The sequence below is a fragment of the Naasia sp. SYSU D00057 genome (assembly GCF_017916505.1).
Taxonomy (GTDB): Bacteria; Actinomycetota; Actinomycetes; order Actinomycetales; family Microbacteriaceae; genus Naasia.
Map to the genome: position 1 here is coordinate 1 of NZ_JAFMSZ010000001.1, position 451,109 is coordinate 451,109.

422 protein-coding genes, 2 tRNA genes, 1 rRNA gene and 3 pseudogenes (1 of these 428 running past the window's edge) are annotated in these 451,109 nt (G+C 71.6%); 237 read left to right on the plus strand and 191 right to left on the minus strand.

Annotation, left to right across the window (positions count from 1 at the left end; genetic code table 11):
* Positions 1-198: 198 nt before the first annotated feature.
* The 3 genes from rrf to J3P36_RS00015 all read left to right on the plus strand — a co-directional run bounded on the left by rrf (position 199) and on the right by J3P36_RS00015 (position 3,041).
* A 5S ribosomal RNA gene (rrf, locus tag J3P36_RS00005) occupies positions 199-315 on the plus strand.
* A 928-nt stretch (positions 316-1,243) separates the two neighbouring features.
* Positions 1,244-2,038: a hypothetical protein gene (locus tag J3P36_RS00010; protein ID WP_210505150.1), complete on the plus strand. Its 795-nt coding sequence runs from the start codon at positions 1,244-1,246 to the stop codon at positions 2,036-2,038.
* The gene (locus J3P36_RS00015) at positions 2,019-3,041 is read left to right on the plus strand and encodes an HAD-IIA family hydrolase (protein ID WP_210505152.1); all 1,023 of its coding nucleotides are present in this window, start codon (positions 2,019-2,021) and stop codon (positions 3,039-3,041) included. Before J3P36_RS00010 ends, J3P36_RS00015 begins: the two co-directional genes overlap by 20 nt.
* Here the strand turns inward: J3P36_RS00015 and J3P36_RS00020 are convergent.
* Genes J3P36_RS00020 through J3P36_RS00035 form a run of 4 tightly spaced genes read right to left on the minus strand, consistent with a single transcriptional unit; the run spans position 3,026 to position 6,940 of the window.
* Positions 3,026-3,841, minus strand: a complete 816-nt coding sequence (locus tag J3P36_RS00020; RefSeq protein ID WP_210505155.1) for an ABC transporter ATP-binding protein — start codon at positions 3,839-3,841, stop codon at positions 3,026-3,028. The two genes, J3P36_RS00015 and J3P36_RS00020, sit on opposite strands and share 16 nt — an antisense overlap.
* The gene (locus tag J3P36_RS00025) at positions 3,838-4,854 is read right to left on the minus strand and encodes an iron chelate uptake ABC transporter family permease subunit (protein ID WP_307806885.1); all 1,017 of its coding nucleotides are present in this window, start codon (positions 4,852-4,854) and stop codon (positions 3,838-3,840) included. Before J3P36_RS00025 ends, J3P36_RS00020 begins: the two co-directional genes overlap by 4 nt.
* The gene (locus J3P36_RS00030) at positions 4,851-5,903 is read right to left on the minus strand and encodes an iron ABC transporter permease (RefSeq protein ID WP_210506516.1); all 1,053 of its coding nucleotides are present in this window, start codon (positions 5,901-5,903) and stop codon (positions 4,851-4,853) included. Before J3P36_RS00030 ends, J3P36_RS00025 begins: the two co-directional genes overlap by 4 nt.
* Positions 5,903-6,940 (minus strand): iron-siderophore ABC transporter substrate-binding protein, encoded by a 1,038-nt coding sequence (locus J3P36_RS00035; RefSeq protein WP_307806887.1) that lies wholly within the window; start codon positions 6,938-6,940, stop codon positions 5,903-5,905. The genes J3P36_RS00030 and J3P36_RS00035 overlap by 1 nt, the downstream gene beginning before the upstream one ends.
* Before the next feature lie 105 nt (positions 6,941-7,045).
* Here J3P36_RS00035 and J3P36_RS16490 point away from each other — a divergent pair, with 105 nt between their 5' ends.
* Together J3P36_RS16490 and J3P36_RS00040 are read left to right on the plus strand one after the other, a co-directional pair.
* The gene (locus J3P36_RS16490) at positions 7,046-7,180 is read left to right on the plus strand and encodes a hypothetical protein (RefSeq protein ID WP_282595076.1); all 135 of its coding nucleotides are present in this window, start codon (positions 7,046-7,048) and stop codon (positions 7,178-7,180) included.
* Positions 7,177-7,983 (plus strand): TlyA family RNA methyltransferase, encoded by an 807-nt coding sequence (locus J3P36_RS00040; RefSeq protein ID WP_210505157.1) that lies wholly within the window; start codon positions 7,177-7,179, stop codon positions 7,981-7,983. The genes J3P36_RS16490 and J3P36_RS00040 overlap by 4 nt, the downstream gene beginning before the upstream one ends.
* A 110-nt stretch (positions 7,984-8,093) precedes the next feature.
* Here the strand turns inward: J3P36_RS00040 and J3P36_RS00045 are convergent, their stop codons facing one another.
* The gene (locus J3P36_RS00045) at positions 8,094-8,405 is read right to left on the minus strand and encodes a hypothetical protein (protein ID WP_210505159.1); all 312 of its coding nucleotides are present in this window, start codon (positions 8,403-8,405) and stop codon (positions 8,094-8,096) included.
* Between the two features lie 145 nt (positions 8,406-8,550).
* Here J3P36_RS00045 and J3P36_RS00050 point away from each other — a divergent pair, with 145 nt between their 5' ends.
* From J3P36_RS00050 to der, 12 genes are all read left to right on the plus strand, one after another.
* The gene (locus J3P36_RS00050) at positions 8,551-9,462 is read left to right on the plus strand and encodes an NAD kinase (protein ID WP_307806888.1); all 912 of its coding nucleotides are present in this window, start codon (positions 8,551-8,553) and stop codon (positions 9,460-9,462) included.
* The gene (gene recN / locus J3P36_RS00055; protein ID WP_210505161.1) at positions 9,459-11,168 is read left to right on the plus strand and encodes a DNA repair protein RecN; all 1,710 of its coding nucleotides are present in this window, start codon (positions 9,459-9,461) and stop codon (positions 11,166-11,168) included. Before J3P36_RS00050 ends, recN begins: the two co-directional genes overlap by 4 nt.
* A 67-nt stretch (positions 11,169-11,235) precedes the next feature.
* A complete protein-coding gene (locus J3P36_RS00060; protein WP_307806889.1) occupies positions 11,236-12,957 on the plus strand; it encodes a CTP synthase in 1,722 nt (573 codons plus the stop codon).
* Positions 12,954-13,592: an NUDIX hydrolase gene (locus J3P36_RS00065; RefSeq protein ID WP_210505162.1), complete on the plus strand. Its 639-nt coding sequence runs from the start codon at positions 12,954-12,956 to the stop codon at positions 13,590-13,592. Before J3P36_RS00060 ends, J3P36_RS00065 begins: the two co-directional genes overlap by 4 nt.
* A gap of 10 nt (positions 13,593-13,602) precedes the next feature.
* Entirely contained in the window at positions 13,603-14,511 is a 909-nt protein-coding gene (gene xerD / locus J3P36_RS00070; protein WP_210505164.1) for a site-specific tyrosine recombinase XerD, read from the plus strand.
* A gap of 195 nt (positions 14,512-14,706) precedes the next feature.
* Positions 14,707-15,588: a ParA family protein gene (locus J3P36_RS00075; RefSeq protein WP_210505167.1), complete on the plus strand. Its 882-nt coding sequence runs from the start codon at positions 14,707-14,709 to the stop codon at positions 15,586-15,588.
* A complete protein-coding gene (locus J3P36_RS00080) occupies positions 15,575-16,423 on the plus strand; it encodes a ScpA family protein (RefSeq protein ID WP_210505168.1) in 849 nt (282 codons plus the stop codon). The genes J3P36_RS00075 and J3P36_RS00080 overlap by 14 nt, the downstream gene beginning before the upstream one ends.
* Before the next feature lie 157 nt (positions 16,424-16,580).
* On the plus strand, positions 16,581-17,093 hold the full coding sequence (scpB, locus tag J3P36_RS00085) for an SMC-Scp complex subunit ScpB (protein WP_246854169.1): 513 nt from the start codon (positions 16,581-16,583) through the stop codon (positions 17,091-17,093).
* A 4-nt stretch (positions 17,094-17,097) separates the two neighbouring features.
* Positions 17,098-17,868, plus strand: coding sequence for a pseudouridine synthase (locus J3P36_RS00090; RefSeq protein WP_246854099.1), 771 nt, complete (start codon positions 17,098-17,100; stop codon positions 17,866-17,868).
* A 2-nt stretch (positions 17,869-17,870) separates the two neighbouring features.
* Entirely contained in the window at positions 17,871-18,950 is a 1,080-nt protein-coding gene (locus tag J3P36_RS00095; protein ID WP_307806890.1) for a prephenate dehydrogenase, read from the plus strand.
* Complete coding sequence (gene cmk, locus J3P36_RS00100; protein ID WP_210505171.1) at positions 18,947-19,627, plus strand: (d)CMP kinase; 681 nt, start codon at positions 18,947-18,949, stop codon at positions 19,625-19,627. The genes J3P36_RS00095 and cmk overlap by 4 nt, the downstream gene beginning before the upstream one ends.
* A gap of 105 nt (positions 19,628-19,732) precedes the next feature.
* Positions 19,733-21,241, plus strand: a complete 1,509-nt coding sequence (gene der / locus J3P36_RS00105; protein ID WP_210505172.1) for a ribosome biogenesis GTPase Der — start codon at positions 19,733-19,735, stop codon at positions 21,239-21,241.
* Positions 21,242-21,783: 542 nt separating this feature from the next.
* Here the strand turns inward: der and J3P36_RS00110 are convergent.
* Both J3P36_RS00110 and J3P36_RS00115 read right to left on the minus strand, forming a co-directional pair.
* Positions 21,784-22,563: an endonuclease domain-containing protein gene (locus J3P36_RS00110; RefSeq protein WP_210505173.1), complete on the minus strand. Its 780-nt coding sequence runs from the start codon at positions 22,561-22,563 to the stop codon at positions 21,784-21,786.
* Positions 22,564-23,345: 782 nt separating this feature from the next.
* The gene (locus tag J3P36_RS00115; RefSeq protein ID WP_210505175.1) at positions 23,346-23,726 is read right to left on the minus strand and encodes a VOC family protein; all 381 of its coding nucleotides are present in this window, start codon (positions 23,724-23,726) and stop codon (positions 23,346-23,348) included.
* 275 nt (positions 23,727-24,001) lie between these two features.
* Here J3P36_RS00115 and trxA point away from each other — a divergent pair, with 275 nt between their 5' ends.
* From trxA to J3P36_RS00135, 4 genes are all read left to right on the plus strand, one after another.
* Complete coding sequence (gene trxA, locus J3P36_RS00120; protein ID WP_210505177.1) at positions 24,002-24,394, plus strand: thioredoxin; 393 nt, start codon at positions 24,002-24,004, stop codon at positions 24,392-24,394.
* A 49-nt stretch (positions 24,395-24,443) separates the two neighbouring features.
* The gene (locus J3P36_RS00125; RefSeq protein ID WP_210505179.1) at positions 24,444-25,685 is read left to right on the plus strand and encodes a sensor histidine kinase; all 1,242 of its coding nucleotides are present in this window, start codon (positions 24,444-24,446) and stop codon (positions 25,683-25,685) included.
* A complete protein-coding gene (locus J3P36_RS00130) occupies positions 25,682-26,341 on the plus strand; it encodes a response regulator transcription factor (protein WP_210505181.1) in 660 nt (219 codons plus the stop codon). Before J3P36_RS00125 ends, J3P36_RS00130 begins: the two co-directional genes overlap by 4 nt.
* 110 nt (positions 26,342-26,451) lie before the next feature.
* The gene (locus tag J3P36_RS00135) at positions 26,452-27,561 is read left to right on the plus strand and encodes an acyl-CoA desaturase (protein WP_210505183.1); all 1,110 of its coding nucleotides are present in this window, start codon (positions 26,452-26,454) and stop codon (positions 27,559-27,561) included.
* Here J3P36_RS00135 and J3P36_RS00140 read toward each other — a convergent pair.
* The 4 genes from J3P36_RS00140 to J3P36_RS00155 form a co-directional block, all read right to left on the minus strand.
* Positions 27,543-28,823, minus strand: a complete 1,281-nt coding sequence (locus J3P36_RS00140) for an FAD-dependent oxidoreductase (RefSeq protein ID WP_210505185.1) — start codon at positions 28,821-28,823, stop codon at positions 27,543-27,545. The two genes, J3P36_RS00135 and J3P36_RS00140, sit on opposite strands and share 19 nt — an antisense overlap.
* A 61-nt stretch (positions 28,824-28,884) precedes the next feature.
* Entirely contained in the window at positions 28,885-29,349 is a 465-nt protein-coding gene (locus J3P36_RS00145) for a glyoxalase superfamily protein (protein ID WP_210505187.1), read from the minus strand.
* A 12-nt stretch (positions 29,350-29,361) separates the two neighbouring features.
* Complete coding sequence (locus J3P36_RS00150) at positions 29,362-30,186, minus strand: hypothetical protein (RefSeq protein ID WP_210505189.1); 825 nt, start codon at positions 30,184-30,186, stop codon at positions 29,362-29,364.
* A 42-nt stretch (positions 30,187-30,228) separates the two neighbouring features.
* Complete coding sequence (locus tag J3P36_RS00155) at positions 30,229-30,744, minus strand: sigma-70 family RNA polymerase sigma factor (RefSeq protein WP_210505191.1); 516 nt, start codon at positions 30,742-30,744, stop codon at positions 30,229-30,231.
* A gap of 128 nt (positions 30,745-30,872) precedes the next feature.
* On the opposite strand from J3P36_RS00155, the gene J3P36_RS00160 reads away from it, so the two are divergent.
* The 3 genes from J3P36_RS00160 to J3P36_RS00170 are packed head-to-tail and all read left to right on the plus strand — an operon-like array spanning position 30,873 to position 34,712.
* Positions 30,873-32,468: a succinic semialdehyde dehydrogenase gene (locus tag J3P36_RS00160; RefSeq protein WP_307806891.1), complete on the plus strand. Its 1,596-nt coding sequence runs from the start codon at positions 30,873-30,875 to the stop codon at positions 32,466-32,468.
* A gap of 10 nt (positions 32,469-32,478) precedes the next feature.
* Positions 32,479-33,294: an SDR family oxidoreductase gene (locus J3P36_RS00165; RefSeq protein WP_307806892.1), complete on the plus strand. Its 816-nt coding sequence runs from the start codon at positions 32,479-32,481 to the stop codon at positions 33,292-33,294.
* Between the two features lie 32 nt (positions 33,295-33,326).
* Entirely contained in the window at positions 33,327-34,712 is a 1,386-nt protein-coding gene (locus J3P36_RS00170) for a sulfatase (RefSeq protein ID WP_210505193.1), read from the plus strand.
* 70 nt (positions 34,713-34,782) lie between these two features.
* On the opposite strand, the gene J3P36_RS00175 is transcribed toward J3P36_RS00170, so the two are convergent.
* Both J3P36_RS00175 and J3P36_RS00180 read right to left on the minus strand, forming a co-directional pair.
* A complete protein-coding gene (locus tag J3P36_RS00175) occupies positions 34,783-36,156 on the minus strand; it encodes an HNH endonuclease signature motif containing protein (protein WP_210505195.1) in 1,374 nt (457 codons plus the stop codon).
* 135 nt (positions 36,157-36,291) lie between these two features.
* Positions 36,292-37,057, minus strand: a pseudogene (locus tag J3P36_RS00180) (SDR family oxidoreductase).
* A 237-nt stretch (positions 37,058-37,294) separates the two neighbouring features.
* On the opposite strand from J3P36_RS00180, the gene J3P36_RS00185 reads away from it, so the two are divergent.
* The 5 genes from J3P36_RS00185 to J3P36_RS00205 all read left to right on the plus strand — a co-directional run bounded on the left by J3P36_RS00185 (position 37,295) and on the right by J3P36_RS00205 (position 40,993).
* Positions 37,295-37,609, plus strand: a complete 315-nt coding sequence (locus J3P36_RS00185) for a hypothetical protein (protein ID WP_210505197.1) — start codon at positions 37,295-37,297, stop codon at positions 37,607-37,609.
* Between the two features lie 13 nt (positions 37,610-37,622).
* Positions 37,623-37,696 (plus strand) — tRNA-Pro (locus tag J3P36_RS00190).
* Positions 37,697-38,108: 412 nt separating this feature from the next.
* Positions 38,109-38,390 carry a metal-sensitive transcriptional regulator gene (locus tag J3P36_RS00195; protein ID WP_210505199.1) on the plus strand — a complete coding sequence of 94 codons (282 nt, stop codon included), beginning with the start codon at positions 38,109-38,111 and terminating at the stop codon, positions 38,388-38,390.
* 42 nt (positions 38,391-38,432) lie between these two features.
* The gene (locus tag J3P36_RS00200) at positions 38,433-38,768 is read left to right on the plus strand and encodes a heavy-metal-associated domain-containing protein (RefSeq protein WP_210505201.1); all 336 of its coding nucleotides are present in this window, start codon (positions 38,433-38,435) and stop codon (positions 38,766-38,768) included.
* Entirely contained in the window at positions 38,765-40,993 is a 2,229-nt protein-coding gene (locus J3P36_RS00205; protein WP_210505203.1) for a cation-translocating P-type ATPase, read from the plus strand. Before J3P36_RS00200 ends, J3P36_RS00205 begins: the two co-directional genes overlap by 4 nt.
* Positions 40,994-41,210: 217 nt before the next feature.
* Here the strand turns inward: J3P36_RS00205 and J3P36_RS00210 are convergent, their stop codons facing one another.
* Together J3P36_RS00210 and J3P36_RS00215 are read right to left on the minus strand one after the other, a co-directional pair.
* Positions 41,211-42,776 (minus strand): M23 family metallopeptidase, encoded by a 1,566-nt coding sequence (locus tag J3P36_RS00210; protein ID WP_210505205.1) that lies wholly within the window; start codon positions 42,774-42,776, stop codon positions 41,211-41,213.
* A gap of 199 nt (positions 42,777-42,975) precedes the next feature.
* Entirely contained in the window at positions 42,976-45,651 is a 2,676-nt protein-coding gene (locus J3P36_RS00215; protein WP_210505207.1) for a DUF4062 domain-containing protein, read from the minus strand.
* A 178-nt stretch (positions 45,652-45,829) separates the two neighbouring features.
* Between J3P36_RS00215 and J3P36_RS00220 the strand changes: the two genes are divergently transcribed.
* The 10 genes from J3P36_RS00220 (at position 45,830) to pip (ending at position 55,947) form a co-directional block, all read left to right on the plus strand.
* A complete protein-coding gene (locus J3P36_RS00220; RefSeq protein ID WP_210505209.1) occupies positions 45,830-46,099 on the plus strand; it encodes a hypothetical protein in 270 nt (89 codons plus the stop codon).
* Between the two features lie 53 nt (positions 46,100-46,152).
* A complete protein-coding gene (locus J3P36_RS00225; RefSeq protein ID WP_210505211.1) occupies positions 46,153-46,818 on the plus strand; it encodes a hypothetical protein in 666 nt (221 codons plus the stop codon).
* Between the two features lie 104 nt (positions 46,819-46,922).
* Positions 46,923-48,263, plus strand: coding sequence for an extracellular solute-binding protein (locus tag J3P36_RS00230; protein WP_210505213.1), 1,341 nt, complete (start codon positions 46,923-46,925; stop codon positions 48,261-48,263).
* Positions 48,263-49,219 carry a carbohydrate ABC transporter permease gene (locus J3P36_RS00235; protein ID WP_210505214.1) on the plus strand — a complete coding sequence of 319 codons (957 nt, stop codon included), beginning with the start codon at positions 48,263-48,265 and terminating at the stop codon, positions 49,217-49,219. The genes J3P36_RS00230 and J3P36_RS00235 overlap by 1 nt, the downstream gene beginning before the upstream one ends.
* Entirely contained in the window at positions 49,216-50,136 is a 921-nt protein-coding gene (locus J3P36_RS00240) for a carbohydrate ABC transporter permease (protein ID WP_210505215.1), read from the plus strand. Before J3P36_RS00235 ends, J3P36_RS00240 begins: the two co-directional genes overlap by 4 nt.
* Before the next feature lie 39 nt (positions 50,137-50,175).
* On the plus strand, positions 50,176-51,708 hold the full coding sequence (locus J3P36_RS00245; protein ID WP_210505216.1) for an alpha-N-arabinofuranosidase: 1,533 nt from the start codon (positions 50,176-50,178) through the stop codon (positions 51,706-51,708).
* Between the two features lie 49 nt (positions 51,709-51,757).
* Positions 51,758-52,816, plus strand: a complete 1,059-nt coding sequence (locus tag J3P36_RS00250) for a S1C family serine protease (protein ID WP_210505217.1) — start codon at positions 51,758-51,760, stop codon at positions 52,814-52,816.
* Positions 52,817-52,911: 95 nt separating this feature from the next.
* Entirely contained in the window at positions 52,912-53,109 is a 198-nt protein-coding gene (locus tag J3P36_RS00255) for a DUF1918 domain-containing protein (protein ID WP_210505218.1), read from the plus strand.
* 79 nt (positions 53,110-53,188) lie between these two features.
* On the plus strand, positions 53,189-54,961 hold the full coding sequence (gene ctaD, locus J3P36_RS00260) for a cytochrome c oxidase subunit I (RefSeq protein WP_374100696.1): 1,773 nt from the start codon (positions 53,189-53,191) through the stop codon (positions 54,959-54,961).
* A 50-nt stretch (positions 54,962-55,011) separates the two neighbouring features.
* Positions 55,012-55,947, plus strand: coding sequence for a prolyl aminopeptidase (gene pip, locus J3P36_RS00265; protein WP_307806893.1), 936 nt, complete (start codon positions 55,012-55,014; stop codon positions 55,945-55,947).
* Between the two features lie 27 nt (positions 55,948-55,974).
* Here the strand turns inward: pip and J3P36_RS00270 are convergent, their stop codons facing one another.
* Positions 55,975-56,652, minus strand: a complete 678-nt coding sequence (locus J3P36_RS00270; protein WP_210505221.1) for a LysR family transcriptional regulator substrate-binding protein — start codon at positions 56,650-56,652, stop codon at positions 55,975-55,977.
* Positions 56,653-56,694: 42 nt separating this feature from the next.
* Here J3P36_RS00270 and J3P36_RS00275 point away from each other — a divergent pair, with 42 nt between their 5' ends.
* A complete protein-coding gene (locus J3P36_RS00275) occupies positions 56,695-57,063 on the plus strand; it encodes a DUF5997 family protein (RefSeq protein WP_210506525.1) in 369 nt (122 codons plus the stop codon).
* A 2-nt stretch (positions 57,064-57,065) separates the two neighbouring features.
* Positions 57,066-57,767: a hypothetical protein gene (locus J3P36_RS00280; protein WP_210505222.1), complete on the plus strand. Its 702-nt coding sequence runs from the start codon at positions 57,066-57,068 to the stop codon at positions 57,765-57,767.
* On the opposite strand, the gene J3P36_RS00285 is transcribed toward J3P36_RS00280, so the two are convergent.
* Positions 57,764-59,602 carry a helicase HerA-like domain-containing protein gene (locus J3P36_RS00285; protein WP_210505223.1) on the minus strand — a complete coding sequence of 613 codons (1,839 nt, stop codon included), beginning with the start codon at positions 59,600-59,602 and terminating at the stop codon, positions 57,764-57,766. The two genes, J3P36_RS00280 and J3P36_RS00285, sit on opposite strands and share 4 nt — an antisense overlap.
* A gap of 67 nt (positions 59,603-59,669) precedes the next feature.
* Positions 59,670-59,840 (minus strand): hypothetical protein, encoded by a 171-nt coding sequence (locus J3P36_RS00290; protein WP_210505224.1) that lies wholly within the window; start codon positions 59,838-59,840, stop codon positions 59,670-59,672.
* 225 nt (positions 59,841-60,065) lie between these two features.
* Between J3P36_RS00290 and J3P36_RS00295 the strand changes: the two genes are divergently transcribed.
* Both J3P36_RS00295 and J3P36_RS00300 read left to right on the plus strand, forming a co-directional pair.
* A complete protein-coding gene (locus J3P36_RS00295; RefSeq protein ID WP_210505225.1) occupies positions 60,066-60,437 on the plus strand; it encodes a VOC family protein in 372 nt (123 codons plus the stop codon).
* Between the two features lie 64 nt (positions 60,438-60,501).
* Positions 60,502-61,509, plus strand: a complete 1,008-nt coding sequence (locus tag J3P36_RS00300) for a putative zinc-binding metallopeptidase (RefSeq protein ID WP_210505226.1) — start codon at positions 60,502-60,504, stop codon at positions 61,507-61,509.
* A gap of 1 nt (position 61,510) precedes the next feature.
* Here the strand turns inward: J3P36_RS00300 and J3P36_RS00305 are convergent, their stop codons facing one another.
* A complete protein-coding gene (locus tag J3P36_RS00305; RefSeq protein WP_210505227.1) occupies positions 61,511-61,873 on the minus strand; it encodes an RNA-binding S4 domain-containing protein in 363 nt (120 codons plus the stop codon).
* 140 nt (positions 61,874-62,013) lie between these two features.
* Here J3P36_RS00305 and J3P36_RS00310 point away from each other — a divergent pair, with 140 nt between their 5' ends.
* The 3 genes from J3P36_RS00310 to J3P36_RS00320 are packed head-to-tail and all read left to right on the plus strand — an operon-like array spanning position 62,014 to position 66,667.
* Positions 62,014-63,036: a 3-oxoacyl-ACP synthase III gene (locus J3P36_RS00310; RefSeq protein WP_210505228.1), complete on the plus strand. Its 1,023-nt coding sequence runs from the start codon at positions 62,014-62,016 to the stop codon at positions 63,034-63,036.
* On the plus strand, positions 63,033-65,702 hold the full coding sequence (locus J3P36_RS00315; RefSeq protein ID WP_210505230.1) for an alpha/beta fold hydrolase: 2,670 nt from the start codon (positions 63,033-63,035) through the stop codon (positions 65,700-65,702). The genes J3P36_RS00310 and J3P36_RS00315 overlap by 4 nt, the downstream gene beginning before the upstream one ends.
* Positions 65,699-66,667, plus strand: coding sequence for an NAD(P)-dependent oxidoreductase (locus J3P36_RS00320; RefSeq protein WP_210505232.1), 969 nt, complete (start codon positions 65,699-65,701; stop codon positions 66,665-66,667). The genes J3P36_RS00315 and J3P36_RS00320 overlap by 4 nt, the downstream gene beginning before the upstream one ends.
* Before the next feature lie 66 nt (positions 66,668-66,733).
* Here the strand turns inward: J3P36_RS00320 and J3P36_RS00325 are convergent, their stop codons facing one another.
* Complete coding sequence (locus J3P36_RS00325) at positions 66,734-67,429, minus strand: alpha/beta hydrolase (protein ID WP_210505234.1); 696 nt, start codon at positions 67,427-67,429, stop codon at positions 66,734-66,736.
* 143 nt (positions 67,430-67,572) lie between these two features.
* Here J3P36_RS00325 and J3P36_RS00330 point away from each other — a divergent pair, with 143 nt between their 5' ends.
* Complete coding sequence (locus J3P36_RS00330; protein ID WP_210505236.1) at positions 67,573-67,848, plus strand: hypothetical protein; 276 nt, start codon at positions 67,573-67,575, stop codon at positions 67,846-67,848.
* Here the strand turns inward: J3P36_RS00330 and J3P36_RS00335 are convergent, their stop codons facing one another.
* Entirely contained in the window at positions 67,849-68,199 is a 351-nt protein-coding gene (locus J3P36_RS00335; RefSeq protein WP_210505238.1) for a hypothetical protein, read from the minus strand.
* A gap of 104 nt (positions 68,200-68,303) precedes the next feature.
* Between J3P36_RS00335 and J3P36_RS00340 the strand changes: the two genes are divergently transcribed.
* Both J3P36_RS00340 and J3P36_RS00345 read left to right on the plus strand, forming a co-directional pair.
* Positions 68,304-68,642, plus strand: a complete 339-nt coding sequence (locus J3P36_RS00340) for an ATP-dependent DNA ligase (RefSeq protein ID WP_210505240.1) — start codon at positions 68,304-68,306, stop codon at positions 68,640-68,642.
* Entirely contained in the window at positions 68,642-68,890 is a 249-nt protein-coding gene (locus J3P36_RS00345; protein ID WP_210505242.1) for a hypothetical protein, read from the plus strand. Before J3P36_RS00340 ends, J3P36_RS00345 begins: the two co-directional genes overlap by 1 nt.
* A gap of 33 nt (positions 68,891-68,923) precedes the next feature.
* Here the strand turns inward: J3P36_RS00345 and J3P36_RS00350 are convergent, their stop codons facing one another.
* The 4 genes from J3P36_RS00350 to J3P36_RS00365 all read right to left on the minus strand — a co-directional run bounded on the left by J3P36_RS00350 (position 68,924) and on the right by J3P36_RS00365 (position 72,249).
* Positions 68,924-69,175: a hypothetical protein gene (locus J3P36_RS00350; protein WP_210505244.1), complete on the minus strand. Its 252-nt coding sequence runs from the start codon at positions 69,173-69,175 to the stop codon at positions 68,924-68,926.
* Positions 69,176-69,273: 98 nt separating this feature from the next.
* Entirely contained in the window at positions 69,274-70,443 is a 1,170-nt protein-coding gene (locus J3P36_RS00355) for a zinc-dependent alcohol dehydrogenase (protein ID WP_210505246.1), read from the minus strand.
* Positions 70,440-70,913 carry a hypothetical protein gene (locus J3P36_RS00360; protein ID WP_210505248.1) on the minus strand — a complete coding sequence of 158 codons (474 nt, stop codon included), beginning with the start codon at positions 70,911-70,913 and terminating at the stop codon, positions 70,440-70,442. Before J3P36_RS00360 ends, J3P36_RS00355 begins: the two co-directional genes overlap by 4 nt.
* Positions 70,914-70,980: 67 nt before the next feature.
* Positions 70,981-72,249, minus strand: a complete 1,269-nt coding sequence (locus tag J3P36_RS00365) for an APC family permease (RefSeq protein WP_210505250.1) — start codon at positions 72,247-72,249, stop codon at positions 70,981-70,983.
* A gap of 115 nt (positions 72,250-72,364) precedes the next feature.
* On the opposite strand from J3P36_RS00365, the gene J3P36_RS00370 reads away from it, so the two are divergent.
* Entirely contained in the window at positions 72,365-73,753 is a 1,389-nt protein-coding gene (locus tag J3P36_RS00370) for a protein kinase (RefSeq protein ID WP_307806894.1), read from the plus strand.
* Positions 73,754-73,796: 43 nt separating this feature from the next.
* Here J3P36_RS00370 and J3P36_RS00375 read toward each other — a convergent pair whose 3' ends face one another.
* Together J3P36_RS00375 and J3P36_RS00380 are read right to left on the minus strand one after the other, a co-directional pair.
* Positions 73,797-74,237, minus strand: coding sequence for a nitroreductase family deazaflavin-dependent oxidoreductase (locus J3P36_RS00375; protein ID WP_210505251.1), 441 nt, complete (start codon positions 74,235-74,237; stop codon positions 73,797-73,799).
* Positions 74,238-74,265: 28 nt separating this feature from the next.
* A complete protein-coding gene (locus tag J3P36_RS00380; protein ID WP_210505253.1) occupies positions 74,266-75,009 on the minus strand; it encodes a glycosyltransferase family 2 protein in 744 nt (247 codons plus the stop codon).
* 127 nt (positions 75,010-75,136) lie between these two features.
* On the opposite strand from J3P36_RS00380, the gene J3P36_RS00385 reads away from it, so the two are divergent.
* Positions 75,137-76,018, plus strand: a complete 882-nt coding sequence (locus J3P36_RS00385; RefSeq protein ID WP_210505255.1) for a manganese catalase family protein — start codon at positions 75,137-75,139, stop codon at positions 76,016-76,018.
* A 60-nt stretch (positions 76,019-76,078) separates the two neighbouring features.
* Here the strand turns inward: J3P36_RS00385 and J3P36_RS00390 are convergent, their stop codons facing one another.
* The gene (locus J3P36_RS00390) at positions 76,079-76,285 is read right to left on the minus strand and encodes a cold-shock protein (protein ID WP_210505257.1); all 207 of its coding nucleotides are present in this window, start codon (positions 76,283-76,285) and stop codon (positions 76,079-76,081) included.
* A 408-nt stretch (positions 76,286-76,693) separates the two neighbouring features.
* On the opposite strand from J3P36_RS00390, the gene J3P36_RS00395 reads away from it, so the two are divergent.
* Complete coding sequence (locus J3P36_RS00395) at positions 76,694-77,584, plus strand: FHA domain-containing protein (protein ID WP_210505259.1); 891 nt, start codon at positions 76,694-76,696, stop codon at positions 77,582-77,584.
* Between the two features lie 83 nt (positions 77,585-77,667).
* On the opposite strand, the gene J3P36_RS16680 is transcribed toward J3P36_RS00395, so the two are convergent.
* Positions 77,668-78,645, minus strand: a complete 978-nt coding sequence (locus J3P36_RS16680) for an FKBP-type peptidyl-prolyl cis-trans isomerase (protein WP_210505261.1) — start codon at positions 78,643-78,645, stop codon at positions 77,668-77,670.
* 32 nt (positions 78,646-78,677) lie between these two features.
* Entirely contained in the window at positions 78,678-79,490 is an 813-nt protein-coding gene (locus J3P36_RS00405; RefSeq protein WP_246854102.1) for a putative protein N(5)-glutamine methyltransferase, read from the minus strand.
* A gap of 73 nt (positions 79,491-79,563) precedes the next feature.
* On the opposite strand from J3P36_RS00405, the gene J3P36_RS00410 reads away from it, so the two are divergent.
* Positions 79,564-80,973, plus strand: a complete 1,410-nt coding sequence (locus J3P36_RS00410) for an FAD-dependent oxidoreductase (RefSeq protein ID WP_210505263.1) — start codon at positions 79,564-79,566, stop codon at positions 80,971-80,973.
* Here J3P36_RS00410 and J3P36_RS00415 read toward each other — a convergent pair.
* Positions 80,924-81,664 carry a Pr6Pr family membrane protein gene (locus J3P36_RS00415; RefSeq protein WP_210505265.1) on the minus strand — a complete coding sequence of 247 codons (741 nt, stop codon included), beginning with the start codon at positions 81,662-81,664 and terminating at the stop codon, positions 80,924-80,926. The genes J3P36_RS00410 and J3P36_RS00415 overlap by 50 nt on opposite strands.
* Before the next feature lie 131 nt (positions 81,665-81,795).
* On the opposite strand from J3P36_RS00415, the gene J3P36_RS16105 reads away from it, so the two are divergent.
* Positions 81,796-82,059, plus strand: coding sequence for a hypothetical protein (locus J3P36_RS16105; protein WP_246854103.1), 264 nt, complete (start codon positions 81,796-81,798; stop codon positions 82,057-82,059).
* A gap of 35 nt (positions 82,060-82,094) precedes the next feature.
* The gene (locus J3P36_RS00420; protein ID WP_307806895.1) at positions 82,095-84,128 is read left to right on the plus strand and encodes a cytochrome c oxidase assembly protein; all 2,034 of its coding nucleotides are present in this window, start codon (positions 82,095-82,097) and stop codon (positions 84,126-84,128) included.
* Positions 84,129-84,208: 80 nt separating this feature from the next.
* Here J3P36_RS00420 and J3P36_RS00425 read toward each other — a convergent pair whose 3' ends face one another.
* From J3P36_RS00425 to J3P36_RS00435, 3 genes are read right to left on the minus strand one after another with little or no spacing between them, the layout of a single operon-like run.
* Complete coding sequence (locus tag J3P36_RS00425) at positions 84,209-85,333, minus strand: bifunctional 2-methylcitrate synthase/citrate synthase (protein WP_210505269.1); 1,125 nt, start codon at positions 85,331-85,333, stop codon at positions 84,209-84,211.
* Between the two features lie 20 nt (positions 85,334-85,353).
* Positions 85,354-86,265, minus strand: a complete 912-nt coding sequence (gene prpB, locus J3P36_RS00430; protein WP_210505271.1) for a methylisocitrate lyase — start codon at positions 86,263-86,265, stop codon at positions 85,354-85,356.
* Positions 86,265-87,788, minus strand: coding sequence for an MmgE/PrpD family protein (locus J3P36_RS00435; RefSeq protein WP_210505273.1), 1,524 nt, complete (start codon positions 87,786-87,788; stop codon positions 86,265-86,267). The genes prpB and J3P36_RS00435 overlap by 1 nt, the downstream gene beginning before the upstream one ends.
* 236 nt (positions 87,789-88,024) lie before the next feature.
* Between J3P36_RS00435 and J3P36_RS00440 the strand changes: the two genes are divergently transcribed.
* From J3P36_RS00440 to J3P36_RS00455, 4 genes are all read left to right on the plus strand, one after another.
* The gene (locus J3P36_RS00440; protein ID WP_210505275.1) at positions 88,025-88,417 is read left to right on the plus strand and encodes a hypothetical protein; all 393 of its coding nucleotides are present in this window, start codon (positions 88,025-88,027) and stop codon (positions 88,415-88,417) included.
* Between the two features lie 52 nt (positions 88,418-88,469).
* Positions 88,470-91,232: a BTAD domain-containing putative transcriptional regulator gene (locus J3P36_RS00445; RefSeq protein ID WP_210505277.1), complete on the plus strand. Its 2,763-nt coding sequence runs from the start codon at positions 88,470-88,472 to the stop codon at positions 91,230-91,232.
* A gap of 77 nt (positions 91,233-91,309) precedes the next feature.
* Entirely contained in the window at positions 91,310-94,054 is a 2,745-nt protein-coding gene (locus J3P36_RS00450; RefSeq protein WP_210505279.1) for a BTAD domain-containing putative transcriptional regulator, read from the plus strand.
* A gap of 90 nt (positions 94,055-94,144) precedes the next feature.
* Positions 94,145-95,056, plus strand: coding sequence for an NUDIX domain-containing protein (locus tag J3P36_RS00455; RefSeq protein ID WP_210505281.1), 912 nt, complete (start codon positions 94,145-94,147; stop codon positions 95,054-95,056).
* On the opposite strand, the gene J3P36_RS00460 is transcribed toward J3P36_RS00455, so the two are convergent.
* From J3P36_RS00460 to J3P36_RS00470, 3 genes are all read right to left on the minus strand, one after another.
* Positions 95,025-95,465, minus strand: a complete 441-nt coding sequence (locus J3P36_RS00460) for a hypothetical protein (RefSeq protein WP_210505283.1) — start codon at positions 95,463-95,465, stop codon at positions 95,025-95,027. The two genes, J3P36_RS00455 and J3P36_RS00460, sit on opposite strands and share 32 nt — an antisense overlap.
* Before the next feature lie 69 nt (positions 95,466-95,534).
* Entirely contained in the window at positions 95,535-95,777 is a 243-nt protein-coding gene (locus J3P36_RS00465; protein WP_210505285.1) for a protealysin inhibitor emfourin, read from the minus strand.
* Complete coding sequence (locus tag J3P36_RS00470; protein ID WP_210505287.1) at positions 95,774-96,814, minus strand: M4 family metallopeptidase; 1,041 nt, start codon at positions 96,812-96,814, stop codon at positions 95,774-95,776. The genes J3P36_RS00465 and J3P36_RS00470 overlap by 4 nt, the downstream gene beginning before the upstream one ends.
* Positions 96,815-96,949: 135 nt before the next feature.
* Between J3P36_RS00470 and J3P36_RS00475 the strand changes: the two genes are divergently transcribed.
* The 7 genes from J3P36_RS00475 to J3P36_RS00505 all read left to right on the plus strand — a co-directional run bounded on the left by J3P36_RS00475 (position 96,950) and on the right by J3P36_RS00505 (position 102,900).
* Complete coding sequence (locus tag J3P36_RS00475) at positions 96,950-98,599, plus strand: S1C family serine protease (protein ID WP_210505289.1); 1,650 nt, start codon at positions 96,950-96,952, stop codon at positions 98,597-98,599.
* Positions 98,600-98,751: 152 nt separating this feature from the next.
* On the plus strand, positions 98,752-99,348 hold the full coding sequence (locus J3P36_RS00480; protein ID WP_210505291.1) for a hypothetical protein: 597 nt from the start codon (positions 98,752-98,754) through the stop codon (positions 99,346-99,348).
* A 53-nt stretch (positions 99,349-99,401) separates the two neighbouring features.
* On the plus strand, positions 99,402-100,037 hold the full coding sequence (locus J3P36_RS00485) for a CDP-alcohol phosphatidyltransferase family protein (RefSeq protein ID WP_307806896.1): 636 nt from the start codon (positions 99,402-99,404) through the stop codon (positions 100,035-100,037).
* A gap of 15 nt (positions 100,038-100,052) precedes the next feature.
* A complete protein-coding gene (locus J3P36_RS00490) occupies positions 100,053-100,553 on the plus strand; it encodes an FHA domain-containing protein (protein WP_210505293.1) in 501 nt (166 codons plus the stop codon).
* Positions 100,554-100,555: 2 nt separating this feature from the next.
* Positions 100,556-101,257 (plus strand): MerR family transcriptional regulator, encoded by a 702-nt coding sequence (locus J3P36_RS00495; RefSeq protein ID WP_210505295.1) that lies wholly within the window; start codon positions 100,556-100,558, stop codon positions 101,255-101,257.
* Positions 101,258-101,354: 97 nt separating this feature from the next.
* Complete coding sequence (locus J3P36_RS00500) at positions 101,355-101,900, plus strand: MerR family transcriptional regulator (protein ID WP_210505297.1); 546 nt, start codon at positions 101,355-101,357, stop codon at positions 101,898-101,900.
* A gap of 91 nt (positions 101,901-101,991) precedes the next feature.
* Positions 101,992-102,900 (plus strand): cyclase family protein, encoded by a 909-nt coding sequence (locus J3P36_RS00505; protein WP_307806897.1) that lies wholly within the window; start codon positions 101,992-101,994, stop codon positions 102,898-102,900.
* A gap of 708 nt (positions 102,901-103,608) precedes the next feature.
* Here the strand turns inward: J3P36_RS00505 and J3P36_RS00510 are convergent.
* Positions 103,609-104,442 (minus strand): ParA family protein, encoded by an 834-nt coding sequence (locus tag J3P36_RS00510; protein WP_210505302.1) that lies wholly within the window; start codon positions 104,440-104,442, stop codon positions 103,609-103,611.
* An 81-nt stretch (positions 104,443-104,523) separates the two neighbouring features.
* On the opposite strand from J3P36_RS00510, the gene J3P36_RS00515 reads away from it, so the two are divergent.
* The 3 genes from J3P36_RS00515 (at position 104,524) to def (ending at position 110,077) form a co-directional block, all read left to right on the plus strand.
* The gene (locus J3P36_RS00515) at positions 104,524-107,922 is read left to right on the plus strand and encodes a pyruvate carboxylase (protein ID WP_210505304.1); all 3,399 of its coding nucleotides are present in this window, start codon (positions 104,524-104,526) and stop codon (positions 107,920-107,922) included.
* 102 nt (positions 107,923-108,024) lie between these two features.
* Complete coding sequence (locus tag J3P36_RS00520) at positions 108,025-109,593, plus strand: MinD/ParA family protein (protein ID WP_307806898.1); 1,569 nt, start codon at positions 108,025-108,027, stop codon at positions 109,591-109,593.
* A complete protein-coding gene (gene def / locus J3P36_RS00525) occupies positions 109,586-110,077 on the plus strand; it encodes a peptide deformylase (RefSeq protein ID WP_210505306.1) in 492 nt (163 codons plus the stop codon). The genes J3P36_RS00520 and def overlap by 8 nt, the downstream gene beginning before the upstream one ends.
* Positions 110,078-110,197: 120 nt before the next feature.
* Here def and J3P36_RS00530 read toward each other — a convergent pair whose 3' ends face one another.
* Positions 110,198-112,027, minus strand: a complete 1,830-nt coding sequence (locus J3P36_RS00530) for a long-chain fatty acid--CoA ligase (RefSeq protein WP_210505308.1) — start codon at positions 112,025-112,027, stop codon at positions 110,198-110,200.
* Between the two features lie 131 nt (positions 112,028-112,158).
* On the opposite strand from J3P36_RS00530, the gene J3P36_RS00535 reads away from it, so the two are divergent.
* The 3 genes from J3P36_RS00535 (at position 112,159) to J3P36_RS00545 (ending at position 115,277) form a co-directional block, all read left to right on the plus strand.
* Positions 112,159-113,157 (plus strand): ROK family glucokinase, encoded by a 999-nt coding sequence (locus J3P36_RS00535; protein WP_210505310.1) that lies wholly within the window; start codon positions 112,159-112,161, stop codon positions 113,155-113,157.
* 18 nt (positions 113,158-113,175) lie between these two features.
* A complete protein-coding gene (locus J3P36_RS00540; RefSeq protein WP_210505313.1) occupies positions 113,176-113,874 on the plus strand; it encodes a 1-acyl-sn-glycerol-3-phosphate acyltransferase in 699 nt (232 codons plus the stop codon).
* A 77-nt stretch (positions 113,875-113,951) separates the two neighbouring features.
* Positions 113,952-115,277: a class II 3-deoxy-7-phosphoheptulonate synthase gene (locus J3P36_RS00545; protein WP_210506530.1), complete on the plus strand. Its 1,326-nt coding sequence runs from the start codon at positions 113,952-113,954 to the stop codon at positions 115,275-115,277.
* 128 nt (positions 115,278-115,405) lie between these two features.
* Here J3P36_RS00545 and pknB read toward each other — a convergent pair whose 3' ends face one another.
* Both pknB and J3P36_RS00555 read right to left on the minus strand, forming a co-directional pair.
* The gene (pknB, locus tag J3P36_RS00550) at positions 115,406-117,358 is read right to left on the minus strand and encodes a Stk1 family PASTA domain-containing Ser/Thr kinase (RefSeq protein ID WP_307806899.1); all 1,953 of its coding nucleotides are present in this window, start codon (positions 117,356-117,358) and stop codon (positions 115,406-115,408) included.
* Positions 117,359-117,443: 85 nt separating this feature from the next.
* Positions 117,444-118,532, minus strand: a complete 1,089-nt coding sequence (locus J3P36_RS00555; RefSeq protein WP_210505315.1) for a LysM peptidoglycan-binding domain-containing protein — start codon at positions 118,530-118,532, stop codon at positions 117,444-117,446.
* Between the two features lie 235 nt (positions 118,533-118,767).
* Here J3P36_RS00555 and J3P36_RS00560 point away from each other — a divergent pair, with 235 nt between their 5' ends.
* Positions 118,768-119,109: an Rv2175c family DNA-binding protein gene (locus tag J3P36_RS00560; RefSeq protein WP_307806900.1), complete on the plus strand. Its 342-nt coding sequence runs from the start codon at positions 118,768-118,770 to the stop codon at positions 119,107-119,109.
* Positions 119,110-119,133: 24 nt separating this feature from the next.
* Here J3P36_RS00560 and J3P36_RS00565 read toward each other — a convergent pair whose 3' ends face one another.
* On the minus strand, positions 119,134-120,189 hold the full coding sequence (locus J3P36_RS00565) for a polyprenyl synthetase family protein (protein WP_246854105.1): 1,056 nt from the start codon (positions 120,187-120,189) through the stop codon (positions 119,134-119,136).
* Positions 120,190-120,314: 125 nt separating this feature from the next.
* On the opposite strand from J3P36_RS00565, the gene J3P36_RS00570 reads away from it, so the two are divergent.
* From J3P36_RS00570 to dnaE, 21 genes are all read left to right on the plus strand, one after another.
* Entirely contained in the window at positions 120,315-120,698 is a 384-nt protein-coding gene (locus tag J3P36_RS00570) for a DUF3040 domain-containing protein (protein ID WP_210505321.1), read from the plus strand.
* Between the two features lie 561 nt (positions 120,699-121,259).
* Complete coding sequence (gene mraZ, locus J3P36_RS00575) at positions 121,260-121,691, plus strand: division/cell wall cluster transcriptional repressor MraZ (RefSeq protein ID WP_210505323.1); 432 nt, start codon at positions 121,260-121,262, stop codon at positions 121,689-121,691.
* Between the two features lie 127 nt (positions 121,692-121,818).
* Positions 121,819-122,808 (plus strand): 16S rRNA (cytosine(1402)-N(4))-methyltransferase RsmH, encoded by a 990-nt coding sequence (gene rsmH, locus J3P36_RS00580; RefSeq protein WP_210506532.1) that lies wholly within the window; start codon positions 121,819-121,821, stop codon positions 122,806-122,808.
* The gene (locus tag J3P36_RS00585; RefSeq protein ID WP_210505325.1) at positions 122,805-123,392 is read left to right on the plus strand and encodes a hypothetical protein; all 588 of its coding nucleotides are present in this window, start codon (positions 122,805-122,807) and stop codon (positions 123,390-123,392) included. The genes rsmH and J3P36_RS00585 overlap by 4 nt, the downstream gene beginning before the upstream one ends.
* A 15-nt stretch (positions 123,393-123,407) precedes the next feature.
* A complete protein-coding gene (locus J3P36_RS00590; RefSeq protein ID WP_210505327.1) occupies positions 123,408-125,162 on the plus strand; it encodes a penicillin-binding protein 2 in 1,755 nt (584 codons plus the stop codon).
* Between the two features lie 50 nt (positions 125,163-125,212).
* On the plus strand, positions 125,213-126,721 hold the full coding sequence (locus J3P36_RS00595; RefSeq protein WP_210505329.1) for a Mur ligase family protein: 1,509 nt from the start codon (positions 125,213-125,215) through the stop codon (positions 126,719-126,721).
* Positions 126,718-128,124 (plus strand): UDP-N-acetylmuramoyl-tripeptide--D-alanyl-D-alanine ligase, encoded by a 1,407-nt coding sequence (gene murF / locus J3P36_RS00600; protein WP_210505330.1) that lies wholly within the window; start codon positions 126,718-126,720, stop codon positions 128,122-128,124. The genes J3P36_RS00595 and murF overlap by 4 nt, the downstream gene beginning before the upstream one ends.
* Positions 128,109-129,206, plus strand: coding sequence for a phospho-N-acetylmuramoyl-pentapeptide-transferase (gene mraY / locus J3P36_RS00605; protein ID WP_210505331.1), 1,098 nt, complete (start codon positions 128,109-128,111; stop codon positions 129,204-129,206). The genes murF and mraY overlap by 16 nt, the downstream gene beginning before the upstream one ends.
* Complete coding sequence (murD, locus tag J3P36_RS00610; RefSeq protein ID WP_210505332.1) at positions 129,203-130,702, plus strand: UDP-N-acetylmuramoyl-L-alanine--D-glutamate ligase; 1,500 nt, start codon at positions 129,203-129,205, stop codon at positions 130,700-130,702. The genes mraY and murD overlap by 4 nt, the downstream gene beginning before the upstream one ends.
* Positions 130,674-131,963, plus strand: a complete 1,290-nt coding sequence (ftsW, locus tag J3P36_RS00615; RefSeq protein WP_210505333.1) for a putative lipid II flippase FtsW — start codon at positions 130,674-130,676, stop codon at positions 131,961-131,963. Before murD ends, ftsW begins: the two co-directional genes overlap by 29 nt.
* Entirely contained in the window at positions 131,960-133,027 is a 1,068-nt protein-coding gene (locus J3P36_RS00620; RefSeq protein ID WP_210505334.1) for a glycosyltransferase, read from the plus strand. Before ftsW ends, J3P36_RS00620 begins: the two co-directional genes overlap by 4 nt.
* A 193-nt stretch (positions 133,028-133,220) precedes the next feature.
* Positions 133,221-134,627 (plus strand): UDP-N-acetylmuramate--L-alanine ligase, encoded by a 1,407-nt coding sequence (gene murC / locus J3P36_RS00625; RefSeq protein ID WP_210505335.1) that lies wholly within the window; start codon positions 133,221-133,223, stop codon positions 134,625-134,627.
* The gene (locus tag J3P36_RS00630; protein WP_210505336.1) at positions 134,624-135,505 is read left to right on the plus strand and encodes an FtsQ-type POTRA domain-containing protein; all 882 of its coding nucleotides are present in this window, start codon (positions 134,624-134,626) and stop codon (positions 135,503-135,505) included. Before murC ends, J3P36_RS00630 begins: the two co-directional genes overlap by 4 nt.
* Before the next feature lie 156 nt (positions 135,506-135,661).
* Positions 135,662-136,837 (plus strand): cell division protein FtsZ, encoded by a 1,176-nt coding sequence (gene ftsZ, locus J3P36_RS00635; RefSeq protein ID WP_210506533.1) that lies wholly within the window; start codon positions 135,662-135,664, stop codon positions 136,835-136,837.
* Positions 136,834-137,529 (plus strand): YggS family pyridoxal phosphate-dependent enzyme, encoded by a 696-nt coding sequence (locus J3P36_RS00640; RefSeq protein ID WP_210505337.1) that lies wholly within the window; start codon positions 136,834-136,836, stop codon positions 137,527-137,529. The genes ftsZ and J3P36_RS00640 overlap by 4 nt, the downstream gene beginning before the upstream one ends.
* 34 nt (positions 137,530-137,563) lie before the next feature.
* The gene (locus tag J3P36_RS00645) at positions 137,564-138,025 is read left to right on the plus strand and encodes a cell division protein SepF (RefSeq protein ID WP_210505338.1); all 462 of its coding nucleotides are present in this window, start codon (positions 137,564-137,566) and stop codon (positions 138,023-138,025) included.
* 186 nt (positions 138,026-138,211) lie between these two features.
* Complete coding sequence (locus J3P36_RS00650; RefSeq protein ID WP_307806901.1) at positions 138,212-138,523, plus strand: YggT family protein; 312 nt, start codon at positions 138,212-138,214, stop codon at positions 138,521-138,523.
* A gap of 125 nt (positions 138,524-138,648) precedes the next feature.
* Positions 138,649-139,338 carry a DivIVA domain-containing protein gene (locus J3P36_RS00655; protein WP_210505340.1) on the plus strand — a complete coding sequence of 230 codons (690 nt, stop codon included), beginning with the start codon at positions 138,649-138,651 and terminating at the stop codon, positions 139,336-139,338.
* Positions 139,325-139,939, plus strand: a complete 615-nt coding sequence (gene lspA / locus J3P36_RS00660; RefSeq protein WP_374100697.1) for a signal peptidase II — start codon at positions 139,325-139,327, stop codon at positions 139,937-139,939. Before J3P36_RS00655 ends, lspA begins: the two co-directional genes overlap by 14 nt.
* The gene (locus J3P36_RS00665; RefSeq protein WP_210505341.1) at positions 139,932-140,855 is read left to right on the plus strand and encodes an RluA family pseudouridine synthase; all 924 of its coding nucleotides are present in this window, start codon (positions 139,932-139,934) and stop codon (positions 140,853-140,855) included. The genes lspA and J3P36_RS00665 overlap by 8 nt, the downstream gene beginning before the upstream one ends.
* A 294-nt stretch (positions 140,856-141,149) precedes the next feature.
* Positions 141,150-144,608: a DNA polymerase III subunit alpha gene (gene dnaE / locus J3P36_RS00670; protein ID WP_246854199.1), complete on the plus strand. Its 3,459-nt coding sequence runs from the start codon at positions 141,150-141,152 to the stop codon at positions 144,606-144,608.
* A gap of 36 nt (positions 144,609-144,644) precedes the next feature.
* Here dnaE and J3P36_RS00675 read toward each other — a convergent pair whose 3' ends face one another.
* Positions 144,645-145,145, minus strand: a complete 501-nt coding sequence (locus tag J3P36_RS00675; RefSeq protein ID WP_210505343.1) for a flavin reductase family protein — start codon at positions 145,143-145,145, stop codon at positions 144,645-144,647.
* Between the two features lie 97 nt (positions 145,146-145,242).
* On the opposite strand from J3P36_RS00675, the gene hisD reads away from it, so the two are divergent.
* The 4 genes from hisD to J3P36_RS00695 all read left to right on the plus strand — a co-directional run bounded on the left by hisD (position 145,243) and on the right by J3P36_RS00695 (position 149,072).
* Positions 145,243-146,550: a histidinol dehydrogenase gene (gene hisD / locus J3P36_RS00680; RefSeq protein ID WP_210506535.1), complete on the plus strand. Its 1,308-nt coding sequence runs from the start codon at positions 145,243-145,245 to the stop codon at positions 146,548-146,550.
* 36 nt (positions 146,551-146,586) lie between these two features.
* Entirely contained in the window at positions 146,587-147,072 is a 486-nt protein-coding gene (nrdR, locus tag J3P36_RS00685) for a transcriptional regulator NrdR (RefSeq protein WP_210505344.1), read from the plus strand.
* Positions 147,073-147,158: 86 nt separating this feature from the next.
* Complete coding sequence (locus J3P36_RS00690; protein WP_210505345.1) at positions 147,159-147,998, plus strand: SDR family oxidoreductase; 840 nt, start codon at positions 147,159-147,161, stop codon at positions 147,996-147,998.
* Between the two features lie 57 nt (positions 147,999-148,055).
* Complete coding sequence (locus J3P36_RS00695; protein ID WP_210505346.1) at positions 148,056-149,072, plus strand: quinone-dependent dihydroorotate dehydrogenase; 1,017 nt, start codon at positions 148,056-148,058, stop codon at positions 149,070-149,072.
* Positions 149,073-149,151: 79 nt separating this feature from the next.
* Here J3P36_RS00695 and J3P36_RS00700 read toward each other — a convergent pair whose 3' ends face one another.
* On the minus strand, positions 149,152-149,724 hold the full coding sequence (locus J3P36_RS00700) for a DUF3043 domain-containing protein (RefSeq protein ID WP_210505347.1): 573 nt from the start codon (positions 149,722-149,724) through the stop codon (positions 149,152-149,154).
* A gap of 39 nt (positions 149,725-149,763) precedes the next feature.
* Here J3P36_RS00700 and J3P36_RS00705 point away from each other — a divergent pair, with 39 nt between their 5' ends.
* The 5 genes from J3P36_RS00705 to J3P36_RS00725 all read left to right on the plus strand — a co-directional run bounded on the left by J3P36_RS00705 (position 149,764) and on the right by J3P36_RS00725 (position 154,918).
* Entirely contained in the window at positions 149,764-151,179 is a 1,416-nt protein-coding gene (locus J3P36_RS00705) for a M20/M25/M40 family metallo-hydrolase (RefSeq protein ID WP_210505348.1), read from the plus strand.
* Positions 151,180-151,243: 64 nt separating this feature from the next.
* Complete coding sequence (locus tag J3P36_RS00710) at positions 151,244-151,609, plus strand: iron-sulfur cluster assembly accessory protein (RefSeq protein ID WP_210505349.1); 366 nt, start codon at positions 151,244-151,246, stop codon at positions 151,607-151,609.
* A 245-nt stretch (positions 151,610-151,854) separates the two neighbouring features.
* Positions 151,855-152,748, plus strand: coding sequence for a cytochrome c oxidase subunit II (gene coxB / locus J3P36_RS00715; RefSeq protein ID WP_210505350.1), 894 nt, complete (start codon positions 151,855-151,857; stop codon positions 152,746-152,748).
* Positions 152,749-152,752: 4 nt separating this feature from the next.
* Positions 152,753-154,498, plus strand: a complete 1,746-nt coding sequence (gene ctaD, locus J3P36_RS00720) for a cytochrome c oxidase subunit I (RefSeq protein ID WP_210505351.1) — start codon at positions 152,753-152,755, stop codon at positions 154,496-154,498.
* Positions 154,499-154,501: 3 nt separating this feature from the next.
* Positions 154,502-154,918 carry a cytochrome c oxidase subunit 4 gene (locus J3P36_RS00725; protein WP_210505352.1) on the plus strand — a complete coding sequence of 139 codons (417 nt, stop codon included), beginning with the start codon at positions 154,502-154,504 and terminating at the stop codon, positions 154,916-154,918.
* 81 nt (positions 154,919-154,999) lie between these two features.
* Here the strand turns inward: J3P36_RS00725 and J3P36_RS00730 are convergent, their stop codons facing one another.
* The 6 genes from J3P36_RS00730 to J3P36_RS00755 form a co-directional block, all read right to left on the minus strand.
* Positions 155,000-157,384: an excinuclease ABC subunit UvrA gene (locus J3P36_RS00730; RefSeq protein WP_210505353.1), complete on the minus strand. Its 2,385-nt coding sequence runs from the start codon at positions 157,382-157,384 to the stop codon at positions 155,000-155,002.
* Between the two features lie 111 nt (positions 157,385-157,495).
* Positions 157,496-157,972, minus strand: coding sequence for an NUDIX domain-containing protein (locus tag J3P36_RS00735; protein WP_210505354.1), 477 nt, complete (start codon positions 157,970-157,972; stop codon positions 157,496-157,498).
* Between the two features lie 111 nt (positions 157,973-158,083).
* Positions 158,084-159,724 carry a ubiquinol-cytochrome c reductase cytochrome b subunit gene (locus J3P36_RS00740; RefSeq protein WP_307806903.1) on the minus strand — a complete coding sequence of 547 codons (1,641 nt, stop codon included), beginning with the start codon at positions 159,722-159,724 and terminating at the stop codon, positions 158,084-158,086.
* Positions 159,725-159,758: 34 nt separating this feature from the next.
* Positions 159,759-160,835 carry a ubiquinol-cytochrome c reductase iron-sulfur subunit gene (locus J3P36_RS00745; protein WP_210505355.1) on the minus strand — a complete coding sequence of 359 codons (1,077 nt, stop codon included), beginning with the start codon at positions 160,833-160,835 and terminating at the stop codon, positions 159,759-159,761.
* A gap of 35 nt (positions 160,836-160,870) precedes the next feature.
* Positions 160,871-161,674 (minus strand): c-type cytochrome, encoded by an 804-nt coding sequence (locus J3P36_RS00750; RefSeq protein ID WP_210505356.1) that lies wholly within the window; start codon positions 161,672-161,674, stop codon positions 160,871-160,873.
* A gap of 34 nt (positions 161,675-161,708) precedes the next feature.
* Positions 161,709-162,338 carry a heme-copper oxidase subunit III gene (locus J3P36_RS00755; protein WP_374100698.1) on the minus strand — a complete coding sequence of 210 codons (630 nt, stop codon included), beginning with the start codon at positions 162,336-162,338 and terminating at the stop codon, positions 161,709-161,711.
* A gap of 149 nt (positions 162,339-162,487) precedes the next feature.
* Between J3P36_RS00755 and trpD the strand changes: the two genes are divergently transcribed.
* A complete protein-coding gene (gene trpD / locus J3P36_RS00760; RefSeq protein ID WP_210505358.1) occupies positions 162,488-163,543 on the plus strand; it encodes an anthranilate phosphoribosyltransferase in 1,056 nt (351 codons plus the stop codon).
* Positions 163,544-163,752: 209 nt separating this feature from the next.
* Here the strand turns inward: trpD and glpK are convergent, their stop codons facing one another.
* Together glpK and J3P36_RS00770 are read right to left on the minus strand one after the other, a co-directional pair.
* Positions 163,753-165,264 carry a glycerol kinase GlpK gene (gene glpK, locus J3P36_RS00765; RefSeq protein WP_210505359.1) on the minus strand — a complete coding sequence of 504 codons (1,512 nt, stop codon included), beginning with the start codon at positions 165,262-165,264 and terminating at the stop codon, positions 163,753-163,755.
* Between the two features lie 39 nt (positions 165,265-165,303).
* A complete protein-coding gene (locus J3P36_RS00770) occupies positions 165,304-166,020 on the minus strand; it encodes an MIP/aquaporin family protein (RefSeq protein WP_246854203.1) in 717 nt (238 codons plus the stop codon).
* Between the two features lie 286 nt (positions 166,021-166,306).
* Between J3P36_RS00770 and dhaK the strand changes: the two genes are divergently transcribed.
* The 4 genes from dhaK to J3P36_RS00790 are packed head-to-tail and all read left to right on the plus strand — an operon-like array spanning position 166,307 to position 169,115.
* On the plus strand, positions 166,307-167,308 hold the full coding sequence (gene dhaK / locus J3P36_RS00775) for a dihydroxyacetone kinase subunit DhaK (protein WP_210505361.1): 1,002 nt from the start codon (positions 166,307-166,309) through the stop codon (positions 167,306-167,308).
* Positions 167,309-167,313: 5 nt separating this feature from the next.
* Positions 167,314-167,943, plus strand: coding sequence for a dihydroxyacetone kinase subunit DhaL (dhaL, locus tag J3P36_RS00780; protein WP_210505362.1), 630 nt, complete (start codon positions 167,314-167,316; stop codon positions 167,941-167,943).
* Positions 167,940-168,644, plus strand: a complete 705-nt coding sequence (gene dhaM / locus J3P36_RS00785; RefSeq protein ID WP_210505363.1) for a dihydroxyacetone kinase phosphoryl donor subunit DhaM — start codon at positions 167,940-167,942, stop codon at positions 168,642-168,644. The genes dhaL and dhaM overlap by 4 nt, the downstream gene beginning before the upstream one ends.
* Positions 168,645-168,647: 3 nt before the next feature.
* A complete protein-coding gene (locus J3P36_RS00790; protein WP_210505364.1) occupies positions 168,648-169,115 on the plus strand; it encodes a YdeI/OmpD-associated family protein in 468 nt (155 codons plus the stop codon).
* An 89-nt stretch (positions 169,116-169,204) separates the two neighbouring features.
* On the opposite strand, the gene J3P36_RS00795 is transcribed toward J3P36_RS00790, so the two are convergent.
* Both J3P36_RS00795 and J3P36_RS00800 read right to left on the minus strand, forming a co-directional pair.
* Complete coding sequence (locus J3P36_RS00795) at positions 169,205-170,833, minus strand: catalase (protein WP_210505365.1); 1,629 nt, start codon at positions 170,831-170,833, stop codon at positions 169,205-169,207.
* Between the two features lie 84 nt (positions 170,834-170,917).
* A complete protein-coding gene (locus J3P36_RS00800; protein ID WP_210505366.1) occupies positions 170,918-171,331 on the minus strand; it encodes a Fur family transcriptional regulator in 414 nt (137 codons plus the stop codon).
* 105 nt (positions 171,332-171,436) lie between these two features.
* Between J3P36_RS00800 and J3P36_RS00805 the strand changes: the two genes are divergently transcribed.
* The 3 genes and pseudogenes from J3P36_RS00805 to J3P36_RS16110 all read left to right on the plus strand — a co-directional run.
* The gene (locus tag J3P36_RS00805) at positions 171,437-172,228 is read left to right on the plus strand and encodes an alpha/beta fold hydrolase (RefSeq protein ID WP_210505367.1); all 792 of its coding nucleotides are present in this window, start codon (positions 171,437-171,439) and stop codon (positions 172,226-172,228) included.
* Between the two features lie 106 nt (positions 172,229-172,334).
* Positions 172,335-172,862, plus strand: a complete 528-nt coding sequence (locus J3P36_RS00810; protein ID WP_210505368.1) for a hypothetical protein — start codon at positions 172,335-172,337, stop codon at positions 172,860-172,862.
* 47 nt (positions 172,863-172,909) lie between these two features.
* Positions 172,910-173,365 (plus strand): annotated as a pseudogene (locus J3P36_RS16110) (ribonuclease H); the annotation flags it as partial.
* Positions 173,366-173,741: 376 nt separating this feature from the next.
* On the opposite strand, the gene J3P36_RS00820 reads toward J3P36_RS16110, so the two are convergent.
* Positions 173,742-174,233 carry an FBP domain-containing protein gene (locus J3P36_RS00820; protein WP_210505370.1) on the minus strand — a complete coding sequence of 164 codons (492 nt, stop codon included), beginning with the start codon at positions 174,231-174,233 and terminating at the stop codon, positions 173,742-173,744.
* Positions 174,234-174,573: 340 nt separating this feature from the next.
* On the opposite strand from J3P36_RS00820, the gene J3P36_RS00825 reads away from it, so the two are divergent.
* On the plus strand, positions 174,574-175,959 hold the full coding sequence (locus J3P36_RS00825; RefSeq protein WP_210506537.1) for an FAD-binding oxidoreductase: 1,386 nt from the start codon (positions 174,574-174,576) through the stop codon (positions 175,957-175,959).
* 110 nt (positions 175,960-176,069) lie between these two features.
* Here J3P36_RS00825 and J3P36_RS00830 read toward each other — a convergent pair whose 3' ends face one another.
* Positions 176,070-176,876, minus strand: coding sequence for an alpha/beta fold hydrolase (locus tag J3P36_RS00830; protein WP_210505371.1), 807 nt, complete (start codon positions 176,874-176,876; stop codon positions 176,070-176,072).
* Positions 176,877-176,965: 89 nt separating this feature from the next.
* Here J3P36_RS00830 and J3P36_RS00835 point away from each other — a divergent pair, with 89 nt between their 5' ends.
* The gene (locus J3P36_RS00835; protein WP_210505372.1) at positions 176,966-177,517 is read left to right on the plus strand and encodes a dihydrofolate reductase family protein; all 552 of its coding nucleotides are present in this window, start codon (positions 176,966-176,968) and stop codon (positions 177,515-177,517) included.
* 74 nt (positions 177,518-177,591) lie between these two features.
* On the opposite strand, the gene J3P36_RS00840 is transcribed toward J3P36_RS00835, so the two are convergent.
* The 6 genes from J3P36_RS00840 to J3P36_RS00865 form a co-directional block, all read right to left on the minus strand.
* Positions 177,592-178,410: an MBL fold metallo-hydrolase gene (locus J3P36_RS00840; RefSeq protein WP_210505373.1), complete on the minus strand. Its 819-nt coding sequence runs from the start codon at positions 178,408-178,410 to the stop codon at positions 177,592-177,594.
* Positions 178,411-178,608: 198 nt separating this feature from the next.
* Positions 178,609-179,073, minus strand: coding sequence for a hypothetical protein (locus J3P36_RS00845; protein ID WP_210505374.1), 465 nt, complete (start codon positions 179,071-179,073; stop codon positions 178,609-178,611).
* A gap of 146 nt (positions 179,074-179,219) precedes the next feature.
* Positions 179,220-179,837 (minus strand): dihydrofolate reductase family protein, encoded by a 618-nt coding sequence (locus J3P36_RS00850; RefSeq protein WP_210505375.1) that lies wholly within the window; start codon positions 179,835-179,837, stop codon positions 179,220-179,222.
* A 37-nt stretch (positions 179,838-179,874) separates the two neighbouring features.
* Complete coding sequence (locus J3P36_RS00855; RefSeq protein ID WP_210505376.1) at positions 179,875-180,450, minus strand: dihydrofolate reductase family protein; 576 nt, start codon at positions 180,448-180,450, stop codon at positions 179,875-179,877.
* Positions 180,451-180,483: 33 nt separating this feature from the next.
* Positions 180,484-180,978: an SRPBCC domain-containing protein gene (locus tag J3P36_RS00860; RefSeq protein ID WP_210505377.1), complete on the minus strand. Its 495-nt coding sequence runs from the start codon at positions 180,976-180,978 to the stop codon at positions 180,484-180,486.
* Positions 180,975-181,361 (minus strand): helix-turn-helix transcriptional regulator, encoded by a 387-nt coding sequence (locus J3P36_RS00865; RefSeq protein ID WP_210505378.1) that lies wholly within the window; start codon positions 181,359-181,361, stop codon positions 180,975-180,977. Before J3P36_RS00865 ends, J3P36_RS00860 begins: the two co-directional genes overlap by 4 nt.
* Positions 181,362-181,433: 72 nt before the next feature.
* Between J3P36_RS00865 and J3P36_RS00870 the strand changes: the two genes are divergently transcribed.
* On the plus strand, positions 181,434-183,125 hold the full coding sequence (locus J3P36_RS00870) for a sodium:proton antiporter (RefSeq protein WP_307806905.1): 1,692 nt from the start codon (positions 181,434-181,436) through the stop codon (positions 183,123-183,125).
* On the opposite strand, the gene J3P36_RS00875 is transcribed toward J3P36_RS00870, so the two are convergent.
* The 3 genes from J3P36_RS00875 to J3P36_RS00885 form a co-directional block, all read right to left on the minus strand.
* On the minus strand, positions 183,122-183,826 hold the full coding sequence (locus J3P36_RS00875; protein ID WP_210505380.1) for a phosphatase PAP2 family protein: 705 nt from the start codon (positions 183,824-183,826) through the stop codon (positions 183,122-183,124). The two genes, J3P36_RS00870 and J3P36_RS00875, sit on opposite strands and share 4 nt — an antisense overlap.
* An 88-nt stretch (positions 183,827-183,914) precedes the next feature.
* Positions 183,915-184,367, minus strand: a complete 453-nt coding sequence (locus J3P36_RS00880; protein WP_210505381.1) for an NUDIX hydrolase — start codon at positions 184,365-184,367, stop codon at positions 183,915-183,917.
* Positions 184,364-185,143, minus strand: coding sequence for an SDR family oxidoreductase (locus J3P36_RS00885; RefSeq protein ID WP_210505382.1), 780 nt, complete (start codon positions 185,141-185,143; stop codon positions 184,364-184,366). The genes J3P36_RS00880 and J3P36_RS00885 overlap by 4 nt, the downstream gene beginning before the upstream one ends.
* Before the next feature lie 76 nt (positions 185,144-185,219).
* Between J3P36_RS00885 and J3P36_RS00890 the strand changes: the two genes are divergently transcribed.
* From J3P36_RS00890 to J3P36_RS00905, 4 genes are all read left to right on the plus strand, one after another.
* The gene (locus J3P36_RS00890) at positions 185,220-185,699 is read left to right on the plus strand and encodes an NfeD family protein (RefSeq protein ID WP_210505383.1); all 480 of its coding nucleotides are present in this window, start codon (positions 185,220-185,222) and stop codon (positions 185,697-185,699) included.
* Entirely contained in the window at positions 185,696-186,775 is a 1,080-nt protein-coding gene (locus tag J3P36_RS00895; protein WP_210505384.1) for an SPFH domain-containing protein, read from the plus strand. Before J3P36_RS00890 ends, J3P36_RS00895 begins: the two co-directional genes overlap by 4 nt.
* Positions 186,772-187,533, plus strand: coding sequence for a glycerophosphodiester phosphodiesterase family protein (locus tag J3P36_RS00900; RefSeq protein WP_210505385.1), 762 nt, complete (start codon positions 186,772-186,774; stop codon positions 187,531-187,533). Before J3P36_RS00895 ends, J3P36_RS00900 begins: the two co-directional genes overlap by 4 nt.
* Before the next feature lie 109 nt (positions 187,534-187,642).
* Positions 187,643-188,002 (plus strand): RNA polymerase-binding protein RbpA, encoded by a 360-nt coding sequence (locus J3P36_RS00905; RefSeq protein WP_210505386.1) that lies wholly within the window; start codon positions 187,643-187,645, stop codon positions 188,000-188,002.
* 104 nt (positions 188,003-188,106) lie between these two features.
* On the opposite strand, the gene lnt is transcribed toward J3P36_RS00905, so the two are convergent.
* The 10 genes from lnt to J3P36_RS00955 are packed head-to-tail and all read right to left on the minus strand — an operon-like array spanning position 188,107 to position 198,412.
* Positions 188,107-189,702, minus strand: a complete 1,596-nt coding sequence (gene lnt, locus J3P36_RS00910) for an apolipoprotein N-acyltransferase (RefSeq protein WP_307806906.1) — start codon at positions 189,700-189,702, stop codon at positions 188,107-188,109.
* Positions 189,692-192,133, minus strand: coding sequence for an RNA helicase (locus J3P36_RS00915; protein WP_210505388.1), 2,442 nt, complete (start codon positions 192,131-192,133; stop codon positions 189,692-189,694). The genes lnt and J3P36_RS00915 overlap by 11 nt, the downstream gene beginning before the upstream one ends.
* Before the next feature lie 58 nt (positions 192,134-192,191).
* The gene (gene tatC, locus J3P36_RS00920; RefSeq protein ID WP_210506538.1) at positions 192,192-192,935 is read right to left on the minus strand and encodes a twin-arginine translocase subunit TatC; all 744 of its coding nucleotides are present in this window, start codon (positions 192,933-192,935) and stop codon (positions 192,192-192,194) included.
* Between the two features lie 42 nt (positions 192,936-192,977).
* Positions 192,978-193,250 (minus strand): twin-arginine translocase TatA/TatE family subunit, encoded by a 273-nt coding sequence (gene tatA / locus J3P36_RS16495; RefSeq protein WP_210505389.1) that lies wholly within the window; start codon positions 193,248-193,250, stop codon positions 192,978-192,980.
* Positions 193,211-193,588, minus strand: coding sequence for a hypothetical protein (locus tag J3P36_RS00930; RefSeq protein WP_210505390.1), 378 nt, complete (start codon positions 193,586-193,588; stop codon positions 193,211-193,213). The genes tatA and J3P36_RS00930 overlap by 40 nt, the downstream gene beginning before the upstream one ends.
* Before the next feature lie 38 nt (positions 193,589-193,626).
* Positions 193,627-194,622, minus strand: a complete 996-nt coding sequence (locus J3P36_RS00935) for a WYL domain-containing protein (RefSeq protein WP_307806908.1) — start codon at positions 194,620-194,622, stop codon at positions 193,627-193,629.
* A complete protein-coding gene (locus J3P36_RS00940; RefSeq protein WP_210505391.1) occupies positions 194,619-195,611 on the minus strand; it encodes a YafY family protein in 993 nt (330 codons plus the stop codon). The genes J3P36_RS00935 and J3P36_RS00940 overlap by 4 nt, the downstream gene beginning before the upstream one ends.
* 7 nt (positions 195,612-195,618) lie before the next feature.
* Positions 195,619-196,581: an FKBP-type peptidyl-prolyl cis-trans isomerase gene (locus J3P36_RS00945; RefSeq protein WP_210505392.1), complete on the minus strand. Its 963-nt coding sequence runs from the start codon at positions 196,579-196,581 to the stop codon at positions 195,619-195,621.
* A gap of 50 nt (positions 196,582-196,631) precedes the next feature.
* A complete protein-coding gene (locus tag J3P36_RS00950; RefSeq protein WP_210505393.1) occupies positions 196,632-197,723 on the minus strand; it encodes a tRNA (adenine-N1)-methyltransferase in 1,092 nt (363 codons plus the stop codon).
* Entirely contained in the window at positions 197,720-198,412 is a 693-nt protein-coding gene (locus tag J3P36_RS00955) for an HAD family phosphatase (protein WP_307806909.1), read from the minus strand. Before J3P36_RS00955 ends, J3P36_RS00950 begins: the two co-directional genes overlap by 4 nt.
* 135 nt (positions 198,413-198,547) lie before the next feature.
* On the opposite strand from J3P36_RS00955, the gene J3P36_RS00960 reads away from it, so the two are divergent.
* Positions 198,548-199,477: a PAC2 family protein gene (locus J3P36_RS00960; protein ID WP_210505394.1), complete on the plus strand. Its 930-nt coding sequence runs from the start codon at positions 198,548-198,550 to the stop codon at positions 199,475-199,477.
* A 19-nt stretch (positions 199,478-199,496) separates the two neighbouring features.
* Here J3P36_RS00960 and J3P36_RS00965 read toward each other — a convergent pair whose 3' ends face one another.
* From J3P36_RS00965 to J3P36_RS00975, 3 genes are all read right to left on the minus strand, one after another.
* Complete coding sequence (locus J3P36_RS00965) at positions 199,497-199,820, minus strand: GNAT family N-acetyltransferase (protein WP_210505395.1); 324 nt, start codon at positions 199,818-199,820, stop codon at positions 199,497-199,499.
* On the minus strand, positions 199,817-200,827 hold the full coding sequence (locus J3P36_RS00970) for a pirin family protein (protein WP_210505396.1): 1,011 nt from the start codon (positions 200,825-200,827) through the stop codon (positions 199,817-199,819). The genes J3P36_RS00965 and J3P36_RS00970 overlap by 4 nt, the downstream gene beginning before the upstream one ends.
* 68 nt (positions 200,828-200,895) lie before the next feature.
* Positions 200,896-201,783 carry an undecaprenyl-diphosphate phosphatase gene (locus tag J3P36_RS00975; RefSeq protein WP_307806910.1) on the minus strand — a complete coding sequence of 296 codons (888 nt, stop codon included), beginning with the start codon at positions 201,781-201,783 and terminating at the stop codon, positions 200,896-200,898.
* 217 nt (positions 201,784-202,000) lie between these two features.
* On the opposite strand from J3P36_RS00975, the gene J3P36_RS00980 reads away from it, so the two are divergent.
* Together J3P36_RS00980 and J3P36_RS00985 are read left to right on the plus strand one after the other, a co-directional pair.
* Positions 202,001-202,414 (plus strand): CBS domain-containing protein, encoded by a 414-nt coding sequence (locus J3P36_RS00980; protein ID WP_210505398.1) that lies wholly within the window; start codon positions 202,001-202,003, stop codon positions 202,412-202,414.
* Between the two features lie 165 nt (positions 202,415-202,579).
* The gene (locus tag J3P36_RS00985) at positions 202,580-203,395 is read left to right on the plus strand and encodes a TetR/AcrR family transcriptional regulator (protein ID WP_210505399.1); all 816 of its coding nucleotides are present in this window, start codon (positions 202,580-202,582) and stop codon (positions 203,393-203,395) included.
* 19 nt (positions 203,396-203,414) lie between these two features.
* Here J3P36_RS00985 and J3P36_RS00990 read toward each other — a convergent pair whose 3' ends face one another.
* Positions 203,415-204,725 carry a M20/M25/M40 family metallo-hydrolase gene (locus J3P36_RS00990; protein ID WP_210505400.1) on the minus strand — a complete coding sequence of 437 codons (1,311 nt, stop codon included), beginning with the start codon at positions 204,723-204,725 and terminating at the stop codon, positions 203,415-203,417.
* Between the two features lie 120 nt (positions 204,726-204,845).
* On the opposite strand from J3P36_RS00990, the gene J3P36_RS00995 reads away from it, so the two are divergent.
* The 3 genes from J3P36_RS00995 to J3P36_RS01005 all read left to right on the plus strand — a co-directional run bounded on the left by J3P36_RS00995 (position 204,846) and on the right by J3P36_RS01005 (position 206,312).
* Positions 204,846-204,930: transfer RNA gene (locus tag J3P36_RS00995), tRNA-Leu, on the plus strand.
* A 141-nt stretch (positions 204,931-205,071) separates the two neighbouring features.
* Positions 205,072-205,740, plus strand: a complete 669-nt coding sequence (locus tag J3P36_RS01000) for a DUF6226 family protein (RefSeq protein ID WP_210505401.1) — start codon at positions 205,072-205,074, stop codon at positions 205,738-205,740.
* Between the two features lie 101 nt (positions 205,741-205,841).
* A complete protein-coding gene (locus tag J3P36_RS01005; protein WP_210505402.1) occupies positions 205,842-206,312 on the plus strand; it encodes a heme-binding protein in 471 nt (156 codons plus the stop codon).
* 27 nt (positions 206,313-206,339) lie between these two features.
* Here the strand turns inward: J3P36_RS01005 and J3P36_RS01010 are convergent, their stop codons facing one another.
* Positions 206,340-206,810 (minus strand): hypothetical protein, encoded by a 471-nt coding sequence (locus tag J3P36_RS01010; protein WP_210505403.1) that lies wholly within the window; start codon positions 206,808-206,810, stop codon positions 206,340-206,342.
* 73 nt (positions 206,811-206,883) lie between these two features.
* Here J3P36_RS01010 and J3P36_RS01015 point away from each other — a divergent pair, with 73 nt between their 5' ends.
* From J3P36_RS01015 to J3P36_RS01025, 3 genes are all read left to right on the plus strand, one after another.
* Positions 206,884-207,324 carry a helix-turn-helix transcriptional regulator gene (locus J3P36_RS01015; protein ID WP_210505404.1) on the plus strand — a complete coding sequence of 147 codons (441 nt, stop codon included), beginning with the start codon at positions 206,884-206,886 and terminating at the stop codon, positions 207,322-207,324.
* Positions 207,325-207,333: 9 nt separating this feature from the next.
* Positions 207,334-207,735 carry a VOC family protein gene (locus J3P36_RS01020; protein ID WP_210505405.1) on the plus strand — a complete coding sequence of 134 codons (402 nt, stop codon included), beginning with the start codon at positions 207,334-207,336 and terminating at the stop codon, positions 207,733-207,735.
* 121 nt (positions 207,736-207,856) lie between these two features.
* On the plus strand, positions 207,857-208,138 hold the full coding sequence (locus J3P36_RS01025; RefSeq protein ID WP_210505406.1) for a hypothetical protein: 282 nt from the start codon (positions 207,857-207,859) through the stop codon (positions 208,136-208,138).
* 72 nt (positions 208,139-208,210) lie between these two features.
* On the opposite strand, the gene J3P36_RS01030 is transcribed toward J3P36_RS01025, so the two are convergent.
* Positions 208,211-209,224, minus strand: coding sequence for an isopenicillin N synthase family dioxygenase (locus J3P36_RS01030; RefSeq protein ID WP_374100708.1), 1,014 nt, complete (start codon positions 209,222-209,224; stop codon positions 208,211-208,213).
* Between the two features lie 155 nt (positions 209,225-209,379).
* On the opposite strand from J3P36_RS01030, the gene J3P36_RS01035 reads away from it, so the two are divergent.
* Complete coding sequence (locus J3P36_RS01035) at positions 209,380-209,577, plus strand: hypothetical protein (protein ID WP_210505408.1); 198 nt, start codon at positions 209,380-209,382, stop codon at positions 209,575-209,577.
* Between the two features lie 76 nt (positions 209,578-209,653).
* On the opposite strand, the gene J3P36_RS01040 is transcribed toward J3P36_RS01035, so the two are convergent.
* On the minus strand, positions 209,654-209,923 hold the full coding sequence (locus J3P36_RS01040; RefSeq protein ID WP_210505409.1) for a GlsB/YeaQ/YmgE family stress response membrane protein: 270 nt from the start codon (positions 209,921-209,923) through the stop codon (positions 209,654-209,656).
* A 169-nt stretch (positions 209,924-210,092) separates the two neighbouring features.
* Here J3P36_RS01040 and J3P36_RS01045 point away from each other — a divergent pair, with 169 nt between their 5' ends.
* Entirely contained in the window at positions 210,093-210,314 is a 222-nt protein-coding gene (locus J3P36_RS01045; RefSeq protein ID WP_210505410.1) for a hypothetical protein, read from the plus strand.
* Between the two features lie 74 nt (positions 210,315-210,388).
* On the opposite strand, the gene J3P36_RS01050 is transcribed toward J3P36_RS01045, so the two are convergent.
* The 13 genes from J3P36_RS01050 to J3P36_RS01110 form a co-directional block, all read right to left on the minus strand.
* Complete coding sequence (locus tag J3P36_RS01050) at positions 210,389-211,789, minus strand: HNH endonuclease signature motif containing protein (protein ID WP_210505411.1); 1,401 nt, start codon at positions 211,787-211,789, stop codon at positions 210,389-210,391.
* A gap of 78 nt (positions 211,790-211,867) precedes the next feature.
* Positions 211,868-213,466: a bifunctional phosphatase PAP2/diacylglycerol kinase family protein gene (locus J3P36_RS01055; RefSeq protein WP_210505412.1), complete on the minus strand. Its 1,599-nt coding sequence runs from the start codon at positions 213,464-213,466 to the stop codon at positions 211,868-211,870.
* The gene (gene mgrA / locus J3P36_RS01060; protein ID WP_246854106.1) at positions 213,463-214,500 is read right to left on the minus strand and encodes an L-glyceraldehyde 3-phosphate reductase; all 1,038 of its coding nucleotides are present in this window, start codon (positions 214,498-214,500) and stop codon (positions 213,463-213,465) included. The genes J3P36_RS01055 and mgrA overlap by 4 nt, the downstream gene beginning before the upstream one ends.
* A gap of 46 nt (positions 214,501-214,546) precedes the next feature.
* A complete protein-coding gene (locus J3P36_RS01065; protein ID WP_210505414.1) occupies positions 214,547-215,023 on the minus strand; it encodes a VOC family protein in 477 nt (158 codons plus the stop codon).
* A gap of 66 nt (positions 215,024-215,089) precedes the next feature.
* Positions 215,090-216,952: a S9 family peptidase gene (locus J3P36_RS01070; RefSeq protein ID WP_210505415.1), complete on the minus strand. Its 1,863-nt coding sequence runs from the start codon at positions 216,950-216,952 to the stop codon at positions 215,090-215,092.
* Between the two features lie 66 nt (positions 216,953-217,018).
* Entirely contained in the window at positions 217,019-218,173 is a 1,155-nt protein-coding gene (locus J3P36_RS01075) for a glutamate--cysteine ligase (protein WP_210505416.1), read from the minus strand.
* A 140-nt stretch (positions 218,174-218,313) separates the two neighbouring features.
* Positions 218,314-220,227: a carbohydrate-binding domain-containing protein gene (locus J3P36_RS01080; RefSeq protein ID WP_210505417.1), complete on the minus strand. Its 1,914-nt coding sequence runs from the start codon at positions 220,225-220,227 to the stop codon at positions 218,314-218,316.
* Positions 220,228-220,244: 17 nt separating this feature from the next.
* Positions 220,245-221,012 carry a polyphosphate polymerase domain-containing protein gene (locus J3P36_RS01085; RefSeq protein WP_307806911.1) on the minus strand — a complete coding sequence of 256 codons (768 nt, stop codon included), beginning with the start codon at positions 221,010-221,012 and terminating at the stop codon, positions 220,245-220,247.
* On the minus strand, positions 221,009-221,620 hold the full coding sequence (locus tag J3P36_RS01090; protein ID WP_210505418.1) for a DUF4956 domain-containing protein: 612 nt from the start codon (positions 221,618-221,620) through the stop codon (positions 221,009-221,011). The genes J3P36_RS01085 and J3P36_RS01090 overlap by 4 nt, the downstream gene beginning before the upstream one ends.
* 175 nt (positions 221,621-221,795) lie before the next feature.
* Complete coding sequence (locus J3P36_RS01095; protein WP_210505419.1) at positions 221,796-222,572, minus strand: isocitrate lyase/phosphoenolpyruvate mutase family protein; 777 nt, start codon at positions 222,570-222,572, stop codon at positions 221,796-221,798.
* Positions 222,573-222,591: 19 nt separating this feature from the next.
* Positions 222,592-223,572: a cation diffusion facilitator family transporter gene (locus J3P36_RS01100; protein ID WP_210505420.1), complete on the minus strand. Its 981-nt coding sequence runs from the start codon at positions 223,570-223,572 to the stop codon at positions 222,592-222,594.
* 62 nt (positions 223,573-223,634) lie between these two features.
* Entirely contained in the window at positions 223,635-224,336 is a 702-nt protein-coding gene (locus tag J3P36_RS01105) for a nucleoside/nucleotide kinase family protein (RefSeq protein ID WP_210505421.1), read from the minus strand.
* A gap of 13 nt (positions 224,337-224,349) precedes the next feature.
* Positions 224,350-224,649: a hypothetical protein gene (locus tag J3P36_RS01110; protein ID WP_210505422.1), complete on the minus strand. Its 300-nt coding sequence runs from the start codon at positions 224,647-224,649 to the stop codon at positions 224,350-224,352.
* A 99-nt stretch (positions 224,650-224,748) separates the two neighbouring features.
* On the opposite strand from J3P36_RS01110, the gene J3P36_RS01115 reads away from it, so the two are divergent.
* The 4 genes from J3P36_RS01115 to J3P36_RS01130 all read left to right on the plus strand — a co-directional run bounded on the left by J3P36_RS01115 (position 224,749) and on the right by J3P36_RS01130 (position 229,061).
* Positions 224,749-225,870 carry a glutamate--cysteine ligase gene (locus J3P36_RS01115; protein WP_210505423.1) on the plus strand — a complete coding sequence of 374 codons (1,122 nt, stop codon included), beginning with the start codon at positions 224,749-224,751 and terminating at the stop codon, positions 225,868-225,870.
* An 81-nt stretch (positions 225,871-225,951) separates the two neighbouring features.
* Positions 225,952-227,409, plus strand: coding sequence for an aminotransferase class I/II-fold pyridoxal phosphate-dependent enzyme (locus J3P36_RS01120; RefSeq protein ID WP_210505424.1), 1,458 nt, complete (start codon positions 225,952-225,954; stop codon positions 227,407-227,409).
* 67 nt (positions 227,410-227,476) lie between these two features.
* Complete coding sequence (locus J3P36_RS01125) at positions 227,477-228,442, plus strand: epimerase (RefSeq protein ID WP_210505425.1); 966 nt, start codon at positions 227,477-227,479, stop codon at positions 228,440-228,442.
* 49 nt (positions 228,443-228,491) lie between these two features.
* Positions 228,492-229,061 (plus strand): YdeI family protein, encoded by a 570-nt coding sequence (locus J3P36_RS01130; RefSeq protein ID WP_210505426.1) that lies wholly within the window; start codon positions 228,492-228,494, stop codon positions 229,059-229,061.
* Between the two features lie 44 nt (positions 229,062-229,105).
* Here J3P36_RS01130 and J3P36_RS01135 read toward each other — a convergent pair whose 3' ends face one another.
* The 4 genes from J3P36_RS01135 to J3P36_RS01150 form a co-directional block, all read right to left on the minus strand.
* Entirely contained in the window at positions 229,106-231,532 is a 2,427-nt protein-coding gene (locus J3P36_RS01135; protein ID WP_210505427.1) for a hypothetical protein, read from the minus strand.
* Positions 231,533-231,535: 3 nt separating this feature from the next.
* Positions 231,536-232,285, minus strand: a complete 750-nt coding sequence (locus tag J3P36_RS01140; protein WP_210505428.1) for a peptidoglycan-binding protein — start codon at positions 232,283-232,285, stop codon at positions 231,536-231,538.
* Between the two features lie 169 nt (positions 232,286-232,454).
* On the minus strand, positions 232,455-233,147 hold the full coding sequence (locus J3P36_RS01145) for an NAD(P)H-hydrate epimerase (protein WP_210505429.1): 693 nt from the start codon (positions 233,145-233,147) through the stop codon (positions 232,455-232,457).
* A gap of 16 nt (positions 233,148-233,163) precedes the next feature.
* Entirely contained in the window at positions 233,164-233,421 is a 258-nt protein-coding gene (locus J3P36_RS01150) for a glutaredoxin domain-containing protein (protein ID WP_210505430.1), read from the minus strand.
* Between the two features lie 64 nt (positions 233,422-233,485).
* Between J3P36_RS01150 and J3P36_RS01155 the strand changes: the two genes are divergently transcribed.
* Positions 233,486-234,466, plus strand: a complete 981-nt coding sequence (locus J3P36_RS01155) for a DUF429 domain-containing protein (protein WP_246854107.1) — start codon at positions 233,486-233,488, stop codon at positions 234,464-234,466.
* A gap of 57 nt (positions 234,467-234,523) precedes the next feature.
* On the opposite strand, the gene J3P36_RS01160 is transcribed toward J3P36_RS01155, so the two are convergent.
* Complete coding sequence (locus J3P36_RS01160) at positions 234,524-235,285, minus strand: HNH endonuclease family protein (RefSeq protein ID WP_210505431.1); 762 nt, start codon at positions 235,283-235,285, stop codon at positions 234,524-234,526.
* 224 nt (positions 235,286-235,509) lie between these two features.
* Between J3P36_RS01160 and J3P36_RS01165 the strand changes: the two genes are divergently transcribed.
* From J3P36_RS01165 to J3P36_RS01175, 3 genes are all read left to right on the plus strand, one after another.
* Entirely contained in the window at positions 235,510-236,592 is a 1,083-nt protein-coding gene (locus J3P36_RS01165; RefSeq protein ID WP_210505432.1) for a hypothetical protein, read from the plus strand.
* A gap of 82 nt (positions 236,593-236,674) precedes the next feature.
* Entirely contained in the window at positions 236,675-237,154 is a 480-nt protein-coding gene (locus J3P36_RS01170; RefSeq protein WP_210505433.1) for an N-acetyltransferase, read from the plus strand.
* Positions 237,155-237,385: 231 nt separating this feature from the next.
* Positions 237,386-238,711 (plus strand): APC family permease, encoded by a 1,326-nt coding sequence (locus J3P36_RS01175; protein WP_210505434.1) that lies wholly within the window; start codon positions 237,386-237,388, stop codon positions 238,709-238,711.
* 36 nt (positions 238,712-238,747) lie between these two features.
* On the opposite strand, the gene J3P36_RS01180 is transcribed toward J3P36_RS01175, so the two are convergent.
* Positions 238,748-239,323, minus strand: coding sequence for an HhH-GPD-type base excision DNA repair protein (locus J3P36_RS01180; protein WP_210505435.1), 576 nt, complete (start codon positions 239,321-239,323; stop codon positions 238,748-238,750).
* 212 nt (positions 239,324-239,535) lie between these two features.
* Between J3P36_RS01180 and J3P36_RS01185 the strand changes: the two genes are divergently transcribed.
* Entirely contained in the window at positions 239,536-240,942 is a 1,407-nt protein-coding gene (locus tag J3P36_RS01185; RefSeq protein WP_210505436.1) for an FAD-binding oxidoreductase, read from the plus strand.
* Between the two features lie 32 nt (positions 240,943-240,974).
* On the opposite strand, the gene J3P36_RS01190 is transcribed toward J3P36_RS01185, so the two are convergent.
* On the minus strand, positions 240,975-242,153 hold the full coding sequence (locus tag J3P36_RS01190; protein ID WP_210505437.1) for an FAD-dependent oxidoreductase: 1,179 nt from the start codon (positions 242,151-242,153) through the stop codon (positions 240,975-240,977).
* Between the two features lie 83 nt (positions 242,154-242,236).
* Here J3P36_RS01190 and J3P36_RS01195 point away from each other — a divergent pair, with 83 nt between their 5' ends.
* On the plus strand, positions 242,237-242,815 hold the full coding sequence (locus tag J3P36_RS01195) for a thermonuclease family protein (protein ID WP_210505438.1): 579 nt from the start codon (positions 242,237-242,239) through the stop codon (positions 242,813-242,815).
* A gap of 101 nt (positions 242,816-242,916) precedes the next feature.
* Here the strand turns inward: J3P36_RS01195 and J3P36_RS01200 are convergent, their stop codons facing one another.
* Both J3P36_RS01200 and J3P36_RS01205 read right to left on the minus strand, forming a co-directional pair.
* Positions 242,917-243,246, minus strand: a complete 330-nt coding sequence (locus J3P36_RS01200) for a hypothetical protein (protein ID WP_210505439.1) — start codon at positions 243,244-243,246, stop codon at positions 242,917-242,919.
* A gap of 59 nt (positions 243,247-243,305) precedes the next feature.
* Positions 243,306-243,794: a pyridoxamine 5'-phosphate oxidase family protein gene (locus tag J3P36_RS01205; RefSeq protein ID WP_210505440.1), complete on the minus strand. Its 489-nt coding sequence runs from the start codon at positions 243,792-243,794 to the stop codon at positions 243,306-243,308.
* Between the two features lie 221 nt (positions 243,795-244,015).
* Between J3P36_RS01205 and J3P36_RS01210 the strand changes: the two genes are divergently transcribed.
* Complete coding sequence (locus tag J3P36_RS01210) at positions 244,016-244,585, plus strand: DUF488 family protein (RefSeq protein WP_210505441.1); 570 nt, start codon at positions 244,016-244,018, stop codon at positions 244,583-244,585.
* A gap of 15 nt (positions 244,586-244,600) precedes the next feature.
* On the opposite strand, the gene J3P36_RS01215 is transcribed toward J3P36_RS01210, so the two are convergent.
* From J3P36_RS01215 to J3P36_RS01255, 9 genes are all read right to left on the minus strand, one after another.
* Positions 244,601-245,755 carry an aminotransferase class V-fold PLP-dependent enzyme gene (locus J3P36_RS01215; protein WP_210505442.1) on the minus strand — a complete coding sequence of 385 codons (1,155 nt, stop codon included), beginning with the start codon at positions 245,753-245,755 and terminating at the stop codon, positions 244,601-244,603.
* A gap of 138 nt (positions 245,756-245,893) precedes the next feature.
* Positions 245,894-246,937 (minus strand): winged helix DNA-binding domain-containing protein, encoded by a 1,044-nt coding sequence (locus J3P36_RS01220; protein WP_210505443.1) that lies wholly within the window; start codon positions 246,935-246,937, stop codon positions 245,894-245,896.
* A 55-nt stretch (positions 246,938-246,992) separates the two neighbouring features.
* Complete coding sequence (locus J3P36_RS01225; protein WP_210505444.1) at positions 246,993-248,708, minus strand: alpha-amylase family glycosyl hydrolase; 1,716 nt, start codon at positions 248,706-248,708, stop codon at positions 246,993-246,995.
* Positions 248,705-250,021 carry a glycoside hydrolase family 36 protein gene (locus tag J3P36_RS01230; RefSeq protein ID WP_210505445.1) on the minus strand — a complete coding sequence of 439 codons (1,317 nt, stop codon included), beginning with the start codon at positions 250,019-250,021 and terminating at the stop codon, positions 248,705-248,707. The genes J3P36_RS01225 and J3P36_RS01230 overlap by 4 nt, the downstream gene beginning before the upstream one ends.
* Positions 250,018-251,139 (minus strand): Gfo/Idh/MocA family protein, encoded by a 1,122-nt coding sequence (locus tag J3P36_RS01235; RefSeq protein ID WP_210505446.1) that lies wholly within the window; start codon positions 251,137-251,139, stop codon positions 250,018-250,020. Before J3P36_RS01235 ends, J3P36_RS01230 begins: the two co-directional genes overlap by 4 nt.
* A complete protein-coding gene (locus tag J3P36_RS01240; RefSeq protein WP_210505447.1) occupies positions 251,136-252,194 on the minus strand; it encodes a zinc-binding alcohol dehydrogenase in 1,059 nt (352 codons plus the stop codon). The genes J3P36_RS01235 and J3P36_RS01240 overlap by 4 nt, the downstream gene beginning before the upstream one ends.
* 46 nt (positions 252,195-252,240) lie before the next feature.
* Positions 252,241-253,167 carry a carbohydrate ABC transporter permease gene (locus J3P36_RS01245; protein ID WP_210505448.1) on the minus strand — a complete coding sequence of 309 codons (927 nt, stop codon included), beginning with the start codon at positions 253,165-253,167 and terminating at the stop codon, positions 252,241-252,243.
* Complete coding sequence (locus tag J3P36_RS01250; protein WP_307806912.1) at positions 253,164-254,195, minus strand: sugar ABC transporter permease; 1,032 nt, start codon at positions 254,193-254,195, stop codon at positions 253,164-253,166. The genes J3P36_RS01245 and J3P36_RS01250 overlap by 4 nt, the downstream gene beginning before the upstream one ends.
* Positions 254,192-255,580, minus strand: coding sequence for an ABC transporter substrate-binding protein (locus J3P36_RS01255; RefSeq protein ID WP_246854108.1), 1,389 nt, complete (start codon positions 255,578-255,580; stop codon positions 254,192-254,194). Before J3P36_RS01255 ends, J3P36_RS01250 begins: the two co-directional genes overlap by 4 nt.
* Before the next feature lie 169 nt (positions 255,581-255,749).
* On the opposite strand from J3P36_RS01255, the gene J3P36_RS01260 reads away from it, so the two are divergent.
* The 8 genes from J3P36_RS01260 to J3P36_RS01295 all read left to right on the plus strand — a co-directional run bounded on the left by J3P36_RS01260 (position 255,750) and on the right by J3P36_RS01295 (position 262,721).
* On the plus strand, positions 255,750-256,901 hold the full coding sequence (locus J3P36_RS01260) for an ROK family protein (protein ID WP_210505450.1): 1,152 nt from the start codon (positions 255,750-255,752) through the stop codon (positions 256,899-256,901).
* 265 nt (positions 256,902-257,166) lie between these two features.
* Positions 257,167-258,303: an NAD(P)/FAD-dependent oxidoreductase gene (locus J3P36_RS01265; protein WP_210505451.1), complete on the plus strand. Its 1,137-nt coding sequence runs from the start codon at positions 257,167-257,169 to the stop codon at positions 258,301-258,303.
* Positions 258,300-258,887, plus strand: coding sequence for an amino acid synthesis family protein (locus tag J3P36_RS01270; RefSeq protein WP_210505452.1), 588 nt, complete (start codon positions 258,300-258,302; stop codon positions 258,885-258,887). The genes J3P36_RS01265 and J3P36_RS01270 overlap by 4 nt, the downstream gene beginning before the upstream one ends.
* Positions 258,888-258,909: 22 nt before the next feature.
* On the plus strand, positions 258,910-259,689 hold the full coding sequence (locus J3P36_RS01275) for a class II aldolase/adducin family protein (RefSeq protein WP_210505453.1): 780 nt from the start codon (positions 258,910-258,912) through the stop codon (positions 259,687-259,689).
* A 41-nt stretch (positions 259,690-259,730) separates the two neighbouring features.
* Positions 259,731-260,672, plus strand: a complete 942-nt coding sequence (locus J3P36_RS01280; protein WP_210505454.1) for a 3-hydroxyacyl-CoA dehydrogenase NAD-binding domain-containing protein — start codon at positions 259,731-259,733, stop codon at positions 260,670-260,672.
* On the plus strand, positions 260,672-261,511 hold the full coding sequence (locus tag J3P36_RS01285; RefSeq protein WP_210505455.1) for an alpha/beta fold hydrolase: 840 nt from the start codon (positions 260,672-260,674) through the stop codon (positions 261,509-261,511). Before J3P36_RS01280 ends, J3P36_RS01285 begins: the two co-directional genes overlap by 1 nt.
* A gap of 41 nt (positions 261,512-261,552) precedes the next feature.
* Positions 261,553-262,008, plus strand: coding sequence for a YbhB/YbcL family Raf kinase inhibitor-like protein (locus tag J3P36_RS01290; RefSeq protein WP_210505456.1), 456 nt, complete (start codon positions 261,553-261,555; stop codon positions 262,006-262,008).
* Entirely contained in the window at positions 262,008-262,721 is a 714-nt protein-coding gene (locus tag J3P36_RS01295) for an amidohydrolase family protein (protein WP_210505457.1), read from the plus strand. The genes J3P36_RS01290 and J3P36_RS01295 overlap by 1 nt, the downstream gene beginning before the upstream one ends.
* Before the next feature lie 95 nt (positions 262,722-262,816).
* Here the strand turns inward: J3P36_RS01295 and J3P36_RS01300 are convergent, their stop codons facing one another.
* From J3P36_RS01300 to J3P36_RS01325, 6 genes are all read right to left on the minus strand, one after another.
* Positions 262,817-264,217, minus strand: a complete 1,401-nt coding sequence (locus J3P36_RS01300; RefSeq protein ID WP_210505458.1) for an HNH endonuclease signature motif containing protein — start codon at positions 264,215-264,217, stop codon at positions 262,817-262,819.
* A gap of 163 nt (positions 264,218-264,380) precedes the next feature.
* Positions 264,381-265,505, minus strand: a complete 1,125-nt coding sequence (locus tag J3P36_RS01305) for a M20/M25/M40 family metallo-hydrolase (RefSeq protein WP_210505459.1) — start codon at positions 265,503-265,505, stop codon at positions 264,381-264,383.
* A gap of 80 nt (positions 265,506-265,585) precedes the next feature.
* Positions 265,586-267,124, minus strand: a complete 1,539-nt coding sequence (locus tag J3P36_RS01310) for a GMC family oxidoreductase (protein WP_210505460.1) — start codon at positions 267,122-267,124, stop codon at positions 265,586-265,588.
* Positions 267,125-267,163: 39 nt separating this feature from the next.
* Positions 267,164-267,889 (minus strand): SDR family NAD(P)-dependent oxidoreductase, encoded by a 726-nt coding sequence (locus J3P36_RS01315; protein WP_210505461.1) that lies wholly within the window; start codon positions 267,887-267,889, stop codon positions 267,164-267,166.
* 51 nt (positions 267,890-267,940) lie between these two features.
* Positions 267,941-268,699 (minus strand): N-acyl homoserine lactonase family protein, encoded by a 759-nt coding sequence (locus tag J3P36_RS01320; RefSeq protein WP_210505462.1) that lies wholly within the window; start codon positions 268,697-268,699, stop codon positions 267,941-267,943.
* A gap of 94 nt (positions 268,700-268,793) precedes the next feature.
* Entirely contained in the window at positions 268,794-269,279 is a 486-nt protein-coding gene (locus tag J3P36_RS01325) for a hypothetical protein (protein ID WP_210505463.1), read from the minus strand.
* A gap of 193 nt (positions 269,280-269,472) precedes the next feature.
* Between J3P36_RS01325 and J3P36_RS01330 the strand changes: the two genes are divergently transcribed.
* The 6 genes from J3P36_RS01330 to J3P36_RS01355 all read left to right on the plus strand — a co-directional run bounded on the left by J3P36_RS01330 (position 269,473) and on the right by J3P36_RS01355 (position 276,466).
* Entirely contained in the window at positions 269,473-270,582 is a 1,110-nt protein-coding gene (locus J3P36_RS01330) for a BMP family protein (RefSeq protein WP_210505464.1), read from the plus strand.
* A 96-nt stretch (positions 270,583-270,678) separates the two neighbouring features.
* Positions 270,679-272,277: an ABC transporter ATP-binding protein gene (locus J3P36_RS01335; protein ID WP_210505465.1), complete on the plus strand. Its 1,599-nt coding sequence runs from the start codon at positions 270,679-270,681 to the stop codon at positions 272,275-272,277.
* The gene (locus J3P36_RS01340) at positions 272,274-273,488 is read left to right on the plus strand and encodes an ABC transporter permease (protein WP_210505466.1); all 1,215 of its coding nucleotides are present in this window, start codon (positions 272,274-272,276) and stop codon (positions 273,486-273,488) included. The genes J3P36_RS01335 and J3P36_RS01340 overlap by 4 nt, the downstream gene beginning before the upstream one ends.
* Positions 273,485-274,417 (plus strand): ABC transporter permease, encoded by a 933-nt coding sequence (locus J3P36_RS01345; protein ID WP_210505467.1) that lies wholly within the window; start codon positions 273,485-273,487, stop codon positions 274,415-274,417. Before J3P36_RS01340 ends, J3P36_RS01345 begins: the two co-directional genes overlap by 4 nt.
* A 35-nt stretch (positions 274,418-274,452) precedes the next feature.
* Positions 274,453-275,661, plus strand: a complete 1,209-nt coding sequence (locus J3P36_RS01350; protein WP_210505468.1) for an alanine--glyoxylate aminotransferase family protein — start codon at positions 274,453-274,455, stop codon at positions 275,659-275,661.
* Between the two features lie 13 nt (positions 275,662-275,674).
* Positions 275,675-276,466, plus strand: a complete 792-nt coding sequence (locus J3P36_RS01355; RefSeq protein ID WP_210505469.1) for an IclR family transcriptional regulator — start codon at positions 275,675-275,677, stop codon at positions 276,464-276,466.
* Between the two features lie 28 nt (positions 276,467-276,494).
* Here J3P36_RS01355 and J3P36_RS01360 read toward each other — a convergent pair whose 3' ends face one another.
* Positions 276,495-277,277: a G5 domain-containing protein gene (locus J3P36_RS01360; RefSeq protein ID WP_210505470.1), complete on the minus strand. Its 783-nt coding sequence runs from the start codon at positions 277,275-277,277 to the stop codon at positions 276,495-276,497.
* Between the two features lie 527 nt (positions 277,278-277,804).
* Between J3P36_RS01360 and J3P36_RS01365 the strand changes: the two genes are divergently transcribed.
* The 4 genes from J3P36_RS01365 to J3P36_RS01380 are packed head-to-tail and all read left to right on the plus strand — an operon-like array spanning position 277,805 to position 280,736.
* Positions 277,805-278,299 (plus strand): hypothetical protein, encoded by a 495-nt coding sequence (locus J3P36_RS01365; RefSeq protein ID WP_210505471.1) that lies wholly within the window; start codon positions 277,805-277,807, stop codon positions 278,297-278,299.
* Complete coding sequence (locus J3P36_RS01370; RefSeq protein WP_210505472.1) at positions 278,286-278,714, plus strand: hypothetical protein; 429 nt, start codon at positions 278,286-278,288, stop codon at positions 278,712-278,714. The genes J3P36_RS01365 and J3P36_RS01370 overlap by 14 nt, the downstream gene beginning before the upstream one ends.
* On the plus strand, positions 278,707-279,567 hold the full coding sequence (locus J3P36_RS01375; RefSeq protein ID WP_210505473.1) for a hypothetical protein: 861 nt from the start codon (positions 278,707-278,709) through the stop codon (positions 279,565-279,567). The genes J3P36_RS01370 and J3P36_RS01375 overlap by 8 nt, the downstream gene beginning before the upstream one ends.
* A gap of 20 nt (positions 279,568-279,587) precedes the next feature.
* Positions 279,588-280,736 carry an OmpA family protein gene (locus J3P36_RS01380; protein WP_210505474.1) on the plus strand — a complete coding sequence of 383 codons (1,149 nt, stop codon included), beginning with the start codon at positions 279,588-279,590 and terminating at the stop codon, positions 280,734-280,736.
* A gap of 138 nt (positions 280,737-280,874) precedes the next feature.
* On the opposite strand, the gene J3P36_RS16120 is transcribed toward J3P36_RS01380, so the two are convergent.
* The 14 genes from J3P36_RS16120 to J3P36_RS01450 form a co-directional block, all read right to left on the minus strand.
* Complete coding sequence (locus tag J3P36_RS16120) at positions 280,875-281,513, minus strand: SHOCT domain-containing protein (protein WP_246854109.1); 639 nt, start codon at positions 281,511-281,513, stop codon at positions 280,875-280,877.
* A gap of 121 nt (positions 281,514-281,634) precedes the next feature.
* Positions 281,635-282,216 (minus strand): GIY-YIG nuclease family protein, encoded by a 582-nt coding sequence (locus J3P36_RS01390; RefSeq protein ID WP_210505475.1) that lies wholly within the window; start codon positions 282,214-282,216, stop codon positions 281,635-281,637.
* A 22-nt stretch (positions 282,217-282,238) separates the two neighbouring features.
* Positions 282,239-285,181 carry an AAA family ATPase gene (locus J3P36_RS16685; protein ID WP_210505476.1) on the minus strand — a complete coding sequence of 981 codons (2,943 nt, stop codon included), beginning with the start codon at positions 285,179-285,181 and terminating at the stop codon, positions 282,239-282,241.
* Positions 285,178-286,332, minus strand: coding sequence for an exonuclease SbcCD subunit D (locus J3P36_RS01400; RefSeq protein ID WP_210505477.1), 1,155 nt, complete (start codon positions 286,330-286,332; stop codon positions 285,178-285,180). The genes J3P36_RS16685 and J3P36_RS01400 overlap by 4 nt, the downstream gene beginning before the upstream one ends.
* A gap of 154 nt (positions 286,333-286,486) precedes the next feature.
* The gene (locus J3P36_RS01405) at positions 286,487-286,879 is read right to left on the minus strand and encodes a hypothetical protein (RefSeq protein ID WP_210505478.1); all 393 of its coding nucleotides are present in this window, start codon (positions 286,877-286,879) and stop codon (positions 286,487-286,489) included.
* 74 nt (positions 286,880-286,953) lie between these two features.
* Positions 286,954-287,364 (minus strand): hypothetical protein, encoded by a 411-nt coding sequence (locus tag J3P36_RS01410; protein ID WP_210505479.1) that lies wholly within the window; start codon positions 287,362-287,364, stop codon positions 286,954-286,956.
* Positions 287,365-287,558: 194 nt separating this feature from the next.
* A complete protein-coding gene (locus J3P36_RS01415; protein ID WP_210505480.1) occupies positions 287,559-289,031 on the minus strand; it encodes an FGGY-family carbohydrate kinase in 1,473 nt (490 codons plus the stop codon).
* Between the two features lie 50 nt (positions 289,032-289,081).
* Entirely contained in the window at positions 289,082-289,891 is an 810-nt protein-coding gene (locus J3P36_RS01420) for a BtpA/SgcQ family protein (RefSeq protein WP_210505481.1), read from the minus strand.
* Complete coding sequence (locus tag J3P36_RS01425) at positions 289,888-290,691, minus strand: DeoR/GlpR family DNA-binding transcription regulator (RefSeq protein WP_210505482.1); 804 nt, start codon at positions 290,689-290,691, stop codon at positions 289,888-289,890. Before J3P36_RS01425 ends, J3P36_RS01420 begins: the two co-directional genes overlap by 4 nt.
* On the minus strand, positions 290,691-292,025 hold the full coding sequence (locus tag J3P36_RS01430; RefSeq protein WP_210505483.1) for an amidohydrolase family protein: 1,335 nt from the start codon (positions 292,023-292,025) through the stop codon (positions 290,691-290,693). The genes J3P36_RS01425 and J3P36_RS01430 overlap by 1 nt, the downstream gene beginning before the upstream one ends.
* The gene (locus J3P36_RS01435; RefSeq protein ID WP_210505484.1) at positions 292,022-293,602 is read right to left on the minus strand and encodes an ABC transporter ATP-binding protein; all 1,581 of its coding nucleotides are present in this window, start codon (positions 293,600-293,602) and stop codon (positions 292,022-292,024) included. The genes J3P36_RS01430 and J3P36_RS01435 overlap by 4 nt, the downstream gene beginning before the upstream one ends.
* A 38-nt stretch (positions 293,603-293,640) precedes the next feature.
* Positions 293,641-294,729 carry a BMP family ABC transporter substrate-binding protein gene (locus J3P36_RS01440; protein ID WP_210505485.1) on the minus strand — a complete coding sequence of 363 codons (1,089 nt, stop codon included), beginning with the start codon at positions 294,727-294,729 and terminating at the stop codon, positions 293,641-293,643.
* Positions 294,730-294,824: 95 nt separating this feature from the next.
* Positions 294,825-295,853 (minus strand): ABC transporter permease, encoded by a 1,029-nt coding sequence (locus tag J3P36_RS01445; RefSeq protein ID WP_210505486.1) that lies wholly within the window; start codon positions 295,851-295,853, stop codon positions 294,825-294,827.
* Positions 295,850-296,974: an ABC transporter permease gene (locus J3P36_RS01450; RefSeq protein WP_210505487.1), complete on the minus strand. Its 1,125-nt coding sequence runs from the start codon at positions 296,972-296,974 to the stop codon at positions 295,850-295,852. Before J3P36_RS01450 ends, J3P36_RS01445 begins: the two co-directional genes overlap by 4 nt.
* A gap of 202 nt (positions 296,975-297,176) precedes the next feature.
* Between J3P36_RS01450 and J3P36_RS01455 the strand changes: the two genes are divergently transcribed.
* The 3 genes from J3P36_RS01455 to J3P36_RS01465 all read left to right on the plus strand — a co-directional run bounded on the left by J3P36_RS01455 (position 297,177) and on the right by J3P36_RS01465 (position 300,824).
* Complete coding sequence (locus tag J3P36_RS01455) at positions 297,177-298,550, plus strand: APC family permease (RefSeq protein WP_210505488.1); 1,374 nt, start codon at positions 297,177-297,179, stop codon at positions 298,548-298,550.
* A 497-nt stretch (positions 298,551-299,047) separates the two neighbouring features.
* Entirely contained in the window at positions 299,048-299,941 is an 894-nt protein-coding gene (locus tag J3P36_RS16690; protein WP_210505489.1) for an HNH endonuclease, read from the plus strand.
* 310 nt (positions 299,942-300,251) lie between these two features.
* Positions 300,252-300,824, plus strand: coding sequence for an APC family permease (locus tag J3P36_RS01465; RefSeq protein WP_307806913.1), 573 nt, complete (start codon positions 300,252-300,254; stop codon positions 300,822-300,824).
* Here J3P36_RS01465 and J3P36_RS01470 read toward each other — a convergent pair.
* The 7 genes from J3P36_RS01470 to J3P36_RS01500 all read right to left on the minus strand — a co-directional run bounded on the left by J3P36_RS01470 (position 300,775) and on the right by J3P36_RS01500 (position 310,152).
* The gene (locus J3P36_RS01470; protein WP_210505491.1) at positions 300,775-301,011 is read right to left on the minus strand and encodes a metallophosphoesterase; all 237 of its coding nucleotides are present in this window, start codon (positions 301,009-301,011) and stop codon (positions 300,775-300,777) included. The two genes, J3P36_RS01465 and J3P36_RS01470, sit on opposite strands and share 50 nt — an antisense overlap.
* A 472-nt stretch (positions 301,012-301,483) precedes the next feature.
* Entirely contained in the window at positions 301,484-303,286 is a 1,803-nt protein-coding gene (locus J3P36_RS01475; RefSeq protein WP_210505492.1) for a DNA/RNA helicase domain-containing protein, read from the minus strand.
* Positions 303,273-303,590 carry a nucleotide pyrophosphohydrolase gene (locus tag J3P36_RS01480; RefSeq protein WP_210505493.1) on the minus strand — a complete coding sequence of 106 codons (318 nt, stop codon included), beginning with the start codon at positions 303,588-303,590 and terminating at the stop codon, positions 303,273-303,275. Before J3P36_RS01480 ends, J3P36_RS01475 begins: the two co-directional genes overlap by 14 nt.
* A gap of 1,832 nt (positions 303,591-305,422) precedes the next feature.
* Complete coding sequence (locus J3P36_RS16695) at positions 305,423-307,039, minus strand: restriction endonuclease (protein WP_210505494.1); 1,617 nt, start codon at positions 307,037-307,039, stop codon at positions 305,423-305,425.
* Positions 307,036-308,118 carry a DNA cytosine methyltransferase gene (locus J3P36_RS01490; RefSeq protein ID WP_210505495.1) on the minus strand — a complete coding sequence of 361 codons (1,083 nt, stop codon included), beginning with the start codon at positions 308,116-308,118 and terminating at the stop codon, positions 307,036-307,038. Before J3P36_RS01490 ends, J3P36_RS16695 begins: the two co-directional genes overlap by 4 nt.
* Positions 308,115-309,239, minus strand: coding sequence for a DNA cytosine methyltransferase (locus tag J3P36_RS01495; RefSeq protein ID WP_210505496.1), 1,125 nt, complete (start codon positions 309,237-309,239; stop codon positions 308,115-308,117). The genes J3P36_RS01490 and J3P36_RS01495 overlap by 4 nt, the downstream gene beginning before the upstream one ends.
* A gap of 487 nt (positions 309,240-309,726) precedes the next feature.
* Complete coding sequence (locus tag J3P36_RS01500; protein ID WP_282595077.1) at positions 309,727-310,152, minus strand: very short patch repair endonuclease; 426 nt, start codon at positions 310,150-310,152, stop codon at positions 309,727-309,729.
* A 77-nt stretch (positions 310,153-310,229) separates the two neighbouring features.
* Between J3P36_RS01500 and J3P36_RS01505 the strand changes: the two genes are divergently transcribed.
* The 7 genes from J3P36_RS01505 to J3P36_RS01535 all read left to right on the plus strand — a co-directional run bounded on the left by J3P36_RS01505 (position 310,230) and on the right by J3P36_RS01535 (position 326,759).
* Entirely contained in the window at positions 310,230-314,963 is a 4,734-nt protein-coding gene (locus J3P36_RS01505) for a sacsin N-terminal ATP-binding-like domain-containing protein (protein WP_210505497.1), read from the plus strand.
* Complete coding sequence (locus J3P36_RS01510; protein ID WP_210505498.1) at positions 314,960-316,468, plus strand: nuclease-related domain-containing DEAD/DEAH box helicase; 1,509 nt, start codon at positions 314,960-314,962, stop codon at positions 316,466-316,468. The genes J3P36_RS01505 and J3P36_RS01510 overlap by 4 nt, the downstream gene beginning before the upstream one ends.
* A 7-nt stretch (positions 316,469-316,475) precedes the next feature.
* Entirely contained in the window at positions 316,476-319,652 is a 3,177-nt protein-coding gene (locus J3P36_RS01515) for a helicase-related protein (protein WP_210505499.1), read from the plus strand.
* Entirely contained in the window at positions 319,633-321,444 is a 1,812-nt protein-coding gene (gene drmB, locus J3P36_RS01520; protein ID WP_210505500.1) for a DUF1998 domain-containing protein, read from the plus strand. The genes J3P36_RS01515 and drmB overlap by 20 nt, the downstream gene beginning before the upstream one ends.
* A 56-nt stretch (positions 321,445-321,500) precedes the next feature.
* A complete protein-coding gene (locus J3P36_RS01525; protein WP_307806914.1) occupies positions 321,501-322,598 on the plus strand; it encodes a DNA cytosine methyltransferase in 1,098 nt (365 codons plus the stop codon).
* A gap of 193 nt (positions 322,599-322,791) precedes the next feature.
* Positions 322,792-326,127 carry a DEAD/DEAH box helicase gene (locus J3P36_RS01530; protein ID WP_210505501.1) on the plus strand — a complete coding sequence of 1,112 codons (3,336 nt, stop codon included), beginning with the start codon at positions 322,792-322,794 and terminating at the stop codon, positions 326,125-326,127.
* A gap of 146 nt (positions 326,128-326,273) precedes the next feature.
* Entirely contained in the window at positions 326,274-326,759 is a 486-nt protein-coding gene (locus J3P36_RS01535; protein WP_210505502.1) for a hypothetical protein, read from the plus strand.
* 71 nt (positions 326,760-326,830) lie between these two features.
* Here J3P36_RS01535 and J3P36_RS01540 read toward each other — a convergent pair whose 3' ends face one another.
* The gene (locus J3P36_RS01540; protein WP_210505503.1) at positions 326,831-327,322 is read right to left on the minus strand and encodes a hypothetical protein; all 492 of its coding nucleotides are present in this window, start codon (positions 327,320-327,322) and stop codon (positions 326,831-326,833) included.
* A 162-nt stretch (positions 327,323-327,484) separates the two neighbouring features.
* Here J3P36_RS01540 and J3P36_RS01545 point away from each other — a divergent pair, with 162 nt between their 5' ends.
* Genes J3P36_RS01545 through J3P36_RS01595 form a run of 11 tightly spaced genes read left to right on the plus strand, consistent with a single transcriptional unit; the run spans position 327,485 to position 338,418 of the window.
* Complete coding sequence (locus J3P36_RS01545) at positions 327,485-328,348, plus strand: IclR family transcriptional regulator (protein ID WP_210505504.1); 864 nt, start codon at positions 327,485-327,487, stop codon at positions 328,346-328,348.
* Complete coding sequence (locus J3P36_RS01550) at positions 328,345-328,824, plus strand: pyridoxamine 5'-phosphate oxidase family protein (protein ID WP_210505505.1); 480 nt, start codon at positions 328,345-328,347, stop codon at positions 328,822-328,824. Before J3P36_RS01545 ends, J3P36_RS01550 begins: the two co-directional genes overlap by 4 nt.
* A gap of 36 nt (positions 328,825-328,860) precedes the next feature.
* Positions 328,861-330,069 (plus strand): M20 family metallopeptidase, encoded by a 1,209-nt coding sequence (locus J3P36_RS01555; protein ID WP_210505506.1) that lies wholly within the window; start codon positions 328,861-328,863, stop codon positions 330,067-330,069.
* Positions 330,066-331,088 (plus strand): ABC transporter permease, encoded by a 1,023-nt coding sequence (locus J3P36_RS01560; RefSeq protein ID WP_210505507.1) that lies wholly within the window; start codon positions 330,066-330,068, stop codon positions 331,086-331,088. Before J3P36_RS01555 ends, J3P36_RS01560 begins: the two co-directional genes overlap by 4 nt.
* On the plus strand, positions 331,085-332,299 hold the full coding sequence (locus tag J3P36_RS01565; protein ID WP_210505508.1) for a substrate-binding domain-containing protein: 1,215 nt from the start codon (positions 331,085-331,087) through the stop codon (positions 332,297-332,299). Before J3P36_RS01560 ends, J3P36_RS01565 begins: the two co-directional genes overlap by 4 nt.
* Before the next feature lie 32 nt (positions 332,300-332,331).
* Positions 332,332-333,828 carry a sugar ABC transporter ATP-binding protein gene (locus J3P36_RS01570; protein WP_210505509.1) on the plus strand — a complete coding sequence of 499 codons (1,497 nt, stop codon included), beginning with the start codon at positions 332,332-332,334 and terminating at the stop codon, positions 333,826-333,828.
* The gene (locus J3P36_RS01575) at positions 333,825-334,808 is read left to right on the plus strand and encodes an ABC transporter permease (RefSeq protein WP_210505510.1); all 984 of its coding nucleotides are present in this window, start codon (positions 333,825-333,827) and stop codon (positions 334,806-334,808) included. Before J3P36_RS01570 ends, J3P36_RS01575 begins: the two co-directional genes overlap by 4 nt.
* A 2-nt stretch (positions 334,809-334,810) precedes the next feature.
* A complete protein-coding gene (locus J3P36_RS01580) occupies positions 334,811-335,683 on the plus strand; it encodes an amidohydrolase (protein ID WP_210505511.1) in 873 nt (290 codons plus the stop codon).
* Between the two features lie 23 nt (positions 335,684-335,706).
* Positions 335,707-336,852 (plus strand): pyridoxal phosphate-dependent aminotransferase, encoded by a 1,146-nt coding sequence (locus J3P36_RS01585; protein WP_210505512.1) that lies wholly within the window; start codon positions 335,707-335,709, stop codon positions 336,850-336,852.
* Positions 336,849-337,484 carry a bifunctional 4-hydroxy-2-oxoglutarate aldolase/2-dehydro-3-deoxy-phosphogluconate aldolase gene (locus tag J3P36_RS01590; RefSeq protein WP_210505513.1) on the plus strand — a complete coding sequence of 212 codons (636 nt, stop codon included), beginning with the start codon at positions 336,849-336,851 and terminating at the stop codon, positions 337,482-337,484. Before J3P36_RS01585 ends, J3P36_RS01590 begins: the two co-directional genes overlap by 4 nt.
* Positions 337,477-338,418 (plus strand): sugar kinase, encoded by a 942-nt coding sequence (locus J3P36_RS01595; RefSeq protein WP_210505514.1) that lies wholly within the window; start codon positions 337,477-337,479, stop codon positions 338,416-338,418. The genes J3P36_RS01590 and J3P36_RS01595 overlap by 8 nt, the downstream gene beginning before the upstream one ends.
* 43 nt (positions 338,419-338,461) lie before the next feature.
* Here J3P36_RS01595 and J3P36_RS01600 read toward each other — a convergent pair whose 3' ends face one another.
* From J3P36_RS01600 to J3P36_RS01620, 5 genes are read right to left on the minus strand one after another with little or no spacing between them, the layout of a single operon-like run.
* Positions 338,462-338,875 (minus strand): hypothetical protein, encoded by a 414-nt coding sequence (locus tag J3P36_RS01600; protein WP_210505515.1) that lies wholly within the window; start codon positions 338,873-338,875, stop codon positions 338,462-338,464.
* Positions 338,872-340,194 carry an allophanate hydrolase gene (gene atzF / locus J3P36_RS01605; RefSeq protein WP_210505516.1) on the minus strand — a complete coding sequence of 441 codons (1,323 nt, stop codon included), beginning with the start codon at positions 340,192-340,194 and terminating at the stop codon, positions 338,872-338,874. Before atzF ends, J3P36_RS01600 begins: the two co-directional genes overlap by 4 nt.
* Positions 340,191-343,784, minus strand: coding sequence for an urea carboxylase (uca, locus tag J3P36_RS01610; protein WP_210505517.1), 3,594 nt, complete (start codon positions 343,782-343,784; stop codon positions 340,191-340,193). Before uca ends, atzF begins: the two co-directional genes overlap by 4 nt.
* Positions 343,781-344,476 carry an urea amidolyase associated protein UAAP2 gene (locus tag J3P36_RS01615; protein WP_210505518.1) on the minus strand — a complete coding sequence of 232 codons (696 nt, stop codon included), beginning with the start codon at positions 344,474-344,476 and terminating at the stop codon, positions 343,781-343,783. Before J3P36_RS01615 ends, uca begins: the two co-directional genes overlap by 4 nt.
* Positions 344,473-345,333, minus strand: coding sequence for an urea amidolyase associated protein UAAP1 (locus J3P36_RS01620; RefSeq protein WP_210505519.1), 861 nt, complete (start codon positions 345,331-345,333; stop codon positions 344,473-344,475). Before J3P36_RS01620 ends, J3P36_RS01615 begins: the two co-directional genes overlap by 4 nt.
* A 279-nt stretch (positions 345,334-345,612) precedes the next feature.
* On the opposite strand from J3P36_RS01620, the gene J3P36_RS01625 reads away from it, so the two are divergent.
* The 5 genes from J3P36_RS01625 to J3P36_RS01645 all read left to right on the plus strand — a co-directional run bounded on the left by J3P36_RS01625 (position 345,613) and on the right by J3P36_RS01645 (position 349,360).
* Positions 345,613-346,299, plus strand: a complete 687-nt coding sequence (locus J3P36_RS01625) for a TetR/AcrR family transcriptional regulator (protein WP_210505520.1) — start codon at positions 345,613-345,615, stop codon at positions 346,297-346,299.
* Positions 346,300-346,443: 144 nt separating this feature from the next.
* The gene (locus J3P36_RS01630) at positions 346,444-347,943 is read left to right on the plus strand and encodes a sodium:solute symporter family protein (protein ID WP_210505521.1); all 1,500 of its coding nucleotides are present in this window, start codon (positions 346,444-346,446) and stop codon (positions 347,941-347,943) included.
* A 184-nt stretch (positions 347,944-348,127) separates the two neighbouring features.
* Positions 348,128-348,313 carry a hypothetical protein gene (locus J3P36_RS01635; protein WP_210505522.1) on the plus strand — a complete coding sequence of 62 codons (186 nt, stop codon included), beginning with the start codon at positions 348,128-348,130 and terminating at the stop codon, positions 348,311-348,313.
* Between the two features lie 82 nt (positions 348,314-348,395).
* Positions 348,396-348,545: a hypothetical protein gene (locus tag J3P36_RS01640; RefSeq protein WP_210505523.1), complete on the plus strand. Its 150-nt coding sequence runs from the start codon at positions 348,396-348,398 to the stop codon at positions 348,543-348,545.
* Between the two features lie 167 nt (positions 348,546-348,712).
* A complete protein-coding gene (locus J3P36_RS01645; protein WP_210505524.1) occupies positions 348,713-349,360 on the plus strand; it encodes a Crp/Fnr family transcriptional regulator in 648 nt (215 codons plus the stop codon).
* A gap of 303 nt (positions 349,361-349,663) precedes the next feature.
* Here the strand turns inward: J3P36_RS01645 and J3P36_RS01650 are convergent, their stop codons facing one another.
* Together J3P36_RS01650 and J3P36_RS01655 are read right to left on the minus strand one after the other, a co-directional pair.
* Complete coding sequence (locus J3P36_RS01650) at positions 349,664-349,972, minus strand: hypothetical protein (RefSeq protein ID WP_210505525.1); 309 nt, start codon at positions 349,970-349,972, stop codon at positions 349,664-349,666.
* Positions 349,973-350,350: 378 nt separating this feature from the next.
* Entirely contained in the window at positions 350,351-351,685 is a 1,335-nt protein-coding gene (locus J3P36_RS01655) for a serine protease (protein WP_210505526.1), read from the minus strand.
* 447 nt (positions 351,686-352,132) lie between these two features.
* Here J3P36_RS01655 and J3P36_RS01660 point away from each other — a divergent pair, with 447 nt between their 5' ends.
* Complete coding sequence (locus tag J3P36_RS01660) at positions 352,133-357,073, plus strand: AAA family ATPase (protein WP_210505527.1); 4,941 nt, start codon at positions 352,133-352,135, stop codon at positions 357,071-357,073.
* Between the two features lie 277 nt (positions 357,074-357,350).
* Positions 357,351-357,800 (plus strand): hypothetical protein, encoded by a 450-nt coding sequence (locus tag J3P36_RS01665; RefSeq protein ID WP_210505528.1) that lies wholly within the window; start codon positions 357,351-357,353, stop codon positions 357,798-357,800.
* 77 nt (positions 357,801-357,877) lie between these two features.
* Here the strand turns inward: J3P36_RS01665 and J3P36_RS01670 are convergent, their stop codons facing one another.
* Complete coding sequence (locus tag J3P36_RS01670) at positions 357,878-358,171, minus strand: GlsB/YeaQ/YmgE family stress response membrane protein (RefSeq protein WP_210505529.1); 294 nt, start codon at positions 358,169-358,171, stop codon at positions 357,878-357,880.
* A 124-nt stretch (positions 358,172-358,295) separates the two neighbouring features.
* Between J3P36_RS01670 and J3P36_RS01675 the strand changes: the two genes are divergently transcribed.
* The 9 genes from J3P36_RS01675 to J3P36_RS01715 all read left to right on the plus strand — a co-directional run bounded on the left by J3P36_RS01675 (position 358,296) and on the right by J3P36_RS01715 (position 365,983).
* The gene (locus tag J3P36_RS01675) at positions 358,296-358,964 is read left to right on the plus strand and encodes a response regulator transcription factor (RefSeq protein WP_210505530.1); all 669 of its coding nucleotides are present in this window, start codon (positions 358,296-358,298) and stop codon (positions 358,962-358,964) included.
* Positions 358,965-359,046: 82 nt separating this feature from the next.
* The gene (locus tag J3P36_RS01680) at positions 359,047-359,610 is read left to right on the plus strand and encodes a TetR/AcrR family transcriptional regulator (protein WP_210505531.1); all 564 of its coding nucleotides are present in this window, start codon (positions 359,047-359,049) and stop codon (positions 359,608-359,610) included.
* Positions 359,607-360,824 carry an FAD-dependent oxidoreductase gene (locus J3P36_RS01685; RefSeq protein WP_210505532.1) on the plus strand — a complete coding sequence of 406 codons (1,218 nt, stop codon included), beginning with the start codon at positions 359,607-359,609 and terminating at the stop codon, positions 360,822-360,824. The genes J3P36_RS01680 and J3P36_RS01685 overlap by 4 nt, the downstream gene beginning before the upstream one ends.
* Before the next feature lie 142 nt (positions 360,825-360,966).
* Complete coding sequence (locus tag J3P36_RS01690) at positions 360,967-361,341, plus strand: PH domain-containing protein (protein WP_210505533.1); 375 nt, start codon at positions 360,967-360,969, stop codon at positions 361,339-361,341.
* Positions 361,342-361,721: 380 nt separating this feature from the next.
* Positions 361,722-362,645, plus strand: coding sequence for an ABC transporter ATP-binding protein (locus J3P36_RS01695; protein ID WP_210505534.1), 924 nt, complete (start codon positions 361,722-361,724; stop codon positions 362,643-362,645).
* Positions 362,646-362,707: 62 nt separating this feature from the next.
* On the plus strand, positions 362,708-363,553 hold the full coding sequence (locus J3P36_RS01700; RefSeq protein ID WP_210505535.1) for an ABC transporter permease: 846 nt from the start codon (positions 362,708-362,710) through the stop codon (positions 363,551-363,553).
* The gene (locus J3P36_RS16700) at positions 363,553-364,809 is read left to right on the plus strand and encodes a sensor histidine kinase (protein WP_210505536.1); all 1,257 of its coding nucleotides are present in this window, start codon (positions 363,553-363,555) and stop codon (positions 364,807-364,809) included. The genes J3P36_RS01700 and J3P36_RS16700 overlap by 1 nt, the downstream gene beginning before the upstream one ends.
* Complete coding sequence (locus tag J3P36_RS01710; RefSeq protein ID WP_210505537.1) at positions 364,802-365,539, plus strand: response regulator transcription factor; 738 nt, start codon at positions 364,802-364,804, stop codon at positions 365,537-365,539. The genes J3P36_RS16700 and J3P36_RS01710 overlap by 8 nt, the downstream gene beginning before the upstream one ends.
* Positions 365,540-365,611: 72 nt before the next feature.
* Positions 365,612-365,983 (plus strand): nuclear transport factor 2 family protein, encoded by a 372-nt coding sequence (locus tag J3P36_RS01715; protein ID WP_210505538.1) that lies wholly within the window; start codon positions 365,612-365,614, stop codon positions 365,981-365,983.
* A gap of 133 nt (positions 365,984-366,116) precedes the next feature.
* Here J3P36_RS01715 and J3P36_RS01720 read toward each other — a convergent pair whose 3' ends face one another.
* From J3P36_RS01720 to J3P36_RS01775, 12 genes are all read right to left on the minus strand, one after another.
* Entirely contained in the window at positions 366,117-366,944 is an 828-nt protein-coding gene (locus tag J3P36_RS01720) for a polyphosphate polymerase domain-containing protein (RefSeq protein ID WP_210505539.1), read from the minus strand.
* The gene (locus tag J3P36_RS01725; protein ID WP_210505540.1) at positions 366,944-367,555 is read right to left on the minus strand and encodes a DUF4956 domain-containing protein; all 612 of its coding nucleotides are present in this window, start codon (positions 367,553-367,555) and stop codon (positions 366,944-366,946) included. Before J3P36_RS01725 ends, J3P36_RS01720 begins: the two co-directional genes overlap by 1 nt.
* A gap of 241 nt (positions 367,556-367,796) precedes the next feature.
* Positions 367,797-368,168, minus strand: coding sequence for a DUF3054 domain-containing protein (locus tag J3P36_RS01730; RefSeq protein ID WP_210505541.1), 372 nt, complete (start codon positions 368,166-368,168; stop codon positions 367,797-367,799).
* A 113-nt stretch (positions 368,169-368,281) separates the two neighbouring features.
* Positions 368,282-368,656 carry a VOC family protein gene (locus tag J3P36_RS01735; RefSeq protein ID WP_210505542.1) on the minus strand — a complete coding sequence of 125 codons (375 nt, stop codon included), beginning with the start codon at positions 368,654-368,656 and terminating at the stop codon, positions 368,282-368,284.
* Positions 368,657-368,721: 65 nt separating this feature from the next.
* Positions 368,722-369,222 (minus strand): hypothetical protein, encoded by a 501-nt coding sequence (locus J3P36_RS01740; RefSeq protein ID WP_210505543.1) that lies wholly within the window; start codon positions 369,220-369,222, stop codon positions 368,722-368,724.
* Positions 369,223-369,429: 207 nt separating this feature from the next.
* Entirely contained in the window at positions 369,430-370,686 is a 1,257-nt protein-coding gene (locus J3P36_RS01745; protein WP_210505544.1) for a Gfo/Idh/MocA family protein, read from the minus strand.
* A 20-nt stretch (positions 370,687-370,706) separates the two neighbouring features.
* Positions 370,707-371,696, minus strand: a complete 990-nt coding sequence (locus J3P36_RS01750) for an ABC transporter permease (RefSeq protein WP_210505545.1) — start codon at positions 371,694-371,696, stop codon at positions 370,707-370,709.
* Positions 371,693-372,679: an ABC transporter permease gene (locus J3P36_RS01755; protein ID WP_210505546.1), complete on the minus strand. Its 987-nt coding sequence runs from the start codon at positions 372,677-372,679 to the stop codon at positions 371,693-371,695. The genes J3P36_RS01750 and J3P36_RS01755 overlap by 4 nt, the downstream gene beginning before the upstream one ends.
* Entirely contained in the window at positions 372,676-374,229 is a 1,554-nt protein-coding gene (locus tag J3P36_RS01760) for a sugar ABC transporter ATP-binding protein (protein WP_210505547.1), read from the minus strand. The genes J3P36_RS01755 and J3P36_RS01760 overlap by 4 nt, the downstream gene beginning before the upstream one ends.
* A gap of 116 nt (positions 374,230-374,345) precedes the next feature.
* Complete coding sequence (locus J3P36_RS01765; RefSeq protein ID WP_210505548.1) at positions 374,346-375,428, minus strand: substrate-binding domain-containing protein; 1,083 nt, start codon at positions 375,426-375,428, stop codon at positions 374,346-374,348.
* 48 nt (positions 375,429-375,476) lie between these two features.
* Positions 375,477-376,697, minus strand: a complete 1,221-nt coding sequence (locus J3P36_RS01770) for an ROK family transcriptional regulator (RefSeq protein WP_210505549.1) — start codon at positions 376,695-376,697, stop codon at positions 375,477-375,479.
* Between the two features lie 96 nt (positions 376,698-376,793).
* Positions 376,794-379,277 (minus strand): RNA helicase, encoded by a 2,484-nt coding sequence (locus J3P36_RS01775; RefSeq protein ID WP_210505550.1) that lies wholly within the window; start codon positions 379,275-379,277, stop codon positions 376,794-376,796.
* A 276-nt stretch (positions 379,278-379,553) separates the two neighbouring features.
* Here J3P36_RS01775 and J3P36_RS01780 point away from each other — a divergent pair, with 276 nt between their 5' ends.
* The 4 genes from J3P36_RS01780 (at position 379,554) to J3P36_RS01795 (ending at position 382,579) form a co-directional block, all read left to right on the plus strand.
* Positions 379,554-380,351, plus strand: coding sequence for a nuclease-related domain-containing protein (locus J3P36_RS01780; RefSeq protein WP_210505551.1), 798 nt, complete (start codon positions 379,554-379,556; stop codon positions 380,349-380,351).
* A gap of 165 nt (positions 380,352-380,516) precedes the next feature.
* Positions 380,517-381,452 carry an NADP-dependent oxidoreductase gene (locus J3P36_RS01785; RefSeq protein WP_210505552.1) on the plus strand — a complete coding sequence of 312 codons (936 nt, stop codon included), beginning with the start codon at positions 380,517-380,519 and terminating at the stop codon, positions 381,450-381,452.
* Between the two features lie 14 nt (positions 381,453-381,466).
* A complete protein-coding gene (locus tag J3P36_RS01790; RefSeq protein WP_210505553.1) occupies positions 381,467-382,252 on the plus strand; it encodes a dienelactone hydrolase family protein in 786 nt (261 codons plus the stop codon).
* A 78-nt stretch (positions 382,253-382,330) separates the two neighbouring features.
* Positions 382,331-382,579: an SCO4226 family nickel-binding protein gene (locus tag J3P36_RS01795; RefSeq protein ID WP_210505554.1), complete on the plus strand. Its 249-nt coding sequence runs from the start codon at positions 382,331-382,333 to the stop codon at positions 382,577-382,579.
* A gap of 72 nt (positions 382,580-382,651) precedes the next feature.
* On the opposite strand, the gene J3P36_RS01800 is transcribed toward J3P36_RS01795, so the two are convergent.
* A complete protein-coding gene (locus J3P36_RS01800) occupies positions 382,652-385,276 on the minus strand; it encodes a glycoside hydrolase family 65 protein (protein WP_210505555.1) in 2,625 nt (874 codons plus the stop codon).
* Positions 385,273-386,013, minus strand: a complete 741-nt coding sequence (locus J3P36_RS01805; RefSeq protein WP_210506546.1) for an HAD family phosphatase — start codon at positions 386,011-386,013, stop codon at positions 385,273-385,275. The genes J3P36_RS01800 and J3P36_RS01805 overlap by 4 nt, the downstream gene beginning before the upstream one ends.
* Positions 386,014-386,526: 513 nt before the next feature.
* On the opposite strand from J3P36_RS01805, the gene J3P36_RS01810 reads away from it, so the two are divergent.
* Entirely contained in the window at positions 386,527-387,240 is a 714-nt protein-coding gene (locus tag J3P36_RS01810) for a hypothetical protein (RefSeq protein ID WP_210505556.1), read from the plus strand.
* Between the two features lie 67 nt (positions 387,241-387,307).
* On the opposite strand, the gene J3P36_RS01815 is transcribed toward J3P36_RS01810, so the two are convergent.
* On the minus strand, positions 387,308-388,165 hold the full coding sequence (locus tag J3P36_RS01815; RefSeq protein WP_210505557.1) for an SDR family oxidoreductase: 858 nt from the start codon (positions 388,163-388,165) through the stop codon (positions 387,308-387,310).
* A gap of 233 nt (positions 388,166-388,398) precedes the next feature.
* On the opposite strand from J3P36_RS01815, the gene J3P36_RS01820 reads away from it, so the two are divergent.
* Positions 388,399-389,778, plus strand: a complete 1,380-nt coding sequence (locus tag J3P36_RS01820; RefSeq protein WP_210505558.1) for an FAD-binding oxidoreductase — start codon at positions 388,399-388,401, stop codon at positions 389,776-389,778.
* A 108-nt stretch (positions 389,779-389,886) separates the two neighbouring features.
* Here the strand turns inward: J3P36_RS01820 and J3P36_RS01825 are convergent, their stop codons facing one another.
* The 3 genes from J3P36_RS01825 to J3P36_RS01835 form a co-directional block, all read right to left on the minus strand.
* A complete protein-coding gene (locus tag J3P36_RS01825) occupies positions 389,887-390,189 on the minus strand; it encodes an antibiotic biosynthesis monooxygenase (RefSeq protein WP_210505559.1) in 303 nt (100 codons plus the stop codon).
* Positions 390,190-390,311: 122 nt separating this feature from the next.
* Positions 390,312-390,713 (minus strand): ChaB family protein, encoded by a 402-nt coding sequence (locus J3P36_RS01830; RefSeq protein ID WP_210505560.1) that lies wholly within the window; start codon positions 390,711-390,713, stop codon positions 390,312-390,314.
* A 14-nt stretch (positions 390,714-390,727) separates the two neighbouring features.
* Positions 390,728-390,931, minus strand: coding sequence for a DUF2188 domain-containing protein (locus J3P36_RS01835; protein ID WP_210505561.1), 204 nt, complete (start codon positions 390,929-390,931; stop codon positions 390,728-390,730).
* Positions 390,932-391,178: 247 nt separating this feature from the next.
* Between J3P36_RS01835 and J3P36_RS01840 the strand changes: the two genes are divergently transcribed.
* From J3P36_RS01840 to J3P36_RS01870, 8 genes are all read left to right on the plus strand, one after another.
* Entirely contained in the window at positions 391,179-391,517 is a 339-nt protein-coding gene (locus J3P36_RS01840; protein WP_210505562.1) for a DUF4190 domain-containing protein, read from the plus strand.
* 111 nt (positions 391,518-391,628) lie between these two features.
* Positions 391,629-392,891: a D-arabinono-1,4-lactone oxidase gene (locus J3P36_RS01845; RefSeq protein ID WP_210505563.1), complete on the plus strand. Its 1,263-nt coding sequence runs from the start codon at positions 391,629-391,631 to the stop codon at positions 392,889-392,891.
* A gap of 224 nt (positions 392,892-393,115) precedes the next feature.
* Positions 393,116-393,856 carry a hypothetical protein gene (locus J3P36_RS01850; RefSeq protein WP_210505564.1) on the plus strand — a complete coding sequence of 247 codons (741 nt, stop codon included), beginning with the start codon at positions 393,116-393,118 and terminating at the stop codon, positions 393,854-393,856.
* A 173-nt stretch (positions 393,857-394,029) separates the two neighbouring features.
* Positions 394,030-394,158: a hypothetical protein gene (locus J3P36_RS16500; RefSeq protein ID WP_282595078.1), complete on the plus strand. Its 129-nt coding sequence runs from the start codon at positions 394,030-394,032 to the stop codon at positions 394,156-394,158.
* A gap of 170 nt (positions 394,159-394,328) precedes the next feature.
* The gene (sigK, locus tag J3P36_RS01855; protein ID WP_210505565.1) at positions 394,329-394,922 is read left to right on the plus strand and encodes an ECF RNA polymerase sigma factor SigK; all 594 of its coding nucleotides are present in this window, start codon (positions 394,329-394,331) and stop codon (positions 394,920-394,922) included.
* Positions 394,922-395,677: an anti-sigma factor domain-containing protein gene (locus tag J3P36_RS01860; protein WP_210505566.1), complete on the plus strand. Its 756-nt coding sequence runs from the start codon at positions 394,922-394,924 to the stop codon at positions 395,675-395,677. Before sigK ends, J3P36_RS01860 begins: the two co-directional genes overlap by 1 nt.
* Before the next feature lie 185 nt (positions 395,678-395,862).
* Positions 395,863-396,864: a hypothetical protein gene (locus tag J3P36_RS01865; protein WP_210505567.1), complete on the plus strand. Its 1,002-nt coding sequence runs from the start codon at positions 395,863-395,865 to the stop codon at positions 396,862-396,864.
* Positions 396,865-396,882: 18 nt separating this feature from the next.
* Positions 396,883-397,329, plus strand: coding sequence for a hypothetical protein (locus tag J3P36_RS01870; RefSeq protein ID WP_210505568.1), 447 nt, complete (start codon positions 396,883-396,885; stop codon positions 397,327-397,329).
* A gap of 28 nt (positions 397,330-397,357) precedes the next feature.
* Here J3P36_RS01870 and J3P36_RS01875 read toward each other — a convergent pair whose 3' ends face one another.
* Positions 397,358-398,335 (minus strand): aldo/keto reductase, encoded by a 978-nt coding sequence (locus J3P36_RS01875; RefSeq protein ID WP_210505569.1) that lies wholly within the window; start codon positions 398,333-398,335, stop codon positions 397,358-397,360.
* A 103-nt stretch (positions 398,336-398,438) separates the two neighbouring features.
* On the opposite strand from J3P36_RS01875, the gene J3P36_RS01880 reads away from it, so the two are divergent.
* Positions 398,439-400,019: an SIR2 family protein gene (locus tag J3P36_RS01880; RefSeq protein WP_210505570.1), complete on the plus strand. Its 1,581-nt coding sequence runs from the start codon at positions 398,439-398,441 to the stop codon at positions 400,017-400,019.
* A 9-nt stretch (positions 400,020-400,028) separates the two neighbouring features.
* On the opposite strand, the gene J3P36_RS01885 is transcribed toward J3P36_RS01880, so the two are convergent.
* Together J3P36_RS01885 and J3P36_RS01890 are read right to left on the minus strand one after the other, a co-directional pair.
* On the minus strand, positions 400,029-400,907 hold the full coding sequence (locus J3P36_RS01885) for a CPBP family intramembrane glutamic endopeptidase (protein WP_210505571.1): 879 nt from the start codon (positions 400,905-400,907) through the stop codon (positions 400,029-400,031).
* A 4-nt stretch (positions 400,908-400,911) separates the two neighbouring features.
* The gene (locus J3P36_RS01890) at positions 400,912-401,385 is read right to left on the minus strand and encodes a MarR family winged helix-turn-helix transcriptional regulator (protein ID WP_210505572.1); all 474 of its coding nucleotides are present in this window, start codon (positions 401,383-401,385) and stop codon (positions 400,912-400,914) included.
* Positions 401,386-401,416: 31 nt separating this feature from the next.
* Here J3P36_RS01890 and J3P36_RS01895 point away from each other — a divergent pair, with 31 nt between their 5' ends.
* Positions 401,417-401,656 carry a hypothetical protein gene (locus J3P36_RS01895; protein WP_210505573.1) on the plus strand — a complete coding sequence of 80 codons (240 nt, stop codon included), beginning with the start codon at positions 401,417-401,419 and terminating at the stop codon, positions 401,654-401,656.
* Positions 401,657-401,744: 88 nt separating this feature from the next.
* Here the strand turns inward: J3P36_RS01895 and J3P36_RS01900 are convergent, their stop codons facing one another.
* Complete coding sequence (locus J3P36_RS01900) at positions 401,745-402,770, minus strand: LLM class flavin-dependent oxidoreductase (RefSeq protein WP_210505574.1); 1,026 nt, start codon at positions 402,768-402,770, stop codon at positions 401,745-401,747.
* Positions 402,771-403,046: 276 nt separating this feature from the next.
* Positions 403,047-403,700, minus strand: coding sequence for a Rho termination factor N-terminal domain-containing protein (locus J3P36_RS01905; protein ID WP_210505575.1), 654 nt, complete (start codon positions 403,698-403,700; stop codon positions 403,047-403,049).
* Between the two features lie 265 nt (positions 403,701-403,965).
* On the opposite strand from J3P36_RS01905, the gene J3P36_RS01910 reads away from it, so the two are divergent.
* The gene (locus tag J3P36_RS01910; protein ID WP_210505576.1) at positions 403,966-407,517 is read left to right on the plus strand and encodes a bifunctional RecB family nuclease/DEAD/DEAH box helicase; all 3,552 of its coding nucleotides are present in this window, start codon (positions 403,966-403,968) and stop codon (positions 407,515-407,517) included.
* Positions 407,518-407,559: 42 nt separating this feature from the next.
* Here J3P36_RS01910 and J3P36_RS01915 read toward each other — a convergent pair whose 3' ends face one another.
* The gene (locus tag J3P36_RS01915; protein ID WP_210505577.1) at positions 407,560-408,612 is read right to left on the minus strand and encodes a metallophosphoesterase; all 1,053 of its coding nucleotides are present in this window, start codon (positions 408,610-408,612) and stop codon (positions 407,560-407,562) included.
* Between the two features lie 191 nt (positions 408,613-408,803).
* Here J3P36_RS01915 and J3P36_RS01920 point away from each other — a divergent pair, with 191 nt between their 5' ends.
* Positions 408,804-409,079, plus strand: a complete 276-nt coding sequence (locus tag J3P36_RS01920) for a hypothetical protein (protein WP_210505578.1) — start codon at positions 408,804-408,806, stop codon at positions 409,077-409,079.
* Between the two features lie 49 nt (positions 409,080-409,128).
* On the opposite strand, the gene J3P36_RS01925 is transcribed toward J3P36_RS01920, so the two are convergent.
* A complete protein-coding gene (locus J3P36_RS01925; RefSeq protein ID WP_210505579.1) occupies positions 409,129-409,905 on the minus strand; it encodes an MBL fold metallo-hydrolase in 777 nt (258 codons plus the stop codon).
* A 167-nt stretch (positions 409,906-410,072) separates the two neighbouring features.
* Between J3P36_RS01925 and J3P36_RS01930 the strand changes: the two genes are divergently transcribed.
* The 8 genes from J3P36_RS01930 to J3P36_RS01965 all read left to right on the plus strand — a co-directional run bounded on the left by J3P36_RS01930 (position 410,073) and on the right by J3P36_RS01965 (position 416,001).
* On the plus strand, positions 410,073-410,243 hold the full coding sequence (locus tag J3P36_RS01930) for a CsbD family protein (protein WP_210505580.1): 171 nt from the start codon (positions 410,073-410,075) through the stop codon (positions 410,241-410,243).
* Positions 410,244-410,357: 114 nt separating this feature from the next.
* Positions 410,358-410,600 (plus strand): hypothetical protein, encoded by a 243-nt coding sequence (locus tag J3P36_RS01935; protein ID WP_210505581.1) that lies wholly within the window; start codon positions 410,358-410,360, stop codon positions 410,598-410,600.
* A gap of 55 nt (positions 410,601-410,655) precedes the next feature.
* The gene (locus J3P36_RS01940) at positions 410,656-411,801 is read left to right on the plus strand and encodes a Vms1/Ankzf1 family peptidyl-tRNA hydrolase (protein WP_210505582.1); all 1,146 of its coding nucleotides are present in this window, start codon (positions 410,656-410,658) and stop codon (positions 411,799-411,801) included.
* Between the two features lie 112 nt (positions 411,802-411,913).
* Entirely contained in the window at positions 411,914-412,951 is a 1,038-nt protein-coding gene (locus J3P36_RS01945) for an iron-containing redox enzyme family protein (RefSeq protein WP_210505583.1), read from the plus strand.
* On the plus strand, positions 412,948-413,934 hold the full coding sequence (locus J3P36_RS01950) for a glycosyltransferase family 2 protein (RefSeq protein WP_210505584.1): 987 nt from the start codon (positions 412,948-412,950) through the stop codon (positions 413,932-413,934). Before J3P36_RS01945 ends, J3P36_RS01950 begins: the two co-directional genes overlap by 4 nt.
* A gap of 10 nt (positions 413,935-413,944) precedes the next feature.
* The gene (locus tag J3P36_RS16705; RefSeq protein ID WP_210505585.1) at positions 413,945-414,160 is read left to right on the plus strand and encodes a CDGSH iron-sulfur domain-containing protein; all 216 of its coding nucleotides are present in this window, start codon (positions 413,945-413,947) and stop codon (positions 414,158-414,160) included.
* A gap of 336 nt (positions 414,161-414,496) precedes the next feature.
* The gene (locus J3P36_RS01960; protein WP_210505586.1) at positions 414,497-415,627 is read left to right on the plus strand and encodes an L-dopachrome tautomerase-related protein; all 1,131 of its coding nucleotides are present in this window, start codon (positions 414,497-414,499) and stop codon (positions 415,625-415,627) included.
* Positions 415,628-415,776: 149 nt separating this feature from the next.
* On the plus strand, positions 415,777-416,001 hold the full coding sequence (locus J3P36_RS01965; protein ID WP_210505587.1) for a hypothetical protein: 225 nt from the start codon (positions 415,777-415,779) through the stop codon (positions 415,999-416,001).
* Positions 416,002-416,053: 52 nt separating this feature from the next.
* On the opposite strand, the gene J3P36_RS01970 is transcribed toward J3P36_RS01965, so the two are convergent.
* The 6 genes from J3P36_RS01970 to J3P36_RS16160 all read right to left on the minus strand — a co-directional run bounded on the left by J3P36_RS01970 (position 416,054) and on the right by J3P36_RS16160 (position 421,595).
* Entirely contained in the window at positions 416,054-416,698 is a 645-nt protein-coding gene (locus J3P36_RS01970; RefSeq protein ID WP_210505588.1) for an FAD-binding oxidoreductase, read from the minus strand.
* Positions 416,699-416,821: 123 nt separating this feature from the next.
* A complete protein-coding gene (locus tag J3P36_RS01975) occupies positions 416,822-417,865 on the minus strand; it encodes a DUF418 domain-containing protein (protein WP_210505589.1) in 1,044 nt (347 codons plus the stop codon).
* A 10-nt stretch (positions 417,866-417,875) separates the two neighbouring features.
* The gene (locus J3P36_RS01980) at positions 417,876-419,255 is read right to left on the minus strand and encodes a CoA transferase (protein ID WP_210505590.1); all 1,380 of its coding nucleotides are present in this window, start codon (positions 419,253-419,255) and stop codon (positions 417,876-417,878) included.
* 14 nt (positions 419,256-419,269) lie between these two features.
* Positions 419,270-419,752 (minus strand): 8-oxo-dGTP diphosphatase, encoded by a 483-nt coding sequence (locus tag J3P36_RS01985; RefSeq protein WP_210505591.1) that lies wholly within the window; start codon positions 419,750-419,752, stop codon positions 419,270-419,272.
* A 5-nt stretch (positions 419,753-419,757) separates the two neighbouring features.
* The gene (locus J3P36_RS16155) at positions 419,758-420,855 is read right to left on the minus strand and encodes a Gfo/Idh/MocA family oxidoreductase (protein ID WP_307806915.1); all 1,098 of its coding nucleotides are present in this window, start codon (positions 420,853-420,855) and stop codon (positions 419,758-419,760) included.
* A complete protein-coding gene (locus J3P36_RS16160) occupies positions 420,852-421,595 on the minus strand; it encodes a sugar phosphate isomerase/epimerase (protein WP_246854111.1) in 744 nt (247 codons plus the stop codon). Before J3P36_RS16160 ends, J3P36_RS16155 begins: the two co-directional genes overlap by 4 nt.
* 127 nt (positions 421,596-421,722) lie before the next feature.
* Here J3P36_RS16160 and J3P36_RS01995 point away from each other — a divergent pair, with 127 nt between their 5' ends.
* The 6 genes from J3P36_RS01995 to J3P36_RS02020 all read left to right on the plus strand — a co-directional run bounded on the left by J3P36_RS01995 (position 421,723) and on the right by J3P36_RS02020 (position 427,094).
* Positions 421,723-422,058, plus strand: a complete 336-nt coding sequence (locus J3P36_RS01995) for a hypothetical protein (RefSeq protein WP_210505592.1) — start codon at positions 421,723-421,725, stop codon at positions 422,056-422,058.
* Positions 422,059-422,142: 84 nt separating this feature from the next.
* The gene (locus J3P36_RS02000; RefSeq protein WP_210505593.1) at positions 422,143-423,789 is read left to right on the plus strand and encodes a RecQ family ATP-dependent DNA helicase; all 1,647 of its coding nucleotides are present in this window, start codon (positions 422,143-422,145) and stop codon (positions 423,787-423,789) included.
* Between the two features lie 125 nt (positions 423,790-423,914).
* Positions 423,915-424,175 carry a hypothetical protein gene (locus J3P36_RS02005; RefSeq protein WP_210505594.1) on the plus strand — a complete coding sequence of 87 codons (261 nt, stop codon included), beginning with the start codon at positions 423,915-423,917 and terminating at the stop codon, positions 424,173-424,175.
* Positions 424,168-424,515, plus strand: coding sequence for a hypothetical protein (locus tag J3P36_RS02010; RefSeq protein ID WP_210505595.1), 348 nt, complete (start codon positions 424,168-424,170; stop codon positions 424,513-424,515). Before J3P36_RS02005 ends, J3P36_RS02010 begins: the two co-directional genes overlap by 8 nt.
* A 240-nt stretch (positions 424,516-424,755) precedes the next feature.
* On the plus strand, positions 424,756-425,547 hold the full coding sequence (locus J3P36_RS02015) for a hypothetical protein (RefSeq protein WP_210505596.1): 792 nt from the start codon (positions 424,756-424,758) through the stop codon (positions 425,545-425,547).
* The gene (locus J3P36_RS02020; RefSeq protein ID WP_210505597.1) at positions 425,544-427,094 is read left to right on the plus strand and encodes a DNA polymerase Y family protein; all 1,551 of its coding nucleotides are present in this window, start codon (positions 425,544-425,546) and stop codon (positions 427,092-427,094) included. Before J3P36_RS02015 ends, J3P36_RS02020 begins: the two co-directional genes overlap by 4 nt.
* A gap of 128 nt (positions 427,095-427,222) precedes the next feature.
* On the opposite strand, the gene J3P36_RS02025 is transcribed toward J3P36_RS02020, so the two are convergent.
* Together J3P36_RS02025 and J3P36_RS02030 are read right to left on the minus strand one after the other, a co-directional pair.
* The gene (locus J3P36_RS02025) at positions 427,223-427,864 is read right to left on the minus strand and encodes a UdgX family uracil-DNA binding protein (protein WP_210505598.1); all 642 of its coding nucleotides are present in this window, start codon (positions 427,862-427,864) and stop codon (positions 427,223-427,225) included.
* A 63-nt stretch (positions 427,865-427,927) separates the two neighbouring features.
* Complete coding sequence (locus J3P36_RS02030) at positions 427,928-428,878, minus strand: glycosyltransferase (RefSeq protein ID WP_210505599.1); 951 nt, start codon at positions 428,876-428,878, stop codon at positions 427,928-427,930.
* Between the two features lie 225 nt (positions 428,879-429,103).
* On the opposite strand from J3P36_RS02030, the gene J3P36_RS02035 reads away from it, so the two are divergent.
* Complete coding sequence (locus tag J3P36_RS02035) at positions 429,104-432,625, plus strand: error-prone DNA polymerase (protein WP_210505600.1); 3,522 nt, start codon at positions 429,104-429,106, stop codon at positions 432,623-432,625.
* A gap of 155 nt (positions 432,626-432,780) precedes the next feature.
* On the opposite strand, the gene J3P36_RS02040 is transcribed toward J3P36_RS02035, so the two are convergent.
* Positions 432,781-433,053 carry an acylphosphatase gene (locus J3P36_RS02040; protein WP_210505601.1) on the minus strand — a complete coding sequence of 91 codons (273 nt, stop codon included), beginning with the start codon at positions 433,051-433,053 and terminating at the stop codon, positions 432,781-432,783.
* Positions 433,053-434,123, minus strand: a complete 1,071-nt coding sequence (locus J3P36_RS02045; protein ID WP_210506548.1) for a VIT1/CCC1 family protein — start codon at positions 434,121-434,123, stop codon at positions 433,053-433,055. The genes J3P36_RS02040 and J3P36_RS02045 overlap by 1 nt, the downstream gene beginning before the upstream one ends.
* Positions 434,124-434,241: 118 nt before the next feature.
* On the opposite strand from J3P36_RS02045, the gene J3P36_RS02050 reads away from it, so the two are divergent.
* Positions 434,242-434,976 carry a histidine phosphatase family protein gene (locus J3P36_RS02050; protein ID WP_210505602.1) on the plus strand — a complete coding sequence of 245 codons (735 nt, stop codon included), beginning with the start codon at positions 434,242-434,244 and terminating at the stop codon, positions 434,974-434,976.
* Entirely contained in the window at positions 434,966-435,823 is an 858-nt protein-coding gene (locus tag J3P36_RS02055; protein ID WP_210505603.1) for an NAD(P)H-hydrate dehydratase, read from the plus strand. The genes J3P36_RS02050 and J3P36_RS02055 overlap by 11 nt, the downstream gene beginning before the upstream one ends.
* Here the strand turns inward: J3P36_RS02055 and J3P36_RS02060 are convergent.
* Together J3P36_RS02060 and J3P36_RS02065 are read right to left on the minus strand one after the other, a co-directional pair.
* The gene (locus J3P36_RS02060) at positions 435,807-436,643 is read right to left on the minus strand and encodes an MSMEG_6728 family protein (protein ID WP_210505604.1); all 837 of its coding nucleotides are present in this window, start codon (positions 436,641-436,643) and stop codon (positions 435,807-435,809) included. The two genes, J3P36_RS02055 and J3P36_RS02060, sit on opposite strands and share 17 nt — an antisense overlap.
* 77 nt (positions 436,644-436,720) lie before the next feature.
* A complete protein-coding gene (locus J3P36_RS02065) occupies positions 436,721-438,511 on the minus strand; it encodes a DEAD/DEAH box helicase (RefSeq protein ID WP_210505605.1) in 1,791 nt (596 codons plus the stop codon).
* Positions 438,512-438,627: 116 nt separating this feature from the next.
* On the opposite strand from J3P36_RS02065, the gene J3P36_RS02070 reads away from it, so the two are divergent.
* Positions 438,628-439,425, plus strand: a complete 798-nt coding sequence (locus J3P36_RS02070) for an SGNH/GDSL hydrolase family protein (protein WP_210505606.1) — start codon at positions 438,628-438,630, stop codon at positions 439,423-439,425.
* A 40-nt stretch (positions 439,426-439,465) separates the two neighbouring features.
* Here J3P36_RS02070 and J3P36_RS02075 read toward each other — a convergent pair whose 3' ends face one another.
* Positions 439,466-440,701 carry a D-alanyl-D-alanine carboxypeptidase family protein gene (locus J3P36_RS02075; RefSeq protein WP_210505607.1) on the minus strand — a complete coding sequence of 412 codons (1,236 nt, stop codon included), beginning with the start codon at positions 440,699-440,701 and terminating at the stop codon, positions 439,466-439,468.
* Between the two features lie 146 nt (positions 440,702-440,847).
* On the opposite strand from J3P36_RS02075, the gene J3P36_RS02080 reads away from it, so the two are divergent.
* Positions 440,848-443,382 (plus strand): transglycosylase domain-containing protein, encoded by a 2,535-nt coding sequence (locus J3P36_RS02080; protein ID WP_307806916.1) that lies wholly within the window; start codon positions 440,848-440,850, stop codon positions 443,380-443,382.
* A 69-nt stretch (positions 443,383-443,451) separates the two neighbouring features.
* Here J3P36_RS02080 and J3P36_RS02085 read toward each other — a convergent pair whose 3' ends face one another.
* A complete protein-coding gene (locus J3P36_RS02085) occupies positions 443,452-444,267 on the minus strand; it encodes an RNA methyltransferase (RefSeq protein WP_210505608.1) in 816 nt (271 codons plus the stop codon).
* Between the two features lie 50 nt (positions 444,268-444,317).
* Between J3P36_RS02085 and J3P36_RS02090 the strand changes: the two genes are divergently transcribed.
* Genes J3P36_RS02090 through J3P36_RS02100 form a run of 3 tightly spaced genes read left to right on the plus strand, consistent with a single transcriptional unit; the run spans position 444,318 to position 446,267 of the window.
* A complete protein-coding gene (locus J3P36_RS02090) occupies positions 444,318-445,163 on the plus strand; it encodes a Sir2 family NAD-dependent protein deacetylase (protein WP_210505609.1) in 846 nt (281 codons plus the stop codon).
* A gap of 38 nt (positions 445,164-445,201) precedes the next feature.
* Entirely contained in the window at positions 445,202-445,807 is a 606-nt protein-coding gene (locus J3P36_RS02095; protein WP_210505610.1) for a histidine phosphatase family protein, read from the plus strand.
* Complete coding sequence (locus tag J3P36_RS02100) at positions 445,791-446,267, plus strand: YbaK/EbsC family protein (protein ID WP_210505611.1); 477 nt, start codon at positions 445,791-445,793, stop codon at positions 446,265-446,267. The genes J3P36_RS02095 and J3P36_RS02100 overlap by 17 nt, the downstream gene beginning before the upstream one ends.
* Here the strand turns inward: J3P36_RS02100 and J3P36_RS02105 are convergent.
* Both J3P36_RS02105 and J3P36_RS02110 read right to left on the minus strand, forming a co-directional pair.
* Positions 446,236-447,324 (minus strand): glycosyltransferase family 1 protein, encoded by a 1,089-nt coding sequence (locus tag J3P36_RS02105; RefSeq protein WP_307806982.1) that lies wholly within the window; start codon positions 447,322-447,324, stop codon positions 446,236-446,238. The genes J3P36_RS02100 and J3P36_RS02105 overlap by 32 nt on opposite strands.
* 81 nt (positions 447,325-447,405) lie before the next feature.
* Positions 447,406-448,296 (minus strand): annotated as a pseudogene (locus J3P36_RS02110) (alpha/beta fold hydrolase); the annotation flags it as partial.
* A 103-nt stretch (positions 448,297-448,399) separates the two neighbouring features.
* Here J3P36_RS02110 and treS point away from each other — a divergent pair.
* Together treS and J3P36_RS02120 are read left to right on the plus strand one after the other, a co-directional pair.
* Entirely contained in the window at positions 448,400-450,109 is a 1,710-nt protein-coding gene (treS, locus tag J3P36_RS02115) for a maltose alpha-D-glucosyltransferase (protein WP_210505612.1), read from the plus strand.
* Between the two features lie 181 nt (positions 450,110-450,290).
* Positions 450,291-451,109, plus strand: partial view of an exonuclease domain-containing protein gene (locus J3P36_RS02120; RefSeq protein WP_374100699.1) — the 5' portion only. It continues 132 nt past the right edge of the window; 819 of the gene's 951 nt are visible here — the first part of the coding sequence; its start codon is at positions 450,291-450,293; the stop codon falls past the right edge of the window.

Consider the following 451,109-nt stretch of genomic DNA (forward strand, 5'->3'; position numbering starts at 1 on the left):
CGACTGGGTTGATAGGCCGGATGTGGAAGCAGGGACTAAAGACCTGTGCAGCTGACCGGTACTAATAAGCCGATAACTTGACAACACACCCCTTGTGGGTAATGCGGTATGAATCGCACGACTGTTGCTCGCGTCCACTTTGTGGTTCCCGATGTACGGGAACAGATCAAGCATGATCACCTGAAACATCAATAGTGTTTCGGCGGCCATAGCGAGAGGGAAACGCCCGGTCACATTCCGAACCCGGAAGCTAAGACTCTCAGCGCCGATGGTACTGCGGGGGCGACCCCGTGGGAGAGTAGGACACCGCCGGACTTCTTCGCAGGAAGGGCCACCCATCGCCGGGTGGCCCTTTCTCGTTTAAGCCCCCGGCGCCGCGGGCCCGTAGACTTTCCACCAGCAGGAAGCGAGAAATACCGTGGCCGACATGTCGAACTCCGACGGCCCCCGTCGCCCGCACCGCGGGGACCGGCGCCCCTCGGAGGGCCCCCGGGGGAACCGTCCCGAGAACGGCTCGCGCCGTTCGAGCGACGGGCAGCGCCGGGCCTCCGACGGTGGCCGCGCGTCCGGGGATGCGCCCCGCCGCTCCGAGGACGGTCCTCGCCGCTCCGGCGACGCGCCCCGCGGCGCCGGTGACGGCCCCCGCCGTACCGGTGACGCCCCGCGTCGCTCCGGTGACGGACCCCGCCGCTTCGAGAGCCCTCGAGGTCAGGACGGTCCTCGCCGATCCGACGGTCCGCGTCGTGACGACGACCGTCGGCGCTCGGACGGCCCGAACCGTCAGGATGGCCCGCGTCGCTTCGAGGGCCAGCGTCGCGACGACGCCGCGCGCCGCTCGGACGGCCCGCGTCGTGACGACGCCCCGCGCCGCTCCGAAGGCCCCCGTCGTGACGACGGCTTCCGCCGCTCGGACAGCCCGCGCCGGGAGGACGGACCTCGCCGCTTCGAGAGCCCGCGCCGGGGTGAGGATGCCGGCCGGTCGTCCGACTCGCCCCGCCGCTCGTACGACTCCCCGCGCCGCTCAGCCGACGGCGCCCGCCGCGCCGACGGAACCGGAGAGCGCCGCGGTCGCCGCGAGGCCGGGGAACGGCCGGCCTGGACGCCGCGGGACTCCGCCCACAAGCACGCGGGGCGCCCCGGCGCATCGCGAGGCGGCGACCAGCGCCGTGGGGACCGGGAGCCGCGCCCCGAGCACGAGGGCCCCGACCTTCGGCCCTTCCGGCCTCGCCACGACGACCCCGAGGTGCCGGAGGACGTGCTGCCGGCGCAGCTCGAGAAGGGCGCCCGCGTCGAGCTGAAGACGCTGAGCAAGGAGAACGCCGACTGGGTGGCCGGCCACCTCGTCATGGCGAGCCGCCTGCTCGACACCGACCCGCAGCTGGCCCACCAGCACGCGCTCTCGGCCGCCCGGCGCGGCGGCCGCATCGCCATCGTGCGCGAGACCCTCGCGATCACCGCCTACACGACGGGCGACTTCGCGCTCGCCCTGCGGGAGCTGCGCACGTTCCGCCGCATCTCCGGCTCCAACGATCAGCTGCCGCTCATGGTGGACAGCGAGCGCGGCGTGGGCCGCCCCGACCGCGCGCTCGAGCTCGGCCGCTCGGTGCCCCGGGACACGCTTTCGGCCGCCGTGCAGGTCGGCCTCGCGATCGCGATGTCGGGCGCCCGGTTGGACCTCGGTCAGCCGGACCTCGCCCTCGCCGAGCTCGAGATCCCGCAGCTCGACCCGACTCGGGCCTTCTCCTACAGCCCGCCGCTGTTCCGCGCGTACGCCGAGGTGCTCGACGAGCTGGGCCGGGCGGACGAGGCCGAGCAGTGGCGCGCCCGTGCCGACGTCGCCGAGGACGCCCTCGAGCCCGAGGACGAGGACCTGATCGAGGTCGTCGACCTGGACGAGTCGGCCGACGACGAGCCCGCCGAGGAACCGGCGGACGGAACGTCGGCACAGAGCGGAACCGACGCGGAGCCGTCCGGCGACACGCCGGAGGGCGACGAGCCGGAGGGCGACGAGGCCGGGGATGCTCCGGAAGCGCGCTGAGGCTCCGACGCCGCTCGACGGCGTCGACGTGCTGCTCGCCGACCTCGACGGCGTCGTCTACGCGGGACCGGACGCCATCCCGCACGCGGTCGACGCGCTCGAGGGTGCGGCGGCCCGCGGCGTTCGTGTCGGCTACATCACCAACAACGCCTCGCGCAGCGACGCGGTCGTCGCCGAGCATCTCGCCGGCTTCGGCCTCACAGTGCGCCCGGAGGACGTCGTCACGTCTCCCCAGGCCGCCATGCGGCTGCTGCGGGCCCAGCTCCCCGAGGGCGCGCTCGTGCTCGTCGTCGGCGGCGAGGGACTCGTCACCGAGGTGGAGCGGGCCGGCTTCCGCATCACCCGCGTCGCGGCCGACCGCCCGGACGCGGTGGTGCAGGGCTTCTTCCCGGACGTCTCCTGGCGGGAACTGGCGGAGGCGTCCTTCGCGCTCGCCCGCGACGCGAACGGGGACGGCATCCCCTGGATCGCGACGAACACCGACTGGACGATCCCGGTCGCCGGCGGCATCGCGCCGGGAAACGGCACGCTGGTGTCCGCCGTGCACACGGCCGTCGGCATCCTGCCCCAGGTGGCGGGCAAGCCGGAGACTCCCATCTTCGAGGAGGCGGTCCGCCGCTTCTCGGCGAGCAAGCCCCTGTTCCTCGGCGACCGGCTCGACACCGACGTGCTCGGCGCCCGGCGCGCCGGCATCCCCTCGGCACACGTGCTCACCGGGATCGACCGGGCGAAGCAGCTGCTCTCCGCCGTGCCGGACCAGCGGCCGGACTTCCTGCTCGAGGACCTGCGGCAGCTGTCCGAGCCCTATCCGGCGACCGTGGTGAAGCGGGACGAGACGATCGTCGGCTCGGCGCGCGTCGGCATCCGGGACGGGCGAGTCGAGGTGCGCGCCGAGGGCGAGCGCCGGATCGACCTGCTGCGCGCCGCCTGCGCCGCCATCTGGGGGTCGGGCCTGCCGATCTACGCGCTCGACGTGCCCGAGCGGCTCTACACCGCCCGCTGAGCCCCCGAGTGGTGCCGCCCGATCGGCAGCACCAGCGGCGTCCCGGAGACGGCGTCGGGCACGACCCGCGACTCCATGCCGAAGACCTCGCGCACCGTCGCCTCGGTGACGACGTCCGCCGGAGCGCCGTGGGAGTGCAGGCGGCCGTCCTTCACTGCGAACAGCTCGTCCGCGTACCGGGCGGCGAGGTTGAGGTCGTGCAGCACCATGACGATCGTCGTGCCGCTCTGCCGGTTGAGGTCGGTCAGGAGGTCGAGCACCTCCACCTGGTGGGTGACGTCGAGGAACGTCGTCGGCTCGTCGAGGAGGAGCACGTCGGTGCCCTGGGCGAGCGCCATCGCGATCCAGACCCGCTGCCGCTGGCCGCCGGACAGCTCGTCGACGGGCCGATCGGCGAGCTCGAGCACGTCCGTCATCCGCAGGGCGGAGGTGACGGCCTGCTCGTCGTCGGTCGTCCAGGGCCGCAGGAACGAGCGGTGCGGGTAGCGTCCGCGCGCCACGAGGTCGGCGACCGCGATGCCGTCCGGTGCGACAGGCGTCTGCGGCAGGAGCCCCAGCACCTTCGCCACCTCCCGGGTCGGCTGCTCGGCGATGGACCGGCCGTCGAGCAGCACCCTGCCCGACCTCGGCGGCAGCAGGCGGGCCATCGACCGCAGCAGGGTCGACTTGCCGCACGCGTTGGCGCCGACGATGACGCTGATCCGGCCGGCCGGGATGGTGAGGCTGAGGTCCTCGAGGACGAGTCGGTCGTCGTAGCCGACGCTCAGCGCGTCGGTGGCGAGGGAGCGGTTGACCGTCACAGTCGACCTCCGGTGCGGTTGGACCTGGCGACGAGCCAGAGCAGGTAGGGGGCCCCGACAGCGCCGGTGACGACGCCGACCGGGATGGTCGTGAAGAGCAGGTTGCTGCCGATGAGGTCCGCCGCGAGCACGAGGGCCGCTCCGACCAGCGCGGCAGGGGCGAGCAGCGACGCCCCCGGCAGCAGGCGGGCGGCGATCGGCCCGGCGAGGAACGCGACGAACGCGACCGGTCCGGCCGCGGCCGTGGCGACCGAGATGAGCCCGACCGCGACGACCACGATCAGGAGCCGCGTGGGGTCCGGCTTGACCCCGAGCGCGGCGGCCGCGTCATCGCCGAGCTGCAGCACGGAGAGGCGACGGGACAGCGCGAACGCGGCGGGGGTGAGGATCAGCATGGCGAGGGCGAGGGGCGGCACGTCGCCCCAGAACGCGCTGCTGAGGCTGCCGGACAGCCAGCGCAGCGCCTCCGCGGCCTTGTAGACCTCGGTCCGGGTGAGCACCCACTGGATGACGGCGAGGAGCACGGTGCCGAGGGCGATCCCGATGAGCACGAGCCGGGCGCCCTGGACGCCGCCCCGCCAGGACAGTGCGTAGAGGAGGAGCGCGACGGCGAGGCCCGCGACCACCGCCACAACGGATACGACCGCGCCCTGGGCGCCGAAGAAGCCGATCGCGACGACCGCCGCGGCGCTCGAGCCGTAGCCGACGCCCAGGATGTCGGGGCTCGCGAGGGGGTTGCGGAGCATCGTCTGGAACAGCGTGCCGGCCATGCCGAACGCCGCGCCGACGAGCAGGGCGACGATCGCGCGGGGCATCCGCAGCCGGCCGACCGTGAAGGACGCCCCGGGGACATCCTGCCCGAGCACGACCCCCAGCACGTCGGGCAGTCCGTAGATCCGGTCGCCCACCACCAGGGTGACGAGGAAGAGGGCGACGACGAGCACCGCGAGGACCGCGGTCACCACGATGCGGCGCCGGACCCGAGCGGTCCGGCCTGCGGCGAGCTCGCTCACAGCTCGCGGACCTTCGCGCGCCGGATCAGCCAGATGAAGAAGGGGGCGCCGACCACGGCGGTCATGATGCCGACGGGGATGTCGGTGGGGCGGCTGATCACCCGGCCGAGCACGTCGGCGCCGAGGAGGAGGACGGCACCGAGCAGGGCCGAGTAGGGGAGCAGCCAGCGGTGTCCGGGCCCGGTGAAGACGCGGGCGGCGTGCGGCACGACGAGTCCGACGAAACCGATGGGACCCGCGACCGCGACGGCCCCTGCGCTGAGCAGGACGGCGGCGAGCCCCGCGAGGACCCGGGCGCCGCCCACCCGGCCGCCGAGGCCCCGCGCCACGTCGTCGCCGAGCGCGAGCACGTCGAGCCCTGGGGCGGACAGCAGCGCGAGGAGGACGCCGAGGGCGAGGAACGGGAGGACGGGCGCCATCTCGCCGAAGTCGGCGCCGCCCACCCCTCCCACCTGCCAGAAGCGGAACACGTTGAAGACGTCGGTGCGCACGAGGAGCACCGCGGAGACGAGGGAGACCAGAGCGGCCGAGGTGGCGGCTCCGGCGACCGCGAGCTTCAGCGGCGTCGCTCCCGCTCGGCCGAGCGATCCGACGGCGTAGACGAGGAGTGCCGCACCTGCGGCGCCCACGAGGGCGAACCAGATGTACTGGCTCGTCGAGCTGATCGCGAAGAAGGCGATGCCGATCACCACGGCCAGGGCGCTGCCGGCGTTCACGCCGAGGAGGCCGGGGTCGGCGAGCGGGTTGCGGGTGATGCCCTGCATGACGGCGCCTGAGACGCCGAGGGCGGCGCCGACGAGGAGCGCGAGCGCGGTCCGCGGCACGCGCGTCGCGACGGCCTGCTGCCCGAAGTCGCCCGCGGCGGGGTCGAGGATGCCGCCGACCACCTCCGTCCAGGAGACGACCCGCGAGCCGAAGACGAGGGACAGGAGGGCGAGGACGAGCAGCGCCGCCAGGCCGAGGACGAGGCCGGTGAGGAGCCGCCGACGGTGAAGCGCCGGCCGGGCCCCGCGGGACCCGGCCGGCGTCGACGTCGTCTGCTCCGCGATCACTGCACCTTCGCTGCCGCGTCGGCGAGCAGCTGCGTGTACTCCTCAATGCCCCACGGGATGGACAGGACGGTCGGGGTGGTGGTGGCCGCGGCCAGCGGGTTCAGCTGGTCGATGATCGCCACCGCGCCGTTCTGCACCGCGGGGAGGGAGCCGAGCAGCGGATTCGCCTGCAGCGCCGCGAGGGAGCCGGCGTCGCCGTAGTTGACGATGATGTCCGAATCGGCGATGAGGTCGATGTTCTCGGCGGAGACCGTCGCGAAGAACTGGCCGGCGTTCTCCTCGCCCAGCTGCGTGACTCCCTCAGAGTCCTCCATCCCGAGGTCGTGCAGGAAGGAGACCCGGGCGTCCTCGGGCAGGTAGACGTAGACGGAGCTGTCGTCGCTCGGGTCGACCCAGACGTAGGCGAAGGTCGTGCCCTCGAGCTCCGGGTGCGCGGCCGCGGCATCGGCGATCACGCCCTCGGTCTCGGCGACGAGGGTCTCCGCCTCGTCCGCGAGCCCGAGCGCCTGGCCGTTCAGGGTCACGCTCTCCCGCCAGTTCACGAGCCACGGGTCATCCGGGAAGGCCACGGTCGGCGCGATCTCGGAGAGCGTTCCGTAGTCCTCCTCCGTCATCCCGGAGTTCGCTCCGAGGATGACGTCCGGCGCCGCGTCGGCGACCTGCTCGAAGTTGTAGCCGTCGGCCTCGTCGAACAGCTCGGGGGTCTCGCCGCCGAGCTCGTCGATCGCGTCCTGAACCCAGGGGAGGATGCCGTCGCCGTTGTCGTCGGCGAAGGTGACGAACGGCATGCCGACGGGCACGACGCCGAGCGCGAGCGCGACATCCTGGTTGCCCCAGGCGACGGCGGCCACCCGCTCGGGGGCGGCGTCGATCTCGGTGCTGCCGTAGGCGTGCTCGACCGTGACCGGGAAGCCGCTCCCGCCGCCGCTCGCGCCGCCGGACGCCTCGGGCGTCGCCGATCCGGAACAGGCGGTGAGGAGCAGAGCCCCGGAGAGGGTCAGTGCGGTCAGAAGGGGCTTGCGGGCGATGCGCACGGGGCGACGTCCTTTCGCTTCGGTCAGGTAAGGCTAACCTAACCAGCGGGGCGACGGCAGGGTCAAATCGGCCCGGGAAGCCGCCGTCCGGGTACCGTTGACGGGATGTCCGACTCCCAGGTGCCCGACGCGATCGCCGAGATCGAGGAGCTGCCCCTCGCCGACCGGGCGGACCGGTACCTGGTGCTCCTCGACGAGCTGCGGCGCCGGCTCGAGGACGCGGACGCGGCGGGCCGATGACGGACGCCCGCCTCGACGCGGCGCTCGTCGAGCGGGGCCTCGCGCGCTCCCGCACCCACGCGGCGCGTCTCATCGCCGACGGGCTCGTCACGGTCGAGGGCAGGCCCGCCGTCAAGCCCGCGCTGCGCGTGCCGGACGGCGCACGGATCGACGTCGCGCCCACCGACGCCTACGTCAGCCGCGCCGCCCACAAGCTCCTCGCTGCTCTCGACACCTTCGCCGTCCCCGTCGAGGGCCGCCTCGCGCTGGACGCCGGCGCCTCCACCGGCGGGTTCACGCAGGTGCTCCTCGAGCGCGGCGCCGAACGGGTGATCGCGGTCGACGTCGGCCACGGTCAGCTCGTGCCCGAGCTCGCCCGGGACCCGCGGGTCGACGCCCACGAGGGCGTGAACGTCCGCGACCTCGATCCCGCCGCGCTCGCCCGCCTCACCGGCTCCGACCGGCGCCCGGACCTGGTCGTCGCCGACCTCTCCTTCATCTCGCTCACCCACGTGCTTCCGGCGCTCGTCTCGGTCACGATGCCGGACGCCGACTTCGTGGTCCTGATCAAGCCGCAGTTCGAGGTCGGGCGCGGCGGCGTGAAGGAGGGCATCGTCCGCGGCGCCGGTCTCCGCGCCGACGCGATCCGGGACGTGCTCTGGGCCGCCTGGGATCTCGGCCTCGGCTCTGCGGGACTCACCGCCTCCCCGATCGCGGGCACGAACGGGAACCGGGAGTACCTCGCGCACCTCACCACCCGGGCGGGGGATCCGTCCGGGCTGCTGGAGCCGCAGCGACTCACCCGGCTCACCTCGGAGGGCTAGCCGGCGACGTCCAGGCGATTCGGCTTGCGGGCGGCTTCGCGGCCGGCGCGCACTCTCCGCTTCCGTGGCGGATTGCACGACCGCGCGGACGCAACTGCTCGTGCCCGACGTCAGCGCGGGGTCGGCGGCGCCGTGCTCTCGGGCGTGACCACCAGGCCGCCGGAGGAGTTCGACGCGTCGAGGAGGGCGACCAGCCAGTCGCGGTTGATGGCCGGCGGGCGGCCGCCGGAGAAGTGGAAGTGCATCGGGATGCCGTTGTCGATCCAGAGCGCATCGCGGCCCTCGCCCGAGTCCCGGGAGCCCGACCAGCTGAGCAGGAAGTGCTCGCCGCGGCGCAGCTTCGTGCTGATGACGATCTGCAGGTGGGCGAGCAGCCGGTCCTCGAACTCGAACGTCGAGTCGCCGTAGCGCAGTCTGCCCACCGATACCCCTTCTGGCTCTGCACGTCACAGTAGCGAGGCCGGGGGCGCGAGGGTGAGCCCCGCCGCGCCCCACCGGCCGGATGGGCGGTCCGTCGGCGGAGTCCGACAGAATGGAGGGACAGCAGCGAGGGCGGGAGCGCAAACGGTGACGGATTCGCGGTACATGCTCGTCGTGTCCCACACCGGGCGGCGCGAGTCCCGCGACGCGGCGGCGATGGTCGTCACCCGGCTCGTCGCCGCGGGCGTCACGCCCGTGCTCCTCGAGGTCGAGCGCGACGACCTGCTCGCGGCGTGCGGCGACTTCGGCGGCGGCGTGCAGATGCTCGACGGCATGGATCCCGCTCTGCTCGAGCTCGTGATCGTCCTCGGCGGCGACGGCACCATCCTCCGCGCGGCCGAGATCGTCCGCGGCTCCTCGGTGCCGATCCTCGGCGTCAACCTCGGGCACGTCGGCTTCCTCGCGGAGGCCGAGCGCGACGACCTCGACGAGACGCTGCGCCGCGTGCTGCTCCGCGACTACGAGGTCGAGGAGCGCATGACGATCGACGTCAACGTGCTCGTCGACAGCACCGTCGTCTACACGAGCTGGGCGCTCAACGAGGCGACCATCGAGAAGGCGAGCCGCGAGCGCATGCTCGAGGTCGTCGTCGAGATCAACGACCGCCCGCTGTCGTCGTTCGGCTGCGACGGCGTCGTGCTGTCCACGCCGACGGGGTCCACCGCCTACGCCTTCTCCGGCGGCGGACCGGTGGTCTGGCCCAACATCGACGCGATCCTGCTCGTGCCGCTCGCCGCGCACGCCCTCTTCGCACGGCCGCTCGTCGTCGCGCCCACCTCCTCGGTCGCCGTCGAGCTGCTGCGCCGCACCGACGGCAGCGGCATCCTCTTCTGCGACGGCCGCCGGACGCACAACCTGCCGCCGGGCGCTCGCGTCGAGGTCACCGGGTCGGACACCCCGGTCCGCCTCGCACGCCTGCAGCGCGGCGTGTTCACGGACCGGCTGGTCCGCAAGTTCGACCTGCCCGTGACCGGGTGGAGGGGGCGCGCGGGCGCGTGATCGAGGAGATTGGAATCCGCGACCTCGGGGTGATCGGGGAGGCGACGCTGCCCCTCGGCCCCGGCTTCACCGCGCTCACGGGCGAGACCGGCGCCGGCAAGACGATGGTGGTGACCGCGCTCGGGCTGCTCCTCGGGGCGCGCGCCGACGCGAGCGCCATCCGCAAGGGCAGCGACCGGGCCGTGGTCGACGGCCGCTGGCTCGTCCCCGAGGAGGGAGCCGTCGCGGAGCGTGTCCGCGAGGCCGGTGGCGACCTCGACCCGGCCGGCGACGGACGGGCGGAGCTGCTCGTGTCGCGCACCCTCGCCGGCGAGGGGCGCAGCCGCGCCGCGGTCGGCGGACGTTCCGCGCCTGTCGGGCTGCTCGCCGAGCTCGCCGACCAGCTCGTCGTCGTGCACGGCCAATCCGACCAGATCCGGCTCCGGACCGCGGCCGCGCAGCGCGAGGCGCTCGACCGGTACGCGGGGGAGCGCCTGGCCGGACCGCTCGCCGACTACCAGACGGCGTACCGCCGGTGGACCGCGAACCGGGACGAACTCGACCAGCTCATCGCGGAGCGGGAGCAGCGGGCGGCGGAGGCCGCGGAGCTGCGCGCCGCCGTGGCCGAGATCGAGGTCGTCGCACCGCAGCCGGGGGAGCAGGAGGAGCTCGAGGCGCGCGCCCTGCGGCTCGGCAACGCGGAGGAGCTCCGGGTCGCGGCCGCCCAGGCGCACGAGCTGCTCTCCTCGGAGTCGCCCGACGAGACCCGGGACGTGCTCTCGCTGCTCGACGGCGCGCGGCGACTGCTCGACCGGGTCGCCGAGCTCGACCCCGAGCTGTCCGCCCTCGCGGACACGGTCGGGAACCTGTCGTTCCTCGCGGCGGATGCCGCCACCGAGCTCGCGAGCTATGCGGCCGGGTTCGACGCCGATTCCGCCCGCGAGCTGGAGGTGGTGCAGCACCGGATCGCGGAGCTCGCCGTCCTCGTCCGCAAGTACGGCCCGACGCTCGAGGACGCGATCGACTTCCTCGACACCGGCAGCCGCCGCCTGCTCGAGCTCGACACCGACGAGGACCGCATCGCCGCGCTGCAGTCGGACGTCGACGCCGACGCCGTCGTGGTGGCCGAGCTCGCCGAGACGCTGAGCGTCGTCCGCAGCGAGGCCGGCGCCGACCTCGCCGCCGCGGTGAGCGCCGAGCTGTCCGCGCTCGCGATGCCGGATGCGCAGCTCATGGTCGACGTGCGCGGCCGGGAGGAGTTCACCCTCGCCGGGCGCGACTCGGTGCAGCTGCTGCTCCAGCCGCACCCCGGCGCCGAGCCGCGGCCGCTCGGCCGAGGGGCCTCGGGCGGCGAGCTGTCGCGCATCATGCTCGCGATCGAGGTGGTCCTCGCCGCGAGCGACCCGGTGCCCACCTTCGTGTTCGACGAGGTCGACGCCGGCGTCGGCGGCGCGGCCGCCATCGAGATCGGGCGACGTCTCGGCCGCCTCGCCGAGAGCGCGCAGGTGATCGTCGTGACCCACCTGGCGCAGGTCGCTGCGTTCGCGACCAATCACCTGCGCGTGGAGAAGGACCGGAGCGGCGCGGTGACCGAGTCGAGCGTCCGCCGCCTCGACGGCGACGAGCGGGTCGCGGAGATGGCCCGGCTCCTGTCCGGCCTGCCGGACTCCGAGACCGGTCTCGCGCATGCCCGGGAGCTGCTCGAGCTCTCCGGGACCCGCGCGTAGCGGCCGCGTGCGACACCGAGCTGAAAACGGGCCGACCGGCACGTTTCGTCACATAGAATGGAAACCCGTGGCAGACGCGTTCGAATCGCAGCAGAGTCCCGGTATCACCAAGCACATCTTCGTCACCGGGGGTGTGGTCTCCTCCCTCGGCAAGGGCCTCACCGCCGCGAGTCTCGGTCATCTCCTGACCGCGCGGGGCCTCCGGGTCGTGATGCAGAAGCTGGACCCGTATCTCAACGTCGACCCGGGGACGATGAACCCGTTCCAGCACGGCGAGGTCTTCGTGACCGACGACGGCGCGGAGACGGACCTCGACATCGGCCATTACGAGCGCTTCCTCGACATCAACCTCGACGCGGCCGCCAACGTGACGACGGGGCAGATCTACTCCAAGGTGATCGCGAAGGAGCGCCGCGGCGAGTACCTCGGCGACACGGTTCAGGTCATCCCGCACATCACGGACGAGATCAAGTTCCGGATGCGCCAGCAGGCCAACGTCGAGGCGGGCGAGCAGGCTCCCGACGTCATCATCACCGAGGTCGGCGGCACAGTGGGCGACATCGAGTCGCAGCCGTTCCTCGAGGCCGCCCGCCAGGTCCGCCACGAGCTCGGCCGCAAGAACGTGTTCTTCGTGCACGTCTCCCTCGTGCCCTACATCGGCCCCTCCGGCGAGCAGAAGACGAAGCCCACCCAGCACTCCGTCGCCGCGCTGCGCTCGATCGGCATCCAGCCGGACGCGCTCGTGCTCCGCTCCGACCGGCCCGTCTCCGACAGCGTCAAGCGCAAGATCGCGCTGATGTGCGACGTGGAGGAGCCGGCGGTCGTCAACAACGTCGACGTGCCGAGCATCTACGACCTGCCCCGCGCCCTCAACAACGAGGGGCTCGACTCCTACCTCATCGAGGCGCTCGGCCTTCAGGCCGGCGAGGTGGACTGGAGCGGCTGGAACGAGCTGCTCACCGCCGTGCACGACCCGGCCTTCGAGGTGACCATCGCGCTCGTCGGCAAGTACGTCGACCTGCCCGACGCCTACCTCTCCGTCACCGAGGCCATCAAGGCGGGCGGCTTCGCGCACCGCACGAAGGTCAACATCCGCTGGGTGCCGAGCGACGAGTGCCAGACGCCCGAGGGCGCCGCGCGGCAGCTCGCCGACGTGGACGGCATCTGCATCCCGGGCGGCTTCGGCATCCGCGGCATCGAGGGCAAGCTGGGCGCGCTCCGCTTCGCTCGCGAGAACGCGATCCCGACCCTCGGCCTGTGCCTCGGCCTGCAGTGCATGGTCATCGAGTACTCGCGGAACGTCACCGGGCTCGCCGGCGCGTCGTCCTCCGAGTTCGACCCGGACACGGCCTACCCGGTGATCGCGACGATGGCCGAGCAGGTCGACATCCTGGCCGGCGGCGACCTGGGCGGCACCATGCGCCTCGGGCTCTACCGCGCGGCGCTCGGCGACGGCACCCTCGCCGCAGACCTGTACGGCGGCCCCGAGGCCGTCGAGCGGCACCGCCACCGCTACGAGGTCAACAACCGCTACCGCGACCAGATCGCCGAGAGCGGCCTAGTCTTCTCCGGCACCTCGCCGGGCGGTGAGCTCGTCGAGTTCGTCGAGCTGCCGCGGTCGGTGCACCCGTTCTACATCGGCACGCAGGCGCACCCGGAGCTGCGCTCCCGCCCGAACGCCGCGCATCCGCTGTTCCGCGGCCTCGTCGACGCGGCGCTCGACCGGCAGGGCGCGAGCCGGCTGTTCGAGGTCGAGTCGGACGAGCTGCCCGAGCAGGTGGACGCGTGACCGCCGTCGAGCCGCTCCGCGACGAGCACTACGCCGCGGAGGTCACCGAGCGCTCCACCGTGTTCGAGGGCAAGATCTGGGACGTCGTCCGCGAGACGTTCGACTACAACGGCGAGCCGATCACGCGCGAGTACGTCGACCACACGGGAGCCGTCGCGATCCTCGCGATCGACGACCAGGAGCGGGTGCTGCTCATCCGCCAGTACCGGCACCCGATCCGCTCCCGCGACTGGGAGATCCCGGCCGGCCTGCTCGACGACGAGGGCGAGGAGCCGCTCGACGCCGCGAAGCGCGAGCTCGCGGAGGAGGCCGACATCGCGGCCGAGAAGTGGAACGTGCTCGCCGACTACGTGAACTCCCCGGGCGGCAGCAACGAGGCCGTGCGCGTCTACCTCGCACGCGGCATCACCGACGTGGACGCCTTCGAGCGCACCGCGGAGGAGGCCGACATCGAGGTCCGCTGGGTGAGCCTCGACGAGGCGCTCCAGGGGGTCCTGTCGCGCGACCTGCAGAACCCGTCGACGGTCATCGGCGTGCTCGCCGCGGCCGCGGCCCGCTCCCGGGGCTGGGACACGCTCGACCCGGGCGACGCCCCCTGGCCGCGGCACCCGAAGCTCGGCGACGGATCCTGGTGACGGCAGGGCGATGACGCCCGAGGCGGCGGTCGCGGGCTATCTGCAGCACGTCGGCATCGAGCGCGGCCTCGCCGCCAACACGGTCGCGGCCTACCGCCGCGACCTCGCCGCGTACACCGCGTTCCTCGCCGAGCGCGGCATCGACGACGTCGGCGCGGTCACCTCGCCCGACATCGCCGCCTTCTCGCAGCACCTGCGCGGAGCGGACGGCACGGCGATGCGGGCGTCGTCGGTCGGCCGGATGCTCTCCTCGGTGCGGGGGCTGCACCGGTTCCTCGTCGAGGACCGCGTGCTCGAGGCGGACCCCGCCGGCGACGTGAAGCCGCCGAAGCTGGGGCTGCGCCTGCCGAAGGCCATCTCGGTGGACGACATGTCCGCGCTCCTCGCGGCGGTGTCCGCCGACGAGCCGGTGGCGCTCCGCGACCGCGCGCTGCTCGAGCTGCTCTACGCGACCGGCGCCCGCATCGGCGAGGCGGTCGCCCTCGACGTCGACGACCTCGCCGCCGAGGACGGCGTCGTGAAGCTCGCCGGCAAGGGCGGCAAGGAGCGCATCGTGCCGATCGGCAGCTTCGCGCGCGACGCGGTCGGCGCGTACCTCTCGCGGGTGCGGCCCGACTGGGCGTCCCGCGGCGCCTCGACGCCGGCCCTCTTCCTCGGCCCGCGCGGCGGTCGGGTGTCCCGCCAGACGGCGTGGCTCGTCATCCGAGCCGCGGCGGAGAAGGCGGGCCTCGAGAAGGCGGTGTCGCCGCACACGTTCCGCCACTCGTTCGCGACGCACCTGCTCGCAGGCGGTGCCGACGTGCGCGTCGTGCAGGAGTTGCTCGGCCATTCGTCGGTCGCGACGACGCAGATCTACACCCTCGTGACGGCCGACACGCTGCGCGACATGTACCTCACGTCCCACCCCCGCGCCCGCTGACCGCGCGCGCCGGTCGTGCGGATGTCCGCCACCCCGCGGACGGTTGCGAGTTGTCCCCACCCCCGGCGAGAGGCGGGCAGATGCCTGGGAGTCGGCTGAGTCCGGCGACACGCGGCGTGGCCCCCGGCCGCTCGGGAGGCCCTCCGTACACTGGCTCGAGGGGACAGGAAGACCCACGAGCAGAGGAACGTCGGGATGACGCAGATCACGGACACAGTCACTGAGACCCCAACGACCCAGGCGATCACCATCGCGGGTCGCGAGTTCCGGGAGTTCCCGGAACCCGCGCCGCTGAAGGGCCACGGGCCCGCCCGCATCATCTCGCTCTGCAACCAGAAGGGCGGGGTGGGCAAGACCACCACGAGCATCAACCTCGGCGCCGCCCTCGCCGAGTACGGCCGCCGCGTGCTCGCCATCGACTTCGACCCGCAGGGCGCGCTCTCGGCGGGCCTCGGCGTGCAGATGCACGACGTCGTCACCATCTACGACCTCCTGCTCGGCACGGTTCGCGACCCCAACCTGGCGATCCAGCGGACGTCGATCCCCGGGCTCGACGTGATCCCGGCGAACATCGACCTGTCGGCTGCCGAGGTGCACCTCGTCAACGAGGTCGCCCGCGAGCAGGCGCTCGCCCGCGTTCTGCGGCGCGTGTCGGAGGACTACGACGTGATCCTCATCGACTGCCAGCCCTCGCTCGGCCTGCTGACCGTCAACGCGCTCACCGCCAGCCACGGCGTGCTCATCCCGCTCGAGTGCGAGTACTTCGCCCTCCGCGGCGTGGCGCTGCTCATCGAGACGATCGAGAAGGTGAAGGACCGCCTCAACCCGGCCCTCGAGCTGGACGGCATCCTGCCGACCATGTACGACTCGCGCACCCTGCACGCCCGCGAGGTGCTCGAGCGGGTCGTGGAGGCGTTCGACGCGAGCGTGCTCGACACGGTGATCGGCCGCACCATCAAGTTCCCGGACGCCTCGGTGGCCGGGGTCCCGGTGCTGTCCTTCGCTCCCGAGCACAACGCGGCGAAGGCCTACCGCCGGCTCGCCCGCGAGCTCGTGTCCCGCGGTGCCGTCGCCTAGGTCGCTCACGACTGCGCCGGAGCTCGACACCGACGCGCCGACCGGCGCGGAGGCAGCCGGCTTCTCGGTGCGAGTCGGGGGATTCGACGGACCCTTCGACCTGCTGCTCTCCCTGATCGGCAAGCACCAGCTCGACATCACCGAGATCGCCCTCTCGGCGATCACCGACGAGTTCCTCGCCTACCTCCGCGGCCTCGACACCGAGCAGGAGCTGGACGAGGCGAGCGAGTTCCTCGTCGTCGCCGCGACCCTCCTCGACCTCAAGATCGCGGGGCTCCTGCCGCAGGGCGAGCTCGTCGACGCCGAGGATGTCGCCCTGCTCGAGGCGCGCGACCTGCTGTTCGCCCGGCTGCTGCAGTACCGGGCGTTCAAGGAGGCCTCCGCCTGGTTCGCGAGCCGCTTCGAGGCGGAGACCGCACGGCACTACCGCGCCGTCCGGCTCGAGGAGAAGTACCGCCGCGCGCCCACCGAGCTCGCCTGGACCGCGTCGCCCGCCGACTTCGCCGGCCTCGCCGCCCTCGCCTTGGCGCCCCGCGCCCTGCCCACGATCGCGACGGAGCACCTGCACGTGCCGCGCGTCAGCATCCGGGAGCAGGCCGCGATCCTCGTCGCGATCCTGCGGCGCGGGGAGCCGCGCACCTTCCGGTCGCTAGTCGCCGGCGTCGACGGACCGGGCGTGATCGTGGCGCGCTTCCTCGCCGTGCTCGAGCTGTACCGTAATGGAGCCATCGCCTTCGAGCAGCTGGAGCCGCTCGGCGAGCTGACCCTGCGCTGGACCGCCGACGTCTGGAACGACGACCGTCTCGCCGATCTCGGAGCCGACTATGACGAATGAGGACCTCGACCTGGAGCGGGAGCCCGTCGCGGTGCTCCTCGGGCTCGGCCGGGCACCCGCGCCGACCACCCTGGCACCCGCGCCCGCCGCGTCGTCCGCTCCGCTCGCCCCGAAGACGGCGCGCGACGCACTCGACGCCGCCCTGGAGGCCGTGCTGATGGTGTCCGACGAGCCGCAGCCGCTCGTCGCCCTCGCGAGCGCCGTGCAGCGTCCCGTCGCCGAGGTGCGGCGTGCCGTGCAGCGCCTCGTCGCCGACTACGACGGGGAGGACGGCGGCGTGCGCCGCGGCTTCGAGCTGCGGGAGGTGGGCGGCGGCTGGCGGATCTACGTCCGCCCCGAGCACGACGAGCTGGTCCGCGACTTCGTTCTGACGCAGAGCCCCACCCGGCTGTCGCAGGCAGCGCTCGAGACCCTCGCCGTGATCGCCTACAAGCAGCCGATCAGCCGCGGCCAGGTGGCGGCCATCCGCGCCGTGAACGTCGACAGCGTCGTGCGCACGCTCGTCGGACGCGGCCTCATCGAGGAGGTCGCCACGGACCCGGAGACGGGCGCGGTCCTGTACGGCACGACCGCCCTCATGCTGACCCACCTCGGCATCAACTCGCTCGACGAGCTGCCGCCGATCTCGCCGCTGCTCGCGGGTGTCGACGAGGTGGCCGATGTCCTCTGAGTCGATGCCCGGGTCCACCTCCGGCGCGCCCGAGGGCGTCCGGCTGCAGAAGGTGCTCGCGAACGCGGGTGTCGCGTCACGCCGGGTCTGCGAGGAGATGATCGCCGCCGGTCGCGTCACCGTGAACGGCACGGTCGTCACCGAGCTCGGCCGCCGCATCGATCCCGAGGCGGACAAGGTCTCGGTCGACGGCGTGGCCGTGCAGCTCGACACGACGAAGCGCTACCTCATGCTCAACAAGCCGGTCGGCGTCGTGAGCTCCCTGCGCGACGAGCGGGGAAGGCCCGACCTGCGCCGGTGGACGGACCGCTTCGAGGAGCGCGTCTTCAACGTGGGCCGCCTCGACGCCGACACGTCCGGGCTGCTGATCCTCACCAACGACGGCGAACTCGCGCACGTGCTCGCTCATCCGTCGTTCGGCGTCACGAAGACCTACATCGCCCTCGTCCGCGGGCAGGTGCAGCCGCGCACGCTGAGCCGGCTGACGGCCGGCATCGAGCTCGAGGACGGGTTCATCCAGGCCGACCGCGCGAGGCTCATGCCCGAGCGCGGCGCGAACAGCCTCGTCGAGATCACACTGCACTCCGGCCGGAACCGCATCGTGCGGCGCATGCTCGACGCGGTCGGGCACCCCGTGATCGACCTCGTGCGCCGCCAGTTCGGGCCCCTGCACCTCGGCTCGCTGCCGTCGGGGGAGATCCGCGACCTCAGTAAGGTGGAACTCGGCCAACTGCTCACCCTGTCCAGGGACGGCCGCCGATCCCCGCAGGAGTAAGTGTGAACGCCCGTACCGCCGGACCCGTCCTGGTCGTCGGCACCGGGCTCCTCGGCGCGAGTGTCGGCCTCGGCCTCCGCTACGAGGGAGTCGACGTGCTGCTCGCGGACGCGTCGCCCGCCGCGCTCGACTTGGCCGTCGACTACGGCGCCGGGCGCCGCCCCCGCCACGGGGACGACCCCGCTCTCGTGGTCGTGGCGGTGCCGCCCGACCAGATCGCCGACACCGTCGCCAAGGCGCTCGCGCACCACCCCCGAGCTCTCGTCACCGACGTCGGCAGCGTCAAGCAGCGGCCGCTCGAGGGTCTCCGGGCGCTCGGCGCGGACCTCTCCCGCTACCTCGGCTCGCATCCGCTGGCGGGCCGCGAGCGGGGCGGGCCGATCTCCGCCCGGGCCGACCTCTTCTTCGGGCGGCCCTGGGTCATCACGCCGCACGAGCTCACGACCCCCGACCAGATCCGGGTGCTCGAGGACCTGATCCTCGACCTCGAGGGCACGCCGGTGCGGCTGACGCCCGAGGAGCACGACGAGAGCGTCGCGGTCATCTCGCACGTGCCGCAGCTCGTCGCGTCCCTCATGGCCGCGCGTCTCGCCGACGCCCCGGCGGCCGCGGTGGGCATCGCCGGCCAGGGCGTCCGCGACCTCACGCGCATCGCGTCGAGCAGCCCCGAGCTCTGGGTGCAGATCCTCGGCGCCAACGCCGGCGCCGTCGTGCCCGTCCTCGACGCCCTCGCCGCCGACCTCGACGGACTCCGGGACGCCCTGCGCGAGCAGGACCGGCCCGGGGCGCGGCGGACGGTCGCCGAGGTCCTCGCCGCGGGCAACACCGGCGTCGCCCGTCTCCCGGGCAAGCACGGCCAGGACTGGCGGTTCGCCTCGCTGATCGTGCTCATCGACGACCGGCCCGGCCAGCTCGCCGCGCTGCTCACCGAGATCGGGGAGATCGGCATCAACCTGGAGGACCTGCGCCTCGAGCATTCGCCCCGCGCTCCCATCGGGATCGTCGAGGTCGTGGTCGTGCCCGAGGTGCGGGACCGGCTGGAGCGGGAGCTGACGGAGCGAGGGTGGAGGATCGCGGGATGACGCGCTGGTCGCGGACAGTGGTGGCAGTCGACGGGCCGGCAGGCAGCGGCAAGTCGAGCGTGAGCCGGGCCGCCGCGCGCGCTCTCGGCTTCGAGTTCCTCGACACGGGGGCGGCCTACCGGGCGATCGCCTGGCTCGGCCTCGAGCGGGGCGTCGACTTCGACGACTCATCCGCGGTGGCGGCGCTCGTCGACGAGCTCGACGAGCGGGTGACCACGGACCCCGACGACGTGCGCGTCACGGTCGGTGGCGTGGACGTGACGGATGCGATCCGGGAGCCGCGGGTGACATCCGTCGTCTCCGCCGTCGCGCGCGTGCCGCAGGTGCGCGAGCGCCTCAACGAGCACTTCCGCGAGCGCCTCGACGCGCCCGGCCTGCCCGGCATCGTCGCGGAGGGCCGCGACATCACGACCGTCGTCGCGCCCGACGCGTCCGTGCGCGTGCTGCTGACTGCGGACGAGAGCGTGCGGGTGCAGCGCCGCCGGGCGGAGCTGTCCGGCGCGTCCACCGCCGACGTCACGCGTCTCGTCGTGGAGCGCGACCGCAAGGACGCCCAGGTCGTCGACTTCATGACCGCGGCGGAGGGCGTGACGACGCTCGACTCGACGTCCCTCTCCTTCGAGGAGACCGTCGACGCGATGGTCGCCCTGGTCCGCGAGGCCGCTGCCGGCGCCTAGCGTCGTCCGATCTGCGGCGGCCACGGCGGCCGGCGGCGGTCGTCCGCACCGCCCGGGGGCGCTCGGGAGGGTGCCCTCCCGCCGGTGCGGCAGGATGGAAGCACCATGAGTGACACCGACCGCGAGTACGACGCCGGCGACGACGACCTCGAGCAGCGCCTCGCGACCCTCGACGAGGACCTCGCCCAGCGCCGCGCCTCGTCGCTGCGCGCCGGCCTGAACGACTACGAGCTGGAGGACGAGGACCTCGACATCCTCGACCTCTCCGTCGAGGACCCGGACGAGGTCCGCTACCTCCCGGCGCTGCCGGTGCTCGCGATCGTCGGCCGGCCGAACGTCGGCAAGTCCGCGCTCGTCAACCGCATCCTCGGCCGCCGCGAGGCGGTCGTCGAGGACGTCCCCGGCGTCACCCGCGACCGCGTCTCGTACCGGGCGGAGTGGAACGGCCGCTTCTTCACCCTCGTCGACACGGGCGGCTGGGAGCCGGACGCGCGCGGCATCGACGCGTCCGTCGCCGCTCAGGCCGAGGTCGCCGTCGACCTCGCCGACGCCGTGCTCTTCGTCGTGGACGCTGTCGTCGGCGCGACCAGCACCGACGAGCGCGTCGTCCGGATGCTCCGGCAGAGCGGCAAGCCGGTCCTCCTCGTCGCCAACAAGGTCGACGACGCCGTGCAGGAGCCGTACATCGCCGAGCTGTGGTCCCTCGGTCTCGGCGAGCCGCATCCCGTCTCGGCCCTGCACGGCCGCGGCGTCGCGGACCTGCTCGACGCCTCCCTCGACGTGCTGCCCGAGGTGTCCGCCGTCGCCAAGGAGGAGGTCGGCGGACCCCGCCGCGTCGCCATCGTCGGCCGGCCGAACGTCGGCAAGTCGAGCCTGCTCAACAAGGCCGCGGGGGAGGAGCGGGTCGTGGTCAACGAGCTCGCCGGCACCACGCGCGACCCGGTGGACGAGCAGATCGAGCTCGGCGGGAAGGTGTGGCGCTTCGTCGACACGGCGGGCATCCGCCGCCGCGTGCACATGCAGCAGGGCGCCGACTTCTACGCGTCGCTGCGCACCACCGCAGCACTGGAGCGCGCTGAGGTCGCCGTCGTCGTGATCGACGTCACGGAGCCGATCAGCGAGCAGGACGTCCGCATCATCGACCTCGTCCTGCAGTCGGGCCGCGCGCTCGTGCTCGCGTTCAACAAGTGGGACCTGCTCGACGACGAGCGCCGGCGGCTGCTCGAGCGGGAGATCGAGCAGGACCTCGCGCACGTCGCGTGGGCGCCGCGCGTGAACCTGTCTGCCCGCACCGGCCGGCACCTCGAGAAGCTGGTCCCCGCGATCGAGCTCGCGCTCGACAGCTGGGACACGCGCATCGGCACCGGTAAGTTCAACGCCTTCCTCGCCGAGCTCGTCGCCGCCCACCCGCACCCGGTGCGGGGCGGTCGGCAGCCGCGCATCCTGTTCGGCACGCAGGCGTCCACGCGCCCGCCGACGTTCGTGCTGTTCACGACCGGATTCCTCGACCCCGGCTACCGGCGCTTCATCCAGCGCCGCCTCCGCGAGATCTACGGCTTCGAGGGGACCCCGATCGTGCTCAACATGAGGGTCCGCGAGCGCCGCAAGAAGTAGCGCCGCCGCTCCGGCGGGTCGGACCGGGTGTCGCCTGGTGGGCCGGGCGGGGGCCGTACGTCGGGTCTGCGCGGGCATGCCGTCCGCTTCAGCAGGCATGGATGTGGTTCAGCAGGCATGGGTGTGTTTCAGCAGGCATGGGTGGCCATGATCTGCCTGCTGGTGCCGTTCCGTGCCTGCTGGACCGAATACCGAAGCCGCTAGGTGCCTGCTGAGCAGGGCGGTGCCCGCCCGCATGTCGCTCAGCAGGCGATGCCGGGCCGCTCATCAGGCACGCGTGCTGTTCAGCAGGCATGGGCGGCCTTGTTCTGCCTGCTGATGCCGTTCCGTGCCTGCTGAATCGAGTACGGAAGCCGCTGCAGCCCTGCGGCACAGGGCGGGCCCGCAAGTCGTTCAGCAGGCGATGCCGGAACGCTCGGCAGGCACGCATGCTGTTCAGCAGGCATGGGCGGCCTTGTTCTGCCTGCTGATGCCGTTCCGTGCCTGCTGAACCGGGTACGGAGGCCGCTAGGTGCCTGCTGAACCGCGCTCAGCGGCGACGCTCAGTGGCGGGCGAGGACGGCCATCACCGTCTCGAGGACGAGCGGCCACTCGTAGATGACGTGCGCGTAGCTGAAGTGCAGGACGGTGAGGCCTCGCTGGTTGAGGAGCGCGGTCCGTCGCCGGTCACGGGAGAAGGACCCCTCCTGAGCATGGGTGGACCGGCCGTCGAGCTCGATGACGAGCCAGCCGTCGATGAGCAGGTCGACCCGGCCCACTCCGGGCACGACGACCTGCGGTTCCGCTCGGATGCCCGACAGCTGGAGCCGATATCGGGCGATCGACTCGATCCCCTCCTCGCTCCGCCCGTCGACGTGCTGAGCGACCCGCGCAAGGTGCGGCGGCAGTCCGGCCAGCAGTGCGAGGACCGCCCCCTCGGAGGCGATCCGGCGGAACAGGAGCGAGTCCAGGATGGCGACCGCATAGTCGGCGGGCTGGCACTCGACAGCATGCGCGATGGCGCGGGGGAGTGAGCTGACGCCCTCCGACCACTCCTGCCGATCGACCTTGGAGTGCCAGTGGACGGTGACGCCGTCGCGAGTCGCCGGGTCCGCGTTCCTCAGGCGCCGTCCGGCCGCTGAGAACGGCATCGCGAGATGCAGCCCGGTGTCCGGCGGGCACCAGGCGCCGTAGAGCCGCAGCGCCGACACGCATCCGGGGCGGCCGCCGAGCTGCATCGCCCTGATCAGGTCGGGGTCCGTCCCCGGCTCGGCGTACCAGCCGCGGACGACCCGCTGCAGCCGGCCGTCCTGCAGGGACCGCTGCACGCCGCCGAGTGTCATCCCTCGATCCCGCAGCGTCGCGCTTCGCAGAAGGGGTGGGGTCCGGAGAGCAGGCATGCCGGCAGTGTGCGGCGCAGGGCCGGGCGGACGCGGCCCCGGGAGGAAGTCGCAACAAAGGCCGTCTTCCGATCGTGCTGGGGAGGACGGAGGCTTGGTAGGGCGTCAGCAGGCACCGAGTGGGTTCAGCAGGCGCGGCAGGCCCGATTTCGCCTGCTGAGTCGCGGATGTGCCTGCTGAAGACGATCGCCGTCCCGATCAGTGGTGAAGGCGCCAGTTGAGAACGCAGGTTTCAGCCGACCGACGGTGGCGGCTGCGGAGTGGGAGGCGATTCCTGCTGGACCGCTTCAGCAGGCGCCGACGGGGTTCAGCAGGCGCGGCAGGGCCGATTTCGCCTGCTGAGCAGCGGATGTGCCTGCTGAAGCAGATGTCCTGTGCAGCGGGGGAAGCGCGGTGCCCGGCTGGGTCGGAAGTGTTCCTGCTGAGCCGGAGGTGCCCGTGGGCGGCTTCGGCAGGCGTGGAGGGGATTCAGCAGGAATGGCAGGGCCGATTGTGCCTGCTGAACCGTGCGCATGCCTGCTGAAGCCGATGCCGGTTTCTGCCGAGCGGCCCAGGTGCCTGCTGAGCGGGAGGCTTGCCTGCTGAACAGGGCCCCCGCCCGGCCCCTGCCCGCCCCGCCCTGCCCCCCGCCTCGGCCCGCCGCCCTGCCCGCAAGCCCATCCCGAGGGAGACCGAGCCCGGGACCGGCGGCGCGCGGCCCAGGCAGTGCCGCGCGCCGGGCAGGGTCAGCTCATCCGCTGCGAGATGCAGATGAAGTTGCCCTCGCTGTCGCGGAACCAGGCGGTGCGGGCCTCCTCGTCCTCGACCACGCCGTTCTCGGTCTTCATCACACCGGGAATCTCGAAGTCCTCGAACACGACCCCGCGCTCGCGCATGACCCGCATCTCCTCGGCGAGGTCGTCCGTGCCGAAGCACAGCTGCGTGTTCTTCGCGGTGCCCGCGTTCTCGGTCTCGTAGAGGTCGAAGGCAGAGCCGTCGACGCGGTAGGTGAGGAGGCGGCCCTCCTCGTGCTCCTCGGCGGGATCCAAGCCGAGCATGTCGTGGTAGAACCGGCGAGCCCGGGCCAAGTCGGCGGCGGGCAGCACGGCGTGCATTTCCTTGAGCATGGTCGCTCCTCCAGGAACGGGAGTGGCCCGGGAGTCGACGGGCCGGGGAAGGGCGAAAGCGTCACGCAGGCGCTTCCCGTCCGGCGGCGGTGCCGTCGGGAAGAGGGTCAGCCGAATGCTACGCCGCACCCATCCGGCGCGGCAGGGGGCGGAACGGGGGCGCCGACGCCCGTGGAGACGGCACCGAGCGCCGCCCGTCCACTGGGGCGACAGGGGCGCGCAGCGGGCGGAAGATGCCCGGGAATGCGGACGCCGCCACGCCGGTTGCACCCGACATGGCTACGACGACTCTGACCAAGGAGACGCACGACGAGACCGTCGCCGACGGCATCGTCCTCATCGACTTCTGGGCCGCCTGGTGCGGTCCGTGCCGACAGTTCGCCCCCATCTTCGAGAAGGCGAGCGAGGCGCACCCGGATGTGACCTTCGCCAAGGTGGACACCGACGCCGAGCAGCAGCTCTCCGCCGAGTACGGCATCCGCTCCATCCCGACGCTGGTCGTCTACCGCGACGGCATCCCCGTCTTCGGGCAGCCCGGCGCGATTCCCGGCGCAGCCCTCGAGGACCTCATCGGCCAGGTGAAGGCGCTCGACATGGACGACGTCAGGAAGCGCTACGAGGAGGCCCGCGCGGCCGCTCAGGCGCAGGCTGTCGCGCCCCAGGCCTGACGCCCCCGGTGCGGCGCCGCGACAGGGCGGCGCCGCCATACTGGGAGGCATGACCAGCGGCGCGGCCGGGGGCCTGCGGCGCGGCGCCGCGGCCCTCTTCAGCGTCCTCGTGCGGGTGCGGCTGCCCGCCGTCCTGGTTCTCGCCGCCACCGCCGCGGCGATCACCCTGCTGTCGATCGAGACCCCGATCGCGTCGAGCGCCTACGGGATCCCGCTCGCGGTCGCGTTCGGACTGGTCCTCGCGCACGTCGGCGCCCTGCCGCTGGCCGTGGTGAGCCCGGTGACCGCCTCCGTGCTCGCGCTGGCCGCCAGTCTCGCGCTGCAGCTGCTCTCCGCCGACGTCGTCTCCCGGCCCTGGCCCTGGTGGCCGGTCATGATCGTCACGCACACCCTGCTCGTGCTGATCGTCGGCGTCCGCGCCCCGTGGACGCGCGCCCTCGGCGCGTGGCTCGTCACCGCCGTGGCCTCCTTCGTGACCGTGCTCAATGTCCGGCACGCGGACACCGAGGCGGCGTCCCAGAACCTCGTCACCTTCGTGTCCATCACGGGCGGCGTGCTGGTGGCCGCCATCGTGCTCATGCAGTGGCACAGCATCCGTCGGCAGCTGATCAGCGAGCGGCAGTCGAGCGCCGAGGAGTACTCCCGCCGCGTGCTCGCGGAGGACCGCGCCCGCATCGCCCGCGAGCTGCACGACGTGGTCGCGCACAGCATGTCCATCATCAACATCCAGGCCAGCACCGCCCGCTACCGGGACCCGTCGCTCAGCGCCAGCGCCATCGAGGAGTTCGAGGAGATCGCCACCTCCTCGCGCCAGGCGCTCGGCGAGATGCGCGGCCTGCTCGGCGTGCTCCGGCCCGACGACGTGGCCGGGGAGCTGTCCCCGCAGCCGGGGGTCCGCGACATCGCCGAGCTGGTCGCACAGGCCCGTCGGAACGGCATGCGGATCACACTCGAGGGCCTCGACTCGCTGGATGCCGACGACCTCTCGGAGGTCGTCGGGCTGACCGCCTACCGGATCGTCCAGGAGGCGCTCACGAACGCGTTCCGCCACGCTCCCGGCGCTCCGGTGTGGGTGAACATCGAGCGCTCCGGCCTCGCCCTCGTCGTCTCGGTCCGCAACGGCTCCTCCGTGTCGCTGCGCTCGACGAGCGGTTCGCGGCTCGGACTCATCGGGATGCGGGAGCGCGTCACGAGCGTGAGCGGCTCCCTCCAGACCGAGAAGACCGCGGACGACGGCTTCCTCGTCCGCGCTGTCCTGCCCATCCGCAGCGAGGGAACGGGAGCGGCATGACCATCCGAGTCGCCATCGCGGACGACCAGGCCATGGTGCGGGCCGGCTTCGCCGCCCTCCTCGGCGCCCAGCCCGACATCGAGGTCGTCGGCGAGGCGCACAACGGCGAGGAGGCCATCGCCCTCGTCGCCGCGGCGCAGCCCGACGTCGTGCTGATGGACGTCCGGATGCCGGTCCTCGACGGCATCGAGGCCACCGGATCGATCGTCCAGTCGGATCCGCACGTCCGAGTCATCATGCTGACCACGTTCGACATCGACGAGTACGTGTACGACGCCATCCGCGCGGGAGCCAGCGGCTTCCTGCTCAAGGACGCCCTGCCGGCCGACCTCGTCAACGCGGTGCGCGTCGTGGCCGCCGGGGACGCCCTCCTCGCGCCCAAGGTGACCCGGCGGATGATCGAGCGCTTCGCGGCGGGCCCCGCCCCGCGCCGGCCCGTCGAGCTCGAGGGGCTCACCGAGCGCGAGCGGGAGGTGCTCGTCCAGGTCGCGCGGGGACGCAGCAACCAGGAGATCTCGCGCGACCTGTTCATCGCGGAGCAGACCGTGAAGTCGCACGTCAGCCGCGTGCTCGCGAAGCTCGGGGTCCGGGACCGCGCCCAGGCCGTCGTCGCCGCCTACGAGAGCGGCCTCGTCGTGCCGGGCCCGGCCCGGTAGCTCGACTTCGCGCTAGGCCTTTCGGCCCTACCGGTCAACCCTACGGAGGTAGGGGGTGAACGGCTCCCCGGAGGGACGACCGGGCCTTCCGCGCTCCGTAGCGTGGCCACATGACCACGATCACCCCGAGCACGTTCCGGCCCACACAGCCGCGGACCGTGCGTGCCGGACGAGCGCAGGATGCGCACACCAGCGACTACACGGCCCTGGCCAAGGAGATCAAGGCCGCGGGCCTGCTCGAGCGCCGGCCCCGTTGGTACGCGGTCCGCACCGTCGTGCTCGCCGCCGCCGTCGCCCTCGGCTTCGTGCTGCTCTTCACCCTCGGTCAGACCTGGTGGCAGCTCCTCGTCGCCGTCTACTTCTCGGTCGTCTTCACCCAGATCGCGTTCCTCGCCCACGACAGCGCCCACCGGCAGATGTTCGAGTCGGGCAAGCGCAACGAGTGGTTCTCACGGGTCATCGGCAACCTCTTCGTCGGCCTCAGCTACGGCTGGTGGATGACGAAGCACTCCAAGCACCACGCCAACCCGAACACCATGGGCAAGGACGGCGACATCCGCCCCGGCGCGATCATCTTCACCCAGGAGGACGCGGCTCCGGTCAGCGGCCTGCACGCCAAGATCATGGCCAAGCAGGGCTGGTTCTTCCTGCCGATCCTGCTGCTCTCCGGCGCCGACCTGCACGTCAGCGCCGTCAAGGCCGTGCTCGGCGCCGAGCCGGTGAAGCACCGCGTGTCCGAGGGGATCCTGCTCGCGATCCGCCTCATCGGGTTCCCCGTGCTCGTCCTCCTCGCGCTCGGCCCGGTGCTCGGCGCCGCGTTCCTCGTGGTCCAGGTCGCCGCGTTCGGCCTCTACATGGGCGGCAGCTTCGCCCCCAACCACAAGGGCATGCCCCTCATCGGCGAGAACGAGAAGGTCGACTTCCTCCGCCGCCAGGTGCTCACCTCGCGCAACATCAGCGGCCGCTGGGTCGTCCCCACCGCGATGGGCGGCCTCAACTACCAGGTCGAGCACCACCTCTTCCCGAACATGCCGAGCGTGAACCTCCGCAAGGCCCGCCCGATCGTGCAGCGCTACTGCGCGGACCTCGGCGTGCCCTACACGGAGACGACGTTCCTCCAGTCGTACGGCATCATCATCCGCTACCTGCACAAGGTCGGCGTCAAGTCGGCGGACCCGTTCGACTGCCCGCTGGCCGCCACCTACCGCGCGGCGGCCTGAGGCGTCACCGGCAGCGCCTCCGCGGTCCGCACGTGCTCGGGGAGCACCCCGAACGCGAACACGGACGGGATGACGCGGGTGATCGGGCTGTTCCGCAGCGCCGTCCGCACCGCTGCGGGCACCTGATCCGGGTCGAAGCCCCGGGTGAGGATGCGGGCGATCACGCCCTTCTGCACGAGCAGCTGGATCCGCTGCGTGACGACGGTGGGCAGCCAGCGCCGGCGCTGCACCCGTGCCAGCAGCGCCGGGTTGAGGGTCCGCTCGAACCGCAGGGCGTCCGCCTGCGCCCGCCGGAGCGGCCCGGCGAGCAGGTTCGCGGCGGCGACCGCGTCCTGCACGGCGAGGTTGATGCCGACTCCGCCGACGGGTGACATCGTGTGCGCGGCGTCGCCGATCGCGAGGATGCCGGGCGCCCACCAGCGGCGCAGCCGGGTGATCGACACCTGCAGCGTGCGCACCTGATCCCAGTCGGTGATGGCGTCGACACGGTCGGCCGTCCACGGCAGCACCGCGGCGACCCGCCGGCGGAAGGCGGGGATGCCCTCGGCACGGACCTCCGCGTCCGCACCCGCCCGCACGAGATAGGCGACCTGCCAGTAGTCGTCCCGGTTCACCGCGACGCCCATCGCCCGGTCGCCGACCATGCCCGAGAGCCCCTCCTCGTCGCCCTCATGGCGCGGCAGCCGGAACCAGAGCACGTCGAGGGGCGCGTCGAAGTCGTGCAGCCGGGCGCCGATCGCCGCCCGCATCGTGGACCGGCGGCCGTCCGCCGCGACGGTGAGCACGGCGCGCAGCTCGTGCTCGCCCGCCGCGTCCCGGTATCGGACGCCTGAGACCGCGCCGCCGCTGCCGCGCAGGGGCCCGAGGACCTCCGCGGCGCGCAGCAGCCGGAAGGAGGGATAGCGCTCCGCGTGCCGAACGAGCAGCTCCAGCAGATCCCACTGCGGCGCCATCGCGATCTCGTGGAACGGCGCCCGCGGCCGCACGCGACCGAGGTCCGCCTCGAGCAGCGGGCCCCTCGGCGTGCTGAGCCGCAGGGACGGCATCCGGCCCCGCACGATCCCCTGGAACTCGTCGAGCAGGCCGAGCTCGTCGAGGATCTCCTGGGTGCTCGGATGCACGGTGTCGCCCCGGAAATCCCGGAGGAAGTCGGCGTGCTTCTCGAGCACCGTGACCTCGATGCCGGACCGGGCGAGCAGCAGCCCGAGCACTACCCCGGCGGGCCCGCCGCCCGCGATCGCGACCGTCGTCGGCTCGCTCATGCGCCGATCATGGCCTCGCACCCGCCCGCGCGCCAGAGGCGCCCGCCATGGCGGGCGCCGGTCAGCTCCAGTCGGGCAGCGCCGCCCGCTCGGCGGGGTCGAGCGGCTCGGTGAGTCGGAGGGTGTTGCCGAACGGATCGGTGAGCGCGAGCAGCCGAGCGTTCCACGGGACCTCCTCGGGCCCCTGCACCCACACGGCCGGCCCGAGCACCGGCACGTGCCGACGACGGTCGTCGAGGCCTGCGCGGTACGCGTCGAGCCCGGTGAGCCAGAGGTCGACGGTCGACCCGGGGGAGGGCTCGTAGGGGCGCTCGCTGAGGTGCAGGGAGGTGGCGCCGCGGCTGACCTGCCCGAACCAGAGGGAGTCGCCGCCCTCGACGGGGTCGCCGAAGTCGACGGTGAACCCGAGGAAGTCGCGGTACCAGGCGAGCGCCGTATCGACGTCGAAGATGCGGAACACCGGGATGGTGACCGACCGCGCGCCCCAGGGGAGAGGTGACGGCGGAACGTCCGCTGTGCTGCTCATGCTCGCCCGTGCCTACTGAAGGGTGATGGTGGTGAGGGGCCCGCCCGCGTACTGGGGAGCGCCGCCGTCCTCCGGGGTGAAGGGGACGATCGCGGAGACGCCGTAGGTGCCGGGGGCGAGCGGCGGGAGGTCCTCGCGGAACGACTCCGACTCCTCGTCAACCGTGTCGCAGCGCACCGTCGACAGAGTCGCCGGGAGGTCCATCGACTCGCCGGGGTCGAGGTCGACCTCCATCGCGATCTGGATGACCGGGCCGTTCGAATGCCAGACGGTGATCCCGTTCTCGGACACCGTGACGGCGGGCCGTGCGCCGGTCCAGCCGACCGCACGCTCCGTTCCCGTGTTGGTAAGGGTCACCGTGCCGGCGACCTCCGCGCCGTCGGCGGGCGCGGTCTCCGGGAAGCGCGGGGTCGCGACGAGACCGGACTCGACGGGCGCCAGCTCCGCGAGGGGACCGGCGCACCCGTTCACCTTCTCCGGAGGAGCGAGGCTGATCGCGCCGCCCGCCGCGTCTCCGCCCGCCGCGGGGCCGCCGGCGGCAGGGCCGGTGCCGGGTTCGGGCTCGCCCGGGGCGACCGGGTCGGCGGGGGTCGTCATCACCTGTCCGTCGCGGGGTGGCACGGTCGCGGCCACGAAGACGGTCGCGCCGGCGGCGACCACCACGGTGGCGCCCACGCCGGCGGTGATCAGCTTGCGGGTGCGGCGGTGCCCGCGTGACCGGGACAGCACCCGCGACACGTCGAGGGCCGAGGCGGAGGGCGCGCCGCCCGCCGCGGAGCGCAGCAGGTCCCGCATCGCCGCCTCGTCGCGGGCGCCGGGCTCGATCTGGTCGTTCATGAGGATCTCCTCGGGGTGGGTCTGGGGTCGGGTCCGCGCCGGTCAGGGCCGGCGGTCGAGGGTGCTGGGGGAGGGACCGAGCGCGTGCGCGAGCTTCACGTGGGCGTCGCTGAGGTAGCGCTTCACGGTGCCCGGGCTGATGCCGAGCCGCTCGGCGATGCCGTCGACGGGCAGGTCCTCCCAGTAGCGGAGGACGACGCAGGCACGCTCCCGCGGGCTGAGGCGCCGCAGCTGATGCTGGACGTCGAGGCGCTCGTCCCCGGGGCCGGCGGTCTCGTCGCCGGTGGCGGCGAGATGACGGATGGAGCGCCAGCGGCTCGCGCGCCGGGTGCCGTCGAGGAACCCGTTGAGGATTGCCCGGCGCACATACGCCTCCGCCGCCGCGGCGCTGAGGTCCCCGCGAGCCCGGCCGAAGGTGCGGACGAGGGCGTCCTGCACGAGGTCGGCGGCATCCTCGCGGCTGCCGCAGAGCAGGTAGGCGTAGCGCAGCAGCGCGTCGCCGCGCTCGGCGACCAGGGTCGCCGCCACCTCCTGCCAGCCGGGGACGGTCGTGCTCATGGGACTCCTTCGGGAGAGGGACGGCGATGTCCGCGTCCATTCTCCTGATCCCTAGAACGAACGAGCGGGTCGAAAGGTTGGGGTCGGTGCTCGGGAACCCGGGGATCGGGTCCCGGTAGCGTGAGCCTGTGACCGACACCGCCGTCGCGCCCTCGGTGCGCACCCCGCTCGATCCGCGCTCCTCGCTCGGCCCCGCCGTCGCCGGACGCCTCGCCGCGCTCGTCGGCGCGGCGCCCGGGCGCCCGCGTCGCACCTCCTTCGCGCCCTTCGACGGGTCCCCCCTCGGCGAGGTGCCGCTGTCGGACTCGGCGGACGTCTCTCGCGCCGTCGAGGGCGCGCGGGCCGCCCAGCCGGCGTGGGCGGCCCTGCCGCTGCGCGAGCGCGCGGCCGTGCTGCTGCGCTTCCACGACCTGCTGCTCGACCGGCAGGAGGGCGTGCTCGACATCATGCAGCTCGAGACCGGCAAGGCCCGGGTCGACGCGTTCGAGGAGCTGGAGGACGCCGCCATCACGGCCCGCTACTACGCGCACAGCGCCTCCCGGCACCTCCGCCCCCGCCGCCGCCAGGGCGCGCTGCCGCTCCTCACCGCCACCACGGAGCACCTCCGGCCGAAGGGCGTCGTCGGCGTCATCAGCCCCTGGAACTATCCGCTGACCCTCGCCGTCTCCGACGCCGTCGCCGCGCTGATGGCCGGCAACGGCGTCGTGCTGAAGCCCGACTCCCAGACGCCGTTCACCGCGCTCGCCGCGGTCGAGCTGCTCTACGAGGCGGGTCTGCCTCGCAACCTGTTCCCCGTCGTCTGCGGACCGGGCGCGGAGATCGGGCCCGCCCTCATCGGCGCGGTCGACTACGTCATGTTCACGGGGTCGACGGCGACGGGCCGGACGATCGCCCGGCAGTGCGCCGAGCGGCTCATCGGCTTCTCCGCCGAGCTCGGCGGCAAGAACCCGCTGCTCGTGCTCGCGGACGCCGACCTGCACCGTGCCGTCGAGGGTGCGGTGCGCGCCTGCTTCGCGAACTCGGGCCAGCTGTGCGTCAGCATCGAGCGGCTCTACGTGGTCGACGAGGTGTACGACCGCTTCGTGCCCGCCTTCGTCGAGGCGGTGCGGAGCATGCGGATCGCGACCGGCCTCGGATGGGAGGCGCGGATGGGGTCGCTCGTCAGCGCGCAGCAGCTCGAGACGGTCACCCGGCACGTGGACGACGCGACCGCGAGGGGCGCCCGTGTGCTGACCGGCGGACGACCGCGGCCGGACCTCGGCCCGCTCTTCTACGAGCCGACCGTGCTCGAGGGGGTGACCGACGAGATGCTGCTCGGCCGCGACGAGACCTTCGGGCCCGTCGTCGCGGTGCACCGGGTGCGCGACGAAGCGGAGGCGGTGGCTCGTGCCAACGACTCCGACTACGGCCTCAACGCGAGCGTGTGGGCCTCGTCCCGGACCGGGCGGCGGGTCGCCGCACTGCTCCGCGCCGGCACGGTCAACGTGAACGACGGCTACGCCGCCGCGTGGGCCTCGCACGACGCGCCCATGGGCGGGATGAAGGACTCGGGCGTCGGCCGCCGGCACGGTGCGGAGGGCATCCGCAAGTACACGGAGCCGCAGACGGTCGCGGTGCAGCGGCTGCTGCCGATCGGCCCGTTCGGCGGGATGAGCAACGAGCAGTACGCGCAGACGATGACCCGGGCGGTGCGGGTGCTGAGGCGCCTCCCGTTCCTCGACTAGGAGCGCGGCCGTGGGAGGAACCGCCCTCCGGGACAGCACCGTGCTCGTCACCGGCGGGGGCAGCGGCATCGGCCGCCTCATGGCGCTCGGCGCGGCCGGTCGCGGCGCGCGGGTCGTGATCTGGGACCTCGACCGGGCGGCGGGGGAGGGCGTGCGCGACCGCATCCGCTCGCTCGGCGGGACCGCGCACGCGTTCGAGGTGGACGTCGCCGACCGGGAGCAGGTGCGCGAGGCGGCCGCGGCGACCCTCGCGGCGGTCGACCGGATCGACGTGCTCGTGGGCAACGCCGGCGTCGTGACCGGCAAGCGCCTGCTGGAGGCGACCGAGGAGCAGATCGCGCGCACGTTCGAGGTCAACGTCCTCGCCCTCTACTGGGTGGCGCGCGCCTTCCTGCCCGGCATGATCGCCCGCCGCCGCGGCACCGTCGTGACGATCGCGAGCGCGGCCGGCCTGATCGGCGTCGCCCGGCAGACCGACTACTCGGCGAGCAAGCACGCCGCGGTGGGCTTCGACGAGTCGCTGCGCGCCGAGCTGCGGGCGGATCGCACCGGCGTCCGAACCCTCGTCGTGTGCCCGTACTACATCGACACCGGCATGTTCGCGGGCGTCCGTACCCGCTTCCCGCTGCTGCTGCCGATCCTGCAGCCGAAGCGGGTGGCCGTTCGGATCCTCGACGCGATCGAGAGCGGCCGCTCGCGCCTGCTGCTGCCGCCGTTCGTGCGCCTGCTGCCCGTCACGCGCCTGCTGCCCGTCCGGGCGTTCGACGCGCTCGCCGACCTTCTCGGCGTCAACCGCTCGATGTCGCGGTTCACCGGACGGCGCTAGCGGGTCGCGGCCGTGGGGAGCAGGATCGGGGCATGCGGGGGCCGCGGCCGAATCTCGTCCTGATCGTCGTCGACGATCTGGGCGCCCGCGACCTCTCCTGCTACGGCTCGACCTTCCACGAGACGCCCCGCATCGACGCGCTGGCCGCCGAGGGGATGCGGTTCGAGCAGGCGTATGCGGCCTCCCCTGTCTGCTCGCCGAGCCGGGCCAGTCTGATGACCGGCAAGTATCCGGCACAGGTGGGCATCACCCAGTATCTCGGCGGCGCGAGCGTCGGCCGGCTGGCCGACGTGCCGTACTTCGCCGGACTTCCCGAGAATGAGTACACCCTCGCGCGGGCGCTGCGCGCCGAGGGGTACCGCACCTGGCACGTCGGCAAGTGGCACCTCGGTTCCCGGCAGCACTGGCCGGAGCGGCACGGCTTCGATGTCAACGTCGGCGGGTGCGACCTGGGCTCCCCGCACACCTACTGGAGCCCGTACGGCATCCCCACCCCCGCCGACGGCCCCGAGGGCGAGTACCTCACGGATCGGCTGACCGACGAGGCGATCGCCCTGCTGCGGACGCCGGACGAGCGCCCCTTCTTCCTCAACCTCTGGCACTACGCGGTGCACATCCCGCTCGAGGCACCCGCCGACGTGGTCGCCCGCTTCGAGCGGAGGGCGGAGGAGCTCGGCCTCGATCCCGAGCCGCTCGAGCCCGGCGAGGAGATGCCGGCGTGGCACCTGGCGGGCGAGCGGGTGATGCGCCGGCGCTATCAATCGCACCCGGTGTACGCGGCGATGCTCGCCAACCTCGACGCGAACGTGGGTCGGCTGCTCGACGCGCTCGAGGAGGTCGGGCAGGCGGAGAACACCCTCGTCGTCCTCACCTCCGACAACGGCGGGCTCGCCACCGCGGAGGGCTCGCCCACCTCGAACGCCCCGCTGGCCGAGGGGAAGGGGTGGTTGCACGAGGGCGGGGTCCGCGTGCCGTTCCTCGCCCGCTGGCCGGAGCACCTTCCTGCGGGGACGGTGTCCGACCTGCCGCTCAGCAGTCCTGACCTCTACCCGACCCTGCTCGGAGCTGCGGGCGCCCAGCCCCGGCCCCAGCAGCACGTCGACGGGGTGGATCTCCTGCCCGCGTGGACCGGCCGGCACCCTCCCGACCGACCCCTGTTCTGGCACTACCCGCACTACTCGAACCAGGGGTCGACGCCGGGCGCGGCGGTACGGGACGGGCGCTACAAGCTGGTCCGGTTCTTCGAGGACGGACGGGAGGCGCTGTTCGACCTGGACGCCGACGAGGGGGAGCGGCACGACGTGGCGGGCCGGCACCCGGGCATCGTGGAGCGGCTCGGGCGTCTGCTCGACGGCTGGCTGGAGGACGTGGGCGCGGAGATCCCGCGGCCGAACCCGTACGAGCGCTTCCGGGACTGACCGACCAGTGGCGCGGCGTCTCGCTGCGCCGAGGCGTCGCCCGGCGTCGGCCGAGGGGTGCGGTCTTCGGTCAGGCGGTGGGGAGGAGGTGCCGCCCAGCGCGTCGGGGCGTCTGGCCGGCGTCGATCCACGGCGGCGGGACGAGGTGCGGCACCCCGTCGAGCATCCGGAGGGTCCAGCCGTCGTTGTCGAACCGTCGATGATGGAAGCGGCAGAGCAGCACTCCGTTGTCGAGGTCGGTGGGCCCGTGCGCCCACCACGGCTTCACGTGGGCGGCCTCGCACCGCGCGGGCGGTTCCGGGCAGCCGGGCCAGATGCAGCCCCCGTCGCGGAGGGCCAGCGCGAGTCGCTGGTTGGTGGCGAAGAGTCGCCGGCGCTCGCCGAGGTCGAGCGGCTCGGATTCCCCGCCGAGGACGACGGGGATGATGTCGGCCTCGCAGGCGAGGCGACGGGCGGTGGCGGCGCTGATGGGCTCATCGCTGCCGAAGATGGTGGCGCTGCCGACGCCGTTGACGAGCGCGTCGTAGCCGACGGTGACGAGCATCGTCACCGCCGTGCCGGACAGATCGCCGTCATCGTGCTTGAGCGCGTCGTGGCAGATGGAGACCAGGGCGTCGTAGCGCTTCTGGTCGGTCGTGCGCTCGTCCTCCACCGCCCGGTCGGAGTCCTCCTCACCCTCCTCTTGGAAGGAGACCTGCCGCCGGGGCGCGACGCGCGCCTCCAGCGCGGTGAGGATGAAGCCGGCGCCCTCTGCGTCAGGGGCGATGATCCACAGCGGCAGGCCGTCCCTGTGTTTCGCGAGCCGGAAGGCACGGCGCCTGTGCAGCGTCTCCTCCCGCGGTTCGACGCCGTCGGGGTCGAACCGGTCGAGGACGTCGCGGCAGTAGCGGGCGAAGAGGGCGAGCGGCATGTCGACGGCCTCGGCGGCGAGCACGGCTTCGAGCTGAGCGAGGGTGACTGAGTCGACGCGAGGGGCGAGCGCCTCGAGGGTGCGGACCGCGGTGCGGGCGGCGGCGATGTCGATGCTCCCGGCGTCGAATGCGGCCGCGATGACGGGATGCGGGCTGTCGAGGGGCTCGCCCGTCAGGCTGGTGCGCCGGGCGAGGTCCGTGCCGACGCGGCACCATTCGACCGCGCGGGAGAGCGGGACGTGTGCGGCCACCGCGACGGCCGCCGCCGCGGACTTCTCGCCGATCCGCTTCGCGAGCGGCTCCTCGACGCCGCGCGCCGATCGCACCTCGACCTGTCCCGCGAGATGCGCTGCGACCGCCTCGGCCAGATGGACGACGGCTCCGATGCGCTCCAGCAGCTCGAGGACCGCGGCGTCCGACAGTCCGGCCAGGGCGTCGGCGATGTGCTCGTCCCCTCCGGTGGCCGACAACTCCGCGAACCGGGCGGCGAGCGCCGCCGCCTGCTCGGCGAGGGTGTCGGACGGGTTCGTCATGGGAGTGATTCTCCTGGTAGCCACCGACATTCACCCGTGTCGGAGCGTACTTATCCACACCCTCCGCCGGCGATGTCGGAGAGGGTGGCGGAGGGTCCGTTCCGGCCCGTCCCACTGCGGCGGGATGTCCCGCCGTCAGACCGGCAGCCGCCCCCGCGGGAACCCGCCGTTGCTGTAGAGCAGCTGCCCGTTGATCCAGGCGCCGTTCTCGGAGAGGAGGAAGCGGACCAGGTTCGCGGTGTCCGCCGGCGTGCCGAGCCGTCCGGTCGGCTGCGCCCGGATCGCGCTGTCGCGGATCTCGTCCTTCATCCAGCCGGTGTCGACCGGACCGGGATTGACGACGTTGGCCCGAAGGCCGAGATGCCCGAGCTCGTGCGCGGACGCGAGCACCAGGCGGTCGAGGGCGGCCTTGGTCGCGCCATACGGCAGGTTGCCGACCGTGTGGTCGCTGGTCAGCGCGACAACCGAGCCGCCCGCGGCGGGGAGCTGGCGGGCGAACGCGGCGACGAGCAGCCAGGGCGCTCGCACGTTCACCGCATAGTGCCGGTCGAAGCTCTCGACCGTGGTGCTGAGGGTGTCGGAGTCGACGCTCTCGGTTGAGCAGATCACGAGGGCGTCGAGCGAGCCGAGCGCCTCCGCAGCACGCGGGACGAGCGCCGCGGCCTCGTCGGGGTGCTCGAGGTCGGCGGGCAGCAGCTCGACGCGCACGCCGAGATCCCGCAGCTCGTCGGCGATCCGCTCGCTCGGGGTCGTCGGGCGCGCTCGGGAGGCCGAGCCGCTGGTCGTAGGGGGTCCAGTAGGAGAGCGCGAGGTCCCACCCGTCGGCGGCGAGCCCGGCGGCGATGCCCGCCCCGATGCCCGCCCGCCGTCCCACACCGGTGATCAGAGCAGTCGAAGTCACCGCACCATGGTGGCATCGACGCCGGCGGGCGCCGATCGGTCGGAGGCTCTCCTCCTCGGGACCGAGCGGGCTGAGCGGTCGGCACTGCGTGCGGATGATCGTCCTCATCCTCGGGGATGAGATGCATCGAAACGGCAGGTCGCGGCGCCCTTTCGCGCTCTACCGTGGCGGCATGCCAGTCACCCCGTTCCCTCCCGCGTCGCAGTCCACGTTCCGTCGCGTCGACGAGCCCCGGCGATGAGTGCCCTGCTCGGATCCAGCGCCATCGGCGCGATCGCGTCGCTGCTCACCGCGGCGGCGCTCGTGCTCGTCACGATCATCGTCGTCGGTGCGCTGACGGTCCTCGGCGCCGCCGTCCTTCAGTCGGGGAAGTCCTTCCGGCGGAAGTCGTCTCGCCGTCCTCGCCGCGCCGAGTCCGCCGCCCGGCTCGCCCGCCTGGCGACGGCCGGAGCGGGTGCACGCGCGACGGCCGAATCGAGGAGGGGCGCCGACACGGAGCTCCGTGCGCCGGGGGCTCCGGGAGCCGGTAAGCTATCCGAGGTCCTCGGCTGAGCCGGGGCAGCCACGGGCTGTGGCGCAGCTTGGTAGCGCACTTGACTGGGGGTCAAGGGGTCGCAGGTTCAAATCCTGTCAGCCCGACCGGCACGAAGAAGGGGTCGTCCATCGGACGGCCCCTTTCTTCGTGCCACGAGTCTGACGAAGGGCCCCCGCGCCGAGGGGCCTCGGGCGCCGCGCAGCGGCGTCCGGGCGAGCTGCGGGGACGCAGCCCGACAGGAGGTCGCAGAGCGGGACCGGATTCCGAGAGATCGGGGTGCGGTCCCTTTCTCGTTCTCGCGGTCCGACGCCAGTCCTGACGCCAGTTCGCGTCGCGGCCCCGCTCCAGTGCGACGACGTTCCGTATGTCTCAGTCGCCTCGTTCTCGTCGCTGATGTTTCGGCCCGCGGCCGCCGCGGGTTGCGGCGACGCCACCGAGAGTGGCGACGTGCGTACCCCCGGGGGGTACCTGTGTTAGGGTCGCAGTACCCCCAGGGGGTATTGAAGGAGGAGCCGGATGGTCGGGTACAGCGCAAGCAAGGACGAGCTGCTCAAGCGCCTTCGCCGTGCGGAGGGTCAGGTGCGGGGCATCCAGCGGATGGTGGAGGAGGACGTCTACTGCATCGACGTGCTCACGCAGGTATCCGCCGTGACCAAGGCGTTGGAGAACGTCGCCCTCGCTCTGCTCGATGATCACCTGGGCCACTGCGTCGCTGAAGCGAGCGCCCAGGGCGGACCCGTGTCCGACGAGAAGCTCCGGGAAGCGTCTGCGGCGATCGCCCGTCTCGTCCGCTCCTAGCGCCCCTGATTCACACCGCCTCGAGAAACGGAAACACGACCCATGAGCAACATCGACACCGCCCGCAATCTCCGGCCGCTCGCCGGTGCGAACTCCGGCTGCGCGTGCTGTTCCCCGGCGTGCGAGAGCGAGACCCCCGCCGCCGCGGCAGATGCCGCTGCTCGGACTTTCCTCGTCGCCGGCATGACCTGTTCCCACTGTGTCGCCAGCGTCAGGGAGGAGCTCAGTGCGCTCGAAGGCGTCACCTCCGTCGAGGTGGAGCTGCGAGCGGGCTCCGAGTCCCGCGTCACGGTGGCGAGCGCCTCGCCTCTCGACATCGCGCGGGTGCGGGCCTCCGTGTCCGAGGCGGGCTACAGCCTCATCGACGCAGTGCGATGACCGCTCCTATCGAGTTCGAGATCGGGGGGATGACCTGCGCCTCCTGCGCCAATCGCGTCGAGCGGAAGCTGAACCGGCTCCCCGGGGTCGAGGCGACGGTGAACTACGCCACCGAGAAGGCCCGCGTGCAGGTGCCGGAGGGCACCGACGTCACATCGTTGATCGCGGCGGTGGAGGCGGCCGGCTACAGTGCGGCCCTGCCTGCCCCGCCCCCACCGGCTTCGAGTGAGACTCGGCAACAGGACGAGGCCGAGGTGCGTCCGCTCCGGCAGCGGCTGCTCGTGTCCGCGGCGCTCGCGCTGCCGGTCGCCCTGCTGTCGATGGTGCCGGCATTGCAGTTCCCGAACTGGCAATGGCTGACCCTGACCCTTGCCGCACCCGTCGCGGTCTGGGGAGCATGGCCGTTCCATCGCGCCGCGTGGGTCAACGCCCGGCATGGGGCCGCCACGATGGACACGCTGATCAGCGTGGGCGTGCTCGCAGCCTTCGGCTGGTCGCTCTACGCCCTCTTCCTCGGATCGGCCGGCATGCGGGGCATGACCATGGGCTGGACGCTGTTCCCGCAGACAGGATCCGGCGGTGAGGAGCTCTACCTCGAGGTGGCGGCGGCGGTCACCGTGTTCATCCTGGCCGGCCGGTACATCGAAGCCCGCTCCAAGCGGAAGTCGGGAGAGGCGCTTCGCGCCCTGCTCGAGCTCGAGGCGAAAGAGGCGACGGCGCTCGAGGGCGGCGTCGAGCGCAAGGTGCCGGTCTCGTCGCTTGCCGTTGGGAACCGCTTCGTGGTGCGACCCGGCGAGAAGATCGCCACGGATGGCGTCGTGGTCGAAGGGTCGTCTGCCGTCGACATGAGCCTGCTGACGGGGGAGTCCGTCCCGGTCGAGGTGGCGGTCGGAAGCCGGGTCGTCGGCGCGACCATCAACGCCGGAGGTCGGCTGGTCGTCGAGGCGACGCGCGTCGGTGCCGACACCGAGCTGTCGCGGCTCGGCCGCCTCATCGAGGACGCGCAGGCCGGGAAGGCGGAGGTGCAGCGCCTCGCCGACCGGGTGTCCGGGATCTTCGTGCCCGTGGTGATCGGACTCGCCGTCGCGACGTTCACCGCATGGGCTCTTCTGGGTCCTTCTCTGGAAGCCGCCTTCACGGCCGCGGTGGCCACGCTGATCATCGCGTGCCCCTGTGCGCTCGGACTCGCGACGCCGACCGCGCTGATGGTCGGCACCGGACGAGGCTCACAGCTCGGGATACTCATCCGCGGACCCCGGGTGCTGGAGCAGACCCGCCGCATCGACACCATCGTGCTCGACAAGACCGGAACCGTGACGACCGGACTCATGACCGTGACCTCGCTGCGGGTGGCCGATGGCGTCGACGCGGGTAACGCTCTCGCCCTCGCAGCCGGCGCCGAGCAGGGCTCGGAGCACCCGATCGGCCGCGCGGTCGTCGCGGAGGCCGCCCGTCGCGGCCTCGTCATGCCGGCCGCCGAGTCGTTCGCGTCGCACCAGGGCCGTGGCGTGCAGGCGATGGTCGGCGGTCACCTGGTGGTCGCCGGGCGTGCCGACTGGCTCGCCGAGGACTGGGCGATCGCGCTTCCGGCTTCCCTCGCCCCGGCGGTCTCCGACACGGAAAGTGCGGGCGGTACCGCCGTGGTGCTCGCCTGGGACGGGGTGGCGCGTGCCGTGATCGGCGTGGGGGACACGGTGAAGGAGACGAGCGCGGCGGCGGTCGCGATGTTCCGGCGGCTGGGCCTCACACCCGTCCTCCTGACCGGCGACAACGAGGGCGCCGCGCGCTCGGCCGCCGCGCAGGTCGGGATCACCGAGGTCCTCGCACGCGCCACGCCGCAGGGCAAGCTCGAGCACATCCGCCGCCTGCAGGAGCAGGGCCGAGTCGTGGCGATGGTCGGCGACGGGGTGAACGACGCAGCGGCGCTCGCCGCGGCCGACCTGGGCATCGCCATGGGAGGCGGAACCGACGCCGCGATCGCCGCGAGCGACGTCACCGTCGTGCGCGACGACCTCGTCACGGTCGGTGATGCGATCCGCCTCGCCCGGCGCACACTCGGGACCATCAAGGGAAACCTCTTCTGGGCGTTCGCCTACAACGTTGCGGCGATCCCCGTCGCAATGCTCGGCCTGCTCAACCCGCTGGTCGCCGGGGCCGCCATGGCCTTCTCCTCGGTGTTCGTCGTGACGAACAGTCTGCGGCTGCGCCGCTTCGCCGGCAGCTGACACGGGGAGGGCGGTGTCCGGGGGTTCGCGCCGATCGCCGTGCGCGCCTGAGCCGACGCCTGCATTCGGGTCGGGCCAACCGCCTGCTCCTCAGCAGTGCTAGGGGATTCTCGAGTGGTCGGGATGACCGGAAGTGCCTGGTCAGCGCCGGTTCCCTCCGAAGGGGTCGCTCATCCGGAGCCCCTCCCCGCAAGGCGCTATGGGATTGAGTCCGCGATCAGTCGGGCGCCGCGGTCGTGCTGGGCTTCGGAGCCGGGCTCGGCTGAGGGGAGGTGCTGGGTTGAGGGGTCGGGCTCGGAACCGGCGCCGGCTGGCTCTGGGCGCTGGGCTGGGGCACGGGCTCGGGCGCCGGGCTGGAGCCGGGCGCCGGGCTGGCTTCGGGGGTGGGGCTGGAGACGGGTGCCGGTGTCGACGTCGGCTCGGGGGCCGGGCCGGGCGTCGTTATGGCGTCGGGCTCCGGCGTCGCGCTCGGTTCGGTGGCTGGGGCGGGTCCCGGGCCGGCGCTGGGTTCGGGGATCGGAGTGGGCGTAGGAGTGACGCCGGGCTCGGGGGTCGGGCTCGGCTCCGGAGTGCCGACCGGTTCGGTGAACGAGGGCGGTTGGGCGGGCGCACCAGTGCCCGGCGCTGGACTTCCCGCGCCGGGAGGGGATGCGATGCAGGACGGATCCTCGACGTAGGTGAGCGTTGCGGTCCCTGGCAGGAGTCCCTCGCTGCTCGCGACCGCGACGGTCACAGGGCCGGGAGGCGCCGGGGGAGCCGTGAAGAGGTAGGACGGACCGTCGTCGATCCTCGTCACCCCGACCTGCGTCGCGCCGACGAGCACCGCCGTGACGTCGACGAAGCGTCCGATCAGCCGGAGGGTGGTTCCGCCGCAGGAGGCAGCGGTGGGCCGCTCCTCGGCTGAGGATGCTCCGCTTGCGCTGAGCCCGGTCAGCTCCCCGACGTGGTGCGCCGCGCCCGGCTCCGGCGTCTGGTAGTCCCAGTCGGTGGCTGTGCCGCCAGGCGCCCATGGCGTGCCGTGAGGTGCCGGATGGGCGATACCGCCGGGCGCGTGGCCCATGATCATGCCCCCGCCGGCCCGTGGGGGTCCGGCGTACCTCGTGAGCCAGGCGAACGCGTCGACCGCCTCGGTGCCGCCGAGTCGCAGCTCGAAATGCAGGTGTGCGCCGGTGGACCATCCGGTGCTGCCGACTCGGCCGACGAAGTCGCCGACCTTGACGACCTGACCCTCGGCGAGCGGCACGGAGCCGACCTGCAGGTGCGCGTAGGTGCTGGTCACCGGCTCGCGGTCGATCGTGTGCCCGATCACCACGTGCACGCCGAGCCCGCCGCTGCCTTCGACAGAACGCACGACGCCGTCGGCGATCGCGTAGACCGGGGCGCCGTCACCGGGGAGGAAGTCGGTCCCACGGTGGAAGCTCGAGCAGCGGACGCACGGCGGCACACGGGGCCCGAAGCCGTCGGAGATCCACGCCGGACCCTCGAACGGCCACTGCACCGGGTACCGCGGGTCGGAGGCACCGGACTGCTCCGCGCCGCGCTCCGCCCCCGGCTGCGCCGGAGCGGAGGTCGGCGTGGGTGTCGGTGTCGGCGTCGATTCCGCCACCGTGACCGCGGCCAGGGCCGGCGTCCCGGCCTCTGCCCGGGGCGACGTTCCCAGAGCGGTAACTCCGCCATTCGCGACCACCCCTGCCGCGAGGCCCAGGAGCGCGGTGACCCCGAGGGCGGCGGCGACGACCCCCCGGAGCGTGCGGGAGGAGTCGCGGCGGTGACGAGGTCGCATGGTGGTGGCCCCCAGCGTCGTGGCTGTTCCCTCGGGTAGCTCGGGTGCTGGGACCAGCCTGGATGCCAGACGATACGGTCGCGCGGGAGCGCGGGGCAAGGACTCCAGGCCCTTCACAGTTTCCGGGGAACCGCGTCGGCGGAGATGAGGCCGGGGATGGACAGGGGGCGGTCGGCCCCACGGGGTCGTCCACCGCGCCTCAGGACGGCGGGTGCTCCTGGTGAGGACTGCCGACCGCGGCCGCGGACTCCGTTCCGAGCGCGATCTCGAGCACTGCATCTCGCGGCATCCGCCGCCCGACGACCCGGGAGGCCTCGAACTCGGCGGCGCGGTCGGTGGCGAGGACGGCCTCGACGAACGACTGGTAGGTGACGTACGAGCGCTGCTCGCGAAGGCCGGTGCGGGCGCGCAGCGCTTCGGCGGCGCCGAGGAGGAAGCCGGCGCGTTCGATGTCGCCGGCGGCTGCGGCGCATCCGGCCAGGCCCTCGAGTGCGTAGGCGTCGCCGTCCTCGTTGTGCAGGCGCAGCGAGCGGTCCAGAGCACGAGCGAACAGCTCGGGCTGCGGCTTCCCATCGGCGAGACGGGACCAGCCGATCTGGATGAGCGCCACCCGCTCCGCGAACTGGTCGCCCGTGTGCTCGGCGAGGTGCCGAGCGCGGTCGAAGCACTCGACGGCGCGGGCGGGTTCTCCGCGAAGCCGGAGGATGCGCCCGAGCACGCTCTCGAACAGCGAGAGGAAGGTCGGGTCGCTCCGGACGGCGGCCAGCTCGAGCGCGGAGCGCAGCCGCGCCTCCGCACGGTCGAGGTCGCGCGGGGTGACCGACATGCAGGACAGCGACGCGATCGCGAGTGCCAGCCCCTCGCCGAACTCGTCGCCGACCGCGTGGAAGAGCGCGACCGCCTCCTCTGGGGGCTCCCTCCGGATCTCCCCGTCGGGCTGCCACAGCACCACCCAGGAGGAGAACGCCATCGCGATCGCCCGAGTCCGCGGTGACAGCTCCCGGCCGGAGTCGAGCACGGCCTCCATCCAGGCCTTCACTTCGGGCAGCAGCCCGCGGATCCACCAGTAGAGGAACAGCCGCCACACCACGTCGGCGACGATGTCCGCCTCGCCGATGGCGATCAGGTGGCGGCACCCGGCGCGCAGGTCGTCGCGTTCCGCCTCGAGTCGGTCGAGGGCGGCGGGCTGGGTCGCGCCGCGCAGCCGGAGCTCGGTCTCGGCCGCGAGGCGCACGTAGTACTCGGCGTGCGCGCGGCGCACAGCGGCGGCCCCCGGGTCGAGCGCGAAGCGGGCCGTCGCCATCTCGCGCACCGGCACGAGCATCGAGAAGAGCGGCACGCCGAGGTGGTCGCGCTGTCGCACCAGGCTGCCGTCGACGAGTTCGAGCATGGTGCCGAGCAGGTCCGCCGCCCACGGCTCGCCCGCAGTGACGGCCTCGACAGCGTCGAGGCTGAAGTCGCCGGCGAACACGCCCAGGCGGTCGAAGAGCGCCCGCGCGTCGGCGCTGAGCAGATCGATGCTCCACCCCACGGTGGCTTCGATCGTGCGCTGTCGTTCGGGAACGTCCCGGGCGGCGGTCACGAGCAGCGGCAGAACGCGGTCGAGCCGGCCGAGCATCGCGGCGGGCGTGAGCACCCGGATGCGCGCCGCCGCGAGCTCGATGGCGAGTGGCACTCCCTCCAGAGCCCGGCAGATGCGGGCGACGTCCTCCGCGTTCTCGTCGGTCACGTCGAATCGGGGATCGGCGGCCCGTGCACGATCGCGGAACAGCTGCACGGCCGGCGACTCGAGGAGCGCCCGGACCGACGGCGGTGACGGCTCGGTGGGAACGTCGAGCGGCTCGACATCGAAGACCTGCTCGCCGCGCACCCGCAGCCGGACGCGGCTCGTGACGAGGAAGGTGGCGCCGGGCAGGTCGGTGAGGAGGGAGACGACATCGGGCGCGGCATCGACGATCTGCTCGAAGTTGTCGAGCACGATCAGGTCGCGCCGACCGGCGCGCGCGATGCCGAGCTGCTCGCTCAGCGGTGCATCACCGGTGTGACGGACCCCCAGCTCGCGCGCGATCGCGCCCAGCACCTCGCCGGGGTCGCGCACCTGAGCGAGCGGAACGAACGTGACCCGGTCGAAGGCCGGGCCGGCGCGATGTGCGACCTCGATCGCGAGGCGGCTCTTGCCGATCCCGCCGGGCCCGACGAGGGTCACGAGCCGCCGCGCTTCCCCGCTCAGCCAGCCGAGCAGCGTCGCGAGGTCGCGCTCGCGGCCGAGGACGGGGGAGTAGGGCGCCGGAAGCCGCCCGCCGCCCGCTGTCGCCGGGGGCGGGACCACGCGCGCCCGCGAGGCGTCGAAACGCTCGGCGAGCAGCGTCGCGAGGTCGGCGGTCACCAGCTCGGCCAGCTGGTCCGGCGTCGAGAACGGCGTGTACGACGCCGTGTCGTCGCCGCGGATCCGGTTCATCAGCTCGGTGAGCCGCGGCGAGCGCTCCGCCGGCTGCTTCACGTAGATGAGCTTCGGCATCTCGCGGGGCGCCAGACGGTACTCGTCCTCGAGTCCCGAGATCTCCTCGCCGGGCGCGACCCACCCGTACTCCTGCCAGTAGACGCCGACGAACACGTCGCTCTGCTCGAGGTAGGCCCGATAGAGCTGCCGCGGCGGATGCGGCCGGGCGCCGAGCTCGAACATCACGGGCGCCAGCCGCAGCCGTTCGATCGCGGCGCGAGCGGCGCGGCGCTCGGGCTCCAGCTCCTTCAGGGTGGAGCTCACGAAGATCCGCAGGCGCTGGTCAGGGGTGCGGATGACGGGCCCGGCGCTCGGGCGATCGTCAACGGCGACACCGTCGGCGTCCTGCTGATGATCCCGCGACGAAGCGGCCATGCCGCCATTGTCCGGCGGGAGGGGATCGCCGTCCATCACTCACGCCAGTACGGGCGTGATCTCGCCGCCCCGCGGTCCGCATCCTGGCCGCAGGGGATCCGGGCCGGGTGGCACGGGAGAACCGGATGCCGGCACGAGAGACGACGATCGGCGTGGGTGGTGTCCTAGCCTCCCTCCTATGGAGATGGTCTTCATCCACGGGCCGGCGGCGTCCGGGAAACTGACTACGGCACGGGCCCTGGCCGAGCGGACCGGCTTCGCCCTCTTCCACAATCACCTCGTGGTCGACGCTCTGCTGGCCCTCGCAGCGGAATCGGCGGAACGACCGCAGCTCCCCTCCGGATTGACGATCGACACGACTCGGAGCGATCCGGCGCGGACCGCGTCCCGCATCCTGGAGGAGCTGCACCTGACGCCGGTGCCCGAGCATTCCCCCTTCCCGTCTTAGCCCCTCCCGCGAGTGGACTGCAGGACGGGTGAGCCCCACTGGAGCGAGGTGTGATGTCCCGACTTCTCACCCAGGCGGTGCGGAACAACTCGGAGTGGTGCGACCTCGTCGCGCGCATGAACGGCGTTCCCACCCTCTGGACGGACGGCGTGTGGGAGGCCGCATCGGCGATGCCGCCGGCCTATCCGCGGGCCATCACCCTCCGGCCCGGCGTGCGGTCGCTCCCGGACCTGCCGCCGCACTCCGGGGTCAAAGACAGCTACGCGGACCTGGAGGAGGAGCGGCTCGAGCTGCTCTTCGAGGCCGAGTGGATCGGGCTCGCCGGCCCCGTCGAGGGCCCGGCCCTCGGCTGGCGGGAGGTGCCGCCCCGCGAGTTCGGGGCATGGCGCCTCGCGCACGGAGAGGCCGAGGCCCTGCCGCCCGCGCTGCTCGAGCACCCCGACGTCCGTGTCCTCACGCTCGACCGCCCTTTCGACGGCCGCGGCGGCGACTGGAGCGGCGCGATCCTCAACCTCGCAGCGGCCGCCGTCGGGATCAGCAACGTGTTCCTGGGCGACGTCGACGAGGCGGCCGCCTGGCGCGGCCTCGCCCATGCGGCGCGAGCGCACTTCGGCGACCGGCCGCTCGTCGGCTACGAGAGCGGCGACGCGCTCCGGCCGGCGCTGCTGGCGGGCTTTCCCGCGCTCGGTCCGCTGAGGGTCTGGCTCACCCCGAGGTGACAGCGCCCACCGAGGGCGACGCGCCGCGACTTCGGGACGGGGGCTTGTAACTCTCTTGCCCGAGGGGAACGATCGGAGGTGGGAAGCGTCACGAGGGAGTGATGATGAACGAATTTCGGTTACCGACCTCTGCGGTCAGCCGGCGTCAGGTCCTGCTCGGCGGGATGGCGGTGCTCGGCGCCGCGGCACTCGCCGGCTGCGCCGGACCGGCCCAGGCCTCCGGCCGCTCGCAGCTCAAGTTCTGGCATCTGCTGAGCGGAGGCGACGGCGTCAAGATGCAGGGGCTCATCGACGAGGCGAACGCCGCGTCGGACACCTACCGGGTGGCGCCGACGGTGCTCGCCTGGGGCACGCCGTACTACACCAAGCTCGCCATGGCGTCGGCCGGCGGCAAGGCGCCCGACGTGGCGATCATGCACGCGACCCGGGTCGCGGGCTACGCGCCCGGCGGCCTCGTCGACCCGTGGGATCTCGACGAGCTCGCTGCGCTCGGCGTCGACCAGAACACCTTCCCGGAGCGGATCTGGGAGAAGGGGTTCAGCGGCGACCAGCTGTACAGCGTCGCCCTCGACGCCCACCCGTTCATCCTCATGTACAACACCGACATCTGCGACCAGGCGGGACTGCTCGGCTCGAACGGGCAGCTGAACCCGATCGACTCCCCGGACGCGTTCCTCGACGCGGCTCGAGCGGTCAACGGGGTGACCGGCACGCAGGCTCTCGCCTACGGGTATCTCGGCGACGGCGCGCAGATGTGGCGCCTGTTCTACACCCTCTACTCGCAGCAGGGCGCGACGATGACCGTCACGCCCGGCCAGAAGATGGAGTACGAGGAGGACGCCGCGGTCACCGCCCTCGAGTACATGCAGGCGCTGCTCGACGGCACGATCGCCAACCCGCAGTCGGACTACCCGAGCGCGGTCGCGGAGTTCGCGACGGGCGAGGCCGGGATGTTCCTCACCGGTGTGTGGGAGCTGCCGACGATGCAGCAGAACGAGGTCCCGTTCGACGCCTCCCCGATTCCGACCCTGTTCGGGACCCCCGCGTCGTACGCGGACTCGCACTCGTTCGTCCTGCCGCACCAGGATTCCCCGGACCCGGCCAAGCGCAAGGCGGTGTACCAGTTCGTCGCCGACCTCCTCACCAGCTCGTTCGCGTGGGCCGAGGCCGGCCACGTGCCGGCCTACCTCCCGGTGACGGAGAGCCCCGACTACGCGGACCTCGAGCCGCAGGCGCACTACGCGGCCGCTGCCGACAACATCGTCTACGACCCGCCCGCCTGGTTCACCGGCTCCGGAAGCAACTTCCAGGCCGACTTCGGTCAGGCGATCCAGCCCGCCCTGCTCGGCGGCGAGGATGCCGCGGGCGCCTTCCGCTCCTTCGTCGATCGGGTGAACACCCTGCTGTCCTCACCGAATCCCGTCAACCCGGAAGGGGGTGTCTGATGACCGCCACCACCGCGGCCCAGGGCGATCGCAGCGTCGCGCTCGCCGGAGTGGCCGGACACGACGCCGCGGCGTCGAGAAGCGGCCGGCGACGCCGTGACAACCTCGTCGGCTGGGGCTTCGTCGCCCCGTTCCTCGTCTTCTTCGTCCTGTTCCTCATCTGGCCGATCCTGTTCGGGATCTACCTCAGCTTCACGGACCAGTCGCTCGCCGGGACCGGCGGCAACCTGGTGGGCTTCGCCAACTACGCCGAAGCCCTCTCCGACCCCATCATGTGGCGCTCGTTCGGCAACACCGTGTGGTTCACGGTGGTCAGCACGGTGCCGCTCGTGCTCATCGCCCTGATCATGGCGCTCCTCGTGGATCAGGGGCTGCCGGGGCAGTGGCTCTGGCGGCTGTCCTTCTTCATGCCCTTCCTGCTCGCCTCGACGGTCGCGTCGCAGATCTGGGTCTGGATCTACAACCCGCAGCTCGGCATCGCGAACGCGGTCATCGGGGCGCTCGGCATGGAGCCGGTCGCCTGGCTGCAGGACGCGGACACCGCCCTGTACGCCATCATCGTGCAGACCGTGTGGTGGACGATCGGCTTCAACTTCCTGCTCTACCTCGCGGCGCTGCAGAACATCCCGCCGCAGCACTACGAGGCGGCGTCGATCGACGGTGCGGGGAAGTGGCGGCAGCTCTGGTCGATCACGCTGCCGCAGCTCGGCCCGACCACTGTGCTCATCGTGATTCTGCAGATCCTGGCCTCGCTGAAGCTGTTCGACCAGGTGTACCAGATGCTCGGCGGGGTCTCGAGCCCGACCACGCGGTCGGTGGTCCTGTACATCTTCGAGTCCGGGTTCACCGGCTACCGGTTCGGCTACTCGGCCGCCATCTCATACGTGTTCTTCGCGATCATCATCATCATCTCGGTCGCTCAATACCCGATCACTCGCAGGAGGAGGGCGTCATGACCACGCTCGTCGGAAGCGACCTGGACGCGGCGGAGCGCGACGTCGAGCCGACCAAGGCTCCGCGGCGGGGCTCCTCCCACAGGCCGGGGGAGAAGCCGTTCGGGGTCGGCCGGATCATCGCGTTCGCGGTGCTCGCACTCCTCGCGCTCGGCTGGCTGCTGCCCTTCCTGTGGGCGGTGGACACCGCCTTCAAGACGGAGACCGACGCCGCGTCCGCGCCGTCCTGGATTCCCAGTGAGGGCTTCACCACCCAGGCGTTCGAGGCGATCCTGTCGCAGGGCAACGTGCCGACGTGGGCGTTCAACAGTCTGATCACCTCGGTCGCGATCACGCTGATCACGCTAGTGATCTCGTCCCTGGCGGCCTACGCGTTCTCCCGCCTCGAGTTCGCCGGGCGGCGCTGGCTGTTCGTGCTGATCATCGCGTCGATCATCGTCCCGCCGCAGGTCCTGATGATCCCGCTCTACTACGAGATGCTCACCTTCCGGATGGTCGACACGTACTGGGGCCTGATCCTTCCCCAGGTCGTGATCCCCGCGATGGTGTTCATCCTCAAGAAGTTCTTCGACAACGTGCCGATCGAGCTCGAGGAGGCCGCGCGGATGGACGGTGCGAACCGCCTGCGCGTGTTCTGGTCGGTCGTGCTGCCGCTGTCCCGGCCGATCCTCGCCTCGGTCGCGATCTTCGTCTTCATCACCGCCTGGAACAACTTCCTCTGGCCGTTCCTCGTCATCAACGACACCTCCCTGATGACCCTGCCCATCGGCCTGCAGACGGTGATCAGCGCCTACGGCGTTCAGTACGCCCAGCTGATGGCGCAGGCGGTGCTCGCCGCCCTGCCGCTGGTCGTGGTGTTCCTCATCTTCCAGCGCCAGGTCATCAAGGGCGTCGCGACCTCCGGCTTCGGCGGCCAGTAGCGCCCCTCCCGTCCCGTTCGTTACCCACCGAGGAGACCGATGTCCCGCGCCCGGATCACGCTCGACCGCGACTTCACGCTCGGGGAGGTGCCGCGCCGGATCTTCGGCTCGTTCGTCGAGCACATGGGCCGATGCGTCTACACCGGCATCTACGAGCCGGGACACCCGGCGGCCGACGAGAACGGGTACCGGCGCGACGTCCTCGACCTTGTCGGCGAGCTCGGCCCGACCGTCGTGCGCTACCCGGGCGGCAACTTCGTGTCCGGGTACAATTGGGAGGACGGCGTCGGGCCGGTCGAGCAGCGGCCGCGCCGCCTCGACGGCGCATGGCACACGATCGAGACGAACGCGTTCGGGCTGCACGAGTTCGTCGGCTGGGCGAAGCTCGCGAACGTCGAGATCATGGAGGCGATCAACCTCGGCACCCGCGGGGTCGACGCCGCCCGCGAGCTGGTCGAGTACGCGAACCACCCGGGCGGGACGCTCCTGTCGGACCGCCGCCGGGCGAACGGCGCCGAGGAGCCCTTCGACATCAAGCTCTGGTGCCTCGGCAACGAGCTCGACGGGCCGTGGCAGATCGGCGGCAAGACCGCCTACGAGTACGGCCGGCTCGCGCAGGAGGCCGCGAAGGCGATGCGCTACGTCGACCCGACGATCGAGCTCATCGCGGTCGGGTCGTCGAACTCCGGCATGCCGACGTTCGGCGAGTGGGAGCGGACCGTGCTCACCCACACGTACGACGAGATCGACTACATCTCGATGCACGCCTACTACCAGGAGGAGGACGGCGACGTCGCGAGCTTCCTCGCCACGGCCATCGACACCGACTACTTCATCGAGTCGGTGGTCGCCACGGCGGACGCGGTGAAGGCGGTCGGCCGGCACAAGCGGCAGGTGAACGTCTCGTTCGACGAGTGGAACGTCTGGTACCAGAAGGGCCTCGACACGCCCGACCAGCCGACCAAGGTGGCCGCCTCGTGGCGTGAGCACCCGCGGCTGATCGAGGACCGCTACAACGTGACCGACGCCGTGGTGGTCGGCACGCTGCTCAACTCGATCCTGCGCCACGGCGACCGCGTGAAGATCGCGAACCAGGCGCAGCTCGTCAACGTGATCGCGCCGATCCGCTCCGAGGAGGGCGGGCCGGCCTGGCGGCAGACGATCTTCTGGCCCTTCGCGCGCATGTCCGAGCACGCGCGCGGCCAGATCCTCCGGCCGGCGGTGCACTCGGACCGGATCGACACCGCCAAGTTCGGCGACGCCGACGTCGTCGACGCGAGCGCCACGTGGGACGAGGAGCACGGCCGGGTCGCCGTCTTCCTCGGCCACCGGGGCCTGGAGGAGAGCGCCGAGGTGGAGGTGACGCTGCGGGGACTGACGGCGTCCCGGATCGCGCAGGCTGAGGTGCTCGACGTCCCGGAGGGCCGGGACCGCTTCACCGCGAACACGGAGGAGGAGCAGCCGGTCGGCCTGCGTCCCCTCGACGGGGTCACCGCCGACGGCGGCACCGTGCGGCTGACGCTGCCGCCGCTCAGCTGGGCGGTCGTGCTCATCGAGGTCGCCGTCGCCTGAGCGGATCCGCTCAGCCCCGCCCGCCCGCATGCGATAGAGGAGGATGCCGATGCCTTTCCGGCGGGGACGCCGCGCAGGGACAGCGGCGCTGGCCGTCGCCGCACTCGCCGCGGGACTGACGGGCTGCACGTTCGGGGCGGGCGGCGGCGGCGAGACGGGGGCGACCCCCGGCAGCGCGGAGCCGCCGGCGGCCGCCGCTCCGGACGGCGGCGAAGGCGGAAGCATCCCCGGCATCGTCGACGAGGTGCGCGCGTCCGTCGTCACGATCTTCACCGAGGGCGGACTCGGCAGCGGCGTCGTGTACGCCGAGGACGGCCTCATCCTCACCAACGAGCACGTGGTGCGCGGGTTCCGTGCCGTCGAGGTCGCCTTCGCGGACGGGGACCGGGTCGCGGGCGTGGTGGAGGCGACCGACCCGGTGTCCGACCTCGCCCTGGTGCGCGCGGACCGGACAGGCCTGTCGCCGGCGGAGTTCGCGACCGAGCTGCCGGAGATCGGCGAGCTCGCCGTCGTGATCGGGTCGCCGCTCGGGTTCGAGAACACGGTGACGGCGGGCATCGTCTCCGGACTGCACCGTCAGATCCCGGGATCGGCCACGAGCAGTCAGGCGCTCGTCGACCTCATTCAGACGGACGCGGCAATCAGCCCCGGCAACTCCGGCGGCGCGGTCGTGAACGGGCGGGGCCAGATCATCGGCATCAGCGAGGCGTACATCCCGCCGCAGCAGGGCGCCGTGGCGCTCGGGTTCGCGATCCCCGCGGTCACCGCCACCGAGGTCGCGGAGGAGCTGCTCGAGGACGGCACGGCGGACCACGCCTTCATCGGCCTCGCGCCCGGGCAGGTGACGCCGCAGCTCGCCGACCGGCTCGGGCTGGAGGACGCCGAGGGCGTCGCGGTGCTCTCCGTCGTGGAGGGCGGTCCCGCCGCCGCGGCGGGCCTGCGCCCGGGCGACCTGCTCAAGTCGATCGACGGCGATGCGCTCGCTTCGCCCGAGGACCTCCTCGGCGCGCTGCGCGGGCGCGATCCGGGCGACGAGGTCGAGGTCGAGTTCCGGCGCGGCGACGACCTCGAGACCGTGACGGTGACCCTGTCGGACAGGCCCGAGTAGCCGGGTCCCAGCCGCCGGCCGTCGCCCGGCGGTCAGGGCCATAGGTCCTACCCGGCGCGCGACGCCCGGACGTACCGTCGAGCAGGAGGTGCGCAATGGGACAGAAGCCGGGCGACCGGGTCATCATCCGCGGGCGGACCGTCGAGTCCGCCGACCGGCACGGCGAGATCCTCGAGGCCCGCGGCCCCGACGGCGGCCCGCCCTATTACGTGCGCTTCGACGACGGGCACACAACCCTCGTCTACCCGGGCACGGACTTCGTGATCGAGCACGCGGGCGAGAACGCCCGCTGATGACGCACCCGCTCGAGCGGCCGCGCTCGGCGAGGACGCCTCCGCCCGGAGCCCGGGCTGACGGCCGCGAGGAGCAGGATTGACGACGACGGAGAGCCGGCCCTCGCAGAGCCGAGCGGCAGGACCGCGGCCGACCGGCATCCCTCCCGGTCAGCTGGCCGCGTTCCCCTCAGGGCATGTCGAGCGCAAGGGCAACGTGCTCGTCAGCTGGATCACGTCGACCGACCACAAGACCATCGGCTACCTGTACCTGATCACGTCGTTCACGTACTTCCTCATCGGCGGCGTGATGGCGCTCGCCATCCGTGCGCAGCTCTGGGAGCCGAACCTCGCGATCGTGCCGACCCACGAGCAGTACAACCAGCTCTTCACCATGCACGGCACGGTGATGCTCCTCATGTTCGCGACCCCCCTCTTCGCCGGGTTCGCCAACGTGATCATGCCCCTGCAGATCGGGGCGCCCGACGTCGCGTTCCCGCGGCTCAACGCGTTCGCGTACTGGCTGTTCAACTTCGGCAGCCTCATCGCGATCGGCGGGTTCTTCACGCCGCAGGGCGCCGCGAACTTCGGCTGGACCGCCTACACGCCGCTGTCCGACGCGGTGTTCTCACCGAACCTCGGCGGCAACCTCTGGGTCTTCGGCCTCGGCCTCTCCGGCTTCTCGACGATCCTCGGCTCGGTCAACTTCGTGACGACCATCATCACGATGCGCGCGCCGGGGATGACCATGTTCCGGATGCCGATCTTCACCTGGAACACCCTCGTCACTGGCCTGCTCGTGCTGATCGCGTTCCCGGTGCTCGCGGCTGCCCTCCTCGCGCTCGGCGCCGACCGCGTGGTCGGCGCCCACATCTACGAGCCCGAGCTCGGTGGCTCGATCCTGTGGCAGCACCTGTTCTGGTTCTTCGGCCATCCCGAGGTGTACATCATCGCGCTGCCGTTCTTCGGCATCATCACGGAGGTCATTCCGGTATTCAGCCGCAAGCCGATCTTCGGCTACCGCACGCTCGTCTACGCGACGATCACGATCGCGGCGCTGTCGGCCGTCGTGTGGGCGCACCACATGTACGTCACCGGTTCCGTGCTGCTGCCGTTCTTCGCCCTGACGACGATGCTGATCGCCATCCCGACCGGCGTGAAGATCTTCAACTGGGTCGGCACGATGTGGCGCGGGTCCGTGACGTTCGAGACGCCGCTGCTGTGGACGATCGGCTTCCTCATCACTTTCGTGTTCGGGGGGCTGACGGGCGTCATCCTCGCCTCGCCCCCGCTCGACTTCCACGTGTCGGACACGTACTTCGTCGTGGCCCACTTCCACTACGTGGTGTTCGGCACCGTGGTGTTCGCGATGTTCGCCGGCTTCTACTTCTGGTGGCCCAAGTGGACCGGGAAGCTGCTCGACGAGAGACTCGGCAAGATCCACTTCTGGATGCTGTTCATCGGCTTCCACACCACGTTCCTGGTCCAGCACTGGCTCGGCGTGGTCGCGATGCCGCGGCGGTACTACACGTACCAGCCGGAGGACGGCATCACGTGGATGAATCAGCTCTCCACGGTCGGCGCCATGCTCCTCGGCGCGTCGATGGTCCCGTTCCTCTACAACGTCTGGATCACGTGGCGCCGCGGGGCCGAGGTGACCGTGAACGATCCCTGGGGATTCGGGCGCTCCCTCGAGTGGGCCACATCGTGCCCGCCGCCGCGGCACAACTTCACGTCGATCCCGAGCATCCGGTCCGAGTCGCCGGCGTTCGACCTGCACCACCCCGAGGCGGCCATGCCGTTCGGACGCGGGCCCGCGAAGGACGCCCCGGAGGCCGCCACCTACGACACCGCCGACGACGAGGTGAAGTAGCCGCTTCCGCCGCACTTCCCGTGTGCGCGCGCCCCCGCTACGGTGCGAGAGTGCACCCGGAGACCGAGCCGCACGCCTCCGGATTCCTCTCGCCGGGGGACGGGCAGCGGATCTACTGGGAAATGTGCGGGGCCCCCGACGGCATCCCGGCGCTCGTGGTGCACGGCGGCCCGGGCAGCGGTGCGGCCGCCGGCTGGCGGCGCTTCTTCGATCCCTCCCGCTACCGGGTTGTGCTCGTGGATCAGCGCGGCTGCGGCCGCAGCACCCCGTCGGCGCGCGACCCGGGCACCGACCTGTCCGTCAACACCACCGACGCGCTGATCCGCGACTTCGAGCTGCTGCGCGAGGCGCTCGGCATCGACCGCTGGCTGCTGCTCGGCGCGAGCTGGGGCACCACCCTTGCGCTGGCTTACGCGCAGGCGCATCCCGACCGGGTGACCCGGCTGGTGCTGTTCAGCGTCACCACCACGACGCCGCGCGAGGTGGAGTGGATCACCCGCGACCTGGGCCGGGTCTTCCCGGCCGAATGGGACGCGTTCGTCGGCCACCTGCCGGAGGGCGAGCGAGACGGCAGCATTCCTGCGGCGTACGCCCGGCTGCTCTCTGACACCGATCCGGGCGTGCGCGGCGCTGCGGCCTCCGCGTGGTGCCGGTGGGAGGACACGCACGTGTCGCTCGCGCCGGGCTGGCGCCCCGATCCGCGCTACGCCGACCCGATGTTCCGGCTGACCTTCGCGCGCCTCGTCACCCACTACTGGGCCCACGCGGCATGGCGGCGGCAGGACGAGCTCCTCGACGGCGTGGAGCTTCTCGGGCACGTGCCGGCGACCCTGCTGCACGGCCGGCACGACCTCAGCAGCCCCCTTGAGATCCCGTTCCGCCTCCACCAGCGCTGGCCGGGCTCCGAGCTGCACGTCCCCGACGCCGGCCACGGCGTCGGGCTGGGGGAGTCGGTGCGGCAGGTCCTCGACGACGTCGCGCGCTGAGCTCGGCCCTCGTCGAGCCGCCCCGACTCAGCGGGAGCGGCGTCCGCCGCGGCTCTTCGGGGTGCGCCGGTTCCCCGCTCCGCCCGCTCCGCGGGGCTTGGGGCGCTCCGCCTTCCGCTGCGGCTGCTGGGGCGGGCGGCGGACCGGCTCCGGCGCCGGCTCCGGGGCCGCCCCCCGGGAGCTGTTCGCCGTGCGGCCGCGGACGACGCCGATGAACTCGTCGATCAGCGGGCTCTCCGTCGAGGTGCGCCAGACGAGGCCCACCCGGGTGGGCTCGGCGTCACTGATCTCCCGGGCGACGAGGTCCCGCCGTCCGGTGGCGCGGAACACCGACTGCGGCATCCGGGCGATCCCGTGACCGGCGGCGACGATGTCGAGGGTGCCCTCGTCCCAGCCGGGGTAGAGCTCCTCGTCCGCGAGGTCGGCGAGGGTGACGGAGTCGAACACCTTCACCGGATGGTCCTTCGCGGCGATCACCATGGGGGTCTCGCTCCACAGGGGGATCACGTGCAGGTCGTCGTCCGCGCCCTCGACCGGCAGGCGGGAGAACACCATGTCGGTGCCCGCCTCGAGCGCCTCGAGAGCGGCGCCCTCGTCGACCGCGACGACGGTGAGCGGCACGTCCGGCATGCGCTCACGCCACACCCGCACCCACTTGTCGGCGCTGACGCCGGGGACGACGCCGATCTCGAGTGCCTCCGCCACCAGGCCAAGGGTAGCCTTGACCCCGTGCCGCAGGACCAGACCATGAAGCCCGAGACCGCGGCGAAGAAGCTCGGCGTGCTCCTCGCCGCGACCCCCGAGGAGTTCCGCGCCCAGCCCGTGACCCGCTCCCAGCTGAACGAGCTGCAGGAGAACCCGCCCGAGTGGCTCGCCGAGCTCCGGCGCACGGGCCCGCATCCCCGGCCCGTCGTCGCCGCCAAGCTGGGCGTCTCGATCGCCGGGCTCGCCCGAGGCGGGGTGAGCGAGCCGCTCACGACGGACGAGATCCAGGAGCTGCTGCGCCAGAAGCCCGAGTGGCTCGTCCGCGAGCGCGAGGTGCACGCCGGCGTCATGGCGGAGAACGCCCGCGTCAAGAAGAGCCGGGCCGAGGCGGCGAAGAGCCAGGGCGCCTAGCCTTGGCCGCCCGCCCCGCCGTCGCGACCGCGTGGTCGGCGGCCGGTGTCGCGCTCGCCGGGCTGTTCCGCATCGCCCAGCTCGTGCGGCATCCGCGGCCCATCCACTCCCGCGGCGCGCTCTTCGACGCCTCTCTCACCTGGGTCGGCGGCGCGGACTCCGGCATCGACTGGGTCGACCAGCCCGCCGGCACGCGGCAGACCGGCGTCGGGCGCGTGTCCCGCTCGGTCGGTCTGCCGCCCGCCCTGCCGGACATCTTGGGGCTCGCCGTCCGCGTCGAGACTCCGGAGGGTCCCGCGGACCTCGAGCTCTCCACGTCCGGGGTCGGCGTGCCGGGCCGGTTCGCCCTGATGCCGCACCTGCGGGCGGAGGGCGGCTGGTTCGGCACCCTCCTGCCGTACCGGGGGCGGCACGGGAACGTGATGCTCGGCGCGCGCGTGCGCCTCTCCGCTTCCGCCGTGCCGACCAGCCCGGACGAGCGGAGCGCCGGCGCGGTCGGGCCCTGGCTCTTCGACCTCTACTCGGCACCGCTGACCGGGCGGTGGCGTCGGTTCGCGACGCTCGAGCTTACGGCGACGACCGACGCCGACGACACGACCGGGCTGCGCTTCGACGCGGTCCGCCGCCCGCTGCCGGGCGCCGGCTTCGCCGCTTGGCACCGCCGGGTGCGCGAGCCGTCGTACCGGGCGGTGCAGGGCCGCTAGCGCCGCCGGCGGCGGGTGCCGAAGATGCCCTCGACGATGCCGGTGAGCACGGTCTTCGTCACCGGCGACCGCAGCACCTCCTCCATCGGCGAGCGCTCGGGACGCCGACGGGGCGTCGTGCGAGTCCGCCTCTGCTCGGAGCGGGCGGCCCTCTCCTCGCGGGAGCGCTGCCGCTCGATCGCCTCCTGCTGACGGCGGAGCTCCTCGTCCGCCTCGGCACGGGCGCGCTCGGCCTCCGCCGCCTCGGCGGCGCGGGACGCCGCCTCGAGGTGCGCGGCGAGCAGCTCCCGCGCCGACACCCGGTCGAGCGCGGCGCCGTACCGCGGGAGCAGGGGAGAGGCCGCGATCGCGGCGTCGATGCCGGCGTCCGGGGTCGGCGACATCGAGCCCCGCGGCGCCCGCAGCCGAGTCCACGCCACGGGGGTCGGAGCGCCGCGCTCGCTCATCACGGTGACGATCGCCTCGCCCGTGCCGAGCACGGTGAGGACCTCCTCGAGGTCGTAACCGGACGTCGGATAGGTGGACGCGCTCGCCCGCAGCGCCTTCGCGTCCTCCGGCGTGAAGGCCCGCAGCTGGTGCTGGATGCGCGACCCGAGCTGGGCGAGCACGTCGCCCGGCACGTCCTTCGGCGTCTGGGTGACGAAGAAGACGCCGACGCCCTTCGACCGGATGAGCCGCACGGTCTGCACGATCGACCGCAGGAACTCCTTCGACGCGTCGGCGAAGAGCAGGTGCGCCTCGTCGAAGAAGAACACGAGCTTCGGCCTGTCGAGGTCGCCCACCTCGGGCAGCTCGTTGTACAGCTCGGCGAGCAGCCACATGAGGAAGGTCGAGTAGAGCGCCGGCTGGTCCTGCACCTCTGGCAGCTCGAGCAGGCTGATGACGCCCGCTCCGTCGGTCACGCGCAGCAGGTCCGCCGTGTCGAGCTCGGGCTCGCCGAAGAAGACGTCGGCGCCCTGGTCGGCGAACGTGATGAGCTTCCGGAGGATCACCCCGACGGTCGCCTTCGACAGGCCGCCGAGCCCGGCGAGCTCGCCCTTGCCCTCGTCGCTCGTCAGGTAGGCGAGCACGGCGCGGAGGTCGGCGAGGTCGAGCAGCGGCAGCCCCTCGAGGTCCGCGTAGTGGAAGACGAGCCCGAGGCTCGACTCCTGGGTGTCGTTGAGCCCGAGCACCTTGCTCAGCAGCACCGGACCGAAGCCGGCGACGGTCGCGCGGATCGGCACCCCGCGCCCCCGCCCGCCGAGCGAGAAGAACTCGGCGGGGAACGCGGCGGGCGCCCAGTCCTGGCCGATGCCGCGCGTCCGGTCGAGCAGCCGCTCGCTCGGCGCGCCCGCGGTCGCTACCCCGGAGAGGTCGCCCTTGACGTCCGGCGCGAAGACGGGGACGCCGTGCGCCGACAGCTGCTCGGCGAGCAGCTGGAGCGTGCGCGTCTTGCCGGTCCCCGTGGCGCCCGCGACCAGGCCGTGCCGGTTCGTCATCGCGAGCGGGATCCGGATCGGCACGTCCGCTCGGGGGTCGCCGTTGACGAGGGCGCCGAGCTCGAGCACCGGTCCTTCCCCGGCGTACCCGACGCGCACGGCGTCCACCTCCGACTCCGACAGCGGACCCGGTGCGGCGGGTGCGCTCGGTGCGGCCGGTTCGCTCGGTGCGGCCGGTTCGCTCGACGCGGCCGGTGCGCTCGATGCGGCGGGTGCGCTCGGTGCGGACGCCCGGCGGGCGGCCTCCTCGGCGCGGAGGACGGCGGCTTCCGCCTCCTCCTGCGCCCTGCGGAGGGCGGCGATGGCGGCGTCCGCCTCGGCTCGGGCGGCGGCGACGGGATCGACGTCCTGGCTCATGGCCGAAGCCTAGAGGCGGCGCCGCGGACGCCGCCTCTCGTCCATCGGGGGTTGCGGCGCGCGTGGGTCAGACGCGTCCGCTTCGCCCTCCGATCATCCGGACGATGAACAGGACCACCGCCACGACGAGCAGGATGAGCCCGACCCACAGCAGGAACTGCAGGGCCTCGGCGAATCCGCCCACGAGGAGCAGGATGATCGCGATCACGGCGACGACGATCAGCAGGGTGTTGTTCACGGGGTTCGCTCCCTTCCTCTTGCGCTGCGCGCACGCCCGCCGAGCCGTCGGCGCTGACGCCCCGTGCCGGGATGGGGCTCATGCTAGGACCGCGGCGGGGGCGCGGATAGTCCTTCTTCCCCACGCCGCCGTGGCCCCGCACGCGCGGTCCGCCGGCGTTTGTGCGGAGCCGGGGGCGGGACGAAGGTCCCTGGTCGCACCCGGGGCCGCCGCCAGGGTGGAGGGGTGGTGAACAGAGTCGTGCACTTCGAGATCCCGATCGACGACCCCGACCGGGCGGGCGCCTTCTACGGGCGGGTCTTCGACTGGACGGTCTCCCGCTGGGGCGACGTCCCGTACTGGCCGATGTCGACCGGCGAGGCGCCGGGCGTCGGCGCCGAGGGCGCCCTCACCCCGCGCAGCGACGCCCCGGAAGGGGTCCTCGTCTACGTCCAGGTCGACGACCTCGACGCGGCGCTGCAGCGCATCCGCGACGCGGGCGGCACCGTGGTCGCCGAGAGGACGCCGATCCCGGGCATGGGCTGGTTCGGCACCTTCCGAGACCCCGAGGGCAACCTGCTCGGGCTGATCCAGGACGACCCCTCCGTCCCCGGATGACGCCGGGTCGGGCTTCCCGGTCGGCTAGCGTTGAGGCTCCCGTCCCGGCAGGAGTCTCATGCGCGTGTTCGCCTGTCCCCACTGCGGCGCCTGGGTCGAGTTCGAGGACCGCCGGTGCCTCGCCTGCGACACGCACCTCGCGTACGCGCTCGACCGCGACGAGATCGTCCGCTCGGTCCGCGGCCTCACCTGCCGCTACCGCTCCCTGATCAGCTGCAACTGGGTCGCCGACCCCGCCCCCGAGGCGGAGGGCGGCTGCTTCTCCTGCCGGCTCACGGTCGAGCGCCCTGATCTCGAGGACCCGGCCGCGGTCAGCCGGCTCGCGATCGCCGAGCACGCGAAGCGCCGAGTGCTGCGCCAGCTCCACCACCTGCGGCTCCCGATCACGCCCCGACACGACGACGCCGGCCTGGGCTTCGCGCTCAAGGTGCCGGGGGAGGGCGAGCAGGTGCTCACCGGCCACGCGGACGGGCTCATCACCATCAACCTCACCGAGGCGAGCGACCCGCACCGCGAGGAGGTGCGCATCAGCCTCGGGGAGCCGTACCGCACCATGGTGGGTCACATGCGCCACGAGGTCGGCCACTGGTACTGGCAGGTCCTCGTCGACGGCACCGACCTCATCGACCCCTTCCGCGCCCTGTTCGGCGACGAGCGCCAGGACTACGGCGACGCGCTCGAGGCCCACTACGGCGACGACGCGGGGACGACGGACGCGGAGGAGCACATCTCCGGTTACGCCACCATGCACCCGTGGGAGGACTTCGGCGAGACCTTCGCCCACTACCTGCACATCGCCGACAGCCTCGAGACCGCCGCGGCCGTGGGCCTGCGGGTGCACGGCCCGACCGGCGTGCCCTACCCGCTCGCGTCGAGCCTGCACTCGGAGGGGCTCCTCGACATCTCCGACGTGCCGATGACCGCGGTGCTCGCCGCCTGGCACGGCTTCGCCCTCGCCGCCAACGCGCTCAACCGCTCGATGGGGGAGCCGGACCTCTACCCGTTCGTCGTGACGCCTGCGGTGGCCGAGAAGCTCGACTTCGTGCACGACCTCGTGCGCCGCATCCGCTGAGCTAGCGGGAGCGGAGCCGCTCCAGGTCGCGGCGCTCCCGCTTCGTGGGGCGGCCCGCACCGCGATCCCGCAGGATCGGGGCGGGGGCCTCCGTCCGCGGCGGCGGGGGAGGAGTGCGGTCGTCGACCGCCTCACGGGCGACAGGGGCGCCGACGCGCTTCAGCAGCAGAGCCCGCACGCCGAGGATGTGGTCACGGTCCGTGCGCGCGATGACCTCGTCGCCGATCCGCACCGTCTGGGCCGGCTTCGCGCGCTCGCCGTTGACCCGCACGTGGCCCGCCTTGCACGCCGCAGTGGCGAGCGAGCGGGTCTTGTAGACGCGGACCGCCCACAGCCACACGTCGACGCGCACCGAGTCCGCCATGCCCCGAGACTACGTCCGCTCGGCGTGGCGCACATTCCGGCCCGCTGTCCACCCCCAGCCCGCTGGTCCGCCACGCGCCCCCGACAGGGGGACAATGGGGGAACACGCCGAGTGCGTGCGCAAGTGGACAGGAGCGTTGGTTGGACGGAAATGCTACGTGGAGGCACCGCAACGTGTCTCTGCTGTCGGTCGCGAGCACGGTCGCCCCTCGGGTGACGACCTCGGAGCAGATCGACGACCGCCTCCGCCCGGTGCTCAAGCGGCTGCGGCTCCCCTCGGGACTCCTGCAGCGCGTCGCCGGCATCCAGGAGCGGCGCAACTGGGGTGAGGGCGTCACCTTCGACGACGCCGCGATCGACGCGGGCAGCCGCGCCCTGCAGGACGCCGGCATCCGGCCCGATGAGGTCGGCCTGCTCATCAACACGTCGGTGACCCGGCCCCACCTCGAGCCGTCCGTCGCGGTGCGCCTGCACCACGGCCTCGGCCTGCCCTCCTCGGCCATCAACTTCGACATCGCGAACGCGTGCCTCGGCTTCGTCAACGGCATGAGCCTCGCCGCTCAGATGATCGACTCCGGCCAGATCAAGTACGCGGTCGTCATCGACGGCGAGGACGCCGACCAGATCCAGGTGAACACGATCGAGCGCCTGATGCGCCCGGACATCAAGCGCGCCGACTTCATGAGCGAGTTCGCGACCCTCACCCTCGGCTCCGGCGCCGCGGCGGCCGTGCTCGGCCCGGCCGACGCCCACCCGTCCGGACACCGCCTCGTCGGCGGCATCACCCGGGCGGCCACCCAGTTCCACGACGTCTGCGTCGGCAGCGTCGACGGCATGTTCACCGACGCGAAGGCCCTGCTGAAGGGCGGGATGGACCTCGTGGTCTCCGCCTGGAAGGAGGCCACCCGCGACTGGAACTGGCAGGGGATGGACCGCTACATCATGCACCAGGTGTCGGACGTGCACACGAACGCGTTCGTGAAGGCCGTCGGCCTGGATCGCGCGCGCGTTCCCCTCACCTACCCCCGTTACGGCAACGTCGGCCCCGCCTCGATCCCGATGACGCTCGTCGACGAGAAGGACCGGCTCCAGCCCGGCAACCGCGTGCTCCTCATGGGCGTCGGCTCCGGCCTCAACACCTCGATGCTGGAACTGGCCTGGTGAGCCCGGCGGCCCCGGCTGCCCTTCCGCGCGAGGCGGAAGGAGCCGGACAGGGCCCCGCGGCGCCCGCCGCCCTTCCGCCGAGAGGGCTGCCCGGACTCGATCCGGCGTTCTCCCGGCTCGTCGACGTGCCGGGCGAGGCTTCGTGGCACGTGCTCGACAACGGCCCGCGCCTCGCCGAGCTCGGCGTCGAGCCGGTCGGCACCCTCCTCTGCGTGCACGGCAATCCCACCTGGTCCTACCTCTGGCGCCGCCTCGTCGCCGCCGCGACCGCCGCTGCGGAGGCGGGCGCGCCGGCCTGGCGCGTCGTGGCTCCCGACCAGCTGGAGATGGGCTTCTCCGCGCGCACCGGAACGAGGCGGCGCCTCGCCGACCGCGTCCGCGATCTCGGGCTGCTCACCGACGAGCTGGCCCTTCCCGGGCCGGTCGTCACGGTCGGGCACGACTGGGGCGGAGTCGTCGCCCTCGGCTGGGCCGTCGACCACGCCGACCGGCTCGCCGGCGTCGTCACCCTCAACACGGCGGTGCACCAGCCGGAGGACGACCCCATCCCGGCCCCGCTGCGGCTCGCCCTGCAGCCCGCGCTCCTCGCGCCGGCCACGCGGACGACGCCCGCCTTCCTCGAGACCACCCTGGCGCTCGGGCACCCGCCCCTCCCCGCGGAGGTGAAGGACGCCTACCGCGCGCCGTACGGGACGGCCGACCGTCGGTCCGGCATCCGCGACTTCGTCGCCGACATCCCGGTGGACGAGTCCCACCCCAGCCGGGCTGAGCTCGACCGCATCGCCAAGGGCGTCCGCGGGCTCGACGTGCCGGCGCTCGTGCTCTGGGGGGCGAAGGACCCGGTCTTCCGCGACCGCTACCTCGACGATCTGCTCGGCCGGCTGCGCTTCGCCCGGGTGCACCGGTTCCCGGCCGCCGGGCACCTGATCGCCGAGGACGTCGACTACGCCGCCGCCGTGCTGGAGTGGCTGGGCGAGCGGCCCAGGGCCGTCGACGACGAGCCGTCGGCGGCCGACGCCGGCGCGCGCCTCTGGTCGGTGCTCGAGAGCCAGGCGGACAGCGACGAGCCCGCGCTCGTCGAGCTGGCGCCGCCGGGAGGCGGCGGCCCGCGCACGATCAGCTGGCGACTGCTGTCCCGCCGCGTCGGTGAGCTCGCCGCCGGACTGGTCGCCGCGGGCGTCGCTCCCGGCGACCGGGTCTCTCTCCTCGTGCCGCCCGGCGCCGACCTCACCGCCGCGCTCTACGCGTGCCTGCGCATCGGCGCGATCGTCGTCGTCGCCGACGCGGGCCTCGGCGTCGCCGGCCTCAGCCGCGCGGTCACGGGCGCCCGCCCCGACCACGTGATCGGCGCCGTGCCGGGCCTCACCGCCGCCCGCGCCCTCGGCTGGCCGGGTCAGCGGATCTCAGTCGCCCGCCTGCCGCTGCCCACCCGCCGCGCGCTCGGCGTCGCCGCCTCGTTTGGTGAGCTGATCGAGGCGGGCCGCGGAACGGCGCTGCCGGCTCCGCCGCCATCGTCCGCGACCGCCGCCGTCCTGTTCACCTCCGGGTCGACCGGCCCGGCGAAGGGGGTCGTCTACACCCACGCTCAGCTGCAGGCGCTGCGCGACGCCCTCGCGAGCCACTACGGCGTCGGCGTGGGGACGGGGCTCGTCGCGGGCTTCGCGCCGTTCGCGCTCCTCGGCCCCGCCCTCGGCGCCCGCTCCGCGACGCCCGACATGGACGTCACCTCACCCGCGACGCTCACCGCCACCGCGGTGGCGGACGCGGCCGCCGCCGTCGACGCCACCGTCGTGTTCCTCTCGCCGGCCGCGGTCGCCAACGTCGTCGCCACCGCGGACGCCCTTTCCCCGTCGCAGCGGGACGCGCTGACCCGGGTCCGCACCGTGCTGTCCGCCGGCGCGCCGGTCGCGCGGGACCTGCTCGAGGGGATCGGCCGGCTCCTGCCCAACGCCACTCCGTCGACGCCCTACGGCATGACCGAGGGGCTCCTCATGACGGCGGCGAGCCTCGACCTGATCCGGGCCACCGACTCCTCCGGTTCTGCCGAGGAGGGGGTCTGCGTCGGCGCTCCGATCGCGGGCGTGCGCGTCCGCATCGCCGCGCTCGACTCGGCGGGAGCCGCGTCGGGCGTCCCGTCCGAGGAGCCGGGCCGCACCGGAGAGATCGTCGTGTCGGCCCGGCATCTCCGCGACGGCTACGACCGCCTGTGGCTCACCCAGCGCGACGCCGACCTCCGCGAGCCGGACGGCTCCCGGTGGCACCGGACCGGCGACGTGGGGCACCTGGACGCCGAGGGCCGCCTCTGGGTGGAGGGACGGCTCGTGCACGTCCTCGTCACCGCGGACGGCGTTCTCACCCCGGTCGGGCCCGAGCAGCGCATCGGCGCGCTCCCCGAGGTCGTGCGCGCGGGGCTCGCGGGCATCGGGCCGGTCGGCACCCAGCAGGCCGTGGCGGTCGTCGAGCTGGCTCCTGCGGTGCGCCGCCCGGGTATCGCGAGCCCCGAGCTGGCCGCGCGGGTGCGTGCGGCGGCGGGCGTCCCGATCGCGGCCGTGCTCGTCGTGCCGCGCCTGCCCACCGACATCCGGCACAACTCGAAGGTCGATCGCACCCGCCTGTCGCGCTGGGCCGAAGGCGTTCTCGCCGGCGGCCGGATGGTGCTGCCGTGAGGGTCCTCGTCACGGGCGCGAGCGGCATGCTGGGCGGCGCGACCGCGCGGACCGTCGCGGCGGCCGGCCATGAGGTGCGGACCTTCCAGAGGGGGCCGGCGAACCTCGAGGGCGTCGAGGACGTCCGCGGCTCGCTGACCGACGCGGCAGCCGTCGCGGCGGCGGTCGAGGGCGTCGAGGCCGTCGTCCACCTGGCGGCGAAGGTCTCGCTCGCCGGCGACCCGGCCGATTTCGCCGCCGTCAACATCGAGGGCACTCGGACGCTGCTGGGCGCCGCCCGGCGGGCCGGCGTGCGCCGCTTCGTGCACGTCTCGTCGCCTTCGGTGGCGCATACGGGCGCCTCCATCGCCGGGGACGACGCGGCCCCCGCCGACCCCGAGCATGCACGCGGCGAGTACGCGCGCACCAAGGCGCTCGGCGAGCGGCTCGCCCTCGACGCCGACGCCGACGGGTTCGCCGTGGTCGTCGTGCGCCCGCACCTCGTGTGGGGTCCCGGCGACCCGCAGCTCGTGGCTCGCATCGTCGAGCGTGCACGGTCCCGGCGGCTGCCGCTGCTCGGGTCGGGCGCGGCGCTCATCGACACCACCTACGTCGACAACGCCGCCTCGGCGCTGCTCGCCGCGCTCGAGCGCGCCGAGGCGGTGCACGGCGGGTCCTACGTCGTGACCAACGGGGAGCCGCGGCCGGTCGCCGAGATGCTCGCCGGCATCTGCGCCGCAGCGGGTGCGCCGGCCCCTTCCTGGAGCGTCCCACCGGGCCTCGCGAGGGCCGCCGGGGGAGCCGTCGAGGCCGTGTGGCGGATCCGCCCCGGCGAGGACGAGCCGCCCATGACGCGCTTCCTCGCCGATCAGCTCTCGACCGCCCACTGGTTCGACCAGCGGCGCACCCGCGCCGACCTGCAGTGGCGCCCGCAGGTGTCCCTCGACGAGGGCTTCCGCCGCCTCGCCGCCTCCTACGGCCGCTGACCGCCTCGCAACGACGTGCGACAGCCGCACACCGCGGCCGCCGGCGTCGCCGCGAGCCGGTCGCCGCTAGGCGGTCGGCTCCCCAAGGAAGGTCAGCGACGCGGCGACCTGGTCCGCCGGCACCTCGTGGCCGCCGCGGAACTCCCGGTAGTCGACCTCGTAGCCCTCGCGCAGGAGGCCGGGGACGATGACCCGGCTGCAGCGGTCGATGGGCAGGACCGGGTCGTCGGTGCCGTGGGAGACGAACACGGCGGGCCGACCGGAGCCGGGCCCCGGCACGGTGAAGCCGGGGGAGTAGGCGAGAATCCGGCGGAACAGCTCGCCGTTGCGCATGCCGAGCGTCAGCGCGTAGGACGCGCCGTCCGAGAAGCCGGACAGGGCCACCCGCTCGGGATCGACGGGGAACAGGTCGAAGATCTCGGCGAGCACCGCGTCGAGCGACGCCACATCGGGGCCGAAGCCGCCGAGGATGACGTCCCACGTGTAGTGCAGCGACTTCGGCAGGAGCAGCAGGAACCCGAGCCGCTGCGCCTCCGCCTCGAGGAAGTGCAGCGACCGGGCGGGCTGCGCCCCGGAGCCGTGCAGGAACACGATGAGCGGCAGCGGCGTGTCCGGGCTGGAGTCGGGCACGAGCAGCACGTGGTCCCCGCCCGGCCCGGGCAGGGCGTTCAGTCCGGGTCCGAGCGGCTCCTTCCGCGGAAGTCCCGGCCGTGCGGTCAGCAGGCCATGTCGGGACGCGTCGTCCCCGGTCGGTCGTGCCATCGGACACCTCCTGCCCTCGACCCTACGTGCCGTCCGCACCCGGGTCACCGGCTGTGCACCGAGTCCCGGGGGCGCCCCGTGTCAGGGTCGCCGATTACCATCGATTCCGCGCGGCCGGGCGCCTTCGTTGGGGGAGGGGTGGCGTGGCGCACTGGCGGGGGACGGGGCCCATCCGCATCGGGCGGGACGAGTGGGTGCTGATGCGGGACGACGATCGGGTGCCGGCGGCCGTCGTCCGGCTGATCGACCGGGGCGGTCCGCACGAGCACTACCGTGTCGTCTCGTTCGACCTCGACCCCGCTCGCCGGCGGCTTCTCGGGCGGTACACCTCCCTCGAGGCGGCCGATCGCGCGGTGCACTACTCCCCGCCCGCCGCGTACCGACGCGGCGTGTACGGCGGCCCGCCGAACGGCGGCTGATCAGATGCGGCGGTCGAGATCCAGGTCGAGGTCGAGGTCCGGCACGTCGATCATCTCGTCGGGCCAGTCCGGTGTGCTCGGATGGAGCAGGCGCGTCCGCTCCTCCAAGTCCCGGACCACGTCCGCGTCGAACGGCTCGTCGGCGCTGTTCTCCACCGGGGTCGAGAAGATCTGGCTCGCGGGGCCCAGGAGGAAGTGGGCGTAGGCCCTGCTTCCGCCCTCCGTGACCACCGGGATGCTGACGACGTCGGAGGACTGGTTCTCGGCCAGCGCCCGCGCGAACCGCAGCATCGCCTTGCACACCCGGTCGCTCGTGAGTACGTGGCTGCCGGCGTAATAGACCCGTCGCACCGGGCCAGCCTCCTCGCCATGCCGAAGACGGCATAGGGGATTGACCGGAGCCGAGGATGAGAGGAGCCTGGGTTGGCGGCCCTGGCGCTGAGGAGGGGTGGCGAATGGGGAAATTCACCTACGATTCGACCCTCGTCGTGGACTTCGACGACCGCGTGCTCGCTCACCTGCAGATCGTGATCGGCGCGAAGCTGCGCCGCAACGAGTCGTTCTACTTCTCCTGGCGCGACGACACCGCCGTCGGCGACGGCCGCTCGACCGTGTGGCTGCACCCCGCCATCTCGATCGTGTACAAGTACCACGGCGGACGGGCGCCCGCCATCAACCGCAGCTGGATCGAGGACCTCATGTCCACGGCGAACTCGTCGGCCGGCCTGCGCATCGTGCCTGAGCCGGCCGACGCCCGCCGGCTCGACGGCGACGACGCGCACGCCGGCCACTGATGTCGAGTCGGATCTGCGTCCACTACGGCGGCTTCATCTACACGATCAGCGGACGCCGGCCTGACGATGTGCGTCAGGAGCTCGACGACGCCCTTCGCCGGGGGAAGCCGCACTGGCTCGAGGCGAACTTCGGGGAGGGCCGGCTGACACCCGTCCGGCTCCTCGTCACCACGGGTGTGACGATCGCCTTGGTGCCGGAACCCGATGGCGACGCCGAGGAGCAGAGCTGGGGGTTCGAGCAGCAGTGACGCTCGAGCCGCTGGTGGCCGAAGCGACCAGCGTCAGGCGGCGGTCGCGCGCTGGCGCGCCGCGCACGTGAGGCGGAGCGCGCGGAGCGCGGCCTCGAAGTTCGGGAAGGCGGCCCAGCCCTCGTGCGGGGCCATCCAGGTGACGAGCACATAGTGCTGGGCCCGCTCGACGAGAGCGAGCACGCGGCGGGGATCCGACACCGGCATACGGCCGTCGCAGACGCGCCACTCGGTGCTGCTGAGGGGCGTGATCTCGAGGAGGTCGGAGTCCATGGCGAGCGTCATGGGGAAAACCCAAGCAGGGGTCCACTGGGGCGCATAGGGGATTGACACGGGCGGGCGGATCCGCTTCGCCCGCATCCGGGCTGGCGGCGTTCGCGGAATCAGGGCCGGAAGACGGACCGCACGCAGCCGTCGCCCTTCGACTTGAACAGCTCGTAGCCTCGCGCCGCCTCGTCGAGCGGCATCACGTGCGTCGCGAGGTGCTCGGTCGTCAGCTCTCCCGCCTGCATGCGCTCGAGCAGCATCGGGATGTAGCGCTGCCCGTGCATCTGCGCGCCGCGCAGGGTGAGGCCCTTGTTCATCACCGCACCGAGCGGGAACTTGTCGACGAGGCCGCCGAACACGCCGAGCACGAAGACGCTGCCGCCCTTCCGGGCCGCCATCACGGCTTCGCGCACCGCGGTGGGCCGGTCCGTCTGCAGGCGGAGCTGCTGCTTCACCTGGTCGTACGCGTAGTCGAGCCCGGGCCGGTGCGCCTCCATGCCGACCGCCTCGATGCACACGTCGGGGCCGCGACCGCCGGTCAGCTCGCGGAGCGCCGGCAGCACGTCCTCCTCGCTGTAGTCGAGAACCTCCGCGCCGATGTGCTCGCGCACCTGGGCGAGCCGCTCCGGCAGCCGATCTATCACGAGGACCCGCTCGGCGCCGAGCAGCAGGGACGCCCGCGCGGCCATCTGCCCCACCGCTCCAGCGCCCCAGACGGCCACCGTGGAGCCGGGGCCGACGCCGCCGAGGTCGGCGCCCATCCAGCCGGTCGAGGCGGCGTCGGACGCGAACAGGGCGCGGAGGTCCGGCACGTCGTCGGGCACCGGGAAGGCGCCGACGTCGCCGTACGGCACCCGCACGTACTCGGCGTGCGAGCCGGCGTACCCGCCCATCGCGTGCGAGTAGCCGAGGCACCCGCCGACGCTCTGCCCCCACAGCCCCTCGGTGATGCCGGGATTCGGATTGCCGTTGTCGCAGAGCGAGAAGAGGCCCTGCTCGCAGTACCAGCAGCGGCCGCACGCGATGAACGAGGACACGACGACCCGCTCCCCGACCTTCCGCCTCGAGACGCCTCGGCCGACCTCGACGACCTCGCCGAGGAACTCGTGGCCGAGGACGTCGCCCGAGCGCATGGTTGGGATGTATCCGCCGAGCAGGTGCAGGTCCGAGCCGCAGGTCGTCGTGAGGGTGACCTTGACGAGGATGTCGTGCTCGTTGAGCAGCGTCGGCTCGTCGACCTCCTCCACGCCGACCTTGTTGACGCCCTGCCAGGTGACCGCCTTCACAGGATCCCCTTCCCCTTCGCCGCCTGCTCGACGCCGTCGACGACAGCGCCGAATGGCGTGGCCGCCCGATGGCCGTGCGGGCGCGGGTCCACGCGGAGCACCTCGCCGGCCTCGAGCACCTGCTTGGTGTCGCGGAGCACCGTGCGCACCGCGTCGGCGGGCGGCATGCCGGTGAGTCGCTTTAGCAGGGGCGCCGCCGCCGCGTCCGGCAGCATCCGGGCGGAGAGCTCGATGCCGCGCATGCCCGGAGCGGGCGCCGTCCTGATCTCGAGGGCTGGAGCGGCCGAGCGCAGCGGCTCGGGGTAGGCGTCCTCGGCGAGCCTCTCGGGAGAGGCCAGGACGGTGACCACGCGCCAGCGCTCCCCGGCATCCCTGCGGCGCCGCTCCAGGCGCGCGTGCACGCCGCGCCACGTCGCGACTCCGGCGAGCGCGACTCCGGCGAGAGCCGCCGCGCGTCCTGCTGCACCCATGTCGTCCGCCTTCCGGGCGGCGTCGGACGCGGCCCGATCTCACGCTAGGCGGCGGCGTCCTGGTGCGTCAGGGGTTTACATCCGGCCGCCGGCGCAGTCCGCGGCGCAGCCGCACGGCGCGGCAGCCGACGCCGACCAGCAGGACGGCGGCGCCCGCGGCGAGCCCGGCCGGAGGGACGGTGAGAGCGAGGAGCACGCAGCCGGCCGCGCCGATGACCTGCAGCACCCGCGGATACCGCCGGGCGCCGCCGGTCTGCCGGAACGCCGCCAGGTTCGCGACGAGGTAGTAGAGCAGCACTCCGAACGACGAGAAGCCGATGGCCGTGCGGAGGTCGGCGACGAGCAGCAGGAGGCAGGCGGCGGCCGCGACGGCGAGCTGCGCGCGGGCGGGCACCGCGGTGGCGGAGGAGACGGCGGCGAGCGGCGCGGGCAGGTCCCGCTCGCGCGCCATCGCGAGGACCGTCCGCCCGAGGCCCGCCGTGAGGGCGAGGAGGGAGCCGAGCGCGGCGACGGCGGCCGTGACCCCCAGGACGGGCACCGCCCATCCCCAGCCGGCCGCGTCCGCCGCGGCCTGCAGCGGCGCTGAGGAGCGGGCGAGACCGTCGGGGCCGAGGGCGAGCAGCAGCGTGACGGCGACGGTCGCATAGAGCAGCACCGTCGCGCCCAGCGCGAGCACGATGGCGCGCGGGATGGTGTGCGCCGGATCGCGCACCTCCTCGCCGAGCGTCGCGATCCGGGCGTAGCCGGCGAACGCGAAGAACAGCAAGCCGGCCGACTGGAGCACGCCGTAGGCGCCGCCGTCGAGCGCGCCCGGGTTCGCGACCGGTCCGCCTGCGGCTGCGGCGCCCGCGAGGATCGCGAGGATCACCCCCGCCACGGCGACCGTGACGAGGACGCGCGCGGCGGCGGCCGTCCGGGTCACTCCGCGCAGGTTGACCGCCGTGACGCCGAGCACGGCGGCCACGCCGACCGCGCGCTCCCAGCCGGCGGGGGCGAGGTACACGCCCACGGTCAGTCCCATGGCGCCGACGCTGGCGGTCTTGCCGAGCACGAAGCTCCACCCGGCGAGGAACCCCCACCAGGGGCCGAGCTCGGCCCGGCCGTACGCATACGCGCCGCCCGACACGGGGTGGACGGCGGCGAGCTGGGCCGTGGAAGTCGCATTGCAGAACGCCACCAGGGCGGCGATCGCGAGGCCCACCAGCAGCGCGGAGCCGGCCGCGGCGGCGGCCGGGGCGAAGGCGGTGTACACGCCGGCGCCGATCATCGAGGCGAGCCCGAGCACGACCGCGTCCGCCGTGCCCAGCCGGCGCGCGAGCGGCGCGGCGAGACCCATGACCGCAGTCTCGCACAGCGCGGGGCGAGAGTCGGCGGATGCGGCCAGCCCCCGTGCGGGGCACACGGCTCCGGGGGAGGGCGTGCTTACACTGAACCGGACGAAGGGGGTGCCTGTGGGGGCAGCGACGGGCGAGGCGGGTTCGCTTCGCGGACGCTACCGCATGGGCGAGGTGATCGGACGCGGTGGGATGGCGGCGGTCGTGCAGGCGCGCGACGAGCTGCTCGGCCGTGACGTCGCCGTCAAGATCTTCCGGACCGGCGCGGCCGGCGAGGACGAGATCCGGCGTCAGCGCACCGAGGTCAAGCTGCTCGCGTCGCTCAGCCACCACAGCGTCGTCACCCTGCTCGACGCGGGCGTCGACATCGACGACGACGGCTCGCCCCACATCTACCTCGTGATGGAGCTGGTGCGCGGGCCAGACCTCAAGGAGAGGCTCGCTCGGGGGCCGCTGTCGGCGCTCGAGATCGCGCAGATCGGCTACGACCTCGCGGAGGGCCTCGAATACCTGCACGTGGAGGGCGTCGTGCACCGCGACGTGAAGCCCGCCAACATCCTCCTCGTCGAGCCGGGCAGCGGCCGGCTCGCCCGGGCGAAGCTCACCGACTTCGGCATCGCCGACCTCGAGGGCCGTGTGCCCTCCTCCGGTGAGCAGACCACCGGCACCGCCGCGTACCTCAGTCCCGAGCAGGCGCGCCGCGACCCGGTCACGGGCGCGAGCGACGTCTACTCGCTCGGGCTCGTCCTGCTCGAGTGCTTCACCGGCACCGTCGCCTTCCCCGGTGGGGTCGTCGAGTCGGCCCTGCGCCGTCTCACCGAGGACCCGGTCGTGCCCGACAGCGTGCCGCCCGCCTGGCGCGACGTGCTCACCGCGATGACCGCGCGCGACCCCGCCGACCGGCCGGGCGTCGCCGAGCTCGTCCTCACCCTCCGCCAGCTCGTGATGGCCGAGAGCGGGGTGCAGCCCGCCCTCGTCCCGCACCCGGCGCCGGCGGAGCAGGATCGCGAGGCCGCGCGGCTCTCCGCGGTGCACCGCTACGGCGTCCTCGACACGGCGCCTGAGCCCTCGTTCGACCGCCTGACCGCGCTCGCGGCGCGGGTGCTCGACGCGCCGGTGTCGATTCTCAGCATCGTCGACGCGGACCGCATCTGGTTCAAGTCGCACCACGGGATCGACCTCGATCAGATCGACCGCGACCCCGGGCTGTGCGCCTCGGCGATCCTGCAGGACGCGCCGTGGATCATCGAGGATGCGCGGGTCGACCCGCGGGCGCAGGAAAATCCCCTGGTCACCGGCGAGTTCGGGTTGCAGTTCTACGCGGGCGTCCCGCTGCGCACGAGCGACGGGCACAACCTCGGCACCCTCTGCGTGCTCGACTTCGAGCCGCGCGGGATCACCGACGACGAGGTCGCCACGCTGCAGGACCTCGCGAGCGTCGCCGTCACCGAGCTGGACCTGCGCATGGTGAGCGCCGGCGTCACCGCCCCGTTCGCGTCGCTCTGAGGCACGAACCCGCGCCGGTGGCGCCCGGGGCGCCGGGCCGGGGTCAGTCCCCGACGGGAGTGAGCACGAAGACGGGGATCTCCCGATCCGTGCGGGTCGCGTACCCGGCGTAGTCCGGCCAGGTGGCGACGGCACGCTCCCACCAGATCTCGCGCTCCTCGCCCGTGGCGATGCGGGCGAGGTAGTCCTTCGTCACGGCGCCGTCCTGCAGCTCGACTAGCGGGTGGGCGACCAGGTTGTAGTACCAGACCGGGTGCTCGGGGGCTCCGCCCTTCGACGCGACGACGGCGTACTCGCCGTCGTGCTCGACCCGCATGAGCGGCGTCTTGCGGAGCTTGCCCGACTTCGCCCCCACCGAGGTGAGCAGGATGATGGGCCGGCCGCGCAGCGTGTTGCCCTCGGCGCCCCTCGTCCTCTCGAACAGCTCGGCCTGCTCGCGCGCCCAGTCGGACGGGCTCGGTGCGTACTCTCCAGTCAGTGGCATACCAGGGCCAACCGGCTCCCGCCGCCCGTCATTCCCGAACGGCTGACCGGTTTCGGATCCGCCGCGCCCATCGGTACGGCGGGTACTCCTCGGGCCAGTGCAGCGTGAGCGAGCGCATGCCGCGGCGGAAGCGCCGCCGCAGCGCGGCCCGGTCCCGGAACGGGCGGCTCGAGATGCCGACCACGAGGCTGCGGTCCCAGCGGATGCGGTGGCCCGTGCCGAGGTGCACCGCGAGGTCGAGGTCGTCGTGGATCTCCGGATCGTCGCGGTGGACGTCCTCCCGCACGGCCAGCCACGCGCTGCGCCGCATCCCGAGGTTCGAGCCGAACAGCGGAGCGTGCCCCAGTGCGAGGCCGGTGGTCGCCACGTAGGCGCCGAGATAGAGCGCGGAGAAGAGCCGGGAGAGGCGCGCGAGGCGCGCCGGGACGTCGTAGAACCGGCCGGGACCGGTGACCGCGTCCACGTCCGCCAGCCCGGCGAGCACCCGCTCGGTCCAGTCGCGGGGGAGCCGGCTGTCGGCGTCGCAGCGCGCGACGACATCCCCTGTCGCCGCGTCGTAGCCCGTGCTCGCGGCCGCCGGGATGCCGGGCCTCGGCTCGGGGACGACGCGGGCGCCGAAGCGCCGGGCGACCTCCGCCGAGTCGTCCGTGCTGCCGTTGTCGACGACCACGATCTCGTCCGGCGCGCGCGTCTGTGCCGCCAGGTCGCGGAGGCACCGCTCGAGGGGCACCGCGTCGTCCTTCACCGGGATGACGACCGAAAGGGTGAGCATTCCTCGCCCCGGAGAGGAGAGCCCTTCCAGCCTCGTCCGCCGTCCCCCCACGGTCAAGGTCCTACCACGGCTCCGGGCCCCGACCTAGCGTCGAAGCGACCCACCCGCTCGAGAGAAAAGGAACCGCATGTACTTCCATCGACAGGAACTGCAGCACAAGGCGTCCCCGGACAAGCCGGACGCGCTCTTCGCGCGCCGGCTGCAGGAGGTGCTCGGCGGGCAGTACGGCGAGATCACCGTCGCGCTGCAGTACGGCTTCCAGGCGTGGAACTCGCACATCCCCGGCAAGTACCGCGACCTGCTCTTCGGCATCGGTGCCGAGGAGATGGGCCACGTCGAGATGCTCGCCGTCATGATCGCCCAGCTGCTCGAGAAGGCGCCCATCCAGGCCGCCGAGGACGCCGCGAAGGCCGACCCTGTGCTCGGCGCCGTCATGGGGGGCATGGACGTCCAGCACGCCATCGTCGCCGGTGCGGGAGCCCGCGCGGTCGACAGCAACGGCAACCCGTGGCAGGGCTCGTACATCACCGCGAGCGGCAACATGCTCGCCGACTTCACGGCCAACGCGAACGCGGAGATGCAGGGCAGGCTGCAGGTCGCGCGGCTCTACCACATGACCGACGACCACGGCGTGCGCGACCTGCTGTCCTTCCTGCTGGCCCGCGACACCATGCACCAGAACCAATGGGTGCGCGCCACGCAGGAGCTGCGCGAGGACGGGCTCGAGGTGCTGCCCGTGCCGAGCAACTTCCCCATCTCGAAGGAGGACCGGGACGTGTCCTACGAGTACATCAACTTCTCGGACGGCCAGCAGGCGGCGGAGGGATCCTGGGCCAAGGGTCCGACGCCCGACGGCCACGGCGAGTTCTCCTACCGCGCCGAGCCGCAGGCGGGGGTGCCGATGCCGCCGCCCACCCGCCCGGACGGCCGCTTCTACGGCACCGACGACAAGCCCAACATCGTCGAGAAGACGATGGGCGCGGTGAAGGACGCGGTCGAGAAGAAGTAGCGCACGCACGACGAAGGGCCCCCGCCATCCGGCGGGGGCCCTTCGCTTGTCAGGAGCAGGTCAGCTGATGACGTGGATGTTCGAGGCCTGGGGGCCCTTGGCGCCCGCCACGATCTCGAACTCCACGCGCTGGTTCTCGTCCAGCGAGCGGAAGCCCCGCGCGTCGATGGCGGAGTGGTGCGCGAACACGTCGGCGCCTCCGTCGTCGGGGGCGATGAAGCCGAAGCCCTTTTCGGCGTTGAACCACTTCACGGTGCCAGTCGGCATCTCGTTCTCTTTCTCTTCCTCGGTGCGACGACGCGCTTTTCGCGACGCCCATGTCACGCTGTCGTTCTCGCGATCCGAGGATGCCGACGAGCGGCAGCCGGAAATGCAAACTCACAACACAACTACAGAGGACAGGCTATACCGCTCCCTGCCGAGCGGAAGGGGTTGCGAAGAACTCTCCCAGTTCTCTCCTCCGCCGAGCGCGCCCCGGAACACCGAGTGCACCCTGGGCACGGGGTGCACTCGGTGCTCCAGGGAGCACTCGGCGAAAGGGACAGGGTGAGTGCCGCGCAACGGGGGCGCGCAAGGCCCGGAAACGGGGGACATCGGCGCGTCGCGCCGCGCATCGGGACTTCCGATGGGTTAACTGCCCCCCGTCGGCCTCATCCCGAAAGAAGGTGGCACAACATGACCGCGACCCCGCTCACCCTCGACGAGGGCACGGACGTGCGCCCCGTCACGCCTGTCGCAGAAGCCCAGGAAGTCCTTCCGTCCCGCCGTCGCCAGCGCGAGACGGAGCGCTCCGGTGGTGCGGAGGACCGCATCCCCGCTCTCGCCGCTCTCGACTCGGCCACGGAGTTCGTGCTCGTCGTCCGCGACGGCGACACGCTGCGCGTGTTCTCGGAGGGCGGTCTCGTCGCTCAGGACTCGGACGGCGTGACCATCGAGGCCGGCATCGCCGGCCGTGAGGTGGAGGCGCCGCTGCCGCTGCGCGTCGCGTCGCCCGCCGCCATCGAGGACGAGTCGGCCGCCGCAGCCCAGGAGACCACGGTGCCGGTGGCGCCGGCGGAGGTCGAGACGACGGAGGAGGACGCCGAGGATCTCTTCGAGTCGCTGCTCGAGTTCGGCGAGACGAGCCGGGTGCCCGGCTTCGTCCGCGGCAGCATCCTCCCGGAGGAGCCGCTCGACGAGAACGAGGACGAGGCCGAAGAGCTCGACCCCGCCGAGTCGCCGGAGGCGTACCTCAGCCTCGCGATCGTCCTGCCCGACGGCCGGCGCGTCGCCGCCGACCACACCGTGCTGCTCGGCCGCAGCCCGTCGGCCCGCGCCGACGACCCGGAGGCGGAGGCGATCGCCCTCGACTCCTCGCTCACCGACATCTCCCGCAACCACCTCGAGCTGAGGGCGGAGGGCGACAGCGTGTTCGCCCGCGACCTCGACTCGACGAACGGCACGGTGCTCACGCGCCGGGGCCAGCAGCCGCGGCTCATCCCGACGGATGAGGCTCTCCGGGTCCTCCCCGGCGACTCCCTCAACCTGGGCGGCTCGGCGACCATCGAGATCGAGGGCCTCCGCTAGGACACAGCACGACGAAGGGACCGCGGCACGCCGCGGTCCCTTCGTCGTTTCGTGCACACCCGGATCACCGGGAGGAGCGGCTCCTAGTTGACCGCGAGGATGTCGATCACGAAGACGAGGGTCTTGCCGGCCAGCGCATTCGTGCTGTCGGCCGCCGCCTCGCCGTAGCCGAGCGCCGGCGGGATGACGGCGAGCACCTGCGAGCCGACCGTCTGGCCGGCGATCGCGCTGGAGAAGCCGGGCACGACCGCGCCGAGCGAGAACGAGGTGGGCGTCTGCCCCCAGCTCTGGTCGAACACCTCGCCGGTGTCCCACTGCACGCCCTGGTACTGCACCGTGACGGTCGCCCCTTCGGGCACGGCCTCGCCGTCGCCCTTCTTCAGCACCGCGACCTGCAGCTCGGCGGGCGGGTCGGTGCTCGGGATCGCCACCGTCGGCGCGCCGTCCTCGGCGAGCGTCACCTGGGGGAGTCCCTCCGGCGCGGCCTCCTCGGTGCCCCACGCCTTGGTGGGCACGAGCGACTGGATGTCCATGACGACGACGAGCGACTGCTCGGCCGTGATGCCGAGGCTCTCGTTGCCGGTGTCGCCGAAGGCGTCGGCGGGCGGGATGACGGAGACGACGCGGGAGCCGACCGACGCGCAGCCGATCGTCTTCGCGAGGCCGGCGAGGTACATGCCGGCGTCGGCGCTGAAGACCTCGGTGGGGGCGCCGTCGAAGCCGGCGCTCGCGAGCAGCGCCGAGTTCTCGCCGTTGTAGAGCGTGTACGCGACCTCGACGGTGGAGCCCGGCTCCACCTCGTCGCCCGACCCCTCGATGACGGTCGTGCGCTCGGTGGTGTCGGCGCCGATGCCGCCGTCGAAGCTCACCTGCGGTGTTGCGCCGAAGTCGCCGCTGACGTCGACGGCCTCGGATGCGGAGCCCGACTCGGCGGAGCAGACGTCGACCGCGGAGGCGTCGGTCGCCGGGGTCGTGCTGGTCGCGTCGGGGGCGTCGGACGAGCACCCGGTGAGCGCGGCGAGGATCACCGCGGCGGAGACGAGGGGGAGAGTGCGGCGCACGACGGCCTTTCAACTGCGGAAGCGGAACCCCGTCACGCTACCTGCTGCCGGCTAGGTTTTCGCCCTGTGCCGCCTCTGCGCCTGCCCAGCACGACGGTCGCGTCGAGGCGCTCCGACCGGACGGAGCGGGGGCGGAGTCCCGCCTCGACGAGGATCGCGGCGGTCGCCGGAGCCTGCTGCTCGCTGGTCTCGAACAGCACCACGCCGCCCGGGGCGAGCCAGTCCCGGCCCTCCCGCGCTATCCGCCGCTGCAGCTCGAGCCCGTCCGCTCCGCCGTCGAGCGCCGCGTGCTCCTCGTGCAGCCGCGCCTCCGGCGGCATGAGGGCGATGCGCTCGGTCGGCACGTACGGCGCGTTGGCCGCGAGGACGTCGATGCGGCCGCGCAGGGAACCGGGGAGCGCGGCGTAGAGGTCGCCCGTGTGCACGGCCGCGGTGGGGGGCAGGTTGCGGCGGGCGCAAGCGGTCGCGGCGGGGTCGAGGTCGGCCGCGTGGAGCTCGATCCCCGGCACGTCCGCGGCGAGCACGGTCGCCACGGCGCCGACGCCGCAGCAGAGGTCGAGCACCACATCGCCGGCGTGCGCGACCCGGACCGCCTCGCGCGCGAGCAGCTCGGTGCGCCGCCGGGGCACGAAGACGCCGGGCGCGACCGCGAGTCGCCGGCCGCGGAACTCGGCCCAGCCGAGCACGTACTCGAGCGGCTCCCCGGCGATCCGGCGACCGGTGAGCGCCTCGAGCGCCGCCTCGGACGGCGCCGCCCCGCGGAGCAGCCGTGCCTCGTCCTCCGCGAAGACGCAGCCCGCGTCGCGGAGGCGGCGGACCAGGGGATCGGGGGCGGGCGACGGCAACCGGGCAACACTATCGGCCGCCCCTGCCGTCGTGCCGTTCCGGGCGGGAGCACGCCCTAGGCTGAGCCCCAGCATGAGCTTCACGCGACGGACCTTCCTCGCCGGTGCCGCCTCCGGCCTCTCGGTGCTGGTCCTCGCCGCATGCACCCCGGAGGCGCCCTCCCCGTCGCCGACCGGCGTGCCCTCCCCGAGCCCGTCCCCGACGGGTGGCGTGCCGGCTCCCGCCGCGGTGGTCCGGAGCTCCTGGAGCACGGACCAGTTCGCGCGCGGAGCCGCGAGCTTCGTGGCGGTCGGCTCGTCGCCCGAGCAGCGCGCGGTGCTGCGGACCCCGGTCGGGGAGCGCGTCTTCTTCGCGGGCGAGGCGACCGCCGAGGAAGAGCCCGGCACCGTCCCGGGCGCCCTCGACTCCGGCGTCCGCGTCGCCGGCGAGGTGCAGGCCGTCACCGCCGGGTCGGAGCGCATCGCCGTCATCGGCGCGGGTGCCGCCGGCGCGACAGCGGCCCGTCGCCTCGCTGAGTACGGCCACACCGTCACCCTCATCGAGGCCCGGGACCGGGTGGGCGGGCGGATCGACACGCGCCGCTCCGACGACTGGCCCGTGCCCGTCGAACTCGGCGCGGCCTGGGTCCGCGGGGCGCGCGCCGAGAGCCTCGCCGCCCGCCTGCAGCTGCTCGATATCGAGACGGCCGAGCTGCCCGGCGAACCCCGCCTCCTCACGGCCGACGGCGCCGAGGCGGGCGCCGGGGACGACGGCGAGCGCGCGGTGCGGGATGCGCTCGGCTGGGCCGCCGGCCGGCCCGAGGACGTGTCGCTGTCCGTCGCGCTCGCGAGCTCCGGAGCGGGCGAGCTCAGCGAGGACGGCGCCCCGTCGCCGGCGGACCGCCTCGCCGCGTACCTGCGCGACCGGGTCGCCCTGCCCTACGGGGCGTCCGCCGACGCGCTCTCCTCCTGGTACGCCGACGTCGACACTTCGGCGACGAGCGGCCAGCTGGTGCTCGGGGGTCTCGACCGCGTGGTCGAGGACCTCGTCGACGGCCTCGACGTGTGGCTGTCGACGCCGGTCACCTCGATCAGCTACAGCGACGCCGGGGTCAGCCTCCGGCTTTCGACCGGCGAGGCGGTGAGCGTCGACCGTGTGGTCGTCACCGTCCCCCTCGGCGTGCTGAAGGATCAGGGCCTCACCTTCGACCCGGCGCTGCCCTTCGCGCAGAGGGCGGCGATCGCGGATCTCGGATTCGGCGACTCCGACGTCGTGTGGCTCCGGTTCGACGATGCGTTCTGGGGAACCGACGCCGTCGTCTGGACGGTCCTCGGGGGCGACCTGCCGATCGCCGACTGGGTCAACCTCGAACCGCTGACGGGGGAGCCGATCCTCGTCGGCCTGGTCGGCGCCGAGGCGGCCACCGCCCTCGCCGACCTCGACGAGACCGACTTCAGCGCCGCGCTGTCCCGGAGTCTCGAGCCCTTCGCGGCGGCCGGCTGAGCAGGAGCAGCAGCAGCCGGTGCGCGAGCGTCGGCCCGTGGTCGATCGGATGCCGCAGCTCCTGCTCGACCAGCGGGGCGGTTCGCGTGGCGGCGATCAGCCCGGCGCCGATGAGCGCGAAGAGCGCGAGCGCCCCGGCCGAGTAGAGCAGGAACGATGCCGGGTAGCCGGCCTGCGCGGGGTCGAGGAAGAAGTACGGGTACCAGCCGACGATCCGGCCGCGGACGATCGTGAGGATCCCCCAGACGATCGGATAGCCCACGATGAGGGCGAGCGTCCGCCACCGCACCCGCTGCCGCCCCGGGGACACGAGCCAGTCGATCAGGGTGAAGGTCGGCAGGAAGAAGTGCAGCACCTGGTCGGACCAGGGCACGTCGAGCCGGTAGCCGAGCGCCGGCGCCTGGCTCGCGAGGACGCCGAACACGACCCCGGCGACGATCACGAAGCAGGTGACCGAGCAGCGGAGCGCCGAGAAGCGCGGGGTCTCCTCCCGTCCGCGCAGGGCGAGGACGCCCGCGGCGACATTGACGGCGACGAGCGCGATGTTGCTCTGCATGGTCAGGTAGCCGAAGAAGTCGGTGGAGACGAAGCTGCGGAAGCCGAGCCCGTAGACGAAGCGGGCGATGAGTGCGATGACGCCGGCGGCCGCCGCGAGGAGGCGCGCCAGCCCGACAACGGTGCGCCACGCCATGATCCCCCGACGATACCGGGCGACCGGGGAGCGCAGCCGAGGGGCGAGGTGCTGCGCCCCAGCGTTGGCGTGTCGGCGCGGGCCGTCGTACGCTTCTCGTCATTCGAACATACTTTCGAACGGAGGAACCGATGAGCGTGCTCACCGTGCCGGCCGAGGTCGCCGTCTGGCTCGTGAACGGGATGCCCGCCCGGCTCGTGTGGGACGGCGTCCGCTACCGGGTCACCGACACCCCGACGCCGCTCACCGAGGACGAATGGTGCCCCGCCCTCACGCACGCCGCCCGCCGCATCGTCGGCTGGCGGCTCCAGGGCACGACCGCCGGCGGCCAGTCGCTGATGTTCGACCTCGTCGAGGGCGACCGCGGCTGGAGCGTCGTGCGGGTCTACGACTGAGCGGTCCTCTCGGCTTCGGCGATTACTGTGGAGGGGTGACCACAGCGGAGGCCCTCCGCCTGGAGCGGGACGCCCCGCCCCGGGAGTCCGCCGTCCTCCCCGTCCTCCTCGCCGCCACCGTCCCGGTCGCCCTGGTCGCGCTGTTCGCGGGCCTCGCCGTGACGGGCGCGCTGAACGCGCAGCTGCTCGTCGACCCGGGTGTCCTCGTGACCCGCGGGCTCCCGATCGCCCGGCTGCTGGCGGACGGCTCCGCCTCGCTCGCCATCGGCCTGCTCACGCTCGCGACCTTCGCGCTGCCCGGGCAGCGGGAGGTGAAGGGCCTCGTCAGCTTCAGCCAGTGGACCGCGACCCGCTGGGCCGCCGTCGCCGCTGGGGTGTGGACCGCGGCGCAGGTCGCCGTCCTGCTCCTCGCCGCCGCCGACGTGCTCGGCACCCCGGTCGGCAGTGACCTCTTCCGCTCGCAGATCGGCTACTTCGCGACGGGCATCGAGCTCGGCCAGCAGCTCGCGCTCTCGGCGCTGCTCGCCGCGGCGGTGCTCGTCGTCAGCCTGCTCGCCCGCCGGATCGCCTGGGTCGCCGTCGCGAACGCCGCCGCCGTCGCCGCCCTGCTGCCGCTGTCGCTGTCCGGCCACGCCGCGGGCGCCGACGAGCACGGCAACGCCGTGAGCAGCATGGCGATCCACCTGATCGCGGTCACCGCCTGGGCGGGCGGACTCGTCGGGCTGGTCCTGCTGCGCCGCCGGATCGGCGACGCCCTCGGGACTGTGGCCGCGCGCTACTCGATCCTCGCCGGCTGGGCGTTCTTCGCGGTCGCCGCGTCCGGGCTCGTCAACGCGTGGCTGCGCCTCGGGTCGCCCGCCGACCTGGTCGCCACCGGCTATGGGCTCCTCGTCACGGCGAAGGCCGTCCTCCTGGTCGCCCTCGGCGTCGCCGGGATCCTGCACCGACGGCGCCTGCTGCCGCGCCTCGCTGCCGACGCCGGCGACCGCGCCGCCTTCCTGCGCCTCGCGGTCGGCGAGGTCGTGGGAATGGCGGTCGCCATGGGCCTCTCGGTCGCGCTGTCGCGCTCGGCGCCGCCGGTGTCGCAGGATCCGGACGCGTCGACGGACGCCTTCCTCGGCCTCGTCGGCTACCCCGAGCCGCCGCCGGTGTCCTTCCCGCGGATGCTCACCGAGTGGCACCTCGACGTCGCGTTCCTGGGTCTCGCCGGCATCCTGCTCGGCACGTACCTCGTCGGCGTCGCCCGCCTGCGCAGGCGCGGCGACGCGTGGCCCCTGCGCCGCACCATCCCCTGGGTCCTCGGCTGCCTGGGGCTCGTCTACGTGACGAACGGCGGACCCGGCGTCTACGGGCCCGCGTCCTTCAGCACGCACATGCTGCAGCACATGGGGCTCATGATGTTCGTGCCGCCGCTGCTCGTGCTCGGCGCGCCCATCCTGCTCGCGATGCGGGCGCTCCCCGTACGCCGCGACGGCAGCCGCGGCATCCGCGAGTGGCTGCTCGTGCTCGTGCACTCCCGGGTGGCGCGCGTCTTCTCGAACCCGGTGATCGCCGGGCTGATCTTCGCCGGCAGCCTCGTCGTCTTCTACTACACCGACTGGTTCCCGTTCTCCCTGTCCGAGCACCAGGGCCACGTGCTGATGGTGCTGCACTTCCTGCTCGGCGGGTATCTCTTCTACTGGGTGCTCATCGGCGAGGACCCGGGCCCGCAGAGGCCGAGCCCGCCCGTCCGCCTTCTCGTGCTGCTCGCCACGCTCACGTTCCACGCCTTCTTCGGCCTGGCCCTCATGTCGCAGGAGGAGATCCTCGCCCTCGACTGGTGGCACGCGCTCGGCTACACCGACGACGCGGCCCTGCTCGCCGACCAGCGAGCGGGCGGCGGCCTGGCCTGGGGCGCCGGCGAGGTGCCGACGGTGCTGGTCGCGCTCGTCGTGGTGCGCCAGTGGATCCGCTCGGATGCGCGCGCCGCGAAGCGCTCGGACCGGGCGGCGGAGCGCGACGGCGACGCGGAGCTGAACGCCTACAACGCCCGCCTGGCCGCCCTTGCGGAGCGCGACTCCCGCCGCTGACGCACCCCGCAGCACCGAGCGCACCCCGTGCACAGGGCGCGCTCGGTGTTTCAGGGCGCGCTCGGCGGAACGGCGGCACCTCACACGTGCCGCTCGTCCTCCCCGACGTACGCGGACAGCGGCCGGATGAGGGCGTTGGCCGCGAGCTGCTCCATGATGTGCGCCGTCCACCCGGTGACGCGGGAGGCGACGAAGAGGGGAGTGAGGGTCGCGGTGTCGAAGCCGAGGAGCGCGTAGGCGGGCCCGGACGGGTAGTCGAGGTTCGGCAGGATGCCTTTTCGCTCGGTCATGGCGTCCTCGAGCGCGCGGTACAGCTCGAGCACGTCGGGCCGGTCGTAGTGCACGGCGAGGCGCTCGAGCGCCGCCCGCATGGTCGGCACCCGCGAGTCGCCGCGCTTGTACACGCGGTGGCCGAAGCCCATGATCTTCCGCTTGTTCGCGAGCGCGTCGTCGAGCCAGCGCACCGCGCGCTCCGGCGATCCGTCGCCGAGGCCGATCTCCTCGAACGTGTGCAGCACGGCCTCGTTCGCGCCGCCGTGCAGCGGCCCCTTGAGCGCCCCGACCGCCCCGGTCACCGCCGAGTAGAGGTCGGAGAGGGTCGACGTGATGACGCGCGCCGTGAAGGTGGAGGCGTTGAACGAGTGCTCCGCGTAGAGCACCATCGACACCCGGAACGCGTCGACGGCGACCGGATCCGGCGTCTCGCCGAAGGCCATCCAGAGGAAGTTCGCCGAGTAGTCGAGCCCCGGATCCGGCTCGATCGGGTCGAGTCCGTGGCGGCGGCGCTGGTCCCAGGCGATCACGGCGGGCAGCTTCGCCCACAGCCGCTCCGCCTTGGCGAGGTTCGCCTCGGGCGACGCGTCGTCGGTCGTCGGATCGAGGGCGCCCATCACGCTGACGGCGGTGCGCACGACGTCCATCGGATGCGCGGTCGTCGGCAGGGCATCCACGACCGCCCGGATCTCCGGCTCGAGCGCGCGGGAGGCCCGCTCCCGAGCCACCAGGCCCGCGAGCTCCTCCTCGGTGGGCAGCTCGCCGTGCCAGAGCAGCCAGGCGACCTCCTCGAAGCTCTTCGACGCCGCCAGCTCCTGCACCGGGTAGCCGCGGTAGAGGAGGGAGTTCGTCTCCGGGTTCACCTTCGAGACGGCGGTGACGTCGACCGTCACCCCGGCGAGGCCCTTCCGGATCTCCGGCTCGTCGCTCATGTTCGCTCCTTCGCGAGTGGTCAGGACTGGCGGTTGCCCTCGAGGCTGAAGTTGAAGACGCCGTCGTCGAAGCGGTTGTAGCCGGCGTAGTCGAGCAGGTCGTAGAGCTCGGCGCGCGTCTGCATCCCGCCGACGACGCCCGCGAGGGTGCCCTCCGACCGGAGCACGTCGAGCCCGCGCTCCGCCGCCCCCATCGCGAGGCGGAGCAGCGACACGGGGTAGATGGCGATCGAGACGCCGGCGTCCTCGAGCTGGTCGCGAGTGAACAGGTCGCTCTTGCCGAACTCCGTCATATTGGCGAGGATCGGCACTCGCGCGGCCTCGCGCATCGCCTCGTACTCCCCGAGATCGAGCATCGCCTCGGGGAAGATGGCGTCCGCGCCGGCGTCGACGAGCTCCCGGGCCCGATCGAGCGCGGCCGGCAGGCCCTCGAGGGCGCGGATGTCGGTGCGGGCCATGATGAGCAGGTTCGGGTCGCGGCGGCCCTCGACGGCCGCGCGGATGCGCTGCACCGCGGTGGCCGTGTCGACGACCTGCTTGCCGTCGAGGTGGCCGCAGCGCTTCGGGTTGACCTGGTCCTCGATGTGCAGGCCGGCGACGCCGGCGTCCTCGAGGATCTGGACGGTGCGAGCGACGTTCATCGGCTCGCCGAAGCCCGTGTCGGCGTCGACGAGGGCGGGCAGCTCGGTCATCCGCGCGATCTGGCCGGCGCGCGTGGCCACCTCGCTGAGCGTGGTGAGGCCGATGTCGGGCAGGCCGAGGTCGGCGGAGATGACCGCTCCGGAGATGTAGACGCCGTCGAAGCCCTTGCGCTCGATGAGCCGGGCGGAGAGGGGGTTGAAGGCCCCGGGCAGCTGCAGCAGCTCGCCCGAGGAGAGGCGGCGCCGGAGCTCGGCACGCTTCTCGGCGGCGGGGACGGGGGAGTGCAGCATCAGAAGAGCCCCTTCGGCAGCGGAACGGAGTCGAGCAGGCCGGGCCGAGCGGTGATCGTGAGCCCGCCGAGCTCGGGGGCGGACAGCTCGGGCAGCCGCTGCGCGGCGTCGAGGAACCGCTCGATCTCGGCCGGCTCGAGCACGTCCTCGGCGAGCGTGCGGAACTTGGCGACGTACTGCTCGCGGCCGAACGGCCGGGCACCGAGCGGGTGCGCGTCCGCCACCGCGATCTCCTCGGAGAGGACCGTGCGGTCGGTGAGGGTGACCACGACGCGTCCGCCGAACGCCTTCTCCGCCGGATCCTCCGAGTGGTAGCGGCGCGTCCACTCGGGATCCTCCGCGGTGCGCACCTTCCGCCACAGCGCGACGGTGTCGGGACGCCCCGCCCGCTCGGGCGCGTAGCTGTCAACGTGGTGCCAGGCGCCGTCCTGCAGCGCGACGGTGAAGATGTACGGGATCGAGTGGTCGAGCGTCTCGCGGCTCGCGGTCGGGTCGTACTTCTGCGGGTCGTTCGCCCCGGAGCCGATGACGTTGTGCGTGTGGTGGGACGTGGCGATGAGGATCGACTCCACGCGGGCCGGATCCGCGGCCTCCGGATGCTCGCGGTGCAGGCGGCGGGCGAGGTCGATGAGTGCCTGCGCCTGGTACTCGGCGGAGTGCTCCTTCGTGTAGCTGTCGAGGATCGCCCGCTTCGCCTCGCCGCGCTCCGGCAGCGGCACCTCGTAGGAGGCCTCCGGCCCGTCGAGCAGCCAGGCGATGACGCCGTCCTCGCCCTCGTAGATCGGGGTGGGGCTCGTCTCGCCGCGCATGGCGCGGTCGACCGCCTCCACCGCCATCTTCCCGGCGAACGCGGGAGCGTGCGCCTTCCAGGTGGAGATCTCGCCCTTGCGCGACTGCCGCGTCGCCGTCGTCGTGTGCAGCGCCTGGTTCACGGCCTGGAAGATCACCGGCACGTCGAGGCCGAGCAGCGTGCCGATCCCGGCCGCGGCGGAGGGGCCGAGGTGGGCGACGTGGTCAATCTTGTGCCGGTGCAGGCTGATCGCCCGCACCAGGTCCATCTGGATCTCGTACCCGGTCGCGATGCCGCGCACGAGGGCCGCGCCGTCCGCGCCCGCGTGCTGCGCCACCGCGACGATCGGCGGGATGTTGTCGCCGGGGTGCGAGTACTCGGCCGCGAGGAAGGTGTCGTGGAAGTCGAGCTCGCGGACGGCGACGCCGTTCGCCCAGGCCGCCCACTCCGGCGAGACGCGGCGCTGCTGCTCCTCGCCGAACACGGTGGCGCCCGGGCCGCCCGCGCTCGGCGGATGCGCCAGCGCCTGCGACCGGGCCGACACCACCGGCCGCCGCGTCAGCGACGCCGCCGCGACCGCCGCGTTGTCGATCACCCGGTTGACGATCATGTCGGCGACCTCCGGCTCGACCGCCACCGGATCCGCCGCCACCTCGGCGATGCGCCAGGCGAGCTGATCCTCGCGGGGGAGCAGCTCCTCGCTGCGGGACACGCGGACGGGGAGGGATCGCACGGTGCCATTCTTGCGCGGCTGTGTTCATCTGCGCGCCGCCGCTTCTGCGGCGCGCGTCGTGGGCAGTCCGGCCCGGTCGACGCGACGACCGGGCCTCCCGACCCAGCAGACGTCGCGGCAGCGAGATGTCGCGCCGGACCCGCCACCGGTCGCCGGCGCGCCCGCGGTCGTTGCACCCCGATTGCATCCCTCCGGGGCGGCCTCCGTGCCGGTTCCGCCCTGCCTACCGTTGCCGCATGACGATGACCTCCGCCAGCGGGAGCCTCTGCGACGAGGCCTCCGCGCTGCTCACCCGGCTCGGCCTGCCGATGCTGTTCCTCGACGCCGGCTCGGTGACGGTGGGCGGAAGCTTCGCCCAGGGCTGGATGCGCACGCGTCTCCTCACCGCCGACCTCCAGCTGTCGGCCCAGCACGAGGAGCAGGATCTCCTCCGCCTGGCGGGCCGGCTGCTCGCGCTCCCGCTGGTGCGCTCGCTCACCTTCTCCCGCACCGCGTCGTCGCACCCGTGGGCCGACGACGACCCGCGAGCTCTCGCCTGCGCCCGCATCCTCTCCGGCGGCGAGACCTGGACGCTCGAGCTCTCGATCTGGCCGCCCCCGCCCGAGGGCGCCGGATTGCAGGACGGTTAAAGGCGGCCCCGATCGGCGGGGGCCTCGCGCGCACGCTTCGTACTCTTGCCGAATGAGCGTCGAGTTCGAGGTCTTCGGTCCGCTGGTGGTGCGCCGCAACGGGCGGGTGCTGCCCGTCCGGGGCGAGCTGCCGCAGGCGATCCTGGCCCGGCTCGCGCTCGTGGCCGGCGAGACCATCGACCCCGACGAGCTCATCGCCGACGTGTGGCGGGAGCCGGGCGACGGCGCGCTCTCCAGCCTCCGCGCGTACCTCTCCCGCCTCCGCGGCAGCGGCTTCGAGGGCCTGCTGCAGGGCACCCGCTTCGGCTACAGCCTCGACGTGCCCCCGGAATCCGTCGACCTCGGCCGGTTCCGCGCCGGCGCCGCCCGGCTCGGCCGCCTCGGCAGCACGGACGACGCGGTTGCGCTCGCCGAGCAGCTCGTGCGGCTGTCGGCGCAGGAGCCGTTCTCGGGCATCGACGCGCCCTTCGTCGCCCCCGCGAGGGAGCGCATCCGCGAGGAGCGCCGCGGCGTCCTCGAGCGCTACGCCGAGCTGCGCCTCGCCCGGGGCGAGCACTCCGCCGCGGTCGTGACGATGACGGGCGCGGTCGCCGACCACCCGCTCGACGAGAAGCCCACCCGCCTGCTCGCGCTCGCGCTCGCGCGCGCCGGGCGGGTCAGCGACGCACTCGAGGCAATCGACGCGTACGGCGTCCGCCTCGCCGCGGACCGGGGGATCGAGCCGCCCACGCGGCTCATCGAGCTGCGGCAGGCGATCGTGCGGCACGACCCCGAGGTGCTCGGCCGCTCCGGCCGGGAGATGGCCCGGACCGGGCTGCCGCACCCGCTGACCCGCTTCGTCGGCCGCCGGGCGGAGCTCGCCGCGGTCGCGGCCGCGCGCGACGAGCACCGGCTCGTCACCCTGGTCGGCCCGGGCGGCGTCGGCAAGACGCGCATCGCGATCGAGGCCGCGCGGTCGACCGGTCCCACCCGGGACGACGAGCAGTGGTTCGTCGACCTGGCGTCCGTCCGCGAGCCGGACGAGGTGCTGCCGCTCGTCGCCGACACCCTCGGCGCATCCGGGCACACCCTCGACCTCATCGCCCCGCGCATCGCGGAGCGCCGCACGCTCCTCGTCCTCGACAACGCCGAGCACGTGATCGGGGCCGTCGCCGCGGTCGCCTCGGGCCTGCTCTCCCGTGGCCGCCTGACCTCCCTGCTCGTGACGAGCCGCGAGCCGCTGCGCCTCCCGGGCGAGCACGTCGTCCCCATCGCGCCGATGGCGCTCGAGGACGCCCGCGTCGTCTTCACCGAGCGCGCCGCGGACGCCCGGGGCGGGCTGCTGGAGGAGGGCGACGAGGACGCGGTCGACGCCATCTGCTCCGCCCTCGAGGGCATCCCGCTCGCGCTCGAGCTCACCGCGGCGCGCCTCGATGTGCTGAGCTCGGCCGAGCTGCTCGATGCGGTGCACGACGGAGCGGGCGCCGAGGAGCGCGGCTCCGGCTCGGCCCGGCACGACAGTGTCGGCAACGCGGTCCGCTGGAGCGTCGACCTGCTGACCCCCGCCCAGCGCGACCTGCTCGTCCAGCTCGCGCGCTTCGCCGGCGGTTTCACCGAGGAGGCGGCGCTCGGCATCTGCGACGTCGACGACGACGAGCCCGAGCGGGTCCTCGCCCGCCTGGTCGACAAGTCCCTCGTCGCCGTCTCGCACGGCGACGCGGGGCAGCGCCGGTACCGCCTGCTCGACTCGGTGCGCCGGCACGTCGCCGCCGAGGACGAGCCGGACCCCGAGTGGTACGAGCAGCACCGGCTCTGGCTCGCCGGGTTCGCCGAGCGGATGGGGCCCCTCACCCGCAGCGCGGACGCCCGCGTCGCTAACTCCACGCTCGACCTCCTCCGCGCCGACCTGCGGCTCGCCCTCGACAACGCGATCGCCGCCGAGGACCGGCTCTGCGCGGTCCGCCTCGCCGGCGGCCAGGCGCATCACTGGTTCAGCCGCGGCCTCCTCCTCGAGGGCGTGCGCAGCATCGAGCGGGCCCTCGCGGTGCCGGGCGACCTGCCGCCGCTCGTCGAGGCTCAGGCGATGCTCGGCCTGACCGTCCTCTGCTACCAGACGGGCGACGCGGAGCGCGCGTTCCAGACCATCGCCCGCGCCTTCGAGCTGGCCCTCGCCGCGGGCGACTCGGCCATCCCCGCCGTCGCCCTCGCCCGCACCGCCTACGGCCGCTCGCTCCTCCTCCGCGACTCCGACGAGGCGCGCAGCCTCATGGCGCAGGCGGCGCAGTTCGCCGACTCGGCACCGGCGTGGGCGCGCGCCGAGGTCCTCATGTGCCGGGGCCAGACGCTGCGCGCGCTCGGCGCCTCGGACGAGGCGCTCGCGAGCCTCGACGAGGCGTACGAGGTGGCGCTCAGCGCCGGCTACGCCTGGATGATGTGCTCGGCCCGCTACATCGCGGGCAAGGTGCTGACCGACCAGCTGCGGGGCCGGGAGGCGATCGCCGAGCTGCGGCACGCGTCCCTCCAGGCCATCGCGGCGGAGGATCACGCCTCGACGCTCGCCGGCATGCACCAGATCGCGGGCGCGTGCGCGCTCGTGGAGCGGCATGAGGAGGGCGCGCGCATCTTCGGAGCCGTCGATCGGATCGGCTCGCGCTACAACTACAACCCCGTCATCGCGGAGGGGGAGGAGGCCCGCCGCCTGCGCGACCGCGTGGCCCAGGGGCTCACCGATGCGGAGTACGCCCGGGCGTACGCGGACGGCGCGGCGCTCGAGCTGCCCGACCTCTTCGACCTCGTCGACACCCTCCCTCAGCGCAGCCGCGAGGCGGCTGCCTGAACGTTTCGGCGCTGGTACTGCCGCGGGGCCCGACGCGCCCCCTACACTGGCGGCGAATCGGTGCGGAAGGACGACACGTGCGGGTACGGCTCTTCGGCTCGTTGGCTGCGACGAGCTCGAACGGGCCCGTCGTGGTGCGCGGTGACATCCCGCGTGCGATCGTCGCCCGGCTCGCCTGGGCCGCCGGCACGCCGGTGCCCGCCGACGAGCTGATCACCGACCTCTGGCCCGAGCCGCCGGAGACGGTGCTGTCCAGCCTGCGCGCCCACATCTCCCGGCTGCGCGGCAACGGGTTCGGCGAGGTGCTCGGCAGCGGCCGCGGCGGCTACACCCTCGACGTCGACCCGGCGAACGTGGACGTCCTCCGGTTCCGCGAGCTGGTGGACGCCGCCCTTCGCGAGCCCGACGACGCCTCCGCCTTCGAGAGCCTCGGCGAGGCGGAGGGCATGTGGAACGGGGACCCGTTCGCGGGCCTCGGCGACTTCCCGTTCACCTCCGCCGCGGTCGAGGAGCTCGAGCGCTGGCGCGTGCCCGGCATGGAGCGCCTCGCGGAGCTGCGCCTCGACCGGCGGGAGGAGGCGAAGGTCGTGCTCGCCATGGCCGAGCTCGTCGCCGACCGGCCCTTCGACGAGCGACCGGTCGCCCTGCTCGCCCGCGCGCTCGCCCGCTCCGGCCGCACGAGCGATGCGCTGGAGGCGATCGACAAGCACGCCGCCCGCCTGGCGGCCGCCGGCCGGTCCGACCTGCCGCGCCGGCTCGTCGAGCTGCGCCAGGGCATCGTCCGCCAGGATCCGGGCATCGTCTCCGCCACGAGCGAGCACGAGGGCACGGTCAGCCGCAACGGCATCCCCATCCCGCTCACCCGGCTCGTCGGCCGCGAGGCGGAGCTCGAGCTGATCGCGCGCGGACGGTCGGAGTCCCGCCTGCTCACGCTCGTCGGGCCCGCCGGCGTCGGCAAGACCCGGCTCGCCATCGAGGCCGCCCGGCGCACGCCCGCGACCGTCGACGAAGTCCAGTGGCTCGTCGATCTCTCCCCGATCGCGGAGCCGGAGGACGTGGCCCGCGCTCTCGCGTCGGCCGTCCACGCGCCGTCGCACGACTTCGACGCCGTCGCCGCCCGCATCTCCGGCCGCCGCGGGCTGCTGCTCGTCGACAACGCCGAGCACCTCATCGGCGCGGTGGCCGCGCTCGTCGCCGAGCTGCTCTCCCGGTGCGAGGGGCTCGGTGTCATCGTGACCAGCCGCGAGGCTCTTCGCACCGCGGGCGAGCGCGTCATCTCGGTCGAGCCCTTCGCGGGTGCGACGGCGGGCGACGCCGTCGAGCTCTTCCTGCAGCGCGCCGCGGACATGGGCGCCACCGGTTGGAGCGAGGAGGAGCGCGACCAGATCGCCGACCTCTGCCGGCGCCTCGAGGGCATCCCGCTCGCCATCGAGCTCGCGGCCGCCCGCCTCGACGTGCTGAGCCTCGAGGAGGTCGCGAGCTCCATCGAGGAGGGCGCCGCCGATGCCGGGCTGCGCCGCCGCGGCCGGCACGCGAGCCTCGAGAACGCCATCGCCTGGAGCATGCGCCTGCTCGACGAGCGCGAGGTGCAGCTGCTCAGCCAGCTGGCGCTGTTCCCCGGCTCGTTCAGCCTCGACGCCGTCGCCGACATCTGCCTCGTGCCCGGCGGGGGAGAGCGTGAGCTCGCCGTGGGGCTCGTGCGCAAGTCGCTCGTGTCCGTGCAGGCGAACGACACCGGCGTCCGACGGTTCCGCCTGCTCGACTCGGTGCGGCGGTTCGTCCGCAACCGGCACCCCGTCGAGGATCCGGATGCCTGGCACGAGCGCCACCTGCAGGGCACGCGCCGCTTCGTGCGCCGGCACGGGCGCGACATCCGCACCCCGAACCACAAGCGGGCCCGGGCGGCCCTCGGCTCGGTCCGCGGCGACATCCTGCTCGCCCTCCGCACCGCGGCGAGCCTGCAGGACCGGCCGGCGGCCATGCAGATCGCCGCCGGCAGCGCCTGGTGGCTCTTCGAGCGCGGCTCGTTCGCGGACGCCCTGCAGATCGTCGAGGCCGCACGGGCGATCCCGGGCGAGTGCGACCCCGAAGACGAGGCGACCGCCCTCTACACCTGCGTCTACGTCACCCGGTTCTGGGGCGACCGGCGGGCGTCCGTCCGGTACATGGAGGAGCTGCGGGAGGTGGCGGCGAAGACGGACAAGCCCGAGTACCAGGCGCTCGTCCGGATGCGCGACGCCTACGTGGCCGCCCTCGCCGCCGATCCCGAACAGGTGGAGGCGATCCTCACCGAGGCGGAGGAGGGGCTCGCGTCCGTCACCGGACCGTGGCGCCACGACCTCCTCGTCTCGCGCGCCGTCACCCTCCGCGACGTCGGCAAGCCGGCGAAGGCGCTCGCCGCACTGAGCGAGGCCCACCGCGCGGCCGAGGCCGCGGGCGACCCGTACGGGGTGAAGAACGCCGTCTACATCACCGGCATGATCCTGCTCTCCCTCCGCCGCGGCCGCGAGGCGGTCCAGGTCCTGCGGATCCGGGTCGCTCGCGGCATCGAGACCGAGGACTGGGTGAGCACACTGTCGGCGATCGCGGTGATCGCCTGCGCCTGCCACACGCTCGACCGCGCCGAGCTCGGGGTCGAGCTGTTCGCGGGCGTCGACAACATCGGCAAGCGGTTCAGCTACTCGCCGACCAGCGAGGAGTTCTTCCCCGTCTACCGGGAGCGGCTCCGCGAGGCGCTCACGCCGGCGGAGTGGGAGGAGGCGGCCGCCCGCGGCGGCGCCCTCTCCTTCCGGGACCTCGTGCGGCGCGCCCAGTCCTTCTGACGCGGCGGGGGCATCCCGGGCGCGGCGTCGCTCGTGTCGCCCCGTGTCGCGCCCTCAGGGGCGCCGAGCGGCGGCGTGAGAGGCTGAGGTGTGGACACCGGGAACCCCCTGCCGCGCCGCCCCCTCGGCTCGGGCGACGAGTGGGTGGAGCTGCCCGACGGCCGCCGCTACTGGGGCCGCTACGGCGCGGCCGGCCTGCTCGTGTCGAGCACCGCGGGCGTGCTCCTGCAGCACCGCGCCGGCTACAGCCATTTCGGCGGCACGTGGGGCCTGCCGGGCGGTGCCCGCCACGAGGGGGAGAGCGCCGTCGCCGCCGCCGCACGCGAGGCGGAGGAGGAGGCCGGCGTCCCCGGCGACGCCCTCCGCCTGCGGTTCTCGAGCCGCCTCGACCTCGAGGTGTGGAGCTACACGACCGTCGTCGCGACCGTCGACGAGCCGTTCCGCCCGGTGATCGGGGACGCGGAGAGCATCGAGCTGCGCTGGGTGGCCGCCGACGAGGTCGAGGAGCTGCCCCTGCATCCGCGGTTCGCGGAGTCGTGGCCCGACCTGCGGGGCCTGCTGGCCCGTCGCCCGACGCTGCTCGTCGATGTGGCGAACGTGATGGGGTCACGGCCCGACGGCTGGTGGCGCGACCGCCCCGGCGCCGCCGCCCGCCTGCTCGCCGGCCTGGACGCTCTCTCGAGCGCCGGCGTGCCGGCCGCCGACCTGGCGCTGCCGGGCGCCCGCTGGTGGCCCCACACCGTCGCGGTGCTCGAGGGGCAGGCGAAGGCGGCGCCTGACGCGGCGGCGGTGGCGGTGCTGCGCGCCGAGCGGGACGGGGACAGCGCCATCGCGGACGCGGTGGGGGCGGCGCCCGACCCCCGGGAGGTGACGGTGGTCACGGCCGACCGGGGCCTCCGTGACATCGTCACCGGTGCGGGCGCTCGCGTGCTCGGCCCGGGGAGGCTGTGGGAGCTGATCGACGCGGCGGTCAGACCTCCGCGATCGACGCCTTCCAGCTGACCAGCCCGCGCACGACCTTGCTGCGGTCCTCCGCGAGCACGGCCATCGCGTCCTCGGGAACGAAGTAGTTGAGCGCGACCCAGCCGCGCACCTTCTCGGAGCGGTCCGTCGCGAGCTCGCTCAGCACATCGCAGGGCGTGCTCTCGTTGCGGGCGACGCAGGAGCGGACGCCCTCGTCCGAGTCGGCGGCGAGGACGCGGAGCAGGTCCTCGGGGGTGTTGCGGCTGCTCGCGACGCTCTCGCGGATCTTCGGGTTCTGGTGCTTGGCGAGCAGCCGGAGCCGCTCGATCTTGCTGTCGGTGACCTCGGGGGAGAGGTGCAGCAGCGCGACCTCGCCGGCGGCCAGGTTGAGGCCGCCGTCCCGCATCTGGCGTCGCTGGGCCGGGGTGTTGAAGCGGATGCACGACATGCGTCCACGCTACGCCCGCCGTCCGACGGCGTTCGATGGCCTCGCGGCGCGTCCGGAGGTGGCCCCTCCTCACTCACCGGAAGGCCCGCCGCGCCCCCGCAGCAGCCGGCGGAGGCGCTCGTCGAGTCGGGACTCCGCGATCTCCACCTCGTTGCGGCCGTCGCCCACCCGGTACACGAAGCGGTCGCGGGCCGCCGGGTCGCGCCCGGCACGCGAGCAGAGCTCCTCCCAGTCGGACTCCTCGACGTCGACGCTCCAGCTGCGCGCGATGCCGGCGATCCCGCCGCTCCTGGTGACGGTGACGACGATCATGCCGGCTCGATCCCGACGGTCCGCCAGGCGTCGACGACCGCCTCCCGCTCTGTCGTCGCCCTTCCCCAGCGATGGGCGGCGGCGGCGACCGTGGCGGAGGCGAAGGTGGCGAAGTCGCAGTCGCGGGGGAGGCCGCCCGTGGTGAGGGCGTCGTACCAGACGGGGCCGACGCTCTCCCAGGCGAAGCCGCCGATCGCCGTCGCCGCCAGGGAGAAGGCGCGGTTCGGGATGCCCGAGTTGATGTGCACGCCGCCCGAGTCGTCGTCGGTGTGCACGTAGTCCTCCATGTGCCGGGGCTGCGGGTCGCGGCCGAGCAGCGGGTCGTCGTAGGCGGTGCCCGGTGCGGCCATCGAGCGCAGCGCGACTCCCGAGATCCGGTCGGTGAAGAGTCCGGCGCCCACGAGCCAGGTGGCGCTCGCGGCGTCCTGCCGGAGCCGATGCTGCTCGACGAGGACCCCGAACACGTCGGACAGCGATTCGTTGATCGCCCCGGACTGGTCCTCGTAGCGGAGGTCGGCGGTGTACTGGGTGACCCCGTGGGCCAGCTCGTGGCCGATCACCGACAGCGAGACGGTGAAGCGCCGGAAGATCTCGCCGTCGCCGTCCCCGAAGACCATCCGCTCGCCGTCCCAGAACGCGTTGTCGTACTCCTCGCCGTAGTGCACGGTCGCCTCGAGGGGCAGCCCGCGGCCGTCGATCGAGTTCCGGCGGTGCGCCTCGTCGAAGTAGGCGAACACCGCGCCGAGTCCGTCGTACGCCTCGTCCACCGCCGGGTCCCCGTCCGGCGGCTCGCCCTCACGGCGCACCGGGATGCCGGGCAGCGTCTCCGTCGACTCCGCGTCGGATATCGTCCGCTGCGGGTTGCGCGTGGTCGCCGCGCGCAGCTCCGGCAGGAACGGTGCCCGCCGGGTCTCGTGCACCGTGCCGGCGCCGACCAGGGCGCGACGGGCGGCCCGCGCGACCGTGCCGTACTCCCGCTCCTCCGCCGCCGAGGCGAGCCGCTCGAGCAGATAGGGCGGGACGATGCTGCAGCGCATGCCCCGATTCTTCCCGCGCCCCCCGCAGCCGTCCAGGGCCGCGGAGTTGCGCGGCGTGCAAGCCGCCATTGCACGTCCATTGCATGCGGGATCGATGCCACAACGCCTGATGCGGCCCTCCCTAGCGTTCGGGACATGACCTACTCCAGCACCCCGGCTCCGGCCGACTCCGCCCGCGCCGGACACGGCGCCTCGTCCGCTCCGGCCGCCGGCCGGGCGCGACGCTCCACCCGCTCGGCGCGGCTGCGCCGCGGCGCGGCCACCCTGATCGCGGTGCCCGCGACGGCGCTCGCCCTCACCTCCTGTTTCGCGAACCCCCTCGCCGGCGCGGCCGGCGGAGGCGGCACCAAGGACGACGGCACGGTGGGCTTCGACGGCGTCCAGTCCGCGACGATCCAGATCGAGTCGGTCGGCACGTTCGTGTCCCCGGAGGGGGCCTTCGAGGCGGCCGGCCGCGGCTCGGGCTTCATCATCGACGAGAGCGGCCTCGCCGTGACGAACAACCACGTCGTCGTCGGCGCCGGCACGCTGAAGGTCTGGCGGGGCGGCGACCAGTCGGAGACGCTCAACGCGAAGATCCTCGGCTCAAGCGAGTGCCTGGACCTCGCGGTCATCGACCTCAGCGGCGACGAGTACCCGACGCTCGGCTGGTACGAGGGCGAGACGAAGGTCGCGACCGACGTCTACACCGCCGGCTTCCCCCTCGGCGACCCGACGTTCAACATGACCCGCGGCATCATCTCGAAGGCCGACACGGCGATGGACACCCAGTGGGCCTCCATCGACCACGTCATCGAGCACGACGCCCGCATCCGCGGCGGCAACTCGGGCGGCCCCCTCGTCGACACGAAGGGCCGCGTCGTCGGCGTGAACTACGCCGGCAACGACACCTACGACCAGAACCTCGCGATCTCGTCGAGCGAGGTGCGCGACGTCGTCGAGCAGCTCGCGGCCGGCGAGAACGTGCTGAGCCTCGGCATCAACGGCACGGCGATCACCGACGAGGAGGGCAACGGCCTCGGCATCTGGGTGAACTCGATCGCCTCAGGCGGCATCGCGGACGAGGCCGGCGTGCAGCCGGGCGACCTCCTCACCCGCATGGAGGGCGTCAGCCTCGGCGTCGACGGCACGATGGCCGACTATTGCGACGTCCTCCGGACCCGCGGCCAGGACGCCACCCTCGCGGTCGACGTCTACCGCCCGTCCGAGGACATCTACTACCGCGGCCAGATGAACGGCGACCCGCTCGAGGCGGTCAGCGTTCCGGTCAGCAATGGCGGAAGCAGCAGCGGCGGCAACGGCGGCGGGAGCTCCTCCTCGGGCACCTTCACGACCGTGGTCGACGACAGCGGCTCGCTGCAGGCCGAGGTGGACGACTCGTGGGAGCTCGACACGAGCGCCTTCGAGGCCTTCGACGGCGCCTCGTACGCCCGCATCGAGGCGAGCCCCGACCTGGCCGCCTACGCGGACAGCTGGGACGTGCCCGGCATGTCGCTGGTCGCCTCGAACGCCGCGACGGCGACGCCCGACGACTGGTTCTCCGCCTACCAGGACCTGGCGGACAGCTCCGGCTGCACGCTCGACTCGGAGGACGTCTTCGATGACGGCGTCCACGACGCCAGCTACCGCTACTACACCGGCTGCGGCGGACAGGCCGACCTGCTCGTCCTCTCCGGCTACTCGAAGGCGGGCGACTACCTCGTCACCCTCACCTTCACGATGCTGACGGAGGCCGATGTCGACGCGATGAACCGCGCTGTCGGCAGCTTCTACGCCCAGTTCTAGCCCGACACCCGATCCACCCGACGACGCGGCCGGGGCTCCCATAATGGGCCCCGGCCGCGTCGTCGTCTGCGCCTGTTTCCCCTGGTTGCACCGCGATTGCAGGTCGTGCGCGATGGTCCTCCGCCGCGGTCTCCGTCCCTAGCGTCGAGGACATGAACCCCTTCCTGCCCCGCCCCGTCCGAGCCTGCGCAGCGGCCGCGATCGCCGGCGTCGTCGTCCTCCTGTCCGCCTGCGCCTCCTCCCCGAGTGTCGCCGAACCGGAGCCGGCGCAGACCGCCGCCCCTGCTGAGGCGCCGGCCGAGGGTGGCGGTCCCGACGCCGACGAGCCCGACGCTGCCGATCCCGACGAGGAGATCCCGGCGGGCTCCGCCGGCTTCTGGCTCGCCTCGCTCGCGAGCAGCCACGACCACCTGAGGACGACGCTCGGGGAGTGGGACGCCAAGGGCTGCACGGTCGCCGCCGCCATCGACGGCGAGTACCTGTGCACCGGCGCGCTCACGTCGGCCGCGATGTCCGCCGCCACCGTCGAGGAGCTCTTCGCGTCCGTCGGCGACCAGGGGCTTACGGGCGACGAGCTGCAGGCCCTCGAGCCGGTCCAGGAGGCCGCCGCGGCCGCCGGTGCGGCAAGCGCCGCCTGGACCGAGGCGGAGTGCAACTGGGAGGCGACCCCGGAGTGCACGCCCGCCGCCAAGGAGTCGCTCGCCGCGTCCACCGCGCTGCTCGCCGCGCTCGACGCCTGGGGCGCCTGACGAAGCCTTTCCCGCCCGGCGGCTCCCAGCCGCCGGGCAGTAGGCTGACCGACGTGGACGGAGCGCCGCAGCCCGGGCGCGTGCAGCGCCAGCAGGTCAGCGACCGCATCCTCACGCTGCCGAACATCCTCAGCTTCGTGCGGCTCGCGCTCGTCCCCGTCTTCCTCGTCCTGCTCCTCGACGGGCAGGACCTCGCCGCGCTCATCGTGCTCGTCGTCGCGAGTGCCACCGACTACCTCGACGGCTACCTCGCGAGGAGGCTCGGCCAGGTCAGCCGCCTCGGCCAGCTGCTCGATCCGGCCGCCGACCGGCTCTACATCTTCGCGGCCCTCCTCGGGCTCGCCGCCCGCGAGCTGGTGCCCTGGTGGCTCGTCCTCGTGATCGTGGCGCGGGACGTCCTGCTGCTCGCCCTCGGGGTGATCCTCGCGAGCAACGGGTACGGTCCGCTCCCCGTGCACCACCTCGGGAAGATCGCCACCTTCTGCCTCTTCTACGCGCTGCCGCTCCTCGTGCTCGCCCAGGCGTTCCCCGGGATCGCGCACGTCGTGGGGCCCATCGGTTGGGCGTTCGGGGCGTGGGGAGCGTTCCTCTACTGGTGGGCGGGCCTCGTCTACGCGGTGGAGACCGCGCGAGTGATCCGCATCCCACGGGACGGCGGAGGGTCTCCATCCGCTAGGGTTGTCCGCTGAAGGAGGTAGTCCCCGATGGTCGATTCCCGCGACGCAGCGCCCGGTCGAGGTGGCGATCCGAGGACCCCTCGGGTCCCGGATTCGGTGAGCGCGGACACCACCGCGTCCTTCGGTGAGGACTTCCTGGGCCAGGTCGCCGCGCTCGACACCCGCACCAACTCGGAGGAGCAGGCCGCCATCGCGGCGCTGCCGTCCGGTTCGGCGCTCCTCGTGGTCCGGCGCGGCCCCAACAGCGGTGCCCGGTTCCTGCTCGACGCCGACGTCACCACGGCGGGCCGGCACCCGAGCTCCGACATCTTCCTCGACGACGTGACCGTCTCGCGCCGTCACGCCCAGTTCATCCGGCGGGGCACCGCCTTCGAGGTGAAGGACCTCGGCAGCCTCAACGGCACCTACTACGACGGCGTGCGCATCGACAGCGCGCTGCTCACCGACGGTGCCGAGGTCCAGGTCGGCAAGTTCCGTCTCACCTTCTACGCCTCGCGGCACGACCTGGCCCACGCGGGCGCCCGCTGAGCATGACGACGTCCGTGGCCCGCGCGCAGGGGGCCAGTGCACCGGCGTTGCTCAACATCGGACAGGTCCTCGCCAAGCTGAAGCCGGACTTCCCGGACCTGTCGCCGTCGAAGCTGCGGTTCCTCGAGGAGCAGCGGCTGATCGCCCCGGCGCGCACCGAATCCGGCTACCGCAAGTTCTCGCCGCGCGACCTCGAGCGGCTGCGCCTCATCCTCACCATGCAGCGCGACCACTACCTGCCGCTCAAGGTGATCCGCTCCTATCTCGCCGACCTCGACGCCGGCCGCAACCCGGCGTGGCCCGGCGCGGCGGCGCAGGCGACGCCGTCCATGCTGGCCGCGGAGCGGCGCTACAGCCGCGAGGAACTGCTCAAGGAGGCGGGCGCCCCGTCGTCGCTCCTCGACGAGGCGGTCAGCGCCTCCCTGCTGCAGCCGGGTGACACCTTCAGCGACGACGCGCTCGGCGTTCTCAAGGCCCTCGCCGAGCTGCGCCGCGTCGGCATCGAACCGCGGCACCTGCGCGGCTTCCGGGCCGCCGCCGAGCGGGAGGCGGGGCTCCTCGAGAGCGCGGTGCTCCCCGCCATCCGGCGCAGGGACGGCGCGAGCAGAGCGCGGGGCGCGGAGCTCGCCCTGGAGCTCGCCGCGCAGCTCGACGTGGTGCGCGCCAGCCTCATCCGCGGAGCCCTCGAGCGGCTCGGCGCGTGACGCGACACGCCGAAGTCCCAAATCCGGATGTGATTGCCGAGGGCTCCTCCGCTCGGTACCGTGGAGAAGTCCTCAAGATGAACGGTAGGCACGCCTGATGAAGGAACTCAGCCGCAGCGAAGATCGCTACGATCTCGGGCTGCTCTTCACGGACGGCATGCCGGACCTGGAGGCAGGTGAGGGCTTCCGCGGCACCATCGCCGCCCGCGCCGCCGGCATCAGCTACCGCCAGCTCGACTACTGGGCCCGCACCGGCCTCGTCGAGCCCACGATCCGCGGCGCCGCCGGCTCCGGCTCGCAGCGCCTCTACGGCTTCCGCGACATCCTCGTCCTCAAGCTCGTCAAGCGGCTCCTCGACACCGGCATCTCGCTGCAGCAGATCCGCACCGCGGTGAACCAGCTCCGCGAGGCCGGCATCAGCGACCTCGCCCAGACGACCCTGATGAGCGACGGCGCCAGCGTCTACCTCTGCACCTCGAACGACGAGGTCATCGACCTGGTCAGCCGCGGCCAGGGCGTCTTCGGCATCGCGGTCGGCAAGGTGCTCCGCGAGGTCGAGTCGAGCCTCGTCGAGCTCGACACCCAGGTGCAGGACCCGCAGGACGAGCTCGCCGCTCGCCGAGCCGCCCGCGTCGCCGGCTGAGCCCCGCCGAACCACTTCGCATCGAACGCACTCCGCACTCGGGGTGCGTTCGTCGTTTCCGGGCATGGCCCGGGTCTGCCAGGCTCGACGGGTGACCGAGTTCCGTGCTGTGTTCGATGCCGACGTCCGCTTCGCCAACGGGGGAGGGATGACGGTCGAGCGCTTCCGCCTCGACCTGCCCTCCGAGGGGCTCAGCGAGTCGGACATCGCCCACCTGTTCATCCGCCACCTCGGCCTCGCGATGGTCGGCGAGGTCGAGCTGCGCGGGCTGGAGGTCGTGGAGGAGGCGCACAAGGGCAGCCGGGGGATCAGCGGGGCGCCCGCGCCCGCCGCCTCGCCCCTCGTCGACCTCAGCCACACCATCCGCGCCGGCCTCGTCACCTATCCCGGGCTGCCCGCTCCGACGATCACCCCGCACCTGACGCGGGAGGCGTCGCGGAGCGTCTACGCGCCCGGCACCGAGTTCGCGATGGACATCATCACGATGATCGGCAACACGGGCACCTACCTCGACAGCCCGTACCACCGCTACGCGGGCGGCGGCGACCTCGCGAGCCTCTCGCTCGACCAGCTCGTCGCTCTCAACGCCGAGGTGTTCCGTCTCACCGACGCGACCGAGCGCGGCATCCCGGCCACCGTCTTCGCGGAGCGCGACGTTCGCGGCGCGGCGGTGCTCCTGCACACCGGCTGGGACCGCCACTTCGGCACCGAGCGGTACGGGGAGCCCGCGCCGTTCCTCACCGAGGCCGCGGCGTCGTACCTCGTCGACCAGGGCGTGCGACTCGTCGGCATCGACTCCCTCAACATCGACGACACGTCCCCGGACGCGGGCGGCCGCCGCCCGGCGCACTCGCTCCTCCTCGCGGCCGGCGTCCCGGTCGTCGAGCACCTCACCAACCTGGGGCAGGTGCCGGCGAGCGGGGCGATGTTCTCCGCCGTGCCGCCGAAGGTGGAGGGGTTCGGCACTTTCCCGGTGCGCGCGTTTGCGGTGCTGCCGTAGGGGGCGGGGTCGGAGCTGGATCGGTGGGGGCGGCGGGGTCTAGTCGGCCGGCTGGCGGGGTGCGGCGATTCCGGGTGCCAGTTGCGGGAGTCGTTGGGTGCGGCCTGGTGATCGGATGGCCGGGTGTCGAGTGCCTGTTGCGTGGGTTGCCCGGCTGGGTGAGTCGGCTTAACACGGTGCCGGGGGTGGTTGCTCGGGCGCGTGCGTCGCGTTCGAGGAGTTCGGCGGCACTTCGGCGTCGAGTGCACCCGGAAACGCCACTCGGATTCCTGCTGAAGCACCGAGTGCTCCCTGAAACACCGAGAGCACCCTGGGCAACGGGCGCGCTCGGTGCTTCGGGGCGCACTGGGCGATCAGGCGCCGGGTTCGTCGCGTCCGGGTGTTCCGGCGGAGCTTCCGCGCCGAGTGCGCCCTGAAACGCCACTCGGATTCCTGCTGAAGCACCGAGTGCTCCTCGAAACACCGAGAGCACCCTGGGCAACGGGCGCGCTCGGTGTTTCGGGGCGCACTCGGCGATAGAGCGCGGTGCGAGGCACCCGTACGGTGCGTGACGCATCCCGAGACCGACCCACCCACGCGGTGCGCGACGCATCCCGAGAACCGAGCCACCCGCGCCGTAGCAAGCCTCCCGGCCACCCCACCGACGCGAGCCGCCGACGCACGCCAACTATCCCGCCACCCCGCGCACCCGCAGAGGGCGGCAGCGCGTCAGACGGTCGGCGTCGGCGTGGTGTGCGTCTCCAGCTCGGCGTACTCGCCGACGCGGCCCGTGCGGAGGACGCGGTCGAGGAGCTGGTCGAACATGCGCGCCATCTCCTGGGCGCTCTCGCCCGGCCAGATGTGCAGCGGCTTCGCCGCGCCCTGCGCCTGCTGCAGCGACGTGCGCTCGGGCAGGTGCGGGCTCAGCACGAGCGGGCCGAACATGTCGCGCAGCTCCTTGATGCGGAACTGGTGCTCGAGCGACTGCATGCGCGCGCGGTTGACGATGATGCCGAGGGGCTGGAGGCGCGGGCTGAGGCCGCGGCGGATCTCCTCGATCGCGCGGAGGGCGCGGTCGGCGGCGGCGACGGAGAAGAGGCCCGGCTCGGTGACGACGGCGACGCGGTCGCTCGCCGCCCACGCGGTGCGGGTCAGGGCGTTGAGGGACGGGGCGCAGTCGATCAGCACCAGGTCGTAGTCGTGCTCGACGCTCGCGAGCGCCTCCTCGAGCTTCCAAATGTCCCGGATGCTCGGGTGGGGGCCGTCGAAGTTGATCGCGGACGGGCTGCCCACCATCACGTCGATCGTGCCGGAACGGCCGCGGGTCCACCCGCTGGGCGCGATCGCGGCGCGGACGACCTTCTCCTTGGGGGAGGCGAGCACATCCGCGACGTTGAGGTGGCCCTGAACCTGCACGTCCATGCCGGTCGAGACATCGGACTGCGGGTCGAGGTCCACGACGAGGGTGCGCAAACCCTTCGCGAAGCCGGCGGATGCGAGGCCGAGGGTGACGGTGGTCTTGCCCACTCCACCCTTCAGGGAGGAGACGCTCAGCACATGCACGGGCACAACGTTAGCGCCAGTAGTCTGGGCACACCCACAACGACGATCCATTCGGCGAGGACCGCCGGGGGAAGGGCACGTGTGTTCTCGAAGATCCTGGTAGCCAACCGCGGCGAGATCGCGATCCGCGCTTTCCGCGCCGCCTACGAGCTCGGCGCGAAGACCGTCGCGGTGTTCCCCTACGAGGACCGCAACTCCATGCACCGCCTGAAGGCGGACGAGGCCTATCAGATCGGGGAGCCGGGCCATCCGGTGCGCGCCTATCTCGACGTCGCCGAGATCATCCGCGTCGCCAAGGAGTCCGGCGCCGACGCCATCTACCCCGGCTATGGGTTCCTCAGCGAGAACCCCGAGCTCGCCGAGGCCGCCCGCCAGGCCGGCATCACCTTCATCGGCCCGCCGGCCGAGGTGCTCGAGATGGCCGGCAACAAGGTCGCCGCCAAGGAGCGCGCCATCAAGGCGGGCGTGCCCGTCCTGAAGTCGAGCAAGCCGTCGGCCGACCTCGACGAGCTGCTCGCCGCCGCCGACGAGATCGGCTTCCCCGTCTTCGCGAAGGCGGTCGCCGGCGGCGGCGGACGCGGGATGCGCCGGGTCAACACCAAGGGGGAGCTGCGGGACGCCCTCACCGCCGCCATGCGCGAGGCGGACAGCGCCTTCGGCGACCCGACCATGTTCCTCGAGCAGGCGGTGCTCCGGCCGCGGCACATCGAGGTGCAGATCCTCGCCGACGGCAGCGGCAACACGGTGCATCTCTTCGAGCGCGACTGCTCGGTGCAGCGCCGCCACCAGAAGGTCATCGAGATCGCGCCGGCGCCGAACCTCGACCAGTCGATCCGGGACGCCCTCTACCGCGACGCCGTCGCCTTCGCCAAGTCGATCGGCTACCAGAACGCGGGAACCGTCGAGTTCCTCGTCGACACGGTCGGCGACCGCGCCGGCCAGCACGTCTTCATCGAGATGAACCCGCGCATCCAGGTCGAGCACACGGTGACCGAGGAGGTCACCGACGTCGACCTCGTGCAGAGCCAGATGCGCATCGCCGCGGGGGAGACCCTCGAGCAGCTCGGCCTCACGCAGGACAGGCTGCAGCTGCGGGGCGCCGCTCTGCAGTGCCGCATCACGACCGAGGACCCCTCGCAGGGCTTCCGGCCCGACACCGGGAAGATCACCACCTACCGCTCTCCCGGCGGCGCCGGCATCCGCCTCGACGGCGGCACGGTCGCACAGGGTGCCCAGATCAGCCCGCACTTCGACTCGATGCTCGCGAAGATGACCTGCCGCGGCCGCGACTTCCCGGCCGCCGTGGCGCGCGCGAAGCGCGGGCTCGCGGAGTTCCGCATCCGCGGCGTCTCCACCAACATCTCGTTCCTCCAGGCCGTGCTGGACGACCCGGCGTTCGTCGCCGGCGACATCGCCACCTCCTTCATCGAGGAGCGGCCGGACCTCATCGCGCCGAACCCGTCCCGCGACCGCGGCACCAAGATCCTCACCTGGCTCGCGGAGGTCACCGTCAACCAGCCGTGGGGGAGCCGCCCGCTGGGCGCACGCCCCGTCGACAAGCTGCCCGCGGTCGACCTGACGGCGCCCGCGCCGGACGGCTCGCGCCAGCGTCTGCTCGAGCTCGGCCCCGAGGGATTCGCCGCCGAGCTGCGGGCGCAGACCGCCCTCGCGGTGACCGACACCACCTTCCGCGACGCGCACCAGTCGCTGCTCGCCACCCGGGTCCGCACGCGCGACCTCGCCGCGGTCGGCCCGCACTACGCGCGCACGGCTCCCGGCCTGCTCTCGGTCGAGGCCTGGGGAGGCGCCACCTACGACGTCGCCCTCCGCTTCCTCGGCGAGGACCCCTGGGACCGGCTCGCCACCCTCCGCGAGGCGATGCCCAACATCGCGATCCAGATGCTGCTGCGCGGCCGCAACACGGTCGGCTACACGCCGTATCCGACGAAGGTGACCGACGCGTTCGTGCGCGAGGCCGCCGACACCGGAATCGACATCTTCCGGATCTTCGACGCGCTCAACGACGTCGACCAGATGCGACCCGCGATCGACGCCGTGCGCGCCACCGGGAGCTCGGTCGCCGAAGTCGCCATGTGCTACACCGGCAACCTCCTCGACCCCGCCGAGGACCTCTACACGCTCGACTACTACCTCCGCCTCGCGGAGCAGATCGTCGAGGCCGGCGCGCACATCCTCGCCATCAAGGACATGGCCGGGCTGCTCCGCCCGTACGCTGCGGCGAAGCTCGTCGCGGCCCTGCGCGAGCGGTTCGACCTGCCCGTGCACCTGCACACCCACGACACCGCGGGCGGCCAGCTCGCGACCCTCCTCGCCGCGAGCGAGGCAGGCGTCGACGCGGTCGACGTCGCGAGCGCCGCCATGGCGGGCACCACGAGCCAGGTGTCGGCGTCCGCGCTGGTCGCCGCTCTCGCCGACACGGAGCGCGACACCGGCCTCTCCCTGCAGGCGATCGCCGACTTCGAGCCGTACTGGGAGGCCGTGCGCACCCAGTACAAGCCGTTCGAGTCCGGCCTGCCCGGCCCCACCGGCCGCGTGTACCACCACGAGATCCCCGGCGGTCAGCTGTCGAACCTGCGCCAGCAGGCGATCGCCCTCGGTCTCGCCGACCGCTTCGAGCTGATCGAGGACCTCTACGCCGCCGCGAACCGGATCCTCGGCCGCATCCCCAAGGTGACGCCGTCCTCGAAGGTCGTCGGCGACCTGGCGCTGCACCTCGCCGCCGCCGGGGCCGACCCGGGCGACTTCGAGCAGAACCCGCAGAAGTACGACATCCCGGACTCCGTGATCGGCTTCATGGCCGGCGAGCTCGGCGACCTGCCGGGCGGCTGGCCCGAGCCGTTCCGCTCGAAGGTGCTCGAGGGCCGCACGGTCGACGTCTCGGTCGAGGACCTCTCGGCGGACGACAGCGCCGCGCTCGACGCCGACAGCCCCACGCGCCGGCAGGCACTCAACCGGCTGCTCTTCCCCGGCCCGACCCGCACCTTCCAGCAGGTGCGGGACATGTACGGCGACCTGTCCGTCGTCGACACGGCCGACTACCTCTACGGCCTGCAGGGCGGGGTCGAGCACACCGTCCGCATCGCGCGCGGCGTGCAGCTGTTCGTCGGGCTCGAGGCCATCGGCGAGGTCGACGAGAAGGGCATGCGCAACGTCATGACCACCCTCAACGGCCAGATGCGGCCGATCTCCGTGCGGGACCGCAGCGTCGCCGTCGAGGTCACCTCCGCCGAGAAGGCGGACCCGGGCAAGCCCGGGCACGTGCCTGCGCCGTTCTCCGGGGTCGTGACGCTCAAGGTGCAGGAGGGCGACAAGGTCGAGGCCGGTCAGGCGATCGCGTCGATCGAGGCCATGAAGATGGAGGCCGCCATCACGAGCCCCATCGCCGGCACGGTCGCGCGCCTCGCCATCGCCGCCACCCAGCAGGTGGAGGCGGGGGACCTGCTCGTCGAGGTGCGCTGACACGTTCCCGGACCGCCCGCGCGGCTCCCGGCCTGGCCGGGAGGTGCCGCTTAGGCTGTCAGGGATATGAGTGCGACGCGAACGGAACGGAAGGCTGGGCCTGTGTCGAGCAAGCGCAAGAAGTCTCCCGGGCAGGTGCTCGAGAGCACGGTCGGCGCCGAGCAGCACGACGAGGAGCTCGAGCACTTCCACAGCGAGCTGGTCGAGGAGCCGGGGGCGAAGCTCGCGAGCAGCCTTCCCGAGAGCCTGACCATCCACATCGACCTGCCGCCGGCGCCCGAGCACGCGCTGCCCGACGACGAGGCAGCGGTCCGCATCGACGACGTCGCGGTGCCCGCGAGCGCCGTCCCCGGCACGCTGACCGGGGAGATCGCGCTCGGCGAGCTGCGGCCGGTCGAGGAGAAGCCGGCCCGCACGCCGTACCGGCCCACGGGCAGCGCCTACGACGCCCTCCTCGGCAGCCGAGCATTCAGCACGTTCCCCACGGGCACCGGCGACACGCCGCGCTCCTACACCGGGGAGGTGCCGCACCTCACCGGCGACCTTCCCCGCCTCACCGGCGACCTTCCCCGCCTCACCGGCGAGGTCCCCCGCGTGACCGGGAGCGTGCCGCGCATCCCCGACGGGCAGCGCGCGACCGGCGAGATGCCGCGCGTCGAGCCCGTCACGCCTCCGGGCGGCACCAGCCTCACGCGCCGCGACAGCCTGCGCGGCCTGCACAGCGAGACGCCCGAGACGTCCGCCATGCTCACCGCCGATCGCCTCATCGAGGGCAGGCTCACCCGCACCGCCCCGACCGGCGCGTGGAACAAGTTCGTGTACGCGGCCACGTTCCACAAGGTGAACCTCGGCGACTCCCCGGCGGAGCGGGCCCGCAAGGAGCTCGACGTCCGCATCGACAAGCAGTTCGAGGGCGGCACCCGGTTCGTCCCGATCCTCACCCGCAAGGGCGGCGTCGGCAAGACCACGGTCACCACCCTGCTCGGCATGGCGCTGGCGACCACGCGCGAGGACCGGATCATCGCGATCGACGCGAACCCGGACCGCGGCACGCTCTCCGAGCGCGTCTCCAAGCAGACCCGCGCCACCGTGCGGGACGTCGTGCACAAGGCCGCGAGCATCACCGGCTTCACCGACTTCTCGCAGCTCGTCTCCCGGGACGAGACCCGCCTCGACATCCTCGCGTCGGACACCGACCCGCTGCTGAGTGAGGCCTTCGACGAGAACGACTACAACGTGGTCGCGGACCTCACCGCCCGCTTCTACTCGATCGTGCTCACCGACTGCGGAACCGGCATCGTCCACTCCGTCATGCGGGCCACCCTCAACCGAGCCGACTCTGTGGTCATCGTCTCCGGCGGCAGCGTCGACGAGGCGCGACTCGCGTCCGAGACCCTCACCTGGCTCGAGGCGAACGGCTACGGCGACCTCGTCCGCAACGCGATCGTCGCGCTCAACACGGCGACGCAGGGCACCAACATGGTGAAGCTCGACGAGATCGAGGCGCACTTCAAGTCCCGCGTCCGCGACATCGTGCGCATCCCGTACGACCCGGTGCTCGCCGCCGGCAGCGTGGTCAGCTACAAGGACCTCAGGCAGGTCACGAAGGACGCCGCCCGCCGGCTGGCCGCCCTCGTGGTCGACGGACTCCCCGTGCGCCGAGGTGCCTGAGCGCCCCATCCGGCTGTTCGGGGATCCGGTTCTCAAGACCCCGTCCGCGCCGATCGAGAACATCGACGACGGAGTGCGCTCGCTCGTCGCCGACCTGCTCGACTCCGTCGCGCTGCCCGGACGGGCCGGCGTCGCGGCGTCGCAGATCGGCGTGAACCTGCGGGCGTTCAGCTACAACGTGGACGGGAAGATCGGCTACGTGCTGAACCCGCGCATCGTCGAGGTGCGCGGCGATCCGGAGCTCGTCGACGAGGGCTGCCTGTCCGTCCCCGAGCTCTGGTACCCGGTGCTGCGGCACCCGTGGGCGCGTGCCGAGGGCGTCGACCTCGACGGCCGGCCGGTCGTCGTCGAGGGCTCCGGCGTGCTCGCCCAGGCACTGCAGCACGAGGTGGACCACCTCGACGGCAAGCTCTACCTCGACCGCCTCGACAAGGACCGCCGCCGCGAGGCGATGCGCCGCATCCGCGAATCCCGCTGGTTCTGAGCGCCGCTCGTCCCCGCCCTTCCTCTCCTTCAACAGGCGTTTCTGCCTCCAACAGGCGGAAATCGGCGACTTCCGCCTGTTGGAGGACTTTCTGCCTGTTGAGGGACAGGGGCAGCGCGGTCAGTGGGCGAGGCTGCTGGTGCTCGGCGTCGTGGCCGGGCTTCCCGCGTACATCTCCTCGATCGCCGGCGCGAAGTCCTGCAGGATCACGTTCCGCTTGATCGAGAGCTTCGGCGTCAGGTGGCCGCTCGCCTCGGTGAACTCGGTGGAGAGGATCGTGAACTTGCGGATCGACTCCGCACGCGACACCCGCGTGTTGGCCTCGTCGATCGCCCGCTGGACCTCGGCGAGCACCTGCGGGTGCTTCGCGGCCTGCTCGATGCTCAGCGGCTCCTCGACCCCGTTGTTCTTCAGCCACACGGGCAGCATCTCGCTGTCGAGGGTGATGAGCGCGGCGACGAACGGCTTCCGGTCGCCGACGACGACCACCTGACCGACGATCGGGTTGGCGCGGATCGGGTCCTCGAGCGCCGCGGGCGAGACGTTCTTGCCGCCCGCGGTGACGATGAGCTCCTTCTTGCGGCCGGTGATCCGCAGGTGGCCCTTGTCGTCGAGCTCGCCGATGTCACCCGTGCGGAACCACTCGCCGTGGAAGGCCTCGGCCGTCGCCTCCGGGTTCTTCCAGTACTCGCGGAAGAGGTTGACGCCCTTCGTCTCGATCTCGCCGTCGTCGGCGATCCGGACGGAGACGCCGGGCAGCGCGGGGCCCACCGAGCCGATGCGGAAGTCGCTGGGGCGGCCGACGCTCACCGGCGCTGTCGTCTCCGTGAGCCCGTAGCCCTCGAGGATCTTGATGCCGAGGCTGTGGTAGAAGTGCCCCAGCCGGTCGCCGAGCGGGGCGGAGCCGGACACCGCGTACTCGACCCGGCCGCCGAGGGTCGTGCGCAGCTTGCTGTAGACGAGCTTGTCGAACGCCGCGAACTGCAGCTTGAGGGCGAGGGGCACCTTGCCCTCCTCGAGCGCCTTCGAGTGGGCGACCGCCACATCGGCGGCCTTGCGGAAGATCTTGCCCTTGCCGCCGGCCTCGGCCTTCTGCTCGGCGGAGTTGTAGACCTTCTCGAACACGCGGGGCACGGCGAGGAGGAAGGTCGGCTTGAACGAGCCGAGGGTCGGCACCAGCTTCGTCGTGTCAGGCTGGTGGCCGACCTTCACGCCGCCGCACACCGACACGACCGCGATGAAGCGGGCGAAGATGTGCGCGAGCGGGATGAACAGCACCGTGGAGGCGCCCGGCTTGAACACCTCGGGCACGGCGGCGACCGTGTTCCGGCTGAGCTCGACGAAGTTGCGGTGCGTCAGCACGCAGCCCTTCGGCACCCCGGTCGTGCCCGACGTGTAGATGATCGTCGCGATGTCGTCCTCGTTCGCGAGGCTGCGGCGCCGCTCCAGCTCCTCGTCGGAGACGGCGGCGCCGGAGGCGACCAGCTTGCCGAGGTCGCCGCGCTCGATCTGCCAGACGCTGCGGACATCCGGCAGGTCGGCGTGCACCTCGTCGAACCGGGCGAACTGGTCGGGGCCCTCGACGATCATCGCGACGGCCCCCGCGTCAGTGAGGTTCCAGTGCACCTGGCTGGGGGCGGAGGTCTCGTACACGGGGACGAGGATCGCGCCCGCGAACCAGACCGCGAAGTCGATGAGCGTCCACTCGTAGCGGGTCTTCGCCATCAGGCCGATCTTGTCGCCGGGCTCGATGCCCGCGGCGATGAAGCCCTTCGCGAGGCCGCGCACCTGCTCCAGGTAGTCGCGGGCGCTCACGTCGATCCACTGCTCGCCGAGCTGGCGTCCGAAGAGGGGAGCGTCCGGTGTCTTCGCCACCCGTTCCAGCAGCAGGTCGGTGGCGTTGGCGTCGGGCGTCGCGGGGACGGCGGCGGGCACATCGGTCTGGTGCACGGCAACTCCTTCGGTACCGGGTGCGATTTTCCACAGTGTATCGGGCGGAACCGCCCGGCTCGCGACCCCGCAACTGGGGCGTGCCACGAGGGTCGGCAGGGTGGGGGCGGGAGGCGCACTAGGCTCGGTCCGTGCACGCGATAGGGATCGACATCGGGGGCACGAAGATCGCCGGCGCTGTCGTCGACGAACTCGGCGCCATCCTGGCGGAGGCGCGCCGCCCCACCCCCGCCGGGGACAGCGACTCGCTCAAGGACGCCGTCGTCGAGATGGTGCGGGAGCTCGCCGCCGGGCAGGAGATCGCCGCGGTCGGCGTCGCCGCACCCGGCTTCATCGACGCGGCGCAGTCCCTCGTCTACTACACGCCCAACGTGGCGTGGCGGAACGAGCCCCTGCGCGAGGAGCTGGAGGAGCGCCTCGGCCTCCCCATCCTCATCGAGAACGACGCGAACGCCGCGGGCTGGGCCGAGTTCCGGTTCGGCACCGGGCGGCTCGTCAGCGACATGGTGATGATCACCATCGGAACCGGGGTCGGCGGCGCGATCGTGCACAACGACACCCTCTTCCGCGGCGGCTTCGGCGCCGGCGCGGAGCTCGGGCACCTGCGCCTCATCCCCGGCGGCCTGCCCTGCGGCTGCGGCGCCCGCGGCTGCTTCGAGCAGTACGGATCCGGCCGCGCCCTGCTGCGCATGTCGAACGAGATCGCGGACGCCGGCGGCATCGGCAACGCCCTCGCCGAGGCGCGCGAGCGCAACGGCGGGCTGACCGGCGCCCAGGTGGGCGAGCTGATCGCCGCGGGCGACCCGGGGGCCCTGTCCGCGCTCCGCCAGCTCGGCCATCACCTCGGCGAGGCCTGCGCGAGTCTCGCGGCCGTGCTCGACCCCCAGCTGTTCGTCTTCGGCGGCGGTGTCTCGACGGCGGGCGACGTGCTGCTCGAGCCGATCCGCACCGCCTTCCTCGAGGTGCTGCCCGCCCGCGGGTACCACCCGGAGCCCGAGTTCCGCGTCGCCGAGTTCGCCGGCGACGCGGGCGTCGTCGGCGCCGCCGACCTGGCCCGTGCCCACTTCCTGTCCGCCGGCGATCCGGCGAGCTACTCGAGCGACCCGGCCGTGCCGGGCTCCCGCGGGTAGCGCGAGCGAGGAGATCCGATGCGCATCTTCTTCTACTGGGTCCTGAAGGGCGTCTTCGTCGGACCGTTCATCAAGCGCGTCTTCCGGCCCTGGACGACCGGCATGGAGAACGTGCCCAAGAAGGGCGCCGCGATCCTCGCGAGCAACCACCTCTCCTTCATCGACTCGATCATCCTGCCGATCGAGCTCGACCGGCGGATCTCGTTCCTCGCCAAGGCCGAGTACTTCACGGGCAAGGGCATCAAGGGCTGGGCGGTCCGGTGGTTCATGCTCGCGACGGGCCAGCTGCCGATCGACCGGTCGGGCGGCAAGGCGTCCGAGGCCGCCCTGACGACGGGCCTCAGCGTCCTGCGGCGGGGGGAGCTGCTCGGCATCTACCCCGAGGGCACCCGCAGCGGCGACGGCCGCCTCTACCGCGGCCGCACCGGCATCGCGCGCATGGTGCTCGAGGGCCAGGTCCCCGTCATCCCGGTCGCCATGGTCGACACCGAGAAGGCGATGCCGATCGGCAGTCGCTTCCCGAAGGTGCGGCGGATTGGCGTCGTGGTCGGCAAGCCGTTAGATTTCTCACGGTTCAGCGGGCTCGAAGGCGACCGCTTCATCCTCCGCTCCATCACCGACGAGATCATGTACGAGCTCGCCAAGCTGAGCGGCCAGGAATACGTGGATGTGTACGCGTCTTCGATGAAGGGGACGGGCGCGAAGACCGCCCGCTGACTCCCTTCCGCTCCAACCCCCGAGGATTCCCCGTGGTCGACCCCACCGAGCCCGTCGTCGCTGCCAGCCCCGAAGTGATGGCCGGCCTCGACTATTGGCGGACTCTGGCGATCAAGCAGCAGCCGGAGTGGTCCGACCGGACCGCCGTCGAGGCCGCCTCCGCGCAGCTCGCCGGGTTCCCGCCGCTCGTGTTCGCCGGCGAGATCGACCAGCTGCGCGACCGGCTGGCGAAGGCCGCCCGGGGCGAGGCGTTCGTCCTGCAGGGCGGCGACTGCGCCGAGACGTTCGCCGGCGCGACCGCGGACCAGATCCGGGCGCGGGTGAAGACGCTGCTGCAGATGGCGGTCGTCCTCACCTACGGCGCCTCGATGCCGGTCGTGAAGATGGGCCGCATGGCCGGCCAGTTCGCGAAGCCGCGCTCGAGCGACACCGAGACGCGCGGCGACGTGACGCTGCCCGCCTACCGCGGCGACATCGTCAACGGCTACGACTTCACCCCCGAGTCCCGCGAGCCCGATTCCGGGCGGCTGGTGCAGGGCTACCACACGGCGGCCTCCACCCTGAACCTGGTGCGCGCCTTCACGCAGGGCGGCTTCGCGAGCCTCAAGGAGGTCCACTCCTGGAACCGGGGCTTCGCGCAGAACCCCGCCAACGCCCGCTACGAGGGGCTCGCGAGGGAGATCGACCGCGCCATCCGCTTCATGGAGGCGGCGGGCGCCGACTTCGACGAGCTGCGTCGCGTCGAGTTCTACACCGGCCACGAGGGCCTGCTCATGGACTACGAGCGGCCGCTGACGCGCATCGACTCCCGCAACGGCACGCCGGTCGCAACGAGCGCCCACTTCCTCTGGATCGGCGAGCGCACGCGCGACCTCGACGGCGCCCACGTCGACTACTTCTCCCGCATCCGCAACCCGATCGGCGTGAAGCTCGGCCCGTCCACCACCCCCGAGGTGATGGAGGCGCTGATCGACAAGCTGGACCCCAACCGCGAGCCGGGCCGTCTCACCTTCATCACACGCATGGGCGCGGGCAAGATCCGGGACGCGCTGCCGCCGCTGCTCGAGCACATCAAGACGCTCGACGCGAACCCGCTGTGGGTCACCGACCCGATGCACGGCAACGGCATCACGACCCCGACCGGCTACAAGACGCGCCGGTTCGACGACGTGGTGGACGAGGTGAAGGGCTTCTTCGAGGCGCACCGGGCGGCCGGCACGCACCCGGGCGGCATCCACGTGGAGCTGACCGGCGACGACGTGACCGAGTGCCTGGGCGGCTCCGAGCAGATCGACGAGGCGACCCTCGCGACCCGCTACGAGTCCCTCTGCGACCCGCGCCTCAACCACATGCAGTCGCTGGAGCTCGCGTTCCTGGTGGCCGAGGAGCTCTCCGCCCGCTGAGTCCGTGCGCCGGCGCTCTGCTCAGTCGCCGAGTGCGCCCTCAAGCACCGAGTGCACCCTGGGCACAGGGAGCACTCGGCGCTGCGGGGCGCACTCGGCGCATCCAGCGCGATGCCTGAGGGCGCGTGCTACAGCGTCGCGGTGAGGAGCACCGTGACCGTCGCCCCGCGGACGACCTGCGTCCCCGAGCCGGGCTCCACGCCGGCGACCTCGAAGAGGCCCGGCAGGGTGTCGGCGTTGGCGTTGTAGTCGGGCACCAGACCGGCGTCGATGAGCGTCTGCTTCGCGCTCGTCCACGGGGCGCCGACCACGTCGGGGACGGTGACGAGATCCCGGCCCTTGGACAGGTGGATGGTGACGACGTCGCCGACGACGGGCGCCCGCTCGGCGCCGTTCGCGTCGAGCACCGGGTCGACCTTCAGCACGTTGTCCGCGGGCACCTCGCCGGTGTTGTCGAACGCCGCCTCGCCGCGGGTTACCTGCAGGCCGGCGTCCTTCAGGGCCTGTTCGGCCTGGGCGACCGGGAGATTGAACACGTCGGGCACGGGCCCGGCGGATAGGACGAGAGAGATCGGCTGGCGCTCCGGATAGGTGGCGCCGTCGGCCAGCACGGCGCCGTCGGCGCCGAGCGCCCGCACGACGTTGCCCTTCGGCACGTCACCGCTGAACTCCGCGGCGGGCTCCTCGCCCACCTCGAAGCCGGCGTCGGTGATGGCGATGCGCGCGTCGACGGCGGGCAGTCCCGCGAGCCCCGGGACGGTGAGCGACTCCGCGCCCTTCGACACCTCGAGCGTGATCGGGGTGTCCCGCACGACGGCGGATCCGGCATCGGGATCGGTCGAGGAGACGAGGCCGGCAGCCGTCTTCCAGTCGAAGACGTCGACCCGCTCGCCGACCGTGAAGCCGGCGGCCTCGAGCTGCGCCGTCGCGTCCTCGATGCTCTTGCCGGCGACCGACGGGATGGTGACCGCGGCGCCGGGACCCGAGCCGAAGTACCAGCCGGTGCCGCCCGCGGCGGCGAGGAGCACGAGGACGAAGCCGAGCATCCAGAAGCCGCGGCGACGGCGGCGCTGCGACGCGGCGGACAGCTTCGTGGCGGTCTCGAGTGCGACAGGGCCGGTGCGGCGGGCGCGCGTGAGCACCTGCGTCTCACCGGACTCGTGCACGGCGGGAGCCGGCGTCGCGGCCGGCATCACCATGGTCCGCTGGGTGGCGGTGGAGACGCCGCCGAGTCCCTCGCGGATGAGGTTCTGCGTCTCGAAGAGCTGGTCGAGCATCGCCCGGGCGTCGCGGGGGCGGTGCTCGGGGTCGCGGGCGGTGGCCCACAGCACGAGCTCGTCGAGCGCGATCGGCACGGCAGGGTTCTGCGCGCTCGGCGCGGGCACCTGGTCGTTGGCGTGCTGGTACGCGATCTGCACCGGCTGGTCGCCCTTGAAGGGCTGCTCGCCGACGAGCATCTCGTACATCATGATGCCGACCGCGTAGATGTCGCTGCGGGTGTCGGCGATGCCGCGGGTGACGAGCTCGGGGGAGAGGTACGCGATCGTGCCGAGCAGCGCCTGCCCGGTCGCCGTGTTCGCGGTCGCCGCGCGGGCGAGGCCGAAGTCGCCGATCTTGATGCGGCCGTCGTCGGCCAGCAGCACGTTCTCGGGCTTCAGGTCGCGGTGGACGATGCCGGCCTTGTGAGCGGCGGCGAGACCCGCGAGCACGGCCTCCATGATGTCCATGGTCTGCTCGGGCGTGAGCTTGCCGTACTCCTTGAGCAGGTCGCGCAAGGTGATGCCCTGCAGGTACTCCATGACGAGGTACGCCATGTCGGAGTCCTGCCCCTGGTCGAAGACGTTGACCACGTTGGGGTGGGCGAGCCGGGCCGCGGAGCGGGCCTCCTGGATGAAGCGGTCGCGGAAGGCGGCGTCATCGGCCAGGTGGCCGTGCATCACCTTGATCGCGACGCGGCGCTCGAGGCGCAGATCCGTCGCCAGGTAGACGGTCGCCATGCCGCCACGGGCGATGCGCGCGCGGACTTGATAGCGTCCGTCCAGAAGACGGCCGACCATGGGGTCGGTCTGGCTCGGGCTCACCGTACGAGTGTACGAACGGGCCGCCGGGGAGAGGGGGTCGCGCCCTCGGCGCGTCCCGGAAAATGCGGACCGGGATTCAGTGGAGTCAGCCGAGCTCGGCGAGCCAGGACACCGCCGAGGTCTCCCACTTGGCGTACGCATCCGGGTACGCCGAGATCTGCACCGCCTGCGCGGCCTCGGCCACGCTGAGCGACTCCCAGCCGTCGATGTCGAGCAGGCCGCGCGTGTCGGCGTTCGGGTTGTGCCGTCCGCCGAAGAACGCGCGCACCGAGTGCTCCGGGTCGAGGATCTGCTCGCGCGTGCCCCAGCCCATGCTGGTGCGCTGCTGGAACAGCCCGACCGAGTCGAGGTGGCCCCAGTCGAGGTTGTGGAGCGCCGACTCCTGTGCCGCCGCCGCGAGCGCGATGACGATCCCGCGGTCGCTGACGCCGAGCTCGCGGCCGATGCGCACGATCGTCGCGGCGTTCGCGCGCATGGAGGAGGAGAGGGCGACCACGCTGCTCGAGGATGCCGGCGCGACGACGGCCGCGCGCTCCAGCTCGGCGGCCGGTGTCTGCACGGGGAGCACGATGCTCTGCCCCGGGAAGATGATGCTGTCCCGGCCGAGGCCGTTGGCGAGGAGCACCGCGGCCGTATCGACGCCATAGGCCGCCGCGACTCCGCTGATCGTGTCGCCCTCGGTGATCGTGTACCGCACGAGCGGCGACTCGGCCGGGATGACCGCGGTCGAGGCGGTGTTCAGGCTGAGGACCTGTCCCGGGAAGATGAGCGACTTCCAGCTGAGCCCGTTGAGGGCCAGGACGGACGCGGTCGAGAGCCCGAAGCGGCCGGCGATGTCGCTGATCGTGTCGCCCTCAACGACCGTGTACTCGCGAGGAGCGAGGCTCTGCGCGGTGCCGGTGGCGGCGGCCGTGACCTCGAAGTCGGTCAGCGCCACGGTGTCGCCCTCCGCCGCCGAGGCGAGCTCGGGGGTGGCCGGGGGAGTGAGGCGGTTCTTGACGGGCCGCTTCTGGGCGACCGCGTCGGCGGGGCTCGCACCGAGCGTGAGGGCCAGCGATCCCGCGAGAACGACGGGGATCGCCGTCAGCAGCGTCTTCCGCTGTCCCGGGCGGGCGGCGACGTGCCGTCCTCGTCGTACCGATCCGCTCCAGAGGCGGTCGAGGGCAGTGGTCATCGCGTTTTCCCCATCCGTGGTGGCCGTGCAGTCCCTTTTTCCCCCAGGGACGGGAAAACGCTGGCATAACCGCAGAACGCAAGTCAATGAACGTGATCAATGTGAAATGAAGAAATATCGCCGAAACAATTGGAGGAATTCCATTGCGAAGAACTGCGGACCGGCCGCCGGCAGCCGTGCGACGCACCGGAACGCGGGCGTGCGGACGAGCGACGCGGGGTGGCATGCTGGATCCGTGGCTGCCCCCGACCGCACTGAGTGGCTGACGATCCCCGACCTCGCCGAGCGCCTCGCGCTTCCCCTCGGCAAGGTGCGACGCCTTCTGCAGGACCGATATCTGGTCGCCATCCGCGTCGACGGCGTCCTCCGCGTGCCGACCGAGTTCGTGCAGGACGACGGCCCGCTGCACGACCTGCGCGGCACCCTGATCCTGCTCGGCGACAACGGCTACACCGACGAGGAGGCCGTGGACTGGCTGCTCGGCGAGGACGAGGTGCTCGGCGCCCGTCCGATCGACGCGCTGCGTGCCGGCCGCAAGGCCGAGGTGCGCCGGGTCGCCCAGGCGCTCGCCTTCTGACTCCCGCCCTCGCGGCGGGACCGATCAGCTGCTGCGCTGCGTGAGCGGAGCCACCAGCGCCGCGAGGCCCTCGCGCTGAGCGAGCGGCGCGGCCGCGAGTGCCGCGCGGGCGCGGTCGGCGTTCTGCTCGATCATCCGCTCGACCCGGTCGACAGCGCCGCTGTCACGGATGGTGCGCTGCAGCAGGGCGATCTGCGCCGGCTCGAGGTGCGGATCGCCGAGCAGCTCGTCGAGGAGCCGGCGCGAGCTCGCCGGGACGAGGGACCGGGTGACGGCGACGAGGACCGTCCGCTTGCCCTCGACGAGATCGTCGCCCGCCGGCTTGCCGGTGACGGACGGGTCGCCGAAGACGCCGAGGAGATCGTCGCGCAGCTGGAACGCGATGCCGAGCGGGACGCCGAAGTCGCGAAGGCCCTGCACCTGCTCGTCGGACGCGCCGGCGAGTCGGGCGCCGATGACGAGGGGCGCCTCCACCGAGTACTTGGCCGACTTGTAGAGGATGACCCGCTCGGCCCGAAGGAGGGCGTCCTCCTCGGGGACGACCCGCCACGCCCGCTCCTCGACGAGGTCGAGGTACTGACCGGCGGTGACGTCGAGGCGCATCCGCTCGAACTCGCGACGCGCACCGGCGGCGGTGGCGGCGGAGACGCTTCGCAGCGCCTCCAGGAGGAGGTCGTCGCTCCAGCTCTGCAGCATGTCGCCGAGCAGCACGGCGCCGCCCTGCCCGAACGTCTCCGGATCGCCGGCGTACCCGTGGTCCCGATGCAGCCGCTCGAAGCGCCGGTGGGCGGACGGGGCGCCACGGCGGGTGTCCGATCGGTCGATGAGGTCGTCGTGCACGAGCGCCGCGGCGTGGAAGAGCTCGAGCGCCCCGGCAGCCGCCACGACGCCCTCGACGGCGGCCGCGGGGGCCTGCTCGGGGACGGGGAGGACGCTCCGCCAGCCCTCCCAGCAGAAGAGGGCGCGAAAACGCTTGCCCCCTCTGAGAAGTTGCCGCGAGAACTCCGCGAACGGGGCGGCCTCCTCCGCGATGGTCGCGAGAATGGATGCACGCTCGTCGATCAGCCGATCGAGTCTCATTTGGACGAGATCGACCAGACGAGCCCCCTGTGTCACACCGCCTAGCCTAGCTATCGGCAGACGATTAGTATTTGGCTCTACTACGGGCCCGGCCCGGCTGACCCGGCCGAGGTGAGGAGAAGGAAATGCCGCTCTCTGAGCAAGAACAGCGCCTCCTCGACGAGATGGAGCGCAGTCTCTATCAGAACGATGCCGACTTCGTCGCGACCGTCGGCGGACGTCGTGGCCGGATCAACTACACGGCGCTCGTCTCCGGCGTGCTCGTCGCCGTTCTCGGCATCGCAGTGCTCGTCTCGGGTGTGGTGCTCCGCCAGCCCCTGATCGGCGTCGGCGGGTTCATCGTGATGTTCGCCGGCGTGCTGCTCGCCTTCGGGTCGCCGCGTCGCGGACCCGCGACCGCGATGCCCCGCTCCACAGGCCCGTCGTCGGGCCGTCGCCCCTCCCGCTCCTCCTTCATGGACCGCATGAACGCCCGGTGGGACCGCCGCCAGGACGGCATGGGCCGCTAGCTCCCTCACCCCCGTTCCGAAAGAGCCGACCCCTCGGGGTCGGCTCTTTTGTTTTCCCCGGGAGGGGAGTGGGGGAGCAGGGGCCGAGCGTGCCGTGAAGGGGGGGGGGGCGCCGGCGCGTGGATCGCCGCGGATCTCCACCCGCCTCCCCGCGCCCTCCCTGGCGGCCCCGGTCCACTCCCTCCGCCGCCCTTTCACCCGTGGATCGGCGCCTCGTCCCTCCACTGGCCTCCCCGCCTCACTTCCCTCCCAGCCGCCCCTCCACTTCGCTCCCGCACTCGGCCATAGATCTCGGCCGGTCCCGGGAACCCGCGTACTTCCGCGGAAGCAGGCCACCCGCCCAAGGCGCAGCACCCCGGTGATCGCGGCGCAACCCCTCGCGCAGCCGCAAGTCCCTCCACTTCCCCTCCACCTCCCTCCCCGCCGCTTCCGCCCCGGAAACATGCGGCGGTTCACAGGCAATGCACACCGGTGACCCCCGATCGGGGATTGGTGGGTGGGGGGTAGTGGAGTAAAGTGGAGGCATCTCCCCACAATCGGCCGGAAGGGGGTGGAGATGCTGTGTTCCTCGGCACCTACACCCCGAAGCTGGACGAGAAGGGGCGGATCATCCTCCCGGCCAAGTTCTGGGACGAGCTCGCCGGCGGTGTCGTCATGACCCGCGGGCAGGACCGCTGCATCTACGTCTTCTCGCAGCGCGAGTTCGAGGAGGTGCACGACAAGATCCGCCAGGCCCCGGTGACCAGCAAGCAGGCGCGGGACTACGTGCGTCTGCTCCTCTCGGGCGCGCACGCGGAGACGCCGGACAAGCAGCACCGGGTCACGATCCCGCAGGGTCTCCGGACCTACGCGGGCCTCGGACGCGAGCTCGTGGTGATCGGTGCAGGAAGTAGGGCCGAGATCTGGGACGCCGAGGCATGGAACGCCTACGTGTCCGAGAACGAGGACGACTTCGCCAACACGGCCGAGGAGGTGATCCCGGGACTCTTCTAGGACCGCGAGCATTCGCGGCCCAGCCCACCGTGCGACTCCCAGCCGTCTTGCCTCCCTGGCACACTTCCCCGGTGCCAGGTCGGCTCGAACGGATGGGGATCGGGCGGTGGGCCGGAACCGGCACATCATGGACGAGAACGCCATCCACCAGCCGGTGCTGCTCGAACGCAGCATCGAGCTCCTCGAACCAGCCCTCGATCGGGAGGGCGCCGTCGCCATCGACGGCACGCTCGGCATGGGCGGACACTCCGCCGCGCTGCTCGAGCGCTTTCCGGGCCTGACCCTCATCGGCATCGACCGCGACACCGACGCGCTCGAGATCGCCGGCCGCAGGCTCGCCCGCTATGGCGGCCGCGCCGTGCTCGTGCACGCGGTGTACGACCGCATCGGCGAGATCGCGGCCGAGCACGCCCCCGACGGCGTGCAGGGCATCCTCCTCGACCTCGGCGTCTCCTCGCTGCAGCTGGACCGCGCCGAGCGCGGCTTCGCCTACTCGAAGGACGCGCCGCTCGACATGCGGATGGACGCGACGTCGCCGCTGACCGCCGAGCGCGTGCTCGCCGAGTACTCGGAGGCGGACCTGCGCCGCATCTTCTACGAGTACGGCGAGGAGAAGCTCGCGCCGCGCTACGCCCGCCGCATCGTGGAGCAGCGCGAGCAGAGCCCGATCCGCCGCTCCAGCGAGCTGGTCGCACTGCTCACCGCCGCGACGCCCGCCGCACTGCAGCGGGCCGGCCACCCGGCCAAGAGGGTCTTCCAGGCCCTCCGCATCGAGGTGAACGGGGAGCTCGCCGCACTCGAGCGCGCCCTCCCCGCCGCCCTCGACGCACTCGACGTGGGGGGACGCATCGTCGTCCTCGCCTACCAGTCCCTCGAGGACCGTCTCGTCAAGCGGGAGCTCGCCCGCCGCTCGACGTCGACGGCCCCGGCAGGTCTTCCCGTGGAGCTGCCGGAGCACCGTCCCGAGTTCCGCCTGCTCGTCCGCGGCGCCGGCCGCGCGACACAGGAGGAGATCACCGCGAACCCGCGCGCGACACCCGTACGCCTGCGCGCGGCAGAGCGGCTCCGCCCCCTCGGACCCGAACGGGGCACTGCCACCCGACAAGGAATCTCATGAGCACTGCACTCGCCACCGCACCGCTCCGTCGCCCGTCATCGCCCGGGGCCCGCCCGAACGTCGAGCCGGCTCCGTCGATCGAGATCGTCCCCGGGCGCGACCAGCGCCGGGCCCGCCCCCGGGTCGTCTACGCGAGCGTGGTCGTCGGCGGCCTCGGCGCGCTCATGCTCTCCCAGCTGCTGATGAGCATCGCGCTCTCGGACGGCGCCTACGCGATCGACTCCCTGCAGAGGGAGCACAAGGAGCAGTCCCGCGTCGTGCAGCAGCTGAACGAGGAGCTCGGCCGCCTGTCCTCGCCGCAGAACCTCGCCGTCAATGCGGAGGCGCTCGGCATGGTGCAGAACACGAACCCGGTCTGGCTCCGGATGTCGGACGGCGCGGTCATCGGCACGCCCGCGGCGGCGACCGCCGGCGCCGGCGTGATCGGCTCGGCCGGCTCGCAGGTCGCGAACGAGCTGCTCACCGGCGTCCCGCTCGTCGCGCAGCCGGACGCGGCCGGTGCACCGGCTTCCGCAACGCCGGACCCGGCTGCCCCGCCGGCGGAAGGCTCGCAGCTACCGTTGCAGGCGCCCACCACGCGCTAGCCCGCTAGGAGTCCCATGTCGAGACGGCGCTCCCGTCGCCGCATCGCGGCCAGCCTGCTCGCGCTTCTCGCGATGCTCGGCGTCTTCGTCGTCCGCCTCGTCGACATCCAGGTCGTGCAGGCGGCATCGCTCAACGCGGAGGCGGAGGACAAGCGGAGCATCCCGCAGACGATCCTGGGGGAGCGGGGCGACATCTTCGACTCGACCGGCACGCTGCTGGCGCGCAGCGTGCTCCGGTACGACATCACGGCGTCGCCGAAGACCGCGGTGAAGTCCGGCGTGACGCCCGAGGCGGCGGCGATCGAGATCGCGAAGGTGACCGGGCAGAAGCCCGAGGACCTCGTGAAGGTCCTCGAGGACGCCGTGGCGAAGGACCCGGACTCCGACTTCGCGTACCTGGCGCGGCGCGTCGACGCCGAGACGTTCCAGCAGATCCGCGACCTCGAGATCCCGTGGGTCTACTACGAGGCGCACGCCGCCCGCACCTATCCCAACGGCGCGGTCGCCGGCAACCTCATCGGCTTCGTCGGAACCGAGAACCAGCCGCAGGCCGGCGTCGAGTACTCCGAGGACTCCTGCCTCGCCGGCCAGGACGGCAGCGAGGTGTACGAGCGCAGCGCGGACGGCGTCCGCATCCCCGGCAGCACCGTCGTGACGGAGGAGGCCGTGAACGGCAGCGACCTCGTGCTCACGATCGACAGCGACCTGCAGTGGTTCACCCAGCAGACCCTCGCCACCTATGCGCAGAAGTTCGGCGCGTCGTGGGGCACGGTCGTCGTCGAGGAGGTCGCGACCGGGAAGCTGCTCGCGGTCGCCGACTATCCGACGGTCGATCCGAACAACGTCGCCGCCACGGCCAACACCGACGTCTCCGCCCTCGGCTCGCGCGCCTTCACCGCGCCGTTCGAGCCGGGCTCCACGTTCAAGACCCTCACCGCCGCGTCGCTGATCGACGCCGGACTCGCGAACCCGGGCAGCCGGGTCGTCGCCGACGACACGTTCACCACCCCCGAGGGGGCGGACGTCAGCGACAGCGAGTCGCACGAGCGCTGGAACCTCACGCTGACCGGCGTGCTCAAGGAGTCGAGCAACACAGGCCTGTCGCAGCTCGGCCTCCTCATGACCCCGCAGCAGCGCTACGAGTACATGCAGCGGTTCCACCTCGGCCAGCGCACCGAGGTCGGCTTCGGCGGCGAGGAGCCCGGCGACCTCAACGGGGGACCGGACAGCTGGGACGCGCAGACCAACCTCACCACCATGTTCGGCCAGGGCCTCACGACCACCGCGGTGCAGATGGCGAGCGTCTACCAGACCATCGCCAACGGCGGCGTGCGGATGCCCGTCTCGCTCGTCGAGGGCTGCCGCCAGGCGGACGGCACGATCACCGACGCCGCCCCGGTCGACGGCTCGCGCGTCATCTCGGAGGGAGCGGCGGATCAGACCGTCGCGATGCTCGAGAACGTCGCCACCAAGGGCTGGCTCGCGAACCAGATCGAGATCCCCGGCTACCGGCTCGCCACGAAGACGGGAACCGCCCAGCACGCGGACGGCTCCGGCGGCTACGCGGACACCTACATCGTGTCCCTGGCCGGCATCGCGCCCGCCGACGACCCGCAGTACGTCGTGACGGTCACCCTCGCCGACCCGGTTAAGATGAATACGTCGGGGGCGACGGCGCCGGTCTTCCGAGAGGTGATGACCCAGGTGCTGAAGCAGTACGCGGTCGTTCCCTCCGGCTCCAGCTCACCCGACCTGCCGACGAACTACTGACCCGCACGCGGGAGCCCTCCGAGGGCGTACGAGACGAAGGGAACGGTCACGTGGCCTCGTCCCTCCGCCCGGAGCACCCGGTGCCGCGGTCGCTCGCGCGCCTGGCCGAGGACTTCGGCCTCGAGGTGCGGGGGAGTCTCGAGGGCGTCGAGGTGACCGGCGTGTCCGCGGATGCGGAGGACATCGAGGACGACGAGCTCTTCGTCGGCCTGCCCGGCGGCGCCGGCCACGGCGCCGCCTACGCCGCCGACGCCCGTGAGCGCGGCGCGGCCGCGCTGCTCACCGATCCCGCCGGGGCTGACCTCGCCGCCGACAGCGGCCTGCCGGTGCTGGTCACCGCGGACCCGCGGGAGGCCCTCGGCGACCTGGCCGCCTGGGTGCACCGCACCGCCGAGCACCCTCCGCTGCTGTTCGCCGTGACGGGCACCCGCGGCAAGACGAGCGTCGTGCACCTGCTCGACGCGATCCTGCGCCAGCTCGGCGTCGCCACCGGCTTCAGCACCACCACCGAGCGGCGCGCCGCCGACGAGAGCGTGCGCCGGGCATCCGCACCGGACGCGCCGGAGCTGCATGCCCTGCTCGCCCGCATGCGCGAGAGCGGCGTCCGCGCCGCCGCGGTCGAGGTGCCCGCCCAGGCGCTGACGCAGGGCATGGTCGGCGGGCTCGTGTTCGACGTCGTGGGCTTCACCAACCTGGGCGACGACCACCTCGACGAGTACCCGGACGCGGAGGCCTACCTGGCGGCGAAGCAGTCGCTGTTCGACCCCGACCGGTCGCGGCGCGGCGTCGTCGACGTGGACGGCGAAGCGGGGCGGCGCGTCGCCGACGAGGCGCGCATCCCGATCACCACGGTCGCGACCGTGCCGGGCTCGGCCGACTGGACCGTGACCGTGACGGACGCGGGCCGATCCGGCACCGGCTTCAAGCTCGAGGGCCCGGGCGGCAGCGCGATCGAGAGCAGCGTGCCGCTCATCGGCCGCTGGATGGCGACGAACGCGGCGCTTGCGATCGTGATGCTCGTCGAGTCGGGCTTCGAGCTCGAGGCCATCGGCCACGCGCTGGAGCGGGACGGGGGCATCCTCGTCGAGATCCCGGGCCTCGCCGAGCGGGTGTCCGGCGAGGACGGCCCGGCGGTGTTCGTGGACTACGGCCACGCGGTGTCGGGAGTCCTCGCCACGCTGGACGCCCTGCGGCCGATCACGCCCGGCCGCGTCATCGTGGTGCTCGCCGTCGACGCCGGATCCGGCGTGCCGGCCGAGCACCTGCGCGCCCTCCTCGACCGCGCGGACCTCGGCATCGTCGCCGGTCCGGCGCTTCCCGACCCGGCCGGCACACCCTCGCCGTCCGTCCCCTCGCCGACCGCCGCCGTTCAGCTGGTCGCCGAGCCGCGGGAGGCGCTGCGACGCGCTCTCGCCGTCGCCGAACAGGGCGACTCCGTGCTGTACGCACCCACCGCCCACGAGGACCACCTGGAGAACACCGGAGTGAAACACCCCTACACGGCCCGCGACGACGCACGCCTCGCCATCCAGGAGGCGGGCTGGGGGGCCCCGTCGTGATCGCGCTGACGCTCACCGAGATCGCCGAGGCGGTCTCCGGACGGCTGGAGGCGCGCGGGGCGAGCCCGGAGGCCGTCGTCGACGGCCCCGTCGAGACCGACTCCCGGGAGATCGAGCCCGGCGGCATCTTCGTCGCCAAGCCGGGCGAGACCACCGACGGCCACCTGTTCGCGCCGACCGCCGTCGAGCGGGGCGCCGCGCTCCTCATCGTCGAGCGGGTGCTCGACCTCGACGTGCCGCAGATCGTCGTGCCCGACGCCGTCGAGGCGCTCGGCGCCCTCGCCACCTCCGTGGTCGCCCGGGTGAAGGCGCTCGGCCGGCTGAGGATCGTCGCCGTGACGGGGTCGAACGGCAAGACGACCACCAAGAACCTGATGGCCGCCATCCTCGCCCGCCGTGGCGAGACGGTCGCCGCCCGCGAATCCTTCAACAACGAGGTCGGCGGGCCGCACACGATGCTGCGGATCACCGAGAGCACCGACTTCCTCGTCGCCGAGATGGGCGCGAGCGCCAAGGGCGCGATCGCCCGGCTCATCCGGATGGCGCACCCCGACGTCGGCATCGTGCTCGCGGTCGGCCTCGCCCACGCGGGCGGCTTCGGCGGCATCGAGGGCACGGCCCTCGCGAAGTCCGAGATGGTGCGCGACCTGCTGCCCGAGGACGTCGCGGTGCTCAACGCCGACGACTTCCGCGTGGCGGCCATGGCGGAGGTGACCCGGGCCAAGGTGCTGCGGTTCGGGCGCACCGACGGCGATGTCCGCGCCTCCGACATCACGGCGGACGCCACCGGCACCCGCTTCACCCTGCACCTGCCGGGGCAGGAGCCGCTCCCCGTGCGCTTCGCCGTGCTCGGCGAGCACCACGTGATGAACGCCCTCGCCGCCGCCTCCGCGACGCACGCCCTCGGCGTGCCGGCCGACGACATCGTCGCAGGACTCGAGAGCGTCGTGCGCGCGGAGCGGTGGCGCATGGAGCTGCTGCCCGGCGAGAACGTCACCGTCATCAACGACGCCTACAACGCGAGCCCCGACTCGATGGCGGCCGCCCTGAAGACCCTCGCGCAGATCGCGCCGGGTCGCACGGTCGCCGTCCTCGGCGAGATGAGCGAGCTCGGCGACCTGGCCGCCGAGGAGCACGACCGGGTGGGCCGCCTCGCGGTCCGCCTCAACATCGGGCAGCTCGTCGTCGTGGGCGCCGGCGCGAAGGGCGTCCACCTCGCCGCGGGACTCGAAGGCTCCTGGGACGGCGAGAGCGTCTACGTGGAGGACCTCGAGGAGGCGGAGGGCGTGGTCGCCGGTCTGCTCCGCGGGGGCGACACGGTGCTCGTGAAATCGTCGAACTCGGCGCGGCTCCGGTTCCTCGGCGACCGGCTGGGAGAATTGGTCAAATGCAGGCGCTTCTGACAGCGGGGATGGTCTCCCTCGCCTTCTCGCTGTTCCTGACCCCGCTCTTCATCCGGCTGTTCCGGCGCCTGCAGTGGGGCCAGTTCATCCGCGACGACGGTCCGGTCACCCACCACGCGAAGCGCGGGACGCCGACCATGGGCGGGCTCGTCGTCATCGCGGCCACCCTCATCGGCTACTTCACCGGCATCCTGACCGCGGGCGAGCCGATCCAGATCTCGGCGCTGCTCGTGCTGTTCATGATGGTGGGCCTCGGCGCGGTCGGCTTCCTCGACGACTTCCTGAAGACGCGCAACCAGCGCAGCCTCGGCCTCGGCGGCTGGGCGAAGATCCTCGGGCAGACGATCGTGTCGGTCGCGTTCGCGCTGCTCGCCCTGCAGTTCCCGAACAATCACGGGCTCACCCCGGCGACGACCGCCGTCTCGCTCTTCCGTGACACCCGCTTCGACTTCGTGCTGCTCTTCGGCGCGATCGGCGGCCTCATCGTCTACGTCATCTGGGTCTCGCTGATCGTCGCGAGCACCTCGAACGGCGTGAACGTCGCCGACGGCCTCGACGGGCTCGCGACGGGCGCCTCCATCTTCGCCATCGGGTCGTACATCATCATCGGCTTCTGGCAGAACAACCAGTACGCGTTCGCGACCTCGCTCGATCCGGACGTCGCCTACAAGGCGTACTACGTCCGAGACCCGCTCGACCTCGCCATCGTGGCGGCCGCCATCGTGGGCGCCCTCATCGGCTTCCTCTGGTGGAACACGTCGCCGGCGCAGATCTTCCTCGGCGACACCGGTTCGCTCGGGATCGGCGGCGCGCTGGCCGCGCTCGGCGTCCTCAGCCGCACGGAGCTGCTGCTGGTGCTCATCGGCGGCCTGTTCGTGATCGTCGCCGGGTCGGTGATCCTGCAGCGGGCGTACTTCAAGATCACGCACGGCAAGCGGATCTTCCTGATGAGTCCCCTGCATCACCACTTCGAGCTGAAGGGGTGGGCGGAGGTCACCGTCGTGGTCCGCTTCTGGATCATCGGCGGACTGCTCGTGGCCGCGGGCGTCGGCGCGTTCTACCTCGAGTGGCTGTCCCGATGACGGACCGGCTCGAGGACCTGATCAGCTGGCACGCCGACTGGAGCGGCCTGCGCGCGCTCGTGCTCGGGCTCGGCGTGACCGGGTTCGCCGCGGCGGACACGCTCGTCGAGCTCGGCGCGTCGGTGCTCGTCGTGGCCGACAAGGCGCCCGCCGACAAGGCGAAGCTGCTGGAGGTCATCGGCGGCCGGCTCGCGGAGGGCGGCGACGCCGCGGACCAGGTGCGCGCGCTCGAGGAGTTCGGCGCCGACGTCGTGATCGTGTCGCCGGGCTACCACCCGGACCACCCCGTCCTCTCCGCCGCGGCGGCCGCGGGCATCCCGCTGTGGGGCGACATCGACCTCGCCTGGCGGCTGCGCGACAAGGTGGGCACGCCGGCCGAGTGGATCACGATCACCGGCACGAACGGCAAGACGACCACCACGCGGCTCGTCACGGCCATGATCGCCGCGGACGGCAAGCGCGTGATGGCGTGCGGCAACATCGGCACCCCGGTGCTCGACGCCGTCCGCGACCCCACCGGCTTCGACGTGCTCGTCGTCGAGCTCTCGAGCTACCAGCTGCACTGGGTGGAGCTCGTCTCGCCCTGGGCGAGCGCCTGCCTCAACATCGCGGACGACCACCTCGACTGGCACGGCTCCGCCGCCGCCTACCGGGCCGCCAAGGGCAAGGTCTACGAGCGGACCAGGGTCGCCTGCGTCTACAACCTCGGCGACCCGGTGACGGAGGAGCTCGTCCGCGAGGCCGACGTGCTGGAGGGCGCCCGCGCCGTCGGGTTCGGCCTCGGTGTGCCGGGCCGAAGCGACTTCGGCATCGTCGACGGCATCCTCTGCGACCGCGCCTTCCTCGAGGACCGGGCGAACAGCGCCCTCGAGCTCACCACGGTCGAGGAGCTGCACGGGGCCGGCCTGTCCGCGCCGCACGTGGTGGCGAACGTGCTCGCCGCGAGCGCACTGGCCCGCTCCACCGGCGTGCCGCCGGTCACCATCCGGGAGGTGCTCCGCTCCTTCCGCCTCGACCCGCACCGCATCGAGCTGGTCGCGGAGGCGGCGGAGGTGCGCTGGGTCGACGACTCGAAGGCCACGAACCCGCACGCCGCCGACGCCTCGCTCGGCGCGTACCCGTCCGTCGTCTGGGTGGTCGGCGGGCTGCTCAAGGGCGTCGACATCGGCGACCTCGTCAAGAAGCGCGCGGACCGCATCCGGGCCGTCGTGGTGATCGGCGTCGATCGGGCGCCGGTGCTCGAGGCGTTCGCGCGACACGCGCCGGGGGTGCCCGTGCACCAGGTGGACGAGAGTCAGACTGAACAGGTCATGCCGGTCGCCGCGCGCCTCGCGGCCGCGGCCGCCCGGCCCGGCGACGTGGTGCTCCTGGCACCCGCCGCAGCGTCCATGGACCAGTTCGACGACTACGCCCACCGCGGCCGCGCGTTCGCGTCGGCCGTCCGAGACCTGCTGGGAGGCGGCCCGAATGACGAGGACCATCCTCCCGCCGACTGAGGCCCCATCGCGCGTCCAGGCCGCAGGCATGGCGGCGCGCATCTCGCTCGGCAGGACCCTCGCGGCGGAGTCGAGCAGCTACTTCCTGCTGCTCGGCACCACCCTGTTCCTGGTCGCGTTCGGCCTCGTGATGGTGCTCTCGTCGTCCTCGGTCGAGTCGTTCGTCGACGACCGGAACCCGTTCTCCGCGTTCTTCACGCAGGGCGGCGCCGCCGTGCTGGGCCTGCCGGCGATGCTCATCCTGTCCCGGGCGAAGCCGGCCCTGTGGCAGAAGCTGGCCGTCCCGGCCCTGGTCATCGCCGCGATCCTGCAGCTGCTCGTCTTCACCGGGCTCGGGTACGGCTACGGCGGTAACCGCAACTGGCTGAACCTCGGCTTCATGAGCATCCAGCCGTCCGAGATCACGAAGCTCGCGCTCGTGCTGTGGCTCGGGCAGGTGCTCTCCACCCGGCATTACCTGCTCGACTCGGGCAGGCGGCTGTTCTGGCTGATCGTGCCCGTCGCCGGGGTCATGATCGGCCTGGTCCTCGTCGGCAAGGACCTCGGCACCGTGATCATCATGGCCTCGATCGTGTTCGGCGCCCTGTTCTTCGCGGGCGTGAAGCTGCGCTTCCTCGCCCTCGGCGGCGCGGCCGCCGCCACCGTGGCGCTGATCTTCTCCCGGCTCAGCGACTCGCGCGTCGACCGCATCAACGCCTGGCTGTCCGGCTGCCAGACCGACTACCTCGACACCTGCTGGCAGGTGAAGCACGGAACCTGGGCCCTCGCCGCGGGCGGCGTGTTCGGTGTCGGCCTCGGCAACTCGAAGGCCAAGTGGTCGTGGCTGCCGGAGGCCGACAACGACTTCATCTTCGCCGTCATCGGCGAGGAGCTGGGCCTGCTCGGCGCCGTCGTCGTGCTGCTGCTCTTCGTCGTGCTCGCGTTCTCGTTCCTCCGGATCCTGCAGACCGCCCCTGACCAGTTCTCGCGCATCGTGACGAGCGCGGTGATGGTCTGGGTGCTCGTCCAGGCCTTCGTCAACATCGCCGTGATCCTCGGCGTCCTCCCCGTCCTCGGAGTCCCATTGCCGCTCATCTCCTCGGGCGGCTCGTCGCTCATCATCACGCTCGCCGCGATCGGGATCGTGCTCTCGATCGCGCGCGCGTCCCGGATCGACGAGGTCCTGCCCCTGCCGGCCGCCCGTCGGCCCGCGGTCCGGCGCCCCGCCGCGCAGCGTCCGGCCGCACGCCCGTCCGCGCAGGGTCCGGCGGCCCGACGGTGACCGCCTGGCTCCTCGCCGGCGGAGGCACCGCCGGCCACGTGAACCCGCTGCTCGCCGTCGCGGACGCCATCCGGCGCCGCCGTCCCGACGACTCGGTCGTCGTCCTCGGCACGGCCGAGGGACTCGAGGCGCGCCTCGTGCCCGAGCGCGGGTACGAGCTGCTCACCATCCCGCGCCTCCCGTTCCCGCGACGCCCTAACCGCGCCGCGCTCGCCTTCGGCCCCGCCTTCACGCGCACCGTGGCCGGCCTCGCGGCGACGCTGCGCGAGCGCGGCATCGAGGGCGTCGTCGGCTTCGGCGGCTACGCGGCCGCCCCCGCGTACCTCGCCGCGCGCCGTGCCCGCGTGCCGCTCGCGCTGCACGAGGCGAACGCGAAGCCCGGCATGGCGAACCGGCTGGGCGCCCGCCTCACCGAGTCGGTCGGCGTCGCCTTCCCGGGCACGCCGCTGCCGCACGCCACGGTCGTCGGCATGCCGCTGCGCCACGAGATCGAGACGCTCGACCGCGCCGCGATGCGCCCCGAGGCCCTCGCCGCGTTCGACCTCGACCCGGCGCGGCCCGTGCTCCTCGTCACCGGCGGCTCCCTCGGCGCCCGACGGCTCAACGGGACCGTCCTGTCCGCCGCGCCGCGCATCCTGGACGCCGGCTGGTCGATCCTGCACATCGTCGGGGGACGCGCCGAGGTCACCGACCCTGGCCTGCCCGGCTACCGGATGCTCGAGTACTGCGACCGCATGGACCTCGCTCTGTCTGCGGCCGACTTCGCCGTCTCCCGCGCCGGCGCTGCCACGGTGAGCGAGCTGGCCGCGCTCGGCGTGCCCGCGGTCTACGTGCCGTATCCGGTCGGCAACGGCGAGCAGCGCTTCAACGCGCGCGGCCTCGTCGACGCGGGCGGCGGACTGCTCGTCGACGACGCGGCGTTCCTGCCCTCGTACGTCGAGGCGGAGCTGCTGCCGCTGCTGCAGGACCCCGCCCGCCGGGACGCGATGGCGGCCGCCGCCGCGACCACCGGCGTGCGGGACGGGGCCGACCGGATGGTGGACCTGCTGCTCCAGGGGCGGTAGGCGCTCCGAGCAGGACGTCTCGCCGGCCGGCCGACGCGCTCGATTCCGCCGAGTGCGCCCGGCAACACCGAGTGCGCCCGTTCCACGGGGTGCACTCGGTGCTCCAGGGCGCAGTCGGCGGGAAGCAGCGCCCGGTCGCCGCAACGCGGAGGCGGCTGCCGAGGGTTGTCCGGAAGGCTCGTACCCTGGAAGCGTGCCGCTCAAGCCTGACCTCACCCTGCCCATCCCCGACGATCTCGGGGCGGTCCACTTCGTGGGGATCGGCGGCTCCGGGATGAGCGGGATCGCCGCCATGATGCTGAAGGCCGGGCTGAAGGTGTCCGGCTCGGACCGCAGCGAGGGCCCCTACCTGCCGCCGCTGCGCGAGGCCGGCGCCAGGATCTCCGTCGGGCACGCCGCCGAGAACGTCGGCGACGCCGACACCCTCGTGGTGACCAGCGCGCTCTGGCAGGACAACCCCGAGTACCAGTACGCGCTCGCACACGGCATCCCCGTCCTGCACCGCTCGCAGGCGCTCGCCTGGCTGACCCGCGGCAAGCGCGTCGTGTCGGTCGCCGGCGCGCACGGCAAGACGACCTCCACCGGCATGCTCGTCACCGCGCTGCTCGAGCTCGGCGCCGACCCCAGCTACGTCAACGGCGGCGTCATCTCCTCCCTCGGCCGCAGCTCCGCCGCCGGCTCCGGCGACCTCTTCGTGCTCGAGGCGGACGAGTCGGACGGCTCGTTCCTGCTCTACGACACCGCGGTCGCGCTCATCACCAACGTCGACGCCGACCACCTCGACCACTACGGCAGCCACGCCGCCTTCGACGAGGCCTTCGCCTCCTTCGCGCGCCGCGCCTCCGAGTTCGTCGCCATCTCCGCCGACGACCCCGGCGCCCAGCGCGTCGCGGCCCTCATCCCGGACACCCGCACCGTCACCTTCGGCGAGAGCGAGGGCGCCGACGTGCGCCTCACCGAGGTCACGACCGAGGGGCCCGTCAGCGGCGTGATCACCTGGCAGGGGAAGGAGCACCCGCTCCGCCTGCAGGTGCTCGGCCGCCACAACGCGCTCAACGCCGCCGGCGCCTTCGCCGTGCTCACCGGGCTCGGCTTCGATCCCGCCGACGTCGTCGTGGCGCTCGGCCGCTTCGGCGGCACCAAGCGCCGCTTCGAGCTCAAGGGCACCGTCCACGGCGTGCGCGTGTACGACGACTACGCACACCACCCCTCGGAGGTCGCCGCCGCCCTCGCCGCCGCCCGGACCGGGGCGGGGGAGGGGCGGATCATCGCCATCCACCAGCCGCACCTCTACAGCCGCACGCAGCTGATGGCCCCGCGATTCGCCGAGGCCTACGAGCGCCTCGCCGACTACACCGTCGTCCTCGACGTCGACGGCGCCCGCGAGGACCCGGTGCCCGGCGTGACCGGCGCGCTCGTCTCCGACGCCTTCACCGACCAGGAGAAGGTCGCCTACCTGCCGGACTGGCAGCAGGCCGCTGACCGCGTCGCCGAGGTGGCCCGCGAGGGCGACATCGTGATGACCCTCAGCTGCGGCGACGTGTACCGGATCATCCCGCAGGTCCTCGAGGCCCTCGACGGCCGGGCGAACGCCGGGTGAAGCGCCCCGTCGGATTCGACGCGCCGCCGCCCCCGGCGGGGGAGCGGAAGCCGCCGCGCGAGCCGGGGGAGCCCCGGACCCGCCGTCCGCCGCGCTCGGCGGAGCCCACCGATGTGCGCTCTGCGGCGCGGCTGCTGCGCCAGGCCAGCAGGGACCGCCGGCGCGCCGAGAAGGCGGAGGTGCGGCGGTTCACGAGGCACAGCCGCCGGCGCCGCATCGCCGTGCTCACCGCGCTGGCCGTCGTCGCCGGCCTCGCCGGCATCATCGTCCTCGGCGCGTTCTCGCCGCTGTTCGCCCTGCGCACCATCGAGGTGCAGGGCGCGTCCCGCGTCGACGCGGCCCAGGTGACCGATGCGCTCTCCGGCGAGCTGGGCACCCCTCTGCCGCTCGTCGACGCGGGTGAGGTGCGCTCCGCCCTCGCCGAGTTCCCGCTCATCGAGAGCTACACCACCGAGAGCCGGCCGCCCGGCACGCTCGTGGTGCGCATCGTCGAGCGGACGCCCGTCGCCGTCCTCGCGACGAACCGGGGCTTCGAGCTCGTCGACTCGGCCGGCGTGCCGCTCGAGCGGGCGGACGAGCGCATCGCCGGATTCCCGATCGTCGACCTGCAGGGCAAGACGGTCGACGACGTCCCCTTCACGGCGGCCGCCGAGGTGCTCGTGGCGCTGCCGGACGAGCTCCGTGCCCAGGTGGACACCATCACCGCACGCACTCTCGACGACGTGTCGCTCGTCCTCGCCGGCGGGGAGCGCGTCGTCTGGGGGAGCGCGGCGGACTCGGTGCGCAAGGCACAGCACCTCACCGCGCTGCTGCAGCAGGCGCCGACCGACGTGACCGAGTACGACGTCTCCTCGCCCGGCGTGGGAATCCTCCGCTGACCCTGGGAATCCGGTCAGACGCGGGCGACACGCGGCCCGCCTCCCGGACCCGACCGGTCCCGCGCGTACCGTCGAGCGCAGAAGAACTGCTTATCAGGCAGGACTTTAACCCTCAACAACACGTTTAAGCAATACCCATACCCGGTGGAGGACCCAGTGACCAACAACCAGAACTACCTGGCAGTTATCAAGGTCGTGGGCGTCGGTGGGGGCGGCGTCAACGCGGTGAACCGGATGATCGAGCTCGGGCTTCGCGGCGTCGAGTTCGTGGCCATCAACACCGACGCGCAGGCCCTCCTTCTCAGCGACGCCGACGTCAAGCTCGATGTGGGCCGTGAGCTCACCCGCGGCCTCGGCGCCGGCGCCGACCCCGAGGTCGGCCGCCGCGCGGCGGAGGACCACGCCGAGGAGATCGAGGAGGCGCTCGCGGGCGCCGACATGGTCTTCGTCACGGCCGGCGAGGGCGGCGGCACCGGCACCGGCGGCGCTCCCGTCGTGGCCCGCATCGCGAAGTCGATCGGCGCCCTCACCATCGGTGTCGTCACCAAGCCCTTCAGCTTCGAGGGCAAGCGCCGCCAGGCCCAGGCGGAGCGCGGCGTCGAGGCGCTGAAGAACGAGGTCGACACCCTCATCGTCGTCCCCAACGACCGGCTGCTCGAGATCAGCGACCGCGGCATCAGCATCATGGAGGCCTTCCAGACGGCCGACCAGGTGCTCCTCGCCGGTGTCCAGGGCATCACCGACCTGATCACCACCCCCGGCCTCATCAACCTCGACTTCGCGGACGTGAAGAGCGTCATGCAGGGCGCGGGCTCCGCGCTCATGGGCATCGGCTCGGCGCGGGGCGCCGACCGCGCGATCAAGGCGGCCGAGCTGGCCGTCGCGTCGCCGCTGCTCGAGGCGAGCATCGACGGCGCCCACGGCGTCCTGCTCTCCATCCAGGGCGGCTCGAACCTCGGCATCTTCGAGATCAACGACGCGGCGAAGCTCGTGCAGGAGGCCGTGCACCCGGAGGCGAACATCATCTTCGGTGCGGTCATCGACGACACCCTCGGCGACGAGGTGCGCGTCACCGTCATCGCCGCGGGCTTCGACGGCGGCGAGCCGAACCCGCACCGCGAGAACCGGCGCAGCAACTTCGTCGACGCCGCGATCCCGGCCGCGGTGGGCGTCGGAGTCGGCGCCGCCGTCCCCAGCGTCTCGGAGGGCGCGACCGGCTCCCAGGAGTGGGCCGCGGTCGCCGAGGTGACCACGCTCACCCAGACGACGGACCTCGACCACGGCTACGACGAGGACGACGACGACCTGGACATCCCCGACTTCCTCAAGTGAGCCCCGACCTCGGCGAACGCCTCGCCGCCATCCGCGATCGGGTGGCGGCGGCGGCGCGCCGCAGCGGGCGGGAGCCGGCGGCGATCACCACCATCGTCGTCACGAAGTTCCAGCCGGTCGAGCTCGTGCGCGAGCTGCGCGAGCTCGGCGTCACGGACTTCGGCGAGAACCGGCACCAGGAGGCCCGTGAGAAGGCCGCCCTGGTCCCGGACGTGCACTGGCACTTCGTGGGCCAGCTGCAGGGCAAGAAGGCCCGTCAGGTGCGGGCCTACGCGTCCGTGATCCACTCCATCGACCGGGTGTCGCTCGTCGACACTCTCGACAGCCCCGGGGAGTCGGCCGACTCCTCCGCGGCACCCCCGACCGTCGACGTCTTCGCCCAGGTGAACCTCACCGACGACCCGGGACGCGGGGGAGCGGCCCCCGCCGACCTCCCCGCCCTGGTGGAGCGCATCGAGGCCGCCCCCGGCCTGCGTCTCCTCGGTGTGATGGCCGTCGCTCCGCTCGGCGAGGAGCCGCGCGCGGCCTTCGCCCGGCTGCGCGGCATCGCCGACGAGGTGCGCCGCATCGCCCCCGGCGCGACCCGGATCTCCGCCGGGATGTCGGCGGATTTCGAGGACGCGATCGCCGAAGGGGCGACACACCTCCGCATCGGCACGGCAATCACGGGCTCGCGCCCCGACCGCGCTTAATCTCAGACAGAAGCCACCCCCGGAAAGGTTCGTCATGACAAATCCGATCCGCAACGCGATGGTCTACCTCGGCCTCGCGGACGAGCAGGAGGACTACGAGGCGCCCGACGCGCCCGCGTCCCCCACCCAGCACGCCGCCCCCGCTGCGCCCGCCCCCGCGCGCGCCACGGTCACCGCGCTCCCGCGCCGCTCCGCCGTCCGGAGCGCCGCCCCGAGCGACATGAACGAGATCCTCACCGTTCACCCCCGCCAGTACAAGGACGCGCAGGCGATCGCGGAGAGCTTCCGCGAGGGCGTGCCGGTCATCATCAACCTCTCGCAGATGAGCGAGGCGGACGCCCGTCGCCTCATCGACTTCGCGAGCGGCCTCTCGCAGGGCCTCTACGGCAAGATCGAGCGCGTCACCAACAAGGTGTTCCTGCTCTCGCCGGCGCACGTCGCCGTCTCCGGTGAGACCACGACGGCCGACGAGACGCACGCCGAGTTCACGGGCTGAGTCCTCGCAGTCCGCTGACGCGTCCCGGTGCCGCCCTTCGGCGCCCGGGGCGCGTCGCCGTGTGCGGCCGGCGTTCGCCGCTCACCGCACCGAGGATGCCGATCCGCCCGCGCAATTCCCGGCCGCGTCGACGAAGCCGCCGGGATGGCGGTCGGCGGCGGCCCCGCGCCCTGGGAGAATGATCCGGTGACCTTCAGCCTGCTGGCCATCCTCGGACTCGTCCTGTACTTCGCGCTCCTCATCTACTTCTTCGTGATGTGGGCCCGCTTCGTGCTCGACCTCGTCCAGTCCGTGTCGCGCAGCTGGCGCCCCCGCGGAGCCGTCCTCGTGCTCGCCGAGGTCAGCTACACGGTCACCGACCCGCCCATCCGCTTCTTCCGCCGGCTCATCCCGCCGCTGCGGATCGGTCCCGTCGCGCTCGACTTCGGCTGGAGCATCACGATGCTCCTCGTGCTCATCGGCATGTACGTCGCGTCCAGCCTGTCGCGCTTCGGCTGATCCCCGCTCCGGCTATCGTGATCTTGCGAAACGTGTCCCTCGTTCGGGGCTGATCCCCTCGATCGCCGCTAGCGTGGACACGTTCCCCTCAACCGTTCCCAGAGTTCCCTCGAAGGTGGCACAGCATGGCCCTCACCCCCGAAGACGTCGTCAACAAAAGGTTCCAGCCGACCAAGTTCCGGGAGGGCTACGACCAGGACGAGGTCGACGACTTCCTCGATGAGGTCGTGGTGGAGCTGCGCCGTCTCGGCCAGGAGAACGAGGACCTCCGCCAGCGCCTGATCGCGAGCGAGTCGCGCATCGCCGAGCTGCAGCGCAGCGGCGGCGGCGTGTCCGCGGCTCCCGCCCCCGCTCCGGCCCCGGCCGCCGAGCAGGCGCCGGCCCCGCAGCCGCAGCCGCAGGGACTGTCGTACCCGTCGGCGGCGACCGTCGACGCCAGCGCGATCGACCCCTCGAACACCAACAACCTCCTCCAGCTGGCGCGCCGCCTGCACGAGGAGCACGTCCGCGAGGGCATCGAGAAGCGCGACGCGCTCATCGCCGAGGGCCACGCCACCGCAGCGCGCGTCGTGGCCGAGGCCGAGGCGAAGCAGCGCTCCCAGATCTCGTCGCTCGACCAGGAGCGCGCGCTCCTCGAGCACCGCATCGACGAGCTCCGCACCTTCGAGCGGGAGTACCGCCAGAAGCTGAAGGGCTACATCGAGGGCCAGCTCCGCGAGCTCGACGCGTCGAACATCGTGAGCAACGGCACCGGCAACTACGGCAACCTCAACGCGAGCCAGCCGCAGGCGTTCCAGGCCTTTGGCGGCGTCTGACCGAGAAGCAGGGGGGCCCGCCGACGGCATTGCCGGCGGCGGGCCGCTTCCTGTTCCGGGGCGCCCGCGCGTCAGCGCGCGTGCCCTCGCACTGCTCGCCGCGGTCGCGGTGGTCGTCTTCGCCGCCGACCAGCTGTCGAAGCTGTGGGTGGTCACGAACCTCACCCCGTTCGAGTCGGTGCCCGTGCTCGGCGAGGTCCTGCAGTTCTACTTCGTGAGGAACCCCGGCGCGGCGTTCTCGCTCGCGAGCGGATCCACCTGGATCTTCTCGATCATCGCCGCAACCGTCACCGTCTTCATCATCTGGTTCGCCAGGCGGATCCGCTCCCGCGGCTGGGCCGTGCTCTTCGGCATGCTGCTCGGCGGCACTCTCGGCAACCTCACCGACCGGCTCTTCCGCGAGCCCGGTTTCGGGGTCGGCCACGTCGTCGACTTCCTGTCGGTGTGGGGCTTCCCCGCGATCTTCAACCTCGCCGACGTCGCCATCGTCTCGAGCATGGGGCTGTTCCTGCTGCTCACCCTGCGCGGCACAGGACTCGACGGCTCCCGCTCGCCGCGCCATCCCGCGGGCTCGGAGAGCACCCCCGAGATCAATGGCTGAGAGCAGGAGTCTTCCGGTCCCGGACGGCCTCGACGGCGAGCGCGTCGACGCCGCTCTCGCGAAGCTGCTGGGCTTCTCCCGCACAGCGGCCGCCGACATCGCGCGCGCCGGCGGCGTCCGCCTCGACGGACGGGTCCTCGACAAGTCGGACCGCCTCTCCGCCGGCGGCTGGCTCGAGGTGGAGTGGGAGGACCGCGCCCCGGTCGCGATCGAGCCGATCGCGGTCCCGGAGCTCGGGATCATCCACGACGACGACGATCTCGTGGTGGTCGACAAGCCGGTCGGGGTCGCGGCGCATCCGTCGCCCGGGTGGCAGGGGCCGACCGTCGTCGGCGCCCTCGCGGCTGCCGGCTACCGCATCAGCACCTCGGGTGCGGCCGAGCGGGCGGGCGTCGTCCACCGGCTGGACGCGGGCACGAGCGGGCTGATGGTCGTCGCGAAGAGCGAGCACGCCTACACCGCCCTCAAGCGCGCCTTCAAGGAGCGCGAGGTCGACAAGATCTACCACGCGGTCGTGCAGGGGCATCCGGACCCGCTCGCGGGCACCATCGACGCCCCGATCGGCCGCCACCCGCGCTCCGACTGGAAGTTCGCGGTGACCGCCGAGGGCAAGCCGTCGGTGACCCACTACGAGACGCTGGAGGCGTTCCCGTCGGCGTCGCTGCTCGAGGTGCACCTCGAGACGGGCCGCACGCACCAGATCCGGGTGCACATGGCGGCGCAGCGGCATCCGTGCGTCGGCGACACCATGTACGGCGCCGACCCGGTCCTGTCGGCGCGGCTCGGCCTCACCCGCCAGTGGCTGCACGCCGTCCGCCTCGGCTTCCGCCACCCGTCGACCGGCCAGCCGGTCGAGTTCGAGAGCGGCTACCCCGCCGACCTGCAGCGCGCGCTCGACGTCCTCGACGCCGCGTAGCCGCCGTTCCGCGGGTCGTGCGGACAAACGCGGCTGGTAGACCGTCGCAAGTTGTCCGCATGACCCGCGGAAGCGCGTGTTGCAGCCGTGCGAGCGTCGGGTCCCGGCTCGCTTCACCCGTCCGGTGCGTCGCCGACGCGGTGTCGGCGGGCCTGCTTAGACTGCTGGCACCCCGCCCCGTGAAGCCCTTCGCCCACCCGGCAGCGCTTCCCTGAACACCCCCGGAAGGCAGGCAGCTTCGTGGCGTCCGAGAAAGACTCCTTCGTCCATCTGCACGTGCACAGCGAGTACTCGATGCTCGACGGCGCCGCGCGGGTGAAGCCGCTCATCGACGCGGCGGTGGAGCAGGGGATGCCGGCGGTGGCGGTCACCGACCACGGCAACGTCTTCGGAGCCTTCGACTTCTGGCGCACGGCGACCGCGGCGGGCATCAAGCCGATCATCGGCACCGAGGCCTACCTGACGCCCGGAACGCACCGCGGCGACAAGACCCGCGTGCGGTGGGGCAACGGCGGCGAGGACGACGTGTCGGGCGCCGGCGCGTACACGCACATGACGCTGCTCTCGTCGACGACGGAGGGCATGCACAACCTGTTCCGGCTGTCGTCGAAGGCCTCGATCGAGGGCTACTACTTCAAGCCGCGCATGGACCGCGAGCTGCTGTCGACCTACGGCAAGGGCCTCATCGCCACCACGGGCTGCCCGAGCGGCGAGGTGCAGACTCGCCTGCGCCTCGGCCAGTACGAGGAGGCGCGCCAGGCCGCCGCCGACTACCGCGACATCTTCGGCAAGGAGAACTTCTTCGCCGAGATCATGGACCACGGCCTCGGCATCGAGCGCCGCGTCATGGGTGACGTCATCCGGCTCGCGAAGGACCTCGGGCTGCCCCTCGTCGCCACGAACGACCTGCACTACACGCACGCCCACGATTCGACGAGCCACGCGGCGCTGCTCTGCGTGCAGTCCGGTTCGACGCTCGACGATCCCAACCGGTTCAAGTTCGACGCCGACGAGTTCTACCTCAAGTCCGCCTCGCAGATGCGCCAGCTGTTCCGCGACTACCCGGAGGCGTGCGACAACACGCTGCTCATCGCCGAGCGCTGCGACGTCCAGTTCAACGAGGACGCCAACTACATGCCCCGGTTCCCGGTCCCCGAGGGGGAGACCGAGGCGACCTGGCTCGTCAAGGAGGTCGAGAAGGGCCTGAAGTACCGGTACCCGAACGGGATCCCGGACGAGGTGCGGCAGCGCGCCGACTACGAGGTCGGCGTCATCACGCAGATGGGCTTCCCCGGCTACTTCCTCGTCGTCGCCGACTTCATCAACTGGAGCAAGAACCACGGCATCCGAGTCGGCCCCGGCCGCGGATCCGGCGCCGGCTCGATGGTGGCCTACGCCATGCGGATCACCGACCTCGACCCGCTGCAGCACGGCCTCATCTTCGAGCGCTTCCTCAACCCCGACCGCGTCTCCATGCCCGACTTCGATGTGGACTTCGACGAGCGCCGGCGCGGTGAGGTCATCAAGTACGTCACCGACAAGTACGGCGACGACCGCGTGGCTCAGATCGTGACCTACGGCACGATCAAGGCGAAGCAGGCCCTGAAGGACAGCTCGCGCGTGCTCGGCTTCCCCTTCGGCATGGGGGAGAAGCTCACCAAGGCGATGCCGCCCGGGATCATGGGCAAGGACATCCCGCTCACCGGCATCGTCGACCCCTCCCACGAGCGGTACAAGGAGGCGGCCGACTTCCGCGCGATCCTCGACACGGACGCCGAGGCGAAGACCGTCTTCGAGACCGCGCTCGGGCTCGAGAACCTCAAGCGCCAGTGGGGCGTCCACGCGGCCGGCGTGATCATGTCGAGCGAGCCGCTCATCGACATCATCCCGATCATGCGCCGCGAGCAGGACGGCCAGATCGTCACCCAGTTCGACTATCCGGCCTGCGAGTCGCTCGGCCTGATCAAGATGGACTTCCTGGGGCTCCGGAACCTCACGATCATCGACGACGCCCTCGACAACATCGCGGCGAACCGCGGCCACCGCCCCGAGCTCGAGGAGCTGGCGCTCGACGACGCCGACACCTACGCGCTGCTCGCCCGGGGCGACACGCTCGGCGTCTTCCAGTTCGACGGCGGGCCGATGCGCGCCCTGCTGCGCCTCATGAAGCCCGACAACTTCGAGGACATCTCCGCCGTCGGCGCCCTGTACCGTCCCGGCCCGATGGGCGCGAACTCGCACACCAACTACGCGCTGCGCAAGAACGGCGTGCAGGAGATCGTGCCCATCCACCCCGAGCTGGCGGAGCCGCTCGAGGACGTGCTCGGCACCACCTACGGCCTGATCGTGTATCAGGAGCAGGTCATGTCGATCGCGCAGAAGCTCGCGGGCTACTCGCTCGGCCAGGCCGACCTGCTGCGCCGCGCGATGGGCAAGAAGAAGAAGTCGGAGCTGGACAAGCAGTTCGCGGGCTTCAAGGCCGGCATGAACGAGCGCGGCTACTCCGACGAGGCCGTCAAGACGCTGTGGGACATCCTGCTGCCGTTCTCCGACTACGCCTTCAACAAGGCGCACTCGGCGGCGTACGGCGTGCTCAGCTACTGGACCGCGTACCTCAAGGCGCACTATCCGGCCGAGTACATGGCGGCGCTGCTCACGAGCGTCGGCGACGCCCGCGACAAGCTCGCCGTCTACCTCAACGAGTGCCGCCGAATGAAGATCCGGGTGCTGCCGCCCGACGTCAACGAGTCGATCGGGTTCTTCGCCGCCGTCGGCGAGGACATCCGCTTCGGCCTCGGCGCGGTCCGCAACGTCGGCTTCGCGGTCGTCGAGCAGATCCGGCAGGCCCGCGAGGAGAAGGGCCGCTTCACCTCGTTCCACGACTTCCTCCGCAAGGTGCCGATCGCGGTCGCGAACAAGCGCACCATCGAGTCGCTCATCAAGGCGGGCGCCTTCGACTCGCTCAGCGCGACCCGCCGCGCTCTCCTCGAGATCCACGAGGACGCGGTCGAGGCGGCCGTCTCGATCAAGCGCAATGAGGCGAACGGCCAGGTCGACCTGTTCGGCGGGCTGTTCGACTTCGAGGCCGAGCCCGACAAGGTGCCGGACCGCCCCGAGTGGCCGAAGCGCGACAAGCTGGCGTTCGAGCGCGAGATGCTCGGGCTCTACGTCTCCGACCATCCGCTCGCCGGGCTCGAGATCGAGCTCGCGAAGCACGCGAGCAGCAGCATCGCCGACCTCCTCGGCGACGAGGGCACCGCGGACGGCGAGACGGTGACCGTCGCGGGGCTCGTGACCGAGGTGCAGCACCGGACGGCGCGGAAGTCGGGCAACCAGTACGGCCAGGTCGAGATCGAGGACTTCGGCGGCACGATCACCGTCATGTTCATGGGCAAGGCGTACCAGGAGTTCGCGCCGGCCCTCAGCACGGACACCGTCGTCGTGGTGCGCGGCCGCGTGAGCCAGCGCGAGGACAGCGTCAACCTGCACGCCTACAGCCTGTTCACGCCGGACCTCGGCACCGGGCTCGGCTCCGGGCCGCTGCAGATCACGCTGCCGGACCACCGGGCGACGACCGACACGGTCAAGGCGCTCAACGACGTGCTCATCCGGCACAGCGGCGACACCGAGGTGCGCCTGCGCCTCGTGAAGGGCGACACCGCCCGGGTCTTCGAGGTGCCGTACCGCATCGAGGTGACCGCCGACTTCTACGGCGAGCTCAAGAGCCTGCTCGGCCCCGGCTGCCTCGGCTAGCCGAGCGGCTCGCTGTCGGCCGCGCGTCTCGGGCGATCAGTCCAGGGGGCGCGGGGCGTGGTAGGCGCGCTCGTGGTAGAGCAGCGGGGCGTCGTCCTCGCCGAGGGCGCCCTGCTCGATCTGCACCACCACGACGGCCGCCCCGGCGACGGGCACGCGCTCCACGATGCGGCCGATCATCCAGGCGGTCGCGTCGTCGATGATGGGCAGCCCGAGCGGCCCCTCGCGCCAGTGGTCGCCGTCGAAGCGGGAGACGGCAGGGCCGGAGAGCCGGCGGGCCGCCTCCCGGTTGCGGGCGCCGAGCATCGAGATGGCGACGTGCTCGGAGGCCTCGATGGCGGGCCAGGTGCTCGCGGTCCTCGCCATGTTGAAGGTGGCGAGCGGCGGCACCGCGGCGAGCGAGGCGAGCGAGGTGGCGGTGAAGCCGACGGGGGCGCCCGAGGCGCTGCGCGCGGTCACCACCGCGACGCCGGCGGCGTGCCGGCGGAACGCCTGCTTGAAGGCCGCCAGGTCGTCGGCCGTGAACATCTCCACCATCGCTAGGGCAACTCCTCCCGTCCGTCACCCTATTCCGTGCGCCCCCGTCGCCCGCCTCAGGACGCCCCCCGCGCGGCCGGTAGACTGGCCCGCCGTGATGCAGCTCGTCGATCTCCGCGGCCGTCGGCCCGCCCGCTCCGAGCTGCTGGAGCTCGTCCCGCGCCCCGAGGTGGATCCGGTCCGTGCGTCCGCCGCGGCCGCCGAGCTCGTCGACGCGGTGCGGGAGCGCGGCGAGGACGCCCTCCTCGAGCAGGCGGAGCGCTTCGACGGGGTCCGCCCGCCCGCCGTCCGTGTGCCGGCGCAGGAGATCGCCGCCGCCGTCGACGGCCTTCCGCCGGCCGTGCGCGACGCGCTCGAGACCGCGATCGACCGGGTGCGTCGCGCGAGCGCCGCCCAGGTGCCCGCCGGGAGCACCACCGTGATCGAGGACGGCGCCGAGATCGAGCAGCGCTGGCAGCCGGTCGGCCGCGTGGGCCTCTACGTGCCGGGCGGCAAGGCCGTCTACCCGTCGAGCGTGGTGATGAACGCCGTGCCCGCCCAGGTCGCCGGCGTCGCCTCGCTCGCCGTCGCCTCGCCCCCGCAGTCGGCGTTCGGCGGCCGGGTGCACCCGACGATCCTCGGCGCCGCGGGACTGCTCGGCATCGACGAGGTCTACGCGATGGGGGGTGCCGGCGCGATCGGCGCGCTGGCGTACGGCGTCCGCGGCCTCAGCCTCGAGCCGGTCGACGTGATCACCGGCCCGGGCAACGTGTTCGTCGCCGCTGCGAAGCGCCTGGTGCAGGGCCGCGTCGGCATCGACTCCGAGGCGGGACCGACGGAGATCCTGGTGATCGCCGACGGCTCGGCGGACCCCACGTACGTCGCCGCCGACCTCATCAGCCAGGCGGAGCACGACGAGCTCGCCGCGGCGCTCCTCGTGACCGACTCGCCCGAGCTCGCCGGCGCTGTCGCCGAGCGCCTCCCGGCGATGGCCGACGCCACCCTCTCCGCCGAGCGCGTGCGCACGTCCCTCGCCGGCCGGCAGTCCGCGGTCGTCCTCGTCGACGACCTCGCCGCCGCGGCCGCGTTCAGCAACGCGTACGCGCCCGAGCACCTCGAAATCATCACCGCCGAGCCCGACGCCGTCCTGGCCTCGATCACCGACGCCGGCGTCGTCTTCGTCGGGGCGACGGCGCCCGTCAGCCTCGGCGACTACCTGGCCGGCTCCAACCACGTCCTGCCGACCGGCGGCACCGCACGATTCTCGTCCGGCCTCGGCGCGCACACCTTCCTGCGGCCGCAGCAGATCGTCCGCTACTCGCGGGAGGCGCTCGAGCGCTCCTCGGCGCGGATCGTCGCTCTGGCCGAGGAGGAGGGGCTGCCCGCGCACGGCGAGGCCGTCACGGCGCGCTTCGCCCGCGCCTGACTCCCGCCCAGGTCCGCTCGATAGCCTGGAGGCACCATGCACTGCCCCTTCTGCCGCAACCACGACACCAAGGTCGTCGACTCCCGCGTGAGCGACGACGGGCTCAGCATCCGGCGCCGCCGGCAGTGCCCCAACTGCGGACGCCGCTTCAGCACGACGGAGACCGCGAGCCTCAACGTGATCAAGCGGAACGGCGTGCTCGAGCCGTTCAGTCGCGAGAAGGTCGTCTCCGGCGTGCGCAAGGCATGCCAGGGCCGGCCGGTCACGGACACCGACCTCGCGATGCTCGCCCAGCGGGTGGAGGAGACCATCCGCGCGACCGGGGCTTCCCAGGTGGAGGCGAACGACATCGGGCTCGCGATCCTGCCGCCGCTGCGGGAGCTCGACGAGGTCGCGTACCTCCGCTTCGCGAGCGTCTATCAGGGCTTCGACTCGCTCGACGACTTCGAGGCGGCCATCGCGCTCCTCCGCGTCGAGAACGGCGCGGCGCGCAAGGCGCAGCCGGCCGAGCCCGCGAACTAGGCCGGGCGCGGGGGAGCGTCAACCCCCTGCGCGCCTCCGGTCCTTCCCCGTTGGATGGAAGACGTCCACACAACGGAAGGATCAGCATGAGCGAGCCCGACACCGTCCAGGAGATGCCCGGCACCGAGGGGAAGATGACCCCGAAGGCCGACCACGGCGAGCAGAGCTACGTGGGGCACGGGAAGCTCGAGGGCAAGGTCGCGGTCATCACGGGCGCGGACAGCGGCATCGGCAAGGCCGTCGCCATCGCGTACGCGCGCGAGGGTGCCGACGTCGTCATCAGCTACCTCAGCGAGGACGAGGACGCGAAGGACACGGCCCGCTGGGTGGAGGAGGCGGGACGCAAGGCCGTCCTCGTGCCGGGCGACATCTCCGACCCCGCCCACTGCCGCTCGATCATCGAGACCGCGGTGCGCGAGCTCGGCCGCCTCGACATCCTCGTCAACAACGCGGCGTTCCAGATGAGTCGCAAGAGCCTCGAAGAGGTCCCCGACGAGGAGTGGGACTTCACGATCGCCACCAACCTCAGCGCCTACTTCCACCTGGTGAAGGCCGCGCTTCCCCACCTCAAGGAGGGGGCCGCGATCATCGGGTCCAGCTCGGTGCAGTCGGACATGCCGAGCCCCGAGCTCGCCCCGTACGCGGCGACGAAGGCCGCGATCGCGAGCCTCTCCGCATCGCTCGCGCAGATGCTCGGCGAGCGCGGCATCCGCGTGAACAGCGTGGCGCCCGGCCCGATCTGGACGCCGCTCATCCCGGCGAGCTTCCCGGAGGAGAAGGTGGAGTCGTTCGGCAAGGACGTCCCGCTCGGCCGCCCCGGCCAGCCGGCCGAGCTCGCGCCCGTGTACGTGCTGCTCGCCTCCGACGACGGCAGCTACATCTCCGGCGCCCGCGTCGCGGTGACGGGCGGCAAGCCCATCCTCTGAGGCTCCGCCTCGCGCCGTTCCGCCCGCACCAGGCTGCCCCGGTAGCCTGGTGCGGGCATGTACCCCCTCTTCTTCCGTCTCGTCTTCGTCCGCATGGACCCGGAGCTGGCGCACAAGCTCGCGTTCGCGGTCATCCGCTGGCTTCCCGCGACCGGCCTCGGCGGTCTCGTCGCCCGACTCACCCGGCCCCGCCGAGGACACGAGGTGGAGGCCCTCGGCCTCACCTTCCCCGGGCCGTTCGGTCTCGCCGCCGGCTTCGACAAGGACGCGGAGGCGATCCGCGGCCTCGGCCAGCTCGGCTTCGGGCACATCGAGGTGGGCACCATCACGGCCCGCCCCCAGCACGGCAACCCGCGTCCGCGCCTGTTCCGGCTGCTGCCCGACCGCGGTGTCATCAACCGCATGGGCTTCAACAACGGGGGAGCGGAGGCCGCGGCCGAGCGGCTCCGCCGCCTCCGGGCGCGGCACCGCGACCTGCCCGTCATCGGGATCAACATCGGCAAGAGCCGCGTCGTCGCGGTCGAGGACGCCGTGGACGACTACCGCGTCAGCGCGCGGCTCCTCGCGCCGCTGGCCGACTACCTGGTCGTCAACGTCAGCTCACCGAACACGCCCGGCCTCCGCGGCCTGCAGGAGCTGGACCGGCTGGAGCCGCTGCTGCGCGCCGTGCGCGACGAGGCGGGAGGCGTCCCGCTGCTCGTCAAGATCGCCCCCGATCTCGCGGACGACGAGGTGCGCCACGTCGGCGAGCTCGCCACGCGGCTCGGGCTCGACGGCATCATCGCGACCAACACGACGCTGTCCCGGGACGGGCTCGCGAGCGACCCCGCGAAGGTCGAGGCCGCCGGCGCCGGCGGACTGTCCGGCCGCCCGCTCGCCCGCCGCAGCCTCGAGGTGCTCCGCGTCCTGCGGGACACCGTGCCGGCCGACATGTGCGTGATCTCGGTCGGCGGCGTCGAGACGTCCGCCGACGTCCGGGAGCGCCTCGCTTCGGGCGCCACGCTCGTGCAGGGCTACACGGGCTTCCTCTACCGCGGCCCCCTCTGGGCGCGCCACATCAACCGCGGCCTGTAGGAGGGTCGGCGGCGCATGCCCCGGTGATCGGGAGCGGGCCGCAGGCCCGCGTCTGGAGTGGGTCAGCCGCCCGGCGCGGTCAGGAGGGGTACTGGCCCCGCTTGACCTGGGTCTTCGGGAGGCGGAGGCGGCGGAACTGGAGCGCGCGCATCGCGGCGTACCAGCGCAGGCCGCGCTCAACCTTCGTCGCGCCGAACTTGGCCGCCACCTTCTTGCGGATGATGAAGCCGAGGAGCACCACGTCGAACACCATCAGCAGGATGAAGACGTACATCGAGAGCATCGCGTAGATCTGCACCTCGGTGATCGGGATGAAGGTCGCCACGATGAGCACGAGCATGAACGGCATGAAGAGCTCGCCGATGCTGAACCGGGCGTCCACCCAGTCGCGCACGAAGCGGCGCTGCGGTCCGCGGTCGCGCATCGGGAGGTAGCGCTCCTCGCCGTTCGCCATGCCGATGCGGGCGCGCTCGCGCGACTTCGCGAGGCGAGCGCGCTCCTGGCGGGCCGCCTCCTTGCGGTCGTTCGGCACGAGCGGGCGCTTGCGGGCGGCCTCGCGCTCGCGCCGGGAGGGCGTCGGAGCGCCCTTGCCGACGGCCGGAACCTCGGGCTCGGCGGGCGGAATCTGAGTGGGAGAGCTGTTATCGGGCACGGAAAATCCTCGCTAGCGGTACCGCCTACGATAACCCCTGTGACCTGGAACGGCCTGGACGAACGCCCGCTCGACGCCGCCGACGAGGCAGTCAGGACCGCCGTCTCGGACGGTTTCCCGGCCGCGGTCGCCGAACTCGCCCGGCTGGTCCGCATCCCGTCGGTCTCCTGGGAGGGGTTCGACCCGAAGCACGTCGCCGCCAGCGCGGAAGCGGTCGCCGAGTCGGTCCGCGCCCTCGGGCTGTTCGACGAGGTGCTCGTCACGCGCGGGGCCACCCCGGACGGCGGCACGGGCCAGCCGGCGGTGCTCGCGAAGCGGACCGCGCGCAACGGGCGCCCCACCGTCCTCCTCTATGCGCACCACGACGTGCAGCCGCCCGGCGACCCCGGCCTGTGGGAGTCGTCGCCGTTCGAGCCCACCGTGCGCGGGGATCGGCTGTACGGCCGCGGCGCCTCGGACGACAAGGCCGGCGTCGAGACGCACCTGGCCGCGCTCCGCGCCCTCGTCGAGGCGCTCGGACCCGACCTCGACCTCGGCATCGCGCTGTTCATCGAAGGGGAGGAGGAGTTCGGCTCCCGATCCTTCCCGGCGCTGCTCGCGGAGCACCGGGACCTCCTCGCCGCCGACGTCATCGTCGTCGCCGACTCCGACAACCTGACCACGACGACGCCCGCGCTCACCGTGAGCCTCCGCGGCAACGCGACCTTCAAGCTGAACGTCTCGACCCTCGGTCACGCGCTGCACTCGGGCACCTTCGGCGGCGCCGCGCCGGACGCGATGCTCGCCGCCATCCGCCTCCTCGCGACGCTCTGGACGGAGGACGGCTCCGTCGCCGTCCCCGGCCTCACCTCCTACGAGGGCACCGAGGCCCTGCCGTACGCGGCAGAGGACTTCGCCGCCGAGGCCGCGCCGCTGCCCGGCGTCCAGGCCATCGGGGGCGGCGCCGACCTCAACGCGCAGCGCTGGTTCCGGCCCTCCATCACCGTGACCGGCATCGACGCGCCGAGTGTGATCAACGCCTCGAACACCCTGCTGCCGTCGGTCCGCGTGCGCGTCAGCGTCCGCGTGGCCCCCGGGCAGAGCTCCGCCGACGCGTACCGGGCGGTGGAGGCCCACCTCCGGGCCAACGCCCCGCTCGGCGCGCAGCTCGACTTCGACGACGTCGATCTCGGCGACCCGTTCCTCGTCGACACCTCGGGCTGGGCGTTCGAGGCGGCGGCCGACGCGCTCACCGACGGCTGGGGGAGCCCCGTCGTCCAGCAGGGCGTCGGCGGGTCCATCCCGTTCATCGCCGAGCTCGTGAAGACCTTCCCCGCCGCGCAGATCCTGGTGACCGGCGTCGAGGACCCCGACACCCGCGCCCATTCGCCGAACGAGTCGCAGCACCTCGGCGTCCTCAAGCGGGCCATCGTGAGCGAGGCGCTGCTGCTCGCCCGCCTCGAGCGCCGCGCCTGATCCACCGGCCGTTCTCCCCGGCGCGGCGCGTACAATCGACGCACCGACTCTCCCGGAGGAATCCATGACCGACGTCACCCTGACCGAGAAGCCCGAGCTGTCCACCCACGGCGTCGGCCTCACCGACACCGCCGCGGGCAAGGTCAAGAGCCTCCTCGACCAGGAAGGCCGCGACGACCTGCGCCTGCGCGTCGCCGTCCAGCCCGGCGGATGCTCCGGCCTCATCTACCAGCTCTACTTCGACGAGCGCCTGCTCGACGGCGACACCACGCGCGACTTCGACGGCGTCGAGGTCGTCGTCGACCGCATGAGCGTCCCCTACCTCGACGGCGCCACCATCGACTTCGAGGACACCATCCAGAAGCAGGGCTTCACCATCGACAACCCGAACGCGGCCGGCAGCTGCGCCTGCGGCGACAGCTTCCACTGAGGCCCGAGCCGACGCGCAGCGTCGACAGCGCCGGATCCGCTGTTCGAAGAGCCCCGACTCCCTCGTGAGTCGGGGCTCTTCCGCGTTCGCGGGGGTTCGATACGCGATCGTGATGTGCCTCCCATCGAACCCGCGCCCCGTTCTGGCACCGTTCTTCAGGTGAGCGAGGGCGTCGTGGTCCGGGGGGAGCGGCCCCCCGCTATAGGATTGGGCTTGTTCCCAGTTCCGCATCGCGAGAGGTTCTAGTGCGCTCGAGACGTCGAATCCGCTGGGCGGCAGTACCGCTCGCGACAGTCGTGATCTTCGCCCTTGCGGGTTGTACGCAGGCGCAGCTCCACGGCTTCCTTCCCGGCTTCCAGGAAGGCCAGCCCGCCGTCACGGACAACGCGCAGCGGATCGCGAACCTGTGGGTGGGTTCGTGGGTCGTCCTGCTCGTCGTGGGAGCCATCACCTGGTTCCTCATCATCTTCGCGGCCGTCGCCTACCGCCGCCGCCGCGGCCAGACCGGTCTCCCGGTTCAGCTGCGGTACAACATGCCGATCGAGGCGTTCTACACGGTCGTGCCGCTGATCCTCGTGCTCGGCTTCTTCGCCTTCACCGCGCGTGACCAGGCCGAGATCACCGACCGCGCCGAGGACCCCGACCAGGTCGTCGAGGTCTACGGCAAGCAGTGGGGCTGGGACTTCAACTACCTGACCGAGGACGTCTACACAGCCGGTGTGCAGACGATGCCCGAGTCGCTCGGCGTCGGCGGCACGGGGCTCATCGAGGAGACCGTTCCCGAGCTGGTGCTCCCGGTCGACTCCACCATCGAGTTCCAGGTGCAGAGCCGCGACGTGGCTCACTCGTTCTGGGTGGTCGACTTCCTGCAGAAGATGGACCTCTACCCGCACAAGGTCAACTACATGACCCTGAACACGACCCGCGAGGGCACCTACGCCGGCAAGTGCGCCGAGTTCTGCGGCGACTACCACGCGCAGATGCTCTTCACCGTGAAGGTCGTCTCGCAGGCGGAGTACCAGGACTACGTGCAGTCGCTCCGCGACCAGGGCTTCACCGGCCGCCTCGGACCCGAGTTCGACCGGACCCCCAACCTTCTCGACAACGAAGCTCCCTCCGAAGAGACCGAGGTTCAGTAAGCGGATGACCTCCACCATGAATCGCCCCACGACGGGGCTCCCCGCCGGCCAGGCAGCGGTGTTCAACACCAGCAAGGTCGAGCGCAAGGGGAACGTGATCGTCAGCTGGATCACCTCCACCGACCACAAGACGATCGGGTACATGTACCTGATCACGTCGTTCTTCTACTTCCTCATCGGCGGCGTGATGGCGCTCGTCATCCGTGCGCAGCTCTTCGAGCCGAACCTCGCGATCGTGCCGACGCACGAGCAGTACAACCAGCTGTTCACGATGCACGGCACGATCATGCTGCTGATGTTCGCGACGCCGCTGTTCGCGGGCTTCGCCAACGTGATCATGCCGCTGCAGATCGGCGCGCCGGACGTCGCGTTCCCGCGGCTCAACGCGTTCGCGTACTGGCTCTACAACTTCGGCAGCCTCATCGCGGTCGGCGGGTTCTTCACGCCGCAGGGAGCGGCGAACTTCGGCTGGACCGCGTACACGCCGCTGTCCGACGCGGTCTTCTCGCCCGAGCTCGGCGGAAACCTCTGGGTCTTCGGCCTCGGGCTCTCCGGCTTCTCGACGATCCTCGGCTCGGTCAACTTCGTGACCACGATCATCACGATGCGCGCCCCCGGCATGACGATGTTCCGGATGCCGATCTTCACCTGGAACACGCTCATCACGGCCCTGCTCGTGCTGATCGCGTTCCCGGTGCTCGCGGCGGCGCTGCTCGCCCTCGGTGCGGACCGCGTGTTCGGCGCGCACATCTACGAGCCCGAGCTCGGCGGGTCGATCCTCTGGCAGCACCTGTTCTGGTTCTTCGGGCATCCCGAGGTGTACATCATCGCGCTGCCGTTCTTCGGCATCATCTCCGAGGTGGTGCCGGTGTTCAGCCGGAAGCCGATCTTCGGCTACCGCACGCTCGTCTACGCGACCATCGCGATCGCCGCCCTGTCCGTCACGGTGTGGGCGCACCACATGTACGTGACGGGTCAGGTGCTGCTGCCGTTCTTCGCGCTGATGACGATGCTCATCGCGATCCCGACCGGCGTGAAGATCTTCAACTGGGTCGGCACGATGTGGCGCGGCTCGGTGACGTTCGAGACGCCCATGCTGTGGGTGATCGGCTTCCTCATCACGTTCGTGTTCGGTGGCCTCACCGGCATGATCCTGGCGTCGCCGCCGCTCGACTTCCACGTGTCGGACACGTACTTCGTGGTCGCGCACTTCCACTACGTGGTCTTCGGCACGGTCGTGTTCGCGATGTTCGCCGGCTTCTACTTCTGGTGGCCGAAGTGGACGGGCCAGATGCTCAACGAGCGGCTCGGCAAGATCCACTTCTGGATGCTGTTCATCGGCTTCCACGCGACCTTCCTCGTCCAGCACTGGCTGGGTGTCGTGGCCATGCCTCGCCGGTACTACACGTACCAGCCGGAGGACGGCGTGACGTGGATGAACCAGCTCTCGACCGTCGGGTCGATGCTGCTGGGCGCGTCGATGATTCCGTTCCTCTACAACGTGTGGGTGACGTGGCGCCGGGCCCCCAAGGTGACGGTGAACGACCCGTGGGGCTTCGCCCGGTCGCTCGAGTGGGCCACCTCGTGCCCGCCGCCGCGGCACAACTTCACGTCGATCCCGCGCATCCGCTCGGAGTCCCCGGCGTTCGACCTGCACCACCCGGAGGCGGCCATGCCGTTCGGGCGCGGGCCCGCCAAGGACGCTCCGGAGGCGCCCACGTACGACACGGCAAAGGGAGAGGTGAAGTAGCCGATGCGGCTCAATGCGGTCCTGTTCTGGCTCCTGTCGCTCTTCTTCGGGATCCTCGCCATCGTCTACCCCGTCTGGGGCCTGCTCGACGTCCAGGAGGTGGAGTGGGTCGGCACCGTCGGCCTGTCGCTCGCCTCGGCGTTCGGCGCGTTCCTCGGCTTCTACCTGCAGCGCGGCTACAACGCGCAGGGCGGTGAGCTGCCGGAGGACCGCCTCGACGCCAACATCGACGACGGTGACGCGGAGCTCGGCTTCTACAGTCCGTGGAGCTGGTGGCCGATCGGCCTCGCGGCGTCGGCGGCGCTCGGCTTCCTGGGTCTCGCGGCCGGCTTCTGGATCACCTACGTCGGCGTCGCGCTGTTCCTCGTGATGATCGTGGGCTGGGTCTACGAGTACTACCGGGGCTTCTTCGCCCGCTGATCGCGTCGACTCTCCGCACGAAGGGCGGCTCTCCTCAGGGGAGCCGCCCTTCGTCGTTCGCGGACCTCGCCAGCGACAGCGTCAGGCGCCGATGTAGGCGGCGAGGTGCTGGCCCGTGAGGGTGGAGCGGTCGGCGACCAGGTCGGCGGGGGTGCCCTCGAAGACGATGCGGCCGCCGTCGTGGCCGGCGCCCGGGCCGAGGTCGATGATCCAGTCCGCGTGCGCCATGACGGCCTGGTGGTGCTCGATCACGATGACGGAGCGGCCCGAGTCGACCAGCCGGTCGAGGAGACCGAGCAGCTGCTCGACATCCGCGAGGTGCAGGCCGCTCGTCGGCTCGTCGAGGATGTAGACGCTGCCCTTCTCGGCCATGTGCGTGGCGAGCTTCAGGCGCTGGCGTTCGCCGCCCGAGAGGGTCGTGAGCGGCTGGCCGAGCCGCAGGTAGCCGAGCCCGACGTCGGCGAGCCGGTCCAGGATCGCGTGCGCGGCAGGGGTGCGCGCGTCGCCGACCCGGAAGAACTCCTCGGCCTCGTCGACGGACATCCCGAGCACCTCGCTGATGTCGCGGCCGCCGAGCTTGTGCTCGAGCACCGCGGCCTGGAACCGCTTGCCCTCGCATTCCTCGCAGGTGGTCGAGACGGTGGCCATCGGCCCCAGGTCGGTGTAGATGACGCCGGCGCCGTTGCAGGTGGGGCAGGCGCCCTCGGAGTTGGCGCTGAACAGTGCCGCCTTCACACCGTTCGCCTTCGCGAAAGCGGTGCGGATGGGGTCGAGCAGCCCGGTGTAGGTCGCGGGGTTGCTGCGCCGCGACCCGCGGATGGCGGTCTGGTCGATCGTCACGACGCCCTCGCGCCCCGCGACCGAGCCGTGGATGAGCGAGCTCTTTCCCGAGCCCGCGACGCCGGTCACGACCACGAGGACGCCGAGCGGGATGTCGACATCGACGTCGCGCAGGTTGTGCGCGCTGGCGCCGCGCACCTCGAGGGCGCCGGAGGGCGTGCGCGGACCGGCCTTCATGGTCGCCCGGTCGTCGAGGTGGCGTCCGGTGAGGGTTCCGCTCGCCCGGAGCCCCTCGACGGTGCCCTCGAACATCACCTCGCCGCCGCCGGTGCCCGCGCGCGGGCCGAGGTCGACGACGTGGTCGGCGATCCCGATCGTCTCCGGCTTGTGCTCGACGACGAGCACGGTGTTGCCCTTGTCGCGCAGGCGCAGCAGCAGCTCGTTCATCCGCTGGATGTCGTGCGGGTGCAGGCCGACCGTCGGCTCGTCGAAGACGTAGGTGACATCGGTGAGCGACGAGCCGAGGTGCCGGATCATCTTCGTGCGCTGCGCCTCACCGCCGGACAGCGTGCCGGACGGCCGGTCCAGCGAGAGGTAGCCGAGGCCCATCTCGACGAAGGAGTCGAGGGCGCGCTGCAGGTTCTGGAGCAGCGGTGCGACCGTCGGCTCGGACAGCCCGCGCACCCACTCGGCGAGGTCGTTGATCTGCATGGCGCACGCATCCGCGATGTTGATGCCGCCGATGCGCGAGGAGCGTGCCTCCGGGCTGAGCCGGGTGCCGCCGCAGTCCGGGCACGCGGTGAAGGTGACGGCCCGGTCCACGAAGGCGCGGATGTGCGGCTGCATCGCCTCCCGGTCCTTCGAGAGGAACGACTTCTGGATCTTCGGGATCAGCCCCTCGTAGGTCATGTTCATCGCCTGGAGGCGGACCTTCGTCGGCTCCTTGTAGAGGAAGTCCTGAAGCTCCGTCTCGGTGTAGTCGCGGATCGGCTTGTTCGGGTCGAGGAAGCCCGACTCGCTGAAGATCCGCACCATCCACCCGTCGACGTTGTAGCCGGGGATCGTGAGCGCGCCCTCGAGCAGGGACTTCGAGTCGTCGTAGAGCTGCGTCCGGTCGATGTCGGACACGGTGCCCATGCCCTCGCAGCGCGGGCACATGCCGCCCAGCACCGTGTACGTCCGCTTCAGGGTCTCGCCCTTCCCCTCGCCCTTCGCGATGGTGATCGCGCCGCTGCCGCGCACGGACGGCACGTTGAAGGAGAACGCGTTGGGGGAGCCGATGTGCGGCGAACCGAGCCGGCTGAAGAGGATGCGCAGCATCGCGTTCGCGTCGGTGGCGGTGCCGAGGGTGCTGCGGACGTTGGCGCCCATCCGCTCCTGATCGACGATGATCGCCGTGGTCAGTCCCTCCAGCACGTCGACGTCAGGACGGGCGAGGGCCGGCATGAACCCCTGCACGAACGAGCTGTAGGTCTCGTTGATCATCCGCTGCGACTCCGCGGCGATCGTGCCGAACACGAGCGAGCTCTTGCCCGAGCCGGAGACGCCCGTGAACACGGTCAGCCGCCGCTTCGGCAGCTCGAGGTCGACGTTCTTGAGGTTGTTCTCGCGGGCGCCCTGCACTCGAATGAGGTCGTGCGTGTCCGCGATGTGCGTGGTGTCGGGGAGGGTGTCGGTCGTGCTCATCGTGTCTCCATCCGTCGCGCGGCCGGCCTCCGTCGGCGATCCGATCTAACCAGACGCACCGCGGCGACCCCAGCGCTCGGCGGAAGGCCGCTGGGGTCGGCACCGCCACCGTCATGCGTCGGCGCGGAGTCGCTCCTGGAGGCGAGCGAGGAAGGCGCGCTGGCCCGTGAGGATGAGCTCCGAGGCCCGATCAGGCGCCAGCCACGCCACCCGGTCGACCTCCGGGAAGGTCGCGGTGCGCCCGGAGCGGGGAGGCCACTCCAGCTCGAAGGTGCCAGGCTCCACCGCTGACGGGTCCAGGTCGCCCTCGACGGCCCAGGCGTGCACGAGCTTGCCGCCCGACTGCCGGATCTCGCCCAGATCGATGCGGAGGCCGTCCGGAACGGGGAGGCCCAGCTCCTCGGCGAACTCGCGCTCGGCCGTCGCGAGGCCGTCCTCGCCCCCGAGCGGCTCGCCCTTCGGGATGGTCCAGGCGCCGGCGTCCTTCCGCTGCCAGAACGGGCCGCCCATGTGCGCGAGCAGCACCTCGAGGCCGGGGGAGCGGCGGAAGAGCAGGATGCCCGCGCTGCGGCGGGCCGGTGCGGTCACGTCAGGATCCTCCGGCTCGGCGGACGTCGGGCAGGCCGGGGGAGCGGGTGCCCGGCAACGCCGAAGGCCGCCCTGGGCGAGCCAGGACGGCCTTCGGCGAATGCACGATCGTCAGGGGTTGGTGTGCGGGGGGCCACCGACGCCCTGGCCGGCGGTCGCCAGCTCGTTCGCGTGGGTGGATCCCGAATCGTGGCCGTCGTGAGCGCGGGCCAGCTCACCCGCCGTGACGGGGGCGATGCGGTCCTCGAAGAACCACCGGCTGAGGCCGGCCCGCACCCTCTCGAGCGGATTGATCTGACCGCGGCTGTTCGGACGGACCATCAGCGGCTTGTAGTCGTTGAAGTCCACCAGGCGCCAGCGCTCGTACTCGTCGAGGGGCTGGTGCACCTCGATGAACTCGCCGCCCGGCAGCCGGACGATGCGACCCGACTCGTAGCCGTGCAGGACCAGCTCCCGGTCCTTCTTCTGGAGCGCGAGGCAGATGCGCTTCGTGATGAAGTACGCGATGAACGGACCCGCGATCAGCGTGAACTGGAGGATGTGGATCACGTTCTCCATGCTCATCTTGAAGTGCGTCGCGATGAGGTCGGACGAGGCCGCGACGAACATGGCGCCGTAGTAGACGATGCCCGCCACACCGATCGCGGTGCGGGTCGGCACGTTGCGAGGACGGTCCGCGAGGTGGTGCTCCCGCCGGTCCCCGGTGATCCACTGCTCGATGAACGGGTAGAACATGACCGCGACGATCCAGATCGTGATCGCGATGATCGGCGCGAGGATGTTCATCGACACGGTCCAGGTGTCGAACAGCACGAACTCCCAGCCCGGCGGCACCAGGCGCAGGGCGCCGTCCGCGAAGCCGATGTACCAGTCCGGCTGCGTGCCGGCCGACACCGGCGACGGGTCGTACGGTCCGTAGTTCCAGATCGGGTTGATCGCGAAGAGAGCGGCGATCGCGACGATCACGCCGAAGACGATGAAGAAGGTGCCACCCATCTTCGCGCCGTACACCGGCAGGATCGGGTAGCCCACGACGTTGTCGTTGGTGCGGCCCGGGCCAGGGAACTGGGTGTGCTTGTGCACGATGAGGAACACCATGTGCAGGCCCACCAGCGCCACGAGGAGCGCCGGCAGCAGCAGGATGTGCAGCGTGTACAGGCGGCCGATGATCTGCGTGCCGGGGAACTCGCCGCCGAACAGCAGGTACGAGATCCAGGTGCCGACCACCGGGATGCCCTTGATCAGGCCGTCGATGATGCGGAGGCCGTTGCCGGAGAGCAGGTCGTCCGGGAGCGAGTAGCCGGTGAAGCCCTCACCCATGGCGAGGATCCACATCACGAAGCCGATGACCCAGTTGAGCTCACGCGGCTTCCGGAAGGCGCCCGTGAAGAACACGCGGGCCATGTGCAGCATGATCGACGCGATGAACAGCAGGGCCGCCCAGTGGTGGATCTGCCGGACCAGCAGGCCGCCGCGGACGTCGAACGAGATGTCCAGCGTCGAGGCCATCGCCGCGCTCATCTCCAGGCCCTTGAGCGGCGTGTAGGAGCCCTCGTAGACGACCTCCGCCATCGAGGCCTGGAAGAAGAAGGTCAGGAAGGTTCCGGTGACCAGGATGATGACGAAGCACCACAGGGCCACCTCGCCCAGCATGAAGGACCAGTGGTCGGGGAAGACCTTGCGGCCCATCAGCTTGACGAAGCCCGAGATGCTCGTGCGCTCGTCGATGTAGCTCGAAACAGCCCCGGTCACGCCCCGCGTTGCGGCGGGGGGAGGGGTACGGGTGTCAGACGTCGTAGTCACCGCGACGCTCCCAGTAGCTAGGCCCAACGGGCTCGTGGAAGTCGCTCTGCGCGACCAGGTAGCCCTCGCTGTCCACCGTGATGGGCAGCTGAGGAAGGGGACGCTTGGCGGGGCCGAAGATGACCGCCGCCTCGTTCTTGATGTCGAACTGCGACTGGTGGCACGGGCACAGCAGGTGATGCGTCTGCTGCTCGTAGAGCGCCACCGGGCAGCCGACGTGGGTGCAGATCTTCGAGTACGCGACGATGCCGTCGTAGTTCCACGTCTCGCGGCCTGCGGAGACGTTGAGGTCCTCGGGCTTCAGGCGCATGAGGAGGACGGCCGCCTTGGCCTTCTCCTCGAGCTTGTGCTCCGCCTCCTCGAGATCCTCGGGGATGACGTGGAAGACGGAGCCGAGCGTCACCTCGGAGGCCTTGATCGGGGTGCCGTAGGGGTCACGCGCGAGACGCGTGCCCTCCTTCCACATGGTGTGGGCGAGCATCCCGGCCGGGTCGTTGCTCTTCGGCGCGAGATCGCGGAAGAGGAAGATCGCGGGCAGCGGCACGGCGACGAGCGCGCCGATCAGGGAGTTGCGCAGGAGGGCGCGTCGGCCGAAGCCGGACTCCTTGTCCGCCAGGTCGAAGACCTCGACCGCGCGGGCGCGGGTCGCCTCGCTGCCCCGGGTGGGGTGCCGTGCCTCGACGCTCTCGTGGTTGGCCATGAGCGCCTTGCTCCAGTGGACCGTGCCGACGCCGATGGACAGCAGTGCGCCGGCGATCGCGAGACCGAGGAACAGGTTGTTGAGGCGGACCGAGGCGGGGTCGTCCTCGACGATCGGCACCGCGAAGTAGGCGGCTATCGCGGCGATGCTGAAGACGATCGACAGGTAGAAGATGAGGGAGACGCCGCGCTCGTTGCGGCGGTCGACCTTCGGATCGAGGTCGGTGACCCGCTGCTGGTGCGGCGGGAGTCCGGGGTTCTCGAAGGCGTCGGCAGCGATGACCGCCGTGCCCGCAGAGGCCTGGGGCCCGTGCGACGAGTCGACCGGAACGATGTCCGAGCCGCTGCCGGGGTTCGCCATTGCTGTCCTTCCGCTGTGGTGCAGGTGTTGCTGTGTCAGTTGGCGCGCGCGGTGATCCACACCGTCAGCGCGACGATCGCGCCGAGGCCGAAGATCCAGGCGAAGAGGCCCTCCGCGACCGGGCCCAGTGCGCCGAGCTCGAAGCCGCCGGGGGCGGGAGTCTCCTCCTGGTACTTGAGGGCGGTGATGATGTCCCTCTTGTCCTCGGGGGTGAGGTTCGCGTCGCTGAACACCGGCATGTTCTGGGGGCCGGTGACCATCGCCTCGTAGATGTGCTTCGCCGAGGTGCCCTTCAGGGACGGGGCGTACTTGCCCTCGGTGAGGGCGCCGCCGGCACCCGCCACGTTGTGGCACATGGCGCAGTTGATGCGGAAGAGCTCGGCGCCGCGCGTCGCGTCACCGGTCGTCTGCAGGTACTCCTCCTCGGGGAGGCCGGGGCCGGGGGAGACGGAGGCGACGTAGTCGGCCATCGCCTGCACGTCCTCCTCGGAGAAGAGGTTCGGCTTCTCGGGCGCCTGGGGGCCGGTGTTGGCGAGCGGCATGCGGCCCGTGCCGACCTGGAAGTCGACGGAGGCTGCGCCGACGCCGATGAGGGTCGGGCCGGCCTCGGTGCCCTCGAGGCTCATGCCGTGGCAGGTGGCGCAGTTCGCGGCGAACAGCTTCTGGCCGCGCTCGACGCTCTCCTGGGAGACCGCGACGGCCGTGTCGCCCGCCGAGACCGCCGAGAAGGCGGCGTAGCCGGAGCCGGTGAAGACCAGACCGAGCGCGATGAGCGCGATGGTCGCGAGCGGTGACCGGCGACCGCGGCGGCGGGAAGGACGGCGACGTGGGGAGGACATGCGCTGTGCGGAGACCAATTCGATCCGTTCGTTCCTATTTGAGCAGGTAGATGACGGCGAAGAGGCCGATCCACACCACGTCGACGAAGTGCCAGTAGTACGACACCACGATGGCGCTGGTCGCCTCGCGATGTCCGAAGTTCTTGACGGCGTATGCACGGCCGATGACCAGCAGGAAGGCGAGGAGGCCGCCCGTCACGTGCAGGCCGTGGAAGCCGGTGGTCAGGTAGAAGACCGAGCCGTAGGCGTTGGAGGAGAGGGTGACGCCCTCGCTCACCAGGGTCGCGTACTCGAGGACCTGGCCGGCGACGAAGATCGCGCCGAGGGCGTAGGTGAGGAAGAACCACTCGACCATGCCCCACTGCCACGGCTTCCAGCCGGTCGCGCGGGCCTGCAGGCGCTCGGCGGCGAACACGCCGAACTGGCAGGTGAAGGAGCTCGACACCAGGATGATCGTGTTGACGAGCGAGAACGGGACGTTGAGGATCGCCGTCTCTTCCGCCCACATCTCGGGGGCGACGCCCCGGAGCGTGAAGTAGATCGCGAACAGTCCCGCGAAGAACATGACCTCGCTGCCGAGCCAGACGATCGTGCCCACCGCGATGGGGTTGGCACGATTGACGACCGGAGCGCTTGTCGACTGAAGGGCTGACGCGCTGCTCACATGTTCCATTATGGCGGATCGGGTAGCCCCCGCCTTCCATTGGAGGGTCTGTCGCCGCCCCTCCCAGGTGACCGTTACCGTTTCCGGCCGTACGGCGGCGGAACGAGGGGATGCGGGGCCCGGAATCGGCCGCTCATTAGGATCGGGGCATGATCCCGACGCCCACCTGGCCCGCACTGATCGGCACGCTCCTCGAGGGAGAGGACCTCAGCATCGCCGACTCCACGTGGGCGATGGAGCAGGTGATGCTGGGGCAGGCGACGCCGGCGCAGCTGGCCGGCTTCCTCGTGGCCCTGCGCGCCAAGGGGGAGAGCGTCGACGAGGTGGTCGGGTTCCGCGACGCGATCCTCGAGCACGCGCTCCCGCTCGAGGTCTCCTCCGACGTCGTCGACATCGTCGGGACGGGCGGCGACCGCTTCAAGACCGTCAACGTCTCGTCGATGGCCGCGGTGGTCGCCGCCGCGAGCGGCGCGCGCGTGGTGAAGCACGGCAACAAGGCGGCGAGCTCCGCGTCCGGCTCGAGCGACGTGCTCTCGGCGCTCGGCATCGACCTCAGCCTCGACCCGCGGGGCGTCGCCCGGGTGCTCGACGAGGTCGACATCACGTTCGTGTTCGCGTCCGCCTTCCACCCGGGGTTCAAGCACGCCGGCATGGTGCGCGGCGAGCTCGGCGTGCCGACCGTCTTCAACTTCCTCGGCCCCCTCTGCAACCCGGCCCGGCCCGAGGCGAACGCGGTCGGCGTCGCGCGGCCCGAGGTGATCCCGCTGCTCGTCGGCGTGTTCCAGACCCGCGGCGCTACCGCGCTCGTGTTCCGCGGCGACGACGGGCTCGACGAGCTGACGACCACCGGCCACAGCCACATCTGGGAGGTCAGCGCCGGCGCCGTCACCGAGCACGACCTGAACCCGCGCGAGCTCGGCATCCCGCGCGCCTCGATCGCCGACCTGCAGGGCGGCACCCCCCAGGAGAACGCGGCGGTCGCCCGCGCGGTGCTCGGCGGCCAGTCCGGCCCGGTGCGCGACATCGTCCTGCTGAACGCGGCGGCCGCCCTCGTCGCCTGGGACCTCTCCCACGACGTCACGACCGCCGACCGCCCCATCACGGCGCGCCTCGCCGACCGCATGTCGGATGCGGCGGCGGCGATCGACAGCGGCGCGGCCCTCGCGAAGCTGGACGCCTGGGTCTCCTCCACCCGGCGCCGCTGACCCGGCCTCGCTGACCCGCTCGCTTCGGAGGCGGCGGCGCCTTCGCTCAACAGGCAGAAATCCCGCCAACAGGCGAAATCAGGCCGATTCTGCCTGTTGACGGGAATTTCGCCTGTTGAGGGACAGGACACGGTTGCTCGACGGCGGGCAGGAAGAACGGCGCCGGTTCCGGGAGATCCGGGACCGGCGCCGTTGAGCAGGGGATGGGGTTACTGGACGTCCTCGTCGACCCAGTCGAAGGTCTTCGTGACGGCCTTCTTCCAGAGGCGCAGCTGGCGCTCGCGCTCCGCGTCGTCCATGCTCGGCGTCCAGCGGCTGTCCTCCTGCCAGTTGCCGCGCAGGTCGTCGAAGTCCTTCCAGAACCCGGTGGCGAGGCCGGCCGCGTAGGCGGCGCCGAGGGCGGTCGTCTCTGCGACCACCGGACGGACCACCGGCACGCCGAGGATGTCGGCCTGGAACTGCATGAGCGTGTTGTTGGCGATCATGCCGCCGTCCACCTTCAGCTCGGTGAGGTCGACGCCCGAGTCGGCGTTCACGGCGTCGAGCACCTCCCGCGTCTGGAAGGCGGTCGCCTCGAGCGCGGCCCGGGCGATGTGGCCCTTGTTGACGTAGCGGGTGAGTCCGACGATCGCGCCTCGGGCGTCCGGCCGCCAGTACGGCGCGAACAGGCCGGAGAACGCGGGGACGATGTAGACGCCGCCGTTGTCGTCCACGGTCTTCGCGAGGTCCTCCACCTCGGGAGCGCTCGAGATGAGGCCCAGGTTGTCGCGGAGCCACTGCACGAGCGAGCCCGTGACCGCGATGGAGCCCTCCAGCGCGTAGTGCGGCTTCGCGTCGCCGATCTTGTAGCCGAGCGTCGTCAGCAGCCCGTTCTTCGAGCGGATGATCTCCTCGCCGGTGTTGAAGATGAGGAAGTTGCCGGTGCCGTACGTGTTCTTCGACTCGCCGGTGTCGAACGCGGCCTGCCCGAACGTGGCCGCCTGCTGGTCGCCGAGGATGCCGGCGATCGGCACCTCCCGCAGCAGGCTCGAGGCCTCGACCGTGCCGTAGACCTCGGCGGAGCTGCGGATCTCGGGGAGCATCGACCGGGGCACGTTGAAGTCGGCGAGGATCGAGTCGTCCCACTGCAGGGTCTCGAGGTCCATGAACAGCGTGCGCGACGCGTTCGTCACGTCGGTGGCGTGGACGCCGCCGTCGGTCCCGCCGGTGAGGTTCCACAGCACCCAGGTGTCGGTGGTGCCGAACAGCAGGTCGCCGGCCTCGGCCTTCTCGCGGGCGCCGTCGACGTTCTCGAGGATCCAGACGATCTTGGTGCCCGAGAAGTAGGTGGCGAGCGGCAGCCCGACCTTCTCCTTGTAGCGCTCGACGTCGCCGTTCGCGAGCCGGTCGACGATCGGCTGCGTTCGGGTGTCCTGCCAGACAATCGCGTTGTAGACGGGCTTGCCGGTGTTCTTGTCCCACACGACCGCGGTCTCGCGCTGGTTCGTGATGCCGACGGCCTGGATGTCGTGGCGGGTGATGTCGGCGCGGGACAGCGCCTGGCCGATCACCTCACGGGTGTTGTCCCAGATCTCGATCGGGTCGTGCTCGACCCAGCCGGCCCTCGGGAAGATCTGCTCGTGCTCCTTCTGGCCGGTGGAGACGATCGAGCCCGAGTGGTCGAAGACGATCGCGCGGGTGCTCGTGGTGCCCTGGTCGATCGCGATGATGTAGTCCGCCATTGGACAAGCTCCTTCTTGGTTGACGTGCCGAGGGTGGGATCAGGCGCCGGTTGCGGGCAGCAGGACGAGCGACAGCCAGCCGGCGAGGAGACCGCCGATGATCGGGCCGACGACCGGCACCCACGAGTAGGACCAGTCGCTGCCGCCCTTGCCGCGGATCGGCAGGACGGCGTGGGCGATGCGCGGGCCGAGGTCGCGCGCCGGGTTGATGGCGTAGCCGGTCGGGCCGCCGAGGGACGCGCCGATCGCGACGACGAGGAGGGCGACGGGCAGCGCGCCGAGAGCGGCGAGGCCGGACGGGACGCCCAGGTCGGCGTCGCCACCGCGGCTGAAGCCGATCACGACGAACACCAGGACGAACGTGCCGATGATCTCGGTGATGAGGTTCCAGGTGTAGCTGCGGATGGCGGGGCCGGTCGAGAAGACGCCGAGCTTCGCTGCGGCGTCATCCTCCGCGTCGAAGTGCTGCTTGTAGGCGAGCCAGGTGAGCACGGCGCCGATGAACGCGCCGATGAACTGCGCGACGATGTAGACGAGCACGGTCACGACGACGTTGTCGGGACTGAACGCGCCGGCCGCGAGCAGCCCCAGTGTGACCGCCGGGTTCAGGTGCGCGCCCGACGAGTAGGCGACGGTGACGCCCGCGAAGACCGCGAGGCCCCACCCGAAGTTGATGAGGAGCCACCCTCCGCCGAAGCCCTTGTTCCTGGCGAGGATCGCATTGGCTACGACGCCGGCGCCGAGGAGCAGCAGCATCGCCGTGCCCACGACCTCCGACAGAAAGATTGTTCCCAGGTTGGTGTCCACTCCGACTTTCCTCCTTGAACTGATGCGGCGGTGCATCTGCCGCCCCCTTGCGGCGCTCCCACCATAGACCCGGGCTCTTCTCAGGGTTAAGGGGGAATTCCGCTCTGGTCACCGGTCCTGCGCACCCCTTGGGAGAGCGCTGAGCGAGGGCGTAGCCTGTGGCCCGGCGGGGACGCCCGCCACCGGCACCTCCGTCGGCGGCCCCTCGCCGTCGTGCGAGCAGAAGGAGCAGTCAATGAAGAAGCTCATCAACGATCCGCGCGCCGTGGTGGACGAGGCGGTCGCCGGCATGGCCGCCGCGCACCCCGGTCTCCTCACGGTGCACACCGATCCCACGTTCCTCGTCCGCGCCGACGCGCCGCGTCAGGGCAAGGTCGCCCTCGTCTCCGGCGGTGGCAGCGGACACGAGCCGCTGCACGGCGGCTTCGTCGGGCACGGCATGCTCGACGCCGCGGTGCCCGGCGCGGTGTTCACCTCGCCAACGCCGGACCCGATCCTCGCCGCCACCCAGGCGGTCGACGGGGGAGCGGGGGTGCTGCACATCGTGAAGAACTACACCGGCGATGTGCTCAACTTCGAGACCGCGGCGGACCTCGCGGCGGCCGAGGACATCCAGATCCGCTCCGTGCTCGTCGCCGACGACGTCGCGGTGAAGGACTCGCTCTACACGGCCGGCCGCCGCGGCGTCGCCGGGACGGTCCTGGTCGAGAAGATCGCGGGTGCCGCCGCCGAGCGCGGCGACGACCTCGACGGGGTGACCGGGATCGCCGAGCGCGTGATCGCGAACGTGCGCTCGATGGGCGTCGCCCTCACCGCGCCGACGGTGCCGCACGCCGGGGAGCCGAGCTTCGACATCGGCGAGGGAGAGATCGAGATCGGCATCGGCATCCACGGGGAGCCGGGCCGCGAGCGCATCCCCATCGAGCCGGCGGACGCCATCGTCGACCGGATCCTCGGCCCCATCCTCGACGACCTGCCGTTCTCCGAGGGCGACCGGGTGCTCCTGTTCGTGAACGGGATGGGCGGCACCCCGCTGATCGAGCTCTACATCGCGTTCCGGCACGCCGCGCAGGTGCTCGAGCAGCGCGGGCTGACGCTCGAGCGCTCGCTGGTCGGCAACTACACGACCTCGCTCGAGATGCAGGGCTTCTCGATCAGCGTCCTCCGGCTCGACGACGAGCTGGTCGAGCTGTGGGACGCGCCGGTGCAGACCGCAGCCCTGCGCTGGGGACGGTGACGCGCGTGGCGCTCGGAACGGACTGGATCGTCGGCTGGGTGCGCCGGAGCGCCGCGGTGATCGGCGAGCACCGCGCGGAGCTCGTGCGCCTCGACCGCGAGATCGGCGACGGCGACCACGGCGAGAACATGGATCGCGGGTTCACCGCGGTGCTCGGCAAGCTCGACGGGCTCGCGGCGGACGCGTCGCCCGCGGACGTGCTGAAGCTCGTGGCGACGACGCTCATCTCGACCGTCGGCGGCGCCGCGGGTCCGCTGTACGGCACGGCCTATCTGAAGGCGAGCGCCGCCGTGAAGGACGCGGGCGAGCTCGACGGGGCGGCGCTCGTGGCGCTGCTCACGGCGGCGCGCGACGGCATCGTGACCCGCGGGAAGGCGGAGCCGGGCGACAAGACGATGATCGACGCGTGGACGCCCGCCGTGGACGCGGCGACCGCCGCGCAGGCGGAGGGTGCGGACGAGGCGGCCATCCTCGCGGCGGCGGCGGATGCTGCCGAGGAGGGCGCGGCGGCCACCGAGGCGCTCGTCGCCCGCAAGGGCCGGGCCAGCTACCTCGGCGAGCGCGCGGTCGGCCACCGCGACCCCGGCGCCCAGTCGACGGCGCTTCTCCTCCGGGCGGCGGCGGAGTCGGCGTGACCGTCGGACTCGTGTTCGTGTCGCACAGCGCGAAGATCGCCGAGGGCCTCGTCGACCTGGCGCGGCAGATGGCTCCGTCGGTCGCGCTCGTCCCGGCGGGCGGCACCGACGACGGCGGCATCGGCACGAGCTTCGAGAAGGTGACCGCGGGCATCGAGGAGGCGGACTCGGGCGACGGTGTCGTCATCCTCTGCGACCTCGGGTCCGCGATCCTCACCGCGGAGACGGCGCTCGACTTCCTCGACGACACGTCGCGCGTCCGGATCGTCGATGCGCCGCTCGTGGAGGGCGGGGTGGCGGCCGCCGTCGCCGCGGAGGGCGGCGGCGATCTGGACGACGTCGTCGCCTCGGCCGGCACCGCCGCGGAGACCGCGCCGGCCGGGATCGCGGCGGAGACCACGCCCGCCGGCACGGAGGAGCCGGCTGCGGCCCCGGAGGACAGCGGCGAGGTCACCGACACCGCGACGCTGATCAACCGCGAGGGCCTCCACGCCCGGCCCGCCGCCGAGTTCGTGAAGCTGGCGGGCACGTTCGACGCGCGCGTCACCGTGAACGGCGTGGACGCGAAGAGCCTGCTGCGCATCATGGCGCTCGGGCTGACGGAGGGGGACGAGGTGCGGCTGTCCGCGACCGGGCCACAGGCGGGCGATGCGGTGCGCGCCCTCGGCGAGCTCCTCCGCTCCGGGTTCGGGGAGGCGTAGGGCGTGGGCGGAGCTCCGAGCGTCCGATTCCGCGCTGAGATCGTGACCGGCGGCGGCCAGGCGACCGGCATCCCGGTCCCGGAGGAGGTGCTCGAGGGCCTCGGCGCCGGACGCCGGGTGCCGGTCGTGGTCGCGATCGGCGGGCACTCCTACCGCAGCACCGTGACGCCGTACCAGGGGCGGATCATGGTGCCGCTGAGCGCCGAGAACCGGACCGCCGCCGGGGTGGCCGCTGGGGACGAGGTCGAGGTGACGCTCACCCGCGACGACGCGCCGCGCGAGGTCGAGGTGCCCGACGACCTGGCGAGCGCGATCGCGGCCGACGAGGCCGCATCCGGGTTCTTCGCGTCCCTGCCGCCCAGCCACAAGAAGGCCTACGTGACGTGGATCACGGAGGCGAAGAAGGCGGAGACGCGGGCATCCCGCGTCGAGTCCGCCGTGGGGATGCTGCGCGAGGGCAAGCGCCGCTGAGGCGTCCCGCGACGACGGGCCGTTGCGGCAACGGAACGGGCGCCGGCGCCCCCCCCGGAGGGAGACGCCGGCGCCCGTCGTGACCGGTGCTACTTCGCGAGGACGACGCGCTCGTTCGGCACGCAGTGCGTCATTCTCAGGCCGGTGACGTCGCGCGGGCCGTTCTGGCCGAGGTTCGCGAGGCGCTGCAGCTCCTCCTCGTTCAGCGTCTGCGACGGGAGCGGCGCGAGGCCCTTCACGTCGTCCACCCCGATGCCGAGGCCCTCGCCGAGGCGCAGGCCCAGCTCGTCGTCGACGAGCAGCATGTGCCACACCATGCGCTCCTGCACGGGACGCGCGGCCTGGCCGATCAGGCCGGTCAGGTTGGCGACGAGGTCGTCCTTCTCCCACTGCTCGAGCAGCTGGTAGCGCTGGCCCGCCTGCAGGTAGTCGTTGGTGCGGGGGAGGCGCGCCCTGGTGAGGCGTCCCTCGATCACCGGGCCCTGCTCGACGTGACCGGGCTTCGGGGCCTCCTGAAGGCCGCCCGTGATGCTCGGCTCGTAGTTGACGTGCGGGTTGGGGCCCGTGCCGTCGACGCCGTACGACATCTGTCCGCCGCGCTGGTTGGTGCGCACGGGCGCCTTCGGGCTGTTGACCGGCAGCTGAAGGTAGTTCGGCCCGACCCGGTAGCGCTGGGTGTCGCTGTAGGAGAAGGTGCGGCCGACGAGCATCTTGTCGTCGGAGAAGTCGAGTCCGTCGACGAGCACGCCCGTGCCGAACGCGATCTGCTCGTTCTCGTTGTGGTGGTCGCTCACGTTGCGATTGAGCACCATCCGGCCGACCAGCTGCGGCGGGAACTCGTTCTCCGGCCACACCTTGGTGTCGTCGAGCGGGTCGAAGTCGAGCTCGGGGTGCTCGTCGTCGCTCATGACCTGGACGCGCAGCTCCCACTCGGGGTAGTCGCCCGCCTCGATCGCGTCGTAGAGGTCCTTCGACGCGTGGCCGAGGTCACCGCCCTGGATGACCGCGGCGTCCGCCTCGGTGAGGCTCTTCACGCCCGCCTTCGGGATCCAGTGGTACTTCACGAGCACGCTCTCGCCCGCCTCGTTGACCCACTTGTAGGTGTTCACGCCGAAGCCCTGCTGGGTCCGGTAGTTGGCGGGGATGCCGCGCGGGCTGAAGAGGTTGACGAGCATGTGCATCGACTCCGGCGTCTGCGACATGAAGTCGAAGATGCGGGAGGCCTCCTGCCGGAACGTGACGGGGTCCGGCTTGAGGGAGTGGATGACGTCCGGGAACTTGATGGCGTCGCGGATGAAGAAGACGCCGAGGTTGTTGCCGACGAGGTCCCAGTTGCCGTCCTCGGTGTAGAACTTCACCGCGAAGCCGCGAGGGTCGCGGGCCGCCTCGCTGGAGTCGCGGCCGCCGATGACGGTCGAGAAGCGGATGGCGACGTCGGTGCGCTTGCCAGGGGTGTTGAACAGCTTGGCGCGGGTGTACTTGGCGATCGGCTCGTCGCCCCACGTGCCGGTGGCCTCGAAGTAGCCGAAGGCGACGGCGCCGCGCGCGTGGACGACGCGCTCCGGGATCCGCTCGCGGTCGAAGTGGCTGATCTTCTCGAGGAAGTGGTAGTTCTCCAGGGTGGCGGGGCCGCGCGCCCCGACCGTCCGCTGATTCTGGTTGTCGTAGACCGGGTGTCCCTGCCGAGTGGTCAGGGAGGTGTTGGTCTCGTCCGTCATCCGGGACGTCCTTTCATCAAGGGCACCGCCGCGGGCGCGGCGGAGTTCTGCGGGGACGCGACGGTGCGTCGGGCTGCGGGGGCGCTAGGCGCAGTCGGGGCAGAGGCCCCAGAAGATCACTTCCGCCTCGTCGATGCGGAAGCCGTTCGTCGCCACCGGCGTCAGGCAGGGCGAGTCGCCGTGCACGCAGTCGATGTCGGTGGTGCGACCGCAGGAGCGGCAGACGGCGTGGTGGTGGTTGTCGCCGACCCGCGCCTCGAAGCGGGCGGGGGAGCCGGCGGGCTGGATGCGCCGCACCAGGTGCGCCTCGACGAGCGCGTCGAGGCAGTCGTAGGTCGCCTGCACCGAGACGGTGCCGAGCCGCTCCCGTACCAGGGCGACGACGTCCGCCGCGGAGAGGTGCTGATCGCGGGCCGATTCCAGGACGTCGAGCACGGCGACGCGCGGCGCCGTCACCCGGAGGCCGGCCTCGCGGAGGCGCTCGCTCGACGTGGTCATCCGCCGCCCTCTCGTTTTCTGGAGTCGTTCCAATCTAGTCGGTGCTGGGGTGCCGGCCCGAACAGGCCGTGCCCCCGGGCGCGTCGCTCGGCCAGGATGGGGGCGATGGATCTGCTGCCCGCCGCGCCGCCGCCCCGTGCCGTCCTGACCCCGGACGGGCTCTCGATCGCCACCTACGAGTTCGGCGAGGATCCGGAGGCGCCGGTCGTCTTCGCGCTGCACGGGTTCTCGTCGTCGTCCGCGGTCAACTGGCTCAACACGGGATGGACGCGGGAGCTGGTGCGCGCCGGCTACCGGGTCATCGCGATGGACCAGCGCGGCCACGGCGCGAGCACGAAGCCGCACGAGGCCGCGGCGTACACGATGTCGGCGCTCGTCTCCGACGTTCAGGCCGTGCTCGACACGTACCTCCTCACCGACGTGTCGTTCGTCGGCTACTCCCTCGGCGCCCGCGTCGGCTGGCACGCGGCCCTCGAGCTGCCCGTGCACATCAGCCGGGCCGTGTTCGGCGGCATCCCCGACGGGTATCCGCTGACCCGGTTCCGCATCGACGAGGCGCTGCGGTACATCGCCGACGGGACCCCGGTCGAGGACCGGCTGACGCAGGCGTACCTCTCGATGGCGGAGAGCATCCCGGGCAACGACCTTCCCGCGCTCGTCGCGCTGGTGGAGGGCATGCAGGAGGGCGAGCAGCCGGATCCGGCGCACCCGCCGGCGCAGCCCGTGCTGTTCGCGACCGGCAGCGAGGACCGCATCATCGACGCCTCGCGCCGCCTGGCGGCCGCGACGCCGGCCGGGGAGTTCTACGAGATCCCGGGCCGCAACCACTTCAACGCTCCGACGTCCCGCAAGTTCCGGGACGCAGCGCTCGACTTCCTCGAGCGCACCCGCTCCTGACCCGCCTCCTTCTGCGGCAAGTCGGCGTCGAGCTGCCCCAGATGGAGGCGGCTCGGGAGGGGAGCGGGGCGGCGGGGCGCGTAGTCTGCGACCGAGGGGAGGACCGATGGCGGATCCGCATCCCGCGCTCGCGGCGCTGCTCGAGGTGACCGCGCGCCGGCTCGAGGAGCGCGGCGCCCGCGACGAGGCGCTCGGCGGCTTCGAGCGCACGCGCGGCATCCTCGGGATCGGCCGGCGGATCGTGCTCGCGTCCCACGGCCGGGTGTGGCGGCTCGGCGTGCTGCTGCTCGGCCGGGACCGCCGCCTCTACGCCGCGGGCTCCGTGACCCGCGCGGTCGAGCCGCGCCATCCGAACTACCAGTCGCTGTCGGGGGAGGAGCGGCGCGAGATCCGCCGCATCGCCCTCGAGAGCGGCTTCGCCCACGGCGAGGTGATCAACTTCGAGGTCGAGGAGCTCGCGCTCGACGAGGAGAGCCTGCGCCGCGGCTCCGGGCCGCTGCGCCTCGACGGCGAGCGCCTGCTCGTCCGCTGGGCGCCGAACCAGGGGTTCGTGCCGCTCGCGCCGTACCTGGAGGAGCGGGGCCGGCTGCTCAGCCAGCACGACGGCTGGGACGACGACCGCATCTACGACTGACCGGAGGCGGTCCGGAGGGCGTCCGTGCGTCTCCCTACGATGGATCGGTGACGATCACCGCTGCCGCCGACGGCTCCGCGCTCGGCAACCCCGGCCCCGCCGGCTGGGCCTGGTACATCGACGACGACCGCTGGGCGGCGGGGGGCTGGAAGCACGGCACCAACAACATGGGTGAGCTGAAGGCCGTGCTCGAGCTGTTCCGCGCCACCGCGCACACCGGCGAGGACCTGCTCGTGCTGTGCGACAGCCAGTACGTCATCAACTCCGTCACCAAGTGGATGCCCGGCTGGAAGAAGAAGGGCTGGCGCAAGGGCGACGGCAAGCCGGTCATGAACCTCGACCTGCTGCAGGAGATCGACGAGGCCATCGCCGGCCGCAGCTACCGCTTCGAGTGGGTGAAGGGCCATGTCGGCCACGTCCTGAACGAGGCCGCCGACTCCCGCGCCCGCGCCGCCGCCGAGGCCTACCAGCGAGGGACCGCGGTGCCGACGGGGCCGGGCTTCGGGGAGGTGACCCCATCCCCGGTGCGGGTGACCGTGCCCGAGGGCGCGCCCGAGCCGACGGCGTCGCCCGCGAGGAGGACGCCCGGGGCGGCCGCGCCCGTCGGTGTGTCCCGGGGACCGGCGTCGCTCTTCGAGCTGGAGCCGGAGCTCTACGAGGTGACCCTGGAGCTGACCGCCGAGGAGCACGCGCGCCTCGTCCGCCGCGCCCGCCGGGAGGGCCGCAGTCCGGAGGAGCTCCTCCGCGGCCTGATCTGAGGCGTCGCCCGGCTCTTCGTCCCTCAACAGGCATTTCTGCCGCCAACAGGCAGGAATGGCCGGATTCTGCGTGTTGGCGGGACTTCTGCCTGTTGAGGGGCAGGGGCTAACGCCCCAGGCCCTACTCGCCGTCGCGGACGTTGCGGGCGAAGTTGCGCGCGTGCTCACCGAGCGCCTGGATGCGGCGCCGGCGCTCCGCCTCGACGTCGAACCCGATGTAGGCGAGCGCCGGACGACGGCGCACGTTGGCCGAGCACTCGAAGTTCGAGCACACGAGGGTCCCGACGGTGTCGCCGTTCCGGCCCGCCTTCCCGGAGCGCTTCGCGCTGAAGAACAGGACATCGTTCGGGAGGGTGACGTCCTCGCACCAGGAGCACTGGGCTCGGGTGCGGGGCTTGATCTCGGCCTGGCGCAGCAGTACGCCGACGGGGGAGCCGTCGAGCTCGACGACCGCGTAGCCGAGGTTCGGGTACTTGCGGTCGCGCCAGCCCAGGTAGTCGAGGTCGGCCCATTGCAGCTCGTCGAGGTCGGCCGGGGGAGTGAGGGACTGCCGCTCGCGGAGCGACGCGTTGAGAAGGGATGCGCGCAGCATCTGTTCGGTCAGGGGAAGCATGAGATAGCCCAACTGTGGGGCCTCGGCGCGTGGGTGCGCCGAGGCGATCCGGATTCGGAGGGAGGGCCCGGCGGTGCGCGAGGCACGGCGGAACGGGCCGGGGCGCGCACGGAGGCGCGGGGCATCGCCGGGAGGAACCGGACTATCTCGAGGAGGCGCAGGAAGCGCCGCCGACCTCCTGACGCCCGACGGGCTGAGGGAGGGAGGTCGGACGCACCAGGGGATTCTACGCTCGCGCCGGGCGCGGGCTCGCGCTCCGACGGGATCCGGCGGGGTGCCCTTCGGGCGCGGGGGTAGGTTCGGAGAAGACCCGGCGGGGGAGGAGACGAGCGTGGGAGCGATGACGGCGGAGACGGTGCTCGATCGGCTCGCGACGGCCGTGCCGCCCGCACGGATCAGGACCGACGCCGCGACCCTCGAGTCCTACAGCCACGACGATGCGGAGTGGGCGCCGTGCGAGCCGCCGCTGGCCGTGGTGCTCGCCGAGACGGTCGACGATGTCGCCGCCGTCGTGCGCATCGCGGGGGAGAGCGGCCTCCGCGTCGTCGCGCGCGGCTCCGGAACCGGCCTCTCGGGCGGGGCGAACGCCGTCGCCGACTGCATCGTGGTCTCCCTCGAGCGCATGACCGCGGTCCTCGAGATCAACGAGGCCGAGCGCTACGTCGTGGCGCAGGCCGGCGTGCTCAACGACGTGCTGCGGGCGACCGTCGGCGAGCGCGGCCTCTGGTATCCGCCGGACCCCGCCAGCTCCGCCATCTCGACGATCGGCGGGAACGCCGCCACCAACGCCGGCGGCATCTGCTGCGTGAAGTACGGCGTGACGTGCGACTACGTGCTCGGCATGACGGTCGTCCTCGCCGACGGCAGCGTCGTGCGCCTCGGCCGGACCACCGCGAAGGGGGTCGTCGGCTACGACCTCACCCACCTGATGGTCGGCTCCGAGGGCACGCTGGGCATCATCGTCGAGCTGACGCTCCGCCTGCTGCCGCTCGGCGGCCGCGAGGAGCGCGCCGTCGTCGGATCCTTCCCGTCGCTCGAGACGGCGGGCGTCGCCGTCGCGGCGATCACCGCGGCGGGCATCCTCCCGTCCGCGCTCGAGCTCATCGACCGCACCTGCCTCCGTGCCGTCGACGACTGGCAGCACCTCGGGCTGCCGCACGAGGTGGAGGCGATGCTGCTCGCCAAGGTCGACGACCCTGGTGCGGCGGGGGAGGCCGCGGCCGGGCGCCTCGCCGAGCTGATGGCCGGTGCCGGTGCGGTGGGCGTCGAGCGGGCGACGGATCCGGCCGAGGTGGACCGGCTCTTCCGCGCCCGCCGCCTCGCCTACCCGGCCCTCGAGCGGCTCGGACCCGTGCTGACCGAGGACGTCTGCGTGCCGCGCGGCGCGGTCCCGGAGATGCTCACCCGCATCCAGGCGGCCGCCGACGACAACGACGTGACGATCGCCAACCTCGCACACGCCGGGGACGGCAACCTGCACCCGCTGATCATCGCGCCGGAGGGCGACGACGCCGCGAAGGCGCGGGCCAAGGCGGCCTTCGACCGCATCGTCGAGGACTGCCTCGCCCTCGGCGGCACGGTCACCGGGGAGCACGGCGTCGGCCTGCTCAAGCTGCCGGGCGCGGGCGACGAGCTCGGCCCGCGCGTCCTCGCCATGCACCGGGCGATCAAGGACGCCCTCGACCCGCGCGGCATCCTCAACCCCGGCAAGGCGTTCCCCGCCTGACCCGCCGCAGGGCGCCCGCCGTCGGCAGGACTTTCCGCCGTCAGCAGGACTTTCGGGGCGCTCTGGTCCTGCCGGCCGCAGATCCTCCTGCTGACGGCGGGCCGAGCGGGTCAGACGCGCTCGAGGAAGGCCAGCAGCTCCCGGTTGAACCGGCGCGGCTGTTCGATGTTGGCGGCGTGCCCGTCCCGCTCGAGCACGACGGAGGAGCCGTGCGGGGCGAGCGCTGCGGCCGCGGCCGCGTGCTCGGCGGGCCAGAACTCGCTGTCCCGACCGGCGACGAACAGCACGGGTACGTCGGTGCGCCTGATCGTCGACCGCCAGTCGGCCTTCGCGTGGTCGTTCAGCAGCTGCTTCTCGGGCTCGGTGAGCTCGCGCCGCTCGCCACCGCCGAGCGCCCTCAGCAGGCGAGCGATGCGGACCGGCCCCTTGGACGCGATGCTGACGCGGCCGGGGTTCGGCACCGTCTCCGCGAAGAGGGTGTCCCGGTTCTCGTCCGTGTAGTCGTAGAAGCCGTGCGGCCAGTCCGGTGCGTTCAGCATCTTCGGCGTCTGATCGACGATGGCGATCGCACGGACCCGCTCCGTGCCCAACGACGCCACGTAGGCCCAGATCGCGCTGCCACCCATCGACCCGCCCACGAGCACCACCCGCTGCAGGCCGAGCCGGTCGAGGAGGTTCGCGAGGTCCCGCCCGTGCCGCGCCATGGTCGCCCCGGTCGCCGGCCGCTCGGACAGGCCGTGCCCGCGCCGGTCGAACGACACGACCCGGTAGCCGGCCTTCGCGAGCGCCTTCTGCTGGGGAGCCCAGCTGGTCGCGGCAGCCTTGAAGCCCGCGACGAGCACCACCGGCCGGCCCTGGGAGCTGCCGTGCTCCGAGTAGCTCAGGTGCACGCCGTCGTCGGCGGTGAAGGTGGGCATCGTCGTCCTTCCCGTGCGACCTGCGGGCCGGATCCGACCCTATCCGACGCCTATTGTGGACAGTGTTTACATATGGGATAGTCGACGGCATGGGAAGGCTGGTGGCGCAGCAGATCGTCAGCGTGGACGGCTTCGCCGCGGATCGCGACGGCGGCCTGGAGTTCTTCGGCGACGGATCCGACTGGAGCGAGATCGACCGGGAGAACGACGCCTGGCTCGGGGGAGTGGGCCGCATCCTGCTCGGAGCCCGGACCTACCGGCTGTTCGTCGAGTACTGGCCGACCGCCACCGAGCTGCTCGCTCGGCGGATCAACACGATCCCGAAGACGGTGTTCTCGTCAACGCTGGAGGAGGCGCCGTGGGGGGAGTGGGAGCCGGCGCAGCTGGAGCGGCGGGATCCGATCGAGGTGGTCCGCGACCTGCGAGCGTCCTCGGACGGGGACGTCGTGCTGTGGGGCTCGCTGACGCTGTTCCGGTCCCTGCTCGAGGCCGGGCAGATCGACGAGGTCCAGCTGCGCGTGCTGCCCGTCGCGCTGGGGGAGGGCACGCCCCTGTTCGACCGGCCCGCGCGTCTGGTGCTGCACGAGGCCACGGTCTACGCCGCCGGGATTCCCGTGCTGTCCTACGGGCCGGGGGACTGAACCGGCCGGGCCGGGGTCACGGGCCGGCGCGCGAGCGCGGGGAGCATGGGGGAGAGGGCCGGGGATCGTACCCGTCAGGGCGTCCTGGTCTGCTCCTTCTCGGCGAGCCGCCGCACCTGCCAGTCGTGCACGTCGGGCAGCCAGTACAGGGGAGCCTCGGAGCCGACGCGTGGATCGTCGAGAACCCCACCGTCCCGCAGGGCCTGCGCGTACGCGCGGTCCTGCTCGATGCGCGCCCGCACCTCGTCCCCGCGGCCGATCGAGCCGTGACCGGGGATGACGGCATCCACGCGGTTGGCCACCTCGCCGAACAGCCGCAACGCGGCGAGGTAGTCGTCGAGCGGGTCCGCGGCCTCGAGGTCGAGGAACGGCATGAGGATGTCCGAGAGCATGTCGCCCGCGACGAGGACCCGCGCCTCCTCGATCAGGAGCGCCGCATGGCCGGGAGCGTGGGCGGAATGCTCGAGGATCCTTACCGTGGGGCCGTCCCACGGGATCTGCGCTGCGCCCGCCGGCAGGCCGGTGACGAGGCCGAGCAGCTCCATGGGGATCTCGTCGGCGTGCTCCGGCGGCAGCCCCTCGGCCACGAGCTCCCTCCAGTCCGGCTTCGACAGCAGGTCCTGCAGGGAAGCGGCGCAGCGGGCGGTGCCGTGCCGGGGAGCGTCGCCGAACCGCTCGTGCCAGAGCACGTGGTCCCAGTCGGGATGCGTGGAGAAGCCCGCCACGACGGGCCGGTCCAGCTCGCGCAGGTCGTCGGCGAGGTCCGCCAGCTCGGGACTGGTGATCCCGGGGTCGACGAGCAGCACACCGGTGCGACCTCGCACGACGATGGAGTTGCTCTGCAGGAACTCGCTCTCGTGTACGAGAACGCCGTCGGCGACTTCGGTCAGCATGGAACTCCTTCGCCTCGCGCAGTGCTCGGCCGACGCGAGTCTGGCGCAGGGGCCAGGAGACCCGCAACGGGAGGGGCTCCAACAGACGAACTGACATAATATGCATTATCGGCGCATCGGAGAGGGCTCGGAGAAGGCGGTTCGAACATCTGTCGAATCACGACGGATTCTGCCGGAACTGGTTTCGCGCGTGCTGCGTCACGACGGCGTCTGGCCCGGCGCCGTGGCGCGGAACCAGCCGATCCAGCCGTCCTCGTACGGGACGACCTCGTAGTCGCCGCACAGCGCGACCTCGTCCGGCCAGTCCTCGACGGTCCAGTCCTCGGTCGGCGCCCAGTCGACGGTGAGCGCCGGCATGCCGCTGCGTTCCGCCGGGCTGCAAACGTCGGGCAGCTCCGAGTCGGAGGTCACGCGGATCAGCGACTGCGACTCGTCGGTCGTCGCCACATTGTGCAGGTGGGTGGCGTCGTCCGGGATCCAGCTCGGCATTTCGACGCCCACCCAGCCGTCGGCCGCCTGGGCGTACGTGTCGAAGCGCTCCTCGTGTCGCTTCTCGACGAGGTCGGTGAGCTGGGCGCAGCCGGTCAGGGCGATCAGGAGGGCGCAGCCGGCGAAGGCGACGGCGGCCACGGACGTGGAGTCGTAGGGGTCGTGACGGGACATGGCTCCATGCTCGGCCCGAGGACGAGCGGCCCGCATCCGCCGGGAGGCTCGGCAGGATGCGCCGGCAGGATGATCCGGCGACCTCCGGCGGATGTACTCCCCCTCCGCCCACAGGCCCCTGCGGGACGTCACCGGCCACGACGTCCTCAGTCCTCGACGGGGCGCCGATACGTGGTGATGACCACCCCGGAGGCCAGCGCCCGAGTCTCCCCCAGGGTGAAACGGGAAAGGGGGAATCCGTCCGAGAACAGCTTCTTGCCGCTGCCCAGGACGATCGGATAGACGACGAGTCGATACTCGTCGACCAGGTCGTGCTCCGCGAGGGTGCGGATCAGCCGAGTGCTCCCCCAGACCCGGATCTCGCCGCCTGGCTCGGCGCGCAGCTTCCGCACGGCGGCGGGCACGTCGTCGCCCAGCAGGTGCGAGTTCTGCCAGGTCAGCTCGGTGAGCGTCCGCGACGCGACGTACTTCGGCACGCGGTTGTACCGGCGGGTGAGCTCGCCGTCGAGCCCGCCCTGATCCTCGTCCCACACGCCCCAGGAGCCGGCGAAGATCTCGTACGTCCTGCGGCCGAGCAGCAGTGCCTCCGTCCTGGTCTCCCACTCCGCCACGATGTCGTCGTTCTCGGCCGAGCCGAACTCGGCGTCGTAGTCGGCCTGCCAGCCGGCGTGCTCGAAGCCGCCGTCGAGGTCCTCCTCGGGGCCGCCGGGGCCCTGGGCCACGCCGTCCAGCGTGAGGAACGCCTGCACGACAACTCTGCTCATGGGCGGTACTCCTTCTCACGTTGCATGGCCCGCTCCCCTACGGCGAGCCGAGCGGCGGGCCGTCCAGCACGGTCGGCGCGTACTCGAGCAGCTGCAGGCGGCCGTCGAAGAGGCGGCTCTCGAGGAGCTCAAGGCGCACGTCTGGGTAGCCGTCGAAGATGCGGTCCCGGCCGGTCGTCCCCGTGATCACCGGGAACACGACGACCCGGAAGCGATCGACAAGTCCTGCCCGCAAGAGGCTCCGGCACAGCGCGACACTGCCCAGGGTGCGCATCGGCTGGTCCGAGTCCTCCTTCCGCGCACGCACCCATTCGACGGCGTCCCCGGCGACGAGGGTCGTGTTCGCCCATGCGAGGGGCTCTTCGAGGGTGGACGAGAACACGATCTTGGGCGCCGCGGTCAGCTCCGCCATCCCCGTCTCCTCGCCGGCCTCCGCGAAGCCGGACATCAGGCGGTAGGTGGTGGCGCCGAGAAGGATCGGGTGATCCTTCTCGGGCGACTCGTCCAGCCAGCGGAGGTACTCGGGCCCCTCCAGGCCCCAGAATCCGGGCCAGCCCTCCGCGGCGCCGTAGCCGTCGAGCGAGATGATGAAATCGACGGTGACCGTCGGCATGACTCGTCTCCTCTCCGCATGCGAGCGCCCGCGTCAGACGCGGGACTCGGCCAGGAGCTCGTCGATCTGCCCCATGGCCCCGCGCATGCCCTCCTCCATGCCCATCTGGACCATCTGCTCGAGCTGCTCCGCGGACTCGAAGGTGCTCACGCTCGTCATGCGGGTGCGGCCGCCGAGGTCCTCGAAGGTCACCACTCCCCTGGTGACGCCCAGCTCGCCGGTCGGCTCCCCCTTGTCGTCGGCGAAGCCGTCCTCGTATTCGAGCCGGCGCGGCTTGTCGAGGTCGACGATGCGCCACCAGCCCCACGCCTGGGTGCCGTCCGGGCCGGTCATGTAGTAGCTGGAGCGGCCGCCCGGCCGGAATTCGTGCCGCGGGAAGGTGGCCGGCCAGGTCGGCGGCCCCCACCAGCGCTCGAGCTGGCGCGGGTCCTCCCAGACCTGCCACACGCGCTCGGGCGGCGCGTCGAAATCGGCGACGAACGTGAGCGTCAGCGCGTCGACGTCCCGCTGGGTGCTGAGAACGGTCATCCTGCATCTCCTTCGATCGGTGTCGTGCTCGTGGTGGTCCGGCTGGCCGGTTCCGGTTCGGCCAGGAGGTCGTCGATGCGCCGTGCGCGCGAGCGCCAGAGCTCCTCGTAGTCGGCGAGCAGCCGCCGGGCGCGGCCGACTGCGGCGGCTTCTCCCTGCACCAGCTGCTCCCTCCCCTGCCGGCGCTTGGACACCAGCAGCGCCCGCTCGAGCACCGCGACGTGCTTCTGCACGGCCGCGAAGCTCATCTCGTAGCGCCGGGCCAGCGCGGAGACGGACTGCTCGTCCGTCAGCACACGCCCGAGGATGTCGCGTCGGGTGGCGTCGGCGAGCGCGTGGAAGATCGCATTCACCTCGGCCTCGGTCAGCGCATCTACAACCATTTGGTTGTACGTTAGCGCGACCCGGGAGGACGCGCAAGACCCGGCCGCCGGATGTGCGGGCAGAATCGACGGGTGGAGTCGGTCACGTACATCGCCTGGATCGTCTCGTTCGTCATCGTGACGGTCGCCGTGACAGGCTTCGCGGGCCGCTTCGGCGTCTCGGCGCCCCTCGCGCTGGTGGCCATCGGCGCCGCGGTCTCCTTCATCCCCGCCGTGCCCACCATCGAGATCGAGCCCGATCTCGTCCTCTACGGCGTGCTGCCGCCGCTGCTCTTCGCGGCCGCCATCCGGACCTCGTTCATCGACATCAAGGCGCGCGGCGACAGCATCCTGCTGCTCTCCGTCGGACTGGTCGCGTTCACGTTCGTCTTCGTGGGCTTCACGACCTGGCTCGTGCTGCCGAGCATCGGCCTCGCGGCCGCCCTGGCCTTCGGGGCGGTGGTCGCCCCCACCGACGCCGTGGCGGTCACCGCGATCGCCGGTCGGCTGCGGCTCCCCCGTCGGCTCGTGACGATCCTCGAGGGCGAGAGCCTGCTCAACGACGCCGTCGCGCTCGTGGCCCTCAGCACGTCCATCACCGCGATCGTCGGCGTGGTCGACGCGGGCTCGGTCACCCTCGAGCTCCTGCTCGCGGTGGGCGTCGGCTGCGCGGTCGGACTCGGGATCGGCTTCGTCATCGCCGAGATCCGCAAGCGCCTCAGCTCCGCCGTGCTCGACACGAGCCTCTCGCTCGTGACGCCCTACCTCGCGTTCATCCCGGCGCAGCTGCTGCACGGCTCGGGTGTCCTCGCCGTGGTGCTCGCCGGCCTGTTCCTCGGCTACCGCTCCCCCTCGATCCAGTCGGCGGAGGCGCGCATCGCCGAGTCGCTCAACTGGCGCACGATCCGGTTCCTGCTCGAGAACGCGGTGTTCCTGCTGATCGGGCTGAGTCTCTACGGCATCGTGCAGGACGCGATCGCGGACTCCCCCGGCTTCTGGCCGTCGATCGGGATCGGCGGCGCGGTGCTGGCCGCGGTGTTCCTCTCGCGCGTCATCTGGATCGCGCTGACGACGGTGCTCTACCGGGTGGGGCCGTCGTGGCTGCGGGAGCGCCAGTGGCGGTGGCGGAACTCGGTCGCCGTCATGGTGTCCGGCATCCGCGGCGTCGTGACCCTCATCGCCGTGTTCCTGCTGCCCGAGGAGACGCCGTATCGGGGCTTCCTGCAGCTGCTCGCCTTCGTGGTCATCGCCGGGTCGCTGCTGGCCGGCCTCTGGCTGCCGTGGGTCATCCGCAAGCTGCGCCTGCCGGCGCCCAACATCGACCAGGAGCAGATGCAGCGCCGGCTGCTCATGGCGGAGGCGCACTCGGCGGGGCTGCAGCGGCTCGAGGACGAGGTCACCGACGACGTCGAGGAGCTCGTCACGCGCCGGCTGCGCATCAACGCGACCTTCCTCACCGAGGGATCCGACGCCGAGGAGCCCGGGCCTCGGCTCGCGGACTACACGCGCCTCCGCCACGCGATGATCGAGGCCGAGCGGGAGGCGGTGCGAGTCGCCCGGTCCGAAGGACGCTACGAGGAGTACGCGGTGCGCGCGGTGCTCGCCGCGATCGACGCCGAGGAGCTCGCGCTGAAGGCCACCGCGCCCCGCTCCGCTCCGGAGGTCCTGCCGGGGCCGGTGCCCAGCCGGATCACCGAGGACGGGCAGGACGAGGGCGAGGACCCGGACGCCCGAGCCGACGAGGTGCGCCGCGCCGCGGCCGTGCGCAGGTCGAGCTCGGCCTAGGCCTCCGGCACCCCGGGCGCCGGCGCGACGTCACGCTTCCGCAGCGTCTCGCGGTGCAGCCGGTGGGCGAACGGTGCCCAGACGATGAGCGCGACCGCCGCGCCGAGGAGAAGGCCGCCGAGGGTGTCGGTCAGCCAGTGCGCGCCGAGGTAGTTGCGGCTGAGCAGCATGCAGATCGTGTACGCCGCCCCGAGCGGCCACACCCACCAGCGGTTGATGATCAGGGCGAGCACCACCGCGATGGTCGCGGCGTTCGCCGTATGCCCGCTCGGGAATGAGCCGAAGTCGGCGACCACGAGGATCTGCTCGGGCCGGGGCCGGTCGACCGTGTTCTTGATCAGCTGCACCAGGCCGGCGCTCAGGACGCTCGCCGTGAGGAAGTAGAGGGCACCCCACCTCCGGCGGACGAGGAGCAGCACCAGGATGATGGCGACCGGCACGATGACGACACCGATGAGCCCGCCGCCCAGCCGGTCGAAGAAGCGGGCGACGCCCTCCCAGAAGGGCGTGCGGTTCTCGTAGAGCTCGTCCATCCACTCCTGGTCGACCTCGTACGGCACGACCTCGAACTGCCGGATGGCGATGAGCACGCCGCCGAGGATCACCAGGGCGAGAGCGATGATGCCGCTGACGAGCGGCCATTTGCGCTGCACCTCGAGGGTCTGCCGGTCCTGTCTATGCAGGGACTGGGTGTCGCTCATCCCCCGATGTTAAGCGGGCGGTCGGCCGGCCGCCGTGCAACCGGGACAGGGTTGCAAGGAGCGGCTCGAACTGCGTGGCGACAGCCCTCTAGGACTCGAGGGTCGTCAGCGCCTGCCGCAGGAGCCCGGGCAGCTCGACCGGCTCGTACTCGTACTCGGTGTCGTCGAGCTCGTCGACGGCGAACCAGCGCCACTCGACGACGTCGGCCAGCTCGGACTCCGTCCAGCCGTCCTTCACCGGATCGAACCGGTCGACGCGCACCGCGTACCACGCCCAGTGCCCGGTCTCGTACGGGTGCCAGCGCTGGTCGGGATCGAAGTCCCCCCGGTGGAAGGCCGGGGCGATCGACGCCAGCGCGAGACCCGTCTCCTCCTGCAGCTCCCGGATCGCCGCCTGGTCGTGGTCCTCGCCCGGGTCGATGCCACCGCCAGGGGTGATCCACCGCGGCGGCACATCGCGGGACTTGCCGTACTGCAGGAACAGCAGGGTGCGGTCGTCCTGATCGAACAGGAGCACCCGGGACGTCGCCCGGAAGGTCACGAGGCGGTGAAGCTGCTGACGTCGCCGACGAGACGCGTGTTGTCTCCCGGCACCTCCTCGACGGCGGCGAGCGCGACCTCCGCGGCGAACTCGGCCACGTTGTAGAGGCGGCCCGCCGCCTCCTTGCGGGCGTCGATGGCGCCCGGCCGGGCGCGCTCGAGGAGCGTCGCCGTGATGGTGCCCTCGATCATGTCGCCGGAGACGACGACGAGATCGATGCCCTTCGCCCGCAGGTCGGGGATGCGCTCCCGCAGGGCGTCCTCCCCCGCGCGCTTGCTCAGGGCGACCGGCTCGTACTCGGGCATCGTCGGCACCTCGCGGATGAAGTGCGCCTGGTGACTCGTCACGAACACGACCCGGCCGCCGTCCGCCATCAGCGGGAGGGCGGCGTCGAGGACGTTCAGCTGCGCGTCGCGGTTGAGCCGGAGGGCGTAGTCCTCACCCATGCCGGTCTCCATGCCGCCGGAGGCGTTGAGCACGAGGAGGTCGAGGCCGCCCCACTCCTCGCGGATGCGGTCGAACATGCTCGCGACCGATGCGGGATCGGTGAGGTCGGCGCCGACCGCGATCGCCTCGCCGCCGCGCTCACGCAGCTGGTCGACCAGCTGGACCGCGCGCTTCTCCTTGTTGCGGTAGTTGACGACCACCTTCGCGCCGGCCTGGGCCAGGTACACGACGGTGTCGGCGCCGACACCGCGGGAGGAGCCGGTGACGAGGGCGCGCTTGCCCTCCAGGGAGCCGGGCGGAAGGGGGTTCGATTCAGGCGTCGTGACCACGACCCGACCCTACCAACCCGGCGTTCGAGGGCACGGACCCGCTAGATTCGGGGGCAACCGAACCGCGAAGGATGCGATGCTGCTCCCCGACCTCACGCAGTACATGTGGATCGTCTGGCTGGGCTTCATCGTCCTGTGCGTCATCATCGAGCTGCTCACCCTCGAGTTCACGTTCCTGATGATCGGCGTCGGCAGCCTCGGCGGCCTCGCCGCCAACCTGCTCGGCGCTCCCTGGTGGGTGCAGATCCTCATCGCGCTCGTGCTGTCGGTGCTGCTGCTGCTCCTCATCCGCCCCGTCCTGCTCCGGCTCACCCGCAAGGGGGCCGATCCGACGCCGAGCAACATCGCCGCCCTGCACGGCATGGCGGGCCGCGTCGTCGTGCCGCTCAGCGAGCACGGCGGCCAGGTGAAGCTCGCGAACGGCGAGACCTGGACGGCGCGCCTGGACGCATCCGCCGGCTCGGGCGTGCTCGAGGTCGGCTCCCCCGTCGCCGTGACCGCCATCAGCGGCTCCACCGCAGTCGTCGTGCCCACCGAGAGGAGCACCCCGCAATGATCGACGGAACCGCCTTCATCGGGCAGCTGTTCGTGATCGCCCTCCTGATCATCGTCGCGGTCTTCGTGATCGTGGTGCTGATCCGGTCGATCCGGATCATCCCGCAGGCCTACGCGGGCGTCGTCGAGCGCCTCGGCAAGTACCACAAGACGCTCACGCCCGGCCTCAACCTGCTCGTCCCCTTCATCGACCGCGTGCGGCCGCTGGTCGACATGCGCGAGCAGGTCGTGTCCTTCCCGCCGCAGCCCGTGATCACCGAGGACAACCTCGTGGTGTCCATCGACACGGTCGTCTACTTCCAGGTGACGGACGCCCGCGCCGCCACCTACGAGATCGCCAACTACCTCGGAGCGGTCGAGCAGCTGACCACGACGACGCTCCGCAACGTCGTCGGCGGCCTCAACCTCGAGGAGGCGCTGACGAGCCGTGACAACATCAACAGCCAGCTGCGCATCGTGCTCGACGAGGCGACCGGCAAGTGGGGCATCCGCGTCTCCCGCGTCGAGCTGAAGGCGATCGAGCCGCCGCACTCCATCCAGGACTCGATGGAGAAGCAGATGCGCGCCGAGCGCGACCGTCGCGCCGCGATCCTCACCGCGGAGGGCACCAAGCAGTCGGCCATCCTCACCGCGGAGGGCGCGCGGCAGGCGGCCATCCTGCAGGCCGAGGGTGCGGCGAAGGCGTCGGTGCTCCGGGCCGAGGGCGAGGCGAAGGCGATCACGACGGTGTTCGGCGCGATCCACGCGGGCAACCCGGACGGGCCGCTGCTCGCCTACCAGTACCTGCAGACGCTGCCCAAGATCGCGGACGGCGCCGCGAACAAGCTCTGGATCGTGCCGAGCGAGCTCACCGAGGCGCTGAAGGGCGTCAGCGGCGCGTTCGGCAAGCTCGGCGAGGCGGCTCCTGTCGACGGCGCCCAGACGGCGGCGGCACGGCGCGAGGCCCAGCAGGCGACGCGCGAGGCCCAGGCCTCCGCCGACTCCGCGCGCGCCGAGGCGGCGGACGCGGTCGCGGGCGCGGACGCCGAGCGCCAGCGCTCCGCGAAAAGCGGCGACGTCCCGCCGCCGTCGGCGTGACCCGCCCGCTCCCCTATTTCGACTCCCCCGCGCCGCGGATCATCGCGCACCGCGGCCTCGCGACCGGCGGTGCGCTCGAGAACAGCCTCGCCGCGTTCGAGGCCGCCCTGGCCGCCGGCGCGCACTACCTGGAGACCGACGCGCACGCCACCGCGGACGGCCACGCCGTGCTGCTGCACGACCCGGAGCTGCGGCGCATCGCCGCTCTCGACCTCGCGGTGGCCTCCCTGACCCTCGCCGAACTCCGCGCGATCGGACCGGTCGGCGAACAGATTTGTACCCTGGTCGACGCGCTGCAGACCTTCCCGTCTGCCCGGTTCAACATCGACGTGAAATCGGCTCCCGCGGCCGAGTCGGTGGCTCGTGCGGTGCAGTCCGCGGGCGCCGCCGACCGGGTGCTGATCGCCTCCTTCCGCTCCGCCCGCCGCACCGCCGCGCTGGCCCGGCTGGGGGACGTCGCGACCTCCGCCTCGGCCCCTCAGGTGCTGCTCGGAGTGGTCTCCGCCCGGCTGGGCCTGCGGGCTGTCACGAGGGCCGCACTTCGGCATGTGGACGCCGTACAGATACCCGAGAAGGTGCTCGGCATCCGCGCGACGACGCCGAAGATGGTCAAGGGGTTGCACACCGCCGGAGTCGAGGTCCACGTGTGGACGGTGAACGATCCGGAGGACATGGAACGCCTGCTCAGAGCCGGTGTTGACGGCATCGTGAGCGACCGCTGCGACCTGCTCGCGGAGGTGATTCGGGGGCGTCTCTGAAACCCCTATCGAGTGCTCTCTGGCAACTGTCTGGGAATTATCCCGGCTGGGAAGGATGTCCCCCGAGCCGGGGTTGAGGATGGTGATCACCCAGCGGAAGGAGCCACGAATGGCAGATCGCAGCCTGCGCGGAATGCGCCTCGGAAGCCAGAGCCTGCAGAGCGAGGAGGGAGTCGTCTTCTCCCCCCGGACCGTCGCCCGGTACCTCAGCGACGACGGCTCCACGTTCGAGGTCACCTTCGCCGAGGAGGCGGAGATCCCCGAGACCTGGACCTCGCCGAAGTCCGGCAAGGAGGGGGTCCTGCTGGAGAGCGACGGCACGCCCGTCCAGTCCAGCCAGGCGGAGGCGAAGGCCCCGCGCACCCACTGGGACATGCTGCTGGAGCGCCGCACCCGCGCCGAGCTCGAGGAGCTCCTCGAGGAGCGCCTGCAGTACCTGCGCGCCCGTCGCGGCAAGATCGCGTCCTGAACGCGCACTAGACACGAGGTCCCGCTCGGGACCCTCCCAGGGCCGCCGGCTTCCGGCGGCCCTTTTCGTGCGCCCGCCTCCCCCGCTCCTCGCCCCGCCCGCTCTCAGCGGCGGCGGCGGAGGGTGAGCAGCAGGGCCGCGAGGCCGAAGCCGGACACCAGCACCTCGATGCCGCGCCCGGCGACCACCGCCGGGGTGAGCCCGTCGCGGAGCGGCACGTCCTCGACGAGCGCCGCCGGCTCGAACGCGGGCAGCTCCTCGAGCACGGCTCCGTCGGGCCCGATGACCGCGCTCGCGCTCACCGTGGAGATGCTGACCACGCTGCGTCCCGTCTCCAGGGCCCGGATGCGCGCGATGGCGAGCTGCTGCACGCTCTCGTCGGTGCGGCCGAAGTCGGCGTTGTTGGTCTGCGCGAACAGCACCTGGGCGCCGTCGCGGACGCTCTCGGTGATGAGCGCGTCGTCGACGATGTCGAAGCAGATGTCGATGCCCGCGACCGCGTCGCCGAGGTCGAAGACCGCGTCGGTCGAGCCGGGCGTGTACTCGCGCTGGACGAGGTCGATGAGGTCGGGCGCGAACGGGCGCCAGAAGGCCCGGTCCGGGATGTATTCCCCGAACGGCACGGGGTGCCGCTTGTCGTACAGGTCGACGGCGCCCTCGCCGCTCCGCCAGAGCAGCGACGAGTTGTAGAACCTGCCGTCGCGCTCCGTGATCGTGCCGGCGATGAGCGGCGCCTGCGCGGCCCCCGACACGAGGTCGAACGCCTCCGCGGCGCGCTCCGACTCGAGCGGGTTGAGATCGCTCGCCCCCTCCGGCCAGAGCAGCACGTCGAGGTCGTCGCGGATGATCGGCACCGACGCGGTGATGTGCCCGTCGAGGACGACCCCGTCGTAGTCCCGCTGGTCGAAGTAGCCGGACGGGGTGTCGCCCTGCACCGCGCCGACGCGGAGTGAGCCGGCCGCGACGGTCGGGAAGGCCGGGACCGCGAGCACCGCCGCGACCGCCGCCGTTGCGAGCACGAGGCGCGGCACGGCGCCGATCGTGGGCACGCCGGGCAGCGTGTTCCGCGGGCGGGTGAACCAGAGCTCGAGAGCGAGCGCGGTGAGCCAGACCATCACGAAGCTGACGCCGGAGATGCCGAGCCAGGAGAACAGCGACGAGAGCGGGCTGTCCGACTGCGACATCGCGACACGGCCCCAGGAGAAGCCGCCGTACGGCCAGACCGCGCTGATCGCCTCGCGGGCGGTCCAGAGGCCGGCGACGACGACCGGCAGCAGCCCGATGCGACCCAGGCGACCGCGCCAGAGCCGGGGAACGCGCGCGTACGCGAGCGCGATCAGCGCGCAGCCTCCTGCGACGAACAGCGCCTCCAGGGTCGACAGTGCCAGCCACGGCACCTCGCCGAGGAACAGCGTCGCCCACTCGATGTGCACCAGGTAGAACGTGAGCCCGAAGACGAGGCCGACGAGGAAGGCCGCCCTGGGTCGGCGACCCCGCAGCGCGACGAGCACGATGCCGATTGCGACGAAGGCCAGGGGCCAGATCCCGCGGTCCGGGAACGCGCCGTCGAGCACGACACCGCCGGCGAGCGCGGACAGCAGAGCGCCCCACAGCGGAAGGGGCGGCGACGGGGCGCGGGCGGGTCCGCGCGCCCTCGCCTTCGGGGCGGGGACGGCGGCCACCCTCAGGTCAGCCGACACTCGCGTACGCGACGATGCCGCGGCGGATGGCATCCATCGCCTGTCGTGCCGTCCGCCCCTGCTTGCCGTCCGCGACGATCGAGATCTGGTCGAGGAGGTCGATGGTCTGCTTGGTCCAGCGGACGAAGTCGCCCGCCTGCAGGTCCGCGTCGCGGAGCACCTGGTCGAGCGGGCCGCCCCGCGCCCACTTGTGCATCGCGATGACGAGGCCGGTCGATGGCGGGTTCGAGCCGGCCAGCTGGTGGTCGCGCTCGACGTCGTCGAGGCGCGCCCAGATGTCCTGCAGCCGGTCGAGTGCGGCGCGGAACGGGCCGCGCGGCAGCCACCGCTCCGACATCTCCGACTCCTCGCGGCGCGGCTCGAACACGAGAGTGGTGGCGAGGGCGGCGAACGAGGCGGGGTCGAGCTCCGCCCACACCCCCCGGCGCAGGCTCTCGGCGACCAGCAGGTCGCGTTCGCCGTAGATGCGCTTCAGCATCACGCCGTTCCCGGTGAGCACGATCTGCCCCTCGGCGTCCTGCTTGAGGTAGCCCTCCTCGAGGAGGACGTCGGTGACGCGGTCGAACACCTTCGCCACGGCGCCCGTCCGGTTGGAGATCTGCTGCCGCAGGCCGTCCGTCTGGCGCTTCAGCCGCCACCAGCGCTCCGCCCAGCGGGACAGCTCCTCGCGGCGCGGCGACGAGTGGCCGGGGTGGGCGCGGAGGCGGCGCCGCAGCTCCGCGAGGCGGCGCTGGTGCTTCTCGTGCTGCGCGCGTGTCCGGTCGCGGTTCTGCTGGCCGGCCTTCTCGAGGTCGCTGATCTCGCGGCGGATCTGCGCGTACTCGGTGAAGTCGCCGCTCTGCCCGTTCTCGTCCTGCATCGCCTTCTCGTAGCCGGCGAGCGACTCCTCCTGCTGGCGCACCTTGCGGGCGAGGTCGACCACGGCGCGGTCGGCCTGGAACTGGGCGAAGCTCGACTCGAGGATCTCGCGCGTGCGCTCCCGGCCGAACTGCTCGATGAGGTTGACGGCCATGTTGTAGGTCGGCCGGAAGCTCGAGTTGAGCGGATAGCTGCGGCGCGAGGCGAGGGAGGCGACCGCCTGCGGCTCCATGCCGTCCGCCCACTGGATCACCGAGTGGCCCTCGACGTCGATGCCGCGGCGGCCGGCGCGCCCCGTGAGCTGGGTGTACTCCCCCGGCGTGATCGGCACGCGGGCCTCGCCGTTGAACTTCTCGAGCTTCTCGAGCACGACCGTGCGGGCCGGCATGTTGATGCCGAGGGCGAGCGTCTCGGTCGCGAAGACGACCTTGAGGAGCTTCCGCTGGAACAGCTCCTCGATGACCTCCTTGAACGCCGGCAGGAGGCCGGCGTGGTGGGCGGCGACGCCCCGCTCGAGGCCCTCGAGCCACTCCCAGTAGCCGAGGACGGCGAGGTCCTCGTCGAGCAGGGTGCGGCAGCGCTCCTCGGTGATCTCGCGGATCTCCTGCCGCTCCCACGACTCGGTCAGCCGGACGCCGTCCCGCAGCACCTGGCGGACGGCGGCGTCGCAGCCGGCGCGGGAGAAGATGAAGAAGATCGCGGGCAGCAGGTTCCGCTCGTCGAGCAGGCGCACGATGTCGCCGCGCTCCATCCGCCCCATGTCGGGCCGGCCGCCCTTCGAGTGCCGGCGGCCGACGTCGCGGTTCTCCCGCACGCCGAGCACCCGCCCGCCGTAGCGGGCCATCTGCACGAGCTCCGGGTTCACCCGGTTCGTGGCGGCGAGGCCGGACGAGTCGAACAGGTCGACGAGCCGGTTGCGCACCAGCACGTGCTGCTCGAGCGGGACGGGCCGCTCCTCGGACACGATCACATCGGTGTCGCCACGGACGGCCTGCAGCCAGTCGCCGAACTCCTCGGCGTTCGAGACCGTGGCGCTGAGCGACACGAGCCGCACGTGCTGCGGGAGGTGGATGATGACCTCCTCCCACACCGGACCGCGGAAGCGGTCGGCGAGGTAGTGCACCTCGTCCATCACGACGTAGGCGAGGTCGCGCAGCAGGTCGGAGTCCGCGTACAGCATGTTGCGGAGCACCTCGGTCGTCATGACGACGACGCGGGCCTTCGAGTTGACGTTCGTGTCGCCCGTGAGGAGGCCGACGTTCTCCTCGCCGTAGTCGTCGACCAGCTCGTTGAACTTCTGGTTCGACAGCGCCTTGATCGGCGCCGTGTAGAAGACCTTCGCGTACGGGTCCTGCATCGCGAGGTAGACCGCGAACTCGGCGACGATCGTCTTGCCGGCACCGGTCGGAGCGGCGACGAGCACACCGCGGCCGTCCTCGAGCGCCTCGCAGGAGCGGATCTGGAACGGGTCGAGGTCGAACGACTGGCGTGCCCGGAAGGCGTCCAGGATCGGATAGCGCTGCTTCTGGCGTGAGGCGGCGAAGCGCTCGGCCGGGGAGAGCTCTGCGGTCATCGGTGCGTCCTTCGGGTCGTGCTCGTGGGGCGACTGACGCTCATGAGGCGGCTGCGTCTCATGCGTAGCCGGCGCTCAGGGCCTCGTTCCGCTTGGCTGCGCGGCGGTCGTGCAGGATCGCGATGCCGGCCGCGGACAGGTAGAGCAGGACCATCGGAATGGCGAGCAGGAACATCGAGATGACGTCCGCCGCCGGCGTCGCCGTCGCTGTGAACAGCGTGATCGTGAGGATCGCGATGCGCCAGCTCTTGAGAATGGTGACGCCCTGCAGTATCCCCGCGAAGTTCAGCAGCACGAGGAACACCGGCAGCACGAACGCGGCGCCCACGACGACGATGAGCTTGAGGACGAAGTCGAGGTAGTCGCTCGCCGTGAGGAAGACGGACGTCTCCGGGGCGGCGAAGCCGACCATCAGCTCGACGATGTGCGGCCACACGTACCAGCCGGCGAAGCAGCCGGCGAAGAACAGCGGGACGGCGGCGAAGAAGAAGCCGAAGCCGTACTGCTTCTCCTTGCGGGTGAGGCCGGGCACGATGAACGCCCAGATCTGGTAGAGCCACACGGGTGCGGACAGCACGAGGCCGACCGTGAACGCGATGCGCAGCTTGAGATCGAACGCCTGGGTGATGTTCGTGTAGTTGATGCTCGCGTTGTGATGTCGGGCCACCTGCTCCATCGGCGTGCGGAGCGCGTCCCACACCAGATCGGAGAGCAGGAAGCCGCCGACCATCCCCACCACGAGCGCGAGCGCGGCGATGATGAGCCGGCGGCGCAGCTCGACGAGGTGCTCGCCGAGCGACATCCGCCGCTCGCGGTCGGCGCCCCGCTTGGCGCGGGCCACCGGCTACTTCTCCGGCTTGGTCCCCGCGGAGTCCGCCGGCTTCGGGGTGGGAGCGGGCATGCCGGCGGGCGGCTCGTCGGTGTAGACCACCGGGGGCTCGGCGTCGCGCTTCTCGGCGGCGTCGCCCTCCGACTTGATCTCGCTCTTGAAGATCTTCATCGACTGGCCGATGCTGCGCGCGAGCGCGGGAAGCTTCGGGGCGCCGAAGAGCAGGAGCACGATCGCCAGGACGGCGATCAGGTGCCATCCCGAGAAGGTGTTGCCGAAGATTCCCATGGGAACGTCCTCTTTCTGAGATCGGCGGTCACGAGGAGTCTACCCCGGGCCCGTCGAGCTTCCCGGCGGCGCTCCTTGCGTTCCGCTCGGAGTTCGGCGAGCACGCGATGTGCCTCCTGGACCTCGGCCCGGTCGCGAAGGATCGCGGGCACGAACGGCTTCTCCGGCGCGAGGTCGTCGCTCGCGCGGTCGAGCAGCTCGAGGCGGCCGGCCAGCTCGCCGAGCGCCTCCATGGCGACCATGCCCTTCTTGAAGAGCCACCAGCCGAACCAGGCCAGCATGCCGAGCATCGCGAGCACGAGGGCGACCCAGATCAGCACCCACGACCACCACGGCATGCCCCGAGTCTATGGGGACGGGGCGGCGAGGAAGGCTGTCACTGCTCGCCGTAGGCGGCGAGGCCCTGGCGCGCCCAGTCCGCGACCGCCGTGCGGGCCTGGTCGGGCTCGCGGACGACGACCACGCCCGACAGGCGGGCGGCGAGGCGCTTGAGGCCGTGGTAGTGACCCACCCGCAGCGTCGCCTCGACCACGCCCGGGCGGCGTCCCGGGCGGGTGCGCGTGCCCTCGGGCAGGTAGTCGCCGAGCAGCGGAAGCGCGCTCTCGCTCACCTCGACGACGACGCTGAGGTCCTCCGGCGACGTCTCGAAGAGGGTGTCGGAGAGCGCCACCTCGTCGGACCCGCGGCTCGCGGGACGGTCGGTCGCGACGACCTCGGACATCCGATCGAGGCGGAACGTGCGCACGGCCGACCGGGCGTGGTCCCAGCCGCGCAGGTACCAGTTCTCGTCGTCGGAGTCGAGGCGCAGCGGGTCGACCGTCCGGCGCTCCGATGCGCCCTGCGCGTCCCGGTAGTCGAACTCGACCTGGTGCCGCGACACGAGCGCCTCGCGCAGCACCGGCAGGGCGGAGTCCACGCGGGCACGGGCGACGACCACCGGGCTCGGCGGGGCGGACGCGCCGCGCGCCAGCTTGTTCATCAGCGTGGACAGCGCCTGGCGGTCCGCGTTCTCCGGCAGCGCCGAGAGGTACTGCAGGCCGGCGAGCAGCGCGGCCGTCTCGCGCGCGGAGAAGCGCGGCGACTCGTCGATCGCGACCGAGTGGGTGAGGACGATCCGGTCGTTGTCCTCGAACTCGTCCCAGTTGATGTCGAAGAGATCGTTGTGCAGGTAGGAGTCGCTGTCACCGGGCAGACCGGACACCGCGATGAGCCGCACGTGCCGCCGCATCTCCTCCTCGGTGACCCCGAAGTGCTGGGCTGCCTCGGCGACGCCGACGTCCTCGTGGTCGATGAGGTAGGGCACGAGGGAGAGCAGGAACGCGAGCTTGTCCTGCGCCTGCAGCGGGCGCGAGCTCGAGGGGCGTGCACTCACCGGGCGGTCCCCTCGTGGTCGGCGACGACGCGGCGCAGGCGCTGGACGACGCGGTCGCGCAGATGCGCCGGCTCCAGCACGACCACCTCCGGCCCGTACGAGGCGAGCTCGTCGGCCATCAGGTTCGAGTCGGAGTAGTTGAGCACGAACTCGTCGTCGGCGAGCGTCTCGGCGGCGCGGCGCTGCAGGCGCGTCTCGGCGTCCGAGCCGGGGACGACGCGGATCCGCACCCGCCCGTTCGCGAGGATCCGGTCGAGGTCGGCGAGGGCGGCGGCCGCGGCGTCGCCCTCGGGCGGGGTGAACGCGGTGCGGGTCGTGGTGACCGCGCCGACGATGCGGCTCAGCAGGAACGTGCGCCGCTCCTGGCGTCCGCGGTCGAAGGACGCGAGATGCCAGCGCCCCTCGTGCTTGATGAGCGCGAGCGGCTCGACGGTGCGCTCCGTCGCCGTGTCCTCGCCGGGCTTCAGGTAGGAGAAGCGGACAACGACGTGCTTGTCGATCGCGGCGCGCAGCGGCTCGAAGGCGGGCTCGCGCACGCGGATGCGCGGCGCGTAGCCGATCGTCGGCTCGATCGCGTCGACGCCGAGGGACCGCAGCTTGAGGAGCGCCCGGTGCGACTCGCTCGACAGGGAGCCCTCGCGCCACACCTCGGCGGCGAGGTTCAGCAGCGTCGTCTCCTGCGGGGTGAAGGTCACGTCGGCGGGGAGGTCGTAGGCGCCCTTCGGGATGCGGTAGCGCAGGTTCTGGTTGTTGCCCGCGTCGCTCGCCAGCTCGATCGTCTCGAGCGGCACGCCGAGCTCGCGGATGTCGTCCTTGTCCCGCTCGAACTGGCGCTCGAGGCTCGCGTTGTCGCCGCCCGGCTTGTAGCGCTGCCGGTAGCCCTGCACGGACGAGAGGATCTCGGCCTTCGTCAGGCCGTGCTCGGTCGCGACGAGGGCGAGCACGAGGCTGAACAGCCGCTCCTCGACGGGCACCGCCTCCGACGGCACAGGATTCCTACTCGACGATTCCGAGAATGTCGACCACGAAGACGAGCGTCGCGTTCGCCGGAACCGCGCCGCTGCCCTGCTCGCCGTAGGCCTGGTCGGGCGGGATGACGGCGAGCACCTGGTCGCCGACCTTCTTGCCCTTGATCGCGTCGACGAAGCCGGGGATCGTCTGGCCGTCGGCGATCGTCAGCGTGACGGGCGCCCCGTTCTCCCAGCTCGACTCGAACACCGATCCGGTGTCCCAGACGACGCCGGTGTAGTTGACGAGGATCGCGTCGCCGTCCTTCACCTTCGCGCCGTCGCCGATGATCAGGTTCGCGACCTGCAGGTCCTTCGGAGGCTCGGTGTCGGCCGGGACGGTGATGCCGGGGCGGCCGGAGGGGTCGAGCACGACCGACGGGAGGCCGGCCTGCGCGACCTGAGCGGTGCCCTGGGCGCGGGACAGGTAGGCGTCCTTGAAGTCGACGACGACCACGAGCGAGTCCTCCGCCGAGACGCCGGCGGGCCGGCTGTCGTCGGCGAAGGCCTCGTCGCCCGGCACGACGACCGCGACGCGGCTGCCGACCTCGGCGCACTGGAGCCCCTCGCGGAGGCCCTCGATCGGCAGATTGTCGATCACGAAGGACGAGGGCTTTCCGCCGGCGTAGTCGCTCTGGTCGAGGAGCGCGCCGTTGGTGCCGTTGAAGATGCTGAGGTAGGCGGAGACGTACTGGTCGCCGTGGATGACCTCGCCGTTGCCGGCCTCCAGGGTCGTGGCCTGGGTCGTTCCGGGCAGCAGCGGCGTCGGGAACGAGACGGTCGGCTCGGTGAGCAGCGCACCGCGTGCGGTCACCGACTGGGACGCGTTGCCGGAGGACGCCTCCGGGGTGCAGTCGTCGTTCGCCGGGCCCACGTAGCAGGCGGAGAGGCCGCCGAGCACGGCGGCGGACACGAGGATCGCCGAAGCGACGCGCGGGAGTCGTCTGTTCATGTCAGGAGCCGTCCAGAAATGCCGAGGGCCGGGATCGGCCGCGGATCAGTCTACTGGTCGGCCTCGCCGGAGCCCGTCGCGTCGCCGTCGGCCGCGTCGCGCGTCACCAGGCCGTCCTCGGGCGCCTCGGAGGGCGGCGCGTCCAGCTCACGCGGGTCGAGCGGCGTCCTGCCGCGGGCGAGCGACGCGCTCGCCCCCGCCTTCGCCTCCCGCACCCGGCGGCGCAGCGACTTGGCGCTCGCCGTCCGCTCCCCCAGCGCGCCGGGCGTCCACAGCTCGACGTCCTCGTCCTCGTACTCGCTCTTGGAGGCACGCCGCTTGAGCGCGGGGAGCACCGCGCCGGGCGCGAGCCGCCGGGCGGTCAGCAGGAAGCCGGTGTGGGCGACCATCCGGTGGTCCGGCCGCACGGCGAGGCCCTCGACGTGCCAGCCTCGGACGAGCGTCTCGCTCGACTCGGGCTCGGTGAACAGGCCGGTGTCGCGGATCGCCTCGGCCACCCGGGACAGCTGGGTGACGGTGGCGATGTAGCAGAGCACGATGCCGCCCGGCTTGAGCGCGTCGGCGACGACGCCGATGCACTCCCATGGCGCGAGCATGTCGAGCGCGACGCGGTCGACGGTGCCGGGCTCGAGCGCGGCGGGGAGCTCCTCGGTGAGGTCCCCGGTGACGATCCGCCAGTTCTCGGGCTCGGCGCCGAGGAACCCGACGACGTTGCCCGCGGCGACCTCGGCGAACTCCTCGCGGCGCTCGAAGGAGACGAGCCGGCCGGTCGAGCCGATCGCCCGGAGCAGCCACAGGCTGAGGGCGCCGCTGCCGACTCCCGCCTCGACGACGGTGGCGCCCGGGAAGACGTCCGCCTGGGCGAGGATCTGGGCGGCGTCCTTCGGGTAGATGATGGCCGCGCCGCGCGGCATGCTCATCACGAAGTCGGCGAGGCGCGGGCGGAGGGCGAGGTACTCCACCCCCCCGGAGTTCGCGACGACCGATCCGTCCGGCAGCCCGACGAGCGCGTCGTGGTCGAGCACTCCGCGGTGGGAGTGGAACTGCTTCCCGGGCGTCAGCGTGATGGTGTTGAGGCGGCCCTTGGGGCCCGTCAGCTGCACGCGGTCGCCGGTTTGGAAGGGGCCGGAGAAGGCGGTCACGAGGCGAGCTCCTCGTCGACGCGCGCGTCGCGGGGCAGCAGCGCCGCCAGGTCCCGGATGCTCTTGCCCGCGAGCGTGGGCCAGACGACGTAGCCGGTGCCGGCGGGCAGGTCGACGCTGTGCGGCACGCCGACCGCGGCGACTCCGGCGGTGACGGCGGAGGCGAGCCCGGGCGGCGAGTCCTCGATCGCGACCGAGGAAGCCGCCTCGACGCCGAGGAGCTCGACCGCGGTGAGGTACGCCTCGGGGTGCGGCTTCGGGTTCTCGACGTCGCTGCCCGACACGATGACGTCGAAGGCCGGCCCGGGGAGGGGCACGGCGGCGGCGATCTCCTCCGCCATCGGCCGCATCGACATGGTGACGAGGGCCGTGGGCACGCCGGCCTCACGCAGCTCGGTCAGGAGCTCGCGCGCTCCTGGGCGCCACGGCACCGACTTCCGCACCTCGGACATGACCGCGTCCTGCAGGTGCTCGATGATCTGCTCCGCGTCCCACGGCACGCCCTTCGCCTGCAGCATCGCGGCGGACACCCAGAGGCTCACGCCGACCTGGGCGAGCCCGTCCTCCGGGGTCCAGACGCCGCCGAACGAGCCGACGAGCTCGGTCTGCGCGGCCTGCCAGTAGGGCTCGGTGTCGACGAGGGTGCCGTCCATGTCCCAGAGGACTGCGGCGGGGAGGTCTAGGTGCACAACGGGCCAGTCTACGTAGCGCGCCTGACCGCACCCGGAATCGGCTGACGGCGAACGGACTCCGATCGGGGCCCTCGCCTGGAAGGGGAGTCCTATCCTTGATCGAGCCCGCTCGCGGGCGGAGAGGCAGGGCACGTGGCGAACGAGCGGCGGTTCAGCGACGGACGGATCCTCGTCGTCGCGTTCGAGGGCTGGAACGATGCGGGCGAGGCGGCCTCCGGAGCCGTGACCGTGCTGCGCGACTCCCTCGGCCTCGCGCCCGTGCACGAGGTGGACCCCGAGCTGTACTTCGACTACCAGTTCACGCGCCCGGTCGCCTACAACGACGACGACGGCCGCCGCCGCCTGCGCTGGCCCCACGCCACCATCTACGGGCCCGCGCGCGACGAGGCGCTGCCGCCCGAGGTCGAGGCGGAGCTGCCGCCGACGTCGCTCGAGCGGGTCGACAGCGTCTACGTGCTGCTCGGCAGCGAGCCCTCCCGCAGCTGGAAGAACTTCGCCGCCGAGATCCTCGATGCCGCCCTCGTCGCCGACATCACCGGCATCGTCGTCGTCGGCGCGATGCTCGCCGACGTTCCGCACACCCGGCCGATCTCGATCTTCTCCTCCAGCGAGGACGCGGACCTGCGCGAGGAGCTCGACCTCGAGCGCAGCACCTACGAGGGGCCGGTCGGCATCCTGTCCGTGATCGCGGACGTCGCCGACGTCGTCGGCATCCCCACCGTCTCGATCTGGGCGTCGGTGCCGCACTACGTGCACAACGCCCCCTCCCCCAAGGCGACCCTCGCGCTGCTCGAGCGCCTCGAGGAGGTGCTCGGCATCCCGGTGCCGCACGGCGACCTCGAGGAGGAGTCGACCGCCTGGGAGTCCGGGATCGACGCCATCGCCGGCGAGGACGAGGACATGGCCGCCTACATCGAGCAGCTCGAGCAGGCGCGCGACACCGTCGATTCCCCGGAGGCGAGCGGCGAGGCGATCGCCCAGGAGTTCGAGCGGTACCTGCGCCGCCGCGGCGACGGCCGGGACGGCTACGCCGACGGCCGCGACCGCCCGCAGTCCCCGTAGCCCTGCCCGGGCGCCCGCGTCAGTCGGGCAGGCTCGCGAGCAGCGCCTTCGTCGGCTGGTCGACCAGGTCGTCCCAGTCGTGGTGCTTCTCGACGTAGGCGCGCACGAACGGGCAGCGGGGGACGATGCGCCTGCCGGCCGCCTTCGTGTCGTCGAGCGCGTACCGGACGAGCCGGCTGCCGAGTCCCATGCCCTCGTAGCGGTCGTCGACCACGGTGTGGGTGAAGACGCGCCAGTCGCCGTGCTCCTGGTACTGCGCGACCCCGGCGGTCTCGTCGCCGAGGAAGAGCGTGTACCGGTCGTGCTCGGGCTCGTGGCGCACCTCTGCGTCGTCGTCGCTCATCGCGGTCCTCCTCGGTCCCGGTCGGGGCTGTCGCGCGGCTTCAGTCGCACGGTGGGCAGTTCCGGCGCGGGCAGCACGTGCTCCCAGACGTCGGGGAAGTCGCCGTACGGCCCGCTCCGGCCGACCCCGGCCGCGGCCGCGGCGCGCTGGGCCTGCCACCGGTCGCGCTGCTCCACGATCTCCTCGTGGCTGCGCGCGACGAAGTTCCACCACATGACGATGGGCTCGCCGAGCGGCACGCCGCCGATCAGCAGGAGCCGCGCATCCTCCGCCGCCGAGATGCGCAGCGGCGCGTCGACGGGCCCGCGGTAGAGGAGCTGTCCCGGCGTGGCGGACGTGCCGTCGACGGTGATCGTGCCCTCGTCGACGAGCACGCCGTGCTCGAAGAGCGGGTCGACGGGCAGCTCGAGCGCGGCGCCGGCGGGCAGCAGCAGCTCGACGCCGAGCACCGGCGTCCAGGTCGCGACCGGAGACCGCTCCCCCGCCAGCTCGCCGAGGAACACGCGCATGCGTGCCTCGCCGAGGAGCACCTGGGGTGCGGCGTAGTTCTCGAAGGCGCGGGCGCCGTCGCGCTCCGCGTCGGGCAGCGCGATCCACAGCTGGGCGCCGTGCAAGCGGGTGGTGCCGGGCGTCGAGTACTCGGAGTGCGCGATGCCCGCACCCGCCGTCATCAGGTTCACGTCGCCGGGCCGGATGACCCGGAGCGTGCCGAGGGTGTCGCGGTGCTCGACCTCGCCCTCGAACAGCCAGGTGACCGTCTGCAGCCCGGTGTGCGGGTGCCCGGGGACCTCCATTCCGCCGGAGGCTGCGACGTCGTCGGGTCCGTAGTGGTCGAGGAAGCACCACGCGCCGATCAGGGAGCGGCGGCGCTGCGGCAGCGTGCGGCGCACCGACATGGCCCGCGGCCCGCCGAGGGGGACGTCGCGCGGCTCGAGGATCTCGATCGTGGCCGCGGCCGGGTCCGGCGCGCTCCGGACCTCCTGGGGCGCCACTTCGAGATCGGTCACGCGGACATCCTGCCACTCCCGCGAGGGGCCGCCGAGAACCTCGGGCCGCCGCCGGTCGCGGAGCGGCGCTACGCCGCGATGACGCCCGTCGAGAGCAGCACGATGAGGGCGCCGCCGAGCAGGATCCGGTAGATCACGAACGGCATGAAGGAGCGCTTCGAGATGTAGCTGAGGAAGAACGCGATCACGACGAGGCCGACGACGAACGCGACCACCGTGGCGAGCGCGGTCTCGAGCGGGCCGAACACCTCGGGCGCGCAGGTGCCGGCGGCGGCCGCCGCGGCGGTGCACTCCTCGGTGATGCTCTTGTACAGCTGGTAGAAGCCGCTGCCGAACACGGCGGGCAGCGCGAGCAGGAACGAGTACCGGGCGGCCGCGCTCCGCGTGTAGCCGAGCAGCAGGCCGGCCGTGATGGTGCCGCCGGAGCGCGAGACGCCGGGGATGAGCGCGAGCGCCTGGGCGAAGCCGAACACCACTCCGTGCGGCACGCTCAGAGTGTTGAGGCGGCGCTCCTTGCGGCCGATGACGTCGGCGATGCCGAGCAGCACGCCGAAGCCGATGAGCGTGAATGCGACGACCCAGAGCGAGCGGAACGTGGTCTCGATGTCGTCCTGGAAGAGCAGGCCGAGGACGATGATCGGCAGCGAGCCGAGGATGATCAGCCAGCCCATCCGTGCGTCCGGGTCGCTGCGCGGCACGCGGAGGGCGCCGCGCGCATCCTTCGCCCGGAACAGCGACAGGAACCAGCGGGAGACGATGCGGACGATGTCGCGCCAGAAGAAGACGAGGACGGCGGTCTCGGTGCCGAGCTGCGTGATCGCGGTGAACGCGGCGCCCGGGTCCTGAGCTCCCGGCAGGAACTCGCCGACGATGCGCAGGTGGGCGCTGGACGAGATGGGCAGGAACTCGGTGAGTCCCTGGACGAGCCCGAGGAGAAGAGCCTCGAGGATCTGCACGGTGGCCTCCGATGGACGAGCGGACAGGAGGTCCCCTGCCGCCGAACACCCTACCGGCGGGCTGCGGCGGAGCTTCCGACCCGATGCGGCACGGCGCTTCGCGGGGGCGTCGGCAGCGGCCCGCAACCCCTTGAGGGCGGGATCGCCGCGGCGTAATTTCCGAGGCAAGCGCGGGTCGTCGGGCCTCCGGCGACCCGGACTCGAGGAGGAGATGCTGATGACAACTGCACGCGACATCATGACCCCCGACGCCGAGTGCGTCGGCGAGAACGACGACCTGGTCACCGCGGCGCGGAAGATGCGCGACCTCAATGTGGGTGCACTGCCGATCTGCGGCGAGGACGGCAAGCTCAAGGGCATGCTGACCGACCGCGACATCGTGGTGAAGGTCCTCGCCGAGGGCGGCGACCCGTCGAGCACGAGGGCGGGCTCGCTCGGTGAGGGCAAGCCGATCACGATCGGCGCCGACGACGACCTCGAGGAGGCCGTCCGCACGATGAAGCAGTACCAGGTGCGCCGCCTGCCGGTGATCGACGGGCACAAGCTCGTCGGCATGGTCGCCCAGGCCGACATCGCCCGGGCGCTGCCGCCCGAGCGGGTCGGCGACCTGCTGGAGGACATCTCGTCCTGACGGCGGGGCGCTCTCCTGGTCCTCCCAGGGAGAGCGCCTCGCGGACCCACGGCGTCCGATGCCGTCCGCAGTGCCTCGGCACCGCGGACGGCGCGGGCGCCGCAGTCGTCGCCGCGATCCCCGCCGTCTGGCGCGTCGTCCGGACGCTTCGCTATCTTCCCCGGGATGACGCTGCTCGAGACCTCGACGACGCCCGGCGCCCGCGAGAGGATCCTCGCCTGCGCGTACGACCTGGTCGGGCACGACGGCCTCGAAGGCGTGCGGATCGAGGATGTGGCGGCGGCCGCCGGCGTGACCGCCGACGAGGTCCGGCGGCGGTTCCCGGACGAGCAGGCGCTGGTCCTCGCGGCCATCGAGCACGCGAGCAGCGAGCGGGCCGCGCGGATCACCGCGATGGTGGCCCGAGCCGGGGATGCGAGCGCCGAGAACCGGCTCCTGCGGCTGTTCGGTGCCTTCGAGGAGGAGTTCGGCCGCGACGACTTCGACGCGGTGGCTCACATCCGGACGCTGTCGCAGGCGGGCCGCCGGCAGCGCTTCGGCGTGCGGATGCTCACGCACGTCGAGCGGGTCCGCACCATGATCGGGACCCTCGCCGCCGAGGCCGGGCTGCGAGACGCCGACGACTTCGCGCTGTCCTGCCATGTGCTGCTGAAGGGCGCGGTGCTCGCCGCCGTCGAGGGCGACACGGCGGCGCTCGCCCGTGCTCATCGGCTCGCCCGCGCGCTGATCGACCTGCACCGTCCGCTCGGCAGTGCGCCGCGCGACGCGGTGCGCCTGGTTCCGGGCGCCGACGAGAGCGAGTGGCTCGCGGTCTCCGACCTCGCGGAGCAGCAGGGCGAGTCCGCCCTCGCCCTCGTCCGCCGCGATGCGGCCGGCTACAGCTGCTACCCGAACGCGGTCGGCTACGGGCGGCTCGGCCCCTACGACACGCTGGACGCCGCGCTCGACGCGGTCGTCGCCCGCATGACCCCGTCCCGCTGACCCGCCGGGAACGGGAAGCTCAGCACTCCAGGAGGAGGTCGGTGAGCACCCGCCGGCCGAACTCGAGGGCGGAGACGGGCACCCGCTCGTCGACCCCGTGGAACATGGCCGGGAAGTCGAGGCTCTCCGGCAGACGGAGGGGCGCGAAGCCGTAGCCGGTGATCCCGAGCTTCGACATGGCCTTGTTGTCGGTGCCGCCCGACATCAGGTACGGCAGGACCGTGGTGCCGGGGTCGTGCCGGCCGAGCAGCTCGATCATCTTGTCGACGAGGGGGCCGCCGAACGGCGTCTCCAGCCCGACGTCGGTGTGCACCGTCTCGATCTCGATGTCGTCGCCGACGAGCTCCTGCACCTCGCGGAGCACCTGCTGCTCCTCCCCCGGCAGGCAGCGGATGTCGACGAGCGCGCTCGCCTCCTCGGGGATGACGTTGTGCTTGTACCCGCCGCTCAGCACGGTCGGATTCGTCGTCGTGCGGAGGGTGCCGAGCAGGAACCCGGACGCGGTGCCCGTGCGCAGCAGCAGCTCGTCCGGTCCGACCCGCTCCGGGTCGGCGCCGAGGATGCGCGCCACCTCGGCGAGAAGCCGCTCGGTGGTCGGCGTCAGACGGATCGGCCAGTCGCGGCGGCCGAGCGCGACGACCGCCTCCGCCAGCCGGGTGACCGAGTTGTCGCGGATCAGCCGCGACCCGTGCGCCGACGGCGACCGCGCGGTGAGCTTCGCCCAGACGAGCGCCTTCTCCCCCGTCTGCAGCAGGTACGAGCGCTGGCCGCCGAAGGTGACCGAGTATCCGCCGACCTCGCTGACCGCCTCCGTCGCGCCGGCGAACAGCTCCGGGTGGGAGTCGACGAGCCAGTGCGCGCCGAGGAGGCCGCCCGCCTCCTCGTCCGCGAAGAAGCCCACGACGACGTCCCGGGCGGGCCGCCGTCCGGATGCGAGCAGGTCGCCGAGCGCGGTGACGATCATCGCGTCCATGTCCTTCATGTCGACGGCGCCGCGTCCCCACAGCATCCCGTCGCGCACCTCCCCGCCGAACGGGTCGGCGCTCCAGTGCTTCGCGTCGGCCGGCACGACGTCGGTGTGGCCGTGCAGCACGAGCGCCGGGCGGCTCGGATCCTCGCCCTCGACCCGGGCGACGACGGACACCCGCTCCGGCTCCGACTCGAACAGCTGCGGCTTGAGGCCCATCCGGGCGAGCCGCGCCTCGAGGTACTCGGCGGCCTCGCGCTCCCCCGCGCTGCGCCCGCCACCCCAGTTGGTCGTGTCCATCCGCAGCAGGTCGCGCGCGACGACGGCGACCTCGGGCAGGGGCTCGGGCGTCGCGGGGCTCATGCCTCTCACGGTACCCGGCGGTCGGAGCCGCCCCCGACGCGCGGCAGAGCGCCGTGGCACGGACGGCCCCCGACGATCTGGTAGTGTCTTTCCTCGGCGATCGGAAGGTCGCAAGCACTCGTCCGGGTGGCGGAAATGGCAGACGCGCTAGCTTGAGGTGCTAGTGCCCGTATAGGGCGTGGGGGTTCAAGTCCCCCCTCGGACACACTGGTTGAGACAGTAGGAAAGGCCCCGCTCCGGCGGGGCCTTTCGCTTTGCCGAGGCGGCAGCCGGAACGACACGCGGCAACCGGGCACCGTCGCCGGATGTCATCTCCCGTGCTGGACGCCGGTCCTACACTCGCCGCATGTCCGCCTACGTCCGCCCGACGGTGCCCGACGCCGTCTACCGGGACGACGACGGCCGCGTCGTCCACTACGGCGAGCGCTGGGCCGACGGCGGACCGCCCGAGGACGCCTACAGCCGTGTCTCGCATCCGGAGCGCTTCGCTCCCCTGCACGCGGTCGCCGAGACGCTGCTCGCGCACCTGCGGTCGACGTACGACGTCGCGGTCGAGGACGACGTGTCCGTCGCCGACGACCTGCGGTCCCGGCCCCGGGAGGTGCTCCGCGCCGTGCGGCTCACGCCCGCGGATCCGGACGCCGCGCCGCTCGTCGTCGTCTTCACGTCCTTCCCCGGCGTGATCGTGCGGGCGGGGCTGCTGCACGACTTCCCGTTCCCGATCTGCGGCTGCGACGCCTGCGACGAGCGCTGGGACGACCAGGCGGGGCAGCTGGAGGCGCAGGTCTTCGCCGTGGTCGAGGGACGCTACCGGGAGCGCGTCCGGCCGAACCGCGACCTGGACGTCGAGTACTCGATCGCAGCGGCGGGCGACGCCGGAGGGGCGGCGAGTGGAGGCACCCGCGGCGAGTTCTTCCCACCCGACCGCCTCGACGCCGCCCGGGAGACGCTGGACCGGCTGCCGCACGGGTGGCGGGCGTGGCCGCGCCGGGATGCGGCGGCGGTCGACCGCTAGCGGGGCGACCGGGCAGAGGCGCCTGCGGGCGGCTCGTAGAGTACGGATGACGGTCCCCGCCACGACGGCACCGGGCCGAGCCGACCCCGCGGAGGAGCACGATGACGAGCGACGAGTTCACCTACACGATCGAGCAGCTGGAGAGCACGCCCCGGGCCGAGTTCCCGTCCTTCACCCGGGACGACGCCGCCCGTCTCGGCGAGATCGCCATCGCGGTCATCCGCGAGTGGGACAAGGACCTCGCGGTCGACATCCACATCGGCGACGAGCTCGCCTTCCGCGCCCAGCTCGGCAGCACCGGACAGGGCAACGCGGAGACGATCGCCGGCAAGATCCGCGTCGCCAAGCACTTCGGCCACAGCTCCCTGCTGGGCCGCCTCAAGCGCGACGCCGACCCCTCGGTCGCCGAAGGCCTGGACGGCTCCTACGCCTGGTGGGGCGGCAGCATCCCGATCTTCGTCGGCGGCGAGCTCGTCGGCACGATCTCCACGTCGGGCGAGCCGGACGACCGCGTCGATCACGCGGCGGCCGAGGAGGCCCTCCGCCGCTACCGGGAGCAGCTCAGCGCCTGAGCTCCCGGCGCTGACGAGCAGGTCGGGTCAGGCGAGCGCCGTTCGAAGCGCCTCCGCGTCGTCCCGCAGGACCCCGAGGACCAGGCCGACCTCGTCCTCATCCGGCCCGTCGGCGTCGAAGAGCTGGAGCAAGGACGAGCCGTCCCGCTGGGCGGCCTCGTGCGCCTCCCGCCAGGGCGCGTCGGCAGGAGGCTCGAGGTCGAGCGGTGATCCGTCGAAGAGGAGGGCGCGGGCCTCGTCGAGGCGGCCCTGCTCGATCAGCGCCACCAGAGCGTCGGCGGTCTCCAAGGCGGCCAGCGATGCCGCTCGTCCCGGGTCCACGGCAGCCGGAGACTCCTCCACGGCGGGCGGTGCCGACGGCGGCGCCGAGGTCGACGTCGACTCCTCCGCCCTGGAGGACGGGAATGCCGCGGGCGTGGCGTCCGCCGGACTGGTGCACGCGGTGAGCAGGCCGAGCGTGAGGGCGGCGAGGAGGAGCGCGGTACGGGGTCGGAGCACGGCGCCAGAGTAGGACTGGGCGGACGCCGAGCGACCGTGGCGCGCCCATGCGCGCTTCGCTATCGTCGGCGCCATGACGCCGGAAGCGATCGCGAACCTGGCGCACCTGCGGCGGGCGAAGGACCTCATCGACCGCGAGTACGCCGGTCCGCTCGACGTGCCGACCATGGCGCACCGGGCGCTCATGTCGCCGGCCCACTTCTCACGGCAGTTCCGGGCCGCCTACGGCGAGACGCCGTACGGGTACCTGATGACGCGGCGCATCGAGCGCGCCATGGCGCTGCTGCGCGCCGGGATGAGCGTCACCGACGCCTGCGTCGCGGTCGGCTGTACGTCGCTCGGCTCGTTCAGCTCCCGCTTCACCGAGCTGGTCGGCGAGACCCCGACCTCGTACCGGAAGCGGGAGCATCCGGCCGTGCAGGCGATGCCCACCCGGCACGCCATGGAGCACACCCGGCCGAGGCGCCCGGAAGCGAGCAGGAATCGAGAAGCGACCGCGGTCGACGCTTCCTAAGGTGACGGCATGGCCATCTCCCTGCAGTACACGAACGTCACCGTCACTGACGTCGACGAGTCGATCCCGTTCTACCGGGACGGCCTCGGCCTGGAGGTCCGCAACGACGTGGCATCCGGCGGCTTCCGCTGGGTGACGCTCGGCGACGGTGGCTCCGGACCCGAGATCGTCCTCTCGGTGCCGCACGCCGGCCGCTCCCAGGCGGACGGCGACGCGCTCCAGGAGCTCCTCACCAAGGGTTCGCTGCCGATCCTCGTCTTCCGCACCGACGAGCTGGACGGCCTCTTCCAGCGCCTCGAGGCGTCCGGCGCCGAGGTCCTCCAGGAGCCGAGAAAGCAGCCGTGGGGCCCCCGCGACTGCGCGTTCCGCGACCCGTCCGGCAACACCATCCGCATCGCCGAGTCCGCCTGAACCCGTCGTCCGAGGACTGCCCCCCGGCGGGTTTCTGTCCCTCAAGATGCGGAGGGCCCTCCGGCGCTGGACGCCCGCGAGAAGCGTCCCTAGCCTTGCGGCGACACGACGGAGGTGCGCGATGCAGCGTTCACAGGCAGTCCATCTCCCGGCGCGGGCGATCGCGGCTCGGGCACTCGGGGCGAGAGCGACCGGAGCCGAGGCCACCGGGGCGACCAGCCTCGGGCCGACGGCCGTCGCCGCGCTCGCAATCGCCGCGACCGCCCTCGGGGCGGTCGCTCTGGGCGCGGTCGCCGTGTGGCGGCTGGCCATCCGCAAGGCGGTCATCCGCGAGCTGCGAATCGGCACTCTGACCGTCGACAACCTGCAGGTGCGACACCGCGAGGCCGCCACCCGCGCCTGACCCATCCTCAGAGGCGCCGCCGACAGGCAACTGGCGAAGAGGGCGCCTGTCGACGGAGAGGACCGGCGGCGGTCAGCGGGCGCGTGCCGCCAGCAGGTCGGCGTGCTGCGCCTCCGCCACGTTCGGGTGCGCGCGCAGCCGGTAGCGGAGCGCGTTCTCGCCGTACACCTCGAGGATCGGGCTGTTGGTCGGGTCCACCGAGAGGCCGCGGGCCTCGGCGGCGAGGTCGGACGGCAGCTCGATGCGCGGCATCGCCGTGTCGAGGGCGGGGTTGAAGAAGAACGGGATCGAGATCCGGTCGGTCCCCGCCGGAGGCGACACCACCCGGTGCAGGGTCGCCTTCAGGTAGCCGTCCGTGGCGAGCTCGAGCATCTCGCCGATGTTCACGACGAACGCGTTCTCGAGGGCCGGCGCCTCGATCCACGCACCCTCGTGCTCCACCTGGAGGCCGCCCTTGCCCGGCTCGACGAGCAGGAGGGTGAGGACTCCCCCGTCGCGGTGGGCGCCGACGCCCTGCTCCGACTCCCCCGAGCGACCCGGGTAGCGGACCACCTTGATCGCGGAGAACGGACGCTCCGCGAACGCCGCGTCGAACGCGTCCTCGGGGGCGCCCAGCGCGGCCGCCCACGTGCGCAGCAGCCGCAGCGCGACGGCGCCGAGCTCCTCGTTCCAACGCTCGAATGTCGGCTTCAGCTCGGGCAGCGCGCTCGGATACAGGTTGGGGCCCTCGAGCCGCCAGTAGTCGGGAACGCCCTCCCCCGCCGGCACCGGCTCCCGGTCGACGCCGAGGTCGATCTGCTCGCGCCAGTCCACGTCGCCGTGGGTCAGCTCACCGCCCACCCGCGTGTAGCCGCGGAACTGCGGGCTCGTCACGTTCTCGATCTCCAGCTTGTCCGCCTCGGGCAGCTCGAAGAACCGGCGGGAGACACTCAGCGCCTCCTCGATGAGCGCGGAGTCGACGCCGTGGCCGACGAGGTAGAAGAAGCCGACCTCGTGAGTCACGCGGCGGAGGTCCGCACGGAAGGCGGCGGCCGCCTCGGGACCGGCGTCGAGCTGGGAGAGGTCGAGGACGGGGAGGGAATCGATCACCGCCTGATTCTCCCAGCCCCGTTCCGAGCGGGACTCCGTGTTACGTAACGCCGGGGGCGGCTCCGGCGCTCGCGCGCGACCGGTCAACCCCTGACTCCCGGGCCGCCCCGATGTTTCGATGGAGGAGCCGACAACCGGTTCAAGGAGGACACATGGAGATCGACAAGTCGCAGATCCTCGACCTGCTCAAGGGGCAGGGCAAGCACGACGAGGCGTCCAAGGCCGACAGTGAGCTGCCGGACAAGGTCGACACGGACAAGCACGGCGACCTGCTGAGCCGCTTCGGGATCGACCCGAAGGATCTGCTCGGCAAGCTCGGCGGCGGTCTCGGCGGCATGTTCGGCCGCTGAGCCCCGAGAACGCGGAAGACCCTCGGCCCGGAGGCCGAGGGTCTTGTGCATGCATCGGGGCGGATGCCCTGCTGGCTTACGCCCGGCGGCTGCGGCGTCCGGTGAGGAGGCCCCAGATCAGCAGCACGATGATCGCGCCGACGATCGCGACGATCCAGGTCTGGATCGACCAGAAGTCCTCGAGCGGAGCGTTGAAGAGAAGCCCGCCCAGCCATCCGCCGAGCAGCGCGCCCACCACTCCGAGGAGGAGCGTGACGAGCCATCCGCCGCCCTGCCGTCCGGGCAGGATCAGCTTGGCGATGGCGCCGGCGATGAGGCCGAGGATGAGGAACGCGAGAAAGCTCACGGCTGTCTTTCCTTTCGTGAAGGTTTCGGACGAGGGTTAGCCTTGCACTGTCTGGGAGATCGCCGACACCCCTTGCGCAGGACCGCCGGATTGTGCTGAGGTTCGCTCAAGATGTGGGTCCGCTGGGAAGCGAGGACCACTGCGCAGGGTCCGGCGTAGCCTCCGGAGCATGAGCGCGAACAGCAGCGAACACCTCCCTGACCAGGAGATCGGCGACGGCTTCGACCAGACGAACGATCTCTCCGGCGACCAGCTGGGCGAGTCCGACGGCACCGTGGCGGGCGAGACCACCAACGCCTCCGAGCGGGGCAACGACGACACCCTCGGCGACTCCGACCCGGAGGGGCCGGCGATCCTCCCCCGCCTGCTCGGCCGCGACAACGAGGTCTAGCGGACCGACGAGGTCGGGGCCCGGCGCAGCGCTCGAGCACAGCGTCGCCGGCGCGATCGATCAGAACGGCTCGGTCAGAACGGCGGCTGGTCGCCCGCTTGCATCCCGGGGGTGAGCCACTCCTGCTGCACGAGCAGTGCGCCGCCCGTCCGCCTCCGCCATGTCGATGGCGGGAGAGTCGGGGCGGACCTGGATTGGTAGACCTTGCCCCGAGGCGAAGTCCAGGTGAGGGTTCCGCCGACCGGCGCCTGGATGACGCCCCACGGTGTGCCGTGTTTCAGTCGATGGTGGCCGCGACAGAGGTGCGCGAGATTGTTCTCGACCGACGTGCCGTGCTCTTCCCAGGCGACCGTGTGGTCGAGGTCGCAGTACGCCGCCGCACGGGTGCAGCCCACGAATCGGCACACCTCGTCGCGCACCCGCAGCTTGCGCCTCAGCGGCTTCGGCGGCCGGCGCATCTCTCCGCCGAAGGAGCGGATCTCCCCCGTTTCCGGAGCCGTCAGGACCTGGACCCAGCCCGGCACGGTGTCGGCCAGCTGACGGGCGGTCTCGGCGTCGATCACGCCGAAGCCCTCGAGCAGCGCCGGGTCGTCGCTGACGCCCAGCGCGGTCGGCAGCGGGATGTGCACGAACACCTCGGGCACCACGCAGCGCCGCGCGCGCGGACTGGGCTGCGGCTGCTGCCCGCTCTCGACAGGCGGGATGACGCCGGACCCGTCGATCAGGAGGTCGCGGAACACGTCGGCCTCGATCTGAGCCAGGGTGCGGGTGTCGCCGTCGCGCTGGAGCCCGCGAGCGATGCCGGTGACCACCGCGGCGGCGCCCACCACGTCCTCCGCTGACAGGTAAGCCCCGTACCAGGCCATCCCGTCCGCCGCGCGCTCGACAGCCGTGCGCCGCTGCAGGACCGCCTCGCGATGCCGCTCGATGCTCGCCTCGGAGTCGAGGGACTCGCGAACGGTGCGGGCCAGTCGCTCGAATCTGGACGGCACGAGCCGCTCGGCGTGCGGCAGCAGGCGCTGCTCGTACGTCTCGAGCAGCTCCTCGGGCAGACCGACGGACTCCTCGGCCAGGATCCGCGCGTGCCGCTCGGTGAACAGGGCGGAGCGCAGGGCTGCCAGGGTCGCCGGGAACACGTGGACCAGCTGGCGGGCGAGGTCGAGCATCGACTGAGCGGTGCGCTCGTGTACCTGCAGCGCCGCGGCGACCTCGGCGCGGAACGATCGCCACGCCAGAGCGTCGGGTTCGGTCCAGCTCGCGCCGCTCCGCGCCTCCTCTTCGAGCCGCAGCTCGTCGAGGGCCTCGAGGCGCTCCGCGGCGAACCTGGTCGCCCGGCGGTTCGCCTCCTCGAGCCGATCGAGTGGATCGGGGCGAGGGGACGTCGAGTCGAGCAGACGCTGCATCAGCACGTCCTCCACCGTGCAGATGCCCAGCGGATCCTCCGGGATCCCTGCGACGTCCTCGTCCTCGAACACGCGTGCAGTCAACCACCACCCTCCGACATCGCCCCGCCCATGCGGAGGGCCCGCCGCAGGCGCCGAAGCCCCGCCGGATCAGTCCCGGTCGGCCTCCGATTCCGGGCCGAGGCTGTACACCCGGAGACCGCCGGGGATCACCCGGACGCGCAGCAGGACCGACTCCGCCCCCGTGGGTGCGGGTCGCTCGAGCTCGCCGTCGTGCGAGAACCGCGGGATGGCGGAGCCGCGGGCGCGCACGGTGAGGTCGAGCGACGGCGTCGTGAACGCCTCGATGCGGGATCGGGGCGGCATCAGGCGCACCGCGCGCAGGACGGCACTCGTGCGCCGCCCGAAGATCAGCGAGGCGACGGCGCGGATCGGCGAGCCGCTCGCATGGAGCACGCGCACGTCGAGCACCCGGTCGTCGAGACCCCGCCGCTGCATCGTCGAGACGAGTCGGGGGTCGTTGCGGTTCACCGACACGAAGAGCGACCAGAGGCGCGCCCGCCGCCCCTCGATCGCCACCGTCACGGGGCGGAGCGTCCGCACCATCCGCACCGCGGCGATCAGGGAGGCGCCCCACTTCGTCCAACGGTCCTCGAAGCGGTCGCGCTCGGCAAGGAAGTCGGGGTAGATCCCCACCGCCGCCGCATTGAGCACCGTCACCGGGTCCCCGTCCCCGCTCGTGAGCTCGGCCACGTCGACGGAGAGGCCCGCCCCTGCCTGGAGCGCGTCGATCGCCTGGTCGACGGTGACCGCGCCGACGGCCCGCGCGAAGTGGTTGAAGGTGCCGGCCGGCAGCACGAGGAGGGGCAGGTCCACCTGGCGCGCCAGATGGGCGAGAGCCGACACGGTCCCGTCGCCGCCCGCGACACCGAGCACCTGCGGCGGATGCGGCCCGCTCAGCGCGGCGCGCACGACGTCCTCCGGCGCCTGGCCCTTCCCGAGCACGCGCACGACCGCGCGGGGCAGCCGGCGGTGGATGATGCGCAGCGGGTCCCGGCGGCGCACGTGCCGGCCGGAGCTCGCGTTCGCGATGATCAGCACGCCGGCGCCGTCGGCGAGCGCGGGCAGGCTGATCTCGGTGCCGCGGCCGCCGATCGGGTGCGACGGAACCAGTCGGCGAGGAAGCGCGCCCGCCCCGGCGACGGCCATCCCGAGCGCGGTGCCGCCGAGCACGTCGGACAGCCAGTGCGCGCCGGTGTGCAGCCGGGAGTAGGCCACGCCCGCGGCGACCGGAGCGACGAGGGCGCCCGCGGCCGGCGACTCGAGCGCCACTCCGGTCGCGAACGCGGCCGCGCTCGCGGAGTGCCCGGAGGGGAAGGACGGGGTGGTCGGGTGCTTGCCGAGCCGACGGCCGACGGGCACATCCTTGAGGATCGGCCGGTCCCCGCCGAACACCTGCTTGCCGATGAGATTGCCGATCATGCTCGCCGTGACGAGCGACAGGATGCCGCGGACGGCGGCGCGCCGCTGCCCGGCGAGGGTGAGGACGCCGGCTACCGCGAACCAGAGCAGGCTGCGGTCGGCGATTCGTGAGAGGCGCGAGAAGCCCCGGTCGACGCGGGGGTCGTCGACGCCCGTGTTGATCCAGTCCGCGGCGCGGTCGTCCATCGTCCGAACCCAGCGCGGCATCAGCCGGGCCCGGCGGAGGGCGGCGCCGGGATCGCGGAGGCGCTTCGGACGCTTCGTCATCGGACGTCGCTCGAGGCGCTCCAGAGATTGATGCCGCGGTCCACGGCATGCCGGTCGATGGCCTCGAGCTCCTCGTCGGTGAAGTCGAGGTTCTGCGCGGCGGCGACGTTCGACTCCAGCTGGCGCACGGACGAGGCGCCGACCAGCGCGGAGGTGACCGCGGTGGTCCGCAGCACCCACGAGATCGCGAGCTGGGCGAGCGTCTGCCCACGCCCGTCCGCGATCTCGGCGAGGGCCCGGATGCCGGCGAGCGTGTCGTCGTTGATCATGTCCGCGCTCATCGAGCCCTCGCGCGACGCGCGGGAGTCCCGCGGGATCCCGGACACGTACCGGTCGGTGAGGAGGCCCTGCGCGAGCGGCGAGAAGGCGATGCAGCCGACGCCGAGGTCAGTCAGGGTGTCGAGCAGGCCGTCCTCGACCCAGCGGTTGAACATCGAGTAGGACGGCTGGTGGATCAGCAGCGGCGTGCCGAGGTCGGCGAGGATCTCGGCCGCCCTCCGGGTTCGATCCGGTGAGTAGGAGGAGATGCCGGCGTAGAGCGCCTTGCCGGACGCCACAGCGGTGTGCAGTGCGCCCATCGTCTCCTCGAGGGGGGTGTCCGGGTCGGCGCGGTGCGAGTAGAAGATGTCGACGTAGTCAAGCCCCATCCGGTCGAGGGACTGGTCCAGGCTCGCGAGCAGGTACTTGCGGGACCCGTGGTTGCCGTACGGGCCCTCCCACATGTCGTAGCCGGCCTTCGTCGAGATCACGAGCTCGTCGCGGTACGGCCGGAGGTCGCGGCGCAGGTGCTCGCCGAAGTTGGCCTCGGCGCTGCCGTACGGGGGTCCGTAGTTGTTGGCGAGGTCGATGTGGGTGACGCCGAGGTCGAACGCGCGCAGCAGGATGTCGCGCTGCGTGTCGAGCGGCACGGTGTGCCCGAAGTTCTGCCAGAGGCCGAGCGAGACCGCGGGCAGCAGCAGTCCGCTGCGCCCCGTCCGGCGGTAGGGCATGGCGTCATAGCGTTCGTCGGCGGCGAGGAAGCTCACAGCGGACATCCTGTCACGGCCCAGCGGACGTCCGGCAGGAGGACGGTGGCGGAGGTCAGCCGCGGGCGGCGGCCTCCACGGCGGCCAGGTCGATCTTCGTCATCTGCAGCATCGCCTGCATGACCCGGCCGGCGACGGCGGGATCCGGGTCGGCGAGCAGCTGCGGAAGCCGCGGCGGCACCACCTGCCAGGAGAGGCCGTACCGGTCCTTCAGCCAGCCGCACTGGCCCGGCTCTCCGCCGTCCGCGGTCAGCGCGTCCCAGAGGCGGTCGATGTCCTGCTGCGTCTCGGCGTCCACGACGAGCGAGACCGCCTCGGTGAAGGGGATGTCGGGACGGCCGGCCAGCAGCATGAGGCGCTGGCCGCCGAGCTCGAGCTCGGCCACGAGCGTTCCTCCCCCGCCGCCCGGGGTGCCCTCCGGGGCGCTCTGCGACTGCAGCGGGCGCGCGTCCGGGAAGATGCCGGAGTAGTAGGCGATCACCTCCTCGAGATCGGTGGCGAACCAGAGGCACGGGGTGATCCTGCCGGACATCAGCGTCCTTTCTCGCGGCGTGCTCCCACTGTCGCCCTCGATGTGGACGCTGTCAACAGGGCCGGCTCAGGTCAGAAGCGCGTCCGCCAGGAAGCGCACGGTGTTCTCGAGGAGCCGCCTCCTCGAGAAGAGCCGCCGGTAGTCGTGGCCCTCCCCCGGCAGCTCGAGGTACTCGACCGGCCGGCCGAGGCGCTCGAGCGCACCGACGAGCTGGTGCGCCTCCCCGATCGGCACGTTCGTGTCGTGCTCGCCGTGCACGACGAGCAGCGGAACCGTGATGCGCGCCGCCTCCCTGAGCGGGGAGAGCTCCTCGAGCAGCGCCGCATCGTGCTCCGGGTGGCCGTACTTCGGGAACGCGGCGGAGGCGATCCACGGCTCGGTGTCGCGGTAGAACGTCCGCAGGTCGGACATGCCGCAGACGTCGACGCCCGCGGCGAAGGCGCCCGGGTCGAAGGCGAGCGCGGCCAGGGTCAGGTAGCCGCCGTAGGAGCGGCCGGTGACGGCGATGCGGCCGGCATCCGCGACCCCGAGCGCGATGAGATGCGCCCGCGCGGCGAGGACGTCGGCGAACGCGTCGAAGCGCTTCTCGACGTCGTCCGCATGCACGAACTCGCGCCCGAAGCCGCTGGAGCCGCGGATGTTCGGCGCGAACACCGTGATGCCGGCTGCGGCGAGCGCCTGGTGCTGCGGGCTGAAGTCGGGGCGCTCCTGATCCTCCGGTCCGCCGTGCAGCCACAGTGCGGCGGGGCCGCGCTCCTCGGACCCCGGCGCCCGGTACAGCCAGCCGGTCAGCTCGAGGCCGTCCGCGCCGTGGAAGGTCTCGAGCGACGGCCGGACCAGAGGCGCGTCGGGCAGCGGCGGGGTCTCGGTGACGGCCGTCCAGGTGAGCGTCGCGACGTCGAGCCGCCACAGGCCCGCCGGCCGCTCCGGCCCGTCGACGGTCACGACGACGCACGAGCCGTCGCGACTGAGCACGGGCTTCGACGCGACGGCTCCCGGCAGGCCGGGCACGGCGATCCGCTCGTTCGTCTCCGTCCGCAGCAGCTCGAGCTCGCTGCGACCCGCCACGTTCCAGAGCAGCAGGAGGAGCGCGCCCTCGTCGTCGGCGTCGAGGTCCTCGAGCTCGGCGTCGCTGCGGGCGGCGAGCGTGTAGGGCGGTGCGTGGTCGCCCTCGGGGGCGAGCGGCGCGGCCACCAGCTCGCGGCGAGCGCGTCCCGCATCGGTCACGAGGTAGGCGAAGGCGGGGTGCGGGTCGCCCTTCGGCGCGTGCCGCACGAACGCGACGTCGGTCGAGCCGGTGTGATCGGGCGGCAGGAGGCGGTGGTCGACGTCATCCAGCCGATCGACGACCGTGCAGAACTCGTGCCCCCGTGGGCCGTCCCGCATCACCGCGAGACGCTCCTCGATCGACAGGTCGAGCACGTGGATGAGTTCGCCGACCGCGAGTCGGCCGAGCTCCCCGGTCGCCGGATCCGCGAGGTAGGCGACGGTCGGCTCCGCCGGATGCGTCGAGGGGACCATGACGACGACGCGGTGCCCGCTGCGGGTCCAAGGGCCGAGCTCGGCGTGCACGTCGCGGCCGCCCGCGAGCAGGCGCGCGTCGCTGCCGTCCGGGCGCACCACCCAGACCTGGGTGCGCACTCCCCCGTCCGTCGCCACCGAGCAGGCGAGCCAGGCGCCGTCCGCCGACCACTCGACGGCGAGAACCGGGTCCTGCGTGAGCGGAACGCGCGTCGCGGGGGTCGGCCGCGTGTCGAGGTCCTGCACCCACAGCTCGGGGACGCCGGACCGGTCGCTGATGTACGCGACCCGGGACGCGTCGCGGGTCATGGTGGGGCTCCAGCACGCCCACGCCTCGGTCAGCTCCTGGCCGAGCCGGATGGCGTCCTCGACGGGCAGCCGGAGGTCCGCCGCGACCGATTCACCCATCAGCGGGCCTCGCCGTGGGTCCCGGATGTGCCGGATCCGCATCCGGGGCGATCGCGGACGCTCCCCTCACCGGCCCGCCCGCACATCGGCGTCGCCCTCCTCGCCCAGCATCCAGGTGCCGGCGCCGCCGAGCCCCTGCGTCTCCCGCACCACGAGGTCGACGACGTCGTCGAGGCTGTCGCGCTGCGCGAACGCCGCCCGCTGCCGGTCGGCCGAGGTGCCCCGGGCGAGAGTCGCGGAGGCGAGGTCGCGCACCTGCACCCAGTCCCCGAGCTCCTCGAGCTGGGGCCGGAGTGACGACACCAGCGCGCGGACGGCGTCGCCGGCGGGCACGGATCGGGGACGGATGTTGCCGTCGAGCAGGTCGCCGGACAATCCGCTGCGCGCCGCCCGCCACATCGCCGCCCGGTGCAGCGGCACGGGCTCGGGCACGAACGGGAGACCGGCCTCGACATCCTGCTCGGCCGCCCGCACGGCAGCGCGGAACAGACCCGCGATGAGGACGGCGTCGTCGACGATCGGGCAGCCGTCGCACACCCTCAGCTCGAGGGTCGGCGCGTGCGCGGACGGGCGGACGTCGAAGTAGGCCATCTTCGAGTCCGCGATGACGCCCGAGGAGATGAGGTCGTCCACGAGGGCGTCGTACTCGGCCGCGGACGCGAGGGGGCCGGTGGCGCCGCAGGTCGGCCAGCGCTGCCAGATCATCGACCGGATGCTCGCGTACCCGGTGTCGTGGCCGTTCCAGTACGGCGAGCTGGCCGACAGGGCGAGGAGCACGGGCAGCTGCCGCGACACCCGCTGCATGATCTCCACCGCGAGGTCGCGGTCGGACACCCCGACGTGGATCTGGAGTCCGCAGATCAGCTGCTCGTCGACGAGCAGGCGGTACTGCTCCTGCATCCGCCCGTAGCGCCCGCTGTCCGTCAGCTCGAAGTCGGCGATCGCGGACCGCGGCGCGGTGCCCACGGCGGCGATCCCGACGCCCTCCGGCTCGGCCGCCGCGACCACGCCGCCGCGCAGCCGCAGCAGCTCGGTGCGGAGGCCGTCGAGCGAGTCGACCACGGCGGTGTTCGTCTCGACGGTGGTCCGCTGCAGCTCCGCCGAGTAGCTGTCCTCCGGCAGTCGGGCCAGCAGCTGCGGTGCCCGCGCCGCCAGCTTGCCGCTCGCACGGTCGAGGAGATGGAGCTCCTCCTCCGCGCCCAGGGTCAGCTCCGCCGTCATGCGGCGCAGTCTACGAGGGCCGGATGTCGCGCATGTCAGCTGCCGGTAACACGGTGTTCACGAGCGGCGTCGCGCGGGTGGTGCGGACAACTCGCACCGGTAGACCGTCGCGACTTGTCCGTACGACCCGCGCGTGCCGCTCAGCGGGCGGGGCGCTCGCCGCCGAATCCGGCGCCCGGGCCGCCCATCTCCGAGTTCGTGTACTCGCCTGCCGTCGCCGTGGCGGCCTCCGTCGCGCCGTCGGCGCTGCCGCTCGCGTAGTACCCGCCGACCCCGGTGCCGGAGACGGCGCCGCCGACGTGGACGGTGTACTCCTCCCCCGCGACGATGTCCGGCGAGGAGAAGACGACCGACGAGAACGACTTCGCCGACTCGTAGGACGCGACGACGGTGCCGTCGGACGCGACGAGATGGACGACCGTGCCGGCCGGCTCCGCGGTCGAGAGGTTCGCCATGACCGAGGCCTGGGCGGACTCGGTGCTCGGCGCGACCGCCATGCCCGAGCTGCCGGCCGCGAGCATCGTGCCGCCGGAGATGGTGAAGTCGCCGTTCACGTCGAGCGCGCCGTTGCCCGACCCCTCGGGGCCGTTGACGACGACGGTGCCGCCGGTGATCGATGCGGTGCCGTTCGAGTCGAAGCCGTCGCCGTCCGCGAAGAGGACCAGGGTGCCTCCGGACACGGTGGCGGTGTAGTCGCCCGCCTCCATGGCGCCGCCGCCCATGCCGCCCGCTCCCATGCCGTCCGCCGACTCGGTGCTCGTGCCGCCCGCGGCGTTGACCCCGTCGTCCCACGCGTGGACCGTCGTCGTGCCGCCGGAGACGGTGATCGCCGCGCTCTCCAGCCCCTCGTGCGAGGTGAGGACGTCGACCGTGCCGGCGCTGATCGCGAGGGCCGTGTCGGCGTGGACACCGTCGTCGCCCGAGGACACCGTCACGGTGCCGTCGCCGATCGACACGGCGCCGTTCGAATGCAGCCCGTCGTCCGCGGCGTCGACGGTGACATCCCCGCCGCCCACGACGACGTAGACGTCGCCCTCGAGGCCCTTCGCCGATGCGTCGTCGGCGAGCGCGGCGCCGCTCCCGCCGCCGGCGGTGACGTCGACGGTGCCTCCGGTGACGACGAGGTCCGTCTGCGCCTGGAGGCCGTCGCCGTCCGCGGTGACGTCGAGCGTGCCGCCGGTGATGGAGATGTAGCCGCGGGTCTCGTCCTCCTCGTCGTCCGACTTGAGGCCGTCTCCTCCGGCGTCGACCGTGAGGTTCCCGCCGTTCACGACGAGGTAGTCCTTGCCGCGGATGCCGTCATCGGCCGCCGTCACGGTGATGTCGCCGGAGTCGACGACGAGGCCGTCCTCGCTCGTGATGCCGTCGCCGCCGTTGCCGGTCACGGTGAGGGCGCCGTCGCCGGTGATAGTCAGGTCGGCCTCGCTGAACAGCGCCGCGTCGACGGTGCTGTCCTCGGAGTAGGTCGAGGTGTCGCTGAGGGTGTTCTCGCTGCCGTCGGCGAGGACGATCATCGCCTCGTCCGCCTCCTGTACGACCAGTGGCGAGGTGGACGAGCTGGAGAGCTCCACGCCGTCGAGCACGAGGCGCACGACGCCGTCGCCGGCACTGCTGACCACCACCTGGCCGTCGGTCAGTGTGCCGCTCAGCTCGTAGGTGCCGGCGGCGGTGATCGTCACGGTGCTGCCGTCGACCTCGACGCCGGAACCGTCGGCGGTCGCGGTGTCGCCCTCGAGCGTGATGCTCACGGCGTCGGCCTCGCTCTCCTCGTAGTCGGACTCGTCGTCGTGGTCCTCGTCGTTCGCGGCGAGGACGTCGGCTGCGGTCGTGTCCGCGCTCACGTCGTAGCTCGTCTCCGTGGTGCTCGCGCCGGAGGTCGCGTCGGACGCCGAGCTGGTCGTCGCGCAGCCGGCGAGCACGGCGGCGCCGAGCACGAACGGGAACGGCAGCAGGAGGAGCCGCCGGCGGCGCGCCGGGACGCGCGGATCGTCCCTTCTGCGGCGGAACGCGTCCGCATCGTCCGTGCGGTGGGCGGCGGAGGGGGTCTTCGTCATGGGTTCGTCTTCCTGGTTCAGGCCGGGGTGAAGTGGCGGCGGAGCACGCGGGACCACTTGTTGGCGGGGAGGTCGGGGCGGAGGGCGGCGAGGCCGACGCCGTACTTGGAGATGCCGTCGGGCCGGTGGCCGTGCCGCCAGAGGAGGCGGTCCATCGGCGACGGGGCGGACCCGGACTTGGACTCGACGATCGCGAGCTCCGGGGTGCGGAGGACGGTGCCGGCCGGGGTGATCCACTCCAGGTCGCGGTCGACCGTGGCCCGCGCACCGGCGGCGGGCAGGAACACGGTGCTGCGGGCGTACCGGGTGACGAGCGTCGGCTCGAGCGGGGCGTCGGGCCGGTCGATGCCGGCCTCGGCGAGGATCGTGTCGGTGTGCTCGAGCCCCTCCGCGGTCAGCTCGTCGCGCGCCTCCGCGTCGTAGGGGACGCGGTCCTTCACGGTCACGCTGCGGCCGCCGCGCGTCTTCACCTCGAGGAAGCAGTCGCCCGAGTCGAGGTAGCAGCGGGTGCGGATCTTGTACCGGCGACGGCGCTTACGGGCGGCGGCCAGGTAGCTGTCCAGGTCGGGGGTGTCGAAGTAGACGGACTCGTAGTCGAAGGAGCGCAGCCCGTCCTCGTCGAGCACGAGCGCGTCCGCCGGCAGGCCCGCGAGGAGGTCCTCGAGCTCGGCGCGCGGCAGCAGGTACTTGCGGTCGACGCGGGTCTGCAGGGCGGCCTGGGCGACGAGCTCGTCCAGCGAGATGGCGGCCATCCCGGCGAGCGCGGACTCGAGCGCCGCGGTCACGAGCGGACCGCCGATGCGAGAGCCGCGCTCGCCGCAAGGCGCTGCGGGAGCCGGTCGGCGCGCGTCCGTCCGCCCGTCTCGTAGCGGACGGTGACGAGAGTGGTGTCGTTGACCAGATCGAGGTCCTGAACACGCACCCGGTGGATCCGCCCGCCGAGGGTGAGCTCGAGGACCTCGGTGAGCTCCGCCTCATCGGCGACGGCCCTGTCGAGAGTGACCGTCTGCTCCCGGTAGCGGCGGAACAGGAGGGGGTGGTCGCCGACGTACATCACGACGACGAGGAGGGCGATGAGCGCGTACGTCGGCCAGTCGGCGGTGCCGATGCCGGCGAGGAGTCCGAGCGCGAGGGAGGCGAAGTAGTAGGCGACCTCGCTCTGCGTCAGCTCGGTGGAGCGCAGCCGGATGATCGACAGGACGCCGAACAGGCCGAGCCCCAGCCCGACCGCGACCGCGCTCTCGGTGAGCACGGTGGCGACGGCGAGGACGCCGACGTTGACGCAGAGGTAGGCGACCACCAGGTCGCGGCGCCGGTGGCGCGGGAAGTAGAGGCCGAAGGTGAGGAGGCCGATCGCGACCAGGTCGAGCGCGAGAAGAACGGCGTGCGGCATGGGGAGTTCCTCCGTGAGGTGAAGCGGACTCCCATTCCGCCCTGCGCCGCTATGCGGCCCCTATGCGCCTCCGATGCTCCGCGTACGAGTCTCGTCGCGGGTCGTGCGGACAAGTTGCACCGGTAGACCGTCGCGACTTGTCCGCAGGACCCGCGTCACCCCCACGCCCGCGCGGTCAGTTGAGGACGCGCGTGGTGGCGGGGATGCCCTCCCCCGCGTAGAGCGCGGCCGCCGTGTCCTGGAGGGCCGTGAGGGCGACGCGCTGGCTCCACGGGCCGTAGGAGATGCGGGCGACGCCGAGGTCCTGGAACCGGGTCGACGACTGGGCGCCCGGCACGCCGATCACGCTGATGCGCTGCTCGCCGAGGGCCGCGACCAGCTCCTCCACCTCCTCGTCGGTGAGGCGGCCGGGCACGAAGAAGGTGGTGGCTCCCGCGCCGAGGTAGGCGGTGCCGCGCTCGATCGCGTCCGCGAGCACCTCCCCCGTCGGGCGGTCGCCCGGCTTCAGGAACGTGTCGGTGCGGGCGTTGAGCGCGAACGGCACGCTCTCCGCCTCGGCCGCCCGCACCGCCGCCTCGACCGCGGCCACCGACTCGGCGAGCGGGGCGAGCCGGTCCTCGAGGTTCGCCCCCACCACGCCGACGCCGATCGCCCGGCGGATCGTCTCCCCCGCGTCGCCGTAGCCGGCCTCGAGATCGGCGCTCACGGGGAGGTCGCCGGCAGCGTGCACGATGCGCTCGATCATTCCGAGATGCAGGTCGAGCGGTATCTGCTCACCGTCCGGATAGCCGAACGTCGCCGCGATCGAGTGGCTGGCCGTCGCGAGCGCGGTGGTGCCGGGCAGGTCGGCGATCACGCGGGCGGAGACGGCGTCCCAGACGTTGACGACGCTGAGGATCTCGGGGGCGGTGTGCAGCTCGATGAGGCGGCGACCGCGGTCGGTGATGTCCATGCCGTCACGCTAGACCGGCTCAGGGCGTGAGGGGCGCGTGCTCCGGGGCGGCGAGGGTGAGCACAGCCCGCACGACGCGAGGGTTCCGCTCGATGTCGCGCTGCAGCTCGCCGAGCCGCACAGCTGCGTCGTGCTCGCTGTCGTCGCCGGTGAGGTCGACCGCCGCGACGAGGAACACGCGGGAGGGGCCGGCGTATTCGATGTGCAGGTAGGTGACCGCCGAGATGGCGGGCCGCGAGAGCAGGGTGGTCAGCGCCGCCGACCGGATGACCGGGTCGACCTCCTCGCCGACGAGGAAGCGGCGGTTGCGCTGGATGAGCACGATCGCGACCACCCCGAGCAGCACCCCGACGAGGATCGAGCCGACCGCGTCCGGGACGGGCGAGCCGGTGAGCTGGTGGCCGAGGATGCCGAGGAACGCGATGACGATGCCCGTCAGCGCCGCCGCGTCCTCGAAGAAGACGGCGCGGACGGTCGGGTCGGAGGTGTGCAGGACGAAGGAGAAGAGGTCCTTCTCCCGCTCCGCCGCCTCGCGCCGCGCCTGCCGGAACGCCTGCGCGAAGGAGACGCCCTCGAGCACGAACGAGATCGCGAGCACGACGTACGCGACGACGAATCCCTCACTCGGCTCCGGGTCGAGCAGCTCCTGGACGCCGTGCATGATCGAGACGGCGGCGCCGACCGCGAAGAGGCCGAACGCCGCGATCATGGACCAGACGTAGGCGTCCCGGCCGTAGCCGAGCGGATGGCTCTCGTCCGGCTTCCGGCTCGCGCGACGGGTCGCGAGGAAGAGGAACACCTCGTTGCCGGTGTCGGCCCACGAATGCGCCGACTCCGCCACCATCGACGCGGAGCCGGTGAGCATCGCGGCCACCGTCTTCGCGGCGGCGATCAGCCCGTTCGCCACCAGCGCGACGAGCACGGTGACGGCCGACTCGCTCTGCGGCTCCTGCTCCGCGGGCTCCGTGCCTCCGGGGTCGCGGGGACGGGATCGGGCCACCGGCCCATCCTGGCACCGGGGCCGCGCGTCGGTGAGGGGCTGGCGTGCGCGGAAGGGGGCGGCTACTCGGGCTGAGTCTGCAGCGCGTTCGGGGGGCCGACGGGGCCCGGTTCCAGCTCGAGGGCGTCGAAGTCGACGACGAGGTCCGCCCTCCCGCGGGTCGCCGCGATGAGACGGGCGTTCGGCTCGTCGACCGTGTCCGCCCAGACAACGGCCGCATCCGGTGCCTTCCCGAAGCGGATGTGCCGGGCCACCAGGCGCTCCCGGCGCAGGGTCTGGTCCACCTCGGTGAACCACACCTCCGTGAGCTCGCGCCGCACCTCCGGCCACGGCTCGGGGTCGGCGAGCAGGTAGTTGCCCTCGGTGATGACGACGCGGGCGTCCGGGGCCACCGGGATGCTGTTCGCGATCGGCTGCTCGAGGTCGCGCTCGAACGCGGGCGCGTAGACGGTGTTGCTCGTCTCCGCGCGCAGGCGCCGCAGCAGCGCGAGGTAGCCGTGGCCGTCGAAGGTGTCGAGCGCGCCCTTCCTGTGGCGGCGGCCGAGCCGGTCGAGCGCGGCGTCGGCGAGGTGGAAGCCGTCCATCGGCACCCAGGCGGACGCCACCCCTTCGGCGTCGAGGGCCTCGACGAGCCACTCCGCGAGGGTCGACTTGCCGGCCGCCGGGGCTCCGGTGATGCCGAGCAGCACGCGCTCGCCGCCGCCGGCGAGAGTCCGGACGCGGTCGAGCAGGGCGCGGGCGGCGGGAGCGATCACGGCCGCCATGCTATTCGGCCGCTCAGCCGGTCCACGGCACGGTGCGCCAGGCGGAGCCGGACCTGCGGGCGAGGCGTGCGTCTTCCACCTGGGCCCGGCGCTCGGCGGCCGCGACCGCCCAGGCGCCGATCTGCCGGGCCACCTCGTCGTCCTCCGCGGTGAAGCGGACGACCGCCTGCGGCACACCGCGGGAGAGGGAGACGCTCGAGGCCTCGACGGTCGTGAGCTCGGCGGCCGCCTCCGCCGTCGCGGGCAGCACCTCCTCGGGACGCGCTCCGGGCAGCAGGCGCCCGACGGTCACCAGGACACGGTACGAGGGCATGCCGTCACGCTACCCGCGCCCTCGTGCGGGGGCGTATCCGCACTTTCGCCTCTCGTCAAGGACCCTCCGCCCGGAAGGCCTGCTCCCCATACTGACCACATGCGTACCTTCGGCGTGGAAGAGGAGCTCCTGCTCATCGACGAGTCGACGGGCGCCCCCGTGCCGGTCGCCCGCAAGGTGCTCGACGAGCATCGGGCGCCGCGCTCCGGAGCTCTCCCCGACGAGCAGCAGATGACCGGCGAGCTGCAGCAGGAGATGATCGAGGTCTGCACAACGCCGCAGCGGGAGCTCGGCGAGCTGGCGGAAGCCATCCGCGCGGGACGCGCGTTCGCCGACGCGACGGCGCAGACGGCGGGGGCACGCGCGGTGCCGCTCGCCACCTCCCCGCTCCTCGTCCAGCCGCACCTCATGCCGAAGCTGCGCTACCTGCAGATGCGCCGCCGCTACGGGATGACGACCCGCAACAGCCTCACCTGCGGCATGCACGTCCACGTCGCCGTCAAGGACGACTCCGAGGGAGTCGCCGTGCTCGACCGCATCCGCGCCTGGGTGCCCGTGCTGCTCGCGCTCTCCGCCAACTCCCCCTTCTGGCAGGGCGAGGACACGGGGCACGCGAGCTACCGCTACGCGGCCTGGCTGCGCTGGCCGACGGCGGGCCCCACGGAGCTGTTCGGCACGGCGGAGAACTACGCGCGGCTCGAGGCCGAGATGGCCGCGACAGGAGCACTGCTCGACTCGAAGATGATCTACTTCGACGCCCGGCTGTCGCGCTCGCATCCGACGGTCGAGGTGCGGATCGCCGACGTGTGCCTCACCCCCGAGCACGCGACGCTGATCGCGGCACTCACGCGCGCCCTCGTCGAGACGGCGGCACGGGAGTGGCGCGCCGGGGTGCCGCCGGTGCCGGCCGCGGCGCCCACCCTGCGGGTGGCGTCCTGGCAGGCGGCCCTCGCGGGAGTGCGCGGCGACCTCGTGAACCCGCTCACCGGCCGTGCCCGGCCGGCGGCGGATGTGGTGGCCGCCCTGCTCGAGCACGTCGCGCCGGTGCTGCGCGAGCTGGGCGAAGCCGACGAGGTGGCGGCGCTCGCCGCCGACGTGCTCGACCACGGCACGGGCGCCGAGCGGCAGCGGGCCGTCTTCGCGCGCTCCCGGCGCCTCGCGGACGTGGTCGCCGACGCGATCGCGACCGGCTGCCCCGGCCCTCACCTGCTCCAGGCCTGACCCCGGCCGGGACCACCCCGGGGTCCTTCCGCGCGCCGTCAACCCATGCCCGTGCAGGCATCCGATCGAGAGGACGGTCACATGGACCAGACCCTGGCACCGCTGCTCACCGCACTCGCCGACTACCACGCGAAGAACCGGTACGGCTTCACCCCGCCCGCCCACCGCCAGGGGCGCGGAGTGGACGAGCACACGCTCGCGGTGATGGGCAAGGACCCGTTCCGCGACGACGTCGTGGCGACCTCCGGCCTCGACGACCGGTCCTCGTCGAACGGCTACCTCACCAAGGCTCAGGAGCTGATGGCCGACGCCGTCGGCGCCGAGCAGTGCATGTTCACGACGGCGGGCAGCTCGCTGTCGGTGAAGGCGGCGATGCTCTCGGTCGCCGGGCACAGCGGCTCCATCCTCATGAGCCGGGACGCCCACAAGTCGGTCGCCGCGGGGCTCATCTTCTCGGGGATGCAGCCCGCCTGGATCCCGCCGCGGTGGGACGGCGAGCAGCACCTCACGCATCCGGTGTCGCCCGCGCAGGTGGAGAAGGCCTGGGAGAATAACCCGGACGCGGCCGCCTGCCTGGTGGTCAGCCCCTCCCACTACGGCACGTCGGCCGACCTGCGAGCGATCGTCGACCTCTGCCACAAGCGCGGCAAGCCGGTCATCGTCGACGAGGCGTGGGGCGCTCACCTGCCGTTCCACGAGGACCTGCCGACGTGGGCGATGGATGCCGGCGCCGACATCTGCGTCGTCAGCGTGCACAAGATGGGCCTCGGCTTCGAGCAGGGCAGCGTCTTCCACCTGCAGGGCGACCTCATCGACCCCGCCCACCTCTCGGCGTGCGCGGACCTGCTCATGACGACGAGCCCGAACACCCTCATCTACGCCGCGATCGACGGGTGGCGCCGGCACATGGCGCTCGACGGCAGGGAGGTGCTCGGCGCGGCGCTCGAGCTGGCGCGGAAGGTGCACTCCGACATCGAGCAGATCGAGGGGCTGCACGTGCTGCGCGACGAGTTCCTCGCCGAGGCGCACGAGCTCGACGAGCTCCGGCTCGTCATCGACCTGCAGAGGCTCGGCATCACCGGCTACCAGGCGACCGACTGGCTGCGCGAGAACCACCACATCGACATGGGGCTCTCCGACCACCGCCGGATCGGCGCCGACATCTCCCAGTCCGACGACGAGGACACCGTGCACCGCCTCCTCGAGGGGCTGAAGGACCTGGCCGCGCACGCCGAGTCGTTCGAGCGGCCGCCGCAGATCATCCTCCCCGAGCCGGGCGAGCTCGAGCTGGAGCAGGCGGACCTCCCCCGCGACGCCTTCTTCGGCGAGTGCGAGATGGTGCCCGCCGACGAGGCCGTGGGCCGGATCGCCGGCGAGATGGCCACGCCCTACCCGCCCGGGACGCCCGCCTTCATCCCCGGCGAGCGTCTCAACGAGAGGGTGCTCGAGTACCTCCGCAGCGGATTGAAGCTGGGCATGAACGTGCCCGACGTCACCGATCCCACACTGGAGACGATCCGCGTCCGCAAGGAGAGGTAGCGGCGGCCGTCCGTCGCACCGGCGCCGGGTGACGGGGGTCAGTGTCCGCGGTCAATAGAGTGCGTAGGTGCCCGATCGGATCGTCCTCGCCGGTGCGTCCGGCTTCCTCGGCCGCTATCTGACCGACGCGTTCCGCGCCGAGGGCGCATCCGTCGCCACCATCGGCCGCCGCGGCGCCGACGCGACGTGGGGCGATCCGGACGCGATTCGCCGCGTCCTCGACGGGGCCGACCTGCTCGTGAACCTCGCCGGCAAGAGCGTCGACTGCCGGTACAGCGCCCGCAACCGCGCCGAGATCCTGCGCTCCCGCGTCGAGACCACTCGCGCCCTCGCCGCCGCGGTCGCCGCCTGCACGGCTCCCCCGCCGCTGTGGATCAACTCGTCCACGGCCACCGTCTACCGGCACGCCGAGGACCGGCCCATGACGGAGTCGGCGGGCGAGATCGGTGACGGCTTCTCGGTGAGCGTCGCGACCGCCTGGGAGGAGGCGTTCTTCGCCGGCGACCTCCCCGCCACGCGGCGGGTGGCGCTGCGGCTCGCGATCGTGCTCGGCGACGGCAGCTCGATGATCCCCCTGCTCGGCCTGACCCGGCTCGGTCTCGGCGGCTCCCAGCTCGACGGCCGGTGGCCCGCCACCCGTGCGCGTCTCGCAGCGGGCACCTACCACCGCTTCCGGTCCCGCGGCGGCCGCCAGCGCTTCAGCTGGGTGGCCCTCGAGGACGTGCTCGGCATCATCCGCTTCGTGCGCGATCATCCCGAGCTGGAGGGGCCGCTCAACGTCGCGTCGCCCAACCCGTCCGACAACCGGACGCTGATGCGCATCCTGCGCCGCGCGGTCGGCATGCCGGTCGGCATCCCGCTGTTCCGGTGGATGCTCGAGCTCGGCGCGATCGGCATCCGCACCGAGTCGGAGCTGATCCTCAAGAGCCGGTGGGTGGTGCCGAAGCGCCTGCTCGCGGCCGGGTACCGGTTCCGCCGACCGGATCTCGAGCCGACCGTGCGGGCGATCGTCGCGGAGCGCCGCCGCCGCTGATCCGGCGTCGGCGGCTGGGTCCATACTGCGGAGGCGAGGAGGTGCGGCGGTGGTCGATCGGGAGACGCTCGAGTTCGCGGACGCGCGCGCCTTCGAGGACTGGGTCGCGGCGCACCACGACTCCTCCCCCGGCATCTGGCTGCGGATCGCGAAGAAGGGCAGCGGCATCCCGTCCGTCACCTACGACGAGGCGCTGCAGGTGGCGCTCGCCTGGGGCTGGATCGACGGGCAGAAGCGCCCGCAGGACGAGCGCCACTGGCTGCAGGGGTTCGGGCCGCGGCGGCCGCGGAGCGTGTGGTCGAAGCGGAACGTCGAGTTCGCCGAGCGGCTCATCGAGCAGGGCGGGATGCAGCCGAGCGGGCTCGCTCAGGTGGAGGCGGCGCGGGCGGACGGCCGCTGGGACCGCGCGTACGACGGCCCCCGCAACGCGGTGGTGCCGCCCGATCTGCAGGAGGCGCTGGATGCGGACCCCCGCGCCGCGGAGAGCTTCGCCCGACTGAACAGCACCAACCGGTTCGCGATCCTGTATCGGGTGCAGGACGCCAAGCGGCCGGAGACGCGTGCGCGGCGGATCGCGCAGTTCGTCGACATGCTGGCGCGTGGCGAGAAGCTGTACTGACCCGCGCCGGCGGCCTCCGCCGGCGGCGCCGGGACCGGCCAGGGTCAGCCGGTCGCGGCCGTCGGGGCGGGCGTCGCCTCTGCCGCCGGCTCGGAGGGCGTGACAGGCGTGGACGGCGCGGGCTCCGGTGCGGGCGCCGGGCCCTCCTCGGCGGGCGGGGAGGACGGCTGGGTCGACGGCTCGGGATCGGACGGCGCCTCGGGCTCTGGCCCTTCCGTCCCACCCGCTCCGTCCGGATCCGGGTCGCTCGAGCCGTCCGGTGACGAGGAGGGGTCCGGGGCCGGTGAGGGAGTGCCGCCCCCGGTCGCCGGCGCCCCGGTCGCGGGCGCGGGCACGGCGGCGGGGTCCTTCGCGATCACCTCCGCGATGCGCGCCTTGAACTCGGTCAGCCGCGCCTCGAGCTCGGAGAGCGGCACGTCGGCGATGTGCGCGCCGAACTCGGCGAGCTCCTGCCAGAGCGCCTGCAGCTCCGCGAGCGTCGCGTCACTGAGCGGGCCGTCGAGGGTCAGCACCAGCTGCTGGGCGAGCGCGTAGCTGACGCAGTCGATGCAGTTGTAGTTGACCGCGGCGGCGAGGTTCTGCGGGACGGCGACATCGGCCTGGCCGACCACGAGGACGACCTGGAAGCCGACAGCGACTGCGGCGCAGCCGTCGCAGCTGGCGAACGCGAAGGCCTCGTTCGTCGTGTCGACGATGTCGTCTTCGACCCAGACCAGAGCGAACGCCACGTCGTACACGATGGTCCCGTCCTCGGTGTTGACGGCGAGCGCCTGGCTGTCCCCCTCCTTGGGCGCGCTCGGCCGGTCGAACGGGAAGACCCAGGCCGGCGCCGGCGCGTCGGTCGCGGCCCCTGCGCCTGCGCCGCGGCCTTCGCCGTCCGTGCGAGGCAGCAGCATCACCGACATCGCCGGGTCGTCGGCGGTCGGCAGCGGGCCGTCCTCGGGCCATAGGACGACCTGCCGGCCCGTATCCCCGGCGGCCATCACGGCCGTCTGATGCTGTCCCGGCGCGAGCGCGCGGACGGCGGAGGTGACGGTCCCGTCCTCGTACGCCTGCACCGGCCGATAGGTGCCGGGGGCCGGCCACCACGCCACGGCGAGAGCGGCGACCACGGCGGCGGCGACGAGGGCGGCGATCCCGCGGCGGACCGGGCGCCCGGAGGTCCGCCGCCAGGCGGACAGCGCCAGCTGCCGGACCATCCGGATCAGGAGGTAGCCCATCCCGGCGACCGGGACGGCGATCGCGAGCATGGCGAGGATCCGCACGGCCATGCCGCCGGCATCCCCCGCGTCCGCGGCGGCCGAGAGCATCCCGGACTGCTCGCCGAGGCTCGCGAGCGCCGTGCCGACGATCCGCGGGAAGGCCAGGACGAGGAGGACCGCGCTGAGCAGCAGCAGCGGGACGACGAGGAGCACCCACAGCGTGATGACCGCGCGCGCGCCCGGCTTGAGCACCCGGTTCTCCGGGTCCTTCCAGCGCCACGGCAGCAGTCCGCGAAGGGTGGGTCCGATGCGCTGGAAGAGGTCCGGCACCCCCGTCGTGTCGGCGAGCACGTGGTAGCCGTCGAAGCGGACCACGGGCGCCAGCTGCCGGACCATCAGGAGCACCTGGCTCGCGACGACGAGCAGGAGTGCGTCGTCGCGCGTGAGGAGCCACACCAGGCCGATGAGCACGGCGACGATCGCGTTGAAGTAGAGCCCACCGAGGTCGGTCCGGATGCGGCCCCAGCGGCCGAGCCGATAGGAGTCGGTGACGTCGGTGTAGAACGCGGGCCACACGAGGTAGAGGCCCGCTCCCATGGCGCCGGGTGCCGCTCCCCCTCGAGTGGCGGCGGCGGCGTGCCCGAACTCGTGCAACCCGGCCGACAGCAGCGTGAGGACGAAGACGAGCAGGAGGAGCCCGGGACGGTCGAACGCCTGGCGCGTCGCGGCGGCGAGGCCCCGCTCGAACAGCACCCACCAGCACACCGCCGCGAACGCGAGCAGCACCGGCACGGCGATGAAGGGGGTGAAGAGCCGGGCGAACGGCGCGGTGAGGCGGCGGGTCCGCTCGGGATCCGTGACGGTGACCCGAAGGCGCATGCGCAGCAGCGGGTCCGACCGCTTCAGCTCCGGCTCGCCGCCGTCGGGTCGCCGCAGCAGGCCGAGCGGGAGGAGCTGCGAGCCGATCAGCTGCCGGACGTCCGACGGCGCGACCGACCGCTGCAGGGCGCCGCTGACCGCGCCGGCGATGTCCGCCACCGTGCGCTCGCCGTCGACCGCGTCGAGGAGCGCGTACAGCAGTGGGGTCAGCTGCAGGACCTGGCCGTCCGCCCGTCGGACGAGCGCGGGCGGCGTCCGGTAGCCGGACCCGTCGAGCGCTCCGAGCAGCTGCACACCCTCCGCCCGGGCCGGGACCCAGGCGTCGGAGGAGGGATCAGCGGGGGCCGGTGGGCCGCCGACCGGCGACGGCCCACCGGTGCCGATGCTCATCCGCTACTGCTGCAGGTCCGACTGCTGGTCGGCGGTGGCGGTGGCCGCCCCGTCGATCTGCTGGCTGATGATCGCATCCTGCTGGGCGATCGCGGTCGCCTCGCTGCCGACGGAGCCGATGTTCGCCGCGACCGCGGCGTCGATGGGCGCCGCGACGTTGGCGTTGGCGGCGACCGCGCCGTTGATCGGCGCCGCGATGCCGGCGGCCGCGTCGAGGTTCACGTCGACGTTGAGCAGGCCGCCGTCGAGGGCCGACGTGACGTCGTCGACCGTGCCGCCCACATCGGGCAGGGTGCCGTCGGGGAGGGTGCCGTCCGGAAGCGTGCCGTCCGGCAGGGTGCCGTCCGGAAGCGTGCCGTCGGGGAGGGCGCCGGCCGCGTCGGCGGTGCCGGCGTCCTCGGTGCCTGGGGCGGCCCCGGCATCGGTCGTCGAGTCCTGATCGATGCCGCTGTCCTGGGCTGCAGTGGCGGTGGCCTCGGCGTTGATGCCCTGGTCGATCATCACCCCCTGGTCCGAGAGCGCCTGCGCCGTCGAGCCGTCGGAGAGGATGTTCGCGCCGACCGCAGCATCGATGGGCGCGGCGACGTTCGCGTTGGCCGCGACGGCGAGGTCGATGGGGGCCGCCACGTCGAGATCCAGGTTGAGGTCGGCGTTGAGGTCGAGGATCGACGCGACCTCCTTGTCGGGGAGCGCCGTGACCGTCTCGGCCGCGAGCTCGTCCTGCGAGAGCGGGGGAAATTCCTTCTCGTTCATGTGATCTCCCTTTCCGATGCCGTATGCCGCATCTGCCGTGTCCACGCTATTGAGGAGCGCTCACCGGCGAGAGGGGTTGCGCGACAGCGTCGATGTTTGGCAGTAGCTGGGAGATCGCTCCTCGTCCGCTGACGAAGAGAAGGGACTGGACCGTCTGACGCGGGCCGGGTCAGGCTTCGGTGCGCTCGACCGGCTGGAGCTTGGCGAGCTGCCGCTCGATCCCGATCTCGATGAGGCGCACCTTCCCGGCGAGGTCCTTGCCGGGCGCGAGCAGCAGACCCGCCTTGATGCCGCCGAAAGTGACGGTGACGTCGGCGGGCAGCACGACGTGATCCGCGACGCTGCCGTCGTCGGCGCCGACTCCACTCGGGATGTCGACCGCGACGACGGTCGCGGCCTCCGGGCCGGCGAGCAGCGGCAGCAGCCCGCGGACCACGTTCCGCGCGGCGCCGCGCAGGGCGCCGGAGGAGCCGATGCCGAGGATGCCGTCGAGGATCACGTCGGCGTGTGCGGCCGAGTCGACCGCCTCGTCCGTCGACACCACGCGGGCGCCGGCGCGCACCGCGGCCGCCATGCCGTCCTCGTGCGTGCGGTCGAGCACCGGCAGCACGAGGACGTCGGCGCCCTTGGCCGAGAGCTCGGCGGCGGCGAAGAGGGCGTCTCCCCCGTTGTTGCCGGGCCCGGCCAGAACGAGCACGCAGGGCCGCGCGGACCGCTGCAGGCCGTCGCGGCGGCGCTCGGCGAGAACTTTGCGGGTCTCAGCTGCGAGCCCCGCCGCGGCGCGAGCCATCAGCGGCTCGTGGTTGGCGAGGTGGGGCGCCTCGGCGGCCCGGATCTGCTCTGCGGAGTATCCGGCGGCCATCGGCGCCTCCCTCGGATCAGACGGCGGCGAGCTTCTCTCGCAGCTCGGGGTCGCTGGGCTCGACGAGGTGGGAGCCGTCCGGGAAGACGATGACCGGGATGTTCATGCGCCCGCTGATCGCCCGCGCGCGGTCGGCCGCATCCTCGACGGCCACGGTGTCCACATAGTCGTAGTCGACGCCGAGTCCGTCAAGCAGCCGCTTGGACCGGCGGCAGTCGCCGCACCAGTCGGCGCCGAACATGGTGACCTTGTCGAAAGCAGTATTCGCACTCATTGCTACTAGTCAACCAAGGAGCGGCGTGCGTCATTCCCGCCGGCCGGTCGCTACGGTGAGCCCGATGCAGTACATCGGGGTGGATCTGGCGTGGGGCGAGGGGTCCGCACAGCGGGCGGCCAAGGAGAGCGGGTTCGCGGTGCTCGACGGGCGCGGCGTCATCCGCGAGGCGGGATGGCTGCGCGGCATCGACGCCGTCGCGGACTGGCTGACTGCCACCGCGGAGCCCGGCGCCGTCATCGCGGTGGACGCACCCCTGGTCGTGCCGAACGCCACCGGCATGCGCACCTGCGAGAAGGAGGTCGGAAGCCGCTACGGCCGCTGGAGGGTGGCGGCCAACGCGAGCAACGCCGGCCTCGGGTGGCTCGGCGGCGTACGCCTGCGCGAGCGGCTCGAGGCAGCCGGGTTCCGGTACACGGACGGCACTGTCCCCGCGTCGCCGGAGGACCGCTCGTTCTTCGAATGCTACCCGTACACGACCCTCGTCGGCATGGTCGAGCTCGGCTACGACGACGAGCGACCGCGGTACAAGCGGCTGAACGCGTCGCTGCCGGCGCCCGAGGGGCGGGCGCGCCGTGCGGTGGCGATGGACGAGCTGATCCGCAGGGTCGGGCTGCTCCGCGACGCGGAGCCGCCGGTCGATCTCGGCTCGCACCCGCTCACCAGCCGGCTGCTCGAAGAGCCGTCGACCGCCGTCGCCTCCGAGCACAAGCACCGCGAGGATCTCCTCGACGCGGTCCTCTGCGCCTGGACGGCCGCGATCTGGCACGTGCACGGCGAAGCGCGCACCCAGGTGCTCGGCCGCGACGACGCGCCGGACTCGGAGGGGCGGCGCGCCACGATCGTCGCGCCTGCCCGCGAGGAGCAGCGAGCGGGCCGGGGCAGGTCCAGCCGGCCGCGAGCGACCGAGGCCGGTCGCGGCTCGATCGTCGGGGTGCTGGAACTCGCCCTGCGCGAGCTGCGGCGCCTGCCGGAGGCCGACGAGCGCACCAGGCCGCACCTCGCCGATCTCCGGGACGAGCTGGACCGTCTCGCGCCGCGCTGACCGGGGCCGGTAGGGGTGACCAGGGCCGGCAGTCGTCGCCTTCGCACATGCCTCCGGCTAACCCGTGGGCACGGGCTCCCCGGGGCACGTGGTCAGGATCGCTGCGATCGCATCGTGCTCGGCCTGCGTCATCCAGAGGCCGTACTCCGCCTTCACCGCCACCTGCCGGGCGACGTAGGCGCAGCGGACGGAGCGGCTCGGGGGCAGCCAGGTCGCGGCGTCACCGTCGCCCTTGCTGCTGTTCGTCGGGCCGTCGACGGCGAGCAGGTTGAGCGGATCGTTCGCGAACGCGATCCGCTGCTCCTGGGTGAGCTGCTGGGCGCCCTTCTGCCAGGCGTCCATGAGCGCCACCACGTGATCGATCTGCACGAGCGTGCTCGTCGTGTTTCCGCGGACGAACTCGATGGTCGCGCCCGTGTAGGGGTCGTGCAGGGTGCCGGTGAGCACCTTGCACGGCCCCGAGAGCACCTCGCCCTCGAGGTCGCGCTGCAGGATGTCGTTGCGGGTGTCGCAGCCGTTCCGGTCGATGTCGAGCCACCCGCTGCCGAAGTCCTCCTCGCGGTCGTAGCCGGTCTTCGGCGCCCGGCCCTTGATCGGGATGGTCGCGAGCAGGTCGGCGGCCGGGGACGCCGAGGCAGGCGACTCAGTTCCGACCGGCTGAGGTGCAGACGGCACGGGCGAGAGCACGCCCGGCGTTGGCCCGGTGGCGGTCGCTCCGGACGGGGCATTGAGGAAGCCCAGGGCTGCCGCCCCGGCGAGGACGAGCGCGACCAGCACACCGATCGCCGGCCCCGACCGCCGCCGTCTCCCCCGCCCCATCCCGGCCACGCTAGGCGGGGCGCCGCCGCGATCGGCGGACCCGCATCGCGTGTCCTTCCTCCCCAACGTGACGCCGCGTTTCGCACACCCTTGGCCCACCCTGCGCGCGGTGGCAGGGTCGAGGCCACGCAGCGCGCCCCGCGAAGCCTCGCGTTCCATCCGGAACACGCCTGCGATTCCCACCGGAGGAGTCGCGCGCCGACTCCCGCACCCAAGGAGTCGAGATGTCCGTTCCCGCCCCCACCACGACGCCCGAGATCCTCGGCGCCCACCTCGTCGGCAGCGTCAACCTGCCCGATGCCGAGTCCGTCCTCCGGGCCGCCGGCGACCACCTGGGCGGTCAACTGCGCCGCATCCCGGACGGCGAGGTGGGCGAGCGGTTCTACTGGATCCAGTTCCAGACCTTCCGCTTCGACGCGACCCCGGGGCTCGCCCGGGTCGGGGAGACGGGCTTCAAGATCCGCGACACCTTCGACCAGCGGCCGTTCGCGCTCGACGGCGGCGTGCCCGCCGACGAGCTCGCCTTTCCCGACCTCGGCTACGCCACCGCCGCCCTCGACTCCTACGGCGTCTTCCGCCGGCTCCGCGACGAGGGCGCCATTCCCGGCGACACCCGGTTCCAGGTGTCGCTGCCCACCCCTGCGGCCGTCGTCGGCGCGTTCGTCGTCGCCGAGGACCGCGCCGCCGTCGAGCCCGTCTACGAGAGGGCGCTGTTCGCCGAGCTGGACCGCATCCTCGACGGCATCTCGCACGAGGACCTCGCGATCCAGTGGGACACCGCCGTCGAGTTCGCGCTGATCGAGAGCGCCAAGATCCGCATCCACTCGCTGACGCCCTGGTTCACGCCGGTGCTCGACGGCGTCGTCGAGCGTGCCGCGCGGCAGGCCTCGCGGGTGCCGGAGGACGTGCAGCTCGGCTACCACCTCTGTTACGGCGACGTCGAGGAGCAGCACTTCGTCCAGCCTGCCGACGCCGGCAACCTCGCCGCGTTCCTCCGCGGCCTCCTCGCCGCGGCGCCGCGGCGCATCGACTTCGTGCACCTCCCGGTGCCGATCGAGCGCGACGACGCCGCGTACTTCGCTCCCCTCAAGGGCGTCGAGGTTCCCGCCGAGACGGAGGTCTACCTCGGCCTCGTGCACCACGAGGACGGCGTCGAGGGCGCCGAGCGTCGGATCGCGGCCGCCGCCTCCGTGCTCCCCCGCTTCGGCGTCGCCACCGAGTGCGGGTTCGGGCGGGGGCCGGCCGAGCGCACCGCGCCGCTGCTCGACCTGCACCGCGCGGTGGTGGAGGCGCACGCCAGGCGGTGAGCGGGCGGCGACACCCTTACACACCGAGGTTCACAGGCGCATCCCTGTTCCGTCCGGCGCGAGCGAGTGCGAGGGTGAAGCGGTGGCCGTGGAACTGACGCCGATGCCGGACGACCGCCTCGAGGAGTGGCTCGCCGAGTCCCTCGAGAACTACTCCGCGTCGCGCGAGGCCGCGGGCGACAGCCCCGAGTGGGCGCGGGCGCACGCCGAGCGCTCGATGCTCACCTACTTCCCCGACAGCCGGCCGCTGGAGGGCCACTTCGTCTGGGATGTCGTCGCGGACGGCGTCCGGGTCGGCGCGCTGTGGATCGGCCCGCATCCGCAGAATCCCGACGGCAAGTCGTGGTGGGTGTACGACATCGAGATTGACGAGGAGCACCGGCGGCGCGGCTACGCCCGGGCCGCCCTCCAGCTCGGCGAGGACGAGGTCCGCCGCCTCGGCGGCACGACGCTCGGCCTCAACGTGTTCGGCTACAACACCGACGCGCGCAACCTGTACGACTCCCTCGGCTACGAGGTGCACTCGGTGCAGATGCGGAAACGGCTGCTCCCGCCCATCTGACACCCGCTCCGAAGTAACAGATCAAGGAGATCCGGGCGCTGGCAGCCCTGCTTCCGCAGAAGTGGGCCATGCGACCGCCGATTTGGTGCATGCCGGCATGAGGCAGTAGGCGATGGGAGCGCGCCCACGCCATGCCGTCTGACGCCCTCCCCGTGCAACCCCTGCCTCCGGCGTCCGCTCGCGTGCTTGCCTGAGGGTGGGAAGGTCCGACCCCCTCCCGGGAAGCGCAGCATGACCGCGGACACCGCCAGCGATCAGCCCTCGACGAAGCTCAAGCAGGGCATCACGGGTCCGCTGCTCTACCTCTTCATCCTCGGCGACGTCCTCGGCGCCGGCGTCTACGCGCTCACCGGCGTCCTCGCCGAGGAGGCGGGCGGGGCGATCTGGGCACCGCTCGTCGTCGCCCTGCTGCTCGCACTGCTGACCGCCGGCTCCTACGCCGAGCTCGTGACCAAGTATCCGAAGGCCGGCGGGGCGGCGGTGTTCGCCGAGCGGGCCTTCCGGAAGCCGCTCGTCTCGTTCCTCGTCGGCTTCTGCATGCTCGCGGCCGGGCTCGTGTCGGCGGCCGGCCTGTCGCTCGCGTTCGCCGGCGACTACTTCGCCACCTTCGTCGACCTGCCCCCGATCCCGGTCGCGATCGTGTTCCTCGCCCTGATCGCCGCCCTCAACGCTCGCGGCATCACCGAGTCGCTGCGCAGCAACATGGTGATGACGATCATCGAGCTGAGCGGCCTCGTCATCGTCATCGTCGCCGTCGCGGCCATGCTCGGCGGAGGCGGCGGCGACGTCTCGCGCGTCGGCCAGTTCCCGGCCGACGCCAACCCGTGGATCGCGACCCTCGGCGCTGCGATCATCGCCTACTACTCGTTCGTCGGCTTCGAGACCTCCGCCAACGTCGCCGAGGAGGTGCGCGACCCGTCCCGCGTCTTCCCGCGTGCGCTGTTCGGCGCGCTGCTCACCGCCGGCGTCGTCTACCTGCTCGTCGGCCTCGCCAGCTCCATCGCGTTGCCGGCGGACGAGCTCTCCGGCTCGAGCGGACCACTGCTCGACGTCGTCCGCGCGACCGGCGTGCCCATCCCGGACTTCGTCTTCAGCCTCATCGCACTCGTCGCCGTCGCGAACGGCGCCCTCCTCACGATGATCATGTCGAGCCGGCTCGCGTTCGGGATGGCCGAGCAGGGTCTTCTTCCGAGCGTCCTCGGCAGAGTGCTCCCCCGCCGTCGGACGCCGTGGGTCGCGATCCTCGCCACCACGATCGTCGCGATGGTCCTCGCGCTCCTCGGCGACCTGTCGACGCTCGCCGAGACCGTCGTCCTGCTGCTGCTGTTCGTGTTCCTCAGCGCGAACGTCTCGGTGCTCGTGCTGCGGAAGCAGAAGGTCGAGCACAAGCACTTCCGCGTCTGGACGCCGATCCCGGTGCTCGCGATCCTGTCCTGCATCCTGCTGCTCACCCAGCAGAGCTGGCAGGTGTGGCTGTTCGGCGCGATCCTCCTCGCGGTGGGCGTGGTTCTGTACTACGTCACGAAGTTCGCGAGGGCGAAGCTCGACCGGGAGTAGGGCCTTCGGTGATCGGGACCGGATGGATGGGCGGGATCAGCCCTTCTTGGCGGCCGCCTTCGCCGCGCGCTTCGTCTCGCGAACGCGGGTGAGGGAGTCGGCGTCGACGATGTCGGCGACCGAGCGGTAGCCGCCCTCCTCGCCGTAGGCGCCGGCGGCCTCGCGCCAGCCGGCTGCCTGAACCCCGTACTGCTTGCCGAGCAGCGCGACGAAGATTCGCGCCTTCTGGTCGCCGAAGCCGGGGAGGGCCTTCAGGCGGCGGAGGATCTCCCCGCCGTCCGGCTCGCCGCGAGTCCAGATGGCGGCGGCGTCGCCGTCCCACTGCTCCGCGATCGCGGCGCACAGCTCGCGGGTGCGGCCGGCCATCGATCCGGGATACCGGTGCACGGCCGGCGGGGTCCTGAACACCTCGGTGAGCCGCTCCACGCTCTCCTCGGCGATGCCCGCCGCATCGAGGCGGCCGAGCCGTTCCCGGATCTTCAGCGGGCCCGCGAACGCCGTCTCCATCGCCACCTGCTGGTCGAGCAGCATGCCGATCAGCAGCGCGAGCGGATCCGTCGAGAGCAGCCGATCGGCGTCGTCGTCGCCGGTGATGTGCAGGGTTGCGGCCATGCGCTCATCCTGCCAGGCGAGGCACCGGCCGGCACGGGCGCGCCCAGCGGCACGGACTTTGGTCCCTACCGACTGCCCTGCCCACCGCGGATGGTGGATGAGGTCCGCCGCCAGCGACGTCGGTCAGGACCCGGGCCGGCGGCCTCTGCGCCGCCGCGCCCGGACCCAACGTCCTCGCCGCGGTCCCTTCCCGAACCCGAGAGAGGACCCTCATGACGCTCGCCCCCGAGAGCCCCACCGCATCATCCGCACCCCTGGACGAGCTCGCCGGCGCGCTGTCCGGCTTCGTCCACTCCCCCGGCAGCGACGAGTACACGCGCCTCGCGACACCCTGGAACCTCGCGGAGGAGACGCATCCGCTCGCCGTCGTCGAGGTGGTGAGCGTCGAGGACGTCCAGGCCGTCGTCCGCTTCGCCGCCGCGCACGACCTCGAGGTGGGCGTGCGCGCCACCGGCCACGGCATCATCAACCACCTCCAGAACGTGCTCCTCGTGCACACCGGGCGCTTCGACGAGCTCGAGATCCGGCCGGACGGATGGGCGCGCATCGGTGCCGGCGTGAAGTGGGAGCGCGTGATGGAGGAGGCCGCCGAGCACGGGCTGGCGCCCCTCGCCGGGTCCTCTCCCACCGTCGGCGTCGCCGGATTCCTCACCGGTGGCGGCCTCGGCCCCCTCGCCCGAACCTACGGCGTGTCCGCCGACCGCGTGGTCGCCTTCGACCTGGTGACCGGCGACGGCGAGTTCCGCCGGGTGACGGCGACGGAGCATCCCGACCTGTTCTGGGGCCTCCGCGGCGGCAAGGGCTCCCTCGGCATCGTGACCGCGGTGGAGACCGAGCTCGTGCACCTGCGGACCCTCTACGGCGGCGCGGTGTACTTCGGAGCCGAGCACGTGGAGCGGGTGGTCCGGACGTGGGCCGAGTGGTGCCCCTCCCTCGTCGATCAGGCGACGACCTCGATCGCGATCGAGCGGCTGCCCGACGCGCCGTTCGTGCCGCCGCCGCTCGCCGGCCGGACGACGGTGGCGGTGCGGTTCGCCTGGGTCGGCGACCCGGAGGACGGTCAGCGGGTGTTCACCCCCATCCTCGCCGTCGGCACGCCGATCTTCGGCGCCATCGGTGAGATGCCGTACACGCAGCTCGGGATGATCCACTCCGACCCCGTCGACCCGCTCCCCTTCCACGAGCACAACTCGATCCTGCACACCTTCTCGCCGGAGGCGGTTGACGCCCTCCTCGCGGTGGCGGGCCCGCAATCCGAGTGCCGGCAGGCCATGGTGGAGGTCCGGCAGCTGGGCGGCGCGGTGGCGATGGCCCCGGAGCACGGCACCGCCTTCAGCCACCGGGATGCGGCGTACTCGCTCCTCAGCATCGGAATCCCGGTCGGCCCCGAGGGCGAGGCGGTGGTCGCCGACTCGCAGGCGATCGCCTCCGCCATGGAGCCGTGGTCGAGCGACGGCGCCCTGCCCAACTTCGCGGGGAGCATGGATCCGCGCCGCTCGGCGCGCATCTACGACCGCGAGACGCTCGAGCGCCTGGTCGGGCTCATCGAGCAGTACGACCCGAAGCACGTGCTCCGAGCGGGTCGGCCGATCCGGGAGGCGCTGCAGCTCGCCGACTGACCGGGGTCCTCCGCGCGGCGGCGCGAGGCGGGTCAGCCGAGCGTCAGCGAGTGGTGCCGCCACTCGACGCCCGCGTCGAAGCGGCGGATCGAGAACGGGCGGATGTCCGCATCCGGCTCCCGGTGCTCGGCGAGGTCGGCGAGGATCTCGCCGATCAGCGCCGAGAACTTGAACCCCTCCCCCGAGTCGCCGCACGCGATGACGACGTCGTCGCCGAGCCGGTCGATCACGAACTTGCCGTCGGGCGAGTCGGTCCACGAGCACACCTGCGCCTGCATCAGCTCCGTCGGCAGGGTCGGGATGTCGCGGCGCATCCGGGCGGCCGTGAGGCGGATGCCCTCGTCATCGGGCGACCGGTCGCCGTCGGCGGAGGTGTAGTCGCGGAGGGGCCGGTCGAGGCCGATCTTGTAGCCGAGGCCGGGCGTCGGCATCGCGTAGACCAGCGGCTCGCCGCCGGCAGCGCCGTCGATGAAGCACGGCAGGTCGTCGGTGCGCTCCGGGCGGCCGGGCTCGCCGAATGTGACGACCTGCTCGAGGTAGGGCCGCAGCGGCATCCGCACGCCGAGGGTCGCGAGGAGCGCCTCCGATTCCGGGCCCGCGGCGAGCACCGCACGATCGAACCGGTCCGTCGCACCGTCCTCGTAGGAGACCCGCACCCCCGTCCCGGAGGAGTCGACGGCGGCCACGGCCCGCCCGAACTCGGTCCGCCCGCCGGCGACGGTGAACAGGTCGAGCTGCGCGGCGAGGGTCGTTGCCGCGAGCACGACGCCGGCCTCCTCCTGCCAGATCGCGTCCCGGTGGTCCGGCACGAGGCCGGGGAAGAACCGGCCCACCTCCGCCGCCGGCACCGCCGTGTACGGCACACCGCAGGCCTCGAGCGCCGCGGCGGCCGCCTCGAGCGAGGAGGTGTCGCGCCAGAGCACGCCCTTGCGGAGGAACACCGTCCGGCCGGAGCGCTGCTGGAGCCGCTCCATCGCCTGCACGGCCTGCAGCGCGAGGCGCACGCGGGGCTCGTCGGCGTGGATGAGCCGCCAGATCCGGGTCGGACCCGAGGACGAGGAGCGCGCGTTCCCGGGGCCGTAGCGGTCGACGAGCGTGACGTCGTGCCCGCGCAGGGCGAGCTGCGCCGCGGCCGGCAGCCCCCACGCGCCCGCTCCGACGACGACGATCCGCATCGGTCTGGTCTCGCCGGTCGCCGGGGTGATGCTCATGCAGCCAGCCTGCCATCCCCGCTCGTCCCTCGGCGCGAGGCACCCGGCTGGGAGCTGCTCCCGGTCCCGGTAGTGTCCATCGGATGGGAAGAGCTCGGCGTCGCGGCGCTCGTCGGCGGGTGCTGTCGGCTGCACTCGCGGCAGCGGCGGCCGGCGCCGCCCTGGCAGGTTGCGACGTCGTGACGGTCACTCTCGGATCCGACGGCACTCCGACGACGCAGTCGCCGTCCGCCGGCCAGGCCGAGGGGACCCCCGCCGTCGTCGAGCGGGTGGTCGACGGCGACACCGTGATCGTTGACCTGGACGGGGAGCGGCAGCGCGTGCGCCTGCTCAACATCGACACACCCGAGTCCGTCGCCGAGGACCGTCCGGTCGAGTGCCTCGGCCCGGAGGCCTCCGAGCTCGCCGCCGACCTGCTGCCCGCGGGCGCGGAGGTGACGCTCGTCTTCGACGAGGACCGCTTCGACGACTACGACCGGATGCTCGCCGCCGTCTACACGGAGGACGGCCGCAACGTGAGCGTCGAGCTCGCCCGCGCCGGCCTCGCCGAGGCGATCACGGTGCAGCCGAACGACCGGTTCCGCCCCGAGGTGCAGGAGGCGATGGAGGAGGCCCAGGACGCGAACCGCGGCCTCTGGGACCCGTCCCTCCCCTGCGCCTGAGCGATCCCGCGTGTGCCGAAGGCGCCCGAGATGCCACTTTCCGCCCTCAAAACGGCCGAATGAGGGCGGAAAGTGGCATCTCGGCAGCGGGAGAACCGGTCTCAGGCCCGCAGGCTCTCGAGGGCGGCGACCGTGTACGGCATCCACGCGTCGCCGCTCGAGGACGGGATGGCCACCCAGTCCTTGAACCGGTGGCCGGGTCCCGGCTGGAACACCTCCGCCCCGTCCACGTCGAGCGCCTCCGCGAACGGCTCCGTGTCTCGGCCGAGTCGGATGCCCAGCACGTCGCCGTTGAGGCAGGCGACCATCTTCCGACCGGTCATCAGCGTCGGCCGGCCCATCATCTGGGCTCGCCGCACGTCCGGGCCGAGGGCCTCGATGAGGTCCTCGAACAGCTGCAGCGCATCCTCGGTGGGCGTCGGTGCCGTCATCGCGTCCTCCTCGGGTCGGTGCACGCCAGTATGGCGGCTCCACCGACGCCGGACAGGTCTCAGAGCGCGACGGAGTGGTTCTCCCCCGTGTTCGGCTTGCCGCCCGTCGCCGCCGCCTTCGCGTACTTCAGCAGCGCCACCGGCTTCGGGTCCGTCATCGCCCAGTACTCGGCGCTCTCCGCGTGCACCTTGAGCAAAGCGATGTGCGGGTCGTCCTTGCCCTTCTCGAACCAGGCCTGCGCCCCGGTGTTCCAGTACTCGTCGACCTTCGCGCGGTCGCGCACGAGCTCGGCGCGGCCGGAGAGGGAGAGGTAGCCCTTCCCCGACTCGTAGGAGACGTTCACGTGGCTGTCGTGCTGGATCTGGTGCACCTTCTCCGCGTCGTCGTAGGTGAAGAACCAGACGTCGCCGTCGAACTCCGCCTCGACGGTGGCGAGCGGCCGGCTGACGAGGCGGCCGTCCTCGGTCATCGTGGTGAGGACCCCGATCTTGGAGTCCTTGATGAGCGCGCCGATCTGCTCCAGCTCGTCCTTGGTCGCCGTCGTCATGTCGCTGCCTCCTGTAGTCGGGTGTCGGTGGGTCGCCGCGACCGACGGTAGGACCGGAGGCTTCCAGGCGGCTGGGCACGAGCGCGCCCGAGCGGGAGTACTCTGCGCCGCGCGCCTGCCACCCGACTCTCGTGCCGCCGATCGGGGCTGTGCGGCCGCTCGGACCGACGCGAAACGGGCGGCGTAGCCTGAACTCCCCTCCGACCAGGAAGGAGCCCGGGATGGCGGTCGATGCGCCCCCGCCAGCGGAGACCGCGGAGCAGGGCCTCCGCGTCTTCACCATCGGGCACTCCACGCACCCCATCGACGAATTCCTCGGGATCCTGCACGCCCACGGCATCGGCCTGCTGGTCGACGTGCGGACCGTGCCGAGGTCGCGGACGAACCCGCAGTTCAACGAGGACGCGCTCGCCGCGTCGCTCCCCGAGGGCGGTATCCGGTACATCCGGATGCCCGCGCTGGGCGGCCTGCGGCACCCCCGCCGCGACAGCCCGAACGGCGCCTGGCGCAACGACTCCTTCCGCGGCTACGCCGACCACATGCAGACGCCCGAGTTCGCCGCGGCGATCGAGGAGCTCATCGAGCGAGCCCGCGATGTCCCGACGGCGATCATGTGCGCGGAGGCCGTCCCGTGGCGGTGCCACCGGTCGATGATCGGTGACGCGCTGGTGGCCCGCTCCATCACGGTGCTCGACATCCTGTCGGCCACGTCGGCCCGCCCGCATGTGCTGCGGCCGTTCGCGCGCCTCGACGGCGACCGGGTCACCTACCCCGCCGAGCAGGAGACCTGACGCGCACCGACGGCCTCAGCGGCGGCCCGAGTGCGGCGGTGACGCGAGAGCGGCGAGCAGCCGCTCGATGTCGTCCTCGTCGTTGTAGAAGTGCAGCGAGAGGCGGAGGTTGCCGTCGCGGACCGCGGCGACGATGCCCTGCTCCTTGAGGTGGGCGAGCAGCGGCGCGGACTCGCCGTCCGGCAGCGGAACGGCGACGATGCTGCTGCGGTTCTCCTCCGGCAGGTCGAGCGGCTCCCACCCCGACTCGACGAGACCGGTCCGCAGGATCGCCTCCAGTTCCCGGTTCCGCGCGTAGATCGCGTCCGCGCCGAACTCCTCGATCACGGCGAGGGCGGCCTGGTCGCCGATCGCGGCGAGCCAGCTGATCGGGCTGTCGAAGCGGGAGGCGGTCGGCGACAGGTCCATGCCGGGGCCGTAGAAGCTCTGGTACGGGCTGCGGCCCGCCTTCCAGCCCGCGTTCATCGGCGTGAACCACTCCTGCACGGCCTTCGAGAACCAGCAGTAGCCGACGCCGCGGCCTGCATTGCAGAGGAACTTGTGGTCGGCGAAGGAGAGCACGTCGATCTCGGCCAGCTCCTCGGCGGGAACCGGCAGCGCGCCGACCTGCTGGGTGCCGTCGACGAAGACGAGCGCGCCGACGGAGTGGGCGAGGTCGCCGAGGTCGGCCGTCCGCGATCGGTGCCCGGTCGCGCTCTGCACCGAGCTGAAGGCGAGCAGCCGGGTCTGGTCGTCGATGCGCTCGGCGACGAGCTCCGGGTCGATGCCGCCGTTGCGGAAGGGCACCGCGTGGATCTCGTACCCCTTCTTCTCGAGCATCCGCCACGGGAAGTGGTTCGACGAGTACTCGCGCTCGCCGATGATGATGTTGTCGCCCGGCTCGGCCGGCCCGAACTGCGCGGCCACGAGGCCCGCGGCGTTCGAGACGGTGGCGATCAGCGCGACATCCTCGCGATCCGCCCCGAGGAGGCGCGCGACCGCGGTGCGTGCGACCTCTCCCGCCGCGTCGCCACGGACGAGGTCGAGGCCCTGGTCGAGCCACTCGTCGAGGTAGGCGCGGTAGGCGTCGTCGAGGGCGGTGCTGGCGAGGCCGACCGCCGCGGTGTTGAAGTAGGCGACGTTCCTCGTCGCGGGGAACAGCTCGCGCGCGGTGCGGATGTCGGGCATCATCGCCCTCCCGTCGTCGGGTCCAGGTGAGGCCGATGCTAGGGGCGAGCGGAGCCTGCCCACAACGAGCCGCGCGGCGATCCGCCGACCGCCCGGCACCGGCTGGGCGGGCGCCCGACCTGGGCTGAGCGGACGCGCGCCTCAGTCCGCGAGGAGTGCTGACACCCGCTCGATCTCCTCGGCGAGCTCGTCGCGCTGCAGCGGGGTGAGCGTCTCGAAGAGATTCAGCTGAACCGCACCGTCCCGCCACCACCACAGCCCGCCGAGAAAGCCGTCGACGAGGAGGACGTTGCCGACGCCGGCGTTCGCACCCATCCACTTTCGCCGGGCCTCGGGCGTGCTGATGTGCGCGCGGTCCGCATGCGAGAGCCACACGTTGTCGTAGGCGCCCAGCATCCGCACCGGCGCTGGCTCGCCGCCGTCGGCGAACGGGGCGTCGGGCACGTCGAACCGGATGCGCCCGTCGGCGCTCGGGACCTCGACGAGCTCGTCCCTCATCCCGCCGAAGACGTCGGCGAGGCCGCGGACGCCGGACCACGCGGCCATGTCGGCGGGAGTGGCGGGCCCGAAGGCGCGGAGGTAGCGGCGGACGAGCTCGCGGACGTCGAGCGCGGCCATCGGCCGGCCGAGATGGTTCTCGAGCGTCTGGTAGACGACTCCGCCGGACCGCTTCCACAGGCCGCGCGGCGGCAGCTGGACGAGCGGCGCGTGCTCTCGGGCGAGATGCCCGAGCGCGGGGCCCGGAGCGCCCGGGAACTCCGCCGCGAGCCGCTCCCCCAGCTCCCGGTTCGGCAGGGGTCCGGCGGCGAGCAGGCGCCGGGCCGCCGCCACGACCTCGTCGACGGGCACATGCCGGGCCTCGCGGTTCATCTGGTTGCTGCCGCTGACCCGGCTGATCACCGGCTGAACCCAGGGCCGCAGCTGGAGGGCGTCCTCGGCGGCGAGCACGTGGACGGTGCCGCGCATCGTCAGCAGTCGGACGGCCTCACCCCGCTCGATGGCGCCGGAGAGCTCGAGCGGATCGAACGGCTCGAGCCGGGCGGCCAGCGACAGGTAGGGCGGCAGGTTCTCCTGCCCCTGCAGCCCGACGAGGTGGCGCACCATGTCGAGCGCGGGCATCGACGTGCGCTCGAGGAGGTGCTGGCGGCGCAGCAGGGTGCGGTTGAGGTCCCGCACGCTCAGCATGCGAGCACCGTATCGGGCGACGCCTAGCGGATCACGGGGTCCGGGAGGTGTGCGCTCAGCGCTCGCCGGGGACGAGCCAGGCGTAGCCGTGCGGCGGGAGCCGCAGGCCGCCCTCGTGCCGGGTTCCGGTCAGGACGTCGACGCCGCCGAGCGCCGGGAGGTGGACCTCCTCCGCGCTGACGTTCACGGCGGCGACGAGCTCGTGCGGCGTCCCCGCCGCACGGCGGACGACGAGAACGCGCTCGTCGTGCTCCTCGACGGCCTGGTCGGCGAACGGCGAGAAGCCCGGCAGGCCCCGCCGGGTCTCGAGCAGCACGCGCAGGCCCTCCAGCATCCCGCGGCGCCGGTCGGACGTCTCGAGCTCGGCGCGGAGCCGGTCGGCGTCGAGCACTTCCCGGTTGATGCGCCGGGCGATGTCGCTCGCCTCCATCCCCTCCCGGTCCTGACCGGAGCCGAGGAGCGAGTGGTAGTAGATGGCGGGCACGCCGACGAGCGACAGCAGGATCGCGTGGGCAGCGAGGCCGCGCACGACCGCGGCGGCGTCCGGGTCCGGGTCCGCGGGGTCGACGAGTGCATCGAGGTAGTTGGTGTTGAGCTCGTAGACGTCCTCTGTACCGTCCTGCCGCTTCGCGGTGGAGACGCGGCCGCCCCGGGCACGCACGCGGTCGACGAGCAGCGCGCGGTCCTCGTCGGTGAGGAGCCCCGTCGTCGGGCGGATGCCGATGCCGTCGTGGCTCGCGAGGAAGTTGAACCAGGTCGCCGTCGGGCTCACCGGGCGGATGTCCGCCGCCCAGCGCGCGAGCGCCGTGGCGCGGCCGGTGACGAACGAGTGCAGCACGAGGGGCGGCAGGGCGAACTGGTAGACCATGTTCGCCTCGTCCGACCCGTCGCCGAAGTAGCCGATGTTGTCGCTGTGCGGCACGTTCGTCTCGGTGAGGAGGAGCGCGCCCGGCGCGATGGCGTCGACGATCGCCCGCCAGATGCGGATCACGCCGTGCGTCTCGGGCAGGTGGATGCAGGTGGTGCCCGAGCGCTTCCAGAGGAACCCGATCGCGTCGAGCCGGACCGTCGTCGCGCCGTGCGAGAGGTAGCCGAGCAGCACGTCGGTGAGGTCGAGCAGCACGGCGGGCGTGCTCGGGTCCACGTCCACCTGGTCGGGGCCGAAGGTGGTCCACGCGCGCGCGACCGTGCCGTCGGGCCGCTCGTACTCGTGCGTCAGCGGCGTCGTGCGCGGCCGGACGACCCGGGAGGTGTCGAAGTCCTCCCCCGGCTCGAGGAAGTAGCCGGCGTACCGCGGATTCCGGGCGAGCCAGCCGCGAAACCAGGGGCTCGAGCTCGAGAGGTGGTTGGCGACGAAGTCGAGCATCAGGGCGTGGTCGGCGCGCAGGTCGGCGACGTCGTCCCACGTGCCGAGCGCGGGGTTCACCTCGCGGTGGTCGACGACGCCGAAGCCGTCGTCGGAGGTCCAGGGGTAGATGGGCAGCAGGTGCACATCCGTCACGGCGTCGCGCACGTGCTCGCGCAGCACGTCGCGCAGGGTGTGCAGCGGCGCCTCCCCCTCCCGCCGGAACGCGTCGCCGTAGGTGATGAGGTAGGCGGTGCCCTGGTCCGGGCGCTCTCGGTCGGCCCGCGGGATGCGCGGAGCCCAGCGCTCGGCGAGCGCGAGAAGCTGCGGCAGCACCTCTCCGTCGCGGCCCGGATAGAGGTTCTCGACGATCGGCGCCAGCCGCGCCCGGAGCGCGTCGCCTCCGTCGGCGGTCCACTCGGTCATGCCGTCCTCCCCTCCAGGAGCCGCCGGACGAGGTCCCGGCCGCGGTCGTCGAGGTCGGCGATGCGGTCGGAGAAGCCGCGGATGCCGGGCGCGCTCAGCACCGCCTCGGCCCACTCGTCGCGGAGCTCGAACTGCGGGCGGGCGACGAGGCAGTCGGGGTCGTTGGTCCAGAGCCGGCCGTGCTGCCACGCGCGGGCCTCGAGCGACATCCGGCCGCGCAGCCCCTGCGAGCCGTTCTCGCCGCCCTCGTGGAAGGTGTCGGGCGAGACCCGCATGGCGTCGACGAGGCCGACGCTCGGCAGGATGGGGGCGCCGCAGCCGAGCAGGTACGCGTCCTCCCCCATCACCTCGCGGACGAGTTCGAGGCCCGAGCGGTAGGCCTCGACCGGCGTCGCGTCGGAGTCGTGGCGGCGGCCGGGGACCGCTCCCCCGTAGAGAAAGTCGAGCTTGGCGTAGTCGATGCCGAGGTCGCGGAGGCCGGACAGCACCTCGGTGAGGTAGCCGCGCACGCCGGGATGGGTGAGGTCGAGGCCGACGAGGTCGTCGCCCCAGTTGTAGCCGGCGGGGCCGACCAGCCAGTCCGGGTGTTCGGTCGCGATCGACGACTTCGACCCCACGAGAAAGGGAGCGAGCCAGATGCCGGCGCGCCGGCCGCTGTCCCGGATCGCCGCGACGACGTCGGGCAGCGAGCCGAAGCCGGGCCGCGGCCGGGTCCACTCCCCCGTGCCGAGGCTCCAGCCGTCGTCGACCTGGACGACCTCGACCGGCAGCTCCTCCCGCCCGATCGCGGCGAGGTTCTCCAGGACGTCGCCGGCGGTGACCTCCTCGAAGTAGTGGTACCAGGTGCACCACACCCGGGGCACGGCGTCCGACGTGCGGGCGCCCATCGCGGCGCCGAACCGGTCGCCGAACTCCTCGAGGGCCGCGAGCCCCGCCGACCCGGGCTCCGCCCCCGACGCGCCCGGCGACGTGCCCTCGGCCGACCACCGCTCCACCTCGTCGTCGGCGCTCACGGTCACCCGGTCGGTCCGCCACTCCGCGCGGATGGTGGGAACGGAGGATCGGGCGTCGGGGGTGCCGTAGGCGCGCGCGGGACTGCCGTCGCCGGGATCGACGACGAGCAGCCCTTCGCCCTGCAGTCCGCGCTCGGGCAGCTCGGTGCCCGGCCGGAAGCGCATCAGGTGCTGCCAGCCCTCCGCGGGCCGGTGCATCGGGTGGGTGACGCCGTACCAGGTGGTGGGACTCCAGCTCTGCCAGCCCTCGGCGTAGACGCGGCCCTCCGGGCCGACCGGCACCTCGTCGACGATCCTCACGCCCGCACCTCCGCTCGCTCGCCCGGTCTCGTCAGCACGAGGCCGTCGGGCCGCACCGGCACACCGCCGGCCTCGGCGGACGCGGCCGCCGCGATGCCGAGCCGCACCGTCGCCAGCACGTGCTCCGCCGAGTTCTCCGGCTCGCGGTCCTCCGCGATGGCGGTGAGCAGCTCGCCCATCGTTCCGGCGAACCCGTCGGGGAACCACTGGCCCTCGAGCGCGTACCTCGTGCTCGCGTCGCCGCGCTCGAGGACGAGCGAGTCGGAGCCGAGCAGCACGCTTCCCCGGATCGTGCCCTCGGTGCCGTGGATCCAGAACGGGCAGCCGCCCGTCCGGGTCCGCGCGTTGCCGACGATGCGCAGCAGCGCGCTCGCGCCGCTGTCGAGGCCGAGGTGCACGGTCGCCTGCCACGGGTTCCGGGCCTCGTCCGGCTGGCGGGGCACCCGGGAGTCCGCGGCGGTGACCGAGGTGACGCTCGTGCCCTCGAGCCAGCAGCGGGTGATGTCGAACCAGTGCACGAGGTAGTCGGTGATCAGCATGTGCGGGATGTCGTCGAAGGGCGTGCCGGCGAGCGGCGGCAGCGGCTTGTCGTGCAGGTGCGTCACGCCGACCACGTCGCCGATCGCACCGTCTCGGATGAGCAGGCTCGCGAGCCGCCAGGCCGGCGCCCAGCGGCCGTTCTGGTTCACGGCGACGCGGACGCCCCGCTCGCGGGCCTCGGCGAGCACCGCCTGGAGGCGCGGCAGGTCGGCCGGTTCCACGGCGAGCGGCTTCTGAGCGAGCACGTGCTTGCCCGCCCGAACCGCGGCGGCGACCAGGTCGACGCGCCCGAAGGGGCCGGTGGCGAGGTCGACGACCGCCACCTCCGGATCGGCGAGCAGCTCGTGGACGCCCGCATGCACCCGGCCGATGCCGAAGTCGGCGGCGAGCCGGCGGGCGTCCTCGACCTTGCGGGACGCGACCGCGACGACGGGGACGCCCCACGCGGCGTAGCCGGGCAGGTGCGCCGTCCGCGCGATCGCACCGGCGCCGATGAGGCCGACGGCGGCCGGCGAGGCGGGGATCCGCGGCCGATAGTCCGGCACGGACGACAGAGGGGAGCCGGTGAACCCGCTCATGCCGCGCTCCGCGGTGCCGCGTCGAACCGGAGCAGCGCCTGCAGCATGGCGGGGTCGCCGCTGTCGAGCCTCTCGAAGACCTCGGCGACCCGCGGGGCGTCGACGACGTCGGTGACGAGGGCGCGCCCGTCCACGGCGCCGGAGAGGAGCTGCCCCAGCACGGTGCGGACGAGTCGCGGCTGGTCCCACCGGCCGCCGAGCCCGGCGGGAACGCCGGCGATCTGGCTCGCGACGATCCGCACGCGGTTGTGGTGGAACTCCTCCCCCAGGCGCAGGTTCGACGCCCCGCCCTGGTAGAAGCCGGAGGCAGCGACGAGCCCCTCGACCACCACGGACCGCACCGCCTCGTGCAGGGCCGCGTCGACGCCGGACAGCTCTATCGCGCTGTCGGCGCCACCGCCGGTGAGTTCCCGGATGCGCCGGCCGGCGCCGCCTTCCCGTCGCGCATCCACTCCCTCGGCCGCGCCGAACCGCCGCGCGACCTCGAGCCGCGCCGGCTGCGCGTCGACCGCGAGAACCCGGGCGCCGGACAGGGTCGCGAGCCGGGTGGCGAGGAGGCCGATGACGCCCTGGCCGAAGATGGCGACCTGCTCCCCCAGCCGCACGTCGGCGGCGAGCACCGCGTTGAGTGCGATCGAGCCGACCCGGGCGAAGGTGCCGAGCAGCGGATCCGCGCCGTCCGGCAGCACGCGCCAGGCGAGCGCGGAGGCGGGCAGGACGGCGTCGCTGCGGTGTCCCCAGATCCCGTGCACGAGGTCGCCGACGCCGGGCGCCATGACGTCCTTCGCGACCTCGACGACCTGGCCGACCTCCGAGTAGCCCCAGCCGACGACCGGGTACCCGAAGCTCGGGGTGCCGGGCACGAAGAGCCGGGCGTCCGCATCCCACGTCGACGTCAAGTACGGGTTGGTGCCGCGGTACGCGGTGAGCTCGGTGCCGGCCGAGATCCCGGAGTACCAGGTGGCGACCCGGACCTCGCCCGGGCCGAGCGGGGCCGCGTCGGTCTCGACGAGCTCCACCCGGCGGGGGCCGGGGAATTGGACGACGTGGGGCACGGGGATGCGCCCTCCTTCCGTGGTGGGAGGCCGGAGGTGGTGGGGGTCAGCCCTTCTCGGCGCCAGCGGTGAGGCCGCCGACGAGCAGCCGCTCCGAGGCGAAGAACAGGAGGATGATCGGCAGCGTGAGGATGACGGAGCCCGCCATCAGCACGGTCGTCGGCACCTCGATGCTGCCGCCGAGCTGCGACAGCCCGAGCGACACCGTCCACGCCTCCCGCCGCTCGACGAGGAAGAGCAGCGCGAACAGGAACTCGTTCCACGCGATCATGAAGATGAACAGGCCGTTCGACACGATGGCGGGCATCGCGAGCGGCAGGCTCACGCGCCACATCGTCTGCAGCCGGCCCGCGCCGTCGATCGCCGCCGCCTCCTCGAGCGACACCGGGATCGTCGCGAAGTAGTTGCGCAGCGTGTAGATCGACACGGCCACCACCTGCGAGACGTAGACGATCAGCAGCCCGACGAGGGAGCCGCGGAGCCCGATCTGCGTGAAGAACACGAAGAGCGGGACCGCGAGCAGGATGCTCGGGAAGAAGTACACGGCGAGGAACAGCCCCGACACCTGCCGCCGGCCGAAGAACGCGAGCCGGCTCACCGCATACGCGCCGGGGATCGCGACGAGCAGCGACAGGGCCACCGTGCCGAGCGCGACGAGCAGCGAGTTGCGCATGAAGTTCGCGAACCCCTGCCCGCCCTCGGAGACGGGGGCGAGCACGTTGAGGTACGTGCTGGGGTCGAACTCGGCCGGGGTGATCCAGAGCGCGCCCGGGTTCCGCAGCAGCGAGTCGAGCGACCGGAAGCTCAGCAGCACCATGTAGTAGAACGGCACGACCGCGACGAGCACGAGCAGTGTGATCACGATCGGCTTGAGGATCGCGAAGAGCGTGTTCTCGAACCCGTCGCGGCCGACGCCCTTCGCCTGGCCGCCGGCCGCCCGGTTCGGCGCCCGGGTCGACGTCGTGGTGCTCATGCCTGCTCCTCCTGCCGGCCGAACAGCTTGAGGTAGATGGTGACGAGCACGGCGAGGATCACCGCGAGCACAAGCGCCTGCGCCGACGCCGCCCCGATGTCACCGCGCGCCGTCAGGTAGTTGAAGACGCGGACGGAGACCACCTCGGTGCCGGCGCCGCCGCCGGTGAGGAGGTAGATGTCGTCGAAGTTGTTGAACGTCCAGATGAAGCGGAGCACCGACAGCACCGCGATGGTCGGCAGCAGCTGCGGCAGCAGGATGTGCCGGAAGCGCTGCGTCGGGGTCGCGCCGTCGATGCGGGCCGCCTCGTCGAGGACGTCAGGCACCGCCTGCAGTCGCGCGGTCAGGAAGAGGAACGCGAACGGGAACGACCGCCACGCCTCGAACAGGATCACCGTGATCAGCGCGATCGGCAGCTCCACCTGCCAGCCGAAGATGCTCGCGGGCACCGACCGGTCGGAGAGGAACGCGACCGGCTCCTCCCAGCCGAACACCTCGGTGCCGAACCAGTTGACGACGCCGAACTGCGGGTTGAGCATCGTCGACCACACGAAGGTGGCGGCGACGACCGGCGCGACGTACGGAATGAGCAGAGCGGCGCGGATGAGGCCGCGTCCCCTGAACGGCTTCTGGAGCGCGAGCGCCGCGATCAGCCCGATGCCGATCGCGAGCGCCGTGCCGAGCACCGAGTAGAGCAGCGTCGTCCAGAGCGCGTCGAGGAAGCCGTCCGACGTGATCACGTTCACGAAGTTCGCGAGCGTGTACTCGCCGAAGAAGCCGGTGCCGCGGATGTTGATCAGCCGCACCCGCTGGAAGGCGAGCGAGACCGCCCAGAGGATCGGCAGCACCACCGCGACGGTGATGATGATCAGCGTCGGCGAGATCAGCGTCAGGCCCGCGCGGTTCTCCTCCTTGCTCCGGAAGCCGCGCTTCCCGCGCTTCCCGCTCGCGCCGACGAGCTTCTCGGGCTCCGGCGGGAGGTTGGGGGCCGGGCCCATGCGGCCCGGCCCCCCGGCCAGCTGGGTCACAGCGAGCCCGCGACCGATCGCACCGTCTCGGCGGCCTGCTGGGCGGCCGTGGCCGGATCGTCGCCCTGAGCCACCCCGGCGACCGCGGCCGCGACGGGCTGCTCACCGGTCAGGGCGCCGAGCAGGTCACCCTGCCCCTGCGGGATCGCCCAGCGGCCGATGTTCTCCGGCCCGGACGCGACAGCCTCGAGCACCTCCGCCGAGTAGAAGTCGGCGAGAGGCGCCTTCGTGTCGACGCCGACGGGCAGCGTGGACCAGACGTCGGAGTACGCGGTCGGCTCCTCGGGCGTGCCGAGGCGGACGGGCACCTTGCCCTCGGGCGCGATCGCGATCCACGGCTCGTAGCCGTCGCTCATCATGTACTCGATGAACGCCTCCGACGCCTCCGCGTTGGCGTCCGCGGTGATCGTCCACGACGTGATCTCACCGAACTGCGCGGGGTCGTCCGCGTCCGGTCCCGCGATGGCGGTCACGACGCCGGTGTTCTCGGCGAGGAAGGCCGGGTTGCCGGCGCACTCCGCGCAGGAGGGCAACGCGTCGTTGCGGAGGCCGGCGAGCTCGTCGAGCAGGAAGCTCGACCAGATCGTCATGGCTGCGGTGCCGGCGAAGTAGCTCGCGCGCGTGGTGTCGACGTCCTGGGCCCCGGGAGGACCGTACTGGGTCACGAGGTCGCCGTAGAACTCGAAGGCCGCCACGCAGGCGTCGGAGTCGAGCGTCACCTCGCCCTGGTCGTCGACCAGCTGGCAGTCGTTGCCGAGCGCGATGTGCTCGAACGTCTGCTCGGTGAACGCGTCACCGGGTGCCGTCGATCCCACGAAGCCGGACACCCCGCCCGTGTTGAGCGCCTCTGCCGCGGCGAGGATGCTCTCGTACGAGTCGGGGGCGTCGAGCCCGGCCGCCTCGAAGAGGTCGGTCCGGTAGAAGAGCATCTGCAGCCACGACTCGCTCGGCACCGCGAGGCGGGTGTCGCCGTCCGAGACGAGCTCGAGGGCGCTCTCCGAGAACGTCGACGGGTCGAGCGCCTCGATGGTGGCGCCGACCGCTTCGGTGTTGACGAGGTCGTTGGCCGAGAGGGTGCGCACCTGCGGCAGCGAGATGCCGCCGATGACGTCGGGCAGGTCGCCGGCGGCCGCGGCCGCGGTGATCAGCTGGGCGAACTGGTCCTCCGCGACGGAGACCACCTCGACCTGGGTCCCGGAGTCGGCGACGAACGCGTCGACGATCTCCTGGGTGGCCGCGACGCGGTCGGGCAGGTCCTCCTGCACCCAGAAGAGGATGCTGTCGTCGCCGCCGCCGTCTCCCCCGCCGCCGTCGCCGTTCCCTCCCCCGCCGCCGCTCGTGCAGCCGGTCAGGGCGAGCGCCGCTGCACTCACCGCGGCTGCCATCGTCACTGCTCTGGAACGAAGTTTCACCGGGCGCCTCCTTGCGCTGTGACTGCAGGATCGCTCCCCGGAGCACTCGGCCCCGGCGAGTTAAGTCAGGACGCTAGGTGCGTTATGTCTAGCTGTCAAGCATAATTCGGAGTGTTCACCTGTCCTCGGGAAGGAGACCCGGATGCCGGGACCGGGAGACGTGCTGGAGCTCATCCGCGCCGGCCGCGCGTCGACGCGCGGCGACGTGCTGGAGCAGACCGGCCTGTCCCGCATGACCGTCGCGGGCCGCATCGACGCGCTCCTCGACGCGGGCTTCCTCGTCGAGCGGAACGGCACCGACCGCATCGCGGCGGGACGTCCGTCCCGACGGCTGCAGTTCAACACCGCGCGCGCCTCACTGCTCGCCGCGACCGTCGACACCACGCACACGACCGTGGCGCTCACCGACCTCGCCGGACACGTCCAGCAGGACGCGCGGATCGACGTCGCGGTCGCCGACGGCCCCTACGCCACGCTGCACGCGATCCTCGACTCGGCGCAGGGCCTGCTGGCTCGAGCCGGTCTCACTCCGGACCGTCTGAGCGGGATGGGCATCAGCGTGCCCGGCCCTGTCGACCCGGACACGGGCCGCCCCAGCCAGCCGCCGATCATGCCGGGCTGGGACGCCTACCCGATCCCGGATCACCTGCACGATGCGCTCGGCGTCCCGATCCTGGTCGCGAACGACGCCGACGCCGCCGCGCTGGGTGAGCAGCGCGCGGCCCACCCCGAGTCCCGCTCGCTGTGCTTCCTCAAGGTCTCGTCCGGCATCGGCACGGGGATCGTCATCGGCGGTCAGGTCTACGTCGGCACCGACGGCGGCGCCGGCGACATCGGCCACGTGAAGCTCGCCGGCCACGACGATGCGGTGTGCCAGTGCGGCGCGCACGGCTGCCTGGCGGCCGTCGCGTCGGGCCGGGCGATCGCCCGGGCGCTATCAGCGCTGGGGAAGCCGGCCGCATCGGCGTCCGACGTGTCGGCGTATCTGGCGGCGGGTGACTCCGACGCCGCCCGCCTCACGCAGGCTGCCGGACGGGAGATCGGCGAGGTCGTCGCCACCGTGGTGTCGCTGCTCAACCCCGGCGAGGTCGTCATCGGCGGCACCCTCGCCTCGCCGCCGCTGATCACCGGCATCCGGGAGACGCTGTACCCGCGATCCCTCCCCCGGGCGACGCGGCACCTCACGATCAGCCAGTCGACGCTCGGCGAGCGGGCCGCGATCGTCGGGCTCGCGACGATGGTCGTGGAGCGGGAGTACTCCGCCGCGGCGGTCAACGCCGCGCTCGGCGGCTGAGCCGGCAGCGCCTTCGGCATCCTCCCTGCGCCACCGCGTCAGCGCCTCTGGAGACCTCGACCGACTCGCGGTGCGGCTGCCGCCGCGCCGAACCCTCGCGTCGCGAGCGGGGTTCGACGACCGCCGCCGGAACCCGTAACAAGCCGGTAACGGACGGTCCCCATTTTTCGCTTGCGGGATGCCGCGCGCTCCGTAAGACTCTCTCCATACGAGAAGAGCAAATCAGATCGTAAGAAAAACTCGCCCTCAGTGGAAAGTTGGTGCCATGCCCTCACCTCGCCACGCCGAGATCTCCGGCGCTGGATTCGCCGGGCTGACGGTGGCCACGGCGCTCGCCCAGAAGGGGTGGAGCGTCCGGGTCCACGAGCGCTCGGCCGAGCTCCGCGCCGAAGGTGCCGGCATCGTCCTCTGGGGCAACAGCCTCCAGGTCCTGGATCGGCTCGGAGCCACTCCCGACCTCGAATCCCGCGCGATGCACTCGCCGGCCTACGAGACGCGGATGAACAACGTGATCCGCTCTCAGGAGAAGCTCGAGGGCATCCGGTGGATCTCCGTCACGCGCCCCCACCTGTACGCGACGCTGCTCACCGCGGCGCGCGAGTCGGGCGTCGAGATCATCTCCGGCTCCGAGGTGACCGGCGCGACGCCGGAGGGGCGCATCGACTTCGCCGACGGAACCTCGGCCGAGGCCGACCTCGTCGTCGGCGCCGACGGCGTGGGCTCCGCGGTCCGCGACTCGCTCGGCATCCCGCTCAAGCGGGAGCGGTCCCGCGACGGCATCACCCGCTTCCTCGTCCCGCGGCACAAGGCGGAGCTGCAGCAGCTCGAGCCGGACACCGAGTGGGACAACTACATCGACTTCTGGAACATCGAGCCCCGCGTGCTCCGCGTGCTCTACGTGCCGTGCAACGACGAGGAGGTGTACATCGCCCTGATGGCCCCGGTCAGCGACGCGCAGGGGTCGAAGGTGCCGATCGACCTCGCCCTCTGGACGGAGAACTTCCCGCACCTCACCCCCGTGCTCGAGGAGGCGGCGAAGCTGCACGGCCGGTACTACGGGTACCAGACCACCCGGGTCGACCACTGGACCGAGGGCAGGGTCGCCATCATCGGTGACGCGGCGCACGCGATGTGCCCCGCGCTCGCGCAGGGCGCCGGCTGCTCGATCCACAACGCCTGGACGCTCGCCACCGAGGCGACCAAGGCGTCGAACGACCAGCTGCCCGAGGTGCTCCGCGAGTGGGAGCGCCTCGAGCGGCCGATCACCGATCGCGCGCAGGACCGCTCCCAGTACTACGCCGACACCCGGCAGATGGCGCAGGGCAACCAGTTCGCGGGCGACGTCGTCGAGACGGCCCTGTACAACCCCACTGACCCGCACCGACACGAGGTGAACGTATGAGCATCGACCCCTACTACCGAGTCCGCGCCTTCCACTCCTTCGTGTCCGAGACCGTCCGCGAGGTGGGTCCGGCGCCCGAGCAGCCGCTCGTGAAGGCCGCCGTCGCCGTCGTGCTCGAGAACCCGTTCGCGGGCCAGTGGGTCGAGGACCTCTCGCCCCTCACCGCGCCCAGCGCGAGCATCGGCACCGAGCTCGGCCGACGTGCCGCCGAGCTGCTCGGCGGCCGGCCCGTCGAGTCCTACGGCAAGGGCGGCCTCGTCGGCCTGAACGGCGAGCAGGAGCACGTCGTCGCGTGCATCACGACGGTCTTCGGCGACGCCCTCCGCGAGGCGGTCGGCGGCGGCAAGGCCTGGATCTCCTCGGCCTCGAAGGTCGCGGCCGCCGGGACGCAGATCGACATCCCCCTCGCGTACAAGGATGAGGTCTACGTTCGCTCGCACTACGACGCGATGACGATCGCGCTGCCCGACGCCCCGCGGCCGGACGAGCTCGTGATCATCGTGGCCGTCGCCACGGGCGGGCGGCCGAACGCCCGGGTGGGCGGGATGACCGCCGCCGACGTCGCAGCCCGAGACTCGCAGTAGTCCCTCGCAGATCAGGAAACCGATGACGTATCAGCACAGCCAGTACTTCGAAGACGCCTCGATCGCGAGCGTGCTCGCGGACGTCGCCCGGGCGCACCGCATCCTCGAGCTGGAGGGGCACGGCGACATGTCCATGGGGCACCTCTCCTTCCGGGACCCCTTCGGGCGCGGCCTCTGGCTGAAGCGCGGCAACCTGGCGCTCTCCGAGGTGGAGGGCGACGATTTCATCCTCATCGACTTCGACGGCAACGTGCTCGAGGGCACCGGCCTCCGGCACCTCGAGTGGCCTCTGCACGCCGAGATCCTGAAGGCCCGCCCCGACGTCAACTTCGTCGGCCACTCGCACGCGCACTTCTCCACGGTGCTCGGCGCGTCCGAGGAGACTCTCAAGCCGTACAACAACCACGGTGTGTGGTTCGCCTATGAGGGCGTCCCGCGCTTCGCCGAGACGAGCCACATCATCACGACCGTGCCGCTGGGCGTCTCCGCGGCGCGGGCTCTCGGCCCGGCACAGGCGATCCTGCTCGCGAACCACGGCATCGCCTTCGTGGGCAGCACGGTCGCCGAGGTGACCCTCACCGGGATCTTCCTCGAGAAGGCCGCGCGCTTCCAGGTCGACCTCAAGTCGTCGGGCTTCACGCCGATCGAGCCGGACCCCGACGAGACGAAGGAGAAGTTCGACCGGATCTATCCGGCCAAGGCCCAGCACAACTTCTGGACCTACTTCAACCGCCGGCTCGACCGCGTCGAGGCCCTGCAGGGCATCGGCATCTCGCAGATCAGCCTGCCGCCCGGCATCTGAACCGCATCCACCGCACCGCCAACGTCAGCTAGGAGCATCGCATGAGCAGCCTTCCCAAGATCGCGACCGTCGTCGGCTCCGGGACGATGGGTCCCGGCATCGCCGCGACCCTCGCCCGCGCCGGTGTCGTCGTCCGCCTCTACGACATCTCGGACCAGGCCATCGAGAACGCGAAGGCGTCCTACGCGATGGTGAACGGCGTCCTCGAGACCGTCGGCACGCCGAAGTCGGACGGCGGCTCCGTGGAGTTCGGGACCGACCTCGCCGCAGCGGTCGCGGACACCGAGCTCGTCATCGAGGCGATCCCGGAGCGGCTCGAGCTCAAGAAGTCGCTGCTCGCGCAGCTCGAGGACGGCCTCGTCGGCGACGACGTCATCATCGCGTCGAACACCTCCGGCATCCCGATCACGACCATGGGCGAGGACATGCGCGTCCCCGGCCGGCTGATCGGCATGCACTGGTCCAACCCGCCGCACCTGATCCCGATGATCGAGGTGATCCCCGGCGAGGCGACCGACCCCGCGCTCGTCGACCGGCTCGTCGAGATCGTCAAGGCGTTCGACTACGTGCCCGTCGTCGAGAAGGAGACGCCCGGCTTCGTCGAGAACCGCGTCCTCTACGCGATCCTCCGCGAGTGCCTCGACCTCCTCGAGAAGGGCATCGTCACGCCGGAGGGCCTCGACGCCTGCGTCAAGTGGGGCATCGGCTACAAGCTCTCCGTCGTCGGCCCCACCCGCCTCCTCGACATGGCCGGCCTCGACATCTACAAGGCCGTCTCCAGCTACCTCAACGCCGACCTCGCGGACCGCAAGGACACCCCGGCGATGATCGAGGAGAAGATCGCCGCCGGCACCCTCGGCTTCAAGAGCGGCGCCGGCATGTACGAGTACGACGGCCCCGAGGCGATCGCGGAGAAGCGCAAGGAGATCGTCACCGGACTCGTCGCGGCCCGCAAGACGCTCTCGTCGATCCCGAACGTCTGATGCCCGTCACGGTCGGCGTCGAGCCGATCGCGGACGGACTCTCCCGCACCCGGGGCGCCGAGGTCGACCTCGCGTTCCGGGTGCGGGGCTCCGGCCCGGCGATCGTGCTGCTGCACGGAACGTCGGCGAACCACGCCGTCTGGGAGCCGGTCGCCGAAGCTCTCGCCCCGCACTCCACCGTCATCGCGCTCGACCAGCGCGGCCACGGCCGGAGCGACAAGCCGGCCACCGGCTACACCGGTCCGAGCTTCGCCGGAGACGTCGTCACCGTGCTCGACGCCCTCGGCATCGAGCGCGCGATCGTCGGCGGGCACTCGCTCGGCGGCCGCAACGCCTGGCTCGTCGGTGCGCTGCATCCCGACCGCGTGCGCGCCGTCGTCGCCGTGGACTACACGCCGTACGTGGAGTCGGGCGTGCTCGACGACCTCGCGGTCCGGGTCGCCGGCGGCTACCGCGCCTTCCCGGACCGCGCCGCGATCGAGGAGTACATCCGCGGCCGCTACCCGCGGATCCTGCCGGGCGCCGTTCAGCGCCGGGCACGCTGGGGCTACGAGCAGCGCGAGGACGGGCAGTGGTGGCCGCTCGCCGATCCGGACGCGATGCAGCAGCTCATCACGGGTTTCCGCACCCCCTGGGACGCGGAGTTCCGGGCGGTGCCCGCCCCGATGACGCACCTGAGGGGCGTCGACAGCCGCATCCTCAGCGAGTCCGCCTGGGCCGCGGCGATCGCGGACCGGCCCGGCGACCGCTGGGTGCTGATCGACGACGCCGACCACTACATCCCGGAGGAGCACCCCGACCTCGTCGCCGCCGAGTTCGAGCGCCTGCTCGACGCCTGAACCCCTACCGAGAACACCACCCACCGACGAAAGGACGAGCCGTGGCGCTCTTCATCGACAAGCTCACGATCTCCAGCCCCGACATCCCCACCCTCGGGCGCTTCCCCGAGGAGTTCACCGCCGACGGCGGCAACTCGGTGCCGCGCCTCGAGTTCTCCGGCGCGCCGGAGGGCACCGTCGAGTACGCGGTGATCCTCCACGACCCGGACGCGCCGCTCCCCCACGGCTTCACCCACTGGGTCGTCTACGGCATCTCGCCGCAGGCGACCTCCCTCGACGTCGACGCGCCGGGCGTCCGCCAGGCGCCGAACGGCGCCGGGGCGACCCAGTACTTCGGTCCCCAGCCGCCCGCCGGTCACGGCGACCACCACTACTACTTCTGGATCTACGCGCTGAACCGCAAGGTCGAGGGCACGCCCACCCGCGAGGAGTTCCTCGCCCAGTACGCGGACGCCATCATCGAGCAGGCGCGATTCGTCGGAGTCTGGCAGAGCTGATGGCGATCACCGACGCGCACTTCCACGTCGGGGACTTCCCGATGTCGGGGGTGCGCCTCGACGAGGACGGCCTCGCCCCCTACCTCGCGGCGAACGACATCGACACCGCGATGGTGTTCCACGAGGACAACGCGATGGTCCGCCGCGTGGTCGCCGGCATCCCCGGTGCGTACCAGCTGTACTGGGCGAACCCGAAGTGGGACGGCGCCGTCGCCGAGCTCCGCGAGTACCTCCGGGACCCGAAGGTGCGCGGGGTGAAGCTGCACCCGCTGTTCGGCGGCTTCCTGCCGGACGACCCGAGGGTCCACCCGATCATCGAGGTGCTGATCGAGCACGACCTGCCGGCGCTCATCCACTGCGGGCACCCGATCTTCTCGCTGCCCTGGAGCATCGAGGAGCTGATCATCCGGTACCCCGAGGCGAAGATCATCCTCGGCCACATGGGTCACGGGAACATCGTCTACATCGACGCGTCGATCGCGATCGCCGCCCGGCACCCGAACGTGTGGCTGGAGACCAGCGGGATGCCGATGAGCCTCAAGATCAAGGAGGCCGTGGAGAAGGTGGGCGCCGACCGGGTGATGTACGGCTCGGACGGCCCCTGGCACGAGCCGAAGGTGGAGCAGCTGAAGGTGCAGCTCGCGGGCCTCGCCCCCGACGACCTGGACGCGGTGATGCACGGCACGGCCCAGCGCCTCTTCCTCGGCGCCTGACGCCTGCCGCGGGTCCTGCGGACAGCGGCCGAGGGGCCGGCACCCGGAGGTGTCCGCTCCACCCGCCGAAACGCCGTTCGACGCACGTGCCACTCTCAGAACGGAGGTGGTGCTTCGGCCGCCGCCGCAGCGGCGAGCCATTCGCGTTGCACGATCGGCGGCGCACCGGGACGTCGCGGCGTCGGTGGCGGCGGGAGGACCGTGTCGGCGAACGTGCGGTAGACCCTGCCCCTCGGGGAGGTCCACGCGAGCGTGCCGTCGCCGTTCCCGTGCTGGGTGACGTTCCAGGGGCTTCCGTGCTTCAGCATGTGGTGGGCCTTGCAGAGGAACGCGAGGTTGCAGTCGTTCGACTCCCCGCCCTCTTCCCACGCGCGGGTGTGGTCGAGGTCGCAGTGAACGGCCGGGCGCGTGCAGCCGACGAACCGGCACACTCCGTCCCGGATGCGAAGCTTCGAGCGCAGCTCCTCGGGGCTCCGGTACTTGACCTTCCCGTACTTGAGGATGATGCCCGTCTCCGGGTCGGTCAGCAGACGGATCCACTTCTCCGACATCCCGGCCAGCATGCGAGCGGTGTCGGCGTCGATCGGGCCGTAGTTCTCGAGGAACCCGGCTGCGTCGCTCTTGCCCAGCGCGGTCAGCGCCGGAATGTGCACGAACACATCGGGCGTCACCCGCCGGCGCGCCCGCGGGGACGGCTGCAGCGGCTGGTCGTCCTCGGCGGGCGGCACAGCGCCGGCGGCGTCGACCATGAGATCGCGGAAGACGTCCGCCGTGATCTGCGCCAGCGATCGGGGCTCGTCCTCGGTCTTCAGGGTCTGCGCGATGGCCTCGATCACCGCGACCACCTCGACGGCGTCCTCGGCGGACAGCAGGGCGCTGACCCAGGCCATGCCGTCCTCGGCTCGCTCGAAGACGACCCGCCGCTCCAGCAGTGCCTCCTTGTGCCGGGCGATCAGCGACTCCGCGTCGAGCGACAGCCGGATCTCCCGAGCCTTCCGCTCGAATCGGGACGCCACGAGGTGCGTGTACGGCAGGAGGCGCTCCTCGTATTCGTGCAGCAGGTCGTCCCGCAGGCCCGAGGACTGCTCGACCAGGATCCGGGCGTGCCGCTCACTGATGACCATCCGCTCGAGCGCATCGAGGGTGTCGGGGAAGTCGTGGACCAGCTTCCGGGCCAGCTCGAGCTGCGCCTGTGCGGTGCGCTCGTGCACCTCCAGCGCCGCGGCCACCTCGGCGCGCAGGGAGCGCCACTCCAGGGCGTCCTGGTCAGTCCAGGTGGCCCCGGTCAGCGTCTCTTGCTCGAGGCGCATCGCATCCAGCAGCCGATACTGCCGCGCGGCGTGCTGACGAGCCTGACTCGCAAATTCCTCTAACTGGTCCAGCAGCGAGGGACGGGGAGAGACCGCGTCGAGAAGGCGCTGCATGAGCACGTCCTCGACAGTGCAGATACCCAGCGGATCCTCCGGGATCCCCTCGACCTGCACATCCTCGAACATGGACACAGTCAACCGGCACCCACCGACACTGGCCGGTCCGATAACGCTCGAGATGCCGCAACCTTCAACCGATGATCGAAGCGACTTCCGGCCGTCGTTCCGGGGCCTACGGTCGCTCGTCGATCACGGGGTGGGCCGGCGAGTCGGCGGCGTCAGCCGCGGGTCAGGCCGTCAGGCGTGTCGCCGCGAGGGCGAGCACCTCCGCGATGCTCCGCGCCATCGCCGCTCCCTCGGGGCCGGCGAACTGCGCCTCACCGCCGTCCCGGTGGAACGCCCACCCCTCGGAGCGGCCGACGCCGATGAGGGCAGCGGGCACGACGCGGGTCACGTTGCCGAAGTCGGTCGCGAACGGGAGCGGCGGAACGTCCGACTGCACCGGACGCCCGGCGGCGGCCAGCGCGTCCCGCACGGCGGCGGTCACGCGCTCGTCCGGGCGGATCGCCTCGATGGCGTTCCCCCTCTCCCAGACCGCCTCCGGCAGCGCCTGCCGGACCGGCTCGAGCAGGGAGTCGATCTCCGCCTCGGACGACGCGAAGACGAGGAACTGCGCCCGGAGGGAGAGCCCGGAGCCCTCCTCCACGTCGCCGTCGAGCACGATCGTCTCCACCATGACCCGGGCGCGGTCGAGGGTCTCCAGCAGCTCGCCGAGCCGGCGGAACGCCGCGTAGGGGGCGGGGTCGACGTCGTTCCGGAGGGTGCGTCCGCCCGCCACGACCGCCGTCTCGCGCCGCATCCACAGCGACTCCGACCACACCGCGTCGAGGAACTCGGGGTGCACGTAGAGGGCGGCGTCGACGCCCCGCCACACGCCGCGGGCCGCGGTCAGCGCCTTGCCGCTGCCGAGGCGCTGCGTGCCGGGGGCGTGGATCTCGTCGGCCGGGCAGCCGACAACGACGACCGTGCCGGAAAGCGACTCGCGGAGGTCGGCGAGGGCGAGGGCGGCGCCGAGGACGCCGGCCGACTGCGCCGTGTGCCCGCAGGAGTGGGTGGGCACCGTCGCCCCGTCGGAGGGGCGGTGAGCCGGCACGGCGTCGTAGACGGCGAGCAGTCCCACCGTGCCGCCGGGCCGGCCGGTGGCGAGCTCGGCGCGGAACGCCGTCGGCAGGCCGCCCGCGCCGCGCTCGACCCGGTAGCCAGCGGCCTCCAGGCGGGAGGCGAGCTCCGCCGAGGTGGCGTGCTCCTCGTGGCCCAGCTCCGGATGCGCGAGCACGAACGCCGAGATCTCGCCGATGTCACGCTCCCGAGCGGCGACGGCATCGAGGACGGCGCGGTCGGGAACGGTGCTCATCGGGTCTCCCCTTGTCGGTTCGGTCGGGCCTGGTCGGTCCGGTCGGGCCTGGTCGGTCCGGTCGGGCCTGGTCGGTCCGGTCAGGCGTAGGAGGCGGTGAAGGTCTCGGCGATCGCGAGGACCGGCGCGTGCACCGGTCCGGCCGTGATGGACGGGATCACCGACGCGTCGACGACGTGCAGCCCGTCGATGCCCCGGAAGGCGAGGTCCGGGGTGACCGGCGCTTCGTCGTCCGCGCCCATCCGAAGGGTGCCGACAGGATGGTGGTGGGTGATCGCGGCGCGGGCGATGAACGCGTCGACCTCGGCCTCGGTGCGGACGCCCTGCCCGGGCAGCACCTCCTCGGCACGCCACCCGGCCATCGCCTCGGTTCCGGCGATCGCTCGCGCGCGCTCGAGGGCGAGCCGGAACATCGACCGGTCGTGCTCCGTGTCCAGGTAGTTCGGATCGATGAGGGGTGCGTCGTCCACCGAGGGGCCGCTGATGCGCAGCTCGCCGCGGCTCGTCGGATTGGTGACGCCGAAGAGCAGGGTGAAGCCCTCCCCGAGGCCGACGCCGGGTTCGAACGACTCGGACGCGCTGGGCGCCACAACGCAGCCCACCACGACGTCGACCGGGCCGGCGGTCTCGCCGAGGCCCTTCGCCGACTGGTAGCACATCGACTCGGAGAGGTTGAGCCGGGTCGGCGGAACCGGCTTCGCCGCGCGGTACAGGTTGCCGGCGCCGAGGAGGTGGTCGTGCAGGTTCTTGCCGACCCCGCGCGACTCGACGACGGTGGCCACGCCGGCCGCCTCGAGCACGTCGGGGTCGCCGACGCCGGACCGCATGAGCAGCAGCGGGTCCGCGATCGAGCCGGCGGAGAGGATCACCGTGTCGGCGGAGATGTCCATCCGCTCCCCGCCGACGATCACTGCGGCGCCGACGACCCGGCCGCGCGAGATCCGCAGGCGCTCGACGACCACCCCGGTGAGCACCGCGAGGTTCGGCCGGTCCATCACCGGGTCCAGGTAGGCGTCGGCGACCGTCATCCGCTCGCCGTTCCGGAGAGTGAGGGAGTTCGGGGTCGCCCCGAGCATCTCGCCGCCGTTGTGGTCGGGGATCCGTGGGATGCCGAGCGAGACCGCCCCCGCGAGGTAGTCCTGCACGAGCGGGCTCACGAGATCGGGGCCCGGCAGCAGCACGGACAGCGGACCGTCGGCCCCGTGCACCTCGTCGGCCCCGCCGGAGAAGGACTCCATCGCCTTGAACCGGGGAAGCAGCTCGTCCCAGGACCAGCGCTCGTCGCCGGTCGCCGCGACCCAGCGATCGAAGTCCGCACGGCACCCGCGCATGTGCGCGTTCGCGTGCAGCAGGCTCGAGCCGCCGAGCCCGCGGCCGCGCGCCCAGCTCAGCTGCCGCCCCGCCAGCCTCGGCTGAGGCACGGTGAGGTAGTCCCAGTCGTACTCGCGGTGCTGGATGAACGGCCACAGCTCCGGCCGCCGCATGTCCGGGTCGGTGACCCGGCCCCCCGCCTCCAGCACGACCACGCGCCTGCTGGGGTCGGCGCTCAGCCGGTTGGCGAGCACGCATCCCGCGGAGCCGGCGCCGAGGATGAGGACGTCGGCACTCGCGGTCGTCATGCGTCTCCGATCGGAAGCGGGGTCGGCCTCAGCCGCGGCTCAGTTGCGCGTGTGGCCGCCGTCGACGACGAGAAGCTGGCCGGTGACCCACTCCGCCTTCTCCGAGGTGAGGAACGCGACAGCCGGCGCGATGTCGGCGGGCGTCGCGCGGCGGTTGAAGGCCTGCATCGGGACGACGTAGTCGAAGCCCGCGCCGTGGCCGGTCGTGAACACGCCCTCGCTCGCGGTGATGCCGGGCGCGACCGCGTTGATGGTGATGCCGTACTTGCCGATCTCGCCCGCGACGGCGCGGGTGAAGCCGACGACCGCACCCTTGGTGGCGACGTAGTCGGCGCAGTTGGGCGTGCCGGCGACGAAGGTGTTGGACGCGATGTTGACGATGCGGCCGTACTCGTTCGCCTTCATCGCCTCGACGGCGGCCTTCGTCATGTTGAAGAGGCCCTCTCCGTTGACCGAGAAGGTGCGTCGCCACTGCTCGATGGTCAGGTCGTCGAAGGGGGTGAAGGGCACGAGCCCGGCGTTGTTGACGAGGATGTCCAGGCGGCCGAGCTCCGCGACGACCTCGGCGACCACGGCGTTCGCCTGGTCCGGGTCGGAGACGTCGAGCCGCTTCGCGACTCCCCCGATCTCCTCGGCGACCTTGGTGGCGCCCTCGACGTTGATGTCGGTGACGACGACCTTGACGCCGTCCTCGGCGAGCTCCTTGGCAATGGCCGCGCCGATGCCCTGGGCGGCTCCGGTCACGATGGCGACGCGATCAGTCATGCTGCTTCCTTTGTTTCGATTCGGTTGCGGGACGGTCGATTGCCGCCGCCGTCAGTTGCCGCCGTAGTACTCCGGCGCGAGCTTCCACTCGAGGTAGGGCTCCAGCTCGTGGGAGGGGTAGATGTCGGCGTCCTTGACCCGGCCGAGGTAGTTGAGCCGGCGGATCGCCTCGACCGACTTGGCCGGGTCGAGGTGGAAGCCCGCGATCCACTCCTTCTCGAGCGTCGTGCGGGTGTACGCCGCGTCGCCGCAGAAGAGCATGCTCCGGTCGTTCTGCAGCTCGACGAGCATCGAGTAGTGACCGATCGTGTGGCCGGGGGTCTCGAACAGGGTCACGCCGGGGACGATCTCGTAGTCGCCGGAGATCGGCTTGTAGGTGACGCCCGGGAAGTCGAAGGACATGTCGGAGTAGCCGAGCCGCTCGAACGGCTCCGGGTACTTGGCCTGGCGCAGCTCGGCCTTGTGGACGAGGTGCGTCGCCTTGGTGAGGTACTTGTTGCCGCCGACGTGGTCGAAGTGGAAGTGCGAGTTGACGACGATGTCGACGTCCTCGGGCTTGTAGCCGATCTTCTCGAGCTGCGCCGGGATCGTCTGCTCGGGCGTCTGCTCAGGGAGCTCGAAGGGCAGGACCTTCTTCACGTGCTCGAGGTCGTAGCCGGTGTCGTACATGATGAGTGCATCCGGGTGCTCGACCAGCACCGAGTACACGGGGAACCGCACGGGATTGCCCGCGTTGATGTGCCAGTGGACGTCGGACTCGTCGATGACGAGAGTGCCGCCATCGAGCAGGTAGACCTTCGGATCCGCCATCGAATGCTCCTCGCTTTTCTTACATGGTCCTGAGTGCCGCTCACACTATGAGAATCGACGGCGGGTGGTCAATGGCGGATTCGGCGGTTCGCGGTCAGGTGTCGGCCGGGACCGCGGGGTGGTCCTCGAACACCGGCTCGAGGTCGTAGTGGACCCAGCGGTAGCAGTGGTCGAGCATCGGCTGCGCCGCGAAGTCGCCGGTGCAGTTCGTGTCCTGGTACCGCGCGGTGCCGTCCTCCTCGTGCCAGTGGATGCGGCAGATCACCGCCCAGGTCGTCTCGTTGCCGACCTCCTCGGCCGGCAGCAGGTGGTCGCTCGGCAGCCAGCACTCCGTCCAGTCGGCGAGGGCGGGGTCGATGGTGGAGGTGCGCGGCGCGACGTCCGCGAGTTGGGCGAGCGCGTCGGCGTCGCGAGGCGCCAGCGGCTCCGCCGGCGCCGATCTGGTGGGCGCGGGAGACGTCGGCGACGATGTCGCGGAAGCCGTGCCGGCGGGCGGCTGACCCGCCCCGGCGCAGCCCGAGAGCGCGACCATCGACAGCGCGAGCGCCGCCATCCCGATGCGGCGGAGAGGACCGTTCATGGGCTCGCTTCCTAGGAGATGACCCCAGCCAACAGGCTCGATGCCTGGCGTCGTGTTTCGGACCGGTAAATCTCTCGGGAGATCGTTGACCTCCCTGTCATCCTTCTCATATTGTCCCCGTACCGACGCACATTGTGAGAAATCGAGGCGCAAGGCCGCGGCGGTTCCCACTCTCGGAGAGGACTCCCAGGCAATGTACAAAGCAGTCACCAGCGGCGTTCGGCGCCGCGCGGCCAGGGGCGCCGGCGCGCTTCTGGCCGCATCCGCCCTCACCATCGCGCTCGCCTCCTGCTCGTCGCAGGCGGGCGGAGGCGGCAGCGACTCCGGCGGGGGCGGCGACGATGCCGCCACCGACGTGACGAAGCTCGCGTTCGTCGCCCCGGAGAACGAGACCGACCTCGGCTGGAACCAGGTCGGACTCGCCAACTCTGAGGCCGCGGCCGACAGCCTCGGGCTCGAATACGTCGCCGTCCCCGACGCGGGCTGGGACAACATCGAGACGGTGCTCAGCCAGGTCATCGACGACGATGGCGCGAACTTCGTCATCGCCCACGCCTCCGGCTACGGCGTCGCGGCGCAGTCGGTGTCGGCGGAGACCGGCGTTCCGATCCTCGCTCAGGACTCCGGCCTCGAGCCGGTCCCCGGCCAGCTGGCCCAGGCGCTCGTCTCCGCGGAGCAGGGCGGCTACATCGCCGGCATCGCCGCGGCGATGTCCACCCAGTCGAAGACGGTCGCCGTCGTCATCTCCGCCGATGACGTCAACTGGCTCGACATGGCCGCCGGCTTCGCGCAGGGCGTGTACTCCGTCGACCCGGGCATCAACGTGCTGTTCGGCCAGATCAGCGCGAGCGGCTACGCCGACTCCGCGGGCGGCAAGGCCGCGGTCGAGACCGTCATCGCCGGCGGTGCGGACGTGGTCTTCGGCATGGGCGACGGCGCGACCCTCGGCTACCTCCAGGCGATCGACGCGCACCCGGGCGTCAAGTACATCGCCGACATCGGCGACGTGACGGGCGCGCTGCAGGACCCGAGCGCGCTGCTCACCTCCGTCATCTGGGACTACACCGCCACCTACGAGCAGGCGATCAAGGACGTCGAGGCCGGCACGTTCGGCACCGAGGACTACCAGCTGACGGTCGGCAACGGCGGCCTGTACCTGCAGGAGACCGACAACCTCACGCAGGAGATCAAGGACGCCGTCGCGACCGCGACCGCCGCGATCGAGGCGGGAGAGATCGAGCCGAGCGGCGCGGCGGACTCCGCCGAGGTCAAGGAGGTCATCGCCTCCAAGAAGGCCGCCTAAGCGCCTTCGAGCGCCGTTCCGGTGCCGGGGGTCCCCGGCACCGGAACGGCCCGGCCGCCCTCGGCGGCGATCCGAGCGAAGAACTGAGGAGAGAGTGTGAGCAGCACAGCCGCTGCGCCGGGAGTGATCTCCCTGAGAGAGATCACCAAGGCGTTCCCCGGAGTCGTGGCCAATGACCGCATCTCCCTCGACATCGTCGGCGGGCAGGTCCACTGCCTGCTCGGCGAGAACGGTGCGGGCAAGTCGACCCTGATCAGCATCCTCGCCGGGATGCAGCAGCCGGACTCCGGCACGATCCTCGTGGACGGCGTCCCCACCCCCATCAACTCCCCCAAGGCGGCCGTCGACCTCGGCATCGGCGTGGTCCACCAGCACTCGACGCTCGTGCCCGCGTTCACGGTGCTCGAGAACCTGATGCTCGGCGAGACGGGGGTGCTGCGCAACGAGACCCGCGCGAAGGCACGTCTCGGTGAGCTCTCCGAGCTGCTCGGCGCCCGCATCGACCCGGACGCCCTGGCGGGCGACCTCGGCCTCGGCCAGCAGCAGCAGGTCGAGATCGCGAAGGCGATGTGGAAGGGCAGCCGGCTCCTCATCCTCGACGAGCCCACCTCCATGCTGACGCCGCAGGCGATCGAGAAGCTCGCCGCGTCCGTCGCGCAGATCAAGGCGCAGGGCCTCGCCGTGGTGTTCATCACCCACAAGCTCCGCGAGGCCTACCAGATGGGCGACTGCGTGACGATCCTTCGCGGCGGCAAGAACGTCGGCCACATCGGCACCGAGGAGCTCGCCTCCTACAGCGAGGCGCAGGCGCAGCGCGCCATCCTCGCCGCGATGTTCGGCGACGACGTCGCCACCACCGCCGAGGCCGCCGAGCTCGCCGGCGCGACCGAGGCCGTGCGCGAGGTCGACGACCTCGAGATCGGCGCCAAGCGGGCCCGCCTCGAGCTCACCGGCGTCGCCACCCGCGGCCACGGGCACGACGTCGACGTCCGCAACGTCTCGCTGAGCGTCCACGAGGGCGAGATCCTCGGCATCGCCGGCATCGACGGGCACGGCCAGGCGGCCCTCGCCCAGGTCGTCGCCGGCCAGCGCTCGGCCGCCGAGGGCACCATCCGCTTCGACGGCGAGGACGTCACCCGCCGCGGCGTGCGCGGTCGGCAGCAGCTGGGCCTCCGCTACGTCACCGACGACCGGCTGCACGAGGGCACCGTCGCCGGCATGTCCGTCGCGATGAACCTCGTGCTCAAGCGGATCGGCCAGGCGCCGTTCTGGAAGATCGGCCAGATCAACCGCAAGGCGGTGGACGCGGAGGCGGAGCGGCTGATCGCCGAGTACGCGATCAAGACCCCGTCGTCCGGAACGCGAGCCGGCACGCTGTCCGGCGGCAACATCCAGAAGATCCTGCTCGCGCGCGAGCTCACCGACGGCGCACGGTTCGTCGTCGTCAACAAGCCGACGTACGGCCTCGACCTCAAGACCGTGAAGCTCGTCCGCCAGATCCTCACCGACTTCGCCGCCGGAGGGGGCAGCGTGCTGCTGCTCTCGACCGACCTCGACGAGCTTGTCGAGCTCTCGCACCGGATCGCCGTGATCTCGGACGGCGAGATCGTCGGCACCGTGCAGAACGACGGACGCGGCACCGCGGAGAAGGTCGGCCAGCTGATGACCGGAGCCATCGAGGGGGTCCACGCATGATCGAAGAGCTTCCGCGCTGGCGTCGGATCACCGACACCGTCGTGCGCTCCGTCCTCCCCGTCGTCCTGGCGCTCGTCGTCGCCGGGCTGATCATCGCCGCGATGGGCAGCAACCCGCTCGACTTCTTCGCCGGCGTCTGGAAGTACGGGGTCACGGGCAACAACTGGCAGGACAGCCTCCGGCTGATGGCACCGCTGATGATCATCGCCCTCGGCCTGATCGTCGCGTTCCGCGGCCAGCTGTGGAACCTCGGCTACAACGGCACGTTCCTGCTCGGATCGGTCGTCGCCGCCGGCGCGGGCCCGGTCCTCTTCCCGATCCTGCCCGGCTGGCTCGTGACCGCGGTCATCATCGTCGGCGCGCTGCTCATCGGCGCGATCTGGTCGATCGTGCCCGCCGTGCTCAAGGCCCGGTTCGGCACGAACGAGATCATCACCTCGCTCGTCATGTCGTTCATCGCGATCGGCGTCGTGAACCTGCTCATCAAGGGGCCGCTGCACGACCCGAACCCTCGAGTGACGGCCCCGCAGACCGCGACCATCGACCGCGCTGACCTGCTGCCCTTCTTCGGCGGCACCCGCGTGCACGTCGGCTTCCTGGTAGCGATCGCGCTGGCGTTGGTCGCGCAGTTCGTGATCAGCCGGACGTCGTTCGGTGTCCGGCTCGACGTCTTCGGGGCCAGCCCGAAGGCCGCCCAGCACGTCGGCATCAGCCGCAGCTGGATGATCGTCCTGCTGTTCAGCCTCTCCGGCGCCCTGATCGCCCTCGCGGGCACGATCGACGTGCTCGGCAACGTCACGTACATGCGGGCGAACTGGAACCCCGGGTACGGGGACGCCATCCTGCCCTTCGTGTTCCTCGCGCGGCTGAGCCCCCTGGGCGCGATTCCGCTCGTGGCCTTCTACTCGGTCTTCGCGAACGGCGGCATCAACGCCGCCCGCAGCGTCGGACTCAGCTCCGACTTCCTGCTCGTCGTGGTCGGTCTGATCCTCGTGTTCATGACGATCACCGAGTACGTCGGGGACAAGCGCCGGCTCGGGCAGAGCTACCTGCCGGCCGGCATGAAGCAGTCGGTGATGTCGCTCTTCGGCCCCCGCACCACGGCCACAACCCGGGTCCCGTCCTCTCCCGAGAAGGCGACCACTCCCCCGGAGAAGGTCAGCACCACGAAGACGACGGCGACGCGCGCGCCCGGAAAGGTGACGACATGAGCGAGCTGCTGTCGGCGACGGTCCTCGCCGCCTTCCTCACGGCGATCATCGTCCAGACGATGCCGCTCATCCTCGCCGCCGTCGGCGAGACGATCGGCGAGCAGTCCGGGGTGCTCAACCTCGGCATCGAGGGCGTCATGCTCGTCGGCGCGTACAGCGGCTACGTGACCGCCCTCGTCACCGGCAGCCCGTGGCTGGGGATGCTCGGCGGCATCGCTGGAGGCGTGGTCGCGAACCTCCTGATGCTCGTCCTCAACATCTGGCTGGGGCTCAACCAGATCGTCATCGGCCTCGCGATCACGCTGATGGGCGAGGGCATCACGGCCGTGCTCTACCTCCAGAACTACGGCAAGAGCCCGCAGAGCGTGCCCGGCGACGCCTGGGTGATCCCGGGACTGTCGGACCTGCCGGTCGTCGGACCGTCGCTGTTCCGGCAGTCCGGCATCTTCTGGGTGCTCCTCCTCACCCTGGTCGTGGTCGCGTTCCTTCTCGCGAGGACGAACTGGGGCCTGTCCATCCGGGCCGCCGGGCAGAAGCCGTCCTCGCTCGACGCGGCCGGCGGCAACGTGGTGCGGACCCGCTCCTCCGCGGTCCTGCTCAACGGCGCGTTCGTCGGAGCGGGCGGAGCTTTCCTCTCCGTCCTCACGACCGGAACCTTCACCCCATTCATGACGGGTGGCCTCGGGTTCATCGCGATCGTCATCACGATGCTCTCCCGCGGGCGGGTGGCCTGGATCGTCGTCACCTCGCTGCTCTACGGCATCGCGGTCGCGATCAAGAACCCGCTGCAGCTGATCGGCGTCACCGTCCCGGCCGACGTCTTCCAGATGCTGCCGTTCATCGTCGTGATGCTGACGCTGATCATCTTCGCGCGGAGCTCCATGGTGCCGCCGGCACTCGGCGCCCCGTACACCCGCGGCGCGCGCTGACGCGTCCGCTTCCGACCGTCAGAGAGGACCGTCCCATGCAGAAGCTCGAGTTCACCCTGTCCGCGGGGCCCGTGGAGGTCACCGCGGCGACCCTGGCGGGCCTCGCGAAGCCGATCCAGTACCACTACGACGACGACTTCAAGGCGACGTTCCGCCGGGTGCAGGAGAAGACGGCCGAGATCCTGCAGACCCGGAACGACGTGCTCATCCTGCAGGGCGAGGCGATCCTCGGCCTCGAGGGCGCCCTCAAGTCGCTGGTGACCCCTGGCATGAAGGTGCTCAACCTCGTGCAGGGCATCTTCGGCAAGGGCACCGGGTACTGGCTCCGCGACTTCGGAGCAGAAGTGCACGAGCTCGAGGTCGGCTACGACGACGCCGTGACGCCCGAGATGGTCGAGGAGTTCCTCGACGCCCATCCCAGCATCGAGATGGTCTGCCTCGTCGCCTCCGAGACCCCGTCGGGCACGGTCACCGACGTCTCCCGGATCGGCCCCATGTGCCGCGACCGCGGCATCCTTACCTACGTCGACACCGTGTCCGGCGTGCTCGGCATGGAGCACCGCACCGACGACTGGGGCCTCGACCTCTGTGTGACCGGCCCGCAGAAGTGCCTCGGCGGCGCTCCCGGCCTCTCCCTCATCTCGGTGAGCCAGCGCGCCTGGGACAAGATCTACTCGAACCCGGCGGCCCCGCGCGACTCCTACCTCTCCCTCCTCGACTGGAAGGAGAAGTGGCTCGGCGACGGGCGCTTCCCGTACACGCCGTCGGTCAGCGACATCAACGGCCTCGAGGCCGCGCTCGACCAGGCCCTCGCCGAGGGCATCGACCAGGTCATCCAGCGCCACGTCGACGCCCGCGAGCTCACCAAGGCCGGGGCCCGTGCGATGGGCCTCGAGTTCTGGGCGCGGCGCGAGGAGAGCATGTCGGCGTGCGTGACCTCGATTCGCCTCCCAGACGACATCGACAACGCCGAGGTGCGCGACCTCGCCCGATCGAAGTACGGCGTGATGTTCTCCCACGGCCAGGGCGCCGGCAACCTCATCCGCCTCTCCCACATGGGCTCGACCGCCGGCGGGTTCCACTCGATCGTCGGCCTCACCGCGCTCGGCCGGACGCTGCTCGACCTCGGCATGAAGCTCGACCTCGGCATGAAGCTCGACGTCGGCGCCGGCGTGGACGCGGCGCTCGAGGTGCTGAGCGAGCAGCGGGGGCGTCAGCGCAGCGCCGCCGACGCGCTGGTTTAGGCTCGACGCCTCTATGAATGCCATGAATGCACCGGACGGGGTGGAGCCGGTTCCCTCTCTCGCGCAGCGGACCAAGGGTGTCGACAGCGCCCGGCGGGTGCTGCAGATCCTCCTCCAGTTCTCGGAGAGCCGTCCCGAGCTCACCATCGACAACGTGCTCGAGAGCTTCGACATCTCGGTGCCGAGCGCCTACCGCTACCTGTCGCTGCTGCGGGAGATGAACCTCATCGAGGAGCGCAGCAAGGGCACGTTCGTGCTCAGTCCGCGCATCCTTCAGCTCGCCCACTCGGCGGAGGCGTCGCTCGACTACCGGACCCTCGCGCAGCCGATCCTCGATCGCATGCGCGAGGAGACCGGCGAGACGGCGCTGTACCTCCGCCGGGTCAACGACGCCGCCGTCTGCCTCGCGATCGCCGAGAGCGACCACCAGATCTCGATCTCGTTCCAGCCGGGTCACCTGATGCCGCTGCACCAGGGCGCCGCGCCGAAGGTGTTGCTCTCCGAGTACAGCGACGCGAAGCGGGAGCAGTACATCGACCTGCTCCGCCCGCCCATGTCGAAGGCGGCCCGCGCGAAGCTCGAGGCGGATCTGGGGGCGATTCGGGACAGCGGGTACGCGGAGTCGGCTGCTGAGGTCGACGCTGGGGTGTGGGCTGCTGCTGCCGCTGTGCGGTCCTACGGCGCGCTCGTCGGTGCGGTCACGGTCGTCGCGCCCGCGTATCGGCTCTCCGAGTCGCATCGGCGGCAGATCGGGGATGTCGTGCGGGCCGGGGCGGCGGAGTTCGAGGCGGTCATCGCGCAGTAGCGGAGCGCCTACTGGGTCACGCAGGTACTCAGTACCAGACGTCGCAGGCGATCCCGTCTCCGTCGCGATCGAGCGCGTAGATGTCGCTCCCGACCACCGTCACGGGGCCTCGGACGTAGGACGGTCCGTTGCCAGCTCCGCCGTCGCAGTCCACGTCGAAATCGATGGGGACGCACGCGCCGCCGTAGTTCGGGTCGCACCCCTCCCCCGCCGCTGATGCCGGCGGAGCAACGGGCGCGGGCGGAGCGACGTAGGTGCCGACGGAGGTGATCTCCTCCACCGGCGGCGTGGTGATCTCGTCCGCCGTGACTGTGCGCTCGACCTCGATTCCGTCATGGAGAGTCACCCGATAGGTCTTGGTTCGGACCCCGTCCACACCGACCTGGGTCACCGCCGACGTGCCGGCGTCGCGGCTCGGGTCGTCCACGGTGGTGCGCGAGAACGGGACGACTTCCGTCTCGGCGGCCGTCGTGAAGGTCTCTTCCGGGCCGTCGCCAGGGGCGGTCGGCTTGGACATCGCATCGGCGTCAGAGATCGCCGCTGCACCGTTGGCCAGCTGCGCGTGCGCGCCTCCTGTGGAGATCGCACCGATGAAGAGAAGCAGCGCCGCGGAGGCCGCGATGACGACGTTCCGCGGCCGCAGGAGCGGCCCGAATCTTCGTGGCGGAGCGGACGCGCTGCGCGCCGTCGCAGATGCGTAAGTGTCGCTGGTCGGTGCCCCGAAGAGTTGCGAGGCCCACTGCTCTCCGTCCCACCAGCGCATCTGCCCGGGTTTCTCCGGATCCTTGTACCAGCCAGCCGGGCGGCTCATTTCGTTCTCCTCTTGTCGGCGTCGCCTCGATCAGATTGGCGCGCCCAGCGACGTGGTGCCATCGGCAGGCGTCCCCCAGAACGCGGGCCAGCACTTTTGGACCGACCTTTCCCCAGGCAATGTCGCCGGAACTAAGACGACTCTCCGCGCAAAGACTGGGTGGTGCCGTTCGGGCACGGCGATGAACTATCGCGCATAAAACGCCAACAAACGCAAGCCGGTCCCCCCGGACTGGGGGAAGTTACCGCAGAGCGACCTTCGTTAGTGTCCAGCGAAGAGGCCACCCACCTCTCTCTTCGTCTCCGACCCCGAACGGTCCACTTTCCGGCGATAAGCCGGTTCACGTGGATTGTGGAGAACCCATGACCCTGTCTAGATCCGAGCGCCCTTCTCTGCGGTCCGGCGTGCCCTTTTGGACGCGCATTTCCCTGCAGCGGAACGCGCGCCGCGACGGAGCCCGCAATATCCCCCATATCGATGCGCTGACCAATTCCGGCACCGTCGCATCGACGACGCCGAAGATCGGAATGATCACCAGGCTGGCGGACGACTCCGCGCGGACCGTGTGGCGGAAGCTCGACGAGGCGAGTCGCGACGATCGCGAGTACGTCGAGCGCGCCGCACCGCTGCGCCAACTGCTCGAGGCTCGACTCGACGCGCTGTCCACCGCCGTTTCGGACACGCAGGCCTCCACCGTCGAGGCGGAGGAGTTCCGGCGACTGAGCCGCGAACTCGCCGCCGTCGACCGGCACGTCGTCGAGGCGAGGGCACGCATCGACGAGCGGACGAAGGCCGCACACCTCGCGATCGAGCACCTTGTCGACCGAGCGAACCAGCAGCTCTATATCTACTGGTACGCCCTCCGACGGCATCACCGATATCGGGATGCGCTCGTCGATGAACCCAAGCCCATCCCGGCGCCCGAGTGGCTCCCCGCCGCCGCAACCTCCGACGGCGGCCACCGGACGACCGATGCCCTCCCGATGAAGTGGACTGGAGAGAAGCGCCGTGCCAAGAACTAGAGGAGCCCGCTACCCGGGAGCCGCAACCGCCATCGTTTCCAGCGCAGCGATCGGCCGGACACGTGGTGTCCAGCCGGTCGACTACGACCTCAGCGAGCTGAGCAAGTTCGAGAACATGATCCTCGGGCGACTCCGCTCGATGATGGACGCGAACGCGACCGACGCCGAGACGCTGCGAGTCCTCGACGGGCATCTCGCCGCTGGAGAACGCGAGTTGCACCTGGGACTCGACGTGCAGCGCACCCATCACCAGAAGGCCGCCGCGAACCTCGTCAGCATCGCCGAGGACAACCTCGCCGCCGCCCGTACCCGACTCGACCGCGGAGAGTTCCGCCTCGACCGCGCATCGCGGGCACTCACGGAACTCGAAGCCAAGCTGGCCCGTCACGACCCGGAGGGCAACATCCATGTCTAGCCTCAGCACCCCTCGCCGTTACCGAGGGCCGGCCCGCCCGGGCCACCTGTCCGTCTGGAAGCACGTCGGCGTCTATGTGATCCTCGCCGTGCTCGTCGTTGCGGATTACCTCCTGCTGCAGCAGTCGCTGCTGATGCTGAACCGGTCGGCCAGTGCCGCAGGGTCCATCGGCTTCCAGCTCTACCTGGTGACTGCCGGCTTCTCGGTCATGATGATCGTGCTCCCGCACGTGGCGGCGATCGCCGCCCGACGGGTGTCCGACGGCATCTACCGCGGCTCGTGGAAGTGGCTGCTGGCAGTGATCGCCCTCGTCTGGGTCGCGATCCTCGTGCTCGTCACCACGATGCGCATCTCCGCCTCGGCCACGTCGGACGCCCCGACGGCGACGGAGGCGGCGCTGGGCGCCGCTGCGCCGGCGCCGGCCGGTGGGGTCGACCTGCTCGCTCCCGAGTCTCTGATGGCCCTGATGACGGCGTTCTTCCTTACGGCGACGGGCATCGCGAGCTTCTTCGTCACCTACTTCACCAGCCGCCCGCTGCTGGCCGCAGTCGAGCAGGCCGAGCGCGTCGTGTACCGGGCCCGGCAGGAGCGGGACGACGCGGCCGTCGCAGTGCGGGCGGCAGAGGCGGACGTCGCTGAAGCGGAAGCTCTCGACGACGTCGATGCGCAGCGGCTCGAGATTGCACACGGCATCGTGGTCGAGCGTTTCGCGCTTCTGCGGTCCGAGATCGCCACTCGTCTCGCTGAGCACGAGCAGGACCCGCGACAGACCAGCCACCTGCTGCGCGAGCTCAACTCGCGCCGCGACCGGCTCGCGGTGCTTCCCCGCCCCGACATGGAGGACGCTGGATGAGCCGGCGCAGAATCGGTGTCATGGTCGGCGCCGTCCTCGCAGCCGGCACGCTGACGGCGTGCACTAGCGGCGACGCGGTGGCCTGCGACGCGAGCGACCCGAAGCACCTTGGGATCGTGTACGGAGCGACCGCGAACTCCGCAGCGCCTGCGCTCACAGAGTCCGGCACGGGTCTGCTCGAGCAGGCCGCCGAGAGCAACGGGTCGGTGACCATCGTTGTTCCGAGCGGCGTTCCCGAAGCTGCACCGGTCGTGCCGCTCGGATCGCCCGCGCATGACGAAGCCATCTGCGCGGATGACCACGCGAGGGCCGTATCTGCGGTCTCCGCGGACCTCGAGAAGCGGCGAGCCTCGACCCCAGAAGTCGACTACCTGGCTGCGATGGACCTCGCCGCGAGAAGCGGTGGGGGCTCTCAGCTCGGTGTACTGGTCGTCGGCAGCGGCCTCCAGACCACAGGCACGCTTAACTTCGTCGAGGGCGACCTGCTCTACGCGCCGGCGGCTGAGGTGGCCGACGCCCTTCGAACCGCGAACGAACTGCCGTCGCACCTCGCCGGGGTGACCGTCTACTGGTCGGGGATGGGCGACGTGTCCAGCCCGCAGCAGCCGCTCTCCATCTCCGCCCGCGAGAATCTCATCGCCATTTGGCGCGCGGTGATCGAGGGCGCGGGCGGCACTCTCGAAGTTCTGGAGGAGCCGCTCACGGGTGCGCCCGATCCCGGTCTTCCCGATGTCACGGCGGTCCCCATCAGAGCCGTGCCGCTGACGCCGAGCTGGGACGAGCCGGTCGTGCTGCACGATGACCAGGTTCGCTTCCAGCCGGATTCCTCGGAGCTTCTCGATGAGGCCAGCGTCCGCATCGTGCTGGGCGAGATCGCGACCAGCATCGCCGACGGCAGCGTTGCTGTGACGGTCACGGGCAGCACCTCAGCGCAGGGAAGCCAGTCGCAGGAAGCCGACGTCCAGCTCTCACTCGCGAGAGCCGAACGCGTGAAGGGCATTCTCGTCTCGCTCGGGGCGCCGGCCGACTCCATCCAGACTGCCGGTGTGGGGCACGAGTGGTGCGGATTCATCGACGAGGTGGACGGCGGTGGCAAGACCGCCGAGCAGCGCGCCGCCGAGAACCGCAAGGTCATCCTGACGGCTGCCGGTATGAACCCGTGCGCCTGACGCATCAGGCGGGGGCCGCAACAGTCGACTCAGCACCGATGATGTTCAGCGAAGAACCGGCCGACTTCGATGGACGTTCTGCTCAGACACAAAGGAGAGGCGGCCGTGTGGGCGTCGTCGGCAGCCTGTTACTTCGGGCTACAGACGGGCTAGCAACTCGGCCTTTTTAGTCGCGAATTCCTCATCGGTGAGGATTCCCTGATCACGAAGCGCGGCGAGCTTCGCGATGTGCTCCGTCACGTCCGGCTGGGCTTCGGGTGCTGCCCCTGGAGCTGTTGACCGCCGATCCTTCAAGAAGCCGGCCAGGTGAGTCAGGACCTGCCCAGTGAGATCAGGCTTGGAGTCCTGTGCTGGTTCAGCGGGGGCAAGAATCGGTGCCACCGGCTCGACCTGCCGGTCCTTCAGTAGGACCGAGAGGTGGATGAAGAGCTTTTCAGGCAGCTTGATCAGTGACTGCTTGCCGTCCATCCAGTCCACGCGGATCGTTCGTGGCGGGCGGCTTGTTGCGTCCACCGTTGCGCCGAGCGCGGCGGAGGCTGCCTTACCTACCACCCCTGGCAGGACAGCGCCTGCGACTGCCTTTCCGACCGCCCCCACGGCGCCTGCGGCACCACCGCGTGCGTCGGAGGTGATCTCCTCCCACTCAGCTACTTCGTCGGCGGTCAGTTTCCGGGTCTTGAATGGCGGCACAATCTGCACGACAAGATCACCTCTGCTATTCGTATCAACAGAGGCGTTCATGTACTGACCGCCGATGACTCGCCCGGGAAACACCATGCAGTCACACTAGGCGGATGCGGATCCAACTGTCCGCAGCCCTGGCGCTGACGCCACCCCTTTTCGGGTGACTCGGCCGGCGAAGCTCCTCTTCGCGTCCTCTTGGATTCGTTCGGCTCGACTAGCGCGGATATTGAGAGGCGGCCCACTCGCGGGCTTCAGCAGCCATGGCCGCGCGCTGGGTTTTCAGATACCGAGAGGGTTCGGCCACATCGGTGAGATTCAGCGGTGGCTGCCACGCACGCAGGACGGCAACTTCGATATCTCTCAATCGGACAAGATCTGGCTTCGCCCAGACCGAGAGGGTGAGGTGATCCCTCATCCATTCGGTGAGGCGGGCCTCGCCCTCCGACGTAAGGGTGTAGTTGGCGAAGTGGCCCGGCTTGGCAGGATTTCGGGGCGTCGCACAGAGTTCGAGCGACCGCCGAAGAAGCGCCGCCAAGGACCGCCGCAAGGTGGACGACCCTGTGCGTCCCGCAGAGAAGTGAGTCCGCAAGTCGCGTGAAGCCAGACTGTCCTCGGCCTTGCCGACGTAGAGAGGGAAAGACCCGGAGCGGGGCTCAAGCTGCAATTCACGCCACACCTCGCCGTCCGCGTGTACTGCGTAGAGACCGGGCACGTTCGGGACGTGGTCGAAGGCATCGGCTATACGGTGACCAGGTGCCGCGAGTGTCCGCAGCGCGTTCTCGATCGCCTCTTTCAAGGCCAACTCCTTCTCCGCCCAGTCACACCATGGCGTAGCTGGACTCGATCTCGCTCTCCCCCGTGCTCTTCACGGTGATCGCGAGCTTCGCCGGAATCTGCTCCTTCATCGAGTCGACGTGGCTGATGAGGCCGATCGTCCTGCCGCCCGCACGAAGGCTGTCGAGGGCATGCATAGCGACCTCGAGCGTCTCGCCGTCGAGGGAACCGAAGCCCTCGTCGACGAACAGGGTGTCGAGGCGGATGCCGCCTGCCTGCTGCGAAACGACCTCGGCGAGGCCGAGCGCGAGCGAGAGCGAGGCGAGGAACATCTCGCCGCCCGACAGTGACGCTGTCTGGCGCGGGACACCGGTGTGCTCGTCGAGCACGCTGAGCCCGAGGCCCGCCTCGGCGTTCCGGTACTGCTTGTTGTCATCGAGGACCAGCGTGTAGCGGCCGTCGGTCATCGTCCGCAGCCGGCGGTTGGCTGCGGCGATGATCTCCTCGAGCTGCGCGGCGAGAACGAACGTCTCCAGCCGCATGCGCTTGGTGTTCGGCTCGTCCCCGTGCACGACCGCGGCGAGCTCGCGCACCTGCGCGTACTCGTCGAGCAGACGAGCGGAGCGGCCGATCAGGTCCTCGGCTTCAGTGACACGCGCCTGCACGAGTTCGGCTCGTCCGCGGAGGGCGGCGTGGGCCGCGATCGTCTCGTCGCGAGTGGTGCGGGCCGTGAGCAGAGCCGCGCGGGTGGGCTCGAGGTCGACCAGATCGGCGGGAAGGTCGGCGAGTTCCGGCTCCGCCAGCACGCCACGGGCGGCGGCGAGCTCGTCCTCGTACCGCTTCACCTCCGACCGGTGCTGCTCGGTGCCCCGAACGCTGAGGCGAGCGGCACGAACCTCATCCGAACTCGCGAACGACTGCTCGGCCAGCTGGCGCGCGAGCGCTGCTTGAGCTTCCTCGAGAGCTTCTGTCCGCTGAGCGACGAGCCGCCGCGCCTCGTCGAGCGCGCGGGCGGCGTCACGCTGCTCGCGCAACTTGGTGGCGCGCTCGTTCACAGAGGGGAAGCCGGCGAGGTGAGTCGCGACGCGCGTCTTCGCCTCCAGCGCCTTCACCTCGGCCTCGGTGTGCCGGGTCGCGAGCGAAGCGCGCTCGGTCCGGTCCGCGGTCAGAGCCGCCTGTTCGGAGTCCAGACGCTCACGCAGCGCCGCCTTCTGCTTCTCGAGGGAGGCGCACTCGGTCTCGGCGGTCTTCGCGGCGGCGAGGTTCACAGAAGCTCGGTCGAGGTCGGCCTGCAGCTCGTCCAGCGCTGCACCGGCCTTCGCGCGGGCCTCCGAGAGCGCGGTGGCCATATCGATGACGCGTTGCGATGCCGCCTGGAGATCCCGTTGCCGCTCCCCCATGGTCGCTCGCGCGCGTTCGATGGCCTCCGGGGTCACCGGGTCCTCCACCTGCGGCGCAGGCGACGGATGGTCAACCGAGCCGCACACGATGCAGGCCTCACCGGGGGTGAGAGCGGCGGCGAGTTCTGAGGCGATGTCCGCGTGCCGGCGGTTGAGGATGTCGTCGTAAGCGGCGGCCGCGTCCCGATTCCTGCTGCTGGCAAGCCGCTCCGACCCCTCAGCCGACTCGAACGCCGACGCCAGCCGCGCGGCGCTCCGGCCGGCCTCTACCGCGACGGTGAGCCGCTCGACCTCTCGGCGCCGGTCCTCGACGGTGGCGGCTAGCTGTGCCGCCGCGGAGATCCGGCCGTCGAGCTCGTCGATTTGCTTTGGGAGCTCGGCGATGCGCTGCTGGCGGCTCTCGATGAGCCCGTCCTTCACACCGAGCGCCTGCGCGAGCTCCGTCACGTCGGCGTCCAGGTAGGCGAGGCGAGTCTCGTCGGCGAGGGCCGACTCGAGCGATCCGAGGGCAGCTGTCAGTCGGTCGACCTCGGCGGCGAGGTCCGCGTCGGTCGCTCCAAAGAGGGACCAGGCTACAGCGGCGACGGCCTCACTGTCCCGCGCCCCGGCCAGGGCGGCCGTGGCGGCATCGACGGCATCGACCTGCGGCAGCACCCGCTCGGCTCGCTCGGCCGCCGCCAGGGCGACGCGAAGCACGGCGGTCTCCGGCTCGCGCTCCACCAGCGCGTCGAGCTTCGCGGCGGCGTTCGCGCGCCGGTCCTGCTTGCTCCGCAGCCCCTCGAGCTGTCGCCAGCGGTCCTCGGCCTCGTCCGCGGCGGCACGCGCCGTGTCGACCGACGCGGTCGCGACGACGAGCTGTTCGGTGACGAGGTCGCGCGCTTCCAGGAACCAGTCGAGGGTCGGCTCGCTCACCTCGTCCAGCCCGGCCTGCTCGGCGACCGTCGCCGCATGCGACCGCAGGGCCTGGCGGCTGGAGGCGACCTCGGCATCCAGCGCCTTCCGCCGCTCGATGAGGTCTGACTCGAGTTTCTCGAACCGGGCCGTGCCGAAGAGGGTGCGGAGGACGGCCCGCCGCTCGTCGGTCTTGGCAAGCAGGAAGCGCTGGAACCGGTTCTGGGCGAGCAGGATCACCTGGAGGAACTGGTCCTCCTTGATGGGCAGTATCTCGGCAAGGGCCGTTCCCACCTCGCGCGGCATCGCGGCGAGCCCGCGCCAGCCGTCGCCGTCGCGGACGTCGAGCCGCGCCTCAGGCTTCGCTGTGGTCAGCCCTCCCCCGCGCTTGGCGGGTCGCTGGTACTCGGGCGTCCGGTGGATCCGGTAGTCCTCGCCGCGGAGCCGGAACTCGAGCTCGACGTAGGAGGGGTCGTCGACGCCGCAGTGGTGGCTGCGGATCTGGGCGTCGCGGCCGTCGTAGCGCGGAATCGCGTTGTAGAGGGCGAAGCAGATCGCGTCGAGGATGCTCGACTTGCCGGCGCCCGTTTTGCCGGAGATGAGGAAGATGCCGTCGGCGTCGAACTGCTCGAAGTCGACGACCTGCTCGTCCTTGTACGGCCCGAAGCCGGCGAGGCGGAGTCGGAGGATCTTCACGCGGTGACCTCGCGCAGGTCCTGCTCGGTGAGCAGCTCGTGCACGAGCCCGCGCTCGTAGTCGCTGGGGCCGACGCCGTTGCGGACGAAGGAGAGGAACTCGCCGACGATCTCGGCGTCCGTCCGCTCCTTGACCCGGTCGCCGTAGCTCGCCGCAATGACGTCGGCGACGACGGTGGGCCGGTACTCGAGGGCGACGCAGTGCGGGAAGCGCTGCTGCAGCCGGCGCATGGCGTCCATCGGCCGAACCTGGTCGGTGAGGACCGCCTTCACCCAGTCCCCCTCGTGCTCGGCGTGCGCCGCGTCGGTGAGGAGGGCGTCGAGCTCGCCGGTGAGCTGCGTCAGCCGACGCGGCACGGGCAGCTCGAGCCAGGTGACATCGCCGAGCCCGTCGGCGCGAAGCTCGACGAGCCAGCCGCCGCGCAGCTTGTCGGTCTCCGAGAAGGAGTAGTGCAGCGGGGCGCCCGAGTAGCGGACCCGCTCGCTGAGCCGGGCGCGGCCGTGGATGTGGCCGAGGGCGACGTAGTCGGGGCCGTCGAAGACGCCGGCGGGGACGAGGTCGAGGCCGCCCGAGGTGATGTCGCGCTCGACGCCGTCGCTTGCCGCGACGTCGGCCGTGAAGCAGTGCGAGAGGACGACGGAGCGGCCGCCCCGCGAGGCGCGGTCGGCGTTGATGCGTGACATCGCGAACGCGAGTGCCTGCTCGTGGGTGCGGAGGTCGGTCTCCGGGTAGTGGTGCCGGAGCAGCGAGGGCTCGAGGTACGGGATGCCGTAGAAGTGCACGGTGCCGTGCTCGTCCTCGAGGGCGACCGGCTCGTCGAGGCTGTGGTGCTGGGTGAGCACGTGGATGCCGGCGTGGCGGATCCACTCCGAGTGGAAGCCGAGGCGCGTGATGGAGTCGTGGTTGCCGCTCGTGACGACGATCTCGGCACCCGCGGCACGGATGCTCCGGAACGCGTCGCTCAGGAGCGTCATCGCGTCGGCCGACGGCATCGACGAGTCGAAGACGTCGCCGGCGACGAGGACGACGTCGATCCCCTGCTCCCGGACGGCGGCGGCCAGCGCGTCGAGCACGACGCGGAGGTGGTCGAGCGTCGAGTGCGTGTGGAAGGTGCGCCCGATGTGCCAGTCCGAGGTGTGGAGGATCTTCACGCCTGCGACGGTAGGTCGAGGGTGCGACATCGGGGCGGAGGAACGCCGCGATGCTGTGACCTCGTGGCCAGATCGCCGCCCGAGGCCGCGGTCATCCGCACGGCGACGCATGCTTCCCGGTCGAAGGCCGGGCGCGCCCATGTCCGGATCCTCGTCAGGAGGCGTCGCTTAGCTGGTACGCCCAGGGGGCGACGGTCATGCCGTAGGCATCCATCGCCCGCTGGGCCACGATCGCGAAGGCCTCGCCGCGTCGTTCCGCGTAGCTGGAGGCCTGGTCGACGAGGTCCGTGGTGCCGAGGGAGCGCATCCGCTTCTCGAGCCGATCCACCGCGCGGATGAGCGCGGCCATGGATCTCGGATCGGCCGTACCGGCGAGCCGGAGGGTGTGGCCGTGCCTGCCGCAGACCCGCATGCTCAAAACCGCGGCGAGTATCAGCGAGGCTCGTTCTCCCTCGATCATCGGCTCCCGCGGGCTTTCCATGCCGGTCACGGTAGGCCCCTCCGCCGACAGCCACCAGACCCCAAGATTTTCCGGCGCGTCCTCCACATGTGGAGTCTTGAGCGGTGGATAAGCACCAGGTGTTGTGATTCACGAGGGGCGGAAGGCGGAGGCCCGCAGGCTCACATCCACTCCTCGGGCGGGAGCCAGCGGCAGCCCGTCGAGTGGCTGAGCACCATGCCCGCCGAGCCCAGCCCGGCTTCGATGAGGCCCGCAGCGAGGAAGCGGAGCCACCCCCGATCGTCGGCGCTGAGCCGCGGATCACCGAGCCGTTCGAGGACCCCGACCACCTCCCGTGCCGGGGCGGCGCAGACGGCCTTCAGGAACGGTCCCAGCGAGCCGTCGGTCGGCGCCTTCTCGGGAATGCCGTCGATCGGCATCAGGAGCGGTATCTGCTTCCGCTCGGCGTCGAGGGGAAGCAGCCAGAGCTTGCGGATGATCGCCTTCCCGATCAGTCCGGCGACGCGATTCTCGATGTCGGCGGCGGTGATGAGCGGCACGTTGCTGAGTTCGTCGGCGGTCGGCATCGTCATGCGCCGATGGTGCTGGGCCGGTGTGCAGGCATCCCGTCGCTGGCGCTGATTCGTGGGCAGACACCCATGTCACACGCTTGGGGAGGGAGGACCTCCTACGAAACCAACTCGGCCGGCCCATCGACCCCCACTTGCGGCCGGCTTCCGCGCTCATTCCCGCGCGGGGCAGCGGTCGCCGTGACGGCGGAACAGAGTCACAGACGGGCCATCGCTCGAGCCGTGCTGGCGGTGACTTCCGACAGCTCCCGCCAGAGCCCGTACGCTCCGTCATAGCGCGCGACGAGTGCGGGATCCGGCTCGATCTCCTCGCCCTCAACCACGAAGCGGCCGACATCCCGCCAGCCGTCGAGGGCGCCGACGCCGACAGCCGCCGCGACCGCCGCTCCCAAGCTGGCACCGGGATGACCCAAGACAGTCCGCAGCGGCACCCCGAGCACCGACGCGTGGATCCGCTTCCACAGCAGGGACGTCGCGCCGCCGTTCGTCACGGTGGCGCGAGCAAGGGAAAGGCCCGCCTCGCGCATCGCGTCCGCATTGTGCCGGAAGCCGAACGCGATCCCCTCGAGCGCGGACCGGTAGAGGTCGACTCGGTCGTGCCCGAGGTGCAGGCCCGCGAAGACGCCGCGCAGGTCGGGGTCGTTGAGCGGGCTCTTCTCGCCGAGGAAGTAGGGCAGGCACAGGATCTCCGCCGCGCCCCGCCGCTCGGCTTCGTCATCCATCTCCCGGAGGTCGGGTCCGCCGATCAGTGCCTGCACCCAGCGGACCAGGCTGCCGCTCGTCGCCATGCAGCCGTTCGGCAGCCAGAGCCCTTCAATCGGATGCTCGTCGAGGTAGAAGCGCCGGTCGACGAGAGGCGACGCGGAGACGGTGAGGATGTCGCCGGCACCCCCGAGCTTCACCAGCCAGTCGCCCTCGGACGCCAGCCCGGCGGCGTAGGCGGAGAGCACGTGGTCCGCTCCCCCGACGACCAGCGCGACGCCCGGCGGAAGGCCGACTCGGGCGGCGATCGACGCGTCGAGCGTCCCGACCACCTCCCCGGATCCGCGAACAGGAGGGAGGCGAGCGCCCACCTCCGTCGCACCCCACGCCGGCGCGAAGGGTTCGCCGTCCACCGTGAAGAGCCCCGACTCGAGGGCCCAGTTACGCTCGATGTGCGGGTCGGCGCCGAGCGCGAAGAGCAGCCAGTCGTACGACCCGAGGAGCGTGCGGGTCCGGGCCCAGGACTCCGGCTCGTTCCGCTCGAGCCAGAGCGCGGTCGGAGCGACCGACTGCTGGGTCACCGGCGAGCCCGTGCGGCCGAGCGGATCGTGCGGCGCGAGTGCTTCCGCGAGCTCGGCGACCTCGCCGGAGGCGCGCGCGTCGTTCTGCAGGATCGCCGGGCGGAGGGCCCGCCCAGCGTCGTCCTGGCACACGACGGCAGGCACCATGCCGGTGGTCGCGATCGCGACCACCTCCGACGGAACGACGAGGGGCGAGCTCGCCAGCGCGCTGAGGACGTCCACGACGTTGGCCAGCCACTGGTCGGTCGATGCCTCCGCCCATCCGGCCTGCGGCGACGACAGCGTGTTCGCCCGCGTCTCCTGCGCGAGCAGCCCGCGCTCGGTGTCGAGAGCGATGCCCTTGACCCCGGTCGTCCCGATGTCGATGCCGATCGTGACGTGCGCCATCCCCCGACTCCCTTAGGTCGTCGAGAAGGTGACGGCGCGGGCCGGTCGGCTCATGGGGTCGCCACCTTCGCCGCCTCCACGAACGCCTGCGCGCGCGCCGGGTCGACCGGGTTCCACGTGTGGCCGTCGACCTTGAGCGAGGATCCGACGATGCAGCCGTCCGCGATCGTCAGCATCGTAGCGATCGTGTCCGCGCGGGCGCCCGTGTTGAGCAGCACCGGCACCTCCTCCGGAACCGCATCGCGGACCTCGCGGAGCACCGACTCGTCCGGGCCGGCCCCCGCCATCGGCCCGGAGACGAGGATCGCGTCGGCGAGGCTCGAGACGACCGTGCTCTTGGCGATCTGCGGGAAGGTCCTCGAGCCGATCGGCGAGGCGAACTCGGGCGCGATGTTCATCAGGACGGCGAGGTCGTCCCGGTCGAAGCGCCGGCGATCGCGGAGCGTGGTGGCGACGTCGGTGTTCCAGAGACCCATGTCGGACTCCCAGACGCCGCTGACCACCTCCCGCATGAAGCGGGCGCCGGTGGCGACGGCGGTCGCGAGCGCGATCGACGGGTCCCAGAGGTAGTCGACGCCGAACGGGATCGTCGTGGGCCGGCATTCGGTGACGACGCGGGTCATCACAGCCGACGCCTCGGGGCCGGCCTTCAGCTGGTAGGGCCGGTCGTTCTCGTTGCAGAACATCACCGCGTCGAACCCCGCGTCGACGAGCATCGCGACGTCGCGCTGAACGTGCTCGATCAGGGCGTCGACTCCCCCGGCGGCCTCGTACAGGGGCGTGCCTGGGAGCGCGGGGACGTGCGCCATCGCGATGAGGGGCTTGCGGACTCCGGGGAACACGGCGGCGAAACGGCTCATGAGATCTCTCCAGCGGCGAGGTGCGGTTCGGGGGACGGAACGGTGACGACCTCGATCCCCCGGGCACGCGCGGCGGCGAGGGTGGGGTGGGTGGCCGGCGCGTCGGAGACGAGCGCGGAGATCGCCTCGAACGGCGCCACGGTGACGAGATGGACGCGGCCGAGCTTCATGCCGTCCACCCCCACCAGGACCCGGCCGGCGGCGAGCACCGCGGCCTGCTTCACCGCGGCCTCCGCGGGGTGGTACTCGGTGAGGCCGCGCTCGGCGTCCACTCCAGCGACACCGGCGACGTAGGTGTCGCAGTTGTAGCGGCGGATCCAGAGCTCGGTGTCGCTGCCGATGAGGCTCAGCTCGCCCGGACGGACCTCGCCGCCCGCGAGCAGGACCCGCGTGTGCGGCTCGTCGGCGAGCTCGGTGGCGACGCCGATGCTCGGCGTCAGCACCGTCAGGCCGAGGTCCTTGCCCCGGATGGCGCGCGCGACGGCGAGCACGGTGCTGCCGCTGTCGAGCAGCACCGTCTCGCCGGGGTGCAGCATCGCGGCGATCTCCTCGCCGATCTGGACCTTGCTGTCCACCGCCTGACCCGCTCGGAGCCCGTAGGAGGGCTCGAACGCCGTCCCCCCGAGCGCGATCGCGCCGCCCGAGACGCGGCGCACGATCCCCTGGGCCTGCAGCGCCTCGATGTCGCGGCGGATCGTCATCTCCGACACCCCGAAGCTGGCCGAGAGGTCCGCGAAGGAGACCTCGCCGGTGCGGGTCACCAGCTCCTCGATGCGGGTGCGCCGTTCTCCGACATCCATCAGCGCCGTGCTCCTTCCGCCGCCACCTTGCGGCCGAGAAGAGTGTCCCAGTCGGCTTGCTGCTGCGCGCGTGCCGCGCCCGCGTCGATTGTCCCGACGACCCCGTCCCGCATGAGCCAGCGGCCCGCGACCATCGAGGATCGGACGGAGGCGCCCGACGTGCAGTAGATGAGAGCCGACTCGAGCGACTGCGCTCCCCGCGGTCCCCGGGCGATGTCGGAGATGGGAATCGCGATGAGGTCCGCGACCGCGCCGGGCACGAGCCGTCCGTCGTCCGGTCCGCCGTCGAGCGCACGGTGCCCGCCGGCGGTGGCGATGTCGAGGATCTCCCGGGAAGTCACCTGGTTGGGCACCTTCGAGGTGAAGGCGGCAAGCTTGCCCAGGGTGCGCATCTCCTCGAACAGGTCGACGTTCGTGTTGTTGCAGACGTTGTCGGAGCCGAGCGCCACGTTGACGCCCGCGTCGAGCGCCGCTCGGACGGGAGCGGCGGGGGCGCCGCTCTGCATCGCGACCGAGGGGATCACCGCCATCGTGGCGCGGGTGCCGGCGAGGAGGGGCAGCTGATCGACGGGCACCGTGTTGCAGTGGGCGAGGATGAGGGGCACGTCGAGCAGGCCGAGGTCCTTCATCACGTGCAGGGCCGGGCGGCCGTACTCGGCGAGGCAGTGCTCGTCCTCCTCGCTGGAGGTCGAGAAGTGGGCGTGCAGCCCGACGCCGAGGCGGACGGCGAGGTCGACCTCCGCGCGGATCGCCTCCACCTGGTTGTCGACAAAGAAGGCGTGCGGTCCCACCCACCCTCGGATCACGCCCGCAGGATCCGTCGATTCGACGAAGGCGGTCGTGGCGGCGAGCTCGCGGGCGCGGGCCTCGTCGTCGCCGAGCTCGACGATGCCCCAGGCGACGCGGGCCCGCAGGCCCGACCGCTCGACGGTGGGCACGATCTCGTCGGCGTAGAAGTACTGGTCGGCGAAGGCGGTCGTCCCGGTGCGGATCATGTCCGCGCAGGAGACCGCGACGGAGGCGGCGACGAGCTCGGGCGTGAGGAACTCCTCGTGCGCCCGGAGCGTCTGCAGGAAGCCGTCCATCGTGAGCAGCGAGACGCCCTCCGCGACGCCGCGCATCAGGGACATCGGGGTGTGCGCGTGCGCGTTCACGAGCCCGGGCATCACCACGGCTTCGCCGAGGTCCATGACGCCGGGACCGGCGGGACGGGGACCGGGAACCGGTCCGACGGCGACGATCCGGCCGTCCTCGACCTCCACGACGCCAGGTTCGAAGACGGGGTTCGCGGGGTAGCCGGTCCACACGGTGTCGGCGACGACCAGGGTCTTCATCGGAGTCCTCCTGAGGCGGGGTCGGCAAGCGGGAACGGGGTGGCGGCCGCGCCGCCGGTCATCAGTCGCCCGAGGCGCTCGCGGTCGAGCTCGGAGCGCGGGAACGGGCCGAGGAGCGTGCCGTCGAACATGACGGCGACCCGGTCGGAGAGGGCCATGATCTCCTCGAGCTCCGTCGAGACGAGCAGCACGCCGCTTCCGGCAGCCCGCGCCGCCGACAGGGCCTTGTGCACGAACTCGATGCTCCCGACGTCGAGGCCCCGGGTCGGCTGGTTGGCGAGCACGACGCGCGGGCTGCCGTGCAGCTCCCGCCCGATGACGACCTTCTGCAGGTTGCCGCCGGACAGCGAGCCGACGGGGCGGCCGGGCGCAGCGCCCCGCACCTCGTAGTCGTCGATGAGCCGCTGGGCGAAGGCGCGTCGCGCCCGGCGGCGGATGACGCCCGCGCGGGCGAAGGCCCGCGAGGTGAACGACGTGCTGACCGCGTTCTCCTCGAGGGTCGCGAGCCGGTTGAGGCCGACGTGCATCCGGTCGCCGGCGATGTGGGCGAGGCCGGCCGCGCGCGCCCCGGCCGGGGTCCTGCGCGTCAGCTCGACGTCGTCCAGGCGGATCGTCCCCGAGGCCGGGGTGCGCAGGGCGGCGATGGCCTCGACGAGCTCGTCCTGGCCGTTGCCGCTGACGCCCGCGAGGCCGACGATCTCCCCCGCGTGGAGCGAGAACGTGACGTCGTCGAGTCCGGTGCTGCCGTCCGCACCGGGCGGTACGGATACCCCGGCGAGCTCGAGGATCGGCGCACCGGGCGCCTGCTCCGCCCGATCGGCGGTGAGGAGCACGTCGCGCCCCACCATCAGGCGCGCCAGCTCGGCGTCGGACGCCTCTCCCCGCGCGAACTCCCCCACGACCCGGCCGCGGCGCATGACGACGATCCGGTCGGCGACGGCCTGCACCTCGGGGAGCTTGTGCGAGATGAAGACGACGGAGCGTCCGGACGCGGCCAGGGCGCGGACTCGGAGCACCAGGTCGTCGGCCTCGCTCGGGGTGAGCACCGCGGTCGGCTCGTCGAGGATGAGCAGGCGCGCGTCCGCCGCCAGGGACTTGAGGATCTCGACGCGCTGCTGCGTGCCGATCGGCAGATCCCGGACCACCTGCCGCGGGTCGACCGTGAAGCCGGTCTCGGCTGCGAGCTCCGCCACCCGCCGCTCTGCCGCCGCGTCGTCGTAGAAGCCGAGGCGGCGGGGCTCCCGCCCGAGGAGGACGTTCTGCGCCACGGTGAAGGACGGCACGAGCTCGAAGTGCTGGTGCACCATCCCCAGCCCCACCCGGAGGGCGTCCTGCTGGCTCCGGATCTGCACCTCGGTGCCGTCGACGAGGATCGTGCCGGCGTCCGGCGAGTGCACGCCGAAGAGCAGGTTCATCAGCGTGGACTTGCCGGTCCCGTTCTCCCCGATCAGGGCGACGACTTCACCGGCCCCCACCTCGAGCGAGACGTCCGCGACGGCGAGCACACCCGAGGCGGCGAAGTACTTCCGCAGCCCGCGGAGCTCGAGTCGGGGCGTCTCGCCCGAGGTCGGTGTCATGTCCTGCTGCTTTCGTTGTCGTCCGGCGGTTCAGTCGGTCAGGACGCGAGGCCGAGCTCGGCGCAGACGTCGCTCGAGGGGTCGTTGAGCGCATCGCAGACCTCGATCTCGCCGTCGAGGATCTGCTGCTGCAGGCCCTCCACCTCGCTCGTGAGTCCCGGCACGAGGCTGGCGAGCTCCTCCGGTCCCTCCTCCTGGAAGACGGTGGAGCCGTCAGCCCACGAGATGCCCGAGACGCCCTCGGCCATGCCGGCCTGCACGAAGCCGGACTCGAACTCGTCGTTCAGCGCCGCCTCGATGAGGTTGTAGGTGGTCTGGTCGACGCGCTTCATGACGGAGACGATGACCGTGCCGGGCGCGTCGCCGTCCTGGTTGCTGTCGACGCCGATGGCGTAGGCGCCCTCCTGCTCGGCGGCGGTGAACACGCCCTGGCCGGAGAGGCCGGCGACGGCGTAGATGATGTCGTTGCCCTCCTGGTAGAGCGCGAGGGCCGCCTCCTGGCCGACCGCCGGGTCGGAGAACTCGCCGTTCAGGTAGGTGGACGTGACCGTGCAGTCGGGGCAGGCGGCGAGGACGCCCTGCATGTAGCCGTAGTAGAACTGGTCGATCCCGGGCGCCTCGATGCCGAGCACCGCGCCGACCTTCTTGGTCTGGGTCATCTTCCCCGCGATGTAGCCGCCGAGGAAGCTGCTCTCGTGCACGTTGATGGCGAACGCCTGCACGTTGTCGGGCAGCTCGTCGACGAAGATGTCGCTCGGCACGCCGAACCTCTGGTCGGGGTTCTCCTCTGCGACCGCGAGCAGCGCCTCCGGGTCGAGTCCCGGCGCGAGGATGATGTCCGGCTGGGTGGCGACGGTGGAGCGGATGACGCCCTCCTGCTGGGAGACCGACTCGGCCTCGACGAGGCGGCCCTCCACGCCGAGCTCGTCCTTCGCGAGCTCGACGCCCGCGATGGCGGAGTCGATGTAGCCGCCGTCCCCGGCCGCGCCGGGCGTGATGAGGGCGTAGGTGAACGTGTCGTCGCCGGAGGCGGCGGCGTCATCCGCTGAGCCGCCGGCACAGCCGGCGAGAAGCGCGGTGACGGCGAGGGCGGAGAGAGGGACCAGGGCGATCCGCTGTCGTGACATGGGGCTCCTTCGAGGGAATGGTGCGGAACGGTGCGGTGGTGCGTCGGTGGAACGTTCGTGGTGCGGGTGGGTGGAGCGGGAGGTGCTGCTGGCCGTCAGCCCCGCGGGGAGCGGGAGGAGGACGGCTCCTCGACCCGCGACGACTCCGGTGGGGGCGCCGCGCCGGGCTCGGGCCTCGGCGGCCCCGGTTCTCGGAGTCGCCCCAGCGGGATCCGGCTGCTCTGCGACCACAGCCGGAGGAACGAGCCCCTCGACTTGGCGCGCAGTCCGACGAGGACGAGCGCGACGAACGCGGCGCCCTGCGGGATGAACTGCGTCACGCTCGCGGGCACGTCGAACGCCTGCAGGCGGATCGACGCGGCGCTCGCGAAGCCGAACACGGCCGCGGCGGGCACGATGAAGGCGGGCTTGTTGAGCGCGAGGAGCGCGGCGGTGATGCCGATCCAGCCACGGTCCGCGCTCATGTTGCGGGTGAACAGGCCGAGGTCCCCGACCGAGAGGTAGGCGCCGCCGATGCCCGCGAGGGCGCCGGCCGCGAGCAGGGTGAGGGTCTGGGTGCGACCGACGGAGAGGCCCGCGGATGCCGCGGCGATCGGCGCCTCCCCGACGGCGAGGAGGTGTCGTCCGCTGCGGGTGCGGAAGTAGATCCCGACGAGGATGGCGGCGAAGAAGGCGAGGTAGACCGACCAGTTCAGCCGGCTGAGGAGCGCGCCGAGGAAGGGCAGGTCGCTGATGCCTGGGATTGTGAGCGGCGGGATCGTCTCGAGGTCCGGGCTGTAGGTCCCCACCCCGCCGAGGTAGGACCGCATCAGGTAGACGGTGAGCTGCAGCACGAGGATGTTGAGCCCGATCGCGAGCACCACGAGGTCGACCCCGAGGCGTTGGGCGAGGGCGAGGAGAGCGCCGATCAGCGCGCCGCTCGCCGCGGCGGCGAGGACGCCGAGGAGTGTGTTGCCCGTCCCGGCCGCGACGAGGATGCCGACGAAGGCGCCGGCGAGCACCTTGGACTCGATTGCGAGGTTGAGCACGCCGGCTCGGGCGCTCAGCAGCGAGGCGATCGCGGCGAAGAGGATCGGCACCGTGAGGCGGATGCCGCTGTTGAGGAAGTCGGCGACGAGATTCATGCTGCGCTCCCCCGTCCCGCCGGCTGGGCGAGACTGGCGCCCGAGTCGAGCAGCCGGTTCGCCCTCCGCCGGTCGAGGAATCGTTCCCACCGGGTGAGCAGCGGCGCCTGGGCGGCGATGAAGACGATCATCAGCGCGAGCACGGTCGAGCCGATCTCGCGCGGCACGCCGAGCATGATCTGCAGGCCGTTGACCGCGCCGACGGTGATGCCGGCGTAGAGGATGCCGAGGAGCCCGGCTCCGATCGCGGTCGTCCCGCCGAGGATCGCGGCCGTCAGGCCGGTGAATCCGGTGCCGTCGGAGAAGCCCTCGACGACGCGGTAGTTGGTGCCGATCACCTGGATGCCGCCGCCGATGCCGGCGAGGGCGCCGCCGAGCAGGCCGGCGCGGAGCACGCTCGCGGTGCTCGACATACCGGAGTAGCGGGCGAACGCCGGCGCCTCCCCTGACATCCGCTGCTCGTAGCCGACGGTGGTGCGGTTGAGGTAGAAGCCGACGGCGACGACGGCGAGGACCGCCAGCACGAAGGCGAGCCCGAACTTGGTCGAGGTGTCGAAGACCGGGAGCCGCGCCTCGTCGCGCACGACGTGCGTGTATCCGTTAGTCGACGCCTCCGCGCGCAGCGGGTAGTTGACGAGGAAGTCGAGCAGCAGGCCGGCGATGGCGTTGAGGACGATCGTGATGATGAGCTCGTTGACGCCGAGGAAGACCTTGAGGATCGCCGGGATCACTCCCCACAGCGCTCCCATGAGGGCCGAGGCGGCGAGGGCGACGACCGGGGCGACTCCCGCCGGCGCCGCGATCGCGTAGCCGGCGACGGCTCCGGCGAGCCCGCCGAGCGCGTACTGGCCCTCCTGCCCGATGCTGAACAGCCCCGTGCGGAGGGAGACGACAGCGCCGAGGGCGCAGAAGATGATCGGCCCGGCGAGGGCGAGGGTGCCGCCGAGGTTGCAGTAGCCGGGTGAGCAGGAGAACCCCGCCTGCACGACGGTGCTCGCGGCTGCGACCGGCGACTCCCCCAGCGCCAGGACGAGCAGTGCGCCGACCATCAGCGAGGCCACGATCGCGAGCACGGGCATGCCGATGCGGCGGATGGTCCGCTCGATCGCGTCGCGCTGCATGGGGCTCCCCGGCTCGGTGGTGCGAGAGGTACTCGGCACAGCCTGGCGGGCCCGTGTTACGTATTCACACTTGTTTCGGTTTCGCCAGTGTTACGAATTCACACGGTCGCGATCGGTGCGGCCCAACGTGCAGGGCCACCCACCGCACCCCTTGCGGTGGCAACCCCTTGTTGCGGGCGGCGGTGGTGAGTGAGGTGTTCGCATGACTAGCGCGGCAAGCGCCTCGGGCGCGACGGCCGGTGCGGTCCCCGTCAAGGGGATCGGCCACCTCAAGCGGGTCGTCACCGGCCCCCTCCTCTTCGCCTTCATCGTCGGCGATACCCTCGGCGCGGGCATCTACACGCTGGTCGGCACCATGGCCACCGATGTCGGCGGCGTCATCTGGCTGCCGTTGCTCATCGCACTCGTCGCGGCACTCCTGACGGCGGGAACCTACGCGGAGCTGATCACGAAGTATCCGCACGCGGGCGGCGCCGCCCGGTACGCAGAGCGGGCGTTCAAGGTCCCGTACGTGTCGTTCCTCGTCGGGTTCCTGATGATGTCGTCGGGCATCACGACGGCGGCCGCGCTCGCGAACGCGTTCGCCGGCGACTACCTCGGCGCGCTGCTGCCGGCCCTGCCGGCGGCCCCGACCGCGATCGTCTTCATCGGCATCCTCGTTCTGATCAACCTGTGGGGCGTCCGCGAGTCGCTGACCGCGAACCTGGTGGCATCGGTGATCGAGGTCACGGGCCTCGTGATCGTGATCTTCTGCGCCGCCGTGCTCCTTGGCGGCGGCGGTGGGGACCCGGCGCGCGTGCTCGAGTTCGCGCCCGACGTTCCTCCGCTGCAGGGTGCGTTCGCGGCCTCGATCGTCGCGTTCTTCTCCTTCCTCGGGTTCGAGGCGGCCGCGAACATGGCGGAGGAGGTGCGCAACCCGTCGAAGGTGTATCCGCGGGCGCTGTTCGCCGCGCTCGGCACGGCCGCGGTCGTCTACCTCCTCATCGCGCTCGGCGCCGTGATCGCCGTGGAGCCGTCCGAGCTCGCGACGTCGAGCGGCCCGCTGCTCGAGGTGGTCCGCGGCAGCGGCGTGGGCATCCCGCTGTGGATCTTCAGCCTCATCGCCCTCGTCGCGATCGCGAACGGCGCCCTGCTCTTCATGGTGATGGCGAGCCGGGTCGCCTACGGTCTCGCCGAGTCGGGCCTGCTCCCCACCGCGTTCGGGCGGGTGCTCCTCAACCGCCGCACGCCGTGGGTGTCGATCCTCGTCATCGGCGGCGCGACGATGCTGCTGAGCATCCTCGGCGACGTCGGCACGCTGGCCCAGACGACGGTGCTGCTGCTCCTCCTCGTCTTCATCTCGGCCAACATCAGCGTGCTGGTGCTGAAGAAGGACCGCGTCGAGCACGACCACTTCCATGTGCCCCGGGTGGTGCCGGTGCTCGCGATCATCGCGGCGCTCGTGCTGCTCACGCAGCAGAGCGGGATCGCGTGGCTCGGGTCGCTCGGGTACGCGGTGGTGGGGACGGTGCTGTTCTTCGTGGCGCGGTTCTCGAAGACAAGAGCGGAGCAGGTACCAAGCGAGCCCTCGAGCTGAGGCGATACAGCGGCCGACTTTTCGTTACACCTGGAATCCGAGGAGCTTTTCGTCCCTACAAGGGCACTACGAGCTTCAACGTCCACAATCGCAGTTGCGGCGATGCCCTGGGCCGCCCCTCGATACTCTCTTGTTGATCGACGGCAATCCGGCGAATACTGGTTGTGTTGCCTGGTGTCCTGGCACGCCGACTCAGAAGCGGCAGCATCCGAGCCGTGGATTCGGCCGCTTCGCGTTGAGAATCAGTCCTCTGCTCGTAATTGCGCACGAGACCGTCGAGTTGGGCGCAGGTTGTACTGACGGATGTTGCTTCCCGCGAGAACACGCGCCATTGAGAAGCGGCAGATAGACCAAAAACCCGAAGGTAGCGAGCAGGGGCAACCACCATACCGTTAGTATCTTTTGCAGGTTCGCAACACGGGAGCGGTATGACACGTCTTAATCAGAATGAGTTGCTGGAAGTTATACTCTTGTCACTCGACCGTTCAGGCACGGTCGTGCGCATTCTCGAACACAGGAAACCCTTCCTGCTGGCTCTGGGCCACGGCGCTGAAGCTCCGGGCATCATTGAAATCTTCATCTGGAACGTGACGCATGGAGGCGCAACGCGCAACCCTGACGAGTATCGTGTCCAGGTAACTCCAACAATGCCGCCTGCCGTTTCCTCTCATTCGCGCGTCGTACTCGGATGGTCTGATGACCTGCAGGTATTCACCGCCTGGGATCCATTCCGTCACTCGCAGCGATCCGCGGCTTCGCCGTCGCTGCAGGTCTCACTGGACACCATGGTGCTGGCAGCCGACGTAGGTGTCTCCTCTGAGATCAGAGGAAGCGGCGATGTGGTGGTTGCTTTGCAGCCATATTTCCTCGCCGTGTACCTCGAGTCCCTGGCCGAGATGCACAGCCTGCGGCCCTCCGACGTCGTGAGCGCAATGAATCTGGGGAGCACGGATCTCCCGCCTATTGACGAGAGGGACGTCATGGTGCAGCAGGTTCGAAAGCGCTTCCGCTCAGCAGACTTTGGGACCCGAGTTCGTACGGCCTACCGGTACGGATGCGCAGTGTGCGGCCTTCAACTCAACTTGACGGAGGCGGCCCACATCGTACCGGTGTGGAGCGGGGTGAACAATGACTCTGTCTCCAATGGGATGAATCTTTGCCGAAACCATCACGCAGCATATGATTCCGCTCTCTTCACCGTCGACGACGACTACACGATCCGGGTCAGTTCCGCCGCCAGATTGCTGTTGCCTGAGAAGAGGAGATTCGGATACGAGGAGCTTTCGTCGTTCCATGGGCTACCGCTTGAAAACCTGCCAGTTCTTCGCAGCCTTCGGCCTGATACAACGCTCCTAAGGCGCGGCGACGAAATCCGAAAATTCGTCATGTAGGCGCATGACGTGCCACACGGCCGCAATGTCCCCTGCTAAACCGAGTGGATGACGGCTCTGCCTGGAACATCGCGGATTCGACAGTGCGGAGCAACGGCTGAAGCGGCTTGTCAGCGAGTGCCTGCAGCCAAAACCCCGAGCTTGCGGAACGTGAACACCTCGGGCGGTTACGTGGCGGCCGAACTGTGCGTGGGCGGATAGCGCGCGATGTTCTCACCTAGAACCTGCGCAAGCCGCGGAGGCGCAGCGTTCCCCCCTCGCGTTCTTCTCCTTCCTCGGCTTCGAGGCCGCGGCCAATATGGCGGAGGAGGTGCGGAACCCGTCCAAGGTGTATCCGCGCGCTCTGTTCGCGGCCCTCGGCACCGCCGCCGTGGTCTATCTGCTCATCGCGCTGGGCGCCGTGATCGCCGTCGAGCCGACGACGCTCACGACCTCGAGCGGCCCGCTGCTCGAGGTGGTCCGCGGCAGCGGCGTCGGCATCCCGCTCTGGATCTTCAGCCTCATCGCCCTCGTCGCGATCGCGAACGGCGCCCTGCTGTTCATGGTGATGGCGAGCCGGGTGGCCTACGGCCTCGCCGAGTCGGGCCTGCTGCCCAGCGCGTTCGGGCGCGTGGTCAAGAATCGGCGCACGCCGTGGGTCTCGATCCTCGTCATCGGCGGCGCGACAATGCTGCTCAGCGTCCTCGGCGACGTCGGCACCCTCGCTCAGACGACGGTGCTGCTGCTCCTCCTCGTCTTCATCTCCGCGAATGTGAGCGTGTTGGTGCTTCCACGTGCCCCGGGTGGTGCCCGTGCTCGCGATCATCGCGTGATGAAGTCGTCAGTGCCGCTTGTCACACGATCTTCGCGCCAGCCTCGCGGATGCGGCGGAACACGTCGCTGAGCAGGGTTATGGCGGCGGCGGACGGCATCGACGAGTCGACGACGTCGCCCGCGACGAGCACCACGTCGAGCCCCTGCTCCCGCACGGCGGTCGCCAGCGCGTCGCGCACCTCGAGCAGGTGCGCGAGCGTCGAGTGCGTGTGGAAGGTGCGCCCGATGTGCCAGTCCGAGGTGTGGAGGATCTCCACACGCTGGGACGGTAGGCGGGGCTGCCGACACCGACGGGGAGGATCGCCGGGATGCGGCGGCGACGTGGCGTTCAGGAGGCGTCGTTGATCTATTAGCCCAGGGTGGGACGGTCATCCCGTAGGCGTCCATCGCGCGCTGCGCGACGATCGCGAAGGCCTCGGCGGGCCGCTCCACGTAGCCAGCCGCCTAGTCGACGAAGTCGGTCGGGCCGAGGGCGCATCCGCTTCTCGAGGCGGTCGACCGCGCGGAAAAGCGCGGCCATGGCGCGAGGGTCCGCGGTGCCGTCGCGCCGAAGGTGCCGCCCTGCTTGCCGCGGATGCGCAGGCTGACCAAGGCCGCGAGCAGCAACGAGGCTCGCTCTCCCTCGATCATCGGCTCCCGGCGGCCTTCCTTGCCGACGTCTTCTCCAGTCCCACCGAAGTCCGCGGTCGCGGGCCCCAGGCGACGTAGTCCGCCCCGAGGACGGCAACTTCAGCGGCTAGCCGGGCCCCCCCCCGTTGCCGAGCCGTTTCCGATGAACTTGGCCAGATAGGCGCGAAGTCCCGGGTCGCAGGCGTAGACGTACGTTCCGAGAATGCCACGTGTGAGCAGGACCGCGTAGATGTTGGTGATGAACTGCAGCAGGTCCTGGTCGCCGTAGGCCTTGCCCAGGACCGGGTTATTCTCCTTGCCCTTCTTGTCAAAGTAGGCTGCCCGGTCGATCGTTAGCTGGCGGTTGGCCATGTCGTAAGTAAGGTCAGGTCCGATGATGACGCCGGCATAGTTGAGGTCGTAGCCCTGGACGGTGTGGATCGACCCGACTTCCTCAAGGGATTTCGGAGACGCGATCCAGTCGATCGCGGAACTGTTCCACCGGAGGTAAGAGCCGTCGATCTCGATGTCGTGCGCCGTCTTGTCGGACCTGCTCTTCCACTCCCATGCGTACCCTGCGACCAGCCGCGCGAGCCCCGACTCTGCGTCCCTCCGTCGGATTTCTTCTCGCATGTCGGCGACGCTGTCGAACATTCGGAAGTCGTATCCCTCGAACTCCTGCCGCACCAGCTCTCGAGGGGCGACGCTCGGCGGCCGAAGGATGGCTCGGACATAGCCAACGTAGTCGTCACCCGCTCGCACGCGCATCTGGGACGTCAGTCGGTAGTGACGGCCGCTTCTTTCCGTTTCGCGGACGAGTTCGTCGAGCAGCGTGCGCGGAAGGTCTGCAGGCCGGACTGACTGTGCTGCATCCAGAAGAAAGATCTGGTGCTTGCTCTTCGTTCGTATCCAGTCCAACTGGGTCTTTGTCAAGTCGTCCGAGCCGAAGAGCGTCTCGGTAATCTCACGGAACTTCTTGTTCTGCACTCCGGACGGTTGATTCGCCCGCTGATTCAGGCGATGAGTTTCGTCGATTAGCAGCACGTCGAAGTCCTGCTCCGCCCCTCCGACATCGAAGGGGGTTAACACCATCCCCGGGTGCAATCCCGGAGTCTTGTTGAAGACCTTCTTGATGGACTCCCGCAACGACTGTTGTGGGACGACGAGGCCGATGCGGATGTCCTTCACGAGGTCGCCGTATCCGCTCCCGAAGAAGTCCGAGAACATCGAGTTGCCATCGAGGCCCTCCGCCGGAGTCGTCCGCCCGATGTCGATGATCAGCTTGAGCAGGTAGATCGCGAGAACCGTCTTGCCCGTGCCAGGCGCTCCTTGGATGACGATCGTGCTCTGCGCGCCGCGTTGTAGGTCCTCGAAGAGCCCTTCCAGGATGTCTTCGACGGAGCTAGCCTGGTCCGGGGTCAGCGCCTTGAATGGGGACAGCTTGAAGTGGTCACTGTTCTCGATCTCTGGGACTGTTCGGCTGAAGAGGCCGTCCCGCCGCAGCTCATCGAAGATCTCGAGGAATTTGGCGCGGTAGGTGGCCCTGTCGTAGTAGTCGGCATCGGTGACGCCGTCATTGCGGTTCAGCACGCTGTACCGGCCGTCCCCAGCTAGAAGACGGATGAGGTAGGACTCGAGGTCTAGGCAGACGGACTTGTTGAACGTCTTGTCGACTATCACCCGGACAGTGGTGAGGTGGTTCTTCTGGGAGGAGTCGAGGTGCTGCCGCATACGAGCGGCGACGTTCAGAGATTCCCCGACGTAGACCTCGTTCAAAGAGAGGCGACCCGCTGGTTCGCTGTCCTTGTGGGAGTCATCGAGGACGTATACGACGGGCCAGTTGCTGTGGCGAGGATCAGTGGAGCCCCAAGCTTTGAGGGTTTCCTGGCTGAACGCTAGCCGCGTGATTTCACAGGTCGTCATACTTCCTGCTTCGCCCCCGAGCTTTCTCGACCGGATACTTCTCCCCCGTCATCGCCAGCTTATCCAGCACGATTTGATTCAGGTCAGCCCCGATGCGGTCGGCAAGCAGGATGCAGTACGTAAGCACGTCTGCCAACTCTTCGCGCACCCGACTCTCGTCGGCGTCGGCGTTCCATTGGAAGCACTCCAGCAACTCCCCAGCCTCGATGGCGATGCTCTTGGCCAGGTTCTCCGTCGTATGGAATTGTGACCAGTCGCGCTCAGCGACGAACGCGGCGATCTGCTGACGCACGGTCTCGTCCATGGGTCGAAGTTATCAGGGCGCGATGCTTGAACGGCGCGGGCAACCTGTTGCCCCCCATCGCGCGTCGACCGACCGCTCGGCGTGCGCGGAGTCCGACTTCTACGCGCTCCGCCGCGGACGCACTAGTTACGCGGAGCGGGACTGGACGCCGCGGCACCGGTGCAGGGGTGAGCGCTGCCGGAGACCGCGCTGGCCGAGGCGGTCCTGCCTGTGTTCTCGACCTGCCTGCGACCCCGACGACTGCCTGCGCAGCACCCCTAGCCGGCCGACATGGAAACGACCGTCGCGCTCCGCTCGCTGCGCCCATGCGCCGTGGCCCTCGGCGCCGTAGCCGTCCTCTTTCGGGCGCCTTCGGAATCTTCATCCTCAACGCGACGATGAAGGGCCTTCACTGGCGTCATGGAGTGCTCCGAGGGCTCCCTCTGGAAAATTATGAGGCTACGGACTGAGTAGAGGTCGCCACGTACTCAAGAGGATCCGATGCCAGCCTTGATTAGCCAGTCCGCGGTCGCAGTCTGAAGCTGCCACGGTGCGGCGAGGAGAACGCCCGCGAGATAGGGACGATCCGAGACTTCAGGAGGTTCAGGGGTCTGAAGCCCCACCCAATCGATCTCGCTGATGCCCTCCGACTTATGTGGATGGTCCAGAGACCTGATGAACCGTTCGACAAGATTTGGCCACCTCGGATGCCCCCACCAGTGGCCTGCGAAAACGGCGCCTTGTAGCGCGAGAGACAACAGAGCAGCATCTACGCCATACCGACGCGCAAGCGGCAGCAAGGCGAATAGAGCACGCTCCGCATGCAATTGCACCTCCTCTAGCTTGACACCCGCGCTATCGTGTAACGGCGCGCCGCCCGGGAGCACTCGGTTTGGATTCGCAACCCAGCGATACCAACGTGAGACAAGGGTCTCGAGATCCTCGTGGCATATGGACCAACCTCTGGATTGATTTCCTCGTTCCCCGAAGCCGACCTCCCGAAGCCATCGACCGGTAATCCCGCGGACTCGCCAGGTCGTGTGGGAATTGATTCGGAGCAATTCGCCGTCGCTTAGCCCGCCAAGGCGCGCGTGGATGTCTTCGATCGGGCCATTTCGCCATGCCGTGACTACTACACCGAGGTCCGCGAGCCGCAGAACCTGGCGCGGCGAGGACGCATCGAGCCCGAACTGTCCCTGCAAGTGATGCCGGATGCTATCTGCGTCTAAGGTGCCGAAGCCGTCCATGATTCGTCAATTCTCGCAGGTACGCGGGCGTCGGCCATCCGTACGAGCGACCGCCATGCGGCTGCATAAACGACGTGATCGCGATCGATGCACCCCTGGTCGTCCACAATCCCCCGCCGAAGACCATGCGGGACTGCGAACGGGAGATCGGGGTGCGCTGCGACCGCTGGCGCTTCTCGGCGTACCCAGCCTCACGGGCCTGCCCTGGTTGGCCGATGTCGCCCTCCGCCGGGGTCCCGGAGGGTCGCGGTGTCGTGTACGCGGATGGCACCGCTCGCCCGTCGTCGGTCGCGCCCGTCATATTCGAGTGCCACCTCAAGACGACCTCGCGGCATGCCCGAACTCGGATACGACGAGCGCAAGCGGAGTACAAATCTGCACGAGCGGCCGCGGCCGCCTGGTTCGCTCCTTCCGGTGACATCTTCCGGACCGTATTTCAAGCCGCAGAGACTCTCGGCGCGACAGCCGCCACCGCGCCCAGGGCCTCCCTCTCCCCCTCCCCCCGCACGCAAGCGTGGTTCGGCATAGTGCGTCGCCGTGCGCGCGATTCTGCGGTCGCCGGGGCGGCGGTCCTGCTCGTCCGCCAGGAGACTCGGAGAGGCGAGGTCAGGTGCGGGGCATCTCCCGCAACTGCGGACGCTTGAGGGTCAACGCGGTGACCGCCCGATTGTGCAGTTCGGTCCGAAGTGCGATTGCACCCTTCGCGCGATAGTTCTTCAAGAACTCGCCGTCCAAGAGGATGACCTGAATTGCAGTTGTCTCGGAAGCCCTCCTGGCGTAATCCAGCACCGACTTCGCGAAAGGGCCGGTAGTCACGATCGCGACAACTTGCGCCCTGAGCAGCGTCGCCATTCCTAATTCCTTTGCTAGGACGTCAAGACCGACCGCACTCTTCTGGTTCTTGCACTGGAAAAGCCACCGCGAAAAATGAAGGTGGGCCCCTTCCGCAACGAGGTCAACTTCTGCCCCACCCGTTTCCACTCCACGTTGCCGTAGTTCCACCGGCAGAAGTCCGGCTTCCGTCGCCAACCGAAGGGCAAGCAGTTCAAGGCCGATACCCTTGACGTGCTTATCCTCCGAATCCAGCATCGCCAGCACGTCGGAGAGCGGGGTACCCAGTTGCTTTTGAAGCTCCGGAGGGAAATCGCCCAGCTCGAGGCCCTCGACCAACTCGAGATCTAGAGCGAGCGCCTTCTCCGTCGGAGATATCAAGCCACCCTTGCCTCCTCGCCCTCCCTTTTTGACCTCCTGGTGGATCCATCCCTTTGCTACGAGTGGTCCATAGATGGTTTTCGCTACTTGAGCAGGGTCGAAGTCGACGCCGCCCTGGCGCAGCAACTCGAGCAACTCGGGTGACGGGATGGGCGTCGTGTTTCCGATCGCTCGGACACACAGCGCGACCACGACCGCCTGTTGCGCCGGGGAGAGCAGCCGCCACTCCGTTATGTCGTCCGCGCTCACGCCCGCTAACTCCACGAACCTGTCCTCATTGATGCCCCAGTTTGCGTCCACCACGTCAGCCACCGCGAGCCATTGACGCAATTTCCCGGAGTAGGAACTGTTGGTCGGGAGCGCGTAGCCTCGGCGAATCAACTCTTGGTCGACCGCCTTCTTCGTGACGATCCCATCGCGCTTCTTGAGTGCGCGAGCGACCTCAAGCACCTCGATACCTCGGCGATTCTTCAGAAGGAATCGAACGAACTCCGCGTAAGCATGAGGGGGCTGCTCCTTGAGGGCAAGGATCGCTTGCCCAAGCTCGGACAGTTCGATATTCACCAGAGATGGCCCAAGCAGGCCAGCCTGGCGCATGCCGGCGATAACGTTTCGGGCACGCGTCATTTGTTGCCTGAGTTGATCCTCCGGGTCCTCCTGCTTCTTCGCCGAGTTTAGGAACCACTCCTGCCGAATGGCCTCCACAATCTCGGCACGATCGGTGGAGCGTGCGACCAGTTCCAGAAGAAAGAGGAGAGCTTCAGGCCCTCCGAGTTGATCTGGGGTGAACTCGTTAAGAGCCGGGAGCCGGGGAGCGACGTCCGTCGACTCGAAGTTGTCGTCCGCCGCGGGGGCAGACGAGGACTCTTCAGTCCCGCCCTCTAGCTCTTCGTCGTTTCGACTCGCCTCGGGCAGGGGGACGTCCGCGCCCGGGACTTCTGAGTTCCGAGATGCCTCCCTCGCGTCAGCCTCCTCGGCATCGCCGCTCGAGGCTGGATCTAGTTCCGTCACGCAGCTACCTTCTCGCCAGCGCGAGCGAGAAGGGCCTGCGCGATGTTGGCGCCAAGCGCGTGCGCGAGGGCAGGCGGAACGGCGTTTCCGACCTGCCTCCATTGCTGCTCGACATTCCCGCTAAGGAACCAGTCATCGGGGAAGGTCTGCAGTCTTTTGACCTCCTCGATGCGGAGGATCCGGTTTCGCCAATGGAAGGGCCCCATGTTGTTTGACCGGCGTGCCTGGATCGTCCACGACGGCATATCGGGGCTCAGTTTGAGGAGGAAGGACCAGTAGCGCTTCCGCCACTCGAACTGCGGGTTGGGGTGCCCCCGCTTGGCGGTGAAGAACAGGTAATTGTCGCCCGGCGGAATCTGCTCGAGGAGGTGACGATGCTTGCCACCGGCCACGTGTCCCTCGTCGCTCGCGAATTCCTCCGTGTCGAGGTCACCGATCGCCTCTCCAGAAGTACGCCAGGGACGGTCCACCGCAAGGCTCGGCGTCTGCGGATCGTGATGCGTCGGCTCGGGCCACGAGTATTCCGCATCGAGTGTTCCGACGATGAAGAACCGCTGACGCAGTTGCGGCACCCCGTAGTCCGCTGCATTCAGCACTCGCGTGGAGCAGGTATACCCGAGCTCCCGAGCCGTGGCCAGAATGAAGTCGAGCGTCTCCGCGTGCACCTTGAAGGCCATGCCGGCAACGTTCTCGAGGAGGAAGGCCTTAGGCCGCAACCAACGCAACGTGTTCAGGTAGCCGCCGATGGTCACCTCCCCCACCGGGTCGCTCATCGCACGAGGCTTGTCGGTTCGATAGAACCGGCTCTTAGAGAAAGGCGGGCAGGGCGGACCGCCGACCAGCAGATCGACGTCGCTCAATCTGTCCGCGCCGATGAGCTTCTTCGCCAACTCCTCAGAGAAGTCCGCGATGCTGCCGAGATAGAACTTCGACTCGGGGAAATTGACGGCATGGCTTTGAGCCGAGAAGGGGTCGTTGTCAACGCCGCCCAGGACGTCAAATCCCGCGTTGCGAATTCCCAGGTCGAGCCCCCCGCACCCGGAGAACAAGCTCAAGGCGGTCAGGCGCTCGCCGCTCACGCCGCGTGCCTAGCGTCGGATACTAGCGTCTGGATGGCCGCCGAGACCATGGCAGAACCCATGACAGCAGGCACTGCATTCCCAATCTGGCGAACCTGCTCGCGACGAGGTCCGGCGAAGCGATAGTCACGAGGGAAAGTCTGCAGAGCAGCTAGTTCAGGGATGCGGAGGCGCCGGCCGGACCAGTGGAACGGCCCGGTCCAGGGGCCTGGGCTGGCCGGGATGGTCCAAGATGGGCGCTCGGGTGACAGCTTGAGCAAGAAGTTCCAGTAGCGTGTCTCCGCCTCGAAAGTCGGGCTGGGATGCCCCGCCCAAGCGGAATGGAACTTGTAGTTCATTCCGGGTGGAATGTCGGCGAGATGTTGCGCCCACCGGCCCTGCACGACCTCGGCATCCTCCGCGAAGTCCGGTCCGTCGAACTCCGCGAGCGCGTCGCCCGAAGTCCGCCATGGCAACATCCCGTGCTCGGCCGTCTCGGCGTGAGTCTCTAGGGGTTCCTCCGGCATCCCATTCAGCGATCCAAGCAGGAAGACGCGCTGCCGCATCTGGGGAGCGCCGTAGTTGGTGGCAGTCGCGACCACCTTCCTCGTGGCGTATCCGGCAGCTTCCGCGTCGGCGCGCAATGCCTCGAAAATGTGCTTATTCCTCGGGTGCAGGATGCTCGGAACGTTCTCGAAGACGAAGGCGGAAGCTTCCGACTCTCGAGTGAGTCTCCAGAACTCGTGCACCAGGGTGCGGCGACTGTCCGGACGCGCGACGAGAGGTTCAGTGGGCTTCAGAGCCGCTTCCCCTCGAGCACGCGCGCGGCGATACGCCGCCTCGTCGCCCTTATCAACCCAGTAGGCCGCCTTCGAGAAAGGCTGGCAGGGAGCACCACCGATCATGACGAAGTCGTCGGCGGCCGACAGCCCCGCTGCTTTCCGCAGTTGGGCGCCGGTCAGCGTGGTGACGTCCGCCTCCATGACATGCCCTCCATGGAGTCCCGGGTTCAGGCGCATGGTCTCGCAGGAGAAGGAATCGTTGTCGACCGACAGGCGTAGTTCGCCGCCAGCCTGCCCAGCACCGATCCCCAGTCCTCCTGCTCCGGCGAACAGGTCAATGATTGGCATCTGTCGTGTCATGAAGTCCCTCGTCGTCCTAGGTGCAGCGTGGCCGTCAAGCTAGCGGGAGCCTCCGACACCACCTCACAGCACCGCCTACGGACGCTAACGGCTGTGGCGGCGAGAGAGAGGGAGGGCGCATGAGTGTCATCGAAATGGAGCCGCCGAAGCCTCTCCGTGGGCGGCGTTAGCACCGGAGCGAACGACAATAACCCAGTCCGGCGCGTCTCCCAGGCATACCCACCGCCGAGGCCTGCTGGCTGGGGTATCTGAAGCAGGCGCTAGGCGCCTGGAAGAGGGCCTCAGTGTCGCAGCGCGACTGTGACAGTCTGTGGAACGGTCGTGGTTTCGACAACGGCACCGATGAGGTTCGCTCGTGGTGGAGAAAGACGTCAAGCCGTAGACACGGGATGGGTGTGACCGGCGGGCCGAGCACCCTGCGCGGGTGCGGCAGAGATCACTCGGGCTCATCAGCCGGGCGGAGGTGTGCGCCGCACCGGTCGAACGCTCACGTTCGGGATCGGACCTCTCGGTCTCGCTCGATCCTTTCCAAGATGGAACGGACGATCTGCTCAGGCGCCTCATGCTCCCAGTACCGCAACACTGTCCACCCTGCCTGGCGGAGTTGGCTGTCGGTTTCGCGATCGCGCTCAACGTTGCGCTTGAGCTTCGGAAGCCAGTAGTCGCTATTGGTCCGCGGGTACGTCGCGTGTTGGGGGCATCCGTGCCAGAAGCACCCATCGATATACACCGCTATGCGTCGGCGGCTGAAGACGATGTCCGCCCTTCGTCGCCCTCCGAGCGGAGCGAGGTCGACGCGGTAGCGGGCGCCGGCGGCGTGCAGAAGCTTCCGAACCCGCAGTTCGGGCGTGGTGTCTCGACCGCGGTTCGCCTGCATCGAGCGCCGCGCCCCGGGAGTGGACGCCCAGGACATGCGAGCAGCGTATCGCGCCCCGACCGCGATGAATCGATATCGTCCTCCTAGCCATACACCCTGGGGGGAACAGATTCATGGTCGAATCGACGCGCACTTGGGCGCCGAATCCCGAACTCGTTCGAGAAGTAGAGCAGCAGTTCGAGCGCGCCATCGCCTCGTACAGAGCGAACCCGAACCTGATCAGCGAGCACGCTAATCATGAAGAGTCGATCCGCGTCGGCGGGTACGCCAACCGCACGCTGCTGGAGCTCGTGCAGAACGCGGCGGACGCGATGGCGGGTGCCGGCGGCCCAGACGACGACGGCCTCGGCCGAGTCGAGATCATCCTCGATCCGATGTCGCGAACGCTCTACTGTGCGAACTCCGGTCGGCCGTTCTCCAAGAACGGACTCATCGCCATCACGCATGCGCACTTGAGTGGCAAGCGCGGCGATGAGATCGGACGCTTCGGCCTCGGGTTCAAGTCGGTGCTCGCAGTCGCCGACTCGCCGCAGGTACTGAGTAGATCGGTCTCGTTCGAGTTCAACTCGGCGAAGGCGAAGGATGCGATCCGCAATGTTGGATCGGCCGTGCGGCGACTTCCCGTGCTTCGCACGGCCACGCCACTCGATGCGGAGCGGCTGCACCAGGAGGATCCGATCGTGCAAGCGCTCGGTGACTGGGCGACCACGATCGTGAGACTGCCCAACATCTCGAACGTCGACAGGCTTCAGCATGAGATGCAGTCGTTCGCTTCAGAATTCCTGCTCTTCGTAGGTGCCGTCCGCGAGGTCCGGCTCCGCGTTCTCGGTGATCAGGGATTCGAAACGAGTCACGTTTCGCGGAGCCTCGGGGACGGGCTCTATAAGATTGAGCGCCCCGACGGCAGTGGCGACGAATGGATCGTCGGCGAGCGCATGCACTCCCCCACCCCGTCGGCTCGTCGCGAGGTCGGAGAGGCCGTCTCTCGTGACCAGGTAAAGGTCAGTGTGGCCATCCCGGCGAAGTATTCGCAGCAACGGATCGGGCAGTTCTGGTCCTACTTCCCGCTTCGCGATGAGACGTCGGCATCAGCCCTGTTCAACGCTCCATGGAGCGTGAACGACGACCGAACCACCCTGCTCCGCAACGACTACAACCGCGAGATCCTCACGACGCTGGCGGAGATGTTCGTCGAACTGCTCCCGCGCGTGAGCACGGCGGCGGATCCCGCCGCCGTCCTCGACTACCTTCCAGCGCGAGGACGGGAGGCCACCTACTTCGGGGACGAGGTGCTTTGCGCACTGGTTCCGCGTCTGGCCGTCGAGACCGCGCTGATTCCGGACGGGCCTGGCCGGCTGCGCGTCGCTCCAGCTCTCAGGCCGCTCGACTTCGAGTGGGAGGCGCACGAGTCCGTTCACAGGGCATGGATCGCCTCGCCGAACACTGGTGACGACGTCCCGCACTGGCGGTGCTACGCAACCCCGAGGCGCATCGCAAGACTGCGTCAACTATTTGTGGTCAGCGTCGACCCGGACCGCTTCGACGATGACGGTCGGGACCTCCGACGGGCGCTCGACTCAGTGCCGAAGAGAGGGATCCTGTCGTGGCTCCGCGAGTGGGCCGAGGGCGGTGATATCGAGTCCGCTGCTAACGCGCTCAAATTTGTGATGGCGGATCGTGGCAAGCCTGAGATGGGTCAGGCCAGGGTGATCCCGACGAGCGATGGCGTGCGTTCGCTCAACGACAAGAGCCTGGTGTTCCTCAGACGAGCCGAGGACCTCGAGATCGAGGGTGCTGTCTTCGTTGACCCCGAGTTCCTTGTCTATCCCGGCATGGATCGGATGCTCCGGGAAGCCGGATTCCGGGATCTCGATCCCGTCGCCATTCTCAATGCTCGAATCGCCCAGCTCACCGGTCCGACAAATCCGGAACTGCAGGCCAAGTTCTGGGACGCGGCGCTCGAGGTGAGCCCCCGTGATGCGTCGGACGTCGTCAAAGCGCACCCTCACGCGTCGGTGCTCGTGCCCACGCTCGACGGCGGCTGGGCCTGGCCGCAGCAGGTGCTCGACCTCGACGAGTCCCTGCCTGCGGCGGACGGCGGCGTCCTGCTCGATCGCCGGCGTTGCCTCCGGAGCCTCGCGCATGAATTGGGTGTCGTGCACGCGCCCCGAGGCGAGTTCTCATTCGATGATGAATTCGCTTCCGATGCATACATCGATTGGGTTCTGCAGGACGTGAACGGTCGGCTCACTCCGGGCGATCGCCCGGTCGAGCGTGTATCGGTGTTTCCTAGCCGCGGAGCCTCTCCTGGACCGTTCTCAGTGCTGCTGCTCCTTCGCGACGCAGGCGCCACTGATCACATTAGGGAGACCTGGACACGCGGGCTGCTGAGTCTTGGCGATGCACCTTGGGACTGCGAGGACCAGGCCACTGGTGTCACGTACCGGATCAAGTCGCCGGTGAGATGGGCTGCCGAGCAGGCAGGCCTGCTCCGCAGTTCCCGCGGCTACCGCCCCTTGGGCGAACTGGTGGCGCCATCGCTCGTGCAGTATCGAGAACTCCTGCCGCTTTTCGACGGGCCCCGGGACATCGTGGACGCCCTACAGCTTCCAGACGAGCTCGAGAGAGTTCCGGCAAAGATTCTCGCCGAAGCACTTTCGGTCGATCTGCTGCCGCCTGCGTCGAACGATGACCTGCTCGTGAGCTTCATCATCACGGCAAGCCGTCTGGCCTACCCTGCGGGACCCCCGCAGATCCCGGCTCGTGTGGGCCGGATCATCGAATCGCGTCCCACCCGCACGGTCTACGTTGCTGTCAGCGACGAGCAACGCGAGTACCTGGCCCAGCACCAACGCCCCTACCTCCGTGCGACCGAGGAGCAAGCCGCCCTACTCACCGAGGTCGTCGGCTGTCTGCGCTTCGAGGACAGCTTCGCGTTCTCGACCCGCATAGAAGGACAGCAGGACCCCGAGCGACTCCTGGACGTCTTCACCGGCCTGCGCTCCGTGGTGCAGTCGGACGACCTGGCCAACGCGACGATTGCGCGGGCCGGCTCCATCGCCAAGTGGGTCACGACCGAGGAGGGCGTCGAGACCCAGTCGCTCGATTCCTATCGCGATGGCTCGTCGATCGTGGTTCGTGCCGGTCTAGATGAGCGAAAGACTCTCGCCGCGGTGAGCGAGGCGTTCGACCTCGGAATGACGAACGCGGACATCACGCGCGCCCTTCAGGTAGGCCTCGCGCACCATCTCGAGATCCTCCGCCAGGAAGCGCTTGCTGCGGAATCGGACGCGGGCAGGCTGGAGGTCTACTTCGGCGACGACGATCTCCGCGAGAAGCTGCCGAAGGGCCTGTGGCATGGGCTGGAGGCGCAGGGCCTCGTGTCGGCCCGCACCTCGGTAGCCGCACTATGCCTCTCCGTGTACGGCAAGGACACTGTTCGAGAACTCGCCGACCTCTTCCGTCGCGAGGGCTTCCCCGATGTTCCGAATCAGTGGGCAGGCGGCGCAGCCACCATCTCGTGGCTCCGGAAGATGGGATTTGGACCGGAGTTCGCTGGCCAGCGAACCCAGCGCCAGGACGCCGAGTTCGTGGTGCCCGGAGCCACCATCCTCTCCCCGCTGCACGGTTACCAGCGTGACATCAGCGCGAAGTTGGGCGCTGCCCTGACACAGAGGACTGGTGACCGGCACGCGAAGGCGATGGTCGTGCTTCCGACGGGCGCAGGGAAGACGCGCGTAGCTACGCAGACCGTGCTGCAACTGTTCATCGACGGTCGGCTTACCGGACCCGTTCTCTGGATCGCGCAATCACAGGAACTCTGCGAGCAGGCGGTGCAGACGTTCAGTGAAGTGTGGCGTGGACTCGGAGATGAGCGTCCCCTGACGATTGGGCGGCTGTGGGAAAGCAACGAGGTTCACGAGCCCGACACGCAATTCAGCGTCATTGTGGCGACTGACGCGAAGATTGAGGTGATTCTTGGCCGGCCGAATCACGCGGACTACGACTGGCTGGCGCGTTCGGGCGCGGTGATCATCGATGAGGGCCACGTCGCCGGCACCTCGACCCGCTACACGGAGATTCTCACCTGGTTGGGAGTCGATGGCAGGAATTGGGCGCGACCCCTCATCGGGCTCTCCGCCACACCCTTCAAGGGGACCTCCGTGCAGGCTACCCGAGCGCTGGCGGCTCGTTTCGGGAACAATCCGCTGCAGGCGTTCGACGACGACCCCTACGGCGAGCTGGTTGCGCTGGGCGTCCTGGCGAGGGTCAAGCACGACATCCTGCGTGGCGTCGATGTCAGTCTCACGGGCGCAGAACTCGCGGACGCCGAGCGAATGCGCCGGATCACGCCTTCGGTGCTCGACAGAGTCGCAGCCAGTCATGCCCGGATGAGGATCCTGGTGGACAGCATCATGGGCCTCGATAATGAGCGGGCGAAGTCGGTGCTGGTATTCACGCCGAACGTCCTCTCCGCTCAGGTACTAGCAGCAACGCTGCGGTTCCAAGGGATTAAGGCGGCATCAGTCAGCGGACAGACTGGGCGTCAGGAACGACGCGACGTCATCGGGCAGTTCAAGCGCGGTGAGATTCAGGTCCTGGCCAACTGCGATCTCCTTACGCAGGGGTTCGACGCCCCAGGTGTCAGCGCCCTCTATATCGCCCGCCCGACGTTCAGCCCGAACGCATACATACAGATGGCAGGACGAGGGCTGCGGGGACCGAAGAACGGCGGCAAGGAGGAGTGTCTCATCGTCGATATGGAGGACAACTTCGGTAACTCCGACATCAACAACCTGCTCGGATTCCGAGAGTACGAAGAACTCTGGCAGGAGCAGAACACATGATTCTGAGCCCGGACCTGCGTGACGTCGAGAAGACGACGGTCAGCGAGGCGGAGCGCCGACTCGCGCGGCTCCTCGCCGCAATACCCGAGCAGATGGCGGTGGCGTTCCACTCGGTGAAGCTCCGCTCGCACGCCTACAAGCAGATGGCGGAAGCCGACTTCGTCGTCCTCTGGAAGGGCGTCGTCATCGTCGTCGAGGTAAAGGGCGGAGGTGTCAAGAAGTTCGACGGCTCCTGGTACACCGTCGACCGGCATGGTGACGCCCACCGACTGTCGTCCTCGCCGATGGAGCAGGCACGGACCGCGATGTTCGCCTTGCGGGACATCCTCCGCGAGGACGGGATCGGCTGGTTCCCCACTGAGGCCATAGTGGTGACGCCTGACATCGACAGTCCACCCTCGTCAACGGAATGGAAGTCAACCCACTGGCTCGCTAAGGATTCGATGACGGCCTCAGCCCTGTCCGCTGCGCTTGATCGCGTCGCCGAGGGCTCGCGCCCGGTCCCCCGCGGCGAGCGCGTGGCCCGCGCGGATGAGTTGCGTAGAAGGCTGTTCGGCGAATTCTCCAGGATGCCTGTTCTGGATGCGCAGCGAGGTGCTGTTGTCGATGAACAGAACAGAGCGACGGAGGGTCAGGCGCGTGTCCTGGCCGGCCTGTCAAGAAATCCTCGCATCGTGGTTCGCGGCGGGGCCGGCACCGGCAAGTCGCTGGTGCTTGCGGAATCCGCGAAACACGAGGCTTCGGCGGGACGTTCTGTTCTCATCACCTTCCGTTCTCCCGGGCTGCGACACTTCTTCGAGCCTCGTGTCTCCGAGCGCGGCATCGCGGTGATCGCTTTCGATGAACTTTCCCAAGAGCGCCAGTACGACGTCCTTCTCGTCGACGAGGCGCAGGACCTGATGTCCTCAGAAGCCATGGACCTTCTTGACCGGGTGCTGGTGGGGGGAACGACCGGTGGCCGTTGGCGGATGTTCCTCGATCCGAACAACCAGGCGCACGTTCATGGGAGGTTCGACCGCGAGATCTTCGACCTGGTCGCGTCCGAGGCCTCCGAGTACGACCTGAGCCTGAACGTCCGTAACACCAAGGCCATCGTGCACATGGTCCAGGAGTACCTCGGCGCCGACGTCGGCGATGCAGGCATCGTCAACGGCGAGAGGATTCAATGGTGCTGGGCGACCGACGGAGGAGGCGTCCTCGAGGCGATTGCCATCGCAAAGGCGCTCACCCTAGAGGGAGTTGCGCCGTCGAACATCTGGGTCATCCCGGTCACCGCCGACGCATCGACGGACCGTCTGCAGGACGGCATCCGCGTTCTCAGCCCGCGCTCGGCGAAGGGCCTCGAGACGGAGCATGTGATCGTCTGTGACCTTCCGGATGAGTTCGACGATCACCCGATGGCGAACTTCTACGTCGCTGTCACCCGCCCTCGCGTAGCGCTGCATGTCGTGGCGACGGGCGAGGACAAACGACGGCTGCAAACCCTCGCTCGGAGGACTCGGTGAACACCCAATGACTCTCACGAAGGCGCAGGCAATCGCCCTCGACCACATCCGGAAGGCGTATGTCGGTCCGGAGCAGGGCGACGATGAGGTCCTGATCAATCGACCGTCCCTGCAGTACTCCGTCGGCATGCTGTTCCCAGCCGAGAGCGACTCGTCGGTTTCCACGGATGAGCGGCAACCCGATACGTCCGACGGCTTCCTGGAAGCGGACGTGGAGAGGGGGGAGGTAGAAGAGAACGACGCGTCCGTCCCCCTCGCTGAGGACTGGCGGCCCTCCTCGACCGCCGTCTCGCTCGTCACCGATGGTGAATCGGTCCTGTGCGACTTCTCGGCGGCCACCTACTCGCCGGTGATGGACGACGGTCCCGCCCGTTGGCGACGGCAGGCTCACTCGTTTCCGGCGCTCGAACTGACCCGAACTACAACCCATCGTCAGATGACACTCGGATCCGTGAGCGTCGAGGTCGGATCCCGATGGCGGGCATACGGGGCTGGCTACCTGGTCACGACGCACGTACGGGTTCAGACGGAATCCACGGGCAACGACCGCGAGGACATCGCCCGCATGCTCTTCCAGGTAGAGCTGGGTGTGCGCCCCCGGACCGGCGCCCGGATTCTCGAGTACGACGTCTCCCGCGCGATCGATGTCGATTCGGAATCGCGCGAACTCCGAGTCCGATATCGCGACCGCAGAGTATTCGCGGTCGGGCACGGAATGGCCGCAGGCTGGGACGTCGGGCCGAGCGGGGAGTGCACCAAGGTGTATCTGGATCCGGTGCCTGCGTTCGTCGTGCCCGCGATCGCGCAGACGAGCCTCGGAGCTGACAGTGAAGCGGCGCGAGCCCTCGACCTCGACTTCTTGCAGACCATCGATTCCGAGCCGGAGGAAGTGGTCGCCTCGTTGTGGTCCTTCGTCGAGGAGTTCCAGGGCTGGGTTCTGGCACAGGCGCGCGACGCCGAGCGGCTAGGAGATGACGCCAGCGCGATCGTCGCCCGTGCTGGACGCGCTGCGGAGCGGATGAGCAGCGGCGTGTCCCTGCTCGAGGACCCGACGCACCAGCAGATCAGGACAGCATTCGCGCTCGGCATGGCGGCGATGCGCGAGCAGATGCTGCAAGCGGCCATCGCGAGGGGCGAAGTCGACCCCCGGCCCGCCTGGCGGCCCTTCCAGCTGGGCTTCATCCTTGTCACGCTCGCGTCTACCCTCGATGAGAGAGACATCGAGCGCGAGTTGGTGGATCTGATCTGGTTCCCGACAGGCGGTGGCAAGACCGAGGCGTATCTGGGCGTCGCTGCGGTGGCGATCTTCCTCCGCCGGATCCGCTTCGGGGCAGCCGGGGCGGGCACCGCGGTGATCACCAGGTACACCCTGCGGCTCCTCACCTCTCAACAGTTCCAACGGGCAGCGTCCCTGATCTGCGCGATGGAGCTCTTGCGGGCCAGCGACACGCGCGCACGAGGCATGGGCCCGTTCTCGATCGGCCTTTGGGTCGGCAACGAGGCAACCCCGGGCAGCCGGGGCAGTGCGAGGCACGCGCTTGAGCGGCTGTACAAGGCGCGGAGTCCTCGAGAGGCCAACGAGTTCCAGATCACCGAGTGTCCGTGGTGTCTAACGGAACTCGTGCCCGAGACCAAGGACGACTCCCGGCGCTCATACGGGGCGCGCGAGGCGGGGAACGACGTCGTCTTCCAGTGCATCAACGACGCTTGCCCCTTCGCCGAACGCGAGCTGCCTATGGCGGTGGTCGATGACGTCCTCTACGACGAGCCGCCCACCATCCTTCTGGCAACCGTAGACAAGTTCGCGCGACTGCAGTTCAACGAGCGTGCCGGGCGGTTGCTTGGTATCGGAACTCCATACCGGCGGCCCGAGTTGATCATCCAGGACGAGTTGCACCTCCTGTCCGGCCCTCTCGGCACGACAGTGGCTGTCTTCGACGCGGTGATACAGCTGCTCTTGAACCGCGGGGGCTCGAAGCCGAAGATCATCGCGTCCACTGCGACGATCCGCGCTTCCACCGACCAGGTCCGCGGCCTGTACGGCCGTTCGGTCGCGCTGTATCCCCCCGCCGGTCTCAACGGTGACGAGACCTTCTTCGCACGACCGGTGACTTCCGGGGAGGGAAGGCTGTACGTCGGTCTCATGCCGCAGAGCGTGTCCCAGGCGACCGCGCTGGTCGCTGCGGCGTCACCCCTGCTGGAGATTCCGGAAGTGGTCCTCGAGTCCGAGGGCGTCGACCGCCGGCGGGACCCCTACTGGACGCTGGTTATGTACCACAACTCGCTGCGGGAGTTGGGCCGTAGCGGGGCACTCCTGCTGGACGACATCAACGGCCGCCTGGAGACGCGTGCCGAGCGGCTGGATGCGGCTCTGCGCCGGGTGCGTGCCTCTGCCGTCCTCGAGTTGACGAGCCGGCGCGGTCCCGAGGAACTTCCCAATGACCTGCGCCTGCTGCGTGCCAGCGCTGATGAGCCGGGGTCGGCGGTCGACGTGGTGCTCTCCTCCAACATGCTCTCGGTCGGCATCGACGTGCAACGGCTCGCTCTGATGCTCATGGTGGGTCAGCCGAAGACCACGGCCGAGTACATTCAAGCCACCAGCCGCGTCGGTCGCGGGTCGGTCAACGGCATCGTCGTCACTCTGTTCCGGTCGAATCGAGCCCGCGACAGGTCGCACTTCGAGACCTTCCGCAGCTATCACGACGCGCTCTACCGTGGCGTTGAGCCGACAAGCGTGACCCCCTGGTCACTGTCTTCGCGCGACCGTTCTTTGGCGGGAGCGCTCGTGGCACTTCTGCGCCACTCATTTCCGGCGCTGGCCGGTGACGCGGCGGCAGGATCACTCGACCTGGATGATCCCGGCTTCCGTTCGCAGCTCGACCCGCTCGTGGAACGGCTGATTTCGCTTGTCGCCCGCGCCGAGGCCGGCGAAGCCGAGGCCGCAACCGATCAACTCTGGCAGCTCTTGCGCGATTGGGATCGCCGCGCCAAGAAGGCGCGAGAGGACGGCGAGGCACTCCACTACGAGCGGCGCCGCGCCGAGTCCTCGGCCCTCGTGCTCCGATTCGGGCAAACGGGCGAGGGGTGGCTCGTGGCCGACTCGATGAGGTCCGTGGAACCCAACGTGGCCGTCGAGGTGCAAGAACCAATGCAGGAGGTACAGCGTGCAGAAGATCCGGCATGATCTCCGTCTGTCGGAGACGATCTCCCCCTTCGGCGTGGGGGCGATCGTTGACATTCGTGGGGAATCGTTGATCGCCCCCGACACATCGTGGTGGGACCGGCGTACGGCGCCGGAGATCTCGTGCGATCGCCTCCTGGCTCGTCTGGGCGGTGGGGTTCTGCGACAGCCCCCGGCCCATGCGGGCAGAGCCGCCACGGACACCTTCAGCCTTCCGTACTGGAGGTTCCCCGCATGGCGATTCTGCGAACGATGCGGAAGCCTCTCTCAGTTGACGCGGAGCGAGAAGGGGCGGTGGCGCAACTCCTGCCAGTGCGGCGGGGCGCTGGTGCCGATGAGATATGTGGCCGTGTGCGTGAGTGGGAGCCACGTGCAGGACATCCCATGGTTCATGTGGACGCATCGCGGGCACGACGACGGCGTCACGGAGGAGGTGCGGTTCTGTCGTGCCTACCGGGAGCTTCGCTTCGAGCGATCCACAAAACGCGGCGAGGGGCTCGCGTCGCTCCTGGTGGTCTGCGGCGCTTGCAAGCGCTCACGCTCCCTGGCCGAACTTGTGGGCAAGGACGCCCTCCTGCGAGACGGGATCCGCTGCGACGGGAGGCAGCCCTGGGAACCGGTGGCGCCGGCCTCGACTCCTTGCGACGCGCATCTCGTCGCCGTGCAGCGCGGGGCCACCGGCAATTACATCGCCGAGCGGGTATCCGCCCTGGACATCCCGGAGGAGAAGCCTCACTCGATAGAGATGGCGGAGAAGATCCGCACGCACGATCTGTACGAACGGGTCGTCGCCGACAACGGCGGCCCTCGGTCGGAGCAGATCGCCGGGTGGATCGGGGAGGAGCTAGGAATCAGTTCAGAGGCTGTGCTCGCTGTCGCCCTGTCTGGAAGCGACGCGGAGTCACCCCTGCTCGATTTGAAGGACGGTGAGTGGGCGGCCTTCGTGAAGAAGATCAAGGCGGGCCGCGACGGCTCCAACGGCGACTTCGTGGTCGATGGATGGCAGGCCGACCGGATCGAAGAGGCGCCGCGGGAGCTTCGCCGAGTGATAGCCGGTATCGGTCAGGTGCATCGGGTGCGTGAGGTACGAGCGCTCAAGGGGTTCCGCCGGCACAGTCCTGAAGCGTCGTTCATTCCCGCGGATCTGGACAAGGACCCGAGGCATCGCACTGTCTATCCCGCGATCGAGATGTTCGGCGAGGGCATCTTCCTCCAGTTCGACGAGGACGCAATTTCCGAGTGGGAGAGCCAGCCGGCGGTTTCCGCTCGGGCGAACATCCTCGTCGACCGTCGAGCGCACTCTGCATGGGCAGTTCGCCTGGATGTTCCGGAACCGCGTTTCATCGCGCTCCACACGATCGCGCACCTGCTCATTCGGCGTCTTGCCTTCGCGAGCGGCTACGCGTCGGCCTCTCTACAGGAACGCGTCTACGCGAATTCGGACCGGGCGGACAAGACGGCCGGGGTCCTCATCTACACGGCGGCGGGAGATGCTCAGGGCACGCTCGGAGGGCTAGTGCGTCTTGGCGAGCCTCGCCACCTGTTCCCTCTCCTCATCACGGCGCTGGACGACGCGGACGTGTGCTCGAACGACCCAGTGTGCAGAGAGAGCGACAGGCAGGGATCGTCCCAGCTGAATCTGTCCGCGTGTCACGGATGCGCCCTTGTCAGCGAGACGTCGTGCGAGACCGGCAACCGGCTTCTGGATCGTCAGCTCGTCCTCGGCGGAAGCGACGTGCCGGGGTTGCTGGAGGCGGTCCTGCCAGCGGTGCGACGCGGCGTCGCGACCTCGTGATTCTCTGGTCGGCGCGCCTCCGACCGTGGCGCCTCGTTGAAACATAGATTGACGCGGTGGCGCAGGAAATCACGGTTCTCGACCTGTTCGCGGGAGCAGGAGGGCTCACGTCCGGCCTCCATGCTGCGTCGGATCGCTTCCGGACCGTAGGCGCCGTCGAGTGGGACATGGCAGCCGCAGCGTCGTATGAGGCGACCTACGGACGTGGGCTTGTGTACGCAGGGGACATCAAGACCTGGCTCGACGACGAGGATGTGCCCCGGGCCGACCTAATCATCGGCGGCCCTCCCTGCCAAGGCTTCTCCAGTCTGGGTAAGCAGGATGTCGAGGACGAACGCAACTCGCTCTGGATGGAGTACGCGCGCACCATCCGTCGAGCGACGCCGAAGTACTTCGTCGTGGAAAACGTCGCTGAATTCAAGAAGTCCCCGCAGTACGCGCTCTTCAAAGAGGCGACGAGCGAGGGCGGCATGCTGGAGGACTACGGCTTCGAGGCCACCATCCTCAACGCCGCCGACTTCGGCGCGCCACAGTCGCGGCGTCGGACTGTCATCATCGGGTATCGGAGGGACTTGGGGTTCCCCGGCTTCCCGGAAGCCACTCACTCCGCCGACTGGAAGGCGACCGGGCTCCTGCCGCATGTAACCGTCGAGGACGCGCTGAAGCGGGTTCCCCGCGTGCCTGACCGCGACCACGTCTTCGCCGAGAAGTCCACCCGGTTCCGAGGCAAGGAGTTTGCAGGTGCCTTCCAGGTGCGCGACCTCCACTGGAGCCGCAAGTACACCGACCTCTCCTTGAAGCGATTCGCTGTGATCCCGGCAGGAGGCAATCGTCGCCACCTGGAGCCATATCCCGAGTTGATGTCGCCCTGCTGGACCAAGCACAAGAGCGGGTCGGGCGATGTAATGGGAAGGCTCCGATGGGACCGCCCGTCGGTGACGATCAGGACGGAGTTCTTCAAGCCCGAGAAGGGGCGGTACATCCATCCTGACGAGGATCGGGCCATCACTCACTACGAGGCGGCGCTGCTTCAAGGATTCAGTGCTGACCACCGCTTCGTAGGATCGCGGACGGATATCGCACGTCAGATCGGCAACGCGGTACCGATCCCGCTCGGAGCCGCTATCGGAAGACTTCTCGCGAGTACCTTGTAGGGAATCCTCGCTGGGCGCGAGCTTCTCCGTTCGGCCTTCCGTAAGGCCAAGTATCACTCCAGGCCCTGGCACTGCCGCAGCTGTAGGTACGACTAGACGGCGAGCAGGCCGATCGACCCAATGCGGCTAGTGGGCATAGGCATGCTGCTCGCCTCGAGGAAGGGCGGGTCGTGCGGCGACTACCCTTGGAAAAATGTCTGTGTGGAGCGAGGAGCAGCCTTTCCTCGACATCCGTGACATCTCCCGGCACGTCGGACCGGCGTCGTTCTCCCGCGGCCAGGAGTACGCGTCGCGCGGCGCCGTGCTCGACACCACGTGGGACGCCGAGCACCACGTGCTCAGCGGCCACGTGCGGGGCACCGCCCGGGTTCCGTACGAGAGCCGCATCCGGTTCCGCTCGGAGCACCCGTCGGACGTCACGAGCTCCTGCACCTGTCCGGTGGGCGGCAACTGCAAGCACGTCGCCGCGACCTTGATCCGCCGGAACCTTCTCACCATGCAGGAGCAGCTCGCCGAGAAGCCAGCCGAGCCGGTCCACGGGACGCCGAGCACGAGCGCTCCCGCCGTCAACGAGCCGAGCTGGAAGACCGCCGTCGCCGCGCTCACTAAGCCGAGCGCCGCGTCAGAGGACTCCGGCAGGCGCCGCGAGCTGATCCCGATGGGGCTCCTCTTCGAGGTCCGCGAGATCGGCGCCCTCCGCGACCGCTGGCGGGGCGCATCCGGCCGCGCGGCGGACATCCGCACCCCCTCCTCCGCCGAGCTCCGGCTCGGCATCCGCCCCGTCGCCCGCAGCGGCGCCGGGAACTGGGTGCGCAACACCGTGACGTGGAGCACCGTCGGCCACCACACGGGCCGGCTCGGCCTCAACCCCGACCACCAGAGCTGGCTGGCCCAGATCGCCGCCCTCAACCGCTCGAGTCGCGGCGTGTACGGGTACTCCGAGGCCGACTGGATCTACCTCGACGACCTCACCAGCCCCCTCCTCTGGCCGCTGCTGCGGTCCGCCGCCGATCTCGGTGTCGAGCTGCTCGCCGGCAAGAAGGGCGAGCGCGTCACGCTCGGCGAGGAGGCGACCATCGCGGTCGAGATCGTCGCCGAGCACGAGGACGGCAGGCCGGGTGACCTCCGCGTCTCCCCCGCCGTCCGGATCGATGGGGAGAGCCACCCGGTCCGTGCCGCCCGGCTCCTCGGCGACCACGGCGTCTACGTCTGGGAGCCCGACGCCGAGTCGAAGCTCGCGCTCGCGCCCACCGCCGCCCCGGTCACCGCCGAGCAGCGGCAACTCCTCGCCAACCGCAGCACGGTCGTCGTGCCGGCGCGCGATGCCGACGAGTTCCTCACCTCCTACTACCCGACCCTCCGCCGCACGGTCCCCGTCACGAGCCCCGACGAGTCCGTCGAGCTGCCGCAGCCGCCGACCCCCACCCTCGTCCTCACCGCGACCTACTCCGCTGGACACAAGCTCAAGCTCGACTGGGGCTGGGAGTACGACGGTAGCAAGGCGCCCCTCGCCCCGACCGGGGACCAGGGCTTCCGCGAGCCGGCCGCCGAGCGCGAGCAGCTGGAGCAGATTCGCGCCCTCTACCCGAGCGCGGCCGACGTGCCCTCGCGCACCCTCGAGGGCATCGACGCGGCCGAGTTCACGGCGACCGAGCTGCCGCTCATCCGCTCCCTCGAGCACGTTCGGGTCGACGTGAAGGGCAAGCAGCCCGACTACCGCGAGCTGACCGGCGCCCCTTCGCTCACCGTGTCGACGGTCGAGACGGACAAGCGCGACTGGTTCGACCTCGGCGTCATGGTCAAGGTCGACGGGCAGACGATCCCGTTCCAGCCGCTCTTCAAGGCCCTGTCCAAGGGCGCGAATAAGCTGCTCCTCGTCGACGGCTCCTACCTCAGCCTCAGCCAGCCCGTCTTCGACCAGCTCCGCGATCTCCTCGCCGAGGCGTCCGAGCTCGACGAGTGGGAGACCGGCCTCCGCATCAGCCGCTACCATGCGAGCCTCTGGGCCGACTTCGAGGACCTCGCCGAGGAGACCGAGCAGGCCGTCGCCTGGCGCGAGTCCGTCGCGGGCCTCCTCGACCTCACCGTCGACGGCGAGCTCGAGCACACTCCCCTGCCCGCCGGCATCGACGCCACCCTCCGCCCCTACCAGCAGGACGGCTTCGACTGGCTCGCCTTCCTCTGGCGGCACCGGCTCGGCGGCGTCCTCGCCGACGACATGGGTCTCGGCAAGACGCTGCAGACCCTCGCCCTCGTCGCCCACGCCCAGAACGAGACGCCCGAGGACGAGCGGCGTCCCTTCCTCGTCGTCGCGCCGACCTCGGTGGTCGGCAACTGGCTCGCCGAGGCGAAGCGGTTCGCGCCGCACCTCGCCGTCGCCGGGATTACCGAGACGGAGAAGAAGTCCGGCCGGCTCCTCGCCGACCAGGCACGCGGCGCCGACCTCGTCGTCACCTCCTACGCACTCTTCCGGCTCGACTTCGGCGCCTACTCATCCGTCGGCTGGGCGGGTCTCGTGCTCGACGAGGCGCAGTTCGTGAAGAACGCCGACTCGCAAGCGCACGAGAACGCGGTCGCCCTGGAGACGCCGTTCAAGCTGGCGATCACGGGCACGCCGATGGAGAACAGCCTCACCGACTTGTGGTCGATCTTTCGGATCGTCGCGCCCGGGCTGTTCCCGTCCGGCCGGAAGTTCCGCGATGACTACGTGAAGCCGGTCGCGGCGGGCAGCGGCGCCGACAAGCTGACCCGGTTGCGCCGGCGCATCCGGCCGCTGATGATGCGCCGCACCAAGGAGCTGGTCGCCAAGGACCTGCCGCCGAAGCAGGAGCAGATCCTCTCCGTCGACCTCTCCCCCAAGCACCGCCGCCTCTACGACACGGTGCTGCAGCGGGAGCGGCAGAAGCTGCTCGGCCTGCTGCCCGACCTCAACAAGAACCGGTTCATCGTCTTCCGCTCCCTGACCCTGCTGCGGATGCTGAGCCTCGACGCGTCCCTCATCGACGAGCAGTACGCGTTCCCGTCCGCGAAGCTCGACGTGCTCTTTGAGAACCTCGTCGACGTCCTCGCCGAGGGGCACCGGGCGCTCGTGTTCAGCCAGTTCACGTCGTTCCTCGGCAAGGCGCGCGACCGGATGGACAAGGCAGGCATCAGGTACGAGTACCTCGACGGGTCGACGACCCGCCGCGCCGAGGTGCTCGAGCGGTGGCGCGAGGGCGATGCGCCCGTGTTCCTCATCAGCCTCAAGGCCGGTGGCTTCGGCCTCAATCTCACCGAGGCCGACTACGTGTTCCTGCTCGACCCGTGGTGGAACCCGGCCGCCGAAGAGCAGGCCATCGACCGCACCCATCGAATCGGCCAGACCCGGTCGGTGAACGTCTACCGCATGGTGGCGGCGAACACGATCGAGGAGAAGGTGATGGCCCTCAAGGAGCAGAAGGCCCGCCTCTTCGATGCCGTCATCGACGACGAGCAGCTGTTCAGCTCCGCGCTGACGGCGGAGGACATCCGGGGTCTCCTGGAGAGTTGACCCCTCTCTCGAGGACCGGACGCGTGCGGCAGATCGGGTGGCTCAGGACGAAGAATTCCTGCTGAGCGGCTGATCTGACCCATTGTGGGCACTTGACGGACACCGGGGCGCAACGTTGACTGAAGTCCTCCGAATGAAGGACACGCGTGACTGCATACTCGTACCCCCGCCTGGCAGTGGTCGACGGAATCGGCGGACTGCGCGGACTCGTACCGCTGACGCAGCTGGCCGACGTCCTCGACATCCCCTCCCGCGGCGCCGAGGCGCTGGCGCTGAGCGGCCACTTCTTCAGCCTCGCTCGGATCGGGAACTCCGACATCTTCGTCGTCGACACCACCGAGATTCTCCAGTTGGTCGACGACCCCGATTTCCAGACGGCTGTTGCCGCGCAGCGGCGGCGTCCGCAGCGCTGCCCGGAGTGCCGGCAGCAGTCGTGGGACGCGGACGGGCACGAGGCGGCGGGGTCCGAGCCCCGTGAGGCGGTGGACTGGGTCGAGCTGATGCTCGCCGGCGGCCACGACGAGCAGGACCTGGCGCCGTGGCACTGCGGCAGCTGCGGCTACGACTGGTCGGCCAGCCGGATCATCGACTCGGCCCGGGTCCTCGAGGCGCTCGACGTCCCGATTCCCTGACCTCTCCGGGCAGGCGCACTGCGACAGCGTGCGTCAGCAGGACGGCGCCGTCAGTATCGCCCGGATCCCACTCAGCTCCAGTTGAGGTTGGCGAACGGCAGCGCCTCGTGCTCGTCCCAGAACTCGGCGAGCAGGTCCTTCTTCGCCGCCTTTACCTCGCCGGAGTCGACCGGCTTCCACGCCACGACAAGGCGGTGCCGGTCCCGCAGCTGCCAGAGGTAGCGCCCTCCGGTGTGCCCGACCGGCTCCCCCGCCGCGAACCGGCGCAGCTGCTCGAGCCGGGTCCGCAGCGTGCCGGCGCTGTCGCCGTCGCCCGTTCCGCCGACGTAGAGGAGCTCCGCGCCGTCGATCCAGGCGTCGCTGAGGGAGTCGACGGACACCGACGGGTCCTTGCCCTTGAACCAGCCGCCCACGCTCTCGACGCGGAAGACGGGCGGCTCCGTCCCTTCGAGCAGGACGACGTAGACGCCGGGCTCTTCCGGGACGGCCGCCGTCCCGAGGTTTGCGACCGGGACGAAGCCCTCGAAGCCGGACTGGGACAGGCGCGCGCGGGTCGACTCCATGCCTCGACCCTATGGCGCGCGGAGGGCAGGCGCGGCAGGCGCCGACCCCGCATCAACGGCGATGTCGAACGCGCGCAGAGACCGCCGACTACCTAGGGATGATCGTTCCTGATCCCACCTTCCCTTTAGGCCCTTGCGCTCGAGCCGCTTCGGGTCTCCGATATGGACACCATGTCCGGATCGGTTCTGGATCTCTCGTCCATATCGGGATCGGCGAAGGGGCTCGTCAAGGGAGTCGCCGTCGTCGACCTGCTTGCGGGCAGCCCTCGGCCGCTGCGCCTGACCGACATCGGCCAGCGGACCGGGCTGCCGCATGCGACCGCGGTTCGGCTCGTGGACGTGCTCGTGGAGTTGGGCGTTGTCCGCCTCGACGGCCAAAACCTCTATCGCCTGGGGCCCCGGGTGGCGGGCTGGGGGCAGGCGTTCCTCGATTCGTTCGACCTGACCCGGCTCGCGGCCGACATCCTCGACGGGCTCGTCGCCGAGACGAACGAGACCTGCTTCCTCGGCGTGCTCGACCGCGACTCCGTGCTCTATGTCGCCGCCGTCAGCAGCCCGCAGCCGGTGCGCCCGGCAGCGCGGACCGGATCGCGCAATCCGCTGCACTGCACCGGCATCGGCAAGGCGCTGCTCGCCTACACCTCCCCCGAGAAGCGGGCGGCGCTGCTCGCGGGCGAACTGGTCCGGCGCACCGAGAACACGATCACCGACCGCGACGCCCTGGCCGCGGAGCTCGACCGCATCCGGAACCGCGGATACGCGACCGACGAGATCGAGAACGAGGAGGGCGTCCGCTGCGTCGCGGCGCCCGTCCGGGACCATCACGGCGACGTGGTGGCCGCCATCTCGGTGTCCGCCCCCGCCTACCGGTTCTCGCACGAAGACGTCCACCGGCTCGCCCCGCGCGTCGTCGCCGCGGCCGCCGAGCTGTCGGCCAGGGCCGGATACCGCGCAACCGCCTCCCCCGCATCCATCGACTCCGCGGCCGACGACGCAGTCGTGCCGCAGGAAGGAACGACCACATGACCACCACCACGCAGGACGAGAGCTGGCGCGGGAAGATCGGCGTCCTCAAGAACGAGGAGCTCGACCAGTTCCTCGCCGAGGGGATCATCGCTCGGCTCGCCTGCCTCGACGGCAACGGCTGGCCCTACGTCGTGCCCTGCTGGCACGAGTGGGACGGCAGCTCCTTCTGGGTCGTGCCGCGCAGGAAGTCCGCCTGGGCCGAGTACCTCGCCGGCGACGAACGGTGCGCCATCACCGTCGACGAGGCCGCCGGCCAGCGGAAGGTCGCCGCACAGTGCAAGGCGGTGCTCATGGAGGAGCCGAACGTCGGCGGCGCCTGGGTCCCGATCGCCGAGCGGATGTCCCTCCGCTACCTCGGCGAGCACGGCCTCCAGTACTTCGAGCCCACCCGCGACAAGCCCCGCTGGCTCTTCCGCCTCGACCCGATCAACATGCAGACCTGGCAGGGCGTCGAGTGGGCCGAGAAGTACAAGTGACACGCACCGACCGACAGCCCCGGTGAGGACGAGCCAGTGACCGATGTGATCGAGCTCGCGCAACGGCTCGTCCGGACGCCCAGCCCGGTGCTGGACGGGGACGAGGTCGCGGTCGCCGGCGTGATCACAGAGGCACTGGCCGAGGCCGGGCTCCCGGCCCCGCAGGTCATCGCGAAGGAGGCGTCCCGGCCGAACCTCCTCACCACGGTCGGCTTCGGGCCGGGCGGATCGCACCTCGTCCTCTCCGGGCACCTCGACACGAAGCCGGTCGGCGCCGCGCAGTGGACCGTCGACCCGTTCGGCGCCGACATCGACGGCGACCGGCTCTACGGGCTCGGCTCCGCGGACATGAAGGCGGCCGTCGCCGCCATGGTGGTCGCCGCGGGCGAAGTCGTCCGCGGAGCAGAGCTCGCCTCCGGGAAGCTGAGCCTGCTCTTCACCGCGGACGAGGAGAACGGCGCCGAGTACGGGGCGAAGCACGTCGCCGAGGTGCTCGACCTCGACGCCGACGGCCTCGTCATCGGCGAGCCGGGCGGCATCCGCGACGACTACGACAGCCTGCACGTCGTCAGTCGCGGCCTCGGCCGCTTCACCGTAACCGCCCGCGGCGTCCAGGGGCACTCAAGCCTCTCCGCCATCTTCGACCGGCGGAATGCCGGCGCCGACCTCGCCGACGCCGTCTCGGCCCTGCGGCGGTCCGTCGATGTCGCGATCCCCGCCGACGAGGACGGGCTCCGGGACTGGGCCGCCACCGTCAATCCCGGCCTCACCTACCGGGGCGGCTGGGGATACGGGGTGCTCCCCGAGCGGATGACGGCCACCGTCGAGGTGCGGACCCTCCCGGGCATGACGGATGAGCGGCTGCTCGGCGATCTCCGCTCCGCGATCGAGCCGTGGCGGCAGGAGTCGGGTGCCCACGTCGACGTCGACTTCGACGACGCCCCGCACCACTGGATCGACGGCACCCGGGTCCGCGGCGACGACCGCCTCGTCCAGGCCGTGCAGCGGGCCATGGAGGCCACCCTCGGGCACGCGGCCCCGCTCTCCGTCTTCCCGGGCACCACGGACACGAGCTGGTTCGCCCGCACCGGGATCCCCTCGCTGCCCGCCCTCGGCCCCGGACTTCTCGCCCGCGCGCACGGTGCCGACGAGTGGGTGTCGGTCGCCGCGGTCCGGAAGAGCGTCGACCTCTACCGCTCGCTCATCGAAGGCTTCTGCACCTCCCCCCGAGAGGACCGCGCATGACCGCCGCGCCCGCCGCACCCACCAGGGCTCCCTCCGCCCGCCTCGCCCGTATCTCCGGCGTCGTCGCGCCGCTGACCGGGCTCGTGCTCGTGCTGGTGCTCGCCGCGGTCACGACGCCGCAGTTCTACTCGCTCGAAGTGGCGCGGCTCGTGATGTTCCAGATCGGCCTCATCGGCATCGCCGCGCTCGGTCAGACCCTCGTGCTGCTCGTCGGCGGCATCGACCTCTCCATCAGCGGCGTGATGGCGCTCACCTCGGTGGTGCTCGCCACGTACAGCGCGGGCAGCGACAGCCGGCTCCTCGTCGGCGTCGTCCTCGCGGTGCTCGCGGGCCTCGCCGTCGGCCTCGTCAACGCGGGGCTCGTCGTGCTGCGCAACGTGCCGCCGTTCGTCGCGACCTTCGCGTCCTTCGTGCTCATCCAGGGCGTCATCATCGCCTGGACCCGCGGCGCGCCCTCCGGCAACATCCCCGACGCCCTCGGCTGGCTCGGCGGCGGCCGGATCTGGGAGATCCCGGTCCCGCTCGTCGTCTTCGCCGTGCTCGCGCTGGTCGCCGGGATCGCGCTCGGCCGCACCACCGCGGGGCGGCGCGTCTACTCCACTGGGCTCAACCGCGAGGCCGCGCGGATGTCCGGCATCCGCACGGGGATCGTCATCGCGTCCTGCTACATCCTCTCCTCGCTTGCCGGCGTGCTCGCCGGTCTCATCAACTCCAGCTTCATCGGCTTCGTTGACGCGGCACTGGTGCGCAGCCTCGACCTCGACTCCATCGCCGCGGCGGTGATCGGCGGCATCGCGCTGACCGGCGGCAAGGGCCGCATCTCGCAGACGGTGCTGGGCGTGGTGCTGCTCGCCGCGCTGCTGACCTGGCTGATCCAGCTCGGCGCCGGCGGCGGAGCGCAGCTCGTGGTCTCCGGCGGCGTCATCCTGCTCGCCGTGTTCCTGCAGAACCGCGGACTCGGCCTCCTCTCCCCCAGAGCCCGAACCACCAGAGCAACACCGAGAAAGGGAAAGCAATGACGAACACAGCGTTCCGACGGGCACGATCCCGCCGGATTCTGGCCGCCGCCGTCGGCTTCGCGACGCTCGTCGCGGTCGCCGGCTGCAGCGCCGAGCAGGAAGGCGCCGGTTCCGGCGGAGGCGGCGGCACCGGCGCGGCCGAGGACTGCATCAACGCCGAGGAGGCGCAGGCCACCTACGAGGAGTCGTGGAGCTCCGTCGCCGAGGCGTTCGGACTCTCCGAGCTCACCCCCGTCGAGGAGGAGGTGTGCGAGGTCGACCCGGAGACGTGGGCGGCCGAGCCGAAGCAGGGCGACGCCTACCGCATCGCCTTCGCCGCCCAGGGACCGACCAACTCGTGGGGCGTCCTCAGCGAGGAGGCGTTCAACTACCACGCGGAGGAACTCGGGGTCGACGTGCTCTACGCCGCCGCCAACGGCGACGCCACCCAGCAGGTGGACAACATCCAGCAGCTCGCGAGCCAGGACCCCGACGCGATGGTCGTCGTGCCGATGGGCGAGGGCATCGCGGGACAGGTGCAGGCGGCGGTGTCCCAGGGCATCCCGGTCGTGCTCTGCTCCGGCATCCTGCCCGAGTCGAGCCAGGCGGTGTCGACGGTGACGCGGCAGTACGACCTCCTCGGCACGGCGTACGCCGAGTGGATCGCGCAGGAGCTCGGCGGCGAGGGGCAGGTGGCCATCCTGTCCGGCCTCGCCGGAGTGCCGACGGCCGAGTACCAGAAGGCGGCCGCCGAGGCGACGTTCGAGAAGTACCCGGACATCGAGGTCGTGACCACCCAGTACACCGAGTGGTCGCCGACCGTGGCCAAGACGGTGGCGCAGAACCTGATCGCCAGCTACCCGGACCTCGACGCGATCTGGTCGGACTCCGGCTACGGCGCGATCGGCGTCGTGCAGGCCTACCAGGAGGCCGGGCTGCCGGTGCCGCCGATCACCGGCGACGCGGTGAACGACTTCCTGCTCGCCACTCAGGGAACCGACGTCCGCTACGCGCTCTCGACGTTCCCGCCGGAGATGAGCAGCACGTGCCTCGACACTGCGATGGACCTCCTGAACGGCGAGCCCGTGCTCAACAAGGTCTACATCGACTCGCCGAGCTTCACCAACGAGGAGGGCGAGCAGTACGTCCGCGAGGACTGCGACGGAGGCCTCCTGGTCCCCACGAGCGCCCCCGAGGACCTGCTCGTCGAGCTCGGGATGTGCCAGGCCTGATCGACCGCTGACCCGACGGAACGGAGAGCCTGATGGTGCCAGCCATCGCGCTGGGTGCCCGGGAAGTGACGAAGTCCTTCCCGGGCGTCCGGGCCCTCGCGGGCGTCACCTTCGCGGTGGCGCCCGGGCGGGTGCACGCCCTGCTGGGCGAGAACGGCGCGGGCAAGTCGACGCTCATCAAGATCCTCACCGGCGACCAGACCCCCGACAGCGGGACCGTCGTGGTCGCCGACGAGGAGGTGAGCTTCGGCAGCCCCCGGGACGCGCTCGCCCGCGGCGTGACGCCCGTCTACCAGGAGCTGACGGTGCTCCCGGAGATGACGGTGCTCGACAACGTGATGATGGGCCACGAGTCCGCCCGCCGCGGCGTGCTGCGGCTGCGCGAGCAGCGCGAGCACGCCCGGCGGGCCCTCGAGCGGGTCGACCTCGGCGGCCTCGACCTCGGCACCATCGCCGGCGACCTCTCCCTCGCGAACCAGCAGCTGATCGAGATCGCCCGGGCGCTCGTCCGGCGCAGCAACGTGCTGATCCTGGACGAGCCCTCCGCGGTCCTCTCCGGCGACAAGCTCGAGGCCCTGCACTCCGTCGTCCGCTCCATCGCGGCGGAGGGGACGGCCGTCGTCTACATCACCCACCTCCTCGACGAGGTCCGCCTGCTCGCCGACGACGTCACCGTGCTGCGCGACGGCACGCTTGTTTCGACGGGGCCGGCCGTCGATTACCCGATGGAGCGCATCGTCCGGGAGATGGTCGGACGGCAGGTCGACTCCGTCTTCCCCGATCCCGCTCCCCCGCGCGACGAGGTGGTGCTCACCGTGTCGGACCTGGTGCCGCGGGGCGCCGAGGTCGCGCCGGTCAGCCTCGAGCTGCGCGCCGGGGAGATCGTCGGCCTCGCGGGGCTCGTCGGGTCCGGTCGCTCGCGGCTGCTCAAGACGCTCGCCGGCGTGCGCGGCCGCGGCGAGGGCACCGTCGCGGTTGAGGGCCGGCCGCTGCGGCCCTCGCTCGGCGCCACCATCGACGCGGGCGTGGTGCTCGTGCCCGAGGAGCGCAAGCGCGACGGCCTCGTGCTCGACCTGCCCGTCAGCCAGAACTGCACCCTCACCGCGCTCCGCTCGATCAGCACGGCCGGCTGGGTCGACGGCGGCAGGGAGAAGGCCGCGTTCGCCGAGGAGCGTGAGCGGCTCGGCATCCGCGCCGCCGGCGGCGACCAGCTCGCCCGCCAGCTCTCCGGCGGCAACCAGCAGAAGATCGTCATCGCCAAGTGGCTGCGGGTCTCGCCCCGCGTGCTGCTGCTCGACGAGCCGACCCGCGGCGTGGACGTGGGGGCCAAGAGCGAGATCTACCGGATCATCACCGAGCTCGCCGCGAACGGGATGGCGATCCTCCTCGCCTCGAGCGAGCTGCCCGAGGTGATCGGCCTCTCGCACCGGGTGCTCGTCTTCAAGGACGGAGCCGTCGTCGGCGACATCCCGCGCAACCCCGACGCCGCCGAGCAGATCATGCACCTCGCGTTGGGAACCGAATCATGACCGCCACCACCCCCGCCCCGGCCGTCGCCCCGACGCGGCCCCGACCCAACTGGGTCGCCGTCGCCGTGCGCCGCGGCGCCGCGGTCTGGGTGATCGTCGCCGCGCTCGTCCTCGTCCTGTCCGTGCTGCGCGGCGGGAGCTTCTGGAGCACCGGCAACCTCGCCGCGCTTCTCACCTCCGCCGTGGTGCTCGGCCTCGTCTCGCTCGGCCAGCACACCGTGATCCTCTCCGGCGGCATCGACCTCTCGGTCGGGGCCATGGTGACGATCACGACCCTGCTCACGGCGGTGCTCATCGACGGCTACCCGATCCGGACCGCACCCGTCCTGATCGGGATGCTGGTGCTCGGCGCCCTGATCGGCGCCCTCAACGGCGTGCTCATCACCCTGCTCGGGATGCCGCCGTTCATCGTCACGCTCGGCATGCTCTACCTGGTGAACGGCGCCGCGCTGTGGATCAGCAGCACGCCGGCGGGCCGGGTCACGTCGATCCTCTCCGAGTTCGCGTTCGGGCGGATCGGGCCCATCCCCTACACCTTCCTCGTGCTCGTCCTCGCCGTGGTCGCGATGTGGTTCCTGCTCAACCGCACGGTGTGGGGCAAGCAGGTCTTCGCGGTCGGCGGCGACCTGCACTCGGCCCGCGCCGCGGGCATCGACACGACCCGGGTGCTGCTCGGGGTCTACATCGCCTCCGGGCTGCTCGCGGCGATCGCCGGCATCCTGCTCGCCTCGCGCTCCTCGGTCGGCTCGCCGACAGCGGGCGCCGGCCTCGAGCTGTCCGCGATCACCGTCGTCGTGATCGGCGGCACGTCGCTCCTCGGCGGCCGCGGCACGCTGCTCGGCACGATGGGCGGCGTCGCCCTGCTGTCGCTGATCACGAACTCGATCACGCTGCTGCAGTTCCCGTCGACGATCACCGACCTCATCCGGGGCATCATCATCATCGCCGCCGTCGCGATCTTCGTCGCCAAGCGGAGGTGAGGGTGCCGCTCCGCATCGACGCGCACGCTCACGTCTTCGCCCCCGCCGCCGAGTCGCCGCGGGGCGTCGACGACCTCGCACCGCCGGAGCGCGCCGCGTCGATCGCGGACTATCGGGCCCGTCTCGCCGCGGAGGGCATCGACGGCGCCGTGCTCGTGCCCCTCGACGCGCACGACGAGTACGTCGCCGGCGTCCTTCCGGAGCTGCCGCCGACGTTCGCGGCGGTCGCGGTAGCCTCCCCGGCCGAGCAGGGGCGGACGGACGCGGATCCGGTCGCCGCCCTCGTCCGCCGGCGGGAGCGATTCCCGTTCCGGGCGCTGCGGACGATGTGGCTCGGCGAGCCGGGCAAGTCCCTGCGGGAGTCGCCGATGTGGCCGGTGCTCCAGCACCTCGAGGCCGAGGGCCTCGCCCTGTGGAGCTACCTCCCTCCGGACCAAGCGGGCCACCTCGACGAGCTCGGCACGCTCCTCCCGGACCTCGCGGTCGTGCTCAACCACCTCGGCTTCGCCCCGCACGACATGCGGGTCGACGAGCACCGGCGCCCCCGCTTTCCCGATCCGCTGCCAGAGGCGGAGCTCCGGCGCATCGAGGCCCTCGCCGGGCATCCGCGGTTCTTGCTCATGTTCTCCGGGCACTACGCGCTGTCCGCCGAGGCCTACCCCTACCCGGACCTGCACGCCGCCGGTCGCCGGCTCGTGTCGGCGTTCGGTCCCGAGCGCACGCTCTGGGGCTCCGACTCGCCCTGGATCGACGACGAGCCCGGCTACGGCGCGACATCCCTGATCGTCGAGCTCGCCCTTCCCGACCTGTCGCCGGCCGAGCGGGATGCCGTCCTCGGCGGCACCGCCGCCCGGCTCCTCTCCCTGTCCCCCTGATCCGCTAGGAGCCTCCCGCCCTCATGCCTCTCGTCACCCCTGGAGCCGACCAGATGCCCCGCTCGGGCATCCGCCGCGTGATGGATGCGGCGTGGGCGTCCGGCAGGCCCTTCATCGGCATGCACGTCGGCGAGCCGAGCTTCACGCCGCCCGACCACGTGATCCGCGCGGCCGAGGAGGCCTACGAGCGCGGCGACACCCACTACGTGGCGAACGCCGGCGTTCCGGCACTGCGGGAGGCTCTCGCGGTGAAGCTGCGCGAGAGTAACGGCATCGAGGCGGACCCCGCCCAGGTCATCGTGAGCGCCGGCGGGGCGCAGGCGCTGCACCTCGCGCTCTCGATGACCGTCGCCGCCGGCGACGAGGTGCTCATCCCCGACCCCGGCTGGCCCAACTACGCGATGGCGGTCGGCCTGCTGCAGGCCACGCCCGTGCGCTACCGGCTCACGCCCGAGCAGGGGTTTGTTCCCCGCGTTGACGAGCTCCTGGCCCTGATGACTCCGAGGACGAGGGTGATCATCCTCAACAGCCCCTCGAATCCCCTCGGCACGGTGGTCCCCGGCGACGTCATCGAGGAGCTCGTCCGGTTCGCCGAGCGCAACGACATCTGGCTGCTCTCCGACGAGTGCTACGACGCCCTCACCTACGGCGTCGAGCACGTCTCCCCCGCCCGGTTCGACCGCAGCGGGGTCGTCCTGTCGGCCTTCTCGTTCTCGAAGACCTACGCGATGACGGGAGTCCGAGTGGGCTACCTCGTGACCCCGCCGGAGGTGGCCGCCACCGCCGCGAAGCTGCAGGAGCCGATGATCGCCTGCGTCAACGCGCCCGCGCAGGCCGCGGCGGTGGCGGCCCTCACCGGTCCACAGGACCAGGTCGAGTTCATGCGCAGCTCCTACGCGGAGCGCCGCGAGCTCGCCATGGCGAAGCTGACCGAGGTCGGCATCCCGTTCGTGGAGCCCCGCGGCGCCTTCTACATCTGGGTCGACGTGAGCGCCCGGACCGGTGGCAGTGTCGAGGACTGGGCGGTCCGCCTTCTCGAAAGGCACCAGGTGGCCGTCGCGCCCGGCACCGCGTTCGGCGCGGGCGGCGAAGGCTGGGCGCGCCTGTCGCTCGCCGCCGACGGCGACGACATCGTCCGCGGCATCGAACGGATCGGAGAGATGGAATGAGCACGAGCGAGCTGCCCGACCTCCTGCTGCGAAGCCGCATTCTCGCGATCGTCCGCGGCGGGAGCGCCGACCGAGTGCTCCCCGTCTGCGAGACCCTCGTCGAGAACGGGGTGCGCTGCCTCGAGGTCACCACCAACACGCCCGGCTGGGCCGACGCGGTTGCACGACTCTCCGCCCGGGAGGACCTCCTCGTCGGCGTCGGCACCGTGATGACGGTTGAGCACGTCGCGCAGGCGAAGGATGCCGGAGCGAGCTTCCTCGTCTCGCCGGACACGAGCCTCGCGGTCGGCGATGCGGGGCGCGAGGCGGGCATGGGCTGGTACCCGGGCGCCCTCACCCCGACCGAGATCGTCGCCGCGCACCGCGCCGGCGCCACCGCCGTGAAGGTGTTTCCCGCCAGCGCCGTCGGGGGCCCCGCCTATCTGAAGAACGTGCTCGCGCCCCTGCCCGACATCCCGCTGATCCCGACGGGCGGCGTCGACCTCGACATGATCCCCGACTACCTCGCCGCCGGCGCCGTCGCGCTGGGGATCGGCTCCCCGCTTCTCGGCGATGCGCTGAAGGGCGGGTCTCTGGGCGAGCTCGCCGTTCGAGCGCGACGCGCCGCGGAGGCGGTGTCCGCCGGTGGCTGAGGTCTACACGCTGGGCGAGGCGATGGCGCGCATCTCCTCGACCGTGACGGGGCCGCTGCGACACAGTTCGAACCTCGGGCTCGGGATCGCGGGAGCGGAGGCGAACGTCGCGATCGGGCTCGCCCGTCTCGGCGTCGGGGCCCGCTGGCTGGGCCGAGTGGGCGACGACGAGTTCGGCCGCCTCATCACCTCGGTCCTCCGAGGCGAGGGGGTGCACACCGACGCTCTCGTCGACTCGGAGGCGAACACGGGTCTCCTCATCAAGGAGCGCCGCACGGCGGGGATCAGCCGGGTCCTCTACTACCGGTCCGGCAGCGCGGGGTCCCGCCTCACGCCCGCCGACATCGACGCCTCGGCCATCGAGGCGGCCTCTGTCCTGCATGTCACCGGCATCACGCCGGCGCTCAGCGAGAGAGCGCGCGCGGCGGTCGAGCACGCCCTCGACGTCGCGCGGGAGGCCGGGACAGCGGTCTCGTTCGACGTCAACTACCGCCGGGCCCTCTGGTCGCCCGAGGACGCCGCGCCGGTGCTCCGCTCCATCGCCTCTCGCGCCGACCTCGTGTTCGCGGGCGTGGCGGAGGCCCGGCTCATGGTGGAGGGCGAGGACGAGTCGGCGCTGGCGACCGCACTCGCGGCGCTCGGCCCGCGGCACGTCGTCATCAAGCGCGGAAGCGACGGGGCACTGGCACTCGTCGACGGCGAGCTCCGGGACGCGCCGGTGTACCGGGTGACCGAGATCGATCCGATCGGCGCCGGCGACGCGTTCACCGCGGGATACCTCGCCGAGTGGGTGTCCGGTGCCACCCCGGATGCGATGCTGACGACGGCCGCGCAGTGCGGCGCCTTCTCGGTCACGGTGGACGGCGATTGGGAGGGACTGCCGACGCGCGACGACCTCCACCTGCTCACCGCGATCGGCGACGTGCACCGCTGACCGGGATGCGCCTCATCACCGCCGGACGGCGGGCGCATCCTGCTCAGCGCTCCCGATACTGCCGCCAGCCGCCGTATTCCGTGATGTCCTCGGCCCCCTCGACCGCGATCGGCTCCACGAGGAAGCCGCGCACCAGCCGTCCATCCGCAAGCTCCACCTGGCCGATCGCCATCGGCTGCGGAAGCGCGGCAACGAAGTCGCCGAACGCGGCAGCTGACAGCCGCCACACCTCGACCGTCAGCGCCGCTCCCCCGCTGCGCACGCGGACCACGCCGGGCTTCGGCGGGACGGTGTCCAGGGCGAAGAGGCGGTAGCCGGGCGCCGTCGTCGTCTCCTCGACGAGGGTCGCGCCGCGGTCGGTCAGCTGCGCGTTGAGCGGCTGACCGGTCAGGTGCGCGCCCGCGACCGCGAGCAGGACGTCCGGGTATCCGCCGGCCGCGCCTCCCGCGGCGGTCACGCCGCCACCGTCCGCGCGATGTCGGCGAGGAGCGCGTCCGAGAATGCGGGCCCCACGAGCTGCACGCCGAACGGCAGACCGTCCACCTCACCGGCCGGCAGCGCGAGGGCCGCGAGGTCGAGGAGGTTCGCGAAGTTCGTGAACCGGCCCAGCCGGCTGTTCACGCCGATCGGATCTGCGGCGACCTCGGCGAGTGTCGGGTGCCGGGTGGTGGTCGGCAGCAGCAGGGCGTCGATCGTGCCGAACACCTCGTCGCGGATCGCGTTGTAGGCCTCGAGACGCTCGAGGTCGCGGTAGAGGCGCCACGCCGGGATGTCGCGAGCGCGGCCGATGATGCCTCCGACGACGGGATCGACCTCGTCCGGGTGGGCGTCCACGAACTCGCCGACCGCGGCGTAGCGCTCGGCGACGAAGGCCGCCTCGTAGAGCATCCGCGCCACCTCGAGGAACGGGGTGACGTCGACCTCGACGAGCTGTGCGCCGGAGCTACGGAAGCGGACCACCGCGGACTCGTACGCCTCCGCCCAGCCCGGCGCCAGCTCTCCGAGCTGGCCGCCGAGCGGGATGCCGAGCCGCGCCGGCCCGGACGATGCCCCGGTCGGGACCGGTGCCGCGCGCGACAGCAGGTCGCGTGCATCGGGGCCGGCCATCAGCTGCACCGCGCGCTCCGCGAGCTCGAGGTCGCCGGACATGACGGTGACCACGTCCTGGGTGCGGCACGCGGGCACGACTCCGCCGGCCGGAACCCAGCCCTTGGTCGGCTTCACGCCGTAGAGGCCGTGGAACGCGGCCGGCACCCGGCCGGAACCGGCGGTGTCGGTGCCGAGGGCGAAGTCGGCCGCGCCGATCGCGACGGCGACCGCGGATCCGCTGCTCGACCCACCCGAGATTCGCGACGGGTCGACGGCATGCCGGACCGCTCCGTAGGGGCTGCGGGTGCCGACCAGGCCGGTCGCGAACTGGTCGAGGTTCGTCGAGCCGAGCACGACGGCGCCGGCCGCGCGGAGGCGGGCGACCGTGGTCGCGTCCTCCGCGGGCGCGTACGCGAAGGCGGGGCAGCCGGCGGTCGTGTCGATGCCCGCCACGTCGATGTTGCCCTTGACCGCGAACAGGGTGCCGGCGAGCGGCAGGTCCTCCCCCGCCGTCGCCCGGGCGAGGACGCCGGCGAACTCGTCCGCCACCTCCGCCTCCGGGCGCAGGGTGATCCACGCCTCGGGGCGGTCGCCCTCGGCGAGAGCGGCGTAGCGGGCGGCGACGTGCGCGCGCGGGTCCTCGGGGAGCGCGACGGCAGGGGCGGCGACGGTGCGAAGGTCGGTCACGCCGCCTCCTCCTCTTCCTCTTCGAGAATGACCAGGACGTGGCCCGGCCCGACCTCGGCGCCCACCTTCGTGACCACCTCGACGACCCGGCCGGAGATCGGCGCGACGACGGGAGCCTCCATCTTCATCGCCTCCACCGCGAGCAGGGTCTGGCCCGCGACGACCCGGTGGCCCGCCTCGACGTCGATCCGGAACACGTTGGCGGCGAACTGCGCCTCGACGCCCTCGCAGCCGACCGGGATGACGGCCTCGTCGGGGACGACGCCGGCCGCGGCAGCCTCGACCCGCTCGAACTCGCCGGCGTCCTCCCACGCGGTGCGCTCGGCACCGAAGGCGGCGGCCTGCACGGCCCGGAACTGCTCGATCGACTCGGCGTTCTCCTCCAGGAAGCGGTCGTAGTCCGCCATGCTGAACTCGCCGTCCTCGATCCTGAGCGGCAGCTGTCCCGCGGCCATGTCGGCGCGCATCGTCAGCAGCTCCTCCGGCTCGACCGGGTACCACTTGATCCGGTCGAAGAACCGCAGCAGCCACGGCGTCCCCGGCTCGAACGCTCCGCGCTGACGGAGTGTCGACCAGACCTGCACCGTGCGGCCGACGAACTGGTAGCCGCCCGGCCCCTCCATCCCGTAGATGCAGAGGTAGGCGCCGCCGATCCCGACCGCGTTCTGCGGCGTCCAGGTGCGGGCGGGGTTGTACTTCGTGGTGACGAGGCGGTGCCGCGGATCGAGCGGGGTCGCGACGGGTGCGCCGAGGTAGACGTCGCCGAGGCCGAGAACGAGATACTCGGCGTCGAACACCGTGCGGTACACGTCCTCGACGCTCTCGAGCCCATTGATGCGCCGGATGAACTCGATGTTCCAGGGGCACCACGGAGCGTCGTCGCGGACACCCGCCATGTAGCGGCGGATCGCCTCGCGCGTCGCCGGGTCGTCCCAGGACAGCGGCAGGTGCACGGTGCGGCTCGGGACGCGGATGTCCTTCGTCTCCGGGAGCGCGTCCTCGATCTCGAGGAGCAGCGGCACGAGGTCGGCGACGCTCATGCGGTCCGGGTCGACGTGGACCTGCAGCGACCGGATGCCCGGCGTCAGTTCGAGTACCCCGTCCAGCTCGCCGGCGTCGATCCGCGCCTGCACCGCCTCCATCAGCGCGTGCACGCGCATCCGGGACGCCAGCTCGAGCTGCATCTCCCCGTACTCGGCCAGCAGGTTGGCGTCGCCGCTGCGGCGGATCGTGAAGGCGGGCCGGCCCGGTGTCTCCGGAGCGGAGAGCAGGATGCCGCCGTCGACGACCGCGTTCCTGCCTGCGACGGGCGTTGCGAGCGGGTCCCGCCGCAGCTCGGCCGCCTGCTCGGCGGTGACCGGGCGGAACCGGACGCGATCGCCCGGCCGCAGCTGGCCGAGCTTCCACAGGTTGCCGGTCACGACGGTCGCGGGGCAGGTGAAGCCGCCGAGGCTGGGGCCGTCGGGGCCGAGCAGGATGGGGAGGTCGCCGGTGTAGTCCACGGCCCCCACCGCGTACGGGGTGTCGTGGATGTTGGACGGGTGCAGGCCCGCCTCTCCCCCGTCGGTGCGCGCCCAGGTCGGCTTCGGGCCGACCAGACGCACGCCGGTGCGGGCGGAGTTGAAGTGCACCTCCCAGTCGGTGGCGTAGAACGTCTCGACGTCCTCGACCGTGAAGAACTCCGGCGCCGCGTGCGGGCCCTCGAGGGCCGCGATCTCCCACGAGTGCGCGAAGGACGGACGGTCGGCCGCCGCGACCGGGCGCACCTCGTGCGGCTCCGCCGGAGTGGCGATGCCGATCACGTCGCCCGGCTTCACGGCGCGGCCCGCGGCGCCGCCGATGCCGCCGAGATCGAACGTGCTCGCGGAGCCGAGGACGGCGGGGACGTCGAGGCCGCCCTCGACGAGCAGGTACATCCGCATGCCGGCGGACGCGGTGCCGATCGCGAGCACGCCGCCGGCCGGAACGACGACCGGCTCCCACTGCGGGACGGTGACGCCGTCGACGGAGACCTCGGCCGGGGCGCCGGTGACCACCACCCGGGCCTCGGTGTGGAAGCGCAGGGTCGGGCCGGACATCGTCAGCTCGAGGCCCGGCGCGCCCTCCGGGTTGCCGAGCGCACGGTTGCCGAGCCGGAACGAGAGGTCGTCCATCGGGCCCGACGGCGGGATGCCGACCGGCCAGTAGCCGACCCGGCCGGGCCAGTCCTGGATCGTCGTGAGCAGCCCCGACTTGACGACCTCGAAGCGCGGTGACCGGTCGCCGATGCCGGCCAGGGTGGCGGTGGAGTGCCGCGCGGCGAGGACGTCCTCGTCGGCGGCGATGGAGCGCAGCATCCCGAGGTTGGTGGCGATGCCGTCGACGCGGGTCTTCGCCAGGGCGTCGCCGAGCGCGGCCCAGGCGGCGGCGCGATCGGCGCCGTGCACGATGACCTTGCCGAGCATCGGGTCGTAGTTGGTGCTGACCTCGGCGCCGACCTCGAGCCAGGTGTCGACGCGGGCGTCGGCGGGCAGCTCGAGGTTCGTGACGGTGCCGGAGCTCGGCAGGTTGCCGAGGTCCGTGTTCTCGGCGTAGAGGCGGGCCTCGACCGCGGCGCCGGACGGGGCGGGCACGGCGGGGAGGTCGGTCTCGCCCTGCGCGAGGCGCAGCATCCACTCGACCAGGTCGATGCCGTACACGGCCTCGGTGACGGGATGCTCGACCTGGAGGCGGGTGTTCACCTCGAGGAACGCGGCCTCCTGGCGGACCGGGTCGTAGATGTACTCGACGGTGCCGGCGGAGCGGTAGTCGACGGAGGCGCAGAGGCGGCGGGCGGCATCCGTGATGGTGGCGCGGACGGCGTCGGGCAGGTCGGGGCTCGGCGACTCCTCGACCACCTTCTGGTTGCGGCGCTGGAGGGAGCAGTCGCGGTCGCCGATCGTGACGACCTCGCCGAGGCCGTTGCCGAACACCTGCACCTCGACGTGGCGGGCGCCCTCGACGAGCCGCTCGAGGAACACGCCCGAGGAGGAGAAGCTGGCGCCGGCGAGGCGGCGCACGTTGTCCCAGGCGGCGGAGAGGTCATCCGGGGTGCGGCAGGCCTGCATGCCGATGCCGCCGCCGCCCGCGGTCGCCTTCAGCATGACGGGATAGCCGACCTCGTCGGCCGCGGCGAGGGCGTCGTCGAGGGTGTCGAGCAGCCCGGTGCCGACGAGGAGCGGCACGCCCGCCGCCTCGGCGGCGTCGCGGGCGGTGTGCTTGGCGCCGAAGATCTCGAGCTGCTCCGGGGTCGGGCCGACGAAGACGATGCCCGCCTCGGCGCAGGCGCGGGCGAAGTCGGTGTTCTCGGAGAGGAAGCCGTAGCCGGGGTGGATGGCGCCGGCGCCGGTCGCCTTCGCGGCCTCGATGATCTTGTCGATCCGCAGGTAGCTCTCGGAGGCCGGGGCCGGGCCGAGATAGACCGCCTCGTCGGCGAGGGTGGTGTGCGCGGCGCCGCGGTCGGCCTCGGAGAACACCGCGACGGTGCGCAGGCCCAGCTTGCGGGCGGTGCGGATGATGCGGACCGCGATCTCGCCGCGGTTCGCGATGAGGAGCGTGTCGAAGCGGGTCACCGGCCCTCCTCCTGCCCGGCGGTGCCGGCGGAACCGGCTGCGGCGGTCCCGGCGGAGATGATCATCTCGGCGCGCGACGGGTTGAACCCGTTGCAGGGGTTGTTGATCTGCGGGCAGTTCGAGACGACGACGAGCGTGTCCCGCTCGGCGCGGACCGTGACGCTGAGGCCGGGCGAGGATATGCCGTCGACGATGCCGAGGGCGCCGTCGGGATCGACGGGCACGTTCATGAACCAGTTGATGTTCGACACCTGGTCGCGCTTGCCCATCCCGTACTTCGAGAGCTCCGCGAGGAAGTTGTCGGCGCAGGCGTGCTGGCTGTACGTGTGGAAGCCGTAGCGGAGGGTGTTCGACTCCTTGGAGCAGGCGCCGCCAAGGGTGTCGTGGTGGTCGACGTCGGTCGCGACGACCGTCAGGAGCGGCTCGTACTCCGCGGTGCGCAGCACAGATCCCGCTGTCAGGAAGACCGAGTCCTGCCCCTGCAGCGTGGCCTGCGCGCTGTACGCGTTCGCGGTGTCGGCGGCGTCGTAGGCGAGGAAGTCGACCGCCTGGTTGCCGTCGACGTCCACGATCGTGAGGTACTGCCCCGTGCGGAGGATCGCGGACCAGGGGGCGCGCGGGGCGACGAGCTCGCGGCTCAGCTCCGGCCCGAGATCGAGGTCGGTCGTCGTGGCGGTGGCGGTGATGGTCATGCGATCCCCCGGGCGGTCAGGTAGTCGGCGGTGTTCGTGAAGGCGCGGCGGCCCTCGGGGCTCAGCGTCCAGAGCGGGTCGGACGGGGTGGTCGGCTCGCCGCGCCAGGCGACGACGTTGAGCGGCCCGGTCCGGTACTCCTCGCTCGGGTCGAGCGGGTGAGCGGCGTTCGCGATCAGGACGATGGCGGGCATCTCGATCCGCAGCGTCACGGAGGCGCCCGCGCCGGCCGAGCCCAGGAACTCGGGGCTGCCGTCCTCCCGGATGCGCACGCCCTGGAAGAAGGAGACGCTGGGCGGCAGGTCACGGCGGCCGAGTCCGTGCTTCGCGGCGGCGAGGTTGAAGAGCTCGCGACCGGCGGGCGACGGCCCCTGGGGTTGGCCGTCGCCGTAGCGGAGCTCGTTGCGGGCGCGCGAGGAGGCGCCGTAGATCGTGTCGTGCCGTCCGGACGTGTCCTCGATCACGGACGCGAGGACCCGCGCCTGGTCGGAGAGGAGCAGCTGTCCCGTGCCGGCGTAGACCTGCCACTGCACCTTGACGGTGTCGGCGACGTTCAGCCGCTCGACCGGCTGGAGCGCGTTGTAGACCAGCACGGACGCGCAGGCGTCGCCGGTCACGTCGGTGAGTCGCAGCTCGGTGCCGCGGGCGAGCACCGCGTGCGTGTAGTTGCCGCCCGCGACCCGCTCGACCCAGGTGACGGAGTCGGCGGCGGCGCCCTCCGGCAGCGACGGCGCGGACGACGCCGGCCGGAACGGCTGCGCTTCGGCGTACGTGCCCTCCTGCGCCCGGGCGTGTGCTCGCGCTCCGGCGGTGGTCGCTGTCCCCGTCCCCGGAGCGGCGGTTGCGGTATCTGCCACGGTGGCCCCCGACTTTCTAGTGATCGATAGAAAGCAGTCAAGGTGACGGCTGTAACGCCCGTATTCGGGGAGTGTTTCGATCCTGTTTCCGGTTCCGCCGGCCGGGGAAATGCGCTTGCCTCAGGGCGACATCGCTCGCGCGCGAAATGCCACATGGTGCTGCTGAAAGGCAAGATTGGAAGCATCAAGTGGCATTTCGGGCGTGTCGAATAGTCGGTGCGGGCGACGACGGCGCACGTGGACAGGAGGCGCGGAAACGCCCTGCTACGTTGACGGACCATGTCGACTGCCACCACCCGCGGATCCCACGTCCCTCCTCGCGCGACGGGGCGCCCCCGCGCCGCCGGCTCCTCCCCTACCGGCCTCGGAACGCGGGCGGACATCCTGCAGGCGAGCGCGCAGCTGTTCTGCACCGTGGGGTACGGCAGCACGAGCACCCACGCCATCGCTCGGCAGGCGGGGATCCGGCAGGCGAGCGTCTACCACCACTTCGGCGGCAAGCACGAGATCCTGCTCACCCTGCTCACCGGCACGGTGCAACCCTCGCTTGATCAGGCACGGAGCCTTCTGGCGCGGGACGAGCCGGCCGCCGCTCGGCTCTGGGCGCTCTGCGTCTCCGATGTCCGCCTGCTCTCCGGAGGGCCGGACAACGTCGGCTCTCTCTACCTGCTGCCCGAGGTCGACGACGACCGGTTCGCGCCCTTCGCCGAGTTGCGAGCCGAACTCGAGGGGGCGTATCGCCGCCTCATTCACGCGGCCCAGCCGGTTGCGCCGGAGGACAGCGCCGCGCTCGTCCTCGGCCTGGTGGAGAGCGTCATCCTCCGGCGTCGGCGCGAGCCGGAGGCGGTCGGCGAGGGCACCGCGCGGGCCATCGCGGATGCCGTTCTCAAGGTCCTCGACCTCGGATCGGAGGCGCTGGTCAGCGTGCGAAAAGCGGGCCTGGAAATCCTTTCCGAGACGGAATGAAACCGCCCGAATCGGATCGGTCGATTTAACACGATCGACTTTTTCCCGAGACGCGGCGGGAACGTGCGGCGGCCATAACTGGACTTGTCAACCGATAGAAACCCTGTCGGGAAGAAGCCCTGGCCTTCCACATTTGGAGCACGCATGATCATCGCCGGAGTAGGACTGACCGTCGTCCTCGTACTCGTCGTCGGCATCGCCGTCGCCCGCAAGATCGACGGCGACAGCGCCCACTTCCTCGTCGCCGGCCGAAGGCTCGGGATCCCCCTCGTCGCGGTCTCGCTGACAGCTGCCGCGGTGGACTCGAACGCGACCGTGGGCAACACCGACCTCACGTCGCAGTTCGGCTTTTGGTCGGGGGCGTCGCTCGCGCTCGGGCTGGCGATCTGCCTGACCCTGACCGGAATCTTCCTCGCGAAGCCGATGAGCCGGATGAAGCTGTTCACGCTCGCCGACTTCTTCCGGATCCGCTACAACCGGCCCACCGAGGTGGTCGCGTCGCTGATCATGATCGCCTCCTTCGTGACGCTCCTCGCGGGCAACCTCGTGGCGTGCGGGTTCCTCCTCGAGCGCTTCGCGAACATCCCCTACGCCTGGGGAGTCGTGCTCGCGGTCGCCCTCGTGCTCGCCTACACGATCGCGGGCGGCCTCTTCTCCGATGCGTACACCGCCGCGATCCAGACCACGATCACCGTCGTCGCGGCGATCTCGCTCCTCGTCTGGGTCGCCCTCTCCTACGGCATCGTCATCCCGGAGGGGATGGGCCCGTTCGACTTCGGGCAGCTCACCGATCCCGCTCAGGGCGCGCCGATCAACTGGGCCACCCTGATCGCGCTCGGGGTCGGCGACATCGTCGCCATCGACTTCATGCAGCGGATCTTCGGCGCGAAGTCGCCGGAGGTCGCCCGCCGGGCCTGCTTCGCCGGCGCGATCGGCACCGCGGCGATCGGCATCATCTTCGCGATCGTCGCCCTCACCGTGACGTCGGTGCTCGGCATCTCGATCGAGGACGGCCCGATCCTGTTCACGCTGCTCGCCGACTACGCGCCGCCGGTCATCGCGATCCTCGTGCTGTCGGGCATCGTCGCCGCCTCCTTCTCGACCGCGTCGGGCGCGATCCTCGCCACCTCGGCGATCGCCGTGCGCAACATCTTCAACGTCCGCCGGCTCTCGGAGACGGGCCCGGACCCGCTGCTGAAGTGGACGCGCCTCGCGATGATCCCGATGGTCGTCGCCGGAGCGTTCCTCGCCATCCGCGTAAGCCAGACGGGGATCCTGCTCACCCTGGCGTTCGACCTGATGCTCGCCTGCCTCGCGGCGCCGTTCATCCTCGGCGTCTTCTGGCGCCGCCCCGGGGTCTCCGCGGCACTCGGGGCAGCCGCCGTCGGGTTCGTCGTGCGGATGGTGTTCCTCGCCCTCACGCCCACCCTGTACGGCGTGCCGAACGACCTGCTCTACATCGAGAACACACTCATCGGGGCGGACTTCGACGGATGGGCGACCCTGGTCGCGGCCGTGGTCGGCTTCGGCACCTACATCGCCATCGGTCTGCTGCACCGCCGGTCCGAGGAGCAGGAGCTCGCGGAGCTCGCCGAGCTCGAGTCGCTCAAGCAGGAGCAGGAGGCGGTCCTCGAGAGGGCGTGACGCTCCGCCGCCGGGGAGTCGCTGGATGCGCTCCCCGGCGGCTCCTCGCCCCGGCTCCCGGTTCAGCTCGGGCCGGAAGTTCGGCACGACATTCGAGGATCACTTGAATCCCGCGCCTGACGCCACTCCGTCGCTAGCATCGCCTCAATCCGCCCATTCGGCGGTCGAGACCGGGAGGCACCCCATGCGCAGAGGCGGCGGCATCAGCATCCTCGGAGTGATCTACCTCCTGATCGGCGTGCTCGTGGCCGGGCTCCGCGGCTACCTCGTCGAGTGGAACGTGGTCGGCAACCTGGTCGAGGGCATCATCGCGATCCTCGTCTGGCCCGTCGTGCTCCTGGGCGTCGACCTGCACGGGCTCATCGCCTAGAACGACTCGCCCAAGCGGCGCCCGCCGGGCGTACCCTCTCCCGCACAGGGTCACTCGTGGCCTCGATGAGGAGGGCAGGGCAATGGGCGACAAATCGGTGCGCGGCGGTCACGCGAAGACCGCTCCGAGCAAGACGCTGAAAGAGAAGCGCCACGCCAAGGAGGACAAGCGGGCCAGCGCCGAACGATCCGAGAACACCGACGCGGTGTCGAAGGCGAAGAAGAAGGGCTGAGCTCGCAAGGAGCGCCGTGGATCCGGATCGGGGTCCGCGGCGTTTGCGTATGAGACGGCAGGTCCAGCATGAGCGCGACTCGGGCGGTGGATAGGAGCAGAAGCTCCCCGTCCACCGGTGGGAAAGTAGGCGAACCTCAACGGGCGACGTGAGATCGGAGAGATCAGATGAGCTGGTTCAACGAACTGAACGGCGCCGATCAGGCGATCTTCGGTCCTCGCTTCGTCAAGCGCTCATTTCGGCGCGGCGACACCATCGTCTTCCAGGGCGACGACAGCGCGAGCGTGTGCCTGCTGGATGCCGGTCACGCGGCGGTCAAGGTGTCGACGGAGCGAGGCGAGTCAGTGACAGTGACCGTGATCGGGGCCGGCTCGAGCTTCGGGGAGATCGCTGCGGTTACGGGCGAGCGGCGCACAGCGACCGTCGTCGCTCTCGACGAGGTGACCGTGCGCGTGCTGCCGAGAGGAACCTTCCAAGAGCTTCGTCGCCGCGTGCCCGAGGTCGACGCCGCGCTCCTGCGCTCGATGGCGCAGCGGATCGACGATCTCAGCGCACGACTGGCCGAAGCGGCTTACGAGACCGTGCAGCGACGCTGCGAGCACCGGCTCGTGGAGCTTGCAAAGTCGTTCTCCGGCGACGGGCGGCGCTCGGCGACTATCCCGCTCACACAAGAGGACCTGGCAGGGCTGGTCGGCGCCACCCGCCCGACGATCAACCAGGTGCTCGGCGCCCTGGCCGACGAGCGGCTCATCGCGGTGGGTCGCGGGCGTGTGGACGTTCCGAACATCGACGCGCTCGAGGCCCACGCCCGCTGACCCGCCCATCTCTCCCGCTCGGCCCGCCCTTCCTGCCGCGCATCGCGCCCTCGTGCGCCCTGTCGGCGACGGAATCGTGCCGGCGCCTCCGCGACCCTCCCAAAGATCCCCCTTCGGCTGAATCCTCGCCAGCTGACGCCGGCACAACGGGCAGCAAGCGTGGCTCCCTGAATCTGCGGGTGGCCACCAGAGAGGAAACGAGAGAGCAATGATCGACCCCACCAGTACACCTGGTGCGACACCGACGGGAACGGCCTTGCCGAGACGAGGTACCTCGACGAGAACGGCGACGGCTACAGCGAATCAATCGCTGACGTCGATCAGGACGGCGTCATCGACATCATCGTTCAGGACACCGATGGCAACGGTGTCGACGAGTCGGTCCGGGTCGACCCGTCGGGAACCGGAGCGTTCGACGTCATGGGTGTCGACCTGATACCAGAACGGCACCATCGACCAGGCCATCCTGCCCGACGGGCAGGTCATCGCCGCAGGCAGCGTCGATCCCGCGACAGCGGTGGCTAACAACACGTACGTCGGCGGCGGCAGCACCAACAACCCGCTGCTGTCGGACAGCCTGCTCAACAATCCCGCCACGGCGGGGATCGTCACAGGCATCCTCGCGACGCAGACGCGCATCGCGACTATGTGAGCGGCGCCCGCCGGCTGGGGGTACGAGTACGACTAGCGGGCACCGGGACCAGGCGCCCTTGCCTCCCGAATCACCGCAACCGCCGCCAAGAGGGCGTGGTGGCGGATCGGCGAGGACGCCCCGCAGTCCCGATCCTCGGTGATGCACGTGAGCAACGGCGGTCCGTTCGTCCGTCATCCCGGGCTGAGCCGCGCCGGGGGCGCGAACAGCGATTGGGATCCGGCGCGGAGTCCGGGGCCTCACTGGCTTGGGGAGAGGACCGCGGCGTCCCACTCTGATGGACAGCACACGACCGAGGGGAAGCAGCTTCCGCTGCTTCCCCTCGTGGACGGTGCGTATCAGCCGAACCGCGGCTTCAGCGGTCCGGTCGCCAGCCGTTCACCGCAGGCGTAGCAGAACGAGGCGCCGGGTGTCGTCATGTGGCCGGAACTGCACACCTGCTCGGCGGGCACGGTGGGGGCCGGCCAGCCCTCCTCTGCTAGGGCGCGGCGGGCCGCTCGGCGGCGAACCAGGTACACCACCAGGATCACCGATCCGGCGAGGAGCGATCCTGCCCCGACAGCGAACCCGACCAGGAGGATCACCCCGAGTAGAGCGTCGCCGACCTCTGCAGGAGGATTGTCCTTCACCACGGTGCCGCCCGTGGTCTCTGCGGGCGTCGCGGGCTTCTCCTCCTCGACTTCCGCGTCGGAGGCCTCCTCCACGTCCGCGTCCGAGGCGTAGGTGACGTCAACCCCCTGCACCTTCAGCCAGTCGCCCAGATCGGTGGCGTCTGTGATGAAGTTGAAAGCATCCGTCGCGGTGCCGGTGGTGAACGAGTTCACCCCCACGACGGTGCCGTCGCCATCGATCGTGGGGCCACCGGACATTCCGAAGTCCACGTCCGCGTTGATCTCGGTGACCGACAGTCCGTTGTCCATGGTCTGCTGGCTGCTGATCGTGCCGGATTTGAAGCTGGCGCGGACGAGATCGGTGTCCGTCGTCGACTCCACGGACTGCGGGAAGCCGATCGCGGTCACCGCGGTTCCGGGCCGAGGATCGGTCTCGGCGATAGCAAGGAAGGTTTCGGGCGAGACCCCCACCAGCAGCAGCGCGAGATCTCCGTTCTCTGGCAGTTCTGCACTGACCACCTGTGCTTGGTAGTCCTTCTGCAGCACCCGCCCTGGTAGGCCCTGCGGCTGGTACGCCCAGACGAGGAGATTGACCGCGCCTCCCTCTGTCCCGGCGAGGAGGCCCTCGCTCAACAGGTAGTCGAGGACCTGGTCGTACTCTTCAGCGGGAAGGTAGCCGCCGTCCAGGAGCTGGTCCACGTACTCGGTGATGATGGCCACCTCGATGTCTTCGTCGTTCTGCACACAGTGCCCGGCGGTGACGACGTGGCCGGCTCCGTCCACAAAGAAGCCCGTGCATCTGGACAGGACCGTGATGGGGTCCGACCACTGGATCCCCTCCTCCGTCTCGAATCCGACGGACGCTGTCCACTCCATCTGCAGGTGGACGATGGCCGGCTCCAGCTCGCTGTAGAGGTTCCCATCGGCGTGCGAGGACTGGTACGAGACCGCGGTCGCCGGCCGCGCCGTCGTGAGGGCGGCCGCGTTCGCTGGTGCCAGCGTGAGGACGGCGGACAGCGCCGTGGTGCCGAGTCCGCTCGCGAGGGTCGAGATGAGTGCCACTTTCAATTCCTCTCCGAAGGAGTCCCACGCCGGGTGTATCCGGTGGTGGACTCGGCGACAATCTGTCGCGTGAGACGAGGTTCGGCCAGCCGCCGCTTCTACTCCGTCGGCTTCGCGACCCTTACTCGGTCGGGCTGCCGACGCTGGGTCGCCGGCGCGTTCCCCTGCGAGCTGAGGAGGACGCTGGTCGCGCCTGAGGGCACGACGAAGCGGCGGAGCCCGACGACTCCGCCGCTCGCGTTCGAGCACGCGGCCGCGCGGGCAGTGCTTCGAGGCCCGATTTCGCGACACGGTCGTCGACCCTCCCCTCGGTATCGCTGAGCGTGGGGCCGGTCACGGGGGCGCAACAAGCCATTCGCGGGGGCGTGACGGCCGTGGGCCGCCGGGCTCCACGGGTGTACGCTCCCGCACAGCGCGTCACCGAGGACGTGACGACTCGAGGAGTCGATGCCCACCAGGACCTTTCTGTTCGTGGATCAGGTCAGCTCGACCGAGCAGCTGACCCTGCTGGGCGACCATGCCGCGCAGGAGGTTCGACGCCTGCTCTTCACTCTTCTCCGGCGCGTCATTGAGATCACGGGTGGTCACGAGGTCGACTTCACCGGTGACGGGCTCTTCTGTGCCTTCGAGGGGGCTGCGGAGGGGGTCGACGCGGCGGTCCTGATGCAGGAGGTCGTGGTGTCCTTCAACCGTCGTTATCCTCCGCAACGTCAGCTGGCGATCCGGATCGGGATGAACGCTGGGGAGCCGCTGACCAGCGAAGGGGGCGGGTACTTCGGCGCCGCTGTCGTCGTCGCCGCACGGCTCTGTGCGGCGGCAGGGAGCGGGCAGATCCTCGTCAGCGACATCGTCCGCACTCTCGCCGAACCGCAAGGGATCAGCCGCTTCGATCCCGTGGGGTCCCTACCGTTGAAGGGCATCGCAACTCCGATCCCAGCGTTCTCCGTCGTGTGGACGCCCGACGGTCGCGAGGTCCAACTGCCAGACCCGATCGCCGCCGCTGTCGCCACCGACGGAACTCTGCCGCCGTTGCTAGGGCGGAAGGAGGAACTTCGCGCCGCTGCTCAGGCCTGGGAGGCGGTTTGGGAGGGCAACCGCCGCCTGGTGCTGATCGGTGGGGAACCAGGCGTCGGGGTGACTCGCCTGTCGGCCGAGATCGCTGCCCGATTCGTCGCGGGACGGGCGACTGTCTGGTTCGGGGCCGCGCTCGGAAAGAGCTCGCGCTTCGCGCCCTGGAGTCGGGCACTGGCGGACTGGGCGGAGGCAGTGCCAAGGGCCGAAGTCCGTCTCGCCGTCGGAACCACGGCGTCCCCGCTGCTGCGCCTCGCCCCCGTGCTTCGACAGCTCCTTCCTCGGCAGGCTCCTCCAACGGCGGCGCCCGTCGACGTCGAAGCGATCGAGATAGCGGACGCGATCGACGACCTCGTCGTGCGGTGGTCGGAGCACGAGCCCATCGCGATCGTCCTTGACGACCTGGACGACGTCGACCCGCCGTCCCTCGTCGTTCTCCGGCGGCTCCTCGAGTCCACCAGGGCAGCTCGCCTCCTCGTGATCGCGGGGTACCACACCGGCCACGTTGGCTCCCCCGCGGTCGCTGCGGCGGTCGCTCAGCTTGCCGGAATCGTCAACCTCCGGCTGCAGAGATTGTCTCCTGAGGACACCGACCGCCTGGTCCGGAGCGTCACCGGTGACGATGTCGATTCGTCCGCGCTCCGCGCGATCCGCTCAGAAAGCGAAGGCAACCCCTCTTTCGCCCTTCGCCTGGCCATCGACGTCCGGGAGCGCCTCCTGACCCGGAGAGCGGAGGCGGCTTTGGGCCGCGCGGAGGGGCTCCGCGGCGATCTTCGCGCACAGCGTGACGAGATCGCGGAGGTGGTCCACCAATTGCAGCAGTTGCGTGAGGAGGAACGCCCCACGCTCCTCCCGTCCCTGGATGGGCGCGAATCCGATCCAGCCGATCCGCAGTGTCCCTACAAAGGCCTGGCCGCCTATCAGCCGGAAGACGCCGCCGACTTCTTCGGGCGCGAGCTCCTGATCGCCGAGCTTGTGGCGAAGCTCGGTGCCTCCCGCTTCCTCGCAGTGGTGGGCCCGTCCGGATCGGGCAAGTCATCCGTGGTCCGAGCAGGCCTCGTGCCCGCCCTCGCACGGGAGGCGCTTCCCGGCTCCTCCGAGTGGGTGCCGGTCATCACCACTCCAGGGCGGGAGTCGCTAGCGGCGTCTCTTCAGCGAGCGCGGGCCGAGGCGCACGGCCAGCGGGTGGCACTGATCGTCGATCAGTTCGAGGAACTGTGGACGACCTCGGACCGAGGTGGGGATGGAGACGGGCAACGTGAGCGCGCCGCCGCTCTCGATCTTCTGCTGCGCTCACTGAACGGGGACGGTGATACGGCCGTGGTGGTGGCCATGCGCGCCGACTACTACGGTCGCGCGGCCGAGCATCCCGCCCTCGCCGCAGCGATGTCGGAGTCCCAAGTTCTGGTGCCGCCGATGACGGCGGCCGAGCTTCACCGCGCCATCGAAGCACCTGCGCGCCGAGCCGGGCTCCTTCTCGAGCGCGGGCTCGCGGACGCCGCGATTGCCGATGTCGGCGATGCAGTGGGCCGTCTTCCCCTGCTGTCGACCGCGATGCTGGAGACCTGGCGCCGGCGGCGGGGGCGTTCAATGACACTCGCGGGCTACGCGGAAGCCGGGGGCGCCCGGCAGGCAATCGCGACGCTGGCGGAGGACACGTTCGCCCTGCTGACGGACGACGAGCAGGACGCTGCCCGGCGCATCCTCCTTCGGCTGGCCGACCCGCGGGACGAGGGCGGCGATGTCGCCCGTGTCGCTCCCCTTGGTGAGCTCGGCACCGACGACGTCAGCCGACGCCTGCTCGACAGGCTGGCGGAGCGACGGCTGGTGACTGTGTCGTCCACGACCGCTCAGGTCACCCACGAGGCTCTGCTTCGTGAATGGCCTCGTCTACGCGACTGGCTCGATGCCGACCGGATCGGGAGGCGGCTGCACCACCAGGTCGCGGAACAGGCGCGGGAGTGGGAGGCGACTGACCGGGATAGCGGGGCGCTTCTGCGCGGCACCCGGCTGAGCGCTGCTCTCGAATGGGCGGCGTCCCACCAGGAGGATGTCTCGGCCCTCGAGCGGGAGTACCTCGCCGTGTCGGAGCAGCATCACCTTGAGGAGCTCGTCCATACCCGGCGGCAGCTGCGCCGATCGCGCGTGTTGAGCTCCGCTCTCGTGCTCGTCCTCGTCGGGGCCTTGGTGGCGCTGGGTTTCGGCGTCGCTCAACAGCGTGACGCGCTCGCTCGCGCCAATGAGTCCGCCGCTATCGCCCTCGCGACCCAGGCGATCGGCCTCTCCGGCGTCAGCAGCGACACGTCGTTGCTGCTCGCGGTCGAAGCGTATGGACGCCATCCCTCGTTGGAAACGGAGGGAGGACTGCTGGCAGCTCTCGATGGGGCGAGACACCGATCGCGCTCGCTGCCGACTCTGCCCTCCGGAATCGCCGACATGGCTTTGAGCCCGGATCGCACGAACCTCTTCATCGCGACCAGTGCAGGCGAGGTGCGCCGTGCAGATACTGCGAGTTGGGAGCTGGACGCAACCCCGCTCGTGGAGGGGATGGTTGCCGACTTTCCCACCATCACCCTCAGTCCCGACGGCCGGCTGTTGGCCTACTTCAGCAATGACGCTGTGTACGTCATCAGCGCTGTGGACGGCTCATCGGTCGCCGGTCCCCTCGCCGGGGAAACCGCGATCGACTCCTTCGACTTCACCTCCGACAGCCAGTCGGTCGCGATCGCGAGCTTCTTCCCTACGCCTGCGGTGCACATTCTGGACCTGAGCAGCGGAGCGGAAAGAGCGACCATACCGGCGGCGGACGGTGCAGGGCAGGTGTCCGTGGCTGCCAATCCGACGGCCGCAGAAGTTGCGATCGGAACGACCGGGGGCGTCACCCTGCAACGCTACCGACTCGACGGCACTCCGATCGAGGAAGTCGTCGAGGTACCCAGGTTGAGCGGGATCGTGAGCCTGAAGTACTCCCCCGATGGCACGAAGATTGCGGCGCGAGGATTTTCGGGCGACGCCGTTATTCTCGACGCGGTCACCCTCCTTTCCTCCGCAGAGCCGTTCGCGGTTCCGAATGGTCAGTCGGTGAGTCTCGGTTTCGCGCCTGATTCCCAGTCGCTCGTGCTCTCGGGAATCGACGGGTCGGCGCGAGTCGTCGATACCGACAACGGCGAGGTACTGGCGATCCTCGGCGGAATGAGCGGTTCTGTGGCTGCGGAATACCTGGACGAGCGGCGGGTCGTACTCGCAAGCCCGAACGCGACCGCCGCCGAGTTCGACCCGACACAAAGAACGACTATTGGGGTGACCTCCGAACGTGGCGACCCCCGGAGCCCTGACTACTTCGTCTGGTCGGCGCTTCCGGAGCCGTCAGGCCGTACCATTCTGCTCATCGAGCACAGCGGCATTAGCCGTCTCTCCTCGTCCACGCTCCGTCAAGATGCGGGACCATTACAGGCGTTCGTGCCCGGGATGCGCGAGGGCGACCTGTCCCCAGACGGCAGCCTCCTTGCCATCTACGTAGAGACTCCGGACTACGTCACCCAGCTCGCACTCGTCGACCCGGGAACCGGCCAGCTCGTCGAGCTCGTCGACCTCTCCACCGATGGGACGCACCTCTACGGCGCTCCGGCGATCTCTCCCGACGGACGGCGGATCGCCATCCCGGCCCACGACGGAGAACTCGTGATCGTCGACATCGGGTCCGACAGTCCGACCTTGTCGCGCACGCCGATCGAACCCGGCACGATGGGCGTGGAGTGGGCTCCTGACGGGTCCACCCTCTTCGCGTGGACTCAAAGCGGCGACGTGACGAGCGTCGACTCCGACACGGGCGCCGTTCTCGATGAGATCCAACTGTCCGGCACCGATCTCACCGACCTCATCGCCGGCGAGGGAAGCTTCGTGATCGGAGCGACGTCCTCGGGCACTGTCCACCGAGCCGATGTGGTTACTTCGGACAAGCCGGTTGAGGTGCTGACAGGAGATGGAAATCCACTCACGGCTGTCGGGGTCTCCCCGGGCGGGGAACGTATCGCGGCACTCGGCCAGGACGGCGCGCTTCGCCTATGGGATGCCGACTCGCGCATTCAGATCGGGCCCCCGATCAGAGCCCACGGGCCAGATGCCTCTCACCTCGTCTACCTCTCCGACGGAGGGATGATCACGCTCGGGGCCGGCGGAACGGTGATCTCCTGGAACCTCGAGCCGGAGAGCTGGGTAGGAACGGCGTGTCGGTTGGTGGGCAGGGATATGAGCAGAGCGGAGTGGGCGAAGTATCTGCCGGACGAGGAGTATCAGCACACCTGCAGCGACCGCTGACCTCCACACATCTGCGTTTTGGCACTCCACATCACCGGGGGACCCGGTTACGCGGAGGCTGCCTGTGTCCCAACCATGGGCGACGCGGGACTACTCCGTCCACCGCCGCAACAACGTCAGCATGCCGACGCCCGGAGCGTTCGGTAGCCGCACCTACGGGGCGCTCGCCACTGGTCCAATCGTCGCGAGCAGTCGGACACGGTCGGCAACCCGGACCGGGACGATGCTCCCCGGCGGCGACCCGCAGCCGCGGTCACTAGATAGAAAGGGAAGAACGATGCTCGACCCCACCCAGTACACCTGGTACGACACCGACGGCAACGGCGCGGTGGACAGCGGCTTCACCGACAGCAACGGAGACGGCTACGTCGATGCCCTCGCCGGCGACCTCAATCAGGACGGCGTCGTCGACTACGTCGCTCAGGACACGAACCTTAATGGCGTCATCGACACCGTCCGTACCGACCCGAATGGCACCGGAGCGTTCGACCTCGTGGGTCAGGACCTCGACGAGAACGGCGTCGTCGAGCAGTTCATCCGCCCGAGCGGCGAGATCGTGATCAACGGCACAGGCCTCGTCCCGCCCTCGACATACGCCGGAGGCGTCCCGAGCGACCCGCTCGGCTTCCTTCCCGACTGGGTCTACCTCCACCCGTACTTCGGCGATGCCATCAACAACATCTCCGCCATCAGCACGATCGGCGACCTCATTCGCGCGATGGGGTGAGGCGCGAGGACGGAGCTTCACGCAGATCCGCCGCCCCTCCGAAAGGAGGAGCGGCGGATCCGCAGTACGAGCAGGCGTCAGACGCGACGGGTGGAGGTGCCACCGCGGCGCTTCACGGCGACCCAGATCAGCAGCGCGATGATCGAGCCGATGATCGAGCCGATGATGCCGGACGGCTGCAGGAAGCCGCCCTCGGGGTCCGCTCCGAAGAGGAGGAAGCCGAGGAAGCCGCCGATGAAGGATCCGACGATGCCGAGCAGGATCGTCATGCCGATCGACATGTCCTGCTTGCCCGGGACCACAGCGCGCGCGATGAAGCCCGCGATGAGGCCGACGATGATGACGGTGATGATCAGGCCAAGCCAGCCCATTGTTCTGCCTTCCGGAGCGCACGTGCCGTGCGGGTGAACGGTGTCCCGACGGTCGTCGAGATGGCACCAATCAAACACCCGTGCGGGTGTGGCGGTACACCCCTCAGGGGGTAGGTTGACAACCATGGGCGGCCTCCCCCAAGCGCCGATCAAGATCGCACTCGTCGACGACTACGACGTCGTGCTCGTGGGCCTCGCCCACATGTTCGACCGCTACCGGGACCGCATCGTCGTCGCCGAGATCGACGCCAACCAGGCCACCAACGACGAGGTCGACATCGTCCTCTACGACTCGTTCGCGCAACCCGAGTCGGACCACGACGAGATCCGAACCCTCGTCCGCAACGCACGGGCCCGCAAGGTCGTCATGTACACCTGGAACTTCGCGCCCGAGCTCATCGAGAGCGCGAAGAAGCAGGGCGTGCACGGCTACTTGTCGAAGACGCTGCCTGCCCGCGAGCTGGTGGCCGCGCTCGAGCGGATCCACGCCGGCGAGAGGGTGTTCAGCGAGCCGCCCGGCCGGGCCCGCGCCGCTATGGGGCTCGACTGGCCGGGACGCCGCGAAGGACTGACCGAGCGCGAGTCGGAGATCCTCGCCCTCATCACCCAGGGCAAGAGCAACACGGAGGTGGCGAAGCTCACCTACCTCTCCCCCAACACGGTGAAGTCGTACATCCGGAACATCTACCGGAAGATCGGCGCGGTGAGCCGGACCCAGGCGGTGCTGTGGGGCGTCGACCACGGCTTCACGCCCGACCATCACCGCATCGACCACTGGATGGGCGGGCCGTAGCGGCTTGCGCCGTCTCACGCGTGACAGCGCCGCCGTCCCCGCGTAGCCTGGTCTTGGGCAACTGCCCAAAAGGACGGATGCGATGTCGACGGTACGCGGTCGCGAGGCCAGAGATCGGCTGCTCCGCGCGGCCGCCGAGCTGATCGCCGAGTACGGCTGGACGGCCGTCACCACCCGGATGGTGGCCGATCGCGCCGGGATCGGCGCCGGGCTCGTCCACTATCACTTCGAGTCCGTAGCGGCCCTGCTCGCCGAAGCGGCCATCACGGCGGCGCGGGGCATGATGACGGAGCTCGAGTCTTTGCTGGCGCAATCGGACGACCCGCTCAGCGTGCTGCTCGGCATGCTCGACGACTACAGCGGGCGAGACCCCATGTCGCTGCTGCTCGTCGAGGCCTACCTCGCGGCCAGTCGGGACGTACAACTGCGGCAGGAGCTCGGCGGGGTGGTCGACGGCTGCCGCCGCATGCTCGAAGTCCGTCTCGCGGAGCGGGGGGTGCCCGACGCATCCGGGACCGCGATCGTGCTCGCTGCCGCCGTCGACGGTCTGCTGCTGCACCGTGCGCTCACCGGACGGCCGAGTGGCGCAGATATCGCCTCCGTGCTGCGGCAGCTCCTGCCCACCGGAGGAAGGGAGACGTCATGAGGGTCCTCATCAGCGGCGCCGGGATCGCCGGGCTCGCCCTCGCACGGCAGCTCGCCCTGACGGGCACTGACGTCACGGTCATCGAGAAGGCGCCGGGCCCGCGCGAGAGCGGCTACATGATCGACTTCTTCGGCCCCGGCTACGACGCCGCCGAGGCGATGGGGGTCCTGCCGCGTATCCGCGAGCTCGGCTACCGGGTCGAGGAGGTCGCGTACTGCGACGATGCCGGCCGCGCGCGTGCACGGCTCAGCTATGAGAGGTTCGGTCAGGCGGCGGGCGGGCGCCTCGTGAGCATCATGCGGCCCGACCTCGAGTGCGCCCTGCGGGAGCAGCTCCCGGCGAGGGTCGACCTCCGCTACGGGGCGACCATCACGAAGGTGGATGCCCAGCCGGACGTCGTGACGGCGACCCTCAGCGACGGGACCGAACTGAGCGCGGATCTTCTCGTCGGCTGCGATGGCATCCATTCGGCTGTTCGGGCACTCGTCTTCGGACAGGAGAGCGACTGGCTGCGGCCCCTCGGCTTCGCCACCGCTGCCTACACCTTCCGCGATGCAGCCGCGCACGCCGCCATCCGGGGACGGTTCTGCCTGACCGACACCCTGCACCGCTCCATGGGCTTCTACGGGCTGCGCGACGGGAGGGTGGCCGTCTTCGCGGTGCACCGCACCGAGGATCGGAACCGGCCGGACGACCCACGGAGAACGCTGCGCTCGGAGTACGCCTCCCTCGGCTGGCTCGCACCCCGTGCCCTCGCGGCATGCCCGCCCGGCGACGAGGTGTACTACGACACCGTCGCTCAAGTCGTCTTGCCTTCGTGGAGTCGAGGCCGGGTCGCGCTGCTCGGCGACGCCGCAGCCGCCGTCTCGCTCCTCGCCGGACAGGGCGCCTCCCTCGCCGTCGCCGGCGCCTACGTGCTGGCGGCCGAGTTGGCAGAGGCGGACTCGATCCCCTCCGCTCTCGACGCCTATGAGCGCCGGCTGCGGCCGCTCGTGGAGAACCGGCAGGAGACCGGACGCAGGGGCGCGCGCTGGTTCGCGCCCAGGAGCAGGTGGCAGCGGTGGCTGCGCCGAGCCGCCCTCACCGCCTCGGCTCTGCCGTTCGGGGACCGCCTCGTCGCCTCCGCTCTGGCCGGCAAGCCGTCGGCACTCGTCACCGAGCTCGGAGGCGCACGCGGCGATACGCGGGATGGAACGCTCCCCTTGCGCCGGTGAACGCGGAGAACCGTCCGCCCGCCCGGAGGCGCGTCTCCCCAGTTCGGGGCTGCCGAAACCGCCCCGCGGAGCGGCGTATCCCCGCCTCCCCGCTCCGGCTGCTTCGCTGTGCCTTCAGCGATACCTGAAGGAGCACCAACCGATGATCGACTTCGCCAACGGATCCGTCTTCAAGCTCGGGCAGTGCAGCCCCCAGGAGGTGCAGGGCACCTTGGAGCCGATCCTGCTCGAGGGCGAGGAGATCTTCGTCGCGACGAAGGCGGTCCGCGACTTCGTGGTCTTCACGAACAAGCGGATCATCGCCGTCAACGTGCAGGGGATGTCCGGCAGGAAGAAGGACTTCACCACGCTGCCGTACTCGAAGATCCAGGCGTTCTCGATCGAGACGGCCGGCACCTTCGACCTCGACGCCGAGCTCGAGATGTGGTTCAGCGGCCTGGGCAAGGTCCGCCTCGAGTTCAAGGGCGGGTTCGACATCAAGTACCTGAACCGCCTGCTCGCGCACTACATCCTGTAGTCAGCACGGCCGCGCCGGCCGGCCGACGTCCGGCGCACGGGTCGACCTCGCAGGTACCAGGGGCTCACTCCGCCCGGAGGCGGCCGAGCTCATCGCTCCATGGCGGAGCCCCTGCTCAGCAGGAGGAATGTCGGTCCAGCAGGCAGAATCGGCCGCGCTGCTCCTGCTGAAGCCTCTCTGTGCCTGCTGAAGCCCCTCCGTGACCTGCTCGAGCCTGCGCATGGCTGCTGGAGCGGATCCGTCCGGCCTCTGAACCTAGGCCCCCGGTACTACCCCGCGCCGCAACATCGGCACCCGAGGCCGACGCTCTCCCCTCCCGCCTCTCCGTAACTTCGTCGCCGTACTCCAGATCGGAGTGCAGCCTCGAGAAGGAGCCAGCGGTGATCGAAGTCCACCACCTCACGAAGCGATACGGGTCGACGCTGGCCGTCGACGACGTCTCGTTCACCGTCCATCCCGGGCGGGTCACCGGTTTTCTCGGCCCGAACGGTGCCGGGAAGTCGACCACCATCCGCTCGATCGTCGGCCTCGACCGGCCGACCAGCGGGTTCGCCACCATCAACGGCGAGTCCTTCGAAGACGCGGCGGCGCCCCTGCACGAGCTCGGCGTCCTCCTCGACGCGGGCAATCGACACCCCGGCCGCACCGCGCGGGCGCATCTCCGCGCCCTCGCCGCGACCCACGGCATCGGCGACCGCCGGGTCGACGAGGTCATGGAACTCACCGGAATCGACTCCGTCGCCGGACGGCGGGCCGGCTCGTTCTCCCTCGGCATGGGGCAGCGCCTCGCGATCGCCGGCGCTCTGCTCGGCGACCCGCAGACGCTCATCCTCGACGAGCCGATCAACGGACTCGACCCGGACGGCGTCATCTGGGTGCGCAACCTCCTCAAGCACCTCGCCGCGGAGGGGCGCACCGTGTTCCTGTCCTCGCACCTGATGAGCGAGATGGCCGTGACCGCGGACCACCTCATCGTCATCGGCCGCGGGCGGATCCTCGCCGACGCTCCCCTGCAGGACGTCCTCGCACGCGTCGAGCAGAGCACCGTCGTCGTCCGGACCCCGGAAGCCACGGCGCTCGCCCACCGGCTCGCCGGCCCCGGCGTCACCGTCACGAGCACCGCGGCCGACCGGCTCGAGGTGCGCGGCCTCGAGGCCGCCGACGTCGCGGTGTCCGCCATGGCGGGCGGCATCGTGCTGCACGAGCTGACGACCACCACGGCGTCCCTCGAGGACGCCTACCTCGCCATCACCCACGACGCCCTCGACTACGCCGCGTCCTCGCTCGAGACGGCCGGCCGATGACCGCCGCAGCCTCTCCGACCCACCCCGAACCGATCACGAACCAGAAAGCACGGACCAGTCCCATGACCGCCCTCTCCCCCGCCCTCACCAAGGCGGGCTCCACATCCCCGACACCGCGGGTCACGTTCCGCGGCGTGCTCCGCTCCGAGTGGATCAAGCTCCGCAGCCTCCGCTCCTCGGTATGGGCCGCCGTGCTCGCGGTCGCCTCGACCGCCATGTTTACCGGGCTGATCGTGCTCGGCTTCCTCATCGCACCCACGAGCGGGGAGGACCCGGCCGAGATCATCGCCGCCACCTTCGGGGCCCGCCCCGCGATCGGCGTGCTCGGCTTCGTGATCCTCATCGCCCAGTCGATCGTCGCCGTCCTCGGCGTGCTCGTCGTGAGCACCGAGCGCGGATCCGGCCTGCTGGCCGTCACCGCGACCGCGGTGCCGCGTCGGACCCCGATCCTCGCGGCGAAGCTCATCGTCAGCGCGACCGCCGGATTCGTGCTCGGACTCGTCACGAGCGCCATCTCCTACCTGTTCCTCCAGCCGGCGCTCGCCGCGCTCGGCATGGAAGCCTGGCGACTCGACGCGCCCACCGTGCAGGCACTGATCGGCGGCGCGGTCTACCTCGCGCTGATCGCCGTGTTCGGCACGGCGCTCGGCTCCCTGTTCCGCAGCACCGCGGCCGGTCTGGGTCTCGTGCTCGGCATCGTCCTGGCCGCCCCCGTCCTGCTGCCGATCATCCCCGTAATCGGCGGGACCTTGGCCCGGATCCTGCCGACCTCCGTCGGTATGCTCCTGTTCCAGCCGTTCGACGAGGTGGGCTGGACGACCGTCCTCACCGGCCTCGCGATCCTGCTGGCCGAGGTGGCGGCCGCCGCCGTCGTGGCCGGTGTGCTCTGGAAGAGACGGGACGTCTAGTGACACCTCGGGAGCAGTCCCCGGCGATCGCCCGCGAGGGCGGCGCCGGGGCTGCCTCGCGCTGGTCGGCCCTCACCCGGCGGATCACGGACGCCTCCCCCTGGCTCGTCGACGGGCTGATCGGCGGGCTCTTCGCCCTCGCCTTCGGCACGATCCGGACCGTGCAGGTGATCGAGGGTGTGCCCGACATCACGCCGCTGCACATCGTCACCGCCGTGCTCACCGGCGTCGCCCTGCTGTTCCGCCGCTACCGGCCCCTCACCGTGCTCGCCGCGGTCACCCTCCTCGTCGCGATCGTCACCTTCTCGGTCGACGCCAACAACGACCTCCTCGCCATCCCGATCGCGCTCTACGCGGTCGCCGCCTACCGGTCCGCGAAGCTCGCCTGGGCGGGCGGAGCGGCAGCCCTCGTCGTCGTCGTCCTCGGGATGCTGCTGCACCGGGAGGAGCTGCCGGAGCGTCTCGCCGGCTCCGACGTCGCCTACCTCCTGCTCGTGATGGCCGTCACCTGCATCGCGGCGATCCTCCTCGGCATGGTCGTCACCTCGCGCCGGCAGCGGCTTCAGGCGCTGATGGACCGGGCCGACCAGCTCGCGCGAGAGCGCGACAGCCAGGCCACCATCGCCACTCTCGCCGAGCGCGGCCGCATCGCCCGCGAGATGCACGACGTCGTCGCGCACAGCGTCTCCGTGATGGTCGCCCTCGCCGACGGTGCCGCATCCGCCATCGATCGCGATCCCGCCGCGTCGAAGCGCGTGCTCGAGGAGCTCTCGAGCACCGGCCGCGCCGCCCTCGACGACATGCGACGCCTGCTCAGCGTCCTCGGCGACGGGGACGGCTCCCTCCGCCCGGCCCCCGGCCAGGGCGACCTCGAGGAGCTCGCGCAGCGCTTCCGGTCGGCCGGGCTGCCCGTGCGGCTGACGATCAGCGGCGCGCCGATGGAGGACGGCACCCTTGCGCTTTCCGTCTACCGGATCGTGCAGGAATCCCTCACCAACGCCCTCCGCTACGCCGACTCACCCACCAGGGTGGACGCCGTGGTCGCCTGCCAGCCCGACCTCGTCGCCGTCACCGTGTCGGACGACGGACGCGGCGAACCGGCCGAGAGCGTCGGGTCCGCGCGCGGCCTCATCGGCATGCAGGAGCGCGCCGCCGTGCACGGAGGCACCGTGCAGAGCGGACCGGGCCCGAACGGCGGCTGGACGGTGCGCGCCCTCCTCCCCCGCGATCGGGAGGAGGCACGGACGGATGCCTGAGGAAGCCGCGCCGGGCGAGCTCCGGGTGCTGCTGGTCGACGACCAGGAGCTCATCCGGCTCGGCTTCCGCATGGTGCTCGACGGCGCCGACGGCATCACGGTCGTGGGCGAGGCCGAGGACGGGGCGGTCGCCATCCGCCGCGTCGACGAGCTGCGGCCCGACGTCGTCGTCATGGATGTCCGGATGCCCGCCGTCGACGGCATCGCCGCCACCGGCGCCATCGTGGAGCGGCACCCCGGCACGAGGGTGCTCATCCTCACCACCTACGACCTCGACGAGTACGCGTTCGCCGCCCTCCGCGCCGGGGCGAGCGGCTTCCTGCTCAAGCACGCGCGACCGCCCGAGCTGATCGCCGCCATCCGCACCGTCGCCTCCGGTGACGCCATCGTCGAGCCCCGCATCACCCGGCGGCTGCTCGACCTCTTCGCCGACCGGATCCCCGACTCGGCCGACGAGGCCGCGACCGGCAGGGCGCCGACCGACGGCGCCGGCACGAAGCCGGGGGCCGACGATCCCCGCCTCGCAGTGCTCACCGGGCGGGAGAAGGAGGTGTTCCGCGCCATCGCGCGCGGCCTCACCAACACCGAGATAGCCCGCACCCTCTACCTGTCCGAGTCGACGGTGAAGACCCACGTCGGCCGCATCCTGCTCAAGCTCGACCTGCGCGATCGGGTGCACGCCGTCGTCCTCGGCTACGAGACGGGGCTCGTCGTGCCCGGCGAGGGGTGACTTCGGCGGCATAACGGGCGACGCGCCCGGGGAAGCCTTGGAGCGGCGCCGTCCCCGGTGCCACAGTGAGGCATGGAGCTCACCAACGAAGACGTCGCACGTGCCATCTCCAGCCACCACTTCGAGACGGCGATCCCCCGCCTCGCCGACGACATCGTCTGGACCCTCGTCGGCGAGGAGCCGCTGCGGGGCAAGGACGCGGTCCTCGCCCTGCTCGAGGCGACCGAGGCGGAGCTCGCCGCGACCTCGACCGACTTCGAGCGGTTCCGGTCGATCCCGGCCGGCGACACGGTGATCATCGACAGCGTCGCCCACTACGTCGACTCGACCGGCGACGCCTCGACGGTCGCCTCGTGCGACATCTACGAGTTCACCGAGGGGCTCGTCCGCGAGATCCGCTCGTACAACATCGAGCTGCCCTCGGCGAGCGACGCCCGGGTCTGAGCAGGACCTGCCCTCGGCCGCCCACCCGGTGACGGCGGTTTCGGGGCGCCCTCGCGGCGCCGGCGTTCGCGCCTTCGAGCGTCCGGGAGCTCCGGCGACACCGAGGGAGCGGTGCCGCCGGAACGCCCGATCCTCAGGCCGCCGAGGTCAGCGCGTCGCGCGCCGGCGCCTGGTCGGCGAAGCGCGGCGCCTCGTGCGGACCCAGGAAGTGCGTCCGCAGCACGCGCCGCCACTTGTTCGACGGCAGGTGCGGGTTGAGCGCGGCGAGCCCGACGCAGTACTTCGAGATCGAGTCCGGACGATGGCCGTGCCGCCAGAGCAGCCGGTCCACGATCGTCGGACCACCCGCCGACTTCGACTCCACGACGGCGAGGTGCGGCAGGACGAGCCGGTGCGCGTCGTCCATCTTCAGCTCGAGGCCCAGGTCGATCGTCGCGCGGGCGCCGGATGACGGGATGTAGAGCGTGCTGCGCCGGTAGCCGGTGATCAGCTTCGGGATCAGCGGCGTCTCGCGGAGGTCGGCGACGCCGGTGAGCGCCATCGTCTCGTCCACGTACTCGCGGCCCTCCTCGGTGATGACGTCGCGGTCGTCGAGGCCGTACTCGATGCGGTCCTTCACCGTCGTGCTGCGGCCGCCGGCCGTCTTCACCTCGAGGAAGCAGGCTCCGGTGTCGAGATACGCACGGGTGCGGATCTTGAACCGGCGGCGGCGCTTCCGCGCTGCGCTCAGGTAGCTGGTGAGCTCCGGGGTGTCGAAGTAGACGGACTCGTAGAGCGAGTCGCGGGCGCCGCCGAAGTCGAGGACGCGGCAGTCGTCCCCGAGGTCGGCGAGCACCGTGTCCAGCGACGCGACCGGCACGAGGTACTTCCGGTCGACGCGGGTCTGCAGCGCGGCGACCGCGTTGAGCTCGTCCAGGGAGATCGGCTCCATCTGCTGGAGCCGGGACGCCGGGGAGGACATCAGTGCGTCACCGGGACGACGGCGGGGTCGCGGGTGTCGGCGGCACCGGCCCGCGTCGCGGAGCCCCGGGGCAGCTGGTAGCGGACCTCGACTGCCGTGGTGTCGTTGACGAGGTCGAGTTGGCGGACCTGCACCGAGTGCACCTTCGCGACGAGCATCCGCTCGAGTTCGGCGACCAGCTCGCGCTCGTCGGAGATCGCCCGGTCCAGCACGACGACCTGCTCGCGGTCGCGGCGGAACAGCTTCGGGTGGTCGCCGATGTAGATCGCGAGGATCACGAGCACCATGAGGACGAGCGGAAGCACGTCGACGGTGTCGTTGAGCCCGGCGATGAGGCCGAGGGCGAGAGAGCCGAAGAAGTACGCCACCTCGTGCTGCGAGATCTCGTAGGACCGGAGTCGGATGATCGACAGCACGCCCATCAGGCCGAGGCCGAGACCCAGGCCGATGCCAGCCGCCGACGCGAGCATCTCCGTGACGGCGAGGACGCCGATGTTCACCGTGAGGAATGCCGCGACGAGGTCACGCCGGCGATGGCGCGGGTGGTAGATGCCGAAGCTGAGGAGGGTGATCGCCACGATGTCGAGGCCGATCAGGGCATACTGGGGCACAAGGAACTCCTGGGTAGGGAGAGCCAGGTCGGGTTGCCTGGAAACGTAGGTCGGGTACCTGAGAATCATGATGCCCGGGGAACACTCAGCAATGCCATACCGAATTCATCGAAAACGGGAGAAAAGTCCGTTCATTCGTCACTTTCCGTTCACTTCGCGGTGAGCCGGAAACGGTTCGGGGCGGAATTCCCTCAACACAAGAGGCCCGCGGCCCTCGTGGCGCGGCTCGCTCGCTGGTATCTCAGGCAGCGCGGCGGGCGCGCACCCGGTTGATCAGCAGCGCGAGGGCGCGCCAGCCGAGGAGGAAGGCCGCGAGGACGAGCGCGGTCACGATCACGAAGGACAGCGCCACGCCCTGGCCGGTGAGCGCGCGCAGCAGCATCCCGAGGACCAGCGTGGACGCCCACACGATGAGGCCGGAGGGCACGATCCGGATCGGGTCCCGGCCCGCGCGGAGCAGCCATCCCGACTGCAGGCCGACGAGGAACGGCAGCAGCGTGAGGAAGAAGCCCGCAGGGCCCTCGCCGTGGCTGGCTCGGCCGATCGCGACGAAGGCGAGCAGCAGGAGGAGGTCGATCGCCCAGGCGAGCACCGGGCGGAGGCGGGAAGGCACGCGTCCACGCTAGTTCGAGCGGACGGTGCGTGATCTCGGGACGGCGCCTGCGGCACCTCCTCGATCACCGGGGTGGACGGCGCCTGCGGCGCCTCCTCGGGCACCGGGGTCCGTCAGGGGAGGTCGGGCTCCTTCGGCTCCCAGAGCTGGATCTGGTTGCCCTCCGGGTCGGTGAGCGAGGCGAAGCGGCCGTTCGGGTACTCCTCCGGGTCGAGCTGCACCGGAATCCCCGCCGACTCGAGCTGCGAGCGCATCGCGTCGAGGTCGCCGACGCGGAAGTTGATGAACAGCTGCGAGCCGGGCGCGAAGAGGGCCGCGTCGTCCGTCATCGGCGCGAAGATCGTCGGGCCGCCCGTCTGCTCCCAGGGCGGGTCGGCGTAGCTCTGCGGCGGCGGGAGGACGCCGAGGTGGGCGGAGTACCAGCGGCTGAGCGCGTCGGGGTCCTTCGCGCGGAAGAACACTCCCCCGATGCCGGTGACCTTCTCCATCGCACCTCCTCCGCGGAGGCTACTCCCGGCCTCGGACAACCGGAAGCGGCCGGACGCGCCGAGCGTCAGCGGCGCGGCAGCAGGATGCCCGCGACGAGCAGCGCGGCGCCGAACAGGGCCGGCACGAAGCCGAGCGCCTGCCCGGGCAGGAACGAGACGAGGGTCGGGAAGACGTACGCGACTCCGAGCAGCATCGCGATGACCAGAGCGATCGCACCGCCGCCCTTGCGGCGGCCGGACACCATCAGCGCGGCGCCGACCAGACCGCCGAACACGGCGAGGAGGTTGCCGGGCGCGTAGAGCACGTCGACGGCCGCGAAGATCGACAGCACCCGGATCAGCCAGCCGACTGCGGCGAGCCCGAACGCGATCCGCGTCGGCCCCTCGGTGGTGACCGCGAGGAGGGCGAAGCCCGCCGTCATCGCGGCGTGGAAGAGCAGGTTGAGGAACCACCCGTCGACCGCGAGGCCGATCACGGGCGAGATGAAGGCGAGCACCAGCAGCGCCCCCGCTCCGGCGAGCAGGTAGCCGCCCACCTGGGTCTTCGGTGCCTTCGCGCGCGCCACGGGGGTCTCCTTCACGAGTGGTCTTCCATTCAACCTGGCCGCGGCCTCCATCCCGGTGATTGAGCAGCGGACCGGAGGTCCGCGTCTCGCGACCGCCCGACGTGTCTTAGTGACTGGGAGGCGGCTGGGTCCAACGGTGCAGTGCGTGGTTTCGAGACGCGCTCCGCGCGCTCCTCAGCCAGCGGAGGTGGTCACCGACTCGGGCCGTCAGCGGCGGGGGTTCCAGCGGCCCTGGGCCACCGCCGGCACGAAGTCGTGGAAGCCCTCGCGGAGGTCGACCGTGCGGCCCGTCTCCGCGGACGCGTACGCCGCCATGAGCAGACGCACCACCTCGACGCCGTTCGCGAGCGACTCGGCCGGCTGCTCGCCGCGCAGGAAGGCGCGCGTCATCGACGCGTTCTCGGCGGTGTAGCCGTAGGTGACCGACTCGTCGGAGACGAGCGGCATGAGGCCCTGCTCGGCGTTCTGCTTCTCGACCAGGTCCTCCCCCTCCGCCTGCTGCAGCCGGCGGGAGAGGAACACCTTCGACTCGGTGTCGAGCGTGTCCGACTTCATCGAGTACTCGGGCCCGAGCAGCTCGAACGAGAGCCGCAGGCCGGCACCGACGTAGCTCCACGAGGTGGTCGCCTCGACGACCACCGGCTCGCCGTCGCCGTTCGTGAACTCGAACACCGCATGCGCGTAGTCCTCGCTGGGCTCCTCCCGGTAGTCGACGACGCCCGGGTAGGCGTCGAGCAGCTCCCGCGCGTACCGGTCGCGGCCCCACTTCAGCGACGCGATCGTCGCGCTCACCGAGACCGGGGTGAGCCAATCGGCGGGATCGGTGCCGGGCGGGGTGAGGAGGTACCGGCCCGCCTCGACCGAGTGGCACATCATGTCGCTGAGGACGCCGCCGCCCTCGGTCGCCGCGTTCCAGAACCAGGTGTTGTGCGGGCCGGAGTGCTCCTCGGCGGCACGCGCGAGGTACGGCGAGCCGGCGGCCGGGGCGCCTCGGGACCACAGCAGGTCGTGGGCGCGGGTGATGCCGGGCGCGAAGACCTGGTTCTCGAGGTAGCCGTGCAGCAGACCGGCGCCGACCACGAGCTCACGGATCTCCTCCGCCTCCGCCACCGTGCGGCCGAGCGGCTTCTCGATGGCGATGGCCCGCAGCTGGGGCGCGCGTCCCGCCCGCACCTCCTCGGCGATGGCCCGGATGACCTCGAGGCGCGTGAAGTTCGGCGTGAGCACCCAGACCGCCTCGACGCGGGGATCACGCACCAGCTCGGCGACGTCCGCGTACGCCGCGACGTTCTCGCCGACTCCGGACGCCTCCGCGGTCGCCGCGAGGTCGCGGGCGGCCTCGAGAGTCCGCGACCCGACGGCGACGATGTCGCCGTCCCGCACGCCCTGCCAGGAGCGGACGTGGAACGAGCCGATGAAGCCGGCGCCGAGCAGGCCGACGCCGAGGGTGGTGCGCGAGGGCATGGAGGACCTTCCGGGAGTGGCTACGACCTCAGCTTGCGCTGGCGACCGTAGAGGGCGAGCAGGACGAGCAGGATGACGCCGTTGACGATCGTGCGGTGCGACGCCGGCATGTTGAGCGTGGTGAGCAGGCTCTGCAGGACGGAGAGCACGATGGCGCCGACCGCGGATCCGAGGTAGCCGCCGACGCCGCCCGCGATGAGAGTGCCGCCGATGACGACCGCCGCGATGGAGGGCAGCGTGTACCCGTCGGCGAGGTTGAGGAACACCGACTCGGTGTAGCCGAGCAGCAGCAGACCGCCGAGCACCGCGCAGACCCCGGACGCCACGTAGGCGCCGATCACGGTCGAGTTCACGCGGATGCCGGAGAGCCGCGCGGCGGTGCGGTTGGAGCCGACGGCGTAGAGGTTCCAGCCCGGCCGCGTCCGCCGCAGCACGAGCGTGACGAGCACGATGAGGATGATCCAGACGAAGAGCACGCCGGGGGCGCCGAGCAGCCAGCGCGTGTTGACCAGCTCGGTGAGGAAGGGCGCGGCGCGGCCGGCCGCCGCTCCCCCGGTGTAGGCGAGGATGATGCCCTGCACGACGCCGAGCATCCCGAGCGTCATCACGAACGGCGGGATGCGCAGGTAGACGATGCCGAGCCCGTTGACGAGGCCGATCGCGGCCCCGACCAGGAGCGGGATCAGGATGCCGCCCGCCAGGTTGGCGTCCGTGCCGTCCATCACGCGCGCGCCGACGATCGCGCCGAGCGTGGCGACCTTGCCGACGCTGAGGTCGATGCCGTCGCCGCCGGAGAGGATGACGATCGTCTGCCCGATCGCGATGATCCCGAGGAAGCTCGAGATCCGCAGCATGCTGATGACCTGGTTGTAGGACCCGAAGCCGGGCGAGACGATCTGCCCGATCACGACGAGCGCGATCGCGATGATCGACGCGATCACGACGGGGTTGCGGACGACCGAACGCAGCCGGTCCGGCATCCCGGCCCGCTGGGTGGTGGCGGCGGTCATCGGACCACTCCCTTCCGGGTCGTCAGCACCGACAGCGCGAGGGCGGCGATGATCACGAGGCCGCTCGCGAGCTCCCGGAACGTGGTCGGCACGTTGAGGAAGAAGAGGACGTTGGTGACGAGCGCGAGGATGATCGCGCCCGCGATGGCGCCGATGGCACCGCCCCGCCCGCCGCGGAGCGCGATGCCGCCGAGGACGACCGCGGCGATCGAGTCGAGGGCGACGTCCGCGCCGATGAACGGGTCGCCCGATCCGGTGTTCGCGAGCACGCCCATCGCGGCGAGTCCGGCGAGCGCGCCCGCGGTCACGAAGGTGAGGATGCGGACCGCGACCACGGGGACGAGGGAGGCGTACGCGGCCTGGGCGTCACCGCCGACCGCGTAGACGTGGCGCAGGAACTTCGTCCGGGAGAGGACGAGCCAGATCAGCACGGCGACGAGCACGCACCAGACGGGCACCGGGATGCCGGCGAACGCGAGCCGGAAGCCCTGCGTCATCGCGGGCGGCACCGCGCCGCCGGGACTCGGCAGCACGACGAGGGTGATGCCGCCGAACACGGACGCCGTCGCGAAGGTGACGATGAGCGGCTGCAGCCGGACGACGGCGGTGAGGAGGCCGTTGACGAGCCCGCACGCGGCGCCGGTGGCGAGGGCGGCGAGGAAGCCGACGCCGATGAGGGCGTCGCTGCCGTTCATCACCTTGAGGGCGACCACGCTCGACAGCGCGACGATGGTGCCGATCGACAGGTCGAGCCCGCCGCCGATCACGACGATCGCCTGCGCGACCGCGGCGAAGACGAGCGGCACGAACGTCGCGAACGTGCTGGTGATCGAGTAGAGCGTGAAGAAGGTGGGCTGCACCATCGCGTTCACGAGGACGACCGCGGCGAGCAGTCCCCAGGTGACGACCGAAGCGACCTGCACGCGGCGGATCCAGGCGACGGCGCGACTGCTCGCCGCGCGGTTGTCGACTCCCAGTGTCATCGGTCGCTCCCGTCCGGTGCCGCGGCGACCGTCTCGTCGACCGTGCCCTGGTCGCCCTCGCCGATCAGCAGCGCGGCCGCGACGAGGCGATCGGAGGTGATCTCGTCGCCGACGAGCTGAGTGCGGATCCGGCCCTCGTAGAGCACGATCACGCGGTCGCAGAGCTCGGCGAGCTCCACGTCGTCGCTCGAGTTGAGGATGACCGCGACGCCGCTGTCGGCGAGCTCGCGGACGATGGCGTAGATCTCCGCCTTCGCGGAGATGTCAACGCCCTTGGTCGGGTCGTCGAGCAGGACGACCGCCGGCTCGTTGAGGAGCCACTTCGCGATCACGACCTTCTGCGCGTTGCCGCCGGAGAGGCTCGTGACCGGGTCGTCGAGTCCGCCGATCTTGATGCTGAGCCGCTGGACGGCATCGGCGGCGACGCCGCGCTCGCGGCGCATCGAAATGCCGAGGGCCGCGAGGAGCCGGCGGCGCAGGCTGACGATCGAGAGGTTCTCCTGGATCGCGCGCTGCATGAACAGTCCCTGCGACCCGCGGTCGCCCGGAACGAGGGCGAATCCGTTGCCGGTCGCCTTGACGACCGACGTGTTCGCGACCCGGCGGCCGTTCAGCTCGATCTCCCCGGCGCGGATCGGGGTGGCGCCGAAGAGGGCGAGCAGCAGCTCGGACTGGCCCTGTCCCTGCAACCCGCCGAGGCCGAGGATCTCGCCGCGGTGGACGTCGAGGTCGACGTCGGAGACGCCGGGCGCCGTCAGCCCACGCACGCGGAGCACCATGTCGTCGGTCCGCGCGAGCTCGGCGCGCCGCTCGGCCTGGGCGACGTCGCCGACCATCGTCCGCACCAGCTCGGACTCGCTCGTCTCCGCGATGGTGAGGGTCGCGACGGTGCGCCCGGTGCGCAGGATGGTCGCGCGGTCGCAGATCGTCATGACCTCCTCGAGCCGGTGCGAGACGAACACGACGCACGTTCCGGCGGCGGTGAGCTCGCGGATGATCTCGAAGAGCAGCTGCACCTGGTCGCGGTGGAGGGACGCGGTCGCCTCGTCGAGGATCAGGATGCGGGGCCGGCGGAGCACGGCCTTCGCGATCTCGACGAGCTGCTGCTGGCCGGGTGTAAGGGACGACACCTCGGTGGTCGCGGTGACGCCGGGACCGAGGCCGGGGCGCAGCCGCTCGAGGACCTCGTCGATCTCGGCCGCGCTCGCCCGGTTGTCGACGAAGCCGGCGCGGGTCGGCTCGACTCCGAGCGTGAGGTTGCGGCCGACCGTGAGGCTGTCGACGAGCGACAGCTGCTGGTAGACGGCTGCGATGCCCCGCGCGGCGGCATCGCGCGGCTTGCCGATGGTGATCGGCTGCCCGTCCAGCTCGATGGTGGCCGCGTCCGGGCTGACGGTGCCCGCGAGCACCTTGTTGAGCGTCGACTTGCCCGACCCGTTCGGGCCGAGGAGGCCGTGGACCTCCCCGGCCTCGAGCGAGAGGCTCGCGCCGTCGAGGGCGCGGACGCCGCCGTAGCGCTTGTGCACTCCGGTCATGCTGAGCAGGGGCACGAGCCTCTCCTTCGAGGATCGATCAGGTCCGTCGCCGCCCGCTGGGAGGAGCGGACGGCGACGGACTGAGGGGGTGGGCGCCGAGGTTCAGCCGGCGACGAGCGGCCGAAGCGGCGTCAGCCCGCGAAGTACTCGCCCACTTCGTCGGCGGAGAGCACCGAGTCGAGCACGTACGAGTCGGGCTGGTCCTGCACCTCCGCCCACTTCTCGTCGAAGTTGTCGTTGGTGATCGCCTCCTCGAGCTCGAGCACGATGTCGCCGTCGACGGTCTTCGACTCGTCGAGCTCCTCGCCCTGCAGCTGACGGACCGCGAAGTGCAGCGCGGTCGCGCCGGTGCCGGGAGGGTTCACGACGCCGATGCTCTGGAAGCCGTCCGCCTTGAGCTCGCTCCACATGCGCATGTAGCCGTTGCGCGCCTCGCCGCTGACGACGATGTCGCCGGTGCGGTTCGCGGCCTCGACGGCGCGGAGCACGCCCTGAGCCATGCCGTCCTGCGTCCACACGCCCTGCAGGTCGGGGTAGGTGGCGAGCAGGTCGCTCATCGTCTGCTGGCCGGTCGCCTGGTCCCAGTCGCCGTTGCCGACGGCGAGCACCTCGACGCCCGAGCTGTCGAACACGGCCTTCGCGGCGTTCCAGCGGGCCTCGTTCGCGGGGTGGCCCTCGATGCCGTTGACGACGACGATCTTGCCGCCCTCGCCGACCGTGTCCGCGAGCCACTGTGCGCTCGTCTCGGCCCACTTGGCCTGGTCGATGCCGACGTTGAGCACCTCTTCGGTGTCGACCGCCTGGTCGATCGCGTAGACCCGGATGCCCTGGCCGATCGCCTCCTGGAACACCGCGTCGAGCGCGCTGCCGGAGTTCGGGTCGATGATGATCGCGTCGACGCCGCGATTGATCAGGTTGCGGACCTGCTGGATCTGACCGTTGACGTCGGCGTCCGCGTTCTCGAGCACCAGCTCGTCGACGACTCCGTCGGCCTTGTACTCGTTGAACACCTCCTCGATGTCGGCGATCATCTGGGTGCGGTACTCGCTGCCGACGAAGGCGTTGCTGACGCCGATGGTGAAGGGGCCCCCGCTGGCGCCGCCTCCCCCTTCGCCGCCGCCCGTGTCGCCGCCGGTGGTGGGGGCGGTGCTCGAACAGCCGGTGAGCAGTGCGGCGCTGACCGCGAGGACGGCGATGCCGGTCCGATAGCGCATTGATTCCTCCTTGAATCGGTGCTGCCTCTAAATTTTCGATCCGAAAATTTATGCGGATTCTATGAGCCGCTCCTCGACGGCGACAAGGGACGAGTCCGCATCGTTATCTGACTCCTCGAGGAGCGACGAGACGCCGCCCGCGACGTCGAACGCCTGGAAGGCGGCGCCGACCAGGGTCGCCGATGGCACCGCGACGGGTGCGAGCGTCGGCATCTCGATGACGTGCGGGCGGATGCGCGCCACGAGCTCCGGGATGACGTGGTCGCTCCACCGCTCGAAGAAGCCGGCCAGCAGGATCGCCTCCGGCGCGAGCAGGGAGCAGACGTTGACGAGAGCGAGCGCGTACTCGTCGAAGAGATCCTCGAGGGCGGCACGGGCGGCCGGGTCCGCGGCGGCCGCCCGCTGCAGGAGGCGGTCCGCCGCGAGTGGGACGGGCTCGGCGTCGCTCGCGATGCCGAGCCGGCGGGCCCGCTCCGCGAAGGCGCCGATGCCGAGGCGCTTGTCGATGTCGCCGAACCCCTCGTACGCCTGTCCCAGCGACTCGGTCCCCCGGAGCATGCGGCCGAGCTGTCCTGCCGCCCCGGCGGCTCCGCGCAGCAGCCGTCCGTCCTCGACGATTCCGGACCCGACACCGCTGAACACGGCGATCGCGACCAGCGAGCGGACCCGCCGGTGCCAGCCGCCGCGGAAGGCCGCCACGGCGATGAGGTTGGCGTCGTTCTCGACGACCACAGGGACGGCCGTGCGGCCCTGGACGCGGGCCTGCAGGGGGACGCCGAACCAGTCGACGCTCGGCGCGACGGTCACACTGCCGCTCCCGTCGACGGCACCGGGCACCGAGATGCCGACGCCGCGGATCCGCACGCCTCGGCGCTCGTAGTCGCCGAGCGCCTCGTCGATCAGGTCGAGGACCTCGGCGACGCGACCGTCGCCGGCGATCCGCTCGGCGGGGACGCGCCGGCTCTCGATCACGTGCCCGGCCAGGTCGACGAGTGCCAGGTCGGTGGAGAAGTCGGCGACGTCGACGGCGAGCAGGGAGGACGACGTCCAGTTCACCTCGACGAGCAGCGCCGGTCGTCCGCGCGCCTCGGACTGGGATCCGGCGCCCGACACGAGCCCCGCCTCCATGAGGGAGGCGATGAGCCGGTTGACCGTCGCGGGCGCGAGCGAGGTCGCGCGGCCGATTCCGATCCGGGTGAGCGCCCCCTGCTCCCACAGGCAGCGCAGCACCTTCTCGCGGTTCACCCGCGCCAGCTGCGTCGTCGTCATTGAAGGCCTCCGGTCGCGGTCAGCGTAGTGCACCGCCTGCCGCCGGGCGGCGCGTCCGATTCCGCGACGAGCGCCTCGCCGGTCGGGGCAGGCGGGTCAGAGGCGGGTGAGGCCGAGGATGCGGACGACCGCGACGCCCTGCTCCTCCGACGCGGCGAGGTCCACCTCGGCGTCGATCCCCCAGTCGTGGTCGCCGGCCGGGTCGTCGAGGATCTGCCGTACGCGCCATCGCTGCGGCTCCTCCTCGACGAGGAGCATCCGCGGTCCACGTGCAGCCGGTCCCGTGCCGATGGCGTCGTGCTCGGCGAAGTACGCGTCGAGGGCGGCGCCCCATCGGTCCTCGTCCATGCCGTCCTCGGCATCCAACTCGCCGAGCTGGTCGGCGCGGTCGAGCGCCGCGAGCTGGACCCGGCGGAACAGCTCGTTGCGGACGAGCACGAGGAACGCGCGCCGGTTGGTGAGCACGCTCGGCGGGGGCGGCGGCACCACCGGCGCGTCCGGGTCGTCGGCCGGATTGATCAGCCGCTCCCACTCGTCGACGAGGCTCGAGTCGACCTGGCGGACGAGCTCGCCCAGCCACTCGAGGATGTCGCGGAGCTCCTCCCCCGTGGCCGCGTCGGGCACGGTCTGCCGGAGCGCGCGGTAGGCGTCGCTGAGGTAGCGGAGCACGAGACCCTCGCTGCGGCCCAGCTGGTAGAAGGAGACGAACTCGCCGAAGGTCATCGCCCGCTCGAACATGTCGCGGACCACCGACTTCGGCCGCAGCTCGAAGTCGCGCACCCACGGCTGGCCCTGCGCGAACGTCTCGAACGCCTGCCCCAGCAGGTCCTCGAGCGGCTTCGGGTAGGTGATCGCCTCGAGGAGCTCCATCCGCTCCTCGTACTCGATGCCCTCCGCCTTCATCGCCGCGACGGCCTCGCCGCGGGCGCGGAACTCCTGCTGGGACAGCACGGGCCGCGGGTCGTCGAGGGTGGCCTCGATCACGCTGATGACGTCGAGGGCGTGCGTCGGCGACTCGGCGTCGAGGAGCTCGAATGCGGCCAGCGCGAACGGCGAGAGCGGCTGGTTGAGCGCGAAGTTCGGCGGCAGGTCGACGAGGAGGCGCACCTGGCCGTCGGCGACCTGCACGACGCCCGCCGCCTTGAGCGTGCGGTAGATGCCGAGGGCGCGCCGAGCGAGCGCGTACTGCCGGTGCCGGGGCTCGTGGCTGCCGAAGATCAGCTCGCGGACGTTCGCGAGCACGTCGCCGCCGCGCGCGATGACGTTGATGAGCATCGCCGCGGTGAGCTGCATGCTGCTCGTCAGCGCCTCCGGCTCGGCCTCGACGAGCTTGCGGAAGCTCGGCTCGCCCCAGGACACGAAGCCCTCGGGCGCCTTCTTGCGGATGATCTTCCGCTTCTTCTTCGGGTCGTCGCCGGCCTTGGCGATCGCCTTCGCGTTCTCGATCTCGTGCTCGGGCGCCTGCACGAGCACCGTTCCGGCGGTGTCGTAGCCGGCGCGGCCCGCACGTCCCGCGATCTGGTGGAACTCGCGCGCGGTGAGGTGGCGCATCCGCGTGCCGTCGTACTTGGTGAGCGCGGTGAGCAGCACCGTGCGGATCGGCACGTTGATGCCGACGCCGAGCGTGTCGGTGCCGCAGATGACCTTCAGCAGGCCCCGCTGCGCGAGCTGCTCGACGAGGCGGCGGTACTTCGGCAGCATCCCCGCGTGGTGCACGCCGATCCCGCTGCGGACGAGGCGGCTGAGGGTGCGGCCGAACCCGGTGGTGAAACGGAAGCCGCCGATCTCCTCGGCGATGCGGTCGCGCGCCTCGCGGTCGATCACCCGGATGCTCGTGAGCGCCTGCGCCCGCTCCATCGCGGCCGCCTGCGAGAAGTGCACGATGTAGACGGGCGCGCCCGCGCTGTGCAGCAGCTCCTCGACGGTCTCCTGCACGGGCGTCTGGGCGTAGTAGAAGTGCAGCGGCACCGGGCGGTCGACGCTCGTCACCTGCGCGACCGGTCGCCGAGTGCGGCGATGGAGGTCGTCGGCGATGCGGGTGACGTCGCCGAGGGTCGCGGACATCAGCACGAACTGGGCGTGCGGGAGGGTGAGCAGCGGCACCTGCCAGGCCCAGCCGCGGTCCGGGTCGGAGTAGAAGTGGAACTCGTCCATCACCACCTGGTCGACGGGCGCATCGTCCCCGCGGCGCAGGGCGACGTTGGCGAGGATCTCGGCCGTGCAGCAGATGATTGGCGCGTCCGCGTTGACCGAGGAGTCGCCCGTCACCATGCCGACGTTCTCCGCGCCGAAGATGTCGACGAGCGCGAAGAACTTCTCGCTGACCAGGGCCTTGATCGGCGCGGTGTAGTACGAGCGCTTGCCCTGGGCGATCGCGGTGGCGTGCGCGGCGACGGCGACGAGGGACTTCCCGCTGCCGGTCGGCGTGGCGAGGATCACGTTCGACCCGGTGACGATCTCGACGATCGCCTCGTCCTGCGCCGGATACAGGTCGAGCCCCTGCTCCCCCGCCCAGTCGACGAAGGCGGCGTACGCGGCGTCCGGATCGTCGGTCGCGGGCATCCGGTCGAGGAGGGGCATCCCCTGCAGTCTCCCCCATGCGCCGGGGCGCGCCGAATCCGCGTCCGCCGCAGACCGGGGCGGGGAACTGTCCCTCAACAGGCGGAATTCCTCCCGGCAGGCAGAATCGGCCGTCTTTTGCCTGTTGGGGGGATTTCTGCCTGTTGAGGGACAGGAGGGAGGGCGGCGACGAAGGGCTGGCGGCCGCCGTGCCCTGTTCGGGGCCCGCTCGTTCTGGGAGTGTCCGTGGCCGGCGGGCGCTCGATACGGTCGAGGTCCGATCCTGAGAGACCGACAATGACCGTCACCGCATCCGCCACCGCCTCCCGGCACGGCCTGCCCGGACAGCTCCTCATCGAGGAGGTCGTCCGCCGCCAGGACCGGCAGGAGCCTCGCACGCTCGCCGACCGCCTTCTCGGCCGGTCGCCGATCAGCGCCAAGGACCTGCCCTGGTACGTGGGCGCGAAGGGCGAGCTCGTCGTCGGGCGCCTCCTCGACCGGCTCTCCGGCGAGTGGCGGGTCCTGCACTCGATCCCGGTCGGGCACGCCGCCGACATCGACCACGTGGTCATCGGGCCGTCCGGCGTCTTCGTCCTCAACACCAAGCACCACGCCGGCAAGCGCGTCTGGGCGGCCGGTCGCGGAGTGCTCGTCAACGGGCAGCGCCTCCCCTACGTCGTCAAGGCCGAGCGCGAGGCGATGAGAGTCACCGATGCCCTGGCGCGCGCCGGCGTGCTCGGCACCGCGGTGCAGCCGCTGATCGTGCTCGTCGGCGTCGCCTCGCTCTCGCTCCGCGCCTCGACGGAGGTGCCGATCGTGCGCGCCGAGCGACTCCTGCCGTGGCTGCGGTCGCAGCCCGCTCGGCTCGAGGAGGAGGTCGTCGCCGAGCTGGCCCTGCGCCTCCGCCGCCCCGGCATCTGGGCCGACGGCACCGAGCCCGTGCCCGACGCCCGCGCCCGGTTCGCGGCGATCGACGCCGAGGTCGCGCGCGCCGCCGCGGTGCGGAGGATGTGGGCGCTCGGGGGTGCTGCGGCGTCCCTCGGAGCCGTGTATTCGCTGATGACCGCGGCGCTGACGGTGCTCGGCGGTCGCTGACGCAAGTGTCGCCCATGGAAAGGGCGGCAGAAGGCGGGTGGTCGGGATCGAGGGTGCGGTTGCGTGATTTCGAGACGCGCGCCTGCGGCGCGCTCCTCAATCACCGGGGATGCAACGGCCGGTCCACCCCTCCCCCTCGCGCGTTCGCCGGGGTTGACTGGGAGGATGGCACAGGCATGGGTGGCGACCGACTACGGCAGCTTCGACGCGCTCGAGCTCCGCGACGTTGCGGTGCCCGAGCCCGGACCGGGTGAGGTCACCGTCGAGGTGCGGGCCGCCGGGATGAACCCCACCGACTACAAGGCGGTGCTCCGCGGTGGGAAGCGCGAGGATCTGCCGCTCCGGCTCGGGCACGAGGTGTCGGGCGTGGTCACCGCACTCGGGCCCGGCGCCGAGCTCGCGAGCGGCGGCGGCGCGGTCGGCACGGAGGTGCTCGCCTTCCGGATCCCCGGTGGCTACGCGACGTCGCTCACCGTTCCGGCGAAGGACGTGTTCGCGAAGCCGGAGATGCTCGGCTTCCCGGAGGCCGCGAACCTGCTGCTCGCGGGGGCGACCGCCGCCGACATGCTGCGCGCGGCCGAGGTGCGGGAGGGTGACACCGTCGTGCTCCACGGCGCCTCCGGCGCGGTCGGCATCAGCTTCCTCCAGCAGGCCGGGCTGCGCGGCATCCGCGTTCTCGGCACCGCGAGCGAGCGCAACTTCGACGAGGTCCGCCGGTTCGGCGGCGAGCCGATCCCGTACGGCGAGGGGCTCGAGCAGCGCATCCGCGACGTCGCGCCGAAGGGCGTCGTCGCGGCCTTCGACGCAGTCGGCACCGACGAGGCCATCGACGTGTCGCTCGCCCTCGTCGAGGACCGGAAGCGGATCGTCTCCGTCGCCGCGTTCGGCCGCGCCGAGAGCGACGGCATCGTCGTCCTCGGCGGCGGGATGCCGGAGAGCCGGCGCTTCCGGGACTCGGTCCGGGCGGAGCTCATCGACCTGGCCCGGGCCGGCAAGCTCGTCGTGCCGATCGCTCGGACCTTCCCCTTCGAGGATGCGCGGGCCGCGCTCGAGCTGCTCAGCACCGGGCATCCCGGCGGCAAGCTCGCCCTCGTTCGTTAGCAGGAGAACCGACCGTGAGCGCGCCCACCCTGGTCGATCTCGACCTCCCCTCGGAGCTGGCCGGGGCGAGCCCCCGGCTGCGCGGCGCTCTCGGCATCCCGGCGGGCGACGGCCCATGGCCGGGTGTCGTGCTCGTGTACGAGGCGTTCGGGCTGACCGACGAGATGCGTCGCCAGGTCGCCCGGATGGCGGAGGCCGGCTTCCTCTCGCTCATGCCCGACCTCTTCGTCGAGGGCGGTCCCCGCAGGTGCCTGCGCGCCACCTTCCGCGACATCGTCCGCGGCGAGGGACGCTCCTTCGACGACGTCGAGACCGCCCGGAGTGCACTCGTCGCCCGGCCCGATTGCACGGGCCGCGTCGGCGTGCTCGGCTTCTGCATGGGCGGCGGCTTCGCGCTCATGGCGGCGAGGAACCGCGGCTTCAGGGCGGTGTCCGCCAACTACGGCCGCCTCCCGAAGGATCTCGACGCCGCGCTCAGCGGCGCCTGCCCCGTCGTCGCGAGCTACGGGCGGCGGGACCTGTCCCTCCGCGGCGCGGCCGCGAAGCTCGAGGTCGCGCTCACCGCCGCCGGCGTCCCGCACGACGTCAAGGAGTACCCGACGGCCGGTCACGCCTTCCTCGACACGACCGACGAGGACGTGCCCGCGCTTCTGCGCCCCATCCTCGCCCGCGTGCTCGGCGCCGGCCCCGATCCGGCAGCGGCCGCGGATGCGTGGCGCCGCATCGACGGCTTCTTCCGCACCCACCTCGCCGGCGAGCCGGAGGACGGAGCGAAGCCGGCGATCGAACCGCGAGCCTGAACGCCGCGGGGTCGAAGGACCCGTGCCGGGGCGCAGCACCGGGCGGAGGATTGCCGCCGAGGACAGGGAGGTGCGGTCATGCCGAAGTTCATGGACGTCCACGACGGATTCGTCGGCGGCACTCAGGAGCAGCTCATCGAGGCGCACAACGCGGACCTCGCGATCGAGGGCGAGGAGCGGGTCCACTTCGAGAAGGCGTGGCTCGATCCGGTGACGGGCAAGGCCTTCTGCCTCTCGACGGCGCCGTCGAAGGAGGCGGTGCAGCGCATCCACGAGAGGGCCGGCCACCCCACCGACCAGGTCTACGAGCTCAGCATCGAGGTCTGAACGGGCCGACCGGGCCCGGAACGGCGGACGGGCCGCTCCCCCGGAGGAGGAACGGCCCGTCGGGCGCCGGGGTCAGCGAACCGGGCTGTCCTCGCGGGCGCGCGCGGTGTCGACACCGCTCAGCTCGCGGTCCGACTCGTCCACCGGCAGCGCCTCGTCGCCGCCCTCGCTCGACTCGTTGTCGGCCGGCGGCAGGCTCGCGATGACCGGGATCGCCTCGGTGATGGTCGGCACCATCGGCACCATGATCGACCCGTCCTCCCGGCGGTGCCGCGCCTTCGAGCTGAGCTTCGGCATCCCCTCGATGAGCGGCCCCTGGTCCTCGAGGGGCACGATCACGTCGCGGCCGGGCGCCACCTCGTACTCGACTCCCCGCACCGAGAAGGCGACCGGGTTCTGTCCCTCGAGGACGGTGAACGTCATCACCTCGCGCCGCAGCGTGACGAGGAACCGCGTGCCGTGCCAGATCAGCCGGAACCGCAGCTCCGGCCACGACGCCGGCAGGCGCGGGTCGAAGCTGAGCACGCCGTCGTGGTCGCGCATCCCACCGAAGCCGGACACGAGGCCGCTCCACACGCCGCCCGCCGACGCGACGTGCACGCCGTCGCGGGTGTTGCGGTGCAGGTCGGCGAGGTCGACGTAGAGGCTGTGCAGGAAGTAGTCGAGTGCCAGGTCCTGGTAGCCGATCTCCGCCGCGATGATCGACTGCACCACGTTCGACAGGGTCGAGTCGCCGGTGGTCAGCGGGTCGTAGTACTCGAAGTCGGCCCGCTTCTCCGCCTGCGTGAAGTGGTGGCCGAGCAGGAACAGCGCGAGCACCACGTCGGCCTGCTTGAGCACCTGGAAGCGGTAGATGACGAGCGGGTGGAAGTGCAGCAGCAGCGGCTTCTGGTCCTCGGGGGTGTTCTCGAGGTCCCACACCTCGCGCTCGAGGAAGTGCGCGTCCTGCGGGTGGATGCCGAGGCTCGCGGAGTACGGGATCGCCATCGCCGCGGCGGCCCGCTCCCAGTCGAGGATCTCCGTCTCGCGGAGGTTCAGCCGGGCGACCATCCGCTCGTACTCCTGCGGCCGCCGTGCGGCGACCTCGCGCACGCTGCGGGCCGCGTACATGAGGTTGTAGCGGGCCATCGCGTTCGTGAAGAGGTTGTCGTTGACGACCGTGGTGTACTCGTCGGGACCGGTGACGCCGTGGATGTGGAAGCTGTGCCCGTCGCTGTTGCGCCAGAAGCCCAGGGTCACCCACATGCGCGCCGTCTCCACCGCGATGTCGACCGCGCCGTTCGCGAGGAAGGCGATGTCCGCCGTCGCGTGCATGAACTTCGCGAGGGCGTACGTGATGTCCGCGTTGATGTGGTACTGCGCGGTGCCGGCCGCGTAGTAGGCCGACGCCTCCTCGCCGTTGATGGTGCGCCAGGGGAAGAGGGCGCCCTCCTCGTTGAGCATCCGGGCCCGGGCGCGGGCGCGCGGCAGCATCTCCTGGCGGGCGCGCAGCACGTTCCGGGCCCACAGCGGGTTCGTGTAGGCGAGGTAGGGCAGGACGTAGATCTCGGTGTCCCAGAAGTAGTGGCCGCCGTAGCCGCTGCCGGTGACGCCCTTGGCCGGGACGCCCAGCCCGTCCGCCCGCGCGGAGGCCTGCGCGAGCTGGAACAGGTTCCAGCGCACCGCCTGCTGCACCTCGTCCTGGCCGGCGATCTCGATGTCGGCGCGCGCCCAGTACTCGTCCAGCCACTCGCGCTGCGCGGCGTACTGCGCCTCGATGCCCTCCATGAGGGTGCGGTCGAGCGTGCGCCCGCACCGGTCGAGCAGCTCGCGGGTCGGCGTGGTGCGCGACGAGTGGTAGGCGACCACCTTGGTGATCTTCACCGGCTCGCCCTTGCGGCCCTGCACGCTGTAGACGTTCTTCGCGAGGTCGGGCTGGATGTTCCGCTCGACGCGGTAGTCGCTCTTCGTCTCGATCAGGTGGTCGGCGGCGAGGGCCACGCGCATCCCGGATCTCGCGACCTTGTAGGTGAGGACGCTGCGGTCGCCGTGCTGCCAGTGCTCCCCGGGGATGAGCACGCGGTCCTCGATCCGCTCCGCACGCCGCGGGTCCATGCCCTCGTGCGTGCCGGTGCCGCCGTACTCGTCCTCGCCGTCCTGCCGGTTGATGAGCTGGCAGGAGATGGTGAGCGGCGCATCCGCGTCGAGGAGGGTCACCTCGAGCGTCATGACACCGAGGTGCCGCTCGGGGAACGACACCATGCGCGTCGTGACGACCTTGACCCGCTTGCCGGCGGGAGTCAGCCACAGCAGGGTGCGGCTGAGCACGCCGGTCTTGAAGTCGAGCGAACGCTCGTACTCGAGCAGGTCGGCGTCATCGAGGGCGAGCGGCTCGTCGTCGACGTAGAGCCGCATCACCTTGCTGTCGGGGGCGTTGACGATGGTCTGGCCGACCTCCGCGAAGCCGTACGCCTGCTCGGCGTGCCGGATCTTCCACGTCTCGTGCAGGCCGTTGACGAAGGTTCCGTGCTCGTGCGCGACGCGGCCCTCTGCGCTGTTGCCGCGCATCCCGAGGAAGCCGTTGCCGACCGCGAACAGCGTCTCCGAGACGTCCATCGCCTCCGGGTGGTAGACCACCTCGCGCAGCCGCCACGGGTCGACCGGGAAGCGGTCCCGGTCGAGGGTGGGGCGCGCCTGCTTGGCCGGCGCTTCGCTCATCGGTCCCCTCCAGCCAGGACCCCGAGGTCCTCGATCACCACGTGCGCTCCCGCGTCGAGCAGGGCCTGCTCCCCCACGCCGCGGTCCACGCCGATGACGAGCGCGAATCCGCCCGCCCGGCCGGCCGCGACGCCCGCGATCGCATCCTCGAACACGATCGTGTGCGCCGGGTCGCTGCCGAGAAGCCGCGCGCCGTAGACGAACATGTCCCCCGCCGGCTTGCTGGCGAGGTGCTCCCGCGTGGCGACGATACCGTCGACGAGCACCGGGAAGCGGTCGCGCAGGTGCGCGCCGACGAGCACGCGCTCGGCGTTCGCCGAGCTGGACACCACGCCCATGGGTACGCCCTTCGCCTGCAGCTGATCGAGGAGCCGCACCGAGCCGGGGTACGGGGCGACGCCCTCCTCCTCGAGGATGCGCGAGAACACGTCGTTCTTCCTGTTGCCGATGCCGCACACGGTGTCCGCCGACGACGGGTCGGTCGGCGTCCCCCATGGCACCTCGATGCCTCGGGACGCCAGCACCCCGGCCACGCCGTCGTAGCGCTTCTTGCCGTCGAGGTACTGGAAGTAGTCGTCGTCGGTGTAGGGCGCGGTCACACCCTTCGCGGCGAACAGCTCGGTGAACATGGCCCTCCAGGCGTGCATGTGCACGTCGGCGGTCGGCGTCAGCACGCCGTCGAGGTCGAACAGGACGGCGCGGTAGTCGTCCAGGTTCGGAAGCCCGGTGGAAGTCAGCGGATTCTCCGTAGGTCGAGAGGGAAGGTCGCCGGAGGTGGCGGGAGTCGAGCAGCCGTGGACGCCGCCCGGTGGCCGCCCTGGTCGGCGTCCGCCGTGAGGAATCGATCGCGGTGTGCCGGCGCTCGAACCAGGCCGCGACGCCGGGGCCGACAGAAGGATAACCCCGGGCGACACGCCGCCCCGCGCACCGCCGCGCTCCCGTTCGCGTTCCGCATGCCCGATCCACGTCCTGCGGGGCTACCCGGTTCAGGTTGCCGGGGGCGACTGCGGGCGTGTCGACGGGCGCGCGCCGCACTCAGCAGGACTTTCTGCAGTCAGCAGGAGCCGGAGAGCGTCCTCATCCTGTCGAAAGCAGAGAGTCCTGCTGAAGGGGACGGATCGACGTCGGGTCGGCGACGCGACAGTCGGCGGTCATTGCGGTGAGTCGCGGCGGCGGTGTCGGCGCGTGCCGATACGTTCCGTCGCGAGGCGCTCGCCTCCACTCCCCCCGACACCGAGGAACCATCCCGAATGAAGAAGACGATCGGCATCGCCGCGGGCATCGCCGCCGCGCTGACCCTGCTGACCGCCGCGCCCGCCACCGCTGCGACCGCCACCTCCACGATCTACGTCCCCGACGGCTTCGTCTCGTCGCTGAGCGGCACTCGCGCCGCCGGTCACTACGAGGTGGAGGGCACCAAGCTGCACATCTGGACCGACGAAGCTGAAACCGGCTACCCCCAGAAGGTCGCCGAGTACGTCGCCACCGACACCCCGCTCTCCGCGGCGGACGACGCAGCGCTCGACTACACGGCCACCTCGGGAGGGGCGCCGGGCTTCCAGCTGGTGGTCGACCTCGACGGCGACGGCGACAAGGACGGAATCCTCGTGGGTGAGGCCGCCTACAACGGAGACTGGTGGCTGGCGGACATCTCGGCCAGCACTCCCGACCTCTCGACGGCTCCGGGTCCCGCACATGGTTATAAGCACGCGGGCGACCTCGCGAGCTGGACGAAGGCCTTTCCGGACGCCGACGTGATCGCGTTCGGCTTCTCCCTCGGCTCCGGCGTTCTCGGCGACGGCGTCATCAACTCGATCACCCTCGCCGGCACCACGTACACCTTCGGCGAGCACGTCGTGCTGGCGGGCAAGAACGAGTGCAAGGCGGGCGGCTGGGCGAACAGCACCAAGCCCGTCTTCAAGAACCAGGGGCAGTGCGTGAGCTTCTTCGCCACCGCGAAGTAGCAGCCGAACCAGAACACGAAGGGGCCCGCGACAGCACGCCGCGGGCCCCTTCTTCGTCGTGTCCGCGTCAGGCGGCGGCGCGCCGCAGCCCCTCGACGAGCGGGAGGGCGGGCCGGCCGAGCAGGCGGCTGAGATCGCTCTCGGCCACGTCGAGCGCTCCTCCGCGGATGCTCGCGTCGAGCGCGGTGACGAAACCGATGGTGCCCTCGTCGAGGCCGAAGCCGGCGAGCCGCTCGCGGTGCTCGTCGGTGCTCAGCGGCACCCAGCGGACGGGCCGGCCGAGGATCTCGGTCATCGCGGAGGCGAGGTCGGCGCCGGTCCACGGCTCGTCGCCGGACAGCTCGTACACCGCGTTGTCGTGGCCGGGCGTCGTAAGGACCACCGCGGCCGCCTCCGCGTACTCGTCACGGGTGGCGCTCGCGATGCGGCCGTCGCCGGTGCTCGCCGCGTACTCGCCGCTCTGCTCGGCGTCGGCGAGCGGCTTTGCATAGTTCTCGGTGTACCAGTTGTTGCGGAGGATGGTGAACGGGATGCCCGACTGGCGCACCAGGTCCTCGGTCGCCTCGTGGTCGGGGGCGAGCGGCAGGTCGCTGCTGTCCGCCTTGGGCGCGCTCGTATAGACGAGGTGCCGGACGCCCGCGCGCTTCGCCGCGTCGACGACTGCGGCGTGCTGCTGCACCCGCCGGCCGACCTCGCTGCCCGAGACGAGCACGATGGCGGTCGCCCCCTCGAGCGCGGCCGCGATCGTCTCCGGCCGGTCGTAGTCGAGGACCGCCGTGCGGACGCCCGTGCCCGAGAATCGGCCGAGCTTCTCCTCGCTGCGGCCCGTGGCCACGACCTGCTCGGGCGTCACTCCTCGCGCGATCAGGTGCTCCACGATGAGGCTGCCCAGGTTGCCGGTCGCTCCGGTCACGACGATCGTCATGCTGCTCCTTCTGTCGATCTCCTCCTCGGCTCAACCCGGAACGGTGGCGTCTATTCCGGGCGGATCCGCACCTCGTTCGGCCGGTCCGCCCCCGCCGGCGATCGGTCGCCGCCCCCGAGATTGCACGGGATGGCAGGAAGGTTGCAGGCCCGGGATCGATCCCAGAGGGCGCCGGCGCCGTCAATACGCTCGCCATAGTTCCCGCAGACCCGCGTTCCCGAGGAGAACCCCCAGTGCCCAACCCGCTCGCCGACCAGCTCCGCGCCGCCGGCGCCACCACCGTCCTGACCCCCGCCGACCCGGGCTTTCCCGCCGAGCTCGCCGCCTTCAACCTGCACACCCGGCACAACCCCGACGTGGTGGTGGCGGCCGGTACCGCGGGCGACGTGGTCGCCGCACTGCGCGTCGCCCAGGACCAGGACGTGCCCGTCACCGTGCTGGGCCTCGGCCACGGCGTCCTCCAGGACACCGAGGGCGGCATCGCGATCTCCACCCGCGGACTCGCCTCCGTCCGCCTCGACCTCGAGAACCGCACCGTGCGCGTCGGCGCCGGCACCGCCTGGAAGGAGGTGCTCGAGACGGTCACCCCGCACGGTCTCGCGGCCCTCTGCGGATCGAGCCCGGAGGTCGGCGTCATCGGCTACGTGCTCGGCGGCGGCCTCGGCCCGATCGCCCGCAGCTACGGCTTCGCCGCCGACCACGTGCAGTCGATCGAGGTCGTGACCCCCGCCCACGGCCTCGTGACCGCCTCGGCCACCGAGAACCCCGACCTGTTCTGGGCGCTTCGCGGGGGCAAGGGCGGCTTCGGCGTCGTCACGGCCATCACCCTCGACGTCTTCCCCATCGAAACCGTCTACGGCGGCGGCCTCTTCTTCGACGGCGACGACGCGAAGGCCGTGCTCGACGCGTTCGCCTCCTGGTCCGCGACGCTGCCGCTCTGCGCCTCGGCATCCCTCGCGCTCATCAACGTGCCGCCGCTGCCCGACCTGCCCGAGCCCATCCGGGGCCGCTTCGTCGCCCATCTCCGGTTCGCCGCGCTCGACGACCCCGCCCGCGGCGAGGAGATCCTCGCTCCCATGCGCGCCGTGGCGACCCCGCTCCTCGGCGCGATCGGGCTGCTCCCCTACGCGCAGCTCGGGCTCATCCACTCGGACCCGACCACGCCGATGCCGGTGAACGAGGGCGGCATGCTGCTCCGCTCCCTGGGCCAGGACACGGTGGACGCGCTCTGGGCGGCCGTCGGACCGCACGCACAGCTGCCGCTCGTCGCCGTCGAGCTGCGCGCCCTCGGTGGGAAGCTGGCCGAGGAGCCGCTCGAGCCGAACGCCGTGAGCGGCCGGGGCGCCGCCTACAGCCTCTTCCTGCTCGGCGCCCCCGTGCCCGAGCTGCTCGACACCGTCATCCCGCAGGTGATCGGCGGGGTCTTCGCCGCCGTCGAGCCGTGGCGGGCCGAGGAGCTGCTCGTCAACTTCGTCGGCCGCGCCAACGGACCGGACGCGCTGCGGCGGGTCTGGAAGCCGGCGGTCGCGGAGCGGCTCGACGCCGTTCGCCGCGCCGCCGACCCCGATGGCCGGCTCGCCTTCGGTCCCCGCCCCGCAGCCCTGATCGGCTGACCGCGCGCCCCCGTCCAATCCCCGACTCGGCACCCACCGAACAAGAAGAGCCGGCGCCCGTGGAGGACCCGAACCTCCACGGACGCCGGCTCGCCGCGTCCTCCCTCGTCAGCCGACCTTGTCGCCGATGTCGATCTCCTCGGCGAGGGTGACCTCGGGCTGATCGGCGCCCGCCTGATCGATGATCGCCTGCAACTCCGGATTCTGCATCCAGCGCTGGACGGCCTCCGCGCTCTCCCATTCGTCGACCACGATGACGTCGCCGTCGGCGTGGAAGACCCGGTGGCGGAGGATGCCGCCCTGCGCGAGGGCCAATTCACGGACGTGCTCGAAGGGGTTGGGGTCGCGCGACGCCATCTCCCGCAGCTGGTCGACGGCTCCCTTCGCGCGCATGATCACCAGGGTCGTCATCGGACTCTCCTCTCCCTCGGACGGCTGCCGTTGCAGTCGCCGCCACCGTATTGAGGGCGTGGAGAAGGTGCCCGGGTACTAGGTCCCGGACGCGGTGCGCGGCCCGAAGAGGCCCTCAGAAGTCACTCGCGCGCCTTGCGCGTCTCCTTCGCGTTCGCCTTCTGGATGGCCTCGACCAGCTCGTCCTTGTTCATCGAGGACCGCCCGCTGATGTCGAGCCTCTTGGCGACGTCCATCAGGTGCTCCTTCGACGCGTTCGCGTCGACGCCCCCCTGCGTCTCGCCGCCGCTGTCCACGCCGCCCTCGGCCTTCTTGTCGGACGGGCCCTTCTCGTCCTTCTCCTCCCAGTGGTCGCCGACCTTCTCGTAGGAGTGCTTCAGGGACGCGAACGCGGTACGGCGGGCGCGCTCCCCGTCGCCGCCGTACGTCTCCTCCGCCGACTCCAGGGTCTTCTCGAAGATCTCCTGCGCGTGCTTCGGCGATCGCTGGATCGTCGAGGGCAGGTCCTCCTTGCGGTCGGGCATCCGACTCTCCTTTCTCAGTCCATGCCGGGATCGGTGATGACCCCGGTCGACTCCGCGTCGAGCACGAGATGCTGCGAGCCGAGCTCGCCGGCGAGGGCACGGCCCGCCTCGACCGCCTCCTCCTTGCTGGAGAAGCTCCACGACCGGGACCGGTCGCCCTCCACCTCGTTGACCCACTGGCCTCGCTTGTTGACTGTCGTCACATCCCCGTTCGCCACGGCGCCTCCTTCGATCCCCTCCAGCCAACTCCTCCGCATCGGGAGGGGGAACCCCTTGCGCGCCCGTCCGGAAGGCGAGGCGGAGCCGCCGGATCGCAGCTCGGCGCCGGCGCCGCGTACGCGGAGATAGCAGGAACATTGCACGCCGCATCCGGTCCGCAATCGTTCCCAGCGCGTCAATACGCTCGCTCCGGCGGCCGACCGAAGCGCCGCTCCAGCCTCTTCGACCACAAGGAAGACCCCGACAATGACCACCTCCGCCCCCGCCCCCGTCCAGACCGCGCCGGCCGCACCCGTCCCCGGCAAGACCCTCGGCATCGTCGGCCTCGTGCTGGCGTTCCTCGCGCCGCTCGTCGGCCTCGTCCTGTCGATCGTCGCGAAGTCCCAGTCGAAGAAGGCCGGCGTCAAGAACACCCCCGCGACCGCCGGCATCTGGGTGTCGATCGTCGTCATGGTCCTGACGCTCGTGATCGTCGGCATCACCGTCGCCATGAGCATGTCGGCCGTGAACGCCGCTCTCGAGGTCTGCAACCAGCTCGGCGAAGGCATCTACGAGATCGACGGCGTCACCTACACCTGCGGCTGACCCTCCGGTCGGCGATGTTTGAGGGACCCCCGGCACGAGCCGGGGGTCCCTCGGCGTTTCCCGGGCCGCGGAGAGGTAAGTTGCATGCCGCAACTGAAAGAGGAGATTCCGATGACGACTGTGGCAGCCGGTACGAACTGGGCCGGCAACTACGCCTACCGCGCGGGCACCGTCCACACGCCGCGCAGCGTCGAGGAGCTCCAGGAGCTCGTCCGCGGAGCGGACGCGCTCCGCGCGCTCGGCAGCCGCCACTGCTTCAACGACATCGCCGACAGCCCGGGCGACCTCGTCTCGCTGGCGTCGATGCCCTCCGAGGTGACGGTGGACCCGGAGTCGCGGACCGCGCGCGTCAACTCCGGCGCCAGCTACGGCGCCGTCGCCGGCGAGCTGGAGGCCCAGGGGTGGGCGCTCGGCAACCTCGCGTCGCTTCCCCACATCTCGATCGCCGGCGCTGTCGCCACCGGCACCCACGGCTCCGGCCGCCGCAACGGCTCCCTCGCCGACGCGGTGACCGCGGTCGAGCTGGTGGATGGCGAGGGCCGGCTGCGCCGGTTCGCCCGCGGCACGGACGACGAGTTCCCCGGAACCGTGGTGACGCTCGGCGCGCTCGGCATCGTGACGACCGTCGAGCTTCGCGTGGAGCCGACGTTCCGCATCGCCCAGCACGTCTTCGACGGAGTGCCGTTCGAGGCGGCCCTCGAGCGGTTCCCCGAGGTGATGGGCGCCGCCTACAGCGTGAGCCTGTTCACCTCCTGGAGCGGCCCCGTCTTCGATCAGGCCTGGGTGAAGCGCCGCGAGGACGAGCCCGATCCCGGCGAGTCCTTCTTCGGCGCCCCCGCGGCGCCCGTCGACCGCCACCCGATCGCGAGCATGCCGGCGCTCAACGCGACGCCGCAGCTCGGCGAGCCCGGGCCATGGCTGGACCGGCTCCCCCACTTCAAGCTCGCCTTCACGCCGAGCGCCGGCGAGGAGCTGCAGAGCGAGTACCTGCTGCCGTTCGAGGACGCCGTGCCCGCGCTCCGGGCCGTCGCCGGCATGGCGGACCGGATCGCGCCGCTGCTGCAGATCTCCGAGATCCGCACGGTGCGGGCCGACGACCTGTGGCTGAGCCCGTCGAGCGGCGCCGACGCCGTCGCGCTGCACTTCACCTGGGTGCAGGACGAGGAGGCGGTCCGCGCGCTGCTCCCGTCGCTCGAGGACGCGCTCGCGCCGTTCGGCGCGCGTCCGCACTGGGGCAAGCTCTTCGCCGCCCGGGCCGACCGCATGCGCGACCTCTACCCGCGACTGCCCGAGTTCGTCCGGCTCGCCGAGGCGCTGGACCCGCGCGGGGTGTTCCGCAACGACTACCTCGAGCGGGTCGTCTTCTCCGGCTGATCCTGTCTCGGCGCCGACGCACGCTCGATGCGCCACAGCTCGTCCTGGGCCTGCAGCGCGAGGCGCTGCAGCGTCAGCCCGTCGACCGCCGAGACCGGCTTCGGCGGCGCGCCCCTCAGGCGGAGCGAGCCGACCGGCGGAAACCGCGGGAGTTCGCGGTTTTTCCGGCGTGTTCCCCGCCGTGGCTCCCGTATTGCACACCCTCTCACTTCTAACCTGGGCGCATGTCCTCCGAAATCCGTGCGATCGCCGAATACGGGCGCGCCTCCCGCGCCCCGCGGCCGTTCGACGCGGCGCTGATCGCGGCCGTGCCGCACAGCGACCCCGAGGAGGACCTCGCCGACGACGCCGGGGCGACCGGTCCCCAGTACTGGGCGCGCGCCCGCGTGCCGCGGCCGCCCGTCACCCGCTCGCGCACCGGCATCCAGGTGAGCCCCTATCGGAGTGCGCCGGACGAGCAGGTGGGCACCCCCGAGATGCTCCGCACCCTGCGGCTCGCGGCGCCCGGGCTCATCCGCACCGCCAACGAGATCCTCGACATCGAGGGCCCCATGCCGCTCCCTCGGCTCATCACGCTGCTGGCGCGCCGCTTCGGCGTGCCCCGCCTCGACCCCCAGCGCCGGTACCACCTCGCCCGCGTCATCGGGCCGCAGTTCCGCATCATCGACGACTTCGCGTGGCCGACGGGCGTCAAGCCGGCGACGTGGCGGGGCGCGCGCCGGGTCGGCGACCCGAGCGAGCGGCGCCTCCCCGACATCAGCCGCGAGGAGCTGCAGAACGCGATGGAGTTCGTGCTCGGCGGCGTCGAGGCGCTTCGCCGCGAGGACCTTCTGACCGAGACGGCGACGCTCCTCGGCTACCCGCGCATCCCGGGTCCCGCTCGCCCATGGGTGGAGTCGGCGCTCGACGCCGCCGTCGCCGCCGGACGGTTCCTCGAGGCCGACGGGTTCCTCGGGCTCCGCTGACCCCGCTCGTCTTCGCCGCGAACGCGGCGAGCGGCCGACGTGCGCGGTCGCGGTGATCCGCGACGAGTCGCCGCCCGCGATCGCACGCGGTGAATGCCCGCGCCTCGGCTGCCACTTGATGCGAATCCGCTGAGCAGACCAAGCGACGCGGGCGATGGTCCCGAATCCGCTGCATGTCGATCACGGCGAACACGAGGATCACCTTCCGCGGTGCGCACGTCCTGAGGGAGGCCGCGTTCCCCCTGCCGAAGACGGCACAGGCCCTCGCGGGCGGCATCGCCGCCGGCGCGGGAATCGGGTGAGCCGCCGAGGGCGGGCACGAGCCACCCGCGTGCCCGCCCCGGTCCCGACCGCCCTCCCCCGGTAGAACCGGATCCCGACAGGAGAACTCCATGTCCGCACCTGCCGCGACCGTGGTGCTCGCCGGGACGATCCCGCGGCGGCGGCCCTCATCCGTGCACGGGAGGGCGTGATGCCGTACCAGCCCCACGAGGAGCGCCTCGCCACGGGCGATCCGCTCCGGTCGACCGGCGACGGCCTGCTGGAGAGGATCGCCTCCGGCGACCAGCAGGCGTTCGCCGAGCTCTACGACCTCCTCTCCTCGCGGGTGCTCGGCCTGGCGATCCGGCTGATCCGCGACCGCGCCCAGGCGGAGGAGGTGGTGCAGGAGGTGTTCCTCGAGGTGTGGCAGACCGCGCGCCGCTTCGACGCGCGTCGCGGCACGGCGCTGACCTGGGTGCTCACCATGGCGCACCGCAGGACGGTCGACCGGATCCGGTCCGCGCAGGCGAGCCGCGACCGGGAGACTCGGCAGGGCATCCGGGACTTCCGCCCCGAGTACGACTCCGTCTCCGAGACGGTCGAGGTGCGACTGGAGCACGAGCGAGTGCGCCGCGCCCTGGACCGCCTCACCGCGCTGCAGCGCGAGGCGGTGCTGCTCGCCTACTACGGCGGCTACACGTCCGGTGAGGTGGCCGAGATGCTCCAGGTGCCCGTCGGCACGGTCAAGACCCGCATGCGCGACGGGCTCATCCGGCTCCGGGATGAGCTGGGAGTGGCCGAGTGATGTCCCGGCGGCAGCTCCACAACCTGAGCGGCGCGTACGTGCTCAACGCCCTCGACCGGGAGGACGAGGTCGCCTTCGAGGCCGGCCTCGCGGACTCGGAGGAGCTGCGCGCGGAGGTGATCGAGCTCTCCGACACCGCGGTGGCGCTCGGGCTGGCGGTTGCACCGGTGGAACCGAGCCCCTCGGTGCGCGCCGACCTCCTTGCCCGCGTCGCCCAGCTGCCCCAGCTTCCCGCCATCGCGGAGCAGCCGACGCTGGACGCCAGCACGGTGCGCACGCCGGGGCCGCGGTCCATCCGGTGGAAGTGGCGGGCCCTGCTGCGGGTCCCCGTGCTCGTCCCGATCGCCGCGGTGCTCGCCGTCCTGCTGGCGGTGGTCCTCGGCCCCGCTCTGCTGCACGGGCACGACGACGCGGCGCTCGATGACCTGAGCGCGGCTCGCGATGCGCGCACCACGAGCGTGACGATGGCGGGAGCCTCCGGGGTCGCCCTCCTCTCGTCTCACAGGCTCGATGCCGCCGCGCTGGTCTGGGACTCGCTGCCCGCACTCGAGCCGGGCACCGTGTACGAGCTCTGGTACATCCGCGGCGGAGATCCGACTCCTGCGGGCCTGATCGAGGACGACGCGGTGGCCGGCGATGGCCAGGTGCTCACCGGAGAGCTCCGACCGGGGGTCCAGGTGGCGCTGACCGTGGAGCCCGCCGGCGGTTCTCCCCGTCCCACCGGCACCCCGCTGTTCGTCGTCGAGCCGGCGTGACGGCTTCTCGGCACGGGATGGGCGAGCCCCCGGCTGCGGCGTTGTGTCCGCGTCCAGTGGAAGGGCTTGACGAGAGAAGCCTCAGCCGTCGTACGGTGATCTTCCAGGCGGTTCCCCGCCGGCAGGAACGACCTCAGACCCGATGAGGACACCCGCATGACGAAGTGCGAACGGACGGCGACCCGGTGAGGGTGCTCTACGTCCTGGTGATGGCCGTCGTCTTCTCGGCTCTCATCGTGGGCGGCATCCTGCTGCTCCCCGTCAGCACGACGGAGCCCGCCGACGTCCGCTTCTGGCTCGGCTCCCTCGCGGTGTTCCTCGCCACGGTGCCGGCGATCGCGCTCGGCGCCTTCGTGCAGTGGTGGCCGATCGAGCCCTGGCGACCCGCCGGTCGGCGTCCGCTGCTCCGGATGCTGATCCTCAGCGCGGCGGTCCAGCTCGTCGGAGCCGGCCTCGTCGTCTGGCTCGGCAGGACGGGCGGGCTGCCGCTCTCGGAGTCGCTCACCTTCGTCGGGGTCGTGGCGGCGGCGAGCGGCCTCAGCTTCGTCGCGGCGCGGGCCATCCGCCGGCGGGAGGCGCTGCGCCCCGCCGGCCCGCCCGCCGCCTGGACGCGCGAGGTCGTCGAGCGCAAGGCGGGCGTCGTGCGGCTCTGGATCTTCTGGACCCTGATGCTCGCCGCCGCCGTGCTCACCGCCCTCGTCGTCACGGGGGTCCTCCCCGTCGACCGCGAGCTCTGGCTCTTCGCCGCGATGGGCGCCTCGCTGGCCGCCCTCGCCGGCAGCGCCGCCTGCCTCTACGTCAGCTGGCCTCTCAACGCAGAGCTGCGAACCGCCCGCGGCGACCACCACAGCGACTTCTCCCGGATCAAGCGGGTCGTCACGGGGGGCAAGGACGAGCGGCTCTCCCCCGAGGGCCAGGTGCGCGCCATCCGCTGGGCGCGGGTGCTGACGACGTACCTGCCGTTCCAGATCGGGTACCTCACCCTCCTCTACGTGGCCCTGCTGCTCCAGCAGCTGCCCCCGGCGCTCGTTCCCGGTGGCGCGGACGGCCGGCCCCTCAACCTCGTGATCGCGGCGGCGCTGATCGTCGCCTACGCCGTCGTCCTCCCGGTGCTGGTGCGCCAGTGGCGGCGGGCGCGCAGGTACGCCGCGGAGCACGACGACGTGCTCGAGGAGAGCATCGCGTGAGAAGAAGGAGGCGCAACGGTGCGCACGCTGTACATCGCCGGACTGCTGATCCTGGACGCCGTCGTCCTGCTGCTCGGGGCGGGGGTGATGGCCTCGGCTGACCTCGACAAGGCGGGCACCGTCGGCGTGCTCGCCTCCGTGCCCACCCTCCTGCTCGCGCTGCCGCACCTCCCGGTCGCGCACGTCGAGCTGGGGGCGAGCGAGGAGCCCGAGAGCGCCCGGCAGCAGTCCCGGAGGGTGACGGCGCTGCTCGCCGCCGTCCTCACCGCCGCCGGAGGGGTCCCGCTGCTCACCGTCGCGGTGCTGACGCACGCCCACCTGGATCTGGCGGTCGCGGCGGTCGGGATCTCGGTCCTCGCGCTGCTCTACGCGCTCGGGCTCGGCGAGAAGGTGAGGGAGCGGGTGCAGGACCGCCGCGCCCACGCCCTCCTCCGCGCGGCCCAGTACCGCCGCCGCGGGGCCTGATCCGCCGCGGGCGACCAACTGGAGTGCGTCAGTAGCCGACCGGGCGGTGGGGCACGTAGTGCTTCTCGAGCCGGTCCAGCTCCTCGCGCGTCAGCTCCAGCTCGACCGCGGTGACCGCGTCGTCGAGGTGGCCGGGCTTGGTGGCGCCGACGATCGGCGCCGTCACGGCGGGCTGGGCCAGGACCCACGCGAGGGCCACCTGGGCGCGCGGCACCCCGCGCTCCGCTGCGACCTCGGCGACCGCCTGCGCGACGCGGCGGTCGGCGTCCTCTGCCTGCGTGTAGAGGGTGCGGCCGAAGTCGTCGCCGCTCGTGCGGGGCGTCTCGGCGTCCCAGTCGCGGGTGAGGCGGCCGCGGGCGAGCGGGCTCCACGGCATGACGCCGACGCCCTGGTCCCGGCAAAACGGGAGCATCTCCCGCTCCTCCTCGCGCATGATGAGGCTGTACTGCGGCTGCATCGACACGAAGCGGGTCCAGCCGTTGAGGTCGGCGACGTACTGCGCCTGAGCGAACTGCCACGCCGCCATCGACGACGCGCCGAGGTAGCGGACCTTGCCCGTCCGCACCACGTCGTGCAGCGCCTCCATCGTCTCCTCGATGGGCACCTCCGGGTCGTACCGGTGGATCTGGTAGAGGTCGATGTAGTCGGTGCGCAGCCGGCGGAGGCTGTCGTCGACCTGGGTGAGGATCGCGCCGCGGGAGAGCCCACTGCCGTTCGGACCGGGACCCATCCGCCCGTGCACCTTCGTCGCGATCACGAGCTCCTCGCGGCGCGCGAACTCGGGCAGGAGGCGGCCGAGGTAGTCCTCGCTGCTGCCCGCCGAGTAGACGTTCGCCGTGTCGAAGGTCGTGATGCCCGCCTCGATGGCCTGGCGGAGGAACGGACGGGTGCTGTCGAAGTCGAGCGTCCACGGATGCGAACCCTGGCCCGGCTCGCCGTAGCTCATGCAGCCGAGCACCACCCTCGACACCCGCAGACCGGAGTCCCCCAACCGCGCGTACTGCATGCCGGCCCCTTCCGCCTCGACCGGCGTCAGCCTAGACCGAAGGGTTCCGGGGGCTCGGGGCAAGCCCGCGCGGGCGCCCCCGCGGGAGGGCGAGAATCGGAGCATGACCACGACGTCCCACCTGTTCGTCGTGCGGGGCAACATCGAGCACCTCGCCTGCGACGCCTGGCTCCTCCCGACCGATGCACGCGCGCAGGTCACCGAGGCGTGGCGCACCGTGCTCCCCGACCTCTCCGAGCGCCTGCAACAGACGGACCTCGACGACCTGACCGAGGGCCGCTCCCTCGTGGCCGAGCTGGCCGGCAGCGACGGACGGCCCTCCCCCGTCCTCACCGTCGGGCCCTTCGAGGCGATCCGCTCCCCCGACGAGCTGCGGCCCGCCGTGCGGGCCTTCCTCGAGCTCGGCGCTGCGATCGCCGAGCGGAAACGATCCCAGGGGCTCGGCACCGCCCGGTACCGGCCCGTGCCCCTCCTCGCCCTGCCGTTCTTCGGCTCACGCGGCGGCGGCGGGAGCCTCACCCAGGGGTCCCTGCTCACCACCCTGCTCGACGAGGCCACGCAGACGGCGGGCCGGCTCGGCGCTGACGTCGTGCTCGTCCTCTCCGACGAGCCCGCCTACGCCCTCGCCCAGCAGCTGCGCCGCGGACGCGGGGACGCCTGGGACTGCCTCGCGCCCGGGCTGCTCAAGGAGGCGCAGCGCCTCGCCGCCGAGGCGCGGGACAACCGCCTGGTGCCCTTCATGGGTGCGGGCGTCAGCGTCACCGCCGGCGCGCCCAACTGGCCGGGGCTCATCGAGCGCCTCGCCGACGCGGTGCCGCTCGAGGAGTCCGAGCGCGCGAGCCTGCTCAGCCCCCGTCGCGACGCGCGCGACCAGGCCGCCTTCCTGCGGGCGGCGTTCCTCCGGGCCCCGGTCACCGAGGACGAGGACGGCGGGTTCGCGGCGGCGATCATCGATGCGGTGAGCGTCCGCCGCTACGGGCTCGCACCGGCGCTGCTCGCCTCGCTCCGCGCCGAGCAGGCCATCACCCTCAACTACGACGAGCTGTTCGAGCGGGCCGCCGCGGACGCCGGCCTCCCCCGCACCGTTCTGCCGGGGGACGGCGCCCCGGGGCCGCGCTGGCTCCTCAAGCTGCACGGCACCATCACCGACCGGTCGAGCATCGTGCTCACCCGGGACGACTACATCGGCTTCCACGCCGAGCGGGCCGCCTACAGCGCCCTCGTCGCCGCGACGATGATGACCCGGCACCTGCTCTTCGTGGGCTTCGGGCTCGCCGACGACCACTTCCACGAGATCGTGCACGACGTCCGCCGCGCGAGCGGCGAGCCGGGCATCTCGAAGATCGGCACCGTCCTCACCCTTCGCGACGATCCGCTGGAGGAGACGATCTGGCGGGACGACCTCCGCTTCGTGCGCGCGGAGACGACGGGCGAGCCGTCGCAGCACTCGTCGTCGCGGGCCCTCGAGGTGTTCCTCGACGCGGTGATGGCGTTCGCCACCGACCGGCACCCGTACCTCCTGGCCGAGGGCTTCGAGGACGGCCTCCACGAGGAGGAGCTGGTCCTGCGGAGCGAGCTCATGCGGCTGCACGAGCGGATCGGCGACGGCCCGCGGCGCACCTCGTCCTGGAGCCACATCGGGCAGACCCTGCGCGAGCTCGGCCTCGGCCACCGGGCCGACTGAGCGCGGCGGTCAATACAGGAAGATCGGCAGGAAGTCCGGGTTGTGGGCGTGCACGAGCACGAGGAAGACGAACAGGTCGAACAGCAGGTGCACGCTGACGACGTACGGCAGTGACCGGGTCCGGGTGAACAGGAACGCCTGCACGATCGCGAACGGGATCGTCAGGAGCGGCCCCCACTCCCGGTAGCCGAGCTCCCACAGGAACGAGACGAAGATGATCGCCTGCACGGGGATGGCGTGCCAGTCGGGCAGATGCCGGCGCAGCAGGGTGAACACGGTGCAGATGAAGAACAGCTCGTCCCAGATCCCGACCACGTTGACGCCGACGAAGAGCCGGGCGATCTCGTCCGGGGCCTCGACGGAGGGCCAGTTCCGGTACGCGCCCGAGTTGATGAAGTAGTTCGGCAGGATCAGCCAGGCGAGCACGACGGCGGCGACCAGCCACACCTTCTCGAGTGTCGTCCAGCGGTGTCCCTGCCGGATCGGGAACTGGATCGTCCTCCGATGGAACACCCGGCGCTCCAGCAGCCACGGCACGAGCACGGAAAGGGTGAGGACCGTGCCGAAGAGCGCCATGTTCGGGTAGTCCAGGTTCGCCTCGACCGAGATGCTCGCGACGATGGCGAGCCCGATGGCGATGAGCAGCAGGTCCTGGAAGAGCTGGCGGCCGACCAGCAGCGCCGCGGCGACGCTGACGGCGAGCACGGCGCCGCCGCCGGCGATCGCCGCGAAACCGAAGGTCTGCCGGAACCCGAACAGCAGCACGGCGGACGCCGCGACGCCGAGCGCCGGTGCGAGCGCCCAGGGGTTCCGCGGCGCCGTCCCGGCGTCCGCGGCCGGCGCAGGTGCGGGGGGAATCGACCGGGGAACCGCCGCGTCACTCGCCATGCCCTCAGCCTGCCAGGGCGGCACCCTCTCGCGCATCGGCTGCCGCCCCCGCCCGCTCGACGGCGGCGAGCAGGGCGGTCAGCCGGTCGCGGACCTCCTCGAGCTCGCCGACCGGGACGCCGAGCCGCTCGACGATGCGCCCGGGCACCGCCTCCGCCTGCTTCCGGAGCGCTCGTCCGCGGTCGGTGAGCGTGACGTCGAGGGCGCGCTCGTCGGCGGCGTTGCGGACGCGCGTGACGAGGCCGGCCGCCTCCAGCCGCTTGAGCAGCGGACTGAGCGTCGCGGGCTCGAGCAGCAGGGTGTCCGCGATGTCGCGCACGCGGCGGGGGCTGCGCTCCCAGAGCGCGAGCATCACGAGGTACTGGGGGTGCGTGAGACCGAGCGGCTCGAGGACGGGGCGGTACAGGCCGATGACGGAGCGGCTGGCCGCGGCGAGGGCGAAGCAGACCTGACGATCGAGGGCGAGCGGATCCTGCATGCGTCCAGAATAGCGAGTACACTAATCAATCGTGGACAAATCAGTTCGGATCAACCCGTACAAGGGCCTGCCCGGCTTCTGGAACCACTTCAACGCGCTCGTCTACAACTTCACGGGGCCGGCGCAGGTCGGCATCGGCGTCGGCCGCACCGAGCACCCCTACGTGCCGCCGGAGAACCCCGTCTGCCCACTGTGCTCGAAGCCCATGGCGGAGCACCGCGTCGTCCGCGGCACCGCCACCGTCCCCACGCGGGTGCACTGCCCCGTCTGATCCACCTTTCCTGCAACCGAACGGCCGCCTCGCAGCGGCACGCGGTTGCACAACAGTCGTCCGGTTGCAGGCGACCGGCGCGCCGGGGTCAGCGGCCGGGCAGTGAGGGCGCGATGTCCTCGACGATCGCCTCGAGCAGGCGGGCGTTGAAGTCGACGCCGAGCTGGTTCGGCACCGTCACGAGCACGGTGTCCGCCTCGCGGACCGCCGCATCCTGGGCGAGCTCCCGTGCGATCGCGTCCGGCTCGCCGATGTAGCTGCGGCCGAAGCGCGCGAGGCCGCCGTCGAGGTACCCGACCGTGTCGCTCGAGTCCTCCTCCGCTCGGGCACCGAAGTAGAGGCGCGTCTCGTCGTCGATGAGGGGCAGGATGCTGCGGCTCACCGAGACGCGGGGCTCCCGCTCGCAGCCGGCCGTCTTCCACGCTTCCCGGAACATGCGGATCTGCTCAGCCTGCAACTGGTCGAAGGGGACGCCGGTGTCCTCGGTGAGCAGCGTCGAACTCATCAGGTTGAGGCCCTGCTCTGCCGTCCAGACGGCCGTCGCGCGGGTGCCGGCGCCCCACCAGATGCGGTCGGCGAGGCCGGGCGACTGCGGCTCGATGGCGAGCGCGCCCGTGCGGCCCCCGGTCATCTGCGGGTTCGCGTTCGCCACGCCCGCGCCCTGGATCGCCGCGAGGAACAGGGCGGCGTGCTCCCGCGCCATGTCGGCGTCGGTGCTGCCCTCCCCCGGCACGTAGCCGAACGACTCGTAGCCGTGCAGCGCGGTCTCGGGTGAGCCGCGGGAGATGCCGAGCTGCAGTCGACCGCCGCTGAGCAGGTCGGTGGCCGCCGCCTCTTCCGCCGCGTAGAGGGGGTTCTCGTATCGGAAGTCGATGACGCCCGTGCCCAGCTCGATGCGCGACGTGCGCGCGGCCATGGCGGCGAGCAGCGGGAACGGCGACGCGAGCTGCGGCGCGAAGTGGTGCACGCGGACGTAGGCGCCGTCGGCGCCGAGCTCCTCCGCGGCCACTGCGAGCTCGACGGTCTGCAGCAGCGCGTCCGCCGCGGTGCGCACCACCGACCCGCGGACCGGCTGGTAACGCCCGAACGAGAGGAACCCGATGCGCTTCGTCACTTCCGGGTCAGCACGCGCGCCGTCACCGCTATTCCCGAACCCGCCCGCGGCGCTGCGGCTGCGGTGTGCGGTCGCGCCCGTATCGGCTCAACAGGAACGGAAGGGATTCAGCAGGCAGAACCGGCCCGGTTATGCCTGCTTAGCGCTCCCGGCACCTGCTGAACGCACTCGGCACCTGCTGAGCCCAGGGGCCACAGCGGGCGGGCGGGGGCCGTCGAAGGCCGAAGCCCCGCCCCAGACGAACCGGGACGGGGCTTCTCTGCGGATTCGCTCTCGCTACGCCTGGGGGCCGGCGAGCGAGCCGAGCAGCTGGGCCTTCGACATCGACGAGTAGCCGCGGACACCGCGCTCCTTGGCGAGGGCGCGCAGCTGGGCGACCGTCCACGAGCTGTCGGGACCGTTCTCGCTGACGGAGGGGGCGACGAATGGGGCGTCCGCCGCCTGAGCCGGGGCACTGTCCTCGAGCGCCGGGTCCTCTGCGGCGACCGGCTTCGGCGCCTTCTTCTTCGCGGCGGGCTTGCGGATCGCCTTCGCGGCCTCGGGGCTCGCCACCTCGAGCGGCTCGGAGACGGGCTCGGCCTCGGGTGCGACCTCGGCGGCGGGCGCGGAGTTCTCGGCCGGGGCTGCCTCTGCGGTGACCTCCTCAGCGGCAGGCTGCTCGGCGGCAGGCTGCTCGGCGGCAGGCGCCTCGGTCACGGTCTCCTCGACGCCCGGAGCCTCCGTCGTCGCCGTCGCAACGACCGGCGGCTCCGGTACAGGCGCGGGAGCGACCTCGCCCGCGGGCGCCTCGTCGACGGAGGTCTGGAGCTCGGCGGGCGCCGGCGTGGCGGCGTCCTGGGCGCGGCGGCGGCCGGCCACCTTCTTCCAGGCCCCCTTGAGCGAGGCGAGCACGCCCGTCTTCGGCCCACCGTCCTGAATGTTCGCGGCCACGATTCCCCTTTCGAAGTCGACGACCATTGTGCCTTTCACGGCTGATCTTCAGCGGAAGAGGGACGGCCATGTCGCGGAAACCGCGGAACTTCGGGGGCAGACGGCGGACGAGCTCGAGGCGACGGCGACCGCGCTGGAGGCGCTAGGGCTCCCGGTTCGCGCGCTCCGTGCGGGCCTCCGCGCGCGACCTGCGCCCCGCCGGCTGAGCTATGTCGGAGGCCGCGGGTAGCGTTCCTGGAGCACCGCGAGGAAGGAGGCGATCCGGATGTTCGTCCGCAACGACGTCGTGCACTACAGCGCCAGCGATCTGACGGCCGCCGTGACCTGCGAGTGGGCGCTGATGCGCCTGCTCGACGCGAAGCTCGGGCGCATCCCGGCGGTACAGGAGCCCGAAGACCTCATGCAGGCGCGCGCCGCCGTGCTCGGGGGCACCCACGAGGAGCGCACCCTCGCCGCCTACCGGGAGCAGTTCGGGAAGCACACGCCGGGCGTGCCCGGCGGCGTCGCCGAGATCCCGCGCCCCGAGCCCTCCACCGACGCCGACGCGCTCCGCGCCGCCATGGCGCTCACCGTGCAGGCGATGCGCGACGGCGCCCAGGTCGTCTTCCAGGGCACCTTCTTCGACGGCCGCTTCGTCGGCTTCGCCGACTTCCTCGTCCGCACCGAGACCCCCGACGGCAGCGTCTACGAGGTCTACGACACCAAGCTCGCCCGCCGCGCCAAAATCTCGGCCCTGCTCCAGCTCGCCGCCTACGCGCTGCAGCTGAAGGCGCTCGGCATCCCCGTCGGCGACGAGGTGCACCTGCTCCTCGGCGACGGCAGCACCTCCACCCACCGGCTCGCCGACATCCTGCCCGTGTACCGCGACCGCATCGCCCGCCTCCTGCACATGATCGACGAGCGGGTCGCCGCCGGGGAGCCCCTGCCCTGGGGCGCCCCCGGCTACACCGCCTGCGGACGCTGCGCCGCCTGCTCCGAGCAGGTCGAGGCGACCCGCGACGTGCTGCTCGTCGCGCGGCTCACGAGCGGCCAGCGCCGCCACCTCGCCGACGCCGGCATCACCACCATCGACCAGCTCGCCGCGAGCGAGGGAGCCGTCGACGGGATCGGGCCCGCCACGCTCGAGAAGCTGCGCGACCAGGCGCGCATGCAGCTCTCCGCGCCGCCGGTCGAGCCCGGCGCTCGCCCGGCCGTCCGCTACCGCGTGCACGACACCGCCGGGCTCGCCGCGCTCCCCGCCCCCGACGACGGCGACATCTTCTTCGACTTCGAGGGCGATCCGCTCTGGACCGACGGCGACCCGCGGTTCTGGGGTCTCGAGTACCTCTTCGGCATCATCGACCACGACGGCGAGCGGGAGCACTTCCGGCCCTTCTGGGCGCACGACCGCGCCCAGGAGAAGCAGGCGCTGCTCGACTTCCTCGGCTTCGTCACCGAGCGCCGCCGCCGGCACCCGGGCATGCACATCTACCACTACGCCGACTACGAGCGCAGCCACCTGCAGCAGCTGTGCGCGCGGCACGGCGTCGGCGAGGCGATGCTCGACGAGCTGCTGCGCGAGCACGTGTTCGTCGACCTCTACCCGGTCGTCATGCACAGCATCCGCATCTCCGAGCGCTCCTACAGCCTGAAGAAGCTCGAGCCGCTGTACATGGGCGACGAGCTGCGCGAGAGCGACGTCACGAACGCGGCCGACTCGATCGTCGCCTACGTCGACTACACGCTCCTGCGCGACGCGGGGCGCGAGCACGAGGCCGCCGAGCAGCTCGCCGAGATCGAGGAGTACAACCGGTACGACTGCGTCTCCACCCTGCGCCTCCGCGACTGGCTCCTCGCTCGCGCGGACGAGGCCGGCATCGGCCGCCGTCGCGACGTGCTCCTCGACGAGCCCCGGGAGTCGCGCATCGCGGGCGACGAGGACCGCGTCCGGGATCGCCTCCTCGCCGCCATCGAGGGCATCGCGTCGATCGATCGCACCGCCGACCAGCAGGCCATCGCCCTCGCCGCCGCGGCGATCGAGTACCACCGGCGCGAGGACAAGACCTATTGGTGGGAGCACTTCAACCGCGAGATCACGCCGCTCGAGGAGTGGGCCGACCAGCGCGAGGTGCTCGTGGTCGAATCCGCGGAGGTCGTGTCCGACTGGGAGCTGCGCGGCCGGAAGAAGTCGGAGAGCCGCATCCTCCGGCTGCGCGGACGGCTCGCGCCCGCCAGCCGCCTCGACGTGGGCGCTCAGCCGCACGCCATGTACGACGGGCCGGTGCCGCCGGGGTGCGCCGCGGTGCCCGAAGGTCAGCGCGGTGAGCACGACGCGACCGACGTCATGGCCGTCACCGAGACCGCCGACGGCACGGAGGTGCTCCTCGAGGAGACCGCCGGCGAGGGCGTGGACCTGTGGACCGCCCTGCCGATCGCGCTGACGCCGGCGCGGCCGATCAACACCTCCGCGCAGCGGAGGGCGATCCTCGAGTGGGGCGAGGAGGTGGTGGGCGGCCTGCCCGCGCTCGGCCCCGGCGCGGCGCTCGACCTGCTCCGCCGACGGCCCCCTCAGCTGCACGACGGCGGGCTCGACCCGATCGTCGGCGGCGACACCGTCAGCGCCATCACCGGGTCCCTTCGCCGCCTCGACCGCTCCTATCTGGCGGTGCAGGGCCCTCCCGGCTCCGGGAAGACCTTCGTCGGCGCGAGCGTCATCGCCCGGCTCGTCGAGGAGGGCTGGAAGATCGGCGTCGTCGCGCAGTCGCATGAGGTCGTCGAGAACGTGCTGCGGCGGGTGGTCGGCTTCGGCGTCGACCCGTCGCGCGTCGGCAAGCGCTCGCCCAAGCGGGGCTACGAGACGCCGCCCGAGTGGACGGTGCTCACCGACAACAAGCAGGTCATCCCGTTCATCCTCGCGAACAAGCAGGCGGGCTTCGTGCTCGGGGGCACCGCCTGGGACTTCGCCAACGCCTCCAAGGTCCCGCGCAACGTGCTCGACCTGCTCGTCATCGACGAGGCCGGACAGTTCTCGCTCGCCAACACCATCGCGGTGGGCACGAGCGCCCGGCGCCTGCTGCTGCTCGGCGACCCGCAGCAGCTGCCGCAGGTCAGCCAGGGCCTGCACCCCGAGCCGGTCGACGAGTCCGCGCTCGGCTGGCTCTCGGACGGGCACGACGTCCTGCCGGCCGGGCTCGGCTACTTCCTGTCGGAGACCTGGCGGATGCACCCCGCGCTCTGCGCGGCGGTCTCCGACCTCTCCTACGAGAACCGTCTCACCTCGCGGCTGCCGGAGACCACCGACCGCGTGCTCGAGGGCGTCCACTCGGGACTGCATCCCGCCCCGGTGATCGCCTCCGGCAACGCGACGGAGTCGCCCGAGGAGGTCGCTCGCGTCCTGGAGCTGGTCCGGTCGCATGTCGGCCTGCCGTGGACGGATCCGTCCGTCGGCCGAGTCCGCGACCCGCTGCGGCCCGACGACATCATCGTCGTCGCGCCGTACAACGCGCAGGTCGCGCTGATCCGCCGGGCCCTCGACGACGCCGGCTTCCGGGAGACGCCGGTCGGCACGGTGGACAAGTTCCAGGGCCAGGAGGCGCCCGTCGCCATCGTGTCGCTGACGGCCTCGAGCGCCGACGACGTGCCGCGCGGGATCGCGTTCCTGCTGCTGCGCAACCGGCTCAACGTCGCGGTGTCGCGCGCGAAGTGGGCCGCGTACCTCGTGCACTCCCCCGCCCTCGCCGACTACCTGCCGCACACCCCGGACGCCCTCGCCGAGCTGGCCGGCTTCCTGCGGCTCACCGGAGGCAAGCCCGAGCCGGAGCCCCAGTCCGTCCGCTGACCGACGCGGATCGGCGGCCGACCCGCTCCAGTCGCGGGGCGGTCAGCCGCCGATGCTGAAGCGGTCGGTGAAGTCGCCTCCCGTGGCGGGCACGAACCGGGCGGACAGCTCTGCGGGCGTGAGGGTGACCTCGAGGGACCCCCACGTCGCGTCCTCTCCCGCGCCGTGCGTCGCCACCATGTACGGCGCCTCCGGATCGTCCTCGTACACCTCACGCAGGTCCTGCCCGCCGGTGCCGACCGTGGCGAAGACGGTGCCCGCGCCCTTTTCGAGCGTGTCGCCCTCGTCGGCGACGCAGTCGGCGGAGTACTCGCCCGACCGGATCGCCGCGCAGCCGCCGCCGGTCGCGAGCTGTGCGGTGCGCTGGTAGAGGTGCTCGTGCCCGCTCAGCACCAGGTCGACCCGCTCGTCGACGAGGAGGTCGATGATGTCCTCCCCCGGATCGCACCTGTACTCGCCGATGGACAGGCAGGGCTTGTGCATCGCCACGACGACCCAGGGGATGTCGGCGTCCCGGGCGCCCTCGATCGCCTCCTGCGCCCACTCGTACTCGCTGCTGCCCTCGTCGTACGAGTCCGTGCCGTCGGGGAAGGTGAGCCCCGGCGAGATCAGCACGAACCGGGCGATCGGCGCCTCCTGGGGGACGTCGACGTAGTACTGACGCGCGTACGTCCCGACGGCGCCGGGCAGCTGGTTCGGCAGGCACGCGGCGAAGTCGTTGATCACTCCGTCGCTGCCATCGCTCTCGTGGTTGCCGGCGAGCAGCTCGAACGGGAAGCCCGCCCCGACCGCGTCGACGACCATCCGGCACCACGCCTGCTCCTCGCCGGGGTCGCCGTAGGAGAGGTCGCCGAGCGCGATGTGCAGGTCGGGATCGAGGTCCGCGATGCCCTCGAAGACGGCCTCGGCCTTGCTCGAGTCGTTGAAGTCGCCGGACGTGGTGAAGACGAGCTCCGACTCCTGCTGCTGGTCGGTCTGCCGCGCGTCCGGCTCCGGGCCCGCCGAAGCCCGCTCGAGCAGCAGCGGGATGGCCGCGCCCGCGCACAGCACGGCGAGCAGCACCCCCACGATGGCGACGACCCGCCGGACCTTCATCGCCTGCCCCTCCGACTCCGGACGCATCGACGCTGTCCCGGGCCGCCAGGGTACGCGTGCCGGACGGTGATCGGGCAAGAGGCGCACGGACCGGCGCGTCGCGGGCGCACCCGCAACCCCTTGCCGCTGCCGCGGCGGGACAGTTGAGTCGGAACGCACCGGCTGCCCGAGCAGCCGCGGAAGGAGCACTCATGAGCACCCCCAACAGCGAGCGGCCCGCCGACACCGAGGTGGACCAGCAGCCGACCGTCGCGTCCGTCGCGGCCGTCGCCTCCACGACGGACGACCTGGAGGCCGCGCAGCCGAGCCACCCGGATCGACCCGTCGGCGTCAACGTCGACACCGCCTCACTCGGCACGGAGGCGGACGCGACAGAGGACCTGGCGCCCGAGGACGACCTGGGCGAGGACTCCGACGAGGCGCTCGGCGCCGCTCAGACGGACGCCGCCGACAGCCGGGAGGCGTGACCTGCCGGGAGGGCCGTCAGTCCGGCCCTCCCGGCACCGGTGTCCTCGATCAGGACGCGCCGACCGCCTTCGCCTCGGCGACCGCGCCCGCGACACCCTCCCGCCACGGATCGCCATGGCCGGGCAGCACGATGTGCGCTCCCGTCGCCTCGAGCGCGGCGAGCGAGGTCAGCGCCTGCCTGCTGTCCGCCGTGGCCGCCCCGCACACGACCCGCGGGCCGCGCTCACCCGTGTAGGGGTCGAGGGTGACGAGGGCATCGCCCGTGATCAGCACGTCCCGATCGGGCAGGTGCAGCGCGCAGTGTCCGAAGGTGTGGCCCGGCGAGAAGACGGCGACAGGGTGACCCGGGACATCGATGACCTCGCCCTCGACGATCGGCACCAGCCCGGCGACGCCGGGCACCGTCCACGCTCCCGCGAGACTCATCGCGGTGAGGATCGGCACCCCCTTCGGGTGCTGGATCGGGTAGATGCTGCGCGGGTTCTCGTGGGCGTAGCGATACGGGTGCCGCGCGATGTAGCCCTCGTACGGGTGCGCCCAGACCGGCACATCCCACTCCTCGCGGATGCGGCGCGCGAAGCCGAGGTGGTCGAAGTGGGCGTGCGTCAGCACCAGGGCCTCGACCTGCGCGGGGCGGAACCCGATGGCGTCGAGGGCGTGCTCGAGGACGGGCCAGGTGGCCGGGAACGCGGCGTCGACGATGGTCAGCGCGTTCCCCTCCTCGACGAGGTACGAGTTCACATAGGCGTGGGACAGCCGGTGGATGCCGGGGGCGACATTCCGGATCAGGGCCGGACCTCTGTCGGATGCTCTGCGCGCTGCCATGGGGCCTCCTCGCTCGGGTACGGCCACGCTAGCGGGCCCTTCCGGGCGCATCCCAGGGGGTTGCGGTCGCGACTCCGTCAACCCCTCCGCTCGATTCAGACGGCTCCCAGACTTCGGGAGAAAGGTGGCGACCGCACATGTTCCCGACTGCGAAAGCGAGGCAACACATGGGGCTCGACGACAAGATCCGCAACGCCGCCGATGAGGCGGGCGGCAAGGCCAAGGAGAGCGTCGGAAAGTCGACCGGCGACGAGCGGCTGGAGGCTGAGGGCAAGGGCGACCAGACGGCCGCGAGCCTGAAGCAGGCCGGCGAGAAGGTCAAGGACGTCTTCAAGTAGGCACTGCCGATTTCGACGGAGGGGCCATCGGGAACGGTGGCCCCTCCGTGCTATACGGACCGCTGCCGGGCCGGAGGACGCCCCCAGCGGAAACATCGAGGAAGGAACAGGCGGATGTCAGGACAGGGATCGAACCACGTCAATCCGAAGCTGGACGACCAGATGAAGCACGAGGCGCAGCCCATCGTGCAGGGACACGGACCCGCGCACGTCGAGGAGTGGCGTCAGACGGTCGCCTACCCCGACGACACCGACAGCGCCGAGGTCCAGGCGGCGTCGGGCATCGACGGTCCCCTTCAGCCGGCGTCGGACGAGCTCGCCGAGGGCGAGGTGACCGAGGCAGAAGACCGCTCCTGACCGTCCCACCCGCACCATCTGGACCCGCCGGCTGCGGTCGGCAGAGGAGGAAGACATGGCTTCGCACACCGCCACCCCGTTCGCCGAGCTCGGCGACTCGCTCCGGGAAGGAGGGTCCTGGATCACCGTCTACACGGACGCCTCGATGGACACATCCGATCCCCGCGGCGTCGCTCAGGCACGGCGGCGGTCGGTGCTCGACCGGCTGAAGGCGGAGGGCGTGCCCGGCGAGCAGCTCGCCACACTGGGCGACGCGCTCGAGGGGACGGACGGGATGCCGAGCCCGATCACCCGCTACGTGCTGATGCACGACGGGGAGATCGTGTGCAACCTGCTCTTCCCGGGTGCCCCCAACGCGCCGGAGCTCGCCGAGGTCGGCCCCGCACCGCGTCTGGTCCCGCTCGTCACCGCTCGTACGGAGGAGTTCGTCTATCTCGTGGTCGAGGCGTCCCGCGACGGCGGCGACGTGAGCGTCTTCCGCTCGACGCAGGTCATCCCCGAGGTGACCGAACAGACGCAGGGCCGCACCGATGCGATCAAGAAGTTCCAGGGCGGCGGCTGGGCCCACCTGCGGTTCCAGCACCACACCGAGGACATCTGGCGGCAGAACGAGACGGAGCTCGCCGCGGTGGTCGACCGCCTCGCCGACGAGCACGGCGCACGGCTGATCCTCCTCGCCGGCGACGTCCACGCCCGCCAGCTGCTCGTCGAGCAGCTCGCGATTCGCAACAAGGAGCTCGTCGTCCAGCTGAACGCGAACACGCGGCCGGAGGGCGCCTCCGAGGAGACCCTCGACGCGTTCGTCGACGAGCAGCTCGACAAGCTGCGGGCCGCGGACGAGGCGGCCGACCTCGACAGGCTCCGCCAGGAGCTCGGCCGCGACGGCGGAGCCGCGGAGCGGGGTGTCGGCTCCATCGTCCACGCGGTCCGGCAGGCGCAGGTCGACACCCTGTTCCTCGACCCGGCCGCCCTCGAGGACCGCACCCTGCTCGCGCTCGACGCGGAGCCCTGGGTGGCGACCGCGCCCGAGGACGCGGAGCCGGCCGGCATCCTCGGCTCGGTGCCCGCGGCCGACGCGCTGATCCGCGCCGCCGCCCTCACCGACGCGAACGTGCGCATCGTGTCCGGTCCCGTGATGCCGGACGGCTCGGGAGTCGCGGGGACGCTCCGGTGGAGCTCCGCCGCCAACACGGGAGGCTGACACCTCTCTGCCACAGCCGCCGCCCGCCCGGTAGGGGGTTGTCCGAGCGGGCGGCGGGTGAGGAGACTGGGGCACCGGCACGCCGGCACAGCAGCGGTGGGAGAGGTGCGTCATGAGGATTCCCGAGTCCCGGGGTGCCGCGAGCGCGGCGCTCTTCGAGGTGTTCCGCTCCGTCCCGGGGACCCCTGAGGCCGCCCGGGCACGAGCCGAGCTCGAGTCGGCGGTCGATGAGGCGATCGAGGCGAGCAGTGCGATCGTCCGCGACGAGGACCTGCAGCTGACCCTGTTCTGCATGTACGAGCTCGCCTATGGCGGCATCGACGGTGTGGCCGACCTCGAGTGGGATCCGGGCCTCATCGCTGTGCGCTCGGGAATCGAGGCAGCTTTCGAGGCGGAGCTCCGGACGACCGTGCCGGTGCCGCCACGGCCTGAACCGAACGGGGCCGACCTCGCGGCGGCGCTCTTCGAGCTGACAGCTCCGACGCCGGGGCCGAGCCTCTCCCGTTTCGTGGCGAAGCAGGCGACGGATGAGCAGCTCCACGAGTTCCTCGTGCAGCGCTCCGTCTACACGCTGAAGGAGGCGGACCCGCACAGCTGGGCCATCCCGCGGCTCCGCGGCCGCGCGAAGGCGGCGCTGGTCGAGATCCAGGCGGACGAGTACGGCGGCGGCCGTCCGCAGCGGATCCATGCCGAGATCTTCGCGCGGACGCTCCGCGGCGCCGGTCTCTCCGACGAGTACGGGCACTACGTGGACCACGTTCCCGCGATCACGCTCGCATCGCTCAACCAGATGTCGATGTTCGGCCTGCACCGGAGGCTGCGTGGCGCGGTCGTCGGGCACCTCGCGGCCTTCGAGATGACGTCAGCGCTGCCCAACCGGATGTTCGGCAACGGGTTCCGGCGTCTCGGCTACGACGAGGACGTCACCTGGTACTTCGACGAGCACGTCGAGGCGGACGCCGTGCACGAGCAGATCGCCGCGCGCGACCTCGCGGGCGGCCTCGTGGACTCGAACCCCGAGCTGCTCGACGACATCCTCTTCGGCGCAGCCGCCAGCCTCGTGGTCGACGGCTGGATGGCCGAGCACATCCTCTCCTGCTGGACGGCGGGGCGCTCCTCGCTGAGGGTGCCGCTCGTCGTCGCGGCGTGAGCGGCGCCCCCGCCGAGCGGATCGCGGCCGAATACGTCCTCCCCCTGCGGTGGAGCGATGACGCGGGCCTCGGCGAGCTGACCGCCTATCTGCGGGGGCTTTCGGACATCGTCGACGTGACGGTCGTCGACGGCTCCCCCGCCGACGTCTTCGCGGAGCATGCGTCGGCGTGGTCCGGACTGGTCCGGCACGTTCCCCCCGATCCGAATCCCTTCGCGAACGGGAAGGTCGCCGGGGTCCTGACGGGTGTCCGCCTCGCCCGATGGGACGCGATCGTGCTCGCCGACGACGACGTGCGGTACGACGAGCCGGGCCTTCGGCGACTCGTCGGACTGCTCGCGGGCGCCGACGCGGTGCGCCCGCAGAACGTCTTCTCCCCGCTGCCCTGGCATGCGCGGGAGGACACCGCGCGCTCCCTGATCAATCGGGCGTTCGCCGCCGACTACCCGGGCACGCTCGGCCTCCGCCGCTCGGTTCTCCAGAACACGGGCGGCTACGACGGGGACGTGCTGTTCGAGAACCTCGAGCTGCTGCGCACCATCCGGGCCGTCGGGGGCCGCGAGCTGAGCGCACCGGATCTCTACGTCCGCCGGCTGCCGCCGACCGCCCGGCACTTCCTGGGGCAGCGGGTGCGGCAGGCGTACGACGACTTCGCCCAGCCCGCTCGCCTCGTCGCGGAGCTCGCCCTCCTGCCGGCCGCCCTCCTCGCCCTGCGTCGCCCCCGGCTGCTCCTGCTCGCCGCGGCGGGCGCCATCGCTCTGGCCGAGGTGGGCCGCAGGCGGCACGGCGGCGCGCGGGTGTACCGGCCGACCGCCGCGCTGTGGGCACCCGTCTGGGTCGCGGAGCGGGCCGTCTGCGTGTGGCTCGCGCTCGCCCGCCGGCTCACGGGCGGGGTGCCCTACGCCGGAGGGCGGCTCCGCAGCGCCGGCACCCCGATGCGGGTGCTGCGGCGGCGTCTCGCCGGACAGCCGCACTCGGCGTAACGTGAGGGGCGTGGAGGGCGACGGCGCACACCGAGGAACCGACGCGCAGGTGGTCGCCTGCCCGGACGGCCCGTTCCTCGTCCGCGGCGACGTCGAGATCGTCACCCCCGACGGCGAGCCGATCCCCCGCCGCCGCTCGACGGTCGCGCTGTGCCGGTGCGGCATGTCGACGATCAAGCCGTTCTGCGACGGCACCCACCGCCTCACCGGCTTCCGCACCGACTGACGGCCGTACCCGTGGAGGAGGCCGCACACCGGCCGGCTCGAAGAGGGCGGCCCTCGCAGCACCACCTCGTCCTCGATCACCGGATGGCCGGGCCTGCGGGCTCTTCTCAATCACCGGGGTGCTCAAGCAGCGGGCGAGCCGGACACCACCACAGGGGCGAGGTTCCAGGCCTCCACCCGCACGCGCCAGGGGGCTGATCGGTTCAAGGAGGCCCTCGCAGCTCGCGTGTCGTCGCGCGGACGCAGCTTCGGGCGCTGGTCCGTCTGGGAGGCGTCCGCAAGCCCCCTGACAGCGAGGCCGGGAGTGCCTAGCGTGGGACAGTCGAAGGGAGACGCCATGGGTTTCTGGGGAAACGGGCCCGAGCACGGCCTCGAGTCCATCGACCGGCCCCTCGGCCGGCTGGAGGTGGTGCACACCTTCGATGCCGGTCCGATGCCGACCGGGGTCAGCGTGTCCGCCACCGGCCGCATCTTCGTGAACTACCCGAAGTGGGGTGACGAGGTGCCCGCCACCGTCGTCGAGCTCGTCGAGGGAGTGCCGAAGCCGTACCCGTCGCCCGAGTGGAATTCGCCGTCCTCGGACACCGACCCGGAGGCGCTCGTCTCGGTGCAGAGCATCGTCGTCGACCCGGTGGACCGGCTCTGGATCCTCGACACCGGCAGCCCGCTGTTCCAGCCGACCGCGCACGGCGGACCCAAGCTCGTGTGCGTCGATCTCGACACCGACGAGGTGGCCCAGGTCATCCTCTTCGACGAGCACGTCGCCCTGCCGACGACCTACCTCAACGACGTGCGCTTCGACCTCCGGCGGAACGAGGCCGGGGTCGCCTACATCACCGACTCCTCGGACCAGGGGCGGAACGGCATCATCGTCGTCGATCTTGCGACGGGCGACTCGTGGCGCCGCCTCGACGACCATCCCTCGACCAAGGCGGAGCCGGCGGACCGGTTCGCGCCCGTCGTCGAGGGCCGCGTGTTCCGGGAGCGGACCCCCGAGGGCGAGGTATCGCCCGTGGCCATGGGCGCCGACGGCATCGCGATCTCGGCGGACGGATCCCGCCTCTGGTATTGCCCGCTCGCCTCGCGGCACTGGTACTCGGTGAGCACCGACGCGCTCGTCGACCGCCGCGTCAGCGACGAGGACGTCGCCGCCACAGTGGTGGACGAGGGCGACAAGGGCGGCGGCAGCGACGGACTCGAGACCGACGACGCCGGCCACCTCTACGCGACGAGCTACGAGCACAACGCGGTGCTGCGCCGCCTCCCCTCCGGCGAGCTGCAGACCGTCGTGCACGACGAGCGCCTGCTCTGGCCGGACACGATGTCCGTCGCCGCCGACGGCTACCTCTACGTCACGGCGAACCAGCTGCACCGGCAGGCCAAGTACCAGGGCGGCGCGGACCTCCGCACCTATCCCTACTACCTCTTCCGCGTCGGGATCGGCGCGGGACCCGTGCTCCTGCGCTGAGCAGGAGCATCGACACCGCGAAGGAGGCAATCCATGCAGACCGAGAAGCCGTCGCAGGCCGAGGGCGACGATCCGGCCGACAACTCGACCGAGCACGAGGTCCTGGACGGCGGCGGCAAGCCGTCGCAGGCGGAGGGAGAGGACGCCTGATGCGTCAGAGCTTCCCCCAGTGGCTCGCCGACCAGACCGGCCGGGACGACGAGGTGGGCCGGTTCGCGCAGCGCACCGCGCAGCGCGGCGACCTGCCGGAGCACGGCGGCAAGCCGATCTTCGACGGGTACTTCGAGACGACGAAGGAGCAGGACGTCTACGAGCTCGCCTGGTCGGAGTTCGAGGCCGTGCCGAACCCGGGCGGCGCCCGCTCGGAGTCCTGAGGGGCGGGCGCGCCGCACGCGCGGCGCGCCCCTCCTCTCCCGCTCGCCGCGCTCAGGCGGAGGCGAGCTCCGCGCCGGCCGACCAGACGCGGAGTGCCTCGTCCCACCGGTCGCCGGACCCCGCCGACACCCGAAGGCGCACCTCGGTCACGATGGCGGCTGCGCCGCTGCCGCCGGCGAGCGCCCAGAAGAGGTCGGCGTCCGAGGCCGCGTCGACCTGCAGGAATCGGCCCTCCGACGTGACCACCTCGAAGCCCGCCACATCCGCGAAGCCGAGGGAGCGCACGACCGAGCCGTCGCCGGGGACGAGGTCCTCCGGGAAGGGGCTGAGCCCGTAGCCGGCCGCCTCAGCGAGGACGTCCGACCACCGCGCTCCCGCCTGGACTCGGGCGATGCGCGCCCCCGGGTCGATCTCGACGCCGCGCAGTCCGGACGTCAGGAGCAGCACGGCACCGCTCACGCTCGCCGGCATGCGCAGGCTCGACGACGACACCACGACGGGCCGGTCGTGCAGGCGCGCCACCCGGACAGCGAAGGCGACGTCCTCGGGCGTCCGGGCGGCGACGATCCCGGCAGGACGTCCGCGGAACCCGGCGCGGCGCACCGTGCGCGCCACCCGGTCGTTCCGGGGATCGTGGACGAGGCCGGTGATGCTGGCGCGCAGGTCGGGCAGAAGGTCGGACGGGGCGGAGGACATCGGGAAGCCTTTCGGGTGAGGACGTGGAGCCATGCTCCTGCGCTCTCCCCCACCCCCGCGGGCGCCCACGTGTCGTGCAACAGCACTGCAAGCCGCCGCCCGGATGATTGCAATCCCGCGGGGTCAGGCGAGACCCGAGACCGCCGACATCGCCCGCTCGAGCGGGCCCTTGCCGAGGAAGACGCGCCAGACCGCGGCGAACACGAGGCTGCCGACCACGAGGCCGGCGAGGAGGATCCACTCCTCCGCGGCGGTCGCGCCGCCCGGGTGCGCGCCCTCGAAGACGGCGAGCACGAGGATCTGGGCGGTGTAGACGGACAGCGGCATGCGTCCCACCGAGCCGAGCGGCCAGAGCGCGCGCGCCGGCAGGCTCCCGTTCGCGGTGGCGAGCAGGAGCACCCCGATCACCGCGATCGCGAGCCCGCCGGCGCCGAATCCCTCCCAGAGGGTGTTCGAGTGGGCGGACGCGTCCCGGTCGAAGAGGATGGCGCCCCCGTAGCCGAAGGCGGAGGCGGCCGCGCCGCCGACCGCCATGGCGGCCTGCGTGGTCCGGCGACGCAGATCCGAGCGCGCGACGATCAGCCCGACGAGCACGTACCCGAGCCAGAGCAGCCCCGGGTAGTAGCCGGTGACGAACCACTCGGTCGGCAGCCACAGCAGCAGGTCCCCGCCGATCAGCTCCCGGGGACTGGCCGGCGCCTCCGCGAGCACCGCGGTGCCGACGGTCGCGCAGGCCAGCGCGAGGGGAGCCAGGACCGCCCTCGGCGCGAACAGCACGGGCAGCAGCACCAGGAAGAACACCCCGTAGTAATCGAGGATGATCGCGATCCCGCTGTCGAGCGTCCACAGGAACAGGCCGAGCAGGATCAGCGCGATCCCCCGCAGAGCCACGCTCCCGGCGAGCTTCCGCCGAGAGCCGCGCGGCGCGGGAGACGCTCCCCCGGTGACCAGACCGAGGGACACGCCCGCGAGGGTCGCGAACAGGACGGACGAGCGGCCGTCGGCGAGGTTCTCCGTCTCGCCGTCGGGCAGCACGTGCGCGACGAACATGCCGAGCACCGCGATCCCGCGGGCGATGTCGACGCCGTCGATCCGGCTCCCGCCGTCAGCAGGGCGCGCGCCGCCGATCGGGCTCGCGCCGTCGATCCGGCTCGCAGGGGTCGGCATGTGGTTCAGCCTAGGAGCGGGGCGCCTCCAGGTCCGCTGAGCGCCACACGGGCGCGGCGCCGCCCCACAGCTGACCGGCGGACGGCCAATCGTCGTGCCCGGGCAGCGCGGGCGCGGCGTAGGTGAGCCGACCGCTCGGCGTGACCCGCTGCACGAGCGTCGGAGCGAGGGAGCCGGGCGGCGCGGGATCGGGCCGCGGCGCGGCGAGCAGGGCAGCCGCGATCCCGGCGAGCGACGTCTCGGCCACGTAGGCGCCGCCGACCTCGGAGCGGCGCCGGAGCAGCGCGAGGACGGCGGCGGCGAGCAGGTAGCCCGCGGAGTGGTCGAGGGCCTGGGCGGGAAGGGCCCCCGGCGTGCCGTCGGCCGCCGCGGTGACGGCCGCGATCCCGGACGCGGCCTGCACGATGCTGTCGAAGCCGCGTCGCGAGGACCAGGGGCCGGCGCCGCCCCAGGCACTGAGCCGCGCGACGACGATGCCGGGCCGGCGCTCGGCGAGCGCCCCGGGTGCGAGGCCCAGCGCGTCGAGCGCTCCCGGCCGGTAGCCGGTGACGACGACGTCCGCCTGCGCCAGCAGCCGGTCGAAGGCTTCCCGGTCGGTCCGCAGGTCGAGGAGCGCCGACCGCTTCCCCATGCTCGTGACGAGCCACTGGTCGACGGGCTCCGGCAGCGCGGGCGGATCGATGCGCAGCACGTCGGCGCCGAGCAGCGCGAGCGTCTGAGTCGCGACAGGACCCGCGATCACGCGCGTGAGATCGAGGACGCGGACTCCGGCGAGCGAGCCGGGCGAGGGCAGCGGCCGCGGATCCGCGTCGCCGATCCGCCGCGTCGCGAGGATCGGCGCTGCACCGGCGGCGGCGCCCTGCGGCGTCGCCGACCAGGCGTCGGGCGTCCGCACGGCCGCGGCGACCCCGCCGACCTCGGCGATCCGCTGCTCCGCCTCGAGGGACGGAAGCGCGCGCAGTGCCGCTCGCGCGTCGTCACGACCGGACTCGGCAGGCAGGCGGAGCGCGCGGACGAGGGCGGCGCGGTGGTGCGGGTAGTTGGCGTGGGTGCGGAGCCAGCCGTCGGCGGTGGGATGGAACCCGGACAGGTCGGCCCACCAGTCGGGCGCGACGCCGTCCCTGAGGAAGTGCTTCTCGCCGGTGTAGGCGGTGGCGACCCGCTGGGGATCGAGGGCGACGGGAGCGGGATCGGTTCCGATCAGGAGCGCGGCCTCGAGTGCCGCGGCCGCCACCGCGTCGTGGGCCAGCCGCCCGACGGGCAGCGGCGAGGGCAGGAGCGGCAGCACCTCGTCGCCCGAGGAGCGGATGAGCCGCGCTGCGTCCCGGCCTTCGCCGAGCGCGTCCAGGACGGCGGGCAGGAAGGGCGAGCTCGGGCGGTCGTCGGTCATGTGCGCGTCCTCAGCTAGGAGGGGGTGTCGGCCTCGGTCCAGGTGGCCACGCTGCTGTTGTCGGCGGCGTAGGCGCATTCCGCGGACACGAACTCTCCGGCGAGGGCGCGCGGCAGCCAGAGTCGCGCGTCGTCCCACATCTCGTCGAGGGGCAGGTCGCCGACCGGGAACCACGCGGGGTCGAGCTCGGCGCTCGGCACCGGCTCCCCCGCCCACTCCCGGGCCAGGAAGGCGGTCGACGCCTGGCTCCACGCGGGGCGGTGCGGGAAGTCGTAGGACAGCCGCGCCACCGGCTGGAGCGCGCCGACGGCGACGCTGATGCCGACCTCCTCGAGCACCTCGCGCGCGGCGGCCTCGGCGGCGGTCTCGTCGCCCTCGAGCTTGCCGCCCGGCCCGACCACGCGGCCCGCCCCGAGTCCCGTCAGCTTCCGGCCGAGCAGCACCTCGTCGCCGCCACGCGTGCTGCGCAGCAGGTACGTGACGGCGACTTCGAACATCGTGCTCAGAGGGTCGAGGCGGACGGGTCCCAGTCCTCGGGCAGCGCGGCCGGCCGCTCGACGGTGCTCTCCACGGCCACCGGGGCGCCGCGTTCGATCGACTCGGCGATGGAGGCCATGATGTCGAGCACGTGGAAGGCGAGCGCGCCCGAGGCGCGCTCCGGAACGCCGGCGCGGATCGCTCGCGCCAGTTCGAGGACGCCGACGCCGCGCACCCAGGCGAACTCGGTCGGCACCTCCCGGGTCTCGCCGTTGGAGCGGATCTCCACCGTGCCGCCGAACGTGTTCGGATCCGGGGAGACGACCATGCCGTCGCTGCCCGAGATCTCGACGAACCCCACGCGCTCGTGGTGCGACTGGAAGCTGAAGGTGCTCTGCGCGCTGGCGCCGCTCTCGAACTCGATCATGGCGCTCACGTGGCTCGGCACGTCGACCTTGAAGGTCTCCCCGGCGCGCGGGCCGGAGCCGATCGTGCGCGTCTCGTGCGAGGTGGAGCCGAGGGCGTAGACCGACTTCGCGGCGCCGAACACCTGCACGAGGGTGGTCAGGTAGTACGGGCCCATGTCGAAGAGCGGGCCGCCGCCGCGGGCGTAGAAGAAGTCGGGGCTCGGGTGCCACCGCTCGGGGCCGCCCGTTTGGAACAGCGTGATCGCGGTGAGCGGGGTGCCGATCTCCCCCGCGTCCACGGTCCGGCGCACCGTCTGGAGGCCGGGGCCGAGGAAGGTGTCGGGAGCGCCGGCGACGCGCAGTCCGCGCCGCTCCGCCTCCTCGAGCAGCTGCCGGCCGCTCTCCCGGTCGAGGGCGAGCGGCTTCTCGGTCCACACGTTCTTGCCGGCGGCGAGGATGCGCATCGCGACCTCGGCGTGCACCGCGGGGATCGTCAGGTTGACGACGATCTCGATGTCCTCGACCGCGAGCAGGTCCTCGACCGAACCGGAGCCGGTCACCCCGTACTTGTCGGCCTGAGCGGCCGCGCGCGCCTCGTCGAGGTCGGCGACGAACAGCACCCGGACGTCAGGGAGCGCGGTCAGGGTCGACAGGTACTGGTCGCTGATGTTGCCCGCGCCGATGATGCCGACGCCGACGGGTCCGGAGCCGCTCACAGGGATTCCCCCTTCGAGGTGAGGAACTCGATGCTCGCGAGGATGCCGTCGAAGATCTCGCCGTCGTAGTCGTCGAACTCGATGACGCGCAGCGCGTGCGGGGCGGCGGCGAGGATGCCGGGCACGTCGAGCGTGCCCGAGCCGGCCGGGACCTGCTCCTTCGTGGCCCGGGTCGCGGGTCCGTCCTTCACGTGCAGGAACTGCACCCGCTCCCCCAGGCGGCCGAGTAGCTCGGCGGGGTCGTGGCCGCCGACGGCGGCCCAGTAGGTGTCCAGCTCGAGAACGACCGCGGGGTCGAGGCGCTCCGTGAAGACGTCGTACGCCGACGTGCCGTCGAGGTCGGCGAACTCGAACTCGTGGTTGTGGTACCCGACTCGGAGCCCGGCGGCGGCGGCCGGCTCGACGAGGGCGCTGAGCTCGTCGGCGATCGCCTCGACGCTCGCGCGGCTCGTCCACCGGGCGGGGTCCGTCCACGGCGTGATCACCGTGCCGATGCCGATGCGGCGGGCCGCGTCGAAGGCGGCCTGCGCCTGCCCGTCGAGCAGATTCACGTGGGCGGAGGGGGCGGTGAGCCCGACCTCGCGCAGCAGGGCCGCGTACTCGTCGGCCCGCTCGACGAAGCCGAACAGCTCGACCTGGCGGAGCCCGATCGAGCCGACCCGCTCGAGGGCGGATCGGAGGTCCGTGCCGAGCGCCTCCCGCACGGTGTAGAGCTGCAGGGACAGCGTCGATGACGTCATTGCACATCCTCGGATCGTGGTCGTCCCTCCACCCTATTGCTCGCCCCCGACCGCCCCGCGCCGAGTGTCGCCGTCCGGAACAGTCGGCGGGCGTGACGTAGGGTCATCGCACTGGAAGGGGGCACCGTTGGATTCGATCGACATCCTCGACACGCTGCGCGCCGAGGCTCGCGACGAGCTCGACGCCGAGATCGAGCGGCGGTGCCGCGACGGCGAGGACCCGTGGCAGTTCGTGCACGAGCTCCCGACCGTCGACGAGCGCGTGGTCCGGAACCTGCGGGCGGAGGCCATCTCGGTGCTCGGCCTGGCGGAGGCGCGGGCCCAGGCGTACCACCCGTCGGCGCGGGCCGGCGCCGCCGAGAAGTTCGAGTTCGGCGTGCTGCGCGCGATCGCCCTCGAGCACCCCGACCTCACCCGCACCGTGTGGAGCATGCTCGGGCGCATCGGCCCCTCGTTCGCCTGACGGTGGTCTCACCGGCGCCTGCCGCTCGTCGCGCGCCGGGTCAAGGCCCCCTGCTCTTCAACGGACCCGACCTACGCTGGCCGGATGGCTTCAGCAGACTCGACGCGCATCCGGACCACTGCCGAGCTGTTCGGCTGGAGCGAGCTGCGGCCGGGTATCGGCGAGGCCGTCCAGTCCCTGCTCGACGGCTCGGACGTGCTCGCGGTCTTCCCCACCGGGTACGGCAAGTCCGCGGTCTACAAGGTCGCGGGAGCCCTGCTGCCCGGTCCGACCGTCGTCGTCTCGCCCCTGATCGCCCTGCAGACCGACCAGGTCGCCGGCATCGAGGCGGAGGCGGACGCGCCCGACGCCGTGGCGATCAACTCGGCCCAGAGCGACAGCGCGAACGAGAGCGCCTGGGAGGAGCTCGCGGCCGGACGCGCCGAGTACGTGTTCCTCTCGCCCGAGCAGCTCGCCAACGAGGAGGTCGTCGACCGGCTGGCGAAGCTCGGTCCCGGCCTGTTCGTCGTCGATGAGGCGCACTGCGTCTCCGCCTGGGGGCACGACTTCCGCCCCGACTACCTGCGCCTCGGCGCGGCGGCGGAGGCGGTCGGGCGTCCGCTCATCCTCGCCCTCACCGCGACCGGCTCCGCACCGGTCCGGGAGGAGATCGTGGACCGGCTCGGCATGCGCGATCCCGTCGTGCTCACCCGCGGCTACGACCGGCCCAACATCCGGCTCGAGGTGGTGCGCCACTCCGAGGAGCGGGGGCAGCGCGCGGCCGTGCTCGAGCAGCTCACCGCGCTGCCGAAGCCAGGCCTGCTCTACGTCGCGACCCGGCGGGCCACCGAGGAGTACGCCGAGGAGCTGAGCGCGGCCGAGCTGCGGGCCGCGGCGTACCACGGCGGGCTCGGTGCGAAGGCGCGGCGGGAGCTGCATGAGGCGTTCCGGGACGACGAGTACGACGTCGTGGTCGCCACGAGCGCGTTCGGCATGGGCATCGACAAGCCGAACGTCCGGTTCGTCGTGCACGCCGCGATCCCCGGCTCCGTCGACGACTACTACCAGGAGCTGGGGCGTGCGGGCCGGGACGGCGAGGAGGCGAGAGCGACCCTGCACTACCGCGCCGAGGACCTCGGCCTGCGCCGGTTCTTCGCAGGCGGCAAGCCCGACCGCGCCAAGCTCGGGGCGGTGCACGCCGCCCTCGTCGCCGCAGGGCGCACGGTCGAGCTCAAGGCGCTCGCGAAGGAGACCGGACTCACCGCGCGCCGGGTCGCGGATGTCGTCAACCTGCTCACCGAGGCGGGGGCGGTGCGGGCCATCGGCGACGGCGTCCGCGCGGTGCGCGGCGTGACCACCGAGGAGGCGGTCGAGCGGAGCGTGGAGCAGGCGGCCCAGCGCGAGCGCATCGACGAGTCCCGCGTCGCCATGGTGCGCCAGTACGCGGAGACGACCGCCTGCCGCCGCCAGTTCCTGCTCGGCTACTTCGGCGAGCGGCTCGAGGAGCCGTGCGGAAACTGCGACACCTGCACCTCCGGCACCGCCTACGAGCAGCAGGAGCTGACGGGAGTGGAGGACGCCGACGACGTCCCCTACCCCGTCGAGGCCGCCGTGCGGCACCGCGAGTGGGGCGACGGCACCGTCATGAGCGTCGAGGAGGACCGCATCACGGTGTTCTTCGAATCCGAGGGCTACCGCGTCCTGTCGCTCGCCGCCGTCGCTGACCACGACCTGCTGGAGCGCGTGTCCTGATCGAGGTGCACGTCCGGAGCGGGATGGTAGCCGGTTCGCCGCCGCCGATTCATCCCCGTCCGACGGGATGGCTCGCGCCGGGACCGGCGGCGTAGCGTGAGGGAACCGACACGAAGGAGGCCAGGATGAGCGACACGATTCCCGACGGCGGCGCGTACGACGACGAGGCGGTGAAGGAGGCCGACAAGCAGACGGTCACCAACGACGCGCTCGCGGGCGAGACGGTGCTGCCCGGTGTCGGCGAGCACAACCAGGGTCCGACGGGCGGCGCCGCCAAGGAGCAGTCGCCGACGCTCCCCGAGAACGACCTCGCCGGCGAGGAGATCGTCGGCCTCCGCGACGAGGGCCCGAGCGGCCCTGTCCACACCTCGCACGTCGATGACTGAGCGGCAGACCCCGCCCCCGCCGGACCACGAGGACAAGCCGGTGGCGGAGAACAGCAAGGCCGAGATCGGCGAGCGGCTCACCGGCAAGGCGGACCCGCAGGATCCGGACGGCCTGCTCACCCTCGACGACGTCGACAAGGTGGCCGGGACCCAGGACCGGATCGCCGACGACGCCTCGAGGGGCGTGAGCGCCGCGGGTGCCGCGCCGAGCGGCGACATCCCGGAGCGGGTCGTCGGCGGCGACGCGCCCTCGATCGGCTCCCTCAACTCGGGCGGCGACTCGATGGGCGACGACGCGGGCCTCCCGGGCGCCGAGGAGAGCGGCGCCGAGACCCCGTAGTCGCCAGGCTCTGCATCCGCCGGTCCGCCGCTTGCGCGGATCAGGAGTTTTACGCGGATCAGGACTTCCGCCCCGCGAGACGGCGTGTCGTCCTGATCCGCGTGCGAACCCCAGCCCTCGTCCTGAACGACGCGAATTCTCCTGATCCGTGCAGATGCCGGGTGGGGAAACCACAGCCGGGCATACCGCGTCCCCCGTCTGCGGGATTGACTCGTTCGAACACATGTTCGAACATTGAGTGTGACCGCCTTCGCCCTCTCCTCCGCCGCCGCGGCGGACGAGAAGGTGCGCGAGCTGCAGGCCCGCATCAGGGAGATGCAGTCGACCCGGCTGCCCACCAAGACGCTCGCGACCTCCCCGCTGTTCGCCGGCATCCTGCCCGACGGGATGCTGCGGGCGGGCGGGTCCTACTCGATCCTCGGCTCGACGACCCTCGCCATGGCGCTGCTGTCCGGGCCCTCGGCGGCCGGCTCGTGGTGCGCCGTCGTCGGGGTCCCCGAGTTCGGCGCGCAGGCGGCCCTCGCGCAGGGCATCGACCTCGAGCGGCTCGTCCTCGTCCCCGACCCGGGCGACCAGTGGCTGCCCGTCACGGCCGCGCTCGTCGACGTGCTGCCCGCCGTCGTGCTGCGGCCGAGCGGGCGCATCAGCGACGGCGACGCCGGCCGGCTCGCCGCCCGCCTCCGCAAGCGGGAGGCGGCCCTCATCGTGCTGGGCGACTGGCCGGGCGCGGAGGCGAGCCTGCGCATCGTCCGCAGCGAGTGGGAGGGCATCGGCGAGGGCGTCGGCCTCCTCCGCGGCCGCCGCGTGGAGGTGGCGGTGGAGAGCCGGGGGCTGCGCTCCCGCACCCGCTGGGTCCGCCTCCCGGGACCGGACGCCGGAGCGCGGATCAGCGAGGACGTGGCGCCCGCCGCTGCTCCCGTCGCGCCTGCGGTGCCCGCGGCCGTCCCCATCACGGCCGCCGTCTCCGCGCCGCCGCCCTTCGATCGCCCGACTCTCGTGCCGCTCGATCCGAGAGAGGTGCGGGCGGGATGACCGCCGCGATCACCCGGACCCTCGTGTTCTGGTGTCCGGATTGGCCCGTCCTCGCCGCCGCGCGTGCGGCGGGACTGCCGCCGGACGCCCCCATCGCGCTCACCGACCGCGGCGACGTGTACGCCTGCTCGGCGGCCGCCCGTGCCGAAGGGGTGCGCCGCGGGCTGCGGATCCGGGAGGCGCAGTCGCGCTGCGCGTCCCTCGTCGCCCTCCCCTACGACCCGGCGCTCGACGCGCGCACCTTCGATCCGGTGCTCGACGGCGTCGAGGAGGTCATGCCGGGCGTCCAGGTGCTCCGGCCCGGAACCGCCGCGCTGCGCGTGCAGGGACCGGCCCGGTACTACGGCGGCGAGGAGGCCGCCGCGCGCGAGCTGCTCGCCTGCCTCGAGCGGCTCGGCGTCCCGTCCGCACGGGTCGGCATCGCCGACGGCCCGTTCGCCGCCGAGCAGGCCGCGAGGAGGAGCGGGGAGGAGCGGATCCGGGTCGTCCCCGCCGGCGACTCCCCCGCCTTCCTCGCCCCGATGCCGGTGACGATCCTCGGCGTGCCCGACCTCGCCGTCCTGCTGAAGCGGCTCGGCCTGCCCACCCTCGGCGCGTTCGCGGCGCTGCCGGAGCTCGAGGTGCGGAACCGGTTCGGGCCGGAGGGCGCCGTCGCCCACCGCCTCGCCGCGGGCCTCGACGGCCGCCGTGTCGTCCCGCGCATCCCACCCGACGAGCTCGACGTCGTCGCCCTGTTCGAGCCGCCCCTCGACCGCATCGACCAGGTGGCGTTCGGCATCCGCGATGCGGCCGACCGCTTCCTCGAGCGGCTCCGGAAGCTCGCCCTCGTCTGCACCGCCGTGCGGGTCGAGGTGACCGCGGAGCGCGGCGAGACGTCCGAGCGCAGCTGGCTGCATCCGCGGTCGTTCACCGCCGCCGAGGTGGTGGACCGGGTGCGCTGGCAGCTCCAGGGCACCGGCACCGTCGAGAGCGGGCTCGGCTCCCCGATCGTGCGCGTCCGCATCCTGCCGGAGAGCGTCGACGCGGCGTCCGGGCACGAGGAGGGGCTGTGGGGGCAGGCGCCCGACGAGCGCATCCACCACGGCCTGTCCCGAGTGCAGAGCATGCTCGGGCATGAGGCGGTGCTCACCGCGACGCTCGGCGGCGGGCGGATGCTCACCGACCGGGAGGTGCTCGTGCCGTGGGGAGACCGCGGCACGGTCGAGCGCCCCGCCGACCGCCCGTGGCCGGGTGCGCTGCCCGGGCTTCCGCCCGCCACCGTGTTCCGGGAGCGGCGCACCTGCGCCGTCCTCTCCCCCGACGGCACGCCCGTCCGGGTCGACGACCGCGGCACCCTGTCCGGTCCGCCGTCCCGCTTCGCTGCACCGGGCACCGGGCACGCCCGCCCGATCCGCGCGTGGGCGGGCCCATGGAACGTCGAGGAGCGCTGGTGGGACCCGAGGCACGCCCGCCGCCTCTCCCGCTTCCAGGTCGTCGATGAGGAGGGCGAGGCCTGGCTCCTCGTCCTCGAGGGCGACATCTGGTGGGCCGAAGCCCGCTACGACTGACCCGGCCGCCCTCTACCCTGTCCCTCAACAGGCATTTCTGCCTCCAACAGGCAGAAAAGGGCGAATTCTGCCTGTTGGCGGGATTTCTGCCTGTTGAGGGCCAGTCGCGTGCCCCACGGAGCGCGCCCTCAGAGCAGGTCGGCGGCCGTCCGGAGGTCGGCGACGAGCCCGTCGAACTCGGGGTCGAACTCGGGCTTGCCGCGCAGCCGCAGGACAGCGGACGGATGCACGGTGAGCACGACGCGCGCCTCCGGCGCCACGGCCGGCCGTTCGTCGAGCACACGGCCCCGCTCGGCGAGGACGCGGACCGTCCGGCCGAGCACGCCGCGGGCGGCGGTGGCACCGAGGGCGACGACGACGTCCGGGCGGACGGTGCGGAACTCGGCGTCCAGCCATGGATGGCAGGCTTCGATGTGGGCCACCGCGGGCGACTTGTGCAGCCGCCGCTTGCCGCGCTCCTCGAACCGGAAATGCTTGACCGCATTCGTCACGTAGGCGTCCTCGGCTCGCACGCCGGCGGCGGCCAGAGCATCGGCGAGGAGACGTCCGGCGGGACCGACGAACGGCTCCCCCGCCTTGTCCTCCGAGTCGCCGGGCTGCTCCCCGACGAGCATCAGTCGCGCCCGGTCGGGTCCGGACCCGAAGACGACCTGCGTGGCGTCCCGGTACAGCTCGCACCCCCGGCAGTCAGGAGCGGCGGCCCTCAGTCCGTCCAGTCCGGCGTCATCCGGCACCCACTGCTCAGCCCCAGGCCGCGCGAACTCCGCCACCGTTCCTCCTCATCGAGGTCGTTCCGTTCCGGACCCGGGAATCTCCTCGTCGCACGGTACGCCTCAGCGGGCGACGCGGGCCAGCTCCTCGTCCCACCGCTCGAGGAAGCGCGGCAGGCCGTAGTGCTCGAGCGCGAAGCGACGGGCGGCGGCGCCGCGCTCCCGCGCCTCGTCCGGATCCGCGATGAGACGCCGCGCCATCGTGACGAGCTCGTCGACGTCCATCGAGATCGCGCCGGCCTCGGGCGGCACCGCCCGGTACGCCTCCGTGGTGGCGAGGGCGAGCACCGGCATGCCGAGGTGCATGGCCTCGATCAGGGACAGCCCGAGCGACGTCCAGCGGATCGGGTGCAGATACGCGCGGCGGCGGGCGAGCTCGGTGTACAGCTCGTCCGGCGCCAGGTTGCCGGCGAACTCGACGCGCCCCGGCTCGAGGCCGAGGGCGTCCGGCAGGCTGTCGGCGGCGATGCCCCAGGCGTCGATAGGGGCCGCCTCCGCGAACTGCGGCAGCAGGTCGGTGCCGGTGACCCGCCAGCGGCGCACCGGCTCGTTGATCACGTAGCCGAGGCGCGGCAACTCGCCGGTGTAGAGCGCCCCCGGGTCCGGGACGCCGTGCTCGATGACCGTCGTGGGCGCGTCACCGTTGTCCCACATCAGGCGGTTGAAGTGGGTGACGTGCACGATCGGGATGTCCCGCCGGTCGGCGAGCGGATGCCGGGTCAGCGGCACGTCCCCCTTCGGCGTGTTGTGCTCGACGAACAGGGCCGGCACGTCGGAGCCGAGGCGACGGCCGAGGAGGCGCTCCGTCTTCTCGAGCTCGGCGAAGGACTGCAGCACCACGACGTCGACGGCGGTGTCCGCGAGCTGCGCCTCCGGCACCGCGACGGTGCTCGCCGGCCAGTACGGCTTCAGCTCGCCGTCGCCGTTCGGCGCGACGGGAATGAGGTACTCGTGGCTCCCCTGCACGAACCCGGTGGTCCAGCTGCTGTGCACGTGCCACGAGAGGATCCGCATCCCCCGACTGTAGGGCGCCCCGGAGCGCCCCCGTCCCCGGTGAGGTGTTGCGCGGATCAGGACATCCCCTCCGCAAGACGGCGTGTCGTCCTGATCCGCGTGCGAAACCGGCCGGATGTCCTGAACCGCGTGGAATCCCCTGATCCGCGCAAATGGGAGGACCAGGGGCAGCGAGCAGGACGTTCTGCGAGTTGCGGCGTTCGAACATGTGTTCGAAACTGGATCGTGGCCTACAACAACCCGCCGATCCCGTGGTCGGAGTTCGAGCGGCGGCTCTCCGACGTCCGCCGGCCGAACACGCGCCCGGTGCAGGCGGACGGCGGCGACAGCCCCGCGTGGACCCTCAAGCGGCCCCGCTACACGCCGCCCACCGCGCCGCCGATCGAGGGGCCGGTCGTCCCGTACGCGGAGCTGCGGTCGCACTCCAACTTCAGCTTCCTCGACGGCGCCTCCTCCCCCGAGGAGCTGCTCGAGGAGGCCGCGCGGCTGCGCCTCGAGGGGCTCGCGCTCACCGACCACAACGGCCTCTACGGGGTCGTCCGCATGGCGGAGGCCGCCGAGAAGCACGCGGTGCGGACCGTGTTCGGCGCCGAGCTGACCCTCGGCCTCACGAAGCCGCAGAACGGGATCCCCGACCCGGAGGGCAGTCACGTGGTCGTGCTCGCCCGACGGCAGGAGGGCTACCACCGGCTCGCGCGCGCCATCACCAACGCCCAGCTCGCGCCCGGCGCCGAGAAGGGCAGCCCCCGCTTCGACCTCGGCGAGCTCGCCGACACGGCGGACGGACACTGGTTCGTCCTCACCGGCTGCCGGAAGGGCCTCGTCCGGCAGGCGCTGCAGCCCACCCCGGAGGGGCCGCTCGACCTCGCCGCCGCCGGGCGTGAGCTGGACCGGCTCGCCGACCTGTTCGGCCGCGACAACGTCGCCGTCGAGCTCTTCGACCGCGGCGAGCCCCTCGACTCGACCCTCAACGACGCCCTCGCCGAGCTCGCCGCCGCCCGCCGGCTGCCGCTCGTCGCGACCGGGGCCGTGCACTACGCGACGCCGAAGCAGGCGCGCCTCGCCACCGCCCTCGCCGCGGTCCGCGCCCGGCGCAGCCTCGACGAGATGGACGGGTGGCTGCCCTCCGCGGGCGCCGCCCACCTCCGCTCGGGCGCCGAGATGGCGGCCCGCTTCGCCCGCTACCCGGGCGCCGTCGCCGCGACCGTCGACATCGCCGCCGACCTCGCCTTCCCGCTGAAGAGCGCGAGCCCCCGCCTGCCGAAGCAGGAGGTGCCGGAGGGCCACACCCCGATGAGCTGGCTGCGGAAGCTCGTCTGGGACGCCGTGCCGTCGAAGTACCCGAACGCGCCCCAGTCCTCGCTCGAGCGGATCGCCCGCGAGCTCGACGTCATCGAGGCGAAGGACTTCCCCGGCTACTTCCTCATCGTCCGCGACATCGTGATGTTCGCGAAGGGCCGCGGCATCCTCTGCCAGGGCCGCGGATCCGCCGCCAACTCGGCGGTCTGCTACCTGCTCGGCATCACCGCCGTCGACTCGATCCGCTACAACCTGCCCTTCGAGCGCTTCCTGTCGAGCCTCCGCGACGAGGAGCCGGACATCGACGTCGACTTCGACTCGGACCGCCGCGAGGAGGTCATCCAGTACGTCTACGAGAAGTACGGACGGCGCAACGCGGCGCAGGTCGCGAACGTCGTCACCTACCGGCCGAAGAACGCGGTGCGCGACATGGCGAAGGCGCTCGGCCACTCGACGGGCCAGCAGGACGCCTGGTCGCGGCAGGTGGAGCGCTGGGGCGGCGACGTGCAGAGCCAGGACCACGACATCCCGCTGCCCGTCGTCGACCTCGCCCAGCAGGTGCTCAAGTTCCCGCGGCACCTCGGCATCCACTCGGGCGGCATGGTGCTCACCGACCGGCCCGTCGGCGAGGTGTGCCCCATCGAGCACGCGCGGATGGAGAACCGCACCGTCCTGCAGTGGGACAAGGACGACTGCGCGTGGATGGGCCTCGTCAAGTTCGACCTGCTCGGTCTCGGCATGCTCGCCGCCCTGCAGTACGCGTTCGACCTCGCCGACAAGCACCTCGGTGAGCGGTGGGACCTCGACTCGATGCCGAAGGAGGAGCAGGGCGTCTACGACCAGCTGTGCCGCGCCGACTCGATCGGCGTGTTCCAGGTGGAGAGCCGCGCGCAGATGGGGACGCTCCCCCGCCTGCAGCCGCGCGTGTTCTACGACCTCGTCGTCGAGGTGGCGCTCATCCGGCCCGGCCCCATCCAGGGCAAGGCGGTGCACCCGTTCGTGCGTCGGCGGGTCGGCGAGGAGAAGGTCACCTACCTGCACCCCAAGCTGGAGCCGGTGCTCGAGCGAACGCTCGGCGTGCCCATCTTCCAGGAGCAGCTGATGCAGATCGCGATGGAGGTCGGCGGCTGCACTGGCGAGGACGCCGACCTGCTGCGCCGCGCGATGGGCTCGAAGCGCGGGCTGGAGAAGATCGACTCGCTGCGGGACAAGCTCTACGCCGGCATGAAGGCGAACGGCATCGACGACGAGACGGCCGACCAGATCTATCAGAAGATCGAGGCGTTCGCGGACTTCGGCTTCGCGGAGAGCCACTCGATCAGCTTCGCCCTCATCGTCTACGCGAGCGCGTGGACGCGGCTGCACTACCCCGGCATCTTCCTCGCCGCGCTGCTGCGGGCGCAGCCGATGGGCTTCTACTCGCCCCAGTCGCTGACCGCCGATGCACGGCACCACGGCGTCGAGGTCCGCCGCCCCGACCTGCTGCTCTCCGGAGTCGAGGCCGACCTGGAGCCGCTCGCGCAGCCGAGTGCGGAGCAGATCAAGGTGTTCCGGGCCTCAGTGGGCTCGGATCCGCGATACGGGCGCCGCTGGGGCACGAATCTCCTTGATCTGGTGTGGCAGGACGGGAAGCCGGCGCCGACCGGGCGGGAGGCGTGCCTCGATCGTGAGCAGCCGCCCGTGTCCGAGCGGTTCGACCGGACCGCGCCCGTCGAGGACGCGCTGCACCGCCGCGACGGCGCCTACGCGGTGCGGCTCGGGCTCGCCGAGGTCGCCTCGATCGGCACGAAGCTCGCCGAGCGCATCGTCGCGGAGCGGGAGCAGGGCGGCGACTACACGAGCCAGGACGACCTCGCCCGCCGGGTGGGGCTCACCGCGCCGCAGCTGGAGTCGCTCGCCGCGGCCGGGGCTTTGGCATCCCTCGGGCTCGGGCAGCGGGAGGCGCTGTGGGGTGCGGGCGCGGCGGCGCAGGAGCACCCGGACTACCTGCCGGGCACGAGCATCGTCGTCCAGCCGCCGCTGCTGCCGATGCTGACGCCCGCCGAGCAGGTCGCCTCCGACCTCTGGGCGACCGGCATCTCCCCCGACCGGCACCCGATGGCGTTCGCGCGCGAGACGCTGAAGCGGCGCGGGGTGCTCACCTACGCCGAGCTGGCGACCACCGAGTCGGGGCGGCGCGTCGAGATCGGCGGTGTGGTGACGCACCGGCAGCGGCCGGCGACCGCGGCGGGCGTCACCTTCATCAACCTCGAGGACGAGACCGGCATGGTGAACGTGGTGTGCAGCGTCGGCGTGTGGCAGCGGTATCGGCGGATCGCCCGCGAGGCACCCGCCATGGTGATCCGCGGCATCCTCGAGCGGAGCTCCGAGGGCGTCATCAACGTGATCGCCGACCGCTTCGAGGTGCTCACGATCAGCGCCCGCAGCGTCTCCCGCGACTTCCGGTGACGTCCCATCCCGGTGATCGAGGAGCGCCCCGCAGGGGCGCGTCTCGGAATCACACGACGGATCTCAGGAGACCGACCAGAGGTGGCTGGGTCCGAAGGCACGGCAAGTGGTTTCGAGACGGACGCTCCGTGGCCTCCTCGACCACCGGAGGGGGCTCAGGCGACCGAGAAGCGGACCGCGCCGATCGGGTCCGCCTCGCGGACCTCCACCGAGGTGACCTCCGCGAAGGCCGGGCCCTCGTGCAGCCACGCGAGGAGCTGGGTGACCGAGTCCTCATCGCCCTCGACGTGCGCCTCCACGCGGCCGTCCGGCAGGTTGCGCACCCAGCCGGCCACGCCGATCGCCTGGGCCTCGGCGACGCACGAGTAGCGGAAGCCGACCCCCTGCACCCGTCCGCTGACGAGGGCGCGGCGCGCGACCCGCGTCATCAGGCGACCGCCGTGCCGAAGAGGAGGCCGAGCAGGTAGGTGATCGCGGCGGCCCCGTAGCCGATCAGCAGCTGGCGCAGCGCCCGCGTGAGCAGCGATGCGCCCGACAGCAGCCCGATGACGGTCCCCGTCGCGAGCAGGGCGAGGCCGACGAGCGCGGCGGCGAGCAGCACCGCCGGCAGACCGCTCATCCCGAACAGCCACGGCAGCACCGGGATGAGCGCCCCGGAGGCGAAGAAGAAGAAGCTCGACAGCGCGGCGCTGCGGCCCGTGCCGACCGCCTCGTGCTCGTCGGCGCCCGACTCGACGGAGCCGAGCGGCTCCCGCCCGCCGAGCACGGCGGCGGCGCGGGTGTGCGCCTCCTCCTCGCTCATCCCGCGGGCGCGGTAGACGAGCGCCAGCTCGTTCGCGTCCACGTCGAGGTCGGCGATCGCGTGCCCTGCTTCGGCGCTCGGCCGCGACCCGGCGAGCAGCTCGCGCTGCGAGTGCACCGACACGTACTCCCCGGCCGCCATCGACAGAGCACCCGCCAGCAGACCGGCGATCCCGGTGAACAGCACCACCTGCGGCGCGACTCCGGTGGCGCCGACGCCGAGGATGAGCGCCAGGTTGCTGACGAGGCCGTCGTTCGCGCCGAACACGGCCGCCCGGAAGGTGCCGGAGATGCGGCTGCGGCCGCGCGCGGCGAGCCCGCGGACGACCTCCTCGTGGATCCGCTCGTCCGCGGCCATCGAGTCGGTCGCGTCGATGTCGTTCGCGTACGGGGTGCGCGCCTCGGCCCTCTGCATGAGCGCGAGCGTAAACACGGAGCCGTAGCGGCGGACGAAGAACCCGAGGATGCGGGTCCAGAGGTCGACCTTCGGCTCCTTCTTCAGCCGGTCGCCGAGCAGGTCGCGCCAGTGCGCCTCGTGCCGGCCCTCGGCGTCGGCGAGGGCGAGCAGGATGTCGCGCTCCTCCCCGGTGCGTCGGACGGCGAGGTCGCGGTAGATGCGCGCCTCCGCCTGCTCGTCCGCGAGATATCGGCGCCAGCGGCGCACGGTCGCGGGACTCGGCTCCTGGCGTGCGGACACGGGAGGGGCGGCGTTCACCCGTCCATTCTCCCAGGACCACTCCCGGTGCCGCTTGCCGCCTGCCGCGCCCTCCCGCAAGCCCGTGCGGGGGCGGAGAGCGACGCCCTAGGGTCGGATCATGGGCGCCGTCGAACTGATCCTCGTCCGCCACGGCGAGAGCGAGGGCAACGTCGCGGCGGCGAAGGCGGACCGCGCCCGCGCCGACCGGGTCCTCGTCCCGGCGCGTGACGCCGACGTCGTCCTGTCCGCCACCGGTCGCGAGCAGGCGGCCGCTCTGGGCCGGCACATCGCCACGTGGTCGGCGGACGAGCTGCCCGAGTCGGTGTGGGTGTCGCCCTACGCGCGCGCCTGCCAGACCGCCGACATCGCGCTCGAGACAGCAGGGCTCGACCTCGAGCCGCGCTGGGACGAGCGGCTGCGGGACCGCGAGCTCGGCATCCTCGACGCGCTGACCGGGCGCGGCGTCCGCCGGCTGCATCCGGACGAGGCCGACCGCCGGCGCTGGGTGGGCAAGCTCTACTACCGGCCGCCCGGCGGCGAGTCGTGGGCGGATGTCGCCCTCCGCCTCCGCTCGGTGCTCGCCGACCTCGACCGCGAGGAGGACGGCCGCCGCGTGCTGCTCGTCACCCACGACGCCGTGATCACCCTCTTCCGCTACGTGTGCGAGCGGATCGAGGAGGAGACGCTGCTCGAAGGAGCGCGTGGCAACCCGATCCGCAACTGCTCCGTCACGCGCCTGGTCCGCCCGTCGGGCGCCGGCCGCTGGACGGCCGCGGTGGTCAACGAGGTCGGCTTCCTCGAGCGCAGCGACGCGCCCGTCACCGAGCACCCGGGGCAGGGCCGTGGCCGCTGAGTTCGTCACCCCGTCCGCGCTGCGCGCCTGGCCCCTCCCCGCCCCGGGCAGTTCGAAGCAGGCCCGCGGCGACGTGCTCGTGATCGGCGGCGCCCGCAAGACGCCGGGCGCCGCGATGCTCACCGGGCTCGCCGCTCTTCGGGTCGGCGCGGGGCGCCTCTCCCTCGCGGTGGGCGAGTCCGTCGCCCCCGCCGTCGCGGTGTCGGTCCTCGAGTCCGGCGTCCTCCCTCTCGCCGAGACGGCGAGCGGCGCGGTCCGCGGCGACACGATCGACGTGCTCGCCGACGATATCGAGGGCGCCGGCTGCGTCGTCGCCGGCCCCGGCCTCGACGACCCGGACGAGGCGGCCGCCCTGGTGCGCCGCCTGGCCGACCTGGTCGGCGACGACACCTCCGTCCTCCTCGACGCCTACGCTTTGGGCACGCTCGCCTACGAGGAGGAGGCGGCCCGGAAGCTGGCAGGGCGACTGATCCTCACCCCGAACACGACGGAGCTCGGCTTCCTGCTCGGGCGGGACCCGGGCGACCTCGCCGACGACACCGCGGAGGTCGCCGAGCGGTTCGGCGCCGTCGTCACGTGCATGAGCGCGGTGGCGGAGCCGGGCGGCCGGCGCTGGCAGATCACGACGGGCCACGAGGGCCTCGCGACGTCGGGCAGCGGCGACGTGCTGGCGGGCGCGATCGCGGGGGTATGGGCCCGCGGCGCGGACGCGCCTCAGGCGGCGTGCTGGGGCACGTACCTGCACGCGGCGGCCGGCGACCGGCTGTCCGCACGCATCGGCCCGCTCGGGTTCCTCGCCCGGGAGCTGCTCGACGAGCTCCCGGTGCTGCTCAGCGAGCTGGGCTGAGCAGGGCGGGGAACACGGCCCGCGGATCCTGCAGGATGGCGGGCACGACGAAGTCGGCGCGCGCGAGCGTCCCGGTGTACTCGGCCGTGCGGACGAGGTACACGGCGCCCGACTCCACCTGCCGGATCTGGGTGTCGCCCGTCACGGTCGCCCGGTGCAGCACCGCGCCGTTGCCGACGAGCGTCGCGACCTCCGTTCCCGGCTCCAGCGCGTCGACGAACTCCGACAGCTGGGCGCGCCACTTGGGGGTGTCGCGGCCCTGCGGCGACCGGTCGGCGATCGCGACGATGCCCTCGTCACGCCACTCCTCGGCCTGCTCGTCGGTGCGGGGGCGGATCACCCGCAGTGGGATCCCCTCCGGCAGCGGCTCCCGCTCCCCCGCCTCGGGCCACGCGTAGTCGAGGTCGGGTGGTGTCCCGGGGAACAGCGGCCCGTAGATCTCCGGGTCCTTGCGGATCAGGTTCGACCGGTGGCTGCGGTGGATCTCCTCGTCCCCGATCCACGGCGGCAGCAGGCCGCGTTCCCCGAGCTCCTCGACGTCGAGGCCGTCCATGCCGGGCGCGAACTCCGCGATGAGGTCGTGCGTGCTGTCGGCGTGCCCCCGCTCCACCCAGGCGGCCACGTTGGCCAACCCGTAGGCGGTCAGCGCCGGCAGGTGCCCGCGCCACATCCGCGACACCGGATGGCTCTGCCAGCCGTAGCTCGGCAGCAGGATCGCTCGCAGCACCTGCAGGGTCTCGACCCGCTGCTTCCCCAGCCGGGGCGAGTCGAGCACCGCCGAGCTCTCGGCGAACGACGGGTACGGCAGGAACGTCTGCATGTCAGCCCTCCCGTCGAGCTGCCCGCGTCGGCTGAGGCAGGGGCCGGACCGGCGACAGGAGAAGGCAGCTCATGGAATCAGTGTCCCGCCATCCTCTTGCGGAGGAGCTCGATGCGCGACTGCAGCTGCGTCACGCTCGCCTGCGCGACGGCCGGACCGCCACAGATCCGGCGCAGCTCGGCGTGCACCATCGCGTGCGTCTCGCCCGTCTGCTTGGCCCAGAGTCCGACGAGGCTGTTGAGGAGGCTGCGCTGCTCCTTGAGGTTGCGGTACATCGGAGCCGGCTCGTCGGCGGGCCGCGGCACCTCGGTGGGAGTCTTCCGCCGCTTCTCCTGCCGCGACTGCCGGTGCCTCAGCAGCTCGCGGACCTGGTCGGGCTCGAGCAGGCCGGGGATGCCGATGAAGTCGAGCTCCTCGTCGCTGCCGACCTCGGCCTCGAAGCCGAACTCGCCGCCCTCGTAGAGGACGCGGTCGAACGTCGCGTCCGAGCCCACCGCCTGGAACGCGAACTCCTGGGTGAGACCGTCCGGCGCCTTCTCCTCGCGGTTGGCCGCGCTGAGGGCGTCCTCGTCGAGGCCGTTCTCGTCCTCGTTCTTCGGGCGGTCGAGGGCGTGCTCGCGCTGCACGTCCATCGCGTTGGCGAGGTTCATCAGGGTCGGCACGTTCGGCAGGAACACCGACGCCGTCTCGCCGCGGCGCCGGGCGCGGACGAAGCGACCGATCGCCTGCGCGAAGAACAGCGGTGTCGCCGACGACGTCGCGTACACGCCGACCGCGAGCCGCGGGATGTCGACGCCTTCCGACACCATCCGGACGGCGACCATCCACCGCTTCTCGTTGTTCGAGAACTCGCCGATCCGCTCGGAGGCCGCCTTCTCGTCGGAGAGGACGACGGTCACCTCCTCCCGGGTGATGTCCTCGAGGATGCGCGCGTAGGCGCGGGCCGCGAACTGGTCGGTGGCGATGACGAGGCCGCCCGCATCGGGCACGCCCTTGCGCACCTCGGTGAGGCGCTGGTCCGCGGCGCGGAGCACGGACGGGATCCAGTCGCCCGCCGGGTCGAGGGCGGTCCGCCACGCCTGCGAGGTGATGTCCTTGGTGTTGCCCTCGCCGAGCTTCGCCTCCATCTCCTCGCCGGAGGTGGTGCGCCAGCGCATCGAGCCCGCGTAGACCATGAACATGACCGGCCGGACGACGCCGTCGACAAGCGCGCGGTCGTAGCCGTAGTTGTAGTCGGTGCGCGAGACCCGCCCGCCGGTCTCGTCCCGGACGTATTCCACGAACGGGATGGGCGCGGTGTCCGACCGGAACGGGGTTCCGCTGAGGGAGAGGCGGCGGGTGGCCGGCTCGTAGGCCTCGCGGATGGCGTCGCCCCAACTCAGCGCGTCGCCGCCGTGGTGCACCTCGTCCAGGATGACGAGCGTCTTCGCCGCCTCGGTGAGCTGTCGGTGCAGAGCGGCGTCGGCGACGACCTGCGCGTAGGTGACCGCGACGCCGTGGAAGTGCCGGCCGAACCAGCGGTCCTTGTTCCGGAACGAGGGGTCGAGGTGGATCGCCACGCGCTCGGCGGCGTCCGCCCACTGGCGCTTGAGGTGCTCGGTCGGCGCGACCACCATCACCCGGTCGACGGTGCGCCGGGCGAGCAGCTCCTTGGCGAGCCGGAGCGCGAACGTGGTCTTGCCGGCGCCCGGCGTGGCGGCCGCGAGGAAGTCCTTCGGCTCGCTCTCGAAGTACTTGGCCAGCGCCTCCTGCTGCCACGCACGGAGCTTGCCCGCGGTGCCCCACGCGGCGCGCTCCGGGAAGGAGGGGCTGAGGTGCTCCGCTGCACTCGTGCCCGGAACCGGGTCGAAGAGGTGCGGGGCGCTCACTTGATGAAACTGTACCGAAGGGCTTCCGGCGACATGCCGTCACGAGCATCTTGGCGCGTCGGGTGCAGGATGGTCGCGGCGCCGGCAGCGGTCACAGCCGGCCGACGGAGGTGGACATGACGGAGACGCATCCCTGGCGTCGCTACGTGGCGCTCGGCGACTCGTTCACGGAGGGCATCGGGGACCCCGAGCCAGGCAGCCCGGGTGGGCACCGCGGGTGGGCGGACCGTGTCGCCGAGGTGCTCTCGGCTTCGGTCGACGACTTCGCGTACGCCAATCTCGCGGTGCGCGGGAAGCTGCTCCAGCAGATCGTCGACGAGCAGCTGGAGCCGGCCATCGCGCTGAAGCCGGACCTGATCACCCTCTCGGCGGGCGGCAACGACGTGATCCGTCCCCGGACCGACCCCGACGTCATCGCGAGCCGCCTCGACGGCGCCGTGGAGCGCCTCGCGGCGACCGGCGCCACCGTCGTGCTGTTCACGGGCGTCGACACGGGCTTCTCCCCCGTGCTGAACCGGCTCCGGGGCAAGGTCGCGATCTACAACGAGAACATCCGCAAGGTCGCCCAGCGCCACGACGCGCTCGTCGCCGACCAGTGGGCGCTCACCGAGATCCAGGATCCGCGCATGTGGAACGTCGACCGCCTCCACCTGGCGCCGCTCGGCCACCACACCGTGGCCCGCATGGTGCTCGCGACCCTGGGGGTCGAGAACGACCTGCAGCCCATGCGACCCGAGCCGCTGCCTCCGCGCACCTGGCGACAGGCGCGCAGCGAGGACCTGGTCTGGGCGCGCGAGTACTTCGTTCCCTGGGTGATCCGCCGGATCCGCCGCGTCTCCTCGGGCGACCACGTCCTGCCGAAGCGCCCCGAGGCAGCGCCCTACGCGTCAGGACCGCGGGGCCCCGCGCTCTGAGAAGCGCTTCCGGGAAGCGGCGCGGCGGCCCGGCGAGTGCTCAGCGGGCCCAGGGCGGGTTCGTCACCCGCCACCACAGGTCCGGCGCCTCGATCGTCGCATCGAGCTCGAGCGGCACGGTGATCGTCCTGTCCCCGACCGTGAAGTCGACCCTGCCGACGTCGGCGCCCGCGGTGGCCTCGGCCACCGGCTCCGTGCTCACCGACGCCGTCACCGGGGTGTCGGACCAGACCAGGGTCGTCGTGGTCTCGGTGGCGACGGCCTCGGCGGTCTCCCCCCACTCCGTCGAGTAGGTGGCGTACGGGTCGCCCGCGGTCGTGAGGGTGAGCTCCTGGAAGCCGGGGGTCACGCTGTCGAGCAGCGCGACGACGCCACGGTTGAGGGTCGCATGGTCGGGCGCGCCGAGGATCACGCCGACGAGCGTGATGCTCGAGTCCCCCACGGTGACGTCGGTCGAGAAGAGCAGGCACGCGCCGGCCGCGTCGGTCGTGCCGGTCTTGATGCCGTCGATCCCGTCGGTGCCGAGCAGCTTGTTCGTGTTCGCGAACGGGCCGATGTCCGGGATCGTGGCGGACGGCGTCGCGACGATCTCCGCGAGGGCGGGCTGGGCGAGCGCCAGCTGGCCGAGCGCTACCAGGTCGGCGGGCGTGCTCGTGTTGCCGGCCGAGAGCCCGTTCGGATCGACGACAGTGGTGTCCTCGAGCCCGTGGGCATCGAGCCAGGCGCGCGCCGCGGCGAGGTAGCCGTCGACGGAGCCGTACGCCCAGCGGGCGACCGAGATGGCGTAGTTGTTGGCCGACGGGATGAGGACCGCCTCGAGGGCCTCCCGCTGCGTCAGGACGGTGCCGGCCGCGACGGGCTGCACCGAGCCGTTCTGGGCGAGGACCTCGTTGTACGCGTCGACGTCGGCCTGGGTGAAGGCGATGTCCGGGCCCGCCTCGCCTGCTGCCAGCGGCTTAGCCTCCAGCACGACGAGCGCCGTGACGACCTTGGTGATGCTTGCGATGGGGAACGCGCCCTGGTCCCCGCTCGTCGCGAGCGGGCCCTCGAAGCCGGCGGCTCCGATCGCGCCCCTCCCGTAGTCGGGGAAGTCGGGCACCGCCGCCGTCGCCGCGGGCACCTGCGGCGCCTCGACCGAGGCCACCGCCTCGGGCACCTCGGACGCTGCCGCGGCGGGCACGTAGACGCCGCCCGCGAGCACGATGGCGAGACCGCCGAGCACCGCGATCCTCCGGCGGCGGAACACCTGCTTCCGCGTTCGAGGGGGTTTCGACACGCGCCCAGGATAGGCGGGAAGCCTGCTCCGCCCCCGTCGCATCGCGGGCCGGCGCCCCAGATGATTGACCTTCGATCACGATCCGGCGACGCTCCCCGGAACGGGCCCTGCCGTCAAGTATCCTGTCGGCGGAAAGGGGCCCTTCCGTGCCTTCCTCGCGCATCCCGAGCAAGTTCGCCGCCCTCCTCGGCTTCGTCGGCATGAGTGCCGTCGCCGGGGTTCTCGCGACCGCCGCCATCACGCCCGCGATCGCGGTGTCGAGCGTGGCCGCGTCCGACACGATCGGCCTCTTCGAGGAGCTCCCCAGCTACCTGGAGATCGGCGAGCTGGCGCAGAAGACCGAGATCTACGCCCGCAACCCGGACGGCTCGCCGTACCTCCTCGCGAGCTTCTTCGACCAGAACCGTGTCGAGGTGCCGTGGGAGAAGGTGTCGGTCTACGCGAAGGATGCGCTCGTCGCGGGTGAGGACCCGCGCTTCTACGAGCACGGCGGCATCGACCTGCAGGGCACGATCCGCGCCGTCGTCAACAACGCGATGGGCAAGAGCGTGCAGGGCGGCTCGTCCATCACGCAGCAGTACGTCAAGAACGTCAACATCCAGAACTACATCAAGGACGCGACGACCCAGGAGCAGATCGACGAGGCCTTCGCCAAGGCGACCGAGGTCTCGGAGGCGCGCAAGCTGCGCGAGATGCGCTACGCCATCGAGCTCGAGAAGCGGTACAGCAAGGAGGAGATCCTCCTCGGCTACCTCAACATCGTCGCGTTCGGCGGCCGGGTCTACGGCATCGAGGCCGCGTCCAACTACTACTTCGGCACCACCGCCGAGGCGCTGACGCTGGCGCAGGCGGCGAGCCTCATGGCGATCGTCAACAACCCGGAGAAGTTCCGGCTCGACTACCCCGACAGCACGACGAACGGCGCCGAGAACGGGTACAACGGCAACCGGGTCCGCCGCGACTACATCCTCGGCAAGATGCTCGACGAGAAGATGATCACGCAGCAGGAGTACGACGACGCCGTCGCCGCTCCCGTCGAGCCGAAGATCACCCAGCCCGCCACCAACTGCGAGGCGGCCGGCGGCGCGGGCTTCTTCTGCGACTACATCACCAACATCTTCAAGAACAACGAGTTCTTCGGCCCGGACCCCGACACCCGCTGGCACGACTTCCGCACCGCCGGCTACGACATCTACACCTCGCTCGAGGTCGACCTGCAGCGCACGGCCGAGCAGGCGATCATCGACAACGTGCCGTTCACCGACCCGCGGGTCGACATCGGCTCGGTCGCGGTGACCGTCGAGCCGGGCACCGGCCGCATCCTCGCGATGGCGCAGAACAAGCGGTACTCCGCCGACCCGGCCGTCCTGCAGAGCGACCCGGCCACCAGTGCGGTCAACTTCAACACCGACCGCGACTACGGCGGATCGAGCGGCTTCCAGCCCGGCTCGACCTACAAGGTGTTCACGCTGCTCGAGTGGCTCGACGAGGGCCACGGTCTCAACGAGGCCGTCGACGCCCGGCGCCGCAGCAACTGGGGCACCTTCCGCAACAGCTGCGACGGCAACATGAACGCCGGCGGATACAACCCGAAGAACGACGGCGGCGAGGCCGGCGGCAGCTGGACCGCGCTCTTCAACACCGTGAACTCGATGAACACCGGCTTCATCGCCATGGCGAAGCAGCTCGACCTGTGCGGCATCAAGGAGACCGCACAGGCCCTCGGCGTTCACCGCGCCGACGGAGCCGAGCTGCAGATGAACGTCTCCGACGTGCTCGGCACGCAGGAGATCGCGCCGCTCACCATGGCGGCCGCATACGCGGGCATCGCCGCCGGGGGCAAGTACTGCGAGCCGATCGCCATCGACCGGATCGTCGACGCCGCCGGCAACGACGTTCCCGTCCCGCCGCAGACGTGCAGCCAGGCCGTCGAGCCGAACGTCGCCGCGGGTGCCACCCTGGCCCTGCAGCAGGCGTTCCGCGGTGGCACCGGCGCGCCGTCGGCCGCCAAGGTCAACAGCTCGGTGCCGATGTTCAGCAAGACGGGCACCACCGACAGCGCCGAGGCGACCTGGATGAGCGGCGGCACGTCGCGTGCGACGACCGTCGTCGGCGTCTTCAACGCGACGGGGCACGTGAACCTCCGCGACACCCGCATCAACGGCTCCCAGTACGCCGTCCTCCGCCACAACATCTGGCCGCGGATCATGAAGGTCGCGGCGGACAAGTGGGGCGGCGATCCGTTCGCGGCCCCGACGGGTCAGGTGCTCAGTGGCCGCACGTACGACATCCCCAGCGTGATCGGCATGTCGCTCGAGCAGGCGAGAGCGGCGATCGAGGACGCCGGCTTCGCGTTCGCCGACGGCGGGCAGCAGGACTCCGACAAGCCGGCCGGCACCGTGATCGGGACGAACCCGGCCCGCTCCGCCACGGCGGGGGCCACCGTCTCCGTCTACACGAGCAACGGGGCGCTCCGGACCGTGCCGGACGCGGTGTCCGCCGCGAAGAACGTCGGCGATGCTCGCGCCGCGCTCGGCGCCGCCGGCTTCGGGAACGTGGCGGAGACGTGTGTCGTCGACGCCGCGCAGAACGGCAAGCCGGTCGCCCAGGACCCGCCGGCCGGCAGCGCCGCGCGCCCCGACACGACGATCACGATCACGGTCGCGAAGGACAAGTGCTGACGTAGTTCCGCTCCCCGGGAATCGACGAGCCCACTCGAGCGGGCGTCCCGATTCCCGGAGGGGTCGGCGTCAGCGCTCCCGATCCGGACGCAGGGCCCAGAGGGCGACCGCGCTGGCCGCCGCCACGTTGAGGGAGTCGACGCCGTGGTGCATCGGGATCGTGACGACCGTGTCCGCGGCGCGGAGCGCGGCGCGGCTGAGGCCGTCGCCCTCAGAACCGAGAACGAGCGCGACGCGCTGCGGCGCCTCCGCCGCGTAGCGGTCGAGCGTCACGGCGTCGTCGGCGAGCGCCAGAGCGGCGATGTCGAATCCGTGCTCGTGCAGCAGCGGCGCCGCTTCGCGCCACTCGGGCAGCCGCGTCCACGGCACCTGCAGCACGGTCCCCATGCTGACGCGCACGCTGCGCCGGTAGAGCGGGTCGGCGCAGCGGGGGGTGACGAGCACGGCGTCCGCACCGATTCCGGCGGCGGCGCGGAAGATGGCGCCGACGTTGGTGTGGTCGACGACGTCCTCGAGCACGACAACGAGGCGGGCGTCCCGCAGCACATCGCCGGGCGGCGGCAGCTCGGGGCGGTGCATCGACGCGATCGCTCCGCGGTGCAGGTGGAAGCCGGTGAGACCCTCCAGCACCGGGTCCTCCCCCACGAAGACGGGGACGTCGGGGAACGGCTCGAGGATGCGCTCGAGGTCCGGCAGCCACGACTCCTTCGACAGGGCTGCGCGGGGGCGGTGACCGGCGGCGACGGCCCGCTCGATGACCTTCGTCGACTCGGCGAGGTAGAGCCCGCCCGCCGGCTCCTGCAGGCGGCGCAGGTTCACGTCGGTCAGCCGGGTGAAGTCCTGGAGCTCGGGACGGTCGAGCCCCTCGATGGGCACCACCCGCATGACGCACGCCTTCCCGGACCCCTGCGTAGGCTGGAGCGCAGGGAGAATCCATGTCCACGCTAGTGCCCCGTCCGACGGCCACCGCCGAGCAGCTCGACGCCGCCGCCGAGCTGCTCTCCGGTCGCAGCATCGCCGTGCTCACCGGAGCGGGCATGAGCACCGACTCCGGGATCCCCGACTACCGTGGCGAGGGCGCGCCGAAGCGCAGCCCGATGACCTATCAGCAGTTCCTCTCCGGGCCCGAGTTCCGCCAGCGGTACTGGGCGGGGAGCCACCTCGGCTGGCGCGCCTTCGACGCCGCCCGGCCCAACCGGGGGCACTACGTGCTCGCCGAGCTCGAGGCGGCGGGCATCGTCAACGGCGTCATCACCCAGAACGTGGACGGGCTGCACCTCAAGGCGGGGTCGCGCCACGTCGTCGACCTGCACGGCACCGTCGACCTCGTCCGCTGCCTCGTCTGCGGCCAGACGTATGCGCGCGAGAGCATCGCCGATCGCATCGAGGCCGCGAACCCCTGGCTGGAGCGGCCCGAGTCGGTCGTCATCAACCCGGACGGCGACGCCGAGGTGGTCGGTGTCGAGGACTTCACCGTCCCCGAGTGCACCGTCTGCGGCGGCATGCTGAAGCCGGAGGTCGTCTTCTTCGGCGAGTTCGTGCCCGTCGAGAAGTTCGCCGAGGCGAGCGCCCTCGTCCAGCGCGCCGACGCGCTGCTCATCGCCGGCTCGTCGCTCGCCGTCAACTCCGGGGTGCGCCTGCTCGACCTCGCTCGCCGGCGGAAGCTGCCGGTCGTCCTCGTCAACCGCGGCCCGACGAAGGGCGACGCGAAGGCTGACCTCAAGCTCGACGCCGGCACCTCGGAGACGCTGGAGGCCCTCGCCTCCCGGCTCGCCGGCTGAACCGTCCCCCTCCCCAACTCGTCCCGTCCGGAGTGCTCGTGACCCACCTCGTCCTCGTCCGCCATGGCCAGACCGACTGGAACGTGGAGCGCCGCATCCAGGGGACGAGCGACATCCCGCTCAACGACACGGGACGGCGGCAGGCGCGCGAGGCCGCGAAGCTGCTCGCGCGCGAGCACTGGGACGTGATCGTCAGCAGCCCACTGTCCCGGGCGCGGGAGACGGCGGAGATCCTCTCGGCGGAGCTCGGCCTCGGCGAGGTCGAGCTGGTCGACGCCCTCCAGGAGCGCAACTACGGCGCCGCCGAGGGCCTCACCGGCGCCGAGGCGGAGGAGCGCTACCAGGGCCGGGTGCCGGGGCGCGAGAGCCCACAGGAGGTCCTCGACCGCGTGCACCCCGCGCTCGTGGCACTCGCCGAGGAGCACCCGGGCAAGGCGGTGCTGGTGGTGAGCCACGGCGGGGTGATCGGCACCCTCGTCCGGGACGCCACCGACCACTCCTGGCCCGAGCCGGGCCAGCTCATCCCGAACGGGTCGCACCACCGCTTCGCCTACCGGGACGGCGGGATCGGACTCGTCGAGTTCAACGGTCGCCCCTGGGCGGAGCCGGCGATGGAGGTGGCGGGCGATGCAGCCGCAGGCTGAGGCGTTCCGCGCGAAGTTGCGCGAGCTCGGCGAGGACGGGAACGTCCGCGAGACCGCGACGAGCGCGCACACGGCGGCGGAGGCGGCCGCCGCGCTCGGCGTCGAGGTCGCCGCCATCGTCAAGAGCCTCGTGTTCACCGTGACGGCGGACGGCGGCCGGGCCGAGCCGCTCCTCGTCCTCGCCTCCGGGCCCAATCGGGTCGACCTCGACCGGGTCGGCGCCCACCTCGGCGGCACCGTGGGCAAGGCGGACGCCGCCACGGTGAAGTCCGCGACCGGGTACAGCATCGGCGGCGTCCCACCGCTCGGCCACCCCGCGCCGCTGCGCACCCTCGTCGACGCCGCGCTCCTCGATCAGGAGCTGCTCTGGGCCGCCGCGGGCACCGCGACGGCGGTGTTCCCGATCACGCCGGCACGGCTCGTCGAGCTCAGCGGCGGCGAGGTGCTCCGGATCTCCTGATGCGGGCCAGCTCGAGCAGGAGGTCGCCGAGGATCTCGGCCGACGCATCCCAGCTGTAGGTCCTTCCCCGCTCGAGGGCGGCGGCGGACCGCCGGGCCCACTCCCCCGGCACCTCGAGCGCCCGCACCGCCGCGGCGAACGCGGCGGGGTCGTCCGGGTCCGCGTAGAGAGCGGCCTCACCGCCGACCTCGCGGAAGATGCCGATGTCGCTCAGCACCGTCGGCGTGCCGACGCTCATCGCCTCGACCACCGGGATGCCGAACCCCTCGTCGCGGGATGCGGAGACGAGCGCGGTCGCCTCGAGCAGCGCCTCCCGGTACTCCTCGTCACTGGCCCCGTCGTGGAAGACGAGCCGGGCCTCGGGGGCGAGGGCGGTGAGCCGCTCGCGCTCCCCCTCCGGCAGGCGGCTCATGAGGTGCAGCTCGTACCCCGGGAGCAGGGCGGCGGCGCGGACGAGGGTGTTGACGTTCTTGTAGCCGATGAAGGCGCCCATGTAGACGAGGCTGCGCCGGGCGGGCTCCGTGCGCGCCGGAAGCGGCTCCCGCGCCGTATCGGCCGCGTTCGGGACCACGGTGATCGGCCGGCGGGTGAGCCGGTGCTGCCGCATCAGCTGCTTGGTGGTCTCCGAGACCGTGACGACGGCATCCGCGCGGTTGAGGAGCAGCCGCTGGGGCCACCAGGCGAGGTGGTAGACGCGCCACAGCAGGCGCAGCCACCACGCGAACTGAGCGGGCGGCGTCCGGTGCCGGTAGTAGATGAGGTCGTGCAGCGTGAGGACGACCGGATAGCGGCGCCCGAAGGTGCCCATCGTCTGCATGGGGCTGAACACCACGTCGGGCTCGGTGCGGTTCACCCGCAGCGCCACGAGAGGCTCGAGCGGACTGGTCGGCGACGGGATGCGGTGCCACGGCACGTCCGGCAGCAGGCGCAGCTGCCGTGGGTCGCTGACGAGAACCGTGAGAGGCATCCGGCGGGCGAGCGCGGCGGTGACGCCCGCGGTGTACCGGCTGATGCCGTCGTGGCGCCCGTCGGCGCGCAGGTACCGGCAGTCGACCACGACCCGCGGGACGCGCTCGTCGTCCGCGGCTCCGGATCCGCCCGGCGCGTCCGAAGTTCCGTCGGACTGCTCCTCGCCGAAGAGGAAGCCCTCCACCTCGCGGGCCGCGGCATCCGGCACCTCGTAGTGGATGAGGTGCCCGACGTCCGGCAGCACGGTGAGCGTGGCCTGCGGGAACAGGTCCGCGAGCACGTGCTGGTCGGCGACCGGCGTGATGTCGTCCTTCGCGGCCGCGATGAGGTGCACCGGCACCGGGATCCGCGAGGCGTAGACCGAGACGTCCGAGCCGACGGAGGCGCGGAACGCCTCGAGCACGACGTCGCGGCTGGCGAAGGCGCCGAAGAAGAGGTCGTGCTGGTTGTGGATCCAGCGGCGCAGAGCGCGGTCGCGGGTCTTCGCCATCGTGACGCTCATCCCGCGGGTGACCACGCGCCAGCGGAGCAGCGCGAAGCCGGGCGTCTCCGGCAGCCGGGCGCCGAGCCAGTAGTAGAAGACGGCGAGGCGGGTGCCGACGGCGTTGGGGCCGGAGAGGGCGGGCGAGGCGATCGGGTTGATGAGGACCGCCTGCGGCGTCGGCAGGCCGGCAGCGAGGGCGGCGGAGACGACGATCGTGCCGAACGAGTGGCCGAGGAGCACGGCCGTGCCGCGCAGGCCGAGCTCGTCGAGGAACGCCGACAGCCAGGCGCCGTAGCCCTCGATGTCGTGGCGGTGACCCGTCAGCGGATCGGACTCGCCGAAGCCGGGCAGGTCGGGCGCGATCACCCGCAGGCCGGGCCGGCGGGCGCACAGGGAGGCGACGATCGCCTCGAGGCCGTGGTGGTCGCCGCGGAAGCCGTGCACCGCGACGACGGTGACCTCCGCGCTCGCGGCGGACGCCCCGTACTCCCAGTAGCGGGTGCGGGATCCGAGCACGGAGGCTTCGGCGGGCCGACCCTCCGCGCTCACCGGGTGAGGGGACGGGACGACCTTCATCGCGCACAGTCTACGGGCGTCGCACGCGGGCCCCCGCCCCGGCGGAGCGCTTCTCGGGCCGACCGTAGGATGAGGGAATTCGCCCACGTGGAGGGGATTGCCAGTGAGCTTCACCGCACCGATCACGCTGCCCGGCTTGACTCTGGACCCGCAGTGGTACCGCCGAGCGGTCTTCTACGAAGTGATGGTGCGCTGCTTCGCCGACAGCAACGGTGACGGCACGGGAGACCTCGGCGGGCTCATCTCGAAGCTCGACTACCTGCAGTGGCTCGGCGTCGACGCGCTCTGGCTGCCGCCGTTCTACCAGTCGCCTCTCCGCGACGGCGGCTACGACGTCTCCGACTTCCAGGCGGTGCTGCCCGAGTTCGGCACCCTCGACGAGTTCCGGGAGCTCGTGACGAAGGCGCACGAGCGCAACATGCGCATCATCATGGACTTCCCGCTCAACCACACCTCCGACCAGCACGCCTGGTTCCAGGCGTCGCGCGAGGACCCCGAGGGGCCCTACGGCGACTACTACGTGTGGAGCGACACGGACGAGAAGTACGAGAACATCCGCATCATCTTCGTCGACACCGAGGAGTCGAACTGGACGTTCGACCCCGTCCGGCGGCAGTTCTTCTTCCACCGCTTCTTCTCGCACCAGCCCGACCTCAACTTCGAGAACCCGGCCGTGCAGGAGGAGATCTTCAACATCGTCCGGTTCTGGTTCGACATGGGCGTCGACGGCATCCGGCTGGACGCGATCCCGTACCTCTTCGAGTCCGAGGAGGGCAACGGCGAGGGCGAGCCGCCGACGCACGAGTTCATCAAGCGCCTGCGGCGGATGGTCGACGTGGACTATCCCGGCCGCATGCTCGTCGCCGAGGCGAACCAGTGGCCGCGGGAGGTGGCCGCCTTCTTCGGCTCCGAGGAGGAGCCGGAGTGCCACATGGCCTTCGACTTCCCGGTGATGCCGCGCATCTTCTACTCCCTGCGGTCTCAGACGTCGGGCGAGCTCGTGAAGATCCTGTCGGAGACGACGGACGTGCCCGCCGGCGCCGCGTGGGGCGTGTTCCTCCGCAACCACGACGAGCTGACGCTCGAGATGGTGTCCGAGGAGTACCGGCAGGCCATGTACGGCTGGTACGCCTACGACCCGCGCATGCGCTCGAACATCGGCATCCGCCGGCGCCTCGCTCCCCTGCTCGACAACTCGCGTGCCGAGCTGGAGCTCGCCCACGCCCTGCTGTTCTCGCTGCCCGGGAGCCCGTTCCTCTACTACGGCGACGAGATCGGGATGGGCGACAACATCTGGCTCGCCGACCGTGACGCATCCCGCACGCCGATGCAGTGGACGCCGGACCGGAACGCCGGCTTCTCGGCCGCCGACCCCGGCAAGCTCTACCTGCCGGTCGTGCAGTCGCTCGTCTACCACTACTCGCTCATCAACGTGGAGGCGCAGCTCGCGCAGTCCCGGTCGCTGCTGCACTGGGTCCGCAACGTCATCCACGTGCGGAAGGCCCACCCGACCTTCGGGCTCGGCGGCCTGCACGTGCAGGAGACCGATCACGAGTCGGCGCTCGCGTTCGTCCGCTCGTACGCGGGCAGCGGCCACCACTTCGGCGACCAGCCGGAGGACGTCCTCTGCGTCTTCAGCTTCTCCCACAACCCGATCTCGGTCACCGTGTCGCTCCCCGAGTTCGCCGGCGCGCGCCTCACCGACCTGTTCGGCGGTGGACGCTTCCCGGAGGTGGGCGAGGACGGCAAGGTCACCCTGACCCTCGGCACGCAGTCCTTCTACTGGCTGAAGATCACGCGCCCCGGCGCCTGACGGGTCCCGCGCGGCAACCGCTCGCCGCGGTGGAAACGTCCTCGCGGCACCCGTAGCAACACCCGCGGGGAGGACGTTTCCGGTGCCGCGAGCGGAGCCGCGGCGAAGGCGCGGGAAGCCGTTGCGGCGACGCGCGCCCGGCCTCCCGGACGGCGTCGGGGGCGCTTCGTAGGCTGACCGCGTGACGAGCCTCGACGCGCGCTACAAGGCGGCCCTCCCCGAGTTCCCTCTCTTCGAGCTGGACTTCGGGAACGACGAACCCGCGGCAGCGCCGGCGGCCGGCACCATCCCGACGGCGGAGCGCGCCGCCGAAGCGCCCGTCGCGCCGGCGCCCGTCGAGGAGGAGGTCGTGGGTCCCCCGGCCCTGATCTCGCTCGACGCCGTCGAGGTCGACGCCACTCCCGTGGTGGATGAGGCGGAGGCCGCCCTGCTCGATGCGGCGGGCCTTCCGGGCTGGGCGGATGCGGTCGGCGTCTTCGACCTGGAGACCACCGGCATCGACACCGACACGGCGCGCATCGTCAGTGCCTCGGTCGCGGTCCTCGACGACTGCGGCGTCGTCGTCGAGCGGAAGGACTGGCTGCTCGACCCGGGCGTCGAGATCCCGGCCGGCGCGTCGGCGGTGCACGGCATCTCCACCGAGCGCGCCCGGCGCTACGGTCGTCCGGCCTCCGAGGTCGTGCCGGAGATCCTCGCGGCCATCCGCTCGGTCGAGCGGCGGGGCATCCCGCTCGTCGTCTACAACGCGCCGTACGACCTGACGCTGCTCGCCCGCGAGGCGGCCCGCCACGGCCACGAGCCTCTCGACGGCACCGGCCACGTCATCGACCCGCTCGTGCTCGACAAGGCGCTCGACCGGTACCGCAAGGGCAAGCGCACGCTCGAGGTCACCGCGGCCATCTACGGGGTCGCGCTCACCGACGCCCACGACGCGGCGGCGGACGCCATCGCGGCCGGTCGGCTCGCGCAGGCCATGGCCTCCCGCTACTCCGCCCAGCTC

What these genes read in the sequence shown, in the direction of transcription:
- J3P36_RS00015 (WP_210505152.1), top strand. Translation starts at nt 2,019, where the DNA reads ATGCTCCGGAAGCGCGCTGAGGCTCCGACGCCGCTCGACGGCGTCGAC.
- J3P36_RS16490 (WP_282595076.1), top strand. Translation starts at nt 7,046, where the DNA reads ATGTCCGACTCCCAGGTGCCCGACGCGATCGCCGAGATCGAGGAGCTG.
- J3P36_RS00040 (WP_210505157.1), top strand. Translation starts at nt 7,177, where the DNA reads ATGACGGACGCCCGCCTCGACGCGGCGCTCGTCGAGCGGGGCCTCGCG.
- xerD (WP_210505164.1), top strand. Translation starts at nt 13,603, where the DNA reads ATGACGCCCGAGGCGGCGGTCGCGGGCTATCTGCAGCACGTCGGCATC.
- J3P36_RS00075 (WP_210505167.1), top strand. Translation starts at nt 14,707, where the DNA reads ATGACGCAGATCACGGACACAGTCACTGAGACCCCAACGACCCAGGCG.
- scpB (WP_246854169.1), top strand. Translation starts at nt 16,581, where the DNA reads ATGGTGTCCGACGAGCCGCAGCCGCTCGTCGCCCTCGCGAGCGCCGTG.
- J3P36_RS00090 (WP_246854099.1), top strand. Translation starts at nt 17,098, where the DNA reads ATGCCCGGGTCCACCTCCGGCGCGCCCGAGGGCGTCCGGCTGCAGAAG.
- cmk (WP_210505171.1), top strand. Translation starts at nt 18,947, where the DNA reads ATGACGCGCTGGTCGCGGACAGTGGTGGCAGTCGACGGGCCGGCAGGC.
- der (WP_210505172.1), top strand. Translation starts at nt 19,733, where the DNA reads ATGAGTGACACCGACCGCGAGTACGACGCCGGCGACGACGACCTCGAG.
- J3P36_RS00110 (WP_210505173.1), bottom strand. Translation starts at nt 22,563, where the DNA reads ATGACACTCGGCGGCGTGCAGCGGTCCCTGCAGGACGGCCGGCTGCAG.
- J3P36_RS00115 (WP_210505175.1), bottom strand. Translation starts at nt 23,726, where the DNA reads ATGCTCAAGGAAATGCACGCCGTGCTGCCCGCCGCCGACTTGGCCCGG.
- trxA (WP_210505177.1), top strand. Translation starts at nt 24,002, where the DNA reads ATGGCTACGACGACTCTGACCAAGGAGACGCACGACGAGACCGTCGCC.
- J3P36_RS00125 (WP_210505179.1), top strand. Translation starts at nt 24,444, where the DNA reads ATGACCAGCGGCGCGGCCGGGGGCCTGCGGCGCGGCGCCGCGGCCCTC.
- J3P36_RS00130 (WP_210505181.1), top strand. Translation starts at nt 25,682, where the DNA reads ATGACCATCCGAGTCGCCATCGCGGACGACCAGGCCATGGTGCGGGCC.
- J3P36_RS00135 (WP_210505183.1), top strand. Translation starts at nt 26,452, where the DNA reads ATGACCACGATCACCCCGAGCACGTTCCGGCCCACACAGCCGCGGACC.
- J3P36_RS00140 (WP_210505185.1), bottom strand. Translation starts at nt 28,823, where the DNA reads ATGAGCGAGCCGACGACGGTCGCGATCGCGGGCGGCGGGCCCGCCGGG.
- J3P36_RS00145 (WP_210505187.1), bottom strand. Translation starts at nt 29,349, where the DNA reads ATGAGCAGCACAGCGGACGTTCCGCCGTCACCTCTCCCCTGGGGCGCG.
- J3P36_RS00150 (WP_210505189.1), bottom strand. Translation starts at nt 30,186, where the DNA reads ATGAACGACCAGATCGAGCCCGGCGCCCGCGACGAGGCGGCGATGCGG.
- J3P36_RS00155 (WP_210505191.1), bottom strand. Translation starts at nt 30,744, where the DNA reads ATGAGCACGACCGTCCCCGGCTGGCAGGAGGTGGCGGCGACCCTGGTC.
- J3P36_RS00170 (WP_210505193.1), top strand. Translation starts at nt 33,327, where the DNA reads ATGCGGGGGCCGCGGCCGAATCTCGTCCTGATCGTCGTCGACGATCTG.
- J3P36_RS00175 (WP_210505195.1), bottom strand. Translation starts at nt 36,156, where the DNA reads ATGACGAACCCGTCCGACACCCTCGCCGAGCAGGCGGCGGCGCTCGCC.
- J3P36_RS00185 (WP_210505197.1), top strand. Translation starts at nt 37,295, where the DNA reads ATGAGTGCCCTGCTCGGATCCAGCGCCATCGGCGCGATCGCGTCGCTG.
- J3P36_RS00195 (WP_210505199.1), top strand. Translation starts at nt 38,109, where the DNA reads ATGGTCGGGTACAGCGCAAGCAAGGACGAGCTGCTCAAGCGCCTTCGC.
- J3P36_RS00200 (WP_210505201.1), top strand. Translation starts at nt 38,433, where the DNA reads ATGAGCAACATCGACACCGCCCGCAATCTCCGGCCGCTCGCCGGTGCG.
- J3P36_RS00205 (WP_210505203.1), top strand. Translation starts at nt 38,765, where the DNA reads ATGACCGCTCCTATCGAGTTCGAGATCGGGGGGATGACCTGCGCCTCC.
- J3P36_RS00210 (WP_210505205.1), bottom strand. Translation starts at nt 42,776, where the DNA reads ATGCGACCTCGTCACCGCCGCGACTCCTCCCGCACGCTCCGGGGGGTC.
- J3P36_RS00215 (WP_210505207.1), bottom strand. Translation starts at nt 45,651, where the DNA reads ATGGCCGCTTCGTCGCGGGATCATCAGCAGGACGCCGACGGTGTCGCC.
- J3P36_RS00220 (WP_210505209.1), top strand. Translation starts at nt 45,830, where the DNA reads ATGGAGATGGTCTTCATCCACGGGCCGGCGGCGTCCGGGAAACTGACT.
- J3P36_RS00225 (WP_210505211.1), top strand. Translation starts at nt 46,153, where the DNA reads ATGTCCCGACTTCTCACCCAGGCGGTGCGGAACAACTCGGAGTGGTGC.
- J3P36_RS00230 (WP_210505213.1), top strand. Translation starts at nt 46,923, where the DNA reads ATGAACGAATTTCGGTTACCGACCTCTGCGGTCAGCCGGCGTCAGGTC.
- J3P36_RS00235 (WP_210505214.1), top strand. Translation starts at nt 48,263, where the DNA reads ATGACCGCCACCACCGCGGCCCAGGGCGATCGCAGCGTCGCGCTCGCC.
- J3P36_RS00240 (WP_210505215.1), top strand. Translation starts at nt 49,216, where the DNA reads ATGACCACGCTCGTCGGAAGCGACCTGGACGCGGCGGAGCGCGACGTC.
- J3P36_RS00245 (WP_210505216.1), top strand. Translation starts at nt 50,176, where the DNA reads ATGTCCCGCGCCCGGATCACGCTCGACCGCGACTTCACGCTCGGGGAG.
- J3P36_RS00250 (WP_210505217.1), top strand. Translation starts at nt 51,758, where the DNA reads ATGCCTTTCCGGCGGGGACGCCGCGCAGGGACAGCGGCGCTGGCCGTC.
- J3P36_RS00255 (WP_210505218.1), top strand. Translation starts at nt 52,912, where the DNA reads ATGGGACAGAAGCCGGGCGACCGGGTCATCATCCGCGGGCGGACCGTC.
- J3P36_RS00275 (WP_210506525.1), top strand. Translation starts at nt 56,695, where the DNA reads ATGAAGCCCGAGACCGCGGCGAAGAAGCTCGGCGTGCTCCTCGCCGCG.
- J3P36_RS00285 (WP_210505223.1), bottom strand. Translation starts at nt 59,602, where the DNA reads ATGAGCCAGGACGTCGATCCCGTCGCCGCCGCCCGAGCCGAGGCGGAC.
- J3P36_RS00305 (WP_210505227.1), bottom strand. Translation starts at nt 61,873, where the DNA reads ATGGCGGACTCGGTGCGCGTCGACGTGTGGCTGTGGGCGGTCCGCGTC.
- J3P36_RS00325 (WP_210505234.1), bottom strand. Translation starts at nt 67,429, where the DNA reads ATGGCACGACCGACCGGGGACGACGCGTCCCGACATGGCCTGCTGACC.
- J3P36_RS00340 (WP_210505240.1), top strand. Translation starts at nt 68,304, where the DNA reads ATGGGGAAATTCACCTACGATTCGACCCTCGTCGTGGACTTCGACGAC.
- J3P36_RS00345 (WP_210505242.1), top strand. Translation starts at nt 68,642, where the DNA reads ATGTCGAGTCGGATCTGCGTCCACTACGGCGGCTTCATCTACACGATC.
- J3P36_RS00350 (WP_210505244.1), bottom strand. Translation starts at nt 69,175, where the DNA reads ATGACGCTCGCCATGGACTCCGACCTCCTCGAGATCACGCCCCTCAGC.
- J3P36_RS00360 (WP_210505248.1), bottom strand. Translation starts at nt 70,913, where the DNA reads ATGGGTGCAGCAGGACGCGCGGCGGCTCTCGCCGGAGTCGCGCTCGCC.
- J3P36_RS00365 (WP_210505250.1), bottom strand. Translation starts at nt 72,249, where the DNA reads ATGGGTCTCGCCGCGCCGCTCGCGCGCCGGCTGGGCACGGCGGACGCG.
- J3P36_RS00375 (WP_210505251.1), bottom strand. Translation starts at nt 74,237, where the DNA reads ATGCCACTGACTGGAGAGTACGCACCGAGCCCGTCCGACTGGGCGCGC.
- J3P36_RS00380 (WP_210505253.1), bottom strand. Translation starts at nt 75,009, where the DNA reads ATGCTCACCCTTTCGGTCGTCATCCCGGTGAAGGACGACGCGGTGCCC.
- J3P36_RS00385 (WP_210505255.1), top strand. Translation starts at nt 75,137, where the DNA reads ATGTACTTCCATCGACAGGAACTGCAGCACAAGGCGTCCCCGGACAAG.
- J3P36_RS00390 (WP_210505257.1), bottom strand. Translation starts at nt 76,285, where the DNA reads ATGCCGACTGGCACCGTGAAGTGGTTCAACGCCGAAAAGGGCTTCGGC.
- J3P36_RS00395 (WP_210505259.1), top strand. Translation starts at nt 76,694, where the DNA reads ATGACCGCGACCCCGCTCACCCTCGACGAGGGCACGGACGTGCGCCCC.
- J3P36_RS00410 (WP_210505263.1), top strand. Translation starts at nt 79,564, where the DNA reads ATGAGCTTCACGCGACGGACCTTCCTCGCCGGTGCCGCCTCCGGCCTC.
- J3P36_RS00415 (WP_210505265.1), bottom strand. Translation starts at nt 81,664, where the DNA reads ATGGCGTGGCGCACCGTTGTCGGGCTGGCGCGCCTCCTCGCGGCGGCC.
- J3P36_RS16105 (WP_246854103.1), top strand. Translation starts at nt 81,796, where the DNA reads ATGAGCGTGCTCACCGTGCCGGCCGAGGTCGCCGTCTGGCTCGTGAAC.
- J3P36_RS00425 (WP_210505269.1), bottom strand. Translation starts at nt 85,333, where the DNA reads ATGAGCGACGAGCCGGAGATCCGGAAGGGCCTCGCCGGGGTGACGGTC.
- prpB (WP_210505271.1), bottom strand. Translation starts at nt 86,265, where the DNA reads ATGCTGCACTCCCCCGTCCCCGCCGCCGAGAAGCGTGCCGAGCTCCGG.
- J3P36_RS00440 (WP_210505275.1), top strand. Translation starts at nt 88,025, where the DNA reads ATGACGATGACCTCCGCCAGCGGGAGCCTCTGCGACGAGGCCTCCGCG.
- J3P36_RS00445 (WP_210505277.1), top strand. Translation starts at nt 88,470, where the DNA reads ATGAGCGTCGAGTTCGAGGTCTTCGGTCCGCTGGTGGTGCGCCGCAAC.
- J3P36_RS00460 (WP_210505283.1), bottom strand. Translation starts at nt 95,465, where the DNA reads ATGTCGTGCATCCGCTTCAACACCCCGGCCCAGCGACGCCAGATGCGG.
- J3P36_RS00465 (WP_210505285.1), bottom strand. Translation starts at nt 95,777, where the DNA reads ATGATCGTCGTCACCGTCACCAGGAGCGGCGGGATCGCCGGCATCGCG.
- J3P36_RS00470 (WP_210505287.1), bottom strand. Translation starts at nt 96,814, where the DNA reads ATGCGCTGCAGCATCGTCCCGCCCTATCTGCTCGAGCGGCTCGCCTCG.
- J3P36_RS00475 (WP_210505289.1), top strand. Translation starts at nt 96,950, where the DNA reads ATGACCTACTCCAGCACCCCGGCTCCGGCCGACTCCGCCCGCGCCGGA.
- J3P36_RS00480 (WP_210505291.1), top strand. Translation starts at nt 98,752, where the DNA reads ATGAACCCCTTCCTGCCCCGCCCCGTCCGAGCCTGCGCAGCGGCCGCG.
- J3P36_RS00490 (WP_210505293.1), top strand. Translation starts at nt 100,053, where the DNA reads ATGGTCGATTCCCGCGACGCAGCGCCCGGTCGAGGTGGCGATCCGAGG.
- J3P36_RS00495 (WP_210505295.1), top strand. Translation starts at nt 100,556, where the DNA reads ATGACGACGTCCGTGGCCCGCGCGCAGGGGGCCAGTGCACCGGCGTTG.
- J3P36_RS00500 (WP_210505297.1), top strand. Translation starts at nt 101,355, where the DNA reads ATGAAGGAACTCAGCCGCAGCGAAGATCGCTACGATCTCGGGCTGCTC.
- J3P36_RS00540 (WP_210505313.1), top strand. Translation starts at nt 113,176, where the DNA reads ATGCGCATCTTCTTCTACTGGGTCCTGAAGGGCGTCTTCGTCGGACCG.
- J3P36_RS00545 (WP_210506530.1), top strand. Translation starts at nt 113,952, where the DNA reads ATGGCCGGCCTCGACTATTGGCGGACTCTGGCGATCAAGCAGCAGCCG.
- J3P36_RS00555 (WP_210505315.1), bottom strand. Translation starts at nt 118,532, where the DNA reads ATGACCACTGCCCTCGACCGCCTCTGGAGCGGATCGGTACGACGAGGA.
- J3P36_RS00565 (WP_246854105.1), bottom strand. Translation starts at nt 120,189, where the DNA reads ATGAGACTCGATCGGCTGATCGACGAGCGTGCATCCATTCTCGCGACC.
- J3P36_RS00570 (WP_210505321.1), top strand. Translation starts at nt 120,315, where the DNA reads ATGCCGCTCTCTGAGCAAGAACAGCGCCTCCTCGACGAGATGGAGCGC.
- rsmH (WP_210506532.1), top strand. Translation starts at nt 121,819, where the DNA reads ATGGACGAGAACGCCATCCACCAGCCGGTGCTGCTCGAACGCAGCATC.
- J3P36_RS00585 (WP_210505325.1), top strand. Translation starts at nt 122,805, where the DNA reads ATGAGCACTGCACTCGCCACCGCACCGCTCCGTCGCCCGTCATCGCCC.
- J3P36_RS00590 (WP_210505327.1), top strand. Translation starts at nt 123,408, where the DNA reads ATGTCGAGACGGCGCTCCCGTCGCCGCATCGCGGCCAGCCTGCTCGCG.
- mraY (WP_210505331.1), top strand. Translation starts at nt 128,109, where the DNA reads ATGCAGGCGCTTCTGACAGCGGGGATGGTCTCCCTCGCCTTCTCGCTG.
- murD (WP_210505332.1), top strand. Translation starts at nt 129,203, where the DNA reads ATGACGGACCGGCTCGAGGACCTGATCAGCTGGCACGCCGACTGGAGC.
- ftsW (WP_210505333.1), top strand. Translation starts at nt 130,674, where the DNA reads ATGACGAGGACCATCCTCCCGCCGACTGAGGCCCCATCGCGCGTCCAG.
- J3P36_RS00645 (WP_210505338.1), top strand. Translation starts at nt 137,564, where the DNA reads ATGACAAATCCGATCCGCAACGCGATGGTCTACCTCGGCCTCGCGGAC.
- J3P36_RS00655 (WP_210505340.1), top strand. Translation starts at nt 138,649, where the DNA reads ATGGCCCTCACCCCCGAAGACGTCGTCAACAAAAGGTTCCAGCCGACC.
- J3P36_RS00665 (WP_210505341.1), top strand. Translation starts at nt 139,932, where the DNA reads ATGGCTGAGAGCAGGAGTCTTCCGGTCCCGGACGGCCTCGACGGCGAG.
- dnaE (WP_246854199.1), top strand. Translation starts at nt 141,150, where the DNA reads ATGCTCGACGGCGCCGCGCGGGTGAAGCCGCTCATCGACGCGGCGGTG.
- J3P36_RS00675 (WP_210505343.1), bottom strand. Translation starts at nt 145,145, where the DNA reads ATGGTGGAGATGTTCACGGCCGACGACCTGGCGGCCTTCAAGCAGGCG.
- hisD (WP_210506535.1), top strand. Translation starts at nt 145,243, where the DNA reads ATGCAGCTCGTCGATCTCCGCGGCCGTCGGCCCGCCCGCTCCGAGCTG.
- nrdR (WP_210505344.1), top strand. Translation starts at nt 146,587, where the DNA reads ATGCACTGCCCCTTCTGCCGCAACCACGACACCAAGGTCGTCGACTCC.
- J3P36_RS00690 (WP_210505345.1), top strand. Translation starts at nt 147,159, where the DNA reads ATGAGCGAGCCCGACACCGTCCAGGAGATGCCCGGCACCGAGGGGAAG.
- J3P36_RS00695 (WP_210505346.1), top strand. Translation starts at nt 148,056, where the DNA reads ATGTACCCCCTCTTCTTCCGTCTCGTCTTCGTCCGCATGGACCCGGAG.
- J3P36_RS00710 (WP_210505349.1), top strand. Translation starts at nt 151,244, where the DNA reads ATGACCGACGTCACCCTGACCGAGAAGCCCGAGCTGTCCACCCACGGC.
- ctaD (WP_210505351.1), top strand. Translation starts at nt 152,753, where the DNA reads ATGACCTCCACCATGAATCGCCCCACGACGGGGCTCCCCGCCGGCCAG.
- J3P36_RS00725 (WP_210505352.1), top strand. Translation starts at nt 154,502, where the DNA reads ATGCGGCTCAATGCGGTCCTGTTCTGGCTCCTGTCGCTCTTCTTCGGG.
- J3P36_RS00730 (WP_210505353.1), bottom strand. Translation starts at nt 157,384, where the DNA reads ATGAGCACGACCGACACCCTCCCCGACACCACGCACATCGCGGACACG.
- J3P36_RS00745 (WP_210505355.1), bottom strand. Translation starts at nt 160,835, where the DNA reads ATGGCGAACCCCGGCAGCGGCTCGGACATCGTTCCGGTCGACTCGTCG.
- J3P36_RS00750 (WP_210505356.1), bottom strand. Translation starts at nt 161,674, where the DNA reads ATGTCCTCCCCACGTCGCCGTCCTTCCCGCCGCCGCGGTCGCCGGTCA.
- trpD (WP_210505358.1), top strand. Translation starts at nt 162,488, where the DNA reads ATGATCCCGACGCCCACCTGGCCCGCACTGATCGGCACGCTCCTCGAG.
- glpK (WP_210505359.1), bottom strand. Translation starts at nt 165,264, where the DNA reads ATGGCGGACTACATCATCGCGATCGACCAGGGCACCACGAGCACCCGC.
- J3P36_RS00770 (WP_246854203.1), bottom strand. Translation starts at nt 166,020, where the DNA reads ATGCTGCTGCTCCTCGGCGCCGGCGTCGTAGCCAATGCGATCCTCGCC.
- dhaK (WP_210505361.1), top strand. Translation starts at nt 166,307, where the DNA reads ATGAAGAAGCTCATCAACGATCCGCGCGCCGTGGTGGACGAGGCGGTC.
- J3P36_RS00795 (WP_210505365.1), bottom strand. Translation starts at nt 170,833, where the DNA reads ATGACGGACGAGACCAACACCTCCCTGACCACTCGGCAGGGACACCCG.
- J3P36_RS00800 (WP_210505366.1), bottom strand. Translation starts at nt 171,331, where the DNA reads ATGACCACGTCGAGCGAGCGCCTCCGCGAGGCCGGCCTCCGGGTGACG.
- J3P36_RS00805 (WP_210505367.1), top strand. Translation starts at nt 171,437, where the DNA reads ATGGATCTGCTGCCCGCCGCGCCGCCGCCCCGTGCCGTCCTGACCCCG.
- J3P36_RS00810 (WP_210505368.1), top strand. Translation starts at nt 172,335, where the DNA reads ATGGCGGATCCGCATCCCGCGCTCGCGGCGCTGCTCGAGGTGACCGCG.
- J3P36_RS00820 (WP_210505370.1), bottom strand. Translation starts at nt 174,233, where the DNA reads ATGCTTCCCCTGACCGAACAGATGCTGCGCGCATCCCTTCTCAACGCG.
- J3P36_RS00825 (WP_210506537.1), top strand. Translation starts at nt 174,574, where the DNA reads ATGACGGCGGAGACGGTGCTCGATCGGCTCGCGACGGCCGTGCCGCCC.
- J3P36_RS00830 (WP_210505371.1), bottom strand. Translation starts at nt 176,876, where the DNA reads ATGCCCACCTTCACCGCCGACGACGGCGTGCACCTGAGCTACTCGGAG.
- J3P36_RS00835 (WP_210505372.1), top strand. Translation starts at nt 176,966, where the DNA reads ATGGGAAGGCTGGTGGCGCAGCAGATCGTCAGCGTGGACGGCTTCGCC.
- J3P36_RS00840 (WP_210505373.1), bottom strand. Translation starts at nt 178,410, where the DNA reads ATGCTGACCGAAGTCGCCGACGGCGTTCTCGTACACGAGAGCGAGTTC.
- J3P36_RS00845 (WP_210505374.1), bottom strand. Translation starts at nt 179,073, where the DNA reads ATGTCCCGTCACGACCCCTACGACTCCACGTCCGTGGCCGCCGTCGCC.
- J3P36_RS00850 (WP_210505375.1), bottom strand. Translation starts at nt 179,837, where the DNA reads ATGAGCAGAGTTGTCGTGCAGGCGTTCCTCACGCTGGACGGCGTGGCC.
- J3P36_RS00855 (WP_210505376.1), bottom strand. Translation starts at nt 180,450, where the DNA reads ATGCCGACGGTCACCGTCGATTTCATCATCTCGCTCGACGGCTACGGC.
- J3P36_RS00860 (WP_210505377.1), bottom strand. Translation starts at nt 180,978, where the DNA reads ATGACCGTTCTCAGCACCCAGCGGGACGTCGACGCGCTGACGCTCACG.
- J3P36_RS00865 (WP_210505378.1), bottom strand. Translation starts at nt 181,361, where the DNA reads ATGGTTGTAGATGCGCTGACCGAGGCCGAGGTGAATGCGATCTTCCAC.
- J3P36_RS00875 (WP_210505380.1), bottom strand. Translation starts at nt 183,826, where the DNA reads ATGAGCGACACCCAGTCCCTGCATAGACAGGACCGGCAGACCCTCGAG.
- J3P36_RS00890 (WP_210505383.1), top strand. Translation starts at nt 185,220, where the DNA reads ATGCTGCTCCCCGACCTCACGCAGTACATGTGGATCGTCTGGCTGGGC.
- J3P36_RS00895 (WP_210505384.1), top strand. Translation starts at nt 185,696, where the DNA reads ATGATCGACGGAACCGCCTTCATCGGGCAGCTGTTCGTGATCGCCCTC.
- J3P36_RS00905 (WP_210505386.1), top strand. Translation starts at nt 187,643, where the DNA reads ATGGCAGATCGCAGCCTGCGCGGAATGCGCCTCGGAAGCCAGAGCCTG.
- J3P36_RS00915 (WP_210505388.1), bottom strand. Translation starts at nt 192,133, where the DNA reads ATGACCGCAGAGCTCTCCCCGGCCGAGCGCTTCGCCGCCTCACGCCAG.
- tatC (WP_210506538.1), bottom strand. Translation starts at nt 192,935, where the DNA reads ATGTCGCTCGGCGAGCACCTCGTCGAGCTGCGCCGCCGGCTCATCATC.
- tatA (WP_210505389.1), bottom strand. Translation starts at nt 193,250, where the DNA reads ATGGGAATCTTCGGCAACACCTTCTCGGGATGGCACCTGATCGCCGTC.
- J3P36_RS00930 (WP_210505390.1), bottom strand. Translation starts at nt 193,588, where the DNA reads ATGCCGTGGTGGTCGTGGGTGCTGATCTGGGTCGCCCTCGTGCTCGCG.
- J3P36_RS00945 (WP_210505392.1), bottom strand. Translation starts at nt 196,581, where the DNA reads ATGAACAGACGACTCCCGCGCGTCGCTTCGGCGATCCTCGTGTCCGCC.
- J3P36_RS00965 (WP_210505395.1), bottom strand. Translation starts at nt 199,820, where the DNA reads ATGAGCGACGACGACGCAGAGGTGCGCCACGAGCCCGAGCACGACCGG.
- J3P36_RS00980 (WP_210505398.1), top strand. Translation starts at nt 202,001, where the DNA reads ATGACAACTGCACGCGACATCATGACCCCCGACGCCGAGTGCGTCGGC.
- J3P36_RS00985 (WP_210505399.1), top strand. Translation starts at nt 202,580, where the DNA reads ATGACGCTGCTCGAGACCTCGACGACGCCCGGCGCCCGCGAGAGGATC.
- J3P36_RS00990 (WP_210505400.1), bottom strand. Translation starts at nt 204,725, where the DNA reads ATGAGCCCCGCGACGCCCGAGCCCCTGCCCGAGGTCGCCGTCGTCGCG.
- J3P36_RS01000 (WP_210505401.1), top strand. Translation starts at nt 205,072, where the DNA reads ATGTCCGCCTACGTCCGCCCGACGGTGCCCGACGCCGTCTACCGGGAC.
- J3P36_RS01005 (WP_210505402.1), top strand. Translation starts at nt 205,842, where the DNA reads ATGACGAGCGACGAGTTCACCTACACGATCGAGCAGCTGGAGAGCACG.
- J3P36_RS01015 (WP_210505404.1), top strand. Translation starts at nt 206,884, where the DNA reads ATGACGCCGGAAGCGATCGCGAACCTGGCGCACCTGCGGCGGGCGAAG.
- J3P36_RS01020 (WP_210505405.1), top strand. Translation starts at nt 207,334, where the DNA reads ATGGCCATCTCCCTGCAGTACACGAACGTCACCGTCACTGACGTCGAC.
- J3P36_RS01025 (WP_210505406.1), top strand. Translation starts at nt 207,857, where the DNA reads ATGCAGCGTTCACAGGCAGTCCATCTCCCGGCGCGGGCGATCGCGGCT.
- J3P36_RS01035 (WP_210505408.1), top strand. Translation starts at nt 209,380, where the DNA reads ATGGAGATCGACAAGTCGCAGATCCTCGACCTGCTCAAGGGGCAGGGC.
- J3P36_RS01045 (WP_210505410.1), top strand. Translation starts at nt 210,093, where the DNA reads ATGAGCGCGAACAGCAGCGAACACCTCCCTGACCAGGAGATCGGCGAC.
- J3P36_RS01055 (WP_210505412.1), bottom strand. Translation starts at nt 213,466, where the DNA reads ATGACGAAGCGTCCGAAGCGCCTCCGCGATCCCGGCGCCGCCCTCCGC.
- mgrA (WP_246854106.1), bottom strand. Translation starts at nt 214,500, where the DNA reads ATGTCCGCTGTGAGCTTCCTCGCCGCCGACGAACGCTATGACGCCATG.
- J3P36_RS01065 (WP_210505414.1), bottom strand. Translation starts at nt 215,023, where the DNA reads ATGTCCGGCAGGATCACCCCGTGCCTCTGGTTCGCCACCGATCTCGAG.
- J3P36_RS01070 (WP_210505415.1), bottom strand. Translation starts at nt 216,952, where the DNA reads ATGGGTGAATCGGTCGCGGCGGACCTCCGGCTGCCCGTCGAGGACGCC.
- J3P36_RS01075 (WP_210505416.1), bottom strand. Translation starts at nt 218,173, where the DNA reads ATGACGGCGGAGCTGACCCTGGGCGCGGAGGAGGAGCTCCATCTCCTC.
- J3P36_RS01080 (WP_210505417.1), bottom strand. Translation starts at nt 220,227, where the DNA reads ATGACGAAGACCCCCTCCGCCGCCCACCGCACGGACGATGCGGACGCG.
- J3P36_RS01090 (WP_210505418.1), bottom strand. Translation starts at nt 221,620, where the DNA reads ATGCCGCACGCCGTTCTTCTCGCGCTCGACCTGGTCGCGATCGGCCTC.
- J3P36_RS01095 (WP_210505419.1), bottom strand. Translation starts at nt 222,572, where the DNA reads ATGGACATCACCGACCGCGGTCGCCGCCTCATCGAGCTGCACACCGCC.
- J3P36_RS01105 (WP_210505421.1), bottom strand. Translation starts at nt 224,336, where the DNA reads ATGGCGGCCGTGATCGCTCCCGCCGCCCGCGCCCTGCTCGACCGCGTC.
- J3P36_RS01110 (WP_210505422.1), bottom strand. Translation starts at nt 224,649, where the DNA reads ATGCCCTCGTACCGTGTCCTGGTGACCGTCGGGCGCCTGCTGCCCGGA.
- J3P36_RS01115 (WP_210505423.1), top strand. Translation starts at nt 224,749, where the DNA reads ATGCGTACCTTCGGCGTGGAAGAGGAGCTCCTGCTCATCGACGAGTCG.
- J3P36_RS01120 (WP_210505424.1), top strand. Translation starts at nt 225,952, where the DNA reads ATGGACCAGACCCTGGCACCGCTGCTCACCGCACTCGCCGACTACCAC.
- J3P36_RS01135 (WP_210505427.1), bottom strand. Translation starts at nt 231,532, where the DNA reads ATGAGCATCGGCACCGGTGGGCCGTCGCCGGTCGGCGGCCCACCGGCC.
- J3P36_RS01140 (WP_210505428.1), bottom strand. Translation starts at nt 232,285, where the DNA reads ATGAACGAGAAGGAATTTCCCCCGCTCTCGCAGGACGAGCTCGCGGCC.
- J3P36_RS01145 (WP_210505429.1), bottom strand. Translation starts at nt 233,147, where the DNA reads ATGGCCGCCGGATACTCCGCAGAGCAGATCCGGGCCGCCGAGGCGCCC.
- J3P36_RS01150 (WP_210505430.1), bottom strand. Translation starts at nt 233,421, where the DNA reads ATGAGTGCGAATACTGCTTTCGACAAGGTCACCATGTTCGGCGCCGAC.
- J3P36_RS01155 (WP_246854107.1), top strand. Translation starts at nt 233,486, where the DNA reads ATGCAGTACATCGGGGTGGATCTGGCGTGGGGCGAGGGGTCCGCACAG.
- J3P36_RS01160 (WP_210505431.1), bottom strand. Translation starts at nt 235,285, where the DNA reads ATGGGGCGGGGGAGACGGCGGCGGTCGGGGCCGGCGATCGGTGTGCTG.
- J3P36_RS01165 (WP_210505432.1), top strand. Translation starts at nt 235,510, where the DNA reads ATGTCCGTTCCCGCCCCCACCACGACGCCCGAGATCCTCGGCGCCCAC.
- J3P36_RS01175 (WP_210505434.1), top strand. Translation starts at nt 237,386, where the DNA reads ATGACCGCGGACACCGCCAGCGATCAGCCCTCGACGAAGCTCAAGCAG.
- J3P36_RS01180 (WP_210505435.1), bottom strand. Translation starts at nt 239,323, where the DNA reads ATGGCCGCAACCCTGCACATCACCGGCGACGACGACGCCGATCGGCTG.
- J3P36_RS01185 (WP_210505436.1), top strand. Translation starts at nt 239,536, where the DNA reads ATGACGCTCGCCCCCGAGAGCCCCACCGCATCATCCGCACCCCTGGAC.
- J3P36_RS01190 (WP_210505437.1), bottom strand. Translation starts at nt 242,153, where the DNA reads ATGAGCATCACCCCGGCGACCGGCGAGACCAGACCGATGCGGATCGTC.
- J3P36_RS01195 (WP_210505438.1), top strand. Translation starts at nt 242,237, where the DNA reads ATGGGAAGAGCTCGGCGTCGCGGCGCTCGTCGGCGGGTGCTGTCGGCT.
- J3P36_RS01200 (WP_210505439.1), bottom strand. Translation starts at nt 243,246, where the DNA reads ATGACGGCACCGACGCCCACCGAGGATGCGCTGCAGCTGTTCGAGGAC.
- J3P36_RS01205 (WP_210505440.1), bottom strand. Translation starts at nt 243,794, where the DNA reads ATGACGACGGCGACCAAGGACGAGCTGGAGCAGATCGGCGCGCTCATC.
- J3P36_RS01210 (WP_210505441.1), top strand. Translation starts at nt 244,016, where the DNA reads ATGGCGGTCGATGCGCCCCCGCCAGCGGAGACCGCGGAGCAGGGCCTC.
- J3P36_RS01215 (WP_210505442.1), bottom strand. Translation starts at nt 245,755, where the DNA reads ATGATGCCCGACATCCGCACCGCGCGCGAGCTGTTCCCCGCGACGAGG.
- J3P36_RS01220 (WP_210505443.1), bottom strand. Translation starts at nt 246,937, where the DNA reads ATGCTGAGCGTGCGGGACCTCAACCGCACCCTGCTGCGCCGCCAGCAC.
- J3P36_RS01225 (WP_210505444.1), bottom strand. Translation starts at nt 248,708, where the DNA reads ATGACCGAGTGGACCGCCGACGGAGGCGACGCGCTCCGGGCGCGGCTG.
- J3P36_RS01235 (WP_210505446.1), bottom strand. Translation starts at nt 251,139, where the DNA reads ATGAGCGGGTTCACCGGCTCCCCTCTGTCGTCCGTGCCGGACTATCGG.
- J3P36_RS01245 (WP_210505448.1), bottom strand. Translation starts at nt 253,167, where the DNA reads ATGAGCACCACGACGTCGACCCGGGCGCCGAACCGGGCGGCCGGCGGC.
- J3P36_RS01255 (WP_246854108.1), bottom strand. Translation starts at nt 255,580, where the DNA reads ATGGCAGCCGCGGTGAGTGCAGCGGCGCTCGCCCTGACCGGCTGCACG.
- J3P36_RS01260 (WP_210505450.1), top strand. Translation starts at nt 255,750, where the DNA reads ATGCCGGGACCGGGAGACGTGCTGGAGCTCATCCGCGCCGGCCGCGCG.
- J3P36_RS01265 (WP_210505451.1), top strand. Translation starts at nt 257,167, where the DNA reads ATGCCCTCACCTCGCCACGCCGAGATCTCCGGCGCTGGATTCGCCGGG.
- J3P36_RS01270 (WP_210505452.1), top strand. Translation starts at nt 258,300, where the DNA reads ATGAGCATCGACCCCTACTACCGAGTCCGCGCCTTCCACTCCTTCGTG.
- J3P36_RS01275 (WP_210505453.1), top strand. Translation starts at nt 258,910, where the DNA reads ATGACGTATCAGCACAGCCAGTACTTCGAAGACGCCTCGATCGCGAGC.
- J3P36_RS01280 (WP_210505454.1), top strand. Translation starts at nt 259,731, where the DNA reads ATGAGCAGCCTTCCCAAGATCGCGACCGTCGTCGGCTCCGGGACGATG.
- J3P36_RS01285 (WP_210505455.1), top strand. Translation starts at nt 260,672, where the DNA reads ATGCCCGTCACGGTCGGCGTCGAGCCGATCGCGGACGGACTCTCCCGC.
- J3P36_RS01295 (WP_210505457.1), top strand. Translation starts at nt 262,008, where the DNA reads ATGGCGATCACCGACGCGCACTTCCACGTCGGGGACTTCCCGATGTCG.
- J3P36_RS01300 (WP_210505458.1), bottom strand. Translation starts at nt 264,217, where the DNA reads ATGTTCGAGGATGTGCAGGTCGAGGGGATCCCGGAGGATCCGCTGGGT.
- J3P36_RS01305 (WP_210505459.1), bottom strand. Translation starts at nt 265,505, where the DNA reads ATGAGCACCGTTCCCGACCGCGCCGTCCTCGATGCCGTCGCCGCTCGG.
- J3P36_RS01310 (WP_210505460.1), bottom strand. Translation starts at nt 267,124, where the DNA reads ATGACGACCGCGAGTGCCGACGTCCTCATCCTCGGCGCCGGCTCCGCG.
- J3P36_RS01315 (WP_210505461.1), bottom strand. Translation starts at nt 267,889, where the DNA reads ATGACTGATCGCGTCGCCATCGTGACCGGAGCCGCCCAGGGCATCGGC.
- J3P36_RS01320 (WP_210505462.1), bottom strand. Translation starts at nt 268,699, where the DNA reads ATGGCGGATCCGAAGGTCTACCTGCTCGATGGCGGCACTCTCGTCATC.
- J3P36_RS01325 (WP_210505463.1), bottom strand. Translation starts at nt 269,279, where the DNA reads ATGAACGGTCCTCTCCGCCGCATCGGGATGGCGGCGCTCGCGCTGTCG.
- J3P36_RS01330 (WP_210505464.1), top strand. Translation starts at nt 269,473, where the DNA reads ATGTACAAAGCAGTCACCAGCGGCGTTCGGCGCCGCGCGGCCAGGGGC.
- J3P36_RS01340 (WP_210505466.1), top strand. Translation starts at nt 272,274, where the DNA reads ATGATCGAAGAGCTTCCGCGCTGGCGTCGGATCACCGACACCGTCGTG.
- J3P36_RS01345 (WP_210505467.1), top strand. Translation starts at nt 273,485, where the DNA reads ATGAGCGAGCTGCTGTCGGCGACGGTCCTCGCCGCCTTCCTCACGGCG.
- J3P36_RS01350 (WP_210505468.1), top strand. Translation starts at nt 274,453, where the DNA reads ATGCAGAAGCTCGAGTTCACCCTGTCCGCGGGGCCCGTGGAGGTCACC.
- J3P36_RS01355 (WP_210505469.1), top strand. Translation starts at nt 275,675, where the DNA reads ATGAATGCCATGAATGCACCGGACGGGGTGGAGCCGGTTCCCTCTCTC.
- J3P36_RS01360 (WP_210505470.1), bottom strand. Translation starts at nt 277,277, where the DNA reads ATGAGCCGCCCGGCTGGCTGGTACAAGGATCCGGAGAAACCCGGGCAG.
- J3P36_RS01365 (WP_210505471.1), top strand. Translation starts at nt 277,805, where the DNA reads ATGATCACCAGGCTGGCGGACGACTCCGCGCGGACCGTGTGGCGGAAG.
- J3P36_RS01375 (WP_210505473.1), top strand. Translation starts at nt 278,707, where the DNA reads ATGTCTAGCCTCAGCACCCCTCGCCGTTACCGAGGGCCGGCCCGCCCG.
- J3P36_RS01380 (WP_210505474.1), top strand. Translation starts at nt 279,588, where the DNA reads ATGGTCGGCGCCGTCCTCGCAGCCGGCACGCTGACGGCGTGCACTAGC.
- J3P36_RS16120 (WP_246854109.1), bottom strand. Translation starts at nt 281,513, where the DNA reads ATGGTGTTTCCCGGGCGAGTCATCGGCGGTCAGTACATGAACGCCTCT.
- J3P36_RS01410 (WP_210505479.1), bottom strand. Translation starts at nt 287,364, where the DNA reads ATGACGATGCCGACCGCCGACGAACTCAGCAACGTGCCGCTCATCACC.
- J3P36_RS01415 (WP_210505480.1), bottom strand. Translation starts at nt 289,031, where the DNA reads ATGGCGCACGTCACGATCGGCATCGACATCGGGACGACCGGGGTCAAG.
- J3P36_RS01420 (WP_210505481.1), bottom strand. Translation starts at nt 289,891, where the DNA reads ATGAGCCGTTTCGCCGCCGTGTTCCCCGGAGTCCGCAAGCCCCTCATC.
- J3P36_RS01425 (WP_210505482.1), bottom strand. Translation starts at nt 290,691, where the DNA reads ATGGATGTCGGAGAACGGCGCACCCGCATCGAGGAGCTGGTGACCCGC.
- J3P36_RS01430 (WP_210505483.1), bottom strand. Translation starts at nt 292,025, where the DNA reads ATGAAGACCCTGGTCGTCGCCGACACCGTGTGGACCGGCTACCCCGCG.
- J3P36_RS01435 (WP_210505484.1), bottom strand. Translation starts at nt 293,602, where the DNA reads ATGACACCGACCTCGGGCGAGACGCCCCGACTCGAGCTCCGCGGGCTG.
- J3P36_RS01440 (WP_210505485.1), bottom strand. Translation starts at nt 294,729, where the DNA reads ATGTCACGACAGCGGATCGCCCTGGTCCCTCTCTCCGCCCTCGCCGTC.
- J3P36_RS01445 (WP_210505486.1), bottom strand. Translation starts at nt 295,853, where the DNA reads ATGAATCTCGTCGCCGACTTCCTCAACAGCGGCATCCGCCTCACGGTG.
- J3P36_RS01450 (WP_210505487.1), bottom strand. Translation starts at nt 296,974, where the DNA reads ATGCAGCGCGACGCGATCGAGCGGACCATCCGCCGCATCGGCATGCCC.
- J3P36_RS01455 (WP_210505488.1), top strand. Translation starts at nt 297,177, where the DNA reads ATGACTAGCGCGGCAAGCGCCTCGGGCGCGACGGCCGGTGCGGTCCCC.
- J3P36_RS01475 (WP_210505492.1), bottom strand. Translation starts at nt 303,286, where the DNA reads ATGACGACCTGTGAAATCACGCGGCTAGCGTTCAGCCAGGAAACCCTC.
- J3P36_RS01480 (WP_210505493.1), bottom strand. Translation starts at nt 303,590, where the DNA reads ATGGACGAGACCGTGCGTCAGCAGATCGCCGCGTTCGTCGCTGAGCGC.
- J3P36_RS01495 (WP_210505496.1), bottom strand. Translation starts at nt 309,239, where the DNA reads ATGACACGACAGATGCCAATCATTGACCTGTTCGCCGGAGCAGGAGGA.
- J3P36_RS01500 (WP_282595077.1), bottom strand. Translation starts at nt 310,152, where the DNA reads ATGTCCTGGGCGTCCACTCCCGGGGCGCGGCGCTCGATGCAGGCGAAC.
- J3P36_RS01505 (WP_210505497.1), top strand. Translation starts at nt 310,230, where the DNA reads ATGGTCGAATCGACGCGCACTTGGGCGCCGAATCCCGAACTCGTTCGA.
- J3P36_RS01510 (WP_210505498.1), top strand. Translation starts at nt 314,960, where the DNA reads ATGATTCTGAGCCCGGACCTGCGTGACGTCGAGAAGACGACGGTCAGC.
- J3P36_RS01515 (WP_210505499.1), top strand. Translation starts at nt 316,476, where the DNA reads ATGACTCTCACGAAGGCGCAGGCAATCGCCCTCGACCACATCCGGAAG.
- J3P36_RS01530 (WP_210505501.1), top strand. Translation starts at nt 322,792, where the DNA reads ATGTCTGTGTGGAGCGAGGAGCAGCCTTTCCTCGACATCCGTGACATC.
- J3P36_RS01540 (WP_210505503.1), bottom strand. Translation starts at nt 327,322, where the DNA reads ATGGAGTCGACCCGCGCGCGCCTGTCCCAGTCCGGCTTCGAGGGCTTC.
- J3P36_RS01545 (WP_210505504.1), top strand. Translation starts at nt 327,485, where the DNA reads ATGGACACCATGTCCGGATCGGTTCTGGATCTCTCGTCCATATCGGGA.
- J3P36_RS01550 (WP_210505505.1), top strand. Translation starts at nt 328,345, where the DNA reads ATGACCACCACCACGCAGGACGAGAGCTGGCGCGGGAAGATCGGCGTC.
- J3P36_RS01560 (WP_210505507.1), top strand. Translation starts at nt 330,066, where the DNA reads ATGACCGCCGCGCCCGCCGCACCCACCAGGGCTCCCTCCGCCCGCCTC.
- J3P36_RS01565 (WP_210505508.1), top strand. Translation starts at nt 331,085, where the DNA reads ATGACGAACACAGCGTTCCGACGGGCACGATCCCGCCGGATTCTGGCC.
- J3P36_RS01570 (WP_210505509.1), top strand. Translation starts at nt 332,332, where the DNA reads ATGGTGCCAGCCATCGCGCTGGGTGCCCGGGAAGTGACGAAGTCCTTC.
- J3P36_RS01575 (WP_210505510.1), top strand. Translation starts at nt 333,825, where the DNA reads ATGACCGCCACCACCCCCGCCCCGGCCGTCGCCCCGACGCGGCCCCGA.
- J3P36_RS01585 (WP_210505512.1), top strand. Translation starts at nt 335,707, where the DNA reads ATGCCTCTCGTCACCCCTGGAGCCGACCAGATGCCCCGCTCGGGCATC.
- J3P36_RS01590 (WP_210505513.1), top strand. Translation starts at nt 336,849, where the DNA reads ATGAGCACGAGCGAGCTGCCCGACCTCCTGCTGCGAAGCCGCATTCTC.
- J3P36_RS01615 (WP_210505518.1), bottom strand. Translation starts at nt 344,476, where the DNA reads ATGACCATCACCGCCACCGCCACGACGACCGACCTCGATCTCGGGCCG.
- J3P36_RS01625 (WP_210505520.1), top strand. Translation starts at nt 345,613, where the DNA reads ATGTCGACTGCCACCACCCGCGGATCCCACGTCCCTCCTCGCGCGACG.
- J3P36_RS01630 (WP_210505521.1), top strand. Translation starts at nt 346,444, where the DNA reads ATGATCATCGCCGGAGTAGGACTGACCGTCGTCCTCGTACTCGTCGTC.
- J3P36_RS01635 (WP_210505522.1), top strand. Translation starts at nt 348,128, where the DNA reads ATGCGCAGAGGCGGCGGCATCAGCATCCTCGGAGTGATCTACCTCCTG.
- J3P36_RS01640 (WP_210505523.1), top strand. Translation starts at nt 348,396, where the DNA reads ATGGGCGACAAATCGGTGCGCGGCGGTCACGCGAAGACCGCTCCGAGC.
- J3P36_RS01645 (WP_210505524.1), top strand. Translation starts at nt 348,713, where the DNA reads ATGAGCTGGTTCAACGAACTGAACGGCGCCGATCAGGCGATCTTCGGT.
- J3P36_RS01660 (WP_210505527.1), top strand. Translation starts at nt 352,133, where the DNA reads ATGCCCACCAGGACCTTTCTGTTCGTGGATCAGGTCAGCTCGACCGAG.
- J3P36_RS01665 (WP_210505528.1), top strand. Translation starts at nt 357,351, where the DNA reads ATGCTCGACCCCACCCAGTACACCTGGTACGACACCGACGGCAACGGC.
- J3P36_RS01670 (WP_210505529.1), bottom strand. Translation starts at nt 358,171, where the DNA reads ATGGGCTGGCTTGGCCTGATCATCACCGTCATCATCGTCGGCCTCATC.
- J3P36_RS01675 (WP_210505530.1), top strand. Translation starts at nt 358,296, where the DNA reads ATGGGCGGCCTCCCCCAAGCGCCGATCAAGATCGCACTCGTCGACGAC.
- J3P36_RS01680 (WP_210505531.1), top strand. Translation starts at nt 359,047, where the DNA reads ATGTCGACGGTACGCGGTCGCGAGGCCAGAGATCGGCTGCTCCGCGCG.
- J3P36_RS01685 (WP_210505532.1), top strand. Translation starts at nt 359,607, where the DNA reads ATGAGGGTCCTCATCAGCGGCGCCGGGATCGCCGGGCTCGCCCTCGCA.
- J3P36_RS01690 (WP_210505533.1), top strand. Translation starts at nt 360,967, where the DNA reads ATGATCGACTTCGCCAACGGATCCGTCTTCAAGCTCGGGCAGTGCAGC.
- J3P36_RS01700 (WP_210505535.1), top strand. Translation starts at nt 362,708, where the DNA reads ATGACCGCCCTCTCCCCCGCCCTCACCAAGGCGGGCTCCACATCCCCG.
- J3P36_RS01710 (WP_210505537.1), top strand. Translation starts at nt 364,802, where the DNA reads ATGCCTGAGGAAGCCGCGCCGGGCGAGCTCCGGGTGCTGCTGGTCGAC.
- J3P36_RS01715 (WP_210505538.1), top strand. Translation starts at nt 365,612, where the DNA reads ATGGAGCTCACCAACGAAGACGTCGCACGTGCCATCTCCAGCCACCAC.
- J3P36_RS01720 (WP_210505539.1), bottom strand. Translation starts at nt 366,944, where the DNA reads ATGTCCTCCCCGGCGTCCCGGCTCCAGCAGATGGAGCCGATCTCCCTG.
- J3P36_RS01735 (WP_210505542.1), bottom strand. Translation starts at nt 368,656, where the DNA reads ATGGAGAAGGTCACCGGCATCGGGGGAGTGTTCTTCCGCGCGAAGGAC.
- J3P36_RS01745 (WP_210505544.1), bottom strand. Translation starts at nt 370,686, where the DNA reads ATGCCCTCGCGCACCACCCTCGGCGTCGGCCTGCTCGGCGCCGGCTTC.
- J3P36_RS01750 (WP_210505545.1), bottom strand. Translation starts at nt 371,696, where the DNA reads ATGACCGCCGCCACCACCCAGCGGGCCGGGATGCCGGACCGGCTGCGT.
- J3P36_RS01755 (WP_210505546.1), bottom strand. Translation starts at nt 372,679, where the DNA reads ATGACACTGGGAGTCGACAACCGCGCGGCGAGCAGTCGCGCCGTCGCC.
- J3P36_RS01765 (WP_210505548.1), bottom strand. Translation starts at nt 375,428, where the DNA reads ATGCGCTATCGGACCGGCATCGCCGTCCTCGCGGTCAGCGCCGCACTG.
- J3P36_RS01770 (WP_210505549.1), bottom strand. Translation starts at nt 376,697, where the DNA reads ATGACGACGACGCAGCTGGCGCGGGTGAACCGCGAGAAGGTGCTGCGC.
- J3P36_RS01775 (WP_210505550.1), bottom strand. Translation starts at nt 379,277, where the DNA reads ATGCCCCTCCTCGACCGGATGCCCGCGACCGACGATCCGGACGCCGCG.
- J3P36_RS01780 (WP_210505551.1), top strand. Translation starts at nt 379,554, where the DNA reads ATGACCGTCACCGCATCCGCCACCGCCTCCCGGCACGGCCTGCCCGGA.
- J3P36_RS01785 (WP_210505552.1), top strand. Translation starts at nt 380,517, where the DNA reads ATGGCACAGGCATGGGTGGCGACCGACTACGGCAGCTTCGACGCGCTC.
- J3P36_RS01795 (WP_210505554.1), top strand. Translation starts at nt 382,331, where the DNA reads ATGCCGAAGTTCATGGACGTCCACGACGGATTCGTCGGCGGCACTCAG.
- J3P36_RS01800 (WP_210505555.1), bottom strand. Translation starts at nt 385,276, where the DNA reads ATGAGCGAAGCGCCGGCCAAGCAGGCGCGCCCCACCCTCGACCGGGAC.
- J3P36_RS01810 (WP_210505556.1), top strand. Translation starts at nt 386,527, where the DNA reads ATGAAGAAGACGATCGGCATCGCCGCGGGCATCGCCGCCGCGCTGACC.
- J3P36_RS01815 (WP_210505557.1), bottom strand. Translation starts at nt 388,165, where the DNA reads ATGACGATCGTCGTGACCGGAGCGACCGGCAACCTGGGCAGCCTCATC.
- J3P36_RS01825 (WP_210505559.1), bottom strand. Translation starts at nt 390,189, where the DNA reads ATGACGACCCTGGTGATCATGCGCGCGAAGGGAGCCGTCGACCAGCTG.
- J3P36_RS01830 (WP_210505560.1), bottom strand. Translation starts at nt 390,713, where the DNA reads ATGCCCGACCGCAAGGAGGACCTGCCCTCGACGATCCAGCGATCGCCG.
- J3P36_RS01840 (WP_210505562.1), top strand. Translation starts at nt 391,179, where the DNA reads ATGACCACCTCCGCCCCCGCCCCCGTCCAGACCGCGCCGGCCGCACCC.
- J3P36_RS01845 (WP_210505563.1), top strand. Translation starts at nt 391,629, where the DNA reads ATGACGACTGTGGCAGCCGGTACGAACTGGGCCGGCAACTACGCCTAC.
- J3P36_RS01850 (WP_210505564.1), top strand. Translation starts at nt 393,116, where the DNA reads ATGTCCTCCGAAATCCGTGCGATCGCCGAATACGGGCGCGCCTCCCGC.
- J3P36_RS16500 (WP_282595078.1), top strand. Translation starts at nt 394,030, where the DNA reads ATGTCGATCACGGCGAACACGAGGATCACCTTCCGCGGTGCGCACGTC.
- sigK (WP_210505565.1), top strand. Translation starts at nt 394,329, where the DNA reads ATGCCGTACCAGCCCCACGAGGAGCGCCTCGCCACGGGCGATCCGCTC.
- J3P36_RS01860 (WP_210505566.1), top strand. Translation starts at nt 394,922, where the DNA reads ATGTCCCGGCGGCAGCTCCACAACCTGAGCGGCGCGTACGTGCTCAAC.
- J3P36_RS01875 (WP_210505569.1), bottom strand. Translation starts at nt 398,335, where the DNA reads ATGCAGTACGCGCGGTTGGGGGACTCCGGTCTGCGGGTGTCGAGGGTG.
- J3P36_RS01880 (WP_210505570.1), top strand. Translation starts at nt 398,439, where the DNA reads ATGACCACGACGTCCCACCTGTTCGTCGTGCGGGGCAACATCGAGCAC.
- J3P36_RS01885 (WP_210505571.1), bottom strand. Translation starts at nt 400,907, where the DNA reads ATGGCGAGTGACGCGGCGGTTCCCCGGTCGATTCCCCCCGCACCTGCG.
- J3P36_RS01890 (WP_210505572.1), bottom strand. Translation starts at nt 401,385, where the DNA reads ATGCAGGATCCGCTCGCCCTCGATCGTCAGGTCTGCTTCGCCCTCGCC.
- J3P36_RS01910 (WP_210505576.1), top strand. Translation starts at nt 403,966, where the DNA reads ATGTTCGTCCGCAACGACGTCGTGCACTACAGCGCCAGCGATCTGACG.
- J3P36_RS01915 (WP_210505577.1), bottom strand. Translation starts at nt 408,612, where the DNA reads ATGAAGGTCCGGCGGGTCGTCGCCATCGTGGGGGTGCTGCTCGCCGTG.
- J3P36_RS01920 (WP_210505578.1), top strand. Translation starts at nt 408,804, where the DNA reads ATGAGCACCCCCAACAGCGAGCGGCCCGCCGACACCGAGGTGGACCAG.
- J3P36_RS01925 (WP_210505579.1), bottom strand. Translation starts at nt 409,905, where the DNA reads ATGGCAGCGCGCAGAGCATCCGACAGAGGTCCGGCCCTGATCCGGAAT.
- J3P36_RS01930 (WP_210505580.1), top strand. Translation starts at nt 410,073, where the DNA reads ATGGGGCTCGACGACAAGATCCGCAACGCCGCCGATGAGGCGGGCGGC.
- J3P36_RS01935 (WP_210505581.1), top strand. Translation starts at nt 410,358, where the DNA reads ATGTCAGGACAGGGATCGAACCACGTCAATCCGAAGCTGGACGACCAG.
- J3P36_RS01940 (WP_210505582.1), top strand. Translation starts at nt 410,656, where the DNA reads ATGGCTTCGCACACCGCCACCCCGTTCGCCGAGCTCGGCGACTCGCTC.
- J3P36_RS01945 (WP_210505583.1), top strand. Translation starts at nt 411,914, where the DNA reads ATGAGGATTCCCGAGTCCCGGGGTGCCGCGAGCGCGGCGCTCTTCGAG.
- J3P36_RS01960 (WP_210505586.1), top strand. Translation starts at nt 414,497, where the DNA reads ATGGGTTTCTGGGGAAACGGGCCCGAGCACGGCCTCGAGTCCATCGAC.
- J3P36_RS01965 (WP_210505587.1), top strand. Translation starts at nt 415,777, where the DNA reads ATGCGTCAGAGCTTCCCCCAGTGGCTCGCCGACCAGACCGGCCGGGAC.
- J3P36_RS01970 (WP_210505588.1), bottom strand. Translation starts at nt 416,698, where the DNA reads ATGTCCTCCGCCCCGTCCGACCTTCTGCCCGACCTGCGCGCCAGCATC.
- J3P36_RS01975 (WP_210505589.1), bottom strand. Translation starts at nt 417,865, where the DNA reads ATGCCGACCCCTGCGAGCCGGATCGACGGCGCGAGCCCGATCGGCGGC.
- J3P36_RS01980 (WP_210505590.1), bottom strand. Translation starts at nt 419,255, where the DNA reads ATGACCGACGACCGCCCGAGCTCGCCCTTCCTGCCCGCCGTCCTGGAC.
- J3P36_RS01985 (WP_210505591.1), bottom strand. Translation starts at nt 419,752, where the DNA reads ATGTTCGAAGTCGCCGTCACGTACCTGCTGCGCAGCACGCGTGGCGGC.
- J3P36_RS16160 (WP_246854111.1), bottom strand. Translation starts at nt 421,595, where the DNA reads ATGACGTCATCGACGCTGTCCCTGCAGCTCTACACCGTGCGGGAGGCG.
- J3P36_RS02000 (WP_210505593.1), top strand. Translation starts at nt 422,143, where the DNA reads ATGGCTTCAGCAGACTCGACGCGCATCCGGACCACTGCCGAGCTGTTC.
- J3P36_RS02005 (WP_210505594.1), top strand. Translation starts at nt 423,915, where the DNA reads ATGAGCGACACGATTCCCGACGGCGGCGCGTACGACGACGAGGCGGTG.
- J3P36_RS02010 (WP_210505595.1), top strand. Translation starts at nt 424,168, where the DNA reads ATGACTGAGCGGCAGACCCCGCCCCCGCCGGACCACGAGGACAAGCCG.
- J3P36_RS02020 (WP_210505597.1), top strand. Translation starts at nt 425,544, where the DNA reads ATGACCGCCGCGATCACCCGGACCCTCGTGTTCTGGTGTCCGGATTGG.
- J3P36_RS02030 (WP_210505599.1), bottom strand. Translation starts at nt 428,878, where the DNA reads ATGCGGATCCTCTCGTGGCACGTGCACAGCAGCTGGACCACCGGGTTC.
- J3P36_RS02040 (WP_210505601.1), bottom strand. Translation starts at nt 433,053, where the DNA reads ATGACGCGGGTCGCGCGCCGCGCCCTCGTCAGCGGACGGGTGCAGGGG.
- J3P36_RS02050 (WP_210505602.1), top strand. Translation starts at nt 434,242, where the DNA reads ATGGGCGCCGTCGAACTGATCCTCGTCCGCCACGGCGAGAGCGAGGGC.
- J3P36_RS02060 (WP_210505604.1), bottom strand. Translation starts at nt 436,643, where the DNA reads ATGCAGACGTTCCTGCCGTACCCGTCGTTCGCCGAGAGCTCGGCGGTG.
- J3P36_RS02070 (WP_210505606.1), top strand. Translation starts at nt 438,628, where the DNA reads ATGACGGAGACGCATCCCTGGCGTCGCTACGTGGCGCTCGGCGACTCG.
- J3P36_RS02085 (WP_210505608.1), bottom strand. Translation starts at nt 444,267, where the DNA reads ATGCGGGTGGTGCCCATCGAGGGGCTCGACCGTCCCGAGCTCCAGGAC.
- J3P36_RS02090 (WP_210505609.1), top strand. Translation starts at nt 444,318, where the DNA reads ATGTCCACGCTAGTGCCCCGTCCGACGGCCACCGCCGAGCAGCTCGAC.
- J3P36_RS02100 (WP_210505611.1), top strand. Translation starts at nt 445,791, where the DNA reads ATGCAGCCGCAGGCTGAGGCGTTCCGCGCGAAGTTGCGCGAGCTCGGC.